Here is a 461373-nt window from a genome sequence, read left to right on the forward strand (position 1 = left end):
CGTCCGCTCCGTCCTCGCTCGCGGGGGCCTCGCGCAGGAAGGCGAGCACCGCCGGGTTCGAGGAGGGGAGTTCGGTGTACGAGCCGAGGCCGAACGCCGGGTTCTGCTTGCGGATCTCGATCATCCGGCGGGTCCAGTGCAGCAGGGACGACGGGGAGGACATCGACGCCTCCACGTTCGTGACCTGGTAGCCGTAGACCGGGTCCATGATCGTGGGGAGGAAGAGGCGGCCGGGGTCGCTGGAGGAGAAGCCCGCGTTCCTGTCCGGGGTCCACTGCATCGGCGTGCGCACCGCGTCGCGGTCGCCGAGCCAGATGTTGTCGCCCATGCCGATCTCGTCGCCGTAGTAGAGGATCGGCGTGCCGGGGAGCGAGAGCAGGAGAGCCGTGAACAGCTCGATCTGGTTGCGGTCGTTGTCCAGGAGCGGGGCCAGGCGGCGGCGGATGCCGATGTTGGCGCGCATCCGCGGGTCCTTGGCGTACTCCGCGTACATGTAGTCGCGCTCTTCGTCCGTGACCATTTCGAGGGTCAGCTCGTCGTGGTTGCGCAGGAAGATGCCCCACTGGCAGCCGGACGGGATCGGCGGGGTCTTGGCGAGGACCTCGGAGACCGGGTAGCGCGATTCGCGGCGCACCGCCATGAAGATCCGCGGCATCACCGGGAAGTGGAACGCCATGTGGCACTCGTCGCCGCCGGTTTCCGGCGCGCCGAAGTAGTCGACGACGTCCTCCGGCCACTGGTTGGCCTCGGCGAGCAGCACCACGTCCGGGTACTGGGAGTCGATCTCCTTGCGGACCCGCTTGAGCAGCTCGTGCGTGGGCGGGAGGTTCTCGCAGTTGGTGCCCTCCTCGGCGTACAGGTACGGGACCGCGTCGAGGCGGAAGCCGTCGATGCCGAGGTCGAGCCAGAAGCGCAGGGCGGCGAGGATCTCCTCCACGACGGCCGGGTTCTCGTAGTTGAGGTCCGGCTGGTGGGAGAAGAAGCGGTGCCAGTAGTACTGCTTGCGGACCGGGTCGAAGGTCCAGTTCGACGCCTCGGTGTCCACGAAGATGATGCGGGCGTCCTCGTACTGCTTGTCGTCGTCGGCCCAGACGTAGTAGTCGCCGTACGGCCCCTCGGGGTCGGAGCGGGACTGCTGGAACCACTCGTGCTGGTCGCTGGTGTGGTTCATGACGAAGTCGATGATCACGCGCATGCCGCGCTGGTGGGCCGCGTCCACGAACTCGACGAAGTCGGCCAGGTCGCCGAACTCGGGGAGCACCGACGTGTAGTCCGAGACGTCGTAACCGCCGTCCCTGAGCGGCGACTTGAAGAACGGTGGCAGCCAGAGGCAGTCGACGCCCAGCCACTGGAGATAGTCCAGCTTCGCCGTGATGCCCTTGAGGTCGCCTACGCCGTCTCCGTTGCTGTCCTGGAAGGAGCGGACCAGGACCTCGTAGAAGACGGCGCGCTTGAACCAATCAGGGTCCCGGTCCTTCGCAGGGGTGTCCTCGAAGGTGTCCGGGACGGGTTCATTCATCATCATGGTGTGGGTGACCCTCCGAATCCCATGTCCCGTCTGATCCTGAGAATTCATCGCGGCGTGGCCGGTGGCGGGAGGACGAGGATGTGCGCGGGCGTGCTGCCCGGCTCTAGGCGCACATAGTTCGTTCTGCCCCAGTGATAGGTGTCGCCGGTGAGTTCGTCCCGCACCGGCACGGACGCGTGCCGGTCGATCCCCAGGTGCGGCATGTCCAACGACACCGTCGCCTCCTGGGTGTGGTGCGGGTCGAGGTTCACGACCACCAATACCGTGTTCGAGCCCTGTGCGGATGCGGCGGTTTTGGAGTACACGAGCACCGCGTCCTGGTCGGCGTGGTGGAAGTGCACGTTGCGCAGGGTGCGCAGGGCCGGGTTGCGGCGGCGTATCGCGTTGAGCGCGGTGATCAGCGGGGCGATCGTGCGGCCCTCTCGTTCGGCCGACTCCCAGTCACGGGGCCTGAGTTGATACTTCTCGGAGTGGAGATACTCCTCGCTTCCGGCGCGCAGCGGGGTGTTCTCGCAGAGTTCGTAGCCGCTGTAGACGCCCCACGTCGGTGAGAGGGTCGCGGCGAGGACGGCGCGGAGCTCGAAGGCGGGGCGGCCGCCTTCCTGCAGGAACGCGTGCAGGATGTCGGGGGTGTTCACGAAGAAGTTCGGCCGCATGTAGGAGGCCGCTTCTCCGCTCAACTCCTGGGCGTACTCGGTGAGTTCCTGCTTCGAATTGCGCCAGGTGAAGTACGTGTACGACTGCTGGAAGCCGATCGCGGCGAGGGTGTGCATCATCGCGGGCCGGGTGAACGCCTCCGCCAGGAAGATCACGTCCGGGTCGGTGCCGTTGATGTCCGCGATGACCTTCTCCCAGAAGACGACCGGCTTGGTGTGCGGGTTGTCCACGCGGAAGATGCGGACGCCGTGGTCCATCCACAGGCGCAGGATCCGGGTCGTCTCGGCGATCAGCCCCGGCATGTCCTTGTCGAAGGCGAGGGGAAAGATGTCCTGGTACTTCTTCGGCGGGTTCTCGGCGTACGCGATGGTGCCGTCGGAGCGGTAGTGGAACCAGTCGGGGTGCTTCTGCACCCACGGGTGGTCGGGCGAGCACTGCAGCGCGAAGTCGAGGGCGACCTCCATGCCGAGCCCCCGCGCCCGGTCCACGAACGCGTCGAAGTCCTCGAAGGTGCCGAGGTCCGGGTGGATCGCGTCGTGGCCGCCCTCGGGCGAGCCGATCGCCCAGGGCACGCCCACGTCGTACGGGCCGGGCGAGAGCGAGTTGTTGGGGCCCTTGCGGAAGGTGGTGCCGATGGGGTGGACGGGCGGCAGGTACACGACGTCGAAGCCCATCGCGGCAATGGCCGGAAGGCGACGGGCGGCCGTGCGGAAGGTGCCGCTCACCGGTGGCCGGCCGGGCTCGACGACGGCGCCCTCGGAGCGCGGGAAGAACTCGTACCAGGACCCGAAGAGGGCCCGCTCCCGCTCCACCTGGAGGGGCAACTTGCCGCTGCGCGTGACCAGTTCGCGCAGTGGGTGGCGGGCGAGGGCCCGCAGGACGTCGGGTGCGAGCGCGGCGGCGAGCCGGGCGGGGGCCTGGCGCGTGGTGTCACGGAGGGCGGCCGCGGCCCGCGCAATCGTTTCGCGAAAAGGTGCGGGGGCGCCCTTCGCGGCGCGTTCGTGCAGCAACGCGCCGTCCTCCAGGACGAGTTCGGAGTCGATGCCCGCCGGAATCTTGATCTTCGCCGTGTGCCGCCAGGTCGTCACGGGGTCGCCCCACGCCTCGACCCGGTAGGTCCAGCGGCCTGGCGCGTCCGGCGTGACTTCGGCGCCCCAGCGGTCGGTGCCGGGCGCCAGCTCGCGCATCGGCGTCCAGGGGCCGGGCTCGCCGTCGGGGCCGCGCAGCACGACGTTCGCGGCGACGGCGTCGTGCCCCTCGCGGAACACGGTGGCCGTGACCAGGAAGGTCTCGCCGGCCACTGCCTTGGCGGGGCGCCGGCCGCCCTCGACGACGGGGCGGACGTCGCGGATGGGGATGCGGCCCATCGTGGCGCGTGGTGTCGCGGGCTTACGGGGCGTGCGCGAGGCGTGCGAAGGAGATCGCTTTGCGGGCATGACCGCTCCTGTCCGCGGGGAATCGGGGGTGCGGAAACGAGATTCGGGGGAGAGGGCCGTGCGGTGAAGCAGTGCGGGCGTACCGATGGAGCCTTCCACGCTCCATCGGCGGGCAATCCGTGTCGTACCAAGTACTCGTCACTACTGGCGCGTAAGGGAACACATAAGACCGGCCCCGCCGAAAACGACGGGACCGTGACATTAACTCACCTTCCTTCTAAGGGTTGTTGACCCGAAGCAGCTTGTTCGGCGAGCCGAGGCCCGCGCCCGTCACCTTGCCCGGCACGGCCCGTTCGGCCAGCGCCTTGCTCACCGCGGCGGGCGACGCCGTCGCGTGGTCGGCGAGGTACAGCGCGGCCGCGCCCGCGACGTGCGGTGATGCCATGGACGTACCGGAGAAGGTGGCCTTCCCCGAGTCGCTCGCGTTCGACGCGGACGTGATGTCCACGCCGGGCGCGAACAGGTCGAGGCGAGTACCCCAATTGGAGAAGCTCGCACGCGCGTCCTTCTTGTCGGTCGCGCCGACAGTGATCGCTTCCTTCACGCGGGCCGGCGAGTACAGCTCCGCGGGCATGCCGTCGTTGCCCGCCGCCACCGTGTAGGTGACACCGGAGGCGATGGAGTTCCGTACGGCGGCGTCGAGTTGGGCGTTCGCGTAGCCGCCGAGGCTCAGGTTCGCCACGGCCGGCCGCTGGGCGTGCTTGGTCACCCAGTCGATGCCCGCGAGCACCTGTGCCGTCGTGCCGGATCCCTCGTCGTTGAGCACGCGCACGCCGACCACATCGGCCTTCTTGGCGACGCCGTACTGCTCGCCCGCGACGGTCCCGGCGACATGGGTGCCGTGTCCGTTGCCGTCCTGCGCCGTCGCGTCGTTGTCGACGAAGTCCCAGCCGCTCGTGGCCCGCCCGCCGAAGTCGCCGTGGGTGGCGCGGATGCCGGTGTCGATGACGTAGACGTGCACGCCGGCGCCCGCGGACTCGGGCCAGGTGTACGACTTGTCGAGCGGCAGATCGTTCTGGTCGATGCGGTCCAGGCCCCACGAGGGCGGATTCTTCTGGTTGTGGTCCACGGTGACCTGGGAGTCCTGGACGACCGACGCGACGTCGCCGTCGGCCGCGAGCTGCCTTGCCTCCCCCGCGCCGAGTGTCACCGCGTAGCCGTTGAGCGCCTGGCTGTAGGTGTGGCGTATTTTCGCCCCGTATTTCTCCGCGAGGTCCTTGCCCTCGTCGGACGGAGCCCTGGTGTCCCCCTTCAGTGTCACTATGTAGCTGCCCGCTATGGCGCCGGGCTCGCCGGCGCCGAATATCCGTCCCTGTGCGGGGGCGGCGTTCGCGGGCAGGGTGATGGCCGAAAGCACCGCGACCGCGGCGACCGCGGTGAGCCCACCGGCCCAGCGCGTCCGTCGTTTTCGCGTCACTCGCACGGTCCCTGCCATGGGTGAGTCCCCCTCCTCAACTCGGCGCGCTCTCACGCCAGTTGGCAGCCTCTCGTGTGGTGTGAAGCACCACAAGGAGGTACGAGGTGGCGGAATCGGCCATATCGGTCGTGGGGGTTGTGCGGTTGAGTTGCGGCGAATTCCGGACTTCCGCTTGGGGTTTCCGGCCTTCGGGGCGGGGCGCGCAATTCCCTGGCGCGGCGCGCAACGGCGTCCGATGATGAGGCCGTGTCGATCATTCACCGCACCACACTCAAGCCCACCAAGCTCGAACTCCTCGCGGACTGGCTGCCGAAGCAGCCCTGGTATCAGGGCGCGGGCACTCCGGAGCTGACCAAGGCCGGCGGGTTCCGGCTCGACGATCCGGCCGGGGAGGTCGGCATCGAGTTCATGGCCGCGACGGACACCTCGGGCCCCGAACCGGTGACGTACCACGTGCCGATGGCCTACCGCGGGGCACCGCTGGAGGGCGCCCCGGACGACGCGCTCATCGGCACCACCGAGCACGGCGTGCTCGGGAGGCGCTGGGTGTACGACGGGGCCAAGGACCCGCTGCTCGTACGGGAGTTGACCGCCCTGCTGAAGGGCGAGGTGCGCGCGCACGCGCAGAGCATCGACGGGGCGCTCGACCCGACCGTGCACGCCCACGTCACCACCGACGACGCCCGGCCCGAGATCGTGCGCGTCCTGGAGGCGGGCGCGAAGGCGCCGGACGACGCCGTCGGTGAGGTGTCCGCCGAGTGGCTGGCGGAGGGCGAGCGACGGGTACGTGGGGTTTTCGTAGTGGTTCGGGCCGGCTGACGAGCTCTGGGCGTTGCGTGCCTCCGGGTGATCATCAAATCTGACATCGTGGGCAGGTCGCCGATGACCAGTGGCGACGACTTCCTGCACCGACGTCCGAATGGTTTGGATGTGGTTTTTTGATCTGGGGGGCAACACGCATGACAGCGATCCGACGTCCGCGACGGCTGGCACGCATCTTCACAGGAGCGGCCCTCTCGGTGGGTGCGCTGCTCGGCGCGGCCGCCGCACCGGCGGCGGCCGCTGACCCCAACCCCGAAGCGGCCGTCACCTATCAGGAGGTCGGCGACAGCGTCGGCGTCCGGGTGGGGCTGACCCAGGACGGTTCGTTCCTCGGCCAGGTGGAGTTCGACCCGGCCGCGCAGCAGCTCCGCGTCCTGGACACCAAGAACGACGACGACACGTTCTACGTGCACGTCTCCTCGACGCAGGGCGGTGCCGAGCACAACCTGGGCACGTACTCCGCGTCCGGCAGCGAGGCCCCCGTGGACTCCGTCGTGAAGAACTTCGACCTGCCGAAGGGCACGCCCCTCGACATCGAGGTGTACGACGACGCGGCACTCACCGACTACATCGGTGGGGCGCGCGGCACCGGTTCGGCGATCGCCTGACACCGGCCCCCAGGGGCACCGCGTACGGCGGTCCGGGCGCGCACAGCGCGTGCCCGGACCGCCGTACGCGTTCCGGGCGCCCTGTCCCGCGCCGCGGCCGTGCGGCTACCGTCTCGGGGACACGCGACTCAGGCATACGACGCGCAACCGCAGAGGTGAGCACGTGAAGGCCATCCGTCGATTCACCGTCCGACCGGTCCTGCCCGAACCCCTCGCTCCGCTACAGGACTTGGCGCGCAATCTGCGCTGGTCCTGGCATGCGGGGACCCGTGACCTGTTCGCCGCGGTGGACCCCGACCGCTGGGCCGCGTCCGACGGCGACCCGCTGCGGCTGCTCGGCAGCGTGCCGCCCGAGCGGCTCGCCCGGCTCGCGGGCGACGAGGACTTCCTCGCGAGGCTGAGCGAGGTCGCCGACGATCTGCGCGGCTATCTGCACGACGACCGCTGGTACCAGGAGCGGGCGCGACAGTCCCAACTACCGGCGGGAATCGCCTACTTCTCGCCCGAGTTCGGCATCACGGCCGCGCTCCCGCAGTACTCGGGCGGCCTCGGGATCCTCGCCGGCGACCACCTCAAGGCCGCGAGCGACCTCGGGGCACCGCTGATCGGCGTAGGACTGCTGTACCGGCACGGCTACTTCCGGCAGTCGCTCTCCCGGGACGCCTGGCAGCAGGAGACATATCCCGTCACCGACCCGAACGAGCTGCCGTTGACCCTGCTCCGGGAGCCCGACGGCACCGCGGTGCACCTCGCGCTCGCCCTGCCCGGCGGGCGCCGGCTGTTCGCGCGCGTGTGGCAGGCGCAGGTGGGGCGGGTGCCGCTGCTCCTCCTCGACTCGGACGTCGAGGAGAACGACGCCCACGAACGGGATGTGACCGACCGGCTCTACGGCGGCGGCAGCGACCACCGGCTGTTGCAGGAGATGCTGCTGGGGATCGGTGGGGTCCGCGCCGTCCGCGCGTACTGCCGGCTCACCGGACATCCCGAACCCGAGGTCTTCCACACCAACGAGGGGCACGCGGGCTTCCTCGGCGTGGAGCGGATCGCCGAACTCGCCGAGCGGGGAACGGACTTCGACTCCGCGCTCGAAGCGGTGCGGGCGGGCGCCGTCTTCACGACGCACACCCCCGTACCCGCCGGCATCGACCGCTTCGACCGGGAGCTCGTCGCCCGCCACTTCGGCGCCGCGGCCGAGCTGCCTGGCCTCGACGTGCAGCGCATACTCGACCTCGGCATGGAGACGTACGCGGGCGGCGACCCGAACGTCTTCAACATGGCGGTGATGGGGCTGCGGCTCGCGCAGCGCGCCAACGGCGTCTCCACGCTGCACGGCTCCGTCAGCCGGGACATGTTCGCCGGGCTGTGGCCGGGATTCGACGTCGAGGAGGTGCCGATCGCCTCCGTGACCAACGGCGTGCACGCACCGACGTGGGTCGCCCCCGAGGTGTACCGGCTCGGAGCGCGGCAGATCGGGGAGCGGCGCACCGAGGACGCCCTGTCGGTCGGCGGCTCGGCCCGCTGGGACGCCGTCGGCGAGATCGCCGACCGGGACATCTGGGAGCTGCGCGGCGAACTGCGCCGGCAGCTCGTCGACGAGGTGCGCGAACGGCTCGCCGCGTCCTGGCGGCAGCGCGGCGCGGGCGCGGCCGAACTCGGCTGGATCGACGGCGTGTTGGACCCGAACGTGCTCACCATCGGCTTCGCGCGCCGCGTGCCCTCGTACAAGAGGCTCACGCTGATGCTGCGCGATCCGGACCGGCTGATGCGGCTGCTGCTCGACGAGGAGCGGCCGATCCAGATCGTGGTCGCGGGCAAGGCGCACCCGGCCGACGACGGCGGCAAGCGGCTCGTGCAGGAGCTGGTGCGGTTCACCGACGACCCGCGGGTGCGGCACCGCATCGTCTTCCTGCCCGACTACGGGATGGCGATGGCGCAGAAGCTCTACCCCGGCTGCGACGTCTGGCTGAACAACCCGCTGCGGCCGCTGGAGGCCTGCGGGACCTCCGGCATGAAGGCGGCCCTCAACGGCTGCCTCAACTTGTCGGTCCTGGACGGCTGGTGGGACGAATGGTTCGCGCCCGACTACGGCTGGGCCATCCCGACGGCCGACGGAACGGCCACCGACGAGCACCGGCGCGACGACCTGGAGTCGGCCGCGCTGTACGACCTCCTGGAGCGCCGGGTGACGCCGCGCTTCTACGAGCGCGGCCCCGAAGGGCTGCCCGACCGCTGGATCGAGATGGTCCGCCAGACCCTCACGCACCTCGGCCCGAAGCTCCTCGCGGGGCGTATGGTCCGCGAGTACGTGGACCAGCTGTACGCCCCCGCCGCCGGGTCCGCGCGCGCCCTCACCCCGGATGCGGCACGGGACCTCGCGGCGTGGAAGGCGCGGGTCCGCGCCGCCTGGCCGCGCGTCACCGTCGACCATGTGGAGGCCTCGGCGGGCGGCGCCGAGCTGGGTGCCACCCTCGGCCTCCATGTCCGGGTCGCGCTCGGTGAGTTGGGCCCCGACGACGTCGAGGTGCAGGCCGTGGCGGGACGGGTCGACACCGAGGACCGGATCACCGAGCCGACGACGGTGCCGCTGAAGCCTGTCGGCGGGCCGGACGGGGAGGGGCGCTGGGCGTACGAGGGGCCGCTCGCCCTCGACCGTAGCGGCCCCTATGGGTACACCGTCCGTGTGCTGCCGGCGCATCCGCTGCTCGTGTCGGCGGCGGAGACGGGGCTTGTTGCCGTGCCGACGGAGGCGACGCAGGAGGGGGCCGGGGTGTTGTTGCGGTGAGATCGTACGGGGGCGGGGCCCGGGGCTCTGCCCCGGGCCCCGCCCCCCTTGGGGCTCAATTGGTGCTTACGGGAACGTCAGCTTGAAGCTGTTGATGTAGCCCGTGTCCTGCTGGCCGAGGTCCTGGACCTTCAGCTTCCAGGTGCCGTTCGCGGTCTCCGCGGAGGCGTTGACCGTGTACGTGGTCTGGATGTTGGGCGTCGGGTCGTACGCCGAGCTGTGCAGCCGGTACGTGCGGCCGCTCGGGCCGACCAGGTCCACCTGGAGGTCACCGCTCCACGTGTGCACGATGTCGACGCCGACCTTCAGGGTGGAGGGTGCCGCGCCGCTCACGCCGGTGACCGCGACGGACGACGTGACGGCGGCCCCCGGGGAGTCGGGGATCGTCACGTTCGCGTCGTTGGTGAACGTCTTGCCGGTGCCCGGGTCGCCGCCGCCGGACCGGGCGCCTACGGCCACCCCGGCCCACGCGTCCTGCACGGCCTTGTACTCGGCGGACGTCGTCCCGTACAGCTCACCGGCGGCCGCGAGGGTGCCGGTGCGGGCGCCCGCGTAGTTCGTCGTCGACGTGAACTTCGTGGACAGCGCCTTGAACCAGATCAGCGCCGCCTTGTCGCGGCCGATGCCGGTGACCGGAAGGCCGTCGGAGGTCGGCGAGTTGTAGGTCACGCCGTTGATCGTCTTCGTTCCGCTGCCCTCGCTGAGCAGGTAGAAGAAGTGGTTCGCCGGGCCCGACGAGTAGTGCACGTCGACGCCGCCGATGCCCGAGTACCAGGCGTCCTTGGACGCGCCGTCCTTGCTCGGCTTGTCCATGTAGCGCAGCGGCGTCCCGTTGCCATTGATGTTGATCTTCTCGCCGATGAGGTAGTCGCCCACGTCGGTCGAGTTGTTGGCGTAGAACTCCACCGTGGAGCCGAAGATGTCGGACGTCGCCTCGTTCAACCCGCCCGATTCACCGGAGTAGTTGAGGCCCGCGGTGTTCGACGTGACGCCGTGCGTCATCTCGTGCGCGGCCACGTCGATCGACGTCAGCGGGTGCGTGTTGCTCGTGCCGTCGCCGTACGTCATGCAGAAGCAGCTGTCGTCCCAGAACGCATTGACGTACGCGTTGCCGTAGTGGACCCGGCTGTATGCGCCGACGCCGTCACCGCGAATGCCGGACCTGCCCTGCACGTTCTTGTAGTAGTCCCAGGTCAGCGCGGCGCCGTAGTGCGCGTCGGCGGCGGCCGTCTCGGTGTTGGTGGCGGCGCCGTTGCCCCACACGTCGTCGGCGCCGGAGTAGAGGGTGCCCGTCCCCGACGTGCCGCGGTTCAGGTTGTACGTCTTGTGGGCGCCGCGGGTGGTGTCGTTCAGCGTGTACGAGGAACCGGACTGCGCGGTGCCGAGGATGACGGTGCCGCTGTACTGGGTGTTGCCCGTGCCGGTCTCGATCGCCTGCCACTCGTGGAGCTTCTTGCCGGTGGTGGCGTCGGTGATGACGTGCAGCGCGTTCGGGGTGCCGTCGTCCTGGAGGCCGCCGACGACGGTCTCGTACGCGAGGGTGGGCTGCCCCTTGGTTGCGCCCTGGCCGAGCCAGACGACCTTGCGGGGCGCCTTGTCGGCCTCGGTCTTCTTCGAACCGTCGGCCTTCGCGAGCTTCAGGGCCTGGGTCTCGGCGGTGGCCGGCTTCACGTCGGGGGTGGTGTCGACGTTCTTGAGGTCGGCCTTGGCGGCCTTGGTGACGTCCTTGGCCTTGCCGGACTTCGTGGCTTCGACGATCAAGTCGCCGCCCAGGACGGGGAGTCCGCCGTAGGTGCGCTCGTAGCGGGTGTGGGTGGTGCCGTCCTTGTCCTGGAGGACGTCCCGTACGACGAGCTTCTCCTGCTTGCCGAGGCCGAGGTCCTTCGCGGTGTCGGCCTTGCCGGCGTTCGCCTCGCGTATCAGCTCGGCGCGTTCGGCGGGGGAGAGCTTGGCGGGGAGGGAGCCGGGGTCGGCGCCGGTCGCGTCCGCGGTGGCGGGGAGGGTCTGGAAGGTGACCGTCAGCAGGGCGGCGACGGTGCCGGCGGCGATGGCCGTGGCCCGGCGTCGGGGTGAGCCGGGTCTGAGGGAGCCTGTGTTCTTGCGCAACGCTGAACTCCTTCTGCATGGCCGCGAGTTGGGTGTGCGGCCAGTGGGGAACGGGCGGCGGGTGGCCGGCCCGGCAGAGCGCAGTGCGGAGTGGTGCGGTTCGGAAGCGTGGCATTGGGCGGGTGGGTGTGTCAGGAGCCCGTCAACATGTTGGCCGGAAATCGTTCGGTCTCCGGTGGGGACCGTTCGATAACCGTTGAACCGATCAAGCCCCGCCGGCGATTGAGGCGCGGGGTCCGGGGCAGAGCCCCGAGACCGCAACACATGTGTGGCGAGATCAGCCGACGACGCTCTCGCGCCATGCCCGGTGTAGGTCCGCGAACTCGCCGGTACCCGCGATGAGTTCCTCCGGTGACCCGTCCTCGACGACCCGGCCCTCCGCCATCACCAACACCCTGTCCGCGATCTCCACCGTCGACAGGCGGTGGGCGATGACGACGGCCGTGCGGCCGTGCAGCACCGTCTGCATGGCCCTTTGCACCGCACGCTCGCCGGGGATGTCGAGGGAGCTCGTCGCCTCGTCGAGGATCAGGACCGCGGGGTCGGCGAGGAGGGCGCGGGCGAAGGCCACCAGCTGGCGCTGGCCTGCCGAGATCCGGCCGCCCCGCTTGCGGACGTCCGTGTCGTAGCCGTCCGGGAGCGCCGCGATGAAGTCGTGGGCGCCGATGGCCTTCGCGGCCTGTTCGATCTCCTCGCGGGTCGCCTCGGGGCGGCCGATCGCGATGTTCTCGGCGACCGTCCCGGAGAACAGGAACGCCTCCTGCGTCACCATCACCACGCTGCGCCGCAGCTCGGCGTTGGAGAGTTCGCGCAGGTCCATGCCGTCGAGGAGGACCTCGCCGTGCGAGGGGTCGTAGAGGCGGGCGAGGAGTTTGGCGAGGGTCGATTTGCCGGCTCCCGTCGAACCGACCACCGCCACCGTCTGTCCTGCCGGCAGTGTCAGGTCGAAGCGGGGGAGGACCTCGCCGCCGGTGCGGTAGCCGAAGGAGACCGACCGGAAGTCGACCTCGCGGCCCGGCTGTTCGCTCTCCCGGGCCGTCAGGGAGCGCGGCGTGGCCGGTTCCGGTACCGAGGGCGCCTGGACGAGGAGGCCCGCGATCTTCTTGAGGGACGCGGCCGCGCTCTCGTACGCGTTGAGGAACATCGCCAGGCGGTCGATCGGGTCGTACAGGCGCCGGATGTAGAGCACCGCCGCCGCCAGTACGCCGAGTTCGAGCGTGCCGCCCGCGACCCGGTACGCGCCCCACAGCACCATGCCCGCCACCGCCGTGTTCGCGAGCAGCCGGGAGCCGATCACGTAGCGCGCCATCTCCAGCATCGCCGTGCCGTTGGACCGCTCGTGCCGGTGGTTGAGGCGCGCGAAGTGCTCGTCGTTGGCCTGTTCACGGCGGAAGGCGCGTACGGGGCGGATGCCGTTCATGGTCTCGACGAACTTCACGATGACCGCGGCGATCGCGGAGGAGCGCTCCGCGTACGCTCGCGCCGCCCGCTGCCGGTACAGCTTGATCATGACGTACAGCGGCGCGAAGGACAGGGCCGCGACCGAGCCGATGCCGAGGTCGAGCCAGAGCAGCATCGCCGTGATGTAGATCGATCCGACGACGACGTTGACCAGTTCCTGGAGGCCCTCGCTGAGCAGTTCGCGCAGCGCCTCGACGTCCGTGGTGGCCCGCGAGATGACCCGGCCCGACGTGTACCGGTCGTGGAAGTCCACGCTCAGCGCCTGCGCGTGCCGGAAGATGCGGCCGCGCAGGTCGACCAGCACGTTCTGGCTGACGACGGCGGAGAGCCGGATGTACGCGTACACGAAGGCCGCCGAGCCGACCGCGCAGAGCAGGAAGCCCGCGCCGACCGCGACCAGCGGCCCGTAGTCGTGCGCCCGGAACGCGGGGACCGCGCTGTCGATGGCGTACGCGACGATCAGCGGGCCGGACTGTACGGCGGCCTGTTGCAGGAGCAGGGCGAGGACGGTGAGGGCCACCGTGCGGCGGTGGGGCGCGAGCAGCGAGCGCAGCAGGCCGCCCGTCGCGCCCTCGGGTGTCGGCAGGTCGTCCTGGTCGAACGGGTCGCCGGGGGAGGGGAGTTGGATGTTCTCCGGGTCCTGGGCCTCGCCCTGCGTGCCCGTCTTGTCGTTCGGCTTCGTGGTCGTCGTCATACGCGTTCCGTCTCCGTCCCCGAGCCCGTCTCCTCGGTGTGCTCGCCCGACATCAGATGTCTGTACTCGGCGTTCTTGCGCAGCAGTTCGTGGTGGGTGCCCACCGCCGTGATCCGGCCATCGGACAGCAGCGCCACCCGGTCGGCGAGCAGCACCGTGGACGGCCGGTGCGCGACCACGAGCGCCGTGCTGTCGGCGAGCACCCGGCGCAGCGCCGCCTCCACCGCGGCCTCCGTGTGCACATCGAGCGCGGACAGCGGGTCGTCGAGGATCAGGAAGCGGGGCGTGCCCACGACGGAGCGGGCCAGGGCGAGGCGCTGGCGCTGGCCGCCGGACAGGCTCAGGCCCTGCTCGCCGACCTCCGTGTCGACGCCGTGGGGCAGCCGGTTCACGAACCCGGCCTGCGCGACGTCGAGCGCCTGCTCCAGCTGCGCGGGTTCCGTGGCCGCGGGGGCGCCCATCAGGACGTTCTCCGCGACCGAGGCGGAGAACAGGGTGGGTTCCTCGAACGCCACGGACACCAGCTCGCGCAGCTCGGCGCGCGGCATCGCGGTGATGTCGCGGCCGTCGAGCGTGATGCGGCCCTCCGTCACGTCGTAGAGCCGGGGCACGAGCGCGGTGAGCGTGGTCTTGCCGCAGCCGGTCGAGCCGACGAGCGCCATGGTCTCGCCGGAGCGGATGTGCAGGTCGACGCGGGCGAGGGTGGGGGTGGAGTCCTCGGCGGCGTCGGGGTAGCGGAAGGCGACGCCCTCGAACCGCAGCCCGTCGTCAGCGTGTTGGCCCGCGTCCGGGGCCGCGTCCGCGTCCGCGAGGACGCGCGGGTCCTCCGGATCCGAGTCCATCACCTCGAAGTACCGCCGCGTCGCCGTCGCCGCCTCCTGGCTCATCGCGAGCAGGAAGCCGATGGACTCGATGGGCCAGCGCAGCGCGAGCGCCGTGGACAGGAATGCGACGAGCGTGCCCGCGGACAGCGAGCCGTCGGAGACCTGGATCGTGCCGATCACCAGGGCCGCCCCGAGCGCCACCTCGGGAAGCAGCGTGATCACCGTGAGGATCCCGGCGAGCAGCCGCGCCTTGACCAGTTCCGTGCCGCGCACCGTGCGCGCCAGGTCGCGGAAGGCGCGCGCCTGGCTGCGGTGCCGGCCGAAGCCCTTGATGACGCGGATGCCGAGGACCGACTCCTCGACGACCGTCGTCAGATCGCCGACCTGGTCCTGGGCGCGCCGCGAGGCCTTCGCGTACCCGTCCTCGAAGCGGTAGCAGAACGCGATCAGCGGGACGGCCGGGGCGAGCAGCACGAGGCCGAGCCCCCAGTCCTGGACGATGAGTACGGAGAGGCCGGCCAGGATCGTCACCCCGTTGACGATCAGGAACGTCAGCGGGAAGGCGAGGAACATCCGCAGCACCATCAGGTCCGTCGTGCCGCGCGACAGCAACTGGCCCGAGGCCCACCGGTCGTGGAAAGAGACCGGGAGCCGCTGCAGATGCCGGTACAGATCGGCCCGCAGCGCCGCCTCCACCCCCGCGAGCGGCCGCGCCACGAGCCATCTGCGCAGCCCGAACAGGAGCGCCTCCGCGATGCCGAGCGCGAGCAGCACCCCGGCGCCCAGCCACACCCCGCCCGGGTCCCGCTCGGTCACCGGGCCGTCCACGATCCACTTCAGGACCAGCGGGAAGACCAGCGCCAGACACGACGCGAGCACCGCCACGAACGCCGCGCCCGCCCACCGCGCACGCACCGGACGCACGTACGGCCACAGCCGCAACAGCGTCCGCACGGCGGAGAGTTGACCGGTCGTCTCTGTGGTGGCACGTGTAGTCGTCGGCATCAGGGGCGAGCCTACGGTTTGCCACTGACAACGCCCACCGAGTTTCGGACGGTACGACTCCGGGGGCCGGTGGTCGTACCGTCCGACCCTGGTGGTCGTACCGCTCGGCCCCGGTGGTCGTACCGCCCATCAACCGATCGGTTGATGCGTGCTCGAGCGCGTTGGCCGATGCCCCGGCAGGGCCCGCGCGGCGACGCTTGATGCCATGACCACCACCACAGCACCGCTCATCGAGGTCGCCGGGCTGCGCAAGACGTACGCCGGGCGGGCCGTCGTCGACGGGGTGTCCTTCACCGTCGGCGAGGGCGAGATCTTCGGGATCCTCGGGCCGAACGGAGCCGGCAAGACCACCACCGTCGAATGCGTCGAGGGACTGCGCGCGGCCGACGAGGGGCACGTACGGGTCGCGGGGCTCGATCCCGTACGCGACCACGCACAGGTCACCGGGATCCTCGGCGCGCAGCTCCAGGAGAGCGAGATCCAGCCGAAGCTGACCGTGAAGGAGGCGCTGGAGCTGTATTCCGCCTTCTATCCCGCGCCCCTCGACTGGCGGCCGCTCGCCGACCGGCTCCGCCTCACCGACAAGCTCGGCACCCGCTTCGCGAAGCTCAGTGGCGGACAGAAGCAGCGCCTGTTCATCGCGCTCGCCCTCGTCGGCAACCCCCGCGTCGTCGTCCTCGACGAGCTGACCACCGGGCTCGACCCGCGCTCGCGTCGCGACACCTGGGAGCTCATCGAGGAGGTGCGCGACAGCGGCGTCACCGTCCTCCTCGTCACGCACTTCATGGAGGAGGCGCAGCGGCTCTGCGACCGGATCGCCGTGATCGACAGGGGGCGGGTCGCCGCGCTCGACACCCCGGCGGGCCTGATCAGCCGGGCCGCCGGGTCGACCGTCATCTCGTTCAGCCCGTCCGCGCCGCTGGACGAGCGTGAGCTGGCCGGGCTGCCCGCGGTCACGTCCGTGGACCACAAGGACGGCCGCGTGACCCTCAACGGCACCGACGAGACGGTCACCGCCCTCCTCAGCTTGCTTGCACGCCAGCACATCACCGCCCACCAACTCCGCGTGTCCGACGCCACGTTGGACGACGCGTTCCTCGACCTCACGGGAGCCGGCCAGTCATGAGCACCGTCACCGCGCCCACCACCACAGCCGTCCCGGCCGACCGGGCATCCGTCGACCGGGCCGTCCTCAAGGCCGAGTTCACGCTGTTCCGGCGCGAGGCCGGCAGCCTCGTCGGGATTCTGCTGTTCCCCGTCGTCCTGCTCGTGATCCTCGGCTCCATCCCGGCCTTCCGGGAGACCGACGCGGGGCTCGGCGGCATCCGGCTCGTCGACGCGTACGTCCCCGTCACCGTGCTGCTCGGCATGATCGCGGGCGGCATCCAGTCGATGCCGCCGATCATCACCGGGTACCGCGAGCGCGGCATCCTGCGCCGGATGTCGACCACGCCGGTGCGGCCGACGGCCGTCCTCGGCGCGCAGATGGGCATCCACGGTGTGGCCGTCCTCGTGTCCGTCGCGATCTGTCTCGCGGTCGGCCGGCTCGCCTTCGACGTGGCGCTGCCGCGGCAGATCGCGGGCTATCTGCTCGCCCTCGTCCTGTCCGTCGTCGTCTCCCTCGCCCTCGGCGCGGTGATCGCCTCCCGGGCCCGTACGACGAAGATCTCCAACGCGATCGGCTCGGTCGTCTTCTTCCCCGCGATGTTCTGCGCGGGCGTCTGGCTGCCGGTGCAGGCGATGCCGGACACCCTGGCCCACATCGTCGAGCTGACGCCGTTCGGCGCCGCGGCCCAGGCCCTCAACCAGGCCGCTGCGGGCGACTGGCCGGCCTGGTCACACCTGCTGGTGCTCGCCGTCTGGGCCGTGGGCCTGACCGGCGTGGCCGCGCGCTGGTTCCGCTGGGAATGACCGGTCCGCCGGCAGTGACCGTTCCGGTGGCAATGACCTTGGAGGCGGGTGTGGTCGCGCAGACTGTGGACATGGACGAGCGGGACACACCGGAGGCGGGGGACGAACTCGGCCGCGCCGTGGAGGACGTCGAGCAGCGGTGGCGGGACTTCCACCGCCTCTCCCCGCTGACCCTGCTCGGCATCGGCGTGCTGCTCGCGGTGGCCACGAACACGATGTTCAAGGTGAGCGAGACCGGCTGGTACGCGATGGTGGGGCTCGTCGCGGGCGCCGCGGTCCTGGAAGGGATCGCCATCCGGGCCGGCCTCGCCCGCAAGGGTCCTTCGGTGGCGGGCACCGTCTACTACGGCCTGCGTTGGGCGCTCGCCTTCGGCCTGGCCTGGATCAACCCGCTCTTCGCCTTCTACGCGGCCATCGGCTACTTCGGCGCCGACCGCTTCCTCCTGCCCCGCCTGGTCAAATTCGGCCTCGCCGCGTCCGCCGTGATCCTGGCCGGGTCCCAGTCCGGCGGCCTGCCGCCCGAGAACGCGGGGCAGTGGGCCTTCTTCGGCGCGCTGTACGCGATCAACATGGCGCTGGTGGCCGCCATGGTCCACCTCGACTCGAAGGAGCGCGAGCGCACCCTCGCCCAGGTCGCCACCATCGCCGAGCTGGAGCACACCAACCGGGCGCTCCAGGACGCGCTCGACGAGAACGCCGCGCTCCAGGCCCAACTCCTCGTCCAGGCGCGGGAGGCGGGCGTCTCCGACGAGCGCCGCCGGCTCGCCGCGGAGATCCACGACACCATCGCCCAGGGCCTGACAGGGATCATCGCCCAGCTCCAGGTCGTCGCGAACACCCCCGACCAGGAGCAGGCCCGCGAGCACCTCGACCGTGCCGCCGATCTCGCCCGGCACAGCCTCGGCGAGGCCCGCCGCTCCGTGCACAATCTGGCGCCCGCCGCCCTGGACGACGCGACGCTCGCCGAGGCCCTGAAGAAGACCGTCGAGGACTGGTCCGCCCGCACCGGCGTCCGCGCCGACTTCACCCTCACCGGCACGGCGGAGCCGCTGCACGAGGAGATCGGGGCGAGCCTGCTGCGGATCGCCGAGGAGGCGCTGTCCAACGCGGCACGGCACGCGGCCGCCACCCGCGTCGGCGTCACCCTCTCCTTCATGGCGGGCGAGGTCACCCTCGACGTACGGGACGACGGCCGCGGCTTCGACCCGCTCTCCGTACCGGCCCGCTCAGGGGCCGGCGGCTTCGGCCTCGACGGGATGCGGGCCCGCGCCGAGCGGCTCGCGGGCGGCGTCACGGTCGAGTCGGAGGAAGGCGGCGGCACGGCGATCTCCGCTCGCGTACCTTTGGTGCGCCATGACTGACCCTGCGCCCGACCCTGTGACCGGCCCCGCGACCGGCCCCGTGATCACGCTCCTGATCGTCGACGACCACCCCGTCGTACGCGACGGTCTGCGCGGCATGTTCGAGTCGACCACCGGTTTCACGGTCCTCGGCGAGGCGGCGAACGGGGTGGAGGCCGTCGCCCGCGCCGCCGCGCTCGACCCGGACGTCGTCCTCATGGACCTGCGCATGCCCGGCGGGGGCGGCGTCGACGCCATCAAGGAGCTGACCCGCCGCGGCGCCCGCGCCCGCGTCCTGGTCCTCACCACGTACGACACGGACTCCGACACGCTGCCCGCGATCGAGGCGGGCGCCACCGGCTACCTGCTCAAGGACGCCCCGCGCGAGGAACTCTTCACGGCGGTACGGGCCGCTGCCGACGGCCGCACCGTCCTCTCACCGGCCGTCGCGTCCCGCCTGGTCACGGCCGTGCGCACGCCCGCCGCGCCCGCCGACGAGACCCTCTCGGCCCGCGAGCGCGAGGTCCTGGTCCTGGTGTCCAAGGGCACATCGAACAAGGAGATCGCGCGTGAGCTGTTCATCAGCGAGGCGACGGTGAAGACCCATCTCACCCACATCTACGGCAAGTTGGGCGTGAAGGACCGCGCGGCGGCGGTGGCGGTGGCGTACGACCGCAGGATCCTCGGCTAGCTAACGGATCTGCTCAGGAGTCACGGTCACCCATCGCTTGTCGGCGGTGACCTTCTGCCCGAGCTCCTTCTGCCGCTTCACCCCGTCCGCCTTCATCCCGTTCAGCTCCTTCATGGAGCTGTCCTTGCGGTTGACCCAGACGCGGACGCCGCCGTGCGCCACGTCCACCGACCGGAACAGCATCGGGCCGTCGCTCTTGGGCGTGTCCCCGGCCGCGAGGATCGGCTTCTTCCAGGCGTCGATGTACGTACTGATGGCGGCGGGCTTGCCCTCGTACCAGGTCGCCGGAGCCCACAGGTTCGGCGTCAACTCCCGGTCCTCCAGGGCCTTCTGGTCGAACGTCCCGGCCGCGATCTCCTTGCGGGAGCTCGTGACGTCACCCGTCTTGCGGTCCTTGAGCAGGGCGGCGACCCCGAGCACGTTCTCGGGCTTCACGTCGTAGCCGTACTTCGGGTCGCCGAGCACCATGCGGACGAGGTCCTCGCTCGCGGCGCTCACCACGTACACCTCGATGCCGTGCGAGCGCAGCGCGTGGTACAGCTCCCGCATGCCGTCCGAGAACTCCGGCGGCTCCGCACCGCCCGGCAGCGGCTTGTCGTAAGCGAGCAACTCGTCGACGTAGCCCTTGAGTTGCTTGAGCGTGAACCCGGAGAAGATCTGCGCCGCCCACGGATAGCAGACCTGGTCGTCGACCTCGCACAGCCGGTTGTAGTACTCGGTCAGGGTCTCCTTGTGCGTCGCCGTGTCCTTGAAGGGGATCACCTTCAGCGACGGGTCCATCGTGTCCCGCGTCAGGACGCCCTTCATCTCCAGGAAGGGCAGCAGCGACTCCTCCAGGTCGTTGCGGTACGTCGTGTTGTCCGCGTCGAAGGTCGCGTACGCGCCCTGGTGCTCGTGCGCCGCGATCACCCGGGCGAGCTGCTTGGCCTGCGGTCTCGGCCAGTGCTTCAGCTGGGCGGCCACCGCGCGTACGTCACCGGAGGTGGTGGCGGACGCGTCGGCGCCCGGCCACAGCACGGTCGTGGCGACGGCGGCGGCGAGGGCGGCGCCCGCGGTGGCGAGCAGGAGGGGCTTCTTGCGCAGGGAGTCTGCCTTGGTGAAGTTCACGACTGGCCACCGTAGGGCGGGCAGGTGCCGCCCGCCATGATCGAATTCACCGTGTGTGACCGGCATGTACCCGGCGGGTACGGGTAGCCGACAGGCGCCCGGCACGGCACCGCGCCGGACCCCATACTGAAGGCATGAGCACCGGCTCCCAGGAGTTCGTGCGCGCGACTCCACGGCCTGGCGGCCCGATCGTCTCAGCGGTCGGCTATCGCACCCGTGGCCTGCCTCCCGCGCTCCACCGCGGCCTGCCCTCCCCGTACCTCACGGTGATCTTCACTCTCGACGAGCCGGTCGTCGGCGGCCACACCCCCGAGGAGGCCCTGGGCCCCGACGCGGTCCGCACGGACATCGTCGTGGGCGGGCTGCACCAGAGCCCCGAGTTCATCGCGCAGTCGGGGTCCGAGGGCGGCATCCAGCTCGCCGTGCACCCTCTCGCGGCCCGCGCGCTGCTGGGGGCGCCCGCGGCCGACCTCGCGGGGCCCGTGGCGGTCGAGGGCGCGGACGTGCTCGGCCGGACGGCGGCGCTCGTACGGGAGGAGCTGGCCGAACTGGACGACTGGCGGGCCCGCTTCGAGCTCGTCTCCGACTACGTGACGCGGCGGACGGCCGAGGACCCGCTGGCCGGCGTGCGCCCCGAGGTCGCAGAGGCGTGGACCTGGCTCGCCCGGCACCGCGGCGCGGGCACCCTGAAGGGGCTCGCCGCGCACGTCGCCCTCAGCGAGCGCCGCCTCACCACGCTGTTCCGCGCCGAGACGGGCCTCAGCCCCAAGCAGGCCGCCCGCCTGATGCGCTTCCAGCACGCGAAGGCCGCCGTCGTCCGCGCCGTGGCCGCGGGCGCCCCGCCGGACCTGTCCCGCGTCGCCGCGGAGCACGGGTACTGCGACCACTCGCACCTGGTCCGCGACTTCCGCCAGTACACGGGCCTGAGCCCGACCGGCTGGCTCGCCGAGGAGTGCCGAAACATCCAAGCCGGGGGACACCACAACGGCGAAGACTCGGAGCCATGAACACCACACAGAGCACCCAGCAGAGCAACCAGCAGACACCCCGCGAGCCCGCCGTCTGGCCCACTCTCCAGGCGACCGACGCGCCCGCGCTCATCGACTTTCTCGTCGGCACCGTCGGCTTCCTGCGCACCGCCGTCTACGAGGACGGCGACCGCGTCGCCCACGCCCAGCTCGACTGGCCCGAGGGCGGCGGGATCATGCTCGGCTCCCACAAGCCGGACGCCGAACCGGGCACCTGGTGCGTCGAGCCGGGCACCTTCGGCGGCTACGTCGTGACCGCCCGGGTCGACGAGCTGTACGAGCGGCTCGTCGACGCGGGCGTCAAGATCCTCCGCGAGATCGAGGACCAGCCGTACGGCAGCCGCGAGTTCGCGATCACCGACCCGGAGGGCAACAAGTGGTCCTTCGGCACCTACGCGGGGGAGCCGCGCCCCCAGGGCGCTACGTCCTGACCTTCAGAAGCAGCACCGTCCTGGCCTCCACCGTGACCGTGGCGCCGGCCTCGTGCAGCACGGCCGGCGCCGCGCCCTGCTCCTCCTCGCCGGTGTCCACCACCACCTCGTACGACCTGGCCCAGGGCTCGCCCGGCAGCACGAAGCTCTCGGCCCGGTCGCCCGCGTGCAGGACCGCGAGGAAGCTGTCGTCGGTGATGGGCTCGCCCCGGGCGTCCCGGCCAGGGATGTCGCGCCCCGACAGATACATGCCGACCGTGGCGGCGGGCGCGTACCAGTCGCCCTCCGTCATCTCGGTGCCGCGCGAGGTGAACCACGCCAGGTCCCGCAGCCCGTCCGCCGAGTGCGCGCGCCCCGAGAAGAACGCGCGGCGCCGCAGCACGGGGTGCGCGTGCCGCAGCGCGACGAGCCGTGCGGTGAGGGCGAACAGCTCCCGGCAGCCGGGGTCGTCGAGAAGCCCCCAGTCCACCCAGCTGATCTCGTTGTCCTGGCAGTACGCGTTGTTGTTGCCGCGCTGCGTGCGCCCGAACTCGTCGCCCGCCACCAGCATCGGCACCCCGGTCGACAACAGCAGCGTCGTCAGGAGATTGCGCAACTGCCGTCTGCGCAGGGCCCGTACATCCGCGTCGTCGGTCTCGCCCTCGACGCCGCAGTTCCACGACCGGTTGTCGTGCGTGCCGTCCCGGTTGCCCTCCCCGTTGGCCTCGTTGTGCTTCCGCTCGTACGACACGAGGTCGCGGAGTGTGAAGCCGTCGTGGGCGGTGATGAAGTTGACCGAGGCGTAGGGCCTGCGCCCGCCCCACGCGTACAGGTCGCTCGACCCCGACAGGCGATACCCCAGGTCCCGTACGTCGGGCAGCGCGCCGCGCCAGAAGTCGCGGACGGCGTCGCGGTAGCGGTCGTTCCACTCCGTCCACAGGGGCGGGAAGGAGCCGACCTGGTAGCCGCCCGAGCCGACGTCCCACGGCTCGGCGATCAGCTTCACCCGGCGAAGCACCGGGTCCTGCGCGATGACCGCGAGGAAGGGGGAGAGCATGTCGACGTCGTGCATGGAGCGGGCGAGCGCCGCGGCTAGGTCGAAGCGGAAGCCGTCGACGCCCATCTCCGTGACCCAGTACCTGAGCGAGTCCGTGATCAGCCTCAGCACCTGCGGCTGCACCACGTGCAGCGTGTTGCCGCAGCCCGTGTAGTCGGCGTAGCGGCGCGCGTCGTCCTGGAGGCGGTAGTAGCCGCGGTTGTCGATGCCCTTCAGGGACAGCATCGGGCCCAGCTCGCCGGCCTCCGCCGTGTGGTTGTAGACCACGTCGAGGATGACCTCGATCCCCGCGTCGTGCAGCGCCCGCACCATCCGCTTGAACTCACCCACCTGCTGCCCGCCCGTGCCGGACGCCGCGTATCCCGCGTGCGGGGCGAAGTAGCCGATGGAGTTGTAGCCCCAGTAGTTGCGCAGGCCCCGGCGCAGCAGATGGTCCTCGTGCGCGAACTGGTGCACCGGAAGCAGCTCCACCGCCGTCACCCCGAGATTCACGAGGTGCTCGATCGCGGCGGGGTGCGCGAGCCCCGCGTACGTACCCCTCAACTCCTCCGGAATCCCCGGGTGTTGACGCGTGAAGCCGCGCACGTGCACCTCGTAGATCACCGAGTCCGCCCAGGGCGTCTTCGGGCGCCGGTCGTCCACCCACTCGTCGCCGGACGCGTCGTCGTGCACGACCACGCCCTTCGGGACGTACGGCGCCGAGTCCCGATTGTCGCGCACCGTGTCGGCCACATGCTGCTCGGGCCAGTCCCGTACGTGCCCGTAGACCTCGGGCGGCAGCCCGAACTCGCCGTCCACCGCCCGCGCGTACGGGTCGAGCAGCAGCTTCGCCGGGTTCCAGCGGGCGCCCGTCCACGGGTCCCAGCGGCCGTGCACCCGGAAGCCGTAGCGCTGTCCCGGAAGCACTCCCGGCACGAAGCCGTGCCAGATCTCGTGCGTCAGCTCGGTGAGAGCAGCCCGGCGTTCACGTCCTTCCTCGTCGAACAGGCACAGCTCGACGGACTCGGCGCCGCCCGCCCACAGGGCGAAGTTGGTGCCGGCCACACCCTCCGGTCCGACCCGGAAGCGGGCGCCGAGCGGCACGGGCGTGCCCGGCCACACCGGCTCCAGCGGGGACACGTGCTCCCGCTCGCGGCCGCGACCGGTGAACGGGGCGGGCAGCGCTCTGCCATTGCCCGCGCGCGGCGCGCTCTGAACTGCCTCCTGCTCGGGTGCGCTCGACACCTGACGGCCTCCCGCGGCTCCACGACTCATGGGCAGCGGGGCGTGCGGCGTCCCGGCCGCGCTCCCCCTGCTTCCTCCCACTGTTCTGCCCAGAGCTTCGCTCGCACTCACGTTTCCCCAGCGGGGGGCACGTCGTTGGCTCTGGCGTGAGAACAGCTGTGAGGCGTGCGCGGCACGCAGGGGCGACCTTGGGCGCCGTACTGACCTGGGCAGGACTGATGGGCACGCTCGCCGGATGCGGCGGCGACACGACGTTCGGAAAGCCGCGGTCCGCGAAGGAACTGATCCGGGTCACGCCCGACGACGGGGCGAAGGGCGTGCGGGCGGGCGGAAGGCTTCAAGTCACCGTTCCCGAGGGCCGGTTGGAGTCGGTCAAGGTCGTCAGGGTCCAGGACGCGCAGGAGCGGTCCGTGCCGGGCCGCCTGGAGCGGGACTCGATGCGCTGGCGCCCCACGGGCCCCGGCGCGGACCGCTTCGCGCTCGCCGCGCAGTACAAGGTCGACGCGGTCGCCATGGACGGCCACGGGCGCCGGGTGGCCCGGCACACCACGTTCAAGACGTACGTTCCCGCCAAGCGCTTCATCGGCTACGTCACGCCCGAGCACCGGGCCCAGGTCGGCACCGGCATGATCGTGAAGGTCGCGTTCAACCGGGAGATCGAGAACCGGGCCGCCGTGCGGCGCGCGATCAGGGTCACCGCCGAACCCGGCGTGGAGATCGCCCCGCACTGGTTCGGCAGGAGCCGCCTCGACTTCCGGCCGAAGAACTACTGGAAGCCGGGCACCGAGGTCACCGTCGACCTGGGCCTGCGCGACGTACAGGCGGCGCCCGGCGTCTACGGCCTCCAGGACAAGGCGTTCACGTTCACGGTGGGCCGCAGCCAGGTCAGCGTGGTGGACGCGGCGTCGCACACCATGCGCGTGCACAGGCGCGGCAAGCCGATGGAGACCGTGCCGATCACCGCGGGGGCGCCGGGCTCGACGACGTACAACGGAAAGATGGTCGTCAGCGAGAAGCTCGACGTCACCCGCATGGACAGCCGCACCGTCGGCTTCGGCGGCGAGTACGACATCCCGGACGTCCCGCACGCCATCCGGCTCACCGACTCCGGCACGTTCCTGCACGGCAACTACTGGTCGGACGGCGTCTTCGGCCGCAGCAACGTCAGCCACGGCTGCGTAGGACTGCGCGATGTGAAGGGCGGCGGCTCCCGGACCCCCGCGGGCCGCTTCTTCGGCCGCAGCCTGATCGGAGACGTGGTGGAGGTCAGGAACAGCGCGGACAAGAAGGTCGCGGCCGACAACGGGCTGGGTGGCTGGAACATGGACTGGACGCGCTGGAAGGCCGGAGGAGCGGTTACGTCCTAGCCGAAAGTCGGGCATCCTGCCCGCTGTTGGGACTGAACGGTGACATCTCTGGGGATCCGTTCTCCCAGGTCGTGTGGTTATCTTTCGCAGTGCGCGCGTTGCAGGCGCGGTAGTGCGGGCCTTGGGGGCAAGGCCGTGCGAGGGGAGAAAGATCTTGAACGGGCGACGACCGATATCCGCGTTTCTGCTGGGAACGGCACTCTTCCTTGTCACCGCATGTGGCGGTGGTGGCGGTGGATCGGGTGACGACAAGGGGGATTCCGGCCAGGCGGCCGACAAGGAGTCGCAGGCCGTGGTGGCGGTGGCGCCCAAGAACGGCGCCGACGGCGTCGCGACCAGCGGGGCCCTGAAGGTCACCGCGGACAAGGGCAAGCTGACCGAGGTGAAGGTCGCCGACACCAAGGGCAACGAGGTGCAGGGCGCGATAACCGGCGGCGGCAGCAGCTGGACCCCGGCGCGGCACCTCGCCGCGTCGACCGAGTACAAGGTGCACGCGGTCGCCAAGGACAAGGCCGGCCGCGAGTCCGCCAAGGACTCCACGTTCACCACGCTCACCCCGAAGAACACCTTCATCGGCACGTTCACCCCGGAGGACGGCTCGAAGGTCGGCGTCGGCATGCCGTTCTCGATCCGCTTCTCGCGCGGCATCACGCACCCCGAGGACGTCGAGAAGGCGATATCGGTCAAGGCCGAGCCCTCCGTCCCGGTCGAGAGCCACTGGTTCGGCAACGACCGCATCGACTTCCGCCCGGAGAAGTACTGGGCGAAGGGCACCAAGGTCACGGTCAAGCTGAACCTCGACGGCGTCGAGGGCCGGCCCGGTGTCTACGGCAAGCAGGTCAAGACCGTGAAGTTCACCGTCGGCCGCAGCCAGATCTCCACGGTCGACGCCAAGACCCACATGATGACGGTCAAGCGCGACGGCAAGACCATCAAGAAGATCCCGATCACCACGGGCAAGCCGGGCTACGAGACCTGGAGCGGCACGATGGTGATCAGCGAGCGGCTGCGTGTGACCCGCATGAACGGCGAGACGGTCGGCTACGGCGGCGAGTACGACATCAAGGACGTCCCGCACGCCCAGCGCCTGACCGACTCCGGCACGTTCATCCACGGCAACTACTGGGGCGGCGGCACCTTCGGCAACGTCAACTCCAGCCACGGCTGCATCGGCCTGCGCGACGTCCGCGGCGGCTACGACAAGAAGGTCCCGGCGGCCTGGTTCTTCGACCAGTCGATGACGGGCGACGTGGTGGTGGTCAAGAACACCCACGACAAGACGGTCGACGCGGGCAACGGCCTGAACGGTTGGAACATGTCTTGGGCGGACTGGAAGAAGTAGACACCTTCAGCCCCGCCGGCGATTGAGGCGCGGGGTCCGGGGCAGAGCCCCGCGACCCTGCCGCCGGTGGCCCGCACCCATCCGCTGGGTACGCTGCGCCGCATGACCGTTCACCTTGAAGTAGCCGACGGCGTCGGGACCATCCGCCTGGACCGCCCCCCGATGAACGCCCTGGACGTCGCCGTCCAGGACCGCATCAAGGAACTCGCCGAGGAGGCCACGACCCGGGACGACATCCGGGCCGTGGTCGTCCGCGGCAGCGAGAAGGTGTTCGCGGCCGGCGCGGACATCAAGGAGATGCGGGAGATGGACCACGCGGCCATGGTCGCGCGATCCCGCGGACTTCAGGACTCGTTCACCGCGGTCGCCCGCATCCCGAAGCCCGTCGTCGCCGCCGTCACCGGCTACGCGCTGGGCGGCGGCTGCGAACTGGCGCTGTGCGCCGACTTCCGGATCGCCGCCGACAACGCCAAGCTCGGGCAGCCGGAGATCCTGCTCGGCCTGATCCCCGGCGCCGGCGGCACCCAGCGCCTGTCCCGGCTCGTCGGCCCGTCCAAGGCCAAGGACCTGATCTTCACGGGCCGCCAGGTGCGGGCCGACGAGGCGCTCACCCTCGGGCTCGTCGACCGGGTGGTCCCCGCGGCCGAGGTCTTCGACGCCGCGAACGCCTGGGCGGGGCAGCTTGCCAAGGGGCCCGCGATCGCGCTGCGGGCGGCGAAGGAGTCGATCGACACGGGCCTGGAGACGGACCTCGACACGGGTCTGGCGATCGAACGCAATTGGTTCGCAGGCCTGTTCGCCACACAGGACCGGGAGACCGGGATGCGCAGCTTTGTGGAAGAAGGCCCGGGTAAGGCGAAGTTCGCCTGACAGGTGTCCGGTCGCCCCTCGGACGACCCGTCAATTGCCTTTCAGGCAAACCGAGTTGATCAGTTCGCTCGTTCGGGGAGCATTATCCGAACCTTAAGCGAGCCTTAAGCGCGTTCGGCCGCAAACGATCAACTGCGACCTTCGCGCGCGGAGTTGTTCCAGGTCAGCCTGGGTGTAAACACCCCTGTACTGCCAAGGGCATATGCCCAAACGGCCCTCCGGAACGAAGCGTTCCGGGGGGCTTATTCCGTCGGAACGGCCCCACGGGGGGCTCCATGGCCCCATCATGGAGCCATGGCGGGGCTTGAGGGTGTGGAACAACCGCGGCGGCACGGGAGTGCGACCGCGGCGCGCTGGTCTCCCGCGGTCGAGGACGAACACGCCCTGAGGGCACTGGAGTTGTTCGGAAATCCGGCCGAGGCGGAGGTGTCACTGCCGTCGCGCCCCGAGTCGGCCGCGACCGCACGACGGCTCGCACAGGTGGTCGTCCTGCGCCACTGGGGCCTCTCCCCGAAAATGACCGAGGACGGCGTCCTGCTCGTCTCCGAGCTCGTCGGCAACGCGGTGCGGCACACCGGTGCCCGCCACTTCGGCCTGCGCATGCTGCGCCGCCGCGGCTGGATCCGCATCGAGGTGCGCGACCCGTCCCGCGGCCTGCCCTGCCTGATGCCGGTGCACGAGCTCGACATCTCCGGGCGCGGCCTCTTCCTCGTCGACAAGCTCTCCGACCGCTGGGGCGTCGACCTGCTGCCGCGCGGCAAGACGACCTGGTTCGAGATGCGCGTCGCCGACCGCTGACCCCCGTATGTCTGCGTACATAGCCATTCGCATACGCGAGGGGCGCCGCGGGGTGTGGACCTGACGACCGGCGAAGCCTTGGGTGAGGCGGGAGTGGTGGAGCGGGCCGGCTGGCTCACCACGCTGGTCGGCGAGATGGTCGAAGGGTTGGTCAGCGCACACTGGACACAGGCTGATCTGGCTCAACTGGCCTCCGGAGTCGACCGGTTCGGGGTGGCGTTGCCGTCGCAGGCGTGGATGGCGTTGCGCCGCCTGGGCTGGGGTTCGGTGGCACCGGAGGGTGTGTACGTGTCCGATCGGGTGGCGCGGATGGTGCAGGAACAGGCGGGCCGGGTCTTGAGGTCGGCCTGGTGGCGCGCCCAGCTTGCCGATGCGGTGCTGGCGACCTGGCCCGCCGATCCCGACCGCCGCACGACGCAGGAGTGGGAAGCGCTGCGGGCCGCGCTGCCCGATGGCAGCGGTGCGGTGGCATCCAGTGTGCTGAAGGCCCGCACCCGGCAGATCGCCGCCCACAGGGCCCGGCACGACTCGCTTCCGGCGGGGCTGACCGAGTGCGAGGACGTCCCGCGGGTAGGTGGGCAGGTGCTGCTGGCCGCCGTCGACCGTCGGATGGCCGTTCTGGAGCGCTGCGATCAGGACCCGGTCCGCTATGCGGTGCTGACTGTGCGGCTGCCAGTGCGGCCCGACCCTATGACCCGGACAGACTGGCATCCGGTGCGTCTCCGTTTCCGCCTGCCTCCGCATGTCCCCGCGGCCGCGGTGCTGTGCCCGCCCACCCTGCGGATCCGCCAGGGCCGCCTGCTGCTGGACGTGCCCTACGCCCACCCGGTGCCCAAGACCGAAAAGTCGGGTCATCGGGTGGCCGTGGCCTTCGATTGGGGACTGAACACCCTGTTCACCGGCGGCCGCCTGCACCTCTCCGACGAGGCCCAGCCCCGCGTGGTCACCGAGAGGCGGCCGCTGTTCTTCCGCGCGGACGGGGTGCTGGCCAAGACCGACCGGCTGCGCGTCCAGGGCGAGCACCTGCATACCCGCATCACTGCGCTCGATACCCTGACCGCGTCCCGCACCGCACGCGGCCTGCCCCCGGATCCGTGGGTGCGCGGCAAGCTTTCCGTTCTGGAGGCGGAGAGGGAGCGGGTCGGCCGCAAGCGGTCTCGCCTCAACGCGCATCTGGCGCGGGCGGCGGCCCGGTTCATGGTCGACCACGCGCGGGCGGCCGGGGCGAGCGTCATCTATCTGGAGGATCTGCGGGACATGGAGGCCCGCGACAGGGGCCGCACGCTGAACACCCGGCTGTCTCAGACGGTGCGCGGCGCGATCGTCACCCACGCCCGGCATCAGGCCGCCGTCCACGGCATCGCGGTGGTGATCGTCCCGCCGCGCGGCACGTCGAAGTACTGCCCGCGCTGCCTCACCGCCTTCCGTCACCACCGCGCCCCGGATGACCCCCGCCCCGGGTGGGCGTGGGCGAGCTGCCCGAACACTGCCTGCGGGTACAGCACCGGCCGGGATCAGGCCGCCTGGCAGCGGATCGGTGCCCGCGGGCTGACCCACCAGCACGCCACCTGCCCCGATCGCACCAGCGGCACCTATGTGATCCGCGGCGTCATCGAGGCCCTGGACCGCGCCAGTGCGGTCCACCCGCAGACTCCGGACCGCACCAAGAGCGGTCCGACAACCAGACGCCCTGTGCCCGGCAAGCGGCGCAGGGTCCCCGCCCCACCCGATACCCCCACCCCCGCCCCGGCGGGGACGGCGGGTCCGGGTGGCAAGCGTCCGGCGGGGCGGCTCCCCACGCACCCGACACGCCGCAGCCAGCGGTGGCCACGGCAGCAGGGCCCGACCACGATTGGCACCCCTACACGGCCACCCCGGCCGAGCGGGGCACGACTCGGGGCAGGCTTCCACCGCCACGCCCACACCACACCCACCCGAAGGCAGAGGTGGCCGTGGCCGAGTCCCCCTCCCGGACCATCCCGAACACCCGGGATGACTCAGGAAGCCCAAGCCAATTAGAGACGCTTGAGTCTCCACCCACTGGAAGGCCCAGACTCCTCGACATGATCGACGACGGCCCGCAGCTGCTCACGATCGGACAGCTGGCACGCCGCACCGGCCTCACGGTGCGCACCATCCGGTTCTGGTCCGACGAGGGCGTCCTGCACCCCATGGCCCGCAGCGAGGGCGGCTACCGGCTCTACGACGCCGAGTCCGTGGCCCGCCTGGAGCTGATCCGCACCCTGCGCCAGCTGGGCCTCGGCCTGGACGACGTACGGAAGATCCTTTCCGGGGACCGGGACATCGCGTCCGTCGCCGCCGCGCACGTGGCGGCGCTCGACGCGCAGATCCAGGTGCTGCGGCTCAACCGGGCCGTGCTGTCGACCGTCGCGAAACGCAATTCGAGCGCCGAGGAGATGGCCCTGATGAACAAGCTGGCACGACAGTCCGCCGCCGAGCGCAAGCGGATCATGGACGACTTCGCCGAGGAGATGCTGCACGGCCTGGACACCGTCGACCCGGCGGTCCAGGAGCGGATGCGGAACATGAGCGCGGGCCTGCCGGACGACCCGTCGCCCGAGCAGGTCGACGCCTGGGTGGAGCTGGCCGAACTGCTCCAGGACCCGGCGTTCAAGGCCCGCATGCGGCAGGCCACCGAGTACAACGCGGCCGACCGCACCCCCGAGGACGCGGCCGGCTCGTCCATGGTGTTCCTGCAGAAGCTGGTCGCGCTCGCGGGCGACGCGGTGCGGGACGGGATCGACCCGCAGTCGACCGCCGCGGAGCCGGTGTTGCAGGAGTTGCTCGGCGACGCGGACCGGTCCGCCGTCCTCGACCGGCTGCTCGCCACGATGGACGACAAGGTGGCCCGCTACAGGGAACTCCTCGGCGTTCTGAAGGGCGGCACCCCCGAGCACCCGTACCGCGAGGAGTTCGCCTGGGTACTCGCCGCACTGCGCGCTCACGCCTCCGGATAATCTGACCCCCGTCAATACGGCAGTACGAAAATCGAGGGGTGACCCGGTGGCGGACATCGAGGAAGCACGCAAGGCGTTCGATCGGTTCGACGCGGACGGCGACGGCTTCATCACGGCGGCCGAGTACAAGAGCGCCATGGCGCAGATGGGCGACTTCAACGTCACGGACTCCGTGGCCGAGGTGCTCATCGCCGGGCAGGACGCCAACGGGGACAAGCAGCTCTCGTTCGACGAGTTCTGGGCCAACCTGAACAAGTGAGCCCGGACACCAGTGGGGCGTGCGCGCGGCGCACGCCCCACTGGTGTCTCACGCCCCGGCCGCGGCCCTGTTCACCGCCGACAGCACCGCCCGTACGGAAGCGGCCAGCACCGACGTGTCACGGCCCGCGCCCCACACCGGCACCCCGCCGACCCGGCAGTGCGCGAACGCGACGGTCTCGGCCTCCCGCCCCGCCGTCAGCGCGTGCTGGGTGTAGTCCAGGACGTCCACGTCCCGGCCGGCCGCCGCGAGCGCGTCCGCGAAGGCCGCCAGCGGGCCGTTGCCCTTGCCCTCCAACTCCCGTGCCTCACCGTCGACTTCGAGCGTGCACGTGAAGCGGTGCACGGCGCCGTCCTGCCGCGCCGACCAGCCGTCGGCGAGCGCCACGGGCCCGGTGACGTCCAGATAGGCCGCACGGAACAGGGCGTACAGCTCGTCGGGCTCCGCCTCGCGGCCGCTGTCGTCCGTGGCCTCCTGCACGATCCGCGCGTACTCGGGCCGCAGCGCCCGCGGCAGGTCGACGCCGTGGTGCTCCTTCAGCAGATACGCCATCCCGCCCTTGCCCGACTGCGAGTTGACGCGGATCACGGCCTCGTACGTACGCCCCACATCGGCCGGGTCGATCGGCAGATACGGCACGTTCCACGGCTCGTCCGGGTGCGCGGCGCGGTGCGCGAAGCCCTTGGAGATGGCGTCCTGGTGGGTGCCGGAGAAGGCCGTGTAGACGAGCTCGCCGCCGTACGGGTGCCGGGGGTGCACCGGCAGCCGGTTGCAGAACTCGACCGTCTCGCGCACCGCGTCGATGTCCGAGAAGTCGATCATCGGGTCGACGCCCTGCGCGTACAGGTTCATGGCGAGGGTGACGAGATCGACGTTCCCCGTCCGCTCGCCGTTGCCGAACAGGCAGCCCTCCACCCGCTGCGCCCCTGCCAGGACCGCGAGTTCGGCGCAGGCGACGCCGGTGCCGCGGTCGTTGTGCGGGTGCACGGAGAGGATGACGGACTCGCGGCGGGCGAGGTTCCGGTGCATGTACTCGATCTGGTCGGCGTACACGTTCGGCGTCGAGATCTCGACGGTCGTCGGCAGATTGTGGGTCACCGGGCGCTCGGAGCTCGCGTCCCACAGCTCGGTCAGCCCGTTGCACACCTCAAGGGCGAAGTCCGGCTCGGTGACGTTGAAGGTCTCCGGGGCGAACTGGAAGCGGATGTGCGCGTCCGGTCGGGCGTCGGCGAGGCGGGCCATGTGCGCGGCGGCCTCGCGGACGGTGCGCTGGATCTCGGCCCGCGTCATGCCGAGCACGACGTCGCGCCACGTGGGGGAGGTGGGGATGTAGAGGTGCACCACGGCGCGCGGCAGCCCCTCGATCGAGGCGAAGGTCCGCTCGATCAGATCCGGCTTGGCGGGCGTGAACACGACGGGGGTGACGTCATCGGGCACGGCGCCCGCCGCGACCTGCTCGGCCAGGTGACGTACGAAGTCGAAGTCCGTCCGGCTCGCCGACGGATAGCCGACCTCGATCTCCTTGAAGCCCATCCCCACCAGCAGATCGAAGAAGCGGCGCTTGCGGGCGGTGTCCATCGGCTCGGCGAGCGCCTGATTGCCGTCGCGCAGATCGACGGGCACCCACAGCGGCGCCTCTGTGAGCCGCTTCGACGGCCAACTCCGGTCAATCGCAGGGATGTTGACGCGCTCGTGGTCGGGCCGGTAGCGGTGATACGGCATCGGGCCCGGGGTCTGTGGATTCCAGCGGTACATGGTGGCTGAGGCCTTCCTCGGCTCGGTCGTGCGGGGGTGACCGGCAGCACGGCACCCCGCGGCGGGGTGCCGGTCGCGTCAGGCCCCGCCGCGGCAGCCGAGAAGAAGGAGTCCGCGGAACATGCCCGCTAGACTAGCCACACCTCAGGTCCTCAGACAAGTACTCCTCAGACAAGTTGGTGATCCCGTGTCGTCGCCGACCGGCCCCCTCCGTCCCAGCCCGCTCGTCGAACAAGCCGCGGAGCGCCTGCGCGCCCAGATCGCCGACGGCGCCTGGCCCCTCGGCACCCGCCTGCCCGGCGAGACCACACTGGCCAAGGACCTCGGCGTCGGCCGCTCCACGGTCCGCGAGGCCCTGCGCGCGCTCACGGGCCAGGGGATGCTGCGGCCGAAGCAGGGCGCGGGCGTCTTCGTCACGGCACTGCGCCCGGTCGAGGACTGGCCGACCCGGCTGCGCCGCGCGGCGGTCGCCGACGTCTACGAAGTCCGTACGCTCCTAGAGATCCAGGCCGCACGCCTCGCCGCCGAGCGCCGCACGGACGAGGACATCGCCGCGATGCGGGCCGCGCTCGACGCACGCAGGGATGCGGCCGGCGGCCCCGGTGGCGCGTTCGTCGACGCCGACATCGCGCTGCACGCCACCGTTGTCGCGGCCGCCCGCAACCCGGTCCTCACCGACCTCTTCGCCGAGTTCGCCCCGGCGCTGCGTGAGGCCCTGGTCGACCTCCTCGCGCTGGTCGACGTACAGCAGGCGGAGCAGGACCACGGGGACGCGGCGCACGCGGATCTGGTCGAGGCGGTGGCGGCGGGGGACGCGGAGGCGGCGGGGCGGGCTGCGCGGGACGAACTGACCGTGATGCAGGGGAAGTTGGCCTCGCGGGAGGCCGAGTGAGCCCGATTGGCCCGTTTGGGGGCGGTCTGGGAATAGCCCGCGGGACCTCCCGGTTCGCAGTCCACGTAGATACGTGCGTGAATCCGCTGACCCCGAAGGGCAAGGGCACGACATGAAGATCGGCATCATCGGCGCGGGCAACATCGGTGGCAACCTCACCCGGCGCCTCACCACCGTCGGCCACGACGTCCACGTCGCGAACTCCCGCGGTCCCCACACCCTGACCGCACTGGCCGAGGAGACCGGCGCGACTGCCGCCACGATCGAGGACGCGGTGCGCGACGCGCAGGTCGTGGTCGTCACGATCCCGCTCAAGGCCGTGCCGAACCTGCCCAAGGGCCTCCTGGACACGGCGGCCCCCGACGTCACCGTCATCGACACCGGCAACTACTACCCGCAGCAGCGCGACGGGAAGATCGCCGGGATCGAGGACGAGGGCCTGACCGAGAGCCGCTGGACGGAGCGGCAGCTCGGCCACCAGGTGGTCAAGGTCTTCAACGGCACCTACGCCCACGACATCCTCGACAAGCCCCGCCCGTCCGGCGACCCGCAGCGCGTCTCCCTGCCCATCGCGAGCGACGACGCGGCCGCGAAGCAGGTCGTCTCGGCGCTCCTCGACGAGATCGGCTTCGACACCGTGGACGCCGGCGGCCAGGACGAGTCCTGGCGCCAGCAGCCCGGCACCCCGGTCTACGGCCTCGCGTCCGACGCGGCGGCGGTGCGCAAGGCGCTGGACGCGGCGTCCCCGGAGCGCACGGCGGAGTGGCGGGCCTGACCGCCCAAGGCCTCAACTCTCGTCAGGACGTGGCCCATTCACGCAGCGAAGCCTCGCTCGCGAAGTCGGCCACGTTCTTGTCGAGGGGGCTGTCGGTGTACTGGTGGATCTTCCAGTCCGCCTCGATGCGGGGCCTGCCCGCGGTGACGTAGTCGGCGATCCAGAGGCCGTCGCCGGCGTAGGACGTCGTATCGATGTTCTGCCAATAGTTCTTGTTTGCGTAGAGCAGGGTCCGGTGGTTGGGCCGCAGTCGCTTCACCTCGCGGATGAACTTGTCCTTCTCCGCGTTGCTCGCGTGGGTGCCCTCGCCGGTCGTCTCCCAGTCGGCGGCCAGCAGGTCCCCGGCCTTCTCCGGGGCCTTGCTCACGAAGTACTCGGCCTGCGCCGTGATGTTCCCCGGCCACAGGAAGTGGTAGAAGCCGACGACGCACCCGGCGTCACGGGCCCGCTTCGTCTGGGCGGTCAGGCGCGGATTGACGTACGAGCGCCCCTCCGTGGCCTTGATGAAGACGAAGGACAGGCCGTCCGTGTCGAAGGTGGACTGGTGCGAGCTGACGTCGATGCCACGGATCATGCGGGCCTCCTGGTCTGTGGGGCGACGAGGTCGAACTTTCATCGTCCCTGATCCGGTGCCCGCCGATGTCACGTTTGCGCAGGGTGAATCCGTCCGTGTGGTGAACTCTTTCTGGAGGAGCACACCATGTTCACCGTCCATGTCATCGTCACCGTCCTCGCCGCCGTCGTCTACGGCTCCGCGGCTGTCGCCAATTTCGTCGGGCACCCCTATCCGAAGGCCGAGGCCGAGAAGCTCGGGGTGCCGTACTCCTGGATGCCGTGGCTGGGGACCGCGCTCGGGGCGGGGGCGCTGGGGCTGCTCGCCGGGTTCGTGGTGCCGGCGCTCGGTGTCGCGGCGGGTGTCGGGCTCGTCCTGTACTTCGTGGGGGCGCTGGGCGCGCATGTCCGCGTGGGCGACCGGCACCTCGGGCCGTGGGCCTTCTGCTTCGTGCTCGCCGTCGCCGCCCTGGTGCTGCGGATCACTGTCTAGTACGCGCATGAGCTGCCGCAATCTTGGAACACGCTTTGCAACGCGGTACGCAACTGCCGTGCCCCGCTCGGCTGTCTCACAGGGAGGCGGCCCCCGGCAGGGGGCACGCGGTGACGGAGAAGTGGGGCAGTTCGTGGGACGGCGCAAGGGCAGCGTTATAGGAATCTCGCTCGTGACGGTCGCGATGCTGGTGGGCACGAGTGCCTGCAGTGGGGGCGGCGACGACAAGGCGAGCGGGGGTGACGGGAAGGCGGACAAGAAGTCGAGCGCTTCCCCGTCGCCGACGAAGCCCAAGGGGCCGCCGATGCTCCTGGACACCATCACCCCGCAGTCCGGTGCCACGGTCGGCGTGGCCATGCCGGTCTCCGTGGTGTTCACCAACCCGGTGGCGGCGAAGGCGCGGGAATCCGTCGAGAAGCACATGAAGGTGAGCACGTCGACGCCGGTGAAGGGCGCCTGGCACTGGTTCGGCGACAGGCGCGCCGACTGGCGGCCCAAGACGTACTGGCCCTCCGGTACGAAGGTGAAGGTCGACGCCGACATGAAGGGCGTCAGCAACGGCAACGGGCGCTACGGCGTGCACGGCTACACCCACACCTTCAAGGTCGGCGACGATGTCCGCGCCGACGTCTCCGTCAGCGGCCACACCCTGAAGGTGACGAAGGACGGCAAGGCCCTGCGCACGCTGTCGATCAACGCGGGCAGCGCCGAGTACCCGACCTGGAACGGCACGATGGCCGTCATCGACAAGCAGAAGAAGGTCCACATGACCTCCTGCAGCGTCGGCATCAGCTGCGACAAGGGCAGCCCCAACTACTACGACCTGACGCTGCCCTGGGACGTCCACCTCACCCAGTCCGGCACGTACGTCCACTACTCGACCGGCGACCCGAACCCGGGCAGCGGCAGCGCCCGCGGCTCGCACGGCTGCGTGCACCTGTCGATGGCCGACGCCAAGTGGTTCTACGGCCAGGTCAAGCAGGGCGACCCGATCACCATCACCGGCTCCCCGCGCGCCAAGGCCCCGGCGGACAACGGCTACGCGGCCTTCAACCTGAGCTGGGACCAGTGGCTCCAGGGGAGCGCGTCGGGGCAGGGGACGAGCGCCGCCCTGTGAGCCGTCCGGCGCCCGCCCGGCTCACAGGGCGGGCGCCGGACGGGACGCCCTGGTGGGCCGGTCGCTCAGCCCACCAGGAGCGGGTCCAGCCGTTCCGCGGGATAGAAGATGTCGATGTCGACCTCCTCGCCGCCGACGATCTGGGTGTCCCAGGCGCCGCTGTGCACCAGGGTGTACAAGGTCTGGCTGTTGAGCGTGTCCAGGTGCTTCAGGAGCGTCGCGTCGTCGGGCAGTCCGGGGATCCGCGGCGCCAGGCGGTCGCGGATCGCGCGGAGTTGATCCATGAGGGCGTCGAGGTCGGCCTGCCGGTCCGGCGTCCGCTCCGCGGCCTCCGAGATGCTCTGCTGGATCTTGTCCTTGATGGCCCGGGTCACCCCTTGCTCGTCCGTGGTGATCATCGAGTTCCAGGCGCGGCTCTTGTGCCGGTACTGGAGCATCGACATGGCCGCCTCGTGGCGTACGAAGTCGGCATCGCGCAGCGGCCGCCCCCGCCAGGTGCCGCTGAGTGACCGGGCGAGCGAAATGGCCGATCCCCAGCCGCTGTTGAGGCCGCGGCCCGGCCAGAAGTGGATGGCGTTGGCGGCGTCCCCGAGCAGGAATCCGTACGTGCCCGGTCCCGCGGCCGTCTTGGGGTGCAGCCGCGCGGTGAACCGCGGGCGCTGCACCATGTCGAGGCGGAACGCGGTGACGGCGCTCAGGTCGGGCTCGGGCACGGCGAACAGCGCGAGACCCTCCTTGACCCGCTTCCACAGCGCCGACCCCTTGAGCAGGGCGGGCAGGAACAGGGTGCTGTGGGTGTCGCAGAGGAAGTCGCCGTCCTCGCTCCGGTTCATCACGCACGGGCGCGAGGCGATGCACTCCTCGAACACCTGCCGGACGGGGTCGATCCCCACGACCTCCTTCGCCTCCTCGTCGGTGAGCCGCATGTTGAGGAAGCCCTCGCCGCGCAGGGAGTTGAGGAGGAACCGATTCTGCGCCACGGTGAGCAGCACGGACATCGGATCCGGGAGCCCCGACTTCACCCTCAGGCCGAGCACCACGTCCTGGAGGTGCGCGCCTTCCAGCGAGTAGATGGACGTGTCGGCCCGGCCGAACTTCTCGCCGAAGTGCTCACGCGTCCGGGAACGGCCTCCCTCGCAGATGGCGAGCACGTGGTCCGCGGCCGCGCTCTTCTCGTGCTCGGCCGGGTCGAATCGCTCCGGCACGAGGCGGATGCGGTCCGGCTTCTCGTTGGCCATCTCCAGGAGGGTGTCCTCCACGTAGGAGATCCGGATGTTGCGCGGCTGGTGACCGCGGATCGAGTCCGGGCCCGCCGGCCACATCTCGCTGTACGCGCCGTCCTTGAACAGCCGGTCCTGGACCTCCTGGGGAAGGCCGAGATACTGGCGGCTCTGCACCGTGACGACCTGCATGCGCCGGACGTTGCCCTGCGTCGCGTCCTTCCAGACGACCCTGTCCCCGGACCGGGTCCAGCGGCCGTCGTAGATCGTGACGGCGGCCCGGGGGCCGAGCAGGGACTCCAGGAGGAGGGCGAAGGCAAGACCCACGGGGCCGCCGCCCGACACCGTCACCTTGAGTACAGGGACCGGCTGCTCGGCAGGAGGCGGCGTGAGGGCCTCCAGGACGGAGAGGTCCATGATGGTCTCCATCGGCCCGGCCGCCTCGAAGGAGAACGTCTCCTCGCCGATCGTGATGACATCGTCGGGCTGGAGCACGCGCGACGTCATGCGCTCCCCGTTGACGTATGTCCCGTTGCTGCTTCCCAGGTCGTAGAGCATGAATCCATGGCCCTCGCGGCGTACCTCGGCATGGAACCGAGAGATGCTCACGTCGCGGATCACCACGTCGTTCGCGGACTTGCGGCCGAACGTGAGGGGCTTCGCTCCGATGCCGAACCGCTCTCCGGCCAGGGAACCTTGACGGCTGACTATCTCAGGGGGCATGAGTCCTCGGATTCCATTCATCCAACGAGCCAGGACCGTGCGGCGAGGGCGGCCCTACCCCGGCCGCCCTGCCCGTACGTCAAAGCTAGAGGCGTCGACGGATTCGGGAACCCCCTGGCGCGCGAACCGGCCGACCCCGAGGAGGCGGCCTCAGCACTCGATGATGTTCACCGCGAGCCCGCCGCGCGCGGTCTCCTTGTACTTGACGCTCATGTCGGCGCCGGTGTCCCGCATCGTCTTGATGACCTTGTCGAGGGACACCTTGTGCGAGCCGTCGCCGCGCAGCGCCATCTTGGCGGCCGTGACGGCCTTGACCGCCGCCATGCCGTTGCGCTCGATGCACGGGATCTGGACGAGGCCGCCGACGGGGTCGCAGGTCAGGCCGAGGTTGTGTTCCATGCCGATCTCGGCCGCGTTCTCCACCTGCTCGGGGGAGCCGCCGAGCGCCTCGGCGAGGGCGCCGGCCGCCATCGAGCAGGCGGAGCCGACCTCGCCCTGGCAGCCGACCTCGGCGCCGGAGATGGAGGCGTTCTCCTTGAAGAGCATGCCGATGGCGCCCGCGGTGAGGAGGAGGCGTATCACGCCGTCCTCGTCGGCTCCGGGCACGAAGTTCACGTAGTAGTGCAGGACGGCGGGGATGATGCCCGCGGCGCCGTTCGTGGGGGCCGTGACGACCCGGCCGCCGGCCGCGTTCTCCTCGTTCACGGCCATCGCGTAGAGGGTGATCCACTCCATGGCGTGGGCCACGGGGTCGCCCTCGGCGCGCAGCTTGCGGGCCGAACTCGCCGCGCGGCGGCGGACCTTGAGGCCGCCGGGCAGGATGCCCTCGTGGGACATGCCGCGGGAGACGCAGGACTGCATGACGCGCCAGATGTCCAGGAGACCCTCGCGGATCTCGTCCTCCGTGCGCCAGGCCTTCTCGTTCTCCAGCATCATGGCCGGGATGGACAGGCCGGTCTCCTGCGCGAGGCGGAGCAGCTCGTCGCCGGTGCGGAAGGGGTACTTGAGGGAGGTGTCGTCGGGGACGATCGGGTTCTCGCCCTCCACGGCGTCCTCGTCGACGACGAAGCCGCCGCCCACCGAGTAGTACGTCTTGGTGAGCAGCTCCTTGCCCTCGGCGTCGTAGGCCCACACGGTCATGCCGTTCGCGTGGTACGGGAGGGTCTTGCGGCGGTGCAGGATCAGGTCGTCGTCGAACGAGAACGGGATCTCGTGCGCCCCGAGGAGGTTGAGGCGCCCCTGCTCCTTGATCGTCTCGACGCGCTCGTCCGCCTTCTCCACGTCGACGGTGCGCGGGGAGTCGCCCTCAAGGCCGAGCAGCACCGCCTTCGGGGTGCCGTGCCCGTGTCCGGTCGCGCCCAGGGAGCCGTACAGCTCGGCGTGGACGGAGGAGGTGTGGGCCAGCAGGCCCTCGTTCTTCAGGCGCCGCGCGAACATGCGGGCCGCGCGCATCGGGCCGACCGTGTGCGAGCTGGACGGGCCGATGCCGATCGAGAACAGGTCGAAGACCGAGATGGCCACGGTGGGACTCCAAAGGTGGTGGTAGACGCCGTTGTCTGCCGGGCTGTGCATGGTGGCTGTGCATGGAACGGGGCACCGCGCTCACTGATGACTGCTTGTTCCAGTGTGCGCGGTGCCCCGACGGGACGTACCTACGAAAGGGTACGTAATCCGGGCCGAATTACTTCAGGCCGGGGTACAGCGGGTGCTTATCGGCCAGAGCGGTCACCCGGGCTTTGAGCGCCTCGGCGTCGTACGACGGCTGCAGCGCGAGCGCGATGACGTCGGCGACCTCGCGGAAGTCCTCGGCGGTGAAGCCGCGGGTGGCGAGCGCCGGGGTGCCGATCCGGAGGCCGGAGGTGACCATCGGCGGGCGCGGGTCGTTCGGGACCGCGTTGCGGTTGACCGTGATGCCGACCTCGTGGAGCCGGTCCTCGGCCTGCTGGCCGTCGAGCTCGGAGTCGCGCAGGTCGACGAGGACCAGGTGCACGTCGGTGCCGCCCGAGAGGACGTTGACGCCCGCCGCGCGGGACTCCGGGGTCGTCAGACGCTCGGCGAGGAGCTGGGCGCCCTCGATCGTGCGCGCCTGGCGCTCCTTGAAGTCCTCCGAGGCCGCGACCTTGAAGGAGACGGCCTTGGCCGCGATCACGTGCTCCAGGGGGCCGCCCTGGAAGCCCGGGAAGACGGCCGAGTTCAGCTTCTTCGCGAAGTCCTTGTTGCGGGCGAGGATGATGCCGCCGCGCGGGCCGCCGAGCGTCTTGTGCGTCGTGGACGTGACGACGTCGGCATACGGGACCGGGTTGGGGTGCAGGCCCGCGGCCACGAGGCCCGCGAAGTGCGCCATGTCGACCCACAGGTACGCCTCGACCTCGTCGGCGATGCGACGGAACTCGGCGAAGTCCAGCTGGCGCGGGTACGCGGACCAGCCGGCGATGATCACCTTCGGGCGGTGCTCCTTGGCGAGCCGCTCGACCTCGGCCATGTCGACCAGGCCCGCGTCGTCCACGTGGTACGGGACCACGTTGAACTGCTTGCCGGAGAAGTTCAGGCGCATGCCGTGCGTGAGGTGGCCGCCGTGCGCCAGGTCCAGGCCGAGGATCGTGTCGCCCGGCTTGGCGATGGCGAAGAGCGCGGCCTGGTTCGCGGAGGCGCCCGAGTGCGGCTGCACGTTCGCGTACTCGGCGCCGAAGAGCGCCTTCACGCGGTCGATCGCGATCTGCTCGGTGACGTCGACGTGCTCGCAGCCGCCGTAGTAGCGGCGGCCGGGGTAGCCCTCCGCGTACTTGTTGGTGAGGACCGAGCCCTGGGCCTCCATGACGGCGGCCGGAGCGAAGTTCTCCGACGCGATCATTTCGAGGGTCGACTGCTGGCGCTTCAGCTCGGCGTCGACCGCGACGGCGACCTCGGGGTCGAGCTCGTGCAGGGATTCGTTCAGTACGGACATCGGTGGGGTCAGCTCCCGGAGAACTCGGTGTACTCGTCGGCGGAGAGCAGGTCCTTCGGCTCGTCGGCCAGCCGGACCTTGAACAGCCAGCCGCCCTCGAACGGGGCCGAGTTGACCAGGGCCGGGTCGTCGACGACGTCCTGGTTGATCTCGGTGACCTCGCCGTTGACGGGGGAGTACAGGTCGGAGACCGACTTGGTCGACTCGAGCTCGCCACAGGTCTCACCGGCGGTGGTGGTGTCACCGACCTCGGGGAGCTGGACGAACACGATGTCACCGAGCGCGTTGGCGGCGTGCTCCGTGATGCCGATCGTGGCGACGCCGTCCTCGACGGCCGAGAGCCACTCGTGCTCCTTGCTGTAACGCAGCTGCTGGGGGTTGCTCATGATGCGAATTCTCCTGTACGCGGGAAGGTGCTGGTGACGGTGGGTGCGCCGACGGGCGGCCGAGCTGCTTCTGGCGCTTTCGAAGGAACCACTTCTGGTTCGAGGGAACTGCTTCTGGCGCTTGTAGAAGGAACTACTTCTGGCGCTTGTAGAACGGCAGGGCCACGACCTCGTACGGCTCGTGCTTGCCGCGGATGTCGACGCCGACACCCGCCGTACCCGCCTCGGCGTGCGCGGGGTCCACGTACGCCATCGCGATCGGCTTGCCGAGCGTCGGGGACGGGGCGCCGGAGGTGACCTCGCCGATCACCGTGCCGTCGACGACGACGGACATCCCGGCGCGCGGGACGCGGCGGCCCTCGGCGATGAGGCCGACGAGCTTGCGGGGCGGGTTGGCCTCGGCGCGCTCGGCGGCGGAGACCAGCGCGTCGTGGCCCACGAAGTCGTCCCCGTGCGAGGTTTTCTCGAACTTCACGACGCGGCCGAGACCGGCGTCGAAGGGCGTGAGGTCGGTCGTCAGCTCGTGCCCGTACAGCGGCATGCCCGCCTCCAGGCGCAGCGTGTCCCGGCAGGACAGGCCGCAGGGGACGAGGCCGTACTCGGTGCCCGCCTCGGTCAGCGCCTGCCACAGCTTCTCGGCGTCGGCGGGGGAGACGAACAGCTCGAAGCCGTCCTCGCCGGTGTAGCCGGTGCGCGCGATGAGCGCCTGCACACCGGCGACGGTGCCGGGCAGACCCGCGTAGTACTTCAGGCCGTCCAGGTCCGCGTCCGTGACGGACTTCATGATCGCGGCCGAGGTGGGGCCCTGCACCGCGAGCAGCGCGTACGCGTCGTGGTCGTCGCGGACCTCGGCATCGAAGCCGGCGGCGCGCTCGGTGAGGGCGTCGAGCACGACCTGCGCGTTGCCCGCGTTGGCGACGACCATGTACTGGGTCTCGCCGAGCCGGTACACGATCAGGTCGTCGAGGATCCCGCCGTCCTCACGGCAGATCATCGTGTAGCGGGCGCGGCCGGCGCCGACGGAGCCGATGTTGCCGACGAGGGCGTGGTTGAGCAGGTCCACGGCCTCCGGTCCGGACACGGTGATCTCGCCCATGTGGGACAGGTCGAAGAGGCCGGCCCGCGTGCGCACGGCGTTGTGCTCGTCGCGCTCGCTGGCGTAGCGCAGCGGCATGTCCCAGCCGGCGAAGTCGGTCATGGTCGCGCCGAGCGAACGGTGCAGGGCGTCCAGTGCGGTAGTGCGGGTCATAGCTGGTCTGCTCCCAGGGGCATGACGGCGATGGCGGGGTCTCGCGTACGAGACGTCCTCCCCATCTGTCATCGGAACCTGAGAGGTTCGCCCCGAGGGGGCTTGCACCTTGGGTGGGGGCGCCGTGTCACAAAGGCGCCCCACTTTTCAGATCTGCCTCGCCCGCGCGGTACGGGGCCTGAGAGATTCAAGGGAGGAACTTGCTCCTTCGGCGTCCGGGTACTCGTCGTACCCGGAACTCTCCCGCGCGGATTCAAGCGGCCGGTATGCAGTTGCGGGCACATCATTGCATGCCCGTCCGACAGGGAAACCCCTTGAGTGGCATTACCTTCTCTTTACACTTGAGGGGCAAGGGTGACGTGACCGCAGCGGGGAGGACGATCACGGTGCACAAGGCAGTGGCGGGGGCTTATGCGGTGTCTGCTTCGGCGCCGGTGGTGGCAGGGGTGCGGATCCCTGGTCAGCGCTCGGTGCGGGACCTGCGCGGCCGCCGTGGTCACACACCACGCCGGCTCGCTTTCGCGGCGGGCGACCTCGTCGTGCTCTCGGGCCTGCCGGGCAGCGGCAAGTCGACGCTGATGCGGCGGGCCGTCACGGAGATCCGGATCGATTCGCAGGACACCCGCGAGCGCTGGGCCGCCCGCATGCCGCGCTACCTGCCGTACGCGCTGTACCGCCCGTTGGTCCGCGTCGCGCACTACGTGGGGCTGCGCCGGGCGATGCGCTCGGGCTCGAGCGTCGTCGTGCACGACTGCGGTACGCAGGCGTGGGTGCGCCGCTGGGTGATCCGCACGGCGCGGCGGCGCGGGGCCGCCGTCCACCTGATGCTGCTCGACGTACCGGCGGACACGGCCCTTGAGGGGCAGCGGGACCGCGGCCGCGGGGTGTCCCGGTACGCCTTCGCCCGGCATCGCCGTGCGGTGGGCGCGCTCGTCAGCTCGACGGAGCGCGGGGACCTGCCGACCGGGATGGAGTCGGCGGTGCTGCTCGACCGGGCGGCGATGGAGGCACTGGGCGGGATCACGTTCGGCGCCTGACGCCGGGTCCCGCCCGGCAAGCGGAGGGAACCGCACCGTGGCCCCTTGTGTGTACGAGTTAAGGTCGGGCGGGCACAGCAGCGGGCAGAACAGCAGAGGTTGATGGCAGTCATGGAGTTCCCAGGTACCCCTGAGCCGGGTCACGGTCACGCCCAGGGGCACGAGGGCGGCTACGCCCACCCCGCGCAGGGCTGGCCCGCCAACGAGTTGGAGGAGGTCCTCGCCGCGGCCCTCGGCCAGGAGGCGGGGAGTGCTGGGGATTCGACGGGGCGCCGGATCGTCGAGGTGCTCGGCCGCAGCCACGTGTGGATACCGCTGCCCAGGGGCGGTTCGAACGACAGCAGGGACCTCGATCTGCCGAGCCTGGAGATCCAGGGCCAGGCCTACGTCCCCGTGTTCAGCTCCGAGCAGCAGTTCATGGCGGTCACCGGTGGCCGCATGGACTGCACGGTGGCCCCGGCCGTGGAGTTCGCGCGCGGCCTTCCGCCGCAGGTCGGCATCGCCGTGAACCCGGACGGCACGGTCGGCGTACCGCTGCCGCCGCCCGCCGTCGCCGAGCTGGCCCGCAGTGGTCGCACGGCGCTCGACGGCCCGGCGACGGGTGGCCGCGTGGTGCTGAGCGAGCCCGACTGGCAGATCGACCCCATGGACTTCCTGGCCGCCGTGCGCGAGGAGTTCGAGGGGCTCGGCACGGTGCTGAGCGCCCGGCGATGCCTCGCGACGGTGGAGGACGCGGAGCCGTCCCTGTTCATCGGCGTGGAACTGGCGCAGCCCGTGGGCGCCCCGAGCGGTGCGGGGGACCTTCCGCTGGACGCGCTGGGGCGGGCGCTTGGCCGTGCGCCGGTGGCCTGGGCCGTCAACCTGGTGTTCCTGGACGTGACGCAGGACCCGGTCGCGGACTGGTTGCGTACACACGTACGGCCGTTCTACGTACGAGAAGGGTGACGGCGTCCGTCAAGTCGGTGTCAGTATCGCCGCTTAAGCTGGTTTCATGACGTGACCGGTCGGTGCTTCGCTTTCCGGCCACGTGAACACGGACGTATTTGAAGAGCCGAAGGGGCGGTTACGGGTGAGTGCGTCGGGCACGGCCGCGGCCGGACAGGTCGAGCACATGCTGCGCCAGGTGACGCCGGGACGCTACGACGCGTACGAGGCGCTCCTCAAGGCCCTCGCCGACCCCGCGGCCGGGCAGGTCTGGATGCTGCTCTGGCACGGCCAGGCCGGATCCCCGGACGCCCAGTACGGGAACATGGAGGTGGACGGCTTCTCGTACGCCCCGTGCGTCACGTCCGCCCAGGAGCTCTCCGCCTCCGGCTGGTCGCGGGCGTACGAGGTGGTGAGCGGGGTCGACGCGGCGCGCACGCTGTACCCGGACCACTACGGGCTCTGGCTGAACCCGCACGCGCCGGGTGGCGGCGTCGGCATCCCGTGGCTCGACCTGCGCCGCATCGCGGGCGGCCTCGACCGGCAGCCGGCGGGACCGCTGCGGCTCTCCGAGCCCGCGATCGAAATCCCCCAGTTCTACGCGGTCCTGACGCAGAACGCGCATCGCACGACGGCGATCCGCTCCCTGCGCCGCGCCTGGGTCCAGCCGACGCTGGGCGCGCCCTACCTCGCCATCGGCCTGGACGTCTACGACACGTCTCCGGCGTCCGTGGACGCGGTGCGGGCGATGATGCAGCAGTCCATCCCCGCGGTCCCCGAGGGGCTCCCGGTGTCCACCGTGGCGATGTCGGACGAGTACGACCCGGTGGCGATGTGGCTCCGTCAGGCACGGCCGTTCTATGACCGTGAGGCGCACGCGGCACCGGCGGCTCCCGCCGGGGGCGGGTACGGGTATCCGCCGCCTTACGGCGCTACGTACTGAAAAATGTCCTCAAACGCCGGGCAGGCTGGATAATTCCAGCCTGCCCGGCGTTTGAGGACATCTTTTGAGCCCGCTCAGCGACCAACTCCCGCCCCTCCGGGAGGATTTCGGGAAGGGGCGGGTTGGGGAGAGAAACACGGGTGTGACACCCAATGTCCGCTCTACGACACCTTCCACCCCAACTGCCCACCGTCCGCCTCCCGTTCACGGCAGTCCGGATAACGGAACACCCCAGCCAGCATCACGTTTAGGCATCCTTTCGCCGTCAAGTCTGGCAACAGATCACACCCAGGTTGAAGACTCCCGCAGCAAGGGGGCTTCGCCTCTGTGTACGACGGACTGAACCACGCCGCCACAGCGGCAAGTGCGGGCCGGTCACCGCCGGTTGAGAGGGGTCCCTGCCACGATGACGGCACCATTGCACGACACGAGCGCGGAAGCGGTACCGAGCGCACCGGTCGAGCCTGCCAAGGACGACGGAGGTCGCAAGGTCGAGGGACGGTCGCTCAAGCAGATCGCCTGGAACCGGCTCAAGCGCGACAAGGTCGCCCTCGGCGGTGGCATCGTTGTCGTGCTCCTCGTCCTGGTCGCGGTCTTCGCGCCGCTCATCGTCAGCCTGCTCGGCCACCCGCCGAACGAGTTCCACCAGGACAAGCTCGACCCGCTGACGAACCTGCCCCAGGGCGCGCTCGGCGGCATCAGCAGCGACTTCCTGCTCGGCATCGAGCCGAACAAGGGCCGTGACGTCTTCAGTCGCATCGTCTACGGCGCCCGGATCTCGCTGCTCGTCGCGTTCCTCGCGGCGATCGTCGCGACGGTGCTCGGCACGCTGTTCGGCATCATGGCCGGTTACTTCGGCGGCTGGGTCGACACGGTGATCAGCCGTGTGATGGACGTGCTGCTCTCGTTCCCGCAGCTGCTCTTCATCATCTCCCTGGTCTCGGTGCTCCCGGACGACCTGCTCGGCCTGACCGGCAGCGGGGTGCGCATCGCCGTCCTCGTCATGGTCATCGGCTTCTTCGGCTGGCCGTACATCGGACGCATCGTCCGAGGGCAGACGCTCTCGCTGCGGGAGCGCGAATACGTGGAAGCGGCACGGTCGTTGGGCGGTGGCAAGCGGCACATCCTGTTCCGCGAACTGCTGCCGAACCTGGTCGCGCCGATCGTCGTCTACATGACGCTGATGATCCCGACCAACATCCTCACGGAGGCGGCGCTCAGCTTCCTCGGTGCGGGTGTCAGGCCGCCCACGGCCTCCTGGGGCGGCATGCTCCGCGACGCCCTGGAGACGTACGAACACGACCCGATGTTCATGATCGTCCCGGGTGTCACGATCTTCATCACCGTTCTCGCGTTCAACCTCTTCGGCGACGGGCTGCGCGACGCCCTCGATCCCAAGGGCACCCGGTAGCGCCGTACAAGTCCAACCGGCTTTTACAGAACTGCCCCTGCAGCACCGTCAGGCGGCTTGACTCCATGGTTCTCCGGCACTTGGTCCGGGACCGCGATCTCGGAGGTTACGAGAAAATGCCCACAGGTTCCTCGAAACGACGGCTTGCCGCCGGCGCCGCCCTCGTGGTCGCGGCGCTGGTGTCGACCACGGCGTGCGGCGGTGGCAGCGACGACGACTCCAAGGACTCGTCCAAGGGCGCCGGTTACGACGCGGCGTACAACAAGGTCGCCAACCCTTCGAAGGCGAAGGGAGGCACGCTGCGCATGGTCGGCAAGCAGGACCTCGACTCCGCCGACCCGCAGCGCGCCTACTACGGCATGTCCTGGGACTTCATGCGGTTCTACACGCGCCAACTGGTCACCTACGCGCCCAAGCCGGGCGAGGCGTCCAACGAGCTCGTCGGCGACCTGGCCAAGGCCCCCGGCAAGATCTCCGACGACGGCAAGACGTACACGTACAACCTGCGTGACGGCATCACCTGGCAGGACGGCTCGCCGATCACGTCCAAGGACATCAAGTACGGCATCGAGCGCATCTGGGCGGCGGACACCATCACCGGTGGCCCGCAGTACCTGAAGCAGAACCTGGACCCCAAGGGCGAGTACAAGGGCCCGTACAAGGACACGTCCAAGGACAAGCTCGGCCTGAAGTCGATCGAGACGCCGGACGACCAGACCATCGTCTTCAAGCTGCCGAAGCCCAATGGTGACTTCGAGCAGTTCCTCGCCATGCCGTCCGGCTCGCCGGTCAAGCAGGACAAGGACACGAAGGCCAAGTACACCCAGTCGCCGTTCTCCTCGGGCCCGTACAAGTTCCAGTCGTACAAGGCCAACAAGAAGATCGTGCTGGTGCGCAACGACAAGTGGAAGCGGTCCTCGGACCCGGTCCGCGCCGCGCTCCCGAACAAGGTCGACGTGACGATCTCCGCCAACCTGGAGGAGAACGACAAGCGCCTGATGGAAGGCGACTACGACGTCGACATGAACGGCACCGGCATGACCCAGTCGGGTCGCGTCACCGCCGTCCAGGACCACAAGGACAACGTCGACAACATGCGGACCTCCTTCGTCCGCTACGTCGCCCTGGTGCACAAGGCCAAGCCGTTCGACAACGTGCACTGCCGCAAGGCCGTGTTCTACGGAACGGACTTCGCGGGCCTGCAGCAGGTGCGCGGCGGCAAGCTGGCCGGTGGTGACATCGCCAACTCGACGCTGCCGAAGTCCATCAAGGGCCACACGGACTACGACCCGTACGGCATCCTCGCCCGCAAGGGCAAGCCGGACACGGCCAAGGCCAAGTCCGAGCTGAAGGAGTGCGGCAAGCCGAGCGGCTTCTCCACGAAGATCACCGCCCGTACCAACAACCCGGGCGAGGTCGACACCGCCGAGGCGCTGCAGGAGCAGCTCGCCAAGGTCGGCATCAAGGTCGAGGTCGACTCCTTCGACGGCGCCGAGTCCGCCTCGGTCACCGGTTCCCCGAAGGTCGTCAAGTCGCGCGGCTACGGCATGATCATGAGCGGTTGGGGCCCGGACTTCCCGTCCGGACAGGGCTTCGGCCAGCCGCTGTGGGACAGCCGCTTCCTCGCGCAGACCGGTAACTACAACGAGTCCGAGATCGACGACCCGAAGATCGACGGGGCCTTCGACAAGGCGATCGCCGAGACCGACACCGACAAGGCCGGGAAGATCTACGAGGGCCTCGACAAGCGGATCCTCGACCAGGCCGACTGGATGCCGTTCATCTACGAGAACAACATCACCTGGCGTGGTTCGCGTCTGACGAACGCCATGATGGCCGACGCGTACAGCGGCCGCTACGACTACGCCTCCCTGGGCGTCGTCAAGTAACACCCGCGCCGGGGACCGGAGTTGATCCGGTTGCCGGCCCCTTCCGCTCCGCCGCCGAAAACCCGCCAGTCCGAAGGGCAGGTGATGGCCCCGGGCGACGGTCGTGGGCCCCCACAAGGGGCCGGCGGCCGCCGCCGGGCCGCGCACAGTGCTTGCTTATCTCATCCGGCGCCTGTTCGCCGTTGTCATCATGGTGCTCGTCGTGCTTCTCGCGACCTTCACCATCTTCTTCATGCTGCCCAAATGGGCGGGTCAGGACATCGCCGTCCTCTTCGCCGGCAAGTCGTCCGGAGCCGAGCAGCTCGCCGGGATCCGGATCAAACTGGGGCTCAACGACCCTCTGCTCGTCCAGTTCTGGGACTTCGTCAAGGGCATCCCGATGGGGCGCGACTACGCCAACGGCAGTGACGTGACCCACTGCGCGGCGCCCTGCTTCGGGTACTCCTTCCGCACGGAGGAACCCGTCTGGACCACCCTCAAGGACGCGCTCCCCGTCACCGCCGCGCTCGCGGCCGGCGCCTGCGTGCTGTGGCTGATCGGCGGCGTCGCCACCGGCGTCGTCTCCGCCCTCAAGCGCGGCACCATCTGGGACCGCGCCGCCATGACCACCGCCCTCGCCGGCGTCTCCCTGCCGGTCTTCTTCACCGGCATGGTCGCGATGGGGATCTTCGTGCACAGCCTCGGCTGGGTGCACATCGCCGACTCGCTCTCCACCGAGGACTCGATCGGCACCTGGATCGAGACACTGATCCTGCCGTGGATCGTGCTCGCCTTCCTCAACGCCGCGATGTACGCCCGGCTCACCCGCGCCACCATGCTGGAGATCCTCGGCGAGGACTACATCCGCACCGCGCGCTCCAAGGGCCTCGGTGAGTCCTCGGTCATCACCCGGCACGCGCTGCGTTCCGCGATGACGCCGATCCTCACCGTCTTCGGCCTCGACCTCGGCGTGCTGCTCGGCGGCGCCGTGCTCACCGAGTCCACGTTCAACCTGCCGGGCCTCGGCCTCGCGGCGGTCCAGGCCATCAGCAACAAGGACCTGCCGGTGATCCTCGGCGTGACGCTCATCGCGGCCCTCGCGATCGCCGTCGCCAACCTCGTCGTGGACCTTCTGTACGCCGTCATCGACCCGCGAGTGAGGCTGGGATGACCGAACTGCACAAGACCGGAGCGGCGGTGGGTGAACCCACCGCGGCCTCCGGCGCCCCCAGCTCCTTCCTCGAGGTCCGTGACCTCAAGGTGCACTTCCCGACCGACGACGGCCTGGTCAAGTCCGTCGACGGGCTCTCCTTCAAGCTGGAGAAGGGCCGCACCCTCGGCATCGTCGGCGAGTCGGGGTCCGGCAAGTCCGTCACCTCGCTCGGCATCCTGGGCCTGCACACCACCGGCCAGTACGGCCGGCGCAAGGCGCAGATCAGCGGCGAGATCTGGCTGGACGGCACCGAGCTGCTCACCGCCGACCAGAACACCGTGCGCAAGCTGCGCGGCCGCGACATGGCGATGATCTTCCAGGACCCGCTGTCGGCCCTGCACCCGTACTACTCGATCGGCCGGCAGATCGTGGAGGCCTACCGGGTCCACCACGACGTCGACAAGAAGACCGCGCGCAAGCGGGCCATCGAGATGCTCGACCGGGTCGGGATCCCGCAGCCGGACAAGCGGATCGACTCCTACCCGCACGAGTTCTCGGGCGGTATGCGCCAGCGCGCGATGATCGCGATGGCGCTCGTCAACAACCCCGAGCTCCTGATCGCCGACGAGCCGACCACCGCGCTCGACGTGACGGTGCAGGCGCAGATCCTCGACCTGATCCGCGACCTCCAGAAGGAGTTCGGCTCCGCCGTCATCATGATCACGCACGACCTCGGGGTCGTCGCGGAGATGGCCGACGAGCTCCTGGTGATGTACGGCGGCCGCTGCGTCGAGCACGGCACCGCGGACCAGGTCTTCTCCACGCCCCAACACCCGTACACCTGGGGTCTGTTGGGCTCGATGCCGCGCATCGACCGGGAGCAGACCGAGCGGCTCACCCCGGTCAAGGGCGCCCCGCCCAGCCTCATCAACCTGCCGAGCGGCTGCGCCTTCAACCCGCGCTGCCCCTACGCGGACGTGCCCAAGGACAACATCACGCGCACCGAGCGCCCCGAACTGCGCGAGATCGGCTCCGGCCACTTCTCGGCCTGCCACATGTCGGCCGACGAACGCGAGCGGATCTGGACCGAAGAGATTGCGCCGAAGCTGTGACGGACGCCGCCGAAGGATCCAAAGGACCTGAGACCGAGACTGAGACCGAGATGACGCCCTCCACGATTCCCCAGCAGGCGACGACCTCTCCGGACGCCGCGGCCGGCGAGCCGCTGCTCAGGGTCGACGGCCTGGTCAAGCACTTCCCCATCCGCAAGGGCCTGCTCAAGCGGCAGGTCGCCGCCGTGCAGGCGGTCGACGGGCTCTCCTTCGACGTCCGCGCGGGGGAGACCCTCGGTGTCGTCGGCGAGTCCGGCTGCGGAAAGTCCACCATGGGCCGGCTGATCACCCGGCTGCTGGAACCCACGGGCGGGCGCGTCGAGTTCGAGGGCACGGACATCACGCACCTGAGCACCGGGGGCATGCGCCCGCTGCGCCGTGACGTCCAGATGATCTTCCAGGACCCGTACTCCTCCCTGAACCCGCGCCACAACATCGGCACGATCGTCGGCGCCCCGTTCAAGTTGCAGGGCGTCAAGCCCGAGGGCGGCGTGCGAAAGACGGTCCAGGAGCTCCTGGAGAAGGTCGGCCTCAACCCCGAGCACTACAACCGCTATCCGCACGAGTTCTCCGGCGGTCAGCGGCAACGCATCGGCATCGCGCGGGCGTTGGCCCTGCGGCCGAAGCTCGTGGTGGCGGACGAGCCGGTCTCGGCGCTCGACGTGTCGATCCAGGCGCAGGTGGTCAACCTCCTGGACGACCTCCAGGACGAGCTGGGCCTCACGTACGTGATCATCGCGCACGACCTCTCGGTCATCCGGCACGTCTCGGACCGGATCGCGGTCATGTACCTCGGCAAGATCGTCGAGTTGGCGGACCGCGACGACCTGTACTCGACGCCGATGCACCCGTACACGAAGGCGCTGCTCTCGGCCGTCCCGGTACCGGACCCCAAGCGCCGCGGCGCCAAGAGCGAGCGCATCCTGCTGCGCGGCGACGTCCCCTCGCCGATCGACCCGCCGACCGGGTGCCGCTTCCACACGCGGTGCTGGAAGGCGACGGAGCTCTGCAAGACGACGGAGCCCCCGCTGATCCCGTTGGCCAGGGCCCACCAGGTCGCGTGCCACCACCCGGAGAACGCGGCGGACCAGGCCCCGCAGGACTCCCAGCTCCTCCAGGTGGCAAAGGAGGCGATCGACGTGATCACGGTGCCGGAGTCGGTCGAGTCGGTCGAGTCGGTGGAGTCTCCGGAGGACGGTATTTCAAGCCCCGCCGGCGATTGAGGCGCGGGGTCCGGGGCAGAGCCCCGTGGCGTACACCCCGGTGCGGGTGAGCGTTCCAGGGGCGCCAACCCCGCCCTAGTGGCGTGTACATGGCCCAAAAGGGTCATGTACACGCACACCGCCGAGCGGCAGAGTTCCGCTGTCCGTTACACCGGAACCCGCTCGAAGGGACGCCCCATGGCCCTCTCCCGTTCGGCACGCCTGGCCGCGCTCACCGTCGCCGCCGCCTCCTTCTGCCTGATAGCCGCCGCACCCGCCCCCACCCCCGGCTCCGACGGCATCGGCGACCCGTACTTCCCACAGCTCGGCAACGGCGGCTTCGACGCCGAGCACTACGCGCTCGACGTCGCGTACAACCCCGACACCGACCGCCTCGACGGCCGCACGACCCTCACCGCGCGCGCCACCCAGAACCTCTCCGCCTTCGACCTCGACCTGCAGAAGCTGACCGTCACCAAGATCGAAGTGAACGGCAGACGCGCGGACTTCACCCGCAGCGGCGACGAGATACAGGTCAAGCCCCGCACCTCGCTCGGCAAGGGCAAGACCTTCACCACGACCGTCACGTACGGCGGAGTCCCCGAGCCCCTCAGCGGCCCCATCGTCTTCGGATCCGACTACGGCTGGATGAAGACCGCGGACGGCGTCTTCGTGGCCTGCGAGCCGAACGCCGCCTCCACCTGGTTCCCGTCCAGCGACCACCCGTCCGACAAGGCCACGTACGACATCCGTATCAAGGCCCCGAAGGGCCTCACCGGCGTCTCGAACGGCCGCCTCGTCGACACGTACGACACCGACAAGGGCAAGCAGACCGTCAACCACTGGCGCGAGACGAAGCCCATGGCGACGTATCTCGCGACCGCCAGCATCGGGAAGTTCGACGTCAAGACCGGCCGCACCCCCGCCGGTACGCCCATCTACGTAGCCATCGACCCGGTCCTCGCGAACAGCAACAACGTCGACGTGTACGCCGTGACCGCCGAGGCCACCGACTACTGGTCGCAGGTCTTCGGCCCGTACCCCTTCGAGGAGACGGGCGCGGTCGTCGACGACATGCCGCAGGCCGGCTTCTCGCTGGAGACGCAGACCAAGCCCAGCTACTCCGCCGTCCGCTCCGAGTCGACCATCGTGCACGAGCTGGCCCACCAGTGGTTCGGCGACTCCGTCTCGGTCGAGCAGTGGAAGAACATCTGGCTCAACGAGGGCTTCGCCACGTACGCCCAGTGGCTGTGGACCGAGCACAAGGGCGGCGCCTCCGCCCACGACTCCTTCCTCGCGGGCTACAACTCCCGCCCCGCGGACTCCTCCTTCTGGCAGGTGAAGGTCGGCGACCCGCAGCGCGACACGATGTTCGCCTCCGCCGTCTACCAGCGCGGCGCGATGACCCTCCAGGTGCTGCGCGAGCGCATCGGCGACAAGGCGTTCTTCAAGCTGCTGCCGCAGTGGACCAAGCTGCACCGCTACGACACTGCCCAGACGTCCGACTTCATCGCCCTCGCCGAACGGGTCTCGGGCCAGCAGCTCGACGACCTCTTCGACACGTGGCTGTTCACGACGGGCAAGCCCAGCCTGTAGGGCCCCCACGGGCGCGGCGAGTAAGAATGTCGCGTGCTCCAGGAACTGTTCACGCCCTCCGTCCAGCATTGGCTCGACCTCATCGGGATCTTCGTCTTCGCGATCTCCGGTGCCCTGATGGCCGTCCGCAAGAACTGGGACGTCTTCGGGATCGCCGCGCTCGCCGAGGTCACCGCGCTGGGCGGAGGGGTCTTCCGTGACCTGGTCATCGGCGCGGTGCCGCCGGCCGCGTTCACCGACCTCGGCTATTTCGTCACGCCGCTGGTCGCCGCCGCGCTCGTCTTCTTCCTGCACCCGGAGGTCGAGCGCACCCAGACGGCGGTGAACGTCTTCGACGCGGCGGGCCTCGGCCTGTTCTGCGTCACGGGCACGACGAAGGCGTACGACTACGGGCTCGGGCTCACCGCGTCCGCCGCGCTCGGCCTCGCCACCGCGGTCGGCGGCGGTGTGCTGCGCGACATCATCGCCAACGAGGTGCCGTCCCTCGTGCGCTGGGACCGCGATCTGTACGCGGTGCCCGCCATGGTCGGCGCCGGGATCGTCGTCCTGTGCATCCACCTCGACGCCCTGGACGGCTTCACCAGCGCCCTCGCGGTCCTCACCGCCTTCGTTCTGCGACTGCTCGCGATGCGCTACCACTGGCGGGCCCCGCGCGCCTGGAACCGCAGGTCGGCGGGGGTGGATGTGACGGAGGAGACGCCGTAGCCGGGGACTGGGGCGAGAGGAAAGCTACCGCTCAGTAATTACCTGTTGTACGTTTCCGGGTATGGCAGACGCAGTATCCACGCAGAGTCGCCCGGCCGTCATCGGCGACAGCGAGTTCGACCGCGACACCGCCGTCACCCGGCGCGCGGGCGAACCCGGTGTCTACGACATCGACCTCTCCGCGGGCTGGACGATCATCAACGCCCTCAACGGCGGCTACCTCCTCGCCGTGCTCGGCCGCGCCCTCGCGGACGCCTTGCCGCACGACGACCCGTTCACGATCTCGGCGCACTACCTGACCGCGTCCGCGCCGGGCCCCGCCGTGATCAGGACGGACGTGGCCCGCTCCGGCCGCACCCTCTCCACGGGACAGGCCTCCCTCTTCCAGTTCGCGGAGGACGGCAGCGAGGTCGAGCGGATCCGGGTCATCGCCTCGTACGGTGACCTGGACGCGCTCCCCGACGATGTGCGCACGAGCGCCGAGGCGCCCGTCATGCCGCCCTTGGAGGAGTGCTTCGGGGCGGGCGACGCACCCGAGGGCGCGCCGCCCGTGCCCGGCAGCAACGCGATCTCCGACCGCCTGCACCTGAAGCTCGACCCGGCCACGCTGGGCTGGGCGCTCGGCGCGCCGTCCGGCAAGGGCGAGATGCGCGCCTGGTTCGGCCTCGCCGACGGCCGCGACATGGACCCGCTCTCGCTGCTGCTCGCGGTGGACGCGCTGCCGCCCACGGCCTTCGAGATGGGCCTCAAGGGCTGGGTGCCGACGGTCGAGCTGACCGTCCACGTGCGCTGCCGCCCGGCCCCGGGGCCCGTCCGCGTGTCGATCACGACGCGGAACCTGGCCGGCGGCTTCCTGGAGGAGGACGCCGAGATCTGGGACGCGAAGGACCGCCTGGTGGCCCAGTCGCGCCAGCTGGCGAGGGTCCGGCTCGGCTGAGCTCTACGAACGACTGAACCCTACGAACGCAGGAACTCGCCCAGTACGGCGGCGAGTTCCGCGGGCGCGTCCTCCTGGACGAGGTGCCCGGCGCCCTCGATGATCCGCAGCTCGGCGCCGGGGATCAGCTTGGCCAGCTCGTGCGCCCGCGCGACCGGGATCCAGGTGTCCTCGGCGCCCCAGCAGACGAGTACGGGCAGGTCCAACTCCCCGTAACGGTCCTGGATGTCGTCGGTGGCGGCCCACAGGGGGTTCTGCTCGATCTGCCGGTAGAAGGAGTCCTTCCCGGCCTCGGTCAGCCAGGGCGCGACCACGCGCGCGTGCGTCTCGGGGTGCAGCCCGTGGTGGCTGCCGGAGGCGATGTAGCGGTGCACGAGCGCCTCGTGCAGGTCGGGCGGCAACTGCCGGAACACGTCGGAGTGTTCACCGAGCAGCCGGTACGTGGGGGAGCCCCACGGCCGGACGGCCACCGGGTCGACCAGGGCGAGGCGCGCGTACGCGGCGCCGTGCACCAGGTGTGCGCGCAGCGCGATGCAGCCGCCGAAGTCGTGGCCCACGACGGTCGGCAGCTGCTCCGCCCGGCCGCCGGTGAGGCCCCAGTGGTCGAGCAGCTCGGTCAGGACGCGGGCCTGGGTGTCGAGCGAGAGGTCCTGGTCCTGACGCATCTCGGAGACGCCGTAGCCGGGCAGGTCCCATACGTGGACGCGGTGTCGGTGCGCGAGTGCGCGGGCCGGCTCACGCCAGACGTACGACGAGAACGGCGTGCCGTGGACGAGGACGACGGGCGGCGCGTCGGCCGGTCCGAGAGCGGTCCAGCGGACTTCGCCGGACGAACTGGAGAAGCTTCGGTCGAGGTTCCAGTCGGCTGCTGTCATGACCGTAACGCTAGTTGGTCATGACACGTCGAGCCAGTGTTTTCGGCCGATGCTCACCAGGCGCAGCTGCCGCTCGGCCTGCCGCGCCACCCGCCCGAAGTCCTCGGTATCCGTGCTGAGCAGCAGCGATGCCGTCTCCAGCATGTGATCGACGTACAGGTTCGCCAGCATCATCAGGTCCTCCTGGCTCCAGCCCGCCGCGTCGGGGTCGTGGCGGAGCGCCTCCCGCACCTCGTCGGCGAACTGTGCGAGCTGCTCGCCGATCGCCTCCCGCACCCGCTGCACGCCGCCGTGCCGCTCGCGCGCGATGAAGCGGACGTGTGCGGGGTACGCCTGCACGTGACGGGCGATCAACTCGATGGTGCGCGCGATGCGTTCGTCGCTGTCCCACGTCGCCGTCAGCGCGTCGCGGATCACCGCGTGCAGGCTGCCGAGCGCCTCCTCGACCAGGGCCACTCCGAGGTCGGCCGTGCTCTCGAAGTGCCGGTAGAACGCGGTCGGGGTCACGCCCACGGCGCGCGTCACCTCGCGCAGGCCGAGGCTGCTGAGGCTCTGGTCCTCCAGTAGCTCCAGCGCCGCGTCCAGGAGCGCCTGTCGGGTTTTTTGCTTCTGCGCCTGACGGGCGCCGAGGGTGTGACTCATGTCATCCAGTTAACAACTGTTCTCTGTGATGGGGAAGTCGAGTCGCGAGCTAGACTCAATAGTCAGTGAACAGTTGTAACCCAACTTTTCGAGAGGCTTCCATGCTGTTCCTCGTAGCGGCCCTCCTGCTGCTGGGCTTCGCGCTCGGCACCGTGGCCCACGCCCCGCTGCCCGTCACGCTCGTCGCGGCCGCCGTCATCGGCGTCTGGCTGGCCGTCTTCGCGGTCCGCGAGCGCCACGCGCGCCGCAGGCACCAGCACTGAACCGTCAGCAGTTCACGTTCAGCAGTTCACGCTCTCAGGGGGTATCACCGTGCAACTCACCGCAGAATCGCGCACCACAGAGCCTCGTACCGCGGAACCGCGTACCGCGGAACCGCGCACCGCAGAGCCGCGCGCCGAGGAGCCGGGGACGAAGGCCCGCTCCGTCGGACGGCGTGACGTCGACGGCATGGCCGTCGCCTCGTTCGTCCTCGGTCTGGTCGGGCTGCTCGTCATGAACGTCTTCCTCGGCCCCGTCTCGATCGTCCTCGCGTCCGTCGCCCTGTGGCGCGGCACCGAGCGGCGCGGCCGCGCCTTCCTCGGGCTCGGTCTCGGCGTCGCCGACCTCGTCGTGCTCGGCGCCCTGATCGCCGCCGACGGCACGATGTCCTGGAGCATTACGGGCTGACCGTCGGGTGCACGCACGTGGGCTCGTAGAATCGAGCCCACCATGGCTTACCTCGACCACGCCGCGACCACTCCGATGCTCCCGGAGGCGGTCGAGGTGATGACCGCCCAGCTTGCCGTCACCGGCAACGCCTCGTCCCTGCACGCCGCGGGGCGCCGCGCCCGCCGCACCGTCGAGGAGTCCCGCGAGACCCTCGCCGAGTCCCTCGGTGCCCGGCCCAGCGAGGTCGTGTTCACCTCCGGCGGCACCGAGGCCGACAACCTCGCCGTCAAGGGCCTGTACTGGGCGCGCCGCGCGGCCGACCCGGCCCGCACCCGCGTCCTCGCCAGCCCTGTCGAGCACCACGCCGTGCTCGACGCCGTGCACTGGCTCGCCGAGCACGAGGGCGCGATCGTGGAGTACCTGCCGGTCGACGCGCACGGCCGGGTGCACGCCGAAGCGCTCCGCGAAGCGATCGAGCGGAACCCCGACGACCTCGCGCTCGCCACGGTCATGTGGGCCAACAACGAGATCGGCACGATCCAGCCGGTGCGTGAACTGGCCGACGTGGCAGGGGAGTTCGAGGTCCCGCTGCACGCCGACGCGGTGCAGGCCTACGGCCAGATCCCGGTCGACTTCGCCGCCTCCGGGCTCGCCGCGATGACCGTGTCGGGCCACAAGGTCGGCGGTTCCTACGGCATCGGTGCCCTCCTTCTCGGTCGTGAGTACACCCCCGTCCCCGTGCTGCACGGCGGCGGGCAGGAGCGGCACGTCCGCTCCGGCACGCTCGATGTCCCGGCGATCGCGGCCTTCGCCACGGCAGGCCGGATCGCGACCGAGCAGCGCGAGTGGTTCGCCCGCGAGATCGGCGCGCTCAGGGACGACCTGGTCGACGCCGTCCGGTCGGCCGCTCCCGAGGCGATCCTCGGCGGCGACCCGGCACCCGGCGGCCGGCTGCCGGCCAACGCCCACTTCACCTTCCCCGGCTGCGAGGGGGACTCGCTCCTCCTTCTCCTGGACGCCCAGGGCATCGAGTGCTCCACGGGCTCGGCCTGCACCGCGGGCGTGGCCCAGCCCAGCCACGTCCTGCTCGCGACCGGCACGGACCCGGACCTGGCGCGCGGCACGCTCCGCTTCTCCCTCGGCCACACCACCACGAAGGCCGATGTGGAAGCGGTGGCGACGGCGATCGGGCCGGTGGTGGAGCGGGCGCGGTCGGCGGGGCTCTCGTAGGGCGCTGTCACGCCTCGGCTGTCATGCCTTGACGCCCCGGCTGTGACGCCAGCGCTGTTACGTCAGCGCTGTCACGCCTTGGTGGAACCGGCCCGCTCGTACGCCGCCTTCACCAGGCGTATGTACCGGTCCCAGTCCCAGTTCGGCCCCGGGTCGGTGTGGTCGGTGCCCGGCACCTCGACGTGCCCGATGATGTGCTTCCGGTCGACCGGTATGTCGTAGCGCCTGCAGATCCGGGCGGTGAGCCGCGCGGACGACTCGTACATCGCGTCGGTGAAATCGGCCGGCCGGTCCACGAAGCCCTCGTGCTCGATGCCGACACTGCGCTCGTTGTAGTCCCGGTTGCCCGCGTGGAACGCGACGTCCAACTCCCGGATCATCTGCGCGATGTGCCCGTCCTGCCGGACCACATAGTGCGCGGCCGCCCCGTGCCACGGATCCTTGAAGACCTTCAGCGTCCCCTGGTAGCTGCCCTGGGTGACATGGATGATGACCCGGTCGATCGTGTAGTCGTCCGGCCGGTCCGCCCGCCGCCAGTTCGCCGACGCCGCGGCCACCCACTCCGCGCCCTTGAAGTCCACCGCGCCGGCCTCGCGCGGCTTGTCGACGCCCGGCATCTGCCACCACATGCGGGCGAGATCGCCGCGCGCGAGCAGCCCGACGCCCACGGCCGAAGCGGCCCCGCCGATGATCAGCGTCCGCCGGCTGACACCACGGTCATGGTCCCCGCCGCGGCCCTTCCCGGACCCGGCTCCCTGCTTCCCCATATGACGCCCCCGTCAGTCCCGTACGAGATCCACAACGGATATCCGAGCGATTCGGTTCCCACGGGCCCTTACCCTGTTAGTGCTATGACTTCCCAGACACCGCAGCGCTCCGCGGGCCCCGAGAAGGCGGCCCGACCCCTCCGTGTCCTGGCCGCCATGTCCGGCGGCGTGGACTCCGCCGTCGCCGCGGCCCGCGCCGCCGAAGCGGGCCATGACGTGACCGGCGTGCATCTCGCGCTCTCGGCGAACCCGCAATCGTTCCGCACCGGCGCCCGAGGCTGCTGCACCATCGAGGACTCCCGCGACGCGCGCCGCGCGGCGGACGTCATCGGGATCCCGTTCTACGTCTGGGACCTCGCCGACCGCTTCCGCGAGGACGTGGTGGAGGACTTCATCGCGGAGTACGAGGCCGGCCGCACGCCGAACCCGTGCCTGCGCTGCAACGAAAAGATCAAGTTCGCCGCGCTCCTCGACAAGGCGCTCGCCCTCGGCTTCGACGCGGTCTGCACGGGCCACTACGCGCAGGTGATCGTCAACGGGAACGGCGACCGCGAGCTGCACCGCGCCGCCGACATGGCCAAGGACCAGAGCTACGTCCTCGGCGTCCTGGACGACCGGCAGCTCGCCCACGCGATGTTCCCGCTGGGCGACACGGAGACGACCAAGGAAGAGATCCGCGCGGAGGCGGAGCGCCGCGACCTGGCGGTCGCCAAGAAGCCCGACTCCCACGACATCTGCTTCATCGCCGACGGCGACACCCAGGGCTTCCTCGCGAACCGGCTCGGCAAGGCGGAGGGCGACATCGTCGACGAGTCGGGCGACAAGCTCGGCACCCACGAAGGCGCCTTCGGCTACACGATCGGCCAGCGCAAGGGCCTGCGCATCGGCAGGCCCGCCCCCGACGGCAAGCCGCGCTACGTCCTGGACATCTCCCCGGTGGACAACACGGTGACGGTGGGCCCGGTGGAGGCACTCGACGTGACCGCCCTCACCGCCATCAAGCCCCGCTGGTGCGGCGCGGCACCCTCCGGACCCGGCACGTACACGGCGCAGCTGCGCGCGCACGGCGGCGAGACCGAGGTGTCGGCGGAGCTGGTGGACGACGAACTCCAGGTCCGCTTCACGGAGGCCGTCCGCGGCGTCGCCCCGGGCCAGGCGATCGTGCTGTACGACGGCACGCGCGTGGTGGGCTCGGCGACGATCGCCACTACGGAGCGGGCCGCGGCGGTCGCCTAGCCGCGCCCCTGCAGGTAGTACTGCAGTACGGCACCCAGCTGACCGCACCACTCGGACACCTGCGCCTTCTTCCGGGCCTGCACCGCGCACGTGTAGACGGCGCCGTCCACCATCGCCGCCGTCACGAACACCCCGGACGGCATCGGCTGGAAGTGCGCCGTCTGCACGTGCGTCCACGGCAGGTCGATGGCGTGCGGACCCTGCTCGAAGTGCAGCCCGTCCGCGTCCACGACCATGCCGTTGTGCTTGTCGGCGGCCACGAACTCGGGACCGGCGGCCGCGGCCGGGGGACCGGGCGCGAACTGCGGCGGATGAGCGGGCGGCGGCGGGGCCGCCGGTGGGTGCGGCGGAGGCGCCGGCGCGAACGGCGGCGGGGGACCGCCGAACCCGCCCGTCGGAACGTCCTGCTGCCCGTCTCCGTGAGCCATGTCCGCCTCACCCTCCGTCTTGCTCTGCCGTACCTCCTCATTCGACCACGCGCGCGTGGTTATGCGGCGTCGACCTGCGTCTCGTAGAAGCACAGGTGGTCCTTGACGGCGGCCACCTCGGCCTTCGGCTCCGGATACGCCCACACCAGGTCCTGCGCACCGGGCAGCGACCAGTAGGAGGCGTCGCCCTTGAAGGGACAGTGCGTAGTCGTGTTCGAGGGCGTAAGCAGCTCGGTCCGTACGTCCTCCGGCGGCAGGTAGTACCGCACCGGACAACCGGTCTCCTTGAGCACCAGCGGCCGCGAGCTCTCGGCGACCACCTGCCCGTCATGGACGACCCGCACGTGCTCGGAGCCCTGCTCGACCGTGATCGTGTGTCCTTGAGTCATACGTGTGTCAGCGCTCACAGCGGGCGGGTTCTTCCCGGCGCGACCGCAACTCTTGGAAGGATCAAGGCCTACGAGAGGATCGCCATGGCACTCGACCCCACCGACCGGACCGCCATCACCGAACTGCTCTCCCTGCACGGCCACTTGATCGACTCCGGCGAACTGGATCGACTGGACGAGCTCTTCACCCCGGACGTCGTCTACGACATCTCGGACTTCGGGCAGCCGCCTCTCCACGGCCCGGCCGCCATCAAGGACGCCGCGCTCGCCCTCGGCGCGGGCAACCCGGTCGCCCACCACATCACGAACGTCGTCCTGACCGAAGTCGCCGCGGACCGCGTGCACGCCCTGTCCAAGGGCATCGGCATCAATACGGACGGCACCACTGGCAGCGCGACCTACGAGGACACCGTGGTGCGCGGAGCGGACGGATGGCGGATCGCCCGCCGCAAGATCATCGCGCGCCGGGTGCCGCTCGGCGGCCGGTGACGTGGCGGCCCGGCTGTCAGTGGCGGGCCGTACGGTAGATGGCATGAACATCTGTGTCTTTCTCTCCGCCGCCGATCTCGACGAGCGCTACACCCGGCCCGCCCGTGAATTCGCCGAGCTGCTCGGCAAGGGTGGGCACACGCTCGTGTGGGGCGGTTCGGAGAGTGGGCTCATGAAGGTCGTCGCCGACGGGGTGGCGGAGTCCGGTGGGCGGCTGACCGGAGTGTCCGTGGACTTCCTCGCGGCCAAGGCGCGCGTCGTGGCCGAGCCCGACCAGATGGTGATCGCCAAGGACCTCGCGGAGCGCAAGGCGCTGCTCCTGGAGAAGTCCGACGCCGTCGTGATCATGGTGGGTGGCACGGGGACGCTCGACGAGGCGACCGAGATCCTTGAGCTGAAGAAGCACGGGAAGACCGACAAGCCGATCGTGCTGCTCAACTCCGCGGGCTTCTACGACGGTCTGAAGGAACAGTTCCGGCGCATGGAGGACGAGGGCTTCCTTCCGATCCCCCTCACTGACCTCGTGTTCTTCGCCGAGGAGCCGGTCGGCGCCCTGGCCTACCTCGAAGAGTCGCGCGGCGTCGAGTAGTGCGAGCATGGCGGGCATGGCTACACATGTGATCACCGGCGCCGGTTCCGGAATCGGCGCCGCCGTCGCCCGCCGCCTCCACGAGCGCGGGGACGAAATCGTCCTCCACGCGCGCGACGCGGGCCGCGCCAAGGAGCTCGCCGCACAATTCCCGGGCGCCCGGACGCTCGTCGGCGACCTCGCGGACCCGGACAAGCTGTCCTGGGCCTTCTCGCACCAGACGCTGCCCGACCGCATCGACTCGCTGCTGCACATCGCCGGCATCGTCGACCTGGGCAAGGTCGGCGAGCTCACCCCGAAGTCGTGGCGCCACCAGCTCAACGTCAACCTCATCGCCCCGGCCGAGCTGACCCGCCACTTCCTGCCCCAACTCCGCCTCGCCCAGGGGCACGTGCTCTTCGTGAACTCCGGCGCCGGGCTCAACGCCAACGCCGACTGGTCCGCGTACGCCGCCTCCAAGCACGGCCTCAAGGCGCTCGCCGACTCGCTGCGCCAGGAGGAGCACGGCAACGGGGTGCGGGTCACCTCCGTGTACCCGGGCCGCACCGCCAGCCCCATGCAGGCCAAGGTGCACCACCAGGAGGGCAAGGAGTACGACGAGTCCCGCTGGATCGACCCCGAGTCGATGGCCACGACGATCGTGATGGCCCTCGACCTGCCGCGCGACGCCGAGGTCAACGACCTGACGGTGCGCCCCGGCCGCTGACGGCGCCGCCCGCTCGGCGGCCGGCGTTACGTACCCTTCCTGGGTGACTGACAAGAGCGACTTCAGGTGGGGGCCGGCCACGGGCGTCGGCTCGATGCCCGGTGGTGATGCCCGCGAGGCCGCCAGGACCGTGACCGGCAGCTTCGAGGGCCCGGAGCAGGGGATGCCGTTCCTCGCCGAGCTGCCCGCGCGCGGCCCCGGCGCCGACATGATCGGCCGTACGGCCGGAATGCTCGTCGACCTGTACGCGCGCGTGGAGCCCAGCGGCTGGCGGATCGGCGACCGGCCCGGCCGGGACACCAAGCGCGCCAGGTCCTGGCTCGGCGAGGACCTCGACGCGCTCGAGGAGTTCACGCAGGGGTACGAGGGCCCGCTCAAGGTGCAGGCCGTCGGGCCGTGGACGCTCGCCGCCGCACTGGAGCTGCGGAACGGCGAGTCCGCCCTCTCCGACCTCGGCGCGTGCCGCGACCTCGCCGCGTCCCTGGCCGAGGGGTTGCGCGAGCACCTCGCCGACGTACGCCGCCGGGTGCCCGGCGCCCAGTTGGTGCTGCAGCTCGACGAGCCCTCCCTCATCGCCGTGCTGCGCGGGCAGATCAAGACCGCCAGCGAATACCGCACGCACCGCGCCGTCGACCGCCAGCACGTCGAGAGCGCGCTGCGGGACGTCTTCTCCGTGCTCGAGGACGGGCCGCGCCTCGTCCACTCCTGCGCCTCCGATGTGCCGTTCGCCCTCCTGCGCCGGGCCGGCGCGGACGCGGTCTCCTTCGACTTCTCGCTGCTCACCGAGCGTGACGACGAGGTGATCGGGGAGTCCGTCGAGGCCGGCCTGCGACTCGTCGCCGGTGTCGTGCCGGGAGTGGACGGCCCATTGTCAGACCCTGCCGGTAGCGTCATGGGTGTCAGGACGCTGTGGCGCAGGCTGGGGCTGAATCCGGGTTCTCTCGCGGACTCGGTGGTGCTCACGCCGTCGTGCGGACTCGCGGGTGCCTCGCCCGCGTACGCCCGCGCGGCACTCGCCCACTGCGTCCGGGCGGCGAGATCACTCGCGGACAACCCTGAGTGACCGTGGACGAAGGCGAACGGGAGGACGAGACGGTGGCTGACGAACTGCAGAGCGAGGGCACGGTGCCCGCCAAGGTGCGGGACGAGCACGCCCAGCTGGCGGAGCAGATCGAGGAGCACCGCTTCCGGTACTACGTGAACGACGCTCCGGTCGTCTCGGACGCCGAGTTCGACAAGCTCCTGCGCTCCGTGGAGGCGCTGGAGGAGAAGTACCCCGAGCTGCGTACGCCGGACTCGCCGACCCAGAAGGTCGCGGGACAGTACGAGACGGAGTTCACGTCCGTCGAGCACCGCGAGCGCATGCTCTCGCTCGACAACGCTTTTGACGACGCCGAGTTGGCGGCCTGGGCCGACCGCGTCGCCAAGGACGTCGGCGCGCCCGGCTACCACTTCCTGTGCGAGCTGAAGATCGACGGCCTCGCGGTGAACCTGACGTACGAGGACGGGCGGCTGACCCGCGCGGCCACGCGTGGCGACGGCCGGGTCGGCGAGGACATCACGTCCAACGTCCGCACGATCACGGACATCCCGAACCGCCTGAAGGGCGACAACATCCCGCCGCTCGTCGAGATCCGCGGCGAGGTCTTCTTCCCCATGGACAAGTTCGAGGAGCTGAACGCCCGGCTCGTCGAGGCGGGCGACAAGCCCTTCGCCAACCCTCGTAACGCGGCGGCGGGTTCGCTGCGCCAGAAGGACCCGCGCGTCACCGCGACGCGCCCGCTGCACATGGTCGTGCACGGCATCGGCGCCCGCGAGGGCTTCGACATCGACCGCCTCTCGGAGGCCTACGACCTGCTGCGCGAGTGGGGCCTGCCGACCACCAAGTACAGCAAGGTCGTCGAAGACCTCGAAGGCGTACGGAAGTTCATCGCGTACTACGGAGAGAACCGCCACTCCGTGGACCACGAGATCGACGGCGCGGTCATCAAGCTCGACGAGATCCGGCTGCAGGGCCGCCTCGGCTCCACGGCGCGCGCCCCGCGCTGGGCGATCGCCTGGAAGTTCCCGCCCGAAGAGGTCAACACCAAGCTGATCAACATCCGCGTGGGCGTGGGCCGCACGGGCCGCGTGACGCCGTACGCGCAGGTGGAGCCGGTCACCGTGGCGGGCTCCGAGGTCGAGTTCGCGACGCTGCACAACCAGGAGATCGTCAAGAAGAAGGGCGTCTTCATCGGGGACACGGTCGTCATCCGCAAGGCCGGTGACGTCATCCCCGAGATCCTCGGCCCCGTCGCCGACCTCCGGGACGGCAGCGAGTACGAGTTCGTGATGCCCGCCGAGTGCCCCGAGTGCGGCACCCCGCTGCGGGCCATGAAGGAGGGCGACATCGACCTCCGGTGCCCCAACGCCCGCACGTGCCCGGCCCAGTTGCGCGAGCGCCTCTTCTACCTGGGCGGCCGCCAGAGCCTGGACATCGAGAACTTCGGGTACGTCGCCGCGGCCGCGCTCACCGGGCCGCTCGAGCCGGCGCAGCCGCCGCTCACGGACGAGGGCGACCTGTTCAGCCTCACGATGGACCAGCTCCTGCCCATCAAGGCGTACGTCCTCGACCAGGACAGTGGACTGCCCAAGCGCGATCCGAAGACGGGCGAGGAGAAGATCGCGGACATCTTCGCCACGAAGGCGGGAGAGCCGCGCAAGAACGCCGTCTCGATGCTGGAGCACATCGAGGCGGCCAAGAGCCGCCCGCTGGCCCGGGTCATCAACGGCCTTTCGATCCGTCATGTCGGCCCGGTCGCCGCCGAAGCGCTCGCGCGCGAGTTCCGCTCCATCGACCGCATCGACCAGGCCACCGAGGAGGAGCTCGCCGCGACGGACGGCGTGGGCGGGATCATCGCCACCTCCGTGAAGCAGTGGTTCGCCGAGGACTGGCATCGGGAGATTCTGCGGAAATGGCGTGAGGCCGGTGTGAGGATGGAGGAGGAAGGGGCCGGTGAGGACGAAGGCCCGCGCCCCCTCGAAGGACTCACGGTCGTGGTCACCGGAACGCTGCAGAACTTCACGCGGGATGGCGCAAAAGAGGCCCTGCAGACCAGAGGTGCCAAGGTCACGGGTTCCGTTTCCAAGAAGACGTCCTTCGTGGTCGTGGGGGACAACCCCGGCTCCAAGTACGACAAGGCCATGCAGGTCAAGGTTCCGGTTCTGGACGAGGACGGGTTCGTCGTGCTGCTGGAACAGGGGCCCGAGGCCGCCGCTGACGTGGCGCTTCCCCCGGAGCAGGAGGCCGGCGAGTAGCGGCCGGGAGTCACCCGATCGGCGCATACCAGACGCAGACGGAACGCCGGGGTCATTCGGGCAACCGTGCCCGGGCGCGTCCGTCTGGTGCCCGTGGAAGCCTTCTGCGGCCTACTGTTGAGGTGTGCGGCTGCCGAGTCCTGCTGCGGATGGGGCGAATCCTCGCTCACTCGAAGCGAGGAGAGCGGGCAGCGGACGCAGGCACCGCCGGCAGTGAGAGGGACGGGAATGGAACCGACCGAGAGCGCCGCCCCGGACTCACGCCTGCGCCCGCGTCGACGCGCGCGGCGCGATACGGCACCGCGCCCCGACTGCGGCGACGGAGTCGACGGCAGCGAAAGCGGTCACGGGGAGAGCGAGCGCGGTGGTGTGGTGAACTGGCGCAAATGGTGGCGTGCGGCCGGATTCGGTGCCGACCGGACGGGCGGGACCCCGGTCCCCGGCGCGTCCGGTCCCGAAGTGGCGGGCCACGAAGGGCTGCTGAGGCGCGGAGCGAAGGATCGCCCTGCGGACAGCGGCAGTTCGATCGACATCCACACCGCGGCAGGACCGGAGCAGCCCGCCCCGGCCCGGCCCCGAGGCATGGACGAGCCCCTGCGCAGCCTGCCGGCCCGCCCCCCGAGGTCCGAAGGCGCACCCGGCGTGCGCATATCCGGTGACCGGGCGACGGGCGGCGGGGAGTCCAACGGCTTCAGGACCGGCGCGCGTCCGCAGGGCGACACCAACTCCCCGACCGGCGACCGCGTGCGTGACGGCCGAGGAGTCGTGTCCGGGCGCGCCGTGGCTCCCGGCAGGGCCCAGGGCCCGCTCCCCGGGACCGCCCCCGCGGGCGGCCGGGTCGGAATGGCGACACCCGCGCGCAATCAGTACGCGGGGCAGGGGGAGACATCGCGGGCCGCGCTCGTGCCGCTGCTGCCCGGCGTGGTGGTGGCGCTCGCCGCCGTGGTGCTCGGCGGCGGTTTCTACTGGTCGCTCCGGCAGGGGCACGCGCTCTTCCCGTCCGGCACGGTCGGCTGGTGCCTCGCGATCCTGACCGGGATCATCGTCGGCCACCTCGTCGCGCTCGGCCGCGACCGCTGGTGGGGCGGCACCGGATCCGGCGCGGCCCTCACCCTCGCCGTGCTGCTCCTGTACGGCTGGGTGCCCGCGGGCATGGTCAGCCTCACGGTCGTCGTCCTCGTCGGCATCGCCCGCAGGCACCGCTGGCGCCAGGGCCTGTTGCACGGGGCGATCGACATCCTCGGCATCGGAGCGGGCGCCCTCGTCCTCGCCGCGTTCGGCCGCGTGCCGTCCGTCGAGGCGCCGTGGAAGCCGGAGGGCTGGAGCATCTCGGCCGTGCCCGAGGTGGCCCTCGCGGCGTTCGCGTATCTGCTGATCACCCGCACTCTGCTCTGGTACGTGCATGCACCACCGAATTCGGGGCTGCCGACCGTCGCCCGCACAGCGCTCGTGCGGCAGGCCCTTGTCGCCGTCGCGCTGCTCGGGATCGCGCCGCTGATCTGCGTCGTCGCGATCGCCCTGCCGGTGCTGCTTCCGCTGTTCGCGATCCCGTTGATCGCGCTCGACTCCACGCTGTGGATCGCGCGGGCCCGCGCCGAGGAGCAACTGCGCGACCCGCTCACCGGTCTGCCGAACCGGCAGTGGCTACTGGAGCGGACCTGGAGCGCGCTCGACGACGCCGAGCGGATCGGGGTGCGCAGCGCGCTGATGCTGATCGACCTCGACCGGTTCCGTTCGGTGAACGACACGCTCGGCCACCTCGCCGGTGACCGGCTCCTGCTGCAGATCGCGGATCGGCTGAGAGCGGCACTGCCGCGCGGTGCGGAGGTCGCGCGCCTCGGCGGCGACGAGTTCGCCGTGCTGCTGCCTGTCGCCGACTCCACGACGTCCGCGACGCGCGTGGCCCGCAACCTCGTGGCGACCCTCGGTTCGCCTCTCGACCTGGACGGTCTGACCCTCGTACTGGAGGCGAGCGCGGGACTCGCCGTCTTCCCCGACCACGCGCTGGACGCCGAGGGGCTGCTGCGCCGGGCCGACGTCGCGATGTACCAGGCCAAGCGGGACCGCACCGGTGTGGAGGTCTACGAGTCGAAGCGGGACTCCAACACGCCCGACCGGCTCGGCCTGTTGGGCGATCTGCGGCGCGCGCTCGACGCGGGCGACGTAGAGCTGCACTATCAGCCGAAGGTCCGGTTCGACGGGCACGTGGCGGGCCTGGAGGCGCTCGTACGGTGGGTGCACCCGGAGCGAGGAAAGGTCCCGCCGGACGAGTTCATCGCCATCGCCGAGTCCTCCGGGCTCATGCCGCATCTGACCGAGTACGTCCTGGAGACGGCGCTCGGACAGGTCGCGCGCTGGCGTGCGCAGGGGCTGCACGTGCCGGTCGCGGTCAACGTGTCGCCGCGTGATGTGCACACGCCCGGCTTCGCGGGAGCGGTCGCCGCGCGGCTCGCTCGGCACGGGGTCCCTGCCGGGTCGTTGCAGCTGGAGATAACGGAGCACGTGCTGCTCGAGGACCCGCAGCGGGCGGCGGACACCCTGGCGGGGCTTACGGGGCACGGCGTGAAGATGTCGCTCGACGACTTCGGCACTGGTTACTCGTCGCTGGTCCACCTGCGGCGGCTCCCGGTGAGCGAGTTGAAGATCGACCGGTCGTTCGTGGCCCGGCTCGCCGTGGACAACGAGGACGCGGAGATCGTGCGCTGCACCGTCGACCTGGCGCATTCGCTCGGCCTGCTGGTCGTGGCGGAGGGCGTCGAGGACGACGAGACGTGGGAGCGGCTGCGGGACCTGGGCTGCGATGCGGTGCAGGGGTGGCTGGTCGCCGCCGCGATGCCGCCCGACGAGACGACGGCGTGGCTCCGCGCGCGGGGCGATCGGGGCTGGCAACGGTTGCCCGCGGCGCTCCCGGCGGCCCCCGGCGACGAGTGCGGGCCTCTCGCCTGACGGTGCGCCCCAGTCACGGGTGGCCCACGCCACCGGCGGTGCGGGCCACCCGTGGCTGGGGTTTGCGCAGTTCCCCGCGCCCCCAAGATGCCCACCCGTAGGAGGCAGCGGCGCAGCCGCATGCCGTAAGGGGCGCGGGGAACTGCGCGCCCAGCCACGTCATACGTGCACCGGGGTGCGGCCCCACCCCGGCCCCGCAGGCCGGTCACCGGCCCGGAGGACCCGCACCGGGGCGCGGCCCCACCCCCCCCCCGCAGGCCGGTCACCGGCCCCGAGGACCCGCACCGGCATGCCGCCCCACCCCGCCCCCGCAAACCCGTTCCTCGGCACGGCTCCGCGCCCCATAGGATTGGGGCCAAACCGAGAACACGCACCCCGTGAGGATCCGCATGCCTGGCATCACGCGCGAGGAGGTCGCCCACCTCGCCCGGCTGGCGCGTCTGGAGCTGAAGCCCGAAGAGCTCGACCACTTCGCAGGCCAGCTCGACGACATCATCGGCGCGGTCGCCCGCGTCAGCGAAGTCGCCGACCAAGACGTACCGCCGACTTCGCACCCGCTGCCGCTGACGAACGTCATGCGCAAGGACGAGGTCCGTCCGTCGCTCACCCCCGAGCAGGCGCTCTCCGGCGCCCCGGCCCAGGAGCAGCAGCGTTTCAAGGTGCCGCAGATCCTGGGGGAGGACTAAACAGTCATGACGGACATCAACGTCAACATCATCAAGCTGACCGCCGCCGAGATCGCGGCGAAGATCGCTTCCGGCGAGCTCACCGCCGTCGAGGTCACCGAGGCCCACCTGGCCCGGATCGAGGCCGTCGACGAGAAGGTGAACGCCTTCCTGCACGTCGACCGTGACGGCGCCCTGAAGCAGGCCGCCGCCGTCGACGAGAAGCGGGCCAAGGGCGAGAAGCTCGGCCCGCTGGCCGGCGTCCCGCTCGCGCTGAAGGACATCTTCACCACGGAGGGGATCCCGACCACGGTCGGTTCGAAGATCCTCGAAGGGTGGATCCCGCCGTACGACGCGACGCTGGTCAAGAACCTGAAGGCCGCCGACGTCGTCATCCTCGGCAAGACCAACATGGACGAGTTCGCCATGGGGTCCAGCACCGAGAACAGCGCGTACGGGCCCACCGGCAACCCGTGGGACCTCACCCGGATCCCGGGCGGCTCCGGCGGCGGTTCCTCCGCCTCCCTCGCCGCGTACGAGGCCCCACTCGCCATCGGCACGGACACCGGCGGCTCGATCCGCCAGCCCGCGGCCGTCACCGGCACCGTCGGCGTCAAGCCGACCTACGGCGGCGTCTCCCGCTTCGGCATGGTCGCGTTCAGCTCCAGCCTCGACCAGGGTGGGCCCTGCGCCCGCACCGTCCTCGACGCCGCGCTCCTGCACGAGGCCATCGCCGGCCACGACCCGCTCGACTCCACGTCCATCGACGCCCCGGTCCCGGCGGTCGTCGAGGCCGCGAAGAACGGCAGCGTCCAGGGCATGCGCGTGGGCGTCGTCAAGCAGTTCCGCGGCGAGGGTTACCAGGCCGGTGTCGTGCAGCGCTTCGACGAGTCCGTCGAGCTGCTGAAGTCGCTGGGCGCCGAGATCGTCGAGCTGGACTGCCCGTCGTTCGACCTGGCCCTGTCGGCGTACTACCTGATCGCGCCGTCCGAGTGCTCCTCGAACCTCGCCCGGTTCGACGCCATGCGCTACGGCCTGCGCGTCGGCGACGACGGTTCGCACTCCGCCGAGGAGGTCACCGCGCTCACCCGCGAGGCCGGCTTCGGCGACGAGGTCAAGCGCCGCATCATCCTGGGCACGTACGCGCTGAGCTCCGGCTATTACGACGCGTACTACGGCAGCGCCCAGAAGGTGCGCACGCTCATCACCCAGGAGTTCGAGGCCGCGTTCGAGAGCGTGGACGTCATCGTCTCCCCGACGACGCCGACCACCGCCTTCCCGATCGGCGAGCGCGCCGACGACCCGATGGCGATGTATCTCGCGGACCTGTGCACGATTCCGACCAACCTGGCGGGGAACTCGGCGATGTCGCTGCCCTGCGGCCTGGCCCCCGAGGACGGGCTGCCGGTCGGCCTGCAGATCATCGCCCCCGCGATGAAGGACGACCGCCTGTACAAGGTGGGATCCGCCGTAGAGGCCGCTTTCGTGGAAAAGTGGGGACACCCGCTGCTTGAGGAGGCTCCGTCGCTGTGAGTGCCATGGCAAAGAAGGCCAAGAACTTCAAGAAGTCCAAGACCGGCGTCTATGTCTCGCTGGCCAGCACTGCCTTCGGGGCGCTCAGCGTCGCGAAGCAGGCGAAGATGGCCCGCAACGACAACGACACCCTGCGGCTGGTCGACGCCGCCGTGTCCGCCGCCGCCATCGTCACCGGCATGGCAATCCTCTACCGGGAGCTCAAGCGCCTGGGCGACGACGACGTCCTGCTGGGCTGAGAGGGAAGTTTCAGAAATCGTGACTGCCACGACCACTTCCGAGCTGATGGGGTACGAGGACGCGCTCGCGTCGTACGACCCGGTCATGGGCCTTGAGGTCCACGTCGAGCTCGGCACGAAGACCAAGATGTTCTGCGGCTGCTCCACCGAGCTGAAGCAGGACGCCAACAGCCAGACCTGCCCGACCTGCCTCGGCCTGCCCGGCGCGCTGCCGGTCGTGAACGAGATCGGCATCGAGTCGGCCATCAAGATCGGCCTCGCGCTCAACTGCTCGATCGCCGAGTGGTGCCGCTTCGCCCGGAAGAACTACTTCTATCCGGACATGCCGAAGAACTTCCAGACCTCCCAGTACGACGAGCCGATCGCCTTCGACGGTTACCTCGACGTACAGCTGGAGGACGGCGAGGTCTTCCGCGTGGAGATCGAGCGCGCCCACATGGAGGAGGACACCGGCAAGTCGACGCACGTCGGCGGTGCCACGGGTCGTATCCAGGGCGCCTCGCACTCGCTGCTCGACTACAACCGCGCGGGCATCCCGCTCATCGAGATCGTCACCAAGCCCATCGAGGGCGCGGGCGAGCGGGCCCCCGAGGTCGCGAAGGCGTACGTCGCCGAGCTGCGCGAGGTCATCAAGGCGCTCGACGTGTCCGAGGCCCGGATGGACAAGGGCCAGATGCGCTGCGACGTGAACCTCTCCCTGCGGCCGCACGGCCGCGAGGAGTTCGGCACGCGCTCCGAGACGAAGAACGTGAACTCGCTGCGTTCCGTCGAGCGCGCCGCGCGGTACGAGATCATGCGGCACGCCGCGGTGCTGTCCTCCGGCGGATCGATCGTGCAGGAGACCCGTCACTTCCACGAGGAGGACGGCTCCACCACGTCGGGCCGCATCAAGGACAACGCCGAGGACTACCGGTACTTCCCGGAGCCCGACCTGGTGCCCGTCGCCCCGTCCCGCGAGTGGGTCGAGGCGCTGCGCGCCGAGCTCCCGGAGATGCCGCTCACGCAGCGCAACCGGCTGATCGAGGAGTGGGCCGTCAGCGCCCACGACATGCAGTCGATCCGCAACGCCGGTGCCATCGGCCCGATCGTCGCGACGATCAACGCCGGTGCCGACTCGGCGTCCGCCCGCAAGTGGTGGATGGGTGAGCTGGCCCGTTCCGCGAACGACCAGGGCGTCGAGCTGGGCGCGCTGCCGATCACTCCGGAGCAGGTGGCCCGCGTGTCCGAGCTGGTCGCCGCGGGTGACCTCAACGACAAGCTGGCCCGCCAGGTCATCGACGGCGTCCTCAAGGGCGAGGGCACGCCGGACGAGGTCGTCGAGAAGCGCGGCCTGAAGGTCGTCTCGGACGAGGGTGCGCTCACCACTGCCGTGGAGGAGGCGATCGCGGGCAACGCGGCGATCGCCGACAAGATCCGTGGTGGCAAGGTGGCGGCCGTCGGTGCGCTCGTGGGCGCCGTCATGAAGGCGACCCGGGGTCAGGCCGACGCGGCCCGCGTCAAGGAACTGATCCTGGAGAAGTTGGGCGTCAGCGAGGGCTGACAGCGCCTGGGCGGCGGTGCATCGGGTTGCCGGTGGGCCGCCGCCTCTTCGTGTCCGACGTCGCGGGGCTCCGCCCCGGACCCCGCTGCTCAAACGCCGCAGGGGCTTAAATTGCTCGTCTCCCTCGCCCTTCTCGCTGTCACGCTCGTTTTCGCGGTCCTGCGTCCCCGTAAGTGGCCGGAGGCCGTTGTTGCTGTGCCTGCGGCGGGGGTGGCCGTGGTTGCGGGGGAAGTGACGCCCGCCCACGCCTGGGCCGAGGTCCAGGAGCTGCTTCCGGTCGTCGGGTTTCTTGCCGGGATTCTGCTGCTGGCCCAACTGTGCGCCGACGAAGGCCTGTTCAGGGCGGCCGGTGACCTGGTCGCCCGGGCCTGTCACGGCAGCCCGAAGCGCATGCTCGGCGGGGTCTTCGCGGTGGCCGCCGGGATCACCGCCGTACTGAGCCTCGACGCCACCGTCGTCCTGCTCACCCCGGTCGTCTTCGCGACCGCGGCCCGGATCGGCGCACGCCCGCGCCCGCACGTCTACGCGAGCGCCCACCTCGCCAACTCGGCGTCCCTGCTGCTGCCCGTGTCGAACCTGACGAACCTGCTGGCCTTCGCGGCGAGCGGGCTCACGTTCACGCACTTCGCCGGGCTCATGGCGCTCCCGTGGCTGGTGGCGATCGGCATCGAGTACGTGGTGTTCCGCCGCTACTTCGCGCGCGACCTGGCCGCGCCCGCGCACGACCCCGACCCCGAAGAGCCGCCCGGCGTCCCGCTGTTCACCCTCACGGTGCTCGTGCTCACGCTCGCCGGATTCGTCGTCACGTCCTTCGCGGGCATCGAGCCGCTGTGGGCCGCTTTCGCGGGGGCCGCCGTTCTCGGGGCCCGGGCCCTCGCCCGCCGCCACAGCACCCCGGTGGAACTGCTCAAGGCGGCCAACCTGCCGTTCTGCCTCTTCGTTCTCGCGCTCGGTGTCGTGGTCAAGGCCGTGGTCGACAACGGGCTCGGGGACGCGATCGCCCGCGTTCTGCCGGACGGTTCGTCCCTGCCCGCGCTGCTCGCGATCGCCGGGGTCGCGGCACTCCTCTCCAACGTCATCAACAACCTGCCGGCGATCCTCGCCCTGCTCCCGGTCGTCGCCCCGATGGGCCCGGGACCGGTGCTCGCCGCCCTGATCGGCGTCAACCTCGGCCCCAACCTCACGTACGTCGGCTCCCTGGCGACCCTCCTGTGGCGGCGCATCGTGCACGACCACGGCACGGAGCCCGAGCTGGGCGAATTCACCCGCCTCGGCCTGCTCACGGTCCCCGCGACGCTGGCGGCGTCGACGGTGGCGCTGTGGGCCGTGCTCTCACTGTGAGTGCGCGCTTTGTTGCGACTGCGCCCCCTTGTGAGTAAGGACACGAAAGAGACAAAGGATCACTTCCGGCTGTAAGAGTGTCTCGTCATTGCTCATGTGTTCTTTGCGGTCGGTACACGCACCAAGCGGATGTTCCCGGACAAAGATCAACGAATGACTCAGGGAGCGCGTCCGTGGCCGCACTTGCCCGCTGGTGTGTCAGTCACCGGCTCGTGGTCGTCCTTCTGTGGTTGACCGCCCTTGTGGGCACGAGCGCCGCCGCGGCCGTCGCGGGATCCGCGTACTCGAACGACTACGAGGCGCCGGGTACGGAGTCGGGACGCGCCACGCAGCTCCTGAACGAGAACTTCTCGGGGCTCGGCGGCGACAGCGACACCGTCGTCTGGCACGTCGAGGGCTCCACCGTGCGCGCCGCCGACGTCGAGAAGACGATGAGCAACACCCTTGACGAGCTCGCCGGGCTCCCGGGCGTCGCGTCCGTCGGATCGCCGTACAAGGCCGGTGGCACGGGCGGGATCAGCGCCGACGGGCACACCGCGTACGCCACGGTCACCTTCGAGAAGCAGGCCGACGACATCCCGAAGGGGCAGGCGCAGGCCGTCGTCGACACCGCGCGGGCCGCCGAGGACGACGGGCCCGACGGGCTGGAGGTGGAGCTCGGCGGCAGCGCCGTCGCGCTCACCGAGTCGACCTCGGCCCATACGTCCGAGATCATCGGCGTCGTCGTCGCGGCCGTCGTGCTCTTCCTCGCCTTCGGCTCGCTCGCCGCGGCCGCGCTGCCCATCGCCACCGCGCTGGTGAGCGTCGGCACCGCGTACGCGGGGATCGTGCTGCTCGGGCACGCCATGACGGTGGCGGACTTCGCGCCGATGCTCGGCATGCTCGTCGGGCTCGGCGTCGGCATCGACTACGCGCTGTTCATCGTGACCCGGCACCGGAAGGGGTTGAAGCGGGGGCTTCCGGTGGCCGAGGCCGCCGAGCGGGCCGTCGCCACCACCGGGCGGGCCGTGGTGTTCGCCGGGGCCACCGTCTGCATCGCGCTGCTCGGCATGCTGATGCTGGGCCTGAGCTTCCTCAACGGCGTCGCCATCGCCGCCTCCGTGACCGTGCTGCTCACCGTCGCCGCGTCCGTGACGCTGCTGCCGGGGCTGCTCTCGTTCATCGGGATGCGGGCCCTGTCGCGGCGCGAGCGGCGGCGGCTCGCCGACCACGGGCCCGAACCCGAGCTGCCGACCGGGCTCGCCGCCCGCTGGGCCGCTTTCGTGGAGCGCCGGCCGAAGCTGCTCGGCGCGCTCGCCGTCGCCGTGATCGCGGTGCTCTCGCTGCCCACCTTCTTCCTCCACCTGGGCACGTCCGACCAGGGCAACGGTCCGGCGAGCAGCACCACCCGGCAGGCGTACGACCTCCTTGCCGACGGTTTCGGGCCCGGTGTGAACGGGCCGCTGACGCTCGTCACCCAGGTCGACGGCGCCAAGGACAAGGCCGCGCTCGCGAAGCTGACGAGCGAGCTGCGGGCCACCGACGGGGTCGCCTCCGTCTCGCGTGTTACGTATAACGCGGACGACAGCGCCGCCCACGTCACCGTCGTGCCGACCTCCTCGCCGCAGTCCGAGCGGACCAGCGAGCTCGTCGACCGGCTGCGCGCCGACGTCGTGCCGGCCGCCGAAGCGGACAGCACCCTCGATGTGCAGGTCGGCGGCGTCACCGCGAGCTACGACGACTTCGCGGAGGTCATCGTCGGCAAGCTGCCCCTGTTCGTCGGGGTCGTGGTCGGCCTCGGGTGCGCGCTGCTCCTGCTCGCCTTCCGGTCCGTCGGGATCCCGCTCAAGGCCGCCGCGATGAACGTCGCCGCCGTGGCCGCGGCCTTCGGGGTCGTCGTCGCGATCTTCCAGTGGGGCTGGGGGAGCGAGCTCCTCGGGCTCGGGCGCTCCGGGCCCATCGAGCCCTTCCTCCCCGTGATCATGGTGTCGGTCCTCTTCGGGCTCTCCATGGACTACCAGGTGTTCCTCGTGAGCCGGATGTACGAGGAGTGGCTGGAGACCGGAGACAACCGGCGGGCCGTCCGGGTCGGGCTCGCCGAGACCAGCCGCGTGATCAACTCCGCCGCCGTGATCATGATCTCGGTGTTCCTGGCGTTCGTGCTCAGCGGGGACCGGGTGATCGCCATGTTCGGCATCGCGCTCGCCGTGGCCGTCGCCGTCGACGCGTTCATCCTCCGTACGCTCCTCGTCCCCGCCCTGATGCACATGCTCGGCGGCGCCAACTGGTGGCTGCCCACGTGGCTCGACCGGCGCCTGCCGCGCCTGAGCATCGAGCCGCCCGAGTGCCGCGCCGCCGCGGGTGCGAGGATCCCGGTGCAGCGCAGGGCCACGAACGGCGCGCTGGACGAGCTGGTGACGGAGGAGACCGATGTACGCGATCCCGCTGGGTGAGGACGGCGCCGCCGAACTGCGGCCCCTGGAGCCCTGGCACGCCGAGGAGTTCCTGGCCCACATGGACCGGGGCCGGGAGTTCATCGGGCAGTTCATTCCGTTCGGCGCCACGGCGACGGATCTCGCCTCCACGCGGGACCTGCTCCAGAAGCACGCCGACGCGACGGCCGCGGGCACGCGCGCGTACCACGGCATCTGGCTGGACGGAACGCTCGTGGGCGGCGTACTGGCGCTGAACTTCGACGCGGAGAACGGCAACTGCGAGGTCGGCTGCTGGCTGGAGCCGTCCGCCGCCGGGCGCGGTCTCATCACGCGCGCGATGCGGCACCTCATCGACTGGGCCGTCGAGGAACGCGGAATCCACCGGGTGGAGTGGGTCGCCGCGTCGGAGAACACCCCGAGTCTGAACGTGGCCCGGCGCCTCGGGTTCACGAAAGAGGGAGTGCTCCGGGAAAGTTTTCCCTGGCGCGGAAAGCGCCATGACAGGGAGGTTTGGTCCGTGCTCGCGCCCGAGTGGCGCAGCGCACGGAGCGGGCACAGGAAACGTTAAGACACTTCTCAGACTCCGTCCGTACGGTGCGCAGCATGACTACGAAGACTGAAGCGCAGCGCGACGCCGAGACGCGGGAGGAGGGCGCGGAGGTCACGACCTCCGAGGCGACCGAGGAGGCCACCGAGGCCGCCGGGAAGACCACGAAGGACGCCGAGGACACCAAGGGTGTCGAGGCCGCCGAGGACCAGGCTGCCGCGGACGACGCGGCCGCCGAGGCCGCCGCCGAGGCCGAGCTCGCGGCCCTCAAGGACCAGGACGAGAAGCCGTCCGGCATCGGCCAGGGCGCGGGCGCGATCGTCTCCGTGGCCCTCGGTGTCGTCGCGCTCAGCGGCAACTGGCTCGGCACGATCGCCTCGGCCCGCGCGCAGCTCAAGGGCCAGCTCACCACCGCGCAGAGCGCGGGCATCGCCAAGCAGATCTCCGCGATGTACGGCGAGGCCTGGCACTCCGCCGCCCTGGTCGGCGGCGCCTTCTCGCTCGTCGCCCTGCTGGTCGCCGCGGCCGTCCTGGCCCGGCCCGCGTTCGGCGCCCCCGGCAAGCCGCAGGCGCCGTGGATCAAGTCGACCGCCTGGGCGGGCTTCGCGGTCGGCGCCATCGGCCTGGTGCTCGCCGTCGCCAAGTACACCGACCTCATCCTCGGCATGCCCGGCACCAGCGGCTGAGGCACTTACATAAGGCGGCCGAGCCGCCTAAGGCACCCCGTGGGCCGCGTCTAAGGAGGCGCGGCCCACGAACATGCGGCACTCTCCCGATGTGCCGCACCCCCCTGGGAGACGAGAGTCGAGGCATCGCGGAAAACGCTCCGCGAGAACCGCAGAAATCGTCACCAGGGAGACGAGATGTTCGAGTACGAACTGCACCAGATCCGCTCCGCCGAACTCATCGAGGCGGCCGAGCGGTACCGCCTCGCACGCTTCGCCCGTACGCAGGCCAAGGCTCGCCGTGCGGAGCGTCGAGCGCAGCGCCAGGACGCCGAGGGGCCGGTGACTTCCGGCCACTCCCGCAGGCGCCGCGCCCCACGCACCGCGTGAGCCCCTCCGCCGGGTCGGGCGGCGCCAAAACCACTGCCCCGCTGTCAGACCCGTGTGCGATGCTCACCGATGTGGAGACCAGGTCCGTCAGCCCGGTTTTCGTCGGCCGGGCCGACGAACTGGGCGTACTGAACAAGGCCCTTGAGCGGGCCGGAGCCGCCGAGCCGCAGGCGCTGCTGCTCGGCGGCGAGGCCGGTGTGGGCAAGACCCGCCTCATCGAGGAGTTCGCCGCGGCGGCCCGTGAGCGGGGCGCCGTCGTCGTCACCGGAGGCTGCGTCGAGATCGGGGCCGACGGGCTGCCGTTCGCCGCCTTCTCCACCGCCCTGCGCGCCCTGCGCCGCACACTGCCCGCCGAGGTGGACGCGGCGGCCGCGGACCGCGAGGACGAACTGGCGAGGCTGCTCCCCGAGTTGGGCGAGCACGCGGGCCGGGGCCTCGGCGGGCACGGCGACGAGAGCGCGACGGCCCGCCTCTTCGAACTCACCGGGCGACTCCTGGAGCACGTCGCCGCCGAGCACACCGTCGTCGTCATCCTCGAAGACCTGCACTGGGCGGACGCCTCCACCCGCCACCTGCTCTCCTACCTGTTCCGTACGCTGCGCAGCGGCCGCCTCGCCGTCATCGCCAGCTACCGCGCGGACGACGTGCACCGCCGCCACCCGCTGCGCCCCCTGCTCGCCGAGCTCGACCGGCTGCGCACGGTCACCCGCATCGAACTCGGCCGCCTCAGCCGTGACGAGGTGGCCCGGCAGATCGCCGGCATCCTGGCATCGGACCCCGACCCCACCGTCGTGGACGACATCTTCCGGCGCTCGGACGGCAACGCGTTCTTCGTGGAGGAACTCGCCGTGTCCGCCGCCGAGGGCTGCGCCACGGGCCTGACCGACTCGCTGCGCGACGTCCTCCTCGTACGCGTCGAATCGCTGCCCGAGTCCGCCCAGCGCGTCGCCCGGATCTGCGCGGAGGGCGGCTCCACGGTCGAGTACCCGCTGCTCGCGGCCGTCGCCGGGCTCGGCGAGGACGAGCTCATCGAGGCGCTGCGCGCGGCCGTCGGCGCGAACATCCTGCTCGCCTCGCCGGACGGCGACGGCTACCGGTTCCGCCACTCCCTGGTCCGCGAGGCCGTCAGCGACGACCTGCTGCCCGGCGAACGCTCCCGCATCAACCGCCGCTACGCCGAGGCCCTGGAGGCCGACCCGACGCTGGTGCCGGCCGACGCGTGCGTGACGCGCCTGGCCAGCTACTGGTACCACTCCCACGACGCGGCGAAGGCCCTGCCCGCCGTCCTCGACGCCTCCGTGGCGGCCCGCCGCCGGCACGCGTACTCCGAGCAACTGCGGCTCCTGGAGCGGGGGATGGAGCTGTGGGACGGGGCGCCGCCGGAGATCCGCGCCGCGTTGCGCATGGGCGACTACGCCATCGCCTTCAACTCCTGCGGCTGCGACCCCGCCGAGACCCCGCTCGACTACCTCGACCTGCTGTCCGAGGCCGCGGTGGCGGGGCGCCTGTGCGGGGAGCGGGAGCGCGCGCTGAAGATCGGCAAGCGGGCGCTGCGCATCCTGGAGGAGGCCGAGGGGAGCGGGAAGGCGGACCCCTTGCGGGCCGCGTGGTTCCACATCCAGAACTCCAAGATCGCCTCCCATATCGGTCGCGGCGACGGGTGGGACGAGCTCGCCACGGCTCAGGAGCTCGTCCGGGGCCTCCCGCCGTCCGCCGTGCACGCCGAGGTCCTGGTGAACGTGGCCGCCTGGGGCATGCTGCACAGCCCCGGTGCCCAGACCCTTGCCGCCGCCGAGCGAGCCGTCGAGTACGCGCGCATGGTCGACGATGCCGAGGAGATCGAACTCCATGCGCGTCTCGTCCGCGGCGGACTCCTCGTGGACGCGGGTGCCATCGAGGAGGGCTTCGCCGAGATGTACGCGGTCCGCGAGCGCTCCCTGGCACGGGGCATGACCGCCCGCCTCATCAACGTCAATGTCAATCTGCCCTCCCACCTGGAGGGTGTCGGGCGTTCCGCGGAAGCCGCGCGCATCTGCGAAGAGGCCATCGTCCTGTGCCGCCGCTACGGCCTCACGGACAACAAGGGGTGGGTCCGCTCCAATCTGGCCGAGTCCCTGGTCTCCCTCGGCCGCTGGGACGAAGCGGTCGAGGTGGCCGACTGGGTGAGCCGGCGCTTCGGACTCAGCGACAAGCCTCGCGGCACCGCGTGCGCGCACCTCGCGGTGATCGCACTCGGCCGCGGCGCCCTCCAGGCAGCGGCCGACCACCTGGCCGCTGCCAACGGGTACTACGGCGCGCACGACCCGCAGCCCCAGTACACGCTGCCCCGTACGCACCTGACTCTTGCGCTCGCCGCCGCCCAGGGCCGCCTCCCGGACGCCCGCGCCGAGCTCGCCCGGCTGGTCACGGCGGGGCTGCCGCCCTCCATGCACCGCTACCTGTGGCCCCTCCTGCTCACCGCCGCCGCAGCAGAGGCCGACGCCCGTGGTCTGCCCGCCGCCGACGCGGGGCGCGCCGAGGCGGTCGCCCGCATCCGGGACGCCGCCAAGCGCGAGGCCACCCCGGTCCCCGTCTGGGAGGCGCACGAGCAGTGGGTGCGCGCCGAGCTCCTGCGCGCCGAGGGCCACGACACCCCGGACGACTGGTCCGCCACGGTCACCGCGTTCGAACCCCTCGACCGCCCCTACGACCTGGCCCGCGTCCGGCTCCGCCTCGCCGAGTCGCTCCTGGCCACCGCAGGACCGGACGACCGGGAGCGCGCCACCGAGCTCCTCCGGCTCGCCGGCGCCGTCGCCGAGCACCTGGGCGCGCGCCCGCTCGCCGAATCCGTGTCCCTGCTGGCCCGGCGCGCCCGGCTGACCCTTACCTCCGGAACCCCGGCCCGCGTTCCGCCGCGACAGAGCGCCCCGGCCGACCCCGCGCAGGAGTTCGGCCTCACGAGCCGCGAGCGGGACGTGCTGCGCCTGGTCGCGGCGGGGCGCAGCAACCGGCAGATCGCCGAGGAACTGTTCATCTCGCCGAAGACCGCCAGCGTCCACGTCTCCAACATCCTCGCGAAGCTGGGCGTCGCGGGCCGCGGCGAGGCGGCGGCCCTGGCCCACCGCCTGCACCTCTTCCCGTCGGGGAGGGCTCCCGTACGCTGAAGGAGAGGGCCCGGCCGGACCCCGCCCCTGGGAGGCGCCGTGTTCAACATGTTCGAGGAGCTGTTCTCGCCGGGCCGCAAGCACACCAACGACGAGCGCAAGCGCCTGGAGCTGTCCCGCGTCGACCTGAACGACGGAGACCCGGGCCGCGGCCCGATAGACCTCACATCGGGCAAGGTCGTCGTCCGCCCGCCGTCCCAAGAGGACGCACCGGAGACACCCGAGCCGGACGATCCCGCCGCCGAGGGCAAGAGCGACGAGGACGTCAGCTGACCTTCAGCTCCAGGATCCGGTCGTCCCCCTTCTCCGGCGTCCCGCGCGTGTCCGTCTCGCTCGTCACGAGCCACAGCTTGTCGCCGCCCGTCGCGACCACCGTGCGCAGCCGCCCGTACTTCCCCTCCAGGAACGCCTGCGGGTCATGCGCGGCCTTCGAGCCGTCGAGCGGGATCCGCCAGAGCCGCTCGCCGCGCAGCCCGGCCATCCAGATCGAACCCTGGGCGTACGCGATGCCGCTGGGCGAGGCGTCCGCGGTGTGCCACTGGGCGATCGGGTCGTGGTACTTGTCGTCGCCGTTCTTGCCCTCGGCGTCGGGCCAGCCGTAGTTGTCACCCGCCACGATGTGGTTCAGCTCGTCCCAGGTGTCCTGCCCGAACTCCGAGGCCCAGAGCCGCTTGTCCTCGTCCCAGGCCAGGCCCTGCACATTGCGGTGCCCGTACGAGTACACGGGGGAGTCGCCGAAGGGATTGCCCGGCGCCGGCTCGCCCTCCGCGGTCAGCCGGAGGATCTTGCCGCCCGTCGACTTCTTGTCCTGCGCCAGCGGCTTGTCGTACGTCTCGCCGGTCCCCACGTACAGCAGCTTGTCCGGGCCGAACGCGATCCGCCCGCCGTTGTGGTTCGTGCCCTTCGGGATGCCACGGAACACGGTGTCGGGGGCGCCCAGTTGCTCCCCGGAGGGCTTCTTCTCGTCGTAGATCATCCGCACGATGCGGTTGTCCGACTCTGTCGTGAAGTACGCGTAGACCATGTGGTCGGAGGCGTACGAGGGGGAGAGCGCGAGGCCGAGGAGCCCGCCCTCGCCCTCGGGCGCGACGCCCGGCACCTCGCCGAGCACGGTCTTCTTCCCCGTCTTCGTGTCGACACGCGTGATCGTCCCCTCGTCGCGGGACGAGACGAGCAGGTCGCCACCGGGCAGCTCGGCGAGTCCCCACGGCGACTTGAGGCCGTCCGCGACGGTCCGCTCGACGCTCACCGAGCCCTTCGCCGGAGGCACGTCCCCCTTGGGGGACGAGGAGCCCTTCGACCCGCTCGCACTCGGCGCGGACGTCGAGTCCTTGCTCGGCGCGGGGGAGTCGTCACCGGAGGAGCACCCTGCCGTGAGCAGGAGCGCGGCACAGGCGGTGAGGGCCAACGCGGGCCGCACAGCTGAACGTTGCACGATCAGGATCCCTTCGACGCGAAGCTCGGTCGTTCACACACCGCTCTACCGTTCAAACACCTCGGGCGCCGCTCAGGTTCCCGAACTCCGCGCCCCGAACCCGGCGCCCCGAACCCGGCGTCCCGAACCCCGCGCCCCGAACCCGGCCGCTCAGTCCCAGGAGCCCTGCGCCGCCGGAAGCCCCGCGATCTCCGTGAAGTCCTCGTCGGTGAGCCGCAGTTCCGCGGACGCCGCGTTCTCCAGCGCCCAGCGCTCCTGCTTGGTGCCAGGCACCGGCACCACGCCCTCACCTTGCGCCGCCACCCAGGCGAGCGCCACCTGGGCCGGTGTCACGTGCTCACCGTGGCGCGCGGCGATACGGCGCAGGCCCGCCACGATCGGCTGGTTCGCCGCCATCATCTCGGCGGTGAAGCGGGGGTGGCGGGCGCGCAGATCGTCCGGCTCGAAGCCCCCTCCGGGGGTGAGCGTGCCGGTCAGGAAACCGCTGCCCAGCGGCGTCGCGGCGAGGAACCCGACGCCGCGCGCCGCGCACCACGGCAGCAGCGCCCCGAGCGCCTCCGGCGACCACACCGACAGCTCGGCCATGACGGCGCTCACCGGGAACACCTGCTGCACCCGCTCCAACTGGCGGATCGTTCCGGCATGCCGCGCGGCCCGGCCACCGCGCCGCGAGCCCCGCGGGCCCACGGCGCAGAAACCCAGCGAGCGCACCTTGCCCGCGCTCACGAGCTCCGCCATCGCGCCCCACGTCTCCTCGACGGGCACCTCGGGGTCCTCGCGGTGCAGTTGGTACAGGTCGATGACATCGGTCTGAAGGCGCCGCAGCGACGCGTCGCAGGCCCGCTTCACGTAGCCGGGCCTGCCGTTGGCGACGATGTGCTGCTCGCCGACGAGCAGCCCCACCTTCGTCGACACGAAGGCGTCGGCCCGCCGCTCCTTGAGCACGCGGCCGAGCAGCAGCTCATTGGTGAAGGGCCCGTACATGTCCGCGGTGTCGACCAGGCTGCAGCCCCGGTCCAGGGCGGTGTGCAGGGTGCGCAGGGACTCCTCGCCGCGCTGCCGCGAGCCCGTGTACGCCCAGCTCATCGGCATGCAGCCGATTCCGACGGCACCCACGTCGAGGCCCGCCGCACCGATCGCCTTGCGCGCACCACCTTGCTTCACGTGCCCGTGACCCTCCCTGGCCTTCTCCGGCCCCTCCTGCCGAGGTCCCCAACCTAACCTCTGTACCTTCACGTGGCTGACATAGCCTCCTGACCATGACTGGTGATGTGTGGCTGCCCTTCCGCGCCGATGAGATTCCGGGCCTCCCGCAGGTGCTCAACTACCGCTTCTGGAACGGCGAACCCGACTTCCCGGCGGACCCCGCCGACTGCGCGTACTACGTCGTCCCCTACATGAAGCCGCCGGGCCTCGGCGTCCGCCCGATGCCCGAGATGACGTCCCTGCGCGCCGTGCAGACGCTCTCCGCGGGCGTCGACCACGTACAGGGCGGGCTGAAGTACCTGCGCCCCGGCGTCCAGTTGTGCAATGCGCGCGGCGTGCACGACGCCAGCACCGCCGAGCTCGCGCTCACCCTGATCCTCGCCTCCCTGCGCGGCATCCCCGACTTCGTCCGCGGGCAGGACCGCGGCGAGTGGCGCGGCGGTTTCCGGCCCGCGCTCGCCGACAAGCACGTCCTCATCGTGGGGTACGGCGCCATCGGCGGTGCCATCGAGGACCGGCTCACGCCCTTCGAGGTCGCGCGGGTGACACGCGTCGCGCGCTCCGCCCGTACAACGGAGCGCGGGCCCGTGCACCCGCTCACCGAACTGCCGGAACTGCTGCCGGAGGCCGACGTCGTCATCATGGTGACCCCGCTCACCGAGGACACCCGCGGCCTGGTGAACGCCGAGTTCCTCGCGCGCCTCAAGGACGGCGCGCTGCTCGTGAACGTCGGCCGTGGCCCGGTCGTCGACACCAAGGCCCTCCTCGCGGAGCTGGAAACCGGCCGAATCACCGCTGCCCTCGACGTCACCGACCCCGAACCCCTGCCCCAGGAGCACCCGTTGTGGCAGGCTCCAGGGGTGCTCATCTCGCCGCACGTGGGCGGCCCCACATCCGCCTTCCTGCCGCGCGCCAAGCGTCTCCTCGCCGCTCAGCTCACACGGTTCGCGGCGGGGGAGCCGCTCGAGAACGTCGTGCTCACCATCGACGGGGACAGCGACTGACATCCGGTCCCACGCGACCCTGCACACCCCGCAGACCTCGCGAACCACACCGGCCCCTCGGGTAACTCCCGTACGGCCGCATGCCGTTCGACGGGCACGCTGTGCGCCCGCTTGAATGCGCCCTGTGCCCGACCCGCGTCCGCATCGTGCCTGGTCGTCACGGAGAGTAGAGGAACTATGTCCCTGAGTGACGGGACTGGTGTATCGTCCCGACTGGGGCAGCGCCGTGCCAGCACGCGGCGCCGGGGAAGAGTGACGGACTGCGAGGGGGGCGACGGGCGATGCACGGCCTATGGGCGAACGATCCGACGCGGCGCGGCCGACGGCGGTCCTGTGCGGTGACCCGCGCAGCGATGCGGGGCCGAAGTCCGAGCTGTCGCAGGGCACATGTGCATCGAGCGGGCCCGCGCGGCAGTCGCAGAAGGCATCAGCAGGCGGGGCAGGAGAAGGCGGACACGGGAGCCGCCCGGCGGACCTGGGCGGCCCGGTGAGTACGCACCCCACTCCGACGACAGCACTGGGCGCCTCGATGTACTCCGGCGGCCAGGCCCCCGTCCGCGCGCCACAGCGGGGCGGTGCGAGAGCCCAGTTGCTCCTCGCTCTCCTGTGCGCCGGCTTCGCGGTGGGGTCCGCGGTCGGCTGGGGTTCCGACCGACTCGCCCTGATCATGGGCGACTTCGGCCTGAGCCTCGCGGCGGCGATCGCCGCCGTATCGAATTTCGTGTACGCGCGCAGCAGCCGCAGCCGCTTTCGACCCGCCTGGCTCCTGTTCGCGTTCTCCTCGCTCATGGCCAGCTTCGGCAACGGGGTGTGGGGCTGGTACGAGGTCGTTCTGCGCGAGCCGGTGCCGACGCCGAGCCTCGCCGACCTGTTCTTCCTCTGCTTCGCGCCGCCCGCCATCATCGGCCTGCTCGTCCTCGCGCGGCGGCCCGTCACCAAGGCCGGCTGGATCTGCCTCGCGCTCGACGCCTGGCTCATCGCCGGCTCCCTGGTCACCCTCTCCTGGAGCCTCGCCCTCGCGCACACCGCCGAGTTCGAGGGCCAGAGCGTCACCCGCACCGCGCTCTCCCTCGCGTACCCGCTGCTCGACATCGCCCTGGTCAGCATGGTGCTCGCGCTGCACTTCCGGCGCTCTCCCGGGAGTCGTACGGCGGTGAACACCGCGATCGGCGCGCTCGCCCTCACGGTGATGTGCGACGCCCTGTTCACCTCGCCGCTGTTGCACGCCAGCTACCGCTCGGGCGAGATCCTGGACGCCGGCTGGTTCGCCGGCTCGCTGCTGCTCGCGTACGCGCCGTGGGTGGGGACGCGGCGCGGTGTGCGCGAGGAGGAGCACTCGCTCGGGCCGGGCGGCCGCTACCAGGTCAGCTACACGCGGCCGATCTCCGGCTCGCTCGCCGCGCTCACCCCGTATCTGGCCGCCGCCGTCTGCACGTTGGGCATTCTCTACAACCTGCTGGACGGGCACCGGGTGGACCGCGTCGTGCTCTTCACGGCGTGCACGGTCGTCCTCGCGCTCGTCATGCGCCAGGGCATCATGCTGCTCGACAACATCACGCTCACCCAGGAGTTGGCGCAGAAGGAGAACCACTTCCGCTCCCTGGTCCAGGGCTCCAGCGACGTCATCATGATCGCCGCACCGAACGGGACGCTGAGATACGTCAGCCCGGCCGCCGCGGGCGTCTACGGGCGGGATGCCGAGGATCTCGTCGGCTCCGAGCTCGCGTCGATCATCCACCCCGAGGACCTCGGGCGTGTGATGCACGAGGTGCGCAGATTCCTCGCCGCGAGCCAGATCGAGGAGCCCACTACGCGCATCGAATGCCGCTTCCGGTCCGGCACGGGCACCTGGCTGAACGTGGAGTCGACGGTCAACCGCCACCACGGCGGACTGATCCTCAACAGCAGAGACGTGACCGAACGGGTGCGCCTCCAGGCCCAGTTGCAGCACAACGCGGAGCACGACCCGCTGACCGACCTGCCCAACAGGTCGCTGTTCACCAAGCGGGTCGGACAGGCGCTCGCCGGGCGGCGGGCCGGCGACCTGGGCACCGCCGTGCTCTTCATCGACCTCGACGGTTTCAAGCAGGTCAACGACACGATCGGCCACCAGGCGGGCGACGAGCTGCTCGTCCAGGCGGCGAGAAGGCTGGCCGAATCCGTGCGCGCATCGGACACCGCGGCCCGTCTTGGCGGTGACGAGTTCGCGGCGCTGATCGTCGGCGACGGAGGGCGCGACCACGCCGCGAGAGAACAGCAGATCTACGAGCTGGCCGACCGGCTCAGAATCACCCTGTCCCAGCCGTACTCGATCGACCGGCACGACAATGTGCGGGTCGCCGCCTCCATCGGCGTCGCCTTCGCCGAGCCGGACATCGGGGCCGGTGAGCTGCTGCGCAATGCCGACCTGGCGATGTACCGGGCGAAGGCGGCGGGCAAGGGCCGCGTCGAGCTGTACGCGCCGCAGATGCAGGCCGATGTCGTACGCAAGGCGGAGCTGGCGACGCGGCTGCGGTCGGCGCTGCACGAGGGCGAGTTCGCGCTGCTCCACCAGCCGATCGTCTCGCTCGACGACGGCCGGATCACGGCGGTCGCCGCGCAGGCCAGATGGCGCAGCGCGCAGGGCATTCTGTTCACCCCCGCCGAGTTCCTGCGGGTGGCCGACGACAGCGAGCGCACCGCCGAGCTCGGCCGCTGGATGCTGGAGGAGGCCGTCGAGCAGGCCGCCGAGCGCGGGCACAGCGGGCATGCGACGCCGGTCGCCGTGCGGATCAGCGCCCGCAGGCTCCTCGACCGGGCCATGCCGCTCGGCTCGATAGAAGCGCTCCTCACCCGGCACGGGCTGCCCTCGGGCGCGCTCGTGATCGAGCTGGCGGACAGCGACCCCAGAGTCCCGCTGGACGAGCTGGAACGGCGTCTGACGGCGCTGCGCCGCCTCGGCGTCCGGATCGCGCTGGACGGCTTCGGCAGCGGCTATGCGGCCATCACGGCACTGCGCCGCCTGCCCGTCGACGTACTGAAGCTGGACCGCTCGCTGATCGAGGGCGTCGTCGAGTCCGCGCGGCTGCACAAGATCACCAGTGGGCTGCTGCGGATCGCGGGCGACCTCGGACTCAACTCCGTGGCGGACGGCGTGGACCTGCCCGAGCAGGTCGCCGCGCTGCGCTCGATGGGGTGCACGCACGGGCAGGGCATGGCGTTCTCCGGCCCGCTCGACGAGTACCGGCTGCGCCGCGCGCTCACCTCGGGGGAGTACCCGGTCCCCACGGGCCCCGCCGAGCCGGTGTTCGCGGGCTTCACCACGCTGCGCTCACATAATGAGACGCCCGTCCCACCCACTTGACACGCCCTACGCGCCGGGGGGAGGGTCAGTGCCATGCGCACCCGAATTCTCGTACTTGGAAAGCGCGTCGGCTGAAGCTGGGACCACCGGTCAGAACACCGGAAACCCGGCGACCGCACCCGGCGCGCTCCCCTCGCTTGCCTCACGGCACGAGGGGTTTTTTGTTGCACGGGTGCCGGTTCAGAACCGCCGCCAACCGCCCGACACACACGTAAGACCCTGCATAACCCTCGCAAAAACCCTCAGCATCGAGAAGAGAATGCCGATGACCGAGCAGGCCACCGGGGCCAGCCAGCCGCAGCCGCGGCCCCGTTCCGGAGGACAGCAGTCCGCCCCCGTCGAGCACGTCACGGGTGCGAAGTCCCTCATTCGCTCGCTTGAGGAGGTCGGGGTCGACACCGTATTCGGTATCCCCGGCGGCACGATCCTTCCCGCGTACGACCCGATGATGGACTCGAGCCGGGTGCGCCACGTGCTCGTCCGTCACGAGCAGGGTGCGGGCCACGCGGCCACCGGTTACGCGCAGGCCACCGGCAAGGTCGGTGTCTGCATGGCCACTTCGGGCCCGGGTGCGACCAACCTGGTGACGCCGATCGCCGATGCGATGATGGACTCGGTGCCGCTCGTCGCGATCACCGGCCAGGTCGTCTCCAAGGCGATCGGCACGGACGCCTTCCAGGAAGCGGACATCGTCGGCATCACCATGCCGATCACCAAGCACAGCTTCCTGGTCACCAAGGCCGAGGAGATCCCGCAGGCGATCGCCCAGGCGTTCCACATCGCCTCGACCGGCCGCCCCGGCCCGGTCCTCGTGGACATCCCGAAGGACCTCCTGCAGGCGCGGACGACGTTCACCTGGCCGCCGCAGCAGGACCTGCCCGGCTACCGCCCGGTGACCAAGCCGCACGCCAAGCAGATCCGCGAGGCCGCGAAGCTGATCACGAATGCGAAGCGGCCCGTCCTCTACGTCGGTGGCGGCGTCCTCAAGGCGGGTGCCACCGCCGAGCTCAAGATGCTCGCCGAGCTCACCGGAGCGCCCGTCACCACCACCCTGATGGCGCTCGGCGCATTCCCCGACAGCCACCCGCTGCACGTGGGAATGCCGGGCATGCACGGTGCGGTCACCGCCGTCACCGCGCTGCAGAAGGCCGACCTGATCGTCGCCCTCGGAGCCCGCTTCGACGACCGCGTCACCGGCAACCTGGACAGCTTCGCCCCGTTCGCGAAGATCGTCCACGCCGACATCGACCCCGCGGAGATCGGCAAGAACCGCGCCGCCGACGTGCCGATCGTCGGGGACGCCCGCGAGGTCATCGCCGACCTGATCCAGGCGGTCCAGAAGGAGCACAGCGACGGTCACGCCGGCGACTACACCGCCTGGTGGAAGGACCTCAACCGCTGGCGCGAGACGTACCCGCTGGGCTACGACCAGCCCGCGGACGGCTCGCTCTCCCCGCAGCAGGTCATCGAGCGCATCGGCCAACTCGCCCCCGCGGACACGATCTTCGCGGCGGGCGTGGGCCAGCACCAGATGTGGGCCGCGCACTACATCCAGTACGAGAAGCCGGCCACCTGGCTGAACTCGGGCGGCGCCGGGACCATGGGCTACTCGGTGCCCGCCGCGATGGGCGCCAAGGCCGGCGCGCCGGGCCAGACGGTCTGGGCGATCGACGGCGACGGCTGCTTCCAGATGACCAATCAGGAGCTGACCACCTGCGCCCTGAACAACATCCCGATCAAGGTCGCCATCATCAACAACGGCGCCCTCGGGATGGTCCGCCAGTGGCAGACGCTGTTCTACAACCAGCGCTACTCGAACACCGTGCTGCACGCGGGCCCGGACGGCGAGACCCCGCCCAACAAGGGCACCCGCATCCCGGACTTCGTGAAGCTGAGCGAGGCCATGGGCTGCTACGCCATCCGCTGTGAGCGCCCCGAGGACCTCGACAAGTGCATCGAGGAGGCGAACTCGATCAACGACCGCCCGGTCGTGGTCGACTTCATCGTCCACGAGGACGCCATGGTGTGGCCGATGGTCGCCGCCGGCACCTCCAACGACGAGATCATGGCCGCTCGGGACGTCCGCCCCGACTTCGGCGACAGCGAAGACGACTGAGACGCAGAGAGAGACCACGAGATATGTCCAAGCACACGCTCTCCGTCCTGGTCGAGAACAAGCCCGGTGTCCTCGCCCGGATCACCGCCCTCTTCTCGCGCCGCGGCTTCAACATCGACTCGCTCGCCGTCGGCGTCACCGAGCACCCCGACATCTCGCGCATCACCATCGTCGTGAATGTCGAATCGCTCCCGCTCGAACAGGTCACGAAGCAGCTCAACAAGCTGGTCAACGTCCTGAAGATCGTGGAGCTCGAGCCCGACGCGGCCGTGGCCCGCGAGCTGGTGCTCGCCAAGGTCCGCGCCGACAACGAGACGCGCTCGCAGATCGTCGAGATCGTCCAGCTGTTCCGCGCCAAGACCGTGGACGTCTCCCCGGAGGCCGTCACCATCGAGGCCACCGGATCCAGCGACAAGCTCGAGGCGATGCTCAAGATGCTGGAACCCTTCGGCATCAAGGAGCTCGTCCAGTCGGGCACCATCGCGGTCGGCCGCGGCTCGCGCTCCATCACCGACCGGAGCCTGCGGGCGCTCGACCGCACCGCGTGACCGCGCAGCACTCCTGCGCGCCCCTCTCGCATAGCGAGACCTGAAATCTTTCCTTCCGCACCCCGCCGTACGGTGGGACGCAGAACCAGCAATACCGCAAACGAGGAGAACCCCAGTGGCCGAGCTGTTCTACGACGACGATGCCGACCTGTCCATCATCCAGAACCGCAAGGTCGCGGTGATCGGCTACGGCTCCCAGGGCCACGCCCACGCGCTCTCGCTGCGCGACTCGGGTGTCGACGTCCGTGTCGGTCTGCACGAGGGCTCCAAGTCCAAGGCGAAGGCCGAGGAGCAGGGCCTGCGCGTGGTCACCCCGTCCGAGGCCGCGGCCGAGGCCGACGTCATCATGATCCTCGTCCCGGACCCGATCCAGGGCCAGGTCTACGAGGAGACCATCGCGCCGAACCTGAAGGACGGCGACGCGCTGTTCTTCGGCCACGGCCTGAACATCCGCTACGGCTTCATCAAGCCCCCGGCCGGCGTGGACGTCTGCATGGTCGCCCCGAAGGGCCCGGGCCACCTCGTGCGCCGTCAGTACGAGGAGGGTCGCGGCGTTCCGTGCATCGCGGCCGTCGAGCAGGACGCCACCGGCAAGGGCTTCGAGCTGGCCCTCTCCTACGCGAAGGGCATCGGCGGCACGCGCGCCGGCGTCATCAAGACGACCTTCACCGAGGAGACCGAGACCGACCTGTTCGGTGAGCAGGCCGTCCTCTGTGGTGGTACCGCTGCGCTGGTCAAGGCCGGTTTCGAGACGCTGACCGAGGCCGGTTACCAGCCGGAGATCGCGTACTTCGAGTGCCTGCACGAGCTGAAGCTCATCGTCGACCTCATGTACGAGGGCGGCCTGGAGAAGATGCGCTGGTCGGTCTCCGAGACCGCCGAGTGGGGCGACTACGTCACCGGCCCGCGGATCATCACGGACGCCACCAAGGCCGAGATGAAGAAGGTCCTCGCCGAGATCCAGGACGGCACGTTCGCCAAGAACTGGATGGACGAGTACCACGGCGGTCTGAAGAAGTACAACGAGTACAAGACCCAGGACGAGTCCAGCCTCCTGGCGACCACCGGCAAGGAGCTGCGCAAGCTCATGAGCTGGGTGAACGACGACGAGGCGTAAGCCTCCGGACAATGGGCCGCGGTGGACGCCGCGGCCCGTTGTCCATTCCGTCCAGCCTCGGACGAGTGATCCTTCCAGGGAGGCGTAAGCACGGCTCCCTGGCGGCACTACACTGCTGAACACATTCGCGTTGGGCCCACAGCGTCGTGCGTCTTAATCGCGGCAAGCACCCTCCACCGCCTGCGGCCGTCGGGACGGCCGTCCGCATTGGACCTGTGAGGACTCACGTGAGCACTGCTGCCAACGGCAAACCCGTCGTACTCATCGCCGAAGAGCTGTCGCCTGCGACGGTCGACGCCCTGGGCCCGGACTTCGAGATCCGCCAGTGCAACGGCGCGGACCGGGCGGCCCTGCTGCCCGCCATCGCCGACGTCGACGCGATCCTGATCCGCTCGGCCACCAAGGTCGACGCCGAGGCGATCGCCGCCGCGAAGAAGCTGAAGGTCGTCGCACGAGCCGGCGTCGGCCTCGACAACGTGGACGTGTCCGCCGCCACCAAGGCCGGCGTGATGGTCGTCAACGCGCCGACCTCGAACATCGTGACCGCCGCCGAGCTGGCCTGCGGCCTGCTCATCGCCACCGCGCGCAACATCCCGCAGGGCTCGCAGGCCCTCAAGGGCGGCGAGTGGAAGCGCAGCAAGTACACGGGCGTCGAGCTCGCGGAGAAGACCCTCGGTGTCGTCGGCCTCGGCCGCATCGGCGCGCTCGTCGCGCAGCGCATGTCCGCCTTCGGCATGAAGGTCGTCGCGTACGACCCGTACGTGCAGCCCGCGCGCGCCGCGCAGATGGGCGTGAAGGTCCTCTCCCTCGACGAGCTGCTCGAGGTCTCGGACTTCATCACCGTGCACCTCCCGAAGACGCCGGAGACCCTCGGTCTCATCGGTGACGAGGCGCTGCACAAGGTCAAGCCGAACGTGCGCATCGTCAACGCCGCGCGCGGCGGGATCGTCGACGAGGAAGCGCTGTACTCGGCGATCAAGGAAGGCCGCGTCGCCGGCGCCGGCCTCGACGTGTACGCGAAGGAGCCCTGCACGGACTCCCCGCTGTTCCAGTTCGACCAGGTCGTCTGCACCCCGCACCTCGGCGCCTCCACGGACGAGGCGCAGGAGAAGGCGGGCGTCGCCGTCGCCAAGTCGGTGCGCCTCGCGCTCTCCGGCGAGCTCGTGCCGGACGCGGTGAACGTCCAGGGCGGCGTCATCGCCGAGGACGTCAAGCCGGGCCTGCCCCTCGCGGAGCGCCTCGGCCGGATCTTCACCGCCCTCGCGGGCGAGGTCGCGGCCCGCCTCGACGTCGAGGTGTACGGCGAGATCACCCAGCACGACGTGAAGGTGCTCGAACTCTCCGCGCTCAAGGGCGTGTTCGAGGACGTCGTCGACGAGACGGTGTCGTACGTCAACGCCCCGCTGTTCGCGCAGGAGCGCGGCGTCGAGGTCCGCCTCACCACGTCCTCCGAGTCGCCCGACCACCGCAACGTCGTCACGGTGCGCGGCACCCTCGGCAACGGTCAGGAGGTCTCGGTCTCCGGCACGCTCGCGGGCCCGAAGCACCTGCAGAAGATCGTCGCGGTCAACGAGTACGACGTGGACCTGGCGCTCGCCGACCACATGGTCGTCCTGCGTTACGAGGACCGTCCGGGCGTCGTCGGCACGGTGGGCCGTGTCCTCGGTGAGGCGGGCATCAACATCGGCGGCATGCAGGTCTCGCGCGCCGACGTCGGCGGCGAGGCCCTCGCGGTCCTGACCGTGGACGACACGGTGCCGCAGTCGGTGCTGAACGAGCTGTCCGCCGAGATCGGCGCGACCTCGGCGCGGTCGGTCAACCTCGTCTGAGGTTCCTGGGCCGAGTTTGCTGGTCTGATTAGTACGAGGGCCGGGTCACCCACGGGTGACCCGGCCCTCGCGTTTCAGGACGCCTCCGGCTCGATCAGGCCCTCGCGGTACGCGATGCCCACCGCCTCGGTGCGGCTCGCGGCGCCCAGCTTGGCGAGGATGTTCGAGACGTGGACGCTCGCGGTCTTGCCGCTGATGAACAGCTCCTCGCCGATCTGGCGGTTGGTGCGCCCCCGGCCGAGCAGCCGCAGCACGTCGCTCTCCCGGGCGGTCAGTGCGGCGATACGGTCCCCGGCGGCCGGGGCGTCGGCGAGGCGGCCCCGCCTGATCAGGGTGTCCAGGGCCTCGCGCAGCGGCTCGGCGCCGAGCCGTACGGCCGCGTCCCGGGCCGCGTACGCCTGCTCGGCGGCCTCCTCGCGGCGGTCCGCGGTGAGCAGGGCCTCGGCCAACCTCCTCTGGCAGCGGGCCAGTTCGTACGGCTCGCCGTAGTCGAACGCCGTCACGGCCCGTTCCCAGGCCGCGACGTCGGGGCCGGTCGCGGCGCGCACCCGCTCGGCCTCGGCGCGGGCCAGCCAGGCCAGGCCCTCGGGGCCCTGCTCCGTGCCGTCCTCGCCGTGGGCCGCCGTGTCGCGGGCCAGCTCCACCAGCTCGGTCGCGGTCACCGCCCAGCGCTCCGAGCCCGCCGTGTCGCCGGAGAGCCGGGCCTCCTCCGCCGCGTCCGCGACCGCCGCCAGGGCAAGCGCGGCGAGCCGCACCACGGCGTCGGGCCGCGTGCCGCCCGAGACGTCGGTGAGCGACTCGACCGACGCGTGCATCTGTCGTACGCATTCCTCGGCGTCGCCGCGCAGTGCGGCCGCGTCGGTCAGCACGATCGCGGCGACGAGTGCCGCCATCCAGTCGAAGTGATGGTCGAGCAGCCCCCGGGCCCCGGTGACGGCCGCGTCGTACTCGCCGCGGGCCAGGGCCACGTACAGCGCGGGCGCGATCGCGAACCCGCCCGCGGGCGGCAGCAGTTCGGTGTCGGCGGCGGCAGCTCGCGCGCATTCGTCCCAGCGGCCCAGCGTGTAGAGCAGCAGGGACTGCAGGTAGCGCAGTTCGAGGGCGTACGGCGAGGTGAGGAGGCCGCCGCGGCGGGCGAGGTCGAGGCCGTCGGCGATCCAGGGCAGGCAGGCGTCCAGGTCGCCGGACTCGTAACAGCCGATGGCGAGGTTGTAGAGGGCCCGCATCTCCACCGGCAGGTTCCCGGCGCCGCCGGCCAGCTCACGGGCGCCGACCAGTCGGTCCCGGCCCTGCCGCGTACGCCGGTTGTGCGCCTCAAGGCCGACCAGCGAGATCATCAAGTCGGCCCGGGCGTCGGGCAGTTCAAGTCGCTCGGCGATGCCGAGCGCCTGTCGGGCGACGCGCTCGGCGTCCTCGTTCCTGCCCACGTGCCGCGCGGCCATGACGTGGGTCGAGGCCGCCCACACCCAGGTGCCCGAGGGCGGCTCTGCCGGGATCAGTGCCAGCGCCTCGCTGCTGTACGTGAACGCGGCTTCCAGGTGGTCGATCCGGATCAGGTTGCCCGCGAGGGTGTAGCGCACGCGCGCCGCGAGCTCGGAGTCGGCATCGGAGCCGGCCCGGGCGAGCGCGGAGCGGGTGAGCTGGACCGCGCGATGGGGGTCGCCCGCGCGGGCGGCGGCGGCCGAGGCGCGCAGGGTGAGGGTGGCCGTGTCGTCGGCCTCGGGGCGCGCGGACGCGTCCACCACGGCCCACAGTTCGAGCGCTGTCTCCAGGTGCCGCAGCTCCTCGGCGGGCGCGCCGACGCGCTGGGCGTGGTCGGCGGCCTCGAGGGAGGCCGCGAGGGCGTCGGCCAGGTCGTGGCTCTCGCGCGAGTGGTGGGCGCGCTCCGCCGCGCTCTGCGGTGAACGGCCCTCGCCCGCGAGGAGCGCGGCGAACCGCCCGTGCAGCCTGACCCGTTCACCGGGCAGCAGATCCGCGTACACGGCCTCGCGGGTGAGGGCGTGCCGGAACGAGTACGTGGCGTCGTCGCCCGGCACGAGGAGCTGGCGTCCGACGGCCTCGCGCAGCGCCGACTCCAGCTCCTCCTCGGGCAGTTGGACGGCGGACCGCAGCAGCTCGTGCCCGACCCGGCGGCCCGCGACGGCCGCCGTGCGCAGCACCTGCTGGGCGGTCTCGGTGAGTTGCTCGATCCGGATGAGCAGCACGTCGGCCAGGCCGCTGGGCATGGTGGGGGAGTCGGCCCCCTCGTCGTCGCCGGGCAGCGCGGCGAGCAACTCCTCGGCGTAGAAGGCGTTTCCCTCGGCGCTCTCGACGATGCGGCGGACGGTGCTGTCGGGCACGGGTCCTGTGCGGCGGGCGCGCACGAGGCGGGCCATGTCCGCGTCGGCCATCGGACGCAGGTCGAGACGGTCGACGGCAGGCAGCCTGATCAGCTCGGCGAGCAGTGGCCGCAGGGGGTGGCGGCGGTGCAGGTCGTCCGCGCGGTACGAGGCGAAGACGGCGAGGCGGCGGGGCGGGCCGCCCGGCGCGGGCCGTTGCAGGACGCCCCGGCTGAGCAGGAAGCGGAGCAGGTCGCGGGAGGACTGGTCGGCCCAGTGGAGGTCCTCGACGACCAGGAGGAGCGGGGTCAGGTCGGCCAGGTCGGCGAGGAGTCCCGCGACGCCCTCGAAGAGTTGGAGGCGGCTGCCGGGGTCGGGCGCGGGGCCTGCCCCCGAGGCCGCGCCGATGAGCCGGTCCACCGCGGGGTACGCGGCGAAGGCCGGGGCGAGCCGCTCGTCGGCGGCCGCAGCGCCGAGGATCTCCGTGAACGGGAGGTACGGCAGGCCCACGTCGCCGAGGTCCACGCAGTGGCCGGTGAGGACGGTCAGGCCGGTGGCGGCGGCGTGTGCCGCGGCCTCCGTCAGCGCCCGGGTCTTGCCGACGCCGGCGTCCCCGGCGACCAGGACGGCGCGCGGGTCGCCGGCCGCGGCCCGCTCCAGGACGCCGGTGAGCCGGGCGAGTTCGTCCGCCCGGCCGATGAACGGCGTATCGAATGTCTGAGCCACGGGGCCATCCTGGCACGGTCCGGCGGCGTCATCCCTGGCTACAGGCTTCCGCCTTCCGGGCTCCCTGTGCGGCGATGCCGGGCGGGCCGGAGTGTTCCGGTCCGCCCGGCATCGCATCGTGACCGGTGGGTGGCTGTCGGAGCGGTCAGAGCCGTGAGGCTGTCGGCGTCGTCAGACCGTCGCCTTCTCGTCCGGCGCCGCCGCGGGGGCCCCGGCCTCGTGGTCCGCCGTGTCCTCGCGCACCGTCACCTTGCGCAGGGTCGCCACGGAGAGGACCGCGGCGGCCAGGAGCACGACCGCCCCCGCGATCGCCGCCGCCTGCATGCCGTTGGTGAAGGCCTCCCGTGCGGCGGTCGTCAGGGCCCGGCCCGCGTCGCCCGGCAGCTGCCCGGCGACCGCGAGGGCGCCGCCCAGCGTCTCGTGGGCCGCGGCCGGGGCGTCGGCGGGGACGCCGTGGCGGTAGACGGCCGTGCCGATGGAGCCGAGGACCGCCATGCCGAGGGCGCCGCCGAACTCGGCTCCCGTCTCCAACAGGGACGCGGCGGAGCCGGAGTTGGCGGTCGGGACGGTGCCGAGCGCCAGGTCCATCATCTGGGACATCACGGTGACGATGCCGGAAGCGAGGACGCCGGCGCCGGCCAGGACCAGCCAGAGCGAGTCGGTGCCGGTGAAGGCCAGCAGCGCGTATCCGCAGGCGGCGACGGTGAAGCCGCCGGCGACGACATGGGCGCGGTGCACGCCCTTCGCGACGAGCTGCGCGGCGACGGGGGCCGCCACGCCGACCATGACCGTGGGGAGCAGCGACCAGAGCGCGGCCGCCATGGAGCTCTTGCCGAGCACGGACTGCAGGTACTGGGTGGTGAAGTACGCCGAGCCCATCATGCCGAAGGACGAGACGAGGTTCAGGACGACGCCGGGGGCGAAGCCGCGGCCGCGGAACAGGGCGGGGGAGATCAGCGGGGACTTGACGGTGCGCTGGCGGTGCACGAACAGGGCGGCGAACAGCAGCCCCACGGTGATCGAGAGGACGTACCGCACGTTCCAGCCCTCGGACGGGATCTCCTTGATGCCGTAGATGACGGGCAGCACGGCGGCCATCGACAGCGGCACGCTCAGCAGGTCGAAGCGGCCGGGCTCCGGGTTCTTGGACTCCGGCAGCAGGACCGGGCCGAGGACCAGGAGCAGCACCATCGCGGGCAGGTTGACAAGGAAGACCGACCCCCACCAGAAGTGCTCGACGAGGATGCCGCTCATCACCGAGCCGAGCGCGATGCCGCCGGTCATGACGCCGGACCACATGCCGATCGCCTTCACGCGCTGGCCGGGGTCGGTGAACATCGTGCGGACGATCGCCATGGTGGACGGCATGAGCGTCGCGCCGCCGACGCCGAGGAGCGCGCGGGCGGCGATGAGCGTCTCGGCGCTGTTCGCGTACGCGGCGAGGACGGAGGCGGTGCCGAAGGCGGCGGCGCCGAACAGTAGCAGCTTGCGGCGCCCGATGCGGTCGCCGAGCGAGCCCATGGTCATCAGCAGGCCGGCGAGCACGAACGCGTAGATGTCGAAGATCCACAGCTGTTGGGTGCCGCTCGGCTCCAGGTCGGCGCTGATCTGGGGGATCGCGAAGTAGAGGACGGAGACGTCCATCGAGACCAGGAGCAGCGGAAGCATCAGCACGCCGAGGGCGGTCCACTCGCGGCGCCCCGCAAGGGTTTCGGCGGGTGGGGTGGTGCTCGTCGGGTTCGTCATGGCAGGAACTGTACGAGCGTCTTAAACGGTTGTCTAGTACGTTTGTGTAAGACGGTCGTCATGGACGGTCGTCATGGACGGTCGTCATGGACGATCGTGTAAGACAGTCGTTTAAGACAGCCGTCTGGAATCTGGGTAGGGTGGGGCCATGGGACACCGCGAAGATCTGCTCGAAGGCGCCAAGCGCTGCCTTCTGGAGAAGGGGTTCGCGCGCACGACGGCGCGCGACATCGTCAAGGAGTCCGGGGCGAACCTGGCGTCGATCGGCTACCACTACGGGTCGAAGGACGCGCTGCTCGCGCAGGCCTACCTCGCCCTGGTGGAGGAGTCGTCCGACGTCTTCGACCAGGGCGGTTTCAAGGCCCCGGCCGGTTCGCTGGAGCGCTTCCAGGAGGTCTGGGGGAACGTCATCGAGAGCCTGGGCAAGCCCGACTCCATGTGGTACCTGGGCATGGAACTCGTGGTGCTGGGCGACAAGTTGCCCGCCGTGCGGGAGATCGTGGGCAAGGCGCAGAGCGAGGGCGGCCGCGGGACCATCCCCATGTTCATGGGTGGCGAGGAGCCGCCTGCCGACCACCCCGCCGTCGACACTCTCGGCAAGCTCTACATGACGCTGATGACCGGGCTCATCGCCGAGTACATGCTCGACCCGGAGAGCGCGCCCAGCGCCGAGGAGCTCACCGAGGGGATGCGTCGGTTGATCACGGCCGCGCAGGCCACGGAGTCCTCACAGTCGTGACGCCTTCAACCCCATGTGCAGCAGCAGCCGGTCCTCGCCCTCGTCCAGGTCGAGGCCGGTGAGCTGTTCCACCCGTGACAGGCGGTAGTACAGCGTCTGGCGGTGGATGCCGAGGGCCGCGGCCGTGCGGCCCGCCTGGCCCGCGCAGTCGAGGAACACCTCGGCGGTGCGCGCCAGTTGACGGTGGGTGGGGGAGAGCAGGGGCGCGACCGCGGGGTCGTGCGCGGCCTCCGCGGGGAGCGCGGTCAGCAGCCGGTACGGGCCGATCGACGACCACTGCGCGTCGGGGCCGAGGTGCGGGTCGGCCAGCGCCGCGCGCGCCGCGGCCGTCGCCTCCTGCCAGGCCGTGGCCAGTTCGGCGAGGTCGTCACGCGCGGCGCCGACGCCCGCCGCCACCGGGGAACCCGCGCGGGCGCGCAGCTTCGCCGCCGCGGTCAGCGCGGGCTCCAGGGCCTCGCGCGAGCGCAGCCGCACCAGCAGGGCGAGGCACTGGCCCGTCACCCCCCACGGAACCGTGCACAGCGCGTCCGCCGCCGGGACGGTGCGTACCGAAGGAGCGTCGTCGGGGTCCGCCGACGGCCACGGCGCGACGCAGACCACCGTGTGCAGGCCCGGTGCCCGGTCGCCGAGCGCCGTGCGCAGCGCCGCCACCGCCATGTCCCGCTGCCAGCCCCGCTCCGCCGTGAGCACGGAGTGGAACTCGCGGGTCAGGTCCGCGCCCGCCTGCGCCTCGTCGGCGAGCTGCGCGCCGATCCGGCCCGCCACCGCCATCGCCGCATCGAGCTGCTCCTCCGTGGGACCCGGATCGTCGTCGAGCAGCCATACGTAGCCGAGGACGAAACCGTGATGGCGTACGGGCAGACAGATGCGGCCGCGGTAGACGCCGGCCTCCGGGGTCGCCGGGATCCGGACCGGCTCCTTGGCGCTCGCGATGCCGAAGCCCTCGAACCAGGAGCGGACCGCCGAGGTCGAGCCGCGCGTCAGGATCGAGCGCGTGCGCACCGGGTCGAGCGCCGCCTCGTCGAAGCCGTCGGTGTCGTCGTCGGCGCTGGCCTGGGCGCCGAAGGCGATGAGGCGGAAGTCGCGGTTCTCGAGGGTCGCCGGGGCGCCGAGCAGCGCCGAGATCTCGTCGACCAGCTCCTGGTAATCACCTTTCACCCCGCCATTCTCACCCATCACGGACCCCTCTTCATACAGATGTCTGAGGTGGGGGCCACAGATGCGTGACAGGTGTCGATGGCACAGGATCGGAGGGATCCTTAGATTTCTGAGTGGTTCTCCGTGCCGTCCCGTTACGCACGGAAATGGACCTTTTGACGTACTGAATCAGTGGTCCGTTCCCACCCGCTCTCAACTCGTGATCCGTGGAGGTGCCCCGTGCTGGCTCCCTTGATCCTCGCCGCGTCGCGCAGCGACAAGATGCGCGCTTTCGTGTCGGCGGCGCCGGGCACCAAGCAGGTCGTCGACCGCTTCATCGCCGGTGAGTCGGTCGACGACGTCGTGCCGATCATCGAGGACGCCGCCGCCAAGGGACTTGAGGTCACGCTCGACGTCGTCGGTGAGGACATCACCACCGTCGAGCAGTCGCAGGCCGCGCGCGACGCCTATCTGGACCTGGTCGAGCGCCTGAAGGACCTGGGCCTCGGCACGAAGGCCGAGATGTCCGTGAAGCTGTCGATGTTCGGCCAGGCGCTGGAGGGCGGCCACGAGCTGGCCCTCGCCAACGTACGGCCCGTCGTCGAGGCCGCCGCGAAGATCGGCACCACGGTCACCCTCGACGCCGAGGACCACACCACCCTCGACTCGATGTTCGCCATCCACGAGGAGTTGCGGAAGGACTTCCCGCAGACGGGCTGCGTCATCCAGGCGTACCTGTTCCGCACCGAGGACGACGCCCGCCGCCTGGCCGCCGCCGGCAGCCGCGTGCGCATCGTGAAGGGCGCCTACAAGGAGCCCGCCGAGGTCGCGTACCAGGACAAGGCCGAGATCGACAAGGCGTACGTGCGGATCATGCGCATCCTCATGGAGGGCGCCGGGTACCCGATGATCGGGTCCCACGACCCGCGGCTCGTGGCCATCGCCCAGGAGCTCGCGCGGCAGGCCGGGCGCAAGCTGGACGAGTACGAGTTCCAGATGCTGTACGGGATCCGCAGCGACGAGCACCTGCGGCTCGCCGCCGAGGGGCACCGGATGCGTGTCTACACCGCGTACGGCACCGACTGGTACGGATACTTCATGCGCCGCCTCGCGGAGAAGCCGGCCAACCTTCTCTTCTTCGCCCGCTCGGTCCTCACCAAGGGCTGACCCCCAGGGCCGAACCCCAGGGCTGACCCTCTGGGCACGACCCAACCAAGCTTCCCGTTCCGTCCCCAACTCCCCGACCCCCGAAGGAGATACGGACCCATGACCCTCGACGCCGTGACCCAGGTCCCCGCCCCGGTCAATGAGCCGGTGCACGGCTACGCCCCCGGTTCCCCGGAGCGTGCCCGCCTGGAGGTCAAGCTCAAGGAGCTGGCCGAGAACCCGATCGAGCTGCCCTGCACCATCGGCGGCGAACGTCGTTTGGGTGGCGGCGAGCGCTTCGACGTCGTGCAGCCGCACAACCACAAGTCCGTCATCGGTACGTACGCCAACGCCACCGAGCAGGACGCCCAGGACGCGGTCGACGCCGCCCTGGCCGCGGCCCCGGCCTGGCGCGCGACGTCCTTCGACGACCGCGCCGCGATCATCCTGCGCGCCGCCGAGCTGCTGTCCACGAAGTGGCGCGAGACGCTGGCCGCCTCGACGATGCTCGGCCAGTCGAAGACCGCGCAGCAGGCCGAGATCGACACTCCCTGTGAGCTCATCGACTTCTGGCGCTTCAACGTCCACTACGCCCGCAACCTGCTCGCCGAGCAGCCGCCGGCGAACTCCACGGGCGTGTGGAACCGCATGGACCACCGCCCGCTGGAGGGCTTCGTCTACGCGATCACGCCGTTCAACTTCACGGCCATCGCGGGCAACCTGCCGACCGCGCCCGCGCTGATGGGCAACGTCGTCGTCTGGAAGCCGTCCCCGACGCAGACCCACGCCGCCGTGCTGCTGCTGCAGCTCCTGGAGGAGGCCGGTCTTCCGAAGGGTGTCATCAACCTGGTGACGGGTGACGGTCTGGCCGTGTCCGAGGTGGCGCTCAACCACCGTGACCTGGCTGGTATCCACTTCACCGGTTCGACCAAGACCTTCCAGCACCTGTGGAAGACGGTCGGCAACAACATCGAGAAGTACCGCACCTACCCGCGTCTCGTCGGCGAGACCGGCGGCAAGGACTTCGTCGTCGCCCACCCGAGCGCCGACCGCGCCGTCCTCAAGACGGCCCTGACCCGTGGCTCCTTCGAGTTCCAGGGCCAGAAGTGCTCCGCGTCGTCGCGTGCGTACATCCCGGCCTCCATCTGGAACTCCGGTTTCAAGGAGGAGTTCGCGGCCGAGGTCGACGGCATCACCATGGGTGACGTCACCGACCTGTCGAACTTCATCGGCGCCGTCATCGACGACCGCGCGTTCGCCAAGAACAAGGCGGCGATCGACCGGGCGAAGTCCGACGAGTCCTGCACGATCGTCGCCGGTGGCACGTACGACGACTCCGTCGGCTACTTCGTGCGTCCGACGGTCGTCGAGTGCTCGGACCCGGCCAACGAGGTGTTCTCCACGGAGTACTTCGGCCCGTTCCTCGCCGTGCACGTCTACGAGGACGACCAGTACGACGCCATGCTGGAGCAGATGGAGTCGGCCTCGGACTACGCGCTGACGGGCTCGGTCATCGCGAACGACCGTGCGGCCGCGGCCCACACGATGGAGAAGCTCCGGTACGCCGCGGGCAACTTCTACATCAACGACAAGTCGACCGGGGCGGTTGTCGGGCAGCAGCCGTTCGGTGGTGGGCGTGCGTCCGGTACGTGTGACAAGGCGGGGGCGCCGCAGAACCTGCAGCGTTGGACGCTGACGCGGGCGATCAAGGAGACGTTGGTTCCGCCGACGGACTACGTGTACCCGCACATGGGCTGAGCGCCTCTGTAGCGGTGCCGCCCCCGGTCGAGGTGTTCCCTCGGTCGGGGGCGGTTCTGCGTGGGCCGGCCCTACGCCACGGGGCTCCGCCCCGGACCCCGCGCCTCAAGCGCCGGCGGGGCTTAGATGGTCAGGACGATTTTGCCCTGGGTGTGGCCCGATGAGCCCAGTTCGTGGGCCTTGGCTGCTTCTTCCAGGGGGAGGGTCGCCGATACGTGGGCGCGGAGGCGGCCCGCGGCCATCAGGGCCGCGACCTTGCGGAGGGTGGCGCCCGAGGGCTGGACCGAGATGGGGGCGAAGCGGACGCCGCGGGTCTCGGCGTCCTCCTGGGTGACGCCGGGGTCCCAGAGCATCGCCGAGGCCAGGAGGGCGCCGGGGCGCAGGGTGACCAGGGTGCGCGGGCCGTAGTCGCCGCCGATCAGGTCCAGGGCCACGTCCACGTCACGCAGGGAGTGGGCGAAGTCGGTGGTCGTGTAGTCGATGAGCTCGTCGACGCCGAGTTCGCGCAGGAAGTCGTGCTTGTCGGCGCCCGCGGTACCGATCACGTACGCGCCCTCGGCCTTGGCTATCTGCACCGCCACGTGCCCGACGCCGCCGCCCGCCGCATGGATCAGCACCCGGCGGGCGGGACCGATCTGCCCGATGTCGACGAGCGCGAGCCAGGAGGTGAGCGCCGCCGCGGGCAGCGCCGCCGCCTGGATGTGGTCGACATTGCCCGGCTTGGGCGCCAGGTGCTCGGTGCGGATCACGACGTACTCGGCGTAGCCGCCGCCCCGGATCATGGCGAACACCTCGTCGCCCGGCCGGAATTCGGTGACGTCCTGGCCCGCCGACTCGACGACGCCCGAGACGTCCCAGCCGAGCGTGAACGGGGGGTCGCCGAAGAGCGGCGCGTCGCCGGAGCGCGCCGACCGGTCCACCGGGTTCACCCCCACGGCCCGGACCCGGACCAGTACCTCGCCCGCCCGCGGCTCGGGCCGCTCCACCTCCACCACTTCGAGCACCTCGGGTCCGCCGAGCCGGCGCTGACTGATGACGCGCATGGTGGGACTCCTCCCCAGGGTCGGCCCGGCCATCGCGGCCCGGCCGGTACTGGGTCCATCGTGGGACGTGGGCGACGACCGCGCCATGCCGCGGAGAGCGCCATGTCCGGGCGTCGGCGAAAGGTCGGCACCGTAGCACTCTTCGAATCAACTCCCGGGCAGATTCGGGTAGTTGGTGCCATGAGCGGTCCTGGCGGCGGGCGAGGGGCTTTACTGTGACCCGCATCACATGATGCGCCCGCTCGGCAGCAGCAGAAGGGGACCGCCATGAACGCGTGCGATCTGACGGGGCGCAAGGCGCTGGTGACCGGGGGCGCCCAGGGGCTCGGGGCGGCGGCGGCCGAGGCACTCGTGCGCGAGGGTGCCGCCGTCGTCATCGCCGACGTCCAGGAGGACGCGGGCCGCGCGACCGCCGAGAGGCTGCAGAAGTCGGGCGGCGCGGCGACGTTCGTCCCGCTCGACGTGGCCGACGACGAGAGCTGGGAGACGGCCGTCGGCCGCGCCGTGGACGAGCTCGGCGGCCTCGACGTCCTCGTCAACAACGCCGGTGTCGAGATCTCGGGGCTGGTCGTCGACCTCGACCCGCGGGACGTCCGCAGGATGCTCGACGTCAACGTCCTCGGCGTCGCGCTCGGCCTCAAGCACGCCTTCCGGGCGATGCGCCCGGGCGGCAGGGCCGGCCGGGGTGGGGCGGTCGTCAACATCTCGTCGGTGGCCGCGACGATCCCCTTCCCCGGCATCGCCTGCTACGCCGCGACGAAGTCCGCGGTCGACCGGCTGACCCGGGTGGCCGCCCTGGAATCCGGCAGGCTGAGCTACGGCGTGCGGGTCAACTGCCTCTACCCGGGCCTGGTTCCCACCGCGATGGGTACCCGCCTCGCCCAGGACATGGAGACCCTGGGACTGTGGCCGAGCGCCGAGGCGGCCGTGGGGGACGTCATCGCGCGGACCCCGCTCGGACGGCTCGGCGAGGCCGCCGACATGGCCGACGCGGTCGTCTTCCTCGCCTCCGACGCCGCCCGCTTCATCACCGGCGCGGGGCTTCCGGTCGACGGGGGCATGGGCATGTGAGGCGGGTGTGGCCCGAGAGCCGATTCCCGATTGTCACGGATTCGGGATCTGTCCATTCTCTCGTGCGGCGTGGAGTTGTGCTCTAAAGTCCCGAAGGCCCCCTCGGTCGACAAAGCTGGCGCAACCATGATGACTTCTCAAGAAGAAATTCGATTCCTTTCGCCGGGCGCGGGCGCAGGCGCGGGTGCGAGCTTCGGAGAAGACGTGCGCCGAGTTTCCGGGGAACTCGCGAGCCATAGCACGGCCGTTCTCTTCTGTTTCCTGCTGCTGACGACGATCGGCGCCGCCGTGGTGCGGCTCTATCTTCAGTCACGGGTGCTCGACTCGCTGCGGACGGTGACCCGCACCCTGCAGGAGGGGTTGCTGCGCCCGCTGCCGGGCCGGGTGGGCGGGCTGCGCACGGAGGTCCGCTACCTGGCGGCGCACCGCGAGGCCCGGATCGGCGGGGACATCTACGACGTCGCCTGCACGCCCTTCGGGGTGCGGCTGCTCATCGGCGACGTGATGGGCAGCGGCATGCCGGCGGTCGGCACCGCCCTGGACACCCTCGGCGCCTACCGTGAACTGGTCCAGTGCGAGGCCCGGTTGACCGTGGTGGCCCAGCGTATGGACGCGGCGCTGGCCCGCCGTGAGCACTGTGAGGACTTCGTCACCGCGCTGCTGCTCGGCACGAACGGCGACGACGGAGAGCTCGAGCTGGTCTGCTGCGGCCACCCGCCGCCCCTGCTGATCCGCGGGCGCCATGCCACCTTCGTGGATCCCCTGCCGCCGTCACCGCCGCTCGGCCTGATCCGGCTGGAGAACGAGTGGTGCCGGTCGAGCACGATGTCCCTCGCCGCGGGCGACCGGCTGCTGCTCTACACCGACGGAGTCACCGAGGCACGGAGCGGCAGCGGTGAGTTCTATCCGCTCGCGGAACGCGCGGTGGCCCTTTACGACCGGGACCCCGGGACATTCCTCGACGCGATCTCGGCGGACCTGGTCCGCCATGTGAAGGGGCGACCGAAAGACGATGCCGCGCTCCTTCTGGTCGACTACGGAGATATTCGGGCGGAAGACGGCCAATTTCGGTCGCACAGCCCTCGGTTGACCCGAGATCCTCGGGCGGTCCGCATTCCCGGAATTGATGAATACCGCACACGAAGTGATCTGCGCGAGACGAGGTAATCGTGGCCCACCAGCTGCCGACGGAGCACACCCCTTTCATCGGACGCCGCCGCGAACTCGACCTGTTGCGACAACTGAGTGCGCGCTCCCGGCTGGTGACGGTGACCGGCCTCGGCGGGATCGGCAAGACCCGCCTCGCCCTGCGTGCCGCGGCCGACGTGGCGGACGGGTTCGCCGACGGCGCCTGGTGCGTCGAGCTCCACGAACTCCAGGACGCCGAACTGCTCGTGCACGCGGTCACCACGGCACTGCACGCCACCGACCACACGACCCGGCCCCAGCACGAGGTGCTCACCGGGCACCTCGCCGACAAGCACCTGCTGCTCGTCCTCGACACCTGCGAACACCTCATCGGGGCCTGCGCGGAGCTCGCCGCGCGGCTCCTCGCCGCGGCCCCCGGGCTGCACATCCTCGCCACCAGCAGGCAGCCTCTCGGCCTGTCGGGGGAGGAGATCTTCGCCGTCGCGCCGATGTCCGTCGCGCCCGACGCGGTGCGGCTCTTCATGCAGCGCGCCCACGCCGCCCACCCGGAGTTCCGGCTCACCGCCCGCACCAGGCCGGTCGTGGAGCGCATCTGCGCGCGCCTCGACGGCATTCCGCTCGCGATCGAACTCGCCGCGGGACGGCTGCGCGGCGAGGAGACCGAGGAACTCCTCGCCCTCCTGGAGGACCGCTTCCAGCTCGTCCGCGACGAGCCGGAGTACACCGGCCGGCACAGCACGCTGCGGACGACCATCGGCTGGAGCCACGAACTCTGCCTGCCCGCCGAGCGGTTGCTCTGGGCCCGCCTCTCCGTCTTCGCCGGCAGCTTCTCCCGCGGAGCCGCCGAGAAGGTGTGCGCCGACGCCGCCCTGGAGCGCTCGGCCATCGGCCCCCTGCTCCTGGGCCTCGTGGAGAAATCCCTGCTCGTACGCGAGGACGGCCCGGGCGGCGAGAAGTTCAGGCAGCTCGACACCGTCCGGGGCTACGGCGCCGAGTGGCTGCGGCGGCTCGGCGAGGAGCAGCGCGTGCGCGCCCGCCATCTCGCCTGGTGCCAGGAGTTCGCCGTGCAGGGCGAGGCGGTGTGGTTCGGTCCTGGCCAGACCGCCGTGTTCCGCACCACCCGGCGCGCGCACGCACAGCTCCTCGCCGCGCTCGACTTCGCCCTGTCGACACCGGGCCACGAACGGGCCGGGGCGCGGCTCGCCGGGACGCTCTGGTTCTACTGGGTCGGCTGCGGGCTCCTCAGCGACGGCCGCTACTGGGTGGACCGCGCGCTCGCCGCGGTCCCGGGGCCGCACCCGGAGCGGCTCAAGGCGCTGTGGGTCGGCGGCTACATCGCCATCCTCCAGGGGGACGCGCGGCCCGCGGCGGTCATGCTCACCGAGTGCCGGGCCGAATCCCTGCGCGCCGATGACGACGCGGCGTACGCGTACGCCACCCACCGCCTGGGGTGTGCCGCGCTGATGCGCGACCAACACGCCACGGCGGAGCGGTACTTCAGGGCGTCCCTGGCCAGCTACGCCGAGCTCGGCGAGCTCGACAGCAACGTCATGATGGCCCGCATCGAGCTGGCCATGGCCCTCGCGTTCCAGGGCGACCTGGCGGCGGCCGTCCCGCTGTGCGAGGAGGCCCGCGCCACCTGCGAGGAGCACGGCGAACGCTGGGCGAAGGCCTACGCCCTCTACGTCCTCGCCTTCGCCGCCTGGGCCGGGGGCCGCAGCGAGGAGGCGACGCGCCTGGCCGGCGACTGCCTGGTCATCAACTACGAGTTCCGCGACCTGGTCGGGGTCGTACTGCCCGTCGAGGTCATCGCCCTGCTGTGGGCCTCGCGCGGCGACTGCGAGCAGGCGGCCGTGCTGCAGGGCGCCGCGCGCCGGATCTGGGACCGGGTGGGCCTGCCCCTGTTCGGCTCCGTGTACTTCAACGCGCCGCACGACACCGCCGTCGCGCTCGCCCGCGAGACCCTCGGCGACCAGGGGTACGAGGCGGCGTTCGAGCGGGGCGGCGGGCTGGGCCTCGAAGAGGTGGTCGCGCTGGCCCTGGGGCGGACGCAGGAGCCGATGCGGGCCCACTGACGCCCTGGGACTGGGGGGACCGATGGTGCCGATGGGACTGGAGAGGTGGGTCCCGTCTCAGATAGTAGGAAGTCCGAGTAATTGTGGAGACAGAAGCAGAGACCTGTCCTAGCTTTGTAGAAGCCGAACGACTCGCCCGATCCGGCGAATGGCGGCCGCGAGCCGGAGCACCTGGCAGGCAACCCCTGCAGCTCCTGCTTCCCGCCCTTCCGGCGCCTCGAAATCCCCTTGCGCACATGGCGCGCGAGGATTCCCACGGATCTCAAGGAGTCGATCCCTCATGGCCACTGCGACGCCCGTCCGCCGCCGAGTCCGTCACGTCTCCCCGTCGAGCGAAGCCGACCGCCAGGCCGCCAGGACCGCGGCCGCCGCCCTCCAGCGCGCGCTGGACCGCAGGGACAACGGCGGCGAGACAGGTCACTGAGCCACCTCAGGACCCCCTCTTCACCTCGAAGTGGTCGATGCGCTCGCCGGTCTCGGCCAGCGCCGACACCTTCATCCGGCCCTTCTCCACCTCCACCGCGAGGAACGAGAAGCCGGTGTACCGCACCCGGGACCACTCAACGGTGTCCGGGTCGGGCAGGCGTGACTTCGTCCAGTGGAAGGTGACGATCGACTCCCGGTCGTGCACGTCGCCTTCGTAGCTGTCCGGCACGCCCGGCCCGAAGCCGTAGAGGTCCTTGCCGGCGCCGCCCGCGGTGACGTACACGATGCCGTCGCGCGTCGGATCGGTCGACGCGCCGACCGGCACCGGCTTGCCGACCTCCCCGTTCCCCGTGCCCTTGATCGCGTCCGTGCGCTCATAGACGTGGTTGTGCCCGTTGATCACCAGATCCACCTGGTGCTTGGCGAACAGCGGCACCCACGCGTCGCGCACCCCGCCGTCCGAGGCGTGCGTCGACGTCGAGTACGCGCAGTGGTGGAAGAAGACGACCACGAACTCGATGTCGTCCCGCGCCCGCAGCTCACCGAGCCGCTTGTCGAGCCAGGCGGTCTGCTTCCCGTCCAGGTAGCCCTTGTTGGCGGGGATCTCGTACGAGACGTCGTTCGCGTCGAGCGCGACCACACCGACACCGCCGTACGTGAAGGAGTAGACGCCGGGCGCCCTGTCCGGGTCGGGGCCGTTGTCGGGCAGCGACCAGCGGGCGCTCTGCCCGCCGTACCCGTTGGGCGAGTACCAGGCCTCCATGTCGTGGTTCCCGGTCGTCACCATCCACGGCACCGACTTGGCGACCGTCTCCGTCTGCGCGAGGAACTGGTCCCACACACGGGCGTCGTACGTGTCCGATTCCTTGCCGTGGCCGCTGCTGTCGGCGTAGCAGATGTCGCCCGCGTGCAGGTGGAAGGACGGGTACTGGCCGAGGATCACCTGGTCGTTGGCGAGCGCGTCGTAGCTGACGCCCTGGTCGCCGAAGGCCGTGAAGACGAACGCCTCCGGGGCGGCCGGCGCCGTACGGAAGGTGCCGAGGGTGCCCAGGCGCTCCGCGTCCGCCGGGTCGAAGCCGTCGTGGCCGACGCCGTAGTAGTACGTCGTGCCGGGCCTGAGGTTGTCGAGCGCCGCGTGCAGATAGAGCTGCTCGACCTCGGGGAGCTTCTTCGACAGGGACGGCGTGTGCAGGGCGCGCACCTCCGCCGGGATCTTCCGGCTCAGCTCCCAGGGCTTCGACCCCACCCGCAGATACGGGTTCCTGACCGCGAACGGCACCTGCCACGAGATCCGCATCTGCGTCTTCGGGTCGGCGCCGAAGGCGAGGTGCCGGCCGAAGGGGGCCACGAGGGAGCCGTCCACCTGCGCCGCGGCTGCCCGCGCCGGGAGCAGCGGCGCCGCGTACGCGCCCGTCGCCGAGCCGCCGCCGAGCAGCGCGGCCCCGCCCATGGAGGCCGCGGCCCCCGTCAGGGCGCGGCGCCTGCTGAACTTCTTCCGCAGGTACTCGTGTTGCTCGGGCATGCTCAGGCGCCGGGCGAGGTGTTCGGGGATGCCGACATTGGGGGTGTCAGGAGCGGTGGTCATGAAGGGGAACTTCCCAGTAACTTCCAACTCCCGCCATACATACGGGTGAACAAAAAGCGGCGATCGCGCGGACGTCCACATCATGGACACCGCGTGTCATCCCATGGGACGAGGAGTACGGTGCTCGCATGTCTCGCAGCATCAATCTCGCAGTGATCCCCGGTGACGGTATCGGCCAGGAGGTCGTGGCCCAGGGTCTCAAGGTCCTCTCCGCCGTCCTTCCGCAGGATGTGAAGCTGGAGACCGAGGACTACGACTTCGGCGCCAAGCGCTACCACGCCTCCGGTGAGACCCTCACCGACGCCGACCTCGACTCGCTCAAGAAGCACGACGCGATCCTGCTCGGCGCCATCGGCGACCCGTCGGTGCCGTCCGGCGTCCTGGAGCGCGGCTTCCTGCTCAAGCTCCGCTTCGCGTTCGACCACCACGTCAACCTGCGTCCGTCGAAGCTCCTTCCGGGTGTTTCGACCCCGCTCGCGGGCGAGCCGGACATCGACTTCGTCGTCGTCCGTGAGGGCACCGAGGGTCCGTACACGGGCAACGGCGGCACGATCCGCAAGGGCACCGAGCACGAGGTCGCCACCGAGGTCTCCGTCAACACCGCCTTCGGTGTGGAGCGCGTGGTCCGTGACGCCTTCGCCCGCGCCCAGGCCCGCCCCCGCAAGAAGCTCACGCTGGTCCACAAGAACAACGTGCTGACCTTCGCGGGCCACCTGTGGACGAACATCTTCAACAAGGTGGCCAAGGAGTTCCCCGAGGTCACCACCGACTACATCCACGTCGACGCCGCGACGATCTACCTCGTCACCGACCCGGCCCGCTTCGACGTGATCGTCACCGACAACCTCTTCGGCGACATCATCACCGACCTCGCCGCGGCCGTCTCCGGCGGCATCGGCGTCGCGGCCTCCGGGAACATCAACCCGAGCCGCGAGTTCCCGTCCATGTTCGAGCCCGTGCACGGCTCGGCCCCGGACATCGCGGGCCAGGGCAAGGCCGACCCGAGTGCCACGATCCTCTCGGTCGCCCTTCTCCTGCGTCACCTCGGCTACGAGGCCGAGGCCGCGCGCATCGAGACCGCGGTCTCCGCGGACCTCGGCGAGCGCGGCGACTCCGTGCGCAGCACCGACGAGATCGGTGACGCCCTCGTCGCCCGAGTAGTAGCCGGCTGACCCGGCGCTCACCATTACGGCAGCAGCCGCCGGGTCGCACACCGCGCCCGGCGGCTGTTCTTGTGCGGCCCCTGGGTGCGACCATCAACCCCAAGGGTTCTGTCGTCACACTCCCGTCTGCCTCGCGACGTCTGGCACGCACGCTCGCGGCGTTGCCGAAAGGACCGAGTAGCTCCGCTACTAGGACCTTCCGGCGCCTTGCGATCGCACGCACCAGACGCCGCGAGGCCGCCCTTCGGGCGACGACGGGAGTGTGACGACAGAACCCGGGCCGCTTCACGTACGCGTACTCACCAGGGCAATTTCCGAGCACACCCCGCCTCGCGCGATAATCGAACGTGGGGCCGCGATGTACGTGGAAGCTCGGACGCGCCTCCCTGTCCTGCGGACCTGGGAGTGCATACGTGAACGCGGTCCGTCACAACCAACGGTGAAGGACACGCAACCATGACGACGCCCACGATCGAGCTCAAGCCCACCGCCACCCCGCTGTCCGCCGCGCAGCGCGAGGAGATCCTGGCGAACCCGGGATTCGGCCGCCACTTCACGGATCACATGGTGACCGTCAAGTGGACCGAGGGGCGGGGCTGGCACGACGGGCAGCTGGTGCCCTACGGACCGCTCTCCCTCGACCCGGCCACGAACGTCCTGCACTACGCGCAGGAGATCTTCGAGGGCCTGAAGGCCTACCGCCGCCCCGACGGTTCGGTCGCCACCTTCCGGCCCGACATGAACGCCAAGCGCTTCCAGCACTCCGCCTGGCGCCTCGGCATGCCGGAGCTGCCGGTCGAGACCTTCGTCGAGGCCTGCGACCTGCTCGTCCAGCAGGACAAGGACTGGGTGCCCGCGCACGGCGGCGAGGAGTCCCTCTACCTGCGCCCGTTCATGATCGCGACCGAGATCGGCCTGGGCGTGAAGCCCGCGAACGAGTACCTCTTCATCGTCATCGCCTCGCCCGCCGGCGCGTACTTCTCCGGCGGCGTGAAGCCCGTCTCCATCTGGCTCTCCGAGGACCGCGTGCGCGCCGTCCCCGGTGGCGTCGGCGACGCCAAGACCGGCGGCAACTACGCGGCGTCCCTGCTCGCGCAGGCCGAGGCCGCCGCCAAGGGCTGCGACCAGGTCGCCTACCTCGACGCCGTCGAGCACAAGTGGGTCGAGGAGCTGGGCGGCATGAACCTGTACTTCGTGTACGGCAACAAGATCGTCACGCCGACCCTGACCGGTTCGCTGCTCGCGGGCGTCACCCGTGACTCGCTCCTCCAGGTCGCCCGCGACCTCGGCTACGAGTCGGAGGAGCGCCGCATCTCCATCGACGAGTGGCAGGCCGCCACCGAGTCCGGCGAGCTGACCGAGGTCTTCGCGTGCGGCACCGCCGCCGTCATCACGCCCGTCGGCACGGTCAAGCGCGCGAGCGCCGAGTGGACCCAGTCCGGCGGCGAGGCCGGCGAGGTCACGATGAAGCTGCGCAACGCGCTCCTGGACATCCAGCGCGGCAAGGCGGAGGACAAGCACGGCTGGATGCACGAACTGGGCTAGTCCGCGTCAGGTGTACGAAGATCGGCCCCCGTCCCGCGCGCTCGCGGGACGGGGGCCGACGCATGTCCGGGGCCCGCTCAGTCCCCGTCGTCGGAACTGCTCGACCGGCTCCCCGACCAGCCGGAGCCCTTCCCCTTCTTCGCGGCCTGTCCCAGCGCGCCGAGAACGATGAGCAGAACCTGCCCGCAGCGCAGCAGCCCGGCGGCCGTGTACTTGGCCGCACGGATCACGTTCGTCCTGGCCGCGGATCTGGTGGAGCTCCCGGCTCCGGTGGTGTCCGTCATGCGTGTCCTGCCTCCCCGTGAGGTCCCTGCCCGGTGGCAGGGAGCCTCCCACACGTTCCTGTTCCCCCACCCCACCCCGCCCCTTCCCGAAAGTCCTGCCGGACGGGCCGCCTCAATCGCCGGCGGGGCTTGATGTCAAGAAGTTCTGCTGGGCGGGCCTCGTCAATCGCCGGCGGGGCTTGATAAATCAAGCCCCGCTCTTGGACGAGAGCCCGTGGGGGTCCGGGGGCGAAGCCCCCGGGGACGGGACGGGAAGGGGCGGTGGGGGCGTCTGGTTTAGAGCTGCGCTCTATGTGTGTCGGCTCATGGAGCGCGCCCAGGGCTGCCCACGTGCGGCGTCAACGTTTAGAGTGGCGTTCTAAGAACGACGAGGAGGCGTGACGGCGTGAGACTGACCCCCACGGAACGCGACCGGCTGCTGCTGTTCGGTGCCGCCGAGCTCGCGCGGGCCCGCAAGGGCCGCGGCCTGCGGCTCAACGTGCCGGAGGCGACCGCCCTGATCGCGGACACCGTCTGCGAGGCGGCCCGCGACGGGAAGCGGCTCGCCGAGGCGATCGAGGCGGCGCGGTCCGCGCTCGGGCCCGAGGACGTGCTGCCGGGCGTCGCCGATGTGGTGACCGAGGTGCACGTGGAGGCGGTCTTCGACGACGGCTCGCGGCTCGCGGTCGTGAGTGACCCGATCGGCGGGGGCGAGGGGGACGCGGCGCCCGGCGCGCTGCTGCCAGGGCCCGAGCACGAGGACCCGCGGCCCGAGCTGACGCTCACCGTCACCAACACGGCGACCGTCCCGGTCTCCGTCACCTCCCACTTCCACTTCTTCGAGGTCAACCCGCGCCTGGACTTCGTACGGGACAAGGCCTACGGGATGCGGCTCGCGGTGCCCGCGGGGTCGTCGGTGCGGTTCGGGCCGGGGGAGACCCAGGACGTCGGGCTGCTGCCGATCGGCGGGGCCCGGGTCGCCATCGGGTTCGCGGGCCTCGTCGACGGCCCGCTGGATGCGCCCGGCGCCCGCGAGGAGGCGCTGCGCCGCGCCGCCGCCTGCGGATATCTGGGTGCCAAGACCGAGGAGGAGGGCCGATGAGCCGCCCCGGAGGCCACGCCGCCGAAGCCCGCCGACTGACCCCGTACGAGTACGCGGGGACGCACGGCCCGCGCGCCGGCGACCGCGTCCGGCTCGGGGACTCGGGGCTGACCATCAAGGTCGAGTCCGACTCCCAGGCGTACGGGGACGAGTTCCTCGCCGGATTCGGCAAGACCGCGCGCGACGGCCTGCACCTGAAGGCCGCCGCCGTCCGCGACACCTGCGACATCGTGATCAGCAACGTCGTGGTGATCGACGCCGCGCTCGGGATCAGGAAGGTCTCCATCGGGATCCGCGAGGGCCGCATTCACGCCGTCGGGCGGGCCGGCAACCCGGACACGATGGACGGTGTCGACGTCGTCGTCGGCACGGGCACCACGATCGTGTCCGGCGAGGGCATGATCGCCACCGCCGGAGCCGTCGACACCCACGTGCACCTGCTCTCGCCGCGCATCATGGAGGCCTCGCTCGCCTCCGGCGTCACCACGATCATCGGCCAGGAGTTCGGCCCGGTCTGGGGCGTCGGGGTCAACTCGCCGTGGGCGCTCAAGCACGCCTTCTCCGCCTTCGACGCCTGGCCCGTCAACATCGGCTTCCTGGGCCGGGGTTCGTCCTCCGACGGTGCCCCGCTGGTCGAGGCACTCGCCGAGGGCGGCGCCTGCGGCTTCAAGGTGCACGAGGACATGGGCGCGCACACCCGCGCCCTGGACACGGCGCTTCGGGTCGCCGAGGAGCACGACGTCCAAGTCGCCCTGCACAGCGACGGGTTGAACGAGTGCCTGTCGGTCGAGGACACACTCAAGGTCCTCGAAGGGCGGACCATCCACGCCTTCCACATCGAGGGCTGCGGCGGCGGCCACGTGCCAAATGTGTTGAAAATGGCGGGAGTTCCGAACGTCATCGGGTCCTCCACCAACCCCACCCTCCCGTTCGGCCGGGACGCCGTCGCCGAGCACTACGGGATGATCGTCTCCGTCCACGACCTGAAGACGGACCTGCCCGGCGACGCCGCGATGGCCCGCGACCGGATCCGCGCCGGGACGATGGGCGCCGAGGACGTGCTGCACGACCTGGGCGCCATCGGCATCACGTCATCGGACGCGCAGGGCATGGGGCGCGCGGGGGAGACCGTTCGCCGGACGTTCGCGATGGCCGGGAAGATGAAGGGCGAGCTCGGCGACCCGGGCGTCGGCCACGACAACGAGCGCGTCCTGCGCTACATGGCGAAGCTGACCATCAACCCCGCCATCGCGCACGGCCTCTCGCACGAGATCGGCTCCATCGAGCCCGGCAAGATGGCCGACATCGTGCTGTGGCGCCCCGAGTACTTCGGCGCGAAGCCGCAGCTCGTCCTGAAGTCCGGCTTCCCCGCGTACGGGGTGGTGGGCGACCCCAACGCCGCCACCGACACCTGCGAACCCCTCGTCCTCGGCCCGCAGTTCGGGGCGTACGGAGCGACGGCCGCCGAGCTGTCGGTCGCCTTCGTCGCGCAGGCCGCCGTCGACGACGGCCACGACACGATGCCCACCCGCAGGCGCCGCGTCGCCGTGCGCGGCACGCGCGGCATCGGCCCGGCCGATCTGCGTCTCAACTCCCGTACGGGAGCGGTCGACGTGGACCAGCGCACGGGCCTCGTCACCCTTGACGGCGACCCGCTCCGCTCCGAACCGGCCGAGTCCGTCTCCCTCAACCGCCTCTACTTCCTGTAAGGGATCAAGCCCATGACGTATGTGATGCCGCCCGAGTGGGCCCCGCACGAGCGCACGTGGATGGCGTGGCCGGGCCCCAACCCGACCTTCTCCGACGAGAGCGAACTGGCCGGGGCGCGGGCCGCGTGGGCGGGTGTCGCGAACACGGTGCGCCGGTACGAGCCGGTGACGATGGTCGTCGGACCGGGGCAGCTGGAGTCCGCGAAGGCGCTCCTCGACCCGTCCGTGGACCTGGCCGAACGAGAGCTGGACGACGCGTGGATGCGCGACATCGGCCCCACGTTCGTCAAGCACGGCGAAACCGGTGAACTGGCCGCCGTGGACTGGACGTTCAACGGCTGGGGCGCCCAGGACTGGGCCCGCTGGGAGCACGACTCCAAGATCGCCCGGCATGTCGCCGACCTCGCGGGCACACCGGTGCACTCCACCGCGCTCGTCAACGAGGGCGGCGGCATCCACGTCGACGGCGAGGGCACGGTGCTGCTGACGGAGACGGTCCAGCTCGACCCCGACCGCAACGGGGGCCGCGCGAAGGAGGACGTCGAGGCCGAGATCCACGCCCGGATCGGCACGTCCAAGGCGATCTGGCTGCCGCGCGGACTCTCCGCGGACTACGGCGAGTTCGGCACGCGTGGACATGTCGACATCGTGGCGGCCTTCGCGGCGCCCGGCGTCGTCCTCGTCCACTCGCAGCGGGACCCGGCGCACCCGGACTTCGAGGTCAGCCGCGAGATCGTCGGCGTACTGTCCGGGCAGACCGACGCGCAGGGCAGGCCCCTGGAGATCGTCGAGGTCCCGGCCCCGACGGTACTCACGGACGAGGAGGACGGCGGCTGGGTCGACTACTCGTACATCAACCACTACCTCTGCAACGACGGCGTGGTGCTGTGCGGCTTCGACGACCCGAACGACGAGGAGGCCGCGGCGATCTTCCGCAGGCTCTTCCCGTCCCGGACGGTCACCCTCGTCGACGCCCGCACGATCTTCGCGGCGGGCGGCGGCATCCACTGCATCACCCAGCAGCAGCCGCGCGCGGGAGCCTGAACGGTGACCGGGACACAGCGGCGGCGCACACCGGCGCCGCCGCGCGAGGACGTGCTCGCCGCGACCATGGCGATGATCGCCGAGCACGGCCTGGAGCGGCTGACGCTGGCCGCGCTCGGCCGCGAGGTCGGCATGAGCAGCGGGCACGTCGCGTACCACTTCGGCAGCAAGGACGAACTGCTGCTGCGCACGCTGGAGTGGAGCGAGGGCCGACTGGGCGCGCGACGCCGGGAGTTGCTGGTCCGCGGATCCAGTGCGCGTGCCCGGCTCGACGCGTACGTCGACCTGTACGTCCCGGACGCGCCGCGCGACCCGCACTGGACGCTGTGGCTGGAGGTGTTCAACCGCTCGCGCAACGCCGACGACGACGCGCGCGCCCGCCAGGCCGCCATCGAGGGGGCCTGGCACCGCGACCTCGTGGCGCTGCTGGCCGAGGGCATCTCACGCGGAGAGTTCGGGGCGCTCGACCCGGACCGCTTCGCCACCCGCCTGCGGGCGCTGCTCGACGGCTTCTCCATCGCGGTGGCGATCGGCCTGCGCGCGGACCGGGAGCAAGTCATGGGCCACGTACGGGAGTTCCTGGACGAGGGCCTCGAACCCAGAGGATGACCCAATCCAGGGGGTGACTCGAACCTAGAGGGTGAAGCGCAGCGGGGTCCCGGGCGCCGCCTGGGCCGCCGCGCCGAGTGCCGCTTCCTCCACGACGGCGATCACCGGATAGCCACCGGTCGTCGGATGGTCGTGGAGGAACACCACGGGCCGCCCGTCCGGCGGCACCTGCACCGCACCCAGTACCATGCCCTCGCTGGGTAGCTCACCGTCCAACTCCCGCTCCAGGGCGGGCCCTTCGGTACGCAGGCCAATCCGGTTGCTGTTGCCCGAGACGGTGTACGTGGCGGTGACGAAGGTCCGCCGCGCAGCCTCGGTGAACCAGTCCGCGCGCGGCCCGAACCGCACCGGCAGCACGAGCTCGGCCGGGGGAGCGGGCCACGGCGCGGCCACCGGCAGCACGGGCCGCGCGGCGGGCGCCTCGCCGACGGGCAGCACGTCCCCCGCGCGGAGCGGCGCGGGCCCGAGCCCCGACAGCAGATCGGTGGCCCGACTCCCGAGCACGGCCTCGACGGCGACCCCTCCGGCGACGGCGACGTAGGACCGCACACCGGCACTGACGGCCCCCACGTCGAGGACGGCCCCGGCGGGTACGTACACGGGGACGCCCCAGGCCACGGGCGCGCCATCAACGGTGACCGGGCAGGGCGCGCCACCCACGACAACCGTGACGCCACGGTCGGGCCGCAACGCACACCCGGTGAGGGTCGTCTCCAGTACGGCGGCACCCTCCGGGTTCCCGACCAGCCGATTGGCGAGCCGCACGGCATCCGCATCGAGCGCCCCCGACCGGGGAACCCCCAGATGCGCATACCCGACCCGCCCAAGATCCTGCACGGTGGTGAGCGCCCCGCCCCGAACGACGGTGATCTTCCCGGTCATCGCCCAAGCTCCGATTCCGGGACATCAGGCAAATCAAGCTCCGCTTTGGGACGAGAGCCAGCGGGGTCCGGGGCGGAGCCCCGATCTTTCAGCCCCGCCGGCGATTGAGGCGCGGGGTCCGGGGCAGAGCCCCGAGTCGTCAACCCCGCCGGAGCGAAACGAACCCGGGTCCCAGGCGACAGCAACGCCGCGGACTCCCGCAACGGATCCCACAACCCTGAGGGATCCGGCATCGACCCGATCAACTGCCACCCCCCGGGCGTGGCCCGCGGATACACGGCCGAGTAACCCCCGGCAACCGCTACCGCCCCGGCAGGGACCTTCGTACGCGGCGTCGCCCGCCTCGGTACATGCAACTCCTCCGGCAACCCCGCCAGATACCCGAACCCCGGCGCGAACCCGCAGAAGGCCACGCGATACGTGTACGAGGCGTGCCGCGCGGCGACGTCCTCCTCGGACACCCCCCACAGCTTCGCCACCTCGGCCAGATCCGGCCCGTCGTACACGACAGGAATCGTCACGACGTCCCCGTCCGCCACGACGCCCAACGGCACGTCCCACTCGCCCAATTGGCGCGCGAGCGCATCCCGCTCCGCCACCCCGTCGAGCAGCACCGTCCGCGCCCCCGGCACGATCTCCCGCACCGGCGGCAGCACCCCCGCGCCCCGCCTGCGCAGCACCTCCGCGTGGAACGCCCCCGCGTGCTCGGCGTCGTCGAACTCCACCAGCAGCGCATGCCGCCCGGCAGTCCGTACGCGCAGGCTCACGTGAACGCCCCGACCTTGACCCCGGCACCCTCGAGCGCCACCCGCACCCGCGCCGCGATCGCCGCCGCGCCCGGGGTGTCACCGTGAACGCACAACGACCGCGCGGCGACGGTGACATGGGACCCGTCGACCGCCTCGACCCCGCCGTCCACCGCGAACGCGACGGACCGGCGCACCACGGTGTCCGCGTCCTCGACGACGGCGTGCGGCTCGCGGCGCGGCACGAGCGTGCCCTCGGGGGTATAGGCCCGATCGGCAAAGGCCTCCCGCACCGGCGTAAGCCCCAACTCCTCAGCGGCACGCAGCAGTTGAGACCCGGGAAGCCCCAGCACGGGCAGCGTGCCACCGGCGAGCCGCACCCCCTCGACGACCGCGCGGGCCTGCTCTGCGTCACGCACGGTCCGGTTGTACAGCGCCCCGTGCGGCTTCACGTACGAGACCTCGGCCCCGGCCGCCTCCGCGAACACCCTGAGCGCCCCGATCTGGTACGCCACTTCGGCCGCCAGCTCGTCCGGCGGTACGTCCATCGCGCGCCGCCCGAACCCGGCGAGGTCCCGGTACGAGACCTGCGCCCCGATCCGGACGCCGCGCTCGGCGGCCAGATCGCAGACCCGGCGCATCACGGAGGGATCGCCGGCGTGGAAGCCGCAGGCGACGTTGGCACTGGTCACCACGGAGAGCAGGGCCTCGTCGTCGGTGAGGGTCCACCGGCCGAAGCCTTCGCCGAGGTCGGCATTGAGGTCGATGACGTCCTGGATCACGAACTCAACGTAGAGGATCGTTCAACGATCCGACAAGGGTCGAGATTCTCGCGCCCTGGGAAACCTGCCCGGACGTCCGAATTCCGGAACCCCTTGTTAGATCGTTGAACGATCCCCTAAGGTCCGTGCATCTCTCATCCATAAGTGCGTCCCTCATCGAAAAGGCCGCCGCATGATCGTTCTGCTCGGCGTGCTCGTGGTGATCCTCGGATTCGTCACGCGCCGCAATCCCGTCCTCGTGGTCGGCGTCGCCGGCATCGTCACCGGGCTGCTCGGCAAGATGAACCCGCTGGAGATCCTCGCCGCCTTCGGCACCTCCTTCGCCGACAGCCGCTCCGTCACCGTCTTCGCCATCGTGCTGCCGGTGATCGGCCTCCTGGAGCGCTACGGCCTGCGCGAGCAGGCCCGCACCCTGATCGGGAAACTCGGCAAGCTCAGCGCCGGCCGCTTCCTCACCGCGTATCTGCTGGTCCGCCAGGTCACCGCCGCCTTCGGCCTCAACAACCTCGGCGGCCCCGCCCAGGCGGTGCGCCCGCTCGTCGCGCCGATGGCCGAGGCCGCCGCCGAACGGAAGTCGGGGGCCGTACTGCCGGACAAGCTGCGCGAAAAGGTCCGCTCCTACTCGGCGTCCGCCGACACCGTCGGCGTCTTCTTCGGCGAGGACTGCTTCATCGCGATCGGCTCGATCCTGCTGATCACCGGCTTCGTGAACTCGACGTACCACGAGCACCTCGAGCCCACCCAGCTCGCACTGTGGGCGATCCCGCTGGCCGTCTGCGCCTTCGTCATCCACGGCGCCCGGCTGCTGCTCCTCGACAAGCAGCTGGAGCGCGAGATGGCGCTCGCCGTCGCCGAACACGAGATCCCGCTGCCGAAGCAGTCGTCGGGTGAGTCCGGGAAGTCCGGGAAGGAGACCGCGAAGTGATCAAGGTCGAATGGCTCTACTGGCTGATCGGTCTCGTCTTCGTCGTCATGGCCGTGCAGATGGCGAAGGACCGCACCAACCCCAAGCGCTGGACGTCGGCCGCCTTCTGGGGGCTGCTCGGACTGACCTTCCCCTACGGCACCGGGGTCGCGGGCGGCTCGAAGGCGCTGCCCGCCGAACCCCTCGGCGTCGCGGTCCTCGCACTGATCGCGCTTGCCGGGTTCAACTTCATCGGCAAGGGCGAACCGGTCACCACCACGCAGGAGCAGCGCGAGAAGTCGGCGGCCCGCCTCGGCAACAAGCTCTTCATCCCGGCGCTCACCATCCCGCTGGTCGCCATCATCTGCGCCTCCTTCCTCGACGAATCGGGCCTCTTCGAGACCGGCCAGGCCACCCTCCTCGGGCTCGGCGTCGGCTGCCTCGTGGCGCTCGTCGTCGGGATGCTGGTCACCGGCGAGCGCAAGGTGTCGACGCCGATCCACTCCGGCCGCTCGATGCTGGAGGCCATGGGCTCGGCGCTGCTGCTGCCGCAGCTCCTCTCCGTCCTCGGCTCGATCTTCGCGGTCGCCGGCGTCGGCACCCAGGTCGGGAAGATCACCGACGCCGTGCTGCCGGACAACTCCAAGTACCTGGCCGTGATCGCGTACTGCGTCGGCATGTTCCTGTTCACCGTGATCATGGGCAACGCGTTCGCCGCGTTCCCCGTCATGACGGCGGCGATCGGCTGGCCGGTGCTCATCCAGCAGATGGGCGGCAACGAAGCGGCGGTCCTCGCGATCGGCATGCTCGCGGGCTTCAGCGGCACGCTCGTCACGCCCATGGCGGCCAACTTCAACATCGTCCCGGCGACGCTCCTCGAACTGAAGGACCAGTACGGGCCGATCAAGGCGCAACTCCCGACGGGCTTCGCGCTCCTCGGCTGCAACATCGTGATCATGGCGCTCTTCGCGTTCTAGGAGGTCTGTATGTCGGGGTACTCAGGGGTCTCCGGGGCGACGCCTCGCGTTCTGCTCACCGGGTTCGAACCGTTCGGTGGGGAGTCCGCGAACCCGTCGTGGCAGGTGGCGGAGGCGGTCGCCGCCACGCCACCACCGGGCCTGGCCGTCACGGCGGTCCAACTCCCGTGCGTCTTCGGCGAATCGCTGACGGCACTGCGCTCCGCGGTCGCCGAGGTGGAGCCCGACCTGGTCGTCTGCCTCGGCCAGGCGGGCGGCCGCCCCGGCGTCACCGTCGAGCGGGTGGCGATCAACGTCGACGACGCCCGCATCCCCGACAACGCCGGGTCCCAGCCGATCGACGTACCGGTGGTGCCGGGCGGCCCCGCGGCCTACTTCTCCACGCTCCCGGTGAAGGCATGCGTCGCGGCGATGAGGGAGGCAGGTGTCCCGGCGGCACTCTCCAACACGGCCGGAACGTTCGTCTGCAACCACATCGCGTACGGCCTCGGGCACCTCATCGCCACGGAACTCCCGCACATCCGGGGCGGCTTCGTCCACGTCCCGTGGTCCCCGGCCCAGGTCACGGCCGGCACGTCCCCGTCCCTCCCGATCGAGACGGTGGCCAAGGGCATCCGAGCGCTCCTGCTGGCCGCAGCGACGACCAGCGAAGACCTACGGGTAACCGAGGGCGCAACCCACTGATCTCTTCAGGGGCGCGGGGAACTGCGCGAACGCAACCAAACGCAGAACCGCACCCGGCGACGCACACGCACCCCGCGGACACGCACCCGCACCCCGCCCCACCGAAGGACACGCCATGCTCACCCCGGACGAAACCGCCCAACTGGCGGCAGCCAACGTCACTCGCGAATACCCCAACTTCACCGCCCACCTCACCACCTCCCCGGACGACCGCCCCCGCCCCAGCGACCTCCACCCCGCCTTCTACGGCGCCTACGACTGGCACTCGTCGGTTCACATGCACTGGCTGCTGCTCCGGACCCGGCCGGAGGCCCACGCCCACGCCGACGTACTGGACCGCCACCTCACGCGCGAGAACCTCGCCCGGGAAGCCGAATACCTCCTCGCCCGCCCGAGTTTCGAGCGCCCCTACGGCTGGGCCTGGCTCGTCGCGCTCGCGGCCGAGTGCCACGGCACCCGCTGGGCCGACGCCTTCGCCCCCGCCGTGGACGCGGTCGACCGCCTCCTCACGGACTGGCTCCCGAAGGCCACGTATCCCGTACGCCACGGCAACCACCCCAACAGCGCCTTCGCCCTCGGCCTGATCCTCGACACGGGGGAGCGCTCCGGGCTGCCCGCCCGAACGCTCGACGCCGTACGCGACCGCCTGCGCAGCTGGTTCGCCGACGACCACGACGCGCCCGCCCACTGGGAGCCCTCCGGCCAGGACTTCCTGTCACCGGCCCTGACGGAGGCCGACGCGATGCGCCGCGTATTCGAGAACGCCGACGACTTCGCCACCTGGCTCGACCGCTTCCTCCCGGCCCTCGCCACCGACGCCCCCTGCCCGCTGCTCGACGTACCCGTCGTCTCCGACCACAGCGACCCGCAGATCGGCCACCTCCTCGGCCTCGCGCTCTCCCGCGCCGCCGCCCTGCGCACGATCGCGGACGCCCTGCCCCAGGGAGTCGTACGCGAGCGGCTCACGAAGGCCGCACAGGAACACCTCGACGCCGGTCTCCCGGCCGTCGAGAGCGGCGACTTCACGACCGACCACTGGCTCGCGACGTTCGCCGAACTGGCCCGTGAATCCCGTGCGTGAACACTATGAACGCAAGTAAGCGTGATCGTTGCCCGGGTGCCCTTGCCCTGAGCATGACGATTCCCGCATCGTGCCGATCATGGGACGAGAACAATGGAAGAAGGTCCTGGTCGGATCGGCCGGGAACATGGTCGAGTGGTTCGACTGGTTCGTATACGCGAGCTTCGCTACGTACTTCGCGGGATCCTTCTTCCCGAGCGGCAACCCGACCGCCCAGCTGATGAACACCGCCGGCATCTTCGCCGTCGGCTTCTTCATGCGCCCCGTGGGCGGCTGGCTGCTCGGCCGGGTCGGTGACCGCAAGGGCCGCAAGGCGGCACTGACCCTCACGGTCAGCCTGATGTCGGCGTCGGCGGTCCTCATCGCCGTCGCGCCGACGTACGGCGTGGCCGGCTACGGCGGCGCCGTGGTCCTGCTGATCGCCCGCCTGCTGCAAGGACTTTCGGTCGGCGGCGAGTACGCGGCCAGCGCCACGTACCTCACCGAGGCGTCCAGCCCGGAGAAGCGCGGCTTCGCCTCCAGTTTCCAGTACGTGTCGATGACGGCGGGCCAGATCGTCGGCCTCGGCCTGCAGATCCTGCTCCAGCGCACGATGTCCGACGAGGCCCTGCACAGCTGGGGCTGGCGCATCCCGTTCATCATCGGCGCCCTCGGCGCGGCGATCATCTTCTACCTGCGCCGCAACATGCTGGAGACCGACGTCTACGAGGAGTCGGCCGACGACGACGCCACCGTGGGCGGCGACGACAAGGGCACCATCAAGGCACTGTGGGCGCACAAGCGCGAGGCCTTCCTGGTCATCGCGCTGACCATGGGCGGCACCGTCGCGTACTACACGTACACGACGTACCTGACGAAGTACCTGTCCAACTCGGCGGGCCTGAGCAAGGAGACGGCCACGCTCGTCTCGTTCTGCGCGCTCGTCGTCTTCGCCTGCCTTCAGCCGGTCGCCGGTGCGCTCTCCGACCGGATCGGCCGCCGCCCGCTCCTGATCACCTTCGCGATCGGCTCGACCTTCCTGACGGTCCCGATCATGACGTTGCTCCAGCACGCGGGTTCGTTCTGGCCGGCCCTCGGCCTCTCCCTGCTGGCTCTCGTCATCGTGACGGGCTACACGTCCATCAACGCCTGCGTGAAGGCCGAGCTGTTCCCGACGGGCATCCGCGCCCTCGGCGTCGCCCTCCCGTACGCCATCGCCAACGCGCTGTTCGGCGGCACCGCCGAATACGTGGCGCTCTGGTTCAAGGACGCGGGCATCGAGTCCGGCTACTACTGGTACGTCGCCGGCTGCGCGGCCGTCTCGCTGATCGTCTACCTGTCGATGCGCGAGACCCGCGACATCGACCTGAACCGGGTCAAGTCCGAGGAAACCACCACGGAAACGGCCAAGCAGGTCGCCTGACCAGGCCCTGAACCCCCTAGATCAAGGCGCCCCGGCCCCTCCTGCGACCAGGAGGGGCCGGGGCTTCTTCTCGTGCGGGGGCGGGCGTCAGATGCCGAGCCGTCGCGCGATCCCGTCGAGCACGCAGTCGAGGCCGAACTCGAACTCCCAGGCAGGGTCGTCCTTGCGGGTCGCCGACATGGCGTACTCCCTATAGGTCGGGTAACGGCCGCTGCCCATCAGGTAGTTCATCTGCGGGGCGAGTGCCTGCCGGGTCTCGACCCCGCTCTCCCAGCCGTGTTCGCGCTTGTACTGGCCCAGCGCGATCTCGACCTGTGTCGCGCCGTGGACGAACGCGCTGACCGAACGGAACGCCGCCATCATCGAGTCGGCGTCGAGATCGCGGCCGTCCAGCGCCCTCAACTGCCGCTCCGCCACGGCCATCCGCGCCGGAGTGAGCTGGACGACCGGTAGCGGCGTCTGTCCCAGCCAGGGGTGGCGGAGCATCAACTCCCTTGTCTGCAAGGCGAAGGAGCGCAACACCTCGCGCCAGTCGGTCACGTCGTCGGGCACGGTCAGCTCGCCCGAGACCCGGTCGAACATCAGCGCCCACAGGTCCTCCTTGCCGGAGACGTGCCGGTACGCGGCCATGGGTGCGACACCGAGCCTGGTGGCGAGACGGCGCATGGTGACGGCGTCGCCGCCCTCCTCGTCCGCCAGCTCCACGGCCGCCGCGGCGATCCGGTCGAGGGTCAGCGAGGCGCGCCGCGTGGGCGCGGGCCGCTCCAGCCGCTCCCAGAGCGAGGGCTCGACGAGCCGGCTCTCCGCGTCCCCGGTCTTCTTCTCTGCTGCCACGACCCCGGCTCCTCCCGATCCCACCCTCGCCTGCGTTCGTGTACAGCGTATCCCCAGTAGACGCCGTACACATTGATGTGTACGTTGTACGCCATCGGATACGTCGTACACAAACTCATCCGCAAGCAGGGGGATCCTTCATGTCTACGCACAGCTCCAGCCCGCTCCGTGTCGCCGTCCTGATCGGCTCCACCCGCGAGGGCCGGTTCGCTCCGGTCGTCACGCGCTGGCTCGCCGGACAGCTCGGCCAGCGCGCCGATCTGCGCGCCGATGTCGTCGACCTCGCCGAGACCCCCCTGCCGACCGTGCTGCCCGCTTTCGGCCAGGAGCCGCCGCCGGGCGCGAAGGAGGCGCTCGCTCTCGTCACGCCGCGCCTCGCGGCCGCCGACGCGTTCGTCTTCGTCACGCCCGAGTACAACCACAGCTTCCCCGCGTCCCTGAAGAACGCGATCGACTGGCACAACCAGGAGTGGCACGGCAAGCCGGTCGCCTTCGTCTCGTACGGCGGCCTGTCCGGCGGTCTCCGCGCGGTCGAGCAACTCCGCGTAGTGATGGCCGAGTTGCACGCCACGACCATCCGCAACACGGTCAGCTTCCACAACGCGTGGGGCGCCTTCGACGCGGAGGGGCGCGTCGACGATCCGGCCGTGGACGCCGCCGCGAAGGCGATGCTCGACCAGCTGACGTGGTGGGCGCATGCGCTGCGTGACGCCAAGTCCGTTCGTCCGTACGCGGCTTGAGCGGGCGAGCGTCATGGCCACGAACCTGACCACCACGGCCGGTCCGAGTGCCGACACGACCGGCGCGCCCTCCCGGATCGTGATCGCGGGCCTGCTGCTCGGCATCGTGCTCGCCACGCTGGACGGCACGATCGTCGGCACGGCCCTGCCCGTCATCGTCGACGACCTCGGTGGCCTGGATCATCTGTCCTGGGTGGTGACCGCCTATCTACTCGCCACGGCCGTCACCACCCCGCTCTGGGGCAAGATCGGCGACCTCTACGGCCGCAAGGGCAGCTATCTCACCTCGATCGTCATCTTCCTCGCCGGGTCCGTCCTGTGCGGACTCGCCCAGGACATGGGGCAGTTGATCGCCTTCCGGGCGGTCCAGGGCATCGGCGCGGGTGGCCTGTTCGTGGGCGCGCTCTCGCTCGTGGGGACACTGCTCGGCCCAGCGGAGGCGGGCCGCTCGCAGTCCGTCATCGGCGTGCTGCTGCCCGCCGCGATGATCGGCGGGCCGCTGCTCGGCGGCTTCCTCACGGACCAGCTGAACTGGCGGTGGGCGTTCTACGTCAATGTGCCCGTCGGGGCCGTCACCCTCGCCATCGTCGGGGCGGGCGTACGGGTGCGTACGGAGCGGGTACGGGCACGGGTCGACCTCGCGGGCGCCGCGCTGCTCACCGCCGCGATCCTCGCCCTGACGCTGCTGTCGTCCTGGGCCGGGGTGACGTACGCCTGGATGTCGCCGCAGATCGCGGCGCTCGCACTGGTCTCGGTCGCGGCCCTCGCAGGGTTCGTCGCGGTGGAGCGGCGAGCGGCCGAGCCGGTGATCCCGCCCCGGCTGTTCCGCGACCGCAACTTCGGCGTCGCGCAGGTGCTGACCTTCACCGCGGGGGCGGCGATGATCGCGGCCGCCACCTATCTGCCGCAGTACATGCAGCACGTACGGGGCATGTCGTCGACGGGCAGCGGGCTGCTGCTGCTTCCCCTGATGCTCGGCATGATGGGCGCCCAACTGGCCATCGGGCGCCGGGTGAGCAACGGCGGCCGCTACAGGCGCTACCCGATCGCGGGCGGCGCTCTCGCGACGGCGGGCGCCCTGGCCCTGCTCCTGCTGGGCGCCGAAACGGCGACCTGGGCGGCATCCGCCCTGCCCCTGGCCCTGGGCATCGGCCTCGGGTGCCTGTTTCAGCCCTCCCTGCTGATCACCATGAACAGCGCCGAGCCCCGTGACATCGGCGCGGCCGGCGGGACACAGACGCTGCTGCGGACCGTCGGAGGCTCGCTCGGCGTGGCGGTGCTCGGGTCCGTGTTCGCCCAACGGGCGCACGGCGGCTCCGACCCGGAGGGGATCGTCGCCGGGTTGCACGGGGTGGCGGTCGGGTCGGCAGTGCTGTGCGCGGTGGCTTTCGCGGCGGCGCTCCTTGTCCAGGAAGCGCCGCTCCGCGGGGCCGCCTGACCGCATCGTGAGACCACAGCCCGGCCCTCGGCCGGGCTGTGGCAGACTGCGGGCGTGCTCTCGTTCGCCAGCATTATTGGCAGCAGGCGCGCCGGTCCGCAGTGACCACCTCGTACGACCCGGTACAGGTGGACACCGTCGTCCTCGACCCGCGCGCAGACCTCTCGCACCCGCGAGAGGTTTTTCTGTTTCTGGCCCACCCGTAGCCAGGCGGAGAGCGCGAGGGATCATAGATGGACGGTGGAGCCGGTCATTCCGGTAGACCGAGATCCCCATCAGGAGCCAGATCAGCATGAGCAGCAGCCTCAGTGAACGTCCCAGTGCACAGCCCACTGAACTCGACGATTCCTTCCACGTCTTCGACACCACGCTGCGCGACGGCGCGCAGCGCGAGGGCATCAACCTCACCGTCGCGGACAAGCTGACCATCGCACGGCACCTGGACGACTTCGGCGTGGGCTTCATCGAGGGCGGCTGGCCCGGTGCCAACCCCCGCGACACGGAGTTCTTCGCCCGCGCGCAGGAAGAGATCGACTTCAAGCACGCGCAGCTCGTCGCCTTCGGCGCCACCCGCAGGGCGAACGCCAAGGCGAGCGAGGACCCGCAGGTGCGGGCCCTTCTGGAGTCCGGCGCCCCGGTGGTCTGCCTGGTCGCCAAGTCGCACGACCGGCACGTCGAACTGGCCCTGCGCACGACCCTCGAAGAGAACCTGGAGATGGTCCGCGACACGGTCTCGTACCTGGTCGCGCAGGGTCGCAGGGTCTTCGTCGACTGCGAGCACTTCTTCGACGGTTACCGCGCCAACGCCGAGTACGCGAAGTCCGTCGTCCGGACCGCGCACGAGGCCGGCGCCTCCGTCGTCGTCCTCTGCGACACCAACGGCGGCTTCCTGCCCGCCCAGGTCCAGGCGGTCGTCTCCACCGTCCTCGCCGACACCGGCGCCCGGCTCGGCATCCACGCCCAGGACGACACGGGCTGCGCCGTCGCCAACACCCTCGCCGCGGTGGACGCGGGCGCGACCCACGTCCAGTGCACGGCGAACGGCTACGGCGAGCGCGTCGGCAACTCCAACCTCTTCCCGGTCGTCGCGGCCCTGGAGCTCAAGTACGGCAAGAAGGTCCTCCCCGAGGGCTCGCTGCGCGAGATGACCCGTATCTCGCACGCCATCGCCGAGGTCGTGAACCTCACCCCGTCCACGCACCAGCCGTACGTGGGTGTCTCGGCGTTCGCCCACAAGGCGGGCCTGCACGCCTCCGCGATCAAGGTCGACCCGGACCTGTACCAGCACATCGACCCGGACCTCGTCGGCAACCACATCCGGATGCTGGTCTCCGACATGGCGGGCCGCGCCTCCATCGAGCTCAAGGGCAAGGAGCTCGGCGTCGACCTCGGCGGCGACCGTGAGCTGGTCGGCCGGGTCGTCGAGCGGGTCAAGGAGCGCGAACTCCAGGGCTACACGTACGAGGCCGCGGACGCGTCGTTCGAACTCCTCATGCGCGCCGAGGTCGAGGGCAAGGAGCGCAAGTACTTCCAGGTCGAGTCCTGGCGCGCGATCGTCGAGGACCGCCCCGACGGCTCCCACGCCAACGAGGCCACGGTGAAGCTGTGGGCCAAGGGCGAGCGCATCGTCGCCACGGCGGAGGGCAACGGCCCGGTCAACGCCCTCGACCGCGCGCTCCGCGTCGGCCTGGAGCGGATCTACCCGCAGCTCGCGAAGCTGGAGCTGGTCGACTACAAGGTCCGCATCCTGGAGGGCAAGCACGGCACGTCCTCCACGACCCGCGTCCTCATCTCGACCTCCGACGGCACCGGCGAGTGGTCCACGGTCGGCGTCGCCGAGAACGTGATCGCGGCGTCGTGGGACGCGCTGGAGGACGCTTACACCTTCGGTTTGCTGCGCGCGGGCGTGGAACCGGTCGAGTAAGCACCCGCGTTTGTGGGCGAAGCGAGTTAGCGTCGATACATGAGGCCCCTTATCGCCGCCCTCGCCGCCCCGCTCCTCGCTCTGGGCGCCACCCTCGCGGTGGCGCCACCCGCCTCGGCGGCCACGGACGTGTCCACCGTGGCCGACGCCCTGGAGAAGAGCCCCGTCTACGTCGCGCCCGGCGCGTCCGCCGGACTGACGTCGGACGACGTCGACGCGCTCGAGAACAAGATCAAGGACGCGGACAAGCCGGTGATGGTGGCGGTGCTGCCCGCCGACTTCCCGACGCAGAAGCTGTTCAGTGACCTGCGGGCGAAGACCGGGGTCGTGGGCGTGTACGGGGTCCGCCTCGGCGATCGGTTCGACGCGCGCGCGGACTCTCGGGTGATGTCGCAGCAGTCCGTCAAGAACGCGGTCGACAGCGTTCAGGGCCAGTCGGCCAAGAGCCAGCTCGACGACTTCGTGAGTACGTCGGTCCGTACGGCCAAGGGCTCGGCCCCGTCCGCCTGGGACGCGGGTGGCGGTGACGACGGCGTCTCCGCCGGGCCGCTGATCGGCGTCGGCGCGGTCGTGGTGATCGGCGGAGCCGGTGTGTACGCCCTGAGCAGGCGGAACCGGCGCAGGCGCGAGGAGGAGCAGCGCGAGGCGCTCGACAAGCTGCGGGTCGTGGTGGACGAGGACATCACCGCGTTCGGCGAGGAACTCGACCGGCTCGACTTCCACCCGGCGGAGGCAGGGGCCGACGACGCGATGCGCGCGGACTTCGAGCGGGCCCTCGACGCGTACGAGAAGGCCAAGCAGTACATGGCCGACGCCCAGCGCCCGGACGACGTGCGCGGCGTGACGCAGGCCCTCGAGGACGGCCGGTTCTCGCTCGCTCAGCTCGCCGCGCGCCGTGAGGGCCGCCCGCTGCCCGAGCGCAGGGCGCCCTGCTTCTTCGACCCGCGCCACGGCCCCTCCACCGAGGACGCCGAGTGGACGCCGCCCGGTGGCTCGTCCCGCGAGGTCCCGGTCTGCGCGGCGGACGCGACGCGGCTGCGGGACGGCGAGGACCCGCACGTGCGCACGGTCGACGCGGGGGAGGGGGAGCGCCGCCCGTACTACGAGGCGGGTCCGGCGTACGGCCCGTGGGCCGGCGGCTACTTCGGCGGCGGCATGCTGCCGGGCCTGCTGGTCGGCACGGTGCTCGGCTCCATGCTGGCGAGCCCCGCCTACGCGGCCGACTACGGCGGCGGTGACTTCGGTGGCGGCTTCGACGGCGGCGACGTCTCCGGGTCCGACTTCGACCCGGGAGACTTCGGCGGCGGCTTCGGCGACGGCGGAGGCGGGGGCGACTTCGGTGGCGGCGGCGGAGGCGACTTCGGCGGTGGTTTCTGAGGGCTGCTCCCCCCGCCGCAGGCCGGGGGAGCAGCCCTCAGACCTCGGTGTGCGTCAGCGCGCGGCCCCGGCCGGTCGCCGCCTGCGGCCGAGGAGGATCGCGCCGATGACGAGCAGCAGGCCCGCTCCCGCCGCGCCGAGGCCCCCCAGCCAGATGTCCTGCTCCATGGGGGCGTGCTTCGAGCGCGCGGTGCCGTCGGGCGTGCCCAGGTGTTCCTTGCCGGTGTACTTCACCGGCACCGTCCGGTCCGCCGGGGCGGAGGCGGCGGCGCGCACCGCCGCCGGGGCGTCGAGCGTGCCGTAGCCGACGAGGGCGTTGTGGCCGCCCGTCGGGTGATGGGCCGTCGTGGTGAGCACCGAGCGGACCTGGGCGGGGGTCAGCTTCGGGTGGTCGGCGAGCATGAGGGCGACGACGCCGGACGCGAACGCGCAGGCCGGGGACGTGCCGTCGCCGACCATGGAGCCACCGGCCTTCTTGGCCATGGTGACGTCGACGCCCGGCGCGGCCACCGCGTTGTACGAGCGCACCGTGGAGAAGGCCCCCCGCGCACCTTTCTTGTCGGTCGCCGCCACCGCGATGACGCTGGGGTAACCGGCGGGGTACGCGCCCGTGTTGCCGTTGTCGGCGCTGTTGCCCGAGCTGGCGAGGACGGGGATGCCCTGGCTGACCGCGTGACCGATGCTCTGTGACTCGGCCGAATTGTGCTGCGAGATCATGTTGTTGTCGTCGCCCAGGGAGAGCGAGATGACGTCCGCGCCGTGCTTGACCGCGTAGTCGATGCCCTTGGAGATCGGGCTTGTGCCCTTCTTCGCCTGCTCGTTCTTGTGGTCCGCCTCGTCGATGACCCGGATGGAGAGGACCTGGGCCTGCGGTGCGACCTTGAGGACGGACGACGCCATCGCGGTGCCGTGGCGGCCGAAGGAGTCGCTGTCCTGGCTCGCGCCGTCGCCCACGTAGTCCGGCCCTGTCGTCACCCGGCCCGCGAGCGCCGGGTGGTCCGCGTTGGCGCCCGTGTCCAGGACGGCGACCGTGATGCCCTTGCCCTGGCTGAGCGCGTGCGCGGCCGGCAGGCCGAGCGCGGCCGACTCCCAGCCCGCAGGGACGCCCGGAGCGGCGGACGCGGGGGCTGTGGCCAGGGCGCACAGCAGACCGGTCAGCGCCGTGGTCTTGATGGCCGCGGTGAACATCGTCCTGGTCCTCGTGGTTCGTGTCGTCCTCGTGCGTCGCATGGTCACTTCGCCCCGGCCATCTGCAGATCGCTCAGGTGGTTGATGAACGTGAAGGCGAGGTCCTCCGCGTCGCCCTGCCAGGACTCCCGGTCCTCGATCCCGGCGTTGACGGGCTCGCCGAAGCTGCCGGGCAGATTGGCGACCGACGTGCCGTCCACCGCACCGAGGGTGACCCCGACGGCGTAGGGCATGCTGTCGCCCGAGACCGACGTGAGCTCGGCGGCGCCGCGCCGGTCGTTGGACCACCGGGCGGCGAGGGTGCCCTTCACGGGCAGGACGTTCACCGCGCCCTCGACACCGCCCTGATCCTCGAAGAACTGACGGAGCCGCTTCTTCGCCGAGGTCTCGGCGTCACCGCCGGCCGCGGGCAGCACGACGACGACCACCGTCGCCACCTGGTTGCCCGTCGGGTCCACATAGGTGGCCCGCAGGACGGCCTCGCACTTCAACTCGGCGGCCTTCTTACGGGTCTTGCCGGTCAGCCCCGCCGCGCAGGAGGTGTCGTCGGAGAGCCCCAGGCGACGCCACTCGGCATGCTTGGGGTTCGTGAGCGGACCGTCGTAGCTCGCCCGTCCGCCGACCGTGTCCGGCAGGACGGCGTCGGCGGTCTCGTTGCGCCACAGGACCTTCCCGTAGGAGGTGTTGGCGATCGTCTGTCTGCTGTTGCTGTACGCGTGAGCGGCGAGCGCCCCGCCGCCGAGCAGGAGCGGCACGCCCAGCACGGCGAGCAGCACGCTCGCGACGCCCCGGCCCTTGCCGGACGAGGGAGCAGGGGGCGGGACCGGGCCGCCGGGCGGCATCTGCTGCTGGGGGAAGGAAGGGGGGCCCTGCGGCATGGACGGCTGGCCGGCGGGGGGCCACGGATATCCCTGCGGCGCCTGATATCCCGGGTTGGCGGGGTATCCCTGGCCCGGCGCGGGCTGCTGCGGAGGCTGCGGCGGTTGCTGCCAACCAGCCGACTGCGGCGGCTGGTTGTACGGGTTCGCCGCGCCTGGGTCTCCGGGCGGAGTGGGATAGGACATGGTCCCCCTGTCTCGCACGGGCCGGTGCGGCCCGCCGTGGTGTGCTCCTGTCAGAGCCCGGTGAGCTTATGTCAGCCGACCGCGGAACTTCCGTCACACGTGCGAGGACCTACGGAATCCATGCCGGTCCGGTCGTCACGTACATGGCGAGCCAAGCCTGGTGGCGGTCAGTTGCGGCTCAGTGTCCGTGTCAGGCCCGCCACCACGGTCGTCGTCAGAATCCAGCCGATCGCGATCAGTCCGTACGCCAGCGCCTGCACGCCCACCTGGTCCCAGTGCCAGCCGTCGCGCTGGCCGAGGCCGCCGACGGGGATCATCAGGTCGAGGGTGTACGCGACCGGGTTGAACGGTGCCCCCTCGCCCGGCTTGTTGGCCACGGGCGTGTGCGCATGGAAGACGAGTGAGCCGAGCAGCGTGAGCAGCGCCAGCCAGATCCCGGCGATCCACGGCCGGTACCCGTAGCCGACCGTCACTTCGAGGAGCAGTCCCCACGCCCGCCCGAGCGGACGCTGAGCGCGCCTGCGCTTGCGCTCCCGTACGAGCAGCACGCGCCGCGCCTCGTCGTCGTGGCCCAATCTCCGGTAGTGCGCGGCCAGTTGCTCGTACGACTGCGGGGCGAACACGGGCTGGTGGCGCAGCCAGTCGAGCCGGTTCGTGGTGTCGTCGTGCTGGCTCCCGGCCGTCAACTCCAGCCAGTCGTACGTGAGTCCGTCCAGGCCGAGCGGGCGGTGCCAGGTGTCGGGGCGGTCCTGGATACGGGTCGCACGCGCGTTGCGGAGGTTCACGCCACCTGCGGGCGGCCGCGCGAAGCGCAGGTCGAGTGCCTCCACCTGCATCCCCACACACATCAATGACGATCCCACGCCGAGAAGTTCGGCTCCGTTGAACGACAACAGGTCGTCGATCCGGGCGCCGCGCAGCCGGACCCTGCCGTCGACCCTGCACCCCTCCTGCATACGGACGGTCGACGCCCGCACGTTGTCCCCGTTGAACGCGACCATGTCCGGCTCCGGCATCACGATCCGCGCCCCGCGCAACCAGATCCCACCGGGCAACTCGGCGCCCGGCAGCAGTACTTGGCCGTGCGCGACGAACCCGTTGTCGCAGAACACGCCGCCCTGCATCACGAGCCCGCCCGCGTTCAGGGCGATGCTCTCCGAGGAAGTCAGATGCGCCCCGTCGAGCCGCAGCCCGCCCGCGATGTGCGTGTGGACGAGGTTCACGGCGCCGCGCCGCCCACCGCTGATCGTCGACCTGCGCAGGTCGAGCCGACCGCCAATCTGCGCGGTGGGCGCGACGAACCCGGGCAGCTCGCACTCCGTCACGGTGAACGCGAGCGTGCTCGCACCCTCCAACGTCATCGGTCCGTCGAAGCGGCACCCCTCGAACCGTACGAGCCGCTTGATCTCGGCCCCGTCCAGCGCCAGCGCCCCGCGCACGCGCGCATCGCGCAACACATACGGGTCCGGCCCCGCGTCCGCGTCGAGAATGTCCCGCCGCACCACAGCCGCGTCGACGCTCCGCTCAGGGGCGGGTGTCGACGGCACGGGTGGCGGCATCGGGCTCCTCGGGGTCCGTCCAGCGGCGGGTGCGCGCTCCGCCGGGGGCCGCGCGTGTGACCGCAGCATGCCCTACTTCGGCGGATGGATGCCGTTGGATGACCACCTTGCCCACCCCGCAGGAAAACACGAGTTGGCGGTCACGAAACTCGTGACCGCCTGAACTCGCCGACGCAGTGGGCCGGTTCAGGCCTCCTTGATCGCCGAGATGTCGAAGTTGAGCTTGATCTTGTCGGAGATGAGGACGCCACCGGTCTCGAGCGCGGCGTTCCAGGTGAGGCCCCAGTCCGAGCGGAGGATCTCGGTCTTGCCCTCGAAGCCGACGCGCTCGTTGCCGAACGGGTCCTTCGCGACGCCGTTGAACTCCAGGTCGATGGTGAGCGGCTTGGTGGTGCCGAGGATCGTCAGGTCACCCGTGATGCGGTAGTCGTCGCCGCCCAGGGACTCGGCGGAGGTCGACCGGAAGGTCATCGTCGGGAACTCGTCGATCTTGAAGAAGTCGGCGCTCTTCAGGTGGCCGTCACGGTCCTCGTTACCGGTCGAGATGCTCGCCATCTGCACGTCGAAGGAGGCCGTGGACTTCGCCGGGTCCGAGCCGTCCAGGTGCAGCGAGCCGGTGAAGTCGCTGAAGCTGCCCTTCACGTTCGTCACCATGGCGTGCCGGGCGACGAAGCCGAGCGTGGTGTGAGCGGGGTCGACGGTGTAGTCGCCGGTGACGGCGGCGAGGTCCGGGTTGGCCGGCGCGTCGGCAGCGGCGGTGGCGGGGGTGGTGGCGGACTCGTTCTTGCGGCCGAAGATGCCCATGACGTGCTCCTTGGGGACGGGCGGCACGGGGGGTGCCAGGTGGAGTGATGCGTGATGTTGAACGTTGAACTATCAACTGGTTCGACTGTAGCGCGATGATGTTCAATGTTCAACATCAAACGATGCGTGTTTCCTCGATTACAGCCCGATATGGTCCGGGTCGCCCTTTCGGGTGTGTGCGCGGTGCGCGCCGACGGCGGTGACGGCGGCGGTGACGGCGGCGGTGTGAGGCGGGTCTCAGGGCGCCGCTTTGTGTGACGTCTACAAGGCGGACCCGCGCTGAGCAGTCACTTCGGCCCCCCGGCGGCCGGGTTCTGTTCAGGGCTACCAGGAAAACGGGCCGGAGACTGTACGGAGTCGACGGACGGTTTTCATGGGTGCCTTTCGTAAGGTCACTACATGACCGTTTTGGACGACAGCGCCTCGAACCCTGGGGACGAGCCCACCGACGCCCGTGGACGCGTGGCCGAGCTGCACGCGATCCGTGCGCAGGCACTGGCCGGACCCAGCGAGAAGGCGACCGCGGCCCAGCACGCGAAGGGGAAGCTGACGGCGCGCGAGCGCATCGCGCTGCTCCTCGACGAGGGTTCGTTCAACGAGGTCGAGCAGCTGCGCCGGCACCGGGCCACCGGCTTCGGCCTGGAGGCCAAGAAGCCCCACACCGACGGTGTCATCACCGGTTGGGGCACGGTCGAGGGCCGCACGGTCTTCGTCTACGCGCACGACTTCCGGATCTTCGGTGGCGCGCTGGGTGAGGCCCACGCCACGAAGATCCACAAGATCATGGACATGGCCATCGCGGCCGGCGCGCCCCTGGTCTCGCTCAACGACGGCGCGGGCGCCCGTATCCAGGAGGGCGTCTCCGCCCTCGCCGGCTACGGCGGCATCTTCCAGCGCAACACCCGGGCGTCCGGCGTCATCCCGCAGATCAGCGTGATGCTCGGCCCGTGCGCGGGTGGCGCGGCGTACAGCCCGGCGCTCACGGACTTCGTGTTCATGGTCCGTGACACCTCGCAGATGTTCATCACGGGCCCGGACGTGGTCAAGGCCGTCACGGGCGAGGAGATCACTCAGAACGGGCTCGGTGGCGCCGACGTCCACGCGGAGACGAGCGGCGTCTCGCACTTCGCGTACGACGACGAGGAGACCTGCCTCGCCGAGGTCCGTTACCTGCTCTCGATGCTCCCGCAGAACAACCGGGAGAACCCGCCGACCATCGAGTCCGACGACCCGGCGGAGCGCCGCGGTGACGTCCTGCTCGACCTGGTCCCGGCCGACGGCAACCGCCCGTACGACATGACCAAGGTCATCGAGGAGCTCGTCGACGACGGCGACTACCTGGAGATCCACGAGCGCTGGGCGCGCAACATCATCTGCGCCCTGGCCCGGCTCGACGGCCAGGTCGTCGGCATCGTCGCCAACCAGCCGCAGGCCCTCGCGGGCGTCCTGGACATCGAGGCCTCGGAGAAGGCCGCCCGGTTCGTCCAGATGTGCGATGCTTTTAACATCCCCATCGTGACCCTGCTCGACGTCCCCGGCTTCCTGCCCGGCGTCGACCAGGAGCACGGCGGCATCATCCGGCACGGCGCCAAGCTGCTGTACGCGTACTGCAACGCCACCGTGCCCCGGATCTCGCTGATCCTGCGCAAGGCGTACGGAGGTGCGTACATCGTCATGGACTCCCAGTCCATCGGCGCCGACCTCACCTACGCCTGGCCGACCAACGAGATCGCGGTCATGGGCGCCGAGGGCGCGGCCAACGTGATCTTCCGCCGGCAGATCGCCGAGGCCGAGGACCCCGAGGCGATGCGCCAGAAGATGGTCAAGGAGTACAAGGCCGAGCTGATGCACCCGTACTACGCGGCGGAGCGCGGCCTGGTCGACGACGTGATCGACCCCGCGGAGACGCGTGAGGTGCTGATCAAGTCCCTGGCGATGCTGCGCACCAAGCACGCCGACCTGCCGTCCCGCAAGCACGGCAACCCGCCGCAGTAACCGGCACTAGTCGTAGGAGACCTGCCACATGTCCATGCCTGACATCCGCGTCGAGAAGGGCCACGCCGAGCCGGAGGAGGTCGCGGCCATCACCGCGATCCTGCTGGCCCGTGCCGCCGCCACTCCCGAGGCCCCGGCGCACCACGTCCGGCACAACCGCGCGGGGTGGCGCCGCCTGGAGCGCGAGCCCGGCTTCCGCGCGCCGCACAGCTGGCGCTGACGCACCCGCTCAGCACCTCGAAGCACCGAAGAGGCCCCGTCTCCCGAGAGGAGACGGGGCCTCTTCGTGTGGGCGCCTTGTCCGGCGCGGTCGCCCACGCAGTGAGGGAGCGGACACCCGTATCGTCGACGCGGCGCTGGCGCTGCTGCTGGAGCGCGGCTACGACCGCTTCTCCGTCGACGAGGCCGCCTCGCGGGCGGGCGTCGCGAAGACCACCCTGTACCGCCGCTGGCCCACCAAGGACCATCTCGTGGTGGCCGTGGTCGGACGCTTCCAGGACACCGTGCCGGTCGAGTACGGCGGCGACGTCCGCGCCGACCTCACGCGCTACCTCAACGCGATCGTCGCCGGGCTCGACCGCATGCGGCAGGCCGGCCGCCCCGCCACGTCGGGGGACACTTCCGCCGGTTTGGTCGCCGAGGTCGCCGCCGCGGCCGCCCGCCACCGGGACGTCGGCGAGGCCGTGCAGCCCATGTTCCGGCGCCGCAACGCGCTGGTGCTGACCCTGCTCGAACAGGCTAGGGAGCAGGGCGAGTTGCGCGCGGACCTCGACCCCGAAGTGCTCTTCGACCAGCTCGCCGGCGCGCTCTACTACCGGCTCCTGATCACCGGCCGCCCGCTCGACGCGGCCTATGTCGACCAGCTCGTCACGGACGCCCTGCGCGGCGCCCTGGCCTGACTCCCGCCCCTCGACGTACACCCCTCGACGCACACCCCTCGACGCACACCGCTCGACGCACAGCGCTCGTCAGCACGTCCGTTCGCCACCGACGCGAAAGAGGACCCACGATGGCTGATACGTCACTGACCGCCCCGCAGGCCGGCACCTCCACGGCCTCCTCCCGGCCTACCAGGAGTGGAACCCGTTCATGACCTCGGCGCGAGTGACCTCCTCCGGCGGCCGTCTGACGGAGGGCGCGCGACTGCGGATCGTGATGCACGACTCCGGCGGAGACAGCACCTTCGAGCCGCAGGTCCAAGTCGCCGATGCCGGAGTGGAGTTGCGCTGGCTCGGGAAGATGGGGCCCGGTTGGATCGCCGACGGGCAGCACCGCTTCACCGTCGAACGGCTCGGCCCGCACCGCGTCCGTCTCACCCAGAGCGAACGCTTCACCGGAGTCGCCGTGCCCTTCGCCCAGGGCGTCCTGACGTCCCGGACGCTGCCGCAGTTCCGGGCCATGAACGAGGCGCTGGCCGAACGGGCCGAGGCGCTAGGGTCCTGACCCCCCTGACACGGCGAATGGCCGCACCCGGCAAGGGGTGCGGCCATTCGCCGTGTCAGGGTCGGGCGACTACCGGAGGCGGGCCATGAGGGCGTGCTCCACCAGCGTGATCAGCGTCGACTTGGCGTCCGCGCGGTGGCGGGCGTCCGTCGTGATGATCGGGGTGTCGGGGCCGATCTGGAGGGCCTCGCGGACCTCGTCCGGGTTGTACGGCTGCGCGCCGTCGAAGCCGTTGAGGGCGATGACGAAGGGCAGGCCGGAGTTCTCGAAGTAGTCGACCGCGGGGAAGCAGTCGGCGAGGCGGCGGGTGTCGACGAGGACGACGGCGCCGATCGCGCCGCGCACCAGGTCGTCCCACATGAACCAGAAGCGGTCCTGGCCCGGCGTACCGAAGAGGTACAGGATCAGGTCCTGGTCGAGCGTGATGCGGCCGAAGTCCATGGCGACCGTCGTGGTCGTCTTGTCCCCGGTGTGGGTCAGGTCGTCGATGCCCGCGGACGCGGACGTCATGACGGCCTCGGTGCGCAGCGGGTTGATCTCGGAGACGGCGCCCACGAACGTCGTCTTTCCGACGCCGAAACCACCTGCCACCACGATCTTCGCCGATGTGGTGGAACGGCTTGGAGCAGCCGGCCCTCCGCTAGAGCTTGCGAAGTCCACTGAGCACCCTTTCGAGCAATGTCACGTCTGGCTGGCCGCCGGCGCTCTCGTCGCCGCCGGGCTGATGGATGGCGACCAGTCCCGCCTCCGCGAGGTCGGCGACGAGAATCCTGGCCACACCGAGAGGGATCGTCAGGAGGGCCGAGATCTCGGCCACCGACTTGATCTCTCGGCAGAGAGTGCAGATCCGCTGGTGCTCGGGCAGTTGGCCCTGCAACTGGTGCGGCTGCGCGGTGGTGTGCACCAGCGCCTCGATGGCGAGCTGGTACCGCGGCCTTGTGCGGCCGCCCGTCATGGCGTACGGGCGCACCAGCGGGTTGTTCTTTGCGGCGGGTGCGGGATTCGCGTCGGGGCGCGGCTGCGGCTGCACGGGCTGGATGCGCGGCGCGGGCGGCTGGTCGTAGGGACCGGGCTGCCGGGTCGGTCGGGCGTGGTTCGCCGACGAGGGGGAAGACGGGAAGTTGTACCGGTTCTGGGATCCGTCGTCACCCATGCCCGCCTGGCCCCGCCCCTGGCCGTGGCCGTAGGGCGGCCACTGGGCCGACGAACCGCTCGGGGGTGTTGCTGAACCAGACACGAACTTCCTCCTCCGACTGCGCTGGGCACCATCACTGTGGAGCCGCGTCCCGAAACCTTACGGCCCCGGGACACGAATACGCACTGCCTGTCTGTTAGTTGAGAAGGCTTCCCTGAAGCTCCGCCCGCAGGTCCGGCGTGAGAACCGTGCCCGCCCGGTCGACAAGAAGGGCCATCTCGTACCCAACGAGGCCAATGTCCGCCTCGGGGTGTGCAAGGACGGCGAGAGAAGAGCCGTCGGAGATGGACATGATGAAGAGGAATCCTCGCTCCATCTCCACAACTGTCTGGTTCACCGGGCCGCCTTCGAAGATGCGGGAGGCGCCCGCGGTCAACGAGGTCAGACCCGAGGCGACGGCCGCCAACTGGTCGGCGCGGTCGCGGGGGAACCCTTCGGACATCGCCAGAAGGAGTCCGTCGGCGGAGACCACCACCGTGTGGGACACACCGGGGGTGTTGTCCACGAAGTTGGTGATCAACCAGTTCAGGTTCTGTGCCGCCTGGCTCATCGGGCTCACACTAACGCTCCTGGTTGTAGGTGCTGTCAGGGCCGAAGCCCTGGCCGTTCGTATCACTGCTGCCTTCACTGCGTCCCCGCTGTACGCCGCGACGCAGGTTGCTGAGCCTGCCCCTGACGTCCTCGGGGGCGCGGGAGACCTGTGGGCCGCCCTGCGGCGTCGACTCCGCCGTGCCCTCGACCAGGTTGGCCTTGGGCACCCGGCGCGGAAGTCCGGACGCGGTGACCCCGCCCGCCTTCGGCTTCTTGAGCTGCTCCGCGCGCACCCACCGGGCGTCGTTGGCAGAGCGCCAGTCGGTGTCGTCCTCGGAGCGGGTCTCGGGGGCCTGCTGGGGGGTCGGCGCGGGCTCCTGCGGGGCACCGCCACCGCGCCGCGGCAGACCTGCGTCGGTCAGCGCGTGGGGTGCGGAAGGGGCCGGTCCGGCCGAATCTGCCGAGGGGGTGGCACCGTGTCCGTCGAAGCCTACGCGTTCCCGGTCCGCTGCGGCAGTGCCCGGAGCGGATTCCGCTTCGGTGCCGAACGGGCCCTGGAAATCGGGTCGGTAGGGCTCCCGGAAGGCGTCCTGCGCCTGCCAGTCGGCTCGCTGCGAGGACGGCTCGAAGGGGTTGTACGGCTCCTGCGGGGCTTCCGCATAGCCGTCCTGCGGGGCGTACCCGGAGGCGAACCCGTCCGGCTGTCCGGTGCCGTGGGTGGGCTGTACGGGGACGAACCCGTCGAAACCGTTCTGCTGCCGGTCGTCGAAACCGCCCTGCTGCCGGCCGTCGTAGCCGCCCCGGTGCTCGTCGTAGACGCCCTGCTGCGGATCGTCGTAGCCGAGCTGCCGGCGGTTGTCGTACGGGGCCTGCCGGGTGTCGTACGGGTTCTGCTCCGCGAAGGGCGGACGGTCCTGCTGCGGCTGCTGTGGCTGGAAGTCGTCGCGGAAGAGCGGGCGTTCCTGTTGCGGCTGCCGCTGGTCCTGGACGGGGTCGTCCTGCTGCTGCGCCTCCAGGGCCGCACGGCGCTCCTCACGCATGAGGGAGCGGCCGACCGGGTCCAACTCGCGGGCGTCGTCCGGGATGTCGTACTGGCTGTCGTCGAAGCCGAGTTCGGCGGCCGTGCGCAGCGGGGTGTGCTCGAACGCGGCCTGCTTCGGGATCATCGTCGAGACGGTGAACTCGGAGTCCTCCTGGACCCCGCCGCCACCACCGTGCGTGATCGCCTCGGGCAGCATGACCAGCGACGTCGTACCCGCCTGCTCGCCCGAGGGGCGCAGCTGCACGCGGATGCCGTGCCGGTCCGACAGGCGGCCGACCACGAACAGGCCCATGCGCTGGGAGATCGCGGCGTCCACCGTCGGCGGGTTGGCCAGCTTGTGGTTGATGTCCGCGAAGTCCTCGGCGGTGAGGCCGATGCCCTTGTCGTGGATCTCGATCATGACGCGGCCGTCGGGGAGACGGGTCGCGGTGACGCGGACCTTGGTCTGCGGCGAGGAGAACGTCGTGGCGTTCTCCAGAAGCTCGGCGAGCAGGTGCACGAGGTCGGTGACCGCGCGGCCGTGGATCTCGGCCTCGGGGACGCCGGCCAGCTCGATGCGCTCGTACTGCTCCACCTCGGAGGTCGCGGCGCGCAGCACGTCGACCAGCGGGACCGGCTGGTCCCAGCGGCGGCCGGGCTCCTCGCCCGCGAGCACCAGGAGGTTCTCGCCGTTGCGGCGCATACGGGTCGCGAGGTGGTCCAGGCGGAAGAGGTTCTCCAGCTGGTCCGGGTCGGCCTCGTTGTTCTCCAGGTCGGTGATGAGGGTCAGCTGGCCCTCGATCAGCGACTGGTTGCGGCGCGACAGGTTGGTGAAGATCGCGTTGATGTTGCCCCGGAGCAGCGCCTGCTCGGCGGCGAGCCGGACGGCCTCGCGGTGCACCTGGTCGAAGGCGCGGGCGACCTCGCCGATCTCGTCCGTCGTGACGATCGGGATCGGCTGTACGCGGGTGTCCACCCGGCCCGGCTCGGTGCGCGAGAGCTGGTCGACGAGCATCGGCAGGCGCTGCTCGGCCACGTCGAAGGCGGCGGAGCGCAGCCGGCGCATCGAGCGGGACATCTGCCGGGCCATCTGGCCGGCGATCAGGACGGCGACGAGCAGGGCGATCACGACGGCGGCGCCGATGATGATCGCCTCGCGCTTGGCGTCGGCGGCGATCCCGGAGGCCTCGGTCACGGCCTTGTCCGCGAGATTCGACTCGATCGTGCGATAGGCGTCGAACTTCGCCGTGTTGACCGCCCACCAGTTCTCGGGCGTGACGCCCTTCTGGGCGAGCGCGAGCCTGGCACTCGGCTGGGTGCTGGGCAGGGCCACCACGGCGCCGACCATCTTGGTGTTCTCGGGCGGCGGGATGTACGAGGGGTTCTTGGCCTTGGCCGCGGCGGCCTGCTTGGCGCCGTCGGACTTCAGCCTCTTGATCGTGCCCTGGAGCTTCTGGAGGTCCTCGGCCGTACCGCCGCCCTTGTACTCCTCGATGGCGATGTTCTCGAGGTAGGCGTAGCTGCCGAGCGCGGTGCGCTGACGGGTCAGGTTCGTGGCACCGGGGCCGGGCTTCACCAGGAGGTGCATGCCGATGGACCGCTCCAGCGAGAGCGCCGCCTTGGTCAGCGAGATCGCGTAGACGGTACGGCCGTAGCTGGTGATGTTGCCGGTGCCGAGGCCGAGCTCGTTGGCGAACTCCATCAGCGGGTGCTGGATGGCGACGTAGCCCTCTTCGGTCTGCACGCCGGGCAGCCTGGAGGTGTACGCGGCGGCCCGCAGCTTCTTCAGCTGGGGCTCGACCTTGGTGAACTGCGCCATGCGGCGCTCGAGGCCTTCCTTCTGCGGCATGTTCGCTGCCGCGGCGTGGAACTTCTCGGCGGCGGTGTCCGTGGCCTCGCGGGCCTTGGCGACCTGGGGGTCGTCCGTCTTGCCCTGGAGGAGGGGCGCCGCGGTGCTGTCGCGCTCCTCGATGAGGCGGTTGCCGTACGTCAGCGAGGCCTGCACGAGGCGTGCGGTGCTCTCGGCGTCCTCGGCCTCCTGCCAGGTGTCGATCGAGTTCGACACCTGGAAGCCACCCATGACGAGGCCGACGAGCACGGGTATGAGAAGGATGGCGTTCAGCTTGGTGGGTACACGCCAGTTACGGGGCGACATGCGTCCGCCCGACGACGCCGGCGCCGTGGCCTCGGCCGCCGGCGCGGTCCGCGCCGCGTCGCGCGGGGGCGGGGTGAAGTTGCCCCGCGCCGAGACCGGCTCGGGACTGTTCTTGCTTCGCCTCACTCGACCAACAACCTCTCGGCGTCGGCACCTACGTTGTGCCGCGGTATGTCTCCAGGCCCATTCCTACTGGGCAGTTCAGCGCATTCCAGCACGTCAGGAGGCACACCTCCAAACAGTCGGAAGCGGAAGCTCCGCGTGACGCACACCCCAGATAAAACGGTCATAAAGAGCGAGCCCCGCCAAAAGGCGGGGCTCTTGTGAGCGCAGTGGAACCGGCTGTGCGCGACGTGTGTCGGTGCCCTGGGAATTCTCTTTCGAAACGTTATGAACACCAGGGCCCGGCGTGTCAAAGGCCACAGGGGGCGCCGAATGGGCTACGACAACTGCCGTATGGATCCAGCCACTTGATGACCGAGATCCGACCGTTTTTGACAGGCGCCCGGTTACTTCAAGCGGGCCATGAGGGCATGCTCGACCAGCGTGATCAGACCGCTCTTCGCGTCGGCGCGGTGCCGGGCGTCGGTGGTGATGATCGGGGTGTCCGGGCCGATCTGCAGGGCCTCGCGCACCTCTTCGGGGGCGTACGGCTGGTGCCCGTCGAAGCCGTTGAGGGCGATGACGAAGGGCAGGCCGGAGTTCTCGAAGTAGTCCACGGCCGGGAAGCAGTCGGCGAGGCGGCGGGTGTCGACGAGGACGACGGCGCCGATCGCGCCGCGCACCAGGTCGTCCCACATGAACCAGAAGCGGTCCTGGCCCGGCGTACCGAAGAGGTACAGGATCAGGTCCTGGTCGAGCGTGATGCGGCCGAAGTCCATGGCGACGGTGGTCGTCGTCTTGTCCCCGGTGTGCGTCAGGTCGTCGATCCCGGCGCTCGCCGAGGTCATGACGGCTTCCGTGCGCAGCGGGTTGATCTCGGAGACCGCCCCGACGAACGTGGTCTTGCCGACGCCGAAGCCGCCCGCCACCACGATCTTCGCCGAGGTGGTGGCACGGGCGGTTCCCACGGAACCGTCAGAGCTTGCGAAGTCCACTGAGCACCCTTTCGAGCAGAGTCACGTCCGGCGCACCGCCGTTGGCCTCGTCGCCGCCCGGCTGGTGAATGGCGACGAGCCCGGCCTCGGCCAGGTCCGCGACGAGGATCCGGGCCACGCCGAGCGGCATCGAAAGCAGCGCCGAGACCTCGGCCACCGACTTCACCTCGCGGCACAGGTGGCAGATGCGCTGGTGCTCAGGCAGCAGCGTCACCAGGGCCGCGGGGTCGGCCGTCGTGCTCACCAGCGCCTCGATGGCGAGCTGGTAGCGCGGGCGGGTCCGGCCACCGGTCATCGCGTAGGGGCGGACCAGGGGCTGGTCGCCCTCGAAGCCGTACCCGGCGTGGGCGGTGGCGCCGTACGGGTCGTGTGAGTCGGTGGGCGGGGTCATGGATCCTCCGGGCGGGACGACAAGTGCGGGGGCCTGCCGTCTGAGGGTGGGCCGGTGGGGGGATTGTGACGGCGGAATATCGGGTGTGCGGATTGCGTGCGCTGACTGGATTCCGGGACTGCCGATGAAGCAGACTGCGGGGGTGGCCGGGGTTACCGGCCGTTACGGGCCTCAGTGCAGAAGGCTGCCCTGAAGCTCTGCGCGCAGGTCGGGGGTGAGCACCGAGCCCGCCCGGTCGACCATCAGCGCCATCTCGTAGCCGACGAGGCCGATGTCGCAGTCGGGGTGTGCGAGCACGGCGAGCGACGAGCCGTCCGAGATGGACATGAGGAAGAGAAAGCCGCGCTCCATCTCCACGACCGTCTGATTCACCGGGCCGCCCTCGAAGATCCGGGACGCGCCGGCCGTGAGCGAGGTGAGACCCGACGCCACGGCCGCCAGCTGGTCCGCGCGATCGCGCGGGAACCCCTCGGACATCGCGAGCAGCAGCCCGTCCGCGGACACCACGACCGTGTGCGAGACACCCGGCGTGTTGTCCACGAAGTTCGTGATCAACCAGTTCAGGTTCTGTGCCGCCTGGCTCATCTGGCTCAACTAACGCTCCTGCTGGTGAGTGGGGCGGGGGTAGCTGCCGGTGTTTCCGGCCTGCCGCCCCTGCTGAATGCCCCGACGGAGATTGGTCAGCCGACCGCGCACCTCGTCGGGCGCGCGCGAGACCTGAGGACCGGTCTGAGTCTGCTGCTCCTGAGCGGTGCCCGCCACCAGGTTCGCCCTCGGCACACGGCGGGGCAGACCGGAGTGGGTGACGCCGCCCGCGGCGGGCTTGCGCACCCGCTCGGCCTGGCGCATCAGGTCGTCGTTGGGGGACTGCCGCCAGTTGGCCTCGGCCGGGTCCTGGGACGCGGCGGGGCGCGACGGGGCGGCCGAGGGGGCCTGGCCCTGCTGCTGCCGCTGCGGGAGACCCTGATCGAGGCGCCCGTTCGGCGACTGCATGCCCTGGCTGCGGCCCTGACCGTTCTGGTTCCGACCGTTCTGACCCTGGCCCTGGCCCTGGCCCTGGCCTTGGTTCTGACCCTGGCTCTGGCCGTTCTGGCCGTGGAACCAGTTCGTCTCCAGGTTGTCGTACAGCGGCGTACGGCCGTCCCCGCCCGAGTTGTCGCCCGGCGGCAGGAAGTCCTCCTGCGAGGGCTGCGCCGGGATGCCCTGGTCCTGACCGCCGTTGCGCTGAGGCGGCTTCGGGGGCGTGAACTCGAACTGGCCGGTCGCCGAGCGGCCCTGGGGCTGCGCGTACTGGCCGGTGTTCGCCGGGTCGCTCGGCGGACGGTTGTACTGGCCGGTGTCGGCCGGGTCCTGGGAGCGCGGGAACTGGCCGGTGCCGGACGAGGGGTCCTGCGGGCGGGGGAAGCCGCCGCTGTCGGACGGGCCCTGCGGCTGGTTGAACCGGCCGGTGGCCGACGGATCCTGAACACGCGGGAACTGAGCGGTGCTCGACGGCTCCTGCGGGTTCTGGAACTGACCGGTGGCCGACGGGTCGCCCTGCGCCTGGTTGTACTGGCCGGTGTTCGCCGGGTCCTGGGAGCGCGGGAACTGGCCGGTGCCGGACGAGGGGTCCTGCGGGCGCGGGAAGCCGCCGCTGTCCGTCGGACCCTGCGGCTGCGCGAACCGGCCGGTGGCCGACGGGTCGCCCTGCTGCCGGCCGTACTGACCGGTGGCGGACGGGTCCTGGACGCGCGGGAACCGGTCGGTGCTCGGGTCCTGCGGGCGCTGGTGCCGGCCGGTGCTCGACGGGCCGCCCTGCTGCTGGTTGAACTGGCCGGTGGCGGACGGGTCCTGACGGTCCGTGAAGCCGCCGTCCCGGAAGCCGCTCGCCGCGTCGGGCCCGCCGGTGTTGCCGTCACGCGGGCCGAAGACGTCGGAGCGGACGAACTGGCCGGAGTCCTGCGCCGGGCCGTGACCACCCTGCTGGGGCGGGCCCTGGCGGTCGTCGCGGACGCGTGGGAACGGGGCCGTGGTGTCCGGCTCGTCGTGACCGCGCGGAGCGTCCAGGTTCGGCTGCGCGTTCTCGTCGCTCCAACTCGGCGTACGGGGCTGCGGGTTGCCGCCCGGCAGCTCGGCACGCGGGCCACCGCCGCGCGGGGGCAGCATCGGGCGCCGGCCCCGCGGCTCGTTGGGGTCGCTGTGGGTGCGCTGCTGCGGCGGCACGGGGCCGCCGGGAGCCTGCCCCTTGCCGAACGCGTCGGGAGCGGAAGGACCGGAGGGGGCCGAGGGGCCCGAAGGACCGTTGGCACCGGAATTGGCCGGCGCCTGCGGGCCACCGCCGCGCCCGGGCAGCGCCGCACGCGGCCCACCCGTACCGGCACCGACCTGCGGCCGCCCACCGGGAGCACCGGAGCCGCCCCCGAGGAGACCAGGAGGACCACCGGCGTTGCCGGGCGCCTGGCCGCGCCGCGCGGCGGCGACACCGGCCGCGGCCTGCGCGGCGGCCGGACCACCGGAACCACCGGGGCCGCCCTTGCCGGAAGGCTTCTTGCCGCCCTGCGCGACATCCACGGGGAGCATGACCAGCGCGGTCGTACCACCGGAGTCGGAGGGGCGGAGCTGGATGCGGATGCCGTGGCGCTGCGACAGCCGACCGACCACGAACAGACCCATGCGGCGGGACACCGAGACGTCCACGGTGGGCGGCGCCGCCAGGCGCTCGTTGATCGCGGCGAGGTCCTCGGGCGAGAGGCCGATGCCGGTGTCGTGGATCTCGACGAGCACCCGCCCGTCGGGCAGCGCGTGACCGGTCACCTTCACCTTGGTCTGCGGCGAGGAGAACGAGGTCGCGTTCTCGAGCAGCTCGGCGAGCAGGTGCACGAGGTCGTTGACCACGCGGCCGGCGACTTCGGTCGCGGGCACGGCGGCCAGCTCGATGCGCTCGTACTGCTCCACCTCGGACGCGGCGGCACGCAGCACGTCGACGAGCGGCACGGGCCGCGTCCAGCGACGACCGGGCTCCTCACCGGCGAGAACGAGGAGGTTCTCACCGTTACGGCGCATGCGGGTCGCGAGGTGGTCGAGCTTGAACAGCGACGACAGCTGGTCCGGGTCGGCCTCGCGGGACTCCAGCTCGGAGATGAGCGACAGCTGACGCTGGATGAGGCCCTGCGAACGGCGCGAGAGGTTGGTGAACATCGCGTTGACGTTGCCTCGCAGGAGGGCCTGCTCGGCGGCGAGACGCACGGCCTCGCGGTGCACGTCGTCGAAGGCCGCGGCCACCTTGCCGATCTCGTCGCGCGAGTGCACGCCGACCGACTCCACGGACGTGTCGATGTCCTGGGGGTCGGACTCGGACAGCTCGCGGACCAGCTCGGGCAGGCGGTCCTGGGCGACCTTGGTCGCGGTGTCCTGGAGCCGGCGCAGCGAGCGGATCATGGACCGGGCCACGACGAAGGCGCCGACGAGCGAGACGCCGAGCACGAGCAGGATCAGCGCACCGTTGATGATGGCCGAGCGCTCGGAGGCGTTGCGCAGCTCGCGGGCCTGCTGCTCCATCTGGTTGAGCAGCGTCAGCTCGATCTTGGACATTTCCTGGACGCGCGTGGTGTCCGCGTCGACCCAGTCCTTGTACGAGCGCTTGTCCTGCGACTTGATGCCGTCGGACTTCTGCAGCACACGGTTCGCGTAGGTGTCCGCGGCCTTGATCGTGGAGTTGTTCTCCTCGATCGGCTTCAGCAGCTCCTGCGCGGGCACGGCGCCGTAGACGGCCTTGAACGACTGGATCTGCGATTCCTGGTTCTCGGCTGCCGCGAGACCGTACTGCCGGTCGGTCTCCGAGAGCTTGCCGAACCGGGAGCTGTTGGGCGGCAGGGCGGCCGCGATGATGGCGCGCTGCTCGGAGGCGTACTCCTTGGCGGAGGAGAAGGCCGAGAGGGCGCGCGTGCGCTGAATCATCTCGGGGCTGCTGGTCGCCTGCGCCATGTCCGTGGACAGGGAGAGCAGCTCGTCGATGATGCGGGCGTAGGAGTCGACGGTCTGCGAGGAGTTCGACCGGTCCTCGTACGCCCCCTGCCGGATCTTGTTGAGGTTGATCAGCTCGTGGGCGATCTGCACCGCGTGCTCTCGCACACCGTTGAGGCTGCCGGTCTCGCCATCGGCCTTGATGTCGGTGGTGCTCTGCAGGAACGTGTCCTGGGCGCGGTCGGTCTTCTCCCGCGTCGACTTGACGTTGAAGTCGCTCGTCGAGGAGCCGTTGGACAGCGGGCCCGCCGCCTGGTCGCGCTCCTCCTGGAGCGCCGACGCCAGCTCGGTGGCCTGCTTGGTCATCTCGGTCAGCAGCTTCATGTTGTCGAGCTGCTGGATGTCGTTCAGGGACTCGGCGATCCGCAGCGCGCCCAGCGAGGTCGCCGCGACCACGGGCAGCGCGAGCAGCGAGACGAGACGCGTCGAGATGCGCCAGTTGCGCAGCGCCATCCGCGAACCGGGCCCCGTGGGGCCCTTGGGCTTCGCCGAGGACTGCGTGCCCGAGCCGGAACCGCCGCTCCTGCCGTCGGCCTCCGAGGTGTCGACGGACGCGGTGCGTCCCGGGTTCTGGGCGTGCGGGGGCCGGGTGCCGCCGGCTGTCGGGCCGGTCCCGCCGCGCGGCTCCGGCTCCGCCGCAGCGCTGCCATCCCTGTTCTTACGTCCCTGCACTAGCGTCGCAACCTCTGGACCAGGCGCCCCGCCCGTATACACGGACAAGACGGTGTCGGCGTCGTTCGGGGGGCGACCTGAAACGTCCCCCTTGGTCGTGAGTGACCGGCGCTGGCTCCCCTCTCCGCCGCTGCTCGGCGCTGTTTTGCGCCCGTGCGCGCCGGTTCTGTACCTGCGGCGGTCCACGCGATTCCAGCACAGTGCAGGATCTCCAACAAGGCCCGAGGGGACTGCCGCACCCTGTGTGACACGGCGTAAGAGGAGAGTCACGGGTCGTGCAACTCGACCTGCCCCAACCCGGTCATTGCGGGACTTTCCGTGTACGCCAGGGGGGTGTCCCGACCGTCGTGATCGCGAGCGGAATAGTGGCTTCAGTCGCGTAATGTCCGTTTCGCGGGCGGGAGTTGGCGGCCCGAAGTGCCCTATTTGCGAGGTACCCCGTGAGCAAACTCACATGCGGGTGATCGCAACTTCCCGGCTTTCGGCGGGAATCAGATGTTTAGCCTGACGTTGAAAAGGGATGGCCCACAAGACTCACCAGACTACGGAGAAGGTTCCAGAGCGCAGTCATGACGAAGACGATGATGTTCCAGAACATTGCCAACCCCCGGCGCACGACGCTGGCGCACCTCGCGGACGCCGAAGAGATCCAGGCCGCGCCGGCCGTCCCGGAACACGCGGCGACGCTCCCCACGAACACGGCCAACCCGAGGCGCACGATCCTGATGGTGGCTCCGGAGACCGCCCCGGCGGCGTAACAACCGGGCCGACGGCGTCCTCCCCACCGCGTTAGCCTGGGTCGGTCACATCCCACCCGGGCCAACGTCAGAAAAAGGGGCGCAGCAGGCCGTGCGCATCGCCAGATTCTCCATCGACGGGAACGTCGCCTTCGGCGCGGTCGAGGGCGACAAGCCAGACGAGCTCGTCCTCGACATCATCAAGGGCATCCCGTTCGCGGACTTCGAACTCTCCGGTACGAAGGTCCCGGTCAGCAAGGTCCGGCTGCTGCCCCCCGTGCTCCCGAACAAGGTGATCGCCTTCGGCCGCAACTACGCGGAGCACGCGAAGGAACTGGGCAACGAGGTCCCGGACACCCCCTTCGCCTTCTTCAAGCCGTCGACGTCGGTGATCGGACCGGACGCCGAGATCCAGTACCCCAACTTCTCGCAGGAGCTCCACCACGAGGCGGAGCTCGCGGTCGTCATCGGCCGCATGTGCCGCGAGGTCCCGCGCGAGCGCGTCAAGGACGTCGTCTTCGGCTACACGGCCGCCAACGACGTCACCGCGCGCGACGTACAGAAGCGCGAGAAGCAGTGGGCGCGGGCCAAGGGCTTCGACACGTCCTGCCCGCTGGGCCCCTGGGTCGAGACCGACCTCTCCCTGGAGCAGGCCTCCGACCTCACGATCCAGTGCACGGTCAACGGCCAGCAGCGTCAGCTCGGCCGCACGTCGCAGATGATCACGTCCATCGAGGACCTGATCGTCAACATCTCCGAGGCCATGACGCTGCTCCCCGGCGACGTCATCCTCACGGGCACCCCGGAAGGGGTCGGCCCGCTCAGCGTCGGCGACGAGGTCGCCGTCAGCATCGAAGGCATCGGCACTCTCACCAACAAGGTTGTCAAGCGTGGCTAGCGCACCCGTACGCGTCCGTTTCTGCCCCTCGCCCACCGGTAACCCCCACGTGGGCCTGGTCCGCACCGCCCTGTTCAACTGGGCCTTCGCGCGCCACAACCAGGGCACCCTGGTCTTCCGCATCGAGGACACCGACGCGGCCCGCGACAGCGAGGAGTCGTACGAGCAGCTCCTCGACGCGATGCGCTGGCTCGGCTTCGACTGGGACGAGGGCCCGGAGGTCGGCGGCCCGCACGCGCCGTACCGCCAGTCCCAGCGGATGGACATCTACAAGGACGTCGCCGACAAGCTCGTCGAGGCCGGCCGGGCCTACCCCTGCTACTGCTCCACCGAGGAGCTGGACGAGCGCCGCGATGCCGCCCGCGCCGCAGGCAAGCCCTCCGGCTACGACGGCCACTGCCGCGACCTCACCGCCGAGCAGAAGGCCGCGTACGAGGCCGAGGGCCGCAAGCCCATCGTCCGCTTCCGCATGCCCGACGAGCGGATCACGTTCAACGACCTGGTCCGCGGCGAGATCTCGTACGAGCCGGAGAACGTCCCGGACTACGGCATCGTCCGTGCCAACGGCGCTCCGCTCTACACGCTCGTCAACCCGGTCGACGACGCCCTGATGGAGATCACCCACGTCCTGCGCGGCGAGGACCTGCTCTCCTCCACCCCGCGCCAGATCGCCCTCTACTGGGCGCTCAAGGACCTGGGGCTCGCCAAGCTGGTGCCCGAGTTCGGCCACCTCCCGTACGTCATGGGCGAGGGCAACAAGAAGCTGTCGAAGCGCGACCCGCAGAGCAGCCTCAACCTCTACCGCGAGCGCGGCTTCCTCCCGGAGGGCCTGCTCAACTACCTCTCGCTCCTCGGCTGGTCCCTCTCCGCCGACCGCGACATCTTCTCCATCGAAGAGATGGTCGCGGCCTTCGACGTCAAGGACGTCCAGCCGAACCCGGCCCGCTTCGACCTCAAGAAGTGCGAGTCGATCAACGGCGACCACATCCGCCTGCTCGACCCCAAGGAGTTCGCGGCCCGCTGCGAGCCCTGGCTGAAGGCTCCCGTCGCCCCGTGGGCCCCCGAGGACTTCGACGAGGCGAAGTGGGCGGCGATCGCCCCCCACGCCCAGACCCGCCTCAAGGTCCTCTCCGAGATCACGGACAACGTGGACTTCCTCTTCCTCTCCGAGCCGGTCTTCGACGAGGCGAGCTGGACGAAGGCCATGAAGGAGGGCTCCGACGCGCTCCTGAGGACGGCCCGCGAGAAGCTGGACGCCGCCGACTGGAACTCGCCCGAGTCCCTCAAGGAGGCCGTCCTGGCCGCCGGCGAGGCCCACGGCCTGAAGCTCGGCAAGGCCCAGGCCCCGGTCCGGGTGGCCGTCACCGGCCGCACCATCGGCCTGCCCCTCTTCGAGTCCCTCGAGATCCTGGGCAAGGAGACGACCTTCGCCCGCATCGACGCGGCCCTGGCAAAGCTCACCGCGTAACCACGCGCGCGTAGCCCGCTGCGTCGCGTGTAGACCCTGAAAGACCCGGAAGCGAACGGCTTCCGGGTCTTTCGGCGTTACGGTCATGACATGCCGCACAGCACGCCGATCAAGGCCATCGTCTGGGACGTGGATGACACGATCTTCGACTACGCGACGGCCGACACCGTCGGGATGCGCGCCCACCTCGACGCGGAGGGGCTGCTCGACGGCTTCGGGAGCGTCGAGGAGGCGCTCGTGCGGTGGCGGGCCACCACGCGCGAGCACTGGGCCCGGTTCGAGGCGGGAGAGTCCGACTGGGAGGGGCAGCGCAGGGACCGCGTGCGCAGCTTCGTGGGGCGCGCCATGGAGGCCGAGGAGGCCGACGGCTGGTTCGCCCGCTATCGCGGCCACTACGAGGCCGCGTGGAGCCTCTTCCCCGACACCGTCCCGGCCCTCGACACCCTCGCCGACGGCTACCGGCACGCGGTGCTGTCCAACTCCTCGCTGCACAACCAGGACCGCAAGCTGCGCGTCCTCGGTGTGCGCGACCGCTTCGAGGCCGTCCTGTGCGCCGCCGAACTCGGCGTCGCCAAGCCCGAGGCGGCCGCCTTCCACGCCGTCTGCGAGGAGCTCTCCCTGGAGCCGCACGAGATCGCGTACGTCGGTGATCAGCCCGACACGGACGCCCGCGGAGCCGTCGACGCGGGCCTGAGCGGAATCTGGCTCGACCGCGCTGAACTGGGCGGCAGGCCCGAACTCGTACGCATCACAGGGCTCGGGCAACTGCCTGCGCTGTTGGCCGGGGATACCCGTTTTGGAGCGCAGTCCACCTTCGGGTAATGTTCTTTCTGCGCCAAGGGGAGCGGGCCCAAAAGCCCGGATCCCGGAAGCGCAAGCCAAGCAAGATCCCTTCGGGGGTTGCGTTTCGGTGGCCTATGGTGTAATTGGCAGCACGACGGTTTCTGGTTCCGTTAGTCTAGGTTCGAGTCCTGGTAGGCCAGCTCGCAGAGCTCATCTGCAACCGTGGATATGGCATCCACAAAGCCCCCGTTGTGTAGCGGCCTAGCACGCCGCCCTCTCAAGGCGGTAGCGCCGGTTCGAATCCGGTCGGGGGTACAGATCCTTCCCGTGAGGACAGTTCGGGTCGCACCCACTGACTTCAATGCAGGATCGCTAGGGCCCCCGTTGTGTAGCGGCCTAGCACGCCGCCCTCTCAAGGCGGTAGCGCCGGTTCGAATCCGGTCGGGGGTACGCACTGAGTTCGCAGGTCGTGAGGCCTTGAACTTCTGTGGTCTATGGTGTAATTGGCAACACTACGGTTTCTGGTACCGTCATTCTAGGTTCGAGTCCTGGTAGACCAGCTCGATCACGTAAGTGGTCAAGGCCCCCGTTGTGTAGCGGCCTAGCACGCCGCCCTCTCAAGGCGGTAGCGCCGGTTCGAATCCGGTCGGGGGTACTCGCGAACGATCAAGGCCCTTCCCGAAGTCGGGAAGGGTCCTTTTCGTGTGCCGTGACATGTGCTGCCGTGACATGTGCGGGCACACGTACGGGAGTTGAAGCCAGGAGTGGACAACTCCGGCCGGTCGCTGCGGCGTTGGAGCGACCGGCCGGGAACGGGCAGGGAATATAAGGGGAGTTGGGGCAACCGGATCAACCGGTGCGGCGCAGGGCCTCGGAGAGGCGACCCGCGGCGTCGATGATCGCCTGGGCGTGCATCCGGCCCGGGTGGCGCGTGAGGCGCTCGATCGGCCCGGAGACCGAGACCGCGGCCACGACGCGGTTGGAGGGGCCGCGTACGGGCGCGGAGACGGACGCGACGCCCGGCTCCCGCTCGCCGATCGACTGGGCCCAGCCGCGGCGCCTGACGCCCGACAGGGCCGTCGCCGTGAAGCGGGCGCCCTGGAGGCCCCGGTGCAGGCGCTCCGGCTCCTCCCAGGCCATCAGGATCTGCGCGGAGGAGCCCGCCTTCATCGTGAGGGTCGAGCCCACCGGGACCGTGTCCCGCAGTCCGGAGAGCCGCTCCGCCGCGGCGACGCAGATGCGCATGTCGCCCTGGCGGCGGTAGAGCTGGGCGCTCTCGCCCGTGACGTCCCGAAGGTGCGTGAGCACCGGGCCCGCCGTCGCGAGGAGGCGGTCCTCGCCGGCCGCCGCCGAGAGTTCCGCGAGGCGCGGGCCGAGAATGAAACGGCCCTGCATGTCACGCGCCACCATGCGGTGGTGCTCCAGGGCCACCGCAAGGCGGTGGGCTGTGGGTCTTGCCAGTCCGGTGGCCGCGACAAGGCCTGCGAGGGTCGCGGGTCCGGACTCCAGAGCGCCCAGGACAAGGGCTGCCTTGTCCAGAACGCCGACGCCGCTACTGTTGTCCATGCGTCGATACTCCCGTCTCACTCTGTGAAACGCAAGTTCAATTTTCCGTGGAACTTGCCACCCTGTACGTCACACCGGCCCGTGGACCAAACGGGCCCGGCCGTTGGCGTCCGGTACGAGGGGTACGGGCGACGGCGATCCGAAATCTCTAGTTGGGCCGGCGCACCTCAAGCCGGTCGGAGGGAAAGCGATGGGTAGGACACTCGCGGAGAAGGTCTGGGACGACCACGTCGTCCGGCGCGCCGAGGGCGAGCCCGATCTCCTCTTCATCGATCTGCACCTGCTGCACGAGGTGACCAGCCCGCAGGCCTTCGACGGCCTCCGCCAGGCCGGACGTCAGGTGCGGCGCACCGACCTCACCATCGCCACCGAGGACCACAACACTCCGACCCTCGACATCGACAAGCCGATCGCCGACCCGGTCTCGCGCGTGCAGCTGGAGACGCTGCGCAAGAACGCGGCCGAGTTCGGGGTCCGCCTGCACTCGCTGGGCGACGTCGAGCAGGGTGTCGTGCACGTCGTGGGCCCGCAGCTGGGCCTCACCCAGCCGGGCACCACCGTCGTCTGTGGCGACTCCCACACCTCGACGCACGGCGCCTTCGGCGGCCTGGCGTTCGGCATCGGCACCTCGCAGGTCGAGCACGTGCTGGCCACGCAGACGCTGCCGATGTGGCGCCCGAAGACGATGGCGATCACCGTCGACGGCGAACTGCCCGAGGGCGTCACCGCCAAGGACCTGATCCTCGCCATCATCGCGAAGATCGGCACCGGCGGCGGTCAGGGCTACATCCTGGAGTACCGCGGCTCGGCCATCGAGAAGCTGTCGATGGAAGCGCGGATGACGATCTGCAACATGTCCATCGAGGCCGGTGCCCGCGCGGGCATGGTCGCCCCCGACGAGACCACTTTTGCGTACCTGGAGGGCCGTGCGCACGCCCCGCAGGGCGCCGACTGGGACGCCGCGGTCGAGTACTGGAAGACGCTGCGGACGGACGACGACGCGGTCTTCGACGCCGAGGTCTTCATCAAGGCCGATGAGCTGTCGCCGTTCGTGACCTGGGGCACCAACCCCGGTCAGGGAGCGCCCCTTTCGGCGAACATCCCCGACCCGGCTTCGTACGAAGACGCTTCGGAGCGCTTCGCCGCCGAAAAGGCCCTGGAGTACATGGGGTTGGAGGCCGGGCAGGCGCTGCGCGACGTCAAGGTCGACACCGTCTTCGTAGGCTCGTGCACCAACGGCCGCATGGAGGACCTGCGCGCCGTCGCCGAGATCCTCAAGGGCCGCAAAATCGCCGACGGACTGCGGATGCTGGTCGTTCCCGGCTCCGCGCGGGTGGGCCTGCAGGCCGTCGAGGAGGGCCTGGACAAGGTCTTCAAGGAGGCCGGCGCCGAGTGGCGCTACGCGGGCTGCTCCATGTGCCTGGGCATGAACCCGGACCAACTTGCTCCCGGCGAGCGCTCCGCGTCCACCTCCAACCGCAACTTCGAGGGCCGGCAGGGCAAGGGCGGGCGCACGCACCTGGTCTCGCCCCAGGTCGCCGCGGCCACCGCCGTGCTCGGCCACCTGGCCTCGCCCGCCGACCTGTCCGACGCCCCTGTCGCCGCTGGAGTCTGATCAGTCATGGAAGCATTCACCACGCACACCGGCCGGGCCGTCCCGCTGCGCCGCAGCAACGTCGACACCGACCAGATCATCCCCGCCCACTGGCTCAAGAAGGTGACGCGGGACGGGTTCGAGGACGGGCTGTTCGAGGCCTGGCGCAAGGACTCCGAGTTCGTCCTCAACAAGCCCGAGCGCGAGGGTGCCACCGTCCTGGTGGCAGGTCCCGACTTCGGCACCGGCTCGTCCCGTGAGCACGCGGTGTGGGCCCTGCAGAACTACGGCTTCAAGACCGTCATCTCCTCCCGCTTCGCGGACATCTTCCGCGGCAACTCCCTCAAGAACGGTCTGCTGACCGTGGTTCTCGACCAGAAGGTCGTGGACGCGCTGTGGGACCTGGTGGAGAACGACCCGCAGGCCGAGATCACGGTCGACCTGCAGGAGCGCGAAGTTCGGGCCGAAGGCGTCACCGCGTCCTTCGAACTGGACGAGAACTCCCGCTGGCGGCTGCTGAACGGGCTCGACGACATCAGCATCACGCTGCGCAACGAGGACGACATCGCCGCCTACGAGGCGAAGCGCCCGGCCTTCAAGCCGCAGACGGTCCAGGTCTGAGCCGACCGGATTCCTACGGCTCTCTAACGGATCCGTAGCCCGGCAAGGCTTATTCAGGCCACATCGACAGGGCCCCGTACCCCCAATCGTGCACCGGTTGGGGGTACTTCTGTGTCCGGCTCCAAAGCCCCTCCCGGGCCCTGCGCGAGGGGGTGCCGTGACCTCTCAACTCCCTTGAATACCAGGGGTGTTCTGGGGGTAAGCGTGCGTCGGAGACACTCTGGGCAAGCACGTCGTACGAGGCTCCAGAAGGGGCTTCTGGGGCGGGAGTTGCACCCTGCGGAGGCGACAACTCGCCCCAGATGGCACAATCTGTGCATGGAACACGACGGCCAACTCCAGCTGTATGCGGCGGTCGCGGACCAACTCAAGGAAGCGCACGCAAGAGTGCGCACACTGCAAGTCCCGGAGGGCGTACGGATGGCGCTGACCCGGAAGCTGCTGGCCGTCACGGCCGCGGCCAAACACGATCTCGCCGGTGCGGCAAGGCGTCTGGAGCGATTCATGGTGGACCTCGACGACTTCGAAGAGGGCTCCATCACTGAAGAGGAACTCTGAGACTGTCCAGTTCGTTGCGGCACAAGGGTGATTAGCCCGTTTCGCGTTTGATTTGCGGTATATATCTGCCTAACGTGCGAAAAGCCGGTGCGAAAAAGATTCGCTCCGGCAATGTCTCCGAAGGGGAAGACGTGAACAAGGCGCAGCTCGTAGAAGCCATTGCCGACAAGGTTGGTGGCCGTCAGCAGGCCGCTGACGCCGTCGACGCCGTACTCGACGCCATTGTGCGTTCCGTGGTCAGCGGTGACCGCGTCTCGGTCACGGGCTTCGGCTCGTTCGAGAAGGTCGACCGCCCGGCCCGCTACGCCCGCAACCCGCAGACCGGGGAGCGCGTCCGGGTCAAGAAGACCTCGGTGCCGCGTTTCCGCGCGGGCCAGGGCTTCAAGGACCTCGTCGCGGGTTCGAAGAAGCTCCCGAAGAACGACGTCGCGGTCAAGAAGGCGCCCAAGGGCAGCCTGAGCGGCGGCGCTTCGGCGACGGTCAAGAAGGCGGCGGCCAAGAAGGCCACCACCGCCAAGAAGGCCACCGCCAAGAAGACGACGGCGAAGAAGACCACCGCCGCCAAGAAGGCGACCCCGGCCAAGAAGGCGACCACCGCCAAGAAGGCCGCCACCGCCAAGAAGGCCACGGCGAAGAAGACCGCCGCCAAGAAGGCCGCCCCGGCCAAGAAGGCCGCCACCGCCAAGAAGGCGGCCCCGGCGAAGAAGGCCACCGCCAAGAAGACGGCGCCCGCCACGAAGGCCACGGCCAAGAAGGCGCCCGCCAAGAAGTCCACGGCGCGCAAGACCACCGCCAAGAAGGCCACCGCCCGCAAGAAGTAAGTCGCTTCTTGGGCGTACGCCACAAGGTTGCTCACGCGTCGGGCCGGGCTCCCTTCGGGGAGACCGGCCCGCGGTGTGTCCAGGGGCCCTCACCGGGCCCACGGGGGTTTTCAGAAGGTCTGCAGGGTCACCAGCGTGATCCGCCGCGCGTCGGCCGCGCCCTCGGTGTCCTGCATCTCGATGCGCACCCGCTGCCCGGGGCGCAGCAGTCGCAGGCCGCCCGCGTCGAAGGCGGCGGCGTCGAAGGGGACGGGCGTGCCGTCGTCCAGAAGGACGCTGCCGGCACGGGTTTCGGAGTCGTACGTGTACGCGGTGGCCTGCATACGGGCAGCGTACTCAGTCCGGGATCAGGAGCCCCGCCGCGGCCCTCGCGGTGTGCGGGCCCACGCCGAGGGCGAGCGCCGCCCGCAGGTCGTCGCCGGTGTCGACGTCCTGGCGTACGGAGTGGACGCCTTCGACGGGGAGTTCCGCGGCGCCGGACGCCGTGTGGCGGGCGCGCGATGCCCCGCCGAATGCGGGCAGCAATTCCGTGCCGGGGGCCGCGGACAAGAGTGTTGTGCCGATTCCGGCGGCATCGGGCAGAAATGCGCGGGGAAATGCGGCGGCCGTCGCGAGAACGCGGGCCAATTCGGAGGGGCGCAGGGCCGGCAGATCGGCGTTCAGGGCGGCTATGGCGGCGGCCCGGTGTTCGGAGCGTACGAACGTCTCTCCATGTGCGAGAGCGGCGTTGAGGCCCGCCTGTGGGGCGTCCGGGACCACGTGGGCGCCCAAGGCCGCCAGTTCGCGCTCGGCGCGGGAATCGTCCGTGACGACCACCACATCCCGCACCGCCGTACAGGCCCGCGCGGCGGCCACGGTGTCCTGGGCGAACGCCAGGGCGAGGCTTGGGCGCAGGGCGTCTCCCGCCGTCGGGGCCAGTCTGCTCTTGGCCCGCACCAGCGGTTTCAGCGGTATCACCAGGGTCCACTGCACGCGCCTATTGTGACCTGTGCATGAGGTGCGGCTGTCCGTGCGGGCGTACGGTGTTCTCGACAGGCCGGTGGGCCGGGCCGACGCTTGTGCTGCCCAGGCCCCCCTAGAGGAAGGTGTCCGAGTGTCCCGCCGCAGAATCGGCTTCTGGTACCGCTTCGCCGCGGTCCTCTGCAAACCACCGCTGGTGGTTCTGTTCAAGCGGGACTGGCGTGGAATGGAGAACATTCCGGCCGACGGAGGCTTTATCACCGCGGTCAACCACAATTCGCATCTGGATCCGTTCCTCTACGCCCACTTTCAGTACAACACGGGACGGGTCCCGCGTTTCCTCGCCAAGCACGGCCTCTTCAGGAAGGGGTTCGTGGGCGCGGCGATGCGCGGCACCGGACAGATTCCCGTCTATCGCGAGTCCACGAACGCGCTGAGCGCCTTCCGGGCCGCGATCGACGCGGTGGAGCGCGGTGAGTGTGTGGCCTTCTATCCGGAAGGAACGCTCACCCGCGATCCCCAACTGTGGCCGATGACCGGAAAGACGGGCGTCGCGCGCGTGGCGCTGCAAACGAAGTGCCCGGTGATTCCGGTCGGCCAGTGGGGCGCCACCGAAGCGCTCGCGCCGTACTCCAAGAAGCCGGACTTCTTCCCGCGTAAAACGCACCATGTGCTCGCCGGTGAGCCCGTCGACCTCTCCGAGTTCTACGACAGGGAGATCACGCCCGACCTCCTGAAGGAGGTGACCGAGGTCATCATGACCGCGATCACCGCCGAGGTGGCGGAGCTGCGCGGCGAGAAGGCGCCGGAGAAGCGTTACGACCCGCGTGAGGCGCGCATCCAGCAGCGGCGCAAGTTGCATGGGGACAAGGGCAGTTCGGCCACTTCGGCCGCGAGCGGTACGACCGAGGAGAGCAGCAAGTGACACGACCCGTGAAGGCCGCCGTCTTCGGCACCGGCTCCTGGGGCACCGCCTTCGCGATGGTGCTCGCGGACGCGGGCTGCGACGTCACCCTCTGGGCCCGCCGCGCCGAACTCGCCGAGGCCGTCAACTCCACGCGTACGAACCCGGATTACCTGCCCGGCGTGGAACTCCCGGAGAACGTGCGGGCCACCGCCGACCCGGCCGAGGCCGCGGCGGACGCCGACTTCACGGTGCTCGCCGTGCCCTCGCAGACGCTGCGCCAGAACCTGGGGGAGTGGGCGCCGCTGCTCGCTCCCGACACCGTCCTCGTCTCGCTCATGAAGGGCGTCGAGCTCGGTTCGGCGATGCGGATGAGCGAGGTCATCGAGGACGTCACGAAGGTCGGTGAGGACCGCATCGCGATCGTCACCGGGCCCAACCTCGCGCGCGAGATCGCCGCACGCCAGCCCGCCGCCGCGGTCGTCGCCTGCCGCGACGAGGCCGTGGCCCAGCGGCTCCAAGTCGCCAGCCACACCCCGTACTTCAGGCCCTACACGAACACCGACGTGATCGGCTGCGAGCTCGGCGGCGCGGTCAAGAACGTGATCGGGCTCGCCGTCGGCATCGCGGACGGCATGGGGCTCGGCGACAACACGAAGGGCTCGCTCATCACGCGCGGGCTCGCGGAGACGACCCGGCTCGGGCTCGCCATGGGCGCGGACCCGCTGACGTTCTCCGGACTCGCGGGCCTCGGCGACCTGGTGGCCACCTGCTCCTCGCCGCTGTCGCGCAACCACACCTTCGGCACGAACCTCGGCAAGGGCATGACCCTTCAGGAGACCATCGCGGTCACCAAGCAGACCGCCGAGGGCGTCAAGTCCTGCGAGTCGGTGCTCGATCTGGCGCGCCGGCACGGCGTAGACATGCCGATCACGGAGACCGTCGTCGCGATCGTCCACGAGGGCAAGTCCCCGGTCGTCGCGGTGAAGGAGCTCATGTCGCGCTCCGCCAAGCCGGAACGACGCTGAGCGACGGCGTACGACAACTGTGCGACCGGGGCTCTGCGGGCGCTGACTCTCGTACTACCAGCAGGTACGCTCAACGCGATATGAGCAGCGAGAACCTCCCCCAGAGCCCTGCGTCCACCGCAGGTGGGCCCAAGCCGCGTGTGGCCGTCGTCTTCGGTGGCCGCAGCTCCGAGCACGGCGTCTCCGTGGTCACGGCGGGCGCCGTGCTGCGCGCCATCGACCGCTCCAAGTACGACGTGTTGCCGATCGGCATCACGCGCGAGGGGCGTTGGGCGCTGACGGCGGACGATCCCGAGCGGATGGCCATCACCGACCGACAGGTGCCGGACGTCGCCGATCTCGCCGAGTCGCCCGAGGGCGGCGTGGTCCTCCCGGTCGACCCGGGCTCCCGCGAAGTCGTCTACAACGAGCCGGGATCGGTCCCCAAGGCCCTCGGCGAGGTCGACGTGGTCTTCCCCGTGCTGCACGGCCCGTACGGCGAGGACGGCACGATCCAGGGCCTCCTGGACCTCTCCGGAACCCCGTACGTCGGCTGCGGTGTGCTCTCCTCGGCCGTCGGCCAGGACAAGGAGTACATGAAGCGCATCTTCACGTCCTTCGGGCTGAAGGTGGGGCCCTACTTGGTCGTGCGCCCGCGCGAGTGGGAGCGGGATCAGGAAGGCGCCCGCCGCCGCGTCGCCGACTTCGTCGGGGACCACGGCTGGCCGCTGTTCATCAAGCCCGCGCGCGCGGGTTCGTCGATCGGCATCACGAAGGTCGACTCCTTCGAAGGGCTCGACGAGGCGATCGAGACGGCCCGTGAGCACGACCCGAAGGTGATCATCGAGGCCGGCATCGTCGGGCGCGAGATCGAGTGCGGGGTCCTGGAGTTCGAGGACGGGCCGCGTGCCTCCGTCCCGGCCGAGATCCCGCCGGCCGACTCCCACGCCTTCTACGACTTCGAGGCGAAGTACATCGACTCCGCGGCCGGCATCGTGCCCGCGCCGCTGAGCGAGGAGCAGACCGCAGAGGTCCGCCGGCTCGCCGTCGACGCCTTCGAGGCCATGTCCTGCGAGGGGATCGTGCGGGCGGACTTCTTCCTCGACGAGGACGGGGAGTTCGTCATCAACGAGATCAACACGCTGCCGGGCTTCACGCCGATCTCCATGTACCCGCGGATGTGGCAGGAGAGCGGAGTGAGCTACCCGGAGCTGGTGGACCGGCTCATCCAGGCGGCGCTGCGGCGGTCGACCGGACTGCGGTAACCACAGCTTCCATGACAGGCGTTCTAGTCGGCGATCCCCTTGGGGATCGCCTTCTTGATGGGGCCGGCGAGGTCGACCAGGGAGCCCGCCCCGTTCTTGGTCACCTCGTCCTTGGGGATCGTCACCTCTACGTAGGCGAGGCGTCCGCCCGTCGTCATCCGCTGTGCGCCGTCGTCGAGTTCGTCCGCGACCCAGCCGACGCCGTCGATCGTCGCGGTGTTGCTGCTCGTCTTCAACGCCGCGTCGGGCCACGGCACGCCGCAGCGCAGTATGATCGCGGGGCTTCCCCACGCCGCGGTGAGCTCCGAGCCCGGTTCGGGATCGTTGCGCTCGAGTCCGTCGACCTTCTCCGGCAGGACCTTGTCCAGGTTCCGGCACAGCTTGGCGGCCTTCGCGTCCGGAGTGGGAACCGCCGCCTTTGGCGCCTCGTCCGTCGAAGCGCAGCCCGCGGTGGCGATCAGCAAGGAGAGCGAGGGCACCGCGATGGACAGGCGGATCAGTCGGCCGTGCCGGATCCGGTGACGATATGACTTCACCGGCACAGCGTAGACGGGGGCTACAGGTGGACTACCGGGCAGGTCAGAGTGCGCGTGATGCCGTCCACCTGCTGGACCTTGGCGACCACCATGCGGCCGAGCTCGTCGACCGTGTCGGCCTGCGCGCGCACGATCACGTCGTAGGGGCCGGTGACGTCCTCGGCCTGGATCACTCCTGGAATCTTCCCGATCAGCTCGGCGACGGTCGACGCCTTGCCTACTTCGGTCTGGATCAGGATGTACGCCTGTACCACGGAACCTCCAGGGCGGCCACGAGGATCATCACGAGGATCATGTGGGGAGAAAGGGACGCCACGGTATCGCGTCACCGCTCGCCGCGGGGAGACCCGGTGGCGGCTGTGGCGCCCACGGACGTGGAAGGCAGGCCCGTGACACAAACCGTACCCATGACAGAGACGGCCCGCGACCGCAAGCGGGCCGGGGCATTCGGCCCTGGCGGGCGGCAGCGAACCGGGGCAGAAAGGGCAGCACGCGCATGAAGGGCACCGTCGGCGAGTTGGGGGAGTTCGGCCTCATCCGAGAGCTGACCTCTCGGCTCACCACCACCCCGGCCGTACGCATCGGTCCCGGCGACGACGCCGCCGTGATCGCGGCACCGGACCGCAGGGTCGTCGCCAGCACGGACGTCCTGCTGGAGAACCGGCACTTCAGGCGCGACTGGTCCACCGCGTACGACGTCGGGCGCAAGGCCGCCGCGCAGAACCTCGCCGACATCGCGGCCATGGGCGCCGTGCCGACGGCGCTGCTCCTCGGCCTCGTGGTGCCCGCCGAACTGCCCGCGTCCTGGCCGTCGGAGCTGATGGACGGGCTGCGCGACGAGTGCCAGGTGGCGGGCGCCGCCGTCGTCGGCGGCGATGTCGTACGCGGCGACACGATCACCGTGGCGATCACCGCGCTCGGCGACATGCAGGGCCACGAGCCGGTGACCCGGTCCGGCGCACAGCCCGGTGACGTCGTGGCCGTGACCGGCTGGCTGGGCTGGTCCGCCGCCGGATACGCGGTGCTCTCGCGCGGCTTCCGCTCGCCCCGCGCCTTCGTGGAGGCGCACCGCCGCCCCGAACCGCCGTACCACGCGGGCCCCGCGGCGGCCGGGCTCGGCGCCACCGCCATGTGTGACGTGAGCGACGGGCTCATCGCCGACCTGGGCCACATCGCCGAGTCGAGCAAGGTCCGTATCGACATCAAGTCGGGGCAGGTGGATGTGCCCTCGCAGATGAGCGACATCGGCCAGGCCGTCGGCGTCGACCCGCTGCAGTGGGTGCTGAGCGGGGGCGAGGACCACGCGATCGTGGCCACCTTCCCGCCGTCGGTGAAGCTGCCCGCCCGCTGGAAGGTGATCGGCGAGGTGCTCGGCCCCTCGTCGCTGTCCCAGGTGACCGTGGACGGGGCGCCCTGGACGAACCAGGGTGGCTGGGACCACTTCGGGGACGGCTACGCCGGAGGCGAGATCGAATCGTGAGGGCGCCGGTGCGGGTGGGCGTGCGCCCGCACCAGGCGTTCTCCGGCAGCTGTGGGCCCGTGGGCACAAAAAAGAGCCGGTCCCCGAGGGGACCGGCTCTTTAAAGCAACCAGCTAGGTGGCCGCGCTACGCGAAACGTCAGCGCGAGACCTTGCCGGCCTTGATGCACGAGGTGCAGGCGTTGAGGCGCTTCGGCGTCCCACTGATCACGGCACGCACACGCTGGATGTTCGGGTTCCAGCGACGGGGCGTACGGCGGTGCGAGTGGGAGATGCTGTTGCCGAAGCCCGGCCCCTTGCCACAGACGTCGCAGTTGGCAGCCACGGGTCACTCCAAAGACTTCAGATGCTCTTACGGTTGATCCCGGCATGCCGGGATCAGGATCGGAGGATCTGAGTGGCGGTGCCAGGGGATGGCCCGATGAATATCGGGCAACCCGAGCAGCATACAACGGCTGCGTCGGTACAACGAAACTACCATGGCTGGTAGGGCGGCCCGCCCGGGCTCCGGACCAGGTCGGGGCCGGATTGTGGGCCGGGCCCTCTTTCCGGACGCTCACCTTCCGCGGTCTACTCTGCGGTGCCAGTCCAGCTGCTCGAGGAGGCGCAGGTGCCGCAGGTGCTCGACGTGATCGCGGTGCGCGCCTGGTGCTCACTCGCCTTGGAGGCGCTGGGTCGTGACCGCGCGGAGATAGACGCGATCAACGTCTATCCGGTCGCCGACGGGGACACCGGCACCAATCTCTATCTGACCCTCGAGTCCGCGCATCAGGCGGTCGAGGCGGTCTTCGCCGGGCTCGAGGCGGGGCCCGAGCCGGCCGCTCCCGCGCTCCCCGAAGTGATGCGCGCCATGGCGCACGGCGCCCTCATCGGTGCCCGGGGCAACTCCGGGACGATCCTCGCGCAGCTGCTCCGGGGCATGGCACAGGTCCTCGCCGGGAGCGGAGACGGTGAGGGAGATCACGCGGCGGGAGCCGACGCCGACGCCCTGCGGCTGGCGCTGGGCCGGGCCGCCGAGTCCGCGCGCGAGGCGGTCGCCCACCCCGTGGAGGGCACGGTCCTGACCGTGGCGACGGCAGCCGCGGCGGCCGCCTCCGGGGTTGACGGGGACTGCCGGGACGTCGTCCGTGCCGCCTACGAAGGCGCGTGCGTGGCGCTCGACGCGACGCCGGGGCAGCTCGCAGCCCTGGGCAGCGCCGGGGTCGTGGACGCCGGTGGGCGGGGGCTCGTGGCCGTCCTGGGGGCGCTGAGCGAGGCGGTCTCGGGGGAGGCGGCGCCGGTGCGCCGGGGTGGAGCGGGCATCCACGCGCGCGTGGATGCCGTTCCCGACGGTGTGCTGCTCGAATGCCCCGAGGACGAGGGCGCCGCGGGACCCGCCTTCGAGGTCATCTACCTGCTCGAAGCGGACGACGGGGCGGTGGCCCGGCTGCGGACGCGGCTGGACGCCCTCGGGGACTCGCTGGTCGTCGTCGGCGGGGACGGCCTGTGGAACGTCCACGTGCATGTGGACGACGCGGGCGCGGCCGTGGAGGCGGGCGTCGAGGCCGGGCGCCCGTACCGCATCCGCATCACGCACTTCGGGCTCGGCGATGTGCACGCGACGCACGCCTCGGCGCCGCGGGAGCGTGCGCAGCGGGCCGTGGTGGCCGTTGTGCCGGGCGACGGGCTCGCCGGGCTGTACCGGGAGGCGGGCGCCACGACCGTGCCCGACCGGCCCGGTGAGCCGCCCGCGAGCGGGGAGCTCGTCGGCGCGATACGGCGGGCCCACGCGCGCGAGGTGGTGCTGCTGCCGAACGACGCCGAGCTGCGGCACACCGCCGCGGCGGCGGCCGAGCAGGCCCGCGCCGAGGGCATCCGGATCGCGCTCATCCCGACCCGCTCGGCGGTCCAGGGCATCGCCGCGATCGCCGTCCACGAGCCCGACCGGCGCTTCGACGAGGACGTCGTGGCGATGACCTCGGCCGCGGGGGCGACCCGGTACGGCGAACTGGCCGTCGCCGAGCGGCAGTCGTGGACCATGGCGGGCATCTGCCAGGCCGGGGACGTCCTCGGCCTGATCGACGGAGACGTGGCGGTCATCGGCGGCGAGGTCCCCGTGACGGCCCGCACGGTCCTCGACCGGATGCTGGCGGCGGGCGGCGAACTCGTCACGCTCGTCCTCGGCGAGGAGGTCTCCGACGAGGTCGCGGCCGGGCTCGAACAGCATGTGCGCGAGTCCTACCTGGCCGTGGACACGGTGGTGTACCGCGGCGGGCGGCAGTCGGCGCTGATGCTGATCGGCGTCGAGTAGGGCGAGTGCGGCCGGGTGGCTAGCGGATGCCCTTGCGGCGCAGGGTTCCCGCCAGTTCGTCCGCGTGCCGGCGCAGCGCCTCCGTGACGCGGGAGAGTTCCCTGTCACAGGCGCGGGACAGCGGCATCGAGCAGCTGATCGCGTCGGTCGCCGGGATGCGGTAGCCGACGCAGGCCGCCACGCAGCACAGCCCCGCGGTGTTCTGCTCCCGCTCGATCGACCAGCCGCGCATCCGGCCCGCCTCCAGCTCGTCGTGGAGCGCCGCGCGGGTGGCCACCGTGTGCTCGGTCAACTGCCGCAGCCCGTCCTCCGGGAGGATCGCGTCGACCTCGGCCGAGGTCCGCTCGGCGAGCAGGGCCTTGCCCAACGAGGTGGCGTGCGCGGGCAGTTGACGGCCCACGCGGGACACGAGGCGCTTGGGCTCCGTGACCTCGCGGCTGGCCAGATAGATGACGTTCGGGGCGTCCAGGCGCGCGTAGTGCACGGTGTAGCCGGTCTCGGCCCGCAGGCTCTCGAGCTGCTGGACGGCGAAGGGCAGCGCCGGGTCGCGGTCGAGGTAGGCGGTGCCCGCGAGCAGCGCGCGCGGTCCGATGCCGTACGTCTGCTCGCCGTCGGAGGTCTCGATCCACTTCAGCGTCGTCAGCGTGCGCAGCAGGGCGTACAGGCTGGAGCGGGGGTAGCCGGTCCGCTCCTGGAGTCCGCTCAGGCTGAGGCCGTCCGCGGACTCGGCGAGCGTCTCCATGATCCGTGCGGTGCGCTCGGCGGACTTGACCAGGCCGCGGCCCGACTCGGTGTCCGCCGGGCCCAACGAGGCGTTCTTCGCTGCCACTTCTACCCCCTGAACGTCCGGCACATCGTAGGCGACGGGGCGGCGGAGGCCGTCGGCCCGGACCCCCGAAATCACATACGCAAGCCTTGTCTACGTACGTAGACGCGTGTCAGGATCCGGTCATGTCTGACACTGAGAAGCACCGGATCTCCGAGGTGCGCGTGACGCCGGTGGCGTTCCGGGACCTTCCGCTGCTCAATTCCGTAGGTGTGCACGAGCCCTTCGCGCTGCGCTCGGTCGTCGAGGTCGTGACCGACAGCGGTCTGTGCGGGCTCGGTGAGTCCTACGGGGACCTGCCGCATCTGGGCCGCCTTGAGCGGGCCGGGCAGCACCTGGTCGGCATCGACGTCTTCGATCTGAACGGCGTCTGGCGCGCGGTCAATGAGTCGCTGGCCGCCGACAGCGGCGTGGGCGGGCACGGAATGAGCGGGATGGTGACCGACAGCTCCCTCGCCGACCGGGTCGTCTCGCCCTTCGAGGTCGCCGCGCTCGACCTTCAGGGCAAGGTCGTCGGCCGCCCCGTGAGCGACCTGCTCGGCGGCGCCGTGCGCGACCGCGTCGCCTACAGCGCGTACCTCTTCTACAAGTGGGCCGGCCACCCCGGGCAGGACGACGACGAGTGGGGTGCCGCCCTTGACCCGGAGGGTCTGGTCCGGCAGGCGCGGCGCATCATCGACGCGTACGGGTTCGGCGCGATCAAGCTGAAGGGTGGCGTCTTCGCGCCCGAGGAGGAGATCGAGGCGGTCCGTGCGCTGCGCGCGGCCTTCCCCGAGCTGCCGCTCCGGCTCGACCCCAACGGGGCCTGGAACGTGGCCAGTTCGGTCAAGGTCGGGCAGGAGCTCGACGGGGTCGTCGAGTACCTGGAGGACCCGACGCCCGGCATCGAGGGCATGGCCCGCGTCGCGCGCGAGGTGTCGATGCCGCTCGCCACCAACATGTGCGTCGTCGCCTTCAAGCACCTGCCGCCGGCCGTGCGCCAGGACGCCGTCCAAGTGGTGCTGTCCGACCACCACTTCTGGGGCGGGCTCCGGCGGTCCCAGCGGCTCGGCGCGATCTGCGAGACGTTCGGCATGGGCCTGTCCATGCACTCCAACTCGCATCTGGGCATCAGCCTCGCGGCCATGACCCACCTCGCCTCCGCCACCCCGAACCTCGACTACGCCTGCGACACGCACTGGCCGTGGAAGGACCCCGCCGAGGACGTCGTCGTGCCCGGGGCGCTCACGTTCAAGGACGGCGCCGTCGCCGTGCCCACCACCCCGGGACTCGGCGTCGAGCTCGACCGTGACGCGCTCGCCCGGCTGCATGAGCAGTACCTCGACTGCGGCATCCGCGAGCGCGACGACACCTCCTACATGCGCCGCTTCCAGCCGGAGTTCGACCCGACGGTGCCGCGGTGGTGAGCGGGGGAGCGGTGCGGCCGCTGGAGGTCCTGGTCACCGAACCGGTCATGGGGCGGTTCAGGGACGTGCTCACCGAAGGCTGCGCGCACCGCTGGAACTTCGCGTACGGGGACGATCCCGGGGCCCTGGCCGCCGCCGCGGCCACCGCCGACGTACTCGTGTGCTCCGCCGCCGACCGCGAACTGCTGGCAGGGATGGAGCGGCTGCGGCTGCTGCACGTCACCGGGGCCGGCTACGACAAGATCCCACTGGACGCGCTGCGGCCCGGGGTGCGGGTGGCGAACACCTTCCACCACGGCCGCTCCATCGCCGAGCACGTGGTGATGGTGTCGATGATGCTGCTGCGCGACGTCGCGCGCGGCGAGCGGGACATGCGGGCCGGCGTCTGGCGCAACGCCGTCGTCGACCCGTCCTACGCCTTCGGAGGCGTCCTCGCCGGGCGTACCCTTGGCGTCCTCGGCATGGGCGAGATCGGCGGCGAAGTCGCCCGGCTGGCAGGCGCGTTGGGCATGCGGGTACGCACCGTGCGTCGCGACCCGGGCGCGCCGCCGCCCGCCGGGGTGGACCTGGAGTGGGTGGGCGGGCAGGACCGGCTGCACGAGATGCTCGGCGCCTGCGACGTGGTCGTCGTGACGGTGCCGCTGAGCGAGGAGACGCGCGGGCTCGTGGACGCCGCCGCGCTCGCCGCGATGAAACCGTCCGCCGTGCTCGTCAACGTGGCCCGGGGCGCGGTGGTCGACGAGAAGGCGCTGCACACCGCGCTGAGCGACGGCACCATCGCGGGGGCAGGCCTCGACGTCTGGTGGCGCAACCCGCGCGAGCCCGCGGCGCCGCCGCCCTCGCACCTGGACTTCACCGGGTTCGACAACGTGGTGCTCACGCCGCACCAGTCGGGCCACACCGAGGAGACCTTCCGCGGCCGGGCCGAGGACATCAGGGCGAACGTGGAGGCGCTCGCGGAGGGACGGCCGCTGCGCAACTTGGTGCGGAGCTGACGGTCGCGGTGGGGTGCGGAGCCGACGGTCGCGCTGGGGTGGGAACTGACGTTCGCACCGAAGCTCACACCAGCTGCTCGCCGATCAGCCGCACCGAAGCTCACACCAGCTGCTCGCCGATCAGCAGCACCGCCCCCAGCGCCGACACCCCGATCGCGGCCCAGCGCAGCCGGCGGGCGTCCATGAAGCGGTTCACGTAACGCGAGAGCGCGTAGCCGACGACCGGCGCGGGGGCGAGCACGGCCGACGTCAGGAGCGTGTGCGTACCGATGGCGCCCGTGGACGCGAGCGTCGCGACGGAGAGCACCGAGCCGATGAGGAAGAACCCGCTCATGGTGCCGCGCAGCACGGGGGCGTCCTTGCCCTGCCAGACCAGGGCCATCGGCGGGCCGCCGATCGAGGTCGCGGTGCCGAGGAGCCCCGACGCGGACCCGGCGAGGACCAGGACCGGCCGGTGCGGCTGCGGGGCCCAGCCGAAGCAGGTCAGTACGACACCCAGGAGCACCACGCCGGACAGCATCAGGGCGAGGCCCTGCGGCGGGAGCGCGGCCACGAGCAGCGCTCCCGCGACGGTGCCGGGCACCCGGCCGACCAGCGCCCAGCCCGTGCCCCGCAGATCGATGTGCTGCCGCTCCGCCACCGTCACGAGGAGGGTGAGCACGCCCGCCTGAATGATCAGCGTTCCCGGTACGAGGGACGGGTCGACGACGGCGACCACCGGCGCGGCGAGCATCCCCATGCCGAAGCCGATGGACGCCTGGAGACAGGAGGCGATCACCACCGCGACCGCGACGACCAGATAGCCGGTGAGCGTCACAGACCGTCGCCACCCGCGGCCACCAGGCCGGAGGTGTCCTCCAGCGGATGGAAGCAGGCCGCCGTGTGCCCCGGATCCCGGGCGTCGACGGCCGGGGCGGGCGCGGCCGAGGCGCACGCGTCGGTCGCCTTCCAGCAGCGGGTCCGGAAGCGGCAGCCGGACGGCGGCGAGAGCGGGGAGGGCAACTCGCCCTGGAGGACGATCTGTTCGCGGCGCGCGTCGGCGTCGAGCGACGGCGCGGCCGACATCAGTGCCGAGCTGTACGGGTGCAGGGCGCGGCCGAAGACGGACTCCGTGTCGCCCTGTTCCACGATGCCGCCCAGGTACATCACCATCACGCGGTCCGCGACGTGCCGGACCACCGACAGGTCGTGCGAGATGAAGAGATAGCTGACGCCGAGCTGGCGTTGCAGGTCGTTGAGGAGGTTGAGCACCTGGGCCTGCACGGACAGGTCGAGCGCGGAGACCGGCTCGTCGCAGATGATCACGTCGGGGGAGAGGGCGAGCGCGCGGGCGATGCCGATGCGCTGACGCTGGCCGCCGGAGAACTCCTGCGGATAGCGGTGCTCGTCGCCCTTGCGCAGCCCGACGAGGTCGAGCAACTCCCTTACGCGGGCGGCACGTTCACCGGCCGTGCGGTGCAGGGACTTGTGGGTGCGCCATGGTTCACCGATGATCTCGCCGGCCGTCATCCGGGCGTTGAGCGAGGCGAACGGGTCCTGGAAGACCATCTGCACCCGGCGCCGCCACGCCAGCAGCTCCGCCCCCTTGAGGGCGAACGGGTCCACGCCGCCGAAGCGGACGCTGCCGCCGTCGGGCCGCTCCAGCATGAGCAGCGTCCGGGCGAGCGTGGACTTGCCGCAGCCCGACTCCCCTACGAGGCCGAGGGTCTCGCCGCGCCGCAGATCGAAGGAGATGCCGTTCAGGGCGCGCAGGCGGCGTCCCTTGCCGGCGCCCTGGACCTGGAACGTCTTGGTGAGCTCGCGTACTTGGAGAAGCGGGTTGTCGCTCATCGGGTCACCTCGTCGGAGAAGTGGCAGGCGGCCGTGCGGCCCGGCGCGACCTCGGCCGGTTCCGGGCGCCGCGCACGGCACAGGTCGCGCACCAGCGGGCAGCGGTCCTGGTAGACACAGCCGGACGGGATCGAGTGCAGGTCCGGCGGGGCGCCGCCGATGGACCGCAGCTCCTCACCGCGCGCGGCGTGCACCGGCACCGAGTCCAACAGGCCCTTCGTGTACGGGTGTTGGGGTGCACCGAACACCTCGCGTACGGGACCCGACTCGACGACCGTGCCCGCGTACATCACCACGACCTCGTCGGCCTGCTCGGAGACCAGAGCCAGGTCGTGGGTGATCAGTACGACGCTCATGTCCCGCTCCGCGCGCAGGTCCCGCAGCAGCTGCATGATCTGCGCCTGCACGGTCACGTCGAGCGCCGTCGTCGGCTCGTCGGCGAGGAGCACGGAGGGGGAGAGGGCGACCGCGATGGCGATCAGGAGGCGCTGGCGCATACCGCCGGAGAACTGGTGCGGATAGGCGTCCACCCGGCTCTCCGGCTCCGGGATGCCGACCCGCGCCATCAGCTCGACCGCTTCCTTGCGGGCCTGCTTGCGGGACATCCCGCGGTGGATCCGGAACGGCTCGGCGAGCTGGGTGCCCACCGTGTAGACCGGGTTGAGGGCGGTGAGCGCGTCCTGGAAGACGATGGCGAGTTCGGGTCCCGCGAGCGCGCGCCGGGTCCGCTCGTCGGCCGCGACCAGATCGGTGCCGTCGAGCAGCACCCGGCCCGCGCTCACCTCGGCGGCCGGGTCGAGCAGCGAGACGATGGCCTGCGCGGTCATCGACTTGCCGCAGCCGGACTCGCCGAGCAGGGCGAGCGTCCGGCCGCGCCGGGCGCTGAAGGTGACCTTGTCGACGGCCCGTACGGTGCCGTGCGGGGTGCGGATGTCGACGCTGAGGCCGTCGACCTCGAGGGCGGTACGTGTGGCGGTCGCGGTCACGACTGGGCCTCCTGAGGAGCCGGGGCGGTGCGGGCGGCGCGGCCCGCGCGGCGCCGCGCCTTGCGGGGCAGCGCGAGGCGCCAGCGCTGCGCGGGGTCGGTGGCGAGCCGCGCCCAGGAGGCGAGCACGGTCGCGGAGACCGTCGTGATGACGATGGCGAGCCCGGGGAAGAAGGTCAGCCACCACGCGCTCTGCAGGTACGTCCGGCCCTGCGAGACCATCAACCCCCAGCTCACATCGGGTGGTTGGATGCCGATGCCGAGGAAGCTCAGCGAGGACTCCGCGAGCATCACGTAACAGAATTCGAGCGTGGCGAGGGTCAGTAGTGTCGGCAGCACGATCGGGAACACGTGCCGGCGGATGATCGCCCCGCTGGATGTGCCGAAGGTGCGCGCCGCGTCCACGAACAGGCGGCTCTGCAGCTCGGAGGATTCCGACCGGGCGGTGCGCAGATAGACCGGGAGCCGGGTGACGGTCAGCACCAGGACGAGGTTGGCGATGCTCGGCGAGAAGACGTACAGCACGACGACCGCCATGAGCAGCGAAGGGAAGCTCATGATGACGTCGGCGACGCGCATCGCGACCGTCTCCCTGCGGCCGCGGTGATAGCCGGCCCACATGCCGATCAGCGAGCCGACGGCCAGCGCGAGCAGCACCGCGGGCACGGCCACGCTGAACGTGGTGCGGGCGGCGACGACCAGCCGGGCCAGCACACTCTGGCCGAGCGGATCGGTGCCGAGGATCCCCAGCCAGCCGTGGTCGAGGGAGAACGGCGCCTGGTTGGCGTTCGCCAGGTCCTGATCCGTGGCGGCGGAACCGAGCAGCGGCGGGCCGAGGACCGCGGTGAGCGCGATCAGGACGAGCAGCACGGCCGCCACGGTGGCGACCCGGTCGCGCAACAGCATGCGCCACAGGGGGACTTGGCTGCCGCGGGGCGCGGAGGCGCCTTTCGTAGGAACCGGGTTGTCGGACGCGGAGTCCACCGGCTTGTCGGTCGAGATACTCACGGCGTCCTCCTCAGGCCGTCGCCGTCTCGCGCACGCGCGCGTCGAGCAGCGCGTAGCAGACGTCGATGACGATGTTGAGCGCGAAGATGGTGATCGCGGTGATCAGCACCGCGGCCTGCAGCACCGCGAAGTCGCGGCCCAGGATGGAGTCGATCATCAGCTTCCCGATGCCCGGCCAGCCGAAGATCGTCTCCACCACCACGGCCCCGTTGACCAGCGAGACGGCGAGGTCGCCCGCCACGGTGAGCGCGGGCGCGGCGGCGTTGCGCAGCGCGTGATGGCTGACCACGCGGACGCTGCCGGCCCCCTTGCTGCGCGCGAGGCGCACGTACGGGGCGGAGAGCGCGGAGATCATCGCGCCGCGCACCACCTGGGTGAGCACGCCGAGCGGCCGGATCAGGAGCGTAGCCACCGGCAGCACCCACGAGAGCATGCCGTCGGTGACGCCCGAGGTGGGCAGCACGCCGAGCGTGACGGAGAAGATCCATACGCCGGTGATCGCGAACCAGAAGTCGGGGACGCTCGCGGCGGTCATGGACAGGAACGAAGAGACGCGGTCCGCAAGGGAGTTGGGCCGGTAGGCGGCCCAGCTTCCGATGATCACCGCGCCGATGACGGCGATCAGCATGGTCGCGAAGGCGAGCTGCAACGTGGCGGGGAAGGCCCGCAGCGCCATCGTCGCTGCGGACTCGCCGGTGCGCAGCGACTCGCCGAAGTCGAGCTGGAAGACGCCGCCGAAGTAGTCGGCGATCTGCTGCCAGATCGAGTCGTCGAAGCCGTTGCGGGCGGCGAAGGCGGCGCGCTGGGCCGGGGTGGCGGATTCGGGCAGGTACAAGGACGACGGATCGCCGGTGAGCCGCGCGAGGACGAAGACCCCGAGGAGCACCGCGAGCAGCGGCAGGATGCTGGTCAGCGTGCGACGGCGGAGGAACTGGAACATCGCTGTCCCTTGGTCGGAGGACGGGGAGCGGGCAGGCCTTCTGGCCCTGGCGGGCGGGTGAGTCCGGGCAAATCCAGCCCCGCCGGCGTTTGAGGCGCGGGGTCCGGGGCGGAGCCCCGAGAGCGGGGTGGACGCGCCGCGCTGTCAGTCGGCGTGCGTGAACTCGGAGAGGCGCATCTCGTCGCCGGTCGCAGAGTTGGGCCGGTAACGAACCCCTTCCGCGAGCGCGGTGATCCCGTACATGTGCGCGATGTACGCGTACTGCGTGACCTCGGTCGGCTCCGCGGCGAAGACCCCCGCCAACGCCCGCTGCCTCGCGTCACCGGTGAGCGCCTCCGCCGCGCGGATCTTCCGGTCGAAGACAGCCGTGCCACCGGAGCTCTGGAACCCCTTGCTCAGCAGGTACTGGTCCATGGAGAAGGCCGCGTCACCGGCCTGGTTCCCGTGCTGGATGAGCAGCAGATACGGGCCCGTGTTCTTGGGGAAGGGCCGCTCCTGGAACTCCGTGCTGCCCGCCGTGTCCTTCATCTGGATCTTGACGTTGAGCCCGATCCCCGCCAGCTCGTTCTGTATGACCTGCACGGTCTCGTCGACCTTGGGGAACAGCGCGGTCCGGCTGATCAGCCTGATCTGCTTGCCGACATCGACGCCGTCGGCCTTCGCCTGCGCCAGCAGCTTCCGCGCCTTGGCGAGGTCGGTCGGCCAGGGCTTGAGACCCTTGTCGTACCCGGTGATCCCGGAGGGCACGAGCTGGGACGCGACCTTGGCGTCGCCCCGGTAGAGGGAGTCGACGATGCTCTTGCGGTCGATCGCGTAGTTGATCGCCTTGCGCACCCGCTCGTCGTTCAGCGGCGCCTCGCCGAGCTGCATGCGCAGCGCGGTGGTCTCGTTGTTCGGATACGTGACCGCGGTGTCGCCCGCCCCGTCCTGCGGGCCGAGCGAAGTGGCCACGTCCGCCTCGCCGTTGGTGACCATGGCGGCGCGGACGCTGCCTTCGGGGCGCCATTGGTAGAGGGCCTTGCGGTAGTCGGGGGCCTTGCCCCAGTACTTCTTGTTCGCTGCGAGGGAGAGCCGCAGGCCCGGCTCCCAGTCGGCGATCCGGTACGGGCCCGTGCCGATGGGCTCGCGCACCTTCTTCTTCGCGTCGGTGGACGTCGGCACCATCTCGATGAAGGAGAGCCGCAGCGGCAGGATCGGGTCCGCCTCGGGGGTCGTCACCTTCAGCGTGTGGTCGTCGGGCGTCGACAGCTTCACGTCCATGTCCCCGAAGACGTAGCCCTCGACATTGCAGCCGAGCTTCGAGTTGACCGCGCGGTCGATGGAGTACGCGGCGTCCTTCGCGTCGAACCGCGAACCGTCGCTGAACCGGACGCCCTCGCGGACGGTGTACGTCCACTGGGTGTCGGAGGTGCGCTTCCAGGCGGTCGCGAGCTTCGGCCGGAGCTCGCCCGAGTCCGGGTCGCGCTCGGTCAGCGGCTCGGTGATGTTGGAGCGCACCACCACGCCGGTGGAGGTCAGCGAGGACTCGCAGGGTTCGAGGGTGGGCGGCTCCTCCGGCAGTACGACGCGCAGCGTGTCCTTGCCCGCCGTCACCGACGCGCTGTTGGCCACGGTGCAGGCGCTTGCGGCGAGCGTGCAGACGACCGCCAGAGCGAGAGCCCGACCGGGGATGGGAACAGGGGGCATGGGGCTTCCTCCACCGTGACAGGCGCGAGCATGTCCACGGATGTAGACGCCGTTTCGATTTGTGGACGCACGGTAAGTGGGGGTTCTCGGGCACGTCAATAGGTCGCGCAGGCACGGAAGTTGGACGAGCCCTACACGTTCACTACGTGTGCGCCGGAGAGGAGGCGTACTCATATGTAGACGCCATTCCTATCCATGATCGACGTCTGCTAGCTTGCGGCCAGCCGGCCTCATCCGCCCGACGACCCTGGAGCTGCCCCATGGCCCGTTTCTCGCCCGATGATCTGCGCCGCGTCCTGGGCTCCGGCCTGCTGTCCTTCCCCGTCACCCACACCACGCCCGACCACGCCTTCGACGAGCCGGCCTACCGCGCGCACCTGCAGCGTCTGGCCGGGTACGACGTGGCGGGCCTCTTCGCCCCGGGCGGCACCGGCGAGTTCTTCTCGCTCAGCCACACCGACGTCGACGCGGTGCTGCGGGCGACCGTCGCCGAGGCGCATGACGCGCTGCCGGTCATCGGGGCGGCCGGGTACGGCACGGCGACCGCGGTGGAGATGGCCCGGCGGGCGGAGGAGGGCGGGGCCGACGGCCTCCTGCTGCTGCCGCCCTACCTCACCGAGGTCGGACAGGAGGGGCTCTACGACCACGTGGCGCGGGTCTGCGCGGCCACGTCCCTCGGCGTGATCGTGTACCACCGGGCCAACGCCCGCTTCAAGGCGGCGACCGTCGACCGGCTCGTCGCCCACTTCCCCAACTTCATCGGGTTCAAGGACGGCGTCTGCGACATCGACCTCATGGTCCGGCTGCACGCCGAGCACGACGGGCGGCTCGTCCTCATCGGCGGCCTCCCGACAGCCGAGACCTACGCCCTGCCGTACCTCGAACTCGGCGCCACCACCTACTCGTCGGCCATCTTCAACTTCGCCCCGCAGTGGGCCTGCGACTTCTACGCGGCCGTGCGCGCCCACGACAAGGCGCAGGTCTACGACCGGCTGCGCGAGTTCGTCCTGCCGTACATCGCCATCCGCGACCGGCAGCCCGGCTACGCGGTCTCGATCGTGAAGGCCGGCCTCACCGTCTCCGGCCACGGCGCGGGACCGGTGCGCCCGCCACTGACCGACCTCACCGAGGCCGAGCACGCCGAACTCGCCGCGCTCGTCAAGAAAGTGATCTGAACCGGCCCGGGACCATGAACCCGGACCATGAACCGGCCCCTGACCACGAGCCGGTCCAGGAAGGAGTCCCCGCATGACCACGTCCTCTGCCGCCGTCGGCCGCGTCCTCGCCGTCGGCTCGCTCAAGCCCTCGCTCGCCCGGACGCTGAACACCACGTACGACGCTCTCGTCCTTCCGAAGGAAGGACCCGAACGCGACAGTTTCCTCGCGGAGTACGGGGGTGAGGTCGGCGTCGTCGTCACCTCCGGCCGCGCGGGCGTCGGCACCGAACTCATGGCCGCACTCCCGCGCCTCGGCGCCGTCGTCAACTTCGGGGTCGGCTACGACACCACCGACGTCGCCCTCGCCCTGGAACGCGGCATCGTGGTCAGCAACACCCCCGACGTGCTCACCGACTGCGTCGCCGACACCGCGCTCGGGCTGACGCTCGACGTGCTGCGGGGGCTCTCCGCCGCCGACCGCTACGTACGGGCCGGCCGCTGGCCGAGTGAGGGCGCCGTCCCGTTGGCGCGGCGGGTCAGCGGCGCCCGGATCGGCGTGCTCGGGCTCGGCCGGATCGGGCGGGCCATCGCCACCCGGTTCGCCGCCATGGGCTGCCCGATCAGCTACCACAGCCGCCGCGAGGTGCCCGGCGTCGACTACGCGTACGCGGCCTCGCCCGCTGAACTGGCCACATCCGTCGACGTGTTGGTGGTCGCGACCTCCGGCGGCGCAGCCACCAGCGGTCTCGTCTCCCGAGAGGTCCTGGAGGCGCTCGGCCCCGAGGGCTACCTCGTCAACATCGCGCGCGGCAGCGTGGTCGACGAGGAGGCGCTCGTCGACCTCCTGACCACCGGCGGCCTCGCGGGCGCGGGACTCGACGTCTTCGCCGCCGAACCGCACGTGCCGGAGCCGCTGCTCGCTCTGGACAACGTGGTCCTCACGCCGCACCTGGCCAGCGGCACCGTCCAGACCCGCGACGAGATGGAACGGCTGACCCTGGACAACCTGACCGCGTACCTGGCGCACGGGAAGCTGGTGACACCGGTGCCCGAGATGGGCTGAGGCGCGCTTCGGGGCTGCCCTCGGACTCGTTTCAGGGCTGCCCCGAGCCTCGTTTCAGGGCCGCTCCGAGCCTCGTTTCAGGGCAGTGTTCGGCCATTGTCAGTGGCGTGGTGTGCAATGGATCTCGTGCCCGCGCTCGAAGAACCACTGAAGAAGGTGCTCGGCCCCGCCACCGCGAAGGTGATGGCCGAGCATCTAGGCCTGCACACGGTCGGCGACCTGCTCCACCACTACCCGCGCAGATACGCGGAGCGGGGCGAGCTCACCCGCCTCGCGGACCTGCCGCTCGACGAGCACGTGACGGTCGTCGCGCAGGTCGCCACCGCCCGCATCCTGAAGTTCAACGGCGGCAGGGGCCAGCGCCTCGAAGTCACCATCACCGACGGCAGCGGCGAGCTCCAGCTCGTCTTCTTCGGCCGCGGCATCCACAAGCCGCACAAGGACCTGCTGCCCGGTACGCGCGCGATGTTCGCCGGCAAGGCCTCGGTCTTCAACCGGAAGATGCAACTGGCGCACCCCGCCTACCAGTTGCTCAACGCCGAGTCCTCCGACGAGGCCGCGGAGGCGGTCGGCTCGTGGGCCGGTGCCCTGCTGCCGATCTACCCGGCCACGGCCAAGCTGGAGTCCTGGAAGATCGCCAAGGCCGTCGACCTGGTGCTGCCCAGCGCGCGCGAGGCCGAGGACCCGCTGCCCGAGTCGCTGCGCGAGGGCCGCGGCCTCGCCCCGCTGCCCGAGGCCCTGCTCAAGATCCACCGGCCGCAGACGAAGGACGACGTCGCCGGCGCCCGGGACCGCCTCAAGTGGGACGAGGCCTTCGTCCTTCAAGTGGCCCTCGCCCGGCGCCGCTTCGCGGAGACCCAGCTGACCGCGGTCCCACGCGTACCGAAGCCGGACGGCCTGCTGACGGCTTTCGACGCGAAGCTCCCCTTCACGCTCACCGAAGGCCAGCAGAAGGTCTCCAAGGAGATCTTCGACGACCTGGCCACCGAGCACCCGATGCACCGGCTGCTCCAGGGAGAGGTGGGTTCGGGTAAGACCATGGTCGCGCTGCGCGCCATGCTCGCCGTCGTCGACGCGGGCGGTCAGGCAGCGATGCTCGCGCCCACCGAAGTCCTCGCCCAGCAGCACCACCGGTCCATCACCGAGATGATGGGCGAGCTGGCGCAGGGCGGGATGCTGGGCGGGGTCGAGCACGCCACCAAGGTCGTCCTGCTCACCGGCTCGATGGGCATGGCCGCCCGCCGCCAGGCCCTGCTCGACCTGGCCACGGCGGAGGCCGGCGTCGTCATCGGCACGCACGCGCTGATCGAGGACAAGGTGCAGTTCGACGATCTGGGCCTGGTCGTCGTGGACGAGCAGCACCGCTTCGGCGTGGAACAGCGCGACGCCCTGCGCTCGAAGGGCAAGCAGCCGCCGCACCTCCTGGTCATGACGGCGACGCCGATTCCGCGCACGGTCGCGATGACCGTCTTCGGCGACCTGGAGACGTCCGTCCTCGACCAGCTGCCGGCCGGCCGCTCGCCGATCGCCAGCCATGTCGTACCGGCGGCCGACAAGCCGCACTTCCTGGCCCGCGCGTGGGAGCGTGTACGCGAGGAAGTGAGCAACGGCCATCAGGCGTACGTCGTCTGCCCCCGCATCGGTGACGACGAGGACGAGAAGCCCAAGAAGGGCGCCGCCAAGAAGCAGTCCGCCGAGGACGAGGCGGAGAAGCGGCCGCCGCTCGCCGTGCTCGACGTCGCGGAGGAGCTGGCGCGCGGTCCGCTCCAGGGCCTCAAGGTCGAGGTCCTGCACGGGCGCATGCAGCCCGACGACAAGGACGCCGTGATGCGTCGCTTCGCCGCGGGGGAGACGGACGTCCTGGTGGCGACGACCGTCATCGAGGTCGGGGTGAACGTGCCGAACGCGACGGCGATGGTGATCATGGACGCCGACCGGTTCGGCGTCTCGCAGCTCCACCAGCTGCGTGGCCGCGTCGGCCGTGGGTCGGCGGCGGGGCTGTGCCTGCTGGTCACCGAGATGCCGGAGGCCGCCCCCGCGCGCGCCAGACTCGGCGCCGTCGCCGCCACGCTCGACGGCTTCGAGCTCTCCCGCATCGACCTCGAACAGCGCCGCGAGGGCGACGTCCTCGGCCAGGCCCAGTCCGGCGTCCGCTCGTCCCTGCGGATGCTCGCCGTGATCGAGGACGAGGAGATCATCGCGGAGGCGCGCGAGGAGGCGACGAAGGTGGTTTCGGCCGACCCGGAACTGGAGGCCTTGCCGGCCCTACGGGTGGCGCTGGACGCCCTCCTCGACGAGGAACGCGAACAGTACCTGGACAAGGGCTGACCCGTGCCGGGTCTGGGCCCCACGCCCTGCTCGCGCAGCACCGGGGCCCCACGGTGCCGTGGTCGGCGCCTCCGTCCTGGCTACGCCGCACCGGGGTGCCGCCGTGCCGTGGCCGGCGCCTACCGTCCGGGGTGCGCGGCACCGGGATCCCACCGTGCGATGGTCGGCGTATCCCGTCCGGGGTGCGCGGCACTGTGCCGGGGTGGGCGCCCTCGCGCCCGGCGCACGGCGTCGGTTCCTGTCCGGCGTGCGCCGGTGCCCGCTCATCTCCCGTCCGCCCGCCCCCTCCGGGGGCTTCGGCCCGTCCGGGCGTGGTCGGCGCCTGTCATAGCTGTTGCGCGGCACCGGGTCTTGGGGCTTGGCCGGGGTGGGCGCCCTTGCGTTCAGCGCGCGGCACCGGTCCTTGTCCGGCTGCGCCGGTGCCCGGTCATCTCCCGCCCGCCCGCCCCCTCCGGGGGCTTCGGCCCGTCCCGGGCCCAGGTCGCTGTGCCGGGGCAGGGCCCGTCGTGAGGGGTGCGCGGCGCCGGGGGCCGCCTTGCCCACCCTGCCGCCCCAGGCGGCAGATTGCCCAAGGCGGTGGCGGCCGATCGCAATGGGTGGGGAGCCGTGCCTGCGGCGGATTGCCCAAGGCGGTGGCGGCCGACCGCGACGGGTGGGGAGCCGGGGTTGGCGCTACCCCGAGCCGGCGGGCGTCGACCGTAATGGGTGGGGAGCCGTGCTTGAGGCGGATTGCCTAAGGCGCGTGCGGTTGACCGCGACGGGTGGGGAGCCGTGCTTGCGGCGGGTTGCCCAAGGCGGTGGGCGGTTGACCGCAACGGGTGGGGAACCGTGCCAGGCGGCGGATTGCCCAAGGCGCGTGCGGTCGACCGCAGCGGGTGTAGAGCCGTGGCCGTCGCCGGTTCACCCAAGGCGGTGGCGCCCCTCGCCTTCCCGGCGGGGAGCCGTGCCTGCCGATGGATCACCCACGGCGATGGCGGTACCCCGTCGGGCCGACGCCCCCGGAGGGGGCGGGTGGGTGGGAGATGAGTGGGAGCCGGGCGATCGCCTGCGGGCAGGACAATTCGAGCCCGGCGGCGGGTGGGCATTTTCAGCCCCGCTCTTGGACGGGAGCCCGAGGGGCCCGGGGCGGAGCCCCGATCTTTCAGCCCGGATGGCGTTTGGGGCCCGGGGCCCGGGCTGAAGACCCGATCTCTTCAGCCCCGCCGGCGATTGAGGCGCGGGGTCCGGGGCAGCGCCCCGTGGCGTAGGGACGGTCGGCCCCCGCCGCCCGGCAGGCGCGAGGTGTCGGCGTGCTGACAAACTGGACCCGCACCAGTCACACGGAAGACAAGGACGTAGCGCGATGACCCGCGTGATCGCCGGAACCGCCGGCGGACGCCGCCTCGCCGTGCCCCCGGGCAACGGCACCCGGCCCACCTCCGACCGAGCACGCGAGGCCCTCTTCTCCACCTGGCAGGCGCTCCTCGGCGGCAGCCTCGACGGAACCCGCGTCGCCGACCTGTACGCGGGCTCCGGCGCCGTCGCCCTGGAGGCCCTCTCCCGCGGCGCCGCCCACGCGCTCCTCGTCGAGGCCGACACCCGCGCCGCCCGCACGATCCGCGAGAACATCCGCGCGATCGGCCTGCCGGGAGCCGAGGCACGTACCGGAAAAGCGGAGCAAATCGTCGCGGGCCCGCCCCCAACTGCCCCCTACGACCTGGTCTTTCTCGACCCCCCTTACGCCGTCTCCGACGACGATCTTCGCGAGATTCTGCTCACACTCCGCACGCGGGGCTGGCTCGCGGACGAAGCGCTCGTCACCGTGGAACGCAGCACCAGAGGCGGCGAATTCCGGTGGCCGGACGGCTTCGAGAGCCTGAGGTCCCGTCGCTACGGCGAGGGCACGTTTTGGTACGGTCGCGCCGCCTTGAACACCACCCTCACGTGCGACGACGCACGATGACCGGACCGGAGAGCGAGGGACTTCCCGTGCGCCGCGCAGTCTGTCCGGGGTCGTTCGACCCCATCACCAACGGCCACCTCGACATCATTGCCCGAGCCTCCAAGCTCTACGACGTCGTGCACGTCGCGGTGATGATCAACCAGTCCAAGAAGGGACTGTTCGAGGTCGAGGAGCGGATCGAGCTGATCCGCGAGGTCACGGCCGAGTTCGGCAACGTGGAGGTGGAGGCCTTCCACGGCCTCCTCGTCGACTTCTGCAAGCAGCGAGACATTCCGGCCATCGTCAAGGGCCTGCGCGCCGTCAGCGACTTCGACTACGAGCTGCAGATGGCCCAGATGAACATCGGCCTGTCCGGCGTGGAGACCCTCTTCGTCCCCACCAACCCGACGTACAGCTTCCTGTCGTCCTCCCTGGTCAAGGAGGTCGCGGCCTGGGGCGGCGACGTCTCGCACCTGGTCCCCGAGCAGGTCAACCAGGCATTGGCGGAGCGCCTTCCCAAGAAGTGACGCGCACGCGCACGTTGGGCTTACAGTCGTCTCGTCCGTCTCCAACACCCCAGCCTTACCGGCGTCTAGACGAGAGAGTGGCGAGCACACGGTGGACGTGCAGAAGAAGCTCGACGACATCGTCGGCACGGTCGGCGGCGCGCGCTCGATGCCGATGTCGGCCTCGTGCGTGATCAACCGCGCCGACCTGCTGGCGATGCTCGAAGAGGTGCGCCAGGCGCTGCCCGGCTCCCTCGCCCAGGCCCAGGAGCTCATCGGCGGCCGCGAGCAGATGGTCGAGCAGGCCCACGCGGAGGCCGAGCGCATCATCGAGGGCGCGCGGGCCGAGCGGGGCACCCTGATCGCCGACACGGAGATCGCCCAGCGCGCCCAGGCCGAGGCCGACCGGATCCTCGCCGAGGCCCGCCAGGAGGCCGAGGAGGTCCGCGCGGAGGCCGACGACTACGTCGACTCCAAGCTGGCCAACTTCGAGGTCGTCCTTAACAAGACGCTCGGCTCGGTCGGCCGCGGCCGCGAAAAGCTGCTCGGCACCGGACCCGGCGTCGACGAGGCGGGCTACGAGGACGAGGACGCCCCCGAGCGCAGCCACGACCCGGAGACGCTGCGGCGGGACGCCGACGCGTATGTGGACACCAAGCTCGGCGCCTTCGAGGCGGTGCTCGCCAAGACCCTGGACGCCGTCGGCAAGGGCCGGCAGAAGCTGCACGGCCGCATCGCCAGCGACGACCTCGGCACGCTGGGCGTGGACGCCGAGGGGCAGTCGCACACCAGCGACGCCGACTACCTCGCGGGCCTCGCCGAGATCGGCGGCGCCCAGACCCAGCAGCCGGCCGCCCCGCAGCCCCCGCACATGCCGGCGCCCCCGCAGGTGCCCCAGATCCCGGCCCAGGCCCCGGAGCCCGTGTACGCGCAGCAGGGCCAGGATCCGTACGGCGGCTACCAGCAGCAGCCCTACGGCCAGCAGGACGCCTACGGCACCTACCAGCAGGACCCGTACGCGGCGTACCAGCAGGACCCGTACGGGTATCAGCAGCAACAGCAGCAGGACCCGTACGCGTACCAGCAGCACCAGCAGGAACTGCAGCAGCACCAGCCGCAGCAGGCCCAGGACGGCGCGCTCGACGAGACGAGTCTCTTCGACACGAGCATGATCAGCCTGGAGCAGATGCGGCAGTACGAGCAGGGGCGCTGAGCCGGTCCCAGGGGCAGATTGGGCCGTGAGCGAAAGGTCCAGTACCCTGGTTCTTCGGTCGCGCGTAGCACGTGCGTTCCGAGCTGCCCGGAAATTTTCGGGGCGGCAACCCCCACATGAGCTTCGAAGAACGAAAGCAGGACCAGCCCTGAACACCCACCTCGACCACCGCAACCCGTTCGTGTTCGATACGCACGAGCTGGGTCGGCGTCCTGGTGCCATGCAGCGGCTGTCCCGCACGATCGACGCTCCCAAGGAGTTCGGCCTCCTGGGAGTCATCGAGGTGCCGGAAGGCGCCCCGGTGGAGCTCGACCTCCGCCTGGAGTCGGTCATGGAAGGGGTGCTTGTCACAGGCACCGCCCGTGCATCGGCCAAGGGGGAGTGCGTAAGGTGTCTGGAGCCGCTCGTTCAAGAGGTCGACGCGGACTTCCAGGAGATGTTCTCGTACCCTGACGCCGACGACCGGGGCCGCGTAAAAGCGGAACCGGCCGACGACGCCGAGGAAGACGAGGACAGGCTCTTTCTCGAGGACGGCCTGTTCGACCTCGAGCCGGTGCTGCGTGATGCGGTGGTGCTCGCACTGCCGATGCAGCCGGTGTGCCAGGAAGACTGTGAAGGTCTGTGCTCCGAGTGCGGAGTGCGGCTTTCGGACGAGCCGGGCCACCACCACGACGCCGTCGACATCCGTTGGGCGGCATTGCAGGGACTCGCTGAATCCATCCAGGACGGCGAGAAGGACGAGATGAGCGGCGCCGAAGCGCAAGCGGGCGTCGACGAGAAGCAGGAGAAGTAGCCGTGGCTGTTCCGAAGCGGAAGATGTCGCGCAGCAACACGCGCCACCGCCGGTCGCAGTGGAAGGCTGCGGTCCCCACCCTGGTTTCGTGTGAGCGTTGCCAGGAGCCCAAGCTGCAGCACATCGCGTGCCCGGCTTGCGGCACCTACAACAAGCGCCAGGTCCTCGAGGTCTGAGCGGCTGGTGAGAGGCACAGTGTCGAGCCCCAAGAAGGCGGATGACGCCAAGAAAAAGGTGGACACCACAGCCTCGTCCCACACGCTTCTGGAAGGGCGGCTCGGGTACAAGCTCGAGTCCGCCCTTCTGGTGCGCGCGCTGACACATCGCTCGTACGCGTATGAGAACGGCGGCCTGCCGACGAACGAGCGCCTGGAATTCCTGGGCGACTCGGTCCTCGGCCTCGTGGTCACCGACACTCTCTACCGCACCCACCCCGACCTGCCGGAAGGCCAACTGGCCAAGCTGCGGGCCGCGGTGGTCAATTCGCGTGCACTTGCGGAGGTCAGCCGTGGGCTCGACCTGGGTTCCTTCATCCGGCTCGGCCGGGGCGAAGAGGGCACGGGCGGCCGGGACAAGGCGTCGATTCTCGCCGACACCCTTGAAGCGGTGATCGGTGCGGTGTACCTGGACCAGGGTCTGGACGCGGCGGGCGAACTCGTCCACCGGTTGTTCGACCCACTCATCGAGAAGTCCTCGAATCTCGGTGCCGGCCTGGACTGGAAGACCAGTCTCCAGGAGCTGACGGCGACGGAGGGACTCGGCGTGCCCGAGTACCTGGTCACCGAAACCGGCCCGGATCACGAGAAGACCTTCACTGCTGCCGCCCGCGTCGGAGGCGTCTCGTACGGCACCGGCACCGGCCGCAGCAAGAAGGAAGCGGAGCAGCAGGCCGCTGAGTCCGCGTGGCGTGCGATTCGCGCTGCCGCGGACGAGCGGGAGGCTGCCGCGGATGCCGCGGCGGTCGATACGGCCTCCGGGGCGTAACCGCTCCGCTTCCTACGCCCGTCCCACCGGTCAGCCGGAGGGGCGGGCGTTGTATTTTGCCTACGCCTCGGGGCTCCGCCCCGGACCCCGCTGGCTCTCGTCCAAACGCGGGGCTCAGACATACGGAGGAACCCGTGCCAGAGCTGCCCGAAGTAGAGGTCGTGCGGCGTGGGCTTGAGAGGTGGGTGGCGCATCGGACCGTCGCCGAGGTCGAGGTGCTGCACCCGCGGTCCGTGCGCCGGCACATCGCGGGCGGCGCGGACTTCGCGTCCCGGCTCAAGGGGCAGACGGTCGGCGAGCCGAGCCGCCGCGGCAAGTATCTGTGGCTGCCGCTCGAGGGCTCGGGCATCTCCGTCCTCGCCCACCTCGGCATGAGCGGCCAGCTCCTGGTGCAGCCGCACGACGCTCCCGACGAGAAGCACCTGCGCATCCGCGTCCGCTTCGCCGACGACCTTTCGACGGAGCTGCGCTTCGTCGACCAGCGCACCTTCGGCGGGCTCTCGCTGCACGACACCGATGCCTCCGGCCTGCCCGACGTCATCGCGCACATCGCCCGCGACCCCCTCGACGCGCTCTTCGACGACGCCGCGTTCCACACCGCGCTGCGCGCGAAGCGCAGCACCATCAAGCGGGCCCTGCTCGACCAGTCCCTCATCAGCGGCGTCGGCAACATCTACGCGGACGAGGCACTGTGGCGCGCGAAGCTGCACTACGAGCGTCCCACGGCGACGTTCACCCGCCCCCGCACGGCCGAACTCCTGGGCCACGTAAGGGATGTGATGAACGCGGCGCTGAGCGTCGGCGGGACGAGCTTCGACGCCCTGTACGTGAATGTGAACGGGGAGTCGGGGTATTTCGACCGGTCGCTCGACGCGTACGGGCGCGAGGGCCTGCCGTGCCGGCGCTGTTCGACGCCCATGCGTCGGCGCCCGTGGATGAATCGGTCCAGTTACTACTGCCCGCGCTGCCAGCGCCCGCCGCGCACGGCCGCGTAGGCAGCTCGCGACGCGTCAGTAACCGAAGTCCTGCGTCCACCACGGCCCGCCCGAGCCGAAGTGCACGCCGACGCCCAGGGTCTTGAAGTCGCAGTTCAGGATGTTCGCCTTGTGGCCGGGGCTGTTCATCCAGGAGTCCATGACCGACTGGGCGTTGGCCTGGCCGCGGGCGATGTTCTCGCCGCCGAGGTCCGTGATGCCCGCCGCCTTGGCGCGGTCCCAGGGCGTCGCCCCGTCCGGGTCCGTGTGGTCGAAGAAGTCCCGCGAGGCCATGTCGTCGCTGAACGCCGTGGCGAGCGAGGCGAGGCCGCTGTCCGCCGTCACCGGGGAGCAACCCACCTTGGAGCGCTCCTGGTTGACGAGGGAGAGGACCTGGGCCGATGCCGCCTTCTCCGACGTGGTCGCCGCGCCGCCGCCCGCGCCGGAGGGCGCCTTCGTCCGCGCAGGTGACGACGGGGCGGCCGTCGTCGGGCTCGCGCTCTTCGTCCTCGTACCGCTGTCGTCGGCGGACCGGGACTGCTGCTCACGCTTCGACGGTTCGGAGGATCGCGGCGCGGCGCTCGAAGCGGACCGTGACGGTGTCGCGGACGGAGTGGCCCGCTCGGTGTCGCGGCTCGCAGCGGACGGCGCCCGGTCGTCGACCGCACCGTCCGTACTGCCCTGCGCCGTGACGTCGGGGGAGTCGGCGGCCTGCACCCTGCTGCCGTCACCGCCGCCGAACTTGAAGCTCCCGCCGCCGGGTATCAGTCCCGTGGTCACCGCGACCGCGCCCATCGCGACCGCGGCCGAGGCACCGAGCAGACCGGTGCGCAGCGGCACGCCGTCGCGCCTCTTCCGGTGGTGGGAGGTGCCGGGTGGTGCGGGAGGCGTGGGGCGCGGTGGGTACTCCGCGTAGCCCTGCGCAAAGTCGCTCGCGTGCGGGCGGCCGGCGGCGGAGCGTCGGTGGCGTCCCATGTCCTGTGCCTTCCTGGTCCTCTGGTCCTCGCGGTCGTCACTGTGGTGCGTGCTTCTCACCCGTACGAGTGAGGCTCGATGGTCGGGGACGCTACCCCAACTCCCCAGTGGGCGAAGTGCTCCGAGTGCTTTTGGCCGGTTAGCGTGCACCCATGAACGAAGAAGTACGGATCACGGCCTGGGTGCGAGGACGTGTCCAACGTGTGGGTTTTCGGTGGTTCACCCGTGCGCGTGCACTGGAGATCGGCGCCCTGAGTGGTTTTGCTCTCAATCTGGACGACGGGCGTGTCCAAGTGGTCGCCGAGGGACCGCGCGTCGCGTGTCAGCAACTGCTCGACTGGCTCCACGGCGACGACACACCCGGCCGGGTCGACGGTGTGACTGAGATCTGGGACACGCCCCGCGGCGGTTACGGCGGGTTTGCCATCCGCTGAGTCGTTACCGCAGGCGGGCCCGGGTGAGGGGGCGCGGGACGTGCCGCAGGCACCTGCGTGCGGCAGAAACGCCCTGGTGGTTGCCAATAACAGGGACTCGTGGCAGGCTCCCCGGGAACGGATGATCTCTACGCCCCCGGGCCCCGAACGTGAGGCCGTACCGCAGGTTCTGCGGCGCGAAGCCCCCGGTTTGCCCGCCAATACGGGGCGTGATCGTGTTGACCGTCAAACTTTTTGGTGAGACTCTGGAAGTCCCCGCGCACCTTAGCTGTTTGGCATGTGAGAACGGCAGCAATACAAGAAGTGCCAAGCACCGCGGGTGCGAATCCCTCACGACCCACACCGCTTCGGTCGGTCACTCATTGTGGAGGACCATCCATCATGGCAAAGGCGCTTCTCGGTTACGTCGGCGGCAGCGACCCGCGACTTCTCGCCGAGATGCGACGGCTCCAGCAGCGCGTCCAGGATCTTGAATCCGAGCTCGGCCGTATTCAGGCCGAGAACGACGAGCTCGCGGCTGCCGCTTCTCACGACTCTCTCATCGAGGGTATCGACGTACCCCAGGCGGAGCCTGCGCTCACCTGACCACCCCCGGCGATCCAGGTGGTCGGGCATCGCCCGTAACCAGCCGCTATCACCCGCTCGACCGAGTAATCCAAGGGACGCTTCGGCGTCCCTTTTTCCTCTCGGTCGCACTTTCCGGTGCCCCCGCGCACTGTCTTTACCTTGACGTTCTATACGTCTGATGTGCCCTGCATGTTCACGCGTGAAACCGTGGGTGGGTTCATGGAGTGAGACAGGGGTGCCGGGTAGAGTCCGACGGCGTGCACCTCAAGGCCCTGACCCTGCGCGGGTTCAAATCGTTCGCCTCGGCCACCACATTGCGGTTCGAGCCGGGCATCACCTGTGTCGTGGGTCCCAACGGTTCGGGCAAGTCCAATGTCGTGGACGCCCTGAGCTGGGTCATGGGTGAGCAGGGTGCCAAGTCGCTGCGCGGCGGCAAGATGGAGGACGTCATCTTCGCCGGCACCACCGGGCGGCCCCCGCTCGGCCGCGCCGAGGTCTCGCTCACCATCGACAACTCCGACGGCGCGCTGCCCATCGAGTACGCCGAGGTCACCATCACGCGGATCATGTTCCGCAACGGCGGCAGCGAGTACCAGATCAACGGCGACACGTGTCGACTCCTCGACATCCAGGAGCTGTTGTCGGACTCCGGCATCGGCCGCGAGATGCACGTCATCGTCGGGCAGGGCCAGCTCGACGGCGTGCTGCACGCCGATCCCATGGGCCGTCGCGCCTTCATCGAGGAGGCCGCGGGCGTCCTCAAGCACCGCAAGCGCAAGGAGAAGGCGCTGCGGAAGCTGGACGCGATGCAGGCCAACCTCTCGCGCGTACAGGATCTGACCGAAGAGCTGAGGCGGCAGTTGAAGCCGCTGGGCAGACAGGCCGCTGTCGCGCGCCGGGCCGCCGTGATCCAGGCCGACCTGCGTGACGCGCGACTGCGGCTGCTCGCGGACGATCTCGTACGGCACCGTGAAGCGCTCAGCACCGAGGTCGCCGACGAGGAGGAGCTGAAGCGGCGCAAGGGCGCGGCCGAGGAGGAGCTGAAGAAGGCGCAGCTGCGCGAGGGGCACCTGGAGGACGCGGTCCGGCAGTTGACGCCCCGGCTGCAGCGGGCGCAGCAGTCCTGGTACGAGCTGTCGCAGCTGGCCGAGCGGGTGCGCGGCACGGTGTCGCTGGCCGACGCGCGGGTCAAGAGCGCCACGGCGGCGCCCGCGGAGGAGCGGCGCGGCCGTGAGCCCGAGGACCTGGAGCGCGAGGCCGCGCGGGTGCGTGAGCAGGAGGCCGAGCTCGAAGCAGCCCTCGAAGCGGCGCAGGTCGCCCTGGACGAGACGGTCTCCCACCGGGCGGACCTGGAGCGGGAGTTGGCGGTCGAGGAGCGCCGGCTCAAGGACGTCGCGCGGGCCATCGCCGACCGGCGGGAGGGCCTCGCCCGCCTTCAGGGGCAGGTCAACGCCGCCCGCTCCCGGGCCGCTTCCGCGCAGTCCGAGATCGACCGGCTCGCCGCCTCCCGCGACGAGGCACAGCAGCGGGCGGCCGCCGCGCAGGAGGAGTACGAACAGCTGCAGGCCGAGGTCGACGGGCTCGACGCCGGTGACGAGGAGCTCTCCACGCGGCACGAGGCGGCCAAGGCCGCGCTCGCCGAGGCGGAGGCCGCGCTGAGCGCCGCGCGGGAGGCCGCCACGTCCGGGGAGCGCAAGCGCGCGGCGCTCGCGGCCCGGCACGAGGCGCTCGCGCTCGGACTGCGGCGCAAGGACGGCACGGGTGCGCTGCTCGGCGCGAAGGACCGGTTGACCGGGCTGCTCGGCCCCGCCGCCGAACTGCTGTCGGTGGCGCCGGGGTACGAGGTGTCGGTGGCGGCGGCGTTCGGCGCGGCGGCCGACGCGATCGCGGTGACCACCCCCACGGCCGCGGCCGACGCGATCCGCCTGCTGCGCAAGCAGGACGCGGGGCGGGCGTCGTTGCTGCTCGCCGCTGACACGGACGGCTCGGCCGCCGAGACCCAGCAGCCGGGCGGACCTCCGTGCGCCGCCGAACTGGTCCGCGGACCAGATGAGTTGATGCCCGCCGTGCGCCGGCTCCTGCGCGGAATCGTCGTCGTAGGGACGCTCGAGGACGCCGAGGATCTGGTGTACGCGCGGCCCGACGTGACCGCGGTGACCGCCGAAGGCGATCTGCTCGGCGCGCACTTCGCGCACGGTGGATCGGCCGGAGCGCCGAGCCTCCTGGAGGTGCAGGCGTCCGTCGACGAGGCCGCCGCAGAGCTGGAGGAGCTGGCGGCCCAGTGCGAACAGTGGGCCGAGGCGCAGCACGCCGCGGCCGAGCGGCGCACCGAGTGTGCCGCGCTCGTCGAGGAGTTGGGGCAGCAGCAGCGGGTCATAGAGCGTGAGCGTTCGGGCCGGGCGCAGCAGCTCGGCAGGCTCGCCGGGCAGGCGCGCGGCGCCGCGGGCGAGGCCGAGCGCAGCGCCGCCGCCGCGACCAAGGCGCAGGACGCGCTGGAGAACGCCGTACAGGACGCCGAGGAGCTGGCCGAGCGCCTCGCCGTGGCCGAGGAACAGCCCGCCGACGAGGAACCCGACACCTCCGTGCGCGACCGCCTCTCCGCCGACGGCGCCAACGCCCGGCAGACGGAGATGGAGGCGCGCCTCCAGGTGCGTACCCACGAGGAGCGCGTCAAGGGGCTCGCGGGGCGTGCCGACTCGCTCGACCGGGCCGCCCGCGCCGAGCGCGACGCACGCGCGCGTGCCGAGCAACAGCGCGCCCGCCGCCAGTACGAGGCCTCCGTCGCCGAGGCCGTCGCCTCCGGAGCGCGCCAGCTGCTCGCGCACGTCGAGGTCTCCATCACCCGGGCCGACGAGGAGCGGACCCTCGCCGAGCGGGCGAAGGCGGCGCGGGAGCAGGAGCTCGGCGCCGAGCGGGCGCGCGGTCGCGAGCTCAAGGAAGAACTCGACAAGCTGACGGATTCGGTCCACAAGGGCGAGGTACTCGGCGCCGAGAAGCGGCTGCGGATCGAGCAGCTGGAGACCAAGGCGCTGGAGGAACTCGGTGTCGAACCGGCCGGACTTGTCGCGGACTACGGTCCCGACCAGCTCGTGCCGCCCTCGCTCCCCGCCGAGGGCGAGGAGCTGCCCGAGACTGCATCCGACAGCGGCTCCGCCGCGGGCGAGCACCCGGGCAACGGGCCCCGCCCGTTCGTCCGTTCGGAGCAGGAGAAGCGGCTGAAGTCCGCGGAGCGTGCGTACCAGCAGCTCGGCAAGGTCAACCCGCTTGCTCTCGAGGAGTTCGCGGCGCTGGAGGAGCGCCACAAGTTCCTCAGCGAGCAGCTGGAGGACCTGCGGAAGACCCGCGCCGACCTGCTTCAAGTGGTGAAGGAGGTCGACGAGCGCGTCGAGCAGGTCTTCACCGAGGCCTACCGGGACACGGCACGCGAGTTCGAGGGAGTCTTCAGCCGGCTGTTCCCGGGCGGCGAGGGACGGCTCGTCCTGACCGACCCCGAGAACATGCTCACGACAGGTGTCGATGTCGAGGCCCGCCCGCCGGGCAAGAAGGTCAAGCGGCTCAGCCTGCTCTCGGGCGGCGAGCGGTCGCTGACCGCGGTGGCGCTCCTCGTGGCCATCTTCAAGGCGCGGCCGAGCCCGTTCTATGTGATGGACGAGGTGGAGGCAGCGCTCGACGACACCAACCTGCAGCGCCTCATCCGCATCATGCGGGAGCTGCAGGAGGCCTCGCAGCTCATCGTGATCACACACCAGAAGCGCACGATGGAGGTCGCCGACGCGCTGTACGGCGTCTCCATGCAGGGCGACGGGGTGTCGAAGGTCATCAGCCAGCGGCTGAGCTAGGCCCGGGTGTACTGGCCCCTACCACTGTTCAAGTCTTGAACACGTCACGCCACACCCATGCCTGAAATTCACAGGACCCGAAGTATTGACTTCAAAACATGAAGGCATAGTCTCTGCAACGTTGCTTTTACCTTCAGGTGGTGGGCGGCGTGAAGTTATGCGCCACTGGAATCGCATCTGAAGGGCTCGCCCCCACCCCCGGCAGCGAGGCCGGTGGCCCGAGGAGTACATGTGACCAGCAGTGCGGCACCGCAAACGGGAGCCAGGCAGGAACAGCCCGGCAATCTCCGACGTGTCACCTTGATCGCGGCCGGTGCCGCCATGGGTGGCTTCCTCTTCGGCTACGACAGCTCAGTCATCAACGGAGCCGTCGAAGCCATCCGTGACCGGTGGGACATCGGCTCCGCGACCCTCGCTCAGGTCATCGCCATCGCGCTGCTCGGCTCGGCCATCGGCGCCGCGACCGCCGGACGGATCGCCGACCGGATCGGCCGCGTGCGGTGCATGCAGATCGCGTCCGTGCTGTTCATCATCAGCGCCATCGGCTCGTCGATGCCGTTCGCGCTGTGGGACCTGATGGTGTGGCGGATCATCGGCGGGTTCGCCATCGGCATGGCCTCGGTGCTCGGCCCGACGTACATCGCCGAGGTGGCGCCGCCGGCCTACCGCGGCCGGCTCGGCTCCTTCCAGCAGGCCGCCATCGTGCTCGGCATCGCGATCTCGCAGCTGGTCAACTACGGCCTGCTGAACGCCGCGGGCGGCGACCAGCGCGGTGAGCTGCTCGGCCTGGAGGCCTGGCAGGTCATGCTCGGGATCATGGTGATCCCCGCCGCCCTGTACGGCGTGTTCACGTTCATGATCCCGGAGTCGCCGCGTTACCTGCTCGCCAAGGGCCGGAAGGAAGAGGCCCGCAAGGTCGTCCGGCAGGTCGAGGGCGACGGGGCCGACGCGGAAGCGCGCATCGCCGAGATCGAGCACGGCATGAAGAACGAGCGCCTTTCGACCTTCAGGGACCTGAAGGGCAGCTTCATCTTCAAGCCGATCGTCTGGGTCGGTATCGGCCTCGCGGTCTTCCAGCAGTTCGTCGGCATCAACGTCGCGTTCTACTACTCCTCGACGCTGTGGCAGTCGGTCGGCGTGAACCCGGAGGACTCGTTCTTCTACTCGTTCACGACGTCGATCATCAACATCATCGGTACCGTCGTGGCGATGCTCCTGATCGACCGGGTCGGCCGCAAGCCGCTCGCTCTCGTCGGCTCCGTCGGCATGGTCATCGGTCTCGGCTGCGAGGCCTGGGCGTTCTCGTCCGACCTGGTCAACGGCCAGCTGCCGACCACGCAGGGCTGGGTCGCCCTGATCGCCGCCCACTGGTTCGTCTTCTTCTTCGCGATGAGCTGGGGCGTCATCCTCTGGGTCATGGTCGGCGAGATGTTCCCGCCGAAGATCCGTGCCACCGCCATCGGCGTCGCGTCGATGTTCAACTGGCTCGCGAACTACGCCATCACCGCGACGTTCCCGTCCCTGTCCGACTGGAACCTGGGCGGCACGTACGTCATCTACACCATCTTCGCGGCGCTCTCCATCCCCTTCACCCTGAAGTTCGTGAAGGAGTACAAGGGCAAGACGCTGGAGGAAGCGGAAACGGTCTGACCACCGCTCCCGCCCTCCCCGGGACCCGGGGAGATGGGTCAAGTCCCCGCTGCCATCTCCCCGCTGCCGTCACTGCCCCGGCCGAAGGACCTACGACTGGTCCTTCAGCCGGGGCAGTACGTTTTCGCAGTACAGCTGCAGGCTGCGGCGGCCCTCGTCCAGGGGCATGCCGCCGGAGAGCGGATGCAGGATGTAGTTGTCGAGCCCCTGCGCCAGGCACTCGTCGGGCGTGAGCACCCGGTAGACGCCCTCGGCGCGCAGCTCCTCGACCGTCGCAGCGCCCGATTTCACGGCCGACTTGATGTCCTGCGACTGCCAGGACGCGTACGTCCGCGCCTCGTGCAGGAAGTGTTCGCCGTGCTCGGCCCAGGTGCGGTCCGGGTCGTCCGACAGGTGCAGGAGCGGGGTCACCTTCCCCGGCATCATGGTCCAGCCCTCGGTCCCGTACTCCTCCAGGAGCTCCTTGTAGTACGCCTCGATCTCCGGCAGGTGTGCGCTCGGGAAGAACGGGAGGCCGAGCCGGGCCGCCCGGCGCGCGGCCGCCTTCGAGGAGCCGCCCACCAGGAGCAGCGGGTGCGGCTGGGTGAAGGGGCGCGGGGTGACGCGGACCCGGCGGCCGCGGAACTCGAACTCCTCGCCGGTCCAGGCCTTGAGCAGCGTTTCGAGCAGCTCGTCCTGGAGCTTGCCGCGCCGCTTCCACTCCACGTCGAACTGCGCGTACTCCTCCGGCCGGTAGCCGATCCCGGAGACCGTCACCAGGCGGCCGCCGCTGAGCAGGTCGAGCACGGCGATGTCCTCGGCGAGGCGGAGCGGGTCGTGCAGCGGGCCGATGATGGCGGAGACGGTGACCGCGATGCGCTTCGTGGCCCCGAGGACCGCGCCCGCGAAGGTGAAGGGCGAGGGCAGCCAGTTGTTGGCGACGCCGTGGTGCTCCTCGGTCTGCACCGTGTCGATGCCCTGCTCGTCGGCGTAGCGGGCCATCTCGACGGCCGCCTGGTAGCGGGCGGCGAGCGTTTCGGGTGTGCCGGCGGGGTCGACGAGGTTGAACCGTACGACGGACACGGGCATGGAAAAGTCCCCCTCCGCGAGGCGTGGAGCCGGATTCGTGGAGGGGGACGTTAGCTGACGGAGCGTCAGGAGGCCATGGCCTCGACGGCGTCGGACTCGTCCGGGGCCGTCGAGGTGTCGGCCGGCTTGGGCAGCGCCAGGTACAGCAGGCCGGAGACGACGATCGTGACGACCCAGCCGAGGCCGTACTCACCGAGGAAGTTGTTCGAGGCGAGCGGGCCCGAGAACCAGGTCGACGACGTGAACAGCAGGCCGACGACCAGGCCGACCGCCCAGGCGACGCACGCGGCGGGGGAGAAGCCGCCCTTGTACCAGTAGGCGCTGGTGCGGGTGGTGTCGATCAGGGCGGCGGCGTCGTAGTGCTTGCGCTTGAACATGTCCGCGCCGAAGACGCCGACCCAGGCGGAGAAGGCCACGGCGAGCAGCGAGAGGAAGGAGATGAACGAGCTCATGAAGCTCGTCGCCACCAGCATCAGGATGGCGCCGAAGACCAGCGAGATCACCGCGTTGATGGAGACGGCCCAGTGGCGCGGCACCTTGAAGCCGAGGGTCTGCGCGGTGAAGCCGGCCGAGTACATCGACATGGCGTTGATCAGCAGCATGCCGACCAGGGCGATCAGCAGGTACGGCACCGCGATCCACAGCGGCAGGATCTCGCCGAGGAAGGAGACCGGGTCCTGGGCGGAGGCCAGGTCCGGGGTCGAGACCGCCATCACGGCGCCCATCAGGACCATCGGCAGCACGACGATGCCGGCGCCGCCGATCGAGTTCCCGATGATCCCCTTGGTGGAGGCCGTGCGCGGCAGATAGCGGGTGAAGTCGGGGGAGGACGGGATCCAGCTGACGCCACCGGCGGCGATCATGCCGATGCCCGCGACCATCAGGGACGTCTGCCCGGCGGGCTGCCCGAAGACCTCGGACCAGTCGGTGTTGATGACCAGGTAGACAAGCACCAGGACCGAGAAGATCCCGAAGAGATACGTCGCGTACTTGTTGCACACCTGCACGACGTTGATACCGAGGCCCGAGATCGCGAACGTGGCGCACACGAACACGAACAGGGTGAGGATCACCAGGAAGTTGTTCTTCTGGATGCCGAAGAGGATGTCCAGGACGGTGAGCACGGCATACGCGCCGGTCACCGCGTTGATCGTCTCCCAGCCCCAGCGCGCGACCCAGATCAGCGAGCCGGGCAGCAGATTGCCGCGCTGCCCGAACACCGCGCGGGAGAGCGCCATACCGGGCGCGCCACCGCGCTTGCCCGCGATGCCGATCAGACCCACGAGGCCGTACGACACGATGGGCGCCGCGATCGCGACGACGATGGCCTGCCAGAAGTTCAGCTTGTACGTCACGACGAGGCTCGCGCCCATCGTGAGCAACAGCACGCTGATATTGGCGGCGACCCAGGTGGGGAAGAGCTCGCGGGTCTTGGCGGTGCGCTCGGCGTCGGGGACGGGCTCGATGCCGCGTGTCTCCAGCGCGCCTTCGGCTTCGGCGGTCTTGCTCATGCGGTGGGGTTCCGTGCCTCTCGCTCGGCTCGGCCGTGGGGGACGGAGAGCCGGTGGGGGGTGACGGGCCCGCAGGGCCCTTGTGGAGTGGTGTCGAGATCTGGGCGTGGTGTCCGGATCGCGTTGGACTCTACGCGCGTTGATGCGACGACTGCCATCGTACTTTAGTCCGAGTCGACCCCGTCAGAGGCCTTTGTCCTTTGGAGGAAGGCACGAACAAGGCTTGGGCGGGGTCGACTGACGACATCGGATATTGAGGTGTCACGAGTTGGGGTGCCGGTAAGAACGTTGTTACCTGCCGCCAACGGCGGTGATCAGTCCTCCGACCTTGTGGGTTGGGGCAGTTCCGGTGTGCTCGTCGCCTCGGCGAGCGTGAGGCGACCGCCCCTCAACTCGGGCACGTAGTTGTAGATCGTGTTCCTGGAGGCACCGAGGAGCTTCGCGATCGAGGTGACGGTGTTCGCCGGGCGGGCGAGCAGGTCGTGGGCGTGACGTACCTGCTCCTCCGTCATCGCTGGCGGGCGGCCGAGTCGGGCGCCGCGGCCGCGAGCGGCATCCGGACCTTCGTTGGTGCCCTGCACGATGAGTTCGCGGATGAACTCCGCGAGGGCCGTGAACACGTGGAAGGCCGGGCGTCCGCCGGGTGTGGTGATGTCGAGCACCTCGTGTAGCGAGGTGAAGTCGATCCCGCGCTTGCGGAGACCGGACGCGATCGTGATGAGGTCCTGCATCGAGCGGCCGAGCCGGTCCAGCGACGGGACGACGAGGGTGTCGCCCTCGCGCAGGTAGTCGAGGGCCTTCCGCGGTGCCTCGCGGTCGGTGTTATTGCCGGACTTCTTGTCGGCGAAGATCCGGATGAGCAGGCCGGTCGAGATTAACAACAACTCTTTTGAAAGAGTTGTTGTAGGTCTACGCTCGACTCATGGCTGTTTCCCCTGCCGCCTCACCCAACTGGGCTTCGGGGCCGGACATCGAACTGGACACCGCCGCTTTGCGGGTGCTGGCCCACCCCATGCGGATCAATGTGCTCGCACTGTTGCGCCAGTGCGGAGCGTCGACCGCGACCAGGGTCGCCGGAGAGCTAGGCATCAATCCCGGGGCCGCTAGCTATCACCTGCGCCGCCTGGCAGCGGGCGGGCTCATCGTGGAAGAGCCAGGCCGCGGCACCGGACGCGAACGGTGGTGGAAGGCGGCCCATCGCCAGTCGATCCACGATCCGGCGTCCGGGACTCCCGAGCAGCGGGAGGCCGGACGGGCATACGCCCATGCCGTGGCCCTCGCCTGCGTGGAGCGCTTGCATACGGCTGCGCAGGAGGCGCCGCTGCTGCCTGATGAGTGGTTCGACGTCAGCACCTTCGGCGACTTCGTCCTGCGGCTGAGCCCGAAGGAGGTCGCCCGGATGCGCGACGAGATCTTCGCAGTGATCTCCCGGTACCGGCAGGCACGGGGCGAGGACTCGGAGGGACTCGCATCGGTGGCGGTCCAGGTGCAGATGTTCCCGGTGCCCGGCACCATCGCGCCGCGGTCCGTCGGCTCATGACGGGCTCGGGTATAGCCGCCGTGCGGCCGGCATACCGGGACGGCAACGTGCTGCGCTGGCTCGCTGCGTACACCGCGTCGGTCACCGGCGATGTGGTCTACTTCCTGGCGCTGTCCTGGTCCGCCACCCGCACGGCCGGCCCGTCGCAGGCGGGTGTGGTGGTTGCGGCCGGAGCCCTCCCCCGTGCGGTGTTCATGCTCGTCGGGGGCGTGGTGGCCGACCGGTTCGGCCCACGGCGGGTCGCCGCGGCCAGTGACGCCACCCGCTGCCTGGTCATCCTGGCCGCGGCTGCCGTGCTGTTGCTGGCCGAGCCGGGGATATGGCTGCTGGTGCCGCTCGCTTTGCTCTTCGGTGCGGTGGATGCGGTGTTCATGCCTGCCGTGGGCGCCTTCCCGCCCCGGATCACGACGCGGGAACAACTTGCCCGAGTCCAGGGCATGCGGGGACTCGCGATCCGGTTGAGTAACTCCCTCGGCCCTGCTGTGGGGGGGCATCGTGCTGGCTGTCGGCGGGGCGGCCGGCGCCTTCACGGCCGCGGGAGTCCTCTTCGCCGTATCACTCGCACTCCTCCTTACCGTGCGCGTCGCCCCTGCCCCGGAAGCCCTCGCCCGTCCCGCACCCTGGCGGGAGCTGGGCGACGGTCTGCGCTACGTCCGTCGGCACCGGATGCTCGCCCCGCTCGCGGGGGTGATCGGGCTGAGCGAGATGTGCTTCAGCGGGCCGGTCGCCCTGGGCCTGGTACTGCTGGCGGACGAACGAGGCTGGGGCGCCGCGGGGACGGGCTGGATGGCGAGCGCCTTCAGTGTCGGGGCGGCAGCCGCAGCCTTATGGATCACCGTTCTTCCGCGGATTCCTCGCGCTGGGCCATGCGTCATTGCCGCGCTGCTGGCCACCGCCGTGGCTACGACCGTCCTGGGGCACGCACCGTCCCTGCTGACCGCCACCGCGCTCGCTGTCCTGATCGGCCTGGCCAGTGGTACTACCGTGACGCTCACCAGTGCCCTGGTCCAGGCAGAGGCCGACCCCCAGTACCTCGGGCGGGTCACCTCACTGACGACACTGTGCACACTGGGCCTGGCACCTGCCCTCTTCCCCATCGCAGGCGTCACGGCCCAAATATGGGGAGCCGCCATCTTCTTCACCGGGTGCGGCGTGATCAGTTTGGTGGCAGCCGCGCTGGCCGTCACGGTCCCGGCCCTGCGGCATGCCCGACTCCAAGGCACAGTCGCTAAGACCTGACCATGCCAAAGCTCCTCTGCAGGCAGTGAGCACGATGCGCTCTCTTTCGACCGTTTCCTTCGACGGTACGGTGCGGTCGCCTTCGAGACGCTGCGCTGTCGTCGGCGTCCGCTGGTGTTCGAGGGCCGGGGGCCGTGACCGCAGTGAGGTTGAGCCGGGCATCCATGTCGAGGTGGACCTCCCCGTACGGGCGGACGTGGGACCAGAACAGCGGGGTCAGGCCGCGCCGGTCGGCGGGCGTGAGGAGGCCGGCCCACTCTGGTTCGCCGAGGATGTCCCGGAGCATGAGGGTGTTCACGTAGACCAGGGCGGATTAGGGGATCCGCAGGCACAGGACATACATCTCCTGCTCGTCGCGCCGGGTGGAGGCGATCTCACCGCTTTGCCGTAGGCGATCACGGAGTTGGCGCCGTTGGAGGACTCCATGACGTTCAGGCCCTCCTCGATCTCCCGCTGGAGATTGCGCAGCCGCAGATATCGGGCCACGAAGATGGTCTTCTGGGCGCGGCCGACCTCCAGCATCGCCGCGTAGGTGGGGTGGGAGGCATTGCGGGTGAAGCGCCGCAGGATCGCCTCGGCAGAGGCGGTCCGGGTGCGGATCGCGGTCGCGTATTTGATTCACCCACCGCAGCCGTACGGCCCCGGACCCACCCATACGGGTGACGCCCCCACGATCACCGCCGTTGCGGCTGGTGACAGGGTTCTTACCGGCATTCCGAGTTCCTGCGGCGCATAGAGGCGTTCGTCAGAAGATCGAGAGTTGCTTGCCGTGGTAACGGCGAACTGAGGCGTAGCCAGCCCACGGGCGTCCTGCTTCTGCCGCGTGCAGCTCGGCGGCGAGAGGGCTGTATCCAAGGGCCTTTGCGACAAGCGCGGGCGGCATCTCCAGGACGAGTTCGCGTAGAGCCGAGTTGCGCCCGCGGAGGATCGGGATGTCGCTGTCCCACAGGGCTTTGTGGAGAGTGGCAGGCGCCATCGGTCGCCCGGGGGCGGCGCCGGGAAAGAGCCACCGGGTGCGGGCGTTGCGAGCGGTCGTGGTGTGCCGGCGGCGAGGCAGATAGTCGCGAAACAGCTGGTCAAAAGGGTGGGGGACTGGGACGCCTTGTCCGCCTGAGAGGCGGATAGTGACGTCATCATTCGTGATTTGGAGTTCGTCGACGGTCATCTGGGAGATGCGTGTCACTGGCTGGGCGTAGAGCAAGACGAGGAGCCCCAGGATGCGGTTGTCGAGGCGGATGGTGCTGTCCTCGGCGATGCGGCGGAGAAGTCGTAGGCGGTCGTCCTGGCCGAGGGCGTGGAGCTTGGCGGAGCGGATCCACGGGAAGTCGACGGGGGCCATGACACAGGTGCGAACGGCCCAGTGGACGAAGGTTGCCGCTGTGCGGCGTGTGCCTGTGCCGGTGGCGAGCCACTCGTCCACGTGGCCTTGTGTGCAGGTCATCGGGGTGGCGCCACGTTCTCGTAGCCAGGTCAGGAAGTCGGCGCCGCCCCGAACGTCGGCACGGGCACGACCGACTGCGGTGGGCGCGAGGACGCCTTGGGCATCGAGATTGCGTAACCGCCGCAGGTGGTGCCAGGTGGCAAAGCGGCGAACGAGCTGCCGGTCCTCGGAGTCGGCGATGCGCGGCAACTTCCGCTCCAGCCACCGCAAGAACTCCACTTCGGCTCGGTTGCGTTCGGGCAGGACGCCGACCATGACGAGGAGTTCGCGAGTGTGCTCCGCTGCCTGCCGCGGGGTGAAGTTGTCGAACGTGACGTGATCGAGAGTCAGACTGCCGTCTGCCAAGCCGCGCAAGAGCTTCTTGACGTGCGGCAATCTCGTCCAAAGGCGGGCGCTGACCGCACGTTCCTGCTCTATCAAGGCGTCGGCAAGTGGTCGCAGCAGCGGGGCGACTTGCCCTGTGCCGTCATCGAGGACGACCGCCAGGTCGTCGCGGAGACAACATCGGTGGCAGAGGCCGCGACGGCCGCGGTCGGCTTCATCACCGCAGCGTGTGCAGTGGAAGTCGCGGGGGATTCCTGCGCAGTCGCGGCAGATAGGGACGCGTTCGGCATCGAGGCCAGGAAGGAGCCGTTCGTCGCCGCAGCCGGGGCATGCGCCACGGCACTGCATGGCGCGGTAGTAGCAGCGTCCGCAGACGAAACCCTCCGGCCATTTGGCGACGCCATAGCGGCCGTTGACGACGCCGCAACGTGCGCAGGGCTTCTTGCAACGGGGCATGTCAGTCAGTCCGCCGTACTCGTGCCCGTCGCGGGCGGATGGTGCTGTTCAGATCGACGACGGTGGGACCGCCGGAGGCCGCCCGGCGCGGCTGCTGAACGGTCTGCACGTCGAACTGACACAGGTCTTCGACGCTGCACTCCAGCGCGTCGCAGAGGGCGCCGAGCAGGGACAGCGACAGACGCTCCGGGCGCTGGCCGACCAGCCGGTAGATCTGTGACGCCGAGAGCTCGATGCCCCGGTCCTTGAGAAGCGGAATCAGGTCCGAGATGTTGTTCAGGCCGCGTGCGGCCATGATTTCCCGGAGGCGCCAGGAGTACGTCACCGTGCGGTTCATGTGGCCCCCTCGCCGCCGACGACGCGCTGCCCGATGCGGTCGAGCGCGGCCCGCACGGTGCGGGCCCGGTAGTCGGGAGACACATGCGTGTAGATCGTGGTGGTGGACGCGTGCTCGTGACCGACCTGCTGCTGTACGAACAAGGAGTCGTAGCCGGCCTCGATGAGGTGCGAGACGTACGACCGGCGCAGAGAGTGAAAATCCAGCCCTTCCGCCAGGCCGAGTTCATGACGGCATCGGGTGAACAGCGACGTCACGGAGGACAGACTCAGAAGCGGTCCGCGCTCGGAGGGCCATAGGGCGGGGCAGTCGGCATCCGCGAGCAACGGACGGACCTCCTCGACCCACTGGCCAAGCGCGTCTGTGGCCCAGTCGAACAGCGGGACCGTCAGCACTGCCCGCCGCTTGGGCGGTGAGCCCCGCATGGCCTTGCCGAAGCGGACGTGGACGATGCCGTAGTGGTCGAACTCCGGGGCCTTGGGGTTGCTGCCCAGGTCGCACAGTTCGAGACGCCGCACCTCGTTGCGGCGTAGACCCCAGCCGTATGCGACCTTCAGCAAGGTCGCATCACGGAAGGCGGTGAGCCACCCTTTCCGGCCGGAGGACTGCGCGGCCACGGCTCGCTCGTCGGCGTGGTCAAACAACGCCTGTAGTTCGTCGTGTGTGAGGGCCCGCTTTCCGGGCCCGGCCTGGGCTTCCTGAGTGTGCCGGGCGGTGTTCCACTCGTGGCAGATCTGTACCGGGTGCGTGCCGAACCGTGTTTCGCACTCGGTCGACCACCCATAGGCGGGATCGGTGAGGTAGCCCATGAAGAGCCTGATGCCGGTCTCGTAGCCGAGCACGGTCGAGCGGCTGTTCCGCCGCACCCCTCGTGCTTCAGTGACGAACTCGTCGAGGTGTGTCGCTGTCCACAACCAGGGGTCTGTGCCCGTGAAGACGCGGAAGCGCCGGATCAGCGCTTCCCGTTGTTCGACCGTGCCGAAGCTGAGGTTGCGGGCCAACTGCTGATTTCGCCACCCGTCGAGCATCGCCTGGAAGACCTGGTCTTCTGGATGCAGCAGCGGCACCCCGGCGGTTAGATGCAGCCGGGCTGACCCATCACTCGGCCCCATGATTCGCCTCGCATAGATCGCGAAGAATTCGCATGTTCTGCGAACGATGCTGGTAGGGGCCGGGTCACGTCGGACCATCACTTCGTGTGGAGGGGCGATCGGAACGCTGACAAAGGTCGGCGTTGACCTGCCACAACGCTTTCAGCGGCACCAAAAGCGCAGATCAAGGCCCGTTCCGCCTGAAACGCTCGGGAGCAAGGTGACGACTCATACGCGCACCGTCATGGGTTCGCAGCTTCTGCGATTGGCCACCTTTCATGACTGATACTGGACGGGTTATGGAAACCGTCATCCTTGCTGTAGTCATCGCCGTGGTCGTGATCGGCGCGCTCGGCGGGCTCGTGATCGGCAGCCGCAAGAAGAAGCAGCTGCCCCCGTCCCCGCCGTCGGCGCCCGACATCACCACCGCCCCGCCCGCCGAGCCGCACGTCGGCGAAGAGGCCGAGACGCCGCGCGACGAAGCGCGGCGCACGATCGAAGAGGTCGATCTCCCCACCGCCGAGCCGGCCGCTCCGGAGGAACCCGAGGCCCCGGCCGTCGAGGAGCCCGCCGCTCCCGAGGTCGAGGTACCGGAGCCGACCGCGGGCCGCCTCGTGCGGCTGCGCGCCCGCCTTTCCCGGTCGCAGAACGCGCTCGGCCAGGGCCTGCTCACCCTCCTGTCCCGCGAGCACCTCGACGAGGACACGTGGGAGGAGATCGAGGACACGCTGCTCACCGCCGATGTCGGCGTGCAGCCCACCCAGGAACTGGTCGAGAACCTGCGCGAGCGCGTCAAGGTGCTCGGTACCCGCACGCCGGACGAGCTGCGCACGCTGCTGCGTGAGGAGCTCCTCAAGCTGCTCGTTCCCGAGTTCGACCGCACCGTGAAGACCGAGGGCTTCGCCACCGAGGGCACGACGCCCGGCATCGTGATGGTCGTCGGCGTCAACGGCACCGGCAAGACCACCACCACCGGCAAGCTCGCGCGCGTGCTCGTCGCCGACGGCAAGAACGTGGTGCTCGGCGCCGCGGACACCTTCCGTGCGGCCGCAGCCGACCAGCTGCAGACGTGGGGCGAGCGGGTCGGTGCGCGCACCGTGCGAGGCCCCGAGGGCGGCGACCCGGCGTCCATCGCCTTCGACTCCGTCAAGGAGGGCATCGAGGAGGGCGCCGACGTCGTCCTCATCGACACCGCGGGGCGCCTGCACACCAAGACGGGGCTCATGGACGAGCTCGGCAAGGTCAAGCGGGTCGTGGAGAAGCACGCGCCGCTCGACGAGGTGCTGCTCGTGCTCGACGCGACGACGGGGCAGAACGGTCTTGTCCAGGCCCGCGTGTTCGCCGAGGTCGTCGACATCACGGGCATCGTGCTGACCAAGCTGGACGGTACGGCCAAGGGCGGCATCGTCGTGGCCGTGCAGCGGGAGCTGGGTGTGCCGGTCAAGCTCGTGGGTCTCGGCGAGGGTCCCGACGACCTGGCGCCGTTCGAGCCGGAGGCGTTTGTGGATGCGCTTATTGGCGACTAGCGGAGCTTCTCTTCGCACTTGGCGGGGAACTGCGGACCGGCTTCACCGGTCACGTGGTTCCCCGCTTTCGTTCATACGCAGGGCGAGCGGTGTGCCACGTACGCCAGCGTGCCCAGGAGCAGCCGTGCCTGCGGCGGTTGGGTCGCCGTGTCCAGGGACGGCGGGCGCAGCCACGTCGTCGGGCCGAGGCCGCCGCGGTCCGAGGGCGGCGCCGTGACGTAGGACCCCGCGCCCAGCGCGTGCAGGTCGAGGTCGGCGTCGTCCCAGCCCATCCGGTAGAGCAGCGTGGGGAGTTCGGCAGCGGCGCCCGGTGCCACGAAGAAGTGGGCGCGGCGCTGTGGGGTGGCGATGACCGGGCCGAGCGGGAGGCCCATGCGCTCCAGGCGGATCAGTGCGCGGCGCCCCGCGGCCTCCGGCACATCGATCACGTCGAACGCCCGGCCGACCGGCAGCAGTACCGCGGCGCCGGGGAACCGGCCCCAGAACTCGGCCACTTCGTCGAGCGTGGCCCCCGCCGGCACCACCGCGGCCGGGTCGAGGGGATGGGCGCCGGGGGCCGGGCAGCCGGCCTTTCCGCAGGAGCACTCGGAGCCGGCGGCGCGGGCGCCGGGCGCCACGTCCCAGCCCCAGAGGCCGGTGAACTCCGCCACCGTGGTGCAGTCCGAAGCGCGGCCGGACGTGCGGCCGCGGCGCCGTGAGCCGGTGCGCATCTCACGCATGCCGCCGATCGTGAAGCCCATGCCCCCTCCAACCCATCCCGTGCGCCAGTGGTTACGTGGCGGAATCGGATCGTTACCCAATGCGCACGCCGCCCCGGTGGGACCGGAGCTGATTCGCATTCGGGGTGGTGCGCCCGGTGTTGCGCGCCCCCGTCCACCCTGGTTCGCCCACTTCCAGCTGTCCTATGTCAAGTGAATCGCGTGGGGCCACTGCTGGGTTCATTCGAAGGGGTGGCGAATGGTGGCGTTTCCGTGTTCGCCCTCGCCGGAGGGGTGATCGTAGGATTACTTTCAGTGCACGAGCCCTGAGGGTGAGTGCACCCGTGGGTATGCCGGAGGCAAGTCGGTTTCCTGTTCGAGGAGTGACAACTGCCGGACGGGGAGCCTGGTTTGACGGCATCCTGGTAGGGCTTGCGGGCAAGGGTGTGAAGCCCAGTGGTCGACGGGACTTCGCACACAGCGGCTTAGATGGCTTTCAGGGATGGGGGCGTTCCAGTGGGCGGCAGCGGCGGTGGCGTCACGAACGCCGAGAAGCGCCCGAACGAGCTGCTCGGTTCGTGGTTCGTGCGCAGTGGCTGGTCCAAGGGCGAGCTGGCGCGCCAAGTGAACCGACGGGCCCGGCAGTTGGGTGCGAACCACATCTCCACGGACACCTCGCGGGTGCGCCGATGGCTCGACGGGGAGAACCCGCGCGAGCCGATCCCGAGGATCCTCAGCGAGCTGTTCTCCGAGCGCTTCGGCTGTGTCGTCGCCGTCGAGGACCTCGGCCTGCGCGCCGCGCACCAGGCGCCCTCGGTGTCCGGCGTCGACCTGCCCTGGACCGCTCCCCAGACCGTGGCGCTCATCGGCGAGTTCTCGCGCAGCGACCTGATGCTCGCGCGCCGCGGCTTCCTTGGCAGCTCGCTCGCGCTCGCCGCGGGCCCCTCGCTGATCGAGCCGATGCAGCGCTGGCTGGTGCCGACCCCCGGCGCTTCGGCCAGGCCGGAGCCGGAGTCGGTCGCACAGCGTCGAGGGAACCGGCTCTCGAAGCCGGAGCTCGACCTCCTGGAGTCGACCACGGTGATGTTCCGCCAGTGGGACGCCCAGTGCGGCGGCGGTCTGCGCCGCAAGGCCGTCGTCGGCCAGCTCCATGAGGTGACCGACCTGCTGCAGGAGCCGCAGCCCGAGGAGACGACGCGCCGCCTGTTCAAGGTCGCCGCCGAACTCGCAGAGCTGGCGGGCTGGATGAGCTACGACGTGGGCCTTCAGCCCACCGCCCAGAAGTACTTCGTGCTCGCCCTGCACGCCTCCAAGGAAGCGGGCGACAAGCCGCTCGGCTCGTACGTGCTCAGCAGCATGAGCCGTCAGATGATCCACCTCGGCCGCCCCGACGACGCCCTGGAACTCATCCACCTCGCCCAGTACGGCAGTCGCGACTGCGCCAGCCCTCGCACCCAGTCCATGCTGTATGCGATGGAGGCCCGCGCGTACGCGAACATGGGGCAGCCCGGCAAGTGCAAGCGCGCCGTGCGGATGGCCGAGGACACCTTCACGGACGCCGACGACTGGGACGACCCGGATCCCGACTGGATCCGCTTCTTCTCCGAGGCCGAACTGCACGGCGAGAACAGCCACTCGTACCGGGATCTCGCCTACGTGGCGGGTCGCAGCCCCACGTACGCGTCGATGGCCGGGCCCGTGATGAAGCGCGCCGTCGAGCTGTTCGGGAAGGACTCCGAGCACCAGCGTTCGTACGCGCTGAACCTGATCGGGATGGCCACCGTGCACCTCCTGCAGAAGGAGCCCGAGCAGTCCACGGTGCTCGCGGGGCAGGCCCTGGAGATCGCCAGGAAGGTGCGCTCCGAGCGGGTCAACACCCGGATCCGTAAGACCGTCGCCACCGCGGTACGGGACTTCGGCGATGTCGCCGAGGTCATCGATCTCACCGAACAGCTCGCGTTCCATCTGCCGGAGACCGCCGAAGCGGCGGTCTGACGGCGGGGGAGCACCCCCACAAACGCCGGCCACGGCCATCCGTCCCGAAACAGCCCGACTCGGCTCCCCTACGCCAGGTCATCGCGGACGGAGACCGTGGCCGGTCTCTTTTTCCCGGTCCGGTCGCGTCACGGTAACGAGCGGCCCGGACACAATCCGGCATTTCATCCACCCGTAACACCCGCGACCTCTTCGTCACTGCGGCGAAACACCGAGGGGCCCGAACGGAAACGGCGCTGCGCCAATCTCATGGCGCATAACCGGCCCACCCCTCATGACCGCTCAGGCTTCGCCCGCACGGGGCCGTACCAACGACGAGGAGACGCCGATGGCACCAGCCATCACGCTGGCGGCAGACGCACCCACGCTGTCGCCCGCCAACACAGGCTTCATGCTGATCTGTTCCGCCCTGGTGATGCTGATGACCCCGGGCCTGGCCTTCTTCTACGGAGGCATGGTCCGCGTCAAGAGCACCCTGAACATGCTGATGATGAGCTTCATCAGCCTCGGGATCGTCACGATCCTGTGGGTCCTTTACGGCTTCTCCGTCGCGTTCGGCACCGACAAGGGCTCGCTCGTCGGCTGGGACGGCGACTTCGTCGGGCTCAGCGGGATCGGCATCACCGAGCTCTGGGACGGCTACACGATCCCGATCTACGTATTCGCGGTCTTCCAGCTGATGTTCGCGGTGCTGACGCCCGCGCTGATCAGCGGTGCGCTCGCGGACCGCGTGAAGTTCAGCGCCTGGGCGCTGTTCATCGCGCTGTGGGTCACGATCGTGTACTTCCCGGTCGCGCACTGGGTGTGGGGGACCGGCGGCTGGGCCTTCGAGCTCGGCGTGATCGACTTCGCCGGTGGTACGGCCGTGCACATCAACGCCGGTGCCGCGGCGCTCGGCGTGATCCTCGTCATCGGCAAGCGCATCGGATTCAAGAAGGACCCGATGCGGCCGCACTCGCTGCCGTGGACGATGCTCGGCGCCGGTCTGCTGTGGTTCGGCTGGTTCGGCTTCAACGCCGGCTCGTGGCTCGGCAACGACGACGGCGTCGGCGCGCTGATGTTCATCAACACACAGGTCGCGACCGCCGCCGCCATGCTGGCCTGGCTGGTCTACGAGAAGATCCGGCACGGCGCGTTCACCTCGCTCGGCGCCGCCTCCGGTGCCGTCGCCGGTCTGGTCGCGATCACTCCTTCCGGTGGTTCCTGCTCGCCGCTCGGCGCGATCGCCATCGGCGCCATCGCGGGCGTGCTCTGCGCCATGGCCGTGGGCCTCAAGTACAAGTTCGGCTACGACGACTCGCTCGACGTCGTCGGCGTCCACCTGGTCGGCGGCGTCGTCGGCTCCCTGCTCGTCGGCTTCTTCGCCACGGGCGGCGGCCAGTCCGACGTGGCGGGCCTGTTCTACGGCGGCGGCCTCGACCAGTTCTGGAAGCAGTGCGCGGGCGTCGGCGGCGTCCTCGCCTACTCGCTGATCGTCTCCGCGGTCCTCGCCTTCGCCCTCGACAAGACCATCGGTATGCGGGTCGACGAGGACGACGAGGTCTCCGGCATCGACCAGGCCGAGCACGCCGAGACGGCGTACGACTACAGCGGCGCGGGCGGCGGCACCGTGGCCCGCCAGGCGGTTCCCGCCCCGGGCGCCGCCACCCCGAAGGACCCGAAGAACACGAAGAAGGTCGACGCATGAAGCTGATCACCGCGGTCGTCAAGCCGCACCGGCTCGACGAGATCAAGGAAGCCCTCCAGGCCTTCGGCGTCCAGGGTCTTACCGTGACAGAGGCCAGCGGATACGGCCGTCAGCGCGGGCACACCGAGGTCTACCGCGGCGCCGAGTACACCGTCGACCTGGTACCCAAGATCCGTATAGAGGTCCTGGTCGAGGACGACGACGCCGAGCAGTTGCTCGATGTCGTGGTGAAGGCCGCGCGGACGGGCAAGATCGGCGACGGCAAGGTCTGGGCGGTCCCCGTCGAGACGGCCGTGCGGGTGCGCACCGGTGAGCGTGGGCCGGACGCGCTGTAACGGACCATTCATGGACGGAACGGGAGTCGCTGGGTGACGAGTGTGAACGACGTACGCGCCGAATCAGAGGATTCCGGACCCAGCGGCTATGCGGCGGCCCGGCTGCGCCTCCTCCAGGGGGAGGCGCGGTCCGGGCCGCCGCGCCGTGCCGCCCTCGCGGAGTTGACCGACGACTGGCTCGCCGGGCTCTTCGGCAGTGGGGCGGCAGGGGTCTCGCTCGTGGCGGTCGGCGGCTACGGCCGCGGTGAGCTGTCCCCGCGCAGCGACCTCGACCTGCTCCTGCTGCACGACGGCTCGGCGGACCACGGGGAGGTCGCGGCGCTCGCCGACCGCATCTGGTACCCGGTGTGGGACCTGGGCCTCGCCCTCGACCACTCCGTCCGTACGCCGGCGGAGGCGCGCAAGACCGCGGGCGACGACCTGAAGGTGCAGCTCGGCCTGCTGGACGCCCGGCACCTCGCGGGTGACCTCGGGCTCACGGCGGGGCTGCGCACCGCCGTGCTCGCGGACTGGCGCAACCAGGCGCTGCGCCGGCTGCCCGAACTGCGCGAGCTGTGCGAGGAACGGGCCGAGCGCCAGGGCGAGTTGCAGTTCCTCCTCGAACCCGACCTGAAGGAGGCGCGGGGCGGACTGCGGGACGCCACCGCGCTGCGCGCCGTCGCCGCCTCATGGCTCGCGGACGCGCCCCGCGAGGGCCTCGCCGACGCGCGGCGCCGGCTCCTCGACGTACGGGACGCCCTGCATCTGGCCACCGGGCGGGCCACCGACCGGCTCGCGCTCCAGGAGCAGGACCAAGTCGCCGCGGAACTGGGCCTGTTGGATGCCGATACGTTGCTGCGTCAGGTGTACGAGGCCGCGCGCACGGTGTCGTACGCCAGCGACGTCACCTGGCGTGAGGTGGGCCGGGTGCTCAAGTCCCGGTCCGCCAAGCCGCGTCTGCGGTCCCTGCTCGGCGGCGGGAAGGCCGCGCCGGTCGAGCGGTCGCCGCTCGCCGAGGGCGTCGTCGAGATGGAGGGGGAGGTGGTGCTCGCCCGCGCCGCCAAGCCCGAGCGCGACCCGGTCCTGCCGCTCCGCGCCGCCGCCGCTGCCGCCCAGGCGGGCCTGCCGCTCTCCCTGCACGCGGTGCGCCGGATGGCGGCCGCCGCCCGCCCGCTGCCCGCGCCCTGGCCCGCCGAGGCCCGCGAACAGTTGGTCACGCTGCTCGGCGCGGGGCGTCCGACCATCGAGGTGTGGGAGGCCCTGGAGGCGGAGGGGCTGATCACCCGGCTGATCCCGGACTGGGAGCGGGTGCGGTGCCGGCCGCAGCGAAACGCCGTGCACACGTGGACGGTCGACCGGCACCTCGTCGAGACGGCGGTGCGGGCGTCCGAGTTGACGCGGCGCGTGCACCGGCCCGACCTGCTGCTCGTGGCGGCGCTGCTGCACGACATCGGCAAGGGCTGGCCGGGGGACCACTCGGTCGCGGGCGAGATCATCGCGCGGGACGTCGCCGCGCGGATCGGCTTCGACCGGGCCGATGTCGCCGTGCTCGCCTCCCTCGTACGGCACCACCTGCTGCTCATCGAGACCGCCACACGGCGCGACCTGGAGGACCCGGCGACCGTACGGTCCGTCGCGGACGCGGTCGGTTCGACCGGAACGCTCGAACTTCTGCACGCGCTGACCGAGGCGGACGCGCTGGCCACCGGTCCCGCCGCCTGGTCGTCCTGGCGGGGCTCACTCGTCACCGACCTGGTCAAGCGGGTCTCGGCGGTGCTCGCGGGGGACGAGCCGGTCGACCCGGACGCCGCAGAGCCGACGGCCGAGCAGGAGCGGCTCGCGGTGGAGGCGCTGCGCACCGGCGGGCCCGTGCTCGCGCTGCGGGCACAGACGGACGCGGTGCCGACCGAGGGCGACGGGGCCGAGGAACCGGAGCCGCTGGGCGTCGAGTTGGTGATCGCGGTGCCGGAGCAGGACGGGGTCCTTCCGGCCGTCGCCGGGGTGCTCGCGATGCACCGGCTGACCGTGCGGACGGCGGAGCTGCGGGCGTTGACGCTGCCGGAGGAATTCAGTCAGGGAGCGGAGCGACTTCCTCCGAAGGGCGGTGGTGGGCGACGGGAGGGAATCGCCCTGCTGCTGGACTGGCGGGTCGCCGCCGAGTACGGCTCGCTGCCGCAGGCCGCGCGGCTGCGCGCCGATCTCGTACGGGCCCTCGACGGTTCGCTCGACATCGCGGCGCGGCTCGCCGAGCGGGACGCCGCGTATCCGCGCAGGCGCGGGGTGGTGGCGCCGCCTGCCCGGGTGACGGTGGCCTCGGAGGGCTCGCGGCGGGCGACGGTGATCGAGGTGCGGGCGCACGACGCGCCGGGTCTGCTGCACCGCATCGGCCGGGCCCTTGAGGCGTCCGGGGTGCGGGTGCGTTCGGCGCATGTGTCGACGCTGGGCGCCAACGCGGTCGACGCGTTCTACGTGGCCGGGGGCGACGGGGGGCCGCTGCCTTCGCAGGAGGCGGTGTCCGTGGCGCGGGGCGTGGAGGAGGCGCTGCGGGGGTGATTCCCCGGTGCGCGGGTGAGGGATTGAGCGGTTGAGCGGGGCGGGGCCGGGGTGTGTGAGCCCCGGCCCCTGCCGCGTCACTTGCCGATGAAGCCGTTCGTCCGCAGGAAGTACAGCGCGGCCTGATCCGCGCTCTTGCCCTCCAGGTCGACCATGCCGTTGAGCTTGATGATGGTCTTCTCGGTGAGCGCGTCACCGAGCTTCTTCGCCAGCTTCGCGAGCTGCGGGTACTTCTTCGCGGTCTCGTCGCGCACGGTCAGCGCGGCCAGCTCCGTGGTGAAGTGCCCCTTGTCGTCGTCCAGGACCTTGAGATCCAGGGACTTCAGGCGGGCGTCCGTGGTGAACACCTCGGCGAACTTGCAGGGGCTGCCCTTCGCCACGTTCACGAAGTTCAGCGCGAACGCGTTCTGATAGACCTGCGGCGCGCCGAACTTGAGCTTGTACGGGCTCTTCTCCAGCGCCCCCAGCTCACGGTCCAGGAACTCCGAGGCTCCGCACAGAGTGGCGTCCTCGGGGTGCTCCTTCGCCAGCTTCGCCAGGTCGCTGATCGAGTCGACCTTCCCGGCGCGGCCCTTCGCGTCGGAGGCGCGGGCCATCGTGTACTGGTTGCCGAACTTCGCAGGGCCCAGCCACTTGATCTTGTGCTTCTTCAGGTCCTCGCTCGACGTGGCCCTGAACTGCGCGGCGCTGCCCTGCACGGGTGTGTCGTGCTGCAGGAACTGGGTCCAGCCGGTGCCGGAGTAGTCCCAGTACATGTCGATGTCGCCGCCCTGCAGCGCGCTGCGGGCGATCGTGGTGCCCTGAAGGCCCGTCTGGTCCTTCGTCTGCGCCCCTGCGGCCTCGAGCGCGTACTTCGTGATCTTGCCGAGGATCTGCTGCTCGGTGAACTCCTTGGAGCCGACCGCGAAGTGCGCGCCCTTCAGGTCGACGTCCTTGGCGATCGAGCCGCCGTCGAGCTGCTTCTGGCTCGCCGTCCGCGGCAGGTTGTCGGAGGAACCGGCGGACGCGCCGGAGCAGCCCGTCAGGGCCGCGCCGAGCAGAGCGACGCACAGTGCCGCGGCCGGTCCGAATCGCATGTGTGTCTTCACTTCTCTCACAGGCCCCTTCTCACAGACCGCGCGGGCGCAGCAGGTTCTCGACGATCCCGGCGACCCAGTCCACGAGCAGCGCGAGGACGGCCACGAGCACACTTCCGGTGATCAGGACCAGGTTCCGGCTGGAGTTGATCCCGTTCGAGATCACATCGCCGAGGCCGCCGGCCCCGATGAACGTCGCGAGCGCGACCGTGCCCACCGTGATCACCAGTGCCGTACGGATACCGGCGAGCATCACCGGCACCGCGAGCGGCAGTTCGATCCGCCGCAGCACCTCCCACCGGGTCATGCCCATGCCCTGAGCGGACTCCAGGATCGACGGATCGACCTGCTGGAGGCCCGCGATGGTGTTGCGCAGCACCGGAAGCACCCCGTAGGCGACGAACGCGATCAGCGCGATCTGCGTCACCCCGAGGCTGACGAAGGCCACCGCGAGCAGCACGATCAGGCCGAGCGAGGGCAGCGCCTGCCCGATGCTGGCGATCGCGAGGACCGGCCCGGCGAGGGGGCGGGCCCAGCGGCGGGTGAGCAGCACGCCGAGCGGGATGGCGATCACCAGGATGAAGACCGTGGCGACCGCGGTCAGTTCGAGGTGCGTGAGGGTGCGGCTGAGCAGGTAGTCCGCGTTCAGGCTGCGCAGCTCGATCTGGTCCTTCTCCTGCCCGGAGACGTACCAGGCGAGGAGCGCGAGGACCACGGCGAGGGCGAGCGGGGTGAGGGCGAGGCGCCACAGCGGCGGCAGGACACGGGTGCGTTCGGTGGCCTTCGCTGCGGCCGGGAGCTCGTCGACGAGTGCCTGGGTCACGGCCGGGCCCCCTGCAGCAGACCGGAGCCGCCCTCGGCGTGGATCAGCATCCGCAGGGCGTCCAGGGTGACGACCCCGCGGTAGCGGCCCGCGTCGTCCACGACCGTCAGCGCGGACGCGTTCACGGCGAGCAGCTCGTCGAGCGCGTCGTACAGGCTCGTGCCGGGGCCGAGCGGGGAGATCAGCGGCAGTCGCGCGCCACCGTCCGCGGGCAGCCAGCCGACGGGGCGGCGGTCCTCGTCCAGGACCACCACGGACTCGCGGTCGCTGTCCATGGCCGCGTCCCGCTGGTCCTCGGCGCTCGCCGATTCGGCGACCGTGGGCCACAGCGGTACGTCGACGTTCCCGAGCCGGGTCAGCGAGAGGCGGCGGACGGCCGCGCCCGCGCCGATGAAGTTCGTGACGAACTCGCTGGCGGGCTCGGCGAGGATCTTCTCGGGGGTGTCGTACTGGACGACGTTGCCGTGCTCGGCGAAGACGGCGATCTTGTCGCCCATCTTCACGGCCTCGTCGATGTCGTGGGTGACGAAGACGATCGTCTTGCGCAGCTTCGACTGGATCTTGAGGAACTCGTTCTGCAGCGCCTCGCGGTTGAGCGGGTCGATGGCGCCGAACGGCTCGTCCATCAGCATCACCTGCGGGTCGCCGCCGAGCGCGCGGGCGACGCCGACGCGCTGCTGCTGGCCGCCGGAGAGCTGCTTCGGGTAGCGGCCGCGGTACGTGTCCGGGTCCAGGCCCACCATGTCGAGCAGCTCGTCCACGCGCGCGTGGACGCGCTTCTTGTCCCAGCCGAGCAGGCCGGGCACGGTGGCTATGTTCTGGGCGACCGTCTGGTGCGGGAAGAGCCCGGACTGCTGGATCGCGTAGCCGATGCGGCGGCGCAGCTCGTGCACCGGGATCTTCGTGACGTCCTCGTCGGCCAGGTGGATGCGGCCCGACGTCGGCTCGATCAACCGGTTGATCAGCTTCATCGTGGTGGTCTTGCCGCAGCCGGAGGGCCCGACGAAGACCACGATCTTGCCCTCGGGGATCTCCAACGTCAGGTCGTCCACGGCCGGACGCTCCTGCCCTGCGTAGGACTTGGTCAGCCGGTCGAGCCGGATCATCGGGTGACCCCCTTCGGAGTGGTCAGACGGTTGAGCAGGGCGAAGAGCAGATCGAAGAGCAGCGCGAGGACAACGATGGCGAGCGCGCCCTCGAGGGTCAGATAGACGGCGAACGGGGTGCCCGCGCTGGCGAGGCCGTCGAGGATGAGCTTGCCGAGGCCAGGACCGTTCACGGCGGCGGCGATCGCGGCGATGCCGAGCAGCATCTGCGTCGCGACCCGCAGGCCGGTGAGGACCACGGGCCAGGCCAGCGGAAACTCGATGGTGGCGAGCACCTTGAGGCGCGTCATGCCCATCGCGTTCGCCGACTCGATGACGGCCGGGTCCAACTCGCGCAGACCGACCACCGTGTTACGTATGACGGGGAGCAGCGCGTACAGCGTCAGGGCCACGATCGAGGGGCCCGTGCCCAGGCCGAGCGGCGTGATGAGCAGGCCGAACAGCGCGTACGACGGGATCGTCAGAAGCAGCCCGGCCGCCCCGAGGACGGCGGCGCGCGGCGCCTTCGTCCGGTACGTCAGGATCGCCACCGGCACGCCGATGAGTACCGCGAGGGCCAGCCCTTCGAGGACCAGCAGGATGTGCGCGAGCGTGGCGTCGAGCACGTCGGGCCAGTTGCCCTGGAAGTAGTCGAAGAAGTTCACGCCGGCCTCCCTTGCGGTGCCGGTGGCCTACGGACCGGCCGGGTCGGCCGGTCCACAGAGGGGGCGGGGGAGGTCATCGGTGAACTCCTGTTCAGTTCATAGGTGCGTACGGCGGTTCGCCGCACGGCTGCTGGTGGTGGTTCCGGGCACGACCGGGCACGCCCCGGCCCGGGGCGAAGGAGAGGGGTGGTGTCGAAACCTGAAGGCGCCTACCCAGTCGGGCGGCACTGATGTGCACGGGTTTACGGAACCGCTGGGGCCGTAATTATGGCGAACGTCCTGGTCACCCACGGGTCACCCAGGGGCGCCTGCGAATGATATGGAGGCGTATGCGCAGTTATTTCGTACGTGGGTGCGACCTGTGGGACGCATCGGGACCGGGCCACTGACCACCACGCCGCGGGCGGATACCCTGGAGGGCGACCTGTCCGTAAAGCCACCCGACCTGAGGATTCGCGACCGCCGTGTTCGACACTCTCTCCGATCGCCTCGCAGCGACATTCAAGAACCTCCGCGGCAAGGGGCGCCTCAGCGAGGCGGACATCGACGCCACGGCGCGCGAGATCCGGATCGCCCTCCTTGAAGCCGACGTGGCACTGCCCGTCGTCCGCGCATTCATCAAGCAGGTGAAGGAACGGGCCACCGGCGTCGAGGTCTCCCAGGCGCTGAACCCCGCCCAGCAGGTCATCAAGATCGTCAACGAGGAGCTCGTCGGCATCCTCGGTGGCGAGACCCGCCGGCTGCGCTTCGCCAAGACCGGCCCGACCGTGATCATGCTCGCGGGTCTGCAGGGTGCGGGTAAGACGACCCTCGCGGGCAAGCTCGGCGCCTGGCTCAAGGGCCAGGGCCACTCCCCGCTGCTCGTCGCCTGTGACCTCCAGCGCCCGAACGCCGTGAACCAGCTGAGCGTCGTCGCCGAGCGGGCGGGCGTGGGCATCTACGCGCCGGAGCCGGGCAACGGCGTGGGCGACCCGGTCAAGGTCGCCAAGGACTCCATCGAGCACGCCAAGGCCAAGGTCTACGACGTCGTCGTCGTCGACACCGCGGGCCGCCTCGGCATCGACCAGGAGCTGATGCAGCAGGCCGCGGACATCCGCGACGCCGTCAGCCCGGACGAGGTCCTCTTCGTCGTCGACGCCATGATCGGTCAGGACGCGGTCAACACGGCCGAGGCCTTCCGTGACGGCGTCGGCTTCGACGGCGTGGTGCTCTCCAAGCTCGACGGTGACGCCCGCGGTGGTGCGGCCCTGTCGATCGCGCACGTCACCGGCAAGCAGATCATGTTCGCCTCCAACGGCGAGAAGCTGGACGACTTCGACGCGTTCCACCCGGACCGCATGGCGTCCCGCATCCTCGGCATGGGCGACATGCTCACGCTGATCGAGAAGGCCGAGCAGACCTTCTCGCAGCAAGAGGCCGAGAAGATGGCCTCCAAGCTGGCCTCCAAGAAGGGCCAGGACTTCACGCTCGACGACTTCCTGGCGCAGATGGAGCAGGTCAGGAAGATGGGCTCCATGTCCAAGCTGCTCGGCATGCTGCCGGGCATGGGGCAGATGAAGGACCAGATCGCCAACCTCGACGAGCGCGACGTCGACCGCACGGCCGCGATCATCAAGTCGATGACCCCGGGCGAGCGCCAGGAGCCGACGATCATCAACGGCTCGCGCCGCGCCCGTATCGCCAAGGGCTCCGGTGTCGAGGTCAGCGCGGTCAAGAACCTGGTCGAGCGGTTCTTCGAGGCCCGCAAGATGATGTCCCGCATGGCCCAGGGCGGCGGCATGCCCGGGATGCCGGGCATGCCCGGCTCGGGCGGTGGCCCCGGCAAGCAGAAGAAGCAGCAGAAGAAGGCCAAGGGCAAGCAGCGCTCCGGCAACCCGATGAAGCGCAAGCAGCAGGAGCAGGAGGAGGCCGCCCGGCGTGCGGCCGCCGCCGAGGCGGGCGGCGCGCTCGGCCTGCCGGGCGCGGGCCAGCAGGACCCCAAGGACTTCGAGCTCCCCGACGAGTTCAAGAAGTTCATGGGCTGAGGCCGCGGCTTTTTGATTGCGTAATTTGATTGCGTAAGGGGCGCCCACCATGGTGGGCGCCCCTTACGCATGTCCTTTACGTGGCTACGGAGACATGTCCTTACGCGGCTACGGAGACGGTCAGGCCGCCCGCGCCGCGGCCTCGCGGATCTCCGTGCCGTTGGCAAGGCCCGCCGGATCGAGCCCAAGGGCGGCAGCCGCGGTTGCGCCCACGTCCGCCAGGCTCGACGCGTCCGGCAGCAGCTCCACGCCGGGCGCCCCTGGCCGGTGGATCAGCACCGGCACGTACTCGCGCGTGTGGTACGCGTGGCCGATCGCCGGGTCGTTGCCGTGGTCGCCCGTGACGATCAGCCGGTCGCCGGGCCCGGTCAGCAGGGACAGCAGCGCCGCGAGCCCCGCGTCGACCTGCTCCAGGATGCGGCCGTACCGCTCGACGTCCTGCTGGTGCCCGGCGAGGTCCGACTCCTGGACGTTGGCCACCACCAGCGCGCCGCCGTCCGCCCGCACCGCCTCCAGGGTGTGCGCGAGCACCTCGGCCGTGGCCACGGCGGGCCGTCGCACCGCTGCCTCGCAGGCGAGGATGTCCGCGGCCTTGCCGACGAGCGTCACCGGGATCCCGGCCCGGGCGGCCAGGTCGGGGAGCTGCCGGGTGTGGTCCAGCTCGGCGCCCAGGTGCTGCACCTGGAGCCCGCCGTTGCGGTAGAAACCGGTCGCAGGGGTGTCCAGGCCGACCGTGCCGCCGTCCCCGTCCCGTACGAACTCCGGCAGCGGACCGTCCGCGTGCCCGCCCACCGCGATGACCCGGGCCACGGGCGCGACGGCCCGTACCGTACGGGCGACCGAGAGGATGCCGTCGAAGTCGAGATCGAAGTCGGGGTCGTCCAGGCGGCCCGAGGCGTTCCAGTTGATGCCGGGGTCCGCCTCCAGGTTGTCGTGCACCAGGACCGCGGCGTCGACCACCAACAGGGGCTTGCCGTCGAGGCGTTCCACCCGGTGGCCCGCGTCCGTCAGAGCCCGTGTCACGCCGTCCAGGTGGTCCGCGAGCCGGGCCACCGTCACCCTGCTGAAGTCGGCGCCCATCATCGTCTGGTGCCCGGCGAACGTGTCCGCCCCCGGGTAGCCGAGCGCCGCACGCCCGACCGCGACCGGCAGATGCGTGCGCCGCGCCAGGTCCGGGTGCGGGTGTACGAGGCCGAGGCCGAGCGCGCCGAGCGTCGGCAGCCGCAGCGGTCGGCCGAACGTCTCCCGGCAGCGGTCGAGCACGTGCCCGCAGGTGTCCGCTGTCAGATCACCGGGGCGCAGCGCCCCGGCGTCCGGCATCGCGCCGACCCCGAACCCGTCCACCACCACGATCACGGTCTTGCTCGTCGCGGGCAGCACGGAGCCCTTCTCTTGCTTGTTCATCACAGGGCCCTTCCTTGCGCGTCGTACAGGCCGAGGAGGCGTGGCGCCCCCGCGGCGAGGCCTTCGACGACCGCGACCGTCGAGCGCGTCACGAAGATCTGCGTACGGAACGCCAGCAGCGCCGTGTCGCCGACCCGGACGTCCGCGCCGGGCGCGGGGGCGTCGAGCAGCCGGTAGTAGTCGATGTTCTCGGCGGGCGCGCCCTGGACCCGCAGCCGCTCGCTGGTGCCGGGCAGCAGCGCAGTCTTGATCCCCGAGCGCGGGTAGAAGCCGCCGCCGTACACGGCGGGCCTGCCGTCCGCGAGGGTGTGCGCGACCTCGGTGACGTACACGTAGGCGGGCTTCTCGGGCTGGGTGAGGTCGTGGGCGTGCAGCGGTGTCGTACCGGTCAGGGAGTGGCCGGGTTCGCCGTGCGTGGCGCCGAGTTCGGCCAGCAGCGGGAGCGTCGCCATGGACGTCGCGCTGGGGGCGCTGAGCTTGAGATCCGTGTGGCCGCGCGTGGCCAGCGCCTGGCGCGCCTTGAGGGCGAGTTCGAAGTTCGGCGTGGCGGCCGGTGCGCCGGTGGCCGGGTCGCACAGCACGCACGGGAACGCCGTGACGCCCGCGATCCGCACACCCGGGAGCCGCTCGACCTCCGCCGCGAAGGCATCGAGCCCGGCGAGCGGTACACCGCCCTCCTGACCGGGGTACACCGAACCCGCGGCGCCCTCCAGGCGGATCAACACGTCCTGTACGAAGCCCAGTTCGCGAGCCGCTTCCGATACGGCGCGGGCGTTGGCCAGGTCGTACACGGTCACCGTCTCCGGACGCCAGGCCAGCATCTCGGGCAGGGCGCGGCGCGGGATCTGCACCAGGTGGCCGAGGTTTCCGGCCTGCGCGCCCGCCGCGTGCAGGGTGCGGGCCTCGGGCGGGTCGATGGCGGCGTAGCGGGGGATGTGCCGGGCGATGGCCCTGATCAGCTCGGGGTTGCGGCCGAGCTGCTTGACGACGAACCACAGGCTCAGGCCGAGCCGGTCCGCCTCGGCGGCGAGCAGCGCGGCGTTCGCCTCGATGGCGTCGAGATCCATGACGTACGTGTCCGGGGGGATCTCGCCCCGTCGGTGCAGGTCCGCCGCGGCGTCGGCCAGCTCGGGGTTGCGGGTGAGCAGACTGTCGAGGAACACGGTCGGTCAGTCCTTGCTGGGTTCGTTCGAGGAGCTGAGTTCGTTGGATGAGCCGAGCTCGTCCGAGGAGCTGAGCTCGTTCAATGAGCGGCGGAGGATGTCGACGACGAGGTCGGCGCCCGCGCGCATCGGGTTGATCCGGACCGTCCAGTCGGCGAGCGCGGGCGCGTCGTCGAGGGCCGACCTGGACATGCGGTAGAAGAGCGGCGCGATCTCGTACCGGGAGTTGGAGCCCACCGGGTAGGGCGCCGCCCCGAAGCGCGCGGCCACGTCCGGGAGTTCGCGCGCCACGGGCCGCTCCAGGCGCACCAGCAGGCAGCGGTCCTGCGCGTTGGCGATCCGTACCTCGGCGACGCCCGGCACCTCACCGGCCGCGAGCCGCTCGGCGACCTCGGCGCCCACCCGCGACTGCAACGCCCACATCACCGGTACGTGGGTCAGGGCGCGCAGCGCGTCGAGCGCCTGGTGGCCCTGGACCTGGCCGCCGCCCGAGTAGTTGTCCGCGCGGACGTGCTCGACGAGGTCACGGGCGCCGACGACGGTACCGATGCCTTCCGGGCCGTGCAGCTTGAACAGGGAGAAGCAGGAGGCGTCGGCGCCCAGTTCGACCCCGGAGGCCGGCACCCGCATGACGGCGTAGTTGTCGTCGACGATCGTGCGCACCCCGGCCTCCCGGCAGGCGGCGAGCACCGCGGCGGGGTCGTAGGAGTCGCCGAGCCGCTGCCGCGTGTGCTGCACGTACGCCCAGCGGAACCGTCCGGAGGCCAGCTCGGCGCGCAGCGCGTCGAGGTCGTTGAAGTCGACCTCATGGGTGCGGGCGCCGATGCCGCGCAGCGTGACTTCGGTGGTGCGGTAGACCGGCGCGCGGTGGATGAGCAGCGGATCGCCCGCGCTCACCGCCCCGTTCAGCGCGGCCCGGATGGCGCCCGTGCCCGCGCCCTGGACGAGGGCCGCGTCCTCGGCGCCGAAGAACTCGGCGAGCACGGCCTCCACCTGGGCGGTGGTCCGGGGCCTGCCGAGCCCGGGCACCACGCCCGCGTCGGCGGCGAACAGTTCGGGCCCCTCGAAGTGCGCGGCCGTGCACTCCAGAAGCCGGAACTGCCGGGCGGCGGCGTCCTCGACGGAGACGGTGGCCAGGGGGTGAGTGGTGGGCAGCGACGGGGAATTCACAGGGGTCGACGGGGTATTCACAGGGGTCATCGTCAGATCTCCTCCACGCTCGCGCCGGTCAGGAAGCGCAGCGGATTGCGCCGTGTCATCAGGTCGACGAGGTCGTCGTCCACCCCGGCGGCGCGCAGCCTCGGCAGGAAGGAGCGGAACAGGTGCCCGTAGCCCTGGCCGCCCTCCGTCAGCAGGTAGCCGTGCCGGGAGATGTCGCAGCTGAGCAGGGCCCGGTCGGCGTGCCCGGCCTCGATCAGGCTCAGCAGCAGCCGGAGTCGGGTGCCGTCGCTCTGGTAGCTCTCCTTGCCGACCGTGTCGAACGCGACGTACGCGCCGCTCGCCGCCAGCTCCTTGTGCACGCCCGGGTCGTCGAGCAGGTCCTGGTGACCGATGGATACGCGTTCCGGAAGCAGCCCCTCGGCCGTCAGCAGCTCCAACTGGGCGAGGCCGCCGCGCCCGAGCTGGGCGTGTGTCGCGACGGAGAGCCCGGTGGCGCTCGCGGCCCGCGCGGCGGCCCGCAGCGAGCGGCTCTCGGGCTCGCTCGGCAGGTCGCCGTGGCTGCCGATCTCCCCGAGGACACCGGGTCGGATGCCGGTGTCACCGAAGCCGTCCTCGATCTCGCGCACGAGGGTCCCGGTGAGCCGCTCGACGCTCGCGTCGGCCAGCTCCGGGGTGTGGAACGGCTCGTAGTACCAGCCGGTCGCCGCGACGACCGCGACCCCGCTCTCGCGGGAGAGGGCGGCGAGCGCGCCCGGATCGCGGCCCATGCCGCGACAGGTCAGCTCCACGACGAGCGAGAGATCGAACTCGTCGCGCAGCGCGGCCAGTTCGGCGGCGACCGAGGGGCCGTGCCGCCGCGGATCGAGGACGGCGGCGCCGTCGCCCTTGAGGTCCAGGTCCAGGGCGAGGTGCTCGTGGGCGAGGGCGGGGCCGCGGACGGCTTCGTGGGAAAGGGGGCCCGTGACGGTGTGGAGGGTGGTGGTGTGCATGGTGGGGGTGTCCTCTCCTGTGTGCTGGACCGCTCCTGTGTGCTGGACCGGTGAGTCGGCCTGGGCGCCGGCCCGGTGGTGGCCGGGCGGCGTCGGCCGCGGGCTCACCCCTTGATCGGGGTGAACAGATCCAGCCAGTACAGGATGTTGAGCACGATGCCGCCGACGATCACGGCGGCAGGCGCCGCGGCCATCCGTACGACGGGGCGGCCCATCGCCTCGTTGAGCAGGTAGAGCCCGCCCACGATGAGGATGCCGAGCCCCGCGCCCATCGCGTTCGCGGCCATCAACGAGCCGAACAGGATGGCCAGTTGCAGCGCATCACTGATCGCGCTGCGCAGGTGTTCCGAGGAGTCCCGCACGCTCGGCAGCTTGCCGAGGAACTTGCCGATGTACGACAGGGCGAGCACCTCGACCGCGAAGACGAGCGCGCCGACGACCGCCGCGAGGATCGGGTTCGGCATCAGGTAGCCGATGGGGTAGACGAGCGTGAAGCCCGCGATGCCGTACGCGCCGGAGGCCAGGGCCGTCGTCGCGATCAGCGGGATGAAGCCGAAGACGCGGTAGAAGTCGACCTGCGCGGCCTCGCTGTAGTTCCCCTTGGCAATCAGGAAGCTGGTGGCCTCGCCGCCGCCGAAGACGTGCATCTGCGCCAGGAGACAGATGCCCGCGCCGAGCACCATGAACAGCGGCAGGTACTTGCGCAGTCGGGCCGCGCTCGCGCTGAACAGGGAGGCCATCGGGTCGTCGGCGGGAGCGAGCTCCTCGCCTTCGTCGGCCTCCTCGGTCTTGTTCGCCCGGTCCACCTTGCGCTGCTTGAGGTCCTTGTTGATCGCGAGCCCGATCAGCATCAGGACGCCGACGGCCATGGCGATGGCGCCCGCGAAGACGGTCGGCCACAGCTTCATCGTCATGACGACGAGCGCGAGTTCGACGACGCCCGCGATCCCGCCCCACTTGCGCCCGAACTGCTTGGTGATGGCGAGCACCGGGAACAGCGTGAACAGGAACAGGATCGGCGTCGACATCTCCTGCATCGCGGTCAGGAAGTCGACGGGCAGATCGTGCGCCAGGTTGTTGGCGCCGCTCAGGCCGAAGACGACGACCGCGCCCCAGGCGCCGCCCAGGATCGGGGCGAGCCACTTCTTGGGCGACAGGATGCCGAGGATGTCGGTCGGCAGGAACAGCAGCCACGGGTTGAGGACGCCCGAGGACAGGGCCATCGGGGCGCCGAGCCCGAAGATGAACCCGGCGGAGAGCCCGAAGGAGACCGCCGTGGTGGCGCTGCGGGTGGACCGCCCCTGGATGAAGTCGAGCATGAAGGGGCGTACGCCGTCGTTGAAGACGGCCAGGGCCATGTGCGAGATGAACGCGGTCAGGGCGCACAGGGCGATCACGGTGAGCTGCTGCGCGAGCGTGAAGTCGAGGTTCGCGCCGGCGGCGAGGACTGGGCCGGGGGAGGTGGTCATGGCATGTCCCTGGGCTTACGAGCGGTCGGCGATCGCGCGGGCGATGAGCGGCGCGATCCGGTCGATCTGGTCCATGGAGAAGCCGAACACCTTCTTGCCGTCAGCGAGCAGGGAGTCGACCTCCTCCGCCGTGGGCACGCCGCGGCCGAAGGTGTGGCAGGCGGGCTGCCCCATCAGGCCGACCAGGACGCCGAGGGAGGCCCCGGCCCCGGTGTGACAGGTGCCGAGGAAGTAGTCGGCCTGTCCGGCGCGCAGCTTCATCGCGGCGTCCATGTCGCTGGAGACGGTGACCTCGACTCCGTCGAGCCCCAACTCCTTGATGGTGTTCGCTACTTCGACCTTGCCGACGCCGCCGGTGAGGATCTTCGTCATGGCTGGTTCCCTCTCTCGGGCTCAGTGGGTGGTGTGCTGCCGCGCCAGGACGGCGAGGTGCAGGGCGAGGAAGTTGACCTCGGGCTCCGGCAGGGAGGCGCCGAGTTCGGAGTGGGCGCGTGCGGAGACGCGGTGGGCGCGCTCGACGGCCTCGGGGTGGTCGGCCAGTTCGCCGGCCACCTGCTCGTCCGTGAGGAACTGGTCGATGGGCGCGCCGTCGAGCAGCCGGGTGAGCGCCATCATCAGATGGCTGGTGAGCATGCCGGCGCTCTCCTCCGTGACGGTGTGGCCCGCCTCCTCCAGAGCGGTCAGCTCGGAGGTCACGAAGTCGGCGACCTCGGGCCTGACCTGGCCGCCCTCACGGAACAGCTGGATGCGGAGGGCTAGTTGGTCGTCCATCGGACCTCCAAGCGATACGGGCGAGACAGTAACCGGGATTCTGGATTCTGATCCGAGTCGTGGGTCCCCCACTCGGGACTCGCGACAGGGTGTCGTCGGTACGTGTTGTTGCTACGTGCTGTTGTTACGTGTTGTTGTCGGTACGCATGTCCGCCGTCAGTACGAGGGGATGCGATCGCCTCTCAGTACCTCGGACTGGAGCTGTGCCACCTGCGACAGATCGAGGGCGTCGTGCACCGCGGACAGCGCCTTCGCGCCCTCGGTCCTGCCGATGATCGCCGCACTGGAGTTGCGCAGCGCCAGATCGCGGGTGACCTCGTCGCCCAGAGGCAGTACGTCCACCTCCATGCCGAGCCGGCCCTGCACCTCGTCGAGGTTCCAGACGGTGGCGTCGACCTGGTCCTGTGCGAACAGGTCGCGCAGCTGCATGTAGGAGGACTCGACCCACTGGACGTTCTCGTGCCCCGCGAAGGCGCGCTCCGCCAGCATCCGGTGGTCCTCGGACGTGTGGTCGACGGCGACCCGCAGCCCGGAAGCGTTCAGGTCGGCGCCCTTGCGCACCAGGAATCCGTGCGCACCTACGTAGGTGGCGGGTCCGAGGTCGGCGACGAGCGCCAGGCTGTCCTCGTGCTGCTCGACCAGGCCGTCCGCCGCGAGCCGCGACAGCACGACGAGGTCGACCTTGCCTTCCAGCAGTGCGGAGGTACGGGCGCCCGCGCCACGCATGAAGGTGATGGCGAACGGTGTACCGGCCGCTTCGAAGGCGGCGCGCAGACCCGTCGCGAGACCTTCGTAGCGTCGCGAGTAGGGGAGCGGCATCGCGGCCAGCAGGGTGCCGAGGCCGGAGAGCTGCCACAGGATGGCGCGCTCCGAATGGGTCAGGAAGGTGCCCAGGTGGCCGCGGGCCGTGGTCCCGATGGCGCCGGACTCCTCCAGGAGGCGCAGCGCGGCCTGCACCGTCCCGTTCCCACAGCCCAGCTCCTGGGCCAGGTCCTTCACGCGGGGCAGTCGCGTCTCCGGCTCGTGCCCCATCAGGAGGACCGCGAGCCGTCGCGCCGCAAGACCGTTCCGCGTGAGGAAACGATCGTCGAAACCGTTCACGCCAAAGACAGTAACCAGGATTCTGGATACTGGCAAGGGTGTCGGATCTGTGCGGTTATGGGCCCAAGGTCCGTGGGCCACCCAGCGCTCGACGGCGGCAGGCGGCAGGAAGAGAGGCAGGCGTGGCGAACCCGGTACCCCCGCGCGATCGGACGGATCAGCCCTGGCGTTCCGAGGGCGCTCCGCCCCCTCCGCCCCCGCCGGGACCCAAGCGCAAGATGCCCGGCGGCTGGGGCGGCCTCATCCTGACGGCCCTGATCGTCTACCTCATCGCCAACCTGGTGCTGTCGTTCTTCAACGAGGGCGACGAGCCGACCGTCTCGTACACCGAGTTCAGCAAGCAGGTCGAGGCCGACAACGTCACCAAGATCTACTCCAAGGGCGACGCGATCCAGGGCGAGCTCAAGAAGGAGAAGCCCACCCCCAAGGACAGCGACAGCAAGCGCAAGAACTACACCAAGTTCACGACGCAGCGCCCGGCCTTCGCCGACGACGACCTCTGGGCCAACCTGGAGAAGCACGACGTCACCGTGACGGCCGAACCCGTCGTCCAGGAACGCAGCTTCCTGTCCAACCTGCTCATCTCGCTCGCCCCGATGCTCCTGCTCGTCGTGCTGTGGGTGTTCATCGCGCGGCGCATGAGCCAGGGCATGGGCGGCGGCGCGGGCGGCATGCTCGGCCGCAAGCAGCCGCCCAAGCCGGTCGAGCTCGAACCGGGCAAGAAGCGCACCACGTTCGAGGACGTCGCCGGCATCGACGAGGTCGAGGGCGAGCTCAACGACGTCGTCGACTTCCTCAAGAACCCCGACGACTACCGCACCATGGGCGCCAAGATGCCGCGCGGTGTGCTGCTCGCGGGCCCGCCCGGCACCGGCAAGACGCTGCTCGCGCGCGCGGTGGCAGGCGAGGCCGGGGTGCCGTTCTTCTCCGCGTCCGCCTCGGAGTTCATCGAGATGATCGTCGGCGTCGGCGCCTCACGCGTGCGTGAGCTGTTCGCCGAGGCCCGCAAGGTCGCCCCGTCGATCATCTTCATCGACGAGATCGACACCATCGGCCGGGCCCGCGGCGGTGGCGGCGGCGTGGGCGGTCACGACGAGCGCGAGCAGACCCTGAACCAGATCCTCACGGAGATGGACGGCTTCAGCGGTTCCGAGGGCGTCATCGTCATCGCGGCCACCAACCGCGCGGACGTCCTCGACCCGGCCCTGACCCGCCCCGGCCGCTTCGACCGGATCGTCAACGTCTCGCCGCCCGACCGCGGCGGCCGCGAGTCCATCCTCAAGATCCACACCCGCGACATCCCGCTCGCCCCCGACGTCGACCTCGGCCAGGTCGCCCGTACGACCCCGGGCATGACCGGCGCCGAACTCTCCAACCTCGCCAACGAGGCCGCCCTGCTCGCCGTCAAGCGCAAGCAGAAGCAGGTCAGCCAGTCCGACCTCTCCGAAGCGCTCGAAAAGGTCCAGCTCGGCGCCGAGCGGCCCCTGGTGATGCCCGACGAGGAGCGCCGCCGCACCGCCTTCCACGAGAGCGGCCACGCCCTCCTCGGCATGCTGCAGCCCGGCGCCGACCCCGTCCGCAAGATCACGATCGTGCCGCGCGGCCGCGCCCTCGGCGTCACGCTCTCCACTCCGGACTCCGACAAGTACGCGTACACGGAGGAGTACCTGAGGGGCCGCATCATCGGCGCCCTCGGAGGCATGGCCGCCGAACACGTCGTCTACGGAGTCATCACGACCGGCGCCGAGAACGACCTGGAGCAGGTCACCAACATCGCCCGCGGCATGGTCGCCCGCTGGGGCATGAGCGAGAAGGTCGGCCGCCTGTCCGCTCTTCCGAACGACGCCCAGCAGGCGTACGGGCTGGCCGCCGCCCCCGACACCCTCGACACGATCGACGGCGAAATGCGCCGCATCGTGGACGAGTGCTACACGGAGGCGTGCCAGAAGCTGCGCGACAACCGGGACAAGCTCGACGCGCTGGCCGAGGCGCTCATGGAGAACGAGACGCTGGAGGAGGCCGACGCGTACCGGATCGCCGGCGTCACGCGCTTCACCAAGGACTGAACGGCACGGCCCCCGCAGGAACCCGGCCCGCACGCCTCACGGCGTGCGGGCTATCAAGTACCTGAAGACATTGGGCATCCACACGGTGCCGTCGCCGCGCACATGCGCCTGCAGCGCCTCGGACACCTCCTTGTCGACCTGCGCCAGATCCGTCGCTCCCACGGCGGCGTCGAACAGGCCCGTCGACAGCAACCCGCGCACCGCGCTCTCGGCGTCCGCGTACCCGAAGGGGCACGCCACCCGGCCCGAGCCGTCGGGCCGCAGCCCCGCCCGCTGAGCGACCTCCTCCAGGTCGTCACGGAGCGCCGGGCGCCAACTCCCCGTACTACGTAGCGGGTCGGCGAGTTTTGTGGCCACCCGGAGGACGGACGACGTGGCACAGCGTTCCGGTGGACCCCAGCCGACGAGCACCACGGCGGCGCCCCGGCCCGCCAGCGGGGCCACGCTCTCCAGACGCGCGGAGAGCCCCTCGGAGTCCCCGGCCACACACCCGATCGGATGGAAGTCGGTGATCACGTTGTACGGGGCTCCGCCGGGATCGGCCGCGGTGAGATCGTCGGCGTCGGCCGTCGTGAGCCGGACGTCCGCGGGCTCCCGCGGCCGGTACGCGTCGGGCAGCAGCCGCTCCTCGGCCAGGGCGAGGAGCTCGGGATCCGAGGGCTCGACGCCGGTCACGGCCGCGCCGCGCGACGCCGCCATGAGGAGCGCGAGACCGGAGCCGCAGTCAAGGCCGAGGAGCCGGGTGCCCGAACCGACCTCCAGACGCTGATAGACCGCTTCGTAGAGCGGCACCAGCATCCGTTCCTGTATCTCCGCCCAGTCACGCGCGCGTGCGCACAAGTCCGTCTGCGGCGCGGGCGCCGTGTGAGGGAGGTGCCGTCGCACGAGCGTAGGTGTCATCGAAAGTTCCCCAATCCACCGAGAGATGCCGAGAGTTGTCGCTGTGATGTCTGGCCGTTCGCGTGACGTCCGACCGTGCTCGCGCGCTGCTCGCACTCCCCCCGTATGCCAGAAAACTCCGCAACGTCCGCCGCGTCTAGGGGTTGTTTGGCAGGCGCGGCGACAATGCGCGTGTGCACCGTCGTGCGCCCCCGGGCGGTCATATGACGGGTGCACGCGGGCATCCGGGCGAAAAGGATTCGAGTGCTCCACGGCCCGCGCCGTAGCATCCGCGCCATGGCCAAACCCCGCGTTCTCACGCCCCGGGCGGAAGACTTTCCGCGCTGGTACCAGGACCTGATCGCCAAGGCCGAACTGGCCGACAACGGGCCGGTGCGCGGCACCATGGTCATCCGACCGTACGGCTACGGCCTGTGGGAGCGGATGCAGCGCGAGATGGACGACCGCATCAAGGAGACGGGTGCGCAGAACGCGTACTTCCCGCTCCTGATCCCGCAGTCGTACCTCACCAAGGAGGCCGACCACGTCGAGGGCTTCGCGCCCGAGCTGGCCGTGGTCACGCACGGCGGCGGCAAGGAGCTGGAGGAGCCCGCCGTCGTCCGCCCCACCTCAGAGATGATCATCAACGCCTCCTTCGCCAAGTGGGTGCAGAGCTACCGGGACCTCCCGCTGCTCATCAACCAGTGGGCGAACGTGGTCCGCTGGGAGCTGCGGCCCCGCCTCTTCCTCCGTACGACGGAATTCCTCGGCAGGAGGGCCACACGGCGCACGCGACCTACGAAGAGGCGCGCGACTTCGCGGCGCGCATCCACCGGCACGTCTACGCGGACTTCATGGAGAACGTCCTCGCGATGGACGTCCTCCTGGGCCGCAAGACACCCAAGGAGCGCTTCGCCGGGGCCATCAACACCCTCACCCTCGAAGGGATGATGGGCGACGGCAAGGCCCTCCAGATGGGCACGAGCCACGAGCTCGGCCAGAACTTCGCCAAGGCCTTCAACACGCGCTACCTGTCCAAGGACGGCACGGAAGAGCTCGTCTGGCAGACCTCCTGGGGCTCGACGACCCGCATGATCGGCGCGCTGGTGATGATGCACGGCGACGACAACGGGCTGCGCGTCCCGCCCCGCCTCGCGGCCACCCAGGTGGTCGTCCTCGCCATCAAGGACGACGAGGCGGTGCTCCACAAGGTGCGCGAAATCGGCGACGTACTTAAGAAGACGGGAATCCGTGTCCATGTGGACGACCGCACCGACATCCCCTTCGGGCGACGCGCCGTCGACTGGGAGCTGAAGGGCGTACCCGTACGCGTCGAGGTCGGGCCCCGGGACCTGGAGAACGGCACCGCGATGCTCGCCCGGCGCATCCCCGGCGGCAAGACCCCGGTCGCCCTGGAGGCACTCGTCGCGGTGCTGCCGAAGATCCTGGAGGAGGACCAGGCACTGCTGCTTGCGCAGTCACGGGAGCGGCGGCAGCTGCGGACGACGGATGTGACCACGGTGGCCGAGGCCCTGGAGGCGACCTCCGAGGGCGGCTGGGCGCGCATCCCGTGGGCCACCCTCGGGGAGGCGGGCGAGAACGAGCTCGCCGGGCACGGCGTCTCCGTACGGTGTCTGCTCACTCCCGAAGGGGCGGTGCCGGACGCCGATGACGCGGCCGGTAACGTCGCGGTCGTGGCACGCGCGTACTAGGCGCGCGTAGCCGGAGGGCGCTCGCGAAGGCGTACATGCCACTACGCACCACCTTGTTGTGAGCTGTGCGCCTTCTCCGTACATTTGCGCACCCGCCCTCCTCGGGACGCATCAGTGGGAACTGACTGGTACGTGCAAATTATTTGGGATGCCCCGGAATAGGAACACGGAGGCACCCCGGCTCGTTGTCACGACGTGAGCACGACACCACCTGTTCTCGCCGCAGAGCTGGCAGGGGCGTGGGCCGACATTCAGCGGCACCACCCCGAGCTGCCGGATCTTGCCGCGCCCGAATCCCTGATCGGCGAGTCGTCGTCCGCCTGTGGACGCGAGCTCTCCTTCGAGCGACTCCTCCACGAGGCAGTCCACGGCATCGCAGCCACGCGCGGAATCCGCGACACCTCGCGCGCCGGCCGCTACCACAACCGCAGATTCCTGGCCATCGCCGAGGAGTTGGGCCTCGACCACCCCGAGGAACCCCACCCCAGCAGCGGCTTCTCGCTGGTCACGCTCAACCCGGAGGCGAAGCAGCGCTACCGGCAGACGATCGAGCGGATCCAGCGCGCCCTGAAAGCGCACACCGTGGCGACCGCCGCGGACACCAAGCGAAGCTTCCGCGGCCCCGCCGCGCGGCACGGCTCCTCCGGGGGCGGCGTCCGCGTCAAGGCGGTCTGCGACTGCGGGCGCAACGTCCGTGTCGTGCCGTCGGTGCTCGCGCAGGCCCCGATCATGTGCGGCGGCTGCGGAAAGCCGTTCCGCATCCCGGAGATCGTCGGGGTCGCGGCGGGCTGAGTGTGGCGCTCCTGGTGGGGCTCGGTGGAGCGGCCGAGGAGGATTCGGCTGCTCCGGAGACCTGTGGCACAATGGCTAGCTGTACTCGACAGTCGCATAGGACCCCTCTCTCCTCCGGCTGACGCGTCCATCGGGCACTCGGGTACCGCAACCCCACGCGGCAATCTCGCCGTGCCCACCCACGTCAAGACCAGGAGACACCACTTCCGTGGCAGTCAAGATCAAGCTGAAGCGTCTGGGCAAGATCCGCGCGCCTCACTACCGCATCATCGTCGCCGACTCCCGTACCCGCCGTGACGGCCGGGCCATCGAGGAGATCGGCCTGTACCACCCGGTGCAGAACCCGTCGCGCATCGAGGTCGACTCGGAGCGCGCGCAGTACTGGCTGGGTGTCGGCGCGCAGCCGACCGAGCCGGTCATGGCCATCCTGAAGCTCACCGGTGACTGGCAGAAGCACAAGGGTCTGCCGGCCCCCGCGCCGCTCAAGGTCGCCGAGCCGAAGTCCGCCCGCCCCTCCTTCGAGGCGCTGGCCACCGAGGACGAGCCCAAGGGTGAGGCCATCACTCAGAAGAAGAAGGCTGAGAAGAAGGACGAGGCCGAGGCCCCGTCCGAGTCGACCGAGGCCTGAGCATGCTCGAGGAGGCTCTTGAGCACCTCGTGAAGGGCATCGTCGACAACCCCGACGACGTGCAGGTCGCCTCGCGCAACCTGCGCCGGGGGCGCGTCCTCGAGGTCCGGGTCCACCCCGACGACCTCGGCAAGGTGATCGGCCGCAACGGCCGCACCGCGCGCGCTCTGCGTACTGTCGTGGGTGCCATCGGCGGCCGTGGTGTCCGCGTCGACCTCGTCGACGTCGACCAGGTTCGCTGAGAAAAGTTGAACACCGGCTCGGGCCGGGGAGGGCTTACGAGCCGTCCCCGGCCCGATTCGTTTGATCCGCCTCCGGCGGACTGACAGGAGAGTTTCCGACGTGCAGTTGGTAGTCGGGCGCATCGGTCGCGCCCACGGCATCAAGGGCGAGGTCACCATCGAGGTGCGCACCGACGAGCCCGAGCTGCGGCTCGGCCCCGGCGCGCGACTCGCCACCGACCCGGCCTCCACGGGGCCGCTCACCATCGAGACCGGCCGGGTGCACAGCGGCCGGCTGCTGCTGCGCTTCGAGGGCGTACGGGACCGCACCGGGGCCGAGGCGCTGCGCAACACCCTGCTGATCGCCGAGGTGGACCCCGAGGAACTGCCCGAGGACGAGGACGAGTTCTACGACCACCAGCTCATGGACCTCGACGTCGTCACGGTCGACGGCACCGAGGTCGGCCGGATCACGGAGATCTCGCACCTGCCCTCGCAGGACCTGTTCATCGTGGAGCGGCCCGACGGCAGCGAGGTCATGATCCCGTTCGTCGAGGAGATCGTCACCGAGATCGACCTCGAGGAGCAGAAAGCCGTCATCGACCCGCCGCCCGGCCTGATCGACGACCGCGCCGAGATCGTGTCCTCGCGCGAAGAGGGGGACGAGTCCGCATGAGGCTCGACGTCGTCACGATCTTCCCCGAGTACCTGGAGCCGCTGAACGTCTCCCTCGTCGGCAAGGCACGCGCGCGTGGTCAGCTCGACGTCCATGCGCACGACTTGCGGCAGTGGACCCACGACCGGCACAACACCGTCGACGACACCCCCTACGGCGGCGGCCCCGGCATGGTCATGAAGACCGAGCCGTGGGGGGACTGCCTCGACGACGTGCTCGCCGAAGGGTACGAGAGCGGCGCCCAGGGGCCCGTTCTGGTCGTCCCCACGCCCTCCGGGCGCCCCTTCTCCCAGGAGCTCGCCGTGGAGCTCTCCGAGCGCCCCTGGCTGGTCTTCACGCCCGCGCGCTACGAGGGCATCGACCGCCGCGTCATCGACGAGTACGCGACCCGGATGCCGGTGTACGAGGTCTCCATCGGCGACTACGTCCTCGCGGGCGGAGAGGCCGCCGTGCTCGTGATCACGGAGGCCGTGGCGCGGCTGCTGCCCGGCGTCCTCGGCAACGCCGCATCGCACGAGGACGACTCCTTCGCGCCCGGAGCCATGGCCAACCTCCTGGAGGGGCCCGTCTACACCAAGCCTCCCGAGTGGCGCGGCCGGGACATCCCCGACGTGCTGCTCAGCGGCCATCACAGCAAGATCGCGCGGTGGCGCCGCGACGAAGCGCTGCGCCGCACCACGCGCAACCGGCCCGATCTGATCGAGCGCACCGACCCCAAGGCCTTCGACAAGAAGGACCGCGAAATGCTCTCGATCCTGGGCTGGGGGCCGCGTCCCGACGGACGATTTGGGCCGACGCCCGAGATCGTGGAAGAATAGGCCGCTGCTGTACGTCCAGTCTGCGCCCCTGCCACAGGGGGAACGACGCAAGACCCGACGCGAACAGCTACCGAAACTCATCGCATACCTCCCGCCGATGACCTGTGGCATCGGCGAAGAAAGCAGACGATCATGGCTCACCTTCTCGACTCCGTCGACTCCGCGTCGCTGCGCGACGACGTCCCGGCCTTCCGCCCCGGCGACACCGTCAACGTCCACGTCCGCGTCATCGAGGGCAACCGCTCCCGTGTGCAGCAGTTCAAGGGCGTAGTCATCCGCCGCCAGGGCGCCGGCGTCCGCGAGACCTTCACGGTCCGCAAGGTCTCCTTCTCCGTCGGCGTCGAGCGCACCTTCCCGGTGCACACCCCGATCGTCGAGAAGATCGAGCTCGTCACCAAGGGTGACGTCCGCCGCGCCAAGCTGTACTACCTCCGTGACCTGCGCGGCAAGGCCGCGAAGATCAAGGAGAAGCGCGAGAGCTGAGCCGCTCGGCGCCCCGAGGGGGCGCCGGCGCATCTCGCCTGCGGCGTCCACAGGGCGGCCGGATAGCATCTGGCCTCGATGGACACCGAAGCACAGCATGAGGAGCGCGACCGCTCCTCCGAGCCCCATGAGAACACCTCACAGGGCGAGGAGGACCGGTCGCGCTCCTCTTTGCTTCTCCAGGTGCTCGACTGGCTGCCGGGCGGCCGCATCACTCTGGCCCTGCTGCTGTGCCTGGCCTGCCTGCTGGCCGTCAGCGTCTTTGTGATGCAGCCCTTCCAGATCCCCAGCGGCTCCATGGAGAGCACATTGAGGGTCGGGGACCGCGTTCTCGTAAATAAGTTGGCGTACCGTTTCGGTGCCGAGCCGACCCGCGGCGACGTGGTGGTCTTCGACGGCAGCGGGTACTTCGGGGAGGGCGACTACATCAAGCGCGTCGTGGGCACGGGGGGAGACCGGGTGGTCTGCTGCGACACCAAGGGGAGGATCGAGGTGAACGGGAAGTCCGTGGACGAGCGCTCCGTGCTGCACACCGCGGACGCGCCTTCGGAGGTGCCGTTCAACATCGTGGTTCCCGAAGGCACCCTCTTTCTGCTCGGTGACCATCGCAGCGACTCCCGTGACTCCCGCGACTACTTGGGCGCACCTGGCGGCGGGTTCGTCCCCGTGGACCAGGTGATCGGCAAGGCCGAGTGGATCGCGTGGCCGACCGGACACTGGCACTCCTTGTCCCGTACGGACGTCTACGCGCGTGTGCCCGCCCCCGGCGGCGCCCATGGGTAGGCGGGGCAAGACGCGCAGCCACGGCGGCGACGAGCGGCTGCCCACCGGCAGCCGGCCCACCAGCGGCCCCGAGCACCAGGGGAGGGCCGAGCGGCGCAAGCTCGCCCGCAAGGTGAAGCGCCGCCGAAGGCGCTCCGTGCTCAAGGAGATACCCCTCCTCATAGGCGTGGCCCTGGCCATCGCCCTCGTCCTGAAGACGTTCCTGGTGCAGGCCTTCGTCATCCCGTCGGGCTCCATGGAACAGACGATCAGGATCGGCGACCGGGTCCTGGTCGACAAGCTCACTCCCTGGTTCGGCGCGCAGGTGCAGCGCGGCGACGTCGTCGTCTTCAACGACCCGGGGAAGTGGCTCGAGCAGGAGGCCGGTCAGAAGAAGGAATCCCCGGTCGGCGTGAAGCAGGTCAAGGAAGGCCTGACCTGGATCGGGCTGCTGCCGTCCGACAATGAACGCGACCTCATCAAGCGGGTCGTGGGCGTCGGGGGCGACACTGTGAAGTGCTGCGACAAGCAGGGCCGCGTCACGGTCAACGGGACACCGCTCGAAGAGCGTGCGTACATCCATCCCGGCAACGCCCCCTCGAAGTTCGACTTCTCGGTGAAGGTTCCCAAGGGGCGCCTGTTCGTGATGGGCGACCATCGCGCCAACTCCGCGGATTCCCGCTATCACCTCACCGAGGCCTTCAACGGGACCGTGTCCGAGGAGTCCGTGGTGGGGCGGGCCCGGTTCATCGGGTGGCCGATCGGTCACTGGGCCTCGTTGTCACAGCCTCCGACCTTCGCCGCCGTGGCCGACGCGCAAGGAGACGGGTCGTCCGCGGCCTCAGAAACGTCGCATAGGGTGGCCTCCACGTACGGCGCCGGACCGGGCTCGAAAGCCCCGGATTCGGACGGATTTATCCCCCTCCCGACCCCTGCGGAACTCCCGCTCGTTATGGGAGTGGTGGGCCTGCATCGGATACGGGTCAGGCAGCGGCACGGAGTGAGGAGTGGATGTGGGGGACTTGGCGGTCGGCGCACGGTCAGGGCATGGTCCCGAAGAGGAGCCCGGGCGATCCGACGACGCGGCGGGTCCGGGTCCCGAGGGCCGGACGCCCGAGACGGGTGACGGCTCGACCATGAGCGAGGCGCAGTCGAGCGGCGGGTCGAAGGGCGGATCCAAGAAGCCGCGCTCCTTCTGGAAGGAGCTCCCGCTCCTCATCGGTATCGCGCTCGTCCTTGCGCTCGTGATCAAGACGTTCCTGGTCCAGGCGTTCTCGATCCCTTCGGCGTCGATGGAGAACACGCTGAAGATCGGCGACCGGGTCCTGGTCGACAAGCTCACCCCGTGGTTCGGTTCGGAGCCGGAGCGCGGCGAGGTCATCGTCTTCCACGACCCGGCGAGCTGGCTGGAGGGCGAGCCGACGCCGGAGCCGAACGCGGTGCAGACGCTGCTCAGTTGGGTCGGTCTGATGCCGTCGGCCAACGAGAAGGACCTCATCAAGCGCGTCGTCGGCGTCGGTGGCGACACCGTCGAGTGCAACGGCACGGGCCCGCTCAAGATCAACGGCAAGGCGCTGAACGAGCCCTACGTCTATCCGGGCAACACCCCGTGCAGCGACGACAACGCCGGTGGAACGTTCAAGGTGAAGGTTCCCAAGGGCAAAGTTTGGGTCATGGGTGACCACCGCCAGGACTCCATGGACTCGCGCTACCACCAGAACGACAAGAACAGCGGCTTCGTCCCCGTGGACAACGTCGTGGGCCGCGCCATCGTCGTAGCCTGGCCGCCCACGCACTGGTCGACGCTGCCGGTTCCGGACACCTTCGACCAGTCGGGCATCAACGCCGTGGCGAACGTGGCTCCGGGCGCGCTCGGACTCGCGGGCGCGGCACCGCTGGTGCTGTGGCGCAGGCGCAAGATCAATCAGCGCGTTACCGAGGGGAACACCAGGGTTTCTGCGGCTGGTGGCGCCCGGTAGGGTGCCGTCCCAGATCGCCGATCTTCCGTGGTCCGCACCGTTCCGGGGCTGGTTCGACGAGATCGACTTCTCCGAACCGCGGGAGCAACTGGGATGAGCAGGACGCGTCGTACGAATGAGGGTCACGGCAAGGTCGGCAGCGCGCTGTCCGGCATAGCCGTGGCCCTCGGCTGTGTGTTGTTCCTGGGTGGGTTCGTCTGGGGCGCCATTCTGTACCAGCCGTACACCGTGCCCACCGACTCCATGGACCCGACGATCAAGGCGGGTGACCGGGTGCTCGCGGAGCGGATCGACGGCAGCGAGGTCAAGCGCGGCGACGTCGTGGTCTTCCAGGAAGCGTCCTGGGGAAACGTTCCGATGGTCAAGCGCGTGGCCGCCGTCGGCGGTGACAAGATCGCCTGCTGCACGGACAACAAGCTGACCGTGAACGGCAAGCAGATCGACGAGCCGTACCTCCCGAAGGGCGAGAGCGCCTCGCTCACGGGCATCAAGACCACGACCGTCCCGCAGGGTCGGCTCTTCCTGCTCGGTGACCACCGCGCCGACTCCCTGGACTCCAGCGCGCACATCGGCGACAGCGAGAACGGCTCGGTGGAGCGCGGCGCCGTGCAGGGCCGCGTGGACGCTCTGGCGTGGCCCATGGCGTCGATGCAGAAGCCCACCGGGTTCGAGGCGCTGCCGGGTGGCATCTCGCAGCCGGGGCCGGTGAAGACGGTGCTGGCGGCCATCGTGGCGGGCGCGGTGCTGGTGCTCGGCGGAGCGGCGTACGGGCCGATCGCGAAGCGCTCGCGGCGCTCGCGCGGCGTGTCCCCGGAACCGGCCCGTGTCTGAACCCGGCCGTGAACTGCGGAAGGTCGCCCGCGTCGTGCTGCTCGACCCGGAGGAGCGGATCCTGCTCCTGCACGGGCACGAGCCGGGCGACACGGCGGACGACTGGTGGTTCACGCCGGGCGGCGGCCTGGAGGGCGACGAGACGCGTGAAGAGGCCGCCCTGCGGGAACTGGCAGAGGAGACCGGCATCACCGACGTCGAACTGGGGCCTGTGCTGTGGCAGCGGATCTGCTCCTTCCCCTTCGACGGTCGGCGCTGGGATCAGGACGAGTGGTACTTCCTGGCCCGTACGAAGACGGCTTCGGCGGAGCTTGGAGAGCTCAAGGGGACGGGCCTGACCGACCTGGAACGCCGCAGTGTCGCGGGAGCACGCTGGTGGACGTGCCGGGAACTGGTCGAGGCGCATGAGACGGTGTATCCGACCAGACTCGCCGGGCTGCTGAAGCGGCTGCTCGACGAAGGTCCCCCGAGCCGGCCCGAGATCCTCGACACGGAAATCGTCTAGAGGCGCACGAGGCTGGCGCACAATAGGGGGACGCACGGCTGAAGGGGAACATGCCATGAGCGCCGAGGACCTCGAGAAGTACGAGACCGAGATGGAGCTGAAGCTCTACCGGGAGTACCGCGACGTCGTCGGTCTGTTCAAATACGTGATCGAGACCGAACGGCGCTTCTACCTCACCAATGACTACGAGATGCAGGTGCACTCGGTCCAGGGCGAGGTGTTTTTCGAAGTGTCGATGGCGGATGCCTGGGTCTGGGACATGTACAGGCCCGCTCGATTCGTGAAGCAGGTCCGGGTGCTTACGTTCAAGGACGTGAACATCGAGGAGCTGAACAAGACTGATCTGGAGCTTCCCGGCAGCTGATCCGGCCCGTGGGGGCGCGGCGGTGGCGGGGGACCGGTGCTGGGTGGCGGGTGACGGAGTTGTCCACAACCCGTAGGTAGTTCACCAAGATCCACTTCTTTGCTGCCCGGGCGTCAGCGTGGGTGCCGGAGGTGGTGCCGACGTGAACGCACGGGGAGCACTGGGGAAGTACGGCGAGGATCTGGCCGCGAGGCGGCTGACCGAGGCCGGGATGACGGTGCTCGCGCGCAACTGGCGCGCGGGCAGGTCCGGCGAGATCGACATCGTGGCGCGGGACGGCGACGCGATCGTCGTGTGCGAGGTCAAGACCCGCAGCGGACAGAGCGGCGAGGCCGGGGCCTTCGAGCACCCGATGGCCGCGATCACACCGGTCAAGGCGGCGCGGCTGCGCGATCTCGCCGAGCGCTGGGTGCAGGAGCACGGGGGAGCGCCGCCCGGCGGCGTCCGCATCGATCTCATCGGCGTGCTGCTGCCTGAGCGCGGAGCGCCCTGCGTCGAGCATGCGCGAGGGGTGTCCTGATGGGCTTCGCGCGTACGTGTTCCGTGGCCCTCGTGGGAGTCGAGGGCGTCGTCGTCGAGGTGCAGGCGGACCTGGAGCCGGGCATCGCCGCGTTCACGCTCGTGGGGCTGCCGGACAAGAGCCTCACGGAGAGCCGCGACCGGGTCAGGGCTGCGGTGGTCAATTCCGGGGGCGACTGGCCGCAGAAGAAGCTCACGGTGGGGCTGAGCCCGGCGTCCGTGCCCAAAGGCGGTTCGGGCTTCGACCTGGCCGTCGCCTGTGCCGTGCTCGGCGCCGCCGAGCGGATCGACCCCAAGGCCCTCGCCGACATCGTGATGATCGGGGAGCTGGGCCTGGACGGGCGGGTGCGGCCGGTGCGGGGCGTGCTCCCGGCCGTGCTCGCGGCGGCCGACGCCGGTTACGAGCAGGTGGTGGTCCCCGAGTGCACGGCGGGCGAGGCGGCGCTCGTGCCGGGCGTATCGGTCCTCGGCGTGCGCAGCCTGCGTCAGCTCATCGCCGTGCTCACGGACGAGCCGGTGCCGCAGGAGGAGGCGGACGAGCCGGGGCGGCCCGATCCACTGCTCGCCGGCCTGAGCATGCCCGGCAGTGGTGTCGGCACGGGTCTCGGCGGCTCCGCGCACGACGGGCAGGGAATCGATCTCTCGGAGGTCGTCGGGCAGCTGTCCGCCCGCACGGCGATCGAGGTCGCGGCGGCGGGCGGACACCACGTGATGCTGTCGGGGCCGCCGGGTGCGGGCAAGACGATGCTGGCCGAGCGGCTGCCCGCCATCCTGCCGCCCCTCACCCGTGAGGAGGCCCTGGAGGTCACGGCGATCCACTCGGTCGCGGGAATGCTGCCGCCGGGCAAGTCGATGATCGACACCGCGCCGTACTGCGCCCCGCACCACTCGGCGACCATGCAGTCCCTCGTCGGGGGCGGGCCGGGGATGGCCAGGCCCGGTGCGGTGTCGCTGTCGCACCGGGGCGTCCTGTTTCTCGACGAGGCCCCCGAGTTCAGCGGCAAGGCGCTCGATGCCCTGCGCCAGCCGCTCGAGGCGGGGCATGTGGTGATCGCGCGCAGCGCCGGGGTGGTGCGGCTGCCCGCGCGGTTCCTGATGGCTCTTGCCGCGAACCCCTGCCCCTGTGGGCAGTACCGGGCGCTGGGCGGCGAGTGCGACTGCCCGCCGGCCACGGTCCGCCGCTACCAGGCCAGGCTCTCGGGGCCGCTGCTCGACCGGGTCGACCTCCGCGTGGAGGTGGACGCCGTCACGCGCAACGAGTTGGCGGGGTATGGGCCGCGGGGCGAGAGCACCAAGGTCGTCGCGGACCGGGTGCGGGAGTCCAGGGAGCGGGCGGCGGCCCGGTTCGCGGACACCCCGTGGCGGACCAACAGCGAGGTGCCGGGCCACGCCCTGCGCACCCGCTGGCCGGCCGCCCCCGGCGCCCTCGACGAGGCGGAGCTCGACCTGGAGCGCGGCTTCCTCACCGCGCGCGGTCTCGACCGGGTGCTGCGGGTGGCCTGGACCGTGGCCGACCTCGCCGGCCGGGACCGCCCGTTCGCCCAGGACGTGGCACTCGCGCTGCAACTACGAACCGGGATCTCGCGCGGGGTGCCGATGACGATCGGGGCGGGGTCGTGACGGGGGGCGGGGCTGGCGTGTCCGGGGCGCCGGCGCGGGCCCTGGCCCCGCACAGGGTGGCGGTGTTGAGGGAGGGCGGGGCGTGATGGGTGTGGAAGGGGGCGACGAAGTGCGGCTTGCGCGGGTGCGGCTCACGCGGATCGTGGAGCCGGGCTGGGAGGTCGCCGGGCAGTGGCTGCGGGAGTTCGGGGCCGTGGAGACGGTGCGGCGCATCGAGGCGGGGGAGACGGGTGAGCCCTTGCCCCGGGTGCGGTCCGGGCGCTGGGCGGGGCTGGTCGCGCGGGCCGGGGACGCGCCGCCCGCCGAGCGGGATCTGGCGCGGGCGGCGGCGGCCGGGGCGCGGTTCGTGTGTCCGGGGGACGCCGAGTGGCCGGGGCAGTTGGACGACCTGGGGGACGGGCGGCCGATCGGGCTCTGGGTGCGGGGCGGGCCGAGCCTGCGGATGTGGGCGCTGCGCTCGGTGGCCGTGGTGGGCGCGCGGGCCTGCACGGACTACGGGGTGCGGATGGGCGCGAGCCTCGGGGCCGGGCTCGCCGAGCGGGGCTGGGTCGTGGTCTCGGGCGGGGCCTACGGGGTCGACGCCGCCGCGCATCGTGGGGCGCTCGGGGCGACCGGGGCGACGGTGGCCGTGCTCGCCTGCGGCATCGACCGGATCTATCCGCGGGGGCACGCCCAGTTGATCGATCGGGTCGCGGAACAGGGACTCGTGATCGGGGAGTTGCCGCCCGGGGATCATCCGACGCCCAGCCGGTTCATCCTCCGGAACAGGGTGATCGCCGCGCTCACCAGAGGCACCGTCGTGGTGGAGGCGGCCTATCGCAGCGGAGCGCTGGGCACAGTCCGTTGGGCGCAGCGCCTCGGGCGGCACGCGATGGGCGTCCCGGGGCCCGTGACCAGCAGCGTCTCCGCGGGAGTGCATGAACTGCTGCGGAAGGAAGCGGTGCTGGTGACCGATGCGGCAGAAGTCGTGGAGCTGGTCGGGGAGATGGGCGAGCTCGCGCCCGAGCGACGTGGGCCGGTGCTGCCCCGTGATCTGCTGCCACCCGGTGCGGCGCGGGTGCTCGCCGCGCTCCCTGCGCGCGGGGTGTGCAGCGTCGCCGAGGCCGGCCGCGGGGCGGGGACGAGTCGGGACGAGACGATCGGGAGGTTGTACGAACTGCGCTCTTTGGGGTTCGTCGAACGACACGGCGAGGGCTGGCAGTTGACACGCCAGGCGATCGAATCTGTCTTTCCCGGAGGGGAGCTGTTCTGACGCGCTGCGTTGCGCCGTCCGGATGACCCCCCGATGACCTTGGCAATTCCGGCAGTTGGCGCTCCGTCGTGATCGGCCGGGGCGACGGAACCGTCCACGCGAGTCGACGAAGGGAACGTATCTGCGCAACGACGATCTCCCACCCTTCGCACACTGCGACGCTCCAGTCACGCTACGCTCACCAGGATCCGGGTTCGTCCCCTCCATCCGGAATTCAGGTGGGTAGCTCGGTACCAGTCATCACCAGACGGGCAACACGGCATCTTCACAGGCAGAGCGATCACAGCGACCAGTACGTCAAGCACCCTCGGTTTCCCGGGTACGCAGCAGCAGAACGGCACAAGGCGGCGCATGCCACAACACACCTCAGGGTCCGACCGGGCGGCGGTACCCCCCGCCGCGCGCGGCTCCAGCGTGCGGCCTCCGGCTCCCTCCTCCCTCGAGGAGCTGTGGAGGTCGTACAAGGCGACGGGCGACGAGCGGCTGCGGGAGCAGCTGATCCTGCACTACTCGCCGCTGGTGAAATATGTGGCGGGCCGGGTCAGCGTGGGGCTGCCGCCCAATGTGGAGCAGGCGGACTTCGTCTCGTCCGGGGTCTTCGGGCTCATCGACGCGATCGAGAAGTTCGACATCGAGCGCGAGATCAAGTTCGAGACGTACGCGATCACCCGGATCCGCGGCGCGATGATCGACGAACTGCGCGCGCTCGACTGGATTCCCCGGTCCGTGCGGCAGAAGGCGCGCAACGTGGAGCGCGCCTACGCCACCCTCGAGGCCCAGCTGCGGCGCACTCCTTCGGAGAGCGAGGTGGCCGCGGAGATGGGGGTCGCGCTCGAGGAACTGCACGCGGTTTTCAGTCAGTTGTCGCTGGCGAACGTGGTGGCGCTCGAGGAGCTGCTGCACGTCGGCAGTGAGGGCGGCAGCGACCGGCTCAGCGTCCTGGACACGCTCGAGGACCACGCCGCGGACAATCCGGTGGAGGTCGCCGAGGACCGGGAGCTGCGGCGCTTCCTGGCGCGGGCGATCAATACGCTGCCGGAACGCGAGAAGACCGTCGTCACGCTCTACTACTACGAAGGCCTGACGCTCGCCGAGATCGGCAATGTGCTCGGGGTCACGGAGAGCCGGGTCAGTCAGATCCATACGAAGTCCGTGCTGCAGCTGCGGGCGAAGCTGGCGAGTTTCGGGCGCTGAGGGGCCGCGACCCGGCGGTGCGGCGAATCGTGCCTGCCGCGTGCCTGCCTCCGGTCGGGGGTCCTTGAAGCGGCCGACTCCCGTCGCGGGCCGCATCTTCGTAAAGTGGAGACGTGCCTAGGATTCGAGCGGCCTCCGTGGCCGAGCACCGGTCGATGCAGCGCGGCGCCCTTCTGGACGCTGCGCGTTCCCTGCTGTCCGAGGGCGGGACGGACGCGCTGACGTTTCCCGCGCTCGCGGAACGGACGGGGCTTGCGCGCTCGTCCGTCTATGAATACTTCAAGTCGCGCGCGGCCGTGGTCGAGGAGCTGTGCGAGGTCGACTTTCCGGTGTGGGCCGCGGAGGTCGAGGCCGGGATGGCGCGGGCCGAGGCGCCCGAGGGCAAGGTCGAGGCGTATGTGCGGGAGCAGTTGGCGCTGGTGGGGGACCGGCGGCACCGGGCGGTCGTCGCCATCTCCGCGAGTGAGCTGGACGCCGGGGCGCGGGAGAAGATCCGGGCCGCGCACGGCGGGCTCGTCGCGATGATCGTCGAGGCGCTCGAGCAGATGGGGCATGCGCAGCCCCGGCTCGCCGCGATGCTGGTCCAGGGTGTGGTGGACGCGGCCGTGCGCAGGATCGAGCTGGGGGCCGCGGAGGAGCCCGGCGTGATCGTGGACGCGGCCGTGGGGATGGCGCTGCGGGGCGTCCGCGGCTGAGCGGTCGGCTCGGCCGACGAGCGCCCCTGGCTACCCGCCCGGCTCAGCCGACGAGTGCCCCTGGCTACCCGCCCGGCTCAGCCGAAGAGCGCGCCCGGCTACCTGCCCGGCCTCAGCCGAGGAGCGCCCCCGGCCACTCCCACCCCCACACCGGCAGCAGCCTCGAACGTCCCCCGCGCATCAGCGACGGGTCCAGGAGCGTCAGCGGATTCAGGTATGTGTCGCCCCGAAGCAGGCCCCAGTGCAGGCACGACGGGGCGTCGTGCGGGCAGTGGCCCGTGGGGAGTTGGAGGGTGCCCACCACCTCGCCGGCCGTGACCTCCTCGCCCTTGCGGACCGTCGGTGTCACCGGTTCGTACGTCGTGCGCAGAGGCGGGTCGCCGGTGTCCGGGAGCTCCAGGGACACCACGCCTCTGCCCGCGATCCCGCCCGCGAAGAAGACCCGTCCGTCGGTCACCGCGCGTACGGGGGCATCGATGGGGGCCGCCAGGTCGACCCCGCGGTGGCCAGGGCCGTAGGGCGTCGCCGGAGGCGCCCAGGCGCGGACCACCGCGGGCCGCTCGCCCACCGGCCACAGGCGGGCGTCCCCCGCTCGTGCCGAGGACGGGAAGGCCAGCAGCACGAATAGCGCGACCGTCACCGTGAGTAGTTTTCGCATGGCGCTCAGGTTCCACCGAGGAGCGGCTCCGTGGGGATCATGGCCGGGAAACGTGGACTACCGAACGGTTGTGGACAGCGGCGTCACCCGGTACCTCGCGGGTCCCGTACACTTCATGTGGCGATCCGGCCCACCGGATCGACTTCGCACGCCCCGACACCGGGCCTCACAGGCTTCGTGGCAGTGGCCTATCGGTCCCGTACGACCGCCTCGCAAGAGCGCGAGCGTACGCGGCAGGCACACGCAGTGGGCGTCAGGAAACAACCGAGAAAACACAAGGAGTACGGCCATGGCCGTCGTCACGATGCGGGAGCTGCTGGAAAGCGGCGTCCACTTCGGTCACCAGACCCGTCGTTGGAACCCGAAGATGAAGCGCTTCATCTTCACGGAGCGCAACGGCATCTACATCATCGACCTTCTCCAGTCGCTGTCGTACATCGACCGCGCCTACGAGTTCGTCAAGGAGACCGTCGCCCACGGCGGCACGGTCATGTTCGTCGGTACGAAGAAGCAGGCGCAGGAAGCGATCGCCGAGCAGGCGACCCGCGTCGGCATGCCCTACGTGAACCAGCGCTGGCTGGGCGGCATGCTCACCAACTTCTCGACCGTCTACAAGCGTCTGCAGCGCCTCAAGGAGCTCGAGCAGATCGACTTCGAGGACGTCGCCGCGTCCGGTCTCACCAAGAAGGAGCTTCTCGTGCTCTCGCGCGAGAAGGCCAAGCTGGAGAAGACCCTCGGTGGTATCCGCGAGATGTCCAAGGTGCCCAGCGCCGTCTGGATCGTGGACACCAAGAAGGAGCACATCGCTGTCGGCGAGGCCCGGAAGCTCAACATTCCGGTCGTCGCGATCCTCGACACGAACTGTGACCCCGACGAGGTCGACTACAAGATCCCGGGCAACGACGACGCGATCCGCTCCGTCACCCTGCTCACCCGCGTGATCGCCGACGCCGTCGCCGAGGGCCTCATCGCCCGCTCCGGCGTGGCCACGGGCGACCAGAAGCCGGGCGAGAAGGCCGCCGGCGAGCCCCTCGCCGAGTGGGAGCGCGACCTGCTCGAGGGCGAGAAGAAGGCCGACGACAAGGCCGAGGCGAAGACCGAGGAGAAGGCCGAGGAGAAGGCCGAGGAGGCTCCGGCCGCCGAGGCTGCCGCCCCCGCCGAGGCCCCGGTCGAGGCTGCCCCCGCCGAGGCTCCGGCCGCGGACGCCGAGCAGGCCTGACCCGTACGGGATTCGGTTTCATGAGGTGACGGCGGGGGTCGACTACGACCCCCGCCTTCACCCGTGACCGTCACCTTCGTTCTCACACTGCTTCAGACTTCGTAGAGAGAAAACCAGGATCATGGCGAACTACACCGCCGCTGACGTCAAGAAGCTCCGCGAGCTCACGGGCGCCGGCATGATGGACTGCAAGAAGGCGCTCGACGAGGCCGACGGCAGCGTCGACAAGGCCGTCGAGGCCCTGCGCATCAAGGGCCAGAAGGGCGTCGCCAAGCGCGAGGGCCGTTCCGCCGAGAACGGCGCGGTCGTCTCCCTCATCGCCGACGACAACACCTCCGGTGTCATCGTCGAGCTGAAGTGCGAGACGGACTTCGTCGCCAAGAACCCGAAGTTCCAGGCCGTCGCCGACCAGCTGGTCGCCCACGTCGCCAAGACGTCCCCGGCCGACCTCGAGGCGCTGCTCGCCTCCGAGATCGAGGCCGGCAAGACCGTCCAGGCCTTCGTCGACGAGGCCAACGCCAACCTCGGCGAGAAGATCGTCCTGGACCGCTTCGCGCAGTTCTCGGGCGCGTACGTCTCTGCCTACATGCACCGCACCATGCCCGACCTGCCCCCGCAGATCGGTGTTCTGGTCGAGCTGGACAAGGCCGACGCCGAGCTGGCCAAGGGCATCGCGCAGCACATCGCCGCCTTCGCGCCGAAGTACCTCACCCGTGAGGACGTTCCGGCCGAGATCGTCGAGTCCGAGCGTCGCGTCGCCGAGGAGACCACGCGCGCCGAGGGCAAGCCGGAGGCCGCGCTCCCGAAGATCGTCGAGGGTCGCGTCAACGGCTTCTTCAAGGAGGCCACGCTGCTCGGTCAGCCGTACGCCCTCGACAACAAGAAGTCCGTCGAGAAGGTCCTCCAGGAGGCCGGTGTCACCCTGAAGCGCTTCTCGCGCATCAAGGTCGGCATCTGAGTCCGTACCGCGCCAGACGCGAGACCCCGCTAGGGTCGACAGCAGTCGTTCGGGAACGTGCCGGACGACCGCAGTTGTGACGAGGAGGCCATTGCCGCGCATGGGATGCGAACCACCCCACCGGCAATGGCCTTCTTCGTATGTGTGCCAAGCAAAAGAGGCGAGAATCCCATGACCACCACCCAGGCCGACAACGGTGACAAGAGCGACGAAGGCAAAGGCGCGGGGCGCTTTCTGCTGAAGCTTTCCGGCGAGGCGTTCGCCGGGGGCGGGGGTCTGGGCGTCGACCCCGACGTGGTGCACGCCATTGCCCGTGAGATCGCGGCAGTCGTACGCGACGGCTGGCAGCTCGCCGTCGTCATCGGCGGCGGCAACTTCTTCCGCGGCGCCGAGCTGCAGCAGCGCGGCATGGACCGCGCCCGCAGCGACTACATGGGCATGCTCGGCACGGTCATGAACTGCCTGGCCCTCCAGGACTTCCTGGAGAAGGAGGGCATCGACTGCCGCGTGCAGACCGCCATCACGATGGGTCAGGTCGCCGAGCCGTACATCCCGCTGCGCGCCGTGCGTCACCTGGAGAAGGGCCGCGTCGTCATCTTCGGCGCCGGTATGGGCATGCCGTACTTCTCCACCGACACGACCGCCGCGCAGCGCGCCCTGGAGATCGACGCCCAGGCGCTGCTCATGGGCAAGAACGGTGTCGACGGCGTCTACGACTCGGACCCGAAGACCAACCCCGAGGCCGTGAAGTTCGACGGGCTCAGCTATGGCGAGGTCATCACCCGCGACCTGAAGGTCGCCGACATGACCGCGATCACCCTGTGCCGCGACAACAAGCTGCCGATCCTCGTCTTCGAGCTCATCACGTCGGGCAATATCGCCCGTGCGGTCAAGGGTGAGAAGATCGGGACCCTTGTGGGCGAGCAGGGCACCCGCGCCTGACACCCTCCCGTCTCCCTGGGAACCCCGTGTCCTCGAAGGTTTCCTGAGGGATGGACAATGTCCTGCCGGTCGGACACCGTGCAGGAAAGACACGCGACGCAGCCGACCGCGCCCCCGTGCCCGGCCGGGCCTCACTCAAGACACGCAGGAGCAAGTGGTGATCGAAGAGACCCTCCTCGAGGCCGAGGAGAAGATGGAGAAGGCCGTCGTCGTCGCCAAGGAGGACTTCGCCGCGATCCGCACAGGCCGTGCGCACCCGGCGATGTTCAACAAGATCGTGGCCGACTATTACGGCGCGCTGACGCCGATCAACCAGCTGGCCTCGTTCTCGGTGCCCGAGCCGCGGATGGCCGTGGTGACCCCGTTCGACAAGAGCGCGCTGCGCAACATCGAGCAGGCGATCCGCGACTCCGACCTCGGCGTCAACCCGAGCAACGACGGCAGCATCATTCGTGTGACGTTCCCCGAGCTGACCGAGGAGCGCCGCAAGGAGTACATCAAGGTCGCCAAGGCCAAGGCCGAGGACGCCAAGGTCTCCATCCGCTCCGTGCGCCGCAAGGCCAAGGACACGATCGACAAGGCGATCAAGGACGGCGACATCGGCGAGGACGAGGGCCGTCGCGGCGAGAAGGAACTGGACGACACCACCACGAAGTACGTGGCCCAGGTCGACGAGCTGCTCAAGCACAAGGAAGCCGAGCTGCTCGAAGTCTGAGCGAGCGCGGAAGATCGAGGTTCGAGGAATCCGTGAACGACTCTTCCTGGGGTGCGCCGACCGGGCCCGGACATCGGGGCCCGACCGACGGCCAAGGGTCCGCCCCTGGTCAGGGGCCCGCGTACGGGCAGGTGCCGGCGTACGGCCAAGGGCCGTCGTACAACCAAGGACCGTCGTACGACCACGGGCGCGCTCCGGCGGGTCCCGCGTACGAACGGCACGCGGTCGATGAGACTCGGCCCATGCCCATCGTGCCCGATATGCCTGATACGCCTTCTGGTGACGGAAGGGGCGACGACCAGGACGACCGGGGGGCCGCTCGGCTGAGTGGTCCCTTGTTCCGCGACGAGGCGCCGGGCCGGCCGGAGTCGGCCGGGCGGCACTCGGGGCCCGCGGAGCCCGACCGGTCCGCGGAGCCTTCGGGGTCCTCGCAGCCCGAACCGCCCAAGAAGAAGAGCGCGGGCCGGGACCTCGGGGCCGCCATAGGCGTCGGTGTCGGGCTCGGCGCGGTGATCGTCGCTTCGCTCTTCATCGTCAAGGCCGTGTTCGTCGGCGTGATAGCGGTCGCCGTCGTCGTCGGCCTGTGGGAGCTGACCTCGCGGCTCGAGGAGCGCAAGGGCATCAAGGCGCCGCTCGTGCCGCTCGCCGTCGGCGGCGCGGCCATGGTGGTGGCCGGGTATGTACGGGGCGCCGAGGGCGCCTGGGTGGCGATGGCGCTGACCGCGCTCGCCGTCCTCGTATGGCGCATGACGGAGCCTCCCGAGGGCTACCTCAAGGACGTCACGGCGGGGGTCTTCGCGGCCTTCTACGTGCCGTTCCTCGCGACCTTCGTGGCGATGATGCTCGCCGCGGACGGCGGGGAGTGGCGGGTCCTCACGTTCCTGATCCTGACCGTCGTCAGCGACACCGGGGCGTACGCGGTCGGCTGGCGCTTCGGCAAGCACAAGCTCGCGCCGCGGATCAGCCCCGGCAAGACCCGCGAGGGCCTGGTCGGCGCCGTGTCGTTCGCCATGGTGGGGGGCGTGCTGTGCATGCAGTTCCTGGTGGACGGCGGCACGTGGTGGCAGGGCCTCGTCATCGGCGCCTGCGTCGCGGCCAGCGCCACCCTTGGCGACCTCGGCGAGTCCATGATCAAGCGGGACCTCGGGATCAAGGACATGGGGACGCTGCTGCCGGGCCACGGCGGAATCATGGACCGGCTCGACTCCCTGCTGCCGACGGCCCCGGTCGTCTGGCTGCTCCTGGTGCTGTTCGTCGGTTCCTGAAGAACACCCACGCGAGATCCCCGTGAGAGCCCCCGTCCGTAACCGGACGGGGGCTCTCCGTATGTGCCAGGACGGGACTTGTGAAGACCTGTTCGCGAAGGTGGGCGGGTTCGTCGAGGGGGGCTTGCGGGTGCTCTTTACGCTCAAGTAACAACATGCCTCATGAACATTTTCGGTCGCAGCTTCTCATCCCGGCGCGCAGAGGGATCCGCTGCTCCGGGGGCCGCCGGCACCGGCACCGCAGTACTGCCCGACCCGGCCGGTCACGACCCTTCCATGGCGGCGCTCACCGGCACCTGGATGGTCGACCCCGCGCACAGCAGGATCGGGTTCTCCGTCCGGCACGCCATGGTGACGACCGTGCGCGGCGCCTTCGCGGAGTACCAGAGCCGCCTCTACTTCGACGGTGACGACCCGTCCCGCTCCTCCGCCGAGCTGGTCCTCGCCACGGCGAGCATCGACACCGGTGTCGAGCAGCGGGACGCCCATGTGGTGGGCCGTGACTTCCTGAACGCCTCCCAGTACCCGCGGATGACCTTCAAGAGCACCGCCGTGGAACTGGCGGGCGACGATGTCTACCGGATGCACGGCGACCTCACCATCAAGGACATCGCCCGCCCCGTCGTCCTCGAACTCACCTACATCGGCTTCGTCACGGACGCCTTCGGCGACGAACGCGTCGGCTTCGACGGCACCACCACCATCAACCGCACCGACTGGGGCCTGACGTACAACGCCCGCCTCGCCCAGGGCGGCAACATGGTCAGCGAAAAGGTCCGCCTCCAGTTCGACATCGCGGCCATCCGCACGCCGTCGGGGCGCTGAGGTCGGCGGTCGTGGTCGACCGGCATCCGTAGGAGATCCGCCGATCGTGCGCACCGCAGGGCGGGCGGAGTCACCGCAGTCCGAGGTGTTCGGCCCAGGCGCTCACATCGGCGGTGGTCGCGTTGCCGCCGCAGATCACCAGGCCGAGGCGGGCGTCCTCCCCGACGCGTTGCAGTACCTGGCGGGCGCCGGGCAGCAGGCACCCGGCGGCGGGCTCGGCCCAGACCTTCGCGTGGTCGGCCAGGTCGAGGGTGCCCTGGACCGCTTCGGCATCGGTCACCGTGAGGACGTCGGCGAGCAGGGCCGAGGCATGCTCGTAGGTGAGTGGGGAGGCGCTGGGGGCACTGAGCGTCGAGACGATCGAGGACAACTCGACCGGGACCGGCCGTCCGGCATCCAGTGCCGCCGACATGGCCCGGGCACCTTCGGTCTCCACGCCCCACACGCGGATTCCAGGACGTCGTGCGCGCAGTGCGGTGGCGACGCCGGCGGCCAGCGCGCCGCCGCCGATGCTGACGAGTACGTCGGTGAGGTCCTCGGCATCCTGCGCGAACTCCAGGCCGACCGTGCCCTGGGCGGCGATGACGGTGGGGTCGTCGAAGGGGTGGACCAGGGCGAGTCCCGCGTCCCTGAGTTCATCGACGAGGGCGAATGCGCCGTCCATTGTTTCGGCGATGTGGACGCTTGCTCCGGCGGCCGCCGCGACGTCTCTGGCGCCGGTGGGGGCGGATCGCGGCATCACGACGGTCGCCTTCACATCCAGCATCCCCGCCATGACGGCCAGGGCGATGCCGTGGTTGCCTCCGCTGACCGTGACGACTCCGGCGGCACGCTCGGCCCTGGTGAGGGTGAGCAGCTTCGCGGTCGCGCCGCGGGCCTTGAACGAGCCGGTGTGCTGCAGCAGTTCCAGTTTCACGGTGGTCGGCACGCCCAGCAGTGCGGACAACCCGGGGCTCGGCACCGTCGGGGTCCGGACGACATGCCCTGCGATCCGCTCGGCTTCGGCTTCCACGTCCGCGACAGTGATCAACACATCCGTCTCCCGCATACGACTCACGCACCACGGCCCTCGCGGCTGCACCGCATCACACTGCTGACCCCACGCGGCGGTGTCCAGGGGGAGCCGGGGCTCGCCAGGCCGTCCGTCCGCGGGCGCTCACCGAAGGCCCGGTCGACGCCGGGGGACCCGAAAAGGCCGGTGCGCGGGGTCGACGGAACCGGGTAATGTCCTTGTCATGTTCTTCCAGACGCCGATTTACGAGTGAGAGCGTGACGGGCCCCTGCCGACGTCCTTCGATGTCGCCGCCCGTCCCCCACCGATGAATCCGTAGATACTTCACATCACCGCCGGGAGAACCCGTGACCGACAGCAAGAACATCAACAACCCCATGGGCCAGGGCGGCGGCCAGCGCAAGAAGCAGTCCCGCGCCGAACGCCAGAACAACGGTCCGCACCGCAACCTCGACCGCCAGCGCGCGGCCGACCAGAAGGCCGAGCTGGTGCGCAAGATGCGCGAGAAGGCAGGCGCAGCCGAGGGCACCGGGCAGGCGGGCGACGACACCGCACAGAGCTGACGCACCACTGGCGTCCAGGGCGACGACCACAGGTCACCCCCATTTGTCTGCGACACTGGATGGGCTATGCCTAAGCCCGGAGAACTGACGTTCGTCGCCCCCCGCGGAGCCAAGAAGCCGCCGCGGCACCTTGCTGATCTTTCGCCTGCTGAGCGGAAGGAAGCTGTTGCTGCGATCGGTGAGAAGCCGTTTCGCGCCAAGCAGCTCTCGCAGCACTACTTCGCGCGGTACGCGCACGATCCCGCGGAGTGGACCGACATCCCCGCGGGGTCGCGCGAGAAGCTGCGGGAGGCGTTGCTGCCGGAGCTGATGACCGTCGTGCGGCATCTGTCGACCGACAACGAAACGACGCGCAAGACGTTGTGGAAGCTGTTCGACGGGACGCTCGTCGAGTCCGTGCTGATGCGGTATCCGGACCGGGTGACGATGTGCATCTCGTCGCAGGCCGGGTGCGGGATGAACTGCCCGTTCTGTGCCACCGGGCAGGCCGGCCTCGACCGGAATCTGTCGACCGGTGAGATCGTGCATCAGATTGTCGACGGGATGCGCGCGCTGCGGGACGGGGAGATTCCCGGCGGGCCCGCGCGGCTCAGCAACATCGTGTTCATGGGCATGGGCGAGCCGCTCGCCAACTACAAGCGGGTCATCCAGGCCATCCGCGCGCTCACCGACCCGGAGCCGGACGGCGTCGGGCTCAGCCAGCGCGGGATCACCGTGTCGACGGTCGGGCTGGTGCCCGCCATCAACCGGTTCACCGATGAGGGGCTGAAGTGCCGGCTCGCGATCTCGCTGCACGCTCCTGACGACGAGCTGCGCGACACTCTCGTACCCGTCAACACGCGGTGGAACGTGCGCGAGGTGCTCGACGCCGGGTTCGAGTACTCCGCGAAGTCCGGGCGCCGGCTGTCGATCGAGTACGCGCTCATCCGGGACATCAATGACCAGGCGTGGCGCGGTGACCGGCTCGGGCGGATGCTCAAGGGGAAGCCGGTGCATGTGAATCTGATTCCGCTGAATCCGACCCCGGGGTCGAAGTGGACCGCTTCGCGGCCCGAGGACGAGAAGGCCTTCGTCGACGCCATCGCCGCGCACGGCGTGCCGGTCACCATCCGGGACACCCGTGGCCAGGAGATCGACGGAGCCTGTGGACAGCTGGCGGCGACCGAGCGGTAGCCTGGCTGTCGTAAGCACGACAACTACATCTGCATTTCCGACAGGGGAGCGCCACAGCGCTGAGAGTGCGGCAACCGGCCGCAGACCCTCTGGACCTTGCCCGGGTCATTCCGGGTAGGAAGTTCGGACACCACTCAAGCTGTTGCGCCCTGCCCGGAGCCCTGGCCGTCGTTGCCAGAAGGCTCCGGGCAGGGCCGCGTCTTCTCCTGGTCACCTCCAGGAGGAATGAAGTAGTGAGTAAGAAGAAGTCGGCCACCAGCGCGTATGTCGCCGTGGTCGTGGGGGTCGGGCTCGTCGCGTTGTCCGCTTGCGGGGCGTCCGGCGGTGGCTCCGGTGCCGGCGGTGACTCCAGGACCGTGACCCTCGTGAGTCACGATTCATGGGCCGTCTCGAAGGGCGTACTGAAGGACTTCGAGAAGAGCTCCGGCTACAAGGTCAAGGTCCTCAAGGACGGGGACGCCGGCGAGGCCGTCAACAAGGCGATCCTGTCCAAGGACAATCCGCAGGGCGACGTCTTCTTCGGCGTCGACAACACCCTGCTCTCGCGGGCGCTCGACAACGGGATCTTCTCCTCGTACAAGGCCAAGGGGCTTGATGAGGTCGAGGGCGAGTATCGGCTCGACAAGGGGAAGGACCGGGTTACTCCTGTTGATACCGGGTCTCTCTGCGTCAATTACGACAAGGCTTATTTCGAGAAGCACGATCTCGCGCCGCCGTCGTCCTTCGCCGATCTCACCAAGCCGGCCTACAAGAACCTCCTGGTCACGGAGAACGCGTCCACGTCGTCGCCCGGTCTCGGCTTTCTGCTCGGGTCCGCCGCCAAGTACGGCGACGACGGCTGGCAGCCGTACTGGAAGAAGTTGAAGGCCAATGGCTTGAAGGTGGTCGACGGCTGGGATCAGGCCTACAACGAGGAGTTCAGCGGGAGCGCCGGCGGGAAGAAGGCCGGCGGTGACCGGCCGCTCGTCGTGTCGTACGCGTCCTCGCCGCCCGCCGAGGCCGTGTTCGCCGATCCGCAGCCGAAGACCTCGCCGGTCGGGGTCGCCAAGGGGACCTGCTTCCAGCAGGTGGAGTTCGCGGGGCTGCTGAACGGGGCGAAGAACGAGAAGGGCGGCAAGGCGCTGCTCGACTTCCTGGTCTCCAAGAAGTTCCAGGAGGACATGCCGCTCAACATGTTCGTCGACCCCGTGACGGAGAACGCCACCGCGCCCGCCGACTACACCAAGTACGCGGTGAAGATCGACGATCCCGAGACGATGAGCCCGCGCAAGATCGCGGACAATCGGGACGACTGGGTGAAGTCGTGGACGTCGCTCGTACTGAAGTAGTCGTCAAGGCACCCAAGGGGAACGCGGCGCGGCTTGGGCTCATGGCTCTGCCCGTCGTGTTCTTCGGGCTGTTCTTCGCCTATCCGGTCGTCGCGATCGTCGAGCGCGGACTGCACGTCGACGGCGTCTGGCAGTTCGGACGGATCCTGGACGTGCTCGGGCAGTCCGACATCCGGCACGTCCTGTGGTTCACGGTGTGGCAGGCGGTCGCGTCCACTGTGCTGACGCTGCTCGTCGCGCTGCCCGGCGCGTATGTCTTCGCGCGGTTCGAGTTCCCCGGGAAGCAGGTGCTGCGGGCCGTCGTCACCGTGCCGTTCGTGCTGCCGACCGTCGTTGTGGGCACCGCTTTTCTCGCGCTCGTCGGCAATGGCGGGCTGCTCGACGAGCTGTGGGGAGTCCGGCTCGACACGACGGTGTGGGCGATTCTGCTGGCGCATGTCTTCTTCAATTACGCCGTTGTCGTACGGACTGTTGGCGGGCTTTGGGCGCAGCTCGATCCTCGGCAGGAGGAGGCCGCGCGGATGCTCGGCGCCTCGCGGTTCGCGGCGTGGCGGAAGGTCACGCTGCCGGCGCTCGGGCCTGCTGTCGCCGCTGCCTCGTTGATGGTGTTTCTGTTTACGTTCACGTCTTTTGGTGTTGTGCAGATTCTCGGCGGGCCCGGGTTCTCGACTCTTGAGGTCGAGATCTATCGGCAGACGGCGCAGATTTTCGATCTGTCGACCGCCGCTGTGCTGACCATCGTGCAGTTCGTGGCCGTCGGGCTGATCCTCGGTGTGCACGCGTGGACCGTGCGGCGGCGGGAGAGCGCGCTGCGGCTCGTGGACGCCGCGCATACGTCGCGCAGGCCGCGCGGGGCCGGGCAATGGGCGTTGCTGGGTGGCGTGTTGGTGTCCGTCGCGCTGCTGATCGTGCTGCCGCTCGGGGTGCTCGTCGAGCGCTCGCTCGACGCTCCGGGCGGGTACGGGTTCGGGTACTACCGGGCGCTCACCGACGCCGACGGCGGGACCTTCCTCGTACCGCCGATCGACGCGATCTGGAATTCGCTGGAGTACGCGCTCGCCGCCACGGCCATCGCCGTGGTGATCGGTGGGCTGGCCGCCGCAGCGCTCACCCGGCGGGCCGGGCGGCTCGTGCGCGGGTTCGACGCGTTGTTGATGCTGCCGCTGGGGGTGTCGGCGGTGACCGTCGGGTTCGGGTTCCTGATCACGCTCGACAAGCCGCCGCTCGACCTGCGGTCCACGTGGATCCTGGTGCCGCTCGCGCAGGCGCTGGTCGGGGTGCCGTTCGTGGTGCGGACGATGCTGCCGGTGCTGCGGGCCGTCGACGGGCGGCTCCGGGAGGCGGCCGCCGTGCTCGGGGCCTCGCCGCTGCGGGCCTGGCGGGAGGTCGATCTGCCGATGGTGCGGCGGGCGCTGCTGGTCGCGGCCGGGTTCGCGTTCGCCGTGTCGCTCGGTGAGTTCGGGGCGACCGTGTTCATCGCGCGGCCCGACAATCCGACGCTGCCGGTCGCCGTGGCCCGGCTGCTCGGGCGGGCCGGTGACCTCAACTACGGGCAGGCGATGGCCCTTTCGACGGTGCTGATGGTCGTGTGCGCGGCCTCGTTGCTCGTCCTTGAACGGATTCGGCCCGCCAAGGCCTCGACCGGGGAGTTCTGATGTCGCTGCTGGAGTTGGACGACGCGACCGTACGGTTCGGTGGGCGCGCCGTGCTCGACGACGTGGACCTGGAGGTCGCCGAGCACGAGATCGTGTGCGTGCTCGGGCCGAGCGGCAGTGGTAAGTCGACGCTGCTGCGGGCCGTCGCCGGGCTGCAACCCCTGGACGGGGGACGGGTGTTGCTCGGTGGCGCCGACCAGGCCGGGGTGCCCGCGCACAAGCGGGGCGTCGGCCTGATGTTCCAGGACCACCAGCTGTTCCCGCAGCGTGACGTGGGGCGGAACGTCGCCTTCGGGCTTCGGATGCATGGGGCCGGCAAGGGTGAACAGGCGGAACGCGTACGGGAGTTGCTGGGGCTTGTCGGGCTGCCTGGTGCCGAGCGGCGGCCGGTCGGTGCGTTGTCCGGTGGGGAGCAGCAGCGGGTCGCTCTTGCGCGGGCGCTCGCGCCGCGGCCGCGGTTGCTGATGCTGGACGAGCCGCTCGGGCAGCTGGACCGTTCGTTGCGTGAGCGCCTTGTCGTTGAACTGCGGGAACTTTTCGGCGAGTTGGGGACGACCGTGCTCGCCGTCACGCACGACCAGGGTGAGGCCTTCGCGCTCGCCGACCGGGTCGTGGTGATGCGGGACGGGCGGATCGCCCAGACCGGTACGCCTCTTGAGGTGTGGCAGCAGCCGGCGGACGAGTTCGTGGCGCGGTTCCTCGGGTTCGACAACGTCGTGGAGGCGACGGTGACCGGGGCGGTGGCGGACACGCCCTGGGGCAAGGTTCCGGTGCCGGAGGGGGCGGAGCAGGGGGTCTGCCGGCTTCTCGTGCGGCCTGCGGGCGTACGGCTCGTCCCTGCCGCCGAAGCCCAGTTGACCTGCGCCGTCACCGGGCGCACCTTCCGCGGTACGCACGTTGCGCTGCACCTGCAGCCGGGGGATGCGCCTCGCCTGGAGGCGGCCTGCGCGTTGCGTGAGGCGCCGGAGCCGGGGGACGAGGTCGGGGTCGCGTTCGACGCGGCGGAGATTGTGGTGCTGGGGGGTTCCTGACGGAGCCGGGTGGTGCCGGGGTTTTGGGGCTGGGCCGGGGTTGGCGCCTGACGTTCTTGTTGCGCGGCACCGGGGACCGTCACCGTGTCGTGGTCGACGCCGTCCCCAGCGTTGCGCGGCACCGGGGTTTCACCGGGCCGTGGTCGGCGCCTGTCGTTCTCGTTACGCGGCACCGGGGTGCCGCCTTGCCCACCCTGCCGCCCAAGGCGGCAGATTGCCCAAGGCGGTGGCGGCTGACCGCAGTGGGTGGGGAGCCGTGCTGACGGCGGATTGCCCAAGGCGGGGTGGCGTCGACCGCCAAGGGTGGGGGCCGTGGCTGATGGTGGATTGCCCAAGGCGGTGGCGGCTGACCGCAGTGGGTGGGGAGCCGTGCTGACGGCGGATTGCCCAAGGCGGGTGGCGTCGACCGCCAAGGGTGGGGAGCCGTGCTGACGGCGGATTGCCCAAGGCGCGTGCGGTCGACGGCAGCGAGTGGGGAGCCGTGGTGGGCGTTACCCAAGGCGGTTGGCGTCGACTGCAATGGGTGGGGAGCCGGGGTTGGCGTTGCCCACGGCGGGGGGCGGCGTCGACCGGTCGGGGTGGGGAGCCGTGGTTGGCGGCGGATTGTGCGCGGCGGGGGCGGTTGGCCGCAGCGGGTGGGGCACCCCGCGCGGGCCGAAGCCCCCGGAGGGGGCGGGTGGGTGGGAGATGAGCGGGGAAACGGCCCGACGGCGTGCCGAGGCGGGGTGTCCGGCACACCGAGCCACTTCGCCGTCGGCACACCGGGCCACCTCGCCGTCGGCACACCGGGCCACTCCGCCGTCGACGCACCCGGTCACTTCGCCGTCGACGTAGCCCACCCGTATGCCACCGCCGAGCGCGAAGGTGGGCGTCGTCTACGGACGGCGCCCACCCGGCGACTACTTCTGCGTGGAGCCCTTGCGGCGCAGTGCGAAGACCACGCCGCCGCCCGCGACGACCAGGAGGGCAGCGATGCCCGCGATCATCGGGGTGTTGCTGCTGGAGCCGGTCTCGGCGAGGTTCGAATCACCCGCGGGGGAGGCCGAGTTGCTCGGGGCGGGGGCCGCCGCCGGGGCACTCGTGGACGGGGTCGGCTTCTCGGCCGGGGCCGACGTGCTGGGCGCCGCGGACGTCGGAGGCGTCGACGGCTTCTCGGTGGCGCACGCCGTGGCCGGGGCGGTGACGCCGCCGGGGATGTCCTTGTCGACGTTGAACCGGTCGGTCTTCACGTGGACGCGGTAGGTCGCGCCCGGCTTCCAGGCCTCCTTGAAGGTGATCGTGGCGCCTTCCTTGGCGCCCTTCACGACCTGGGAGCCGACCTGCGCCTCGGAGCCGCCGGACGTACGGAAGACGGTGACGGTCGCCGGGGTGCCGGAGGTGTCCACGTCGGTGACGGTGATGACGCCCTGCTGGCCGTCGCAGCCGGCCTTGGCGGTGAACTCGCTGATGTCGCACGCCGAAGCGGTGCCTGCGACGCCGAGCGTCAGGGCCGTCGCGGCGGCGGCCACGCCGGCGAAGCGGGCCGCTCTGGAGGAGATGCGCGGAGATATGCGGGGGGCTACGGACACAGCTGTCCTTCACATGTGCTGGGAGAGAGGGGCGCGGCACGGTGCGAACGCACCTCGAAGCTCAACACCCCCACGGTCACCGATGGTTTATCGGTGACCGTGACGCAGCGTCAATGCCTTGAGGTCCTCACCGGTCACTCTTGACCGGCGCTTGACCGAGTGACCGACCGAGCCGTTCGATCGCCTCGCCCGCCTCATCGGCCGTGTCCACCAGCGCGATCCGGTCCTCCATGGACCGCTCGCGGGCGAGCGCCTGCAACAGCGGCCAGGTGGGAAGGCGTTCGGTCCAGTGGGCGCGGCCGACCAGGACCATCGGGGTCGGCTCGCCGCGGGACTCGTAGTAGTTGGGCGTCGCGTTGTCGAAGATCTCCTGCACCGTGCCCGCCGCGCCCGGCAGGAAGATCACGCCCGCGTTGGAGCGGGCCAGCAGGCCGTCCTCGCGGGTGGCGTTGGCGAAGTACTTGGCGATGTGCTCCGCGAACGCGTTCGGCGGCTCGTGCCCGTAGAACCAGGTGGGGATGCCCACGGAAGGGCCGCCGCCCGGCCAGCGCTCCCGCACGGCGAAGGCCGCGTCCGCCCAGTCGGTGATCGACGGAGTGAACGAAGGCGACTTGGCGAGGAGTTGGAGCGCGTCATCGAGCATCGGGTCGGCGAACGGCGCCGCGTACGCGCCCAGGTTCGCGGCCTCCATCGCCCCGGGGCCGCCGCCCGTCGCCACCGTGAGGCCCGCGCGGGCCAGCGTCCGGCCGAGCCGTGCGGCGCCCGCGTACGCCTCCGTGCCGCGCGCCATCGCGTGACCGCCCATGACGCCCACCACCCGGGCCCCGACGAGGAGTTCATCGAGCGCGTCGGAGACCGAGTCGTCGTGCACGGCGCGCAGCATCGACGCGAACACGTCGCCGTCGGTCTTGGTGCGCTGGAACCATTCGTACGCGCGGGCGTCGGGAGTGGCCGCGTAGCCGCCCTCGAAGGACAGGCCCTCGAAGAGCTCGGCGGGGGCGTAGAGGCGGCCGCGGTACGGGTCGAAGGGGAGGCCGGGGACCGGCGGGAAGACCAGCGCGCCGCGCGCCCTGACCTCGGCCGCGGCCCGCTCGTCCATCGGGCAGCCGAGGAATATGGCGCCCTCGACATCGGTGGCGAGGAGCCGCGTCGTACGGTCCGTCAGGTCGACGGCCTGCACCCGGTGCCCGGCCAGCGTGTCGCGCGCGGCCACCACCTCGTCGAACTCCGCGAGCGTCTCGATCTCGCGGTCGGAGGTGGTGGCAGGCACGGACGGTTCGGGGGACTGCTCTGGAGTCGGCACCCGCCCATGCTAAACACGGGCGGGCGCCCGGGCGTTGGTCAGCCCTCGACGACCGACGGGTCCATCCACATGACCTCGAAGGTGTGCCCGTCGATGTCGTCGAAGGCCCGCCCGTACATGAAGCCGTGGTCCTGCTTCTCGCCGGTCTCGGTGCCGCCCGCGGCGATCGCCCGGTCCACGAGCTCATCGACCTTCTCCCGGCTCTCGGCGCTCAGGGCCAGCAGCGTCTCGCTGTTCTTCGTGGAGTCGATGATCGTCTTCTTGGTGAAGCCCGCGTACTTCTCCTTCGTGAGCAGCATGATCACGATGTGCTCGCTGATCACGATGGAGCTGGTGGAGTCGTCCGAGAACTGGGCGTTGCGCTCGTACCCCAGCTCCGTGAAGAACTTGGTGGACGCCGCCACGTCGTTCACGGCCAGGTTCACGAAGATCATCTGCTGGTACTCGCTCATGATGTGTCCGTCGCCTTCTCGGAGAAGTGAAGTGGTGTGGTGCGTACGAACATGTAGACGGCCAGTGTCGTCAAAACTCATCGCGCCGTCAGCGGTGCCGCCGAAAGTTCCGCGACGAGCCAGGTCAGCGGCCCGAACACGACCAGCAGGGCGCAGGCCCTGAGCGCCACCGCCCCGCGCAGCGCCGTGGCGGGCGCGCCGATCCGCAGCAGCGCCTGCGTCGTGTGCCGCCGCGCCTGGCGGGCCTCGAAGGACGCGGTCACCAGCGTCGCCACGGCGCAGCCAACGACCAGCACCGCGCCGAGCGTCGCCAGCGGCCCGACGCCGGCCGCCGACCCCTCGCGCTCGCCGTACACCGTGGCCGCCGCGTACGCCCCCGACGCCACCGCGCAGACCACGCCGAGCGGGCGGCCGACGCGTCGCGCCTCCTCCTGGAGCACCCGGCCCGCGAGCAGCCGCACCGCCGAGGGGCGTACGGACTGCAGCGCGCGCCCGCACAGATACGTGAGCCCGGGACCGGCGAGCGCCAGGCCGAGCGCGGTCAGCGTCCACCCGGCGAGCACGCCGGTGGGGCTGCCGGTGAGGCCGCCGGGCAGCCGGGAGCCCGCGGCGCCGCGCGCGCTCGCCGCGTACGTCTCCACGGCCAGGCCCGCGGCGAGCAGCGCGAAGCCCCACGGCAGTCCGGTCGGAGCGGCCGCCGGCTCATGGGGTTCCTCGGTGCCCCTGACGGGCCGGGCGAGCTGAGGGCGCAGCGCGAGGGCGCTCGCCGCGGACGCCGCGAGCGGCACCCAGGTCAGCAGGGTGAGCGTGGCGGCGAGCGGAAGGGGCCGGTCGGCGGCGAGCAGTCCGCTGGCCGCGCCGTCGAACGGAAGGCCGGAGAGGTCGCCCCGCAGATGCAGGAAGAACAGCAGCGCCAGCATCGAGCCGAGCGTGCAGGCGATCGCCGTGGAGATCGCGGCGAGCAGGGTGAGGCGGGCCGGGCCGAGGCCCACGGCGGACAGGCCGGCGCGCGGCTGCGTGCCGGGGTCGGAGCGGGCAACGGCGACCGCGAAGTACACCGTCGCGGCGATCGGCAGCGCGCACCAGGCGAGGCGCAGCAGGGAGTTGGCCGCGGTCTCCGGGTGCCCGAGCGCGTGGCCGAGCGTGCACAGGAGCAGAAAGCCGGTGCCGGCCGATGCGGCGGCGACCAGGAGTCTGCGCAGCTGGACCAGGGGGTGCGCGCCGCGCGCTAGACGGAGAGCGAGCACGCGGCCCGGCCTTCCGCTTCGGGGGCCTTCTCGGGCAGCGGCACGGTGTGCACGCGGCGCCCGTCGAGCAGCGACTCCGTGCGGTCGGCGAGCGCGCCCACCGCGGAGTCGTGGGTGGCGAGGACGACCGTGATGTCGTGCGAGCGGGCCGCGGCGGTGAGGGTGCGCATGATGTGGGCGCTGTCGGCGCGGTGCAGGGTCGCGGTCGGCTCGTCGGCGAACACCACGTGCGGGGCGTGCGCGAGGGCGCGGGCGATGGAGACGCGCTGGCGCTCGGCCACGGACAGGGCGTGCGGGCGCTTGCGGGCGAGGCGGCCGACGTCGAGCCGGTCGAGCCACTCGTGGGCGGCGGTCTTGGCGGGGCGCCGGGGGGTGCCGCGCAGCATCAGCGGCAGGGCGGCGTTCTCCCACACGTTCAGCTCGGGAACGAGGACCGGCTCGGGGTCGATCCAGCCGAACCGGTCGCGGCGCAGCCGCTCGCGGACCAGCGGGCCCATCGTGTGCACGGGCGTGCTGTTGAACCACACCTCGCCCTGCTGCGGCAGGAGCTGACCGGAGAGGCAGCGCAGCAGCGTCGTCTTCCCGCTGCCGCGCGGCCCGGTGACGGCGAGGATCTCGCCCTCGCGGACACCGAGCGAGACACCGGTGAGCGCGGGGGAGCCGCTGTCCGATCCGCTGTGCGCAAAGTGCAGGGCACGCGCCCACAGCACGTCGTTGTCCGGCGGGGCCACCATGACGTACACCTCGGTTCTGATCAGTTGCCTTCCCCCTATCGGGGGAACGAAGGCGGGGCCGATCGGTCACTGGGCACCGTAAGGACGCGCGGACGCGGGCCGGAGAAGGGCACGGCCCGGTTGCCTCCCATCTCACTCGGATGGGTGCAACCGGGCCGTTTATCAAGCCAGTTGGCGTTCCGTGGCCGCGCTGGCTCAGACCTTGGACCGGGCCGGGATCAGGTCCCGGCTCAGGCCTGGATCAGATCTTCTCCCAGGCCTCCGTGAGGACCTGTCGGATGATCCCTTCGATCTCGTCGAAGGTGGACTGGTCGGAGACCAGCGGCGGGGAGAGCTGGATGACCGGGTCGCCACGGTCGTCGGCGCGGCAGTACAGGCCGTACTCGAAGAGCTTCTTCGACACGTAGCCGTACAGGATCCGCTCGGACTCCTCGTCCGTGAACGTCTCCTTGGTGGCCTTGTCCTTCACGAGCTCGATGCCGTAGAAGAAGCCGTTGCCGCGGACGTCGCCGACGATCGGCAGGTCGTTCAGCTTCTGCAGCGTGTTGAGGAAGTTCGCCTCGTTGTCCAGCACGTGCTGGTTGAGGCCCTCGCGCTCGAAGATGTCGAGGTTCGCGAGACCCACGGCGGCGGAGACCGGGTGGCCACCGAACGTGTAGCCGTGCAGGAACGTGTTGTCGCCCTTGTAGAACGGCTCGGCGATCCGGTCGGAGACGATGGCCGCACCGATCGGGGAGTAGCCGGACGTCATGCCCTTGGCGCAGGTGATGATGTCCGGGATGTAGCCGAACTTGTCACAGGCGAACATCGTGCCGAGGCGGCCGAAGGCGCAGATGACCTCGTCGGAGACGAGCAGCACGTCGTACTTGTCGCAGATCTCGCGCACGCGCTGGAAGTAGCCGGGCGGCGGCGGGAAGCAGCCACCGGCGTTCTGCACCGGCTCGAGGAAGACGGCCGCGACCGTCTCCGGGCCCTCGAACTGGATCTCCTGCTCGATCTGGTCGGCGGCCCAGCGGCCGAAGGCCTCCGGGTCGTCGCCGTGGATCGGGGCGCGGTAGATGTTCGTGTTCGGCACCTTGTGCGCGCCCGGGACGAGCGGCTCGAAGGGGGCCTTGAGGGCCGGCAGACCCGTGATGGACAGGGCGCCCTGCGGGGTGCCGTGGTAGGCGACCGCGCGGGAGATGACCTTGTACTTCGTGTGGTTGCCGTTGAGCTTGTGGTACTGCTTCGCCAGCTTCCACGCGGTCTCGACGGCCTCGCCGCCACCGGTGGTGAAGAAGACCTTGTTGAGGTCGCCCGGCGCGTAGTGGGCCAGGCGCTCGGCCAGCTCCACGGCCTTGGGGTGGGCGTACGACCAGATCGGGAAGAACGCCAGCTCGGCCGCCTGCTTGGCGGCGACCTCGGCGAGCTCCTGACGGCCGTGACCTGCCTGGACCACGAACAGGCCGGAGAGGCCGTCCAGGTACTTCTGGCCCTTGTCGTCGTAGATGTAGGTGCCCTCGCCACGCACGATGGTGGGAACGGGCGCGTTCTCGTACGACGACATGCGGGTGAAGTGCATCCACAGGTGGTCGTACGCGGTTCGGCTGAGGTCCTTGCTCACGGCTATCGGGTTCCCCACATATAGGTCTGCTTCTTGAGCTTCAGGTAAACGAAGCTCTCGGTGGAGCGCACTCCGGGGAGGGCCCGGATGCGTCGGTTGATGACCTCCAGAAGGTGGTCGTCGTCCTCGCAGACGATCTCCACCATCAGGTCGAACGAGCCCGCGGTCATCACGACGTACTCGCACTCCGGCATGTCGGTGAGCGCATCCGCCACGGGATCCAGGTCGCCCTCGACGTTGATGCCGACCATCGCCTGCCGCCTGAAGCCCACGGTGAGCGGGTCGGTGACGGCGACGATCTGCATCACGCCCTGATCGAGGAGCTTCTGGACGCGCTGGCGCACTGCCGCCTCGGACAGGCCCACGGCCTTTCCGATGGCGGCGTACGGACGCCTGCCGTCCTCCTGAAGCTGTTCGATGATGGCGAGGGAGACGGAGTCGAGCGGCGGATTGCTGCCGTTCCTCGAACTGGGTCCCTTGGGGTCTGCGCTACGACTGGCCACGGCCTCACTGTGCACGAGGACTCATCCGTTTCGCAAGCCCGGATCGATGAAATTCGTTGTTTGCGAGGTTCAACCTCACGGATTCCGTAGTTCAACAGGGGTAGGGGGTGTCGAAAACGTCGGTCCACCGTCTAGGGTGGGCGTCTCAATCTTTGGACAGCGAACAGTCAGGAGGCCGGCAGTGAGCACGAGTGAGCTGGGACGGCTGCGTAAGCTACGTAACTTTGTCGCCGGTGAGTTCAAGGACGCCGCCGACGGACGGACCACCGAGGTGGTCAACCCCGCCACGGGCGAGGCGTACGCGACCGCGCCGCTGTCCGGGCAGGCCGACGTCGACGCCGCGATGGCCGCCGCCGAGGCCGCGTTCCCGGCCTGGCGCGACCTGGTCCCGGGTGAGCGCCAGAGGTACCTCCTGAAGATCGCGGACGCGTTCGAGGAGCGCGCCGAGGAGCTCATCGCCGTCGAGTCGGAGAACTGTGGGAAGCCGCTCGGGCTCACCCGCAGCGAAGAGATCCCGATGATGCTCGACCAGATCCGCTTCTTCGCGGGCGCCGCGCGCATGCTCGAGGGGCGCTCCGGCGGCGAGTACATGGAGGGCCTGACCTCCTTCGTACGCCGGGAGCCGATCGGCGTCTGCGCGCAGGTCGCGCCGTGGAACTACCCGATGATGATGGGCGTGTGGAAGTTCGCGCCCGCACTCGCCGCGGGCAACACGGTCGTCCTCAAGCCGTCCGACACCACCCCGGCCTCCACGGTCCTGATGGCCGAGATCATCGGCTCGATCGTGCCCAAGGGCGTCTTCAACGTGGTGTGCGGCGACCGCGACACCGGCCGCTCGATGGTCGAGCACAAGACCCCGGCGATGGCCTCCATCACCGGTTCCGTGCGCGCCGGCATGCAGGTCGCCGAGTCCGCCGCCAAGGACCTCAAGCGGGTCCACCTGGAGCTGGGCGGCAAGGCCCCGGTCGTCGTCTTCGAGGACGCCGACCTCGCGAAGGCCGCCGAGGGCATCGCCGAGGCCGGGTACTTCAACGCCGGCCAGGACTGCACCGCGGCCACCCGCGTGCTCGTCCACGAGTCGGTGCACGACGAGTTCGTCACCGCGCTCGCCAAGATCGCCGCCGAGACGAAGACCGGCGCGGCCGACGACGAGGACGTGCTGTACGGCCCGCTGAACAACGCCAACCAGCTGAAGCAGGTCACCGGCTTCATCGAGCGGCTCCCGGCGCACGCCAAGGTCGAGGCCGGCGGCCACCAGGTGGGCGAGAAGGGCTACTTCTACGCCCCGACCGTCGTCTCGGGCCTCAAGCAGGACGACGAGATCATCCAGAACGAGGTCTTCGGCCCGGTCATCACCGTCCAGTCCTTCACGGACGAGGAGCAGGCGGTGTCCTACGCCAACGACGTCGACTACGCGCTGGCCTCCTCGGTCTGGACGAAGGACCACGGCCGCGCGATGCGGATGTCCAAGGTCCTCGACTTCGGCTGCGTGTGGATCAACACCCACATCCCGCTCGTCGCCGAGATGCCGCACGGCGGCTTCAAGAAGTCGGGCTACGGCAAGGACCTGTCGGCGTACGGCTTCGACGACTACACGCGGATCAAGCACGTGATGACGTCGCTGGACGCGTGAGCCCGCGGGTGAAACTGCGGGTGAACCTCACCTACAGCGAGGTCGGCGCGACCCTGGCGGCAGGCGAACTGCCGCCGGGGTACGCCCACATGGACCGCCGTGTCCGGATCGGCTCGGGGCAGGAGTGCTTCGAGCGGGCCGGTGCGGCGGTCCTCGCGTGGGGCGCCCAGCGCGGGGCCGGGCTCCGGGTGACACCGGACGGCGACGTCCGGGAGGGCGCGGACGTGGTGCTGCGGGCGCTGTTCCTGCGGATTCCCTGCCGGGTCGTACGCGTCGTGCGCGAACCGTCGTGCGTCGGATTCGCCTACGGGACGCTGCCGGGGCATCCGGAGTGCGGCGAGGAGGCGTTCCTCGTCGAGCGGGCGGCGGACGGGGCCGTGTGGTTCCGGATCCGGGCGTTCTCGCGGCCGGGGCGGTGGTACGCGCGGCTCGGCGGGCCGGTGGCGCGGGGCGTGCAGAAGTGGGTGACCGGGCGGTATCTGCGGGCCGTCGCGGACGCGGCCGGGTGAGCGGGTCGGGTGCGCGCGGATCGACAAGGTGTCGGCCCCGGCCCCCGGCGCTCGACGCAGCGTCCATTGTGGCGTCAAGTCCCGGGGCGGGAGGCTGAGTTCGTGCGAGCGAACCCGATAACCCACCAGGTCAACCGTCGTTCCCTGTTGCGCGCCCTGGGCGGTGGTGCCGCGGCCGCGGCGGTCGGCGGCCTCGCCACCGGCTGCGGGGTGCCCGCCGCGTACGTCTCGCCGGGGGAGCGGGCAGGACACGACCTGTCCGCCGACGAGAAGCGGCTCACCTGGGCCAACTGGCCGCTCTACATCGACGTCGACGACGACAACCCGTCGAAGCGGCCCACCCTCGACGCGTTCGAGAAGCGGACCGGGATCCAGGTCAAGTACACCGAAGAGATCAACGACAACGACGAGTTCTTCGGCAAGATCAGCCCGTCGCTGATGAACCACCAGAAGACCGACCGCGACCTCATCGTCATCTCCGACTGGATGTGCTCGCGCTTCGTGCGCCTCGGCTGGGTCCAGGAGATGGACCGGGCCCGGCAGCCGCATGTCACCAAGTACCTCGACCCGCTGCTGCGTTCGCCCGCGTTCGACCCGGGCCGCAAGTACACCGTGCCGTGGCAGTCCGGCATCACCGGCATCGCGTACGACAGGCGCAGGCTGGGCCGCGAGATCAAACACGTCTCTGACCTGTGGGCGGACGACCTCGCCGGGCGGGTCACCCTCCTCTCCGGTCTCGACGAGTCCTTCGCCCTCCTCATGCAGGGCAACGGCGTCGACATCACCAAGTGGACCGGCGCCGACTTCGACAAGGTCTGCGACCAGGTCGAGAAGCTGGTGAAGGCGAAGCACATCCGCCGCTTCACCGGCAACGACTACATCAAGGACCTCTCCAGCGGCGACGTCCTCGCCTGCCAGGCGTACAGCGGCGACGTCATCCAGCTCCAGGCCGACAACCCGGACATCGAGTTCGTCGTGCCCGAGGAGGGCGCCGAGCTCTGGGCCGAGTCCCTGATGATCCCCGACCTCGCCGACCACAAGGCCAACGCCGAGCGCCTGGTCGACTACTACTACCAGCCGGAGGTCGCGGCGGAGCTCGCCGCGTGGGTCAACTACGTCTGCCCGGTCCCGGCGGCCCGCGACGTGCTCGCCTCCTCCAAGGACAAGGAGACCGCCGAACTCGCGGAGGACCCGCTGATCTTCCCCGACGACCGGATGCGCTCACGGCTCGCGATCGCCCGTGACATCAGGCCGGCGGAGCGGACCGAGTTCTCGAAGCGGTGGAACAGGATCGCGGGGCTGTGAGACGCGACGAGTGTCACAACGAGGCTTCCAAGAAGCCGAGTTGAGGCCGTCATAGGCTGTGGCCATGACCGCTGATGACCAGTCGTCCGTCGGAGCCGCGGTGACCCTGGGGCTCTTCGCCGCCTGGGCGCTGCACGACACCGAAGAGGTACTCACCGCTCCGCGCTGGATCCGGAAGAACGTGCCGGAGTTGCGTGAGCGGTGGCCGGGTGTGCCCGAGCGGGTGTGGCGGGGCATGGAGGGTGTCGACGAGCGGGAGTTCACGGCCGCCGTCGGTGTCATGGCCGGGATCGTCGGCGCGGGGGCCGTCGCCGGGTGGGTGAGCGGCGGCCGCAGCGGCACGTACCAGGCCATGCTGAACGGGTTCGGGGCGCACGGGCTGCTGCACATCGGCCAGGCCGTCGCCGTGCGCGGTTACACCCCGGGCGTCGCGACCTCGCCGGTGCTCGTCGTGCCGTTCGCCCTGTGGGCGAGGGGGCGGCTGAAGAAGGCCGGGGTGCTGCGGCCGGGCCGGGCCCGTGACGTCGTCGCCGGGGTCGCCTGGGCGGCCGCGGCGACGGCCGTGTCGCACGGGGTGGCACACCGGTTGGTCAGGCCGCGTTCCTGACCGAGGCCATGACGATGCGCTGGGCGACGGGGTTCATCTCCTCGCCCTTCGCGTCCGTGGCGTTGACCGAGTAGACGACCGTCCGGGACAGGTCACAGGAGGCGGCGATCCCGGTGCTGTAGCCGTACCGCGAACCGGACTTGCCCCAGTACACGCGGCCGTCGATCTCGATCTTCTGGAGGCCTGCGCTCATCGTGGCGCCGTCGACGCCGGCCGGTAGCGTGAACATCTCCTTGAGCTGCGACGCGGGCACGATCCGGCCCCGGAAGAGGGCGGTGAGCAGTCGCTCCAGGTCGGCGGTCGTGGAGATCATGTCGCCCGCCGCCGACCGGTCGGCCTGCACCCACTCCGTCACGTCGACGAACTCCCCGTCGACCAGCTGGTATCCGCGGTTGTGCGGGCCGTGGACGCGTGGGTCGGTGCCGGGGAAGTATGTGTGTCGCATGCCTGCCGGGCGCAGTACGAGGCGGGTCGCCACCTTCGCGTAGGAGTCGCCCGTGACCTTTTCCACGAGCAGGCCGAGCAGGGTGTAGTTGATGTTCAGGTACTGCTGGCGTGTGCCAGGCGTGAACGCGGGGTCCTTGGCGAGCGCCGAAGCGGCGACCTGCGTGGGCGTGACGACGTCGAAGCGGTGCGCGTACTGGTCCGCGAACGCGTCGCCCCAGCCGTCGCCGGCCGGTATTCCGCTGGTGTGGTTGAGCAACTGCCGGACGGAGACGGGTTGTTCGAAGTTCGTGCCGCGGAAGAGGGCGGGGAGGTAGTGCTGCACCGGTGCGTCCAGGTCGACGTCTCCGTCGGCGGCGAGGCGCAGCACTGTCGCCGCCGTGACCACCTTCGTGGTGGAGCCCGCCCGGAACTCCGCGTGCTCCAGGGCCTTCGCGCCCTTGCGCAGGTCCCGTACGCCCGCGGTCCCGTGCCAGGAACCGCCGGTGCCGCCGACCCGGACGAGGGCCGCGGTGGCGTCGGCGTCCGGCAGGCCCGCGAGCGACTTGGCCAGCGCCTTCGCGTCGGGGGCGCCAGGGGCCTGCGCCACCACGGCCTGCGCCGGGACGGCCGCGGCGAGCGGCACGGCGACGGCACCGAGTGCGAGGGCGGTGGACAGGGCGAGGGCGAGTCGACGCTTCAAAGCTGCCTCCTGGCAAGGGAGTTGGCCCGGTCGGGCCGACACGGACCATCCTCGGTTCAGGTCGGCCGCGGCAGCTCGTCGCACGGGATGATCTCGACCCTGGCGCGCGGCCCCGTCGTCCCCTAGGGGGCGGCTACTCGTATGCGCGCAGCGACGTCAGGACGTCGACCCGGTTCGTCGTGATCGAGTCCACGCCGATGTCGAGCAGGCGGCGCATCGAGCGCTTCGTGTCCGGGGTCCACGCCGACAGCAGGTAACCGTCGTGGTGGACGCGGGTCGCCAGGTCCCGGGTCACCAGCGGGAAGCGGTAGTTGAGCCAGCGGGGCGTGAGGGCCGCGAGGAGGGCGGGGCGGGGCGGGGCCAGCGAGGTCCAGGTGAGCGCGATCTCGGCGGAGGGGGAGGCGGCGCGCACCTTGAGCATCGTCTCGGCGCCCGCGCAGTAGTAGACCCGGTCCTCCGCGTCGCAGTCGCGGACGGCGCCGACGACGGTACGTACTGAACGCGCGTCCGCGCCCGGCAGGTCGATCATGACGCGGGCGTCCCGGCACGTCTCCAGGGCGTCCGCCAGTGTGGGCACGCCGTCCTCCGTCAGCCCGCGCACCTCGTCGGAGGAGAGCGCGGACAGCGGACGCTCGTGGTCCCACAGGCGCTCCAGCGTGGAGTCGTGGAGCAGGACCGGGACGGCGTCCCCCGTCAGTCGTACGTCGATCTCCACCGCGTCCGCTCCCCGTTCCAGCGCGGAGCGCAAGGAGGGGAGGGTGTTCTCGCGGACGCGGTAGGGGTCGCCTCGGTGGGCCACGGCAGTCACGGTGCGCATGGCCACCATTGTGGCCTTGAGCGGGAGTGGGTGGGCGCCACCCGGCGATCGGCCGCGGGGCTCTGCCCCGGACCCCGCGGGCTCTCGTCCGACTGCGGGCTTAATTCGGCCAGTTCTCCGTGTAACTGTCGATCTCGGTGATGATGCGTGCCTTGCCGATCTCGTCGAGGAACGACTCCCGCACCGCGTTCTTCGCCAGCTCCGCCACGCCCCGCTCGTCGAGGTCGAGGAGGCGGGCCGCCACCGCGTACTCGGTGTTGAGGTCCGTGGAGAACATCGGCGGGTCGTCCGAGTTGATGGTGACCGTCACGCCCGCGTCCACGAACTGCTTGAGCGGGTGCTCGTCGAGGGTGCGGACCGCGCGCGTCGCGATGTTCGACGTCGGGCACACCTCCAGCGGGATGCCGTGCTCGGCGAGGTGCGCGAGGAGCTTCGGGTCCTGGGCCGCCGACGTGCCGTGGCCGATGCGCTCGGCGCCCAGGTGGTTCAGCGCGTCCCACACCGTCTCGGGCCCCGTCGTCTCGCCCGCGTGCGGCACCGAGCGCAGGCCCGCCGCGCGCGCCCGGTCGAAGTACGGCTTGAACTGCGGGCGCGGCACGCCGACTTCGGGCCCGCCGAGCCCGAACGACACCAGGCCCTCCGGCCGCAGCGCGTCGTCCGTGGCGAGCCGCGCCGTCTCCTCGGCCGACTCAAGGCCCGCCTCGCCGGGGATGTCGAAGCACCAGCGCAGCACCGTGCCGAACTCGGACTCCGCCGACTTGCGCGCGTCCTCGATCGCCTCCATGAACCCGCGGGCGTCGATGCCGCGGCGCGTGGAGGAGAAGGGGGTGAGGGTGAGCTCCGCGTACCGCACGTTCTGCCGGGCCATGTCGCGGGCGATCTCGTACGTGAGGAGGCGGACGTCCTCCGGCGTGCGGATCAGGTCGACCACCGACAGGTACACCTGGATGAAGTGCGCGAAGTCCGTGAACGTGAAGAACTCGGCCAGCGCCTCGGCGTCGGCCGGAACCTTCGAGTCGGGGTGCCGGGCGGCCAGCTCCGAGACGATCCTGGGGGAGGCGGAGCCCACGTGGTGGACGTGCAGTTCCGCCTTCGGCAGTCCGGTGATGAAGGCCTGCAGACTCTGGCTCTGGCTCTGGCTCTGGCTGTGACTCGGGCTCTGGCTCACGGTTTCCTCCCCAGGAACTTGGGTGATCGGCTGATCGGGGTCCTCGTCATCGTATGCGGGGAGATCCCCGGCACGACGGGGGTCCCTAGCATGGGTGGATGAGCGAGTACGACCCGTGGCGCACGCCGCCGGCGCCCTCCTCGTACGGGTACGCCAATCCGTACGCGGCGCCGGACGAGCCCGTGCCGCCACCACCGGTCGGTCCCGAGGGCCCGACACCGTTCTCGTACCAGGCCTACTGGTACGCATACGGCCTCGGCCCGCCGCCGGGGTCCGTGCCGCCTCGCAACGGGCCCGGTCTCGCGGCCCTGGTGCTCGGCGTCGTCACCGCGGTCGGCTTCGTGGTGTGGCCGGTCGCGATCGTGACGGGCGTGCTCGCGGTGATCTTCGGCGTGATCGGCAGACAGCGGGCCGGGCGCGGCGCCGCGACCAACGGCGGGCAGGCGCTGGGCGGGCTCATCTGCGGCGTCGGTGGGCTGCTGTCGGCGATCGGGGTCGCGATCGCCGTCCTCATGGGGTGAGCAGCTGCTCTACGGGGTGCGCAGCCGCTCTCTCGCCGCCATCAGCGCGAACCCCAGCAGATTCAACCCCCGCCACGCCTCCGGATCCGCTGCCCCGGCCTCGTCCGCCGCCATCCCGATGCCCCACACCCGGTCCATCGGACTCGCCTCCACCAGCACCTGCTCGCCCGTTCCCACCAGGAATTCCCGCAGCGCCGGATCCGCCGCGAACTTGTGGACGCTCCCCTCGACGACCACGCCGAAGCGCTCCCGCTCCCACACCGCACCGTCGAAGCCCCGCACCAGGCGCCCCGCCTTCTTGGCCTCCGCCGGATGACCTGCGGCGATCGCGCGGCGCTCCGCCTCCGCGTCCCCGAACAGGCGCGCCTTCTCCGCCATCATCCAGTGCTCCGCCGTCGCGTACTCCACGCCCGCCACCGTGAACGGCGAGGGCCACCACTGGCTGAGGCAACTCGCCCCGATCGAACCGTCCTTACGCGGTGTGTGCCCCCAGAAGTGCAGGTACTTCACGCTTGTCCCCGCCGCCAGAGCCGTGACCAGCGATTCCCTGCTGTCGATCTCCATACACGCGAGTCTGGCACGCACCACTGACATTCCGTCCTGCGTTTTACAGGTGGACTCGACACCCGGTCGACAGATTCCGTCGCGTAACCAAAAGGCAACAACGGAATCACTTGTTGGCACTGTGGTCCTCTGTCAGGATCGTCACTCACATCGAGCTGGAGCTACGGCTGGAGCTACGTCGGCGCCCTCGGGACGAGGGCCGACGCAGGAGAAGCGAGAGCGAGCACTCATGCACCACCCCACCTCGGATCACCCCGCCTCGGCCAAGAACGTGGCCGCACTGGCGCAGGAACTCTTCGCGGAAGGCGCGAACTTCGTCGCGGGCCGCCTCGTCAAGGGCACGTCCGGCCGCACCCACGCCGTCGTCGACCCGGCCACGGGCGAGGAGGTCTACACGTACGAACTGGCGGGCACCGCCGACGTGGACGCCGCCGTCGTGGCCGCCCGTGCGGCCTTCCCCGGCTGGTCGGGCGCCACGCCCGGCGAGCGGTCCGACGCCATGCACCGGTTCGCCGGGGTCCTCGACGAGAAGGCCGAGGAGTTCGCGCGCCTCGAATCGCTGCAGTGCGGCAAGCCGCTCAAGCTGAGCCGCGAGTTCGACGTGCCCGGATCGGTCGACAACGCCGCCTTCTTCGCCGGCGCCGCCCGGCACCTTCAGGGGCAGTCCGCGGGCGAGTACAGCGCCGACCACACCTCGTACGTACGCCGCGAGCCCATCGGTGTCGTCGGCTCCATCGCGCCGTGGAACTACCCGCTGCAGATGGCCGCCTGGAAGGTGCTTCCGGCGATCGCGGCGGGCAACACGATCGTCCTCAAGCCCGCCGAGCTCACCCCGTTCACCTCGCTCCTCTTCGCGCAGGCCGCCACCGAGGCGGGCCTCCCGGACGGCGTCGTCAACGTCATCAGCGGCGCGGGCCGCGACGCGGGCGAGCACCTCGTCGGCCACCCGGACGTCGCCATGACCTCCTTCACCGGCTCCACGGGCGTCGGCAAGCGGGTCGCCGAGATCGCCACGGCCACCGTGAAGCGGATCCACCTGGAGCTGGGCGGCAAGGCGCCGTTCGTCGTGTTCGACGACGCCGACCTCGACGCCGCCGTGCACGGCGCGGTCGCCGGCGCGCTCATCAACACCGGCCAGGACTGCACCGCCGCCACGCGCGCGTACGTGCAGCGCCCGCTCTACGAAGCCTTCGTGGAGCAGACGGCGGCCCTGATGGAGACCGTCAGGCTCGGCGACCCGTTCGCCGACGGCACCGACCTCGGGCCGCTCATCTCGCACGCCCAGCGGGACCGCGTCGCCGCCTTCGTGGACCGGGCGCGCGGCTACGCGCGCGTGGTGACCGGTGGCGAGGCCCCCGGCGGCGAGCTCGCGGACGGCGCGTACTACCGGCCCACCCTCATCGCCGACGCCGCGCAGGACAGCGAGGCCGTGCAGTCCGAGATCTTCGGCCCCGTGCTCGTCGTGCTGCCCTTCGACAGCGACGACGACGGCATCCGGCTCGCCAACGACACCCCGTACGGGCTCGCCGCCTCCGCCTGGTCCACCAATGTGTTCCGCGCGAACCGTGCCACGCGCGAGATCAAGGCGGGCTGTGTGTGGGTCAACGACCACATCCCGATCCTCAGCGAGATGCCGCACGGCGGCTACAAGGCATCCGGCTACGGCAAGGACATGTCCGCCTACTCCTTCGACGAGTACACGCAGATCAAGCACGTCATGTTCGACAACACCGCGGTGGTGCGCAAGGACTGGCACCGCACGGTCTTCGGGGACCGTCCTTAACCGATATCCGGCTACCGCCGGGTGGCAGCAGGCCGACCGACCACCGGCCGCCACTCCTCCCGAAAGGGCAACCACGCGCATGGAGCAGTACGAGCCCGACAGTCTGTCCCCGGCCCAACTGGCCGCCATGCACCGCAGCTTCAGGAACGGCAGGGCCAAAGCCTCGATGGCTCGCCGCTCCCTGCTGCGGGCCTCCGCCGGCGGCGCGCTCGCCGTCGGCGGGCTCAGCGCCCTCACCGGCTGCGGCATTCCCGCGGCGAGCAAGTCCTCGGGCGGCATCTCGTCCGAGGACCACTCGGCCAAGGAGAAGACCATCAACTTCTCCAACTGGACCGAGTACATCGACATGAGCGACGACGAGAAGCACCGCCCGTCCCTCGAGGCCTTCACCAAGCGCACCGGGATCAAGGTCAAGTACACCGAGGACATCAACGACAACGTCGAGTTCTTCGGGAAGATCAAGCCGCAGCTCGCGGCGGGCCAGGACACCGGGCGCGACATCATCGTCCTCACCGACTGGCTCGCCGCACGGCTGATCCGCTACGGCTGGGTGCAGAAGCTCGACCAGGCCAACCTGCCGCACGCGTACACCAACCTGGCCACCCAGTTCCGCAACCCCGACTGGGACCCGGGCCGCTCGTTCTCCTACCCCTGGCAGGGCATCGCGACGGTCATCGCGTACAACACCAAGGCCACCGGCGGGAAAGAGATCACCTCGGTCTCGCAACTGCTCGACGACCCGAAGCTCAAGGGCAAGGTCGGCCTGCTCTCCGAGATGCGCGACACGATCGGCATGACGCTGATCGACATGGGCAAGGACCCGCGCACCTTCAAGGCCGACGACTTCGACGCGGCGATCGCGCGCGTGCAGAAGGCCGTCGACAACAAGCAGGTGCGCCGCTTCACCGGCAACGACTACATATCCGACCTCAGCAAGGGCGACCTGGCGGCCTGCCTCGCCTGGGCCGGTGACGTCGTCCAGCTCCAGGCGGACAACCCGCACGTCAAGTTCGCGATCCCGGACGCCGGTTACATCTCGTCGACCGACAACATGCTGGTCCCGAACAAGGCACGTCACAAGACGAACGCCGAGAAGCTCATGGACTACTACTACGAGCCGGCGGTCGGCGCGGAGCTGGCGGCGTGGATCAACTACGTCTCGCCGCTGGAGACCGGCATCGTCAAGCCGGAACTCGCCAAGATCGACAAGGACGTCGCGAACGACCCGCTGATCGTCCCCGACAAGGAGATGTCGGCGAAGGCGCACAACTTCCGCTCCCTGACGGCCAAGGAAGACACGGCGTTCGAGCAGAAGTTCGCCCAGCTCACCGGCGGCTGAGCCGATCCCGCTCGCCCCGCAACCCTGCCCTCACCGACTCCTTGGACTCACCATGACGACCCTTCCGACGTCGGAGACCGGCGGAGACGTCCGTCTCTCCGGGATCAGCAAGACGTACGACAACGGCTTCACCGCCGTCCGGCCGCTCGACCTCACCGTGCCCCAGGGCTCGTTCTTCGCGCTGCTCGGCGCCTCCGGCTGCGGGAAGACCACGACGCTCCGCATGATCGCCGGACTGGAGGACCCGACCACAGGAACGGTTCACCTCGGCGACCAGGACGTGACGTCCCTGCCCCCGTACAAGCGCCCGGTGAACACCGTCTTCCAGTCGTACGCGCTCTTCCCGCACCTCGACATCTACGAGAACGTCGCCTTCGGCCTGCGCCGGCGCGGCATCAAGTCCGTGAAGAAGCAGGTCGAGGAGATGCTCGACCTGGTGCAGCTCGGCGAGCAGATCCGCAAGAAGCCGCAGCAGCTCTCCGGCGGCCAGCAGCAGCGCGTCGCCGTGGCCCGCGCGCTCATCAACCACCCCAAGGTGCTGCTGCTCGACGAGCCGCTCGGCGCCCTCGACCTCAAGCTGCGCCGCCAGATGCAGCTGGAGCTCAAGCGCATCCAGACCGAGGTCGGCATCACGTTCGTGCACGTCACGCACGACCAGGAGGAGGCCATGACGATGGCCGACACCGTGGCCGTGATGAACGCGGGCTCCGTCGAGCAACTCGGCGCCCCCACCGACCTGTACGAGAACCCGGGCTCGACGTTCGTCGCGAACTTCCTCGGCACCTCGAACTTCATCGAGGCCGAGATCGCGGGCCGCTCCGGCGACGACCTCACCCTCAAGGCGGGCGGCGGCAAGCTCGTTCTGCCCACCGCCCGCAACTCGTCGAGCACCACCGCGACCGGCGACAAGCTGCTTCTCGGCGTGCGGCCCGAGAAGATCACGCTCACGCACGCCGACGACGCGGGCGAGATCTCCGACGGCCGCAACCGCATCACGGGGAAGATCGCCGACTCCAGCTTCATCGGCGTCTCCACGCAGTACGTCATCGACAGCCCGCTGTGCGACTCCTTCGAGGTCTACGCGCAGAACATCGAGCGCGACAGCCGCCTCGTCCCCGGCGCCGAGGTCGTCCTGCACTGGAACCCCGCGCACACGTTCGGCCTCGACGCCGCCCAGGACATCGACGCGGGCGCGGCCAAGGTCTCGGAGGACGCCGCCGCATGAGCACGACACTCTCCGACGCGCCCCCACAGGCGCCCGCGCCGATCGACAAGCCGCGTAAGCCCCGCAAGCGCGGCCGCCTCGTCCCGTACTGGCTGCTGCTGCCCGGCATCCTCTGGCTTGTCGTCTTCTTCGCGCTGCCGATGGTCTACCAGGCCTCGACATCCGTGCAGCAAGGGTCACTTGAGGACGGCTTCAAGGTCACCTGGCACTTCGCCACGTACTGGGACGCGCTGTCCGAGTACTGGCCGCAGTTCCTGCGCTCCGTCCTGTACGCGGGCCTCGCCACGATCCTGTGCCTGCTGCTCGGCTACCCGCTCGCGTATCTCATCGCGTTCCGCGCGGGCCGCTGGCGCAACTTCATCATGATCCTGGTGATCGCCCCGTTCTTCACCAGCTTCCTGATCCGTACGCTCGCGTGGAAGACGATCCTCGCCGACGGCGGCCCGGTCGTCGGCGCGCTCAACTCGCTGCACATCCTCGACGTCACGAGCCTGCTCGGCATGACCGACGGCAGCCGGGTCCTCGCCACACCGCTCGCGGTGGTGTGCGGACTCACGTACAACTTCCTGCCGTTCATGATCCTGCCGCTGTACACGTCTCTCGAACGGATCGACGGCCGGCTGCACGAGGCGGCGGGCGACCTGTACGCGCACCCCTTCACCACCTTCCGCAAGGTGACGTTCCCGCTGTCGATGCCGGGCGTGGTCTCCGGAACGCTGCTGACCTTCATCCCGGCGACCGGCGACTACGTGAACGCGGACCTGCTCGGCTCCACCGACACCCGCATGATCGGAAACGTCATCCAGACGCAGTTCCTGCGGATTCTCGACTATCCGACGGCGGCGGCGCTCTCCTTCATCCTCATGGCGGCCATTCTCTTCATGGTCACCTTCTACATCCGTCGTTCCGGGACGGAGGACCTCGTCTGATGTCGATGCTGATGCGCTGGCTGCGAAAGAATCTCGTGGTGATAGCGGGCCTCATAACGCTCGGCTATCTCCTGCTTCCGAACCTCGTCGTCACGGTCTTCTCCTTCAACAAACCGAAGGGCCGCTTCAATTACGAATGGCAGGCGTTCTCGACGGACGCCTGGAAGAACCCGTGCGGCGTCGCCGACATGTGCGGCTCGCTCTCGCTGAGCCTCCAGATCGCGTTCTGGGCCACGATCGGCGCGACGGCCCTCGGCACGATGATCGCCTTCGCGCTCGTCCGCTACCGGTTCAGGGCGCGCGGCGCGATCAACTCGCTGATCTTCCTGCCGATGGCGATGCCGGAGGTCGTGATGGCGGCCTCGCTGCTCACGCTCTTCCTCAACATGGGCGCCCAGCTGGGCTTCTGGACGATCCTGATCGCCCACATCATGTTCTGCCTCAGCTTCGTGGTGACGGCGGTGAAGGCGCGCGTGATGTCGATGGACCCGCGCCTGGAGCAGGCGGCGCAGGACCTGTACGCGGGCCCGGTGCAGACGTTCCTGCGCGTGACGCTGCCGATCGCGGCGCCCGGCATCGCGGCAGGCGCGCTGCTCGCCTTCGCGCTGTCCTTCGACGATTTCATCATCACCAATTTCAACGCGGGCTCGACCGTCACGTTCCCCATGTTCGTCTGGGGCTCGGCGCAGCGCGGAACGCCCGTTCAGATCAATGTCATCGGTACGGCCATGTTCCTGGTCGCCGTACTGTGTGTGCTGGCTGCAATGACCATCGGTAAGCGCAAGAACAAAACTGCCTGATCTACTCGTATTTCTGAGGGAGTTGGAATCATGGCCGCACGCGCCATGAATCGCTGGACGAATTCACTCGCCGACGCCAAGCCGGTCACCTACTGGCTCGACGACCCCGGCAGGCCCGAGGCCCGCCCGGCCCTGACCGGCGACGAGCACTGCGACCTCCTGGTCGTCGGCGGCGGCTACAGCGGACTGTGGACCGCGCTGCTCGCCAAGGAGCGCGACCCGGGCCGTGACGTGGTCCTCGTCGAGGGCCGCGAGATCGGCTGGGCCGCCTCCGGGCGCAACGGTGGATTCTGTGCCGCCTCCCTCACGCACGGCACGGCCAACGGGCTCGCCCGCTGGCCGAAGGAGATCAAGAAGCTGGAGGAGCTGGGCGCCGCCAACCTCGACGCCATCGAGGCGGCGGTGGCCCGCTACTCCATCGACTGCGACTTCGAGCGCACCGGCGAGCTGGACGTGGCGACGCAGCCCCACCAGGTCGCCGAACTGCACGAGTTCCACGCGGAGTTGACCGAGGCAGGTCTCGCCGACGTCGTCGAGCTCCTCGACGCGGACGAGACCCGCGAACAGGTCGCGTCGCCCACCTTCCTCGGCTCGATGTACGACCGGCACGGCGTCGCCATGCTCCACCCGGCGAAGCTGGCATGGGGCCTCAAGCGCGCCTGCCTCGACCTCGGCGTCCGCATCCACGAGAACACGCCGGCCACGGAGTTGGCCTCGAACGGCGCCGGCGTCGCGGTCCGCACCCCGTACGGACGGGTCTTCGCCCGGCACGCCGCACTCGCCACGAACGTCTTCCCGTCCCTGGTGAAGCGCACGCGCGCGTACACCGTCCCGGTCTACGACTACGCGCTGATGACGGAGCCGCTGAGCGCGGACCAGCTGGCGGCGGTCGGCTGGAAGAACCGCCAGGGCCTCGGCGACTCCGCCAACCAGTTCCACTACTTCCGGCTCTCGGCCGACAACCGGATCCTGTGGGGCGGCTACGACGCGATCTACCCGTACGGCGGCCGGGTGCGGGCCGAGCACGACCACCGCCCGGAGACGTACGCGAAGCTGGCGGGCCACTTCTTCGCGTGCTTCCCGCAGTTGGAGGGCCTGCGCTTCACGCACGCCTGGGGCGGCGCGATCGACACCTGCACCCGCTTCTCGGCGTTCTTCGGCACGGCGCACGCGGGGCGGGTGGCGTACGCCGCCGGGTACACGGGCCTCGGCGTGGGCGCGACGCGGTTCGGCGCTGACGTGATGCTGGACCTGCTCTCGGGCGAGCGCACGGACCGTACGGAGCTTGAGATGGTGCGCAAGAAGCCGCTCCCGTTCCCGCCCGAGCCGTTCGCGTCCACGGGCATCGCGCTCACCAAGTGGTCCCTTGCACGCGCCGACGAGAACGGCGGCCGCCGCAATCTGTGGCTGAAGGCGATGGACACGGTGGGCCTCGGCTTCGACAGCTGAGCGCTACGCCGACGTCGGCGTGCCCTGATGGAAGTAGATCCGCCACCCGGCCTCCGGGTGGCGGCGCCACAGGGAGCTGCGGTTCACCCGACGCTCGCCTTCGTCCGTTCTGAACGTGAGGTGCACGATGCCGGGGGCGAGGAGCGTCCCCGCCATCTCCGTGACCCGGATCGGCGGGCCGGGATCCGCGGCCCCGGTCACCGCCAGGATCGACTCCCGCCCCCAGCGCCGCCCGGACGCGCCGAACTCGAAGAATTCCGGGTCGAGCAGCGCCAGTACGAGCTCGTCATGCGCGCGTACGTCCGGTTCCAGCAGCCGCAGCTCCCTGTCGATCGCCGCCTGCACCTGCGTCTTCTCGTCCTCTTCCATGGCCCGAGAGTACGGGTGCGCCTGCTGGGGATCACCCGGCGTACGCCCTGGTCGTACGCGGCTCCGAAAATTCACTACCTCCAGGTAACCGAAGTCGCGTAATGCTCGGGCCACTTCCTCCTCTCGTTCGTGACGATCAGCGTCGATGTGAACGAGGAGGCCTCTTCATGACTGGCTCGGGCGACAAGGCCGCCGTCGAGTGGCTGGTGTCCGTGGCACCGGATCCGGACGCCTGCCGCTGGGAGTGGGAACGCAATCCGCACGGGGTGGCGCTGCTGCCCGCGGGCGAGCGGTGGGACGTGCTGATCCTGCCGGGGGAGCTGGGTTATCCGACGCTCGACGTGCTGCGCCGGGTGATCGACAGGCCGGGCCCCGTGCTCGCGGACTTCGGCGCCGCCCGCATGGGCTTCTTCGTACCCGCGGGCACGGCCGCCCGGTGGCTCGGCACCGGGGTGCGCGCGGTGGGGAGCGGCAGCTGGATCGTGGTGCCCTACCCCGGCCGGCTCGCGGGCGGCGTGCGCTGGCTGGTGCCGCCGGACGGCTCGGGCACGCTCACGGACCCGGCGCTCCTGGAACTCGCGATGCACGAGGCGGCGGCCCAACTGGCAAGGGGCACAGGGGAGTAGTGGTGGGAGTGCTGGGAGATCCGCGGATCCCCGACCCTTGACAACTCAATTGGTCTGGACCAAATTGGGCGCGCTCCACCGTGCTCGTTTCCCCCACCACGCCCGGAGGCAGCCATGTCCCGCTCCAGACCCCGCAGGTCCCGTACACCCCGTGGATTCCACCGGCTCTTGACGAGCCTCGCGGCCGCCGCGCTCGCCGCGACCGGCCTCACCGCCCTGTCCACCACCGCACGTGCCGCCGATGCCGACCTCCCGGCGCACGCCCTCGTCGGCTACCTCCACGCGAGCTTCGCCAACGGCGCCGGATACACCCGCCTCGCCGACGTCCCCGACAACTGGGACGTCATCGACCTCGCCTTCGGCGAACCCACGTCGACGACCTCCGGAGACATCCGCTTCGACCGCTGTCCGGCCACGGAGTGTCCGGGCGTCGAGTCGGACGCCGAGTTCAAGGCCGCGATCAAGGCCAAGCAGGCGGCGGGCAAGAAGGTCCTGATCTCGATCGGCGGCCAGAACGGCCAGGTCCAACTCACCACGGCCGCCGCCCGCGACACCTTCGTCACGTCCGTCTCGAAGATCATCGACGAGTACGGTCTCGACGGCCTCGACATCGACTTCGAGGGCCACTCCCTCTCCCTGGACGCCGACGACACCGACTTCAAGAACCCGAAGACCCCGGTGATCGTGAACCTGATCTCGGCGGTGAAGTCCCTGAAGGCCAAGTACGGCGACAAGTTCACGCTGACCATGGCCCCGGAGACGTTCTTCGTCCAGCTCGGCTACCAGTACTACGGCACCGGCAAATGGGGCGGTCAGGACCCGCGCGCGGGGGCGTACCTCCCGGTCATCCACGCTCTGCGCGACGACCTGACGCTCCTCCACGTCCAGGACTACAACTCCGGCCCGATCATGGGCCTCGACAACCAGTACCACTCCATGGGCGGCGCCGACTTCCATATCGCCATGACCGACATGCTGCTCACCGGCTTCCCGGTCGCGGGCGACGCGAACAACGTCTTCCCGCCGCTGCGCCCCGACCAGGTAGCGATCGGCATGCCGGCGTCCACCCAGGCGGGCAACGGCTACGTGTCCCCGGCCGAGACGAACAAGGCCCTCGACTGCCTCACCAAGAAGACCGACTGCGGCTCGTACGCGCCCCATGGGACCTGGCCGGACCTGCGTGGACTGATGACGTGGTCGATCAACTGGGACCGCTTCGGCAACTGGGAGTTCCAGAAGAACTTCGACGGCTACTTCGGCTGACCGCGTACGCCGCCGCGCACAACAACAGCACCGACAGGCACCAACTGCCGAGCACATCGGCCGGCCAGTGATACCCCTGCCGTACGAGTCCCAGGCCTACGGCCGCGTTCAACACGACGCAGCCGTAGGCCAGTCGGCGTGAACGGAGCACCAGCACGCACAGTCCGTACGCGACCGCGGCCGTCGCCGTGTGGCCCGACGGGTAGAAGCCCGTCTCCGGTGCCATGGGCGGCGGTCCCGGGCGGGCGATGAGCGACTGGAGCGGGGCCACCAGGGCGGGGACCAGGGCCATCGTCACGACCGCGGTGAGCACGGAGAACCAGGACCGGGTGCGCCAGGTGACGTACGCGAGGGTGACGGCGAGGACCGGGAGCGCGACGCTCATGTTGCCGAGGTCGGCGAAGAACTCCGCGGGGGCGGAAGGGATCGCGCTCGTGCGGATCGCGTTGCCGAGGCGCTCGTCGTACGTGACCAGGGGGCCGTCGGATGCGACCTGCCAGGTGAGTGCGGCGAAGAGAAGCGCCGCGAAGAGGGGGAGAAAAATGGTCGGCCGGTTCGGAACAGGGGGGGTAGTTCCGAACCGGCCGAACTGGCCGGCGTATCGCGCGCCCCGGGGGGTTTGGGGCGAGCGACCGTCCGACCGGTGAGGAGTTCCGGAGCCGGAAGCTCCGGGTGTGTGCGCGAGGGCACGACCAGGGCGAAGCTGGGGAGGCCTCGACCCGGGTTCGCCCGCAGTCGCCTGCGAGCGAGGTGTTTCTCTCATCTGCAGAAACCGTACGGCAGGGGCTGAGGGTGCGACAGCCGGTTGGGCAACATCCCATCGGCCTCGCACACCTTCTTCACACGGCCCGACCGTCGTCGCAGGTCACGGAATCGTCGCGGCATACGCCATCACGATCGGGGCGTGTGGCTCCTGTTACCGGAGCGGCGTCCTGGGAGCTCCTCAGAGCGCCGCGAACGCGTTTTCGATGATGTCGAGGCCCTCGTTCAGGAGGTCCTGGCCGATGACGAGCGGCGGCAGGAAGCGCAGCACGTTGCCGTAGGTGCCACAGGTGAGGACGAGCAGGCCCTCGGCGTGGCAGGCCTTGGCGAGGGCGGCGGTGGCCTCCGGAGCCGGCTCCTTGGTGGCCGGGTCCTTGACCAGCTCGACGGCGATCATGCCGCCGCGGCCGCGGATGTCGCCGATGACAGGGAACTTCTCCTGCATCGCCGACAGGCGCGACTTCATCGTCGTCTCGATCTCCTTCGCCTTGGCGTTGAGGTCGAGCTCCTTCATCGTCTCGATGGCGCCGAGCGCACCGGCGCAGGCCACCGGGTTGCCGCCGTAGGTGCCGCCGAGGCCGCCCGCGTGCGCGGCGTCCATGATCTCGGCCTTACCGGTCACGGCGGCGAGCGGGAGGCCGCCCGCGATGCCCTTGGCGGTCGTGATCAGGTCCGGGACGATGCCCTCGTTCTCGCACGCGAACCACTGGCCCGTGCGGCAGAAGCCGGACTGGATCTCGTCCGCGACGAAGACGATGCCGTTGTCGGCGGCGAACTGGCGGATCGCCGGGAGGAAGCCCTTGGCCGGCTCGATGAAGCCGCCCTCGCCGAGCACCGGCTCGATGATGATCGCGGCGACGTTGTCCGCGCCGATCTGCTTGGTGATCTGGTCGATCGCCTGGGCGGAGGCCTCGGCGCCCGCGTTCTCCTCGCCGGTCGGCCAGCGGTAGCCGTAGGCCACCGGGACGCGGTAGACCTCGGGCGCGAACGGGCCGAAGCCGTTCTTGTACGGCATGTTCTTCGAGGTCAGCGCCATCGTCAGGTTCGTACGGCCGTGGTAGCCGTGGTCGAAGACGACGACCGCCTGGCGCTTGGTGTAGGCGCGGGCGATCTTGACGGCGTTCTCGACGGCCTCGGCGCCGGAGTTGAAGAGGGCCGACTTCTTCTCGTGGTCGCCCGGCGTCAGCTCGGCGAGCGCCTCGGCGACCGCGACGTAGCTCTCGTACGGCGTGACCATGAAGCAGGTGTGGGTGAAGTCCTGCAGCTGGGCGGAGGCGCGGCGGACCACGGCCTCGGCGGAGGCGCCGACGGAGGTCACGGCGATACCGGAACCGAAGTCGATGAGGCGGTTGCCGTCGACGTCCTCGATGATGCCGCGGTCGACCTTGGCGGTGAACACCGGCAGCGTGGAGCCCACGCCTGCGGCGACGACCGCGGTGCGGCGGGCCTGCAGCTCCTGCGACTTCGGGCCGGGGATGGCGGTGACGACGCGGCGCTCCTGCGGGATGTCGCTCATGCGGGGCTCCTGGTTCTGGAATCCGGTCCCGGGTTCCGTCGCGACGTCGCCGGGGCTGCTTTCGGGGGGTTTCTCGCAGGTTAGGGGCGGGGGAGCGGGGTGGTCATGCTCCATCCGGGCGGGGTCGGTGGTGCCCGTTGTCCGTCTTGGACAGGTGTGGATCCGGTGGGGTCTCCGGACGGGACGGGTGCGCGCGCCGCGACGGGCCCGGCCCATGGGGCGCGTATGCGGTGAACTCCCCTGGTACGGGCATTAGATTGAGGCGCGATCGACGCACACGGCACAGGGCAGCTCAGGGGGCTAGGCCATGGACAGCGAAAGCGGCATGCAGGGCACGCAGGGTGCGGGTGGCGGTGAGCGGCAGGCGTCCGCGCCCGTGCCGCGTCCCGCGCGGCCGCCCCGCTCGGCCGCCCCGCCGATGCCCCGGCAGGCGCCCCCGGCGGCCCGCGGCTCGGTGGCCGAGTGGCTCGCCGCGCGCCGTCCCAAGACCCAACCGGGTGTGTGGCGGTACGAGTACGAGCCCCGGCCCCCGGAGCGGGACACGTCGGCGATCGGGCGCAAGCTGCTGGTGTGGATGGCGCTGTCGTTCCTGGTCGGCGTCCTGTTGTGGAGTCTGTGGCGGCGCGGCACGCTGCCGTACCAGTGGGCCCCGCTGAAGATCTTCACGCCGGACGGTTGGTGGTGGCCGGGCACGACCTCGCCCCGGGACCAGAAGGCGTACGACGCACTCGTCGTCTACGAAGGCGTGGCTTTCGCTCTGCTCGTCTTCTTGGTGGGGCGTTTCGGGGCCTGGGCGGAGGGCATCCGGCACTTCGTCGTCCGCAGGCCCCAGCCGGCCCGCGCGATCGTGGCCTCGGTCGCCGCCGTGGGCGTGCTGGTCTTCGTGTGGCCGGACGCGCTCGGCCTCTCCTGGCGGCCGCTGCCGATCGCCGACCCGGTCCTCTCCCTCGTCGTCCTCGTCACCGGCGGCTACGGCTTCTTCCAGGTCCCGGTCCTCGCCTATCTCCTGTACGCGCTGATCACGGCGGCGGTGCTGTGGCCGTTCGCCCGGATCGGCGGCTGGCTCGACATCTGGTCCGCGCGCCGCAAGAAGGAAGCGCCGCCCCGTCCCGCCGCCCAACCCGCGCGCGCGGGTTGGGCGCAACTGCGCGAGGCGGGCCAGGGCCAGGCCGCCGACGTGCTCACCGCCGAGGTGGCGGGCGGCCGCATGAACGACGTGGACTGTGCGCGCGTCACCCACGCCTGGCGGCACACCGCCGACCCGGCCGCCTTCACCAAGACCGTGCTCAAGCAGGGCGCGGGCGCCTGGGCGCACCCTTCGGGGCAGCGCGATCTGCCGGCCCGCGCGGCGGCGCACGACCTGCTCGTCGGCCAGGTGCGGATCGGCTCCTTCGCGAGCGACGAGCGCAATCCGTACGCGCTGCGGGGCGCGGGCGCGGCCCTCGACCCGAACCTGCTCGGAACCTCGCTCCTCGCCGTAGGACCGCCGGGCGCGGGCAAGACGGCGGGGGTCGTACGCCCCGTGGTCGAGTCCCTGGCGCTCCAGGCGCTCACCGGGCAGTGCGCCGTGCTCGCGGTCTGCGCGCAGGGCACCCCGCTCGGCCCCGACGACGCGTACGACGTGGTGGTCAGGCCGGGCGACCGGTCGTCGGTGCACGACCTCGACCTGTACGCGGACGCCACCGACGCGGACGAGGCCGCGGGCTTCCTCGCCGAGGGCCTGGTCGGTGACCTGGACACGGTCGACACCCGGCGCGCCTCCACTGCGCTCGCCCAGCTCCTCGGCCCCTACAGGGAGGCGCACGGCACGTTCCCCGCGGTGCCGGTGCTGCGCGAACTCCTGGAGGGCGATCCGGAGGCCTTCGCCGACCTCAAGGGGCGCCTGTTGGCGGACTCCGCGATGCGGCGCGAACTCGACGCCCGGCAACGGCAGTTCGGCACCGCCAGCGATCCGGGCCCGCTGCTCGCCGACCGCCTCGCCCTCCTGGACCGCCCGATCTTCTCCGGCTTCTTCGACCCGGCCGCCGCCCGCCCGTTCTCCGTACGGGCCCTCGCGCACCACCCGCTGCGGGTCCGCGTCGACCTGCCCGAGCAGGGCCACGAAGAGGCGTCCCGGCTGCTCGCCCGGCTGCTGCTCGCCCAGTTCACCTCCGTCGTACGAGGCCGGGGCGGGCGCTCCCACTTCGCCTGTCTGGTCCTCGACGACGCGGCGCGCACCGTCACCGCGGAGACGGTCCGCGGCATCCAGCGGCTGCGGTCCGCACACGCCGGAGTGGTGCTCGGCCTGCGCACCATCGGCGAGGTCGCCGAGCCCCTGCAGGGCCCGCTGTACGCGGCCGTCGGCTGCCGCATGGCGTTCTCCGGGGTCACCACATGGGACGGCCGACGCTTCGCCGAGGCCTGGGGCACGGAGTGGGTGGAGACCGAGGAGGTCGCGCAGCACGCGGTGTTCGCGCAGCAGCCGCTGACCCGCGCGCTGCACAAGGCACGCCAGATGGTGACCGGGAAGGCCGTCACCACGGACGCCGTCACCGTCCGCAAGGTGGAGCGCGAGCGCTGGTCGGCATCCGATCTGGCGCATGCGGTGCCGCCGGGGCACGCGGTGCTCTCGCTCACCACTGTGCGCGGTGAGCACGCTCCGCCGCTGCTCGTGGACCTGCGGGGCTGAAAAGCGTGTGAAAACGTCTGAAGGTTGACTGAGCTTTCAGGGGGCGGGGGCCCCAGCGGTACGTACGGTGAGGCAGAATCGACACTGGTCGTTCATACGCACCGGCCAAAAGCTTCACAGGATCCACGTGTACGCCCTGCCCCCGTGTACGCCCCCCGCTCACCCGAAGGCCTGGCCTATGCCGCCCACGCTCGCTTCGCTCGTCCACCACTCGGCGCTCAAGCTCGGCGTGCGCGCGGGCGAGCAGCACCTGGACACGCCGGTCCGCTGGGCGCACGTGAGCGAGCTCGCCGATCCCGTCCCGTACATGGAGGGCGGCGAGCTCCTCCTGATGACCGCGCTCAAGCTGGACGCCGAGGACCCGGAGGAGATGAGCCGCTATGTGAAGCGGCTCGTCGAGGCGGGGGTCGTCGGACTCGGCTTCGCCGTCGGCGTCAACTACGACGACGTCCCCGAGGCACTGGTGAAGGCGGCGAAGGACGAGGGTCTTCCGCTGCTCGCGGTGCCGACGCGCACGCCGTTCATCGCCATCAGCAAGGCGGTCTCCGCCGCGATCGCCGCCGAGCAGTACAAGGCTGTCACCTCCGGGTTCGCCGCCCAGCGCGAACTCACCAAGCAGGCGCTGGGCAGCGGGCCCGAAGGGGTGCTCGCCGTGCTCGCCGCGCAGGTCGACGGGTGGGCCGCGCTGTACGACGCGTCGGGCGCCGTCGTCGCCACCGCCCCGGACTGGGCGGGCCGCCGCGCCGCCCGCCTGACCGGCGAGGTGGAGCGGCTGCGGGACCGGCCCGCGCCGGCCAGCGCGGTGGTGGAGAGCGGCTCCGACGACCGGGTCGAACTGCACTCCATCGGCACCGGACGGCGGCCCCGCGCGGCGCTCGCGGTGGGCACGGCGGCGGCCCTGGGGACGGCCGAACGGTACGCGCTGCACTCGGCGATCGCCCTGCTCACCCTCACCACCGAACGCTCCCGGGCGCTGTACGCGGCCGAGCAGCGGATCGGCTCGGCCGTCCTGCGGATGCTGCTCGCGGGGGAGCCCGACCACGCGCGGGCCGTCGCGGGCGACCTGTACGGGGCGCTGCTCGACGCGCCGTTCCGGATGCTGATCGCGGACGCCGCGGCGCCGCCGAAGAACGGGACGGCGCGGCCGGTCGCGGCGCCGTCGAGCGGGACGGCGGCGTTGCTGGCGGAGGCGGTGACCGGGTCCCGGGAGCAGGGTGCGGGACCTGCGGGACCGCTCCCCGTCCTCGCCGACGTCGTGGAGTCCGCGGCGGCGCGCTCCGGCGAGGCGCTGCTCGTCGTCCCCGACGGCGAGCGCCTCGTGCTGCTCGCCGTCGACGGCGGGGCGGCGGCGGAGGCCTGCCTCCAGTACGCGGAGGCCCTGGAGTCGACGCGCGGGGAGAACTCGTCCGAGGACGAACTGGTCATCGGCTTCTCGGCGCCGGCCGGGCCGATCGCGGCGGTGTCCGCGTACAAGCAGGCCGAACAGGCGCTCTCCGTCGCCCGCAGACGCGGCCGGATCCTCGTCGAGCACGAGGATGTCGCGACGGGCTCGGTGTTGCCGTTGCTGGGTGACGACGCGGTCAGGGCGTTCGCGGACGGCCTCCTGCGGGCGCTCCGCGACCACGATGCGACGGGCCGGGGCGACCTGGTGGCCTCGCTCAGGGCGTGGCTCTCCCGCCACGGCCAGTGGGACGCGGCGGCGGCTGACTTGGGCGTCCACCGCCACACGCTCCGCTACCGGATGCGTCGGGTCGAGGAGATCCTGGGCCGCTCCCTGGACGACCCGGACGTCCGCATGGAGCTGTGGCTGGCGCTGAAGGCGACCAGTATTTAAGCCCCGCTCTGGTTACGAGAGCCCGCGGGGTGCGGGGCGGAGCCCCGATCTTTCAGCCCCGCTCTGGTTACGAGAGCCCGCGGGGGCCGGGGCGGAGCCCCGAGGCCGGAACCACGTTGCCGTGCGCCAATTCGGCGAACTGTCACCCACGACTACGCCGCATTGTCCAAACGGCAACCCCACACACCCGCCCTACCGTGGTCACCGCACCCCCCAAACCCACGGAGAGGCCGGTACACGCACCCATGACCACCCACGCCTTCTGGCTCGCCGGCCGCCAGGCCACCGGTGACACGACGTTCGACGTCCACAACTCCTACGACGGCCGCCTCGTCGGCACCGTCGCCGAGCCCACCGAGGCCCAGGTGGAGGAGGCCGTCGCCGCCGCCCACGCCGTGGTCGACGAGTTCGCCGCGACCCCCGCCCACGTACGGGCCAAGGCCCTGAACCACGTGGCCGACCGCCTGATCGAGCGCACCGAGGAGATCGCCCAGCTGATCTCCGCCGAGAACGGCAAGCCGATCAAGTGGGCCCGCGGCGAGGTCGGCCGCGCCGTCTCCGTGTTCCGCTTCTCCGCCGAGGAGGCCCGCCGCTGGAACAGCGGTGAGGCCCAGCGCCTCGACACCGACGCGGGCGGCACGGGCCGCATGGCGATCACCCGCCGCGTCCCGAAGGGCGTCGTCCTCGGCATCGCCCCGTTCAACTTCCCGCTGAACCTGAGCGCCCACAAGGTCGCCCCGGCCATCGCGGTGGGCGCGCCCATCATCCTCAAGCCGGCCCCGGCCACCCCGATCTCCTCGCTGATCCTCGGCGAGCTGCTCGCGGAGACGGACCTCCCGGCCGGTTCCTGGTCGGTGCTCACGGTCCCCAACGACCGCATGCCCGCCCTGGTCCAGGACGAGCGCCTCCCGGTCATCTCCTTCACCGGCTCGGGCCCCGTCGGCTACGCGATCATGGACAGCGTCCCGCGCAAGCACTGCACCCTGGAGCTCGGCGGCAACGGCGCGGCCGTCGTTCTCGCCGACTACGCCTCCGAGGCCGACCTGGACTGGGCGGCGAGCCGTATCGCCACCTTCTCCAACTACCAGGGCGGCCAGTCCTGCATCTCGGTGCAGCGCGTCATCGCCGACGCCAGCGTCTACGACCGGCTCCTGCCGAAGATCGTCGCCGCCGTCGAGGCGCAGGTCACCGGCGACCCGGCCGACGACGCCACCGACGTGGGCCCGCTGGTCAGCGAGGACGCCGCGAAGCGCGTCGAGTCGTGGGTGACCGAGGCCGTCGACGCCGGCGCCTCCCTCCTCGCCGGCGGCAAGCGCGACGGCGCGACCTACGCGCCCACCGTCCTCGCCGATGTCCCCGCCGACGTCACGATCTCCTGCGAGGAGGTCTTCGGTCCGGTCCTCACGGTGAAGAAGGTGGACGGCGAGGCCGAGGCATTCGCCGCCGTCAACGACTCCAAGTACGGCCTCCAGGCTGGTGTGTTCACGCACGACCTCCAGACCGCGTTCCGCGCCCACCGCGCGCTCGAGGTCGGCGGCGTGGTCATCGGCGACGCCCCGTCCTACCGCGCCGACCAGATGCCGTACGGCGGCGCCAAGCAGTCCGGCGTGGGCCGCGAGGGCGTCAAGTTCGCCATGGACGACTACACGTACGAGCGCGTCCTCGTCCTGACGGGCCTCGCGCTGTAGTCACTCCGAGAGGAGAACACCGAAAACCCCCGGCGCGCGCCTGGTCCGCGCGCCGGACCACGACGGCCGGAGCCCACTGTGCGGGGGCTCCGGCCGTCGGCCTTTCGCCCGAAGGCAACTTCCCCGCGCGCGGCGGCCACTTGAGGGACGTAGTCCAACGCCCCCAACGGAAGGACGTCCCTCATGGCCGCCAGCCGGCATCGCCGCCCCCGCCTCTCCCGACGCCTGAAGCTCGCCGCGGCAGCGGCCACCGCACTCGCGACCGGCGCCACCGTCAGCGTCGCCATGGCCGACGAGTCGGCGAAACTCTGCGACGCCTACGCCACCGTGGCGATGGGCAAGTACTACGTCAACAACAACCTGTGGGGTCAGGACAAGGCCACCGGGTCGCAGTGCATGTGGTCCAACTCCCAGTCGGGCGACACCATTTCGTGGGCCACCGAGTACGACTGGGCCAACAACTCGGCCGGACACGACTACGACGTGAAGTCCTACGTCTCCAGCGTCCTGGGCTGGCACTGGGGCTGGAAGGTCGACAAGTCGGCCACGGGCCTCCCCACCCGCGTCGGTGACAAGAAGGACATCAGGTCGACGTGGAAGTTCGGGCTCAACGCCGACCCGGGCACCATGAACGTCGCCTACGACCTGTGGTTCCACGCCAAGGACAACGCCGACTGGCAGGACGGCCCGACCGACGAGGTCATGATCTGGCTCAACCGCCAGGGCGGCGCGGGCCCCCTCGGCACCAAGGAGGCCACCGTCAGCCTCGGCGGCGCCACCTGGGACCTCTACAAGGGCAACGTCGGCTGGAACGTCTACTCGTTCGTCCGCACCGCCAACACCACCTCCGCGACCCTCGACCTCGACGACTTCAACCAGGCGCTCGTGGCGCGCGGGCTGATGAGCGGCGACAAGTACCTCTCCGGCATCGAGGCCGGCACCGAGGTCTTCAAGGGGAAGGGGAAGCTCAGTACGGAGGCGTACTCCGTGAACGTGGGCTGATCGGCGGACGGGATGTGCGCAGGGGCTGGTCGACATGCCCGTTATCGGGTACATACGATCGAGTAGCACCGACCGGTAACCAGCCGGGCCGGTGACCCGACGCGCGGCGAGGTGAACCTCATGTCCGCAACACCCCCAGCACCCGAGCACCGGGCGAAGGTCTCCGAAAAGGAGGCACGCCAGGTTGCCGAGGCGGCCCGCGAACAGGACTGGCGCAAACCCAGCTTCGCCAAGGAGCTGTTCCTCGGCCGGTTCCGGCTCGACCTCATCCACCCGCACCCGCTGCCCGCCGACGAGGACGCGCAGCGCGGCGAGGAATTCCTCGCCAAGCTGCGCGACTTCTGCGAGACGAAGATCGACTCGGCCCGCATCGAGCGCGAGGCGCAGATCCCCGACGAGACGATCAACGGGCTCAAGGAGCTCGGCGCGCTCGGCATGAAGATCGACACGAAGTACGGCGGTCTCGGGCTCACGCAGGTCTACTACAACAAGTCGCTCGCCCTGGTCGGTTCGGCCTCGCCCGCCATCGGCGCGCTGCTCTCCGCGCACCAGTCCATCGGCGTGCCCCAGCCCTTGAAGCAGTTCGGCACGCAGGAGCAGAAGGACGCCTTCCTGCCGCGCTGCGCCCGCACCGACATCTCGGCGTTCCTGCTCACCGAGCCCGACGTCGGCTCCGACCCGGCCCGGCTCGCCACCACCGCCGTCCCCGACGGCGACGGTACGTACGTCCTCGACGGTGTGAAGCTGTGGACGACGAACGGAGTCGTCGCCGACCTGCTTGTCGTCATGGCCCGCGTACCGAAGTCGGAGGGCCACAAGGGCGGCATCACCGCGTTCGTCGTCGAGGCGGGGTCCGAGGGCGTCACCGTCGAGAACCGCAACGCCTTCATGGGCCTGCGCGGCCTGGAGAACGGCGTCACCCGCTTCCACCAGGTCCGCGTCCCCGCGGCGAACCGGATCGGCCCCGAGGGCGCGGGCCTCAAGATCGCGCTCACCACCCTCAACACCGGCCGCCTCTCGCTGCCCGCGATGTGCGTCGGCGCGGGCAAGTGGTGCCTCAAGATCGCCCGCGAGTGGTCGGCGGAGCGCGAACAGTGGGGCAGGCCGGTCGCGTTCCACGAGGCCGTCGGCTCGAAGATCTCCTTCATCGCGGCGACGACCTTCGCCCTGGAAGCCGTCCTCGACCTCTCCTCGCAGATGGCGGACGAGGACCGCAACGACATCCGTATCGAGGCCGCCCTCGCCAAGCTCTACGGCTCCGAGATGTCCTGCCTGATGGCAGACGAGCTCGTCCAGATCCGCGGCGGCCGCGGCTTCGAGACGGCCGAATCCCTCGCGGCCCGCGGCGAACGCGCCGTCCCCGCCGAGCAGGTCCTGCGCGATCTGCGCATCAACCGCATCTTCGAGGGCTCGACCGAGATCATGCACCTGCTGATCGCGCGCGAGGCCGTGGACGCCCACCTGTCGGTCGCCGGCGACCTCATCGACCCCGAGAAGTCCCTCTCGGACAAGGCGAAGGCGGGAGCAAAAGCAGGCGGCTTCTATGCCCGCTGGCTCCCGAAACTGGTCGCGGGCCCGGGTCAACTCCCGCGTACGTACGCTGAGTTCCACCCCTCCGGGCACCCCGACCTCTCCACCCACCTCCGCTTCGTGGAACGCTCCGCCCGCAAACTCGCCCGCTCCACCTTCTACGCCATGTCCCGCTGGCAGGGCCGCATGGAGACGAAGCAGGGCTTCCTCGGCCGGATCGTCGACATCGGCGCCGAACTCTTCGCCATGAGCGCGGCCTGCGTACGCGCCGAACTCCTGCGCACCACCGAGGCGTACGGACGCGAGGCCTACCAGCTCGCCGACGCCTTCTGCCGCCAGTCCCGCATCCGCGTCGACGAACTCTTCGACCGGCTGTGGACCAACACCGACGACCTCGACCACAAGGTCGTCAAGGGCGTCATAGGAGGTACGTACACGTGGCTGGAGCAGGGCGTCGTCGACCTCAGCGGCGACGGCCCCTGGATCGCCGACGCGACACTCGGCCCGAGCAAGCGGAAGAACGTGCACCGGCCGATCCGCTGAGGCTCCACGCCTGATCCTTTACGTCCTTCTGCCATCCCGTGTCGGACGCACAGGGAGTTCACGCAAGAATGGGGGGATGAGCGACAGCCCATCCCCCCTCGCGGACCCGCACCTCGTCTTCGACCCGGCCCCGGCCGACGCCCCCCGGGACGTCGTCGTCCTGGGCTCCACGGGCTCCATCGGCACGCAGGCCGTCGACCTCGTCCTGCGCAATCCCGACCGGTTCCGCGTCACCGCGCTCAGCGCCGCGGGCGGCCGCGTCGAACTGCTCGCCGAGCAGGCGCACCGGCTGCGCGTACGCACCGTGGCCGTGGCCCGCGAGGACGTCGTGCCCGCGCTGCGCGAGGCGCTGAGCAGCCAGTACGGGCCGGGGGAGAAGCTGCCCGAGATCCTCGCGGGCCCCGACGCCGCCACCGAGATCGCGGGACGCGGCGACTGCCACACCGTGCTCAACGGCATCACCGGCTCCATCGGCCTGGCCCCGACGCTCGCCGCGCTCCAGGCGGGCCGCACCCTCGCCCTCGCCAACAAGGAGTCGCTGATCGTCGGCGGCCCGCTGGTGAAGGGCATCGCCAAGCCCGGCCAGATCATCCCGGTCGACTCCGAGCACGCCGCGCTCTTCCAGGCTCTCGCCGGCGGCACCCGCGCCGACGTCCGCAAGCTCGTCGTCACCGCGTCCGGCGGCCCGTTCCGCGGCCGTACGAAGGCGGACCTCGCGAACGTCACCGTGGACGACGCGCTCGCGCACCCCACCTGGGCGATGGGCCCGGTCATCACCATCAACTCCTCGACCCTGGTCAACAAGGGCCTGGAGGTCATCGAGGCCCATCTCCTCTACGACATCCCCTTCGACCGCATCGAAGTCGTCGTGCACCCGCAGTCCTACGTGCACTCCATGGTCGAGTTCGTCGACGGCTCGACGCTTGCCCAGGCGACCCCGCCCGACATGCGCGGCCCCATCGCCGTCGGCATCGGCTGGCCCGAGCGGATCCCCGACGCGGCCCCCGCGTTCGACTGGACGAAGGCCTCCAGCTGGGAGTTCTTCCCGCTCGACAACGAGGCGTTTCCGGCCGTGGGGCTCGCCCGCCATGTGGGGGAGCTCGCGGGCACGGCCCCGGCGGTGTTCAATGCCGCCAACGAGGAGTGCGTGGACGCGTTCTTGAAGGGCGCCCTTCCGTACAACGGGATCATGGAGACCGTGACGAAGGTCGTCGAGGACTGCATCTCTGAGAGGCGTGGCACACCGGGATCGGGAACTTCCCTCACCGTCGCGGACGTCCTCGAAGCGGAGACCTGGGCGCGCGCCCGGGCCCGTGAACTGACCGCAACGGACAAGGCAGCCGCGGAGGCTCGTGCATGACGACCTTGATGATGATCCTCGGCGTAGTCATCTTCGCGGTGGGTCTGCTCTTCTCCATCGCCTGGCACGAGCTGGGCCACCTGTCGACGGCGAAGCTCTTCGGCATCCGCGTCCCGCAGTACATGGTCGGCTTCGGGCCCACGATCTTCTCGCGCAAGAAGGGCGACACCGAGTACGGCGTCAAGGCCATCCCGCTCGGCGGCTACATCCGCATGATCGGCATGTTCCCGCCGGGTGCCGACGGGAAGATCGAGTCCCGCTCGACCTCGCCGTTCCGCTCCATGGTGGAGGACGCGCGCGCCGCGGCCTTCGAGGAGCTTCAGCCCGGTGACGAGACCCGGCTCTTCTACACGCGCAAGCCGTGGAAGCGCGTCATCGTCATGTTCGCCGGTCCTTTCATGAACCTGATCCTCGCGATCGGCCTGTTCCTCACGGTCCTGATGGGCTTCGGCGTCACCCAGCAGACGAACGTCGTCTCCTCGGTCTCGTCCTGCGTCATCCAGGCCAGCGCCAACCGCGACAGCTGCAAAGCCTCCGACCCGGAGTCCCCGGCGAAGGCGGCGGGCCTGCTGCCGAAGGACAAGATCGTGTCCTTCAACGGGGTCACGACGGACGAGTGGAACGCCCTGTCCGACGAGATCCGCGAGAACGCGGGCAACACGGTCCCGGTCGTCGTCGAGCGCGACGGACAGCAGAAGACGCTGACCGCGAAGATCGCCACGAACCAGGTGCCGAAGAAGGACGCCAGCGGCCAGATCACCGACGGCTACGTCAACGCGGGCTTCCTCGGCTTCACCGCGGCCACCGGCGTCGTACGCCAGGACTTCGGCTCCTCCGTGACCTGGATGTCCGACCGGGTCGGCGACGCGGTGGACTCCATCATCGCGCTGCCCGCGAAGATCCCCGCCCTCTGGGACGCGGCGTTCGGCGACGGCCCGCGCGAGCAGGACTCGCCGATGGGCGTGGTCGGCGCGGCCCGGGTAGGCGGCGAGATCTTCACCCTCGACATCCCGCCCACCCAACAACTGGCCATGGCATTGATGCTGGTGGCGGGCTTCAACCTGTCGCTCTTCCTCTTCAACATGCTGCCGCTGCTGCCGCTCGACGGCGGGCACATCGCGGGCGCCCTGTGGGAGGCGCTGCGCAGGAACCTCGCGAAGGTGTTCCGGCGCCCCGACCCGGGCCCGTTCGACGTGGCGAAGCTCATGCCGGTGGCGTACGTGGTGGCCGGTGTATTCGTCTGTTTCACCATCCTCGTGCTGATCGCGGACGTGGTGAACCCGGTGAAAATCTCCTGATCAGACGCCGGACACGCGCCGGTGGCCCGCTGTTCGGGACTGCCCGGCACCCTGAGTGCCGGGCAGTCCCTCTTTATGAGGGTTTGAGGGGGCGCGATGTGCTCGGGCACGCGCCGGTGACGTAATCTCGGAAGCCTCTGGACTCGATCCACACCTTGGGGTTGCACAGCAGATGACTGCGATTTCTCTCGGCATTCCGTCGGTACCGACCAAGCTCGCCGAGCGGCGCAAGAGCCGCCAGATTCAGGTCGGCACCGTGGCGGTCGGCGGAGACGCGCCCGTGTCGGTGCAGTCCATGACCACGACGCGCACCTCCGACATCGGCGCGACCCTGCAGCAGATCGCCGAGCTGACGGCGTCCGGCTGCCAGATCGTCCGCGTCGCCTGCCCCACGCAGGACGACGCCGACGCGCTGTCCGTCATCGCCCGGAAGTCGCAGATCCCGGTGATCGCGGACATCCACTTCCAGCCGAAGTACGTCTTCGCGGCCATCGAGGCCGGCTGCGCCGCGGTCCGGGTGAACCCGGGCAACATCAAGCAGTTCGACGACAAGGTCAAGGAGATCGCCCAGGCGGCGAACGACCACGGCACGCCGATCCGGATCGGTGTGAACGCGGGCTCCCTCGACAAGCGCCTGCTGCAGAAGTACGGCAAGGCGACCCCCGAGGCGCTCGCCGAGTCCGCGCTCTGGGAGGCGGGCCTCTTCGAGGAGCACGGCTTCCGCGACATCAAGATCTCCGTGAAGCACAACGACCCGGTGGTCATGGTCAACGCGTACCGGCAGCTCGCCGCGCAGTGCGACTACCCGCTGCACCTCGGTGTGACCGAGGCGGGCCCGGCGTTCCAGGGCACGATCAAGTCGGCGGTCGCCTTCGGCGCGCTGCTCTCCGAGGGCATCGGCGACACGATCCGCGTCTCCCTGTCCGCCCCGCCGGTCGAGGAGATCAAGGTCGGCAACCAGATCCTGGAGTCCCTCGGCCTCAAGCCCCGCCGCCTGGAGATCGTCTCCTGCCCGTCCTGCGGCCGCGCCCAGGTCGACGTCTACAAGCTCGCCGAGGAGGTCACGGCCGGCCTCGACGGCATGGAGGTCCCGCTGCGCGTGGCCGTCATGGGCTGCGTCGTGAACGGTCCGGGCGAGGCGCGTGAGGCCGACCTCGGTGTCGCCTCCGGCAACGGCAAGGGCCAGATCTTCGTCAAGGGCGAGGTCATCAAGACGGTGCCCGAGTCGAAGATCGTCGAGACGCTCATCGACGAGGCGATGAAGATCGCCGAGCAGATGGAGAAGGACGGCATCGCCTCCGGCGAACCGTCGGTGTCCGTCGCCGGCTGACCCCGCCCCGCGCCAGGCCCGCCACCCTTTCCGGGTGGGCGGGCCTTTGCGCGTCCACGAGCGGGGTGCGCAGTCGCGTCGGCGGCTGCCGGTCGCGGCGTGGTCCCGTTCGCGCAGTTCCCCGCGCCCCTGAAAGGGGCGCGGGGAACTGCGCAAACCACCTACGAAACCGCACCCGCCGACGTAACGGCACAAGGGACACGCCCCACGCGGGAGGCCCCGAAGCAAAGGGGGCCGAAACGTCGACCCGCCACACCCGCGGAGCGCCAGGTACAGTGCGGAGATCAGTAGCCCATCTGGTGAGGCCCCTCCGCACGTGTTGACTCAGACCACCACTCGGGTGCTCGAACCGAGTGACCTCGACGCCGCGCTCGCCGTCCTCGACCGCGAGCCCGTCGCGAACGCCTTCGTCACGGCCCGGGTCCGTGCCGCGGGCCTCGACCCGTGGCGGCTCGGCGGCGAGATGTGGGGCTGGTACGAGGACGGGATGCTGGAGTCCCTGTGCTACGCGGGCGCCAACCTCGTCCCGATCTGCGCGACCGACCGCGCCGTCCGCGGCTTCGCCGACCGCGCCCGGCGGGCGGGCCGCCGCTGCTCCTCCATCGTCGGCCCGGCGGAGCCCACCGCCCGCCTGTGGCAGCTGCTCGAACCGGGCTGGGGCCCGGCCCGCGAGATCCGCGCCCAGCAGCCGCTGATGGTGACCGACCGGATGCCCACGGACGTCACCCCCGACCCGTACATCCGCCGCGTCCGCAAGGACGAGATGGACACGATCATGCCGGCGTGCGTGGCGATGTTCACCGAGGAGGTCGGCGTCTCCCCGATGGCCGGTGACGGCGGCCTGCTGTACCAGGCGCGGGTGGCCGAACTGGTCGGCATGGGCCGCTCGTTCGCCCGCCTCGACGAGAACGGCAAGGTCGCCTTCAAGGCGGAGATCGGCGCCGCGACCGACCAGGTCTGCCAGATCCAGGGCGTGTGGGTGGCCCCCGAGTACCGGGGCATGGGCCTCGCGGCGCCCGGCATGGCGGCGGTCCTGCGCTACGCCCTCGCCGACGTGGCCCCCGTGGTCAGCCTCTACGTCAACGACTTCAACACCCCGGCCCGCGCCGCGTACCGGCGCGTGGGATTCGAAGAGGTCGGGGCGTTCATGAGCGTGCTGTTCTAGGCACCTTCCAGAGGTAACCCGAAAATTCCCTGGTGAGCGGGCTGTGTTGCCCGTCTCATCTCTTTCGTGCGCATTGACATTAGTAAGTCTTATGGACCATAAAGGTACTGCTTTGCTTTGGTTCAAGCTTCACTGACTGTAGGTGCCTCACGATGTCTGCTCCCGGTTCCGGCATGGCCGCCTGGCAGGAATGGCGTGCCGACCGGCGCCGCTCCCTCACCGCCCCCACGGGCAACCTCGCGCTCGTCGAGACCCGCTGGCTCCCGGCCGGCGAGACCCCCGACCTCGACGCCGCCCGCGCGGGACAGCCCGGCACCGTCACCGTGACGGCCCTGGAGCGCACCGACATGGTCACCGGCGCCCCCGAGCACGGCCTGCGGTTCTGGGACGCGAACTCCCCGGCGATCCAGGGCTTCGAAGACGTGGACGCCTTCGCGTACGACCCGTCCTGGGTCCTCGACGCCACGTACACGCCCGTCGAGGGCGCCCGCACCGTCGCCTTCGAGCACCTGCGGGACAACGGCGGCACCCGCGAGAAGGTCGTCCCCGGCGACATCGCCCTGACCGTCGACGGCACCGACTACACGCTCTCCGCGTTCGACGACGACGGCACCCTCCTCCTCGTCTTCGGTGACCCCACCAACGGCGACAGCACCTACGGTGCGGGCCGCTTCCTCTTCGTGGAGCACACCGGCGAGGGCCGTGTGCGCCTCGACTTCAACCGGGCCTTCGTACCCCCGTGCGGCTTCTCCGATCAGTACAACTGTCCGATGCCGCCGCGGCAGAACCGGCTCCACCTGCCCGTCGAGGCGGGCGAGAAGCTCCCGGTCCTCCGCGACGGCGCCGCCGGCACCGCTCACTGATCGATCCCCCCGCATCCCTTCACGTAAGGCCCCCTCATGCGCTTCCCCAAGAGACCCCTGTCCGCCGGCGTGCTCACCGTCGCCCTCGCCGTCACGCTCGCGGCCTGCGGCGGCGGCTCCAACTCGGCCTCCGGCAGCGGCGCGTACGACAAGGACGCCACGGTCAACATCGGCTCCCTCTACGAGCCGCAGAACCTCGACAACACCGCGGGCGGCGGCCAGGGCGTCACCGAGGCCCTCAACGGCAACGTCTACGAGGGGCTGTTCAGGCTCACCGACAAGGGTAAGGTCGAGAAGCTCCTCGCCGACGACTACAAGGTCTCCGGCGACGGCCTCACCTACACCTTCACCCTCCGCGACGGCGTCAAGTTCCACAGCGGCAAGAAGCTGACCAGCGAGGACGTCAAGTACAGCCTGGAGAAGGTGATCGCGAAGGACTCGCAGTCCGCGCGGAAGTCGAACCTCGAGGTCATGAAGGACGTCACGACCCCGGACGCGAAGACCGTCAAGGTCACGCTGTCCAAGAAGTCGATCTCCTTCGTCTACAACCTCAGTTACGTCTGGATCATCAACGCCGACGCCGAGAACCTGAAGATCACGGAAGACGGTACCGGCCCGTACCAGCTGAAGAAGTGGACGCGCGGCTCCGCGCTCAGCCTCGACCGGTTCGCGGGCTACTGGGGCACGGCCGCCAAGAACAAGCAGGCCGTCTTCCACTACTACAAGGACGCGACCGCCCTCAACAACGCGCTCCAGACCAACGCCGTCGACGTCGTCACCAGCGAGCAGTCCCCGGACGCCCTCGACCAGTTCAAGTCCGACCAGAACTACAAGGTCAACGACGGCAACTCCACCACCAAGCTGCTCCTCGCCTTCAACGACAAGGCCAAGCCGTTCACCGACGTCAAGGTGCGCCAGGCCGTCTCGGCCGCCATCGACGACAAGAAGCTCCTCGAATCCGTCTGGGGCGGCTACGGCAAGCAGATCGGGTCGATGGTGCCTCCCACCGACCCCTGGTACGAGGACCTGACGGACGTCAACGCGCACGACGTCGCGAAGGCCAAGAAGCTCCTCAAGGAGGCGGGTCACGCCAAGGGGTTCAGCTTCACGCTCGACACCCCGAACTACGACCCGCACCCCACGGCCGCGACCTTCATCAAGTCGCAGCTCGCCAAGGTCGGCATCACCGTCAAGATCAACACGATCACGCCCGACGAGTGGTACACGAAGGTCTACAAGAACCACGACTTCACGGCCACGCTCCAGGAGCACGTCAACGACCGCGACCTCGTCTGGTACGGCGACCCCGACTTCTACTGGGGCTACGACAACAAGCAGGTCCAGGACTGGGTCGAGAAGGCCGAGCAGGCGTCCTCGACGTCCGAGCAGACCGAGATCCTCAAGAAGGTCAACCGCAAGACCGCAGAGGACGCGGCCAGCGACTGGCTCTACCTGTATCCGCAGATCGTCGTCGCGAACACGAAGCTGTCGGGCTACCCGCTCAACGGCCTGAACTCGCAGTTCTTCGCGTACGACATCAAGAAGAGCAGCTGACCGACCGGCCATGCTGAGATACCTCCTGCGGAGACTGGTGTTCCTGCTGGTCTCCCTCGTCCTCGCGTCCGTCGTGCTGTTCGTGCTGCTTCGGATGCTGCCCGGCGACCCGGCGAACGCGCTCACCTCGGTGGGCGCCTCGCCGGAGCAGATCGCCGCGGCCCGGCACTCCATCGGCTCCGACAAGCCGCTGCCCGAGCAGTTCACGCACTGGATCGGCCAGCTGGCGAGCGGTGACCTCGGCACGTCCTTCGTGTCCTCGCTGCCGGTCGGCCCGGAGGTGTCGCAGCGCCTGAACGTGACGGTGCCGCTGACCCTCTCCGCGTTCGTGCTCGCCGTGCTCGTCGCCGTACCGGCAGGCTTCCTGGCCGCGTACAAGCGACGGACCTGGTACGGGGCGCTGCTCAGCGGCGTCTCCCAACTCGGCATCGCCGTCCCGGTGTTCTGGCTCGGCATGATCCTCATCGCCGTGTTCGCGCTGAACGCGGGCTGGCTGCCGTCCGGCGGCTTCCCGCAGGACGGCTGGGACACCCCGGCCGAGGCCGTGCAGTCACTGGTGCTGCCGGTGGTGACGGTGGCGCTCGTGATGTCGGCGTCCCTCATCCGCTACGTACGCTCCGCGACGCTCGACGTCCTCGACAGCGAGTACCTGCGCACGGCACGGGCGCTCGGCTCGTCGTTCGGACGGGCCATGTGGCGGCACGGGCTGCGCAACGCGTCCGTGCCCGTCATCTCCATCCTCGGCATCGAGCTGGCGTCCACGCTGCTCGGCGCGGTCGTCGTCGAGTCCGTGTTCGCGCTGCCGGGGCTCGGCTCCATGCTCGCGACGGGGATCGCGCAGCACGACTACCCGGTGATCCAGGGCGTGCTGTTCGTGTCGACGTTCGGGGTGCTGATCATCGGGTTCGCGGCGGACCTCGTGCAGCGGCTCGTGGACCCGCGGCTGCGCGGGCGGCTCTCCGGGGGTGGGGTGCGATGAAGCGTCGTCCTTCCGGGAGGGCTTCCGTGACGCTGTGGACGGGGGCCGTCTTCGCGGGCCTCGTCGTACTGCTCGCGCTCGTCTCCCTGTTCTGGCTGCCGTACGACAGTGAGGACACGTCCGGCGGCCGGCTCGCCGGTCCCGGCGGCGGGCATCTGCTCGGCACCGACAAGCTGGGACGCGACCTGTTCACGCAGCTCATGACGGGTTCGCGGATCGCACTCCAGGCCGGGCTCGGCTCGGTCGCCGTCGCGGCGCTGCTCGGCGTGACGCTCGGGCTCCTCGCGGCGTTCGCGCAGGGCTGGTTCGACGACACGCTCTCCGCGCTGCTCGACATCCTCATCGCGTTCCCGACGCTGCTGCTCGCGATGCTGATCGTCGCGGCGCGGTCGGCGACGCTCGGCTCGGCGATCCTCGCGATCGGCCTCGCGCAGAGCGCGGTCGTGGCGCGGCTGACCCGGATCCTGGTCAAGCGGGTGCTGGCGCAGGACTACATCACGGCGTCCCGCACGTCGGGCACCTCGTGGCCGCGGATCGTCGCGGGCCACGTCCTGCCCAACATCTGGCCGACGCTCGCGGTGAACCTGGCGCTCCAGTTCGGCCTCGCCGTGCTCGCGGAGGCGGGGCTCTCGTACCTCGGCCTCGGGGCGCCGCCGCCGAACGCCTCGTGGGGCCGGATGCTCCAGGAGGCGCAGGCGACGTTCACGACGGCACCTGCGGGCGCGCTCGCACCGGGCGTGCTGCTCGTCCTGCTGGTGATCGGCGTCAACCTGGTCGCGGACGGGCTGCGGGACGTTCTCGACCCGACGGCGCGGAAGGAGAGGGCGGCGGCATGAGTGAACCGTTGCTTTCCGTGGACGGACTCACGGTCCGTACGGGAGACGGGCGTGAGCTGGTGTCCGGTCTCGGCTTCGAGGTCGCGCGCGGCGAACGCCTCGGTCTGATCGGCGAATCCGGCTCGGGAAAGTCCCTGACGACCCTGGCCGTCCTCGGGCTGCTGCCCGCGGGCATGACGGTGACGGGGCGTGTGGAACTGGCCGGCACGCAGATCGTCGGCGCGAGCGAGAAGACCCTCGTGGGCGTACGCGGCCGGAGCGCGGCCGTCGTCTTCCAGGAGCCGCTCACGGCGCTCGACCCGCTGATGCGGGTCGGCAAGCAGATCACCGAACCCCTGCGCAGGCGGCGGCAGTTGAAGGGCGCCGCGCTGAAGTCGGCGGTGACGGACCTCCTCGAACAGGTACGCCTTCCCGACCCGGCCCGCATCGCCCGCGCCTTCCCGCACGAGATCTCCGGCGGCCAGCGACAGCGCGTGGCCCTCGCCATGGCGCTCGCCTGCGACCCGGCACTGCTCATCGCCGACGAGCCGACGACGGCGCTGGACGTGACCGTGCAGGCGGAGATGCTGGAACTGATCGACGGCCTGGTGCGCGAGCGCGGCATGGCGGTGCTGTTCGTCAGCCACGACCTGGCGGTCGTGTCGAAGGTGACGGATCGCGTCCTGGTGATGAAGGACGGGCGCGCGGTCGAGTCGGGCGCGGTGGCCGACGTCGTACGGGCCCCGCGCGAGGCGTACACGAAGGCGCTGGTGGACAGCGCGCGGCAACTGGAGTCCGCGCTCGACCTGGGAGGCGTGCGATGAGCACCCCTGAGCTGCGACCTGTGCTGGAACTGGACGGGGTCTCGTACGCGTACCGGGGCGCCCCCGCTCCCGTCGTCACGGACGTGTCGGTGGCGGTGGAGACGGGGCGGAGCCTGGCGCTCGTCGGTGAGTCCGGTGCGGGCAAGACGACGCTGCTGCGCATGCTGCTCGGGCTCGCACGCCCCACGTCCGGGACGGTCCGCTTCGACGGGGACGAGCTGCGGCCGCGCGACCGTACGCAGATGAAGGCGTTCCGGCGCGGCGTGCAGTGCGTCTTCCAGGACCCGTACGCCTCGTTGGACCCGCGGCAGCGGGTGCGGCGGATCGTGGCCGAGCCGCTGCGGTCGCTCGGCGTCGCGACGGGGGAGGAGGCGGACCGGAAGGTCGCGCACGCCCTCGAACGGGTGGGGCTTCCGGCCGACGCGGGGGAGCGGTACCCGCACGAGTTCTCCGGTGGGCAGCGGCAGCGCATCGCCATCGCGCGGGCCACGGTGTGCGATCCGCGGGTCCTCCTCGCCGACGAACCGGTCTCCGCGCTCGACGTCACGACGCGGGTCAAGGTCGTCGACCTGCTGGCCGAGCTGAAGGAGACGGCGGGCCTGACGATCGTCATGGTCTCCCACGACCTGTCGGTGGTGGCGGCGCTGTGCGAACGCACGGCGGTACTGGAACGGGGCCGGGTGGTCGAGTCCGGCCCCACGCCGACGGTCATGGGCGCCCCGGACCACGCGTACACGCGCCGCTTGCTGTCGAGCGTCCCAAGGCTCCCCACGGCCGGCTGACGCCCGCCTGCCCCCGCGCCACGGGGCTCCGCCCGGGTCCTGGCCGTTCCTACGCCTCGGGGCTCTGCCCCGGGGCCTGGCCGTTCCTACGCCACGGGGCTCTGCCCCGGACCCCGCGCCTCAATCGCCGGCGGGGCTGATTTGGCCGAACCGGCGTTACGGACACGGGGCTCCGCCCGGGGCGTGGCCGTTCCCACAGCACGGGGCTCCGCGCGGGTCCTGGCCGTTCCTACGCCACGGGGCTCTGCCCCGAACCCCGCTGCTCAATCGCCGCAGGGGCTTGAATGCCCACCCGCAGGCAATCGCCCGGCTCCGGTCCATCTCCCGTCCACCCGCCCATCTCCCGTCCACCCGCCCATCTCCCACCCACCCGCCCCCTCCGGGGGCGTCGGCCCGACGGGGTGCCGCCACCGCCTTGGCCGATCCGCCGGCAGCCACGCCTCCCCACCCGGGACGGCGAGGGGCGCGCCCCCGCCAGCCACGGCTCCCCGCCCGTTACGGTCGACGCCGCCCCGCCCTAGGCAACCCGCCGCAAGCACGGCTCCCCGCCCGTTGCGGTCGACGCCGCCCCGCCCTGGGCAATCCGCCGCAAGCACGGCTCCCGGCCCGTTGCGGTCGGCCGCACGCGCCTTGGGCAATCTGCCGCCAGCCACGGCTCCCCACCGTTTGCGGCGACCCCAACCGCCTTGGGCAATCTGCCGCCTTGGGCGGCAGGGTGGGCAAGGCGGCACCCCGGTGCGGCGCAACCAGGACGGGAGGCGCCGACCACGGCACCCGGTGCCGCGTAATGGTGGGGACGACGTCGACCACGGCAGGGCGGGCCCCCGGTGCCGCGCCGCGATACGGAGGGCCCCGCCCCGGCCACCCGCACAACCGACCGCCGCACCGGGGTACCCTCCCCGCATGCCGCACCGGAACCGCACGGACGACCGCGCCGTCACCATCGGCCCCCTGGACCTGCGCACCCGTGTCGACGAGGCGCTCGCCGTGCAGGCGTACGCGTTCGGACTCAGCGACGACGAGATCGCCGTACGCCGCCAGATCGTGCTGCGGCACATCACCTACCCGGGGGCCCGCTCCCTCGGCGCGACGACCGAAACCGGCCGACTCGTCGGCTTCGTCTACGGGATGCCGAACGACCGCACCCACTGGTGGTCCACCGTCGTCGAGCCGTATCTGCGCGCCCGCGACGAGGACCGCTGGCTCGACGACTCCTTCGTGATCACGGAGTTGCACGTGCACCCCGGCTACCAGAACCGCGGCATCGGCCGCACCCTCATCACGACGATCACCGCCGGCGCCACCGAGCCCCGCTCGATCCTCTCCGCGATCGACATCGACAGCCCGGCCCGCGGCCTCTACCACTCGCTCGGCTACGAGGACCTGGCCCGCCAGGTGCTGTTCCCCAGCGCTCCGCGCCCGTACGCGGTGATGGGCGCGCCCCTGCCGCTCAGGCGCACGCCCTGAGACCGATTTCCGGCCGCACCCACGCCCCGGCTAACCTCCTGACATCAGCCTTTCGTCGCAGGAGTCAAGAATCATGGCCAAGGTCCAGGTCCAGCGCATGTCCCGATTGATGGTCAAGACTCTGCGCGACGACCCGGCGGACGCCGAAGTCCTCAGCCACAAGCTGCTGGTCCGCGCCGGTTTCGTGCGCCGCACCGCCGCCGGTGTCTGGTCCTGGCTGCCGCTCGGCCGACGGGTCTACGCGAACGTCGAGCGCGTCATCCGCGAGGAGATGGACGCCATCGGCGGCCAGGAGGTCCTCCTGCCCGCCCTGCTCCCCAAGGAGCCGTACGAGGCGACCGGGCGCTGGGAGGAGTACGGCGCCGAGCTGTTCCGCCTCCAGGACCGCCGGGGCGGCGACTACCTGCTCGGCCCGACCCACGAGGAGATCTTCACCCAGCTGGTCAAGGACCAGTGCACGTCCTACAAGGACCTGCCGGTGATCCTCTACCAGATCCAGACCAAGTACCGCGACGAGGCCCGCCCCCGCGCCGGCATCCTGCGCGGCCGCGAGTTCCAGATGAAGGACTCGTACTCCTTCGACCTCTCCGACGAGGGCCTCGCCGAGTCGTACGGCCTGCACCGCGCCGCGTACCAGCGCATCTTCGAGCGCCTCGGCCTCGACTACCGGATCTGCGCCGCGACCGCCGGCGCCATGGGCGGCTCGAAGTCGGAGGAGTTCCTGGCCCCGGCCGCGGCCGGCGAGGACACCTTCGCGGACTGCCCGCAGTGCGACTACGCGGCGAACACCGAGGCGGTCGGCTTCGCCGTGAAGACGGTCGACGCGGAGGGCGTGCCCGCCCTGGAGGAGACCCCCACCCCCGACACCCCCACGATCGAGACGCTCGCCGCGTACATGCAGGTCCCGGCCTCTGCGACCCTCAAGAACCTCCTCGTCAAGGTCGACGGCGAGATCGTCGCCGTCGGCGTCCCCGGGGACCGCGAGGTCGACATGGGCAAGGTCGAGGCGCACTTCGCCCCGGCCGCCGTCGAGCTGGTCACCGCCGAGGACTTCGAGGGCCGCGACGACCTGGTGCGTGGCTACGTCGGCCCGCAGGGCCTGGAGAAGGTCACGTACATCGCCGACCCGCGGGTCGCCCCCGGCACGGCGTGGATCACCGGCGCCAACAAGGACGGCGTGCACGCGAAGAACGTCGTCGCGGGCCGTGACTTCGAGGTCTCCGAGTACGTCGACGTGGTCGTCGTCCAGGAAGGCGACCCGTGCCCCAACTGCGGCACCGGCCTCAAGCTGGACCGCGCCATCGAGATCGGCCACATCTTCCAGCTCGGCCGCAAGTACGCCGACGCGTTCCAGCTCGACGTCCTCGGCCAGAACGGCAAGCCGGTCCGCGTGACCATGGGCTCGTACGGCATCGGGGTCTCGCGTGCCGTCGCGGCGCTCGCCGAGCAGCACGCCGACGACAAGGGCCTGATCTGGCCGGAGGAGATCGCCCCCGCCGACGTGCACGTGGTGGCGGCGGGCAAGGCCCTCCAGACCGAACTGGCCCTGGAGGTCTCCGACAAGCTCGCGGCCGCGGGCGTCCGAGTCCTGGTCGACGACCGCCCCGGTATCTCGCCCGGCGTGAAGTTCACCGACTCCGAGCTGATCGGCGTCCCGAAGATCCTGGTCGCGGGCCGCCGCAGCGCCGACGGCGTCGTAGAACTGAAGGACCGCCGCACCGGCGAGCGCGAGGAACTGACGGTCGCCGAGGCCGTCGCCCGCCTCACGGCATAAGCACACCCGGTCCCCGGCCCCGCTGCCATCAGCAGCGGGGCCGGGGACGGTAGGGCAATTCAGGCCCCTGCGGCGCTTGAGCAGCGGGGCCCGGGGCGGCAAATTCAGCCCCTCCGGCGTTTGAGGCGCCGGACCCGGGGCCGAGCCCCGATCTTTCCAGCCCCGCCGGCGATTGAGGCGCGGGGTCCGGGGCGGAGCCCCGTGGCGTGGGGGCGGTCGGCCGGCTACCCCAGCCAACGCTGGAAAGCGGCTCGGCCCCACGTCACACGGCTCCGCCGCGACGTCACAGCCAGCCCGCGAACTCCAACAGGTTCTCGCCGTCCTGGTGCCGCCCCACGCGCAGTGCCCGCGCGCCCGATTCCACCGCGCGGAAGAGGGTCCAGCCGCGCAGGCGGTCCTGGTCGACCTCCAGGGACTCCGCGAGCTTCTTCACCCGGCGGCGGGTGATGGCCGGGCCCGAGGGGGAGCCGATGAGGTCCTCCACGCGGTCGCGGACCAGGCGCGCCAGGTCGAAGGCGGTCTCGCCGACGACCGGGTCGGGGCCGACCGCCAGCCACGGCATCCGCTCCCCGGACAGCACCTTGGACTGCCGGAACGTACCGTGCAGCAAACGGAGTTCGGGAGGCGAGGAGACGAGCTCGTCCCGCCTTTCGAGGGCCGCGTCGATCAGGGGAGCCACGTCGGGGAAGGAGTCCACCGTCGCCCGCATACCGACCGCCTGGCGGCCCGTGCGCTCCGGAACGGTCTCGCAGTTGCGCCCCTCGGGCGGGTCCACCCACAGGCGGCGCAGCGTGCCCGCCGCCTCCAGGAGCGCCTTCGCCTCCGGCAGCGTACGGACGGAGACCTCCGGGTGGAGGCGCTCGAGGAGGAGTGCGCCGTCGTTCACGCCCGGGTCCAGCAGGCGCACCGCGCCGAAGCCGTCCCAGTGTGTGAGCGCCGCGCGCTCGGCCTCCGGACGGAACCGCTCGGGCGCCAGCTTGAGGATCGCCGGTGAGCCGTCCGCCCTGCGGACGTGGGCGACCAGGCTGCTGCGGCCCCCGGGCACATGCACCCGCTCCACCGTCACATCGCGCCGCTCCGCCGCCTCGTCGAGCAGCGTGCCGACCCGGTCGAGCCACGCCGACGCCCCGTCGTCACGCACCTCGCCGAGCGCGTTCACAAGACGCGAAGGCGGTTCGAATGCCATGGGCGGGGATGCCATGCGCGGGGATTTCCTTCCCAAGTCTGCCTATGTGCTGGGGTCCTCCGGCGGGGGCGACGACGCGGACGGCGCCGCGGCCCGTTCGGAGAGCCCAGGGAAGGCTACGCTGCCGCCGCCCCAGCGCACGGCACGGACCGCCGCCTCACGGAGCGCGTCGGCCGCGCTCCGGCGCCGCTCCCCGCTCGCCGCCCGTACGAGATCCGAGTAGACGCCCGCGACCCTGCTCTCGATGTCCGCGGCGAGCCGAGCCGCCGCCGACGAGTCGGGCACCGGGAACGGCAGCGCGTACGCCCCCGCGGACTCCTCGGGATTGCCGCCCAAGTCGCGCACCGTGCGCCGCAGTTCGTCGCGGCGGGCGCGATGCGCGTCGTACGCGTCCCTGGCCCGGCCCCTGCGGTCCTCGCCGATCCGGCCGCCGACCACCCCGTAGCCGTACACCGCCGCGTGCTCGGCGCGCAGCGCCGCCTGCACCGCCCCGAGCAGCTCGTTCTCGCTGTTGTCCGAGCTCATTTCCGTCCGTCCTCCGACAGCAGATACGCGTGCCCTGCCCCGGCCGCCGCCACCGACGCGAGCAGCCGTGCCAGCTCACCGGGGGCGTCCACGAGCGCGGACATCCGGCGGTCCGAGAGCCGCTGCTCGGCCACCGAGAGCGCCTTGAGGATGTCCTTCTCGGAGGCCGGCGCCGCGGCCGACTTCCCGCCCGGGGGCGCCGCGGCGCCCGAAGGCCGACGGGCCCCGCCGAACGCCTTCAGGTGCCGCTCGACCTCGGCCCGCAGCGGGTTCAGCCGCTCCGCGAGCGCCGGACGGGCCGACACCGCCCGGTCGTACTGGCCGAGGAGGTCCGAGCTCTCCCGCGCCGCCTGCGTCCGCAGCCGCTTCTCCTGTGCCGCGGCGGGCGCCCCGCTGCCACCGTCGGCGCCGCCTTCGGCGTCCGAGCAGCCGGTCAGCAGCGCGGCCCCGGCCAGCGAGGCGAGCAGAGTCCTACGACGTGGCCCGGAGCGGGCGAGAGGGGGCAGCGGCACGGCAGGCGTCCTCAGGGGCGAAGAGGCGGGAGGAGAGGGTGCTTTCAGGGAGGCGGCTACTTGATCGGAACTGATCAGGTCCGACCGAGGGGGAGTGGCGGTGATCACCGTACCGTCGCCCTCGCACGGGTGGACGGCAACACCCCCCTGGACCGGATACCCTTTGAGCTGACGCGCAAGGAAAGTCAGTAACCACAACAGCACACGCGGCCGAGGAGTCACCCGGATGAGCACCACCCAGAACGAGAGGCTGCGGGAACTACTGGAACCGCTCGTCACCTCACAGGGGCTCGAACTCGAAGAGATCGAAGTGGCCTCGGTCGGACGCAAGCGTGTGCTGCGCGTCGTCGTCGACTCCGACGAGGGCGCCGACCTGGACGTGATCGCCGATGTGAGCCGCGCGCTCTCGGCGAAGCTCGACGAGACCGACGCCATGGGCGAGGGCGAGTACGAACTCGAGGTCGGAACGCCCGGCGCCGAGCGCCCCCTCACCGAGCACCGTCACTACGTCCGCGCGACGGACCGCCTCGTGAAGTTCCAGCTGAACGACGAATCCGAGCTGGTCGCGCGCATCATCAAGGTCGACGACGACGGCCTCGACCTGGAAGTACCGGGAGTGAAGGGGCGCAAGCCGACCTCCCGAAGGCTCGCCTTCGCGGACATCGCCAAGGCGCGGGTCCAGGTCGAGTTCAACCGCAAGAACAAGAACGACGCCGACGACAACGACAACGAAGAGGAGGCGTAGCCGTGGACATCGACATGAGTGCCCTGCGTGGGCTGGTCCGGGAGAAGGAGATCTCCTTCGATCTGCTGGTAGAAGCGATCGAGTCGGCTCTCCTCATCGCCTACCACCGCACCGACGGAAGCTTCCGCCACGCGCGCGTGCGGCTCGACCGCGAGAGCGGCCACGTCACGGTCTGGGCGAAGGAGGACCCGTCGGACCTCGAAGAGGGCCAGGAGCCCAAGGAGTTCGACGACACCCCCTCCGACTTCGGCCGGATCGCCGCCACCACCGCGAAGCAGGTCATCCTGCAGCGGCTGCGCGACGCCGAGGACGACGCGACGCTCGGCGAGTACGCGGGCCGCGAGGGCGACATCGTGATGGGCCAGGTCCAGCAGGGCCGCGACCCGAAGAACGTGCTGGTCGACATCGGCAAGCTGGAAGCCATCCTGCCGGTGCAGGAGCAGGTTCCCGGCGAGGAGTACCCGCACGGCCTGCGGCTGCGCTCGTACGTCGTGCGCGTCGCCAAGGGCGTCCGCGGCCCGTCCGTGACCCTGTCCCGTACGCACCCGAACCTCGTGAAGAAGCTCTTCTCGCTCGAGGTGCCGGAGATCGCCGACGGCAGCGTCGAGATCTGCGCCATCGCCCGCGAGGCCGGCCACCGTTCGAAGATCGCCGTGCGCTCCACCCGGAGCGGGCTCAACGCCAAGGGCGCCTGCATCGGCCCGATGGGCGGCCGTGTGCGCAATGTCATGGGCGAGCTCAACGGCGAGAAGATCGACATCGTCGACTGGTCCGATGACCCGGCCGAGATGGTGGCCAACGCGCTGTCCCCGGCCCGTGTCTCCAAGGTCGAGATCGTGGACCTCGCGGCCCGCTCGGCCCGCGTGACGGTGCCCGACTACCAGCTCTCCCTTGCCATCGGCAAGGAGGGGCAGAACGCCCGGCTCGCGGCCCGGCTCACCGGCTGGCGCATCGACATCCGCCCGGACACCGAGCAGGCCGACGCCCCCGAGGGTGCTCCCGAAGGGGAATAAATCCGAGCGCTCGGCGCTTGGATCACGACAGTATGTGACGAGCCAACCGTTCGATCTTTGCCCCAAAGGGGTGAGGTCGATACGGGGAGGTAGACTTAACCGTGTCTGGTCGGACGCATGCCCGCGCATGCCCTGAGCGAACCTGCGTGGGATGCCGGGAGCGAGCGGCCAAGAGCGAACTGCTGCGGATCGTGGTGATCGAGGGCCAATGCGTCCCCGATGATCGCGGTACGCTGCCCGGCCGGGGTGCGTACGTGCATCCCGCCCTGGCCTGTCTTGACCTGGCGGTCCGCCGCCGGGCGTTTCAGAGGGCTTATCGGGCCCCTGGACCGTTCGACACGGCGGCCCTGCGCCACCGCGTCGAGCAGGCAACACCGTAAGAAGCGCCGCACGGAACCCCCGTGCGGCCCTGGTATTCCGCGAGTTGGAAGTAGGTCGAGATTGCGATGAGCACTCGATGAGCACGCGATGAGTACGCCCATGAAGTAGCGACGGTCCGGCGTAACCCGGACCTAAAAGGAGCGAAGTGGCTAAGGTCCGGGTATACGAACTCGCCAAGGAGTTCGGAGTGGAGAGCAAGGTCGTCATGGCCAAGCTCCAAGAACTCGGTGAATTCGTACGTTCGGCGTCCTCGACCATCGAGGCGCCGGTTGTACGCAAGTTGACTGACGCCCTGAATCAGGGCACCAACGGCGCGGCCAAGAAGCCCGCCGCCAAGAAGGACGCGCCTGCGAAGCCCGCGGCGCCGCGTCCCACCCCCTCTCCCGCGCAGGCCGCCAAGCCTGCCGCTCCGCGTCCGGGCCCGGCTGCGCCGAAGCCCGCCGCCGCGGAGACGCCGGCTGCGGAGAAGCCCGCCGTGGAGACGCCCGCTGCGGAGAAGCCGGCCGCCCCGGCCGCTCCGGCGGCCCCGGGTCCGCGGCCGACGCCCGGCCCGAAGCCGGCTCCGAAGCCCGCTTCCCCGGCGCCCAGCACGCCGGAGTTCCAGGCTCCCGCCGCCTCGCAGGCCCCCGCGGCCCCGAAGCCCGGCAGCCAGGCCGCTCCGCGCCCCGGCGCCCCGAAGCCCGGTGGCCGTCCGGCCCCCGGTCAGGACCGTGGTCAGGGTGGTCAGGGTGGCCAGCGCGGTGACCGTGGCGACCGTCAGGGCGCCCCGCGTCCCGGCGGCCAGGGCCAGCGTCCCGGTGGCGCCCGTCCCTCGGGCCCGCGTCCGGGCAACAACCCCTTCACCTCTGGTGGCTCCACCGGCATGGCGCGCCCGCAGGCGCCCCGTCCGGGCGGCGCCCCGCGTCCCGGCGGCCAGGGTGCCCCGGGCGGTCCGCGCCCGCAGGGCGGCGGCCAGGGTGGCGGCCAGGGTGGCCCCCGTCCGCAGGGTCAGGGCGGCAACCGTCCGAGCCCGGGCAGCATGCCCCGTCCGCAGGCCGGCGGCGCCGGTGCGGCCGGTCCGCGTCCCGGTGGCGGCGGCAACCGTCCGAACCCCGGCATGATGCCGCAGCGTCCCGCTGCGGGCCCGCGTCCGGGTCCGGGTGGCGGCGGCGGTCGCGGTGGTCCCGGCGGCGGCGGTCGTCCGGGTGGCGGCGGCGGTGGCGGTCGTCCCGGCTTCGCCGGTCGTCCCGGTGGTCCCGGTGGCGGTGGCGGCGGCTTCGCCGGTCGTCCCGGTGGTCCGGGCGGTGGCGGCGGCGGTCGTCCCGGCGGCTTCGCCGGTCGTCCCGGTGGCGGTCGTCCCGGTGGTCCCGGTGCCCGTGGTGGCACGCAGGGTGCGTTCGGTCGTCCCGGCGGGCCCGCCCGTCGTGGTCGCAAGTCGAAGCGTCAGAGGCGCCAGGAGTACGAGGCCATGCAGGCCCCGTCGGTGGGCGGCGTCATGCTGCCTCGCGGCAACGGCGCCACGGTGCGTCTGTCGCGCGGTGCTTCCCTCACCGACTTCGCCGAGAAGATCAACGCCAATCCGGCGTCGCTCGTCGGCGTGATGATGAACCTCGGCGAGATGGTCACTGCCACGCAGTCCGTCTCCGACGAGACGCTGAAGCTCCTCGCGGACGAGATGAACTTCGTCCTCGAGATCGTCAGCCCCGAGGAGGAGGACCGCGAGCTGCTCGAGTCCTTCGACATCGAGTTCGGCGAGGACGAGGGTGGCGAGGAGTTCCTCGTCGCGCGTCCGCCGGTCGTGACCGTCATGGGTCACGTCGACCACGGTAAGACCCGCCTCCTCGACACGATCCGCAAGACGAACGTCATCGCGGGTGAGGCCGGCGGCATCACGCAGCACATTGGTGCGTACCAGGTCGGTGCCGAGGTCAACGGCGAAGAGCGCCGTATCACCTTCATCGACACCCCGGGTCACGAGGCGTTCACCGCCATGCGTGCCCGTGGTGCGAAGTCGACCGACATCGCGATCCTCGTGGTGGCGGCCAACGACGGCGTCATGCCCCAGACGATCGAGGCGTTGAACCACGCCAAGGCCGCCGAGGTCCCGATCGTCGTCGCGGTCAACAAGATCGACGTCGAGGGTGCCGACCCGACCAAGGTGCGCGGTCAGCTCACCGAGTTCGGGCTGGTGGCCGAGGAGTACGGCGGCGAGACCATGTTCGTCGACATCTCCGCCAAGCAGGGCGAGAACATCGAAGCCCTGCTCGAGGCCGTGGTCCTGACCGCGGACGCCTCGCTCGACCTGCGGGCAAACCCGGAGCAGGACGCGCAGGGCATCGCGATCGAGTCCCACCTCGACAAGGGCCGCGGCGCCGTCTCGACGGTCCTGGTCCAGCGCGGCACGCTGCGCATCGGCGACACGATGGTCGTCGGCGACGCGTACGGCCGTGTCCGCGCCATGCTCGACGACAACGGGAACAACGTGCAGGAAGCGGGTCCCTCGACCCCCGTCCTCGTGCTCGGTCTCACCAACGTCCCGGGTGCCGGCGACAGCTTCCTGGTGGTGGACGAGGACCGTACGGCCCGTCAGATCGCCGAGAAGCGTGCCGCTCGTGAGCGCAACGCCAACTTCGCTCGCCGCGGTATCAGGTTCTCCCTGGAGAACCTGGACGAGGCCCTCAAGGCCGGTCTGGTGCAGGAACTCAACCTCATCATCAAGGGCGACGCGTCCGGTTCGGTGGAGGCTCTCGAGTCCTCGCTGCTCCAGCTCGACGTCGGCGAAGAGGTCGACATCCGCGTCCTGCACCGCGGTGTCGGTGCGGTCACGGAGTCGGACATCGACCTGGCCATGGGCTCGGACGCCATCGTCATCGGCTTCAACGTCCGTGCGGCCGGTCGTGCCGCGCAGATGGCCGAGCGCGAGGGTGTCGACGTCCGGTACTACTCGGTGATCTACCAGGCCATCGAGGAGATCGAGGCGGCCCTCAAGGGCATGCTCAAGCCGGAGTACGAAGAGGTCGAGCTCGGCACGGCGGAGATCCGCGAGGTCTTCAAGTCGTCCAAGCTGGGCAACATCGCGGGTGTTCTCATCCGCTCCGGCGAGGTCAAGCGCAACACGAAGGCGCGACTCCTCCGCGACAACAAGGTCATCGCGGAGAGCCTCAACATCGTGGGCCTGCGTCGCTTCAAGGACGACGTCACCGAGATCCGCGAAGGGTTCGAGGGCGGTATCAACCTCGGCAACTTCAACGACATCAAGGTCGACGACGTCATCGCGACGTACGAGATGCGCGAGAAGCCGCGCGTCTGAGCTTGATCAGCGATCGGGGCCGGTCGACGGGACTTATTTCCGTCGATCGGCCCCGGCCGTTGCGTGTACCGTTCCCGTATCGGTGGCCGGAAGCGGTCGCCCATACGACCCCGGACCGGCGGGACATCCGGACACACATGTATGTGGGGACTCTGTCCTTCGATCTGCTCCTCGGCGACGTCCACTCGCTGAAGGAGAAGCGCTCCCTCGTCCGTCCGATCGTGGCCGAGCTGCACCGCAAGTACGCGGTGAGCGTCGCGGAGACGGGCAACCAGAACCTCCATCGCAGGGCCGAGATCGGGCTCGCGGTGGTTTCCGGGGACACCGGCCACCTGACCGACGTACTGGACCGCTGTGAGCGGCTCGTCGCCGGGCGGCCCGAAGTGGAACTGCTCTCGGTTCGACGCAGGCTCCACAGCGACGAAGACTGAAGCAACAAGCAAGTAAGCACTTAAAAGGAGACGGACCAGTGGCCGACAACGCGCGCGCCAAGAGGCTGGCGGACCTCATTCGAGAGGTGGTGGCCCAGAAGCTGCAGCGTGGGATCAAGGACCCGCGGGTCGGCTCCCACATCACCATCACCGACACCCGTGTGACGGGCGACCTCCGGGAAGCCACCGTCTTCTACACGGTGTACGGGAGCGACGAGGAGCGGGCCGAGGCGGCCGCCGGTCTGGAGAGCGCCAAGGGCGTCCTGCGCTCGGCGGTCGGTCAGGCGGCCGGTGTGAAGTTCACGCCGACCCTGGCCTTCGTCGCGGACGCCCTGCCGGAGAACGCCCGCACCATCGAGGACCTCCTCGACCGGGCCCGGCAGTCCGACGAGCAGGTGCGCGAGGCCTCCGCCGGCGCCGATTTCGCCGGCGGCGCGGACCCGTACAGGAAGCCCGAGGACGATGCCGACGACGCCTCCGAGAAGGACGGCGAAGCCTGAGCATGTCCGACCGCACCCCTCCGCCCGACGGGCTTGTCATCGTCGACAAGCCGTCGGGCTTCACTTCGCACGACGTCGTGGCCAAGATGCGCGGGATCGCCAGGACCCGCAAGGTCGGCCACGCGGGCACCCTCGACCCGATGGCGACGGGTGTGCTCGTGCTCGGCGTCGAGCGCGCCACCAAGCTCCTCGGCCATCTCGCGCTGACCGAGAAGGAGTACCTGGGCACGATCAGGCTCGGGCAGAACACGCTCACGGACGACGCGGAGGGCGAGCTCATCTCGTCCACCGACGCGTCCGGGGTGCGGCGCGAGGCCATCGACGCGGGCATCGCCAAGCTGAGCGGCGACATCATGCAGGTGCCGTCGAAGGTCAGCGCCATCAAGATCAACGGTGTCCGCAGCTACAAGCGGGCCCGCGAGGGCGAGGAGTTCGAGATCCCGGCGCGCCCGGTCAAGATCTCGTCCTTCGCCGTGTACGACGTCCGGGACGCGGTCGCAGAGGACGGCACGCCGGTCCTCGACCTGGTCGTGTCCGTGGTCTGCTCGTCCGGTACGTACATCAGGGCGATCGCCCGTGACCTGGGCGCCGGGCTCGGTGTCGGCGGGCATCTGACGGCGCTGCGGCGCACGCGCGTCGGCCCGTACAAGCTCGACTCGGCGCGCACCCTGGACCAGCTCCAGGAGTCGCTGACCGTGATGCCGGTGGCCGAGGCGGCCGCCGCCGCGTTCCCGCGCTGGGACGTCGACGAGCGCCGCGGGAAGCTGCTGCTCAACGGTGTGCGCCTGGAGGTGCCCGAGGAGTACGCGGGGGCGGGTCCCGTCGCCGTGTTCGGGCCCGATGGTCAGTTCCTCGCTCTGGTCGAGGAGTCCAAGGGGAAGGCGAAGAGCCTGGCCGTGTTCGGCTGAGCTTGCGCCATGAATTTCGGTGGAGCGGCGGGTTCCGGTCTCTGGGTGGCCGCCGCTCCACGTCCCCCTCTCAAGGGTGTATCCAGTGCGCCCGTTCACTTCACCCCTTCGGGCGGGCGCTCGGAGTGAACAGGGGGAGCGCAAGGGGGCGCGTTCGCCTCTGACGCTGTCCAGCTGATCACCGCGCGCCTACCGTCGAGACACGGGGCGTGGCGGAGAACGGCGGGAGGGTCGCGTCATGGTGGACCCGCCGCTGGTACGGATCACCGATCTGGCCGGGCGGCCGCGCGGTGCGGGCTTCGTGGCGGACGACCGGGGGACGGTCGTCACGGGCCACGAGGTGGTGAGCGGGCTCGGGCGGCTGCTGGTGCACGGGCCGGGCGGTGCGACCTGTGTGGTGGAGCCCGGGTCGATCGTCGAACTGCCCGAAGCGAACCTGGCGTTGCTGCGCACGCAGGGGCTCGGCGCGGTGCCGCTGCCGGTCGCGGCCTCCGGACCGCCGGTAGCCGGGGCGTACGTCCGGATTCCCGCCGGTGGATGGCGCGAGGCGCGTGTGCTGGGGCGCTCGCCGGTCGCGTACGTGGCCGGGGGCCGCAGTCACCTGTTGGACGGGGTCCTGGAGCTGGCCGTCGGTACGGACGGGGCGGATGCGTTGCGCGTCGGCGGTGGGGCCGCGGGTGGCCCTGTGCTCGACGCGCGTACCGGGGCGGTGGTCGCCGTGCTCGGTACGGAGCTGCGGGCCGGGCACCGGGCGGCCGGGTTCGCGATGCCGCTGCGGGCGGTGGCCGCGGGCGCGGGCGGGCGGGGGCAGCTGGCCGAGCTGCTGGCGCGCAATGCCGCGACGGTGCCCGCGTACGGGGACGATCTGAATCTCGGTGGGGTGCTTCAGCTTGCCGGGATCTCGGTGGGCAGCGACGGGCCGGGGACGGACGGGCCCGAGCCGGTCGAACGGCCTGATGTGACACGGGAGTTGGACGCATTTACGTCGGGTGCGGACGGTGAGGCGCGGGTGCTGGCCCTGGTCGGGGAGCCGGGGAGCGGGCGGACCACGGAACTCGCCGCGTTCGCCGGGCGCCGGGCCGAGGGGGACGGCGCCGCGCCCACGGTGTGGCTGCGGGGCGCGGACCTGAGCGAGGACGACGCGTCGGTCGCGCAGGCGGTGGGGCGGACGCTCGCGCGGGCGGGCCGGATCGTGGCGGCATCGCGGGAGGAGGCGGTCGCCGGGGACGTGGGGGACGTCTCCGCCGAGCGGATCGCCGAGGTCGCCCGGGAGACCGGACGGCCGCTCGTGCTGTTGCTCGACGGGCCGGAGGAGATGCCGCCCGTGCTCGCGCACCGCCTGAGCGCCTGGTCGCGGGGGACCGAGCGGTGGCTCGCGGCGTGCGGGGTGCGGTTGGTGGTGGCGTGCCGTGCCGAGTACTGGGAGCAGGCGGGCGCGCTGTTCGGCGGGGACGTGCAGTACGGGCCGGCGGCCGTGGGGCCGTCCGGGCTGCCTCCGTGCGTACGGATCGGGGACCTTGTGGGAGAGGCGGCGCGGCGGGCGCGGGAGCGGCTCGGCGTGCCCGAGGGGGCGCTCGCGGAGCGGGAGGCCGGGCATCCGCTGTCGTTGCGCCTGCTGAGCGAGGTGCGGGCGGCGCTGCCCGGGGGTGTGGCCGGTTGCCCCGACCGGGACGAGATCTTCGGGGCGTATCTGGACCTGATGTGCCTCCGCGTGGCGGTCCGGCTCGCCGCGCCTTCGGGGGTACGGGGGAGTGGGGTGCGCAGGCTGGCGGCGCGGGTGGCCGGGCACGTGCATGAGGCTGCGCGGCGGAGTCTTGGGCCGGGGCAGGGGGAGTTGGACCGGGAGTCGTTCGAGGAGTTGTTTCCGTGGGGAGCGCGGGACGGGGTGTCCGGGTGGGCGTCGGCGGTGCTGACGGAGGGGGTGCTGGTGCCGGCCGGGGGTGGGTTCCGGTTCGCGCACGAGGAGGTCGCGGACTGGATCCAGGGGATGCATCTGGATGTGGACGGGGCGTTGGAGGCGCTGGTGTTCCGGCGGCGGGGGGACGGGTTTCCTGTGCCGCGGCATCGGGCGGGGCCGGTGGTGCGGGCGTTGCTCTTGATCGAGCGGCAACAGGGGTGCGCGGAACTGGACGTTCGGTTGCGGGAGTTGTTGCCGTGGGTGGGGGCGGTTGGCGTCGGGGTGGGTGTGGCTGCGACGGGGTCGGGCCCTGAGGTGGGTGCGGCCTGCGACGGGGAGTGGGTGGCTGCGACGGGGTCGGCGTCCGGTGCGGGTGGCGTCCGCGCCGGGGAGTGGGTGGCTGCGACGGGGTCGGCGCCCGACGCGGGTGTGGCCCGCGGCGGGGAGGATCTGGCTGCGACGGGGTCGGGCCCTGACGTGGGTGCGGCCCGCACCGGGGGCCGCCTTGCCCACCCTGCCGCCCCAGGCGGCAGATTGCCCAAGTCGGGCGGCGTCGACCGTTCCGGGTGGGGAGCTGGGGCAAATCAAGCCCCTGCGGCGATTGAGCAGCGGGGTTCGGGGCGGAGCCCCGAGGCGTGGGAAGCAGGTGGTCCCGGGGGCCAGGGTTGCGGCGGGGTGTCCGCGGAGGCGGAGTGGTGGGGGAGGGAGTTGGTGCGGGAGGTGTTGGTGCGGGTGGCGGATGCGGGGGTGTATTCGGGGGTGCTGGAAGGGCTCGCGGAGCGGGGGCAGTTCGGCGGGGCGTTCTGGATGCGGGTTGTCGTGGCCGACGACATCCGGTTCGAGCTGCTGCGGCGGGCCGTCGTGCATGACGGGGGTGAGGTCGGAGGGCGGTGTCTCGACGTCGTGGCGGAGGCGCTGGCTGCCGAGCCCCGGCGTGTGCAGCGGAGGTTGACGTGGTGGTTCGACGACGAGCGGGCGCTGCCCGCCCTGCCCGACGCCACCGTCGCCGACGCCGCCCAGGCCCTGCTCCACACTCACCGCCACCGCGACCCCGACGGCCTGGTCGAGGCCCTCGTCGAGTGCGCTCACCCGCGCGCCGACGAGCTGCTGGCCATCCTGGTCGAGGAGGAGCCGGCCGCCCTGTGCCGAGCGGTCGAGCGGTGGGCCCACGACGAGCGGCCCGATCGGCGCGTCGCCGCCGCCGCGTACGGAGTGCGGGTCGCGCCGCGGGTGGGCGATGTCGCGGACCGGGAGCTGCTGCGCAACGCCGCGCTCGCGCTGCTCGAGGGGCCCGACCGTGCCCTGCACGGTGCTGCGCTCCACCTCCTCGTACGGGACCCGGAATCCCGGCCGGCGTACCTGGCGCGCGCGCTCGAGCGCTTCGCGGCGGGCGACGCGCAGCCGCCAGCCGACGCGCTCGCCCTGGCCGTGGCGACCCACCCGGAACCCGTGTTCGCGGCGTTCCAGGCGCGGCTGCGGGAGCCGGGCCCCGGCCTCGGCGACATCCTGCGGACCCTCGCCGAGCTGACCGAACCCGCGCACGCCCGCCGCGCCGCCGCGCTCGTGAGGGAGCTCGCCGAGGACTGGCCGGATGCCGCGGCCGGCCACGTGGCGACGTTTGTCGACCGGTGCCTCGAGCACGGGGACGGTACGCGGGCCGTGATGTACCCGCTGGTCGTGGGTCTTGTGTCGGAGCGGCCCCCGGTCGTGCGCGGCGCCCTGGCGCGGGTGCTCGCCGCGCCCGGCACGACCGCGTCGCGCGCACTGCGGGCCGAGCTGCTCGACGTACTGCTGGAAGAGGAGCGGGACCCCGTCGTGCTCGACGCGCTGCTGTGCGCCGCCGCGCGGGACTCGGCGCGGCGCGGGCCGGCCAGGACGCGGGACCTGGTGCACCGTACGGGCATGCTCCTGGTGCGTACGCCGGAAGGAGCGGCCCGCTTCGACCGGCTGCTCGTGGAGCTCGCGCGGTCCGTGCCCGGCTTCGCGGGCCTGGTGGCGCGATGGCTCACGGAGGCGCCCCGGGAGTGGGCGGCGCTCGTCGGCCCGAGCTCCCGCCGCATGATCGAGAACCTGGCCGGGGTGCGGGTGCCCGCCTAGGCCCGGGACCTGCCGCGGGCCCGCCCGATGCGAAGCGCGGGCGGGCGGCATGGCACTCTTAGACCTGCGTATCCGGTAGAGAGACGCAAGGTTCCAAACGGTCGGACACAGGTTTGCGAGGGGCAATCACCGTGCAGCGCTGGCGTGGCTTGGAGGACATCCCCCAGGACTGGGGGCGCAGCGTCGTCACCATCGGCTCCTACGACGGGGTGCATCGCGGGCACCAGTTGATCATCGGGCGGGCCGTGGAGCGGGCGCGTGAGCTCGGTATCCCGGCCGTCGTGGTCACCTTCGACCCGCACCCCAGCGAGGTCGTGCGCCCGGGCTCGCACCCGCCGCTGCTCGCCCCGCACCACCGGCGCGCCGAACTGATGGCCGAGCTCGGCGTGGACGCGGTGCTGATCCTGCCGTTCACCACCGAGTTCTCGAAGCTGTCGCCCGCCGACTTCGTGGCGAAGGTGCTCGTCGACAAGCTGCACGCGCGCGTGGTCGTCGAGGGCCCCAACTTCCGCTTCGGCCACAAGGCCGCCGGCAATGTCGACTTCCTGGCCGAGCAGGGACAGACGTACGACTTCGAGGTCGAGGTCGTGGACCTGTACGTCAGCGGGTCGGCCGGGGGCGGCCAGCCGTTCTCGTCCACGCTGACCCGGCGGCTCGTCGCCGAGGGCGATGTGACGGGCGCCGCCGAGATCCTCGGCCGTCCGCATCGCGTCGAGGGCGTCGTCGTGCGCGGCGCGCAGCGCGGGCGTGAGCTCGGCTTCCCGACCGCCAACGTGGAGACCCTCCCGCACACCGCGATCCCGGCCGACGGGGTCTACGCGGGGTGGCTGTACGTGAACGACGAGGCGATGCCCGCGGCGATCTCCGTAGGCACGAACCCGCAGTTCGACGGGACGGAGCGGACGGTCGAGGCGTACGCCATCGACCGCGTCGGCCTCGACCTGTACGGGCTGCACGTGGCCGTGGAGTTCGTGGCGTTCGTGCGCGGCATGGCCAAGTTCGAGTCGCTCGACGAACTCGTCGCCGCGATCGCGGACGACGTGAAGCAGGCGCGCGAGCTCGTCGAGGCGTCCAGGGCCTGAAGCACTCCGGAGTGGCGCAGGTCACTTCCGGGTGTGTCACATCGGGGCGGGGCGCTCCGTCGTAAGTGGTGTCACCACTTATGACGGAGTGCGAAGGAGCCCCTCATGGAACCGCGACTCGACCTCTTCACCAACCCGGTCCTCGGCAAGATGCTCAAGCACGTCATCGCGGCGGGCAGGTCCGCCGAGGGCTCGGGCATCCCGGCGCCGACACTGAACCTGGTCATGATCAGGGCCAGCCAGATCAACGGCTGTTCGGGCTGTCTGGACATGCACGTCAAGGACGCCGCAGAGGCCGGTGAGACGGCGGTCCGGCTCGCTCTGGTCGCCGCCTGGCGCGAGGCCAAGGTCTTCACCGAGGCCGAGAAGGCCGCCCTGGAGCTGGCCGAGGCGGGCACCCGCATCGCGGACAGTGCCGGGGTCTCCGACGAGGTGTGGGAGAAGGCCGCCAAGCACTACGACGAGGCGCAGCTCGGCGCGCTGGTCGGCTGCATCGCCATGATCAATACGTTCAACCGGCTCAACGTGATGACCCAGCAGCCGGCGGGCGACTACGTGCCCGGCATGTACGGCTGAGGCTGACTCGTCATGCGACACGCGTAAGGCCCGGCTCCATCTCCACGGAGCCGGGCCTTCACGTTCCCAGGCAGTGCTACTCGGCCGCCGCCTTCGCCGCCGCCCAGTGGCACGCCACCTGCGACGTCGCCGCGCCGGACAGCACCGGCAGATCTACCGTCCGGCAGGAGTCCGCGACCCCCGCCTCCTCCGCCCGGCCGTCCGCCAGGACCTGGCAGCGCGCGTGGAAGCGGCAGCCGCCCGGGATGCGGGACGGGTCCGGGGGCTCGCCCGTGAGGACCACCGGTTCGCCCGGCGCCTCCGGAAGGACCGACAACAGGGCCTGGGTGTACGGGTGTTGGGGTGAGGTCAGGACGTCCTCCACCTTGCCCGTCTCCACGATGCGGCCCAGGTACATCACCGCCACCCGGTCCGCGATGTTCCACGCCAGGCCGAGGTCGTGCGTGACCACGAGCGCGGACAGGCCCAACTCGTCCCGCAGGCGCAGCAACAGGGCGAGGATCTCACCCCGTACGGACGCGTCCAGGGACGCCACCGGCTCGTCAGCGACGATCAGTTCGGGGTCGAGGACGAGCGCGCCCGCGATGACCACGCGCTGGCGCTGGCCGCCCGACAGCTCGTGCGGATAGCGCAGGAAGAAGCGCTCCGGAGGGCGAAGTCCCGCGCGGGACAGGGCGTTCGCGACCGCCTCGCGCTCGTCGCCCGCGTAGCCGTGGATGCGCAGCCCCTCGGCGACCGCGTCGTACACCGTGTGCCGGGGGTTCAGGGAGCCGCTCGGGTCCTGGAGGACCAACTGGACGCGCTTGCGGTACGACTTGAGCGCCTTCGAGGCGTAGTCCAGCGGCTTGCCCGCGAACGTGACCTTGCCCGACGTCGGCTTCTCCAGGCCGAGCAGGGTGCGCGCCAGGCTCGTCTTTCCGCAGCCGGACTCGCCGACGAGCGCCACGATCTCGCCCGGCGCGATGTCCAGGTCGACGCCGTCCACGGCCCGCGCATCGGCGGCGCCGCGCCGGCCGGGGAACGTGACGTGCAGCTGGTCGGCGCTGAGCAGCGTCCGCGCGTTCTTCGACACCTCGGGCGTCTGCAGCGTTTCTGTCATGCCGTGGTGCTCCTTGCTTCGACTTCCGTCGCGGCGACCTCGTCGGATCCCACGTGGACGCACGCCGCCCGCCGCTCGGGGCCCGCGATCCGCAGCACCTGGTCCTCGCTCGCACACACGTCGAGCGCCACCGGGCAGCGCGGGTGGAAGGTGCAGCCGGACGGCAGCGCCGACGGGTCCGGCGGGTCGCCGGGCAGCCCGCGCGGCGCGAACCGGGAGGCCGGGTCGCCGATGGTGGGGAACGCCGCCGACAGCGCCTTCGCGTAGGGGTGCACCGCGTCCTCGTAGACCTGGAGCGCCGGGCCCTCCTCGACGACGCGGCCCGCGTACATCACGGAGAGCCGGTCGCAGGTGTCGGAGAGGACCGCCAGGTCGTGGCTGATCATGATGAGGCCGAGGTTCTCCTCGGTCACCAACTGCTCGATCAGGCGCAGGATCTGGGCCTGGATCATCACGTCGAGGGCCGTCGTCGGCTCGTCGGCGATGATCAGCTCGGGCTCGCAGGCGAGCGCCATCGCGATCATCACGCGCTGGCGCTGGCCGCCGGACAACTCGTGCGGATAGGCGTTCGCGCGGGCCGCCGGAAGGCCTACGTGTTCGAGGAGTTCGCCGACCTTCTTCTTCGCGCCCTCCTGCGTCGCCTTCTTGTGCAGGAGGATCGGCTCGGCGATCTGGTCGCCGATGCGGTGCACCGCGTTGAGCGAGTGCATCGCGCCCTGGAACACGATCGAGGCGCCCGCCCAGCGGACGGCCCTGACCTGGCCCCACTTCATGGTGAGGATGTCCTCGCCGTTCAGCAGGATCTCGCCGGTGACCTTGGCGTCCTTGGGGAGCAGCCGAAGCAGCGCGAGCGCCAGTGTGGACTTTCCGCAGCCGGACTCGCCCGCGATGCCGAGCTTCTGGCCCGCCTCTACGGACAGGTTCACGCCGCGGACGGCCTGCGCCCCGCCGGCGTACGTGACGGTGAGGTCCCGTACCTCGAGAAGGGTCATGAGCGCACCCCCAGCTTCGGGTTGAGGACGGATTCGACCGCGCGGCCGCACAGGGTGAAGGAGAGCGCGACGATCGCGATGGCGATGCCGGGCGGGGCCAGGTACCACCAGTCGCCGGCGCTGACCGCGCCCGCCTCGCGCGCGTCCTGGAGCATGCCGCCCCAGGAGGTGACCGTCGGGTCGGACAGGCCGAGGAACGCGAGGGTCGCCTCGGTCAGGATCGCGGACGAGATGACCATCGTGGTCTGGGCGAGCACCAGCGGCATGACGTTCGGCAGCACGTGCCGGGTCATGACGTGGCTGTGGCTGCCGCCCAGCGCGCGGGCCCGCTCGATGTACGGACGCGCCTCGACCGAGAGGGTCTGGGCGCGCACCAGGCGCGCGGTCGTCGGCCAGGTCGTCACGCCGATCGCGATGATCACGGTCCACATCGAGCGGTCCATGACGGTCGCCAGCGCGATGGCCAGGACCAGCGTCGGCATCACCAGGAACCAGTCCGTGATCCGCATCAGAACGGTCGAGAACCAGCCGCGGAAGTGGCCCGCGACGATGCCGATGACGGTGCCGATCGCCACGCACAGAAACGCCGCGAGCAGGCCCACGGTGAGCGATACCCGCGCCCCGTACACAAGGAGGGCGAGCACGCTGCGGCCGAACTGGTCGGTGCCGAGCGGGAATTCGCCGCTCGGTCCCTCCATCGGGCCGCCGGGTGCGTCGGTCACGCTCTGAGAGTCCGCGCCGACCAGGGCCGGCGCGAAGATCGCGATGAGCGCGATCAGGATGAGCAGGCCGAGGCCCCACATGCCGCTGCGGTGCGCCCGGTAGGACCGCCAGAAGCGGGCCAGGGACTGGCGCTTGCGGGCGCGCGCGAGGGAGCGTGCGCTGGGCGCCTTCGGTGTCCTCGGTTCTTTCGAAGGCGCGGTTTCGGTCGTCGTCATCGGCCCACCCTCGGGTCGAGCAGCGGATAGAGGATGTCGGCGAGGGTGTTCGCGAGGATCACCGCGGTGGCGAAGACGAAGAACAGGCCCTGGACGAGCGGGAGATCGGGCACGGAGAGCGCCTGGTAGAACAGGCCGCCGAGGCCCGGCCAGGAGAAGACCGTCTCGACGAGGATCTGCCCGGCGACCACCTGCCCGAGGTTCACGAACATCAGCGTGAACGTCGGCAGCATCGCGTTCGGCACCGCGTGCTTGCGGCGCACGTCGTCGTCCCGAAGTCCCTTGGCGCGCGCGGTCGTCAGATAGTCGCTGCCCATCTCGTCGAGCAGCGAGGAGCGCATGACGAGGAGCGTCTGCGCATAGCCGACCGCGACCAGGGTGATCACCGGGAGGACCAGATGGTGCGCGACATCGAGGATGTACGCGAACCCGGTCTCGCCGCCCGATTCGAGGCCGCCCGTCGGGAACATGCCGGGAATCGGCCCGATGCCGACGGCGAACACGATGATGAGGAGCAGCCCCAGCCAGAACGACGGGACCGAGTAGAGGGTCAGCGCGAAGGCCGTGTTGAAGCGGTCGCTCCGCGATCCGTTGCGCCACGCCGTGCGCGTGCCGAGCCAGATGCCGAGCGCCGAGTACAGGACGTACGCCGTGCCCGTGAGCAGCAGCGTCGCCGGGAGCGCGTCGACGATCTTGTCCATCACCGGGGTGTGGAACTGGAACGAGATCCCGAAGTCACCGGAGAGCGCGTCCCCGATGTACGACGTGAACTGCTTCCACATCGGCTGGTCGAGGCCGTACTGGTGGCGCAGGTTCTCGAGCTGCTCCGTGGAGACCTTCCGGCCGCCGGTCATCTGCTTGACCGGATCGGACGGGATCAGCCGGAACAGGAAGAAGCTCGTGACGAGGACGGCGAAGAGCGAGACGATCGCGCCGCCGATCTTCGCGAGCGCGTACTGGACGTACGCCTTGGTGTTGCGGGCCCGGGGGCCGCGGGCGGCCAACGGCGGCCCGGCCGAAGCCGGGTCGCCGTCCGTACCGTCCGCGGGCTGCACGAGCGCCGGAGTGCTGTCAGCTGTCATGGTTCACATGTCTTCTTACTCGCGTAGCTGTGCGTCGCCTACTCGCGTTCGTCCGCCGTCGTGCGCCGCCGCCGCGCGAAGAGGACCCCGCCGCCGATGACGACGAGTGCCGCGACCACGATGCCGATCACGATGCCGGTGGAGCTGGACGAACCGCTGTCCTCGCTGTCGGACGCCGACGCGGGTTCGGCCGACCACCAGCTCCAATACCCGTCCTGGCCGTAGATGTTGCCGGCCGCGGTGGGCATCGTCTCGATCGACTTGATCTGGTCGGTGCGGTAGGCCTCGACCGCGTTCGGGTACGCCATGACGTTCATGTAGCCGGAGTCGTAGAGCCAGGACTCCATCTTCTTCACGGTGTCCGCGCGCTTGGCCGGGTCGTACTCCGCGAGTTGCTGGTTGTAGAGCTTGTCGTAGGTCTTGTCGCAGATGCCGTTGTCGGTCTGCGCGACCTCCTTCGGCTTGCTCGGCAGGGCGGCGCAGGTGTGGATGCCGAGGACGAAGTCCGGGTCCGGGTTCACCGACCAGCCGTCGAAGGCGAGGTCGTACTCACCCGCGTACCAGGGCACGGAGACATCGTCGACGCAGTTCAGCTTCAGACCGATGCCGATCTTGCCCCACCACTCCTTGAGGTACTTGCCGACCGCCTTGTCGTTGGGGTCGGTGGCGTGGCACAGCATGCGCAGGTTGATCGGCTTGCCGTCCTTGCCGACGCGCTTGCCGTCCTTCATCTTGTAGCCCGCGTCGTCGAGCATCTTGCCCGCGGCCTGCGCGTCGTAGCCCAGCTTCTGGTCGGCCGAGGGCTGCCAGTAGTAGTCCTGGAAGCGCGGCGGGATGTAGCCCTGGCCCTGCACGGCGTGGCCCTGGAAGACCTTGTCGACGATCGCCTTGGTGTCGACGGCCTTGAACAGCGCCTGGCGCACCTTCTCGTCGAGCAGCGCCGGGTTGCCGTCACCGAACTTCTTGCCGCTCTTGGTCTTCCAGCCGGGGTTCACCGCGATCGCGTAGAAGCGGCGGCCGGGCCCCTCGTTGACCTTGATGTTGTCCTCGCCCTTGAGGGACGCCGCCTGGGCGGGCGTCAGGGCGGGGGAGCCGGCGACGAAGGAGACCTCGCCCTTGCGCAGGGCGGCGACCGCGGCGTCCTGGTCCTTGTACGCCTTGAAGACGATGTTCTCGAACTGCGGCGTCTTCGTCTTGCGCCAGAAGTCCGGGTTGCGCTTGAGCTTTACGTACTGGTCGGTCTTGTAGCCGGTGACGACGTACGGACCGTTGCCGACGATCGGGAACTTGTCGTCGTTGTTGAACTTCGAGTAGTCCTTGACGTCCTTCCAGACGTGCTCGGGCACGATCGGAATGTCGAGGGCCGTCATCGTGGCCTGCGGCTTCTTCAGCTCGACGACGAGCTTGGTGTCGCTGGGCGCCGTGACCTTCTTGAAGTTGCCGACGAATGAACCGTTGGCGGTCGCCGCGGCGTCGTCCGTCATCATCTTGTTGAAGGTGAAGGCGGCGTCGTGGGCGGTGGCCTTCTGACCGTCGGACCACTTCGAGTTGGAGCGGATGGTGTACGTCCACGTCAGCTTGTCGGCCGAGGGCTTCCAGTCGGTGGCGAACCCCGGGATGACGTGGTTGTCCTTGGGGTCGTAGTTGGTCAGGTACTCGTACATCAGGCGGTGGATGCTCGTACTGACCAGGCGGGTCGCCAGGAACGGGCTCAGCGAGTCGACGCTCTGCGCGACGGCCACGGTGAGGGTCTTGGTCTTGCCGCTGTCGGCCTTGGCCGCGGCGTTGCCGCTCGCCTTCGCCTCGGCCTGCTGCGGCGCCGGGTTGAGAGGCGTGGCGAGGCCGGCCGTCAGGGTGAACGCCGCGGCGCCTGCCGCGAGGAGTATCCGCACTCCGCGCCGCGGTGGGCGGGCTGTTCTGTGGTCCATGTCTTGCTGAGCTGGTGTGTCCATCGGCGGTGACCTCGCGCATCGCTCGCACAGCTGGGCTGGATCTGAGAATTCAGGTCGACTGAAGTGTTGGTTTATCAGCGGCAGTTGAGGGACGTCAACGGTGGGTGAACCCCATGTGGCCTGCGGAAATAACGAGTTGACCTGCATTTCACGCACATTGGTCGAGACCTCTGATGCTTTGCAGGCCAGGGGATGGCACCCGTATGGGTGCAGGATGCGCAAAAGGCCCGCACCGGCGTTCGAGAGGTGCGGGCACTTGGCGTGAGCGTGCGGTGGGCGGGGGTGCGGGGTGTGCGTGTGGTTCTGAGGGCGTGGGGGCTAGTACTGCGACGGTGGTGCTGCCAGGTGGGTGTGGTGGCCGAAGCCGCCGAAGCCCTCGGCGACCATCGCCGACAGCTCGAAGTACGACTCCCGCGTCTTCGGGCGCATCATGTCGAGGTCGACCTCGGCGCCGGCCGCCAGGTGCTCGTCGAAGGGGATGACGAGCACGCCGCGGCAGCGGGTCTGGAAGTGGCTGACGATGTCGTCCACCTTGATCATCTTGCCGGTGTCGCGGACGCCGGAGATGACCGTGAGGGAGCGCCGGACGAGTTCGGTGTAGCCGTGCGCGGACAGCCAGTCGAGGGTGGTGCTTGCGCTGCTCGCGCCGTCGACGGACGGGGTCGAGATGATGATCAACTGGTCGGCGAGGTCGAGGACTCCGCGCATCGCGGAGTACAGCAGGCCGGTGCCGGAGTCGGTCAGGACGACCGGGTAGTGCCGGCCGACCACGTCGATCGCGCGGCGGTAGTCGGCGTCGTCGAACGTCGAGGAGACCTCCGGCTCCACGTCGTTGGCGATGATCTCCAGGCCGGAGGGGGTCCGCGAGGTGTACTGCCGGATGTCCGCGTACGAGTGCAGGTGCGGGATGTTCTGCACCAGGTCGCGGATGGTGGCGCCGGTCTCGCGGCGCACGCGTCGGCCGAGGGTGCCGGCGTCCGGGTTGGCGTCGATCGCGAGGATCTTGTCCTGGCGTTCCGAGGCGAGGGTCGAGCCGAGGGCCGTCGTGGTGGTCGTCTTGCCGACGCCGCCCTTGAGGCTGATCACGGCGATCCGGTAGCAGGACGAGACCGGAGTGCGGATGAGGTCCAGCTTCCGCTGCCGCTCCGTCTCCTCCTTCTTCCCCCCGAACTTGAACCGCCCGCCACCGGCGGTGGGCGCCTTGCTCCGCTGCTTCTGCCGCTTGCTGTTGACGAGCCGATCGGCGGACAGCTCGACGGCGGCGGTGTAGCCGAGGGGGGCGTTGGTGTCGGGGGCGGGTGTGTGTGGGGGGTTGGGGTAGGGGGGTTGGGCGTTGGATGCGTGTGCGTGTGCGGGCGTGGGTGCGGAATGGGGGAGTGGTTGGGCGGGGGCGGCTGCTTGGCCGGGGGCCTGGTTGGGCGCGTGGTCGGCTGCCTGGCCGGGCGGGGGGCCGAAGCCGGGGTGTGGCTGGACTGGTTGGGGGGTGGGGTAGGTGGGGTGGGGGTGTGCTTGGGCCTGGGCTTGGGGTTGCGGTTGGGCGGCGGGCAGCGGCTGGGCGGGGGCGTGTGGTTGACCGGGGTGGGGGGTGCCGTAGGCGGGCGGCGGGGTGGAGGGGGTGGGGGTGCGTGGGCCGGGCTGGTCGTGGGGCGGTGCTGCCGGTTGGGCGGGAGAGGGCGGGAAGCCGTAACCGGGCGGTGGTGTGGAGGGTGCGGGTGAGGGTGTGGCGGGGTGGCTCTGGGCGGGGTGCGCCGGGGGCTGTGGTTGGTTCGGCGGGGGGAAGGCGTAACCGGCGGGTGGGGTGGGGGTGTTGGGCGGTTGGCCCTGGATTGGCGGTGCCGGTTGAGCCGGGGGCTGAGGGAAGCCGTAGCCGGGCTGGGGTGCGGGGGTGTTGGGGGCCGGTGTGTTGGGCGGTTGGCCCTGAACTGGCGGTGCAGGCTGGGCTGGGGCCTGGGGGAAGCCGTAGCCGGGCTGTGGCGTGAAGGGGGTGGGTACGGGGGTCGCGGGGTGCGCCGGGGGCTGTGGTTGGTCCGGCTGAGGGAAGCCGTAGCCGGGCTGTGGTGCGGGCTCGGTGGGTGGCTGGCCTTGGGGTGGTGTCGGCGGGGCCGGAGGCTGGGGGAAGCCGTAGCCGGGCTGTGGTGCGGGCTCGGTGGGTGGCTGGCCTTGGGGTGGTGTCGGCGGGGCCGGAGGCTGGGGGAAGCCGTAGCCGGGCTGTGGTGCGGGCTCGGTGGGTGGCTGGCCTTGGGGTGGTGTCGGCTGGGCCGGGGGCTGGGGGAAGCCGTAGGTAGCCGGTGGAGCGGGGGTGTCGGGTGACTGCTGGCCGGAGGCCGGTGGTGCCGGTTGGGCCGGAGGTTGCGGGGATCCGTAACCGTGCTGTGGCGCAGGGACGTTGGGGGTGGGCAGGTCCGGCGGGGTGGGCTGCGGGAAGCCGTAGCCGGGTTGCGCGTTGGCCGGCTGGCTGTGGTGCGGTGGCTGCGGAGGGCCGTATCCACCCTGCGGTGGCATGGGTTGGCCGTCAGCCGGTGGTGCCGGTTGGGCGGGTTGCTGCGGGAAGCCGTATGCGCCGTGGGGCTGTGCGGGCGTGTTCGGGGCTGCCAGAGGCGGTTGGCCGGGCGCGAGGTCGGTCCACTGCGGGGCCGCGGGCGGCGCGGCCGGCTGGAACGACGGCGGCAACGGCGGCACCCCGCCTGCCGGAGGGGGCGGGGGAGCCCAGCCTGTCGGGGTGTTGGGTGTGGGTGCGTCGCTGAGAGCCGGAGCGTCCGCAGCGGCCGGTGCGTCGCCGGGAGTTGGGGGCGCAGGGGGCGCCGGAGCAGCTTGTGACGCCGCCGGGGTGTTGCCGAGAACCGGAGTCGGCGGTGCCGTGGGAGCGGCCGCAGCCGGGGAATCGGGGGCGGGCGCTGTTGGCTCCGCCGGGGGCACGGTGGGAGCCGGAGCAGCCGGAGTTTCGGGGACGTAGCCGAGGGCCGGTCCTGCCGGTGCAGTTGGTGGTGCCGTGGGAGCGGCCGCAGCCGGGAAATCGGGGGTGGGCGCCGTCGGCTCCGCCGCGGCCGGAGTTTCGGGGACGTAGCCGAGGGCCGGTCCTGCCGGTCCAGTTGGTGGTGCCGCGGGAGCGGCGGCAGCCGGGAAATCGGGGGTGGGCGCCGTCGGCTCCGCCGCGGCCGGAGTTTCGGGGACGTAGCGGGGGGCCGGTGCAGCGGGTGGTGCCGTGGGAGCAGCCACCGCCAGGGAAGCGGGAGCGGGCGCCGTCGGCTCCGCCGCGGTCACGGTGGGAGTTGGAGCAGCCGGGGCAGCTGGAGTGTCGAGGGTGTAGTCGGGGGCCGGGCTTGCCGGGGCGTCTTGTGGTGCCAGGGAAGTGGCAGCCGCAGCCGGGGAGTTGGTGGTGGACCCGGGCGGGTGCACCGCCGAATCCCCGGCGGACGCCGTTGGCCGCGCCGTGGTTTCGTCGGTGGACGGCGCGCCGGCATCCTCGGCGTCCGGTGCCGCGAGGGGGAAGTCGGTGTCCGTCGGGACGGCGTCGGCCGTCTTCGCGCGGGCGCTCTCCGTGTCGATGTCGACGTGCACCCGGTGGGCGTCGACCCACGCGCGGGCCCTCTCCGCGGGACTCTGGACCGGCGTGGGCGCAGGGGCGGGCGGCTCCCCGAGCGCCGCGAGCTCCTCGAAGTTCCGCCTCAGCGAGGGCGCGGAGAAACGCAGGGTGGTCCCGCTCTCCAGATCCCCATTGTCCAGGTCACCGCTGTCCAGGCCTCCGCTCCCCGGACCCCGGTCCCCCAGATCGCGACCCCCACCGCCAGACGCACCCGCCGTAGCGGTCGGCTCAGCCGAAGTGATCGGAGCTGCCGGACCTGCGGGCGCAACCGGAGCTGCCGGAGCTGCCGGTGCCGCCGGACCTGCGGGCGCAACCGAAGCCGCCGGTGCCGCCGGACCTGCGGGTGCAACCGAAGCCGCCGGTGCCGCCGGACCTGCCGGAGCAACCGATGCCGCCGGGCCCGCGGGCGGAAGCGGACCCGCAGGCGCAACCGAAGCCGCCGGAGCAACCGATGCCGCCCACCCCTCCGCACCACCCGGCGCCATCGGCGCCCCCGCTCCCGGCCCCGCCGGCTCCCAGCCCACCCCACCGCTCCGCGAACTCGCCTGCTCGTACCAGGGCGGAGGCGCGTAGTCGATCGTGAACTCGCCCGTCGGCTCGGCACCGAACCCCGTCGGCTCGACACCGAACCCCGTCGGCTCGGCACCGAACCCCGTCTGCTCGATACCGAACCCCGTCCGCTCGACATTGGGCCCCGCGCCGGACAGGTCACCGGCGGGTGACCCGCCGCCCCCGCGGACATCGTCCCGATCGCTGCTCACAATGCCTCCTGGTGTGGTCGAGCACCGGCGTGCCTCCCCCGCCCCCCCTAGGGCCTGTCGTTTGGATCAGGCCGGGCTCGCGGGGCCTGGCACGCACGCTCGCGGCGTTGTCGTCGGTCGCCGACGCTCCGCGTCGACTCCCTCCTCCGCCTTGCGATCGCACGCACCAGACCCCGCTCCCTGATCCGGCCTCATCCAAACGACAGGCCCTTGCCGTACGCACGGCCCGCGCGCGGGAACACAGGACACGTCCTGTCCCAGCCTAATCACCAAAACCGCCCGCACGGCAGGCCCGCCCACACCCCGTCGACTAGACTCGCCGCGCCGTGACCGGGGAGGTCGTGGCGCGGACGGCGGCGGGGGAGGGCGTGGCGTGCGGAATCGGAGCCGGATCAGGGGCAGTGCCCCGCCGGTGCGCGCAGCGCACACCAACTGACCCGCCCCGCACCCGACCACGGCGAGAACTCACCTCATGCCTACCGCGCTGACCCACGTCGACCCCGTACACCTCGGCCCGTTCCGCCTCGTCGGACGCCTCGGCAGCGGCGGCATGGGGACGGTGTACGTCGCGCGGACCGCCGGCGGGCGAACCGTCGCCGTGAAGACGATGCACGCCGGACTCGCCGCCGACCAGGCCGTGCGGACCCGGTTCCGCCTGGAGATCGACGCCGCGCGGGTCATCGGCGGGCAGTTCGGGGCGAAGGTCGTGGACGCGGACCCGCTGGCCGAGACACCGTGGCTTGCCACCGAGTACGTACTCGGACCGCCGCTAGACGAGGCCGTCGAGTCCGGCGGGCCGATGCCCGAGGCGACCGTACGCGCGCTGGGAGCCGCCCTGTGCGGGGCACTTGGGCAGCTGCACCGCAGCGACGTCGTGCACCGCGACCTCAAGCCGTCCAACATCCTCGTCACGGCGTACGGCCCCAAGGTCATCGACTTCGGCATCGCCCGCGCCATCGGCGACGACCGCCTCACCCGCACCGGATCCGCCGTCGGTACACCCGCGTTCATGTCGCCGGAGCAGGCCACGGGCCAGGAACACGGCCCGGCCGGAGACGTGTTCGCGCTCGCCGGAGTGCTGGTGTTCGCGGCCCGCGGCAGCGGCCCGTTCGGTAACGGGCAGGCCGCCGACCTGCTGTACCGCGTGCGGTACGGCGAGCCGGACCTGACCGGGGTGCCCGCCGCCCTCGTCCCCGTACTGGCACGCTGCCTCGACAAGGACCCGGCGCGACGCCCCACCACGTACTATCTGTCGGCCCAACTGCACACCGGGACAGGCGAGTTCGCCGACCACCTGTCCGAGGCGCTGCTCGGTGACATCGGGCGCCGCGCCACCGACGTATGGCAGACCGTCCCGCAGCGGCTGCCCGCTCCCATCACCCATACGCTCCCGGGGACCACCGCGGTCGCCCCCGTCGCGAGCGCCCCCGTGTCGCGGCGCCGCTTTCTCGCCGTCGGGGGAGTGCTCGGCGTCGGCGCGGTCGCGGCCGGAGGCGCCTGGTGGTGGACCGGCCGCTCCTCGGAGGAGAAGAAGGCGGCGGACCCCAAGGCCCTCGACACCCGCAACCGGCGCAATCTCGACCCCCTTTGGAAGGACGAGGGTTACTTCGAGAGCAGCGTCGTCGACGGCGGAAAGTCGATGATCCCTGCCATCGTCGACGGGGTGGCCGTCGCCATGCGCGGGTACGCCCGCGGCTTCGCCGTGTCCGACGGCGCGAAGAAGTGGGACGACCACATCGGCAGCGGATGGCAGTGGACCGCCGCGGACGGCAAGCTCTACCACCTGTCCTACAACGTGTACCAGGACGACCGCGCCGGAGCGCCCGTCACCGTCGAGTCGATCGCCCCGCGCACCGGCAAGAAGGTCAAGACGCTCGCCCGTCTCGCCGACACCAACGACCACCTGGAGGGGAACCAATTCCTCTGCGTCGCAGGCGACATCGCCTACGTGGCGGTGGGCAAGGGCAAGGGCGGCACACTCGGCTACGCGGCCACGCAGAAGTGGACGCTGCGCGCCGTGAACTGCGCGACCGGCAAGACGTTGTGGTCGCGGCCGCTGCCCAAGCGGGCCGAGCTCGACCAGTCCATGCACATCCTCGCCGCGAAGGTGGCCGGCGGGCACCTGGTGACGTACCAGCAGATGAAGGAGGACGAGGTCCACATCGTCGTACGGGACCTGAAGACAGGCGCCATCCTGTGGAACGTCCCGTACCGCGTCGACGACGTCGCCACCCTGTGGGCCGCGATCGCGGCCGACGACACGCACCTCTACATCGGCGGCACCCGGCTCCGCGCGGTGCGCCTCAAGGACGGCAAGGCGCAGTGGCAGACGCCGGAGGGCCGCCCGTTCGGGCCGCCGACGCTGCACGGCGGTGTCGTGTACGCCGTGGGTGAGGGCGTCGGACTTGCTGCGTACAGGGCGAGCGGCGGCGGGCGGTTGTGGGTGGAGAAGGACGGCAGCGCCGACGAGCAGTCCAGGGCGTGGCGGCCGCTCATCGGCAAGCAGTGCGCGTACTACCGCAACGGCGCGCAGCTGCGCGGCGTCGACCTCAAGAGCCACGAGGTCGCGTGGACGTACAAGACGGACGGCGACCGCTTCTACGCGAACCCGGAGCGCACGCGCATCCTCTCCCTGAGCAACAACGCCAAGCTCGCCGCGTACCCCATGAAGTGACACACCCCTGACACACCCCCCACGCACACGCACAGGTTCCACGACCGCCTCCCCGGCAGAAGGCCCCACATGAAACCCCTCGGCATCGGCGACCCCCTCCGCCTCGGTCCCTACCGCGTCCTCGGCGTGCTCGGCGAGGGCGGCATGGGGAAGGTGTACGTCGGTCAGGACGGCGCCGGGACGCTCGCCGCGGTCAAGGTGCTCAAGCCCGAACTCGCCCACGACACGAACCTCGCCCAGCGGTTCGTCCGCGAGGCGCAGGCCGCACAAGCCGTACGCAGCAAGGGAGTTGCGAACGTCCTCGGCGCGTGGACCGAGGGCGGCCGCCCGTGGATGGCCACCGAGTTCCTGGCGGGACTCACCCTCGACCAGGCCGTCGAGGCACACGGGCCGCTGGCCGAGCCCGCGCTGCGCGCCCTCGCCGCCTCCCTCGCGTACACCCTCGCCGACATCCACGCGGCGGGCTTCATCCACCGCGACCTCAAGCCGCCGAACATCGTGCTGACGTCGACGGGCCCGCGCATCATCGACTTCGGCATCGCCCGCCCCGAGCACGGACTGACCCTCACCACGACGGGCGAAGTGCCGGTCACCCCCGGGTACGGGGCCCCCGAGCAGGTGCTCGGCCGCCGTGTCACCCCGGCCGCCGACATCTTCTCGCTGGGCGCGGTGCTCGTGTACGCGGCCAGCGGACGGCGCGCGTTCGACGGCGGGCACGTAGCGGCCGTGCAGTACGAAGTGGTCCACGGCGAGCCCCAACTCCAGGGAATGAACCCGGAGTTGCTGGCACTCATCGCACCCTGCCTCGCCAAGGACCCGACCCACCGTCCCACCCCCGCCCAGATCGCCGGGGCGATGCGGCCGCCCAAGGGCGCCGAGAAGGCCTGGCGGCGCGGCTCCATCGCGGACGCGATCACCGAGCGGGAGACCGGGGCCCGGCAGCTGGCGACCACCATCGTGGGCGGAGCGCAGCAGCCGCAGAAGCCCGCCATGTCGCGAAGACGCCTGCTGGCGACGCTCGGCGTCGGAGGCGCTGTCGCCGCGGTGGGCGGCGGCACGGCCGCGTGGTGGTACGGCTCGCGCCCCGACAGCGCCCTGTTCGACGTCCCGGCCGCGGTCAGGACCCCCGTACAGGCGCTGAAATCCAAGCCTGCCGACGACTACTCCGAGAACGGCGGGTCCATGAAGCTGTGGTCCGTCACCACGGCGGACGCCACCTCGCCCGAACTGCTGCCCGTACGCGACGTGTTGGTCTTCGCGCTCGGCTCCGGCGGCATCGGGGCGTACGGCGTCAAGAACGGCAAGCAGCGCTGGTCCGCCGACGGCCTGCGGGCGAGATCCGGCTACGTGTCGCTGGCCGACCGGCTCGTCGTCGGCGCGGACGAACAGGGAACGCTGCACACCTTCGTGCCCTCCACCGGAGCCGCGAAGTGGACGTGCGAGCAGGCCGAGGCGGAGACGCTGCTCGCCGCCGGCGCCGACGCGGTCTACATGATCACGAAGGACGACCGGCTGCGCTGCGTCAACAGCGAGGACGCCGAGGTGCGGTGGACGGTCACCGTGCCCGCGAAGTTCCGCAAGAAGCTGCACGGCCCGGCCGCCGTCGGCGGGGGCGTCCTCGTCGTCCCGTCCACCGACGGCACGGTGCTCGCGGTGCGCACCAGCGACGGCCGTACGGCATGGCAGCAGTCCGAGGAATCCGAGTCGGTCGTCCGCCCCGCCATCGCCGACGGCATGGTCTACCTCAACAACAAGACCCTGGAGGCCTACCGGCTCCGCGACGGAAACCGGGAGTGGAGCACGTTCCAGCTCGGCGGCACCAACTCCGTGTACAGCAAGTGGGGACCGCCCGAGGTGCGCGGGAACAAGGTGTACGCCAACGCCGTCGACGTCACCCGGTGCCACAACCGGGCCAACGGCGAACAGGAGTGGTTCGCGGTCGGCCCGTCCACGACCAGCCGCGTGCTCACGCAGGGCACGAGCATCTGGTCCGTCGACGACGGCGACGGAATCGGCGAACTCCAGTTGAAGGGCATCCCGCAGAAGGACGGCAAGAACGTCTGGACGACGAGGTACCCGCGACCCCACTACACGCAGCTCGCCGCCGGTGGGAACCGGGTCTTCCTGCTGATGGACAGCACGGTGCAGGCGCTGTCGGTGTTCTGAGCGGCGGTAGGGTCGGCGGTAGGGCAGTGGCCCTGTTCGTATGGGGGGAGTGGGGGACACGTGCACAGCACCAGAGGCGGGGTCCAGCAGGCAGGCCCGTACCTCCTGCTGACGTCCATCGATCCCATCGACTCCATCGACCGGAAGGTCAGGACGCCCTCCGCCCGCCACATCGCCCGAACCGCCGACGGTGACCGCACGGTCCTGCTCAGCACCCCCGCCCCCGGCGTCGACCCGAACCGCTTCATGGCGGAAGCGGACGCGGCGCGCTACCTGCTGGGCAGCTGGACGCTGCCGACGACCGAACTGGCGCCGCCCGGCGGGTCACCCTGGCACGCACGCCCGTACGTCCCCGTACTCCCCCTACCGACAGCACTCGCTCTCCTCGGCGCCCCGCTGCCCGAGCGCACGGTACGCGCCCTGGGAGTCGCACTCGCCGAAACCCTGTCCGTCATCCACGGCCAGAGCCTCGTCCACGCCGGGATCTCCCCGGCGGCGGTACTGCTCTCCTTCGACGGCCCACGCCTCGACTGTTTCGGCGCGGTACGCGCGGCGACACCCGACGGAGCGCTCCGTCGCGACCTGCCGGGCATCGACGGCACGGCCCTCGCCCCGGAACAACTGGCGGGCGGACAACCGCGCCCGCTCGGCGATGTGTACGCACTGGGCGCGACACTCGCGTACGCCGCGACGGGCCACACGGTCCCCGAGCGGGACGAACTCCCGGTGTCACTACGCTCACTGGTGAGCAGATGCCTGTCGCGTGACCCGGTACAACGGCCCCAACTGGCAGATGTCGTCGGCGAGTTGACGGCTGGGGCAGCCCGCCACCCGGTCGGCTTCGGCGCCACCGACCACGCCTCGACGCTCCTCACGCCCGGCTGGCTGCCGGCCCGCCTGGTCGCGGCGCTGGCACACCAGGCGGCGTCGGTGCTGGACGCGGAGATGCCGGCGCCGTCGTCGACGACGGCACCGGGCACGTACGGGTACTAGGCCTCGCCGCCGCCATTGCGCGGAGCCGACTCCAGGTCGAACTCCCCGTCCCTGGCACCGAGTACGAACGCCGTCCACTCCGCCTCGGTGTACCGCAGCACCGTCTCCGGCTCCAATGACGAACGCATCGCCACGGCGCCGTCCGGCAGCTTCGCGATCTCGACGCGCTCCTCGTCCTGCTCGGTACCGGGCGCGCTCTCCCACGTGACGCCGGAGATGTCGAGCGCGTACAACTCGTTCTTCTCGCGCTCCTTACGGGCCTCGATCTCCTCCGGCGTCTCGCCTGTGGTCCCCACGCCGCATCAGCCCTTTCCGTAGTCCTGCGGTAACCACGCTCAGCTTAGTGAAAGTTGACCGTCGACCACGGTGAGCCGCTGGAACGGGACTCTTTGGTGGAGGAAGCGGTCCGATGGGCCCACGGGTCCCGTGTGTCCGGGAGGATGTCCTGACGCATCAGCACGGGGAGGACCCCAGCAGTGAGCAGCAACCATCCGGGCCCGTACGCCGGCGGCCCCCAACAACCGGGGCCCTACGGCGCGCAGCCGGCACCGTACGGGCAGCCGCCGGTTCCGCCGTACGGACAGCCAGGGCAACCTGGACCGTACGGGCAACCGGGGCAGCAGCCGGGTCCGTATGGGCAGCCGGGTCCGCACGGGCAGCCGGGGCAGCCGCAGTTCGGCGGTTACGGGTTCCCGCAGCAGCCGGGTGGTTACCCGCCGCCGTCACGCCGCGGCGGTCTGGCGAAGACCTTGGTGTTTGTTGCGTGCGGGGCGGCGCTGATGACGCTGATCGGCTTCGGTCTGTTCTGGATCCGCGACGCGCAGGGCCCGGACGACGACGGCCCGCACAAGCTGACGGCGCCGTCGACGATGTCGTTCGCCACGTACTACCGCGCCGGCGACGAGTCGGACCCGCACCTCTCGTCGGAAGACCCCAAGGTGTTGAAGTGGCACGAGATGGAGAAGCCCACGGAGATCGCCGCCAGCTACTCCGACGAGCTCCTCGACAACGTCGACACCCCTGACCCGGACGCGGCCCAGGACACGTTGCAGCGTGCGCAGAACGGCAAGCGGTTCTCGGTTACCGGTGCCTACGGCGAGTTCCGCAAGCCCGAGCTGGCCTTGTCCTACTACTTCGGCCTCGTGGAGGACAAGCTCACCGAGGCCACGGACAAGGCCCCCGGCCACGTCGTCTCGTCGCTGGACGTGCCGGAGGACACGGAGGCGGACTCGCTCGAAGGCGGCGCGGTGATGAGGTGCGCGGGCTTGAAGGTGGACAGTTGGGACGACGACAACCCGGCCACTGAGACGACGGTGTGCGGTTGGGCCGACTATTCGACGGTCGGAGTGGTCACTCCGTACGACGGGACTCTCCCGGTGTCGAAGGAGGACTCGGCGGAGCTCACGGGAAACATCCGCACCGCAATGCGCGTCGAGAACTAGACGCGCAGGTGCAGACGTGAGGCCCGTGACCAGGTGGATGGTCACGGGCCTCGGTGCGTCAGGTGCCTACTGGCGCGGGGGACCCCACTGCGGGGGCTGCTGCTGGCCGTAGGGGCCGGGCTGCTGGGGCGGGGGCGCGTAGCCGCCTTGCTGGTAGCCGCCCTGTTGGTAGGCGTGCGGGGGCATGGTGCCGGGGGCACCGGGTCCGCCCGGGCCGCCGGGGCCACCGCGGTTGTTCTTGTTGCGGGAGACGACGACGATGACGATGACCACCACGATGACTACGAGCGCGGCGATGCCGATGCCGACGTATAGCAGCATGTTGGAGCTGTCGTCCTCCGACGAGTTGGAGGCGTTGCCGGTGGCGGGGGAGGGGGACGCGCCAGCCTTGTCACCCGAAGCCTTCGGGAGTGCGGACAGGTCCCAGGGGCCGTTCGCGCCGCCCTTGGGGATGTTGGCGGTGAGGGCCTTGAGCGGGCTCAGGTCGCCGTAGCCGTGGTATTCGTCCGGGAGCTTCGACTTGTCGACGCCCTTGGCGATGTACGTGGACTTGATGACACGGTTGACCAGCTGGCCGGGGGTGTAGTCCGGGTACTTCTGCTTGAGGAGGGCGAAGGTGCCGGAGGCGATGGCGGCGGACATTGAGGTGCCGTCGCCGGTGACGTAGTCGCCGCTGACGAACTTGCCGTCGGCCTGGTAACCGCCATTGCTGGTGGCGACGATGATGTCCTTGGCGGGGGCGGTGAACATGAGTTTCTTGGAGTAGTTCTCGTCTTCCCAGGGGGTTCCGTTCTGGATGGAACCGCCGACTTGGGTGACGCCAGGCACGGAGCCGAGGCCGCGCTTCTCCTCGACGCCATCGTTGCCGGACGCCTGGACGACGACGACGTCGTGGGCGAGCGCGTAGGCGATGGCCTTTTTGTCGATTTCGTCTGCGTATTGTTGCTCGATGGAGATGCTGATGACGTCGGCGCCTTGGTCGACGGCGTAGCGGATCGCCTCGTCCCATTCGCAGGCAGTCTTTTGGTCCTTGCCGAAGCCGCGGCCCTCGGAGGAGAAGATGTCCACTGGCAGGATTTTCGCGTCGGGAGCGATGCCCAGTACGCCTTCGCTGTTCCCAGCCCCGTGGCCGTGGCCCGCGATCAGCGAGGCCATGCCCGAGCCGTGATCGTCGAGCTTCTCCTCGTTGGCCGGCTTGCCGTCCGAACAGCGCTTGCCTGCAAGCACGTTGCCCGTCATGTCGGAGTGCGTGCCGTCGACGCCGTCGTCGAGTACGGCGACGGTGACGCCCTTGCCGGTGGCGACTTTGTGGACGGCGTCGATGTCGAACGCCTTGTTCTGCCACTGGTTGTTTCTGGTCGCGTCCGCCGAAGCGGTGGACGCGGTGCCGAGCGCCAGGGCTCCCACCATGGCTGCGCCACCGATTGTGCGGAGCGTCCTGTGCGCGAAGCGCATGCTCTGACACCTTTCTGCATCGGGTTCGTGCTTGTCGTACGTGGGGCCCGCGACCGGGTGGTCGTGGGCCCCGTGAACGCTATCTCGTTATTCGATGACGGGCGGGTTGGCCTTACGGTCCTTGGGCGTCCAGGTTTCCTTGTCCTCGGAGAGGTAGTCAGGAAGACGGCTGTTGTTGCCACCCTCGCCGCGCTGCTTTCCGGCGCCGCGTCCGCCGGCGGCCCCGGCAGGGCCGAAGCCGCTGCGGCCGTTCTGGCCCTTGCCACCGGCGCCGGTACCGCCCGCGCCGGCGCCACGATTGCGGAGCCCCGAACCGCCAGGGGTGAATGCCCCGCCGGTCTTGCCCTTCGCTCCGCCGACGACGCCGCCCTTCGCACGTGCGGAGGCGCCCGTCCTGCCCGCGCCGCCCTTGCCGGCGGCTCCGCCCGCGCCGTGGGCGCCACCGCCCATGCCGCCCATGCCGCGGCCGGCGCCCTTGCCGGCAGCTCCGCCCGCGCCTCGGCCCGCCGCTCCCGAACCTGTACGTCCGGCCGCGCCACCACCGGCTCCGCGGCCCAGAGCAGCCGCGCCGCCGGCCATACCACCGGCGAGACCGCCGGCCATGCTGCCGCCGATGCCACCGCCCGCACCGGCTCCTGCACCGCCGCCGATGCCGCCACCCGCCCCGATGCCGCCGCCTGCCCCGAGGCCAGAGCCCGAGCCGGTACCGATGTTGGGGGCGGCACTGTCGAGACCTGTACCGATCTGGGAGGCGTCCGGAATGCCGCCACCTGAAGTGGTGGGCGACTTCAGGCCGTTGTTGTCGAAGTGCGGGATGCCCTTGCCGGATCCGACGCCACTACCGATACCGGTGCCACCAGGAATGCTCGGGTTGGTTCCGCCGCTGCTGGGGACATTCACGTTGCCAGGGCCGCCGCCGATGTCCACGTTGTGCGGCTGGAAGGTTTGACCTGTGCCACCGCCTTGGTCAAACTGCGACGATGTCGACGTGTAGGACGCCGCCAACCCCTCCAGCTTCGTAGCGGCCTGCAGCGACGCCTCCCGCTTGGCGCTCATGCTGCCACTCCACGTTTGGATGACCTTGGAGGTTTCCATCCCGGAGGCGATGTCCGCGTCGATGCTGCTCTGGGCTGCATCGGCCGCCTTCATTTTATTGAGGAAGGAAACCGCGGCGGTAGCGCCGTAGGTACTAGGGGCAGCCAGCACCGCGGCTACATCCGAGGAGTTCATGCTGCCGAAGTAGTCGCTGACGGAGTCCTTCGCCTCGTCCCACCAGCTGACGTCGAGGTCGTCGACCGCCGTCTTGGCCTCGTCGAGCCTGTCCGCGGCATCGAACATCCCATCCGAGGTGAGCTTCGCTGAACTGCCACCTCCGGCGATCTCCTTGCTGATCCTGCCGGCTTCCTCCGCGAACTTCGCGGCGGAGTTCCCCTTCCAGCTCTCCAGGACCTTCTTCACAGCATTGTTGAACTGCTGCAGGACGCCGCCGTCCCCGTCCGGACCGACAAGGTCTTCGTGGACGTCCTTCCAGGCCTGCGAAACCTCCCTCAGGAGCCCGGGGTTGGCATTGGCCACCATGCTCTTCAGGGTGTCGAGGTCCTTCGTGTTGAACGGGGTGTCGAAGCCCCTGCCCGAGGCACCCTCGCCTCGGCCGCCCGTTGGTGCGCTTCCCGTCATCTCGCCGTCCCCCTTCAGGCGTTGCGGTTGGCGACGTTTGAGCCACCGCCCGTGTTGTTGGCCTCGGCATCCTGGTACGAGCCGCGAGCGCCGCCGTTCGTTTCCTTGACCGAGTTGTCGGCCTCGGCGTCCTGGTATGCGCCGTGGGCCTTCCGTGTCTTCTGGCCGAACTTGTCGATCAGACCCTCGATCTTCTCGATCATGTCTTTCTCGATGCGGGTCTTCATGTCATCGTGCGCGGTGGCCAACTTCCGCGCCTCATCGAAGTCCCCCAGCGCTGCACTCGGAACGTACGTCGAGTACGTCGCCTTCCGCTTCGGACCACCCATGTCCGCCAGGACCTGGTTCAGTTCCTTGACCACCTGGTCAAGGGCATCGAGATCGACCTCGTACCCGTCAGCCATCGCAGGCCGCCTTCCCCGTTTTCTTCTGTAACTCTGAAGTTCTGTTGTGCCGCGTGTAGTTGGACGCGCAGTGATTACCTCAAGAATCGCCTGAGACGCGCCGAACTCACAAGTTCAACACAGGTTCCCTCACAGAACGTCCTCGCCCCGCCGCCGCAACCAGTCCCGCCGCGCCATCGCGCCCGCCGCGATCACCGCGAGGCCGATGCCGCCGCCGATCACCAGGTACGTGCCGTAGCGGGAGTTGCGCTCCGCCGGGGTTTCGCCCAGGGTCAGTTGCGCGGCGGTGATCTTCTCGCCGCCGCCGGCGTTCGTGCCCGCCGCGCCCTGTAGGTTCTCGTTGGTGATCTGCTCGGTCGGTGCGGTCTCGTCCTTGACGGCGGCCACGGGGTCGATGACGCCCCAGCCGATGTTGTTGTCGCGGTACGCGTGCGAGCGCGAAGCGGTGTCCTCGAGGTGCCAGATGATCTGCTCGGGCTTCCAGCTGGGGTGCTTCTGCTTGAGCAGGGCCGCCACCCCGGCCGCGTACGGGGCGGCGAACGACGTTCCCTGGTCGACGCATTGGCCGCCCTGGGGGACGGTCGAGACCATGTCGACGCCCGGGGCCGCGATGTCCACGTGCTTGTTCGGCGTGGAGAACGGGGCGCGTTCGTTGTTCCGGTCGGAGGCCGCGACGGACAGGATGTTGGGGTTCTTGAGGGCCGCCGGGTAGGTGTCGGAGGCCTTGCCGGATGCGCCGCTGTTGCCGGCCGAGGCGACGATGAGGACGCCCTTGTCCTCGGCGTTGTTCACCGCGGCCTGCAAGGGGCCGAGCTTGGACACGTTCGCCGTCGTGCCCTGCGAGATGTTGATGATCTTGGCGCCGCCCGAGACGGCAGCGTTGATGGCATCAATCATGGTCGCCAGGTTGCCGCCCTCCTCCGCCGTGCTCGTCTGAAGGGGCAGGATCTTGGCGTGGGGGGCCAGACCGTGGAAGCCCGAGCCGGCGATCGGGGAGGCCGCGATGATGCCGGCCACCTTCGTGCCGTGGCCGACACCGTCGGTCGTCGCCTTGGAGCCCTTCGCGAACGACTTGCCGCCGAGGACCTTCCCCGCCAGCTGCTGGTTCTTCGTGTCGACGCCGGTGTCGATGACCGCGACGGTCTCGCCGTCCCCCTTGAGCGACTTGCCCTCCCACAGCTGCTCCGAGATGACGCGCTGCAGCGACCACGGTGTGCCCTTGATGACATTGCCGCCGAACTGGCAGTCCGTGGAGGCCAGTTGGGTGCCGTCGTCGGCGACCGCGGGGGTCGCGGTCAGACAGGCGAGTGCGGCCGTCGCCGCGAGCGCCGCCGCCGTGCGGCGCGCGACAGCAGTAGATGCCACGGTGGGTGCCACGGTCTCTGTTCCCCCTATGAGTTCTGCGTTACGAGTTCGGCGTCAGGAGTTCTGCGTCTGCTTGGCGGCCGTGGTCGTCAGGTCGGGCCCGGACGGCAGGAGCTTGGACCACTGGGCGGGCACCGATACCTTGCTCGTCTTCTCGTAGCCGAGGCGGATCTGCGCCTTGCCGACCTCTTCCTTGTCCGAGCCCGACCCGTTTTTGCCGGAGTCGTTGTTGACGGGAAGGTAGTAGCGCAGGCCCGTGTCGGTGACCAGGTAGTTGAACCCGGTGGCGGACTCGCCCTGTTCCTCCTGGTAGAGCAGGCCGCTGCCCGGGCTCACGTACGAGGACGCGCTCGACGCGACCGAAGTGATGGGCAGGGAGGAGCCGGCCCAGGCGGACAGGTTGCTGGCCTTGCCGCCGTTGTACACGGAGCAGGAGGTGTCGTTCGAGCCACCGTTGGCGAGCGAGACGGCCTGGGTGGGCCAGGTGTCGCCGCCCGTCAGGCTTCCCTTGCCCAGGGTCAATTCGCCCTGCGTGATCGTAGCGATCCGGGCGTTGCCGCTAAGCGTTTCCCTGAGTAGGGCCGTCTGGAAGTCGGTGACGGGAATGACCCGGTTCTGCTCGACCAGGTAGTGCTGGCCGCCGTTGGTTTGCAGGAGTGTGCCTGTGGTGCGGTACTTGGGCGGTACGCCGCTTGCGCTGGAGGAGTTGCCGGCGCCCGGCACGGACGGCGCCGAGATCGGCGCTGGGCTTTGGGTGAGCGTGCCGAGCCAATCGTCCGTGACGGTGCGCGGCTTGGCGTGGTCGCCGAAGAGCGTGCGGACGAGTTGGTCGAGGCTGAGGGCGGGGCTTCCCGCGAGCTTGTACGCGACGCCCTTGTTGCTCACCAGATACGGCGTCCTGGCCTCGTCCTGGACGTACAGGGCCTTGCCGGAGTCCAGCTTGCCGGAGCCCTTCGACGAGACCTTCTTCGCGTCGTCCTTGTCGAGTACGAAGACGGTCTGCTGCGTGGACGTGGACATCGCGTCGGCGCCGCCGATCGCCTGCTGGCACAGCGCCCACGCCTTGGCCGTGCCCGCGTCCTTGTCGTTCGGCATTCGGTCGGGGGCGTACGGAATTCCGACCATCGAACCCTGGGCGATATTCGATTCGTCGAGGAACTTCTCCTTGACGGTCTTCACGGAACCCTCACCGCTGTTTTTCGGGTTCAACAGAAGCTTCGCGGACGCGAGGTTGAGGACGGGATGCAGAACGGGCTTGTCCTTGCCGTTCTTATCCTTCTTGTCCGACTTGAGTACGACGTACCGCGTCGCCGACGGATCCGTGACGATGATCCCGGCCTCGGGAGTGTCCCAACCCTTCGGCGCCACCGGGCTGATCATGCCGCAGGCGCCGAAGCCCGCCAGCACGACCACGGCCATGACGATGCCCGGGACCGCGTGCTTGAGCGGCCGCGGGGCGCTGTCCACCGATCCATTGGGGAGTGGTTTGAGAAAAGCGGCAACGGTCCGCTTGCGTGCGAAATTGTAGGCATTCAGCTCATCACGACGTGATGCCATCGTTACGTTTTCTCCCCGTCCTCGCTGGACCGTGCTGGACTATTGCTGCGGGTCCACTTCTCGACCACCCCCGGCGCATGCGCCGCACGGGCCTCTACTATGCCGTGTGGTGATCGGGCCGTAGCGTACGGGTACGGTTTTTCCACGCGCCAGCCGACGTTGGGTCCCGATGGCCCCGGGGCGGTCCGATTCCGACCGATTCAACCCAGCCGGCCATCACGAATCATCACAGCAGCGAGCGAAGGAGCAGGGCGGGGGATGTCCAGCGCCAGCAGGACCCGACAGCGTGGCAATCAGGGGCGACCGGCCCCGAACGGGCGCCGCGGAGGGGGCCGTTCCGGCGGCCGCCCCACCGGCCGACCCGGCGGGCAGGGCGGGCAGGGCGGACGCGGTAGCCGTACCGCGCAGGTCGCTCCGCCGCCGCAGCAGCAGGCCGCAGGTCCGGCGAGGCCCAAGCTGCCTCGCAAGATCGGCAGCTTCGGACCGATCAGCACGCACCACTTGGTCATCATCGAGATCGCGCTGGCGCTCGTCGTGGCGGCCGCCGCGATCAAGGCCGTGCTGATGCTGCCCGCCGCCGTCATCGGTGGGCTGCTCGTCTTCCTTCAGCTCGGCCGGCGCCGCCGCCACCCGCTTCCCGAGTGGATGGCGATCGGCCGCGCCCTCAAGCGCCGCCGCCGCGCCTTCAACGGGCCGCCGCCCGCCGACATCGACAGCGGCTTCGCGCCGCTCCTCGAGGCGGACCCCAGCCTGCGCACGTACGAGTACGAGGCCCGGGACCGGCGCCTCGTCGGCTTCGTCGGCGACGGCTCGTTCCTGACGGCACTCGTTCAGGTGGACTCCGCGCCCGGCCCGCTGCGCCCGCAGGGTGACGCGCGGCCGCTGCCCGTCGAGCTGCTCGCCGAGACCCTCGACGTCGAGGACATTCACCTCGAATCGGTGCAGTTGGTGCAGTACACCCAGCCCGCGCCCGCCCCGCACCTGCCGCCGCAGGCCCTCGCCGCGCAGGCGTACGCCGCGCTTCAGGCGCAGGCCGGAACGCCCGCGGTGCGGATGACATGGGTGGCGCTCAAGCTCGACCCCGAGCTGTGCCCGGAAGCAGTGGAGGCCCGTGGCGGCGACCTGCGCGGCGCCCAGCGCGCCCTGCTGCGCGCCGCCGACCAGCTGATCAGCCGGCTCAACGGACAGGGCTTCGTCGCCGAGGTCCTCGACGAGAACGCCGTCCTCTCCGCGCTCTCCGTCGCGACCTGCGTCAACCCGCGCGCCAACCTCAACGCCCAGTCGCAGCAGGGCCGTTCGGGTCCGCGCACCGAGGAGAGCGTGCGCGCCTGGCGGTGCGACGACCGGTGGCACGCCTCGTACTGGATCGGCACGTGGCCGCAGCTCGGTCGCGGTGGCACGCCGCTCGGCGCGCTCGCGTCCGGCCTGTCCACGACCCGTACGCTCGCGACGACGTTCAGCGTCGCCCTCGCGCGCGCGGGCCGTGAGGACGTCGCGGTGAGCGGGCACGTACGCCTCTCGGCGCGCAGCGAGAACGAACTCGGTCAGGCCAAGCGCGAACTCGAGCGCGCCGCCTCCGGCCTCAAGGCCGGCCTCGTCCGACTCGACCGGGAACAGCTCCCCGGCCTCCTCGCCACCCTTCCTCTCGGAGGCACGCGCTGATGAGCACCCCCGGCAACCAGGATCCCCGCCAGCAGATGACGCCCGAGCAGCACGCCGAGCACGAGCGCCGGGCCGCGGAAGCGGCCGAGCGGCGCAGGCAGTGGGAGGCGCAGCAGGCCGCCGCCCAGCAGCAGCCGACGCCGGAGGCCGGTGGGTACGGCTACCCGCAACAGCAGCAGCAACAACAGCAGGAACAGCAGCAGTTGACGCCCGAGCAGCACGCGGAGAACGAGCGCCGTGCCGCTGAGGCGGCGGAGCGGCGCAGGCAGTGGGAGGCGCAGCAGGCGGCCGCCCAGCAGCAGCCGACGCCGGAGGCCGGTGGGTACGGCTACCCGCAGCAGCAGCCGACGCCTGAGGCGGGCGGCTATGGCTATCCGCAGCAGCAGCAGCAGCAGCCCACGCCCGAGGCCGGCGGCTACGGCTACCCGCAGCAACAGCAGCAGCCGACCCCGGACCAGAGCGGCTACGGCTACCCGCAGCCCACGCCCGAGCAGGCTGCGCAGCAGCAGGCGGCCGCCGAACAGGCCGCGCAGCAGCAGGCCGCCGCCCAGCAGCAAGCCTCGCAGCAGCAGGCCGTCGCGGCCCAACACGCCGAAGAGCAGCGGCAGTTGCGCGTCCGCTACCAGGAGGAGCAGCGCCGCGCGGAGGAGGCCGAGGCGCGCCGCCGCGAGTGGGAGGACCAGCAGCGCCAGCAGCAGATGGCGCAGCAGCAACAGCTCGCGGCCCAGCAGCAGGCGGCCGCCCAGCAGCAGTACGCGCAGCAGCACCCGGACCTGCAGCCGCAGGACCCGTCCCAGGGTGTCGTCGGCGGCATCGCCCAGGTGCCGCAGCAGGCGGCCCCCGCGGCCACCGGCGCCACCATGACGTACGCGCCCGCGCCGGAGGTCGGCTCGGGCCGGCCCACGCACCGGGCGCTCCCCGACGACCCCGCGCACGAGGACGACTTCGCGGAGTTCGAGGAGGAGTTCACCAGCCCCGGCTACGGGCTGCGCGGCCCGCGCCGCCGTCGGCACGTCATGTCGAAGAAGTCGCTCGGCTCGCTCGGCGTGAGCGTCGGTGACGACGGTGTCGTCATCGGCGTAGACCCGCAGGGCAGCCCGGCCGTCCTCGACGTGCTGCGGCCGAAGCCCCGCGAGATCCTCGTCGTCGGCTCGATGTGGACCGCGCAGATCATCGCGCTGCGCACCGCGGCCATCGGCGCCCGGATCGCCGTCGAGTCCGTGCGGCCCGCCGCGTGGGCGCCGATGGCGCAGGCCGCGGGCGGCGGACTGCAGTGCGTCTCGGTGTACGAGCCGCGCCAGATGGCCGCGCAGGGCGCGTCGGTGGCGAGCCCGGTCCTCGTCGTACGGGACCTGGGCGCACAGCCCGGGCGTTCCCAGATCGCGCCGACGCCCTGGCAGTCGACGCTCACCGTCGTGCCGTTCCTCGGCCCGCGCGCGCCGCGGCTGCTCGCCCGCGCCGACGTCATCGGACTGCAGAACCTCTCCCCGCAGGAGGCCGAGGCCATCGGCCGGGTGCTGCGCCTTCCCGAGCAGCTCACCCAGACGCTGCCGACGCTCAGCGACGCGACGATGCTGTGGATCGCGGGCGACAAGCGACAGTTCGTGATGGTGCAGCCGACGGAACCGGAGACCGGACTGCTCGGCGGCCCGCGCCGGATGGACTGACACCCGGCGGCCCGCGCCGGATGGACCGACGCCCGGCGGACCCCGGCGTGCGATGTCCGGTGGAGTCCGGCGTGCGATGCCCGTAGGACTCAGGCGTGCGACGCCCGCCGGACTCAGGTGTGTAACGCCTGTCGGACTCAGGCGTGCGACGCCGGCGGGCTCCGGCGTGCGGCGGGTGGTCCCGAAGAGGCGTGGGGTGGCCCCGTGGAGAGCGGGTACGCGACGTGTACCGACGGGTACGTGACAAGTACCGCCTTTACGGAGGCCGCCCCGAACCGTTTACGCTGTCCGGACGAACGGCTGAGACGCAAGTGACGCGGGGCCGCCGCGACGGTCGGGGGCGACGACGAGCGACCCACACCAGGTCCCGCCGGAACCGGTCGTTCAGGTGCACAGCAGAGACCAGGAGGCACAGTGACCAGTGACCGGGACCAGCGGAACCCGGAACCCGGCGACGGTTCGATCGAGACGGAGCTGACGGGAGAGTTCCGGCTCGATTTCGACGCGCCGTCCTGGTACGCGCAGCCAAGCGAATCATCGGGTGCGACGCCGCCGTCCGGCACGCCCGCGCCCCCTTCGTCCGACACGGCAGGGGGGAGCGCGACTCCGCCGCCGCCCGCGCCGGGTCCCCCGTCCGAGGGGTCTGCGCCGCCGCCGGCCGCTCCTGGGTTCCCGACTTTCGGGGGTACGACGGGTACGGGTGCGGGGGAGGCTGCTCCGGCCGCGCCGCCGGTTGCTCCCGCCGCGCCGCCGGCTCCTCCTGCTGCCGAAGCCGATCCCGCCGCGTCGAGCCGCCGGTCCGGGACCGTCGACCCCACGGGCGACCTGTGGGGGGACGACGACGATGACGATGACGACGACACCGGTGACGGAGCGGACTCCGGGACGGCGACGTCCGAGACCGCGACGTCCGGGGGCGCGCCCGACGTGAACCAGGCGGCCGCGCCTGCCGGTTCGGCCGCGCCTGGCGCTCTGCCGGCTGCGGATGGTGCCGCTCCGGCGGCGCCCCCCGCTCCGACCGCGCCGCACGCGGCCCCTGGTGCACCCGCGCCGCAGCCGCCTGCCGACGGTGGTTACGGCTATCCGCAGCCCATGCCGCAGCAGCAGCCGGTTCCCGGTCAGCCGGCCCCGGCCGCGCCGCAGCAGCCCACTGCCGATGGTTACGGCTATCCGCAGTCCGCGCCGCAGCCGGCTCCCGGTCAGCCGGCGCCGCAGCCGCCCGCCCCTGGATATGGCTATCCGCAGCCGCCGGCGCCGGGTTACGGCTACCCGCCGCAGCAGCAGCCGGGCCAGCCGCAGCCGCAGCCTCCGGCCCAGCCCCAGCCCCAGGCGCAGCCCGCTCCCGGTCAGCCCGGCCAGCCGATGCCTCCGCAGCAGCCGGGTCCGTACGGCCAGCCCGCTCCTCAACAGCCGGGCCCGTACGGCCAGCCCGCCGCTCCGCAGCAGCCGGGTCCCTATGGTCAGCCCGCGCAGCAGCAGCCCACTGCCGATGGTTACGGCTATCCGCAGTCCGCGCCGCAGCAGCCCGCTCCTGGTCAGCAGGCGCCGCAGCCGCCCGCCCCTGGTTACGGCTATCCGCAGCCGCCGGCGCCGGGTTACGGCTACCCGCCGCAGCAGCCGGGCCAGCAGCAGCCGCAGCCCCCGGCCCAGCCGCAGCCCGCTCCCGGTCAGGAGCCGGGCCAGGCGCCGCCCGCGCCGCAGGGCCCGTACGGCCAGCCGCCCCAGCAGGGCCAGCCGGCCCCCGGTCAGCCGGCTCCGGGTCAGCAGGCCGCTCCCGGGGCTCCCGCCCCGAACGCGTACCCGCAGCCGGCCGTCGACCCGCGCGCGGGCTGGGACCCGGGTGCGGGCCAGCAGCGTTCGGCGCCCGGCGCCCCGCTCGGCTACAACGCGCAGGTCGAGCTCAGCTCGGACCGTCTCCTGCGCAACCAGCCGAAGCGCAAGAACAACAACAAGGGCCCCAGCAAGTTCAAGTTGGGCGCCAAGGCGGCAGAGGCCGAGCGGCAGCGCAAGCTCCAGATGATGCGTACGCCGGTCATGTCCTGCTACCGGATCGCGGTGATCAGCCTCAAGGGCGGCGTCGGCAAGACGACCACGACGATGTCGATCGGCGCGACCCTCGCCTCGGAACGTCAGGACAAGATCCTGGCGATCGACGCCAACCCGGACGCCGGTACCCTCGGGCGCCGCGTACGCCGCGAGACCGGCGCGACCATCCGCGACCTGGTGCAGAACATCCCGCACCTGCACTCGTACATGGACATCCGCCGGTTCACCTCGCAGGCCCCCTCCGGCCTGGAGATCATCGCCAACGACGTGGACCCGGCCGTCTCGACGTCCTTCAACGACGCCGACTACCGCTCCGCGCTCGACGTCCTGGGCAAGCAGTACCCGATCATCCTCACCGACTCGGGTACCGGTCTCCTCTACTCCGCGATGCGTGGAGTCCTGGACCTGGCCGACCAGTTGGTCATCATCTCGACCCCGTCGGTGGACGGCGCGTCCAGCGCGAGCACGACCCTCGACTGGCTGTCGGCGCACGGGTACGCGGACCTCGTCCAGCGTTCCCTCACCGTCATCTCCGGTGTCCGCGAGACCGGCAAGATGATCAAGGTGGACGACATCGTCAGCCACTTCGAGACGCGTTGCCGCGGCGTGGTCGTCGTCCCGTTCGACGAGCACCTGGCGGCGGGCGCCGAGGTCGACCTCGACATGATGCGCCCGAAGACGCGTGAGGCGTACTTCGAGATCGCGGCGCTGATCGCCGAGGACTTCGCGCAGCGCGCCGAGTCCCAGATGCAGGCGGGCGGGATGTACGGCGGCCAGCAGCCGGGCATGCCCCCGGCCGGCTTCCCGCCGCAGCAGCAGGGCTACGGGCAGCAGCCCCCGGCGGCCCCGCAGCCGGGCCAGCAGGGTTACGGCTACCCGCAGCAGCAACAGCCGCCCCAGGCCCCCCCCCAGCAGCCGCAGCAACAGCCGCCGCAGCAGCCGGGTGGCGGCGGCCTGCCGTCCGGCTGGACGACGCAGCAGCCGCCGCAGTAGGCGACAGCAGTACAAGTACGAGAGAGGGGCCCCCGTCCGACGCGGACGGGGGCCCTCCCTCGTACGGGTTACGAGTTCACGGATTCACGGGTTTACGGGTTCACGGGTTCACCGCTGGAAGGTGGCCCGCAGATGCTGATCGAGCCAGGCGGTCCATGCAGGCAGATCGATGTTGCTGTACGAGAAGGGGTACGGCCCGTGCGGGCCGGTGATGAGGTCGAGCGAGTCGTGGCGCGCCACGAACACCGTCTCCAACTGCCCGCCCGGCCGCCGGTAGTCCGACGGGAACCACATCTCGATCTCCTGCCAGTAATCGGTCTGCGAGTTCCGGCCGCCGCTCGGGGTCCCCTTCTTCACCTCCGCCTCGTCGAAGCGGAAACCGAGGTTGGCGTACGCCTGCAGCAGCGTGTCCTGCGCCGGCAGCGCGTGCACCTGGATCTCGTCGAAGTCACCGCGGTCCACGGCGTTGTCGACGGTCAGCTCGGTACGCACCGCGACCCGCGCCCCCTTGAGCGGCCGCCCACCGAGGACGTGCGTCAACGGGGTCTCCCACGGCACCTCGAACGAGACCTGGCCGTCCTTCGTCTCCCCGGCCTTGAGCTCGAACTTCTCGCCGAGCACAAGGGACTTGACGACACCCGGGTTGCTCCACAGGGTCTCGGTCTCCTCCCGGTCCTCGAACCGGGTGACGATCTCGATCCGGACCCGCTCCACCTCGATGTCCACGGAGCCGCCCTTCAGCTGCACATTGCAGTGCAACTGATCCCCGGGCCGTACGGCGCTCGCACTGAGCGTGGTCTCGACCTCGGGCGCACCGACACCGAGCGAACTGAGGAACTTCCGAAAAGCCACGAATACCCACTCCCCGGGCCGCCGGCTCCGTCACCTGGACCGTCCAGGCACCCACCCCGGGCCCGCCGGGGAACCCTAACGTCGCACTGCGATGCGGCGCTGCCGTACGGATGTTCAGAGCAGAAGGTCCGTCGCCAAGGAGGCTACGACCCAGGCCACCAGGGCAGGGTTCGGCGTATCCGGCTACACCTTCGGGATGAAGGCGGGTGGAAAGGTCTTCGAGGCCCCACCGGAGAAAGGTCTACCAGAGCACGATCCGGAAAATGATCGCGCCCAGCAGCCCAACCCCACCGATCACCCACAGCCATTCCTCTGTGGCCTTAACGAGCGGCGGCTCCATCCGGGTCGCTTCGTTGTGGCTCGGCCCGATTCCCTTCTTGGGGAAAGAGCCGGCGACGGCGCACGTGATGCTGTAGCCGAGCAGGATGAGGCAGAAGAACGCGACGCACAGGTTGTTGGCGACGGATACGAGGTTCGTGACGGAGAGCTCGCCGCTGCTGGATCGGTTGGCGGCCAGGCTCGGCTGGTTGTCGTAGATGACGCCATAGGCACCGTCGTCACCGCCGTGGAGCGTGATCTCGGTTTCCTTGTCCGTGATCTTCCCGTCGGCCGAGCGATAGCTGCCGGTGCAGGTGGCGCTCTTCAAGGACTGCCCTCCGTGGCCGCCGCCGCTGCGGGAGGCGTGCGACGTGTACTCGGCGACGCACTTGGTGACGGTGAACTTGCCGGGTGTGCCGAAGAGGCCGGTCGCCGTGGTGGCGTGGGAGAACGTGAGGAAGATGGCGATGATCGACGCAACTCCGAGCACGATTCCGAACGCGCGCCCGATGGGGGATGGAGGAATCACGGACGACACGGTGTTGCCCGCGTTCGCGGCAGTCCGTGCGGACGGCTGCGGTGGCTGTGGCATCGGTGCTGACGACTTCAAGGGGACCCCCAGGGGAGAGGACGGAGACGGAGGGGCAGCATCCGCCGGCTCCGGACGGTTCGTTCGGAGTCAGGCGTTGAGCATGATGATCAGTGACGCCAGCACGCCCACGACGCCGACCGCTACGAGGCTCGTCACGACGCCGCGCGTGCCGGTTCCGAGGTCCTGTCGCCAGGAGGCGGAGAGGGCTGGGGACTTGCCGCGGGGGCGGGGCCAGTTGGCGAAGTGCGCGAAGGCCCCGAGCCCGAGGAGCGCCACTCCGAGGGAGACCAATGCGGCGGAGCGGGCCGTCGCCGATGAGTTGGCGGGGTGGTACTCGTCCAGGAACTTCGCGAGGAACCCCCCGCCGTCCAGTCGTCCGACCGTCAGTTTCGTCCCCTTGCCACCGGAGTCGAGGAGACGGCTGAGGTAGGCATCGCCGTCACCGGCGGGCGCCGTGTCACGGGTCAACTTGATGGTGGTGGACGTGCCCTTGTCGGACCCGCCGTCGGACCGGAACGTCCCCCGGCAGAACACCTCGAGATCCTTGTTGACGCTCGTCGTGTGGCCGTGAGCGGGTGCGATCTGCTCGCGGGCGCACGACGTGGCGGTGAACTTCCCGCGTGTTCCCACATGACCGCTGTCGTAGCCCACCAGGAACAGGCAGAACGCGATCATGATCAGCGCGATCCCTATCAGAGCGACACCGACGATATTTCGTTCGTCCTCTGATGTTGTCGTACGTGACTTGGTGGGGGAACTCACAAGAAGCTGGCCTTCGTAGGGGCTGATTCGGGTGGTCGGGGGACCGGCGCGTTGACCGCCCGCGGGCAGCTGAACGCTAGCGGACCGCGGTGAGCGGGGTGCGGGCGTCGTGTGAAGGTGGTGCTTCCCCTGCGCTGCCTGTGATGGCGGTCGACTAATGTACCGGCTTGGGTTCCGGAAGTGGACCCTACGGTCAAGGAGAGCAGGGGGAAGGCATGGCGGGCTCAGGCTTCGATGTCGACGCGGATGTATTGAAGGCACAGGCCCGGTCCTTTGATCGGCTGGCTTCGGATTTCGCCTCGAAGTCGAAGGACTTCAAGGACAAGGTCGACCGCCTGGAGAAGGCGTGGGGCGACGATGACGTCGAGCTCGCGAGCCCCATCATCGATGTGTACAAACCGGTGAGCGCCGGTATCCGCGACTCGCTCGAACACCTCGGTGAGGCTCTCAAGGACATCGGTAAGAATCTCGACTCCGTGGCCGAGGGCTACGACCAGACGGAGCAGGAGCACCATCGCGCGCTGATGCAGGCGGCTCAGCAGAGTCGCGGCTGAGCAGGCAGCGAGCGCCCGTCCCGCAGGCCGGGCGCGTGTGATCCATCCGCATTCTTTGTCGCAGCGCGACGCCGTGTCTTGAGGGGAAAGTACCGTGTCCATCGTTTTGCCTGGTGAGCTCGACTGGGTTCTCGACCTGCTGGGTTTTGAGTGGCCGAACCTCGACGAGGACCTGATCATGCAGGCCGCGCAGGAATGGCTCGATTTCGGGCAGGCCGCGCGCGACTACCAGGAAGAGGGCAATCGGGCCGCGGAGTACGTGCGGCAGGCGCACGGGGGTGAGGCCGCGGATGCCTTCCTCGAGCACTGGAGCAAGTTCTCCGAGAATGGCCTCGGTGTCGGTGGCGTCGGTATCGGCTACCTGGACGGTCTCGCCGGCGCGGGCGATGTGCTGGGGGTGATGCTCGATGTCGCGGCGGCAGCGGTGATCGCCCTGAAGATCTACGTCATCGTCCAGCTCATCGACCTGGCCATCGAGTTCGCCATCGCCCAGGCGTCCGCACCTGTCACCCTCGGCGCCTCTGAGGCTGCGCTTGCCGGGCGGGTCGCCATGATCAGGTTCATGGTCAAGCGGGCCCTGACGGAGGCGGCCCAGAAGATCGAGCAGGAAGTCCTGAAGGCGGTCAAGGAGAAGGCCGTCATCAAGACCAAGGAAATGGCCGTCGACCTGGCGAAGGACCTGGGTAAGGACATCGCCAAGTCGGTGGTCAGCGAGCTGGGGACCCAGGGCATCAAGCACCAGTTCGGTGCGGGTGCCGGTTGGGGCGAGAGCCTGACGTCGCTCGGGGTCTCCGCGGCCAATCCGGTCCTCGGCAAGGTCGCCGGCGAGTTCGAGCAGGACGACGACGGTAAGGGTTACCACCTTGAGACGAAGGCGGGCGGGAAGGTTGTCGAGGGCGCTATCGATGTGGCGCACGGCGACTTCGACGGCGCGCGGAAGATGACTCAAGGAGCCGGTGAGCTCTTCGACAACGTCACGGACAAGAAGGGCGACGAGTCCGGCACGGGTGAGGGTTCGGGGTCCGGAGAGGGTTCCGGGTCTGGTTCGGGTGAGGGTTCGGGGTCCGGTGAGGGATCTGGGTCTGGTTCGGGCGACGAGTCCGGCACGGGTGAGGGCTCGGGGTCCGGTGAAGGTTCGGGATCTGGTGAGGGTGCGTCGCAAGAGTCCGGCTCGTCGGAAGAGTCCGGATCGGGTTCGGACCAGGAAGCCGGGTCCGGTTCGGACCAGGAGTCGGGATCCGGTTCCGGCGAGGAAACAGCCCAGCCGGAAGAGCCCCGTCAGGGCTCTGCGAACGAACCCGACTACGAGAAGCTCGATGAAGGCGATCGCGTCCGCACCGTGTTCGGCTGACCAACCGTCGAACGGCGTCCCACCGCCACCACCCCCCCCCGGAGGAGGGTCTTACTGTGAGTACCGGTAACCGAGACAGCTTCGACGCGCTCGGTGAGCGCGACTATCCGATCGAGGACAAGAACCTCACCGAGGAGCAGAACGAGCACCTGACCGCGTCGCTGCGCAAGGTGCGTGACATGAAGGACGCGCCGCCCGCGCTGCAGGACCTCGCGCGTCAACTCCTCGGTGGGCGTATGGAGTTGAAGGATGTACTGGACTCGTCGTCCGGGCACCGTGCCCTGGGCGAGGGGCTGGCCGGCATGCGTGAGCAGTGGCGGAACATGTCGCCGCAGGAGCGGCAGCAGGTCCGGGACTACGACCCGGACGAGGACCCGAAGAACGCGCCCGGGCGCGACGGCAGGATCCGGTAATAACTGTGACTACCAACAGCGAGGCCTGGCAGCGCCATCGGGCCCGACGGTCGTTCGCGTACCGGCGTGGGACGGGCTGGATCGTCGGCGCCGTGCTCGTCGTGTTCGCCGTCAAGATCCTGGTCTCCGCGGGCAGTTGGGTCGGCTGGCAGGTCACTCCTCAGGGCGGTGACGGCGCGCCCGGCGTGTTCAAGTTCTCCGCGTGTGCGCCCGCTGGGGACGACTACCGGTGCACGGGCGCCTTCCGGGAGGACGGCGGGGCTCAACGGATCTTCGACGACGCCGTCCTCGTGACCCACTTCGAGCAGTTCAAGGGCGGCCTTGCGCCCGTGTACAGGATGCCGGACGGCGGCTACTCGTACGACAATCCGGGCGAGGTCACCACGGGGATGCTCGGTGGGGCGGCCATGGTGTTCGGCGCGGCCGCATTGATGGTCGGCATCGGCATCTTCTTCCTGGCGACCGGATATACGCCGCGTCCGCCGCGGCTGGCCGGCTGGTCCCGGTGGGGGCGCGTCTCCTTCGGAGAGGCGTGGCAGGTCGTGCGCTCCCGCGCGCCGCTCCTCTGGTCGATTGTCGGTTTCTGTGTCCTGGGGCTGGTGCTGCTGGTGACGGGCCCGCTGGTGGTGTCCCTCGCGTAACGCGCGGGCGCAGCAACGCCGTGGGCCCCGAGTCGTAATCGACTCGGGGCCCACGTGTGTGCCAGGTCAGATGAAGATCTTCGTCAGGATGATGCCGACGACGGCGGCGGAGGCCACCGTGATCACCGTGCCGCGCGTGCCGGGGCCGATGCTCCGACTCCAGGCGACCTTGAGCGGGGCGCTTCCACCGCCGCCTCGCGGCCAGTCCGCCCGAAGACAGAAGATCCCGGCCGCAAGGAAGAAGAGGCCGCCCAGCGCCATGAACGCGGACTGCTCCGTCTTCTCCGGATTCGACGTGTTGAACTCGCCGAGAAAGTTTCCGAGGGCCGAGTCGGGATTCAGGCGGGCAGTGTGCAGCTCCGTGCCCTTGCCTCCGGTCTTCATCAGAGCGCGGAGATAGGTGTCGCCGTCTGAGACCGGGGTGTCCCCGGGCTGCAGCGTCATACGGACGGATGTGGCACCCGAGGTACTTCCGTCGGGGCGGAACGCGCCGTTGCACGTCACCTGCAATTCGTGCGTGGAGCCGTTCTTTCGGGAACTGCCGCCGGGTGTCCTGCTGAAGCTCTGCTCGCACGAACTCGCCGTGAATGTCCCGCCAGTTCCGACGTGCCCGCTGGAATAGGCGGCCTGGAACGAGAACCAGGCCGTCAACATGACGAACGCCGCAATGAAGACGAATCCGAGAGCGCCGCGATCCCGAAAGCGGGTCTTCGCCTGCGGCTTCAGGGACTGACTCACGAAAAATACCGACCTTCGGTGTGTGGGGAGTGTGGGGGGAGGAGCCTACGATCGCGGGCCCGAACGCCCGGTCCGTTAGGGTACGGGACGCGATGCACCGGGCCTGAGCTCGCGCCCGAGCCGGGAATCGGAGGCCAATGACGAAGGCGCTTCGCCACGTACACATGACACACAGCTAGGGGGCACCACGCCATGAGTAGTGGTGGAAACGGATACGGCCCGCAGGGCGAGCGCGAGTACCCGATCGAGGACAAGAACCTCACCGAGGAGCAGAACGAGCACCTGACCGCGTCGCTGCGCAAGGTCCGTGACATGAAGGACGCGCCGCCCGCGCTTCAGGACCTCGCGCGTCAACTCCTCGGTGGACGTATGGAGTTGAAGGACGTACTGGACTCGTCGTCCGGGCACCGTGCCCTGGGTGACGGGCTGGCCGGCATGCGCGAGCAGTGGCGGAACATGTCGCCGCAGGAGCGGCAGCAGGTCCGGGACTACGACCCGGACGAGGACCCGAAGAACGCGCCCGGGCGCGACGGCAGGATTCGTTGAGGGCGGGATCCGACGTGACATCAACGGGGGCCGCCGACCAGTACGTGGCTCGGCGCGATTACATCTTCCGGCGCATGTTCGGCTGGATGGTCGGCCTCGCCATCGTGGTCATCGGGGGTGCTACGGCCTGGGCGGGCGTCGGGTACCTCGACGGCCACGTGACGGTCTCGGCGCGGCCGGGATCCGTCGTGGTGCAGTCGTGCAAGCCCGCCGACCCGGGCTACACCTGCACCGGCACCTTCGAGGACGACGCGACGGGCGAGAAGACGCAGGGCGCCACCTTGGCGACGGACCGCGACGCCATCCCGAACGCCGCACTCCCCGCGCTCAAGACGGACGACGGCTACACGGCCACGGACGACGGCGAACTCACCACGGGCAAGCTGTCGAGGGCGCTCTTCTGGCTCGGCCTCACGGACCTGCTGTGGCTCGTCGGTGCGTTCTTCCTGCTGACCGGCTACCAGCCGCGGCCGCCCCTCCACTACGGCCCCTTCATCGGCGTCTGGCGTGAACGGGAACGCCGCTTCGGACGGGTCACGTTGGAGGAGGGCTGGCATGTGGTGCGGCATGAGCGCGGTCCGGCGCTGCCGATCCTCGTCGTCGTAACGGTGTTGTGCCCGGTGCTGTTCGTCGGGAGCTGGCTGGCGGGCGGCGCGTGACGTGAGCTCTTCTTCGGGCTCGCCGGGGCCGGTGTCCTCGACGGGCATGTGACCGTCTCGGCACACCCCGACACGTTCCGGGTTCCGCGTCCAGTCGTGCGAACGCGCCGTCGACCACTACATGGTCGTGTCGCCCCTGTATGGCTGAGGCCGCGGGACCCGTCAACAATGTGCCGCGGGCCCGTACCCGACATCGTGTGGGTACTGGCCCGCGGGTATGACGAGCATCGGTTACAGCACAAGCCCCAAGAGCAACGACACCACCACGCCCAGCGCCCCGACCGCGGCCAGGCCGAAGAGGATCGGCCGGGTCGGGCCGCCCGCCGTGGACCGCCACGCGGTGCCGTACGACACCCTGCTGCGCCTGCCGGTGTGGCCGGTCACCGTCATGAAGGCGCCCAGCGCGGTCCCGATCAGCCAGGCGAAGGCGAACGCGAACATCAGCCCGCCGTTCCAGGCGCTGGCCTCGACGTACGAGAACTGACGGCTCTCCACCGTCGAGGTGGAGTCCGTCTGCGTCACCGAGATCTTCGTGCCTGCGGAGTGGGAGGACGACGGCTCGAGGTAGGCGTTGGGATCGCTGCCCTTGCCGCCGTCCGCGCTGAACGACCCGTAACACTTCACCTCTTCACGGGTGCGGTGCTTGCCGTGCGAGCGGTAACTGACGGTCTGCGTCGAGCACTGGGAGACCGTGAACTCGCCGTGCGTTCCACGCAACCCGGCGGCGTACATGGCCTGCCAGGCGAAGAGGCCGCCGGCGATGAGCGTGACGACCATGACGCAGACGCCGGTGAGGCGTGCCCTGAACGGGACCTGGTGCTTCGGGGGTATGGGCGCGGACGCGGGTGCCTGCGGCGGCGGGTAGGCGCGTGGAGGTTGCTGCTGATACGGACCTGGGGGAGGTCCCTGCTGCGGGTACGGCCCGGTAGCGGGCTGCTGCTGATACGGGTACCCACCTCGGGCCGGTGGCGGAGGCGGATACGCCCCGGGGGCCGGCGGCGGGGGCGGGTGCCCACCCGGGTTGGGTTGCTGCTGGTAGTGGGACATCGTTCGGGTGATTCCCCCTGTGCCGGACGGAACGCGGTACGGCTCTCCCCGCGCCTTGCGATTGCGGTTGTGGACGGTCGCGGAACGCTACCGCGGGTACATGGCAATCGTGCGAGGAGCCGGTGAAGACCCGCGCTTCGGGGCGAGTCCTGTGTGTCGGGATCACTAGGGTCGCCTTGTCGGACATCTGCGCCCGTGGGCCCGGGCTGCCGCGCGCACATCAACTGCGCGCCGCCGGGCTCTACTTGGGCGACACGCACGCACATTCATGGGGGAGCACATGGCAGGTTTCGGCTCAGGCAGCTTCGACGTCGACCCGGCGGTGCTCAAGGAACAGGGGACCTCCTTCGGCGAGTTGGGGAAGTCCTTCAAGACCGCCGCCAAGGAGCTGAAGTCCGCACTCGAGAGCGCCGAGGGCGACTGGGGCGAGGACATCATCGGGACCTTCAACGACATCTACGAGCCGGTGCGCGAAGGCATGATGACGTCGATGGAGCACCTCGCCGACGAGCTCGACAAGATCGGCGGCAACTTGAAGGTCATGGGCACCCAGTACGAGGTGACCGAGGACGACCAGGCCCAGATCATGATCGGGCAGCAGTCGAACTGTCCCGGCCTCGGCATGCAGTTCTGACCGCAGAGCGCATCCAGGTGCCGTATTCACGCACCGCATCGCCGAACCACCGACATACGAACCACCGACATACGAACCACCATCACACGCACCACGGGGGAGTGACACGGCATGGCATTGACCCTGCCCGACGAGGTCGCATGGGTCCTCGACCTGCTCGGCTACAGCTGGCCGGACGCCGACGAGGACAAGATCCACGAAGCGGCCGAGGCGTGGCGACAGTTCGCCACAGCGGTGCGGGACACCCAGAGCGGCGGCACCAACTCCGCGAGCGCTGTACTGAACGCCAACTCCGGTGACGCGTCCGAGGGTTTCGAGGAGGCGTGGAAGAAGTTCTCGAGCGGCGGGGGCGGTTACCTCGAGGACGCCGCGATGGCCGCCGAGATCCTCGCCTTCGCGCTCGACGCGGTCGCCGTCATCGTCGTCGCCAGCAAGATCGCGGTCATCGCGCAGCTCATCGCGCTGGCCTTCGAGATCGCGGCGGCGCAGGCGGCAGCGCCGGTGACGTTCGGGCTTTCGGAGATCGGCGCGGCCGGGGCGACCCAGGCGACCCGGCTCATCGTGCGCCGCATCCTCGACGAGCTGAAGCAGAAGCTCATCCAGCAGGTGACCCAGGCCGTCGAGCAGCAAGCGGTGCAGTCGGTCAAGGAGATCGTCCTCGACGTGGTGAAGGAAGCGGCCGTCGAGGCGGGCAAGGCTGCCGGGCAGAACCTCCTCCAGCAGGGCGTGCAGAACCACTTCGGTGCGCAGGACGGAATGAAGTGGGGCGAGGCGGCCGTGGTCGGCGCGGGCACGTTCGCCTCGGAGACCGTCAACGGTGCCGCGGGCGCCATCGGCGAGGCCTCCGGGCGGCTCGGCCCGGCCGGGCGGGTGCTCGGAGGGGCCGCGAGTGAGGGGCTCGGCGCGGTCGGTGAGGGCATCGGTGAAGGTGTCCACGCGACGGGCGAGGGCGTGGGCCAGGGTGCCGGGGCGGCGGCCCAGGGCATCGTGGACAGCACCGCCGAGAGCCTGCCGAAGGCGGGCGACGCCGTTACGGAGGCGCTGGACCCGAGTTCGATGATCTCGTCGCCGGGCGAGAGTGCCCAAGGTGCGGTGGACGGAGCGGTGGAGGGTGCGACCGGGGCACTCGGGGACGCGGCTCAGAGCGGGGTCGGGCGCCTCAGAGGGGAGCAGCCGGCAACGGCGGACGAACCGGGTGGCGGCTCTGGTCGGACTCGGACCGCGGAGGACGCTCGCGCCAGATCAGTCTTCGGCTGAAGCCGTCGACGTATCCACGTATCCACGTATCCACGTATCCACGTATGCGACGTATGCGATGTATCCGACGCGTACGCGTATCCAACGCATCCGCATACCCGACGCATTCACGTACCCGGCGTATCCGATGTAACCGACGTAACTGATGTAACGGACGCATGGGGCCTGTGTGAGCCCTGTGATCTCGTATCGATCCGTGACATTGTGTGGATCCTGTCACGGCACGGCCGGTCACCTGGGAACCGCCTTGGGTGACCGTGTCAGTTGTGGCTAAAGTACTGTCGCGGCACTATCGAGAAGTGCCACCCTCGCCCCAGTTCCCTCCGGGGGACCGAGAGGCGCGGGGACCGATGTCGAATTCTCATGGGGGCTAGTGGCCATGGCCGGTCAATTTAATGTGACGCACGAGGAGATGGTCGCGTTCAGCGGCCGTATCTCCCAGGTGAACGAGTCCATCCAGGGTGAGATCCAGCGACTGCAGACGGTGGTCGACTCGATCACCTCTGGCTGGAGGGGCCAGGCGGCCACTGCGTACAACAACCTGCAGAGCCAGGTGAACGAGGACGCCACCGCCCTCAACCGCGTGCTCAATGAGATCAAGGAAGCGATCGACTCGACGGCGTCGAACTACCAGACGTCCGAGGACGAGCAGGCTGCGTCGATCTCGCACGTCTCGTCGGGCGCCGAGGCCTCTCCCTTCGGATGAGCCTCCCCGGCCGCTGATCCTGCGCCATCACAGAGCGGCAGCGGGCAGCGCGCCACCGTCGTAATCCTTCATCACCTTCCGTCCAACATCCCCCGGGGGAGACATCATGTCCGGTCAGGTTCTGGTCAATTTCCAGACCATTTCCCAGGCTTCGCAGGACGTCAAGTCCACGGCCAGTAACGTCCGCCAGCAGCTCGACGACCTCGAGGCCGGCGTCAAGCGCATCGCTGCGAGCTGGGAAGGTTCGGCCCAGGAGGGCTACCAGGCCAAGCAGCAGGAGTGGGACCGTCGCGCCGCGTCCCTCCACCAGACGCTCGAGTCGATCGCCCGCGCGCTCGACACGGCCGCCCAGAACTACCAGGCGACCGAGAGCCGGAACACCAGCGTCTGGTCGTAGCGCGTCGGCGCGCGGGTAGCGCGGACAGCGTCCAGCGCGCGTAGCGATACGTGACCGGGGGCGGCAGGTGCGGATGCATCTGCCGCCCCCGGTGGCATGTCCGGGTTCGTCTGCGCCGACGCGTCGTGGATTGCGTTGGTGGCAGGCTTCAGCGGCCCTCGAGCCACCCCAGGGCGATGATCACCAGCGGCGTGGCGACACTCAAGGCCAGCGCCCCGGCCGTCATGCCCGGACGGACCTCCCGGTAGCCCCGGAGCCCCAAGTAGGCGACGAACAGCGGCAGTACGAAGCCCAGCACGAGTCCGTAGTGCCACCCTTCCTCCGCGAGGAGGAAGACCGTCATGCTCCACCAGACGGGGACCGACACCAGGGCGAGCATGCGGCCCCGGGACAGGAACAGATCGAGGAACGCACCCTCGCCGAACACGCTCACGCTTTACGCCGCCTGATTGTCGTCACTGCTGGTGCTCTCTGGAACCCCGCTTCCGGGGATCCGTTCGGCTGACCATTCGCTCCCACTGAGGTACGAATCCGATGAGCAAGGAATGCCGCAGCCAGATCGAACCGCACCTGCAGCTTGGCGAGCAACTGGTTGCCGTCTGCGAGTGCGAGTTGGCGCCAGGAGTACCCGACCAGCCGCTCTGGTTGATCCAGCCTCCGCGAGAGTCCGATCTCGAACGGCGGATCAAGGCCCGGCTCCCGGGAGCGGTTCAACGGTTCCTGCAGCACAGCCCGCCCAGGCCCATCTCCCGAGCCGAGCGCATCACAGGGGGCGTCGCCGACACCCTGGAGGGAGCTGAGAGGGCGATCGACAACGGAATCTCGCGCACCATGCATGGCGAAGGTCTGCACGGTGGCTGGGAGAGCCAGGCCGGCGAGTTCTTGGCCACGCACTACACCGCCACGCACACTCCCGCCTCCCAGCTGGCGGTCGCGTTCACCGGCCGCCGTGTGCTCGTCCTGGCGGATCGCGCGAAGCTGTGGCAGCTCAAGCGGTCGTACGAACCTCAGTGGGAGGCGCCGCGAACCGCTGTCGCCGGGGTCCGTGCGAACCCCAAGGGGGTTGTTCAGCGGGGGCGCTTCGAGCTCGTCTTTGCTGACGGCTCGTGGATCGCGCTGGTGGCATCGGTACCGACCCACGCGGAGCCGTTCGCCGCGCAGGCGGGTTCCTGAGGGTGGGGCGGGCTGCCCGGAGCGCGGGGCGGGCCGCCACCCCTCGCGCACGGACAAGCCGCCGTGTCGCCCTCCGCCGAAGGCCGGCCGGCGGACCTCACCCGAACATCGGCCCATCCCCCAACGTCGCAACCCCCGCCCCCACACAAATCGCCGCGAACGCCCACCGCGTCCGGCCGAACCGGGCCAGCAGAACCCCGAACCCACTCACCACGCCGCCCGCGAGGTAGAGCACCGTCCACACCCCGGCCTCGCTGCCCTGGCCGAGGCGGACGCCCGTGAGGACGATGGCGACGAGGGCGACCAGCGCGGAGATTCCCGCGGACACCCGGCGCGCCTGCCGGGCCGCGCGTCGGCGGTCCACCACGAGTCTCTGCTGCCCCAGACCCTGGAACCGCGCCTTCAGCGTCTTGGTCGCCGTCAGCTGTTCGTCGGATTCCGAGCCATAAGTCATGTCCCGGAGCCTAAACGTCACCGATCCTGCAGGCGCCGGGCGCGACAGGTTCCCTACACTCCCTGCTCATGTCGACACCTCACGGCCACGGCCCTGCACCCACCGCCACCGTCATACGTACTGGTCAGCGCAACGCGACCAAGGCGTTGCCGCTCGGCATCGTGCTGACGGCGGTGGGGCTGCTCGTACTGTTCGGCGGGGTGGCGATCACCGTCGGTCTCGGTGAGGACGATCCCAGCCCCAAGGGCGTCGTCGGCATCGTCATGGGCCTGCTCATCCTCTTCGTCAGCGTCACCAGCCTCATCTCCGCCTGGGTGTCGCGCCGTTCGACGGTGGGCATCGACCAAACCGGCCTCTGGGTCAGCGACGGCAAGGTGCGGGGCGTCGTCCCCTGGAACTCGCTCGCCGGCGTCGGCCTGCACTGGAGCAAGCTCGGCCGCACGAAGGTCTACTCGATCGAGCTGTGCCCCTCGGGCCCCATCGACCGCGACGACCCCGTCCTGTGGCCCCTGGTCCGCGACGAGGCGCCCCTCCACCCCGACCTGCCCCGGCTGCGCCACCGCCTCCCCGTCCCGCCGGGCTCGCGCGACGCGGTCGTCGCGGCGATCCAGTCGTACGTGCCCCAACTGTGGCTGGGCGAGGCAGAACGCGAGTCCGGGCACATGGGCGCGCCGGACCGGAAGGGACACCGGGAGCGGACGACGCGGCTGCGCGGCCAGGCGGCACGCTGATCCGAGGTCCGCCGATCCGAGTCCCTCACGCCGAGGCTCGCAATCGGAGGCCCGTACGATGATCGCCGGATTCGAACCGGCGGCACAGCGGTTCACAACGGGCTTCACAACGGGGGAGTTGTCCAACGCCCATGGCAGACATCGACATCAATGCCGCACGCGTACGCGCCACGGCCCACGACACCGAGTCCCTGGCCCGCCAGACGGCCAAGCGCCTCGGCCACGCACTCGACACCAGCGACGAGGTGCCCGCCTCCCACCACGGCCACGGCTGGCAGAGCCCGGCCGAGCTCAAGGCCTGCGCGCGCAAGTGGGAGGACCACATGGTGTCCCTCGCCAAGCGGATGGGCGAGCTGAGCGACAAGTTGCGGGATTCCGCGGACAGTTACGACCGCGCGGACGCCGAGGCCGAAGCGCGCCTGCGCGCCGGCCTGGCCGGTCTGACCGACCTCGGGAGGGCCTGACCATGGTCTCGTACGAGGGTGTGAACACCGCCCACCCGAAGACCTGGGCCACCGCGGCCGACGAATGGCACACCCTCGCCAAGCACGCCCTGGGCGCGGCGAAGGACCTGCGCGAATACGGCACCAAGCCGCTCGCCGACAACTGGACGGACGAGGTCGGCGCCACGGCGGCCGCCGAGTTCGAGAAGCTCGCGAACCAGCTCGAGTCGGCGTACGACATCCTCCTCGCGGTCAACATGGTCGCCGACGGCATGACGACCACCATCGAGACCGCGCAGAGCACCCTGCACGCCGCGCTGGACCTCGCGGCCCGCCACGGCCTGGAGATCGCGGCCGACGGCACGATCTCCGATCCCCGTGGGGAGAGCGAGGGGACGGAGTCGTACCGGGCCGAAGTGCAGGACCTCATCGACCAGGCGACCGAACAGGTCACCACCGCGGACAAGTTGGCCGCGGCCGAGTTCGCCAAGCTCGCCGCCCAGACCGGTGTCACCGACCCGGACAAGGCGCTGGGCGACCTCCAGGAGCACGCCTCCCACATCCAGTTGAGGATGCTCGCCGCCGACATCCCGGTCGGCGAGGACAAGGCGACGGCCCGCCGCTGGTGGAACGGCCTCACGCCCGAGCAGCGCAAGGACATGATGCTGGCCCAGCCGGTCGCCCTCGCCAACCTCGACGGCATCCCCGCCGACGTACGCCAGGAACTGCGCGGCACCGACGGCAAGTACGACCGCGTGAAGATGGTCGAGTACGCCCTCGCCAACTGGAACAAGGACGACCCCACCGACTTCGGCAACAACTGCGCCAACTTCGTCTCCAACGCCCTGCTGCACTCCGGCATGAAGGAGAAGACGAGCTTCTGGGGCACGGCCGACGACGACAACTGGATGGCCGGCCCTCGCACCGGCGTCGACGCGATCGACAAGCGACTCGCCTACTCCGACACCTGGGCCGCCGCCGAGAACCAGCAGAACTTCATGCTGGCGCACGGCGGTTCAGAGGTCCCGCAGGCGGAGGCGAAGCCGGGCGACATCATCTATTACGAGCAGGCCGGCGCGGGTGACACGGCCGAGAAGGGCAATACGCACCACGCGGCGATCGTCACCGCGGTGATGCCGGACGGCGAGATCAAGTACACCCAGCACAACAACGAGTACCAGAACGTCAGCCTGGAGGGCCGCCTCCCCTCGACCGAGAAGGACCAGGGCGACCAGAACCTGCGCTTCGTGCGCCCCAGCCCGGACTGGTACTGATGCCCTCGTCCTCCGTCCGGCGCTGGTGTCTCCAACTGCCGTTTCTCGTGACGCTCTTGGTCCTCGCCTCGGCGGCCCTGCTGGCGGCCCACTTCTCCTTCGATGGCGACACGTACCAGAACTGCCGCTACCTGGGCCCGTCCACGCGCACGTACGTCACGGCCTGGGCTGCTCCGCTGTGTGGATCGGCAGCGGTGGCGCTCCTGTTGGCCCTACGACGGGTGGAGCGACGGCGCGGGGAACGGCCGGGGGAGACGTGGCGGGGGCGCCGGGTGGCGGTGGCGGCGGTCTGCCTCGTCCCGGTCCTCCTGCTGGTCCAACTCGCGGCGCTGTACTGGGTGTACGCGCCGGACCCGGCTGGTGGGCAGGACTGTTCGGGGCTGACAGTGACCGGCCACATACCGCGCTGAAACACGCCCTCGCACGATGAGGAAGCGCCACCTCCGGGCAACTATCCTTCGAACAACTGTCACAGGTAGGGCAGTTGCGCCACGGGGATACAGGGGGAGCGCATGGCCATCGAGTTACCGGACGAGCTTGTCTGGGTCATGGACCTGATGGGTCTGAACTGGCCCCAAGTGAACGAGGACGCGGTCCACGAGTTCGCCGGACACGTCCGCACCTTCGCGGGTGACATCGGCGCGTCGCAGGAGCAGGCCTCCGAGACCATCAATGCCATGGCGGCCTGCTACGAGGGGTCGTCGTACGACCGGCTCGCCGAGACCTGGAGCCGGCTGGCGACCAGCCACATGACCGAGCTGATCCAGGGATGCGAGATGGCGGCGGTCGCCCTGGAGGTCGCGGCGGCCATCATCGTCGCGGCCAAGATAGCCGTCATCGCCCAACTCATATTCATCGCCGCCCAGTTGGCGGTGGCGGCCGCGACGGCGATCGTCACTCTCGGGGCGGCCGCAGCGGCCGAGGCGGCACTGATACAGGTCACCAAGAAGGTGGTGAACGAACTCCTCGAACGCGCCCTGGAAGAGGTGATCGCACACCTCGCGACCCAGGCCGTCGAACCGCTCGAGGAGATCGTGGGACGCGCGCTGAAGGGCCTGGTCCTCAAGGGCGTCGAGTCCGCCAGCGAGGCGATCGCCGGACCTGCCGACGCGGGCGGCGGCACCGGCTTCTCCATCCACCCGGACGAACTGCTCAAGCACGCCGACGACTTCAAGAAGCACTCCGAGGCCGTCGCCGGACACGCCGTCAAGTTCAGCAACGCGGCGTCGGGAGTGTCGTTCGGATGAGCCACCCGATAGCCAAGGCGCTCGAAGACGCCGCACAGCGCATGGGCAGGAAACTCGGCAAGGATGCCGCCAAGGCCGTCGGCGACATGTACAGCCAGGTCGGGGACGGCACCAAGAAGGTCGTCAAGAACATCCAGGACGCGGACGGCCAGCACGCCCACGAGCTCATCAACCTCGCGAACAAGGTGGCCAAGAACGGCGGCGAGACCGGTAAGGGCTCGCGGCGCAGAATGCGGGAACAGGCCGCCGCGCGAGGGGACTTCAACCGGCGCACCGGCGGACAGACCGAATACGACGCGGAAATGGTCCTCGACAGGAACAAGTATCCCGAGTCCGCGCAGCACATCGAGGACGCCCAGAACGGCACCGTCTGGCGTGGCGATGACAGTCGGCAACGTGCGCCCAAACCCGACGTCCTCACCATCGACAGAAACGGGGCGGACGACAACCGTGCCGACTCGCTCCGCGGGATTCCGACCGACAGTCCGCGGGACCGGGACGAATACCCTCCGGCCATGTACAAGGAGGGAGGAACGGGCGCGAGTGTCCGTTACATCGCGGCGAAGGATAACCAAGGATCGGGCTCGGCAATGGGAAGTGCTGTACGCGGCTTACCGGATGGCACCAGAGTCAAGATCTCGGTGCGCTAGACAGCGCCTGGAGGAGAAGGCGCGCGACGCACCGGGAAACTGCCGTTCCAGAGGCCAAAGGAGAGAATGACCTCATGAACTCTGCCGAGAAGTTGATCTCACATGCCCGTGAGGGGCACTTCCAGGAGGCACTGCCACAGCTGCTCGAGATCGCTCGTCGGCCTGGTGGCGCCCGGGGCCCCGTCTGGGAAGCGGCCGCCGCGTCGATCCAGATCCTGCTGTGGTTGGACCGCCCCGGTGAAGCCGCGGATCTGGCCGAGTCGTTGATCCGGACGGACGGCCCGAGCGGTGGCGAACTGTGCGACCAGGACATGCCGTTCGAGGAGGCACTCCTGGCCACCCCGGATAGCGCCCCAGAGGTCATTGCGGACCGCCTGGCCACGGTGGCGGAGACGGTGCCGACCGGCCGCAACCTGCAGGAGCAACTGTCCTGGCTTTCCGGGCAGCTTCCTCAGCGCCCTTTGGAAGAATTGCTGCCGGGGTTCAGGCCTTGGGGCGTACCGCTTCCGCCGTCGGGCGCCAAGCACCGTTCTCCACTCGTGGAGCGTGATTTCGAAACGCTCACCGCCGACGAACAGCACGTCGTGTGGATGTCGTTCAGGACCGCCAACGACTTCCCGCGCGCACACGATCTCGTCGTACAGGGCGGGCACACCCCGCCGCGCTACGCCGAGTGCTCCTGGATGGCAGGATGGTACGCGGTCGAAGGAGACATCGAGCGCGGCGAAGCCATGATGCTCGCCGCACACAGCCGATGGCACCCGTACAAGAAATGGGATGCCATCCCGACGGCTCCCGTCCTTCAGCCCACTCTCCGCCTGGTCACCACCGACCGAGTGCGGGAGCACTATCTGACACGGCCCATCGGCCCGGAAGCGAAGTGATTCGGAATGTCCGACGACGCAACGCCTGACGGCGCAACGCCCAAGGACTCAACGCCTGACGGCGCAACACCCGACGGCGCGACGTCCGGCGACGCGACGTCCGCCGGCGCACTGGAACGGCTGCTGAGCCGGGCCCGCGGCCCCATGGGCCCGGCCATCGACCTCGACTTCGGCTGGGAAACCGGCCCCCTCGCCGAACTCGGCACGGTCCTCTCCAGCATGAACGGCTTCTTCCTCTTCAACGCCGGCGTCCAGGTATTCCGCGCGGGTGACGAGGGCCTCGGCCCCGACCTGCTTTCCTGGAATGCCGAGGAAACGTGGAAAGACACCTACGACGATCTCGCTGACGACATCTTCTGTTTCGGCCAGGACCTCTTCGGTACGCAATTCGGCATCATCGACGGCGCGAAGGTCGTCACGCTCAACCCGGAATCCGCGGAACTCACCGAACTCGGCACCAGCCTCAACGACTGGGCGGCCTGGCTCCTCGAAGACCCCGACGTCAACGGCACGGCCAGCTTCGCGTACGCCTACCAGAAGGCGAACGGCGCGCTGGACCCGGCCGAGCGCCTGATCCCCCGCCGCTTCTTCGTCGCGGGTGGCGGTTATGACTTCGACAACTTCAAGGTCGTGGACGCGGCGACCGCGATGCGGATCCGGGGACCGATCGCGCAGCAGGTGTTCGACCTTCCGGACGGGGCGACGCTCCGACTGCCGAGCCCGAACCCCTTCGGGTGAGCCTGCGGCCGTGGCTGTCCTGAGGGGAGATCGGCCCCGCCCCTTAGGGCAGCACCACGGCAACCACCGCGGCGTAATCCTAGGAGAGCCTCGGCTCGGGCCACTTGCCGTCGTCCAGCCCGGCGAGCCTCGCCAACTCCGCACGCTCCGCCCCCAATTCCCGCCGCCGCGACTCCAACTTCCCCCAGTCGTCCGGCTTTACGAAGAGCATGGCGTCGGTCGTGGGGGAGATGACGACTCCGCCGTACGGGAGATCACCGGCCACCCAGCCGCCCTCGTCGAACCCTGCAGGCCACCGCGTACTTCCCGCGGCATTGACCCCACGCATCAGCGGAGCACCGTGCTGCCCCCGAATCGACACGCGCAGCGCGAACACAGTCCCGTAGACCTTGCCCCTCCCCTCCTTCTTGACGACCCGCGAGTGGTGAGTGAGCGGGTAATGACGCAAGACCCTTTTGCAGGCGAAGATTCTGGTCGCAAACCTGAGGCGGAGCACGGTGTGGATCAGAACGAACAGACCGGCGACAACCGGCAGCGCGGCGAGCGTGGATTCCTGCACCACGCCCAGCCTGATGCAGGCGATCGGCCCGACCATCAGCGTCACGATCAGACACAGACGGAATGCGACGAACTTCGCGAGGGCCCGGAAGTTGCGCGACAGCACCCGCTCCACGTCGGGTGTCGCGGGAATCGTGGCGGGGCTTGAAATGTCGGCGGTCATGGTGAGTTCGTGAGTTCCCTTTACGCTCGGGCGGTGCGGGCGGCCTGACGCTTCCTGACCTCCATGAGGTCCTCGCCGCCGGGAAGCGCCAGCACCCCTGGCCCCCAGTTGTCCCCCGCGTGCCACGCCCCGTGCTCCATGGCCTCGGGCCACCGCCGCTTACGGGGCACGCCGCTGGCGGACATGAGGTGACTCCACTCATTGCGCGCACCTTCGGCCCCGATCCGCAGCCGGACGGGCACGCCACTCGGGTCGGTGACCTGATGCTGCTTGCGTACGGCGGAGACGATCCGCCAGGGGTGCCGTTCGAGCACTCGCCGCATGCGCTTCAGTGACCGGAGCGAGACGACGTACAGGTACAGCTGACACAGGTAAACCAGGAAGACCACGGCCCCGACCATTCCGAGCAGGTTCCCGCCGCTTCCTCCGCGGCGCCCCTTGAAACGGACGTCGGACAGGCCGATGACCCCGAACCCGTCGAGCAGACTCAGCGCGACGAACGAACCCACCCAGAAGACGGTCCAGAGGGTGAGGCGCACTCGTACCTTGCGTCTGGACTTCGTCCAGGCGGTGCGGGTGCCGGGATCGTCGAAAGCGCATTTCGTCAGGGGGAGTTGTGGCGCGAGTTGCGCCTCCTGAGTCTCGTCGGCGGCCGCACCGTGCATGATTCGATCTCCTGGATGCTCGACTGCATCGGGCCCGGACAGAGCAGCCTGAGCGAACACCCCCGGACACATGTCAACGCAGCGTCTCAACGCCGCTCCGGAACCCTATCCAGACGGCTCGGACTCAGCAGGCCCCTTTCGCTGGTCGCTGGTCGGACCCCCGGACCATCTGGGATCATCCCGTACTCGCCACTTCGACAGCACAGGAGCCGTGCCCGTCCTATGAACCTCGCCGAAGCCAAGAGTGCGATCGCAGCCGCGCGCGCCGAGGACATGGCCCCTCGCGTCGGCGCCCTTCTCCCGCCAGGAACCCCCGTCACCGGCCCCTTCGCCATCAACCGCCTGGATTGGTGGCGGGAAAGGGAGCCCGTCGCTCCGGCCGACCGGCGTCCGGAGGTATTCGGTGATGTCGGCAACCCCGTCGGCACTGGGCAGAAGGCCAAGGTGGTGGCCTCGACGTTGTTCTGGGGAGATGAGAACGCCTCGACGAGCGGCCCCAAGCGCATCTGCGACGACCCGGGAAAGCGCGAAAAGTACAAGCGCCGCAAGCGCGGCTTCTGGGGAGGCTGGGACAGCCTGGCAGGGCAATTGGAAATCGCGATTCAGCCCCGCTCCCGCTGGTGGTACGTGTACTCGTTCCTCGTCCTGACCCCTGACGGGCTCCAGGTTTTCTACGCGCCCAGTGCTGTTATGCCCCCTTCTGGCATCGCAGATGAAGGCGCCGAGGTCGGCTGGTACTGCCCCCGCTCTCAACTGGCATGGATCCGCCGTCAGAAGAAGGAGCAGCTTTTCGAGTTCGGCTTCGCCGACGGATCCTGGGCCACGCTCAATCTCCCCGAGCACGAAGCGTTCACCACGCAGGTGTCGGGCATCCTCCCGGTCGGCGCGACCAGGCCGTAGTTGTCGCCCGCGATGTCGGTTTGTTCGGTGCGCACGGACGGCCGTGGACGTGGTGAGGGGGCAGGCCGCCACTGTGGCTTCTCTCCCGTAGGCGTGGGAGTGGTGTGCCCGTGAGGGGTATGCGCTTTCTTCTGTTTCTTCCATAGGCGAGTAAAGATCGAACCAGATGCGCATCGCTGTGTGGGGCCGGAAGTCTCCCCTCCGATAATCTGCCCGGCAGTGCCCGATCGCGGTAACGACGGCAAACGGGGGAGGTGCACGGGGCTGATGGACTTCCAGATCGACACCGATCGCATGAAGACATTGATCGGCAGGCTGGACCAGGTGGACGACCGCATGCGGGATGCCCAGCAGCGGCTCAACAAGGTGGGCCCGAAGGGCCTCGGTACGGACGGCCTGGATGACGCCTGTGACGACTTCCAGGACGACTGGGGCGACGGCATCAAGCGGATCGCCGACTCCGCCAAGACGCTGCACGAGGGGCTGCAGAAGACCCTCGATGCCTACCTGACGACCGATCAGGACATCCAGAAGGGCTTCAGCCAGTAGGAGCTCCACCAGGACCTGCGGCCGCCGCGGTGCCGACACCCCGCGCTGGAGCAACTGGCACAACCGGAGCAGCACACGTACACGTAACGGGAGAGGACGATGGGGATATTCGACGATCCCGGCTGGCCCGGTCTGAAATTCAATCCCGCCAAGGGCGATCTGCACACGATCGAGTCGCTGGCGTACGACGTCAAGACGGTCGGCGACGAGCTCGACGAGTTGCGCGAGATGCTTACGAGCATCGGGAAAACCGACGGTGTGTGGGACGGCGAGGCAGCCAAGAAGTTCCAGGGCAAAGTCGGCGAACTACCCAAGTACCTTCGGCAGGGCCACGAGTCGATGAACGCCTGCTCCAGGGCGCTGCACGGCTGGCACGACGAGCTGCAGACGCTGCAGCGGCAGGCCAAGAGCCTCGACGACCGCGCGGTCGACGCCCGCAGGCTGCTCGACCAGAAGAACGCCGACGTCGACCGGGTCAACAGCAAGATCGACAGCGTACGGTTCCAGCAGATCAGCGAGGAGCAGGCCAAGACGTTGTCGGAGGAGGCCGATTCCGCATCGAATGCGGCCCAGCACGCGGCGAACGAGCTCAAGATCCTGATCCAGGACGGCGAGGCGCTGCGTGATTACTGGGAGGAGCAGGCCGGCAAGGCGGAGCAGGCCATACGCGAAGCCTCGGAGAACCGGCCGCCGGACATCAGCATCTGGAACAAGATCTCGGACGGCCTGAAGGGCGCCTGGGACGGCTTCACGGACTTCCTCGCCGACCACGCGGACCTGTTCTCCAAGATCGGATCCGTGCTGTCCATCTTGTCCTTGGCGACCATGGCCATCCCGCCCGTGGGGGCGGTGTTCGGGGCACTGGCCATCGGCGCAAGCGCGGTCGCTCTGGCCGGCTACGCGGCCAAGACGGCACGCGGCGACAAGGTCGGAGTGATGGACTGGGTCGGTGCGGGCCTTGGTGTGCTGCCCGGTGTCGGAGCGGTCAAGGGACTGACGGCGGGAGCGAAGGCGGCCAAGGCGGCGGCGACGGGCGAGCGGCTCGCAGGTGTCTTCTCGCACGCCGACGAGGTGGCGACCTCGGTCAACGTGGCCAGGGGGATGGCCAGCGGCGTGATGTACAAGGGCCTGGCGCGGGCGGGCAAGGGGCTGGGGCTCGGCGAGGAGGCCTTGGACGTCGGCAGCGGGCTGATGCGCGGAACGATGGGCGGCATCAAGGGCGTCGGCCTGGTGCACGGCCTCGTGTCGGGCGGATCGAGTACCCAGTCGGCGAGCGCACCGTCCAGTAACGCGTTCATGTCGGCGGCGGGGGCGGCGTAACCCATGGACACGATGGATGAACCCGGCAGCGGTGTGACCGTCGCCTCGGAGGCTGCTCCTGAGCGTCTGAACTTCCGTGTGCCGCCCGCCTTCTTCGAGCTCCCTGTCCAGGAACCCCCGGAGCTGGTGGGTGAAGAGCTGATCGAGCTGGCCCAGGACATCTACCCGGAGGGGAACGCCCAACTCTGGTTCCAGTACGCGGCGGCTCAACTGCCGGTGGTCGCCGAGATGGTGGAGGCCGGGGTCGGCTACGCGGGCTTCTGCCTGCTCGACCTCGACGGGCGCCACAGCACGGCGACGGTGACCGCCACGCTGCTGGAGTCGGTGCCGAACGGCCGGAGGATGACGGCTTCGAGTGTCGCCGCGGAACTCTCCGGGACGTCCGGGGCGTCCGGTTCCTCTGGTTTGGGGGAGCAGGCTCGGGTCGAGACGGTGTGGCTCGAGGCGGGCGAGGCGGTCGCCAGGTTCACCTCGGAGATCATGACGCTTCCTGCGGAGATCACCGACTCCGGTCGGGCCGAAGAGGTGGAGATCGGAAAGATCGCCGTGTACCTCCCTCTTCGCCGGTACGCGGAGATGGCTCTCTTCGAACTCAGCACGCCGTGCATGCAGGACTGGGACCTGTACTCAGAGCTCTTCTTCACCATCGTGAACACCCTTGAAGTGGCGGAGGGGCCGGCGTCGGCCGATGCCGAGCCTCAGGCCGGTACCCCGCCCCAGGCCGGCAACCTGCCTCAGCAGCCGGATGATCCGGATCATGCGGATCAGCGGACGGACGTGGCTTCCGGCGGCCCTCTGACGCAGTCGACACCGGTGACAGAGCCGACCGGGCCCACGCAGGCGGCACAGGGCGCCGAGGAACCTCCGCCTCCGAAGCCCGTCCGGGACGTGTTCGGATGAGTGCACGGCGCCTGCCGGAAGTCGGCAGCGCTCTCCCGGCGGATGCCCTTGGGCTGTTGCAGGTGAGGGCTGTTCACCTGGCGGAGGTGCCGGGCCTGGCCGAGGCGGCGCGGGCCATTGGCGTCGACAGGGGCATCGACTATCTGGCCGACCGCGAGGTCGCCGCGATGCTCCATCGCCACCGGCGCCTGCTGGGCCGGATGAACTCACGCGGGGCATGGGGAGGCTTGCTGCTCGTCCCAGGAGCGGTCGGAGCGTGATTCCTGATCGACACCACCGATTGGGGAACCCTCGACCCAGTGGTCGGCCTGATCCTCTGCTCGCCCGTGGTGCTACTGCTCGCAGCCGGCGTGTACCTGCTGTCGCGAGCGTTCTGGTTCCGTCGTGCATGGGTACGCGGCGGGACCCGCGATCAGGTCAACGGTTATCTTCAGATCCTGTCGACATCAGGGCTCGCGCTCCGTCAACTGCCCGCGTGGCTCAAGCCGCCCACCGGAAATAGCTGGCGATGACCTGCGATCTCGACCCCATTCCCGCCGACCACTTGGGCCAGGAAACGTGAGTACCGAATTCAGCGTTCACTATCCGACTGCACAAGAAAGGGCAGCGGCCAACTTCCAACGCCTCATCAAGGTACGAGGTGGGAACGCGATCCATGTCCAAGGGGAGTTTCCGAACAAGGAAGCGGCAGACGGCCGGGGTCCGAGTTTCACCCTCTTCGCGGACCAGGTAGGGAATGGGCCCTTGTGTTCTGTGGCCCGGCGAACGGCCGACCCGAATGCGGGAGCCGACCTGGCTGTGACAGGGCCTGACGGGGCCGAGCTGGGCGTGCTGCGACTGTCGGCCCCGGGTAGTGGCGGGCGCCGCCGGTACGAGATGGAACTGCCGGACGGCACAAGCCTGGTCGGCCGTCGTGGAACCGTCAGTGCGTGGATTCTGTACGTGCTGCTCTCGCCGCTGATGCTGGTCTACAACGTGGCGGGCCTCGTCGGCGGGTACGGCCGCCCCGATTGGCATCTGCCGTCGCGGACGGCATGGCGCACCAAGGGTGGCCTCGGGCTGGGCCCCGCCCCCTTGAAGTTCTACGGGATGACCGACAAGTACAAGGTCCGGACGGCCCGTTTGGACATGCGGGTCGTCTACGCGCAGGCCGTACTGCATGAATGGGACGGCTGAGCCTGGCCGTTCGGTGTTCGGCATGCACCGGGCAAGACGTGCTCGAGCTTGCCGTCGAGATTGTGGAGGCAGTCCTTGCCGCCGCAGCCGGCGGGTCGCCTGTCGCCGCCGCCGGAATCGGCACCAGGGCGGCCAAAGCTGTCAAGATCACCGCCAAGCTGGCGGAGGCGCTGTCCGACATCGCAAAGCGCATGCAGTTGCCTCGCAAGATGGCAGAGCTTCGGAGCGCACTTCGAAAGGGCCGAAGCACCTCAAGGGCGGCCTCATGCCCTATGTTCGCTGCGATGGACACGGCCGCCGTCCCCCAGAGGATCTGGTCCTGTTCGCGGGATACGTGGCTACAAGAAGACCGTGAAGGGTGCCGTCAAGGATGTGATCGGTGCCGACCCGGCCGGCGCTGTCCAGGGCTCGGTCCTTGAGGGCGGACCTGGGGTGGCGGAGGGGCGTTACGAGTACGAAAGGCGCCTCGACCCGCGGAGCCTGGATGGGCGTACGGATACAACGCCTTCGCGCGCGTCCCGGACAGTGAGGGAAATTTTCGGGTGAGCGGATCGGACCGCAATCAGACGTCGGTCGTGCGAGCGCGGGCGGTCGCACCGGGTGGCGAGGCGCTGCGAGGAGAGCACCGGGTCGCTCTGGCTTCCCGGGCGCCCGAACCCGGCCATTTCCGCCGCACGCGCGGTCTGCGCTCGGAGCGCCGGACCCCCTTCAGCTGGTGCATGCTCCCAGTGCGTGGGACGGCGAGGTTGATCTCCATGACCTGGAACCCGTTCGAAGCGCTCTTCGAGGCGATCTTCTGGCGTGGGGGGAAGAAGCCCGGGAAACCGTTCTGCGGTGACTGGAACTCCATGGCGGGACACCTGGCGCGAGCCACGATGCCGCGGACCAGGAACGGCGCGGACGTGGTCATGCAGGTCACTGGGCATCACCTGCAACTCGTGTACGTGTCGCGCGCCGGCTCGCTCACGGGCAGGCACGGCCCGGTCGAGGTGGGCTGGTCGACGGTGCTCGGCAAGGTGAGCTGGATCCGAGACCGAAGCGATGTCGTGGGCGGCTGTCACGAAATCGGGTTCGTCGACGGTTCGTGGTGCTCGGTCCAGTTCATGGGGCAAGGCTGGCGACGCATGGGCGAGGCGTTCCCGGTGAGGCTGAGTCATCTCGACCGGGGGCCGGTTGGGCTGGGCTCGTCCTCGTCCTCGTGATGTTTTCGACGGTGCCGCCCAATACCGGCGCGGCGCATGTGGTTCGTCGAAACGTAGACGGGGCCGAGCACTCGAGTCCGTAGCGCTCAGAGAAGGTGATCCGCCTTCCCCGCTTTGATGTCCGAGATCAACGCACGGAGCGCCTCGCGGCTGTCGGTGCCGAGGCGGAAACAGTTGGCGCCTTCCCCGCAGAACGGGTCTTCCCAAGTGATCGCCGGCATGTGGACGTCTTCTTCTCCTAGAGGCCCGACACAAGGGCACGGATGAGATCGAGCGACGGGCGGTGGCCCTTGCCGATTCCGCGTCCGGCGTCATCGGCGCTCCGCTTCGCGCAGCCTGGAAGCCTTCGGGCGATCTCCTTGGCCGGTCAGTGTTGACCGAGTCCGCGTGCGGCCGATTCCGGTCCTGTGGTGGCTACTTCGACTACGGGTGGCGTACGCGCCCGCTGTGGCGAAGTGCTGGGAGCGTTGAACCATGCGCAGGTGTCGGAGGTGACGGGTCAGCCGTTCAACGCCGACACGGCAGCCCCCACGCGACCAACACCACAAGCCCGGCCGCACACAAAGGGATGGAACGCGTGATCCGTCCACGAATGGCGAGAAAGCCAGCAATAACAGCAGGGATGATCGAAAGCGCCATGGATGCGTCAAATTCACCCCGGAGTAGTGACACGCAGTTGACTGCCAGGTAACACACAGCGAAAACCAGTGTGATGCCGGGCAATACGCGCAGGGCCTGCCGTTTCGCTCTCGCGAGTTGCTTATCCCCGTCGGATCCGAGTGGATGGCCGTCCTGGTCCTGCCAGTTCCGGCTGAAGAGATTCCTGGGCATGGTTGCTACGGTGCCTTCCGGCCGCTACGGAAATTGTTGGAGGGGAGCGAGCGACAGTGAGCTTCGCAGCTGAATCGGCGGATCTTGAGGCCTACGGGAAACAGGTCGACCGCGCCGCGCAGTCTGTCGGTGAATACGTCAAGAGATACGGCACGGGGCTGGACAAGTCCACCACGGAACAAGGCCTGTTGCTGGCACCTCTGGAATTGCACGACCAGGCGATGGACGAAGCCAATAGGGCGTTGTCGCGCATCCACACGCTCCTGGATCGAAGCGCGGCGACGCGGCCGCCCCTTCCTCCCGGCTGAGTGCTCCGGGCAAGCCCGAGGAGTACTCGCACGGCCTGGTAAGCGACACCGTCGGGACGGTCAGCGATTGGCTCAGCCCCAGCTACTGGTCCCTTGAGGCCATCAAGTTCGTATTCCAGGCGGAGCAGGATCCGCTGGAACAGGCGCTCGGTTGGTTCGCGGGAGACTGGGAGGCGTACGTAAAGTGTGCCGAGATGTGGCAGAAGTCGGGGAGCTCACTCGGCGACTTGAGTGCCAATATCCAGTCCGGGAATCAGCGACTCGACCAGTCATGGGACGGAAATGAGGCAGATGCCGCATATAAATACTTCGATGAGCTGGCAAAAAGGATCACCGAAGTCGGCACATCGCTGAAGGATCTTCAGGGCTACTACTCGGAGATTTCCCTTGCGGTGTACGAGGCGTTGAACCTCGTCAAAGGTGTGCTGACGGCGATGGCGGACGCCCTGATCCTCATCGAGATCGAGGTGGCTGCTGGAACGCTCTTGGTGGAAACGGGCGTTGGGGCCGTCGTCGGATACGGCCTGGCCGCGCTCGAAGTCGTGAAGGTGATCCGGCTGTGGGGGCAGGCGACCGAGGCCTACTCGGCGGCAGAGCAGTCAGTGAAGATCGCCGTCGCCGCGGCGGCGGCACTGTCAGGAACCATCGGGGTGGCGGTCAACCAGCTGCCGGCGGTGGGGGAGGGCTACGACCATCCGGCTGTTTGACGGTCGTACGCACGTAGTCGTCGTGGGCCGCCTCGTAGGTCGCATCGTGGGTCATGACGCGTAATTGGGCACGCGCATCAGGTATTTGGGACAAGGGAGGCCCGCAGGTGGCCGAAGAGCAGGTCGGGGACGAGGAGTTCCTGGACATCGCCAGGGAGCCGGCACGCGCCAGGGCTCTGCGTAGTTCGCTCCAGCGCCTTGCGCAGGGTGGCGGCGGAGAGGTCGTCCAGGAGATGGCGAAGGAAGTACTCGCGGGCAGGGTGGGGTTGCGCGAGGCGATGCAGAACTCGGCCTACCGAGAGGCCCTGTCCGACCGGGTGCGCGACGGGTTCCGTGCGCTGGAGGAACTGCCGCCCGACGCGCGGCACGCCGCGGAGGACGAGGGGCGTCGCCGACTGACCACGTATCAGGACGAGATCGACGAGGAGCGGCGCCAGCGGGGCGGCGCGGCCCGGGAGGCTGGGCCGCGTCATGACGGGCGGGGCTGGAGGCTCTATTGAGCTGGTCCGTTGGGCTGGTCCGTTGAGCTCGTCCACAGGGTTCGTCCAGTGAGCTCGTCCACCGGGTTCGCCTACTGAGTTGGTTCTGCGCCGACGCGGTCAGGAGGACATGAGGACGGGGTGATTGTGTCGCTTATGCCCCATGGGGCAGCGTATCCGCCGCACCTGTCGCGGAGTTGTGACGGGCAGCACCGAGCGGGGTGTGGGTGCCGTTCGATAAGCTATAGGCAGGCTTGTGACAGGGGACCGGACTTATCGCCCCCAACGGGAAGAACGGGACTAGCAGGATGAACGGGGAGGGCCAAGCGCATGGCCGGTGACGGGTACAAGGTCGATCTGAGTGCGCTCGACCAGGTCATCAAGAAGCTGAACGGGATTATTGGCGACCTGGGCAAGGCGAACGCGGACACGAAGAGCAACACGTACCTGCCGCCGGGCGCATTGGGTACGAGCGTGGGTGGGCAGTGCACGACGAGCGGGAGCACGTCGGGCGGCCGGTTCGAAGAGGCGGAAGCGTTGACTTCCGCCCACGCCGAGATGAAGGACTACCTTGAGGCCGTCGTCGCCCACCTGGAGTCGGTGATGGACGACTTCGGCACGAAGACGAAGAAGGCGCACGGGGCATATCAGGACGCTGAAGCGGACACCTCGAACTCGATGCACGGGGCGAACCAGGCGTCGACTTCGTCCCCGGGGTCGGGGGTCGATGCGGGGTCGATGTCGGGTGTGTAGTGACATCGAGGTCAGCAGTGGACGGGTAGGACACGAAGCGAGTGACGAAGGGGGCCTGGGGCGCAATGAGTGACCAGGGCGCGGACTACACGTACCAGGCGCCGACGCAGTGCTACGTCGGCGACAACACGACCGACTTCAAGAACCTGGACATGGACACCATGAAGGGCATGGTCCAGAACGCCAACCCTGAGAACGTACATCGTGCTGCCAGGGGCTGGACCGGTGTCCACGATCAGCTTGTCGCGGCCAAGGAGGCCTACGAACACGCTGTCTCCGAGGTGATGGAGCACTGGGAGGGCCCGTCGGCCGACCAGTTCCAGGCTCGGTCGAAGGTGATCTCGAAGAAGATCCATGACACGTCCACGTATGCGACGCAGGTCTCCACCGCGATGACGAGTGCGGCGAACGTGCTCGGGGACATCCAGAAGCAAGTCGTGGCTATGCAGAAGCCGTCCGCGGGCGAGAGCAGGTCCGACCGTCTCACGGACATCAACCGCGACGAGGACGGCCTCAACCGGGACCTCGCCGACAAGAATGTGACTGCGCAGCAGATTGCTGATGGCCGCGAAGGCGACATGTCGGCGGGGCGCGAGGCGCAGATGGCCATGGCTGTGAAGATGGAGGCGCTGGGGGCGGCTTACAACTCGCAGACCAAGTCGATGGGGTCGTGGTCGAAGAGGGACCATGGTGACAGTGAGGAATACCCGGGCGAGCCTGGTGGCGTTGCTCCTGTGCCGATCGTCGCTGGTTCCGTAACCAGTCCTTCGGGCAGTGCCGGTTCTGGCAATCTCAGCCGTTCCGGCGCCTCGGGGTCGGCGGTCAAGGGTATGAAGTCGCCGACTGCCGGCGGCATCAGCGGGGGTATCGGCTCGCAGAAGCCGACGGCCGGTTCGCAGATCGGTGCCGGCAACCTCAGCTTCAACGGCGGCTCGGGAGCCGGAACTGGTGGTGTCGGCACGGGAACTGGTGCCGGTGGTATCGGTGGCGGCATGGCTGGTTCCGGAGCCGGTGGCGTCGGCTCCGGTGGACCTGGCGGCACGGGGATCGCCGGCGGGATCGGTGCTGGTGCAGGTCTTGGCGCGGGTGCTGCCGGTCGTGGTGGTGCGGGCGCTATGGGGCGCGGCGGACTTGGCGGAGGCGCGGGGTCCGGCGCAGCCGGTAAGGAAGCGGCGAAGGGCCTGAAGGGCAACTCGCTCGCTCGCACGAAGGGCGGCGAGATCGGCAAGTCCGTCGTCAAGCCGGGTTCCGGGCAGCAGGGCGGTTCCGCCCTGCGCCAGAAGCCGAAGACAGCGACCGGCGGTGCAGGACAGAATGCCGGACGCAATGGTCTTGCTGGGCACGGTGCACAGACAGGCAAGGGTAAGGACAAGAAGGGTCGCGACAACTCTCGTCCGGACTATCTGGTCGAGGATGAGGAGACCTGGGCAAACAGTCGCACTGTTAACCCCAGGGTCGTGGAATAGTCGGGCCTACTGGTTAAGTATGCGGTGAAGACAAGACGGGGTCCGCAGCCTTCGGGCTGTGGGCCCCGCCCTGCGAGGGAAGGTGTTACGGCATGAGCTTCACGCGAGCGCTGCGCGCGGTCGGCGCTGCGGCAGCGGCGGGAGCGCTGCTTTTCGCGGCCGCGCCGACGGCGTCGGCAGATCAGGTGCGAGATGACCAGTGGGTCTTGTCGGCGTTCTCGGCTGACAAGATCTGGGACGTGGCGACCGGAAAGGGAGTCACGGTCGCCGTGATTGACGAGGGCGTGGACGCGAACCATCCTGACCTCAAGGGCAACGTCCTGGCGGGCAAAGATTTCAAGTCTGGGGATGACGACGCTTCGCCCGAGGACGGCGACAGCCATGGCACAGGCATGGCGGGCGATATCGCGGCGCACGGTCATGGGGCGAACGGGGAGAACGGCGTCAAGGGTTTGGCTCCAGAGGCCAAGATCCTCCCAATCCGCGACTTCGGTGGGGACTGTTTCGTACGGTCCATCCGCTACGCAGTCGATCACGGGGCTCAGGTCATCAACATCTCGCAAACGGCTAGCAGCTGCGCAGACAAGAGTTCGGTACTCAAGGCGATTGCCTACGCTGATGGCAAGGGCGTACCGGTTGTTGTTTCCTCCGGAAATGAAGGAAAGAACGCGGACGACGTGTTGCCCGTCAGCTATCCAGGCATCGTCGGGGTGGGCGCCGTGTCGAGGAGCGGTGAGATTTGGAGCAAGTCGAACCACGGCGATTCTGTACTCCTCACCGCTCCTGGAGACGGGATTGTCAGCACTGGCTCTGGACCTAGCGGTTATGCCAAATCAGATGGCACGTCAGACGCCACCGCCTACGTCTCCTCAGCCCTAGCCCTCCTCAAGCAGAAGTTCCCCGAACTCTCCGCAGGCCAGCTCGTCAATCGCCTGGCTAAGACCGCTGGCCTCCCCGCCTCTGCGAAGGGCACGTCGCTCCCCGACGAGCACTACGGCTACGGCTTCATTCAGCCGCTGGCCGCGCTCACGAAGGACGTCCCGGCCGGTTCCAAGAACGGCCCGCTCAAGATCGACCAGTTGAATGCCGCCGTCGGCAAGACCAGCAGTGACGGCGCCTCAGCCCCGTCCTCTTCCTCGCCCGACGCCGCCTCCGACTCCGGCGGTATCAGTACCGGCCTAATCATCGGCATCGCCGCAGGCGTCCTCGTCGTTCTGGCGATCGTCGTGATCGTGATCATGCGCAGTCGCAAGAACAATGGCGGCGGCCCGCCCCCGCCCCCCGGTGGTGGCTGGGGTGGCGGAGGCAATCAGCCGTATGCGGCGCAGCAGCCGTACCCCGGCTCGTACCCGCAACAGGCACCTCCCGCCCCGGGCTCGTACCCGCAGGCCCCCTCGCAACCGCCGTACGGTCAGCAGTAGTTACCGCTCAGCGGGAGTCATCCGCGCCCCCCGTCCGTCCCTGACGACGTGGGGCGCGTTGCGTTAACAGGGCGCCTGATGCGGGCTTGGCCACGCCTGGCCCCTGGTGTGCGTGGCCGTCGTAGCTCGCGGTCTTGGGCGAGCGGTACGAGAAAGGCATGGGACCCGCAGCCACGAAGACTGCGGGCCCCAGCTCTGTGCGGCGTCATGCTCAGTAGGCGGCCTCAGTAAGCCGCCATGGAGGGCGGCTGCGGAGCGCCCACCCGCTGTTGCTGCTCCCAGTCGCGGCGCCTGCGACGGCCGCGGCGGAACAGGAGGAATCCGCCTGCGCAGATGAGCAGGCCGACGACGGCGAAGGCGATGGACACGATGGTGGTTTCGGAGTCCATTCCGTAGCCGACACGTGAGGGTGTTCCGTCATCGCCGGGGCCGAAGTGCTTGCCGGCGCCGGCGGTGCCCACTGCCATCTTCTGGGCGGGGCTCAGCTTGGCTGCCGCGGCGAGTGCGGCCTGGGCGTTGACCATTCCGTAGCCCGTCTGCGGGTTGTGGCCCCGCTGGTGGGTGGAAGCGGTGCGTTCCAGCGCCTGCGTGATCTGGTACGGGGCGAGTTTCGGGTGCTGCTCGCGCATCAGGGCGACCACGCCCGAGACCAGAGCGGTGGCGGGAGACGTGCCGTCGATCCGCTCCGTTGTCCGCGTACCGGCCTTCGCCGCGGTGACGCTGACTCCGGGGGCCGCGATGTCGACGTAGTTGTGAACGGTCGAGAACGAAGCCCGCTGCCCGCGGCGATCGGCCGCGGCGACGGTCACGACACCGGGGTCCCCGGAGGGGAAGGCGAAATCGTTCTCGTCCATGGTCTCTTCGCTGACGTCGCCGGCGTTGCCCGCACCGTTGACGATGGAGATGCCCTTGGACAGTGCGTATTGGACGGCGGCGTCCAACTGGGCGTCGAAGGACGTCCCGATGCCTTCCATGCCCAGGGAGATGGAGATGACGTCGGCGCCGTGGTCCGCGGCGTAGCGGATGCCTTCGGTCAGGACTTTCTCGTTCCCGGTGTTGTCGTCGCCCAGCACCCTGATACCCAACACCTTTGCCTGAGGCGCCACTTCCAGGACGTTGGATGCCATCGCGGTGCCGTGCCCGCCGTAGGAACTCGACGACTTGTCCGCGCCGCCGAGAATGTCCGGGCCTTCGGTCACGCGGCCATGCAGGGCCGGGTGGTCGGTCTGGATCCCGGTGTCCAGCACCGCCACGGTGATGCCGGACCCCTTGCCGGCCTTCTGCGCCTGCGGTACCGACATGGCGGGCAACTCCCAGCGGGCCGGTGCCGCCTGGGCGGGTTGCTGGAGCGCCCCGAATGCGATCACGGCACTCAGCGGCACCGTGATGGTCCGCAGGAACGTATTCAGTCGGGTCCTGCTGGATCGGCTAGGCATCGTCGTCGGCCTTCCCGTCGATCACCTGGTTGACGTGGTAGCCGGAGATGCTGGCGAAGTTGGTCGCCATTCTCTTGTACGCCTCCGTCTCGTCGCCCTGCGTGCGAGTCCAGGGCTGGGGGAGACGTCCCCAACTGCGCTGTGCGTCGACTGATCCCACCGAAAACGCCATGACGTACGGAGTCTGTGAGGTTCCCGCGCTCAAGGGGGCGAAGGAATTGGCCACGACGTTGCGCTTCGACCAGCCCGAGGCCAACGTCTTGGGGACCGGGTAGGGGGTGACGCCGGGCGGATTCAGCTCGGTTTCGGTGTCGGTCTCGGAGTACTGGTCGGCCAGTTCCGTCGCGGCGGCGCTGTTGCCGAGCACGATGAGGGAGACAGTGGCCGCCGCCTCGCCGCCCTGGTCGACATAGGTCGCACGGAGCACCGTCTTGCAGCCGCCGGCGGTGGCCTGTTGGAGCAGCTTGCCGCTCAGCACCTCGTCGCACTTCGCGGCCTGCGCGATGCCCTGACGCACCCAACCCGGGTTGTCGTAGACGGTACCCAGTTCCGACATCGTGTCGGGGAAGAGCTTGTCGCTCTCCAGATTGTGCCAGGCCTTCGGAGCGAAGGCATCGTTGAACTTCGTGATCCGGGCGTCCTTGATGTTGGCCGCGAGGAGCCCGGCTCCAATGAGGAGAGGAAGAACGCCGACGACGAGGACGATGATTCCCCAGACACGCTGTGCCTTGCCGGGAGGCTTGGCGGCAGGGCCGGGCGCATACGCGTACGGAGACGGAGCCTGGTGCGGCATGAACGGGCCGGGAGGGCCGGGTGGCGGGGGGCTGGTGGGAGGTGCGCCGACGGGAGGAGCGCCCCAGGCGGGTGGCTGCTGAGGAGGTGGCACAGGCGGGGGAGAAGTGGGGTACGTGCTGGAGTATCTAGGGTCCTCTGGCGGGTGACTCATCGGCCTCTCTGATCCGTTCGCATTTCTGGTGATTTCTTGTTCGTTCGGTGTCTGGGCTCAGTCGGACGCCAAGCCCAAGGAGCACTACGCTCTTGCCTGATCGCACGAACATACTCACCTACTTGGTGGTCGCTACAGTCACCTTCGGTATTGCGTTGGCCACTCCTGTGGTTCTGGAAGTGCACCAGGAAAGCGCATCAGCAGGAGAAGACGTCTCCCGCCAGGTAGTCGGCAGCCTTCGTGGCCGCGGTGGCGAACTGGCGGCGCTTCGTCGCGTCGAGGCCCTGGGCGGGCGGCATGTCCTTGACCTCAATCTCCAGCACAGCCTTGCCTTTATCGAACACGCCTGGCGCGATGCAGGGGACGTCGACCATCGCCCGGTTGTTGGTGACCGCGCCCGTCACCGAATCCACGCTAAAGGTGTCGACCGTCCCTGCGAAAGTGGAGGACGGTGTCGGGTTCGTGCCATTCCGGGGTGTCGATGTACCGGCGCCGTTGTTCACGGTCTTTGTCCACAGGTAGGAGATGCGGACGGAGTGTTCCGCGCCGTACTGCCAGCAGTCGCCGTATGCCTTCCACGTGGTCGGGTGGAAGCGGGTGGTGTCCTCGGAGGCGATACCGCCGTCCCCGACCAGGGGGCCGAACACCGAGCCGGCGAGCTTGCCGTCGCAGACCCTGGATGCGGTACTCGGCATGACGGGAGTCTTGTCGCTGCAGCTGGTCAGGGCGAGCAGGAGCAGGGCGATGACGGCGCTCGGCCCACACTGAGGGCGCCTGTCGGCCTTGGCGCTCACTTGTCGTTCACCGAGGCGTTCCACGTCGCACCCGCGATGTATTCGTCTCTGGCCGCTCGCTCAATGGCCCCGCTGTCCACGTTGACGTCCCCTTGTGACATGTCGATTCCGCGGCCTGATATGCCAGTCGAAGCGAGGCGGCGCTGGAGGAGCCGGCCGCCTTCATACCGTCCGCGTAGTCCTTGGCCGATGCGGAGTTGGCTTCGTCTCCGGTGTCGCGCTGAGCTCGCTTGACGACGAGTTCCTGGATGTCCTCGACGGCGAACCCGGCGACGTCTCCGGCCACGGGTGAGGCCGCCGCGGTGGCGCCGCCGACGGCCATCGACAATCCGCGTCCCACCATTTATCGGTGGTGGCGACGGCGTCGTTGTAGTCGGCGTCGGAGGCGGAGTGCGCATCGTGTATCGGCCAACGGCTGCCCGGCGCCCGCTGGGCCGGTTTCAAGCGCAGCGTCTGGGGCGTCTTCCGCCTTTATGGCATCATCGCCCCGGACCTCGACCTGTTCTGGTGGCTGCACCGCAACCGCACCCGCCGCGCCGGAAAACCCCTCAGGGGTGGGCGCGGCAGCCTTGCCGGCCGCTTCGCCTCGGCGCTGTACCCGCGGATCCCGACCACTGACGCGGCGACGGTCCTGCTGCTGACGGATCGGGACGCGATCCTGGTCTACGTACAGCGTTCACGACGCGGCGACTAACTGGGCATGACGGAACCTGGCTTGACCGTTCCGGCGCATGACCTTCTCTCGGTTACCCATCAACCCCAGGCCGGCCCCGACGCCTGCGACCTGACATTCACCGATCAGTCGGTCGTACGGGTCAACTGTCCTTGGCGGTCGGGGCCCCGGCTGTGGGAGTCGAGCCGCTGAACTCGCGAGCGCACGCGGTGGCAGCGGCCTCGACGACCGTGCGGGCGGTGGCGGTCAGAACAACCCGTGCCACATCTGCTCGATGACCAGTGACCACCAGTTGTCCGGCTGCGACAGGGCGTTCGGGTCGATGGTCAGGAGGCGGGTCTGGAGGTCGGCGACGATGTTGCCTGCCGTGTGCGGGCTCGCGTCGATCATGTGGCCGCGCGTCGCGTACAGCGTGGCGAGGGAGTATGCGAAGGCGGCGACCGAGGAGTTCACGTACTGGAGGCTGCCGTCCAGGGGCATGGCCGCCCAGACCTGGCCGCTGTCGCGCTGCACCGTGATCACGAACATGCCGTCCGTGCCGATGCGGGTGTGCGTGGCGAGGGTGTTGGCCGCGTCGGGGGACAACTGGACGCCCGTGCCGATGAGGTGGGTGCACACGTCCGCGAACATGCCGCCCATGACGGGCGGAACGCCGGGTGCGTCGGTGTCCGCCAGGAAGAAGAGCGGGACGTCGGCGGGGAGGCCGGCGGTGGCGAGCGTTGCGCGCGCCGCGTCGGGGAGTGCCGCGGTGGCCAGGAGTTGGGGAGCGTAGCGGCGGACCTTCTGCTCGCCGAAGACCTGTGTGAGCAGCGGGCCGAGCTCCGCGTCAGGAAGCACGTGCGTGGGCGGTACGGGGTGGGGGAGTGGGGCGCGCGAGGGCTGTGGTGGCGCCTGCTGCCCGGCGAGTTGGGACATCAACTGCGCGTGCGAGGCGAGCGCGGTGATGCCCTCGGTGCGGGAGGCCTGGTCCCGGCCGTAGGGGTGGGCGTGCGAATGGGAGGCCTTCGGGAACGTGGACAACAGGACGTTCGCCGTGTAGCCGCCGGGGAAGTAGCCGGGGCACAGGTCCGTGTGGATCGCGACGACGTTGTCCACCGGCACCCTCAACTCGCCCAGCTGCGCCATGCCCTGATACTCGGCCGGCGGCTTGCCGGGCGCCGAGGTGGCGGTGACGTAGGCCTCCTGGCCGGTGCGCGGGTCGACGTAGGTGAAGACTGCGGTGTTGCCGGGGCCGGTGGCCGGGCGGCCGGGTGGTGGGCCCGTGGGGGTGGGAGCGGGTGCCGACTGGTGCGGCTGAGGGGGTGTCGCGGGCGACGCCATCGGCTCGGGCGGCGCCAACGGGTAGTCCACCACGGTGGGCGTGCGTTGCGGGGATGTGGCGGACGGTGCCGGTGTCGTGGGCGGTGCCGATGTCGTGGACGGTGGAGCCGTGCGCTGTGGGATCACCGGAGCCGTGGGCCCGGAGGTGGCAGGGCTGCCGCCCTCGCCCCTGCCGGCGGAGCCCAACGCGGCCGCGTACTGCGTGAGTCCGTCCTCCTCGAACGCCGCCGCCAGCATCCGCGCGCGCTGCTCCGGCCCCGCCTGCGTACGCGTCAGCAGCGCGGCGATCCGTACGTACGTACGTCCTGGAGCGGGGAGCGATTCGCGCGCCCGGGCATCCGTCGTGATCTCGTCCAGCGCGGCCCGCAGCACCACCGGGTCCGTGTGCACAAGCAGCCACGGGTCCTTGAGCAGGCGGGGCAGTTGGCCCGCACCCAGGAGGTGGCCGACGATGCCGTCCCGTACGTAGGCGTCGGCCTGCTCCCAGCCCTCGGTGGGGACCCGCTCAAGCAGCTCCATCGCGAGGCAGAGGTGTGCGGCGCGTACGTCGGGCAGCGTGGCGCGGATCGCCTCGCCGAGGGCCGGGTGGGCGAGGGCGATGAGGGTGGGCTCGGCTGCGTCCTCGTCGTTCACCGTGGTGACGAACGGGCCGGCGAGCGGCATTCCGTTGGCGATGTCCGGCGCCAGGTCGCGGGCCGCCAGCGCCGATGCCAACGGTGCCCACAGCGGCAGCGGCAGGCCCTCGCCCTCTGCGAGGGCCAGTGGAGCGAGCATCGCGGGCAGGAGGGTCGGGTCGGCGCCGAGGCGTTGGGCGTGCATGGCGACGGTGTCGGCGGGGCCGGCGGGGAAGAGGGCGGCGTTGGGTGGCGGTTCTGGTGCCAACAGGTGGGCGTTGACCGTTAGTTGGGCGGTCAGGCGGCTGCCGCCGGGGCCCGTGGCCGTGCGCGACGCGATGCCCTGCGCGAGCCAGAGCCGCATCTGCGGATCCTCGGTGAACGGCAGCCGGGGCGCCCCGAAGGCCGGATCGAGCGCGAGCTGGGTCTGCAGGGTGAGGCCGTGGAGGTCGGCGTGCTCCGGCGCGTCGAGATCGATGACCTGTACCGTCCCGGCAGGGAGCGCGGCGGCGATCTCGGCGGCCACCGCGCGCGGGACCTCGGCGAGGAGTCGTACGGAGGGGAGCCCCGCGAGCGGCAGCAGCAGCTCGCGCGCCATCCGCTCGGGCCCGCGCCCGGCCCGTACGGGACCGGCCTCGTCCACATCGGGCACCACGATCACGCGCTCGCCCGCGCCCAAGGCCTCGTACACCTCCGCATCGCGCGCGACGTCGATCCCGTAGTGGTCGGCGAGCACCCACAGCAGCTGTGCCGGTGTGAGCCCGGCGGCGCTCGGCACGGCGGGCGCGGGCAGCGGCGGCGGGACCGTCCACGGATCGAGGCGCGAGAGGTCGATGCGCTCGCGGTGCCCGGGGTCGCACAGCATCAGGAAGCCGGTCAGCAGGCGCGAACTGCCGCACCCCGGCGAGCCGGTGAGGAGCGCGACGCGCGGCGCGTCCGGCACGGCGGCCCGCCAGGCGGCGAGCGCGCGCAGGGCGGAGGCGCGGCCGCCGATGAACGGATGCGGCTCGTAGGCGACCTGCTGCGCCGCTGCCATGGGTTGCTGCGGCGCAGTCATGGGCTGCTGGGGCGCTCCCATGGGGCTGTTCTGCCAGCTCACGACTCTCCCTGGTTCCCCGTAAACACGTGCATGCCCACTTTAAGGGCGACCTCTGACAACGGGACACGTGTGGCCGGTGGGGGTGCCCAGGCGCCCGAGTGGCTTGGTAAACTCCGCGCAAAATTACGTCTGTTGAGGCACACGGGGTCCGGCGGATGTACGGCGACACGGGGGAGATGCCGCCATGGCGATGATGCTGCCGGACGAGTTGGCCTGGCTGTTGGAGATGTTGGGCTTCGACTGGCCCACCGCCAACGAGGACCACATGATGCAGTGCGCCCAGACGTGGCGCGATTTCGGGGCGCAGGTCGGGGACATCCAGTCGGATGCGATGCGGTCGGCCGGGAATGTCACGTCGGACAACTACGGCGAGTCGATCGACGCGTTCGTCGAGAAGTGGGACAACTTCGCGGGCGGGTCGGGGTATCTGGACGATGCCCGGCAGGCGGCCGAGGTGATCGCGTCGGTCTTCGATGTCGCGGCGATGCTGATCATCGGGATGAAGATCGCGGTGATCATCCAGCTGATCGTGCTGGCGGTCCAGATCGCGGTGGCGGCGGCGACGGCGGTGGTCACGTTCGGGATATCGGCGGCGGCGTCGGCGGCGATGACGCAGGTGACCCGGATCGCGGTGCGCAAGATTTTGAAGGAGGCCGCGCAGGCGCTGCTGGAGGCGGCACTGGAGGCGGTGAAGGAGCCGTTCGTCTCCGCGCTGGAGGAGATGAGCAAGGACCTCGTCGCGCAGACGGTGAACCAGAACTTCGGTGCGCAGGACGGTTACAACCTGGGGCGCACGGCCGAGGCGGGCAAGACGGCCGTCAAGGACGGGTTCGACAACTTCGGCTCCACGTTGGGTGAGTCGCTGCGGGACGGGGCCGGGGGCCGGGCGGGGTCGCATGCGCGGGGCGGGCTGGACGGTGCGGCGGGGAACTCGTCGTCGTCGGGCGGGGCGGATGGGGATGCGGGGGCCGGGGCGGGTTCTTCGGGTGGCGGGGCCGGTTCAGGGGCCGGGGGCGGTGCGGATGGTGGCGGCGGCGCAGGCGCAGGCGCGGGTTCGGGTGCCGGGTCCGGATCTGGGGCTGGGGCCGGCTCCGGTGGTGGTTCCGGTGGGGACGGTTCTGGAGGTGCGTCGGGGGGTGCCGGGGCGGGAGCTGGTTCCGGTGGAGCGGCGTCCGGTGGGTCCGGGGGCGGCTCGGGCGGTTCCGGTTCCGGTGGTTCAGGGGCTGGTTCCGGGGTGTCCGGATCCGGGTCCGGGTCCGGTGGCGACGGAGGCGGTACGGCTGGTGCTTCGGCTTCCGGCGACACCGGTGGCGCGGGTTCAACAGGCAGTGGCAGTACGGGAGTTGGGTCGCAGGCCGGCTCGAACGGTAACGCCGGATCGACGCCGACACCGACGTCGACCCCTTCCCCGGCGCCGTCCTCCGATCGGCCGTTGACCCCGTTCGACGCGGGCTACCACGAGCAGCAGCCGGCGTCCGGATCCTCCACGTCGTCCGATGCCGGCGGCTCCACGGGCCCGTCGAGCACACCGGATTCCTCGCCCGGTTCAGCTGGTTCACCCGGTTCGACCGGATCGTCGAGCACGCCGGACGCCGCATCGTCGTCCGGAACGCCGGACGTGTCGACGGGTACGGACGCGCAGCGCAACGGCAGCGAGACGGCCACGCCCTCTCCCGCCGCACAGTCGGACCCGTCCTCCTCGGTGCCGCACGCGCGCGTGGACGCGGACACGCCGTCGCCCGCACCGACCCCCATACCGGATGCGGCGCCGTCGCCCGGCCAGCCCGACCCGTCCCACAGCATCAACACGGCATCGGAGAGCGCCACCCCGACGCAGGAGTCCAACGGCCCCGCCGCGCACACCCCTTCGCCCGACCGCGGTAACGATCCGTCGACCGCGACCGACCCACGTACGCAGGTCCAACAACCCACGACGACGGCGATGCCGACGGGCACTCCCACGTCCACCGACACCTCGTCCCCCGCGTCCACTTCTACGACGCCGGGCTCCATACCCAGCGCGGGTACGGGCGCCCACACGGGCTCCGACTCGCACTCACGTACGTCGTCCAGCCCCACGTTCCACTCCCAAAGCGTCACGGCCACGGAGGCCCACGCCCCGACCCGCCCCGCACCCACGGCGAACCCGGCACCCACCGGCGACCCCAACGCCACAACACCGACCCCGAACCAGACGCCGAACGCCGCACCGACCGCGACCCCGGGCCCGGTCACGAACACCCCCACCACCCCGACCCAGGGCCCGCCGCGCCAGCCCACCCCCTCGACGAACCCCCGTACGGACACACCCCGTACCGAGACCCCTCAACGCACGACACCCACACCGACCCGCCGCGAGCCGACAACCCCCTCGACGCCCCGCCCCAACACCCCCACCAACAACAGGCCCGGCACGACCAACCCCAACCCCAACACCCCGAACCAGCCGGGCTTGTCGGCCACACCCACCCCGAATCAGACGCCGAACCAGAACCAGCCTGCGAACCAGGGACCAAGCCAGACGCCGAACCAGGGCCCGAGTCAGACTCCGAATCAGCCTGCGAACCAGGTTCCGAGTCAGAACCAGCCTACGAACCAGGCTCCGGGGCAGACGCCGAATCAAGCTCCGAGCCAGACGCCGAACCAGGCCCCGAATCAGCCTGCGAACCAGGGCCCGAATCAGACCCCCAATCCGCCTACGAACCAGGGCCCAAGCCAGACGCCGAACCAGCCTGCCAACCCGGCTCCGAGCCACACGCCGAACCAGCCTGCCAACCAGACCCCGAATCAGGCGCCGACCCAGGTCCCGGTCCAGATCCAGGTCCCGATTCAGACCCCGAACAACAATCCCGGCGCTCAGCAACCCAGTTCGAACGGCCACCCCGCGCAGGAGTCCTCCGACACCACGCCCCCCAAGCAGGACCCGCCGGCCCCCCTCTCCCAGGGCCAGAGCCTCCAGCAGATCCGCGACAGCCTCAACCACGCCCCCTACGGCCTGCTGACGCCGGACCCCGCCCACCAGCAGGCCCTCCAGGACGCCGTCCCCCGCAATGAGGACGGCACGCCCCAACGCCACCCCGACCCCAACGGCGAATGGGCCCAACTCCAGAACGACGGCGGCCTCCAGCAGCCCGGACGTTCCAACAACTGCCTCGACAACGCCCGTGCAGGCCTGTCCACCTGGTTCGGCAACCCCCAGGTGTCGGCGCCGCGCACCCCGGACAAAAACCAGGACGGCTCGCTGGACACGATGTCGCCCGAACGCGACTCGTACAACAACCTCGACGCCTGGGCGGGCCGCCCCCAGATCTGGGCCGGCGCCGACCACCCCGGCCCCTACGCACGAATAGCCCACCACCTCCAGGAAGCCGGCCCCGGCTCCGCCGCTGTCGTCGGCGTCCAGTGGCCCGGAGGCGGCGGACACGCCTTCAACGTCTACAACCACAACGGCCAGATCATCTGGGTCGACCACCAGACCGGCGAAGTCAGCCCCAACCCCATCCACACCGGCGCCGCCGGCGTCCGCTACGTCCCCTTCGACTCCAACGGCCAGACAATGGACGCCCCTTGGGAGAAGAAGGACGAGACGGCGGAGGAAGAGGACCAGGAGCAAGAAGACTCGCAGTCGCAGGGAGACCAGAAGCAGAACGAGAGCCAGGCACAGTCGCAGCAGAGCCCGACAGCGAACCAGGCCGACGATTCCCAGCAGAGCGATACGACTCCCGCCACTCCCACGACGCCGGGCCCCGGCGGCGACACCCCGGCCCATGGCCCGAGCCCAGATTCCATGGCTGCGGCCACGCCCCCGGCCGGCTACGGAGCGGCGCCCTCCGAAGCCGACGGCGATGCTTCCCCGCCGAAAGGCCCCGCGCTCACACCCCATCCAGACGACTCGGATCCCTACCTGGAGCGAGAGGGCCCCGCAACTCTCCGGCCCACGACTTCGGACGACCCCAACTCTCCAGGGCTTCCCCCGGACCCGGCGCAGCAGGCTCTTCGGGCCCGCAATCCCGTGTTCCAGGTGCAACACGAACGAGTTGACGCGCAGATCGACAAGTGGGCCGATCCGAACCACTCTGCTGCCCACGACGGTGTCAGCCCTCTCGCGAATGTCCTCAGGCAGACGGCGGGTCAGACGCCGGACGGCACTCCCATGACATTCGACCGCGAGAGGCTCAGGCTGGCTCTCCCGGGCTTTGACGGCCTGAACCGCGGCGAGCAGATGCATGTCGTGAGCACTCTGGCGCGCCTTAGTCACACCTTCCACGAGCGGCACGGTGTGAGCGGTTACGAGGAGTCCCCGGACCGCACGGTCTCGGCAGCAGCCGAGAATCGTAGGGAGGCCAAGAAGACGGACGGCAACGACCTGGCCAACAAGTACGGCCTGGGTGATTCTCCCCATGTCCCGGACCTCAGTGAGAAGAACTATGCTGTCATTGAAGTCGACAACGGGAACGGGGAAATAGAGTACGTAGTCGACTCCTCCATACCGACGGGCTCTCCGGGGGAAATATCGGCGCGTCATTCGGAAGACCATCTCATGCAGTGGGTCGAGGAAAGAAATCGCCGGGACGGAAACAGTGAGAGAAAGATCGTCGGCCTTTACACCGAGCGTGAACCTTGCGGAAGCAAGAAGGGTGGCCGAGGGTCCTCGAACTGCTCGTCTTTGCTGAAGAAGAACCTCGCAGCTGACGTGCCCATCTACTACAGCTCCACGTATCGCGTGGACGGTGAGGCCGTGGTCGAAAGGCGAGAGATCCGCGCCGACGTTCAAAGGGCCGCCCGTGAGATGATTGCACAGGAGCATGGGGTGAAGGGCGGAAAAATGGACAGGGCGGATCTCAACGCTCTTGCGTCCGGGGTGGATGAGCTGAGTCCGAAGACTCCCGCAGAAGAGCGAATGAATGAGGAGTTCAGGGAGCGCGTTCTGTCCAAGGTTGAGAATTTGTACGACGTCCTGGCCCAGGAACTCGGTACGCAGAAAAAGAAATGATGCAACGTCGGGGAGTTTCAGTTGCCTGAAGGTGTATTTCCTGAAAATGTCCATGAGTTCTTGAGTTCGGACGTCAGCGCTCTGCTCGCGTCTGCCGAGCGCAGTTACGCCCCCCGGGTGGAACTCCCGCTCCCCGTCCACTACGCCTTGCAGCTGTGGCTGGCCGGCGTGCGTCCTGCGGGCCTGGAGGAGTGGGCTGCATGGTTGCATCTGGCCGCTACGGCCCACGCCGATGCCGAAGTGGCCGCCGAGATCGACGACTTGCCGACAACGCTCCCCTGGCGCGTGCGCTGGCACCACTGGCGGCCGCCGGGGGCCGTATCGTTCGACGGCTGGCTCCCCGGCCCGATCGAGCAGATCGAACCAGCTCCCGCGGACTGGTCCCGGGATGGGCGCCCCGCCGTGATCGGACGCGAGTACGTTTCCGATGAGTCGCCCCACTGGGCCTGGGACGCGGCGAGCGGTCGACCGCTCGCGGGGCCCAGTACCGGTCCTCTGCCGACCCCTGGGCAGTCGCGTCCCATCGGCACCTTCAACGCGTTCACGCTGCCGCTCTGGACGGATCTTGGTGGGCTGTCGCGGTGTCTACCGCTCGTTACGGGGCATCTGCGCATGGACGGCCTCACCGGTCTCACGATCTACTGCTCGCCTGGCGGCGTGTTCGCCATCGACTCCGCTACGGCCGACCCGCTCACCGCAGCGTGCACAAATCCTCCGGAGAGGCCGGAGACGCGTACCTTCCCCTTCGACGTGGTGCCAGGTTTCGCCGCCGGGACGTACGGCAGGCACCCGGACTTCCCCGCCTTCGAGGCCGCGGACTTTTACCGCGTGCCCCCGGCGGACCTCCCTCCGGGCGTGGGCGACCACGCGAGCCGGGAGACCCTCGTCGAGGTCGGTGTCCCGGTCTTCCGGCGCCACCCGCTGGAGCTGACACCGCCGCGCCGGCGGCCGCACGCTTCCACCGACGAGAACGACGGCACCAACGACACCAACGACCTTCTTCCCATCGGTTCACTGGAAGGCGGAACGCTGGTCGTCGAGGGCTCCACTGGGGTCGTCTACCGTCTGCCACCTGGTTCCGACGGCACCCGGCTCGGCCCCTGGCATCCGGACGAGGACATCGACGCCCCGGAACGAACCACCCCGTGGTTCGAGGCAGTCAACACCCTTGAGGACGTTGAGGGCCCCGAGGACGACAAGTACGTCACGTGGATCGCCCCCGACCTCGCCACGTTCCTCACCTTGGCGTCCAGGTACATCGGTATCCGCTCCCAACTCCGCATGACCACAAGCCGTTTGGAGCTAGACACGCTGTCCACGCGGATCGAGGTCGGCCTCGGCAGCGCTGTCCCCATGGCGATGTTCAGCTGGTGGACGGCGACGCTCAAGAGCGTCATGTGAGCAGTGGGGGGCCGGCCCGCCCCGGACGTTGGCGCTCTCACAGGCGTACGAGGTGACGGCATCTGGCAGGAGTTGGCGACCGGGGCGGCCGGTCGCCGTCCGGCGCGGGAGCAGTTGTTGGACGTGGCCGACCCTAAGGACATGCTGTGATCACTACAGCCCCGATTGGTGACTGGACCTGGGAAGTCGCCCCTGTCGATGGTCGTATCCACTCCTCACGCGCCATCGAACTGGCTGTGGAGGTGTGGAGCGTCCTGGCGGGTGCGGGCGTGGCGGTTCCGGTCGCCGAGGTCGGTCGGCGTCACGGTCAGATCGTCGGTCGCCGCGCGGGACATTCGACTTTTGGAGACCAGTGCCCCAGTGGGCGAGGCCACGCCAGCAGCCGGGAGCGCGCTCACTCGTGTCGCCGAACAAGTCGGAGAATTTCAGGGCGACTTCATCGTCGATGCGCGTGTGTGCTGCCCTGGAGTGTGGACGACTGGTGGGGTGGAGCGCCATGCTGAACAACTCTTCACCATCCAGGCGGACGTCTGGAAAAACAGCCTGGCGACGGTGACGCTGGAGACGTACCGCGATGCGTGGCTCACGATGGATACCCGAGGCCGAGAGCAATTGGCAATTCATGCCGAGAACTCTCCTCGACTCACACTCGTCCTGAAGCAGATCTCCGCGTTGCTGGTAGTCCAGCCGACGCCGGGCGACGAAAACCGGTACGCCACGCCTACGGATTCCGGATTCGAGGACGTCAGGGTCGAGGGGCCTGCGTACATCGACGCTTGGGGGACCTTCGAAGTGCCCGCACGAGCTCGGCGGCTTCGGTTCGGACTGCCTCCGTCGGAGGGTGAATACCCGGATGTCACCGATGGCGCCGTTGCCCATCTCGCCGTACAGGACGACGGTGGGAGAGTCCTGGGCTATGTATGGGCGGCGCAAACGGGCAACGCGGCTGGATTCGAACCTCGAACCGCAGCCGGCGAGGTCGCACTCGAAGCGGGACGCCTCTGGATTCAACGGCTGCGTGACGCATATGCTCTCGGCCTCCCCGCATCGGCGGTTCTCAACTGGCTCGTCGGCCGGCCGCCTTTGACGGGAATGGGGCGCATCGCCGATAAGGAACCTCAAGAGTGCTCCTCGCTGGACATTTTGGAAGAGAAGTCCGGCCGTTGGTGACTACTCATTGACGGAGTCCGGATGGGTGAGAAATATGGCAACTTTCCGCTGGGAAGTGAGTCTGACACGATTAACCGATGAGCATGGACCTTGATGCCGTACTTGCAGACCCAGCAAGGTTGTTGACGGCCGACCGCGCCCAAGTGCGTGAACGGATCGCTGCCGAGCCTTCCGAGGAGGGGGCGGGCCGCGAGGTGTTCCTGCAGGCCGAGGCCATCTTCGGGAGCGCGGACGTGTCGGCAGCCGAGTTCGCCTCCTGGCTGCACTTCGCGGCGACGGCGACGGGTCACGACGAGTACGCCGCGCGAGTCCTGGCAGCCGAGCCGGGGATGCCGTGGCGTACGCGGTGGGCCTGGTGGCGGCCGGCCGGCTGGTTCGTTGCCCAACCCAGCCTGAACGGTGACTACTTCGAGGTGCGTTGCCGGCGCCAGGGGGCGGGCCTCGTCGAGGTGGTGGACCATCGGGGGTTGATCCGCCTCGACGGGGAGTCGGGACGCAGGGTGCCGGTGCCGCCGTTGGGCCGTGAAGGTGGGACGGGCGAGTCGGCGGTGCCTTTGGAGGAGCTCGGCCCGGCCGAGCTGTACCGATGGGATCTGACCGCACCGGAGAGCTGGCAGGCCGCCGTCGCGTGGTCTGTCGAGGAGGGGCGGGCGTGCCACCTCGTAGTGGACCCGCACGGCATCGCGATGCTCGAGACGGATGCGGAGGTGCTCCGGAACTGGCCGCAAAGCGCGGGTATCGACACCTCTTCGTCCACGTCGTTCGAGTTTTCCCAGAGTCCGCCGCTCGGCCCCGCCCCGCGGCGAAAGCGGCCCATGGGGCCGTTGACCGCCGCCCGAATCGACGACGCGTTCGGAGCGGGTAACGTGCTGCGCGTACCCGACAGCGCGCTTCCCGAGGCCCTGGAGCACCCGGAAAGCAGACGGCACTTGCGGGATGTGGGCATCCCCGCGCGGTGGGCGTGCCATGGGGTCGGGTTCACGGCGTACGCCCCCGAGGAACTGCGGCCCGCAACCACCGCTGATGATCTGCCGCAGGACCTGATCGGCTTCGGGACGTGCGACTACGGCGGTCTGTACGTACACGGTCGCGACGGCTCCGTACACATCCGGAGCCGACTGGAAGGACCGACGAACGGCACGCTCGTGCACCTGGCGCCGGATCTCGACGTCTTCACGCGTGTTCTGGAGGCGGTGTACCGCTACTCCAACGCCTGTTGGCACCCCTATCCGGTGAAGGGGGAACAGGAGACCGTGGCGCAGGAGTTCCTGGACGAACTGGAGGCGCTGGCACCGGGGTTCTTCGCCCCGCAGGCGCCCAGCGGTGTGTTGTGGAGCTGGATCTGGGCGGGCATCACCGAGCTCGACGTGGACGGCTTCTGAGGTCGGAGCCGGTTGAACACCTAGCCGACGTCGTGCGCGAAGGGTGGACCGCCCTGGCAAGTGGGGGAGTGCCGAGGATCCGCGCCGCCGAGATCGATCTGGACGTCCCGCCGGGGGCCCCGCGGGAAGTGCCCGGCAGGCCGGCCCTGTACGCGCTCGGGACCTGGAGCGGTGGTGTCATCGCCGTGCACGGGCTGACCGGAAGGGTCTACCGCCTGCCCGAGCGCGACGACTGGGACATGGCGGACCTGCTGGACGACGCCGCTGTGCCCGATGACGAACGGGTTCCGGACCGGGACGCGGGCGAGCGGAACGTCAACTACTAGCATCCGAACGTCATGGCGGAGAATCTGACGACCTCCGTCCGCCTCGTCACCGCGTGGGTGGCGCTGCGCCTGCACTTCCCGATGGCGTACACGAAGACCGAACTGACCGCTCTGCGGGACGAGATCGGCGACCCCCTCGGAGAGATCAGCGATCATGCCGTGTGCAGTTGGTGGACCGAGAACCTTCGGAGTCCGTAGGAATGGAGCTTCCCTTGTCCCTCGCGATACTGAACGACCCCGCCCCCGACGCCGTCGTCGCCCGGCTCCGCACCCCGTCCCAGGAGTGGGTGGAAGCGTGCACCGGTGAGCCCGGGACGTTCTTCCCGGTGATCGACATCGACAACGGTGGCTACCAGGGGAAGGGTGGCGTGGTCGGCTGGACGGCCGAGCCTGCCGAGATCTTCGCCGGTCACTACGGCAAGGACGACGTGATCCCCGCGTCCTGCGGCTGCATCGGCGTCTACGGCAGCGAGTACCACCTTATGGAGATGCCCACCGGCGAGATCTCGGTCTACGACCCCAACGGTTGGGACAGCGCCTCCGGCATGGCCTCCGCGCACGAGTTCGCCTCGGCCGCCCACGCGGGCGCCGCCATCGCGCTGCTCGCCGCCGTCGTCAAGGAACTGGACCGGCTCGATGACCTTGAGGACGAAGAGGTACGGGACGAGTCCCTGGAAGCCGCCCTCCAGGAGTTCGGCGACTTCGTGCAGGCGCTCCCGCGGGACCTCGATGGTGCCCACTTCTGGGAAGCGGCGACGGAGAGTCTCGTCGACCACTACGAGCCGTAGCCCCCGGATGAGGCTCGGGATGAGCCGCGTACCGCTGGTCGGTTAGGGTCGCGGGCATGACACGTACGGGTGGAGACGGCACCGGCCTGCAGTGGGAGGCGGACTTCTCGCGGAAGTGGGAGACCGAGCTTCCGCCGGAGGAGCGCGCGCTGGCCGAGGAGCGGGCGCGGGTCGCCGAGGTGGTACGGCGCGAGCGGCTGCGGGGGATCGTGTGCGCGGCCGTCTTCCTCGCGGCGGCCGTCGCCGCGCTCGTCGGTCAGGCCGTAGGGAGCGCAGGCGCGGTCGCGATCGGTGCCAACGCCCTTGGTGTGGCGGGCGGTTGCTACGCGCTGTGGCTCGCCGTGCGGGGAACGGGCGGCATGGAACGTACGGCCCTGTGGGTCATGGTCGGCGCGCTGCTGGTCATCGGGGTCGGTCAGGCGATCTGACCCACCTCCTGGTCTCGCCCGGCAGCCACCCATCCCTTCACGTCATCTTGCTCATGCTGGAGATCGTGCCTCCGCTGCCCGCCGCGAAGTCGACGTCGTTCTGTTCCTGGCGGATCAGCTGCTCGTTGAAGGACTCGTTCTCGTCGTGGTTCTTGGCCATCGCGCTGAGCGCGCCCCCGATGTTCGTCAGCTCCTGAGCCAGGTGCTTCATCGACTCGAACATTCCGGTCTGCAGACCCTCGTAGGCGATGCCGAACTTCTCGCCGATCTCGTCGTCGCCCCACGGCGGCATGTCCGCCTTGTCGGCGAAGCTGGTCAGGCCCTGGACGAAGCCCTCCACCTGGCCCTTCTCGGGGGCGGGGGCCTCGCCGCTGGTGGGGGCGCAGGCGTTCACGGAGGCGAGGCCGTTCTGCAGGGAGGCCGCCGCCTTGGCGAACGCGGTGCCCAGGTCCTGGAAGTTCGTGCCTTCGTCGGACAGGGTCGTTGTATCGGAACGGAATCCTTCGCGGGGCATGAGGGTCCTCTCGGGCTGCGGTCGACAGGGTCAGCAGGTCGGAAGGCCAGGGGCCAACAGGTCAGAGGGGCAGAGGGTCAGAACAGCCCGTGCCACATCTGCTCGATGATCACCGACCACCAGTTGCCGGCGTCGTCGAAGCACGTGGGGTCGAGCGCGATCAGGCGGGCCTGGAGGTCGGCGACCGTCGACCCCGCCTCGTACGGGTTCATGCCCACCATGAGCTCGCGCGTGGTGGCGAGCGTGGTGAGGCAGTGCGCGAAGGCGGCGACCGACGCGTTGACGTAACGGCCGCTGCCCGTCGTCGGGTTCGCCGCCCAAACGCTGCCGGCCTCCTGCTGCACCGTGATGACGTACTGGCCGTCCGTGCCGATGCGGGTGTGCGCGGAGAGGATGTCGGCGGCGGCGGGGGACAGCTCCGCACCGAGCTCCCGCAAGTGCGTCGCCGCGTCCACGAACAGCCCGCCGCGCGGCGGGCTCTCGGGCCGGTCCGCGGTGAAGAAGAAGCGGACGTCGGCGGGGAGCCCGGGGCTCGCGAGGGCGGCGCGCGCGGCGTCGGGGAGCGCGGCCGAAGCGAGCAGTTCCGTCCCGTAGCGCTGCACCGGAAGATTCCCCGGGAGCTCGGCCGGCAGCGTCGGCGCCGAGGCCGTCGGCGAGGGCAGCGGCACGCGGTGCGGGCGCGGCGGCGCCTGGCCCGCGAGCTGCGCCATCGACGCCACCCGCTCGGTCAGCGCGGCGACGCCCTCGGCGCGCTCGGCCGGGTCCCCGCCGTACGGGTGGCTGGAGGAGAGTGCCGCGCTCGGGAAACCGGCCCTGAGCGCGTTGAGCGTGTAGCCGCCCGGCAGGGAGCCGGGGCTGAGGTCGGTGTGAACCGCCACCACGTTGCTCGCGGGTACGTCCGCGGCGCGCAGGTCCGCCCACGCCTGGTACTCGACGTGCGGCAGGCCCGGGCCCGAGACACGCGTCAGGTACGTCTCCTCGCCGGTGCGCGGGTCGACGTACGTGAACACCGCGGTGTTGCCGGGGCCGGTGACGGCGGGGGAGCCGCCGCCGTCCGGCTGCGCGGCTTGCCGTTCGTCCTGGTCGTGCGTGGTCACGGCTGGGTCTCCCTCGGACGGGGTGGTAAACGGTCAAGGAAGGCGGAGCGTTGACCGCAAAGTCTAGTGCCGCCCGGTGACAGCGGGCCGGGAGTGGGCCGGAGAGGGCCGCGAGAGAGCCCCCGCCCCCGTCAACCCCGCCCCACCTGCCGCCGATACAGGCTGATCGCCGACTCCGGCGGAAAGTTCGGGACGTACATCGTCGAGCCGTCCGCCTTCGAGATGACCAGGTGGCTGCCTCCGTACGAAGGCGGCTCGGTCGGCGGGAAGGTCGCGTAGATCAGGAAGCCCAGGTCGAACTCCTGGACGTTGAGCGTCGCCGGGGTGCCGTCCGCGCACTGCGGCTGGAACGTCGTCCGGGCGATCGCGAGGGCCTCATCGGCGGTGCGCGGTGCGGTGGTCAACTTCCGTCTCCTCGGGTCTCGTTGCGCGTACGGCGCCGGGGATCGGATTCAACCGATCCCCGGCGCCGTACCGTACGCAAGAACTACACGCGCGTCAGCTGTGCCCATTGGTCGGCCGGCCCGGCCGACCAATGGCTCGCCGACTAATTGCTGCGCATCGGCAGCCAAGCCGTCTGCACCAGCTGCGCCCCACCCTTGCGGGTGACGAGCATGCCTCGGCCCTGCGGCAGCCGCTGCGGCTTGAGCGGGCCGAAGATCTGACCCTCGGCCGGGTCGCCGGACAGTACGAGACCCGTCGCGCCGAGCTCCTTCATGCGCTGCATGACCGGCTCGAAGGACGAACGCGCCGCACCGGAGGAGCTGCGCGCGACGATGACGCGCAGGCCCAGGTCGCGGGCGAACGGCAGGTACTCGAGCAGCGACTGGAGCGGGTTGCCCGAGCTGGTGGCCACCAGGTCGTAGTCGTCGACGATGATGAACGCGTCCGGCAGGTCGTACCACGAGCGGTTGCGCAGCTGCTCCGGCGTGACGTCCGGACCCGGCATACGGCGGCCCATGGAACCCGCGAGGCTCGTGACGACCTCCTGGAGCTGCGGTCCCGAAGCGCAGTACTTGTAGAGGTGCGACTCGGGCATCTCGCTCAGGTGCGCGCGCCGGTAGTCGCCGACGACGATGAGCGCCTTGTCGGTCGCGTACCGCTCGGAGATCTGCTTGGCGATCATGCGCAGCACCGCCGACTTACCGGACTCGGACTCTCCGTAGACCACCATCAGCGGGTCGGTCTCGAAGTCGATGAACGACGGCGAGAGCGTCGTCTCGTCGACACCGATCGCGACGCCCCGCTCGGGGAAGTCGCTGCCCTTGGGGACCTCGCTGATGTGCAGCTTGGTCGGCAGCATGCGCACCGGCGGGGCCGGCGGGCCCTGCCAGTGCTCGGAGATCGTCGTCACCATGTGCTCGATGGCCTGGCCGAGGGTCTCCACATCGGAGGCGGCGTCGATCCGGGGCAGGGCGCCGAGCGAGCTGAGCTTGTCCGGGGTCAGACCGCGACCGGGCATGCCGAGCGGCACGGCCTCCATCTTCTTGCGGTCGAACTCGGACTCCATCGGGTCACCGAGCTTGAGCTCCACACGGTTGAGGAGCTGGTCGCGCAGGGCGGGCCGGACCTCGGTGTAGCGGCCGGAGCCGATGATCAGGTGGACGCCGAAGCCGAGGCCGCGCGAGGCCAGGTCGAGGATGACCGGGTCGAGCTGCTCGTAGTCGGTCTTGAAGGCGGCCCAGCCGTCGATGATGAGGAAGACGTCGCCCCACCGCTGGTCCGGGTACCGCCCGGCGGCGCGCCGGGACCGGAACGTACCGATGGAGTCGATGTTGTTGGCGCGGAAGAACTCCTCGCGCTCGTTGAGGATCCCGCGCACCTCGGCGACCGTACGGCGGACCTTCTCGGAGTCGAGGCGGGAGGCGGCCCCGCCGACGTGCGGCAGGCCCTCCATCGCGAGCATGCCGCCGCCACCGAAGTCCAGGCAGTAGAACTGCACTTCGGACGGGGTGTGGGTGAGCGCGAACGAGGTCATGATCGACCGGATCAGCGTCGACTTGCCGGACTGCGGACCACCGACCACGAGACCGTGACCGGACGAACCGGAGAAGTCCAGGTACTGGATGTCGCGCCGCTGCTCGAACGGCTTGTCCACCAGCGCCATCGGCACGACCAGCTTGCCGAGCGCCGGGTAGTCGGCGGCGTGCAGGCCGCGCTCCGGAGTCGTCGACAGCGGCGGGAGCAGCGAGTCCACCGAAGGGGACTCCTCGAGCGGCGCCAGCCACACCTGGTGGGCGGGCGGACCCTGGCCGATCATGCGGGCCACGATCACGTCGAGGACGGTGTCCGCGAGCGCGTCGTCGACCTGGTCGGGAACGACCTCGGGCTCCGGCTCGTGAATGATCTGCTCGGCGACGGGCGCGGCCGTGAAGAGCACCGGCTGCCGGTGGGTGCGCGAGCCACCGCCACCGGAGCCGCCGGCGCGGTACACGCCACCGACGTACGCGGCCTTGAACTGGATCATCGTCTCGGTGTCGTACTTGAGGATGCCCGAGCCGGGGACGTTCGGCAGGTGGTACGCGTCGGGGACACCGATCGCGGTACGGGACTCGGCGGCCGAGAACGTACGCAGACCGATGCGGTACGACAGGAAGGTGTCGAGGCCGCGGAGCTTGCCCTCTTCCAGGCGCTGCGAGGCGAGCAGCATGTGCACACCCATGGACCGGCCGATGCGGCCGATCTGGATGAACATGTCGATGAAGTCGGGCCGGGCCGTGAGGAGTTCGGAGAACTCGTCGAGCACCATGACGAGGGACGGCAGCGGGTCCAGCGGGGCGCCGGCCGCACGGGCCTTCTCGTAGTCGGTGATGTTCGCGTAGTTGCCCGCCGAGCGGAGCAGCTCCTGGCGGCGCTGGAGCTCACCGGTGATCGAGTCGCGCATGCGGTCGATCAGGGTGAGGTCGTCGGCCAGGTTGGTGATCACGGCGGCGACGTGCGGGAGTTCGGACATGCCCGCGAAGGTCGCGCCGCCCTTGAAGTCGGCGAGGATGAAGTTCAGCGTCTCCGAGGAGTGCGTCACCGAGAGCGCGAGCACGAGCGTGCGGAGCACCTCGGACTTACCGGAACCGGTGGCGCCGACGCACAGGCCGTGCGGGCCCATGCCCTCCTGGGAGGCCTCCTTGATGTCGAGCATGACCGGCTGCCCGTCGCGGTCCACACCGAGCGGCACACGCAGCCGCTCGTGCAGCGTGCGGGGCCGCCAGGTGCGCCCGACGTCCACCGAACCGGCGTCGCCGATGCCCATCAGCTCGGTGAAGTCCAGGTTGGCGAGGAGCGGTTCGTCGCCGTCCGCCGAACCGGCGCGCAGCGGCGCGAGCTGGCGCGCCAGCGCCTCGGCCTCGGTGAGCGACAGGGTGTCGCAGGTGCCGGTGTACTGGGTGCCGCCCTGCGACTCGAGCAGCAGGCTGTCCGGCTGGACCTGCACGGACAGCGAGCCGCGCAGCTCCTCGACGATGCCGGGGACCACCTCGATGATGGTGACGCCCTGCAGGCCCTCGGCGCCCGCGATGAGCGAGTCGTCGGGGATGTCTCCGCCGTCCATGACGACGACGAGGTGCGGCTGGTCGACGACCGGTGCGCCCTGCGGGTTGAACCGGCCGCGGCCCTCCAGCTCGTCGGCGAGCATCTCTTCGACCTCACCGAGGTCGCCCACGATCACGCGCTGGGAGCCCGCGCCGTCGGTGCTGCTGTGCTGCACGTGCGGCAGCCACTTCGTCCACTCCCACTCGGCCATCGCGCCGGGCGACGCGACGACGACGACCCGCAGGTCCTCGGGCGAGTGCAGGGTGCACAGTTGGGCGATCATCGCCCGGGCGGCCCCGTACGTGGTGTCCGGATCACCGGAGACGCTCACGTGGTAGAAGGAGCGCAGCGACACGGCCAACGGCAGTGCGTCCAGCGTGCCGTGGGTCTCCAGGAACGACTTCATCGCGTGCGCGGTGAGCGGTTCCAGCTCGTCGAGCGGCGCAGTCTCGGGCGCCATCAAGGGAGTTGCCAGCTGCTGCGGGCCGAGCCCGAGCCGCACCTGAGTGAAGTCCGAGTCGCTGCCGCGCCGTTCCCACACCCGGCGGCCCTCGGCGACCAGCGCCCACAGCTGCTCGGGGTTGGGGTGCAGGAAGTACTGTCCGTCCCGCTGCATGCGCGCGGTGGTGCGCACGTCACGCCGGATCTGGGTCAAGTACTTGAGGTAGTCCTGGCGTTCCTGAGCCATCTCGGCCCCGCCGCCCTGCCGGGCCTTGACCAACTGCGTCAGCGCCATGGCCAGGGTGGAGACGATCATGACGCCACCCATGATCTTCATGATCGACTGGCCGGACGTGAAGAAGAACGCCGACGACGTGCCCATGCCCAGCATGGGCAGCAGGCTCATCATGAGGTTCTGGTCCTCGGCCCGCGCCAGCTCCGGCGGCGGCTCGAGACGCACCTCGTCCGTCGGTACGTCGGGTGGCAACACCCGAGGCGGTCGCTTGACGATGACCACGCTCACCGAAGCACCAGTCCTTAAATCTTCAGTCGTCGATCAGTTCAGCGCGCACGGATGTCGTGCACGTCGGGACATGTCGGACCGCCCCCGTTACTGGCGGTTCCCCCAGGCCGAAGGCAAAGAGCTCCGGCGTGCCCGGTGATCCTACTGACTCTCGTCAAGTGCCGGGGCCTGTGGGGTGAGATGGGCTCAGGACGCTACGCTGTCGCACCGCGCGTGACGCCGTCCGGACGCCGCGCCGCCGCACCGATGCCACACCAAGTCATGACATTAGGGGGAACCGCGAGGTGAGCACCACAGCTCTTGCCGGAGGCGGAACCGGCTTCTGCCGGGTCACCGTCGCCGCACCGGACGCACGTATCGATGTGGCCCTGCCCGAGGACGCGGCTCTGGCCGACATCTACCCGGAGATCCTCCAGCTCTCCGGGCAGAGCCAGGCCGAGGGCGACCCCACCGGGTACCACCTGGTCCGCCGGGACGGCACCGTCCTCGACGCCGGCCGCTCGCTCGCGGACCAGCGGGTCCTCGACGGCGACGTGCTGATGCTGCGCCCGTTCTCCGAGTCGCTGCCCGCCGCCGTGTTCGACGACGTCTCCGACGCGGTCGCCTCCGCCGTGCGCCGCGACCGGCGCCGCTGGAGCGACGACCTGATGAGCGTCGTCGGTCTCGGCGCGGGCGTCCTGCTGCTGTCGCTGATGGCGTTCGCGCTCTGGTTCTCGAACCCGATCAAGCGCGACATGCACAGCCTGCCCGGCATCATCGCCGGTGTCGTCGGCGTGCTGCTCGTGGCCCTCTCCGTGGTCCGTGCGCGGGTGTACGACGACCGTGCCGCGTCCACCTCGCTGGGTCTCGCCGCCCTGCCGCACCTGCTGATCGCGGGCTCGGGGATCTTCCCGACCGGTGCCGACTCGGGCCCGGGCCGGCTGCAGCTGCTGTCCGGCTGTGTCGTGGTGCTGATCGCCTCCGCGCTGCTCGTGGTGCTGCTGCCGCACGGCGACGCCGTCTTCGTCGCGGCGGCCCTCGGCTCGGCCATCGGCGCCCTGGCCACGTTCGGCGCGCTGATGACCGAGGCCTCGCCGAGCGAGGTCGCCGGCGTCACCGCGGTCGTCGCGATCATCGCGCTGGCCTGGCTGCCCGGCATGTCCGCCCGCTCCGCCCGGCTGCCCATCGGTTACCGCTCGCCGGACCAGATCTCCCAGGGCCGCGACTACGGGCGCGACGAGGAAGAGCACATCGACTTCGACCGCATCGGTGCCCAGGTCCGCCGCGCCCACGAGCTGCTCCTCGGCCTCGTCATCGGCTGCGCGGCGCTCGCCGTCGCCTCGGCCGGTGTGGTCCTCGGCTTCTCCGACGACGTCTGGGCGCAGCTGCTCGCCCTGGCCGCCGGTATCGCCCTCATGCTGCGCGCCCGTCTGTTCGACTACACCGCGCAGGTCGCGTCCCTGGTCGTGGGCGGCCTGGTGATTCTCGGTCTGCTGATCCTCGGCGTGACCCTGAACACCCCGCACGCCCTGCTCCAGAGCTTCATCCAGGGCGACAGCGCCCCGCTCAACATCCACATCCTCTGGTTCGCCGCCGCGATCGGCGGGGGAGCGGCCCTGCTCGTGATCGTCGGCCTGTCCGTGCCGCGCAAGGGCGTCTCCCCGTTCTGGGGTCGCATGCTCGACCTGTTCGACGGCTTCGTGCTGCTGACCCTCGTACCGCTGTGCCTCGCGGTGCTCGGCCTCTACACGCAGGTGCGCAGCATGGTCAGCTGATCCGGTGCCCGGTCGGCCGTCGTCAGGACGGCCGCCGGGCGGCTGGTACGCTGTGTGACGGCCGTTTGTGTACGCGCCCCCGGCATTGCAGGACATTCCTGGGGGCAGCGCCCAGCGGATCCCCGCCTCCCGAGTTGTGGAAGCTCTCCTGAGATTTAGACCAGGGGCACTCGGCGGCAATCAGACTCTACGAGGAGTAAGCGTGGCTCTCGACACCGCTACGAAGAAGCAGATCATGACCGAGTTCGGCACCAAGGAGGGCGACACCGGCTCTCCCGAGGTCCAGGTCGCCATGCTCTCCCGCCGCATCTCGGACCTGACCGAGCACCTCAAGACGCACAAGCACGACCACCACTCGCGTCGTGGCCTGCTCATCCTGGTCGGTCAGCGTCGCCGCCTGCTGCAGTACCTGGCCAAGAAGGACATCCAGCGCTTCCGTGTGCTGGTCGAGCGCCTCGGCATCCGCCGCGGTGCGGCCGGCGCCCGATAAAGACGCTGTGAGAGGGGGCGGTTCCCGATTGAGGGGGCCGCTCCCTTTGCCGTACGTGCGCACTGTCGCCGAGGCTTTGTAGTCTGGTGACGTACGACTACGCATATGAGGAGAAGCGCCACCTCGCCGCCGCCGGTCCTCGGTAGTGGCCCCCGGAGACGCAAGAGGATCCCCGGGAGCTTCGATCGAAGACCGGCCCGCACTCAAGGCACGCTTCTCCGTTCGTCCCTCGGCCACACGGGCCGTGCTGGACAAAAGACGCATTCAGACGAAAGTAAACGGAGAAAACGCTAGTGGAGAACGAGACCCACTACGCCGAGGCCGTCATTGACAACGGCTCCTTCGGCACCCGCACCATCCGCTTCGAGACGGGCCGTCTGGCCCGCCAGGCCGCCGGCTCCGCCGTCGCCTACCTCGACGACGACACCATGGTGCTCTCGGCCACCTCGGCCTCGAAGAACCCCAAGGACAACCTCGACTTCTTCCCCCTCACGGTGGACGTCGAGGAGCGGCAGTACGCGGCCGGCAAGATCCCCGGCAGCTTCTTCCGCCGCGAGGGCCGGCCCTCCGAGGACGCGATCCTCACCTGCCGCCTCATCGACCGCCCGCTGCGCCCGTCCTTCAAGAAGGGCCTGCGCAACGAGATCCAGGTCGTCGCCACGATCATGGCGCTCAACCCCGACCACCTGTACGACGTCGTGGCGATCAACGCCGCGTCCGCGTCCACGCAGCTGGCCGGTCTGCCCTTCTCCGGCCCGGTCGGCGGCGTCCGCGTCGCGCTGATCAACGGCCAGTGGGTCGCGTTCCCGACGCACACCGAGCTCGAGGACGCCGTCTTCGACATGGTCGTCGCCGGTCGCGTCCTCGAGGACGGCGACGTCGCGATCATGATGGTCGAGGCCGAGGCCACCGACAAGACCATCCAGCTGGTCAAGGGCGGCGCCGAGGCGCCGACCGAGGAGGTCGTCGCCGCCGGTCTGGACGCCGCGAAGCCCTTCATCAAGGTCCTCTGCAAGGCCCAGTCGGACCTCGCCGCGAAGGCCGCCAAGCCGACCGCCGAGTTCCCGATCTTCCTGGACTACCAGGACGACGTGTTCGAGGCCCTGACCTCCGCGGTCAAGACCGAGCTCTCCGCCGCCCTCACCATCGCGGGCAAGCAGGAGCGCGAGGCCGAGCTGGACCGCGTCAAGGGTCTGGCCGCCGAGAAGCTCCTCCCGGAGTTCGAGGGCCGCGAGAAGGAGATCTCCGCCGCGTACCGCTCGCTGACCAAGTCCCTGGTCCGTGAGCGCGTCATCAAGGAGAAGAAGCGCATCGACGGCCGCGGTGTCACCGACATCCGCACCCTGGCCGCCGAGGTCGAGGCCATCCCGCGCGTGCACGGCTCGGCCCTGTTCGAGCGTGGCGAGACCCAGATCCTGGGCGTCACCACGCTGAACATGCTGCGCATGGAGCAGCAGCTGGACACCCTTTCGCCGGTGACCCGCAAGCGCTACATGCACAACTACAACTTCCCGCCGTACTCCGTCGGTGAGACGGGCCGCGTGGGCTCCCCGAAGCGCCGCGAGATCGGCCACGGCGCGCTCGCCGAGCGCGCGATCGTGCCGGTCCTGCCGACGCGCGAGGAGTTCCCCTACGCGATCCGCCAGGTCTCCGAGGCGCTGGGCTCCAACGGCTCGACGTCCATGGGCTCGGTCTGCGCCTCCACCATGTCGCTGCTGAACGCCGGTGTGCCGCTGAAGGCCCCCGTCGCCGGTATCGCCATGGGCCTGATCTCGCAGGAGATCAAGGGCGAGACGCACTACGTCGCCCTCACCGACATCCTCGGTGCGGAGGACGCCTTCGGTGACATGGACTTCAAGGTCGCCGGCACCAAGGAGTTCGTGACCGCGCTCCAGCTGGACACGAAGCTCGACGGCATCCCGGCCTCCGTCCTGGCCGCCGCCCTCAAGCAGGCCCGTGACGCCCGCCTCCACATCCTCGACGTGATGATGGAAGCGATCGACGTCCCGGACGAGATGTCCCCGAACGCCCCGCGGATCATCACGGTCAAGATCCCCGTGGACAAGATCGGTGAGGTCATCGGCCCGAAGGGCAAGATGATCAACCAGATCCAGGAGGACACCGGCGCCGACATCACGATCGAGGACGACGGCACCATCTACATCGGTGCCCAGCAGGGTTCGCAGGCCGAGGCCGCCCGCGCCACGATCAACGGCATCGCCAACCCGACCATGCCGGAGGTCGGCGAGCGCTACCTGGGCACCGTCGTGAAGACGACGACCTTCGGCGCGTTCGTCTCGCTCATGCCGGGCAAGGACGGTCTGCTGCACATCTCGCAGATCCGCAAGCTCGCCGGCGGCAAGCGCGTGGAGAACGTCGAGGACGTCGTCGGCGTGGGCCAGAAGGTCCAGGTCGAGATCGCCGAGATCGACTCCCGCGGCAAGCTCTCCCTGATCCCCGTGGTCGAGGGCGAAGAGGGCGACGAGGCGAAGGACGACACCGACAAGTGACGTCCCGTAGCACCCAGGCGACGGCCCGCACCTCTTCGGAGGGGCGGGCCGTCGCCCGTACCCAAACCCTCATCAAGGGCACGAGCGGCATCGGCACGGTCCGCAAGACGACGCTGCCGAACGGCCTGCGCATCGTCACCGAGACCCTCCCCTCGGTCCGCTCGGCCACCTTCGGCATCTGGGCGCACGTCGGCTCGCGCGACGAGACACCGACGCTGAACGGTGCGACGCACTACTTGGAGCACCTGCTCTTCAAGGGCACCAAGAAGCGCAGCGCACTGGACATCTCGGCCGCGATAGACGCGGTCGGCGGCGAGATGAACGCCTTCACGGCGAAGGAGTTCACGTGCTACTACGCGCGCGTGCTCGACACCGACCTGCCGCTCGCCATCGACGTCGTCTGCGACATGCTGACCGGCTCGCTCATCGAGGAGGAGGACGTCGACGCGGAGCGCGGCGTGATCCTCGAAGAGATCGCGATGACCGAGGACGACGCGGGTGACGTCGTGCACGACCTGTTCGCGCACACGATGCTCGGCGACACCCCGCTCGGCCGCCCGGTCCTCGGCTCGGTCGACACGGTCAACGCGCTCAGCCGGGGCCAGATCACGCGCTTCTACAAGAAGCACTACGACCCGACGCACCTGGTCGTGGCCGCGGCGGGCAACGTCGACCACAACAAGGTCGTACGCCAGGTCCGCGCAGCCTTCGACAAGGCGGGCGCACCGCAGGGCCCCGCCGCGCCGGTCGCCCCGCGCGCCGGCCGCAAGACCCTGCGCGCCGCCGGACGCATGGAGCTCCTCGGCCGCAAGACCGAGCAGGCCCACGTCATCCTCGGCATGCCGGGCCTCGCCCGTACGGATGACCGCCGCTGGGCCATGGGCGTGCTCAACACGGCGCTCGGCGGCGGCATGTCGTCCCGCCTGTTCCAGGAGGTCCGGGAGAAGCGCGGATTGGCGTACAGCGTGTACTCATACACGTCGGGCTTCGCCGACTGCGGCCTCTTCGGCGTCTACGCGGGCTGCCGGCCGAGCCAGGTGCACGACGTGCTGAAGATCTGCCGCGACGAGCTGGACCACGTCGCGCAGCACGGCATCAGCGACGACGAGATCGGCCGTGCCATCGGCCAGCTCGCCGGTTCCACGGTCCTCGGCCTCGAGGACACCGGGGCGCTCATGCACCGCATCGGCAAGAGCGAGCTGTGCTGGGGCGAGCAGATGTCGGTCGACGCGATGCTGGAGCGCATCTCGGCGGTGACCCCGGACGAGGTGCGCGCGGTCGCACGCGACATCCTGGGACAGCGCCCGTCCCTGTCGGTCATCGGCCCGCTCAAGGACAAGCAGGCATCGCGCCTGCACGAAGCGGTCGCGTAACACCGCTTCCGTACGCATTTCAGTACGCATGCCGGTACGCATGTCAGTACGCACCGAAGGAACTGGGAGATCATGAGCAAGCTGCGCGTGGCGGTCATCGGGGCCAAGGGCCGCATCGGCTCCGAGGCCGTACGGGCCGTCGAGGCGGCCGAGGACATGGAGCTGGTCGCGGCCCTCGGCCGTGGCGACAAGCTGGACGTCCTCGTCGAGTCCGGCGCCCAGGTCGCGGTCGAACTGACCACGCCCGACTCGGTGATGGAGAACCTGGAGTTCTGTGCACGCCACGGAATCCACGCCGTCGTCGGCACCACGGGCTGGACGGACGAGCGCCTCGCGCAGCTGAACCAGTGGCTGGCGGACTCCCCGCAGACGGGCGTGCTCATCGCCCCGAACTTCTCCATCGGCGCGGTCCTGACCATGAAGTTCGCGGAGGCGGCAGCGCCCTACTTCGAGTCCGTCGAGGTCATCGAGCTGCACCACCCGAAGAAGGTCGACGCCCCGTCCGGCACGGCCGCCCGCACCGCCCAGTTGATCGCCGCGGCGCGGGAGAAGGCGGGCAGCGCCCCCGCGCCCGACGCCACGGCCACAGCGCTCGACGGAGCGCGCGGCGCGGACGTCGACGGCGTTCCGGTCCACTCGGTCCGCCTGCGCGGCCTCCTGGCGCACCAGGAGGTCCTCCTGGGCGCCGAGGGCGAGACGCTCACGGTCCGGCACGACTCGCTGCACCACAGCAGCTTCATGCCGGGCATCCTGCTCGGCGCCCGCAAGGTCGTATCGACCCCCGGCCTCACCTTCGGCCTGGAACACTTCCTCGATCTGAACGGCTGACCTGCTGTGATGCGCGCGAAAATCACCTACGCCGTCACGGCCGTCGTCCTGGTCTTCTACTTCGTCCTGGCCGGCGACCGGGGCGTGATGCTCCTCCAGCAGGGCACGCTGCTCACGATCACCTTCGGTGTCGCGGTGCTGATCCTGCCGGTGATCGGCGTGTGGTTCCTGTGGGCGAACACCAGGTTCGTCACCAAGGCCAACCGGCTCGGCGAACTCCTGGAGTCGGAGGGCGGCCTGCCCGTCGACGAGCTCCGCCGCGACCAGTACGGCCGGATCGACCGCGACTCCGCCGACGAGGTCTTCGCCAAACGGAAGGCCGAGACGGAGGACGAGCCGGGGGACTGGCGCTGCTGGTTCCGCCTCGCCGTCGCCTACCGCGACGCACGGGACACCCCGCGCGCGCGGAAGGCGATGCAGCGCGCGATCGCACTCCATGAAGGCCGCTCCGTAGGAGTCTGAACCACGGCCGGTACTCATCCACGTACGACGAAGGGGCCGCACCAGCACGATGCTGGTGCGGCCCCTTTCGTATGTGCGTGCACGCACGCGTGCGTCAGCGTCGGGCGCGGTACTCCTCGGCCCAGACCTCGACGGTGTCGGCGGCCCGGTCGAACGCGGTGCCCCGCCCCAGGAAGTCCGCGCCGTGACTGGTGAACAGCGTCATCTGATCCCCCTGCTGATCCCGCTGTACGAGGATCAGCGCCTGCCCCTGCACGGTGCGCGGCAGCCCGAGCCAGCGCACGGGCTGCTGCACCGTACGTGCCGTGGCGACCCTGTCCCACGGCGCCGTGCGGGTGAAGAAGAAGCCGACGTGCCGCAGCCCGCGCGCGCTCACCCAGGTGCCCATGCGCAGCAGCCGCAGCGCCGACGCGATGATCAGCACCGCGAGAACGCCGCAGATCGTCGCGGCGGACGTGTCACCCGCGACGGCGATGATCACCGAGGCGAACAGCACGTACGACGCCAGGAGCAGCAGCAGCGCGGCCGCGCCCACCCGGTAGGGACCTGGCCGGTACGGGCGGCGCCACTGGTCGCGGTCGTCGAAGGGCAGCGGGATGTCCGCGGCCTCGTCGAAAGCACGGTCGGCCGTCAGGAAGGGCAGGGGCACGACGGGTCCTCACTCGGTCCACGCGGTATGGGGGCTGTGCCCGGTGAGGCTATCCGGGGTCGCACCGGCCTTCCACCCCAGGGGGGCCGGAGGTGGACAGGGCGACTCCGCGACCGTCAGCGACTGTCGGACGCCTCCGACTGCTGTACGTGCTGCGTGGTCTGATCGATCGACAGGGCCGGCATCCCGATCAGCAGAGCGCCTGCGAGACCGGCCACGACGGTGAGGCCGACGAGCGCGCGTCCGGCGCGCTGCCCGATGGAGGGACGCTCGCGCGGGGGCGGTGCGACGTTGCTACGGAACTTGTCGGCTTCGGCTATGAAGGCGAACGGTACGGGCTCGCGCCGACGAAACATGGGGCTGCTTCTCCTCAAGAGACTCTTGATGCTCGAACAAAGTGTGTTCATCTACACAGACGAGCGATCGCTTCAAAGGGTGCCCTGTTTCACCAAATTCACCAAACTTCGCTCCTCTTCGCCGGAGATCGTCGTGAGAAGCGCGCGAATGACCTGTTGTCAGTCGTGGCCCGTAGAGTGGGCGCCGCCCTTGCGAAGTGATGGGAAGGACCCCGGCAGCATGACCGAAACCCCAGCTGAAGACCTCAAGCCGACGTACCGCGGCGATGTCACCGTCGAGCTGGTGAAGCACACCGCGAGCGACACGGACGTGCTGTTCGCGGCCCGCGTCTCGACGCTCGGCGAGCAGTCGATCGACGAGCTGTCGAAGGACCCGGAGCGCTCCAAGGGCCTGATCAACTACCTGATGCGGGACCGGCACGGCAGCCCCTTCGAGCACAACTCGATGACGTTCCTGATCAGCGCCCCGATCTTCGTCTTCCGTGAGTTCATGCGACACCGCGTGGGCTGGTCGTACAACGAAGAGTCGGGCCGCTACAGGGAGCTCCAGCCGACGTTCTACGTCCCGGACGCCGAGCGCAAGCTGGTCCAGGAGGGCCGCCCGGGCAAGTACCGGTTCGTCGAGGGCACGCAGGCGCAGCAGGAGCTGACGGGCCGCGTGATGGAGGACTCGTACCGCCAGGCGTACGAGGCGTACCAGGAGATGCTGGCCGCGGGCGTCGCCCGCGAGGTGGCCCGCGCGGTGCTCCCGGTCGGCCTGTTCTCGTCGATGTACGCGACGTGCAACGCGCGCTCGCTGATGCACTTCCTCGGCCTGCGCACGCAGCACGAGCTCGCCAAGGTGCCGTCCTTCCCGCAGCGGGAGATCGAGATGGTCGGCGAGAAGATGGAGGCGGAGTGGGCGGCGCTCATGCCGCTCACCTACGCGGCGTTCAATGCCAACGGTCGTGTGGCGCCGTAGTCCGGGCATCGGCACAGATGTACGGGCGCTCGACCGAAGTGTCCGTATTGCGGCTTTTCGTAAAGTTCATCTAGCCTGATCAAACGGACCCGGCACTGCTTGAACCCCCGAGCAGGCAGTGCCGGGCTCCATCTTTGTCAGGCTTGTCGGCGATTCGTCCAGACTTGTCGCATCCCCCGAGGGGGGACCCGGTACTGAGCAGCGAGTAGCGTGTTACCCATGGCTCCGACCTCCACTCCGCAGACCCCCTTCGGGAGGGTCCTCACCGCCATGGTCACGCCCTTCGCGGCGGACGGCGCACTCGACCTCGACGGCGCGCAGCGGCTCGCCGCCCACCTGGTGGACGCAGGCAACGACGGCCTGGTCGTCAACGGCACCACCGGCGAGTCCCCGACCACCAGCGACGCGGAGAAATCGGATCTCGTACGAGCCGTCGTCGAAGCGGTCGGTGACCGCGCCCACGTCGTCGCCGGCGTCGGCACCAACGACACCCGCCACAGCATCGAGCTCGCCCGTCAGGCCCAGCAGGCCGGTGCGCACGCCCTGCTCGCTGTGACGCCGTACTACAACAAGCCCCCGCAAGAGGGCCTGCTCCGCCACTTCACGGCGATCGCCGACGCGACCGAGCTCCCCGTGATGCTCTACGACATTCCGGGCCGCAGCGGCGTTCCGATCAACACCGACACGATCGTCCGTCTCGCCGAGCACCCGCGCATCGTGGCCAACAAGGACGCCAAGGGCGACCTCGGCCGCGCCTCCTGGGCCCTCGCCCGCTCGGGTCTCGCCTGGTACTCCGGCGACGACATGCTCAACCTGCCGCTGCTCTCGGTCGGCGCGTGCGGCTTCGTCTCGGTCGTCGGCCACGTCGTCGCGCCCGAGCTGCGCGCCATGCTCGACGCCTTCACGACGGGTGACGTGCACAAGGCGACGGAGATCCACCAGAAGCTGCTCCCGGTGTTCACCGGCATGTTCCGCACGCAGGGTGTCATCACGACGAAGGCCGCCCTCGGCCTCCAGGGCCTCCCCGCGGGACCGCTGCGGCTGCCGCTCGTGGAACTCACCCCGGAAGAAACGGCCCAGCTCAAGATCGATCTTGCCGCCGGCGGGGTACAACTCTGATCACAGACTTTGCAAAGCTTCACAACTGAATGAACAGAATTACCAACTGAACAGCAAGACCCCAGGAACCACCACAACTGCTATTGCACGAACGTCATGCGCGCCACGTGCCTACAGGTACGTGGCGCGCGTGGTTGAGGAGAGTCTTTTGAGTCATCCGCATCCTGAACTCGGCGCCCCGCCGAAGCTTCCGAAGGGCGGCCTGCGGGTCACCCCGCTCGGCGGCCTCGGTGAGATCGGGCGCAACATGACCGTCTTCGAGTTCGAAGGCCGTCTGCTGATCGTCGACTGCGGAGTGCTCTTCCCCGAGGAGGAGCAGCCCGGAATCGACCTGATCCTGCCGGACTTCACGTCCATCAGGGACCGCCTCGACGACATCGAGGGCATCGTCCTGACGCACGGCCACGAGGACCACATCGGCGCCGTCCCGTATCTCCTCCGCGAGAAGCCGGACATCCCGCTGATCGGCTCCAAGCTGACCCTCGCTCTCATCGAGGCGAAGCTCCAGGAGCACCGCATCCGCCCGTACACGCTCGAGGTCTCCGAGGGCGAGCGCGAGCGGCTCGGCCCGTTCGACTGCGAGTTCATCGCGGTCAACCACTCCATCCCGGACGCGCTGGCCGTCGCCATCCGCACCCCGGCGGGCATGGTGGTCCACACCGGCGACTTCAAGATGGACCAGCTCCCGCTGGACCGTCGCCTGACCGACCTCCCGACCTTCGCCAGGCTCGGCGAGGAGGGCATCGACCTCCTCCTCACCGACTCGACGAACGCCGAGGTCCCGGGCTTCGTCCCGCCCGAGCGCGACATCTCGAACGTGATCCGCGGCGTCTTCGGGAGCGCCCAGAAGCGCATCATCGTGGCCTCGTTCGCCAGCCACGTGCACCGCATCCAGCAGATCCTGGACGCCGCGCACGAGTACGGCCGCCGGGTCGCCTTCGTCGGCCGCTCGATGGTCCGCAACATGGGCATCGCCCGGGACCTCGGCTATCTGAAGGTCCCCGCCGGCCTGGTGGTGGACGTCAAGACGCTCGACGACCTGCCCGACAGCCAGGTCGTCCTGGTCTGCACGGGCTCCCAGGGCGAGCCGATGGCCGCCCTGTCCCGCATGGCCAACCGCGACCACCAGATCCGGATCGTCTCCGGTGACACGGTGATCCTGGCGTCGTCGCTGATCCCCGGCAACGAGAACGCGGTCTACCGCGTGATCAACGGCCTGACCCGCTGGGGCGCGAACGTGGTCCACAAGGGCAACGCCAAGGTGCACGTCTCGGGCCACGCGTCCGCGGGCGAGCTCCTGTACTTCTACAACATCTGCAAGCCCAAGAACCTGATGCCGGTCCACGGCGAATGGCGCCACCTGCGCGCCAACGCCGAGCTCGGCGCCCTCACCGGCGTCCCGCACGACCGCATCGTCATCGCCGAGGACGGCGTCGTCGTCGACCTCGTCGAGGGCAAGGCGAAGATCTCCGGCAAGGTCCAGGCCGGCTACGTCTATGTGGACGGTCTCTCCGTCGGCGACATCGGCGAGCCCGTGCTCAAGGACCGCAAGATCCTCGGGGACGAGGGCATCATCTCGGTCTTCGTGGTCGTGGACTCCAGCACCGGCAAGATCACCAGCGGCCCGAACATCCAGGCCCGTGGTTCCGGTATCGAGGATTCGGCGTTCCACGCGGTCCTCCCGAGGATCCAGGACGTCCTGGAGAAGTCGGCCCAGGACGGCGTCGTCGAGCCCCACCAGCTGCAGCAGCTCATCCGCCGCACGCTGGGCAAGTGGGTCTCGGACACGTACCGCCGACGCCCGATGATCCTTCCGGTCGTCGTCGAGGTCTGAGGCACGTAAGGAGCGGGGCGCCTCGATTTGCATCGGGGCGCCCCGCTCCAGTACGTTTACGGCTCCGCTCAAGGGGAACCCGGCGCACCACGGTGCTCGGACCAAGTTCCCGACAGGGGCGGGAAATTCCGACTCAGAATCTCTGATAAAGTCGGCACCGCCGAAAGGCAAAGGCCCTCCAACGGCCACCGGAAATGAAATCCGAACCGGAAACGGAACGGAAAACGGATCTGGTAGAGTTGGAAACACGCAGTAACACTGCAAAGAAGTACCGAAGGGAAGCGCCCGGAGGAAAGCCCGAGAGGGTGAGTACAAAGGAAGCGTCCGTTCCTTGAGAACTCAACAGCGTGCCAAAAATCAACGCCAGATATGTTGATACCCCGTCTCCAGCATCTGCTGGGGCGAGGTTCCTTTGAAAAGTCCTGCAGGCCTTAATTGGTCGGCAGGCACACAGTGAGGACGCTGTGAACGGTCGGATTATTCCTCCGACTGTTCCGCTCTCGTGGTGTCACCCCGATGACGGGGAAACATTCACGGAGAGTTTGATCCTGGCTCAGGACGAACGCTGGCGGCGTGCTTAACACATGCAAGTCGAACGATGAAGCCCTTCGGGGTGGATTAGTGGCGAACGGGTGAGTAACACGTGGGCAATCTGCCCTTCACTCTGGGACAAGCCTTGGAAACGAGGTCTAATACCGGATAACACTCCCATTCTCCTGGATGGGGGTTAAAAGCTCCGGCGGTGAAGGATGAGCCCGCGGCCTATCAGCTTGTTGGTGAGGTAATGGCTCACCAAGGCGACGACGGGTAGCCGGCCTGAGAGGGCGACCGGCCACACTGGGACTGAGACACGGCCCAGACTCCTACGGGAGGCAGCAGTGGGGAATATTGCACAATGGGCGAAAGCCTGATGCAGCGACGCCGCGTGAGGGATGACGGCCTTCGGGTTGTAAACCTCTTTCAGCAGGGAAGAAGCGAAAGTGACGGTACCTGCAGAAGAAGCGCCGGCTAACTACGTGCCAGCAGCCGCGGTAATACGTAGGGCGCAAGCGTTGTCCGGAATTATTGGGCGTAAAGAGCTCGTAGGCGGCTTGTCACGTCGATTGTGAAAGCTCGGGGCTTAACCCCGAGTCTGCAGTCGATACGGGCTAGCTAGAGTGTGGTAGGGGAGATCGGAATTCCTGGTGTAGCGGTGAAATGCGCAGATATCAGGAGGAACACCGGTGGCGAAGGCGGATCTCTGGGCCATTACTGACGCTGAGGAGCGAAAGCGTGGGGAGCGAACAGGATTAGATACCCTGGTAGTCCACGCCGTAAACGGTGGGCACTAGGTGTGGGCAACATTCCACGTTGTCCGCGCCGCAGCTAACGCATTAAGTGCCCCGCCTGGGGAGTACGGCCGCAAGGCTAAAACTCAAAGGAATTGACGGGGGCCCGCACAAGCAGCGGAGCATGTGGCTTAATTCGACGCAACGCGAAGAACCTTACCAAGGCTTGACATACACCGGAAACGTCTGGAGACAGGCGCCCCCTTGTGGTCGGTGTACAGGTGGTGCATGGCTGTCGTCAGCTCGTGTCGTGAGATGTTGGGTTAAGTCCCGCAACGAGCGCAACCCTTGTTCTGTGTTGCCAGCATGCCCTTCGGGGTGATGGGGACTCACAGGAGACCGCCGGGGTCAACTCGGAGGAAGGTGGGGACGACGTCAAGTCATCATGCCCCTTATGTCTTGGGCTGCACACGTGCTACAATGGCCGATACAATGAGCTGCGATACCGCAAGGTGGAGCGAATCTCAAAAAGTCGGTCTCAGTTCGGATTGGGGTCTGCAACTCGACCCCATGAAGTTGGAGTTGCTAGTAATCGCAGATCAGCATTGCTGCGGTGAATACGTTCCCGGGCCTTGTACACACCGCCCGTCACGTCACGAAAGTCGGTAACACCCGAAGCCGGTGGCCCAACCCCTTGTGGGAGGGAGCTGTCGAAGGTGGGACTGGCGATTGGGACGAAGTCGTAACAAGGTAGCCGTACCGGAAGGTGCGGCTGGATCACCTCCTTTCTAAGGAGCATCTAGGCCGCCAGACATTGTTTGGTGGTCCAGGGCCATTACGTCGGCAAACGTTCGACGGTGGTTGCTCATGGGTGGAACGTTGATTATTCGGCACCGTCAGTCATCTCGGGCTGCAAGTACTGCTCTTCGGAGCGTGGAAAGCTGATCACGAGTGGTGAGGGTGTCGGGCACGCTGTTGGGTGTCTGAAGGTACGGCCGTAACGGTCGCCTTCAGTGCCGGCCCCGGTAAAAATCCGCTTCGGTGGGTTGTGACGGGTGGTTGGTCGTTGTTTGAGAACTGCACAGTGGACGCGAGCATCTGTGGCCAAGTTTTTAAGGGCGCACGGTGGATGCCTTGGCACCAGGAACCGATGAAGGACGTGGGAGGCCACGATAGTCCCCGGGGAGTCGTCAACCAGGCTTTGATCCGGGGGTTTCCGAATGGGGAAACCCGGCAGTCGTCATGGGCTGTCACCCGCTGCTGAATATATAGGCAGTGTGGAGGGAACGCGGGGAAGTGAAACATCTCAGTACCCGCAGGAAGAGAAAACAACCGTGATTCCGGGAGTAGTGGCGAGCGAAACTGGATGAGGCCAAACCGTATACGTGTGAGACCCGGCAGGGGTTGCGTGTGCGGGGTTGTGGGATCTCTCTTTTACGGTCTGCCGGCCGTGAGACGAGTAAGAAACCGTTGATGTAGGCGAAGGACATGCGAAAGGTCCGGCGTAGAGGGTAAGACCCCCGTAGTCGAAACATTAACGGCTCGTTTGAGAGACACCCAAGTAGCACGGGGCCCGAGAAATCCTGTGTGAATCTGGCGGGACCACCCGTTAAGCCTAAATATTCCCTGGTGACCGATAGCGGATAGTACCGTGAGGGAATGGTGAAAAGTACCGCGGGAGCGGAGTGAAATAGTACCTGAAACCGTGTGCCTACAAGCCGTGGGAGCGTCGCGCATTGAGTTTACTCAATGCGTCGTGACTGCGTGCCTTTTGAAGAATGAGCCTGCGAGTTTGCGGTGTGTTGCGAGGTTAACCCGTGTGGGGAAGCCGTAGCGAAAGCGAGTCCGAATAGGGCGATTTAGTAGCGCGCTCAAGACCCGAAGCGGAGTGATCTAGCCATGGGCAGGTTGAAGCGGAGGTAAGACTTCGTGGAGGACCGAACCCACCAGGGTTGAAAACCTGGGGGATGACCTGTGGTTAGGGGTGAAAGGCCAATCAAACTCCGTGATAGCTGGTTCTCCCCGAAATGCATTTAGGTGCAGCGTCGTGTGTTTCTTGCCGGAGGTAGAGCACTGGATAGGCGATGGGCCCTACCGGGTTACTGACCTTAGCCAAACTCCGAATGCCGGTAAGTGAGAGCACGGCAGTGAGACTGTGGGGGATAAGCTCCATGGTCGAGAGGGAAACAGCCCAGAGCATCGACTAAGGCCCCTAAGCGTACGCTAAGTGGGAAAGGATGTGGAGTCGCAGAGACAACCAGGAGGTTGGCTTAGAAGCAGCCACCCTTGAAAGAGTGCGTAATAGCTCACTGGTCAAGTGATTCCGCGCCGACAATGTAGCGGGGCTCAAGCGTACCGCCGAAGTCGTGTCATTCATACAACAGGGCCAACGCCTGTATGGATGGGTAGGGGAGCGTCGTGTGCCGGGTGAAGCAGCACCGGAAGGTAGTTGTGGACGGTTCACGAGTGAGAATGCAGGCATGAGTAGCGATACACACGTGAGAAACGTGTGCGCCGATTGACTAAGGGTTCCTGGGTCAAGCTGATCTGCCCAGGGTAAGTCGGGACCTAAGGCGAGGCCGACAGGCGTAGTCGATGGATAACCGGTTGATATTCCGGTACCCGCTGTGACGCGAAAGACATCGAATCCAGTGATGCTAAGGCCGTGAAGCCGTTCCGGACCCTTCGGGGAATGGAAAGTGGTGGAGCCGCCGGCCCAAGCTGGTAGTAGGTGAGCGATGGGGTGACGCAGGAAGGTAGTCCAGCCCGGGCGATGGTAGTCCCGGGGTAAGGGTGTAGGGCGCTGTCCAGGTAAATCCGGACAGCTTGTGCCTGAGACCTGATGCCGAGCCGATTGTGGTGAAGTGGATGATCCTATGCTGTCGAGAAAAGCCTCTAGCGAGTTTCATGGCGGCCCGTACCCTAAACCGACTCAGGTGGTCAGGTAGAGAATACCGAGGCGTTCGGGTGAACTATGGTTAAGGAACTCGGCAAAATGCCCCCGTAACTTCGGGAGAAGGGGGGCCATTCCTGGTGATTGGACTTGCTCCATGAGCTGGGGGTGGCCGCAGAGACCAGCGAGAAGCGACTGTTTACTAAAAACACAGGTCCGTGCGAAGCCGTAAGGCGATGTATACGGACTGACGCCTGCCCGGTGCTGGAACGTTAAGGGGACCGGTTAGTCACATTTCGGTGTGGCGAAGCTGAGAACTTAAGCGCCAGTAAACGGCGGTGGTAACTATAACCATCCTAAGGTAGCGAAATTCCTTGTCGGGTAAGTTCCGACCTGCACGAATGGCGTAACGACTTCTCGACTGTCTCAACCATAGGCCCGGTGAAATTGCACTACGAGTAAAGATGCTCGTTTCGCGCAGAAGGACGGAAAGACCCCGGGACCTTTACTATAGTTTGATATTGGTGTTCGGTTCGGCTTGTGTAGGATAGGTGGGAGACTTTGAAGCGGCCACGCCAGTGGTTGTGGAGTCGTCGTTGAAATACCACTCTGGTCGTGCTGGATGTCTAACCTGGGTCCGTGATCCGGATCAGGGACAGTGTCTGATGGGTAGTTTAACTGGGGCGGTTGCCTCCCAAAGAGTAACGGAGGCGCCCAAAGGTTCCCTCAGCCTGGTTGGTAATCAGGTGTTGAGTGTAAGTGCACAAGGGAGCTTGACTGTGAGACCGACGGGTCGAGCAGGGACGAAAGTCGGGACTAGTGATCCGGCGGTGGCTTGTGGAAGCGCCGTCGCTCAACGGATAAAAGGTACCCCGGGGATAACAGGCTGATCTTCCCCAAGAGTCCATATCGACGGGATGGTTTGGCACCTCGATGTCGGCTCGTCGCATCCTGGGGCTGGAGTCGGTCCCAAGGGTTGGGCTGTTCGCCCATTAAAGCGGTACGCGAGCTGGGTTTAGAACGTCGTGAGACAGTTCGGTCCCTATCCTCTGTGCGCGTAGGAATATTGAGAAGGGCTGTCCCTAGTACGAGAGGACCGGGACGGACGAACCTCTGGTGTGCCAGTTGTCCTGCCAAGGGCATGGCTGGTTGGCTACGTTCGGAAAGGATAACCGCTGAAAGCATCTAAGCGGGAAGCCTGCTTCGAGATGAGTATTCCCACCCCCTTTGAGGGGTTAAGGCTCCCAGTAGACGACTGGGTTGATAGGCCGGATCTGGAAGCACCGCAAGGTGTGGAGGTGACCGGTACTAATAGGCCGAGGGCTTGTCCTCAGTTGCTCGCGTCCACTGTGTTGGTTCTGAAACCACGAACAACCCCGTATGTCGGGCCACGACTACGGTGCGGTTGACAGTTTCATAGTGTTTCGGTGGTCATAGCGTGAGGGAAACGCCCGGTTACATTCCGAACCCGGAAGCTAAGCCTCACAGCGCCGATGGTACTGCAGGGGGGACCCTGTGGGAGAGTAGGACGCCGCCGAACTAATTTTATAAAAGAGCTGGTTCCCGAACCTTTTGGTTCGGGGACCAGCTCTTTTTTGTTGCGCTTCACCCGTCGTTCACGTCGCCTGGGCACGATTCGAGTCATGGGCACAGTTGAAATGCTGCGAGCCGCAGGTGTCGGTACCGGGGACGAAGTCATCGTGCCGGCCTTCGGGAACGCCGAGGTGGCCGAGGACGTCGTGCGGGCGGGGGCCGTGCCGGTCTTCGCCGACATTCACCCGGAGACATACTGCATCGATCCCTCCCACGTAGCCGCAGGCGTGAGCGCACGCACCGCCGCGGTCGTCGCCGTGCACCGCTTTGGGCACCGGGCGGATCTCGCCCGGCTGCGGGAGCTGGGCCGGCGTCACGGCCTGCTTGTGCTGGAGGAGCCGGGCGAGTCCGAGAAGTCGTACGACGAGGTGGCTCAACGCCGCGTGCACGCCGCCTATTTGAGCGCGCGGCTCACCGGCGTACGGACGCCTGTCGGGCAGGAAGGGCACACATATCAGCAGTACGTGGTCCGGGTGCCCGGTAATGGGCGGCCGGATCGGGACGCTTTCGCCCGGGTGTTGCGCGGGAAGGGCGTCGAGTGCCACGTACCGGTGAAGACGCCGGTGCACCGGCTGACGGGTTTCCGGTTCGACATCACGCTTCCGGAAACCGAGCTGGCCGCCGACGAGACGCTCGCTCTGCCGGTCGAAGCCACCATGTCGCGGCGGCAGTTGCAGCGCGTCGTGCAGGCCTGCAACGCATTGGGTGGATTGCTGCAGCCGGCCTTCTGAGGCCGCTCTGGGGGTGGTTCAGAGGGGCCTCAACATCAGGTAGGCTTTATTTCGTTGCCGAGCGGAAAACCGCGAAAGCGACAGGCCCCTATAGCTCAGTCGGTAGAGCGTCTCCATGGTAAGGAGAAGGTCAGCGGTTCGATTCCGCTTGGGGGCTCATTGAATTAAGGCCTCCGCCCAATGGGCGGAGGCCTTTTTCGTTGCCCCCGCCCCGGCGGCCTCAGTCGTGGTGCAGGCCCGGCACGCGCATCGCGAGGATCGCCATGTCGTCCGACGGGGCGTCAGCGGCGAAGCGCTCCACCGCGCGCATGATGCGGGCGGCAACGGCCCCCGCAGTAAGGCCCGTACAGGTGGAGAGGACATCCGCGAGGCCGTCGTCGCCGAGCATGCGGCTGCCCTCGCGGCGCTCCGTGATGCCGTCCGTGACGCAGAGCAGGACGTCGCCCGGGTCGAGCGTCAGCGTCTGCTCGTACAGCTCCAGGTCGTCCATGACGCCGAGCAGCGGCTGGGGCTCCGCGTACGGAGCAACCGTGCCGTCCTGGCGCAGGCGCAGCGGGAGGGGGTGGCCTGCGCAGACCATCTTCAGGATCGCCGAGCCGTCCTCCTGCGGCCACAACTCCCCGTAGAGCAGGGTCAGGAAGCGGCTGCGGGCGCCCTCGTCGAGGATCGCCGCGTTCAGGCGCTCCAGGACCGCAGGGCCGCCGAAGCCCTCGCGGGCGAGCAGGCGCAGGGCGTGGCGGGCCAGGCCGGTGACGGCTGCCGCCTCCGGGCCCGTGCCGCAGACGTCGCCGATGGCGAAGCCGTACGCGCCGTCCCGGATGGGGAACAGGTCGTAGAAGTCGCCGCCCACCTCGTTGCCCTCGCCGGCCGCGCGGTAGATGACCTCCACCTCGACGCCGGGGACGTCGGGGAGCTCCGGGGGCAGGAGGCTGCGCTGGAGGGACTGGCTGATCGCCATGCGCTCCGAGTACAGGCGTGCGTTGTCGAGGGCCAGGGCGGCCCTGCGGCTCAAGTCCTCGGCCAGCTCCAGGATTTCCTGGCGGAAGTGCTCGTCCGTCGGCTTGCCGAGGGTCAGCATGCCGATGACGCGGTTGCGGGCGACGAGGGGGAGCACGACGGTCTCGCCGCCGACCGCGGAGGCCGTCTGGAGCGTCGTGCCGATGCCGGAGCTGACACTGGCCGGTTCGCCGAGTCCCAGGCTCCTCATGGACGTACGGAGAGCCGCCTGGTGGGCCGCCTCGGCGGGGGCCGCCCAGACGCGGGCGCCAGGAGTCGGGACGGGGTCCGGTGGGGCGATCTTCGAAAGGAGTGCCTTCAGGCCGTCGATGCGCTCCTCGTCCTCGTGCAGCACATAGGAGAGGTACGGCTCCGAGGCCTGGTCGGCGATCGTGTAGACCGCGCACCACGTGGCGAGGGTCGGGACCGTCATCTGGGCCATGAGCGCCAGGGTTTGGTCCCTGTCGAGCGTGCCCGCCAGGAGGTCGGAGGCTTCGACGAGGAAGCTGAGCGAGCCGCGGCGGAGCTTTTCGAGTTCGCCGAGGCGGGCCGACTCGACGGCCAGCGCGATGCGGTCGGCGGCGAACTGTAGGCGTAGCGCCTCTTCGTTCGAGTAGCGGTCCGGGGCCTCGGCCGCGACTCCCAGGGAGCCTGTGAGGCGGCCCTCGACCTTGAGGGGGACCGTGACGACCGAGCGCATGCCCGTGCCGTTCAAGAGCGGGACCGCGCCCGGCACTTGGGTCAGGTCCTCGTGTACGGCGGGCATACGGGCCGAGCCGTAGCGGTTGGGGCCGACTTCGACGGGCACGCGCGCGAAGCGCTGCCGTGCGGAGGGCAGGCCGGTCGAGGCGCGGACCTCCAGCTCCGTCTCGTCGTCCGTGGCGAGCAGCAGGAACGCGGAGTCGCCGTCGAGCATGTCGCGGGCGCGCTCGACGGTGCGCTGCAGCAGCCCGTCGAGGTCGTCGGGGGCCGGCGAGCCGATGAAGACCTCGAACGGGTCGGAGCCCTGGCTGTCGGAGTGCGTCGCGGAGTCGGGCGAGGGGAGGCGCAGCGGGGTCTGGAGGACGGCCCGCTCGTGATCGCGTACCAGGAGGCACACGGTGGACGGGTCGCCGTCGGTGTCGCGGACGCGCAGGTGCGAGGCGTACACGGGCGTCACGCGGCCGTTGGAGGTGCGGATGCCGTAGCTGCCCTCCCAGCGCGAGAGTTGGAGCGCGTCGACGATGCCCGTGCTGGTGCCGGGGGTGTGCGGCCATGCCGCGAAGTCCGTGAGGGGCTTGCCGGTGACCTGCTCGGCCACGTACCCGAAGAGCTCCTCCGCGTCCTCGTTCCACCCGGTGATCGCGCCGACCCGGTCGATCTGGACGACGGCCACGCGGACCCGCTGGTCCGCGAGCGGGAGGAGGTCGGTGGGGAGGTTGGGGCCCGCGGCGCGGGTGCCCACCGAGCGCTCGGGCAGGTCGAGTTGGAACCAGACCCGCTTGTGGGTGGCCGAATAGTCGACGCCCCAGCGGCCGGCGAGCGCGGCGCAGAGCTGGAGGCCGCGGCCGCCCTCGCGGTCGGGGCTGCCCATGTTCATGGCGGACGACTGCAGCGGAATCTCGCGCTCCGGGTAGCGGTCGGAGACCTCGATACGGACGTGATCCTCACTCCGTAGGCACAGAACCTCCGCGGATGTGCCCGCGTGAACTACGGCATTTGTCACGAGTTCGCTGGTCAGAACGACGGCGTCGTCGATGATGTCGGCATGGCCCCACCCTTGGAGGGTGTCGCGTACGAAGGAGCGGGCGGTCGCGACGGATCGCCCGACCGGTTCGAAAGTGGCAGCCGCGCGCGCGGTGATCACAGAACTCCCTGTACGAGTTGTACTCGTTGTCCGAGTGTCGAGGCCCAGGTCTCCCGTACCCATGTCTCGGCCGCCCCTCCGATGCCCGCTCGTTTTCCGCCACCGCCCAGGCCGGGCAGACCGGGGTGGGTGGACAGCCGCATGCAAGGTTACTTACCTTCGCGGTCCATGCGGATGCCGGTCGTCTGTGTTTCCGCCCGGAGGGTGTGCGGGCGGTGTGCGAAGCTGCCGAACTGTTATGGCCTGGTTCAGCCATGGTGAAACACTGGGCAAGCTTCCATAGAAGAACGCATTGAAGTGCCGATGCGGCGGTAGAAGCGAATCCGAAGAAACCCGAGCTACCCGAGCAGTACAGGTCGACCCCTGCGGGAGGGACACAGTGGAGTCTGGCGCAGCGACGCGGAGCAAGAAGACGCGCGCAGAAGACGGACAGTCCCTGGCAAAACAGCGCAAAACGCGCGGTGGCAGTGGAACGACGACCGTGGATACCGCGGCTCTGAACAGGCTGCTCGCAGGTCTTGTCGCGATGAGAGACGGCAATTTCCGCAAGCGCCTGACCGTCAGCGGCGACGGCGTGATGTCGGAGATCGCGGCCGTCTTCAACGAAGTGGCCGACCGAAATCTGCACCTGACGGGTGAGATGTCCCGGGTGCGCCGCACCGTCGGACGCGAGGGCAAGCTCACCGAGCGGCTCGAGACGGGCGCCTGCGAGGGTTCCTGGGCCACCGCGATCAATGCGTCCAACGCGCTCGTGGACGACCTCGTACGGCCCGTCTCCGAGGTCGGGAGGGTGCTCTCGGCGGTCGCGGACGGCGACCTGTCGCCCCGTATGGAGCTGCGGGCCCAGGTACCGGAAGGGAAGCCCGAGGCGCATGGGCATCCGCTGCGCGGTGAGTTCCTGAAGGTCGGCCGGACCGTCAACAACCTGGTCGATCAGCTCTCCACGTTCACCGACGAGGTCACGCGGGTGGCCAGCGAGGTGGGCACCGAGGGCAAGCTCGGTGGACAGGCGCGCGTACGCGGAATGTCCGGTTCGTGGAAGGATCTCACGGATTCCGTCAACACGATGGCGTACCGGCTGACCGCACAGGTACGTGACATTGCTCTCGTCACCACTGCCGTGGCCAAGGGCGACTTGTCCCGGAAGGTCACGGTTCACGTCGCGGGCGAGATGCTCGAGCTCAAGAACACCGTGAACACGATGGTGGACCAGCTGTCGTCGTTCTCCTCCGAGGTCACGCGTGTGGCCCGCGAAGTGGGCACGGAGGGTGAGCTCGGCGGCCAGGCGCAGGTGCCCGGTGTGGCCGGAGTGTGGAAGGACCTCACCGATTCGGTGAACCTTATGGCCGGCAACCTGACCGCGCAGGTGCGTGGGATCGCTCAGGTCACCACGGCCGTGGCCAACGGCGATCTGTCGCAGAAGGTCACGGTGTCGGCGCGCGGCGAGGTCGCCCAGCTGGCCGAGACCATCAACCAGATGACGGAGACCCTGCGTACCTTCGCGGACGAGGTCACGCGTGTGGCGAACGAGGTCGGTGCCGAGGGGCAGCTCGGTGGCCAGGCCAATGTGCCGGGAGCCGCGGGCACGTGGAAGGACCTCACCGATTCGGTGAACACGGTTTTCCGGAACCTCACAACTCAGGTGCGGGACATCGCGACCGTCACGACGGCGGTGGCGAACGGTGATCTGTCGCAGAAGGTCACTGTCGACGTCGCGGGCGAGATGCTCGAGCTGAAGAACACCGTGAACACGATGGTGGACCAGCTGTCCGCCTTCGGTTCCGAAGTCACGCGAGTGGCCCGGGAGATCGGTGTCGAGGGTGAGCTCGGTGGTCAGGCCCTCGTGCCGGGCGCGGCCGGTACGTGGAAGGACCTGACCGACTCCGTCAACACCGCGTTCCGGAACCTCACCGGACAGGTGCGCAACATCGCCCAGGTGACGACGGCGGTGGCGAACGGTGATCTGTCGCAGAAGGTCACCGTCGACGTCTCCGGCGAGATGCTCCAGCTGAAGAACACCGTGAACACGATGGTGGACCAGCTGTCGAGCTTCGCCGACCAGGTGACGCGGATGGCGCGTGACGTGGGCACGGAGGGCCGCCTCGGCGGTCAGGCCCGCGTGGACGGCGTGAGCGGCACGTGGAAGGAACTGACCGACTCCGTCAACTTCATGGCCGGAAACCTGACTTCACAGGTACGGCAGATCGCTCAGGTCACGACGGCGGTGGCGCGTGGTGACCTGTCGCAGAAGATCGACGTGGATGCGCGCGGCGAGATCCTGGAGCTGAAGAACACCATCAACACGATGGTCGACCAGCTCTCCGCCTTCGCGGACCAGGTGACCCGCGTGGCCCGTGAGGTGGGCACGGAGGGCCGTCTGGGCGGCCAGGCTCAGGTGCCCGGCGTCGCCGGCGTGTGGCGCGATCTGACGGATTCCGTGAACGGCATGGCCGGCAACCTCACGGCCCAGGTGCGCAACATCGCCCAGGTCGCCACGGCGGTGGCGCGGGGTGACCTGTCGCAGAAGATCGACGTGGATGCGCGCGGCGAGATCCTGGAGCTCAAGAACACCCTCAACACGATGGTGGACCAGCTGTCCGCCTTCGCCGAGCAGGTCACGCGGGTCTCCCGCGAGGTGGGTACGGACGGCATCCTCGGCGGCCAGGCCGAGGTGCAGGGCGTGTCGGGTACGTGGAAGGACCTGACGCAGTCCGTGAACGGCATGGCCAACAACCTGACGCTTCAGGTGCGGAACATCGCCGAGGTCACCACGGCAGTGGCGCGCGGTGACCTGTCCAAGAAGATCACCGTCGACGCCAAGGGCGAGATCCTCGAACTCGTCACCACGGTGAACACGATGGTGGACCAGCTGTCGTCGTTCGCCGAGCAGGTGACCCGGGTGGCCCGTGAGGTGGGCACCGAGGGGCAACTGGGCGGTCAGGCAAGGGTTCCGGGTGTCACGGGCATCTGGAAGGACCTGAGCGACAACGTGAACCTGATGGCCAACAACCTGACCATGCAGGTGCGCAACATCTCCCAGGTCGCCAACGCGGTGGCCAACGGTGACCTGACCCGTCAGGTCACCATCGAGGCGCGCGGCGAGGTCGCGCAGCTCGCCGACACGTTCAACACGATGGTGCGGACCCTGAGTTCGTTCGCCGACCAGGTCACCAAGGTGGCCCGCGAGGTGGGCACGGACGGCATCCTCGGCGGCCAGGCCCGCGTACCCGGAGTCTCCGGTACGTGGAAGGACCTGACCGAATCCGTGAACGGCATGGCCTCGAACCTGACCGGACAGGTGCGCAACATCGCGATGGTCACGACCGCCATCGCCAAGGGCGACCTGACCAAGAAGATCGACATCGACGCGCGCGGCGAGATCCTCGAGCTGAAGACCACGATCAACACGATGGTCGACCAACTGTCGTCGTTCGCCGAGCAGGTGACCCGGGTGGCCCGAGAGGTGGGCACCGAGGGCCAGCTGGGCGGCCAGGCGCGGGTGCGCGACGTGGACGGCACGTGGCGCGACCTGACCGAGTCGGTGAACGAGATGGCCGGGAACCTGACCCGTCAGGTGCGCGCCATCGCGGCCGTCGCCACCGCGGTGACCCGCGGCGACCTCAACCTCAAGATCGACGTCGATGCCGCGGGCGAGATCCAGGTCCTGCAGGACAACATCAACAAGATGATCTCGAACCTGCGCGACACCACGATCGCCAACGAGGAGCAGGACTGGCTCAAGGGCAACCTGGCCCGCATCTCGGGTCTGATGCAGGGCCGCCGCGACCTCGACGACGTGGCGGGGCTCATCATGAGCGAGCTGACGCCGGTGGTGTCGGCGCAGCACGGTGCGTTCTTCCTGGCGCTGCCACTGGACGACAGCGCCGACGCGGCGATCGCGGACGAGGACGCGTACGAGCTGCGCATGTGTGGGAGCTACGGCTACTCCATGGGCTCCATGCCGACGGCGTTCCGGCCCGGCGAGACGCTCATCGGGACGGCCGCGCAGGAGCGGCGCACGATCCTCGTGGACAACGCGCCCAGCGGCTATCTGAAGATCGCCTCCGGGCTCGGTGAGGCGCCTCCGGCGCAGGTCATCGTGATCCCCGTGCTGTTCGAGGACACGGTGCTCGGAGTGATCGAACTGGCGTCGTTCACGCCGTTCACGCAGATCCAGAAGGACTTCCTCGGGCAGATCGCCGAGATGATCGCGACGAGCGTCAACACGATCTCCGTCAACACGAAGACGGAGGTCCTGCTGAGGCAGTCGCAGGAGCTGACCGAGCAGCTCCGTGAGCGCTCCGCCGAGCTGGAGAACCGGCAGAAGGCCCTCCAGGCGTCCAACGCCGAGCTGGAGGAGAAGGCCGAACTGCTCGCCCAGCAGAACCGCGACATCGAGGTGAAGAACACCGAGATCGAGGACGCGCGACAGGTCCTGGAGGAGCGCGCCGAGCAGCTCGCCGTCTCGATGCGCTACAAGAGCGAGTTCCTCGCCAACATGTCGCACGAGCTGCGCACGCCGCTCAACTCGCTGCTCATCCTTGCCAAGTTGCTGGCCGACAACGCCGACGCGAACCTCACCCCGAAGCAGGTCGAGTTCGCCGAGACGATCCACGGAGCGGGCTCCGACCTGCTCCAGCTGATCAACGACATCCTCGACCTGTCGAAGGTCGAGGCGGGCAAGATGGACGTCTCGCCGACGCGCATCGCCTTGGTGCAGCTTGTCGACTACGTAGAGGCCACGTTCCGGCCGCTGACCGCGGAGAAGCAACTCGACTTCTCCGTAAGGGTGTCGCCGGAACTGCCCACTACGTTGCACACCGACGAACAGCGGCTCCTTCAGGTGCTGCGCAACCTGCTCTCCAACGCGGTGAAGTTCACCGACTCCGGTGCCGTCGAGCTCGTCATCAGGCCGGCAGGCGGCGACGTGCCGAACGCGATCCGTGAACAGCTGCTGGAAGCGGGCTCGTTGACCGAGGTCGACGGTGATGTGATCGCCTTCTCGGTGACCGACACCGGCATCGGCATCGCGGCCAGCAAGATGCGCGTCATCTTCGAGGCGTTCAAGCAGGCCGACGGCACGACGAGCCGCAAGTACGGCGGTACGGGCCTCGGCCTGTCCATCAGCCGCGAGATCGCCCGCCTCCTGGGCGGCGAGATCCACGCGCAGAGCGAGCCCGGACGCGGCTCGACCTTCACGCTGTACCTGCCGATGCACCCGAGCGAACTGCCGCCCCAGGGGTACGCGCAGCTCGCGCCGACCATCGAACCGGGGGAGCGGCTCGCCCTCGACGCGGCGCCCGAGCCCGCCGAGGTGGAGACCCCGGCCGAGGTGCGGTCCTACCAGGACACCCAGAACGGGCCCGCGGCGCTGTTCCGGCGCCGTCGCAGGACGACCCCGACGAACTCGGCGCCGCCCGAGCGGACGGCGCTGCAGGGGCCGCTGCAGGGCCAGCCGCTGCCCGCTCAGGAGCGCGCGGACGAGCACTGGGACGGCGGGATGTCGGGCGGGACGGGCGCGGCCGAGCAGAGCGCGCCCACGCCCCGGCGCGGGCTGTTGTTCGGCGGCGAGAAGGTGCTCATCGTCGATGACGACATCCGCAACGTGTTCGCGCTCACCAGCGTCCTGGAGCAGCAGGGCCTCTCGGTCCTGTACGCGGAGAACGGGCGTGAGGGCATCGAAGTCCTCGAACAGCACGACGATGTGACAGTTGTGCTGATGGACATCATGATGCCGGAGATGGACGGCTACGCGACGACGACGGCGATCCGTAGGATGCCGCAGTTCGCCGGGCTGCCGATCATCGCGCTCACCGCGAAGGCGATGAAGGGCGACCGGGAGAAGGCCATCGAGTCGGGCGCTTCCGACTACGTTACGAAGCCGGTCGACCCGGATCATCTGCTCTCTGTGATGGAGCGGTGGATGCATGGTGAGTGACCGGAAACCGAAATGTTCAAGATGAGTTGCTGACTGAGTGTGGTCGAAGTCGTGTAGAGGCGCGGGATTCGGGGAACCTTCTGGTCTCCCACCGCGTTTCTGCTACGTGCACGGTGACATCGCGGTGACAGGGTGTGGCGACAGGCGGGGTGCGGCTACCATGACCGGCACAAGGACGGACGACGCAAGGGAGTCGTCCCCTGGGGTGGCGAAAGGAGCCTCCCCGAGTCCTGCGGACAGGGGCGGCCCCATGCCGGGGCGAGGAGGGCGGGCCATGGTGCAGAAGGCCAAGATCCTCCTGGTCGATGACCGGCCGGAGAATCTGCTGGCGCTGGAGGCCATCCTCTCCGCGCTCGATCAGACACTGGTACGGGCATCGTCCGGGGAGGAAGCGCTGAAGGCGCTGCTCACGGACGATTTCGCGGTCATTCTGCTGGACGTTCAGATGCCAGGAATGGACGGTTTCGAAACCGCTGCGCACATCAAGCGCCGCGAGCGGACACGGGACATCCCGATCATCTTCCTCACCGCGATCAACCACGGACCGCATCACACGTTCCGTGGCTACGCGGCGGGGGCGGTCGACTACATCTCCAAGCCGTTCGACCCCTGGGTGCTGCGCGCCAAGGTCTCGGTGTTCGTCGAGCTGTACATGAAGAACTGCCAGCTCCGGGAGCAGGCGGCGCTGCTGCGGCTCCAGCTGGAGGGCGGCGGCAAGGCCATCGGCGACACCAAGGAGCCGGCGGGACTGCTCGCCGAGCTGTCGGCGCGGCTCGCCGCGGTCGAGGAGCAGGCCGAGGCGCTGTCGAAGCAGCTGGACGACGAGTCCGCGGACGCGGCGGCGGTGGCCACGGCGGCGCACCTGGAGCGCAAACTCACTGGACTGCGCAGGGCGCTCGACGCCCTGGAGCCCGGGGCGGGCAGCGGAGCGCCCTCACTGCCGTCCCAGAACTGAGGCGGACGCCCCAGATCTGAAGCAGCCGCCCCCGAATCGGGGGCGGCGCTCGGGCTTTGAGGACACGTCAGTTTTCGCCCCGTCAGTTCGCGACACGATCGGGTGAAGCAGTGGGCACACGTGTCCAAGGTCGGCTCCCCCGGTAACCTCACACCTATGGCCTCACGTCCCGCAGCCAAGAAGTCGCCCGCGAAGAAGACGGCGGCGCCGACCAAGGCTCCGGCGAAAAAGGCCGCTGCCAAGAAAGCCCCCGCGAAGGCCGCGGCCAAGAAGCCGGCGCCCAAGAGGGCACCCGCCAAGAAGGTCGTGGCGAAGAAGCCCGCCCCCAAGGCGGCGCCCAATCCGACCGGGGGCCTGTACAAGCTCGTACGCGCCCTGTGGCTCGGCGTCGCGCACAGCGTGGGGGCGATGTTCCGCGGCATAGGGCGTGGTGCGAAGGGGCTCGACCCGGCACACCGCAAGGACGGGCTCGCGCTGCTGCTGCTCGGGATCGGGCTGATCTGCGCGGCCGGTACCTGGTCCAACCTGCAGGGCCCGGTCGGCGACCTCGTCGACATGCTGGTGACCGGCGCGTTCGGCCGCCTCGACCTGCTGGTGCCGATCCTGCTCGGGGTCATCGCCGTGCGCTTCATCCGGCACCCCGAGAAGCCCGAGGCCAACGGGCGGATCGTGATCGGCCTCTCCGCGCTCGTCATCGGCGTGCTCGGACAGGTCCACATCGCGTGCGGTTCACCCGCGCGCGGGGACGGCATGCGCGCCATAAGGGACGCGGGCGGGCTCATCGGCTGGGCCGCCGCGACGCCGCTGAGCTTCACCATGACCCAGGTGCTCGCGGTCCCGCTGCTCGTTCTGCTGACCGTGTTCGGGCTGCTCGTGGTGACCGCGACGCCGGTCAACGCCATTCCGCAGCGCCTGCACCAGCTCGGCGTGAAGCTCGGCGTCGTGCACGAGGACGCGGCCTTCGCCGACGGAACGGCGGACGAGTACGACGACGAATGGCGCGACGCCACGCCCGTGCGCTCGCGCAAGCGCCCCGCGGCCCCGGCCCCGGAGTCGTACGACCCGGACCGGGCCGAGGAGGAGGCGTTCGCCAAGCGGCGCAAGTCGCGGCGGTCCGTGCAGCCCGCGATGGAGCGGCCGATGGACGCGGTCGACGTGGCCGCGGCGGCGGCCGCCGCGCTCGACGGGGCCGTGCTGCACGGCATGCCGCCGTCGCCGCTCGTCGCCGACCTCACGCAGGGCGTCTCCGGTGAGAGCAACGGCGAGAACAGCGGTGAGACGGCCACAGGGGACCGCTCGGCACCCGTACCGGGGGCCAGGGTCAAGAAGACCCCGGCGGGCGCTCAGAAGGAGCCTGAGCCGACTCCCACGTCCCTCGGCGTGCCGGACCTCACCAAGTCCGCGCCCGAGGCGAGGGGGGACCTGCCGCCGCGCGCCGAGCAGCTCCAGCTCGCCGGCGACATCACGTACGCGCTGCCCTCGCTCGACCTGCTCACCCGCGGTGGCCCCGGCAAATCCCGCAGCGCCGCCAACGACGCCGTCGTCGAGTCGCTGCAGACCGTCTTCACCGAGTTCAAGGTCGACGCGGGCGTCACCGGATTCACGCGCGGCCCCACGGTCACGCGGTACGAGATCGAGCTCGGCCCCGCCGTGAAGGTCGAGAAGATCACGGCTCTGGCGAAGAACATCGCGTACGCCGTCGCGTCCCCCGACGTCCGGATCATCTCGCCGATCCCCGGCAAGTCCGCGGTCGGCATCGAGATCCCGAACACGGACCGCGAGATGGTCAACGTCGGCGACGTGCTGCGCCTCGCGGACGCGGCCGAGGACGATCACCCGATGCTGGTCGCGCTCGGCAAGGACGTCGAGGGCGGCTACGTGATGGCCAACATGGCGAAGATGCCGCACATCCTGGTCGCCGGTGCCACCGGTTCCGGTAAGTCGTCGTGCATCAACTGTCTGATCACCTCGATCATGATGCGGGCGACGCCCGAGGACGTCCGGATGGTCCTTGTCGACCCCAAGCGCGTGGAGCTGACCGCGTACGAGGGGATCCCGCACCTGATCACGCCGATCATCACCAACCCCAAGAAGGCCGCCGAGGCGCTGCAGTGGGTCGTGCGGGAGATGGATCTGCGCTACGACGACCTCGCGGCCTTCGGCTACCGGCACATCGACGACTTCAACCAGGCGGTCAAGGACGGCAAGCTCACCACGCCCGAGGGCAGCGAGCGGGAGCTGAAGGCGTACCCGTATCTGCTGGTGATCGTCGATGAGCTCGCCGACCTGATGATGGTCGCGCCGAGGGACGTCGAGGACTCCATCGTCCGGATCACGCAGCTCGCGCGCGCGGCCGGGATCCACCTGGTCCTCGCCACGCAGCGTCCGTCGGTCGACGTCGTCACCGGCCTCATCAAGGCAAATGTCCCCTCGCGGCTCGCCTTCGCCACCTCCTCGCTCGCCGACAGCCGGGTCATCCTCGACCAGCCGGGCGCCGAGAAGCTCATCGGCAAGGGCGACGGCCTGTTCCTCCCCATGGGGGCGAACAAGCCGACCCGTATGCAGGGCGCTTTCGTCATAGAGGACGAGATCCACGCCATCGTCCAGCACTGCAAGGACCAGATGGCGCCCGTCTTCCGGGACGACGTCACGGTGGGCACCAAGCAGAAGAAGGAGATCGACGAGGACATCGGCGACGACCTGGACCTGCTGTGCGCGGCCGTCGAACTGGTCGTCTCCACGCAGTTCGGCTCGACCTCCATGTTGCAGCGCAAGCTGCGCGTGGGCTTCGCCAAGGCCGGGCGGCTCATGGATTTGATGGAATCGAGGAGCATCGTCGGACCCAGTGAAGGTTCAAAGGCTCGAGACGTTCTTGTGAAAGCCGATGAACTAGAGGGAGTGCTCGCGGTGATCCGCGGGGAGGCTCAACCTTAAGGTGATCCCCTCGAACGACGTCACCCGTACGGGCATCGGAGCAACCGTTTCCTCGTCGGCTACGTCAAGTTGAGGGGGAGGCAGCTGTGTACGTCGCCAGCGGGATGGTTGGCCATTCTGATGGCGTACAAAGTCCGACCGCCCGGTTGCCTCACCCATTCACACCCCCCCTACACTGAACCTCCAGCAGGTGGCTACACGCTCGAAAGGCGCCCCCGTGTCCATCGGCAACTCCCCTGAAGACGACCGCCCTTCGGAAGACCGTATCCCGCACGCGGACGACGACCGGCCGTCGATCGGCAGTGTCCTCCAGCAGGCACGCGTCGACGCGGGTCTGACCGTCGACGAGGTAAGCCAGTCGACCCGGGTGCGCATCCCTATCGTGCAGGCCATCGAGCAGGACGATTTCTCGCGCTGCGGTGGTGACGTCTACGCACGAGGCCACATCCGTACGCTCGCGCGTGCCGTGGGTCTCGACCCCGAGCCGCTGATCGACCAGTACGGCGACGAGCACGGTGGACGCCCCGCGCCGACGCCGGCAACGCCGCTGTTCGAGACGGAGCGGATCCGCTCCGAGCCGCGCAGGCCCAACTGGACGGCCGCCATGGTCGCGGCGATCGTCGCGGTCGTCGCCTTCGTCGGCTACACCGCCTTCAGCGGCGGCGACAGCGACGGCAGCCAGCAGCAGGCCGCCGAGGGGTCCACCCCGGCGACCGGCAAGCCCACGACGAAGAAGCCGAGCCCCAGCACCAAGAAGCCCACCGACCCGAAGCCGGATCCGACTGACAGCGCGATCGCCGCGGCCCCAGCGGACAAGGTGACCGTCAAGGTCAGCGCGGCGGACGGGCGCAGCTGGATCTCCGCCAAGGACCACAACGGGCGGATCATGTTCGACGGGCTGCTGCAGGACGGCCAGACGAAGACCTTCCAGGACAACCAGAAGATCGACCTCGTGCTCGGTGACGCGGGCAACATCCAGCTGTTTGTGAACGGCAAGCAGATCGAGGACGAGTTCAGGGCCGGGCAGGTCGAGCGGCTGTCGTACACGAAGGGTGACCCCGAGGTCGGCTGAGTCGGCGATCTTGCGGTAACCCCTCGCGGGTAGGGCTGTCAGTGGAACGAAGTAGTCTTGTTTCCATGCCCGAACGCCGTACCGTCGCACTTGTCACCCTTGGCTGCGCCCGTAACGAGGTGGACTCGGAGGAGCTCGCAGGCCGCTTGGAGGCGGACGGCTGGGAGCTCGTCGAGGACGCCGACGCAGCCGATGTCGCCGTCGTGAACACCTGTGGCTTCGTGGAGGCCGCGAAGAAGGACTCCGTCGACGCCCTCCTGGAAGCCAATGACCTCAAGGGTCATGGCAGAACGCAGGCGGTGGTCGCGGTCGGCTGCATGGCCGAGCGCTACGGCAAGGAGCTGTCCGAGGCGCTGCCCGAGGCCGATGGTGTGCTCGGTTTCGACGACTACGAGGACATCTCCGGCCGCCTCCAGACGATCCTGTCCGGGGGCAACGTGGAGGCGCATGCCCCGCGTGACCGGCGCAAGCTGCTGCCGATCAGCCCGGCCGAGCGCCAGGAGGCGGGCTCCGGGATCGCACTGCCGGGGCACGCTCCGGTGGATCTTCCCGACGGGCTCGCGCCCGCGTCCGGGCCGCGTGCCCCGCTGCGGCGGCGGCTCGACGGCGCCCCTGTGGCGTCCGTGAAGCTGGCCTCCGGATGCGACCGGCGGTGCTCGTTCTGCGCCATCCCGTCGTTCCGTGGTTCGTTCATCTCGCGCCGCCCCAGTGACGTACTGAACGAGACGCGCTGGCTCGCCGAGCAGGGCGTCAAGGAGATCATGCTGGTCTCCGAGAACAACACGTCGTACGGCAAGGACCTGGGCGACATCCGGCTCCTGGAGTCGCTGCTGCCCGAGCTGGCCGATGTCGACGGGATCGAGCGGGTGCGGGTCAGCTACCTGCAGCCGGCCGAGATGCGGCCGGGCCTGATCGACGTACTGACGGGGACCGAGAAGGTCGTCCCGTACTTCGACCTCTCCTTCCAGCACTCGGCGCCCGGCGTGCTGCGCGCGATGCGGCGCTTCGGTGACACGGACCGGTTCCTGGAGCTGCTCGACACCATTCGGGCCAAGGCCCCGCAGGCAGGTGTCCGGTCGAACTTCATCGTGGGCTTCCCCGGTGAGAGCGAGGCCGACTACGCGGAGCTGGAGCGCTTCCTGAACGGTGCGCGCCTGGACGCCATCGGTGTCTTCGGCTACTCCGACGAGGATGGCACGGAAGCGGCGACGTACGAGAACAAGCTCGACGAGGACGTCGTCGCGCAGCGTCTCGCGCGCCTGTCCCGGCTCGCCGAGCAGCTGGTGTCGCAGCGCGCCGAGGAGCGCGTGGGCGAGACCGTGCAGGTGCTCGTCGAGTCCGTCGACGAGGAGGACGGTGTCCTCGGGCGCGGTGCCCACCAGGCACCCGAGACCGACGGGCAGGTGCGCCTCACGAGCGGCGCCGGTCTGACGATCGGCCGTATGGTCGAGGCAAAGGTGGTCGGCACCGAAGGTGTCGATCTCGTGGCCGAGCCGCTGGAGATCGCTGAGGAGACGGACAGATGACCGGAGTCCCGGCGTCCGCTACGGGCGGGACCGGCAGGCCGTCGCCCGGAGGCAAGCTGGGTACTGCGGCCGTCAATCAGGCGAGCCTGTGGAACATCGCGAACATCCTGACCATGATCCGGCTCCTTCTGGTGCCGGGTTTCGTGGCGCTCATGCTGGCCGACGGCGGGTACGACCCGGCGTGGCGGGCCTGGGCGTGGGCGGCGTTCGCCGTTGCCATGATCACGGATGTTTTTGACGGGCATCTGGCGCGTGCATACAACTTGGTCACCGACTTCGGAAAGATCGCCGACCCCATCGCCGACAAAGCGATCATGGGCGCCGCGCTGATCTGTCTCTCGTCGCTCGGTGATCTTCCGTGGTGGGTGACCGGCGTCATTCTCGGGCGCGAGCTCGGGATCACGCTGCTGCGATTCATCGTCATTCGCTACGGGGTCATTCCGGCCAGCCGTGGCGGCAAGCTGAAAACGCTCGCGCAGGGCACGGCCGTCGGCATGTACATCCTGGCGCTGACCGGGCCGCTCGCGACGCTGCGCTGGTGGGTGATGGCGGTCGCCGTCGCGCTCACGGTGGTGACCGGGCTCGACTACGTGCGGCAGGCCGTCGTGCTGCGGCGCGCGGGGATCGCCGAGTCGAAGGCGGCGGCGCAGGCGTCCGCGGAGGCTGCCGAGAAGTGACGTACGAGGCGGTCGAGGCGCTGCGCCTGTTGACGGAGCGGGGGGAGACCCTCGCCGTCGCCGAGTCGCTCACCGGCGGCCTGGTGGCCGCGGAGCTCGTGGCGGTGCCGGGGGCCTCCAAGGCCTTCCGCGGCTCTGTCACGGCGTACGCGACCGAGCTGAAGCACCGGCTGCTGGGCGTCGACGCGGATCTGCTCGCCGCGCACGGGCCCGTGCACCCCGAGGTCGCACTGGCCATGGCGGCCGGGGTGCGGGAGGCGCTGGGCGCGGACTGGGGCGTCGCCACGACCGGCGTAGCGGGGCCGGAACCGCAGGACGGGCAGCCGGTCGGGACCGTGTACGTGGCCGCGGTGGGGCCTGGAGCTGATCGTTCCGAGGGCGCGGCCGATTTCGCTGGTAGCCACAAAGTGGCCGCCCTGCGGTTGAACGGCGATCGGACGGAAATCCGTATGGAGAGTGTACGGAGCGTGCTCGGACTGCTCGTCGAAGAGCTGGTCGGAGAGCAGTCCGGCGAACGTTCTGGGAAAGCGCGGGCACAGGATACGGAACAGAACGGGGGGTTTTGATGTTTGCAGCCCTGAGTGAACACGACATCGCTCCCCGCACGGCCGCGGCACGAGGCGGTACGGTGGGGCGTGAAGGATGCGGCTACGCGGTCCGAGGAGGGAGCCACCGATGATTCTGCTCCGTCGCCTGCTGGGTGACGTGCTGCGTCGGCAGCGCCAGCGCCAGGGCCGTACTCTGCGCGAAGTCTCCTCGTCCGCCCGAGTTTCGCTCGGCTATCTCTCCGAGGTGGAGCGGGGGCAGAAGGAGGCTTCCTCCGAGCTGCTCTCCGCGATCTGCGACGCGCTTGACGTACGGATGTCCGAGCTGATGCGGGAGGTGAGCGATGAGCTCGCTCTCGCCGAGCTGGCCGAGTCGGCAGCAGCGGTCCCGTCGGAGCCGGTGCCCGCACCGGTTCGTCCGATGCTCAATTCTGTCTCCGTGGCCGGCGTCCCGCCGGAACGTGTGACGATCAAGGCGCCTGCGGAGGCTGTGGACGTCGTAGCGGCGTAGCGCCTGCGCTCAGCGTTCTGGGCCCAGTTCGAATGTGGGGAAGCCCCGGCCGGGAGGATCGGTCGGGGCTTTCTGCTGCGCGTTTTCGGTGTGCGTGAGCGAGGTCCGGAGTGAGGGCCGGACCCGATGTGTCCGTAATGGTCCGTGTGTGCCATTGTTGATGGTGGTTTCGATACGGAGGTGACGTATGGACGTCGTGAAGAGCCCGCTGCCCGATGGCGATCTGAAGACTGTCGGCGAGGCGCTGCAGGGTGCGCTCGTGGATCTGGTGGACCTGTCCCTTGTGGCGAAGCAGGTGCACTGGAACGTGGTCGGTCCGCGGTTCAGGTCGGTGCACCTTCAGCTGGACGAGGTCGTGGACACCGCGCGGCAGCACTCCGACACGGTGGCCGAGCGGGCCTCGACGCTGGGTGTCCCGCCGGACGGTCGCGCGAAGACCGTCGCGGACACCAGTGGCGTGGGAGTGGCCCCCGAGGGCTGGGTGAAGGACACGGACGCGGTGGGGACGCTCGTGGACGCGCTCGGCGCGGTCATCGCGCGGATGCGCGCGCGGGTGGACGCGACCGGTGAGGCGGATCCCGTGAGTCAGGACCTCTTCATCGGGATCACGGCCGACCTGGAGAAGCATCACTGGATGTTCCAGGCGGAGAACCGGGGCTGAGAGTCCCGGTACCTCGGCGCCCCGCGTGCTCCTGGGCGTGGCGCCGGCGGCTCGGGGCAGATTGGCTGTGGTCGTGGTCCGTGGTCCGTGGTCCGTGGTCCGTGGTCCGTGGTCCGTGGTCCCGGAGGTCGTCGGGCGGAGGTGAGCGGTCGGTGGCATGGGCTGGATGGCGGATGCTCCGGTGGGCGCCGGCTGTCGTGTGCGGGGCGCTGTGGTGGTGGGGCGCCCTGCGGCTCGCCTTCGCGCCGGGCGCCGGGATGTTCGAAGGGGCGCTCGTCGCCGGCGGCTGGGGACTGAGCCTGCTGCCGGTGCACGCATTGCCGAAGGCGCGCGCGGCCGGTGTGGCCGGGGCGCCCGGGCGGCACGGTGCGCGGCGCGTGCGGACACGGGCCGTGCGCGCCGGGCGCGAGGCCGCCGGCGGGGTGTGGCGGCAGGTCACCAGGGCATGGCGACGCCCCCGTTCGGGCGGAGGATCTGGCCCGTCGTGAACGACGCGGCGTCCGAGGCGAGGTGGAGCACCGCGTGCGCGATGTCCTCCGCCTCGCCGACCCGGCCGAGCGGTGACATGCGCACCATCAGGGACTCGGTGTGGGCCTGCGCGCTCTCGTCGTGGCGGGTCGTCATCGGTGTACGGATCCAGCCCGGCGCCACCGCGTTGACGCGGATGCCGTGCGAGCCGATCTCCGTGGCGAGCGTCTTCGTGAGCTGGACGACGGCGGCCTTCGCCGCGCCGTAGCAGAGCAGCCCCGGGCCGCCGGTGTCGATCGCGCCGGAGGCCATCGTGACGATGCTGCCGCGGGTGCCGGCCGCGATCATGGTGCGGGCCGCTTCCTGGCACGCGTACAGAACACCCTTGAAGTTGATCGCGAGCACGCGGTCCAGGTCCTCTTCGCGGGTCTCCAGGACCGTGCTGTTGTGCATGACCCCGGCGATGGCGGCCATGATGTCGAGGCCGCCGGAGGTGGCGCTCGCGCTCGCGACGGCTTCCGCGATCTGGGCGTGGTCGGCCACGTCGACGGTGTGGGTGTGGGCCGTGCCGCCGCTCTCCTTGATGAGGGCCGCGGTCTCGTGCAGGCCCTGTGCGTCGCGGTCGGCGCAGTGGACGGTGGCTCCAGCCTGCGCGAGGAGTGTCGCCGACGCGCGGCCGATGCCGCTCGCCGCGCCGGTGACGAATGCGGTGCGTCCGGTGAGGTCGTACGCAGTGAGGGGCATGCAGGGACCGTACGAGGTTGTCTGACGGGTCGTCAATTGTCGTGCGGTGGTTGTGTTCTGTGGCTGTGAGGGGGTGGTGTGTGGGTCGGCCAGGCGGTGTTGTGTGGTCGGCTACGGGGCGTTGTTTGGATCAGGCCGGACCTCGTGAGCCCAGTCTGATCCGCACGACAGGCCCTACGCCGTGGGAGCCGGGCCCTGTTGGCAGTGCGAGCACCAGTACGTGGGGCGTTCGCGGGAGCCGTCGCCCTGGTCGGCCGCGCGGATGGGGGTGCGGCAGCGCAGGCAGGGGCGGTGGGAGCGGCCGTAGACGTAGAGGCGTTCGTCGGGGCGGGGGCGGCCCGTGGTGACGCGGGCCGGGCGGTCGCGGTTGGCCTCGAGCAGCTTCTTCGCGAGGAGGGGGAGGCGGCCGGAGGTCTCGGCGGGCAGCTCGCCGACCGGGAGCCACGGGGTGACGCGCAGGAGGAAGCAGAGCTCGGACTTGTAGATGTTCCCGATGCCCGCGAGGTTGCGCTGGTCGAGGAGGGCCTCGCCGAGGGGACGGGTGGGGTCGGCGAGGAGGTTGCGCAGCGCGGTGTCCGGATCCCAGTCCGGGCCGAGGAGGTCCGGGCCCAGGTGACCGACGGCCTTGGACTCCTCGGTGGTGCGCAGCAGTTCCAGGACCGGGAGCCGGTAGCCGACCGCGGTGCGGGTCTCGGTGCCGAGGATCGCGCGGATCTGGTGGGACGGACCGCCGCGCCAGCGCTCGCCCGGCGCGTAGACCTTCCACGAGCCGTCCATCCGCAGGTGCGAGTGCAGGGTGAGGCCGCCCTCGATGCGGGTCAGCAGATGTTTGCCGCGCGGGGTGACGTCCAGGACCGTGCGCCCGGTGAGGTCTGCCGTGGCGTACCGGGGGACACGCAGGTCGGAGCGGGTGAGCACCTGGCCCGCGAGGGCGCTGTGCAGCCGCTTCGCCGCCTGCGCGACCGTGTCTCCTTCGGGCATGGGGTCAGGGTAGGCCGGTGTGGGGGCGGAGTGGGCGGGGCGCGGTGCAACGACACGGGGCTCTGCCCCGGACCCCGCTGCTCAATCGCCGCAGGGGCTGAAATGTGGGCCCGGCGGGGCCAGGGATTGGTGTCACGCGCGCAGGCGCAGGCCGCGCGGTGTCGCGTGGAATCCGGCTCCTTCCAGGAGAGGGGCGTACGGGGAGGTGAGCGCGGATTCCGCGTTGACGCGCTCGACCGTGATGGTGCCGAGGGCGCCGGAGCGGGCCGCCTCGGCGAGCGCCTGCGCGGCGGCGGGCACGCGGGGGTCCTCCGCCAGCTGGGCGGGGGTGAGGGCGGGGCTCGGGGTGCGCGCTCCGGTCGCGGTGCCGGCCGCTTCGGAAGCCTGGGCGCCGTGGGCCGGGTCGGACGCGGACCAGGCAAGGAGGGTCTTGCCGCCGCGCTCCATGTAGAGCGTCAGCTCGCCGTCGACCAGGACCACCAGGGAGCCCGCCTTGCGCCCCGGCTTGTGCCCGGGCTTCTGGCCCGCGCCGGTGGGGGGATCGGGCCAGGGCAGAGCGGCCCCGTACGCGTTGGCCGGATCGGCCGCCGCCAGGACGAGGGCGCGGGGCGCGGTGGTCCTGCCCTTGCCGGTGGGGGCGTCGACCGGGGCGTACGGATCCGGGGGTGCGGAGCCGCGCTCCTGCGCGTTCGCCGCCGCGCGCAGGCGGTCCACGGCGCCGTCCATCGCGAACTGGGCCGCGCCGAGACCCTCCACCACGTAGCCACGCCGTGCCTGGCCACTCTCCTCGAAGACGGACAGGACCCGGTACGTCGCCGAGAACCCGCCCTCGACGCCTTCGGCGGCCACCGCTCCCCGGGTGACCACTCCGTGGCGGTCGAGGAGCGTGCGGGCCAGGGTGTGGGCGCGCACGGTCGGGTCGGGCTCCGGGCCGGGCAGCAGCGACCAGCGTCCCGCGACCGTGGGCGGACCGGTGCGTGACGTGGGCCGGGCGCCCGCCGTGAGGCCTCCGTAGCGGCCGCGCGGCACGGCTCTTCGGGCCCGGTGCGCGGTGGAGCCCGCGGTGCGGCCGGAGCCGAGGACGGCGCGCATCGGGGCCAGCGTGTCGTTCGTGAGGCGGCCCGACCAGGCCAGCTCCCAGAGGGCGTCGGCCAGTTGGGGATCGGTGACCTCGAAGGGGGTGCCTCTCTGGCCCTCAAGGCCTTGGGCGGGAGGGGCGGCGCGGACCTGGTCGGCGACCTGGCGGAAGAACAGGCCGTAGCCGCCGGAGAGCGCGTCCAGGACCGCTTGGTGGAGTGGCGTGAGCTCCAAGGGGTGCGGGGGCGGGAGGAGCAGCGGGGCCGTGTCGGCGAGGTAGAGGCTGACCCAGCCGTCCTTGCCGGGCAGCGAGCCCGCACCGGCCCACAAGACCTCGCCGGATGCCGTGAGTTCGTCGAGGAGCGCGGGCGCGTAGCCGGAGACGCGCGAGGGCAGGACGAGCTTTTCCAGGGCGGAGGCGGGTACCGAGGCGCCCTGGAGCTGCTCGACCGCCCGGACCAGGCCGTCGACCCCGCGTAGGCCGTGCCCGCCCACGTGCTGCCACTGGGGCAGGAACTGGGCGAGCGCCGCGGGCGGCACCGGTTCCAGCTCATGGCGCAGCGCGGCCAGCGAGCGGCGGCGCAGCCTGCGCAGGACCGTGGCATCGCACCACTCCTGGCCGATGCCCGCGGGGTGGAACTCGCCCTGTACGACACGGCCGTTGGCCGCCAGGCGCTGGAGTGCGCCCTCCGTGACCGCGGAGCCGAGGCCGAAGCGGGCCGCCGCCTGCGTGGAGGTGAACGGGCCGTGTGTGCGGGCGTAGCGGGCCAGGAGGTCGCCGAGCGGGTCCTTGACCGGCTCGGTGAAGGCTTCGGGGACACCGACCGGAAGCGCTGTGCCCAGGGCGTCGCGCAGGCGGCCCGCGTCCTCGATCGCCGCCCAGTGCTCGGTGCCCGCGATCCGCACGCGGATGGCGCGCCGGGCGCCCGCCAGGCTCTCGGCCCAGCCGGTCTCGGCGCCCCGCTCGGCCAACTCCTCTTCCGTGAGCGGTCCGAGCATGCGCAGCAGGTCCGCGACGCCCTCCGCGTCCTTGACGCGACGGTCCTCCGTGCGCCACTGCAGCTCTTGTTCAAGCTCGGTAAGGACCTCCGCGTCGAGCAGCTCGCGCAGCTCGGCCTGGCCGAGGAGCTCGGCGAGCAGGCGGGAGTCCAGGGACAGCGCGGCCGCGCGGCGCTCGGCCAGCGGGGAGTCGCCCTCGTACAGGAACTGCGCCACGTAACCGAACAGCAGCGAGCGGGCGAAGGGGGAGGCCTCCGGGGTGGTGACCTCGACGAGGCGGACCTTGCGGGACTCGATGTCGCCCATCAGCTCGGCGAGGCCCGGTACGTCGAAGACGTCTTGGAGGCACTCGCGAATCGCTTCCAGGACGATGGGGAACGAGCCGAACTCGCTCGCCACCTGGAGCAGTTGGGACGCGCGCTGGCGCTGCTGCCACAGCGGGGTGCGCTTGCCGGGGTTGCGGCGGGGCAGCAGCAGCGCGCGGGCGGCGCACTCGCGAAAGCGCGAGGCGAACAGGGCGGAGCCCCCCACCTGGTCGGTGACGATCTGGTCCACGTCACCCTTGTCGAAGGCGACGTCGGCCGCTCCGATGGGGGCCTGCTCGTCGTCGTACTCCATGCCCGGCTTGGTGGGTTCCTGGTCGAGGAGGTCCAGGCCCATCAGGTCGGCGTCCGGGAGGCGCAGCACGATGCCGTCGTCGGCGTGCATCACCTGGGCGTCCATGCCGTACTTCTCGCTGAGCCGGGCGCCGAGGGCCAGCGCCCACGGAGCGTGCACCTGGGCGCCGAACGGGGAGTGGACGACGACGCGCCAGTCGCCCAGCTCGTCCCGGAACCGCTCGACCACGATCGTGCGGTCGTCGGGGATGTGGCCGCAGGCCTCGCGCTGCTCGGCGAGGTACGACAGCACGTTGTTCGCCGCCCACTCGTCGAGTCCCGCCTCCGTGAGGCGCACGCGCGCGTCGTCGGGCTTCTGGGAGCCGACCTCGCGCAGGAACGCGCCCAGCGCACGGCCCAGTTCGAGCGGGCGGCCCAGCTGGTCGCCCTTCCAGAAGGGGAGGCGGCCGGGGACGCCAGGGGCGGGCGAGACGAGGACGCGGTCGCGCGTGATGTCCTCGATGCGCCAGGAGCTGGTGCCGAGCGTGAACACGTCCCCGACCCGGGACTCGTAGACCATCTCCTCGTCGAGCTCTCCGACGCGGCCGCCGCCCTTCTTGGGGTCGGCTCCCGCGAGGAAGACTCCGAAGAGGCCGCGGTCGGGGATCGTGCCCCCGGAGGTGACGGCGAGGCGCTGCGCTCCGGGGCGGCCCGTGATCGTGCCGGCGACGCGGTCCCAGACGACGCGAGGCCGAAGCTCGGCGAAGGCGTCGGAGGGGTAGCGGCCCGCCAGCATGTCGAGCACGCCCGTGAACGCGGACTCGGGCAGCGAGGCGAAGGGGGCGGCGCGGCGGACCAGCGCCAGCAGGTCGTCGACCTGCCAGGTGTCCAGGGCCGTCATCGCGACCAACTGCTGGGCGAGCACATCCAGCGGGTTCGCCGGGAGGCGCAGGGATTCGATGGCGCCCGAACGCATGCGCTCGGTCACGACCGCCGACTGCACCAGGTCACCCCGGTACTTCGGGAACACGACGCCCGTGGAAACCGCGCCCACCTGGTGGCCCGCACGGCCCACGCGCTGCAGGCCGGACGCGACGGACGGGGGCGACTCCACCTGGACGACGAGGTCGACCGCGCCCATGTCGATGCCCAGCTCCAGGCTCGACGTGGCGACCACGGCGGGGAGCCGGCCCGCTTTCAGGTCCTCCTCGACCAGCGCGCGCTGCTCCTTGGAGACCGAGCCGTGGTGGGCGCGCGCGATGACCGGGGGAGCGCCCTTCGCGGCGCCCGATTCCGCCATCAGCTCGGCCGGGGAGTGGTCCTCGGGAAGGGGCTCGCCGGTGGCGCGCTCGTAGGCGATCTCATTCAGGCGGTTGCACAAGCGCTCGGCCAGGCGGCGGGAGTTGGCGAACACGATCGTCGAGCGATGGGCCTCGATCAGGTCCGTGATCCGCTCCTCCACGGAGGGCCAGATCGAGGGGCGCTCGGCTCCCTGGTCGGAATCGGCCACCGGGGAGCCGCCGAGCTCGCCGAGATCCTCCACGGGGACGACCACCGACAGGTCGAACTCCTTGCCGGACGGCGGCTGGACGACCTCCACCCGGCGCTGCGGCGAGAGATAGCGCGCCACCTCGTCGACCGGCCGGACCGTCGCGGACAGGCCGATGCGGCGGGCCGGGCGTGGCAGCAGCTCGTCGAGCCGCTCCAGGGAGAGGGCCAGGTGGGCGCCGCGCTTGGTGCCCGCCACCGCGTGCACCTCGTCCAGAATCACCGTGTCGATGCCCGCCAGCGCGTCGCGCGTGGCCGACGTCAGCATCAGGAACAGCGACTCCGGCGTCGTGATGAGGATGTCCGGCGGGCGCGTGGCCAGCGCGCGGCGCTCGGCGGGCGGGGTGTCGCCGGAGCGGATGCCGACCTTCACCTCGGGCTCGGGCAGGCCCAGGCGGACGGCCTCCTGGCGGATACCGGTGAGCGGGCTGCGCAGATTGCGCTCCACGTCCACCGCGAGGGCCTTCAGCGGGGACACGTACAGCACCCGGCAGCGCTTCTTCGGGTCGGCCGGAGGGGGTGTCGACGCGAGCTGGTCGAGCGCGGCGAGGAACGCGGCGAGCGTCTTGCCCGAGCCGGTGGGCGCGACGACCAGCACGTCCGAACCCTCGCCGATCGCTTTCCACGCGCCTGCCTGTGCGGCTGTGGGCGCGGAGAAGGCCCCCGTGAACCAACCACGGGTCGCGGGGGAGAAGCCACTGAGGGCCTGCGGGGCGCTGTGGGCCCCTTGCCTGGACCTGACCATGCCCCCATCCTGCACCCCACCACTGACAATGGCGGTGAGCTGCGGAAACGGGGTGGTTCGTCGAGGGTGGCTGACGCAGAATGGGGCCATGGCTCGGACAGCGGGGCAGGGCGAATGGGCGCGGCACTGGCGCTATGAGCGGCTGCCGGGGCTCGACCTGCTGCGGGCCCGCTACGTCCGGCACACCTTCCCGCGCCACAGCCACGACGGCTTCGTGATCGGCGCGGTCACGCGTGGGGTCGAGGCGGTCGGCCTGGCCGACGGCACCTTGCACGCCGGGCCCGGCAGCGTCGTGCTGCTCAATCCGGAAGTGGCGCACACGGCGCGGGCGGGCGGGCCCGACGGCTGGGCGTACGCCACGCTCTATCCGTCAGCGGACGTCGTCGCCGAGATCGCAGCCGAGACCGGCACGGTGCGCGGCACCGCGGTCTTCGGTGAACCGATCGTCACCGACCCAGGGGCCTCGCAGATGATCAACGAGGTGCACAGAGCGGCGGAGGAGGGCAACGCGCTGGCCGCCGACAGCCTCCTCAGGGTCGTGCTCGCGCGGCTGCTCCGGGCCCACGGGTCCTCCCTCGCGGCGCGGCCCCGGCGGTCCGCGGGGTCCACGGCCGCGGACCGCGCGCGCGAAGTCCTCGAAGAGCGTCTGGCGGACCCGCCGTCCCTGGAAGCCCTCGCGGCCGAGCTCGGCACCAGCCCCTTCGCGCTGCTGCGGGCCTTCCGCGACGCGTACGGGATGCCGCCGCACACCTGGCTCACCAACGCGCGGGTGCGCATGGCACGGCGGCTCCTGGAGGCGGGGACGGCGCCCGCCGATGCCGCTGTAGCCCTCGGCTTCACCGACCAGCCGCACCTGAACCGGCACTTCACCCGGATCGTCGGGGTGCCGCCGGGCGCGTACCAGCGCGAGCGCAAGAACGTACAAGAACAGGACCCGTCCCTCCTCGTACCGTGCGAGGCGTGGCAGACAAGACAACACCCACAGACATACGTAGAGCAGAGGCCAAGCCTCCCGAGCCCGCCGAGCAGTCGACCGAGTTCTTGCTCGAATCCGAGGCCGAGCCCGGGGCCGGGGCCGAGACCGGGCGGGCCGACGCGGTAGGCAAGCCGGACTCCGCCGTCGTCCGTGACGCGCTCGGTGTCGGAGTCGCCGTAGGTCTTTCCGGGTTCGCCTTCGGGGTGACTTCGGCGGGGAGCGGGCTCAGCGTGCTGCAGACCTGCGCGCTCAGCCTCTTGGTCTTCACGGGGGCGTCGCAGTTCGCGCTCGTAGGGGCGCTCGCGGCCGGCGGTAACCCGCTCACCGCCGCCGCGGGAGCGTTCTTCCTGGGCGTGCGCAACGCGTTCTACGGACTGCGCCTGTCCCAGTTGCTCGCTCTTCCGCGCGCGGTGCGGCCGTTCGCCGCGCACTGGATCATCGACGAGACATCGGCCGTCGCGCTGGCGCAGCCGACGCGGCGCGGCGTGCGGCTCGGTTTCACCGTCACAGGACTGACCCTGTACGTGCTGTGGAACCTCACCACGCTGGTCGGTGCCCTGGGCGCCGAGGCCATCGGTGACACCGATGCCTGGGGCCTCGACGCGGCCGGGCCCGCGGTGTTCCTGGCGCTGCTCGCGCCGATGCTGAAGTCCACGACGGACCGCGCCGTCGCCGGGCTCGCCGTCGTTCTGATGCTCGGACTGCTGCCCGTGCTGCCGGCCGGGGTGCCCGTGCTCGTGGCCGCGCTCGCCGCCCCGGCCGTGCTCTACGTAGAGGGACGCCGCCGCGCCGCGGCCTCCAACGCACAACAAGGAGAAGACCGTTGAACGTCTGGATCGCCATCGCGGTCACCGCGGTCGGCTGCTACGCCGTGAAACTGATCGGTCTGCTGGTGCCCGCGGGCGCCCTGGAACGGCCCGTGGTGAAGCGTCTTGCGGCCCTGCTCCCGGTCGCTCTGCTGGCTGCCCTCACGGCCCAGCAGACCTTCGCGGACGGGCGCGTGCTGGTCCTCGACGCCAGGGCGGCCGGGCTCGCCGCGGCCGCCGTCGCGCTCGTGCTGCGGGCGCCGTTCCTGGTGGTGGTCGCGGTGGCCGTGGCGGTCACCGCGGGGATGCGGGCCCTTACGGGGTGACCTGGTGCGCGGGGAGGGCGGCCGGGGTCTCCGGGACGCCGAGCTGCCCCGCCGTGCGCTCGGGGCGGCAGAAGACGGCCGCGAGGACACCGCCCGCCACCAGGAGGGCCGCGGTCAGCAGCCAGCCGTGCTCATAGCCCGCCGACACGGTGGCGGCGCCGTCCACCAAGCGCCCCAGGACGAGCGGCGAGACGATGCCCCCGAGGGCGTACACGCACGTCAAGACGCCCAGGACCGTGCCCCGTTGGACCGGGGGCGCGATCCGGGAGCACGCCGTCGCCGCGACCGTGAGCATCACCATGGCGAGCGCCATCGGACCCAGCATCATCGGTACCTTCACGACCTGGGAGTCGGACAGGCCGAACAGAGCGGTGGCACAGCCCGAGAGCGCGACAAGGAGGCCGGCACCCGCGCCTACAGGGAAGCGGGGCGGCGTGCCTCTCAGGGCCGAGCGCCGAGCCAGCAGGCCGTGTACCAGGAGGACGGCACCATGGGCGACGGCACCGGCGCCGACCATGGTGCTCGCCTGGTGCAGATTCCAGCCCATGACGTTCTCCATGTAGTCCGGCGCCCAGGTGAGCGTCGCACTCATCGACCAGTAGGCGGCGAACGAACCGAAGGCCGCGGTCAGGAACGTGGGCGACAACAGGATGCGGCGCAGCGGCACCGTGACGCTGTCCTGCGGTGCTTGCTCCGCCTCCTTGCCGACGCTCGGGGCCAGGGGGCCCTCCTTGCCCCACAGGAACCACACCGCCGCCCAGACAAGGCCGGCCAGACCCACCGCGCCGAACGACCAGCGCCAGCCCCAGTGGGTGATCACCCGGCTCAGGGCGGGCGCGGCCACCGCGACCCCGGCCGCGGCGCCGACGAGCAGCAGCGCGGTCGGCAGAGCCCGCTCGCGCTGCGGAAACCAGCCGTGCACGTGATGCATCGCGACCGGCGACGCCGGCCCCTCGGCGGCGCCGAGAAGGACGCGGGTGGCCACCAGCGCGCCGAAGCCCGCCGCGCCCCACAGCATCGGCAGCTGCGCCGCAGACCACAGCAGGGCGAGCCCCAGGAGCAACGGCGTCGTGCGCACTCGCTTCGTGAGGGCCGAGACGCCGAGGGCTGCGACCGAGAACAGCGCGAAGAACGCCGACTGCGCGGTGCCGAA

Annotated in this window: 395 protein-coding genes, 6 tRNA genes, 3 rRNA genes, 6 pseudogenes and 2 riboswitches (2 of these 412 only partly in view); of the genes and pseudogenes, 272 read left to right on the plus strand and 138 right to left on the minus strand. The window is 70.0% G+C overall.

The features are described 5' to 3' along the window. From treS to OHA73_RS29225, 3 genes are all read right to left on the minus strand, one after another. On the minus strand, positions 1–1525 hold the 5' portion of the coding sequence (gene treS, locus OHA73_RS29215; RefSeq protein WP_266714265.1) for a maltose alpha-D-glucosyltransferase. Its footprint begins 188 nt before the window's first position; 1525 of the gene's 1713 nt are visible here — the first part of the coding sequence; it begins with the start codon at positions 1523–1525; its stop codon lies beyond the left edge, outside the window. A 47-nt stretch (positions 1526–1572) separates the two neighbouring features. Next, complete coding sequence (locus OHA73_RS29220; RefSeq protein WP_443063142.1) at positions 1573–3621, minus strand: alpha-1,4-glucan--maltose-1-phosphate maltosyltransferase; 2049 nt, start codon at positions 3619–3621, stop codon at positions 1573–1575. Between the two features lie 217 nt (positions 3622–3838). Next, complete coding sequence (locus tag OHA73_RS29225) at positions 3839–5056, minus strand: S8 family peptidase (protein ID WP_443063143.1); 1218 nt, start codon at positions 5054–5056, stop codon at positions 3839–3841. A gap of 228 nt (positions 5057–5284) precedes the next feature. Here OHA73_RS29225 and OHA73_RS29230 point away from each other — a divergent pair, with 228 nt between their 5' ends. The 3 genes from OHA73_RS29230 to glgP all read left to right on the plus strand — a co-directional run bounded on the left by OHA73_RS29230 (position 5285) and on the right by glgP (position 9250). Further along, complete coding sequence (locus tag OHA73_RS29230) at positions 5285–5857, plus strand: maltokinase N-terminal cap-like domain-containing protein (protein WP_327656513.1); 573 nt, start codon at positions 5285–5287, stop codon at positions 5855–5857. 140 nt (positions 5858–5997) lie between these two features. Then, a complete protein-coding gene (locus OHA73_RS29235) occupies positions 5998–6468 on the plus strand; it encodes a hypothetical protein (RefSeq protein WP_267069187.1) in 471 nt (156 codons plus the stop codon). 163 nt (positions 6469–6631) lie between these two features. Then, positions 6632–9250 (plus strand): alpha-glucan family phosphorylase, encoded by a 2619-nt coding sequence (gene glgP / locus OHA73_RS29240; RefSeq protein WP_327656514.1) that lies wholly within the window; start codon positions 6632–6634, stop codon positions 9248–9250. A gap of 66 nt (positions 9251–9316) precedes the next feature. Here the strand turns inward: glgP and OHA73_RS29245 are convergent, their stop codons facing one another. The 3 genes from OHA73_RS29245 to OHA73_RS29255 form a co-directional block, all read right to left on the minus strand. Next, complete coding sequence (locus OHA73_RS29245) at positions 9317–11356, minus strand: M4 family metallopeptidase (RefSeq protein ID WP_327656515.1); 2040 nt, start codon at positions 11354–11356, stop codon at positions 9317–9319. A 277-nt stretch (positions 11357–11633) separates the two neighbouring features. Continuing rightward, positions 11634–13511 carry an ABC transporter ATP-binding protein gene (locus OHA73_RS29250; RefSeq protein ID WP_327656516.1) on the minus strand — a complete coding sequence of 626 codons (1878 nt, stop codon included), beginning with the start codon at positions 13509–13511 and terminating at the stop codon, positions 11634–11636. After that, on the minus strand, positions 13508–15340 hold the full coding sequence (locus OHA73_RS29255; RefSeq protein WP_327656517.1) for an ABC transporter ATP-binding protein: 1833 nt from the start codon (positions 15338–15340) through the stop codon (positions 13508–13510). Before OHA73_RS29255 ends, OHA73_RS29250 begins: the two co-directional genes overlap by 4 nt. A 205-nt stretch (positions 15341–15545) precedes the next feature. Between OHA73_RS29255 and OHA73_RS29260 the strand changes: the two genes are divergently transcribed. The 4 genes from OHA73_RS29260 (at position 15546) to OHA73_RS29275 (ending at position 19282) form a co-directional block, all read left to right on the plus strand. Beyond that, entirely contained in the window at positions 15546–16466 is a 921-nt protein-coding gene (locus OHA73_RS29260; protein ID WP_327656518.1) for an ABC transporter ATP-binding protein, read from the plus strand. Then, a complete protein-coding gene (locus OHA73_RS29265) occupies positions 16463–17251 on the plus strand; it encodes an ABC transporter permease (protein WP_266714281.1) in 789 nt (262 codons plus the stop codon). The genes OHA73_RS29260 and OHA73_RS29265 overlap by 4 nt, the downstream gene beginning before the upstream one ends. Positions 17252–17322: 71 nt before the next feature. Next, the gene (locus tag OHA73_RS29270) at positions 17323–18612 is read left to right on the plus strand and encodes a sensor histidine kinase (protein WP_327658547.1); all 1290 of its coding nucleotides are present in this window, start codon (positions 17323–17325) and stop codon (positions 18610–18612) included. Continuing rightward, on the plus strand, positions 18605–19282 hold the full coding sequence (locus tag OHA73_RS29275) for a response regulator transcription factor (RefSeq protein ID WP_327656519.1): 678 nt from the start codon (positions 18605–18607) through the stop codon (positions 19280–19282). The genes OHA73_RS29270 and OHA73_RS29275 overlap by 8 nt, the downstream gene beginning before the upstream one ends. Here the strand turns inward: OHA73_RS29275 and OHA73_RS29280 are convergent, their stop codons facing one another. After that, a complete protein-coding gene (locus OHA73_RS29280; RefSeq protein WP_327656520.1) occupies positions 19283–20389 on the minus strand; it encodes a haloacid dehalogenase-like hydrolase in 1107 nt (368 codons plus the stop codon). It abuts the gene before it with no gap. A 134-nt stretch (positions 20390–20523) separates the two neighbouring features. On the opposite strand from OHA73_RS29280, the gene OHA73_RS29285 reads away from it, so the two are divergent. After that, a complete protein-coding gene (locus OHA73_RS29285) occupies positions 20524–21396 on the plus strand; it encodes an AraC family transcriptional regulator (RefSeq protein WP_266714283.1) in 873 nt (290 codons plus the stop codon). After that, positions 21393–21848 (plus strand): VOC family protein, encoded by a 456-nt coding sequence (locus tag OHA73_RS29290; protein WP_327656521.1) that lies wholly within the window; start codon positions 21393–21395, stop codon positions 21846–21848. The genes OHA73_RS29285 and OHA73_RS29290 overlap by 4 nt, the downstream gene beginning before the upstream one ends. On the opposite strand, the gene glgX is transcribed toward OHA73_RS29290, so the two are convergent. Further along, positions 21838–24108: a glycogen debranching protein GlgX gene (gene glgX / locus OHA73_RS29295; RefSeq protein ID WP_327656522.1), complete on the minus strand. Its 2271-nt coding sequence runs from the start codon at positions 24106–24108 to the stop codon at positions 21838–21840. The two genes, OHA73_RS29290 and glgX, sit on opposite strands and share 11 nt — an antisense overlap. A 146-nt stretch (positions 24109–24254) precedes the next feature. Between glgX and OHA73_RS29300 the strand changes: the two genes are divergently transcribed. From OHA73_RS29300 to OHA73_RS29330, 7 genes are all read left to right on the plus strand, one after another. Then, complete coding sequence (locus tag OHA73_RS29300; protein WP_327656523.1) at positions 24255–25475, plus strand: L,D-transpeptidase; 1221 nt, start codon at positions 24255–24257, stop codon at positions 25473–25475. Positions 25476–25629: 154 nt separating this feature from the next. Continuing rightward, on the plus strand, positions 25630–26817 hold the full coding sequence (locus OHA73_RS29305) for a L,D-transpeptidase (RefSeq protein ID WP_327656524.1): 1188 nt from the start codon (positions 25630–25632) through the stop codon (positions 26815–26817). A gap of 102 nt (positions 26818–26919) precedes the next feature. Then, complete coding sequence (locus tag OHA73_RS29310; protein WP_327656525.1) at positions 26920–27687, plus strand: enoyl-CoA hydratase/isomerase family protein; 768 nt, start codon at positions 26920–26922, stop codon at positions 27685–27687. A 294-nt stretch (positions 27688–27981) separates the two neighbouring features. Beyond that, positions 27982–28485: an ATP-binding protein gene (locus OHA73_RS29315; RefSeq protein WP_323179586.1), complete on the plus strand. Its 504-nt coding sequence runs from the start codon at positions 27982–27984 to the stop codon at positions 28483–28485. A gap of 54 nt (positions 28486–28539) precedes the next feature. After that, positions 28540–30504, plus strand: a complete 1965-nt coding sequence (locus OHA73_RS29320) for a zinc ribbon domain-containing protein (RefSeq protein WP_327656526.1) — start codon at positions 28540–28542, stop codon at positions 30502–30504. A gap of 44 nt (positions 30505–30548) precedes the next feature. Then, entirely contained in the window at positions 30549–31463 is a 915-nt protein-coding gene (locus OHA73_RS29325) for a MerR family transcriptional regulator (RefSeq protein ID WP_327656527.1), read from the plus strand. Between the two features lie 46 nt (positions 31464–31509). Next, positions 31510–31722 carry an EF-hand domain-containing protein gene (locus OHA73_RS29330; protein WP_267069175.1) on the plus strand — a complete coding sequence of 71 codons (213 nt, stop codon included), beginning with the start codon at positions 31510–31512 and terminating at the stop codon, positions 31720–31722. Positions 31723–31770: 48 nt separating this feature from the next. Here the strand turns inward: OHA73_RS29330 and leuA are convergent, their stop codons facing one another. Further along, complete coding sequence (gene leuA / locus OHA73_RS29335; RefSeq protein ID WP_327656528.1) at positions 31771–33477, minus strand: 2-isopropylmalate synthase; 1707 nt, start codon at positions 33475–33477, stop codon at positions 31771–31773. A gap of 187 nt (positions 33478–33664) precedes the next feature. On the opposite strand from leuA, the gene OHA73_RS29340 reads away from it, so the two are divergent. Together OHA73_RS29340 and OHA73_RS29345 are read left to right on the plus strand one after the other, a co-directional pair. Further along, a complete protein-coding gene (locus tag OHA73_RS29340) occupies positions 33665–34369 on the plus strand; it encodes a FadR/GntR family transcriptional regulator (RefSeq protein WP_327656529.1) in 705 nt (234 codons plus the stop codon). Between the two features lie 73 nt (positions 34370–34442). After that, entirely contained in the window at positions 34443–35144 is a 702-nt protein-coding gene (locus tag OHA73_RS29345) for an NADPH-dependent F420 reductase (protein WP_267069172.1), read from the plus strand. A 22-nt stretch (positions 35145–35166) separates the two neighbouring features. On the opposite strand, the gene OHA73_RS29350 is transcribed toward OHA73_RS29345, so the two are convergent. Further along, positions 35167–35718: a glycoside hydrolase family 25 protein gene (locus OHA73_RS29350; protein WP_327656530.1), complete on the minus strand. Its 552-nt coding sequence runs from the start codon at positions 35716–35718 to the stop codon at positions 35167–35169. Positions 35719–35844: 126 nt separating this feature from the next. Between OHA73_RS29350 and OHA73_RS29355 the strand changes: the two genes are divergently transcribed. Together OHA73_RS29355 and OHA73_RS29360 are read left to right on the plus strand one after the other, a co-directional pair. Further along, a complete protein-coding gene (locus OHA73_RS29355; protein ID WP_327656531.1) occupies positions 35845–36189 on the plus strand; it encodes a DoxX family protein in 345 nt (114 codons plus the stop codon). A gap of 121 nt (positions 36190–36310) precedes the next feature. Next, the gene (locus OHA73_RS29360) at positions 36311–37306 is read left to right on the plus strand and encodes a L,D-transpeptidase (protein WP_327656532.1); all 996 of its coding nucleotides are present in this window, start codon (positions 36311–36313) and stop codon (positions 37304–37306) included. A gap of 65 nt (positions 37307–37371) precedes the next feature. Here the strand turns inward: OHA73_RS29360 and OHA73_RS29365 are convergent, their stop codons facing one another. The 5 genes from OHA73_RS29365 to gcvT all read right to left on the minus strand — a co-directional run bounded on the left by OHA73_RS29365 (position 37372) and on the right by gcvT (position 43828). Then, positions 37372–39249, minus strand: coding sequence for an FHA domain-containing protein (locus tag OHA73_RS29365; protein ID WP_327656533.1), 1878 nt, complete (start codon positions 39247–39249; stop codon positions 37372–37374). Between the two features lie 150 nt (positions 39250–39399). After that, positions 39400–40770, minus strand: a complete 1371-nt coding sequence (locus OHA73_RS29370; protein WP_267072777.1) for an L-serine ammonia-lyase — start codon at positions 40768–40770, stop codon at positions 39400–39402. A 160-nt stretch (positions 40771–40930) separates the two neighbouring features. Continuing rightward, positions 40931–42193, minus strand: a complete 1263-nt coding sequence (gene glyA / locus OHA73_RS29375) for a serine hydroxymethyltransferase (protein WP_266714316.1) — start codon at positions 42191–42193, stop codon at positions 40931–40933. Between the two features lie 8 nt (positions 42194–42201). Further along, positions 42202–42579: a glycine cleavage system protein GcvH gene (gcvH, locus tag OHA73_RS29380; protein ID WP_327656534.1), complete on the minus strand. Its 378-nt coding sequence runs from the start codon at positions 42577–42579 to the stop codon at positions 42202–42204. Positions 42580–42712: 133 nt separating this feature from the next. Then, positions 42713–43828 carry a glycine cleavage system aminomethyltransferase GcvT gene (gene gcvT / locus OHA73_RS29385; protein WP_327656535.1) on the minus strand — a complete coding sequence of 372 codons (1116 nt, stop codon included), beginning with the start codon at positions 43826–43828 and terminating at the stop codon, positions 42713–42715. 55 nt (positions 43829–43883) lie between these two features. Next, positions 43884–43985, minus strand: a riboswitch (glycine riboswitch). Next, a riboswitch (glycine riboswitch) is annotated at positions 43986–44084 on the minus strand. A gap of 160 nt (positions 44085–44244) precedes the next feature. Between gcvT and OHA73_RS29390 the strand changes: the two genes are divergently transcribed. The 11 genes from OHA73_RS29390 to OHA73_RS29440 all read left to right on the plus strand — a co-directional run bounded on the left by OHA73_RS29390 (position 44245) and on the right by OHA73_RS29440 (position 56716). Continuing rightward, entirely contained in the window at positions 44245–44865 is a 621-nt protein-coding gene (locus tag OHA73_RS29390) for an AAA family ATPase (RefSeq protein WP_267072776.1), read from the plus strand. A 111-nt stretch (positions 44866–44976) separates the two neighbouring features. Beyond that, entirely contained in the window at positions 44977–45810 is an 834-nt protein-coding gene (locus OHA73_RS29395) for an enhanced serine sensitivity protein SseB (protein ID WP_327656536.1), read from the plus strand. A gap of 124 nt (positions 45811–45934) precedes the next feature. After that, a complete protein-coding gene (locus OHA73_RS29400) occupies positions 45935–46732 on the plus strand; it encodes an enhanced serine sensitivity protein SseB C-terminal domain-containing protein (RefSeq protein WP_266714324.1) in 798 nt (265 codons plus the stop codon). 406 nt (positions 46733–47138) lie between these two features. Then, positions 47139–48143, plus strand: coding sequence for an ABC transporter permease (locus OHA73_RS29405; protein WP_266714326.1), 1005 nt, complete (start codon positions 47139–47141; stop codon positions 48141–48143). Between the two features lie 116 nt (positions 48144–48259). Beyond that, on the plus strand, positions 48260–50032 hold the full coding sequence (locus OHA73_RS29410; RefSeq protein WP_327656537.1) for an ABC transporter substrate-binding protein: 1773 nt from the start codon (positions 48260–48262) through the stop codon (positions 50030–50032). A gap of 148 nt (positions 50033–50180) precedes the next feature. Further along, positions 50181–51182 (plus strand): ABC transporter permease, encoded by a 1002-nt coding sequence (locus OHA73_RS29415; protein ID WP_327656538.1) that lies wholly within the window; start codon positions 50181–50183, stop codon positions 51180–51182. Then, on the plus strand, positions 51179–52276 hold the full coding sequence (locus tag OHA73_RS29420; protein WP_327656539.1) for an ABC transporter ATP-binding protein: 1098 nt from the start codon (positions 51179–51181) through the stop codon (positions 52274–52276). Before OHA73_RS29415 ends, OHA73_RS29420 begins: the two co-directional genes overlap by 4 nt. Before the next feature lie 50 nt (positions 52277–52326). Beyond that, the gene (locus OHA73_RS29425; RefSeq protein ID WP_327656540.1) at positions 52327–53499 is read left to right on the plus strand and encodes an ABC transporter ATP-binding protein; all 1173 of its coding nucleotides are present in this window, start codon (positions 52327–52329) and stop codon (positions 53497–53499) included. A 177-nt stretch (positions 53500–53676) separates the two neighbouring features. After that, a complete protein-coding gene (locus OHA73_RS29430; RefSeq protein WP_327656541.1) occupies positions 53677–55074 on the plus strand; it encodes a M1 family metallopeptidase in 1398 nt (465 codons plus the stop codon). Between the two features lie 33 nt (positions 55075–55107). After that, complete coding sequence (locus OHA73_RS29435) at positions 55108–55779, plus strand: trimeric intracellular cation channel family protein (protein ID WP_266714336.1); 672 nt, start codon at positions 55108–55110, stop codon at positions 55777–55779. Positions 55780–55840: 61 nt separating this feature from the next. Beyond that, positions 55841–56716, plus strand: coding sequence for a thioesterase family protein (locus tag OHA73_RS29440; RefSeq protein ID WP_267069164.1), 876 nt, complete (start codon positions 55841–55843; stop codon positions 56714–56716). 20 nt (positions 56717–56736) lie between these two features. Here the strand turns inward: OHA73_RS29440 and OHA73_RS29445 are convergent, their stop codons facing one another. Together OHA73_RS29445 and OHA73_RS29450 are read right to left on the minus strand one after the other, a co-directional pair. Further along, a complete protein-coding gene (locus OHA73_RS29445) occupies positions 56737–57591 on the minus strand; it encodes an alpha/beta fold hydrolase (RefSeq protein ID WP_327656542.1) in 855 nt (284 codons plus the stop codon). 18 nt (positions 57592–57609) lie between these two features. Beyond that, positions 57610–58233, minus strand: a complete 624-nt coding sequence (locus tag OHA73_RS29450) for a TetR family transcriptional regulator (protein ID WP_266714342.1) — start codon at positions 58231–58233, stop codon at positions 57610–57612. A 101-nt stretch (positions 58234–58334) separates the two neighbouring features. On the opposite strand from OHA73_RS29450, the gene OHA73_RS29455 reads away from it, so the two are divergent. Continuing rightward, positions 58335–58496, plus strand: a complete 162-nt coding sequence (locus tag OHA73_RS29455) for a hypothetical protein (RefSeq protein ID WP_266714344.1) — start codon at positions 58335–58337, stop codon at positions 58494–58496. A 34-nt stretch (positions 58497–58530) separates the two neighbouring features. Here the strand turns inward: OHA73_RS29455 and OHA73_RS45785 are convergent, their stop codons facing one another. Continuing rightward, positions 58531–59046, minus strand: coding sequence for a pentapeptide repeat-containing protein (locus OHA73_RS45785; RefSeq protein WP_443063144.1), 516 nt, complete (start codon positions 59044–59046; stop codon positions 58531–58533). On the opposite strand from OHA73_RS45785, the gene OHA73_RS29465 reads away from it, so the two are divergent. Next, positions 58945–60114 carry a cysteine desulfurase family protein gene (locus OHA73_RS29465; RefSeq protein ID WP_327656543.1) on the plus strand — a complete coding sequence of 390 codons (1170 nt, stop codon included), beginning with the start codon at positions 58945–58947 and terminating at the stop codon, positions 60112–60114. The genes OHA73_RS45785 and OHA73_RS29465 overlap by 102 nt on opposite strands. A gap of 71 nt (positions 60115–60185) precedes the next feature. On the opposite strand, the gene OHA73_RS29470 is transcribed toward OHA73_RS29465, so the two are convergent. Continuing rightward, positions 60186–60881: an N-acetylmuramoyl-L-alanine amidase gene (locus tag OHA73_RS29470; protein WP_327656544.1), complete on the minus strand. Its 696-nt coding sequence runs from the start codon at positions 60879–60881 to the stop codon at positions 60186–60188. 84 nt (positions 60882–60965) lie between these two features. Here OHA73_RS29470 and mnmA point away from each other — a divergent pair, with 84 nt between their 5' ends. Continuing rightward, positions 60966–62117, plus strand: a complete 1152-nt coding sequence (mnmA, locus tag OHA73_RS29475) for a tRNA 2-thiouridine(34) synthase MnmA (protein WP_266714352.1) — start codon at positions 60966–60968, stop codon at positions 62115–62117. On the opposite strand, the gene OHA73_RS29480 is transcribed toward mnmA, so the two are convergent. Both OHA73_RS29480 and OHA73_RS29485 read right to left on the minus strand, forming a co-directional pair. Next, positions 62114–62545 carry a hypothetical protein gene (locus OHA73_RS29480; RefSeq protein ID WP_267069157.1) on the minus strand — a complete coding sequence of 144 codons (432 nt, stop codon included), beginning with the start codon at positions 62543–62545 and terminating at the stop codon, positions 62114–62116. The two genes, mnmA and OHA73_RS29480, sit on opposite strands and share 4 nt — an antisense overlap. 59 nt (positions 62546–62604) lie before the next feature. Further along, entirely contained in the window at positions 62605–62934 is a 330-nt protein-coding gene (locus tag OHA73_RS29485) for a DUF427 domain-containing protein (protein ID WP_267069156.1), read from the minus strand. A gap of 84 nt (positions 62935–63018) precedes the next feature. On the opposite strand from OHA73_RS29485, the gene OHA73_RS29490 reads away from it, so the two are divergent. The 17 genes from OHA73_RS29490 (at position 63019) to OHA73_RS29570 (ending at position 83711) form a co-directional block, all read left to right on the plus strand. After that, positions 63019–63423, plus strand: coding sequence for a nuclear transport factor 2 family protein (locus OHA73_RS29490; protein WP_267069155.1), 405 nt, complete (start codon positions 63019–63021; stop codon positions 63421–63423). Positions 63424–63466: 43 nt separating this feature from the next. Beyond that, on the plus strand, positions 63467–64012 hold the full coding sequence (locus tag OHA73_RS29495) for a TIGR00730 family Rossman fold protein (protein ID WP_266714360.1): 546 nt from the start codon (positions 63467–63469) through the stop codon (positions 64010–64012). 7 nt (positions 64013–64019) lie between these two features. Continuing rightward, positions 64020–64718 (plus strand): SDR family oxidoreductase, encoded by a 699-nt coding sequence (locus OHA73_RS29500; RefSeq protein ID WP_327656545.1) that lies wholly within the window; start codon positions 64020–64022, stop codon positions 64716–64718. Between the two features lie 43 nt (positions 64719–64761). Continuing rightward, positions 64762–65781 carry a methionine synthase gene (locus OHA73_RS29505; protein ID WP_327656546.1) on the plus strand — a complete coding sequence of 340 codons (1020 nt, stop codon included), beginning with the start codon at positions 64762–64764 and terminating at the stop codon, positions 65779–65781. A gap of 32 nt (positions 65782–65813) precedes the next feature. Further along, positions 65814–68015 carry an NAD-dependent DNA ligase LigA gene (gene ligA / locus OHA73_RS29510; RefSeq protein WP_327658548.1) on the plus strand — a complete coding sequence of 734 codons (2202 nt, stop codon included), beginning with the start codon at positions 65814–65816 and terminating at the stop codon, positions 68013–68015. 228 nt (positions 68016–68243) lie between these two features. Beyond that, complete coding sequence (locus OHA73_RS29515) at positions 68244–70961, plus strand: putative bifunctional diguanylate cyclase/phosphodiesterase (RefSeq protein WP_327656547.1); 2718 nt, start codon at positions 68244–68246, stop codon at positions 70959–70961. Positions 70962–71350: 389 nt separating this feature from the next. Beyond that, the gene (gene gatC / locus OHA73_RS29520) at positions 71351–71647 is read left to right on the plus strand and encodes an Asp-tRNA(Asn)/Glu-tRNA(Gln) amidotransferase subunit GatC (protein ID WP_016432511.1); all 297 of its coding nucleotides are present in this window, start codon (positions 71351–71353) and stop codon (positions 71645–71647) included. A gap of 6 nt (positions 71648–71653) precedes the next feature. Then, on the plus strand, positions 71654–73159 hold the full coding sequence (gene gatA, locus OHA73_RS29525; protein WP_267069153.1) for an Asp-tRNA(Asn)/Glu-tRNA(Gln) amidotransferase subunit GatA: 1506 nt from the start codon (positions 71654–71656) through the stop codon (positions 73157–73159). Positions 73160–73164: 5 nt separating this feature from the next. Beyond that, positions 73165–73398: a hypothetical protein gene (locus OHA73_RS29530; protein WP_266718898.1), complete on the plus strand. Its 234-nt coding sequence runs from the start codon at positions 73165–73167 to the stop codon at positions 73396–73398. Positions 73399–73417: 19 nt separating this feature from the next. Continuing rightward, positions 73418–74938 (plus strand): Asp-tRNA(Asn)/Glu-tRNA(Gln) amidotransferase subunit GatB, encoded by a 1521-nt coding sequence (gene gatB, locus OHA73_RS29535; protein WP_266714373.1) that lies wholly within the window; start codon positions 73418–73420, stop codon positions 74936–74938. 111 nt (positions 74939–75049) lie between these two features. Then, on the plus strand, positions 75050–76279 hold the full coding sequence (locus tag OHA73_RS29540) for an arsenic transporter (protein ID WP_327656548.1): 1230 nt from the start codon (positions 75050–75052) through the stop codon (positions 76277–76279). A 173-nt stretch (positions 76280–76452) separates the two neighbouring features. Beyond that, the gene (locus OHA73_RS29545; protein ID WP_327656549.1) at positions 76453–78711 is read left to right on the plus strand and encodes an MMPL family transporter; all 2259 of its coding nucleotides are present in this window, start codon (positions 76453–76455) and stop codon (positions 78709–78711) included. Further along, positions 78689–79261 carry a GNAT family N-acetyltransferase gene (locus OHA73_RS29550; RefSeq protein ID WP_266714379.1) on the plus strand — a complete coding sequence of 191 codons (573 nt, stop codon included), beginning with the start codon at positions 78689–78691 and terminating at the stop codon, positions 79259–79261. The genes OHA73_RS29545 and OHA73_RS29550 overlap by 23 nt, the downstream gene beginning before the upstream one ends. A gap of 35 nt (positions 79262–79296) precedes the next feature. Next, positions 79297–79926, plus strand: coding sequence for a hypothetical protein (locus tag OHA73_RS29555; protein ID WP_266714381.1), 630 nt, complete (start codon positions 79297–79299; stop codon positions 79924–79926). 177 nt (positions 79927–80103) lie between these two features. Further along, a complete protein-coding gene (locus OHA73_RS29560; RefSeq protein ID WP_267069150.1) occupies positions 80104–80295 on the plus strand; it encodes a hypothetical protein in 192 nt (63 codons plus the stop codon). Positions 80296–80354: 59 nt separating this feature from the next. Next, on the plus strand, positions 80355–83438 hold the full coding sequence (locus tag OHA73_RS29565; protein WP_443063145.1) for a helix-turn-helix transcriptional regulator: 3084 nt from the start codon (positions 80355–80357) through the stop codon (positions 83436–83438). Positions 83439–83477: 39 nt separating this feature from the next. Next, complete coding sequence (locus OHA73_RS29570) at positions 83478–83711, plus strand: DUF6191 domain-containing protein (protein WP_266714387.1); 234 nt, start codon at positions 83478–83480, stop codon at positions 83709–83711. Here the strand turns inward: OHA73_RS29570 and OHA73_RS29575 are convergent. Continuing rightward, entirely contained in the window at positions 83704–84873 is a 1170-nt protein-coding gene (locus OHA73_RS29575; protein ID WP_327656551.1) for a PQQ-dependent sugar dehydrogenase, read from the minus strand. The genes OHA73_RS29570 and OHA73_RS29575 overlap by 8 nt on opposite strands. A gap of 150 nt (positions 84874–85023) precedes the next feature. Beyond that, positions 85024–86037 (minus strand): aldo/keto reductase, encoded by a 1014-nt coding sequence (locus tag OHA73_RS29580; protein ID WP_266714391.1) that lies wholly within the window; start codon positions 86035–86037, stop codon positions 85024–85026. Between the two features lie 95 nt (positions 86038–86132). On the opposite strand from OHA73_RS29580, the gene OHA73_RS29585 reads away from it, so the two are divergent. The 6 genes from OHA73_RS29585 to serA all read left to right on the plus strand — a co-directional run bounded on the left by OHA73_RS29585 (position 86133) and on the right by serA (position 96036). Further along, positions 86133–87083, plus strand: coding sequence for a 2-hydroxyacid dehydrogenase (locus OHA73_RS29585; protein ID WP_327656552.1), 951 nt, complete (start codon positions 86133–86135; stop codon positions 87081–87083). Between the two features lie 529 nt (positions 87084–87612). Beyond that, a complete protein-coding gene (locus OHA73_RS29590) occupies positions 87613–90426 on the plus strand; it encodes a putative bifunctional diguanylate cyclase/phosphodiesterase (RefSeq protein WP_266718900.1) in 2814 nt (937 codons plus the stop codon). 265 nt (positions 90427–90691) lie between these two features. After that, positions 90692–92542: an acetolactate synthase large subunit gene (locus OHA73_RS29595; RefSeq protein ID WP_266714395.1), complete on the plus strand. Its 1851-nt coding sequence runs from the start codon at positions 90692–90694 to the stop codon at positions 92540–92542. 23 nt (positions 92543–92565) lie between these two features. Next, on the plus strand, positions 92566–93090 hold the full coding sequence (gene ilvN, locus OHA73_RS29600; RefSeq protein WP_266714397.1) for an acetolactate synthase small subunit: 525 nt from the start codon (positions 92566–92568) through the stop codon (positions 93088–93090). Between the two features lie 115 nt (positions 93091–93205). After that, on the plus strand, positions 93206–94207 hold the full coding sequence (gene ilvC, locus OHA73_RS29605) for a ketol-acid reductoisomerase (RefSeq protein WP_266714399.1): 1002 nt from the start codon (positions 93206–93208) through the stop codon (positions 94205–94207). A 227-nt stretch (positions 94208–94434) separates the two neighbouring features. Continuing rightward, positions 94435–96036, plus strand: a complete 1602-nt coding sequence (gene serA / locus OHA73_RS29610) for a phosphoglycerate dehydrogenase (RefSeq protein WP_266714401.1) — start codon at positions 94435–94437, stop codon at positions 96034–96036. Between the two features lie 74 nt (positions 96037–96110). On the opposite strand, the gene OHA73_RS29615 is transcribed toward serA, so the two are convergent. Both OHA73_RS29615 and OHA73_RS29620 read right to left on the minus strand, forming a co-directional pair. Further along, positions 96111–99080 (minus strand): helix-turn-helix transcriptional regulator, encoded by a 2970-nt coding sequence (locus OHA73_RS29615; RefSeq protein WP_327656553.1) that lies wholly within the window; start codon positions 99078–99080, stop codon positions 96111–96113. Positions 99081–99251: 171 nt separating this feature from the next. Then, on the minus strand, positions 99252–100826 hold the full coding sequence (locus OHA73_RS29620) for an MFS transporter (protein ID WP_327656554.1): 1575 nt from the start codon (positions 100824–100826) through the stop codon (positions 99252–99254). 148 nt (positions 100827–100974) lie between these two features. Between OHA73_RS29620 and OHA73_RS29625 the strand changes: the two genes are divergently transcribed. Further along, the gene (locus OHA73_RS29625; protein WP_266714407.1) at positions 100975–101565 is read left to right on the plus strand and encodes a TetR/AcrR family transcriptional regulator; all 591 of its coding nucleotides are present in this window, start codon (positions 100975–100977) and stop codon (positions 101563–101565) included. Here the strand turns inward: OHA73_RS29625 and OHA73_RS29630 are convergent. Then, positions 101554–102741, minus strand: coding sequence for a PucR family transcriptional regulator (locus OHA73_RS29630; protein WP_327656555.1), 1188 nt, complete (start codon positions 102739–102741; stop codon positions 101554–101556). The two genes, OHA73_RS29625 and OHA73_RS29630, sit on opposite strands and share 12 nt — an antisense overlap. Positions 102742–102942: 201 nt before the next feature. Between OHA73_RS29630 and OHA73_RS29635 the strand changes: the two genes are divergently transcribed. Beyond that, positions 102943–103869, plus strand: coding sequence for a proline dehydrogenase family protein (locus OHA73_RS29635; protein ID WP_267069141.1), 927 nt, complete (start codon positions 102943–102945; stop codon positions 103867–103869). 99 nt (positions 103870–103968) lie between these two features. Then, a complete protein-coding gene (gene pruA, locus OHA73_RS29640; RefSeq protein WP_266714413.1) occupies positions 103969–105606 on the plus strand; it encodes an L-glutamate gamma-semialdehyde dehydrogenase in 1638 nt (545 codons plus the stop codon). Between the two features lie 122 nt (positions 105607–105728). On the opposite strand, the gene OHA73_RS29645 is transcribed toward pruA, so the two are convergent. Then, positions 105729–106649, minus strand: coding sequence for an NADP-dependent oxidoreductase (locus tag OHA73_RS29645; RefSeq protein WP_266714415.1), 921 nt, complete (start codon positions 106647–106649; stop codon positions 105729–105731). Positions 106650–106916: 267 nt separating this feature from the next. Here OHA73_RS29645 and OHA73_RS29650 point away from each other — a divergent pair, with 267 nt between their 5' ends. The 4 genes from OHA73_RS29650 to OHA73_RS29665 all read left to right on the plus strand — a co-directional run bounded on the left by OHA73_RS29650 (position 106917) and on the right by OHA73_RS29665 (position 111368). Continuing rightward, a complete protein-coding gene (locus tag OHA73_RS29650) occupies positions 106917–107720 on the plus strand; it encodes an SDR family NAD(P)-dependent oxidoreductase (protein ID WP_327656556.1) in 804 nt (267 codons plus the stop codon). Positions 107721–107924: 204 nt separating this feature from the next. Beyond that, on the plus strand, positions 107925–108887 hold the full coding sequence (locus tag OHA73_RS29655; RefSeq protein WP_327656557.1) for a PP2C family protein-serine/threonine phosphatase: 963 nt from the start codon (positions 107925–107927) through the stop codon (positions 108885–108887). Between the two features lie 2 nt (positions 108888–108889). Further along, the gene (locus OHA73_RS29660; protein WP_327656558.1) at positions 108890–110944 is read left to right on the plus strand and encodes an ATP-binding protein; all 2055 of its coding nucleotides are present in this window, start codon (positions 108890–108892) and stop codon (positions 110942–110944) included. Between the two features lie 280 nt (positions 110945–111224). Beyond that, entirely contained in the window at positions 111225–111368 is a 144-nt protein-coding gene (locus tag OHA73_RS29665; RefSeq protein WP_266714423.1) for a hypothetical protein, read from the plus strand. Positions 111369–111374: 6 nt separating this feature from the next. Here the strand turns inward: OHA73_RS29665 and OHA73_RS29670 are convergent, their stop codons facing one another. Next, the gene (locus OHA73_RS29670; RefSeq protein WP_327656559.1) at positions 111375–112955 is read right to left on the minus strand and encodes a purple acid phosphatase family protein; all 1581 of its coding nucleotides are present in this window, start codon (positions 112953–112955) and stop codon (positions 111375–111377) included. 128 nt (positions 112956–113083) lie between these two features. On the opposite strand from OHA73_RS29670, the gene OHA73_RS29675 reads away from it, so the two are divergent. Then, positions 113084–114127, plus strand: a complete 1044-nt coding sequence (locus OHA73_RS29675) for a 3-isopropylmalate dehydrogenase (protein ID WP_266714427.1) — start codon at positions 113084–113086, stop codon at positions 114125–114127. Between the two features lie 447 nt (positions 114128–114574). Then, entirely contained in the window at positions 114575–115663 is a 1089-nt protein-coding gene (locus OHA73_RS29680; RefSeq protein ID WP_267069135.1) for a branched-chain amino acid aminotransferase, read from the plus strand. Positions 115664–115740: 77 nt separating this feature from the next. Here OHA73_RS29680 and OHA73_RS29685 read toward each other — a convergent pair whose 3' ends face one another. Next, entirely contained in the window at positions 115741–115947 is a 207-nt protein-coding gene (locus OHA73_RS29685; RefSeq protein WP_327656560.1) for a hypothetical protein, read from the minus strand. 385 nt (positions 115948–116332) lie between these two features. Here OHA73_RS29685 and ureA point away from each other — a divergent pair, with 385 nt between their 5' ends. From ureA to OHA73_RS29705, 4 genes are all read left to right on the plus strand, one after another. Beyond that, on the plus strand, positions 116333–117028 hold the full coding sequence (gene ureA / locus OHA73_RS29690) for an urease subunit gamma (RefSeq protein WP_327656561.1): 696 nt from the start codon (positions 116333–116335) through the stop codon (positions 117026–117028). Next, entirely contained in the window at positions 117025–118737 is a 1713-nt protein-coding gene (locus OHA73_RS29695) for an urease subunit alpha (RefSeq protein WP_267069133.1), read from the plus strand. Before ureA ends, OHA73_RS29695 begins: the two co-directional genes overlap by 4 nt. A 12-nt stretch (positions 118738–118749) precedes the next feature. Next, the gene (locus tag OHA73_RS29700; RefSeq protein WP_267069132.1) at positions 118750–119781 is read left to right on the plus strand and encodes an agmatine deiminase family protein; all 1032 of its coding nucleotides are present in this window, start codon (positions 118750–118752) and stop codon (positions 119779–119781) included. Between the two features lie 66 nt (positions 119782–119847). Further along, positions 119848–120390: a TetR/AcrR family transcriptional regulator gene (locus OHA73_RS29705; protein ID WP_327658549.1), complete on the plus strand. Its 543-nt coding sequence runs from the start codon at positions 119848–119850 to the stop codon at positions 120388–120390. A 24-nt stretch (positions 120391–120414) separates the two neighbouring features. Here OHA73_RS29705 and OHA73_RS29710 read toward each other — a convergent pair whose 3' ends face one another. Genes OHA73_RS29710 through OHA73_RS29720 form a run of 3 tightly spaced genes read right to left on the minus strand, consistent with a single transcriptional unit; the run spans position 120415 to position 122800 of the window. Then, positions 120415–121272, minus strand: coding sequence for a biotin-dependent carboxyltransferase family protein (locus tag OHA73_RS29710; RefSeq protein ID WP_327656562.1), 858 nt, complete (start codon positions 121270–121272; stop codon positions 120415–120417). After that, positions 121269–122039, minus strand: coding sequence for a 5-oxoprolinase subunit B family protein (locus OHA73_RS29715; RefSeq protein WP_327656563.1), 771 nt, complete (start codon positions 122037–122039; stop codon positions 121269–121271). The genes OHA73_RS29710 and OHA73_RS29715 overlap by 4 nt, the downstream gene beginning before the upstream one ends. Beyond that, a complete protein-coding gene (locus tag OHA73_RS29720; protein WP_327656564.1) occupies positions 122036–122800 on the minus strand; it encodes a LamB/YcsF family protein in 765 nt (254 codons plus the stop codon). The genes OHA73_RS29715 and OHA73_RS29720 overlap by 4 nt, the downstream gene beginning before the upstream one ends. Positions 122801–122972: 172 nt before the next feature. Here OHA73_RS29720 and OHA73_RS29725 point away from each other — a divergent pair, with 172 nt between their 5' ends. The 5 genes from OHA73_RS29725 to OHA73_RS29745 all read left to right on the plus strand — a co-directional run bounded on the left by OHA73_RS29725 (position 122973) and on the right by OHA73_RS29745 (position 127848). Continuing rightward, a complete protein-coding gene (locus tag OHA73_RS29725) occupies positions 122973–123725 on the plus strand; it encodes a DUF969 domain-containing protein (RefSeq protein WP_327656565.1) in 753 nt (250 codons plus the stop codon). Further along, entirely contained in the window at positions 123722–124681 is a 960-nt protein-coding gene (locus OHA73_RS29730; protein WP_266714447.1) for a DUF979 domain-containing protein, read from the plus strand. The genes OHA73_RS29725 and OHA73_RS29730 overlap by 4 nt, the downstream gene beginning before the upstream one ends. Positions 124682–124690: 9 nt before the next feature. Then, the gene (gene pcp / locus OHA73_RS29735) at positions 124691–125365 is read left to right on the plus strand and encodes a pyroglutamyl-peptidase I (RefSeq protein ID WP_327656566.1); all 675 of its coding nucleotides are present in this window, start codon (positions 124691–124693) and stop codon (positions 125363–125365) included. A 115-nt stretch (positions 125366–125480) separates the two neighbouring features. Next, on the plus strand, positions 125481–126446 hold the full coding sequence (locus tag OHA73_RS29740; RefSeq protein ID WP_327656567.1) for a DUF2891 domain-containing protein: 966 nt from the start codon (positions 125481–125483) through the stop codon (positions 126444–126446). Positions 126447–126525: 79 nt separating this feature from the next. Further along, positions 126526–127848: an MFS transporter gene (locus OHA73_RS29745; protein ID WP_327656568.1), complete on the plus strand. Its 1323-nt coding sequence runs from the start codon at positions 126526–126528 to the stop codon at positions 127846–127848. Between the two features lie 87 nt (positions 127849–127935). On the opposite strand, the gene OHA73_RS29750 is transcribed toward OHA73_RS29745, so the two are convergent. Beyond that, positions 127936–128682 (minus strand): TetR/AcrR family transcriptional regulator, encoded by a 747-nt coding sequence (locus OHA73_RS29750; protein ID WP_267069124.1) that lies wholly within the window; start codon positions 128680–128682, stop codon positions 127936–127938. 140 nt (positions 128683–128822) lie between these two features. Between OHA73_RS29750 and OHA73_RS29755 the strand changes: the two genes are divergently transcribed. The 4 genes from OHA73_RS29755 to OHA73_RS29770 all read left to right on the plus strand — a co-directional run bounded on the left by OHA73_RS29755 (position 128823) and on the right by OHA73_RS29770 (position 134161). After that, positions 128823–129422, plus strand: a complete 600-nt coding sequence (locus OHA73_RS29755) for an NADPH-dependent FMN reductase (RefSeq protein WP_266714457.1) — start codon at positions 128823–128825, stop codon at positions 129420–129422. 13 nt (positions 129423–129435) lie between these two features. Further along, entirely contained in the window at positions 129436–130860 is a 1425-nt protein-coding gene (locus OHA73_RS29760) for a DHA2 family efflux MFS transporter permease subunit (RefSeq protein ID WP_327656569.1), read from the plus strand. Positions 130861–131152: 292 nt separating this feature from the next. Beyond that, positions 131153–132784: a citramalate synthase gene (gene cimA / locus OHA73_RS29765; protein ID WP_266714461.1), complete on the plus strand. Its 1632-nt coding sequence runs from the start codon at positions 131153–131155 to the stop codon at positions 132782–132784. A 39-nt stretch (positions 132785–132823) separates the two neighbouring features. Further along, positions 132824–134161: a hypothetical protein gene (locus OHA73_RS29770; RefSeq protein ID WP_327656570.1), complete on the plus strand. Its 1338-nt coding sequence runs from the start codon at positions 132824–132826 to the stop codon at positions 134159–134161. Positions 134162–134215: 54 nt separating this feature from the next. On the opposite strand, the gene OHA73_RS29775 is transcribed toward OHA73_RS29770, so the two are convergent. From OHA73_RS29775 to OHA73_RS29790, 4 genes are all read right to left on the minus strand, one after another. Beyond that, on the minus strand, positions 134216–135349 hold the full coding sequence (locus tag OHA73_RS29775) for a S8 family serine peptidase (protein ID WP_327656571.1): 1134 nt from the start codon (positions 135347–135349) through the stop codon (positions 134216–134218). A 44-nt stretch (positions 135350–135393) separates the two neighbouring features. Then, complete coding sequence (locus OHA73_RS29780) at positions 135394–136227, minus strand: hypothetical protein (RefSeq protein ID WP_327656572.1); 834 nt, start codon at positions 136225–136227, stop codon at positions 135394–135396. Positions 136228–136580: 353 nt separating this feature from the next. Next, complete coding sequence (locus OHA73_RS29785; protein WP_327656573.1) at positions 136581–137972, minus strand: oxidoreductase; 1392 nt, start codon at positions 137970–137972, stop codon at positions 136581–136583. A 186-nt stretch (positions 137973–138158) separates the two neighbouring features. Then, positions 138159–138776 carry a YceI family protein gene (locus tag OHA73_RS29790; protein ID WP_266714469.1) on the minus strand — a complete coding sequence of 206 codons (618 nt, stop codon included), beginning with the start codon at positions 138774–138776 and terminating at the stop codon, positions 138159–138161. A gap of 399 nt (positions 138777–139175) precedes the next feature. Here OHA73_RS29790 and OHA73_RS29795 point away from each other — a divergent pair, with 399 nt between their 5' ends. The 5 genes and pseudogenes from OHA73_RS29795 (at position 139176) to OHA73_RS29810 (ending at position 142214) form a co-directional block, all read left to right on the plus strand. Further along, positions 139176–140771: an acyl-CoA carboxylase subunit beta gene (locus tag OHA73_RS29795; RefSeq protein WP_266714471.1), complete on the plus strand. Its 1596-nt coding sequence runs from the start codon at positions 139176–139178 to the stop codon at positions 140769–140771. A gap of 28 nt (positions 140772–140799) precedes the next feature. Next, on the plus strand, positions 140800–140991 hold the full coding sequence (locus OHA73_RS29800) for an acyl-CoA carboxylase subunit epsilon (protein WP_267069119.1): 192 nt from the start codon (positions 140800–140802) through the stop codon (positions 140989–140991). Between the two features lie 121 nt (positions 140992–141112). After that, a pseudogene (locus tag OHA73_RS45790) lies at positions 141113–141241 on the plus strand (helix-turn-helix domain-containing protein); the annotation flags it as partial. Next, on the plus strand, positions 141242–141670 hold the full coding sequence (locus OHA73_RS29805; RefSeq protein ID WP_327656574.1) for a TetR-like C-terminal domain-containing protein: 429 nt from the start codon (positions 141242–141244) through the stop codon (positions 141668–141670). A gap of 190 nt (positions 141671–141860) precedes the next feature. Continuing rightward, complete coding sequence (locus tag OHA73_RS29810) at positions 141861–142214, plus strand: SRPBCC domain-containing protein (RefSeq protein WP_327656575.1); 354 nt, start codon at positions 141861–141863, stop codon at positions 142212–142214. A 69-nt stretch (positions 142215–142283) separates the two neighbouring features. Here OHA73_RS29810 and OHA73_RS29815 read toward each other — a convergent pair whose 3' ends face one another. From OHA73_RS29815 to OHA73_RS29850, 8 genes are all read right to left on the minus strand, one after another. Then, positions 142284–142874 carry a GTP-binding protein gene (locus OHA73_RS29815; protein WP_266714479.1) on the minus strand — a complete coding sequence of 197 codons (591 nt, stop codon included), beginning with the start codon at positions 142872–142874 and terminating at the stop codon, positions 142284–142286. Next, complete coding sequence (locus OHA73_RS29820) at positions 142855–143451, minus strand: DUF742 domain-containing protein (RefSeq protein WP_443063146.1); 597 nt, start codon at positions 143449–143451, stop codon at positions 142855–142857. The genes OHA73_RS29815 and OHA73_RS29820 overlap by 20 nt, the downstream gene beginning before the upstream one ends. A 94-nt stretch (positions 143452–143545) precedes the next feature. Beyond that, positions 143546–143959, minus strand: a complete 414-nt coding sequence (locus OHA73_RS29825; RefSeq protein ID WP_266714481.1) for a roadblock/LC7 domain-containing protein — start codon at positions 143957–143959, stop codon at positions 143546–143548. Positions 143960–143969: 10 nt separating this feature from the next. Beyond that, positions 143970–147242, minus strand: coding sequence for a sensor histidine kinase (locus OHA73_RS29830; protein ID WP_327656576.1), 3273 nt, complete (start codon positions 147240–147242; stop codon positions 143970–143972). 383 nt (positions 147243–147625) lie between these two features. Continuing rightward, on the minus strand, positions 147626–148213 hold the full coding sequence (locus OHA73_RS29835) for a GTP-binding protein (RefSeq protein ID WP_266714485.1): 588 nt from the start codon (positions 148211–148213) through the stop codon (positions 147626–147628). After that, positions 148194–148604: a DUF742 domain-containing protein gene (locus OHA73_RS29840; RefSeq protein WP_266714487.1), complete on the minus strand. Its 411-nt coding sequence runs from the start codon at positions 148602–148604 to the stop codon at positions 148194–148196. The genes OHA73_RS29835 and OHA73_RS29840 overlap by 20 nt, the downstream gene beginning before the upstream one ends. Before the next feature lie 171 nt (positions 148605–148775). Beyond that, entirely contained in the window at positions 148776–149189 is a 414-nt protein-coding gene (locus tag OHA73_RS29845; protein ID WP_266718905.1) for a roadblock/LC7 domain-containing protein, read from the minus strand. Positions 149190–149198: 9 nt separating this feature from the next. Then, on the minus strand, positions 149199–153278 hold the full coding sequence (locus OHA73_RS29850; RefSeq protein WP_327656577.1) for a sensor histidine kinase: 4080 nt from the start codon (positions 153276–153278) through the stop codon (positions 149199–149201). Positions 153279–153847: 569 nt separating this feature from the next. On the opposite strand from OHA73_RS29850, the gene OHA73_RS29855 reads away from it, so the two are divergent. The 9 genes from OHA73_RS29855 to OHA73_RS29895 all read left to right on the plus strand — a co-directional run bounded on the left by OHA73_RS29855 (position 153848) and on the right by OHA73_RS29895 (position 157819). Beyond that, entirely contained in the window at positions 153848–154036 is a 189-nt protein-coding gene (locus OHA73_RS29855) for a hypothetical protein (RefSeq protein WP_327656578.1), read from the plus strand. Positions 154037–154127: 91 nt separating this feature from the next. Further along, positions 154128–154913: a fumarylacetoacetate hydrolase family protein gene (locus OHA73_RS29860; RefSeq protein WP_266714493.1), complete on the plus strand. Its 786-nt coding sequence runs from the start codon at positions 154128–154130 to the stop codon at positions 154911–154913. Further along, entirely contained in the window at positions 154897–156381 is a 1485-nt protein-coding gene (gene gltX / locus OHA73_RS29865; protein ID WP_266714495.1) for a glutamate--tRNA ligase, read from the plus strand. The genes OHA73_RS29860 and gltX overlap by 17 nt, the downstream gene beginning before the upstream one ends. Positions 156382–156471: 90 nt before the next feature. Further along, entirely contained in the window at positions 156472–157203 is a 732-nt protein-coding gene (locus OHA73_RS29870) for an HAD family hydrolase (protein ID WP_266714497.1), read from the plus strand. A gap of 89 nt (positions 157204–157292) precedes the next feature. Then, positions 157293–157364 (plus strand) — tRNA-Gln (locus OHA73_RS29875). 42 nt (positions 157365–157406) lie between these two features. Beyond that, positions 157407–157479, plus strand: a tRNA-Glu gene (locus OHA73_RS29880). A gap of 62 nt (positions 157480–157541) precedes the next feature. Further along, a tRNA-Glu gene (locus OHA73_RS29885) sits at positions 157542–157614 on the plus strand. Positions 157615–157652: 38 nt separating this feature from the next. Then, a tRNA-Gln gene (locus tag OHA73_RS29890) sits at positions 157653–157724 on the plus strand. 22 nt (positions 157725–157746) lie between these two features. Beyond that, positions 157747–157819, plus strand: a tRNA-Glu gene (locus OHA73_RS29895). Positions 157820–158013: 194 nt separating this feature from the next. On the opposite strand, the gene ndgR is transcribed toward OHA73_RS29895, so the two are convergent. Next, complete coding sequence (gene ndgR / locus OHA73_RS29900; RefSeq protein ID WP_266714499.1) at positions 158014–158730, minus strand: IclR family transcriptional regulator NdgR; 717 nt, start codon at positions 158728–158730, stop codon at positions 158014–158016. A gap of 190 nt (positions 158731–158920) precedes the next feature. On the opposite strand from ndgR, the gene leuC reads away from it, so the two are divergent. From leuC to OHA73_RS29920, 4 genes are all read left to right on the plus strand, one after another. Beyond that, entirely contained in the window at positions 158921–160345 is a 1425-nt protein-coding gene (leuC, locus tag OHA73_RS29905; RefSeq protein WP_266714501.1) for a 3-isopropylmalate dehydratase large subunit, read from the plus strand. 6 nt (positions 160346–160351) lie between these two features. Next, complete coding sequence (gene leuD / locus OHA73_RS29910) at positions 160352–160945, plus strand: 3-isopropylmalate dehydratase small subunit (RefSeq protein WP_266714503.1); 594 nt, start codon at positions 160352–160354, stop codon at positions 160943–160945. Between the two features lie 318 nt (positions 160946–161263). Further along, positions 161264–161503, plus strand: a complete 240-nt coding sequence (locus OHA73_RS29915; RefSeq protein WP_327656579.1) for a hypothetical protein — start codon at positions 161264–161266, stop codon at positions 161501–161503. A 131-nt stretch (positions 161504–161634) separates the two neighbouring features. Then, positions 161635–162324, plus strand: a complete 690-nt coding sequence (locus OHA73_RS29920) for an HU family DNA-binding protein (protein WP_327656580.1) — start codon at positions 161635–161637, stop codon at positions 162322–162324. A gap of 110 nt (positions 162325–162434) precedes the next feature. Here OHA73_RS29920 and OHA73_RS29925 read toward each other — a convergent pair whose 3' ends face one another. Together OHA73_RS29925 and cofC are read right to left on the minus strand one after the other, a co-directional pair. After that, positions 162435–162647 carry a hypothetical protein gene (locus tag OHA73_RS29925; RefSeq protein ID WP_266714509.1) on the minus strand — a complete coding sequence of 71 codons (213 nt, stop codon included), beginning with the start codon at positions 162645–162647 and terminating at the stop codon, positions 162435–162437. A 13-nt stretch (positions 162648–162660) separates the two neighbouring features. Continuing rightward, positions 162661–163296 carry a 2-phospho-L-lactate guanylyltransferase gene (gene cofC, locus OHA73_RS29930; protein ID WP_327656581.1) on the minus strand — a complete coding sequence of 212 codons (636 nt, stop codon included), beginning with the start codon at positions 163294–163296 and terminating at the stop codon, positions 162661–162663. Positions 163297–163417: 121 nt separating this feature from the next. On the opposite strand from cofC, the gene OHA73_RS29935 reads away from it, so the two are divergent. The 3 genes from OHA73_RS29935 to OHA73_RS29945 all read left to right on the plus strand — a co-directional run bounded on the left by OHA73_RS29935 (position 163418) and on the right by OHA73_RS29945 (position 166460). Then, positions 163418–164209, plus strand: a complete 792-nt coding sequence (locus OHA73_RS29935; protein WP_267072773.1) for a lysophospholipid acyltransferase family protein — start codon at positions 163418–163420, stop codon at positions 164207–164209. Continuing rightward, on the plus strand, positions 164206–165216 hold the full coding sequence (locus tag OHA73_RS29940) for an NAD(P)H-dependent glycerol-3-phosphate dehydrogenase (RefSeq protein WP_267069108.1): 1011 nt from the start codon (positions 164206–164208) through the stop codon (positions 165214–165216). The genes OHA73_RS29935 and OHA73_RS29940 overlap by 4 nt, the downstream gene beginning before the upstream one ends. Before the next feature lie 80 nt (positions 165217–165296). After that, positions 165297–166460: a D-alanine--D-alanine ligase family protein gene (locus tag OHA73_RS29945; RefSeq protein WP_267069107.1), complete on the plus strand. Its 1164-nt coding sequence runs from the start codon at positions 165297–165299 to the stop codon at positions 166458–166460. Positions 166461–166483: 23 nt separating this feature from the next. Here the strand turns inward: OHA73_RS29945 and OHA73_RS29950 are convergent, their stop codons facing one another. Together OHA73_RS29950 and OHA73_RS29955 are read right to left on the minus strand one after the other, a co-directional pair. Then, the gene (locus tag OHA73_RS29950; protein ID WP_267069106.1) at positions 166484–166996 is read right to left on the minus strand and encodes a DUF3515 domain-containing protein; all 513 of its coding nucleotides are present in this window, start codon (positions 166994–166996) and stop codon (positions 166484–166486) included. 20 nt (positions 166997–167016) lie between these two features. Beyond that, the gene (locus OHA73_RS29955) at positions 167017–167250 is read right to left on the minus strand and encodes an Lrp/AsnC family transcriptional regulator (RefSeq protein WP_016642988.1); all 234 of its coding nucleotides are present in this window, start codon (positions 167248–167250) and stop codon (positions 167017–167019) included. A 242-nt stretch (positions 167251–167492) separates the two neighbouring features. Between OHA73_RS29955 and OHA73_RS29960 the strand changes: the two genes are divergently transcribed. After that, on the plus strand, positions 167493–168476 hold the full coding sequence (locus tag OHA73_RS29960) for a thiamine-phosphate kinase (RefSeq protein WP_266714521.1): 984 nt from the start codon (positions 167493–167495) through the stop codon (positions 168474–168476). A gap of 138 nt (positions 168477–168614) precedes the next feature. Here OHA73_RS29960 and rpmB read toward each other — a convergent pair whose 3' ends face one another. Then, a complete protein-coding gene (rpmB, locus tag OHA73_RS29965) occupies positions 168615–168800 on the minus strand; it encodes a 50S ribosomal protein L28 (RefSeq protein WP_266714523.1) in 186 nt (61 codons plus the stop codon). Between the two features lie 255 nt (positions 168801–169055). Here rpmB and OHA73_RS29970 point away from each other — a divergent pair, with 255 nt between their 5' ends. Continuing rightward, positions 169056–170765: a DAK2 domain-containing protein gene (locus OHA73_RS29970; protein WP_327656582.1), complete on the plus strand. Its 1710-nt coding sequence runs from the start codon at positions 169056–169058 to the stop codon at positions 170763–170765. Positions 170766–170784: 19 nt separating this feature from the next. Here the strand turns inward: OHA73_RS29970 and OHA73_RS29975 are convergent, their stop codons facing one another. After that, positions 170785–171594 carry an IclR family transcriptional regulator gene (locus OHA73_RS29975; protein WP_327656583.1) on the minus strand — a complete coding sequence of 270 codons (810 nt, stop codon included), beginning with the start codon at positions 171592–171594 and terminating at the stop codon, positions 170785–170787. 122 nt (positions 171595–171716) lie between these two features. On the opposite strand from OHA73_RS29975, the gene OHA73_RS29980 reads away from it, so the two are divergent. Together OHA73_RS29980 and OHA73_RS29985 are read left to right on the plus strand one after the other, a co-directional pair. After that, a complete protein-coding gene (locus OHA73_RS29980; protein ID WP_327656584.1) occupies positions 171717–172997 on the plus strand; it encodes a glucarate dehydratase family protein in 1281 nt (426 codons plus the stop codon). Next, entirely contained in the window at positions 172991–173992 is a 1002-nt protein-coding gene (locus OHA73_RS29985) for a 2-hydroxyacid dehydrogenase (RefSeq protein WP_327656585.1), read from the plus strand. Before OHA73_RS29980 ends, OHA73_RS29985 begins: the two co-directional genes overlap by 7 nt. Before the next feature lie 100 nt (positions 173993–174092). Here the strand turns inward: OHA73_RS29985 and OHA73_RS29990 are convergent, their stop codons facing one another. From OHA73_RS29990 to OHA73_RS30015, 6 genes are all read right to left on the minus strand, one after another. Next, on the minus strand, positions 174093–174809 hold the full coding sequence (locus tag OHA73_RS29990) for a sulfite exporter TauE/SafE family protein (protein ID WP_267069102.1): 717 nt from the start codon (positions 174807–174809) through the stop codon (positions 174093–174095). Continuing rightward, a complete protein-coding gene (locus tag OHA73_RS29995; RefSeq protein ID WP_327656586.1) occupies positions 174806–175822 on the minus strand; it encodes an ABC transporter ATP-binding protein in 1017 nt (338 codons plus the stop codon). The genes OHA73_RS29990 and OHA73_RS29995 overlap by 4 nt, the downstream gene beginning before the upstream one ends. Beyond that, positions 175819–176808 carry an ABC transporter ATP-binding protein gene (locus tag OHA73_RS30000; protein WP_327656587.1) on the minus strand — a complete coding sequence of 330 codons (990 nt, stop codon included), beginning with the start codon at positions 176806–176808 and terminating at the stop codon, positions 175819–175821. The genes OHA73_RS29995 and OHA73_RS30000 overlap by 4 nt, the downstream gene beginning before the upstream one ends. Further along, positions 176805–177815, minus strand: a complete 1011-nt coding sequence (locus OHA73_RS30005) for an ABC transporter permease (protein ID WP_267069099.1) — start codon at positions 177813–177815, stop codon at positions 176805–176807. Before OHA73_RS30005 ends, OHA73_RS30000 begins: the two co-directional genes overlap by 4 nt. Before the next feature lie 10 nt (positions 177816–177825). Next, entirely contained in the window at positions 177826–178755 is a 930-nt protein-coding gene (locus OHA73_RS30010) for an ABC transporter permease (protein ID WP_267069098.1), read from the minus strand. A gap of 144 nt (positions 178756–178899) precedes the next feature. Next, complete coding sequence (locus tag OHA73_RS30015; protein WP_327656588.1) at positions 178900–180441, minus strand: ABC transporter substrate-binding protein; 1542 nt, start codon at positions 180439–180441, stop codon at positions 178900–178902. Positions 180442–180701: 260 nt separating this feature from the next. Here OHA73_RS30015 and kdgD point away from each other — a divergent pair, with 260 nt between their 5' ends. The 10 genes from kdgD to mutM all read left to right on the plus strand — a co-directional run bounded on the left by kdgD (position 180702) and on the right by mutM (position 191401). Next, positions 180702–181616 carry a 5-dehydro-4-deoxyglucarate dehydratase gene (gene kdgD / locus OHA73_RS30020; RefSeq protein WP_327656589.1) on the plus strand — a complete coding sequence of 305 codons (915 nt, stop codon included), beginning with the start codon at positions 180702–180704 and terminating at the stop codon, positions 181614–181616. A gap of 73 nt (positions 181617–181689) precedes the next feature. Then, entirely contained in the window at positions 181690–182661 is a 972-nt protein-coding gene (locus tag OHA73_RS30025) for a 2-hydroxyacid dehydrogenase (protein WP_327656590.1), read from the plus strand. Between the two features lie 117 nt (positions 182662–182778). Then, on the plus strand, positions 182779–184989 hold the full coding sequence (recG, locus tag OHA73_RS30030; protein WP_327656591.1) for an ATP-dependent DNA helicase RecG: 2211 nt from the start codon (positions 182779–182781) through the stop codon (positions 184987–184989). A gap of 1342 nt (positions 184990–186331) precedes the next feature. Further along, positions 186332–186931, plus strand: a complete 600-nt coding sequence (rsmD, locus tag OHA73_RS30035; protein ID WP_267069095.1) for a 16S rRNA (guanine(966)-N(2))-methyltransferase RsmD — start codon at positions 186332–186334, stop codon at positions 186929–186931. Between the two features lie 26 nt (positions 186932–186957). Further along, complete coding sequence (gene coaD, locus OHA73_RS30040; protein ID WP_266714550.1) at positions 186958–187437, plus strand: pantetheine-phosphate adenylyltransferase; 480 nt, start codon at positions 186958–186960, stop codon at positions 187435–187437. 91 nt (positions 187438–187528) lie between these two features. After that, positions 187529–188629: an ATP synthase F0 subunit B gene (locus OHA73_RS30045; protein ID WP_327656592.1), complete on the plus strand. Its 1101-nt coding sequence runs from the start codon at positions 187529–187531 to the stop codon at positions 188627–188629. Positions 188630–188777: 148 nt separating this feature from the next. After that, on the plus strand, positions 188778–189422 hold the full coding sequence (locus tag OHA73_RS30050) for a YceD family protein (RefSeq protein ID WP_266718907.1): 645 nt from the start codon (positions 188778–188780) through the stop codon (positions 189420–189422). 2 nt (positions 189423–189424) lie between these two features. Continuing rightward, positions 189425–189598 carry a 50S ribosomal protein L32 gene (gene rpmF / locus OHA73_RS30055; RefSeq protein ID WP_030361955.1) on the plus strand — a complete coding sequence of 58 codons (174 nt, stop codon included), beginning with the start codon at positions 189425–189427 and terminating at the stop codon, positions 189596–189598. A 7-nt stretch (positions 189599–189605) separates the two neighbouring features. Next, positions 189606–190406 (plus strand): ribonuclease III, encoded by an 801-nt coding sequence (gene rnc / locus OHA73_RS30060; protein ID WP_266714556.1) that lies wholly within the window; start codon positions 189606–189608, stop codon positions 190404–190406. A gap of 134 nt (positions 190407–190540) precedes the next feature. Beyond that, positions 190541–191401, plus strand: a complete 861-nt coding sequence (gene mutM / locus OHA73_RS30065; RefSeq protein ID WP_327656593.1) for a bifunctional DNA-formamidopyrimidine glycosylase/DNA-(apurinic or apyrimidinic site) lyase — start codon at positions 190541–190543, stop codon at positions 191399–191401. 15 nt (positions 191402–191416) lie between these two features. On the opposite strand, the gene OHA73_RS30070 is transcribed toward mutM, so the two are convergent. After that, positions 191417–192355: a CAP domain-containing protein gene (locus OHA73_RS30070; protein ID WP_327656594.1), complete on the minus strand. Its 939-nt coding sequence runs from the start codon at positions 192353–192355 to the stop codon at positions 191417–191419. Between the two features lie 152 nt (positions 192356–192507). On the opposite strand from OHA73_RS30070, the gene OHA73_RS30075 reads away from it, so the two are divergent. The 4 genes from OHA73_RS30075 (at position 192508) to OHA73_RS30090 (ending at position 198845) form a co-directional block, all read left to right on the plus strand. Beyond that, on the plus strand, positions 192508–192789 hold the full coding sequence (locus OHA73_RS30075; protein WP_327656595.1) for an acylphosphatase: 282 nt from the start codon (positions 192508–192510) through the stop codon (positions 192787–192789). Between the two features lie 381 nt (positions 192790–193170). Next, complete coding sequence (locus OHA73_RS30080; protein WP_266714564.1) at positions 193171–193374, plus strand: hypothetical protein; 204 nt, start codon at positions 193171–193173, stop codon at positions 193372–193374. 239 nt (positions 193375–193613) lie between these two features. Beyond that, complete coding sequence (gene smc, locus OHA73_RS30085) at positions 193614–197195, plus strand: chromosome segregation protein SMC (RefSeq protein ID WP_327656596.1); 3582 nt, start codon at positions 193614–193616, stop codon at positions 197193–197195. Between the two features lie 231 nt (positions 197196–197426). Next, positions 197427–198845: a sugar porter family MFS transporter gene (locus OHA73_RS30090; RefSeq protein WP_266714567.1), complete on the plus strand. Its 1419-nt coding sequence runs from the start codon at positions 197427–197429 to the stop codon at positions 198843–198845. A gap of 90 nt (positions 198846–198935) precedes the next feature. Here the strand turns inward: OHA73_RS30090 and OHA73_RS30095 are convergent, their stop codons facing one another. The 3 genes from OHA73_RS30095 to OHA73_RS30105 all read right to left on the minus strand — a co-directional run bounded on the left by OHA73_RS30095 (position 198936) and on the right by OHA73_RS30105 (position 202305). Next, on the minus strand, positions 198936–199913 hold the full coding sequence (locus tag OHA73_RS30095) for an LLM class flavin-dependent oxidoreductase (RefSeq protein WP_266714569.1): 978 nt from the start codon (positions 199911–199913) through the stop codon (positions 198936–198938). A gap of 65 nt (positions 199914–199978) precedes the next feature. Continuing rightward, positions 199979–201424 (minus strand): cytosine permease, encoded by a 1446-nt coding sequence (locus tag OHA73_RS30100; RefSeq protein ID WP_327656597.1) that lies wholly within the window; start codon positions 201422–201424, stop codon positions 199979–199981. 314 nt (positions 201425–201738) lie between these two features. Further along, positions 201739–202305, minus strand: coding sequence for a recombinase family protein (locus tag OHA73_RS30105; RefSeq protein ID WP_267069089.1), 567 nt, complete (start codon positions 202303–202305; stop codon positions 201739–201741). A 41-nt stretch (positions 202306–202346) separates the two neighbouring features. On the opposite strand from OHA73_RS30105, the gene OHA73_RS30110 reads away from it, so the two are divergent. Both OHA73_RS30110 and OHA73_RS30115 read left to right on the plus strand, forming a co-directional pair. After that, a complete protein-coding gene (locus tag OHA73_RS30110) occupies positions 202347–202964 on the plus strand; it encodes a winged helix-turn-helix domain-containing protein (protein ID WP_267069088.1) in 618 nt (205 codons plus the stop codon). After that, a pseudogene (locus tag OHA73_RS30115) lies at positions 202961–204203 on the plus strand (MFS transporter). The gene OHA73_RS30110 and the pseudogene OHA73_RS30115 overlap by 4 nt, the downstream one beginning before the upstream one ends. Here the strand turns inward: OHA73_RS30115 and OHA73_RS45795 are convergent. From OHA73_RS45795 to OHA73_RS30135, 5 genes are all read right to left on the minus strand, one after another. After that, positions 204193–204489, minus strand: coding sequence for a hypothetical protein (locus OHA73_RS45795; protein ID WP_353962554.1), 297 nt, complete (start codon positions 204487–204489; stop codon positions 204193–204195). The pseudogene OHA73_RS30115 and the gene OHA73_RS45795 overlap by 11 nt on opposite strands. 8 nt (positions 204490–204497) lie before the next feature. Beyond that, positions 204498–204821 (minus strand): Tn3 family transposase, encoded by a 324-nt coding sequence (locus OHA73_RS30120; RefSeq protein ID WP_327658550.1) that lies wholly within the window; start codon positions 204819–204821, stop codon positions 204498–204500. Positions 204822–204948: 127 nt separating this feature from the next. Next, positions 204949–206424, minus strand: coding sequence for a hypothetical protein (locus OHA73_RS30125; RefSeq protein WP_267069086.1), 1476 nt, complete (start codon positions 206422–206424; stop codon positions 204949–204951). A gap of 1 nt (position 206425) precedes the next feature. Continuing rightward, complete coding sequence (locus tag OHA73_RS30130) at positions 206426–206761, minus strand: helix-turn-helix domain-containing protein (RefSeq protein ID WP_267069085.1); 336 nt, start codon at positions 206759–206761, stop codon at positions 206426–206428. Further along, positions 206758–207873: a tyrosine-type recombinase/integrase gene (locus OHA73_RS30135; RefSeq protein ID WP_327656598.1), complete on the minus strand. Its 1116-nt coding sequence runs from the start codon at positions 207871–207873 to the stop codon at positions 206758–206760. The genes OHA73_RS30130 and OHA73_RS30135 overlap by 4 nt, the downstream gene beginning before the upstream one ends. A gap of 278 nt (positions 207874–208151) precedes the next feature. Here OHA73_RS30135 and ftsY point away from each other — a divergent pair, with 278 nt between their 5' ends. Next, positions 208152–209378 carry a signal recognition particle-docking protein FtsY gene (ftsY, locus tag OHA73_RS30140; protein WP_267069083.1) on the plus strand — a complete coding sequence of 409 codons (1227 nt, stop codon included), beginning with the start codon at positions 208152–208154 and terminating at the stop codon, positions 209376–209378. A gap of 71 nt (positions 209379–209449) precedes the next feature. Here the strand turns inward: ftsY and OHA73_RS30145 are convergent, their stop codons facing one another. Continuing rightward, a complete protein-coding gene (locus OHA73_RS30145) occupies positions 209450–210118 on the minus strand; it encodes a bifunctional DNA primase/polymerase (protein ID WP_266714575.1) in 669 nt (222 codons plus the stop codon). A 474-nt stretch (positions 210119–210592) separates the two neighbouring features. Here OHA73_RS30145 and nsdA point away from each other — a divergent pair, with 474 nt between their 5' ends. From nsdA to OHA73_RS30165, 4 genes are all read left to right on the plus strand, one after another. Then, positions 210593–212071, plus strand: a complete 1479-nt coding sequence (gene nsdA, locus OHA73_RS30150; protein ID WP_266718909.1) for a transcriptional repressor NsdA — start codon at positions 210593–210595, stop codon at positions 212069–212071. 328 nt (positions 212072–212399) lie between these two features. Beyond that, positions 212400–213758, plus strand: coding sequence for an ammonium transporter (locus OHA73_RS30155; RefSeq protein ID WP_327656599.1), 1359 nt, complete (start codon positions 212400–212402; stop codon positions 213756–213758). Next, positions 213755–214093, plus strand: coding sequence for a P-II family nitrogen regulator (locus tag OHA73_RS30160; protein ID WP_266714579.1), 339 nt, complete (start codon positions 213755–213757; stop codon positions 214091–214093). Before OHA73_RS30155 ends, OHA73_RS30160 begins: the two co-directional genes overlap by 4 nt. A 33-nt stretch (positions 214094–214126) precedes the next feature. Continuing rightward, the gene (locus OHA73_RS30165) at positions 214127–216625 is read left to right on the plus strand and encodes a [protein-PII] uridylyltransferase (RefSeq protein ID WP_327656600.1); all 2499 of its coding nucleotides are present in this window, start codon (positions 214127–214129) and stop codon (positions 216623–216625) included. A 77-nt stretch (positions 216626–216702) separates the two neighbouring features. Here OHA73_RS30165 and OHA73_RS30170 read toward each other — a convergent pair whose 3' ends face one another. The 4 genes from OHA73_RS30170 to OHA73_RS30185 are packed head-to-tail and all read right to left on the minus strand — an operon-like array spanning position 216703 to position 220274. Continuing rightward, positions 216703–217701 (minus strand): glycine betaine ABC transporter substrate-binding protein, encoded by a 999-nt coding sequence (locus OHA73_RS30170; protein WP_327656601.1) that lies wholly within the window; start codon positions 217699–217701, stop codon positions 216703–216705. Positions 217702–217732: 31 nt separating this feature from the next. Then, on the minus strand, positions 217733–218524 hold the full coding sequence (locus OHA73_RS30175) for an ABC transporter permease (protein ID WP_266714585.1): 792 nt from the start codon (positions 218522–218524) through the stop codon (positions 217733–217735). Beyond that, on the minus strand, positions 218521–219630 hold the full coding sequence (locus tag OHA73_RS30180) for an ABC transporter ATP-binding protein (protein WP_266714587.1): 1110 nt from the start codon (positions 219628–219630) through the stop codon (positions 218521–218523). The genes OHA73_RS30175 and OHA73_RS30180 overlap by 4 nt, the downstream gene beginning before the upstream one ends. Then, on the minus strand, positions 219627–220274 hold the full coding sequence (locus tag OHA73_RS30185; RefSeq protein ID WP_266714589.1) for an ABC transporter permease: 648 nt from the start codon (positions 220272–220274) through the stop codon (positions 219627–219629). The genes OHA73_RS30180 and OHA73_RS30185 overlap by 4 nt, the downstream gene beginning before the upstream one ends. Positions 220275–220738: 464 nt before the next feature. On the opposite strand from OHA73_RS30185, the gene ffh reads away from it, so the two are divergent. Continuing rightward, positions 220739–222298: a signal recognition particle protein gene (ffh, locus tag OHA73_RS30190; protein WP_266714591.1), complete on the plus strand. Its 1560-nt coding sequence runs from the start codon at positions 220739–220741 to the stop codon at positions 222296–222298. Positions 222299–222418: 120 nt separating this feature from the next. On the opposite strand, the gene OHA73_RS30195 is transcribed toward ffh, so the two are convergent. The 8 genes from OHA73_RS30195 to yhfZ all read right to left on the minus strand — a co-directional run bounded on the left by OHA73_RS30195 (position 222419) and on the right by yhfZ (position 230356). Beyond that, a complete protein-coding gene (locus OHA73_RS30195; protein WP_327656602.1) occupies positions 222419–223702 on the minus strand; it encodes a phosphopentomutase in 1284 nt (427 codons plus the stop codon). Beyond that, entirely contained in the window at positions 223702–224865 is a 1164-nt protein-coding gene (locus OHA73_RS30200; protein ID WP_327656603.1) for an alanine racemase, read from the minus strand. The genes OHA73_RS30195 and OHA73_RS30200 overlap by 1 nt, the downstream gene beginning before the upstream one ends. 6 nt (positions 224866–224871) lie before the next feature. Next, entirely contained in the window at positions 224872–226065 is a 1194-nt protein-coding gene (locus OHA73_RS30205) for an aminotransferase class V-fold PLP-dependent enzyme (RefSeq protein WP_327656604.1), read from the minus strand. Positions 226066–226067: 2 nt separating this feature from the next. Continuing rightward, positions 226068–227015: a phosphotriesterase family protein gene (locus OHA73_RS30210; protein WP_327656605.1), complete on the minus strand. Its 948-nt coding sequence runs from the start codon at positions 227013–227015 to the stop codon at positions 226068–226070. Between the two features lie 104 nt (positions 227016–227119). Next, positions 227120–228484, minus strand: coding sequence for a YhfT family protein (locus OHA73_RS30215; protein ID WP_266714600.1), 1365 nt, complete (start codon positions 228482–228484; stop codon positions 227120–227122). Between the two features lie 15 nt (positions 228485–228499). Continuing rightward, positions 228500–228856 carry a DUF2620 domain-containing protein gene (locus tag OHA73_RS30220; protein ID WP_266714602.1) on the minus strand — a complete coding sequence of 119 codons (357 nt, stop codon included), beginning with the start codon at positions 228854–228856 and terminating at the stop codon, positions 228500–228502. A gap of 21 nt (positions 228857–228877) precedes the next feature. After that, on the minus strand, positions 228878–229255 hold the full coding sequence (locus OHA73_RS30225) for a PRD domain-containing protein (RefSeq protein ID WP_327656606.1): 378 nt from the start codon (positions 229253–229255) through the stop codon (positions 228878–228880). Positions 229256–229411: 156 nt separating this feature from the next. Further along, positions 229412–230356 carry a GntR family transcriptional regulator YhfZ gene (gene yhfZ / locus OHA73_RS30230; protein ID WP_266714606.1) on the minus strand — a complete coding sequence of 315 codons (945 nt, stop codon included), beginning with the start codon at positions 230354–230356 and terminating at the stop codon, positions 229412–229414. A 122-nt stretch (positions 230357–230478) separates the two neighbouring features. Here yhfZ and ftsH point away from each other — a divergent pair, with 122 nt between their 5' ends. Beyond that, positions 230479–232422, plus strand: a complete 1944-nt coding sequence (gene ftsH, locus OHA73_RS30235; RefSeq protein ID WP_266714608.1) for an ATP-dependent zinc metalloprotease FtsH — start codon at positions 230479–230481, stop codon at positions 232420–232422. Between the two features lie 36 nt (positions 232423–232458). Here the strand turns inward: ftsH and OHA73_RS30240 are convergent, their stop codons facing one another. Continuing rightward, positions 232459–233322, minus strand: a complete 864-nt coding sequence (locus tag OHA73_RS30240) for an SAM-dependent methyltransferase (protein WP_266714610.1) — start codon at positions 233320–233322, stop codon at positions 232459–232461. Positions 233323–233598: 276 nt separating this feature from the next. On the opposite strand from OHA73_RS30240, the pseudogene proS reads away from it, so the two are divergent. From proS to OHA73_RS30330, 18 genes and pseudogenes are all read left to right on the plus strand, one after another. Continuing rightward, positions 233599–235013 (plus strand): annotated as a pseudogene (proS, locus tag OHA73_RS30245) (proline--tRNA ligase). A 195-nt stretch (positions 235014–235208) separates the two neighbouring features. Then, positions 235209–235805: a hypothetical protein gene (locus OHA73_RS30250; protein WP_266714614.1), complete on the plus strand. Its 597-nt coding sequence runs from the start codon at positions 235209–235211 to the stop codon at positions 235803–235805. Between the two features lie 208 nt (positions 235806–236013). After that, positions 236014–236433, plus strand: a complete 420-nt coding sequence (gene rpsP / locus OHA73_RS30255) for a 30S ribosomal protein S16 (protein WP_266714616.1) — start codon at positions 236014–236016, stop codon at positions 236431–236433. A gap of 2 nt (positions 236434–236435) precedes the next feature. Further along, positions 236436–236675: an RNA-binding protein gene (locus OHA73_RS30260; RefSeq protein ID WP_014176063.1), complete on the plus strand. Its 240-nt coding sequence runs from the start codon at positions 236436–236438 to the stop codon at positions 236673–236675. 100 nt (positions 236676–236775) lie between these two features. Then, the gene (rimM, locus tag OHA73_RS30265; protein ID WP_266714618.1) at positions 236776–237330 is read left to right on the plus strand and encodes a ribosome maturation factor RimM; all 555 of its coding nucleotides are present in this window, start codon (positions 236776–236778) and stop codon (positions 237328–237330) included. Further along, entirely contained in the window at positions 237327–238148 is an 822-nt protein-coding gene (trmD, locus tag OHA73_RS30270; RefSeq protein WP_266714620.1) for a tRNA (guanosine(37)-N1)-methyltransferase TrmD, read from the plus strand. The genes rimM and trmD overlap by 4 nt, the downstream gene beginning before the upstream one ends. Positions 238149–238280: 132 nt before the next feature. Beyond that, entirely contained in the window at positions 238281–238631 is a 351-nt protein-coding gene (gene rplS / locus OHA73_RS30275) for a 50S ribosomal protein L19 (RefSeq protein ID WP_266714622.1), read from the plus strand. 78 nt (positions 238632–238709) lie between these two features. Continuing rightward, positions 238710–239414 (plus strand): signal peptidase I, encoded by a 705-nt coding sequence (gene lepB / locus OHA73_RS30280; protein ID WP_267069072.1) that lies wholly within the window; start codon positions 238710–238712, stop codon positions 239412–239414. Beyond that, complete coding sequence (lepB, locus tag OHA73_RS30285; RefSeq protein ID WP_327656607.1) at positions 239407–240519, plus strand: signal peptidase I; 1113 nt, start codon at positions 239407–239409, stop codon at positions 240517–240519. The genes lepB (OHA73_RS30280) and lepB (OHA73_RS30285) overlap by 8 nt, the downstream gene beginning before the upstream one ends. Before the next feature lie 10 nt (positions 240520–240529). Then, a complete protein-coding gene (gene lepB, locus OHA73_RS30290) occupies positions 240530–241372 on the plus strand; it encodes a signal peptidase I (protein WP_371591035.1) in 843 nt (280 codons plus the stop codon). A gap of 93 nt (positions 241373–241465) precedes the next feature. Then, positions 241466–242203 (plus strand): signal peptidase I, encoded by a 738-nt coding sequence (gene lepB, locus OHA73_RS30295; protein ID WP_266714630.1) that lies wholly within the window; start codon positions 241466–241468, stop codon positions 242201–242203. Next, positions 242196–242708, plus strand: coding sequence for an NUDIX hydrolase (locus tag OHA73_RS30300; protein WP_266714632.1), 513 nt, complete (start codon positions 242196–242198; stop codon positions 242706–242708). Before lepB (OHA73_RS30295) ends, OHA73_RS30300 begins: the two co-directional genes overlap by 8 nt. A 55-nt stretch (positions 242709–242763) precedes the next feature. Further along, positions 242764–243072 (plus strand): DUF2469 domain-containing protein, encoded by a 309-nt coding sequence (locus OHA73_RS30305; protein ID WP_008737534.1) that lies wholly within the window; start codon positions 242764–242766, stop codon positions 243070–243072. Between the two features lie 142 nt (positions 243073–243214). Continuing rightward, on the plus strand, positions 243215–243592 hold the full coding sequence (locus OHA73_RS30310) for a YraN family protein (RefSeq protein ID WP_266714634.1): 378 nt from the start codon (positions 243215–243217) through the stop codon (positions 243590–243592). After that, the gene (locus OHA73_RS30315; RefSeq protein ID WP_266714636.1) at positions 243592–245211 is read left to right on the plus strand and encodes a YifB family Mg chelatase-like AAA ATPase; all 1620 of its coding nucleotides are present in this window, start codon (positions 243592–243594) and stop codon (positions 245209–245211) included. The genes OHA73_RS30310 and OHA73_RS30315 overlap by 1 nt, the downstream gene beginning before the upstream one ends. Before the next feature lie 85 nt (positions 245212–245296). Continuing rightward, positions 245297–246463, plus strand: a complete 1167-nt coding sequence (gene dprA, locus OHA73_RS30320; protein WP_266714638.1) for a DNA-processing protein DprA — start codon at positions 245297–245299, stop codon at positions 246461–246463. 351 nt (positions 246464–246814) lie between these two features. After that, on the plus strand, positions 246815–247657 hold the full coding sequence (gene whiG, locus OHA73_RS30325; RefSeq protein WP_267069066.1) for an RNA polymerase sigma factor WhiG: 843 nt from the start codon (positions 246815–246817) through the stop codon (positions 247655–247657). Positions 247658–247794: 137 nt separating this feature from the next. Beyond that, positions 247795–248352 carry a TetR/AcrR family transcriptional regulator gene (locus OHA73_RS30330; RefSeq protein ID WP_266718911.1) on the plus strand — a complete coding sequence of 186 codons (558 nt, stop codon included), beginning with the start codon at positions 247795–247797 and terminating at the stop codon, positions 248350–248352. Positions 248353–248464: 112 nt separating this feature from the next. On the opposite strand, the gene OHA73_RS30335 is transcribed toward OHA73_RS30330, so the two are convergent. Continuing rightward, positions 248465–249010 carry a M23 family metallopeptidase gene (locus OHA73_RS30335; RefSeq protein ID WP_327656608.1) on the minus strand — a complete coding sequence of 182 codons (546 nt, stop codon included), beginning with the start codon at positions 249008–249010 and terminating at the stop codon, positions 248465–248467. A 289-nt stretch (positions 249011–249299) separates the two neighbouring features. Between OHA73_RS30335 and rpsB the strand changes: the two genes are divergently transcribed. From rpsB to OHA73_RS30365, 6 genes are all read left to right on the plus strand, one after another. Then, positions 249300–250229, plus strand: coding sequence for a 30S ribosomal protein S2 (gene rpsB / locus OHA73_RS30340; RefSeq protein ID WP_267069064.1), 930 nt, complete (start codon positions 249300–249302; stop codon positions 250227–250229). A 121-nt stretch (positions 250230–250350) separates the two neighbouring features. After that, entirely contained in the window at positions 250351–251187 is an 837-nt protein-coding gene (tsf, locus tag OHA73_RS30345) for a translation elongation factor Ts (RefSeq protein WP_267069063.1), read from the plus strand. A 171-nt stretch (positions 251188–251358) separates the two neighbouring features. Next, complete coding sequence (gene pyrH, locus OHA73_RS30350) at positions 251359–252129, plus strand: UMP kinase (RefSeq protein ID WP_266714648.1); 771 nt, start codon at positions 251359–251361, stop codon at positions 252127–252129. 157 nt (positions 252130–252286) lie between these two features. Continuing rightward, positions 252287–252844 (plus strand): ribosome recycling factor, encoded by a 558-nt coding sequence (gene frr, locus OHA73_RS30355; protein WP_266714650.1) that lies wholly within the window; start codon positions 252287–252289, stop codon positions 252842–252844. Between the two features lie 32 nt (positions 252845–252876). Then, positions 252877–254109, plus strand: a complete 1233-nt coding sequence (locus tag OHA73_RS30360) for a phosphatidate cytidylyltransferase (RefSeq protein WP_266714652.1) — start codon at positions 252877–252879, stop codon at positions 254107–254109. Between the two features lie 162 nt (positions 254110–254271). Continuing rightward, entirely contained in the window at positions 254272–254934 is a 663-nt protein-coding gene (locus OHA73_RS30365; RefSeq protein ID WP_267069061.1) for a YceI family protein, read from the plus strand. Between the two features lie 70 nt (positions 254935–255004). Here the strand turns inward: OHA73_RS30365 and OHA73_RS30370 are convergent, their stop codons facing one another. After that, positions 255005–255964: a pyridoxal-phosphate dependent enzyme gene (locus tag OHA73_RS30370; protein WP_327658551.1), complete on the minus strand. Its 960-nt coding sequence runs from the start codon at positions 255962–255964 to the stop codon at positions 255005–255007. A 329-nt stretch (positions 255965–256293) separates the two neighbouring features. On the opposite strand from OHA73_RS30370, the gene OHA73_RS30375 reads away from it, so the two are divergent. The 5 genes from OHA73_RS30375 to OHA73_RS30395 all read left to right on the plus strand — a co-directional run bounded on the left by OHA73_RS30375 (position 256294) and on the right by OHA73_RS30395 (position 261696). Beyond that, the gene (locus tag OHA73_RS30375; protein WP_266714656.1) at positions 256294–256509 is read left to right on the plus strand and encodes a DUF6243 family protein; all 216 of its coding nucleotides are present in this window, start codon (positions 256294–256296) and stop codon (positions 256507–256509) included. Between the two features lie 66 nt (positions 256510–256575). Then, positions 256576–257682 (plus strand): 23S rRNA (adenine(2503)-C(2))-methyltransferase RlmN, encoded by a 1107-nt coding sequence (gene rlmN, locus OHA73_RS30380; RefSeq protein WP_266714702.1) that lies wholly within the window; start codon positions 256576–256578, stop codon positions 257680–257682. A gap of 233 nt (positions 257683–257915) precedes the next feature. Next, positions 257916–259010: a thiamine ABC transporter substrate-binding protein gene (locus OHA73_RS30385; RefSeq protein WP_327656609.1), complete on the plus strand. Its 1095-nt coding sequence runs from the start codon at positions 257916–257918 to the stop codon at positions 259008–259010. 41 nt (positions 259011–259051) lie between these two features. Further along, the gene (locus tag OHA73_RS30390; protein ID WP_327656610.1) at positions 259052–260665 is read left to right on the plus strand and encodes an ABC transporter permease; all 1614 of its coding nucleotides are present in this window, start codon (positions 259052–259054) and stop codon (positions 260663–260665) included. After that, positions 260665–261696, plus strand: a complete 1032-nt coding sequence (locus OHA73_RS30395) for an ABC transporter ATP-binding protein (RefSeq protein ID WP_266714708.1) — start codon at positions 260665–260667, stop codon at positions 261694–261696. Before OHA73_RS30390 ends, OHA73_RS30395 begins: the two co-directional genes overlap by 1 nt. 899 nt (positions 261697–262595) lie before the next feature. On the opposite strand, the gene OHA73_RS30400 is transcribed toward OHA73_RS30395, so the two are convergent. The 7 genes from OHA73_RS30400 to OHA73_RS30430 form a co-directional block, all read right to left on the minus strand. Continuing rightward, complete coding sequence (locus OHA73_RS30400; protein WP_266714710.1) at positions 262596–263264, minus strand: LAETG motif-containing sortase-dependent surface protein; 669 nt, start codon at positions 263262–263264, stop codon at positions 262596–262598. Positions 263265–263391: 127 nt separating this feature from the next. After that, positions 263392–264567, minus strand: coding sequence for an LOG family protein (locus tag OHA73_RS30405; protein ID WP_327656611.1), 1176 nt, complete (start codon positions 264565–264567; stop codon positions 263392–263394). A gap of 38 nt (positions 264568–264605) precedes the next feature. Further along, positions 264606–265019, minus strand: a complete 414-nt coding sequence (locus OHA73_RS30410) for a VOC family protein (RefSeq protein ID WP_267069056.1) — start codon at positions 265017–265019, stop codon at positions 264606–264608. A gap of 77 nt (positions 265020–265096) precedes the next feature. Then, positions 265097–266266: a hypothetical protein gene (locus OHA73_RS30415; RefSeq protein ID WP_266714716.1), complete on the minus strand. Its 1170-nt coding sequence runs from the start codon at positions 266264–266266 to the stop codon at positions 265097–265099. Next, positions 266248–267000, minus strand: a complete 753-nt coding sequence (locus OHA73_RS30420) for an ABC transporter ATP-binding protein (RefSeq protein WP_266714718.1) — start codon at positions 266998–267000, stop codon at positions 266248–266250. Before OHA73_RS30420 ends, OHA73_RS30415 begins: the two co-directional genes overlap by 19 nt. A gap of 241 nt (positions 267001–267241) precedes the next feature. After that, positions 267242–268621 (minus strand): aspartate aminotransferase family protein, encoded by a 1380-nt coding sequence (locus OHA73_RS30425; RefSeq protein ID WP_266714720.1) that lies wholly within the window; start codon positions 268619–268621, stop codon positions 267242–267244. Further along, a complete protein-coding gene (locus OHA73_RS30430; protein ID WP_266714722.1) occupies positions 268606–269121 on the minus strand; it encodes an Lrp/AsnC family transcriptional regulator in 516 nt (171 codons plus the stop codon). Before OHA73_RS30430 ends, OHA73_RS30425 begins: the two co-directional genes overlap by 16 nt. A 166-nt stretch (positions 269122–269287) precedes the next feature. Between OHA73_RS30430 and OHA73_RS30435 the strand changes: the two genes are divergently transcribed. The 4 genes from OHA73_RS30435 to OHA73_RS30450 all read left to right on the plus strand — a co-directional run bounded on the left by OHA73_RS30435 (position 269288) and on the right by OHA73_RS30450 (position 273160). Beyond that, entirely contained in the window at positions 269288–270739 is a 1452-nt protein-coding gene (locus OHA73_RS30435) for a gamma-aminobutyraldehyde dehydrogenase (protein WP_327656612.1), read from the plus strand. Then, positions 270736–271248, plus strand: a complete 513-nt coding sequence (locus OHA73_RS30440) for a DUF1990 family protein (RefSeq protein ID WP_327656613.1) — start codon at positions 270736–270738, stop codon at positions 271246–271248. Before OHA73_RS30435 ends, OHA73_RS30440 begins: the two co-directional genes overlap by 4 nt. Positions 271249–271350: 102 nt before the next feature. Next, complete coding sequence (locus tag OHA73_RS30445; protein ID WP_266714728.1) at positions 271351–272553, plus strand: ABC transporter substrate-binding protein; 1203 nt, start codon at positions 271351–271353, stop codon at positions 272551–272553. A gap of 64 nt (positions 272554–272617) precedes the next feature. After that, positions 272618–273160, plus strand: coding sequence for an HXXEE domain-containing protein (locus OHA73_RS30450; RefSeq protein WP_327656614.1), 543 nt, complete (start codon positions 272618–272620; stop codon positions 273158–273160). Here OHA73_RS30450 and OHA73_RS30455 read toward each other — a convergent pair. The 3 genes from OHA73_RS30455 to OHA73_RS30465 form a co-directional block, all read right to left on the minus strand. After that, entirely contained in the window at positions 273144–274286 is a 1143-nt protein-coding gene (locus OHA73_RS30455; RefSeq protein ID WP_327656615.1) for a serine hydrolase domain-containing protein, read from the minus strand. The two genes, OHA73_RS30450 and OHA73_RS30455, sit on opposite strands and share 17 nt — an antisense overlap. 133 nt (positions 274287–274419) lie before the next feature. Continuing rightward, positions 274420–275103 (minus strand): glycerophosphodiester phosphodiesterase, encoded by a 684-nt coding sequence (locus tag OHA73_RS30460; RefSeq protein ID WP_327656616.1) that lies wholly within the window; start codon positions 275101–275103, stop codon positions 274420–274422. A gap of 100 nt (positions 275104–275203) precedes the next feature. Beyond that, complete coding sequence (locus OHA73_RS30465) at positions 275204–276271, minus strand: adenosine deaminase (protein ID WP_327656617.1); 1068 nt, start codon at positions 276269–276271, stop codon at positions 275204–275206. A 98-nt stretch (positions 276272–276369) separates the two neighbouring features. Here OHA73_RS30465 and OHA73_RS30470 point away from each other — a divergent pair, with 98 nt between their 5' ends. Beyond that, positions 276370–276792 (plus strand): DUF4190 domain-containing protein, encoded by a 423-nt coding sequence (locus OHA73_RS30470; protein ID WP_266714738.1) that lies wholly within the window; start codon positions 276370–276372, stop codon positions 276790–276792. Positions 276793–276801: 9 nt separating this feature from the next. Here OHA73_RS30470 and OHA73_RS30475 read toward each other — a convergent pair whose 3' ends face one another. Then, positions 276802–277386: an NADAR family protein gene (locus tag OHA73_RS30475; RefSeq protein ID WP_266714740.1), complete on the minus strand. Its 585-nt coding sequence runs from the start codon at positions 277384–277386 to the stop codon at positions 276802–276804. Between the two features lie 199 nt (positions 277387–277585). On the opposite strand from OHA73_RS30475, the gene OHA73_RS30480 reads away from it, so the two are divergent. The 6 genes from OHA73_RS30480 (at position 277586) to OHA73_RS30505 (ending at position 284881) form a co-directional block, all read left to right on the plus strand. Continuing rightward, the gene (locus OHA73_RS30480; RefSeq protein WP_327656618.1) at positions 277586–279139 is read left to right on the plus strand and encodes a gamma-aminobutyraldehyde dehydrogenase; all 1554 of its coding nucleotides are present in this window, start codon (positions 277586–277588) and stop codon (positions 279137–279139) included. A gap of 79 nt (positions 279140–279218) precedes the next feature. Then, complete coding sequence (locus tag OHA73_RS30485; RefSeq protein WP_327656619.1) at positions 279219–280478, plus strand: polyamine ABC transporter substrate-binding protein; 1260 nt, start codon at positions 279219–279221, stop codon at positions 280476–280478. 52 nt (positions 280479–280530) lie between these two features. Beyond that, entirely contained in the window at positions 280531–281703 is a 1173-nt protein-coding gene (locus tag OHA73_RS30490; protein ID WP_327656620.1) for an ABC transporter ATP-binding protein, read from the plus strand. Then, complete coding sequence (locus OHA73_RS30495; protein WP_267069045.1) at positions 281700–282632, plus strand: ABC transporter permease; 933 nt, start codon at positions 281700–281702, stop codon at positions 282630–282632. Before OHA73_RS30490 ends, OHA73_RS30495 begins: the two co-directional genes overlap by 4 nt. A gap of 11 nt (positions 282633–282643) precedes the next feature. Further along, positions 282644–283432 carry an ABC transporter permease gene (locus OHA73_RS30500; protein WP_266718915.1) on the plus strand — a complete coding sequence of 263 codons (789 nt, stop codon included), beginning with the start codon at positions 282644–282646 and terminating at the stop codon, positions 283430–283432. A 30-nt stretch (positions 283433–283462) separates the two neighbouring features. Next, positions 283463–284881 carry an NAD(P)/FAD-dependent oxidoreductase gene (locus tag OHA73_RS30505; protein ID WP_327656621.1) on the plus strand — a complete coding sequence of 473 codons (1419 nt, stop codon included), beginning with the start codon at positions 283463–283465 and terminating at the stop codon, positions 284879–284881. Between the two features lie 3 nt (positions 284882–284884). On the opposite strand, the gene OHA73_RS30510 is transcribed toward OHA73_RS30505, so the two are convergent. Beyond that, positions 284885–285250, minus strand: coding sequence for a nuclear transport factor 2 family protein (locus OHA73_RS30510; protein ID WP_327656622.1), 366 nt, complete (start codon positions 285248–285250; stop codon positions 284885–284887). Between the two features lie 167 nt (positions 285251–285417). Between OHA73_RS30510 and OHA73_RS30515 the strand changes: the two genes are divergently transcribed. Both OHA73_RS30515 and OHA73_RS30520 read left to right on the plus strand, forming a co-directional pair. Further along, on the plus strand, positions 285418–285876 hold the full coding sequence (locus OHA73_RS30515; protein ID WP_266714753.1) for a hypothetical protein: 459 nt from the start codon (positions 285418–285420) through the stop codon (positions 285874–285876). A gap of 240 nt (positions 285877–286116) precedes the next feature. Then, a pseudogene (locus tag OHA73_RS30520) lies at positions 286117–287139 on the plus strand (chitinase); the annotation flags it as partial. On the opposite strand, the gene OHA73_RS30525 reads toward OHA73_RS30520, so the two are convergent. Both OHA73_RS30525 and gabT read right to left on the minus strand, forming a co-directional pair. Beyond that, positions 287078–287524 carry a phosphatase PAP2 family protein gene (locus OHA73_RS30525; protein ID WP_327656623.1) on the minus strand — a complete coding sequence of 149 codons (447 nt, stop codon included), beginning with the start codon at positions 287522–287524 and terminating at the stop codon, positions 287078–287080. The pseudogene OHA73_RS30520 and the gene OHA73_RS30525 overlap by 62 nt on opposite strands. A 558-nt stretch (positions 287525–288082) precedes the next feature. Next, positions 288083–289417, minus strand: coding sequence for a 4-aminobutyrate--2-oxoglutarate transaminase (gene gabT / locus OHA73_RS30530; RefSeq protein ID WP_266714757.1), 1335 nt, complete (start codon positions 289415–289417; stop codon positions 288083–288085). A gap of 307 nt (positions 289418–289724) precedes the next feature. Here gabT and OHA73_RS30535 point away from each other — a divergent pair, with 307 nt between their 5' ends. The 17 genes from OHA73_RS30535 to OHA73_RS30615 all read left to right on the plus strand — a co-directional run bounded on the left by OHA73_RS30535 (position 289725) and on the right by OHA73_RS30615 (position 312893). After that, positions 289725–292085 carry an ATP/GTP-binding protein gene (locus OHA73_RS30535; RefSeq protein WP_327656624.1) on the plus strand — a complete coding sequence of 787 codons (2361 nt, stop codon included), beginning with the start codon at positions 289725–289727 and terminating at the stop codon, positions 292083–292085. A 178-nt stretch (positions 292086–292263) separates the two neighbouring features. After that, entirely contained in the window at positions 292264–293919 is a 1656-nt protein-coding gene (locus tag OHA73_RS30540; protein ID WP_266714760.1) for a PucR family transcriptional regulator, read from the plus strand. A gap of 245 nt (positions 293920–294164) precedes the next feature. Then, complete coding sequence (locus tag OHA73_RS30545; protein ID WP_327656625.1) at positions 294165–295607, plus strand: aldehyde dehydrogenase family protein; 1443 nt, start codon at positions 294165–294167, stop codon at positions 295605–295607. 183 nt (positions 295608–295790) lie between these two features. Continuing rightward, the gene (locus OHA73_RS30550; RefSeq protein WP_327656626.1) at positions 295791–296609 is read left to right on the plus strand and encodes a GH12 family glycosyl hydrolase domain-containing protein; all 819 of its coding nucleotides are present in this window, start codon (positions 295791–295793) and stop codon (positions 296607–296609) included. Between the two features lie 120 nt (positions 296610–296729). Further along, complete coding sequence (locus OHA73_RS30555) at positions 296730–298682, plus strand: acyl-CoA dehydrogenase family protein (RefSeq protein WP_267069040.1); 1953 nt, start codon at positions 296730–296732, stop codon at positions 298680–298682. 76 nt (positions 298683–298758) lie between these two features. Continuing rightward, positions 298759–300042, plus strand: a complete 1284-nt coding sequence (gene dxr, locus OHA73_RS30560; RefSeq protein ID WP_327656627.1) for a 1-deoxy-D-xylulose-5-phosphate reductoisomerase — start codon at positions 298759–298761, stop codon at positions 300040–300042. Positions 300043–300050: 8 nt separating this feature from the next. Beyond that, entirely contained in the window at positions 300051–301340 is a 1290-nt protein-coding gene (locus OHA73_RS30565; protein ID WP_327658552.1) for a M50 family metallopeptidase, read from the plus strand. A gap of 172 nt (positions 301341–301512) precedes the next feature. Continuing rightward, on the plus strand, positions 301513–302670 hold the full coding sequence (gene ispG, locus OHA73_RS30570) for a flavodoxin-dependent (E)-4-hydroxy-3-methylbut-2-enyl-diphosphate synthase (RefSeq protein ID WP_266714770.1): 1158 nt from the start codon (positions 301513–301515) through the stop codon (positions 302668–302670). Positions 302671–302986: 316 nt separating this feature from the next. Further along, entirely contained in the window at positions 302987–303835 is an 849-nt protein-coding gene (locus tag OHA73_RS30575) for a GNAT family N-acetyltransferase (protein WP_266714772.1), read from the plus strand. Between the two features lie 152 nt (positions 303836–303987). Next, positions 303988–304698 carry a DUF1684 domain-containing protein gene (locus OHA73_RS30580; RefSeq protein WP_327656628.1) on the plus strand — a complete coding sequence of 237 codons (711 nt, stop codon included), beginning with the start codon at positions 303988–303990 and terminating at the stop codon, positions 304696–304698. Positions 304699–304734: 36 nt separating this feature from the next. After that, complete coding sequence (locus OHA73_RS30585) at positions 304735–306252, plus strand: ABC transporter substrate-binding protein (RefSeq protein ID WP_327656629.1); 1518 nt, start codon at positions 304735–304737, stop codon at positions 306250–306252. A gap of 10 nt (positions 306253–306262) precedes the next feature. After that, positions 306263–307231, plus strand: coding sequence for an ABC transporter permease (locus OHA73_RS30590; protein ID WP_266714778.1), 969 nt, complete (start codon positions 306263–306265; stop codon positions 307229–307231). A gap of 26 nt (positions 307232–307257) precedes the next feature. After that, positions 307258–308067 carry an ABC transporter permease gene (locus tag OHA73_RS30595; RefSeq protein ID WP_266714780.1) on the plus strand — a complete coding sequence of 270 codons (810 nt, stop codon included), beginning with the start codon at positions 307258–307260 and terminating at the stop codon, positions 308065–308067. Next, positions 308064–308870 (plus strand): ABC transporter ATP-binding protein, encoded by an 807-nt coding sequence (locus OHA73_RS30600; protein ID WP_327656630.1) that lies wholly within the window; start codon positions 308064–308066, stop codon positions 308868–308870. The genes OHA73_RS30595 and OHA73_RS30600 overlap by 4 nt, the downstream gene beginning before the upstream one ends. Continuing rightward, positions 308867–309652, plus strand: coding sequence for an ABC transporter ATP-binding protein (locus OHA73_RS30605; RefSeq protein ID WP_327656631.1), 786 nt, complete (start codon positions 308867–308869; stop codon positions 309650–309652). Before OHA73_RS30600 ends, OHA73_RS30605 begins: the two co-directional genes overlap by 4 nt. A gap of 903 nt (positions 309653–310555) precedes the next feature. Next, positions 310556–311119, plus strand: coding sequence for a GNAT family N-acetyltransferase (locus OHA73_RS30610; protein ID WP_327656632.1), 564 nt, complete (start codon positions 310556–310558; stop codon positions 311117–311119). Between the two features lie 73 nt (positions 311120–311192). After that, entirely contained in the window at positions 311193–312893 is a 1701-nt protein-coding gene (locus tag OHA73_RS30615; protein ID WP_327656633.1) for a proline--tRNA ligase, read from the plus strand. A 283-nt stretch (positions 312894–313176) separates the two neighbouring features. Here OHA73_RS30615 and OHA73_RS30620 read toward each other — a convergent pair whose 3' ends face one another. From OHA73_RS30620 to OHA73_RS30630, 3 genes are read right to left on the minus strand one after another with little or no spacing between them, the layout of a single operon-like run. Beyond that, positions 313177–314079: an aminoglycoside phosphotransferase family protein gene (locus tag OHA73_RS30620; protein WP_327658553.1), complete on the minus strand. Its 903-nt coding sequence runs from the start codon at positions 314077–314079 to the stop codon at positions 313177–313179. A 42-nt stretch (positions 314080–314121) separates the two neighbouring features. Next, positions 314122–314604 (minus strand): ferritin-like domain-containing protein, encoded by a 483-nt coding sequence (locus OHA73_RS30625; RefSeq protein ID WP_266714790.1) that lies wholly within the window; start codon positions 314602–314604, stop codon positions 314122–314124. Further along, positions 314601–315116 carry a hypothetical protein gene (locus OHA73_RS30630; RefSeq protein ID WP_266714792.1) on the minus strand — a complete coding sequence of 172 codons (516 nt, stop codon included), beginning with the start codon at positions 315114–315116 and terminating at the stop codon, positions 314601–314603. Before OHA73_RS30630 ends, OHA73_RS30625 begins: the two co-directional genes overlap by 4 nt. A gap of 226 nt (positions 315117–315342) precedes the next feature. On the opposite strand from OHA73_RS30630, the gene rimP reads away from it, so the two are divergent. The 10 genes from rimP to OHA73_RS30680 all read left to right on the plus strand — a co-directional run bounded on the left by rimP (position 315343) and on the right by OHA73_RS30680 (position 328035). Continuing rightward, on the plus strand, positions 315343–315861 hold the full coding sequence (gene rimP / locus OHA73_RS30635) for a ribosome maturation factor RimP (protein ID WP_327656634.1): 519 nt from the start codon (positions 315343–315345) through the stop codon (positions 315859–315861). A gap of 2 nt (positions 315862–315863) precedes the next feature. Continuing rightward, positions 315864–316874, plus strand: coding sequence for a transcription termination factor NusA (nusA, locus tag OHA73_RS30640; protein WP_266714796.1), 1011 nt, complete (start codon positions 315864–315866; stop codon positions 316872–316874). 101 nt (positions 316875–316975) lie between these two features. Next, on the plus strand, positions 316976–317254 hold the full coding sequence (locus OHA73_RS30645) for a YlxR family protein (RefSeq protein WP_266714798.1): 279 nt from the start codon (positions 316976–316978) through the stop codon (positions 317252–317254). 146 nt (positions 317255–317400) lie between these two features. Next, entirely contained in the window at positions 317401–320544 is a 3144-nt protein-coding gene (gene infB, locus OHA73_RS30650) for a translation initiation factor IF-2 (protein WP_327656635.1), read from the plus strand. A 137-nt stretch (positions 320545–320681) separates the two neighbouring features. Beyond that, positions 320682–320975 (plus strand): DUF503 domain-containing protein, encoded by a 294-nt coding sequence (locus tag OHA73_RS30655; RefSeq protein WP_266714802.1) that lies wholly within the window; start codon positions 320682–320684, stop codon positions 320973–320975. 38 nt (positions 320976–321013) lie between these two features. After that, entirely contained in the window at positions 321014–321475 is a 462-nt protein-coding gene (gene rbfA / locus OHA73_RS30660) for a 30S ribosome-binding factor RbfA (protein WP_266714804.1), read from the plus strand. Positions 321476–321477: 2 nt separating this feature from the next. Then, positions 321478–322383, plus strand: a complete 906-nt coding sequence (gene truB, locus OHA73_RS30665; RefSeq protein ID WP_267069030.1) for a tRNA pseudouridine(55) synthase TruB — start codon at positions 321478–321480, stop codon at positions 322381–322383. A gap of 238 nt (positions 322384–322621) precedes the next feature. Then, positions 322622–326377, plus strand: coding sequence for a trypsin-like peptidase domain-containing protein (locus OHA73_RS30670; RefSeq protein WP_327656636.1), 3756 nt, complete (start codon positions 322622–322624; stop codon positions 326375–326377). A 131-nt stretch (positions 326378–326508) separates the two neighbouring features. Continuing rightward, entirely contained in the window at positions 326509–327459 is a 951-nt protein-coding gene (locus tag OHA73_RS30675) for a bifunctional riboflavin kinase/FAD synthetase (RefSeq protein ID WP_266714810.1), read from the plus strand. Positions 327460–327564: 105 nt separating this feature from the next. After that, the gene (locus tag OHA73_RS30680; RefSeq protein ID WP_266714812.1) at positions 327565–328035 is read left to right on the plus strand and encodes a carboxymuconolactone decarboxylase family protein; all 471 of its coding nucleotides are present in this window, start codon (positions 327565–327567) and stop codon (positions 328033–328035) included. Between the two features lie 76 nt (positions 328036–328111). On the opposite strand, the gene OHA73_RS30685 is transcribed toward OHA73_RS30680, so the two are convergent. The 6 genes and pseudogenes from OHA73_RS30685 to OHA73_RS45800 all read right to left on the minus strand — a co-directional run. After that, positions 328112–329134, minus strand: a complete 1023-nt coding sequence (locus OHA73_RS30685; RefSeq protein ID WP_266714814.1) for an ABC transporter ATP-binding protein — start codon at positions 329132–329134, stop codon at positions 328112–328114. Then, on the minus strand, positions 329131–330126 hold the full coding sequence (locus tag OHA73_RS30690; RefSeq protein ID WP_327656637.1) for an ABC transporter ATP-binding protein: 996 nt from the start codon (positions 330124–330126) through the stop codon (positions 329131–329133). The genes OHA73_RS30685 and OHA73_RS30690 overlap by 4 nt, the downstream gene beginning before the upstream one ends. Beyond that, positions 330123–331064, minus strand: coding sequence for an ABC transporter permease (locus OHA73_RS30695; RefSeq protein ID WP_327656638.1), 942 nt, complete (start codon positions 331062–331064; stop codon positions 330123–330125). The genes OHA73_RS30690 and OHA73_RS30695 overlap by 4 nt, the downstream gene beginning before the upstream one ends. Then, positions 331061–332146, minus strand: a complete 1086-nt coding sequence (locus OHA73_RS30700; protein WP_267069024.1) for an ABC transporter permease — start codon at positions 332144–332146, stop codon at positions 331061–331063. Before OHA73_RS30700 ends, OHA73_RS30695 begins: the two co-directional genes overlap by 4 nt. 38 nt (positions 332147–332184) lie before the next feature. Continuing rightward, a complete protein-coding gene (locus OHA73_RS30705; protein ID WP_266714818.1) occupies positions 332185–334074 on the minus strand; it encodes an ABC transporter substrate-binding protein in 1890 nt (629 codons plus the stop codon). Positions 334075–334246: 172 nt separating this feature from the next. Next, a pseudogene (locus OHA73_RS45800) lies at positions 334247–335874 on the minus strand (MinD/ParA family ATP-binding protein); the annotation flags it as partial. Between the two features lie 3040 nt (positions 335875–338914). Here OHA73_RS45800 and OHA73_RS30715 point away from each other — a divergent pair. The 3 genes from OHA73_RS30715 to OHA73_RS30725 all read left to right on the plus strand — a co-directional run bounded on the left by OHA73_RS30715 (position 338915) and on the right by OHA73_RS30725 (position 344275). Then, positions 338915–341116 (plus strand): protein kinase domain-containing protein, encoded by a 2202-nt coding sequence (locus OHA73_RS30715; protein WP_267069021.1) that lies wholly within the window; start codon positions 338915–338917, stop codon positions 341114–341116. A gap of 69 nt (positions 341117–341185) precedes the next feature. Further along, complete coding sequence (locus OHA73_RS30720) at positions 341186–343282, plus strand: serine/threonine-protein kinase (RefSeq protein WP_267069020.1); 2097 nt, start codon at positions 341186–341188, stop codon at positions 343280–343282. Positions 343283–343342: 60 nt separating this feature from the next. Continuing rightward, complete coding sequence (locus tag OHA73_RS30725; RefSeq protein ID WP_267069019.1) at positions 343343–344275, plus strand: serine/threonine protein kinase; 933 nt, start codon at positions 343343–343345, stop codon at positions 344273–344275. Here OHA73_RS30725 and OHA73_RS30730 read toward each other — a convergent pair. Beyond that, positions 344272–344571: a DUF397 domain-containing protein gene (locus OHA73_RS30730; RefSeq protein ID WP_266714822.1), complete on the minus strand. Its 300-nt coding sequence runs from the start codon at positions 344569–344571 to the stop codon at positions 344272–344274. The genes OHA73_RS30725 and OHA73_RS30730 overlap by 4 nt on opposite strands. A gap of 180 nt (positions 344572–344751) precedes the next feature. Between OHA73_RS30730 and OHA73_RS30735 the strand changes: the two genes are divergently transcribed. Next, the gene (locus OHA73_RS30735; RefSeq protein WP_327656640.1) at positions 344752–345717 is read left to right on the plus strand and encodes a collagen-like protein; all 966 of its coding nucleotides are present in this window, start codon (positions 344752–344754) and stop codon (positions 345715–345717) included. Between the two features lie 66 nt (positions 345718–345783). Here the strand turns inward: OHA73_RS30735 and OHA73_RS30740 are convergent, their stop codons facing one another. The 5 genes from OHA73_RS30740 to eccB all read right to left on the minus strand — a co-directional run bounded on the left by OHA73_RS30740 (position 345784) and on the right by eccB (position 352175). Then, the gene (locus OHA73_RS30740; protein ID WP_327656641.1) at positions 345784–347172 is read right to left on the minus strand and encodes a S8 family serine peptidase; all 1389 of its coding nucleotides are present in this window, start codon (positions 347170–347172) and stop codon (positions 345784–345786) included. Positions 347173–347259: 87 nt separating this feature from the next. Continuing rightward, positions 347260–348849 carry a WXG100 family type VII secretion target gene (locus tag OHA73_RS30745; protein WP_327656642.1) on the minus strand — a complete coding sequence of 530 codons (1590 nt, stop codon included), beginning with the start codon at positions 348847–348849 and terminating at the stop codon, positions 347260–347262. Between the two features lie 14 nt (positions 348850–348863). Further along, the gene (locus OHA73_RS30750) at positions 348864–349253 is read right to left on the minus strand and encodes a hypothetical protein (protein ID WP_327656643.1); all 390 of its coding nucleotides are present in this window, start codon (positions 349251–349253) and stop codon (positions 348864–348866) included. A 129-nt stretch (positions 349254–349382) separates the two neighbouring features. Further along, the gene (gene mycP / locus OHA73_RS30755) at positions 349383–350630 is read right to left on the minus strand and encodes a type VII secretion-associated serine protease mycosin (RefSeq protein ID WP_327656644.1); all 1248 of its coding nucleotides are present in this window, start codon (positions 350628–350630) and stop codon (positions 349383–349385) included. A 42-nt stretch (positions 350631–350672) separates the two neighbouring features. Then, positions 350673–352175 carry a type VII secretion protein EccB gene (eccB, locus tag OHA73_RS30760; protein ID WP_266714828.1) on the minus strand — a complete coding sequence of 501 codons (1503 nt, stop codon included), beginning with the start codon at positions 352173–352175 and terminating at the stop codon, positions 350673–350675. Positions 352176–352433: 258 nt separating this feature from the next. Between eccB and eccE the strand changes: the two genes are divergently transcribed. From eccE to OHA73_RS30775, 3 genes are all read left to right on the plus strand, one after another. After that, positions 352434–353837 (plus strand): type VII secretion protein EccE, encoded by a 1404-nt coding sequence (gene eccE / locus OHA73_RS30765; RefSeq protein WP_327656645.1) that lies wholly within the window; start codon positions 352434–352436, stop codon positions 353835–353837. Next, on the plus strand, positions 353837–355504 hold the full coding sequence (locus tag OHA73_RS30770; RefSeq protein WP_327656646.1) for a hypothetical protein: 1668 nt from the start codon (positions 353837–353839) through the stop codon (positions 355502–355504). Before eccE ends, OHA73_RS30770 begins: the two co-directional genes overlap by 1 nt. A gap of 1092 nt (positions 355505–356596) precedes the next feature. Further along, on the plus strand, positions 356597–358543 hold the full coding sequence (locus tag OHA73_RS30775; protein ID WP_327656647.1) for an AAA family ATPase: 1947 nt from the start codon (positions 356597–356599) through the stop codon (positions 358541–358543). Between the two features lie 108 nt (positions 358544–358651). Here OHA73_RS30775 and OHA73_RS30780 read toward each other — a convergent pair whose 3' ends face one another. The 3 genes from OHA73_RS30780 to OHA73_RS30790 form a co-directional block, all read right to left on the minus strand. Then, positions 358652–359395, minus strand: a complete 744-nt coding sequence (locus tag OHA73_RS30780) for a sporulation protein (RefSeq protein ID WP_266714832.1) — start codon at positions 359393–359395, stop codon at positions 358652–358654. A gap of 241 nt (positions 359396–359636) precedes the next feature. Further along, entirely contained in the window at positions 359637–360242 is a 606-nt protein-coding gene (locus OHA73_RS30785; protein ID WP_266714833.1) for a hypothetical protein, read from the minus strand. Between the two features lie 150 nt (positions 360243–360392). After that, the gene (locus OHA73_RS30790) at positions 360393–360980 is read right to left on the minus strand and encodes a hypothetical protein (protein WP_266714834.1); all 588 of its coding nucleotides are present in this window, start codon (positions 360978–360980) and stop codon (positions 360393–360395) included. A gap of 302 nt (positions 360981–361282) precedes the next feature. Here OHA73_RS30790 and OHA73_RS30795 point away from each other — a divergent pair, with 302 nt between their 5' ends. The 4 genes from OHA73_RS30795 to OHA73_RS30810 all read left to right on the plus strand — a co-directional run bounded on the left by OHA73_RS30795 (position 361283) and on the right by OHA73_RS30810 (position 364026). Continuing rightward, positions 361283–361621, plus strand: a complete 339-nt coding sequence (locus OHA73_RS30795; RefSeq protein WP_266714835.1) for a WXG100 family type VII secretion target — start codon at positions 361283–361285, stop codon at positions 361619–361621. Positions 361622–361715: 94 nt separating this feature from the next. Then, a complete protein-coding gene (locus OHA73_RS30800) occupies positions 361716–362972 on the plus strand; it encodes a WXG100-like domain-containing protein (RefSeq protein WP_266714836.1) in 1257 nt (418 codons plus the stop codon). Positions 362973–363028: 56 nt separating this feature from the next. Then, on the plus strand, positions 363029–363385 hold the full coding sequence (locus OHA73_RS30805) for a hypothetical protein (protein WP_266714837.1): 357 nt from the start codon (positions 363029–363031) through the stop codon (positions 363383–363385). 5 nt (positions 363386–363390) lie between these two features. Continuing rightward, the gene (locus tag OHA73_RS30810; protein WP_266714838.1) at positions 363391–364026 is read left to right on the plus strand and encodes a hypothetical protein; all 636 of its coding nucleotides are present in this window, start codon (positions 363391–363393) and stop codon (positions 364024–364026) included. Positions 364027–364092: 66 nt separating this feature from the next. Here OHA73_RS30810 and OHA73_RS30815 read toward each other — a convergent pair whose 3' ends face one another. Further along, entirely contained in the window at positions 364093–364470 is a 378-nt protein-coding gene (locus OHA73_RS30815; protein WP_266714839.1) for a hypothetical protein, read from the minus strand. 486 nt (positions 364471–364956) lie between these two features. Between OHA73_RS30815 and OHA73_RS30820 the strand changes: the two genes are divergently transcribed. Both OHA73_RS30820 and OHA73_RS30825 read left to right on the plus strand, forming a co-directional pair. Beyond that, a complete protein-coding gene (locus tag OHA73_RS30820; RefSeq protein WP_266714840.1) occupies positions 364957–365310 on the plus strand; it encodes a hypothetical protein in 354 nt (117 codons plus the stop codon). Between the two features lie 14 nt (positions 365311–365324). Continuing rightward, a complete protein-coding gene (locus OHA73_RS30825) occupies positions 365325–365969 on the plus strand; it encodes a hypothetical protein (RefSeq protein ID WP_266714841.1) in 645 nt (214 codons plus the stop codon). A 231-nt stretch (positions 365970–366200) separates the two neighbouring features. Here OHA73_RS30825 and OHA73_RS30830 read toward each other — a convergent pair whose 3' ends face one another. Beyond that, positions 366201–366746 (minus strand): hypothetical protein, encoded by a 546-nt coding sequence (locus OHA73_RS30830; protein WP_266714842.1) that lies wholly within the window; start codon positions 366744–366746, stop codon positions 366201–366203. A gap of 550 nt (positions 366747–367296) precedes the next feature. Here OHA73_RS30830 and OHA73_RS30835 point away from each other — a divergent pair. The 4 genes from OHA73_RS30835 (at position 367297) to OHA73_RS30850 (ending at position 370010) form a co-directional block, all read left to right on the plus strand. Continuing rightward, entirely contained in the window at positions 367297–367650 is a 354-nt protein-coding gene (locus OHA73_RS30835) for a WXG100 family type VII secretion target (RefSeq protein ID WP_327656648.1), read from the plus strand. A gap of 111 nt (positions 367651–367761) precedes the next feature. After that, positions 367762–368907: a WXG100-like domain-containing protein gene (locus OHA73_RS30840; protein WP_327656649.1), complete on the plus strand. Its 1146-nt coding sequence runs from the start codon at positions 367762–367764 to the stop codon at positions 368905–368907. A 379-nt stretch (positions 368908–369286) separates the two neighbouring features. Continuing rightward, positions 369287–369613: a WXG100 family type VII secretion target gene (locus OHA73_RS30845; RefSeq protein ID WP_266714845.1), complete on the plus strand. Its 327-nt coding sequence runs from the start codon at positions 369287–369289 to the stop codon at positions 369611–369613. A gap of 106 nt (positions 369614–369719) precedes the next feature. Then, the gene (locus OHA73_RS30850; RefSeq protein WP_267068998.1) at positions 369720–370010 is read left to right on the plus strand and encodes a WXG100 family type VII secretion target; all 291 of its coding nucleotides are present in this window, start codon (positions 369720–369722) and stop codon (positions 370008–370010) included. Between the two features lie 148 nt (positions 370011–370158). Here OHA73_RS30850 and OHA73_RS30855 read toward each other — a convergent pair whose 3' ends face one another. Beyond that, a complete protein-coding gene (locus OHA73_RS30855; RefSeq protein ID WP_327656650.1) occupies positions 370159–370443 on the minus strand; it encodes a hypothetical protein in 285 nt (94 codons plus the stop codon). A gap of 101 nt (positions 370444–370544) precedes the next feature. Between OHA73_RS30855 and OHA73_RS30860 the strand changes: the two genes are divergently transcribed. Then, a complete protein-coding gene (locus tag OHA73_RS30860) occupies positions 370545–371183 on the plus strand; it encodes a hypothetical protein (protein ID WP_327656651.1) in 639 nt (212 codons plus the stop codon). Positions 371184–371280: 97 nt separating this feature from the next. Here the strand turns inward: OHA73_RS30860 and OHA73_RS30865 are convergent, their stop codons facing one another. After that, positions 371281–371637 (minus strand): hypothetical protein, encoded by a 357-nt coding sequence (locus OHA73_RS30865; protein ID WP_327656652.1) that lies wholly within the window; start codon positions 371635–371637, stop codon positions 371281–371283. Between the two features lie 68 nt (positions 371638–371705). Here OHA73_RS30865 and OHA73_RS30870 point away from each other — a divergent pair, with 68 nt between their 5' ends. The 8 genes from OHA73_RS30870 to OHA73_RS30905 all read left to right on the plus strand — a co-directional run bounded on the left by OHA73_RS30870 (position 371706) and on the right by OHA73_RS30905 (position 377604). Continuing rightward, positions 371706–372368 (plus strand): hypothetical protein, encoded by a 663-nt coding sequence (locus tag OHA73_RS30870; RefSeq protein ID WP_327656653.1) that lies wholly within the window; start codon positions 371706–371708, stop codon positions 372366–372368. Positions 372369–372499: 131 nt separating this feature from the next. Then, positions 372500–372832: a type VII secretion target gene (locus OHA73_RS30875; protein ID WP_327656654.1), complete on the plus strand. Its 333-nt coding sequence runs from the start codon at positions 372500–372502 to the stop codon at positions 372830–372832. Between the two features lie 2 nt (positions 372833–372834). Continuing rightward, positions 372835–374085: an amidase domain-containing protein gene (locus OHA73_RS30880; protein ID WP_327656655.1), complete on the plus strand. Its 1251-nt coding sequence runs from the start codon at positions 372835–372837 to the stop codon at positions 374083–374085. Beyond that, the gene (locus tag OHA73_RS30885) at positions 374085–374495 is read left to right on the plus strand and encodes a hypothetical protein (RefSeq protein WP_327656656.1); all 411 of its coding nucleotides are present in this window, start codon (positions 374085–374087) and stop codon (positions 374493–374495) included. The genes OHA73_RS30880 and OHA73_RS30885 overlap by 1 nt, the downstream gene beginning before the upstream one ends. 102 nt (positions 374496–374597) lie before the next feature. Continuing rightward, positions 374598–375332 (plus strand): WXG100-like domain-containing protein, encoded by a 735-nt coding sequence (locus tag OHA73_RS30890; protein ID WP_267068991.1) that lies wholly within the window; start codon positions 374598–374600, stop codon positions 375330–375332. Beyond that, entirely contained in the window at positions 375329–375982 is a 654-nt protein-coding gene (locus OHA73_RS30895) for a NucA/NucB deoxyribonuclease domain-containing protein (protein WP_267068990.1), read from the plus strand. Before OHA73_RS30890 ends, OHA73_RS30895 begins: the two co-directional genes overlap by 4 nt. A gap of 74 nt (positions 375983–376056) precedes the next feature. Then, entirely contained in the window at positions 376057–376866 is an 810-nt protein-coding gene (locus OHA73_RS30900; protein WP_267068989.1) for a hypothetical protein, read from the plus strand. A gap of 6 nt (positions 376867–376872) precedes the next feature. Next, positions 376873–377604: an SMI1/KNR4 family protein gene (locus OHA73_RS30905; RefSeq protein ID WP_267068988.1), complete on the plus strand. Its 732-nt coding sequence runs from the start codon at positions 376873–376875 to the stop codon at positions 377602–377604. Positions 377605–377683: 79 nt separating this feature from the next. On the opposite strand, the gene OHA73_RS30910 is transcribed toward OHA73_RS30905, so the two are convergent. Together OHA73_RS30910 and OHA73_RS30915 are read right to left on the minus strand one after the other, a co-directional pair. Beyond that, positions 377684–378325, minus strand: coding sequence for a hypothetical protein (locus OHA73_RS30910; protein WP_267068987.1), 642 nt, complete (start codon positions 378323–378325; stop codon positions 377684–377686). Positions 378326–378345: 20 nt separating this feature from the next. Beyond that, a complete protein-coding gene (locus OHA73_RS30915) occupies positions 378346–378990 on the minus strand; it encodes a hypothetical protein (RefSeq protein ID WP_267068986.1) in 645 nt (214 codons plus the stop codon). Positions 378991–379212: 222 nt separating this feature from the next. Here OHA73_RS30915 and OHA73_RS30920 point away from each other — a divergent pair, with 222 nt between their 5' ends. The 8 genes from OHA73_RS30920 to OHA73_RS30955 all read left to right on the plus strand — a co-directional run bounded on the left by OHA73_RS30920 (position 379213) and on the right by OHA73_RS30955 (position 385037). After that, the gene (locus OHA73_RS30920; protein WP_266714860.1) at positions 379213–379890 is read left to right on the plus strand and encodes a hypothetical protein; all 678 of its coding nucleotides are present in this window, start codon (positions 379213–379215) and stop codon (positions 379888–379890) included. Positions 379891–380154: 264 nt separating this feature from the next. Next, the gene (locus OHA73_RS30925; RefSeq protein WP_323179681.1) at positions 380155–380439 is read left to right on the plus strand and encodes a hypothetical protein; all 285 of its coding nucleotides are present in this window, start codon (positions 380155–380157) and stop codon (positions 380437–380439) included. Positions 380440–380538: 99 nt separating this feature from the next. Further along, complete coding sequence (locus tag OHA73_RS30930; protein WP_267068985.1) at positions 380539–381759, plus strand: putative T7SS-secreted protein; 1221 nt, start codon at positions 380539–380541, stop codon at positions 381757–381759. Positions 381760–381762: 3 nt separating this feature from the next. Further along, the gene (locus OHA73_RS30935; RefSeq protein ID WP_327656657.1) at positions 381763–382659 is read left to right on the plus strand and encodes a hypothetical protein; all 897 of its coding nucleotides are present in this window, start codon (positions 381763–381765) and stop codon (positions 382657–382659) included. Between the two features lie 62 nt (positions 382660–382721). Then, entirely contained in the window at positions 382722–382919 is a 198-nt protein-coding gene (locus tag OHA73_RS30940) for a hypothetical protein (RefSeq protein WP_327656658.1), read from the plus strand. Between the two features lie 39 nt (positions 382920–382958). After that, positions 382959–383171 carry a hypothetical protein gene (locus tag OHA73_RS30945; RefSeq protein ID WP_327656659.1) on the plus strand — a complete coding sequence of 71 codons (213 nt, stop codon included), beginning with the start codon at positions 382959–382961 and terminating at the stop codon, positions 383169–383171. A 286-nt stretch (positions 383172–383457) separates the two neighbouring features. Then, a complete protein-coding gene (locus OHA73_RS30950) occupies positions 383458–383835 on the plus strand; it encodes a hypothetical protein (RefSeq protein ID WP_267068982.1) in 378 nt (125 codons plus the stop codon). A gap of 755 nt (positions 383836–384590) precedes the next feature. After that, the gene (locus tag OHA73_RS30955; RefSeq protein WP_267068981.1) at positions 384591–385037 is read left to right on the plus strand and encodes a hypothetical protein; all 447 of its coding nucleotides are present in this window, start codon (positions 384591–384593) and stop codon (positions 385035–385037) included. Between the two features lie 86 nt (positions 385038–385123). Here OHA73_RS30955 and OHA73_RS30960 read toward each other — a convergent pair whose 3' ends face one another. Beyond that, on the minus strand, positions 385124–385258 hold the full coding sequence (locus OHA73_RS30960; protein WP_266714867.1) for a hypothetical protein: 135 nt from the start codon (positions 385256–385258) through the stop codon (positions 385124–385126). Between the two features lie 666 nt (positions 385259–385924). On the opposite strand from OHA73_RS30960, the gene OHA73_RS30965 reads away from it, so the two are divergent. From OHA73_RS30965 to OHA73_RS30990, 6 genes are all read left to right on the plus strand, one after another. Then, entirely contained in the window at positions 385925–386176 is a 252-nt protein-coding gene (locus OHA73_RS30965) for a hypothetical protein (RefSeq protein WP_267068980.1), read from the plus strand. A gap of 194 nt (positions 386177–386370) precedes the next feature. Continuing rightward, on the plus strand, positions 386371–386883 hold the full coding sequence (locus OHA73_RS30970; RefSeq protein ID WP_327656660.1) for a hypothetical protein: 513 nt from the start codon (positions 386371–386373) through the stop codon (positions 386881–386883). 107 nt (positions 386884–386990) lie between these two features. After that, positions 386991–387383, plus strand: coding sequence for a hypothetical protein (locus OHA73_RS30975; RefSeq protein WP_267068979.1), 393 nt, complete (start codon positions 386991–386993; stop codon positions 387381–387383). A gap of 309 nt (positions 387384–387692) precedes the next feature. After that, entirely contained in the window at positions 387693–388115 is a 423-nt protein-coding gene (locus tag OHA73_RS30980; RefSeq protein WP_266714871.1) for a hypothetical protein, read from the plus strand. 65 nt (positions 388116–388180) lie between these two features. Further along, complete coding sequence (locus OHA73_RS30985) at positions 388181–389581, plus strand: WXG100 family type VII secretion target (protein ID WP_267068978.1); 1401 nt, start codon at positions 388181–388183, stop codon at positions 389579–389581. Between the two features lie 92 nt (positions 389582–389673). Further along, positions 389674–391002 carry a S8 family serine peptidase gene (locus OHA73_RS30990; RefSeq protein WP_267068977.1) on the plus strand — a complete coding sequence of 443 codons (1329 nt, stop codon included), beginning with the start codon at positions 389674–389676 and terminating at the stop codon, positions 391000–391002. A gap of 224 nt (positions 391003–391226) precedes the next feature. On the opposite strand, the gene OHA73_RS30995 is transcribed toward OHA73_RS30990, so the two are convergent. The 4 genes from OHA73_RS30995 to OHA73_RS31010 all read right to left on the minus strand — a co-directional run bounded on the left by OHA73_RS30995 (position 391227) and on the right by OHA73_RS31010 (position 397884). Continuing rightward, on the minus strand, positions 391227–392438 hold the full coding sequence (locus tag OHA73_RS30995; protein WP_266714874.1) for a S8 family peptidase: 1212 nt from the start codon (positions 392436–392438) through the stop codon (positions 391227–391229). Then, the gene (locus OHA73_RS31000) at positions 392431–393231 is read right to left on the minus strand and encodes a hypothetical protein (RefSeq protein WP_267068976.1); all 801 of its coding nucleotides are present in this window, start codon (positions 393229–393231) and stop codon (positions 392431–392433) included. Before OHA73_RS31000 ends, OHA73_RS30995 begins: the two co-directional genes overlap by 8 nt. 350 nt (positions 393232–393581) lie before the next feature. Beyond that, positions 393582–394079, minus strand: coding sequence for a hypothetical protein (locus OHA73_RS31005; protein WP_327656661.1), 498 nt, complete (start codon positions 394077–394079; stop codon positions 393582–393584). A gap of 1018 nt (positions 394080–395097) precedes the next feature. Then, positions 395098–397884, minus strand: a complete 2787-nt coding sequence (locus tag OHA73_RS31010) for an SUKH-4 family immunity protein (protein ID WP_327656662.1) — start codon at positions 397882–397884, stop codon at positions 395098–395100. 268 nt (positions 397885–398152) lie between these two features. Here OHA73_RS31010 and OHA73_RS45805 point away from each other — a divergent pair. Continuing rightward, positions 398153–398449 (plus strand): annotated as a pseudogene (locus tag OHA73_RS45805) (WXG100-like domain-containing protein); the annotation flags it as partial. Between the two features lie 887 nt (positions 398450–399336). Here the strand turns inward: OHA73_RS45805 and OHA73_RS31020 are convergent. Further along, on the minus strand, positions 399337–400191 hold the full coding sequence (locus OHA73_RS31020; protein ID WP_327656664.1) for a hypothetical protein: 855 nt from the start codon (positions 400189–400191) through the stop codon (positions 399337–399339). A gap of 145 nt (positions 400192–400336) precedes the next feature. On the opposite strand from OHA73_RS31020, the gene OHA73_RS31025 reads away from it, so the two are divergent. From OHA73_RS31025 to OHA73_RS31060, 8 genes are all read left to right on the plus strand, one after another. After that, positions 400337–402877, plus strand: coding sequence for a toxin glutamine deamidase domain-containing protein (locus tag OHA73_RS31025; protein WP_327656665.1), 2541 nt, complete (start codon positions 400337–400339; stop codon positions 402875–402877). A 60-nt stretch (positions 402878–402937) separates the two neighbouring features. After that, entirely contained in the window at positions 402938–404278 is a 1341-nt protein-coding gene (locus tag OHA73_RS31030) for an SUKH-4 family immunity protein (protein ID WP_327656666.1), read from the plus strand. 360 nt (positions 404279–404638) lie between these two features. Beyond that, positions 404639–405448, plus strand: coding sequence for a hypothetical protein (locus tag OHA73_RS31035; RefSeq protein WP_327656667.1), 810 nt, complete (start codon positions 404639–404641; stop codon positions 405446–405448). A gap of 143 nt (positions 405449–405591) precedes the next feature. After that, the gene (locus OHA73_RS31040; protein WP_327656668.1) at positions 405592–406830 is read left to right on the plus strand and encodes an SUKH-4 family immunity protein; all 1239 of its coding nucleotides are present in this window, start codon (positions 405592–405594) and stop codon (positions 406828–406830) included. 68 nt (positions 406831–406898) lie between these two features. Then, on the plus strand, positions 406899–407156 hold the full coding sequence (locus tag OHA73_RS31045) for a hypothetical protein (protein ID WP_267068969.1): 258 nt from the start codon (positions 406899–406901) through the stop codon (positions 407154–407156). A 12-nt stretch (positions 407157–407168) separates the two neighbouring features. Beyond that, positions 407169–407354 carry a hypothetical protein gene (locus OHA73_RS31050; RefSeq protein WP_327656669.1) on the plus strand — a complete coding sequence of 62 codons (186 nt, stop codon included), beginning with the start codon at positions 407169–407171 and terminating at the stop codon, positions 407352–407354. Positions 407355–407368: 14 nt separating this feature from the next. Continuing rightward, complete coding sequence (locus OHA73_RS31055) at positions 407369–407944, plus strand: hypothetical protein (RefSeq protein WP_327656670.1); 576 nt, start codon at positions 407369–407371, stop codon at positions 407942–407944. Positions 407945–408000: 56 nt separating this feature from the next. Then, positions 408001–408372 carry a hypothetical protein gene (locus tag OHA73_RS31060; protein WP_327656671.1) on the plus strand — a complete coding sequence of 124 codons (372 nt, stop codon included), beginning with the start codon at positions 408001–408003 and terminating at the stop codon, positions 408370–408372. Between the two features lie 37 nt (positions 408373–408409). On the opposite strand, the gene OHA73_RS31065 is transcribed toward OHA73_RS31060, so the two are convergent. The 4 genes from OHA73_RS31065 to eccCa form a co-directional block, all read right to left on the minus strand. After that, on the minus strand, positions 408410–408886 hold the full coding sequence (locus tag OHA73_RS31065) for a hypothetical protein (protein ID WP_266714885.1): 477 nt from the start codon (positions 408884–408886) through the stop codon (positions 408410–408412). Positions 408887–408963: 77 nt separating this feature from the next. Further along, on the minus strand, positions 408964–409983 hold the full coding sequence (locus tag OHA73_RS31070; RefSeq protein WP_327656672.1) for an SUKH-4 family immunity protein: 1020 nt from the start codon (positions 409981–409983) through the stop codon (positions 408964–408966). Between the two features lie 131 nt (positions 409984–410114). Then, positions 410115–410387, minus strand: coding sequence for a hypothetical protein (locus OHA73_RS31075; protein WP_266714887.1), 273 nt, complete (start codon positions 410385–410387; stop codon positions 410115–410117). Positions 410388–410530: 143 nt separating this feature from the next. After that, the gene (gene eccCa / locus OHA73_RS31080; RefSeq protein ID WP_267068965.1) at positions 410531–414472 is read right to left on the minus strand and encodes a type VII secretion protein EccCa; all 3942 of its coding nucleotides are present in this window, start codon (positions 414470–414472) and stop codon (positions 410531–410533) included. A 284-nt stretch (positions 414473–414756) separates the two neighbouring features. Here eccCa and eccD point away from each other — a divergent pair, with 284 nt between their 5' ends. From eccD to OHA73_RS31110, 6 genes are all read left to right on the plus strand, one after another. Then, complete coding sequence (eccD, locus tag OHA73_RS31085) at positions 414757–416226, plus strand: type VII secretion integral membrane protein EccD (RefSeq protein ID WP_266714889.1); 1470 nt, start codon at positions 414757–414759, stop codon at positions 416224–416226. A gap of 202 nt (positions 416227–416428) precedes the next feature. Beyond that, positions 416429–416716, plus strand: a complete 288-nt coding sequence (rpsO, locus tag OHA73_RS31090) for a 30S ribosomal protein S15 (RefSeq protein ID WP_266714890.1) — start codon at positions 416429–416431, stop codon at positions 416714–416716. Between the two features lie 293 nt (positions 416717–417009). Beyond that, positions 417010–419226 carry a polyribonucleotide nucleotidyltransferase gene (locus OHA73_RS31095; protein ID WP_267068964.1) on the plus strand — a complete coding sequence of 739 codons (2217 nt, stop codon included), beginning with the start codon at positions 417010–417012 and terminating at the stop codon, positions 419224–419226. Continuing rightward, a complete protein-coding gene (locus OHA73_RS31100) occupies positions 419223–420599 on the plus strand; it encodes a M16 family metallopeptidase (protein ID WP_266714892.1) in 1377 nt (458 codons plus the stop codon). The genes OHA73_RS31095 and OHA73_RS31100 overlap by 4 nt, the downstream gene beginning before the upstream one ends. 72 nt (positions 420600–420671) lie before the next feature. Beyond that, a complete protein-coding gene (gene dapB, locus OHA73_RS31105; RefSeq protein ID WP_266714893.1) occupies positions 420672–421427 on the plus strand; it encodes a 4-hydroxy-tetrahydrodipicolinate reductase in 756 nt (251 codons plus the stop codon). 9 nt (positions 421428–421436) lie between these two features. Next, complete coding sequence (locus OHA73_RS31110; protein WP_266714894.1) at positions 421437–421889, plus strand: tetratricopeptide repeat protein; 453 nt, start codon at positions 421437–421439, stop codon at positions 421887–421889. A gap of 94 nt (positions 421890–421983) precedes the next feature. Here the strand turns inward: OHA73_RS31110 and OHA73_RS31115 are convergent, their stop codons facing one another. Together OHA73_RS31115 and OHA73_RS31120 are read right to left on the minus strand one after the other, a co-directional pair. Then, positions 421984–422538 (minus strand): hypothetical protein, encoded by a 555-nt coding sequence (locus OHA73_RS31115; RefSeq protein WP_267068962.1) that lies wholly within the window; start codon positions 422536–422538, stop codon positions 421984–421986. A gap of 116 nt (positions 422539–422654) precedes the next feature. Then, positions 422655–422894, minus strand: a complete 240-nt coding sequence (locus OHA73_RS31120) for a hypothetical protein (RefSeq protein WP_266714896.1) — start codon at positions 422892–422894, stop codon at positions 422655–422657. Between the two features lie 220 nt (positions 422895–423114). Between OHA73_RS31120 and thyX the strand changes: the two genes are divergently transcribed. The 8 genes from thyX to OHA73_RS31160 all read left to right on the plus strand — a co-directional run bounded on the left by thyX (position 423115) and on the right by OHA73_RS31160 (position 433450). Beyond that, positions 423115–423855 (plus strand): FAD-dependent thymidylate synthase, encoded by a 741-nt coding sequence (thyX, locus tag OHA73_RS31125; RefSeq protein ID WP_266714897.1) that lies wholly within the window; start codon positions 423115–423117, stop codon positions 423853–423855. A gap of 219 nt (positions 423856–424074) precedes the next feature. Continuing rightward, the gene (dapA, locus tag OHA73_RS31130; protein ID WP_266714898.1) at positions 424075–424974 is read left to right on the plus strand and encodes a 4-hydroxy-tetrahydrodipicolinate synthase; all 900 of its coding nucleotides are present in this window, start codon (positions 424075–424077) and stop codon (positions 424972–424974) included. A gap of 148 nt (positions 424975–425122) precedes the next feature. After that, entirely contained in the window at positions 425123–426808 is a 1686-nt protein-coding gene (locus OHA73_RS31135) for a ribonuclease J (protein WP_266714899.1), read from the plus strand. 530 nt (positions 426809–427338) lie between these two features. Then, a 16S ribosomal RNA gene (locus OHA73_RS31140) occupies positions 427339–428864 on the plus strand. 314 nt (positions 428865–429178) lie between these two features. Further along, positions 429179–432301 (plus strand): 23S ribosomal RNA (locus OHA73_RS31145). Between the two features lie 91 nt (positions 432302–432392). Continuing rightward, positions 432393–432509 (plus strand): 5S ribosomal RNA (gene rrf, locus OHA73_RS31150). The 16S, 23S and 5S rRNA genes sit together here, the layout of an rRNA operon. A 118-nt stretch (positions 432510–432627) precedes the next feature. After that, the gene (locus tag OHA73_RS31155) at positions 432628–433293 is read left to right on the plus strand and encodes a DegT/DnrJ/EryC1/StrS family aminotransferase (RefSeq protein WP_327656673.1); all 666 of its coding nucleotides are present in this window, start codon (positions 432628–432630) and stop codon (positions 433291–433293) included. Between the two features lie 84 nt (positions 433294–433377). Beyond that, positions 433378–433450: transfer RNA gene (locus OHA73_RS31160), tRNA-Thr, on the plus strand. 63 nt (positions 433451–433513) lie between these two features. On the opposite strand, the gene OHA73_RS31165 is transcribed toward OHA73_RS31160, so the two are convergent. Then, positions 433514–436135 carry a SpoIIE family protein phosphatase gene (locus tag OHA73_RS31165; protein ID WP_266714900.1) on the minus strand — a complete coding sequence of 874 codons (2622 nt, stop codon included), beginning with the start codon at positions 436133–436135 and terminating at the stop codon, positions 433514–433516. 379 nt (positions 436136–436514) lie between these two features. On the opposite strand from OHA73_RS31165, the gene OHA73_RS31170 reads away from it, so the two are divergent. The 10 genes from OHA73_RS31170 (at position 436515) to OHA73_RS31215 (ending at position 451442) form a co-directional block, all read left to right on the plus strand. Then, positions 436515–442073, plus strand: a complete 5559-nt coding sequence (locus OHA73_RS31170; RefSeq protein ID WP_327656674.1) for a HAMP domain-containing protein — start codon at positions 436515–436517, stop codon at positions 442071–442073. 274 nt (positions 442074–442347) lie between these two features. Further along, on the plus strand, positions 442348–443028 hold the full coding sequence (locus tag OHA73_RS31175) for a response regulator (protein ID WP_266714902.1): 681 nt from the start codon (positions 442348–442350) through the stop codon (positions 443026–443028). Between the two features lie 156 nt (positions 443029–443184). After that, a complete protein-coding gene (locus OHA73_RS31180; RefSeq protein WP_327656675.1) occupies positions 443185–445962 on the plus strand; it encodes a DNA translocase FtsK in 2778 nt (925 codons plus the stop codon). A 217-nt stretch (positions 445963–446179) separates the two neighbouring features. Beyond that, on the plus strand, positions 446180–447034 hold the full coding sequence (locus OHA73_RS31185) for a helix-turn-helix domain-containing protein (protein ID WP_266714904.1): 855 nt from the start codon (positions 446180–446182) through the stop codon (positions 447032–447034). A gap of 65 nt (positions 447035–447099) precedes the next feature. After that, positions 447100–448560 (plus strand): 30S ribosomal protein S12 methylthiotransferase RimO, encoded by a 1461-nt coding sequence (gene rimO / locus OHA73_RS31190; protein ID WP_266714905.1) that lies wholly within the window; start codon positions 447100–447102, stop codon positions 448558–448560. Beyond that, positions 448557–449237 carry a CDP-diacylglycerol--glycerol-3-phosphate 3-phosphatidyltransferase gene (pgsA, locus tag OHA73_RS31195; RefSeq protein WP_266714906.1) on the plus strand — a complete coding sequence of 227 codons (681 nt, stop codon included), beginning with the start codon at positions 448557–448559 and terminating at the stop codon, positions 449235–449237. Before rimO ends, pgsA begins: the two co-directional genes overlap by 4 nt. Then, on the plus strand, positions 449234–449803 hold the full coding sequence (locus OHA73_RS31200; RefSeq protein WP_327656676.1) for a CinA family protein: 570 nt from the start codon (positions 449234–449236) through the stop codon (positions 449801–449803). The genes pgsA and OHA73_RS31200 overlap by 4 nt, the downstream gene beginning before the upstream one ends. 109 nt (positions 449804–449912) lie before the next feature. Next, positions 449913–450293, plus strand: coding sequence for a helix-turn-helix domain-containing protein (locus OHA73_RS31205; RefSeq protein ID WP_188336490.1), 381 nt, complete (start codon positions 449913–449915; stop codon positions 450291–450293). 187 nt (positions 450294–450480) lie between these two features. Beyond that, positions 450481–450954 (plus strand): Dps family protein, encoded by a 474-nt coding sequence (locus OHA73_RS31210; RefSeq protein WP_266714908.1) that lies wholly within the window; start codon positions 450481–450483, stop codon positions 450952–450954. Positions 450955–451127: 173 nt separating this feature from the next. Then, a complete protein-coding gene (locus OHA73_RS31215) occupies positions 451128–451442 on the plus strand; it encodes a hypothetical protein (protein WP_266718921.1) in 315 nt (104 codons plus the stop codon). Here the strand turns inward: OHA73_RS31215 and OHA73_RS31220 are convergent. The 3 genes from OHA73_RS31220 to OHA73_RS31230 all read right to left on the minus strand — a co-directional run bounded on the left by OHA73_RS31220 (position 451390) and on the right by OHA73_RS31230 (position 458112). After that, a complete protein-coding gene (locus OHA73_RS31220; protein ID WP_266714909.1) occupies positions 451390–452166 on the minus strand; it encodes an SDR family NAD(P)-dependent oxidoreductase in 777 nt (258 codons plus the stop codon). The two genes, OHA73_RS31215 and OHA73_RS31220, sit on opposite strands and share 53 nt — an antisense overlap. Before the next feature lie 174 nt (positions 452167–452340). Then, positions 452341–453147, minus strand: a complete 807-nt coding sequence (locus OHA73_RS31225) for an Fpg/Nei family DNA glycosylase (RefSeq protein ID WP_327656677.1) — start codon at positions 453145–453147, stop codon at positions 452341–452343. A 132-nt stretch (positions 453148–453279) separates the two neighbouring features. Continuing rightward, positions 453280–458112, minus strand: a complete 4833-nt coding sequence (locus OHA73_RS31230) for an ATP-dependent helicase (protein WP_327656678.1) — start codon at positions 458110–458112, stop codon at positions 453280–453282. 88 nt (positions 458113–458200) lie between these two features. On the opposite strand from OHA73_RS31230, the gene OHA73_RS31235 reads away from it, so the two are divergent. From OHA73_RS31235 to OHA73_RS31245, 3 genes are read left to right on the plus strand one after another with little or no spacing between them, the layout of a single operon-like run. Next, positions 458201–459214, plus strand: coding sequence for an AraC family transcriptional regulator (locus OHA73_RS31235; RefSeq protein ID WP_266714912.1), 1014 nt, complete (start codon positions 458201–458203; stop codon positions 459212–459214). Then, the gene (locus OHA73_RS31240) at positions 459154–459915 is read left to right on the plus strand and encodes an AzlC family ABC transporter permease (RefSeq protein ID WP_327656679.1); all 762 of its coding nucleotides are present in this window, start codon (positions 459154–459156) and stop codon (positions 459913–459915) included. The genes OHA73_RS31235 and OHA73_RS31240 overlap by 61 nt, the downstream gene beginning before the upstream one ends. Then, on the plus strand, positions 459912–460220 hold the full coding sequence (locus OHA73_RS31245; protein WP_266714914.1) for an AzlD domain-containing protein: 309 nt from the start codon (positions 459912–459914) through the stop codon (positions 460218–460220). The genes OHA73_RS31240 and OHA73_RS31245 overlap by 4 nt, the downstream gene beginning before the upstream one ends. Here the strand turns inward: OHA73_RS31245 and OHA73_RS31250 are convergent. Then, on the minus strand, positions 460210–461373 hold the 3' portion of the coding sequence (locus tag OHA73_RS31250) for an MFS transporter (RefSeq protein WP_327656680.1). 135 nt of this gene lie beyond the right edge of the window; the window shows 1164 of its 1299 coding nt (coding positions 136–1299); its start codon lies off the right edge, out of view — the gene reads right to left on this strand; its stop codon occupies positions 460210–460212. The two genes, OHA73_RS31245 and OHA73_RS31250, sit on opposite strands and share 11 nt — an antisense overlap.

The organism is Streptomyces sp. NBC_00483 (assembly GCF_036013745.1).
Classification (GTDB): domain Bacteria; phylum Actinomycetota; class Actinomycetes; order Streptomycetales; family Streptomycetaceae; genus Streptomyces.

Bases quoted from the DNA above. Each gene is read 5' to 3' on its own strand.
- OHA73_RS29745 (WP_327656568.1), top strand. From the start codon at position 126,526: ATGGGACGAGAACAATGGAAGAAGGTCCTGGTCGGATCGGCCGGGAAC.
- OHA73_RS30395 (WP_266714708.1), top strand. From the start codon at position 260,665: ATGTCGCTGCTGGAGTTGGACGACGCGACCGTACGGTTCGGTGGGCGC.
- OHA73_RS30655 (WP_266714802.1), top strand. From the start codon at position 320,682: ATGTATGTGGGGACTCTGTCCTTCGATCTGCTCCTCGGCGACGTCCAC.
- OHA73_RS29790 (WP_266714469.1), bottom strand. From the start codon at position 138,776: ATGGGCATCTTCGGCCGCAAGAACGAGTCCGCCACCACCCCCGCCACC.
- OHA73_RS31230 (WP_327656678.1), bottom strand. From the start codon at position 458,112: ATGGTCAGGTCCAGGCAAGGGGCCCACAGCGCCCCGCAGGCCCTCAGT.
- OHA73_RS29265 (WP_266714281.1), top strand. From the start codon at position 16,463: ATGAGCACCGTCACCGCGCCCACCACCACAGCCGTCCCGGCCGACCGG.
- OHA73_RS31065 (WP_266714885.1), bottom strand. From the start codon at position 408,886: ATGCCCCGCGAAGGATTCCGTTCCGATACAACGACCCTGTCCGACGAA.
- OHA73_RS30845 (WP_266714845.1), top strand. From the start codon at position 369,287: ATGGCCGGTCAATTTAATGTGACGCACGAGGAGATGGTCGCGTTCAGC.
- OHA73_RS30615 (WP_327656633.1), top strand. From the start codon at position 311,193: ATGGCCAAGGTCCAGGTCCAGCGCATGTCCCGATTGATGGTCAAGACT.
- OHA73_RS31005 (WP_327656661.1), bottom strand. From the start codon at position 394,079: ATGCCGAGTACCGCATCCAGGGTCTGCGACGGCAAGCTCGCCGGCTCG.
- OHA73_RS31110 (WP_266714894.1), top strand. From the start codon at position 421,437: ATGCGCGCGAAAATCACCTACGCCGTCACGGCCGTCGTCCTGGTCTTC.
- leuA (WP_327656528.1), bottom strand. From the start codon at position 33,477: ATGTACCGCTGGAATCCACAGACCCCGGGCCCGATGCCGTATCACCGC.
- eccE (WP_327656645.1), top strand. From the start codon at position 352,434: ATGTCCAGCGCCAGCAGGACCCGACAGCGTGGCAATCAGGGGCGACCG.
- OHA73_RS29395 (WP_327656536.1), top strand. From the start codon at position 44,977: ATGGAGTTCCCAGGTACCCCTGAGCCGGGTCACGGTCACGCCCAGGGG.
- OHA73_RS30210 (WP_327656605.1), bottom strand. From the start codon at position 227,015: ATGCACACCACCACCCTCCACACCGTCACGGGCCCCCTTTCCCACGAA.
- OHA73_RS29645 (WP_266714415.1), bottom strand. From the start codon at position 106,649: ATGCGCGTCATCAGTCAGCGCCGGCTCGGCGGACCCGAGGTGCTCGAA.
- rimP (WP_327656634.1), top strand. From the start codon at position 315,343: ATGAGCACCACCCAGAACGAGAGGCTGCGGGAACTACTGGAACCGCTC.
- OHA73_RS31000 (WP_267068976.1), bottom strand. From the start codon at position 393,231: ATGCCGCACCAGGCTCCGTCTCCGTACGCGTATGCGCCCGGCCCTGCC.
- OHA73_RS29485 (WP_267069156.1), bottom strand. From the start codon at position 62,934: ATGACTCAAGGACACACGATCACGGTCGAGCAGGGCTCCGAGCACGTG.
- OHA73_RS29585 (WP_327656552.1), top strand. From the start codon at position 86,133: ATGACTGGTGATGTGTGGCTGCCCTTCCGCGCCGATGAGATTCCGGGC.
- leuC (WP_266714501.1), top strand. From the start codon at position 158,921: ATGGGTAGGACACTCGCGGAGAAGGTCTGGGACGACCACGTCGTCCGG.
- OHA73_RS29710 (WP_327656562.1), bottom strand. From the start codon at position 121,272: ATGACCGGGAAGATCACCGTCGTTCGGGGCGGGGCGCTCACCACCGTG.
- OHA73_RS30880 (WP_327656655.1), top strand. From the start codon at position 372,835: ATGGTCTCGTACGAGGGTGTGAACACCGCCCACCCGAAGACCTGGGCC.
- rlmN (WP_266714702.1), top strand. From the start codon at position 256,576: ATGCCTAAGCCCGGAGAACTGACGTTCGTCGCCCCCCGCGGAGCCAAG.
- OHA73_RS30885 (WP_327656656.1), top strand. From the start codon at position 374,085: ATGCCCTCGTCCTCCGTCCGGCGCTGGTGTCTCCAACTGCCGTTTCTC.
- OHA73_RS29405 (WP_266714326.1), top strand. From the start codon at position 47,139: ATGACGGCACCATTGCACGACACGAGCGCGGAAGCGGTACCGAGCGCA.
- OHA73_RS30015 (WP_327656588.1), bottom strand. From the start codon at position 180,441: ATGCCCCCTGTTCCCATCCCCGGTCGGGCTCTCGCTCTGGCGGTCGTC.
- OHA73_RS30865 (WP_327656652.1), bottom strand. From the start codon at position 371,637: ATGACTTATGGCTCGGAATCCGACGAACAGCTGACGGCGACCAAGACG.
- OHA73_RS30795 (WP_266714835.1), top strand. From the start codon at position 361,283: ATGGCGGGCTCAGGCTTCGATGTCGACGCGGATGTATTGAAGGCACAG.
- OHA73_RS29595 (WP_266714395.1), top strand. From the start codon at position 90,692: ATGACCGAGCAGGCCACCGGGGCCAGCCAGCCGCAGCCGCGGCCCCGT.
- OHA73_RS30100 (WP_327656597.1), bottom strand. From the start codon at position 201,424: ATGAGCAAGACCGCCGAAGCCGAAGGCGCGCTGGAGACACGCGGCATC.
- OHA73_RS30625 (WP_266714790.1), bottom strand. From the start codon at position 314,604: ATGAGCTCGGACAACAGCGAGAACGAGCTGCTCGGGGCGGTGCAGGCG.
- rplS (WP_266714622.1), top strand. From the start codon at position 238,281: ATGGCTCACCTTCTCGACTCCGTCGACTCCGCGTCGCTGCGCGACGAC.
- OHA73_RS30590 (WP_266714778.1), top strand. From the start codon at position 306,263: ATGCTGAGATACCTCCTGCGGAGACTGGTGTTCCTGCTGGTCTCCCTC.
- OHA73_RS29995 (WP_327656586.1), bottom strand. From the start codon at position 175,822: ATGAGCGACAACCCGCTTCTCCAAGTACGCGAGCTCACCAAGACGTTC.
- OHA73_RS29440 (WP_267069164.1), top strand. From the start codon at position 55,841: ATGGCAGACGCAGTATCCACGCAGAGTCGCCCGGCCGTCATCGGCGAC.
- OHA73_RS29355 (WP_327656531.1), top strand. From the start codon at position 35,845: ATGTTCACCGTCCATGTCATCGTCACCGTCCTCGCCGCCGTCGTCTAC.
- dprA (WP_266714638.1), top strand. From the start codon at position 245,297: ATGGGTGTGGAAGGGGGCGACGAAGTGCGGCTTGCGCGGGTGCGGCTC.
- OHA73_RS29270 (WP_327658547.1), top strand. From the start codon at position 17,323: ATGGACGAGCGGGACACACCGGAGGCGGGGGACGAACTCGGCCGCGCC.
- OHA73_RS29840 (WP_266714487.1), bottom strand. From the start codon at position 148,604: ATGACCCCGCCCACCGACTCACACGACCCGTACGGCGCCACCGCCCAC.
- OHA73_RS29450 (WP_266714342.1), bottom strand. From the start codon at position 58,233: ATGAGTCACACCCTCGGCGCCCGTCAGGCGCAGAAGCAAAAAACCCGA.
- OHA73_RS29775 (WP_327656571.1), bottom strand. From the start codon at position 135,349: ATGTTCACCGCGGCCATCAAGACCACGGCGCTGACCGGTCTGCTGTGC.
- OHA73_RS30715 (WP_267069021.1), top strand. From the start codon at position 338,915: ATGCCTACCGCGCTGACCCACGTCGACCCCGTACACCTCGGCCCGTTC.
- pgsA (WP_266714906.1), top strand. From the start codon at position 448,557: ATGACCGGAGTCCCGGCGTCCGCTACGGGCGGGACCGGCAGGCCGTCG.
- OHA73_RS31120 (WP_266714896.1), bottom strand. From the start codon at position 422,894: ATGTTTCGTCGGCGCGAGCCCGTACCGTTCGCCTTCATAGCCGAAGCC.
- OHA73_RS29410 (WP_327656537.1), top strand. From the start codon at position 48,260: ATGCCCACAGGTTCCTCGAAACGACGGCTTGCCGCCGGCGCCGCCCTC.
- OHA73_RS29675 (WP_266714427.1), top strand. From the start codon at position 113,084: ATGTCTCGCAGCATCAATCTCGCAGTGATCCCCGGTGACGGTATCGGC.
- OHA73_RS30695 (WP_327656638.1), bottom strand. From the start codon at position 331,064: ATGACGACGACCGAAACCGCGCCTTCGAAAGAACCGAGGACACCGAAG.
- OHA73_RS29560 (WP_267069150.1), top strand. From the start codon at position 80,104: ATGTTCGAGTACGAACTGCACCAGATCCGCTCCGCCGAACTCATCGAG.
- OHA73_RS30750 (WP_327656643.1), bottom strand. From the start codon at position 349,253: ATGGCTGACGGGTACGAGGTCGATCTCGATGCCCTTGACCAGGTGGTC.
- OHA73_RS29420 (WP_327656539.1), top strand. From the start codon at position 51,179: ATGACCGAACTGCACAAGACCGGAGCGGCGGTGGGTGAACCCACCGCG.
- OHA73_RS29855 (WP_327656578.1), top strand. From the start codon at position 153,848: ATGACGAAGACGATGATGTTCCAGAACATTGCCAACCCCCGGCGCACG.
- ilvN (WP_266714397.1), top strand. From the start codon at position 92,566: ATGTCCAAGCACACGCTCTCCGTCCTGGTCGAGAACAAGCCCGGTGTC.
- OHA73_RS29670 (WP_327656559.1), bottom strand. From the start codon at position 112,955: ATGACCACCGCTCCTGACACCCCCAATGTCGGCATCCCCGAACACCTC.
- OHA73_RS29500 (WP_327656545.1), top strand. From the start codon at position 64,020: ATGGCGGGCATGGCTACACATGTGATCACCGGCGCCGGTTCCGGAATC.
- OHA73_RS30905 (WP_267068988.1), top strand. From the start codon at position 376,873: ATGTCCGACGACGCAACGCCTGACGGCGCAACGCCCAAGGACTCAACG.
- OHA73_RS30840 (WP_327656649.1), top strand. From the start codon at position 367,762: ATGGCATTGACCCTGCCCGACGAGGTCGCATGGGTCCTCGACCTGCTC.
- OHA73_RS31175 (WP_266714902.1), top strand. From the start codon at position 442,348: ATGGTGCAGAAGGCCAAGATCCTCCTGGTCGATGACCGGCCGGAGAAT.
- OHA73_RS29685 (WP_327656560.1), bottom strand. From the start codon at position 115,947: ATGACGGACACCACCGGAGCCGGGAGCTCCACCAGATCCGCGGCCAGG.
- OHA73_RS30995 (WP_266714874.1), bottom strand. From the start codon at position 392,438: ATGCCTAGCCGATCCAGCAGGACCCGACTGAATACGTTCCTGCGGACC.
- OHA73_RS30875 (WP_327656654.1), top strand. From the start codon at position 372,500: ATGGCAGACATCGACATCAATGCCGCACGCGTACGCGCCACGGCCCAC.
- OHA73_RS29625 (WP_266714407.1), top strand. From the start codon at position 100,975: ATGGGACACCGCGAAGATCTGCTCGAAGGCGCCAAGCGCTGCCTTCTG.
- OHA73_RS30205 (WP_327656604.1), bottom strand. From the start codon at position 226,065: ATGACCCCTGTGAATACCCCGTCGACCCCTGTGAATTCCCCGTCGCTG.
- OHA73_RS30610 (WP_327656632.1), top strand. From the start codon at position 310,556: ATGCCGCACCGGAACCGCACGGACGACCGCGCCGTCACCATCGGCCCC.
- OHA73_RS29770 (WP_327656570.1), top strand. From the start codon at position 132,824: ATGAGGCCCCTTATCGCCGCCCTCGCCGCCCCGCTCCTCGCTCTGGGC.
- OHA73_RS29455 (WP_266714344.1), top strand. From the start codon at position 58,335: ATGCTGTTCCTCGTAGCGGCCCTCCTGCTGCTGGGCTTCGCGCTCGGC.
- OHA73_RS29650 (WP_327656556.1), top strand. From the start codon at position 106,917: ATGAACGCGTGCGATCTGACGGGGCGCAAGGCGCTGGTGACCGGGGGC.
- OHA73_RS31050 (WP_327656669.1), top strand. From the start codon at position 407,169: ATGGCGGAGAATCTGACGACCTCCGTCCGCCTCGTCACCGCGTGGGTG.
- OHA73_RS30970 (WP_327656660.1), top strand. From the start codon at position 386,371: ATGTGGCAGAAGTCGGGGAGCTCACTCGGCGACTTGAGTGCCAATATC.
- OHA73_RS30935 (WP_327656657.1), top strand. From the start codon at position 381,763: ATGGACACGATGGATGAACCCGGCAGCGGTGTGACCGTCGCCTCGGAG.
- OHA73_RS30745 (WP_327656642.1), bottom strand. From the start codon at position 348,849: ATGACGGGAAGCGCACCAACGGGCGGCCGAGGCGAGGGTGCCTCGGGC.
- OHA73_RS30475 (WP_266714740.1), bottom strand. From the start codon at position 277,386: ATGTCAGTGGTGCGTGCCAGACTCGCGTGTATGGAGATCGACAGCAGG.
- OHA73_RS29630 (WP_327656555.1), bottom strand. From the start codon at position 102,741: ATGGGTGAGAATGGCGGGGTGAAAGGTGATTACCAGGAGCTGGTCGAC.
- OHA73_RS30985 (WP_267068978.1), top strand. From the start codon at position 388,181: ATGAGTGACCAGGGCGCGGACTACACGTACCAGGCGCCGACGCAGTGC.
- gatA (WP_267069153.1), top strand. From the start codon at position 71,654: ATGACGGACATCAACGTCAACATCATCAAGCTGACCGCCGCCGAGATC.
- pcp (WP_327656566.1), top strand. From the start codon at position 124,691: ATGTCGGGGTACTCAGGGGTCTCCGGGGCGACGCCTCGCGTTCTGCTC.
- kdgD (WP_327656589.1), top strand. From the start codon at position 180,702: ATGGCCCGTTTCTCGCCCGATGATCTGCGCCGCGTCCTGGGCTCCGGC.
- OHA73_RS30390 (WP_327656610.1), top strand. From the start codon at position 259,052: ATGGCTCTGCCCGTCGTGTTCTTCGGGCTGTTCTTCGCCTATCCGGTC.
- OHA73_RS30505 (WP_327656621.1), top strand. From the start codon at position 283,463: ATGGCCGCACGCGCCATGAATCGCTGGACGAATTCACTCGCCGACGCC.
- lepB (WP_267069072.1), top strand. From the start codon at position 238,710: ATGGACACCGAAGCACAGCATGAGGAGCGCGACCGCTCCTCCGAGCCC.
- OHA73_RS45795 (WP_353962554.1), bottom strand. From the start codon at position 204,489: ATGCTCCGGGACATCCTCGGCGAACCAGAGTGGGCCGGCCTCCTCACG.
- OHA73_RS30820 (WP_266714840.1), top strand. From the start codon at position 364,957: ATGAGTAGTGGTGGAAACGGATACGGCCCGCAGGGCGAGCGCGAGTAC.
- OHA73_RS29915 (WP_327656579.1), top strand. From the start codon at position 161,264: ATGGAACACGACGGCCAACTCCAGCTGTATGCGGCGGTCGCGGACCAA.
- OHA73_RS30070 (WP_327656594.1), bottom strand. From the start codon at position 192,355: ATGGGACGCCACCGACGCTCCGCCGCCGGCCGCCCGCACGCGAGCGAC.
- OHA73_RS30585 (WP_327656629.1), top strand. From the start codon at position 304,735: ATGCGCTTCCCCAAGAGACCCCTGTCCGCCGGCGTGCTCACCGTCGCC.
- OHA73_RS29515 (WP_327656547.1), top strand. From the start codon at position 68,244: ATGGAACCGACCGAGAGCGCCGCCCCGGACTCACGCCTGCGCCCGCGT.
- OHA73_RS29365 (WP_327656533.1), bottom strand. From the start codon at position 39,249: ATGCCCCCTGAGATAGTCAGCCGTCAAGGTTCCCTGGCCGGAGAGCGG.
- OHA73_RS30830 (WP_266714842.1), bottom strand. From the start codon at position 366,746: ATGGTCGTCACGCTCATCGCCGGCGGCCTCTTCGCCTGGCAGGCCATG.
- OHA73_RS29870 (WP_266714497.1), top strand. From the start codon at position 156,472: ATGCCGCACAGCACGCCGATCAAGGCCATCGTCTGGGACGTGGATGAC.
- OHA73_RS31060 (WP_327656671.1), top strand. From the start codon at position 408,001: ATGACACGTACGGGTGGAGACGGCACCGGCCTGCAGTGGGAGGCGGAC.
- truB (WP_267069030.1), top strand. From the start codon at position 321,478: ATGTCCGACCGCACCCCTCCGCCCGACGGGCTTGTCATCGTCGACAAG.
- OHA73_RS29480 (WP_267069157.1), bottom strand. From the start codon at position 62,545: ATGGCTCACGGAGACGGGCAGCAGGACGTTCCGACGGGCGGGTTCGGC.
- cimA (WP_266714461.1), top strand. From the start codon at position 131,153: ATGAGCAGCAGCCTCAGTGAACGTCCCAGTGCACAGCCCACTGAACTC.
- rpsB (WP_267069064.1), top strand. From the start codon at position 249,300: ATGGCCGTCGTCACGATGCGGGAGCTGCTGGAAAGCGGCGTCCACTTC.
- OHA73_RS30990 (WP_267068977.1), top strand. From the start codon at position 389,674: ATGAGCTTCACGCGAGCGCTGCGCGCGGTCGGCGCTGCGGCAGCGGCG.
- OHA73_RS29845 (WP_266718905.1), bottom strand. From the start codon at position 149,189: ATGAGCCAGGCGGCACAGAACCTGAACTGGTTGATCACGAACTTCGTG.
- OHA73_RS30365 (WP_267069061.1), top strand. From the start codon at position 254,272: ATGAACATTTTCGGTCGCAGCTTCTCATCCCGGCGCGCAGAGGGATCC.
- OHA73_RS30170 (WP_327656601.1), bottom strand. From the start codon at position 217,701: ATGCGATTCGGACCGGCCGCGGCACTGTGCGTCGCTCTGCTCGGCGCG.
- OHA73_RS29225 (WP_443063143.1), bottom strand. From the start codon at position 5,056: ATGGCAGGGACCGTGCGAGTGACGCGAAAACGACGGACGCGCTGGGCC.
- OHA73_RS30470 (WP_266714738.1), top strand. From the start codon at position 276,370: ATGAGCGAGTACGACCCGTGGCGCACGCCGCCGGCGCCCTCCTCGTAC.
- dxr (WP_327656627.1), top strand. From the start codon at position 298,759: ATGAGCGACAGCCCATCCCCCCTCGCGGACCCGCACCTCGTCTTCGAC.
- OHA73_RS31215 (WP_266718921.1), top strand. From the start codon at position 451,128: ATGCTCCGGTGGGCGCCGGCTGTCGTGTGCGGGGCGCTGTGGTGGTGG.
- gcvH (WP_327656534.1), bottom strand. From the start codon at position 42,579: ATGAGCAACCCCCAGCAGCTGCGTTACAGCAAGGAGCACGAGTGGCTC.
- mnmA (WP_266714352.1), top strand. From the start codon at position 60,966: ATGACTTCCCAGACACCGCAGCGCTCCGCGGGCCCCGAGAAGGCGGCC.
- OHA73_RS29945 (WP_267069107.1), top strand. From the start codon at position 165,297: ATGAGCAGCGAGAACCTCCCCCAGAGCCCTGCGTCCACCGCAGGTGGG.
- OHA73_RS29980 (WP_327656584.1), top strand. From the start codon at position 171,717: ATGTCTGACACTGAGAAGCACCGGATCTCCGAGGTGCGCGTGACGCCG.
- OHA73_RS30890 (WP_267068991.1), top strand. From the start codon at position 374,598: ATGGCCATCGAGTTACCGGACGAGCTTGTCTGGGTCATGGACCTGATG.
- OHA73_RS29350 (WP_327656530.1), bottom strand. From the start codon at position 35,718: ATGATCCGTGGCATCGACGTCAGCTCGCACCAGTCCACCTTCGACACG.
- OHA73_RS30315 (WP_266714636.1), top strand. From the start codon at position 243,592: ATGGGCTTCGCGCGTACGTGTTCCGTGGCCCTCGTGGGAGTCGAGGGC.
- OHA73_RS30125 (WP_267069086.1), bottom strand. From the start codon at position 206,424: ATGCCCCGTTGCAAGAAGCCCTGCGCACGTTGCGGCGTCGTCAACGGC.
- OHA73_RS30860 (WP_327656651.1), top strand. From the start codon at position 370,545: ATGAGCAAGGAATGCCGCAGCCAGATCGAACCGCACCTGCAGCTTGGC.
- OHA73_RS30075 (WP_327656595.1), top strand. From the start codon at position 192,508: ATGAACGAAGAAGTACGGATCACGGCCTGGGTGCGAGGACGTGTCCAA.
- OHA73_RS29925 (WP_266714509.1), bottom strand. From the start codon at position 162,647: ATGCAGGCCACCGCGTACACGTACGACTCCGAAACCCGTGCCGGCAGC.
- OHA73_RS30770 (WP_327656646.1), top strand. From the start codon at position 353,837: ATGAGCACCCCCGGCAACCAGGATCCCCGCCAGCAGATGACGCCCGAG.
- pruA (WP_266714413.1), top strand. From the start codon at position 103,969: ATGACCCTCGACGCCGTGACCCAGGTCCCCGCCCCGGTCAATGAGCCG.
- OHA73_RS30920 (WP_266714860.1), top strand. From the start codon at position 379,213: ATGAACCTCGCCGAAGCCAAGAGTGCGATCGCAGCCGCGCGCGCCGAG.
- OHA73_RS30260 (WP_014176063.1), top strand. From the start codon at position 236,436: ATGCTCGAGGAGGCTCTTGAGCACCTCGTGAAGGGCATCGTCGACAAC.
- gabT (WP_266714757.1), bottom strand. From the start codon at position 289,417: ATGAGCGACATCCCGCAGGAGCGCCGCGTCGTCACCGCCATCCCCGGC.
- OHA73_RS30025 (WP_327656590.1), top strand. From the start codon at position 181,690: ATGACCACGTCCTCTGCCGCCGTCGGCCGCGTCCTCGCCGTCGGCTCG.
- OHA73_RS29740 (WP_327656567.1), top strand. From the start codon at position 125,481: ATGCTCACCCCGGACGAAACCGCCCAACTGGCGGCAGCCAACGTCACT.
- OHA73_RS30910 (WP_267068987.1), bottom strand. From the start codon at position 378,325: ATGACCGCCGACATTTCAAGCCCCGCCACGATTCCCGCGACACCCGAC.
- OHA73_RS30700 (WP_267069024.1), bottom strand. From the start codon at position 332,146: ATGACAGCTGACAGCACTCCGGCGCTCGTGCAGCCCGCGGACGGTACG.
- dapB (WP_266714893.1), top strand. From the start codon at position 420,672: ATGAGCAAGCTGCGCGTGGCGGTCATCGGGGCCAAGGGCCGCATCGGC.
- OHA73_RS29325 (WP_327656527.1), top strand. From the start codon at position 30,549: ATGATCGACGACGGCCCGCAGCTGCTCACGATCGGACAGCTGGCACGC.
- OHA73_RS29260 (WP_327656518.1), top strand. From the start codon at position 15,546: ATGACCACCACCACAGCACCGCTCATCGAGGTCGCCGGGCTGCGCAAG.
- OHA73_RS30420 (WP_266714718.1), bottom strand. From the start codon at position 267,000: ATGGTGGCCCCGCCGGACAACGACGTGCTGTGGGCGCGTGCCCTGCAC.
- trmD (WP_266714620.1), top strand. From the start codon at position 237,327: ATGAGGCTCGACGTCGTCACGATCTTCCCCGAGTACCTGGAGCCGCTG.
- OHA73_RS30850 (WP_267068998.1), top strand. From the start codon at position 369,720: ATGTCCGGTCAGGTTCTGGTCAATTTCCAGACCATTTCCCAGGCTTCG.
- OHA73_RS29620 (WP_327656554.1), bottom strand. From the start codon at position 100,826: ATGACGAACCCGACGAGCACCACCCCACCCGCCGAAACCCTTGCGGGG.
- OHA73_RS29680 (WP_267069135.1), top strand. From the start codon at position 114,575: ATGACGACGCCCACGATCGAGCTCAAGCCCACCGCCACCCCGCTGTCC.
- OHA73_RS30790 (WP_266714834.1), bottom strand. From the start codon at position 360,980: ATGATCGCGTTCTGCCTGTTCCTGGTGGGCTACGACAGCGGTCATGTG.
- OHA73_RS30305 (WP_008737534.1), top strand. From the start codon at position 242,764: ATGAGCGCCGAGGACCTCGAGAAGTACGAGACCGAGATGGAGCTGAAG.
- OHA73_RS29315 (WP_323179586.1), top strand. From the start codon at position 27,982: ATGGCGGGGCTTGAGGGTGTGGAACAACCGCGGCGGCACGGGAGTGCG.
- leuD (WP_266714503.1), top strand. From the start codon at position 160,352: ATGGAAGCATTCACCACGCACACCGGCCGGGCCGTCCCGCTGCGCCGC.
- OHA73_RS30670 (WP_327656636.1), top strand. From the start codon at position 322,622: ATGGTGGACCCGCCGCTGGTACGGATCACCGATCTGGCCGGGCGGCCG.
- OHA73_RS29810 (WP_327656575.1), top strand. From the start codon at position 141,861: ATGACCTCGGCGCGAGTGACCTCCTCCGGCGGCCGTCTGACGGAGGGC.
- OHA73_RS30720 (WP_267069020.1), top strand. From the start codon at position 341,186: ATGAAACCCCTCGGCATCGGCGACCCCCTCCGCCTCGGTCCCTACCGC.
- glyA (WP_266714316.1), bottom strand. From the start codon at position 42,193: ATGTCCGTACTGAACGAATCCCTGCACGAGCTCGACCCCGAGGTCGCC.
- OHA73_RS30220 (WP_266714602.1), bottom strand. From the start codon at position 228,856: ATGACGAAGATCCTCACCGGCGGCGTCGGCAAGGTCGAAGTAGCGAAC.
- recG (WP_327656591.1), top strand. From the start codon at position 182,779: ATGGATCTCGTGCCCGCGCTCGAAGAACCACTGAAGAAGGTGCTCGGC.
- OHA73_RS29290 (WP_327656521.1), top strand. From the start codon at position 21,393: ATGAACACCACACAGAGCACCCAGCAGAGCAACCAGCAGACACCCCGC.
- OHA73_RS30620 (WP_327658553.1), bottom strand. From the start codon at position 314,079: ATGGCATTCGAACCGCCTTCGCGTCTTGTGAACGCGCTCGGCGAGGTG.
- OHA73_RS30225 (WP_327656606.1), bottom strand. From the start codon at position 229,255: ATGGACGACCAACTAGCCCTCCGCATCCAGCTGTTCCGTGAGGGCGGC.
- OHA73_RS30690 (WP_327656637.1), bottom strand. From the start codon at position 330,126: ATGACCCTTCTCGAGGTACGGGACCTCACCGTCACGTACGCCGGCGGG.
- OHA73_RS30130 (WP_267069085.1), bottom strand. From the start codon at position 206,761: ATGAACCGCACGGTGACGTACTCCTGGCGCCTCCGGGAAATCATGGCC.
- gatC (WP_016432511.1), top strand. From the start codon at position 71,351: ATGCCTGGCATCACGCGCGAGGAGGTCGCCCACCTCGCCCGGCTGGCG.
- tsf (WP_267069063.1), top strand. From the start codon at position 250,351: ATGGCGAACTACACCGCCGCTGACGTCAAGAAGCTCCGCGAGCTCACG.
- OHA73_RS30915 (WP_267068986.1), bottom strand. From the start codon at position 378,990: ATGCACGGTGCGGCCGCCGACGAGACTCAGGAGGCGCAACTCGCGCCA.
- rsmD (WP_267069095.1), top strand. From the start codon at position 186,332: ATGACCCGCGTGATCGCCGGAACCGCCGGCGGACGCCGCCTCGCCGTG.
- OHA73_RS30705 (WP_266714818.1), bottom strand. From the start codon at position 334,074: ATGGACCACAGAACAGCCCGCCCACCGCGGCGCGGAGTGCGGATACTC.
- OHA73_RS30215 (WP_266714600.1), bottom strand. From the start codon at position 228,484: ATGACCACCTCCCCCGGCCCAGTCCTCGCCGCCGGCGCGAACCTCGAC.
- OHA73_RS31225 (WP_327656677.1), bottom strand. From the start codon at position 453,147: ATGCCCGAAGGAGACACGGTCGCGCAGGCGGCGAAGCGGCTGCACAGC.
- OHA73_RS29590 (WP_266718900.1), top strand. From the start codon at position 87,613: ATGTACTCCGGCGGCCAGGCCCCCGTCCGCGCGCCACAGCGGGGCGGT.
- OHA73_RS29700 (WP_267069132.1), top strand. From the start codon at position 118,750: ATGACGTATGTGATGCCGCCCGAGTGGGCCCCGCACGAGCGCACGTGG.
- lepB (WP_327656607.1), top strand. From the start codon at position 239,407: ATGGGTAGGCGGGGCAAGACGCGCAGCCACGGCGGCGACGAGCGGCTG.
- OHA73_RS30160 (WP_266714579.1), top strand. From the start codon at position 213,755: ATGAAGCTGATCACCGCGGTCGTCAAGCCGCACCGGCTCGACGAGATC.
- OHA73_RS29465 (WP_327656543.1), top strand. From the start codon at position 58,945: ATGGCTTACCTCGACCACGCCGCGACCACTCCGATGCTCCCGGAGGCG.
- OHA73_RS31180 (WP_327656675.1), top strand. From the start codon at position 443,185: ATGGCCTCACGTCCCGCAGCCAAGAAGTCGCCCGCGAAGAAGACGGCG.
- OHA73_RS29425 (WP_327656540.1), top strand. From the start codon at position 52,327: ATGACGCCCTCCACGATTCCCCAGCAGGCGACGACCTCTCCGGACGCC.
- OHA73_RS30450 (WP_327656614.1), top strand. From the start codon at position 272,618: ATGACCGCTGATGACCAGTCGTCCGTCGGAGCCGCGGTGACCCTGGGG.
- OHA73_RS29725 (WP_327656565.1), top strand. From the start codon at position 122,973: ATGATCGTTCTGCTCGGCGTGCTCGTGGTGATCCTCGGATTCGTCACG.
- OHA73_RS30335 (WP_327656608.1), bottom strand. From the start codon at position 249,010: ATGCGAAAACTACTCACGGTGACGGTCGCGCTATTCGTGCTGCTGGCC.
- OHA73_RS30580 (WP_327656628.1), top strand. From the start codon at position 303,988: ATGTCTGCTCCCGGTTCCGGCATGGCCGCCTGGCAGGAATGGCGTGCC.
- OHA73_RS29960 (WP_266714521.1), top strand. From the start codon at position 167,493: ATGAAGGGCACCGTCGGCGAGTTGGGGGAGTTCGGCCTCATCCGAGAG.
- OHA73_RS29470 (WP_327656544.1), bottom strand. From the start codon at position 60,881: ATGGGGAAGCAGGGAGCCGGGTCCGGGAAGGGCCGCGGCGGGGACCAT.
- OHA73_RS30960 (WP_266714867.1), bottom strand. From the start codon at position 385,258: ATGCCGGCGATCACTTGGGAAGACCCGTTCTGCGGGGAAGGCGCCAAC.
- gcvT (WP_327656535.1), bottom strand. From the start codon at position 43,828: ATGACCCGCACTACCGCACTGGACGCCCTGCACCGTTCGCTCGGCGCG.
- OHA73_RS30870 (WP_327656653.1), top strand. From the start codon at position 371,706: ATGTCGACACCTCACGGCCACGGCCCTGCACCCACCGCCACCGTCATA.
- OHA73_RS30835 (WP_327656648.1), top strand. From the start codon at position 367,297: ATGGCAGGTTTCGGCTCAGGCAGCTTCGACGTCGACCCGGCGGTGCTC.
- ftsY (WP_267069083.1), top strand. From the start codon at position 208,152: ATGGAAACCGTCATCCTTGCTGTAGTCATCGCCGTGGTCGTGATCGGC.
- OHA73_RS30410 (WP_267069056.1), bottom strand. From the start codon at position 265,019: ATGAGCGAGTACCAGCAGATGATCTTCGTGAACCTGGCCGTGAACGAC.
- OHA73_RS30515 (WP_266714753.1), top strand. From the start codon at position 285,418: ATGACTGGCTCGGGCGACAAGGCCGCCGTCGAGTGGCTGGTGTCCGTG.
- OHA73_RS29760 (WP_327656569.1), top strand. From the start codon at position 129,436: ATGGCCACGAACCTGACCACCACGGCCGGTCCGAGTGCCGACACGACC.
- OHA73_RS29445 (WP_327656542.1), bottom strand. From the start codon at position 57,591: ATGACAGCAGCCGACTGGAACCTCGACCGAAGCTTCTCCAGTTCGTCC.
- OHA73_RS30480 (WP_327656618.1), top strand. From the start codon at position 277,586: ATGCACCACCCCACCTCGGATCACCCCGCCTCGGCCAAGAACGTGGCC.
- OHA73_RS29310 (WP_327656525.1), top strand. From the start codon at position 26,920: ATGACCGTTCACCTTGAAGTAGCCGACGGCGTCGGGACCATCCGCCTG.
- OHA73_RS30195 (WP_327656602.1), bottom strand. From the start codon at position 223,702: ATGAACAAGCAAGAGAAGGGCTCCGTGCTGCCCGCGACGAGCAAGACC.
- OHA73_RS30545 (WP_327656625.1), top strand. From the start codon at position 294,165: ATGACCACCCACGCCTTCTGGCTCGCCGGCCGCCAGGCCACCGGTGAC.
- OHA73_RS31210 (WP_266714908.1), top strand. From the start codon at position 450,481: ATGGACGTCGTGAAGAGCCCGCTGCCCGATGGCGATCTGAAGACTGTC.
- OHA73_RS30240 (WP_266714610.1), bottom strand. From the start codon at position 233,322: ATGACACCTACGCTCGTGCGACGGCACCTCCCTCACACGGCGCCCGCG.
- thyX (WP_266714897.1), top strand. From the start codon at position 423,115: ATGACCGAAACCCCAGCTGAAGACCTCAAGCCGACGTACCGCGGCGAT.
- OHA73_RS30680 (WP_266714812.1), top strand. From the start codon at position 327,565: ATGGAACCGCGACTCGACCTCTTCACCAACCCGGTCCTCGGCAAGATG.
- OHA73_RS29695 (WP_267069133.1), top strand. From the start codon at position 117,025: ATGAGCCGCCCCGGAGGCCACGCCGCCGAAGCCCGCCGACTGACCCCG.
- OHA73_RS29250 (WP_327656516.1), bottom strand. From the start codon at position 13,511: ATGACGACGACCACGAAGCCGAACGACAAGACGGGCACGCAGGGCGAG.
- OHA73_RS31220 (WP_266714909.1), bottom strand. From the start codon at position 452,166: ATGCCCCTCACTGCGTACGACCTCACCGGACGCACCGCATTCGTCACC.
- OHA73_RS31155 (WP_327656673.1), top strand. From the start codon at position 432,628: ATGCTGCGAGCCGCAGGTGTCGGTACCGGGGACGAAGTCATCGTGCCG.
- OHA73_RS30740 (WP_327656641.1), bottom strand. From the start codon at position 347,172: ATGCGCTTCGCGCACAGGACGCTCCGCACAATCGGTGGCGCAGCCATG.
- OHA73_RS30600 (WP_327656630.1), top strand. From the start codon at position 308,064: ATGAGTGAACCGTTGCTTTCCGTGGACGGACTCACGGTCCGTACGGGA.
- OHA73_RS30565 (WP_327658552.1), top strand. From the start codon at position 300,051: ATGATGATCCTCGGCGTAGTCATCTTCGCGGTGGGTCTGCTCTTCTCC.
- OHA73_RS30775 (WP_327656647.1), top strand. From the start codon at position 356,597: ATGCCGCAGCAGCAGCCGGTTCCCGGTCAGCCGGCCCCGGCCGCGCCG.
- OHA73_RS30080 (WP_266714564.1), top strand. From the start codon at position 193,171: ATGGCAAAGGCGCTTCTCGGTTACGTCGGCGGCAGCGACCCGCGACTT.
- OHA73_RS31235 (WP_266714912.1), top strand. From the start codon at position 458,201: ATGGCTCGGACAGCGGGGCAGGGCGAATGGGCGCGGCACTGGCGCTAT.
- rimO (WP_266714905.1), top strand. From the start codon at position 447,100: ATGCCCGAACGCCGTACCGTCGCACTTGTCACCCTTGGCTGCGCCCGT.
- lepB (WP_266714630.1), top strand. From the start codon at position 241,466: ATGAGCAGGACGCGTCGTACGAATGAGGGTCACGGCAAGGTCGGCAGC.
- OHA73_RS29665 (WP_266714423.1), top strand. From the start codon at position 111,225: ATGGCCACTGCGACGCCCGTCCGCCGCCGAGTCCGTCACGTCTCCCCG.
- OHA73_RS30145 (WP_266714575.1), bottom strand. From the start codon at position 210,118: ATGGGCTTCACGATCGGCGGCATGCGTGAGATGCGCACCGGCTCACGG.
- OHA73_RS30490 (WP_327656620.1), top strand. From the start codon at position 280,531: ATGACGACCCTTCCGACGTCGGAGACCGGCGGAGACGTCCGTCTCTCC.
- dapA (WP_266714898.1), top strand. From the start codon at position 424,075: ATGGCTCCGACCTCCACTCCGCAGACCCCCTTCGGGAGGGTCCTCACC.
- OHA73_RS29285 (WP_266714283.1), top strand. From the start codon at position 20,524: ATGAGCACCGGCTCCCAGGAGTTCGTGCGCGCGACTCCACGGCCTGGC.
- OHA73_RS29235 (WP_267069187.1), top strand. From the start codon at position 5,998: ATGACAGCGATCCGACGTCCGCGACGGCTGGCACGCATCTTCACAGGA.
- OHA73_RS29705 (WP_327658549.1), top strand. From the start codon at position 119,848: ATGGCGATGATCGCCGAGCACGGCCTGGAGCGGCTGACGCTGGCCGCG.
- OHA73_RS29490 (WP_267069155.1), top strand. From the start codon at position 63,019: ATGGCACTCGACCCCACCGACCGGACCGCCATCACCGAACTGCTCTCC.
- OHA73_RS29780 (WP_327656572.1), bottom strand. From the start codon at position 136,227: ATGCCGCAGGGCCCCCCTTCCTTCCCCCAGCAGCAGATGCCGCCCGGC.
- OHA73_RS29825 (WP_266714481.1), bottom strand. From the start codon at position 143,959: ATGAGCCAGGCGGCACAGAACCTGAACTGGTTGATCACCAACTTCGTG.
- OHA73_RS30895 (WP_267068990.1), top strand. From the start codon at position 375,329: ATGAGCCACCCGATAGCCAAGGCGCTCGAAGACGCCGCACAGCGCATG.
- OHA73_RS30605 (WP_327656631.1), top strand. From the start codon at position 308,867: ATGAGCACCCCTGAGCTGCGACCTGTGCTGGAACTGGACGGGGTCTCG.
- OHA73_RS30180 (WP_266714587.1), bottom strand. From the start codon at position 219,630: ATGATCCGGCTCGACCGGCTGACCAAGTCCTACGCAGGGCAGGAGCGT.
- lepB (WP_371591035.1), top strand. From the start codon at position 240,530: ATGAGCGAGGCGCAGTCGAGCGGCGGGTCGAAGGGCGGATCCAAGAAG.
- OHA73_RS31205 (WP_188336490.1), top strand. From the start codon at position 449,913: ATGATTCTGCTCCGTCGCCTGCTGGGTGACGTGCTGCGTCGGCAGCGC.
- OHA73_RS30815 (WP_266714839.1), bottom strand. From the start codon at position 364,470: ATGACGCTGCAGCCCGGGGACACCCCGGTCTCAGACGGCGACACCTAT.
- ispG (WP_266714770.1), top strand. From the start codon at position 301,513: ATGACTGCGATTTCTCTCGGCATTCCGTCGGTACCGACCAAGCTCGCC.
- OHA73_RS30980 (WP_266714871.1), top strand. From the start codon at position 387,693: ATGGCCGGTGACGGGTACAAGGTCGATCTGAGTGCGCTCGACCAGGTC.
- OHA73_RS29785 (WP_327656573.1), bottom strand. From the start codon at position 137,972: ATGCCGCCACCCGTGCCGTCGACACCCGCCCCTGAGCGGAGCGTCGAC.
- OHA73_RS30955 (WP_267068981.1), top strand. From the start codon at position 384,591: ATGACCTGGAACCCGTTCGAAGCGCTCTTCGAGGCGATCTTCTGGCGT.
- OHA73_RS30155 (WP_327656599.1), top strand. From the start codon at position 212,400: ATGGCACCAGCCATCACGCTGGCGGCAGACGCACCCACGCTGTCGCCC.
- OHA73_RS30500 (WP_266718915.1), top strand. From the start codon at position 282,644: ATGCGCTGGCTGCGAAAGAATCTCGTGGTGATAGCGGGCCTCATAACG.
- OHA73_RS29755 (WP_266714457.1), top strand. From the start codon at position 128,823: ATGTCTACGCACAGCTCCAGCCCGCTCCGTGTCGCCGTCCTGATCGGC.
- OHA73_RS29565 (WP_443063145.1), top strand. From the start codon at position 80,355: ATGCTCACCGATGTGGAGACCAGGTCCGTCAGCCCGGTTTTCGTCGGC.
- OHA73_RS29495 (WP_266714360.1), top strand. From the start codon at position 63,467: ATGAACATCTGTGTCTTTCTCTCCGCCGCCGATCTCGACGAGCGCTAC.
- OHA73_RS30525 (WP_327656623.1), bottom strand. From the start codon at position 287,524: ATGAGCGTCGCGCTCCCGGTCCTCGCCGTCACCCTCGCGTACGTCACC.
- ndgR (WP_266714499.1), bottom strand. From the start codon at position 158,730: ATGGACAACAGTAGCGGCGTCGGCGTTCTGGACAAGGCAGCCCTTGTC.
- OHA73_RS30685 (WP_266714814.1), bottom strand. From the start codon at position 329,134: ATGACAGAAACGCTGCAGACGCCCGAGGTGTCGAAGAACGCGCGGACG.
- OHA73_RS30540 (WP_266714760.1), top strand. From the start codon at position 292,264: ATGCCGCCCACGCTCGCTTCGCTCGTCCACCACTCGGCGCTCAAGCTC.
- OHA73_RS30095 (WP_266714569.1), bottom strand. From the start codon at position 199,913: ATGCCCGTGTCCGTCGTACGGTTCAACCTCGTCGACCCCGCCGGCACA.
- OHA73_RS30010 (WP_267069098.1), bottom strand. From the start codon at position 178,755: ATGTTCCAGTTCCTCCGCCGTCGCACGCTGACCAGCATCCTGCCGCTG.
- OHA73_RS30510 (WP_327656622.1), bottom strand. From the start codon at position 285,250: ATGGAAGAGGACGAGAAGACGCAGGTGCAGGCGGCGATCGACAGGGAG.
- pyrH (WP_266714648.1), top strand. From the start codon at position 251,359: ATGACCACCACCCAGGCCGACAACGGTGACAAGAGCGACGAAGGCAAA.
- OHA73_RS29255 (WP_327656517.1), bottom strand. From the start codon at position 15,340: ATGCCGACGACTACACGTGCCACCACAGAGACGACCGGTCAACTCTCC.
- OHA73_RS30135 (WP_327656598.1), bottom strand. From the start codon at position 207,873: ATGGGGCCGAGTGATGGGTCAGCCCGGCTGCATCTAACCGCCGGGGTG.
- OHA73_RS30555 (WP_267069040.1), top strand. From the start codon at position 296,730: ATGTCCGCAACACCCCCAGCACCCGAGCACCGGGCGAAGGTCTCCGAA.
- OHA73_RS30495 (WP_267069045.1), top strand. From the start codon at position 281,700: ATGAGCACGACACTCTCCGACGCGCCCCCACAGGCGCCCGCGCCGATC.
- eccB (WP_266714828.1), bottom strand. From the start codon at position 352,175: ATGGCATCACGTCGTGATGAGCTGAATGCCTACAATTTCGCACGCAAG.
- OHA73_RS29795 (WP_266714471.1), top strand. From the start codon at position 139,176: ATGACCGTTTTGGACGACAGCGCCTCGAACCCTGGGGACGAGCCCACC.
- OHA73_RS29530 (WP_266718898.1), top strand. From the start codon at position 73,165: ATGGCAAAGAAGGCCAAGAACTTCAAGAAGTCCAAGACCGGCGTCTAT.
- OHA73_RS29220 (WP_443063142.1), bottom strand. From the start codon at position 3,621: ATGCCCGCAAAGCGATCTCCTTCGCACGCCTCGCGCACGCCCCGTAAG.
- OHA73_RS30535 (WP_327656624.1), top strand. From the start codon at position 289,725: ATGGACAGCGAAAGCGGCATGCAGGGCACGCAGGGTGCGGGTGGCGGT.
- whiG (WP_267069066.1), top strand. From the start codon at position 246,815: ATGCCACAACACACCTCAGGGTCCGACCGGGCGGCGGTACCCCCCGCC.
- OHA73_RS29555 (WP_266714381.1), top strand. From the start codon at position 79,297: ATGACTACGAAGACTGAAGCGCAGCGCGACGCCGAGACGCGGGAGGAG.
- OHA73_RS29275 (WP_327656519.1), top strand. From the start codon at position 18,605: ATGACTGACCCTGCGCCCGACCCTGTGACCGGCCCCGCGACCGGCCCC.
- OHA73_RS29430 (WP_327656541.1), top strand. From the start codon at position 53,677: ATGGCCCTCTCCCGTTCGGCACGCCTGGCCGCGCTCACCGTCGCCGCC.
- OHA73_RS30460 (WP_327656616.1), bottom strand. From the start codon at position 275,103: ATGCGCACCGTGACTGCCGTGGCCCACCGAGGCGACCCCTACCGCGTC.
- OHA73_RS30930 (WP_267068985.1), top strand. From the start codon at position 380,539: ATGGGGATATTCGACGATCCCGGCTGGCCCGGTCTGAAATTCAATCCC.
- OHA73_RS30900 (WP_267068989.1), top strand. From the start codon at position 376,057: ATGAACTCTGCCGAGAAGTTGATCTCACATGCCCGTGAGGGGCACTTC.
- OHA73_RS30110 (WP_267069088.1), top strand. From the start codon at position 202,347: ATGGCTGTTTCCCCTGCCGCCTCACCCAACTGGGCTTCGGGGCCGGAC.
- OHA73_RS30550 (WP_327656626.1), top strand. From the start codon at position 295,791: ATGGCCGCCAGCCGGCATCGCCGCCCCCGCCTCTCCCGACGCCTGAAG.
- OHA73_RS29550 (WP_266714379.1), top strand. From the start codon at position 78,689: ATGTACGCGATCCCGCTGGGTGAGGACGGCGCCGCCGAACTGCGGCCC.
- OHA73_RS30485 (WP_327656619.1), top strand. From the start codon at position 279,219: ATGGAGCAGTACGAGCCCGACAGTCTGTCCCCGGCCCAACTGGCCGCC.
- OHA73_RS29800 (WP_267069119.1), top strand. From the start codon at position 140,800: ATGTCCATGCCTGACATCCGCGTCGAGAAGGGCCACGCCGAGCCGGAG.